General features: G+C 47.7%; 392 protein-coding genes, 9 tRNA genes, 3 rRNA genes, 1 other RNA gene and 4 pseudogenes (2 of these 409 running past the window's edge). 227 read left to right on the forward strand and 182 right to left on the reverse strand.

Going from position 1 to position 461,373, the window contains the following annotated elements:
• Positions 1-735, forward strand: partial view of a M48 family metallopeptidase gene (locus tag L6466_RS04290; protein ID WP_237801971.1) — the 3' portion only. It extends 84 nt beyond the left edge of the window; the window shows 735 of its 819 coding nt (coding positions 85-819); the start codon falls outside the window, past its left edge; it ends in the stop codon at positions 733-735.
• Between the two features lie 103 nt (positions 736-838).
• On the forward strand, positions 839-1,516 hold the full coding sequence (locus L6466_RS04295; protein ID WP_237801970.1) for a vWA domain-containing protein: 678 nt from the start codon (positions 839-841) through the stop codon (positions 1,514-1,516).
• A 44-nt stretch (positions 1,517-1,560) separates the two neighbouring features.
• On the opposite strand, the gene L6466_RS04300 is transcribed toward L6466_RS04295, so the two are convergent.
• Positions 1,561-2,994: an IS4 family transposase gene (locus L6466_RS04300; protein WP_431356493.1), complete on the reverse strand. Its 1,434-nt coding sequence runs from the start codon at positions 2,992-2,994 to the stop codon at positions 1,561-1,563.
• 146 nt (positions 2,995-3,140) lie between these two features.
• Here L6466_RS04300 and L6466_RS04305 point away from each other — a divergent pair, with 146 nt between their 5' ends.
• The 25 genes and pseudogenes from L6466_RS04305 (at position 3,141) to L6466_RS04415 (ending at position 27,826) form a co-directional block, all read left to right on the forward strand.
• Positions 3,141-3,902 (forward strand): vWA domain-containing protein, encoded by a 762-nt coding sequence (locus L6466_RS04305; protein WP_237801968.1) that lies wholly within the window; start codon positions 3,141-3,143, stop codon positions 3,900-3,902.
• 9 nt (positions 3,903-3,911) lie between these two features.
• Positions 3,912-5,750 carry a PP2C family serine/threonine-protein phosphatase gene (locus L6466_RS04310; RefSeq protein ID WP_237813085.1) on the forward strand — a complete coding sequence of 613 codons (1,839 nt, stop codon included), beginning with the start codon at positions 3,912-3,914 and terminating at the stop codon, positions 5,748-5,750.
• Positions 5,751-5,756: 6 nt separating this feature from the next.
• The gene (locus L6466_RS14270) at positions 5,757-7,169 is read left to right on the forward strand and encodes a protein kinase domain-containing protein (protein ID WP_284438423.1); all 1,413 of its coding nucleotides are present in this window, start codon (positions 5,757-5,759) and stop codon (positions 7,167-7,169) included.
• 49 nt (positions 7,170-7,218) lie between these two features.
• Positions 7,219-8,406 (forward strand): SUMF1/EgtB/PvdO family nonheme iron enzyme, encoded by a 1,188-nt coding sequence (locus tag L6466_RS04320; RefSeq protein WP_237801966.1) that lies wholly within the window; start codon positions 7,219-7,221, stop codon positions 8,404-8,406.
• A gap of 47 nt (positions 8,407-8,453) precedes the next feature.
• Positions 8,454-8,690, forward strand: a complete 237-nt coding sequence (locus tag L6466_RS04325; RefSeq protein ID WP_237801965.1) for a hypothetical protein — start codon at positions 8,454-8,456, stop codon at positions 8,688-8,690.
• Between the two features lie 59 nt (positions 8,691-8,749).
• The gene (locus tag L6466_RS14305) at positions 8,750-9,109 is read left to right on the forward strand and encodes a DUF2752 domain-containing protein (RefSeq protein ID WP_431356508.1); all 360 of its coding nucleotides are present in this window, start codon (positions 8,750-8,752) and stop codon (positions 9,107-9,109) included.
• A gap of 131 nt (positions 9,110-9,240) precedes the next feature.
• Positions 9,241-10,503 carry a hypothetical protein gene (locus L6466_RS04330; RefSeq protein ID WP_237801964.1) on the forward strand — a complete coding sequence of 421 codons (1,263 nt, stop codon included), beginning with the start codon at positions 9,241-9,243 and terminating at the stop codon, positions 10,501-10,503.
• A 203-nt stretch (positions 10,504-10,706) separates the two neighbouring features.
• A complete protein-coding gene (locus L6466_RS04335) occupies positions 10,707-12,389 on the forward strand; it encodes a toll/interleukin-1 receptor domain-containing protein (protein ID WP_237801963.1) in 1,683 nt (560 codons plus the stop codon).
• A gap of 198 nt (positions 12,390-12,587) precedes the next feature.
• Entirely contained in the window at positions 12,588-14,033 is a 1,446-nt protein-coding gene (locus tag L6466_RS04340) for an SUMF1/EgtB/PvdO family nonheme iron enzyme (RefSeq protein ID WP_237801962.1), read from the forward strand.
• Between the two features lie 173 nt (positions 14,034-14,206).
• Positions 14,207-14,683 (forward strand): hypothetical protein, encoded by a 477-nt coding sequence (locus L6466_RS04345; protein ID WP_237801961.1) that lies wholly within the window; start codon positions 14,207-14,209, stop codon positions 14,681-14,683.
• Complete coding sequence (locus tag L6466_RS04350) at positions 14,667-16,823, forward strand: hypothetical protein (protein WP_237801960.1); 2,157 nt, start codon at positions 14,667-14,669, stop codon at positions 16,821-16,823. Before L6466_RS04345 ends, L6466_RS04350 begins: the two co-directional genes overlap by 17 nt.
• Positions 16,824-16,875: 52 nt before the next feature.
• Entirely contained in the window at positions 16,876-17,382 is a 507-nt protein-coding gene (locus L6466_RS04355; RefSeq protein ID WP_237801959.1) for a sigma-70 RNA polymerase sigma factor region 4 domain-containing protein, read from the forward strand.
• On the forward strand, positions 17,372-18,316 hold the full coding sequence (locus L6466_RS14310) for a RyR domain-containing protein (RefSeq protein WP_431356509.1): 945 nt from the start codon (positions 17,372-17,374) through the stop codon (positions 18,314-18,316). The genes L6466_RS04355 and L6466_RS14310 overlap by 11 nt, the downstream gene beginning before the upstream one ends.
• On the forward strand, positions 18,313-19,032 hold the full coding sequence (locus L6466_RS04365) for a PrsW family intramembrane metalloprotease (protein WP_237801958.1): 720 nt from the start codon (positions 18,313-18,315) through the stop codon (positions 19,030-19,032). Before L6466_RS14310 ends, L6466_RS04365 begins: the two co-directional genes overlap by 4 nt.
• Before the next feature lie 13 nt (positions 19,033-19,045).
• On the forward strand, positions 19,046-19,507 hold the full coding sequence (locus L6466_RS04370; protein ID WP_237801957.1) for a hypothetical protein: 462 nt from the start codon (positions 19,046-19,048) through the stop codon (positions 19,505-19,507).
• Between the two features lie 18 nt (positions 19,508-19,525).
• Positions 19,526-20,182, forward strand: a complete 657-nt coding sequence (locus tag L6466_RS04375) for a RyR domain-containing protein (protein ID WP_237801956.1) — start codon at positions 19,526-19,528, stop codon at positions 20,180-20,182.
• Positions 20,183-20,251: 69 nt separating this feature from the next.
• Positions 20,252-20,554, forward strand: a complete 303-nt coding sequence (locus L6466_RS04380) for a RyR domain-containing protein (protein WP_237813087.1) — start codon at positions 20,252-20,254, stop codon at positions 20,552-20,554.
• A gap of 72 nt (positions 20,555-20,626) precedes the next feature.
• The gene (locus L6466_RS04385) at positions 20,627-21,067 is read left to right on the forward strand and encodes a hypothetical protein (protein ID WP_237801954.1); all 441 of its coding nucleotides are present in this window, start codon (positions 20,627-20,629) and stop codon (positions 21,065-21,067) included.
• Positions 21,068-21,091: 24 nt separating this feature from the next.
• The gene (locus tag L6466_RS04390) at positions 21,092-22,189 is read left to right on the forward strand and encodes a WG repeat-containing protein (RefSeq protein WP_237801953.1); all 1,098 of its coding nucleotides are present in this window, start codon (positions 21,092-21,094) and stop codon (positions 22,187-22,189) included.
• A 19-nt stretch (positions 22,190-22,208) separates the two neighbouring features.
• Positions 22,209-22,475 carry a hypothetical protein gene (locus L6466_RS04395; protein ID WP_237801952.1) on the forward strand — a complete coding sequence of 89 codons (267 nt, stop codon included), beginning with the start codon at positions 22,209-22,211 and terminating at the stop codon, positions 22,473-22,475.
• A 564-nt stretch (positions 22,476-23,039) separates the two neighbouring features.
• Positions 23,040-24,212, forward strand: a complete 1,173-nt coding sequence (locus L6466_RS04400; protein ID WP_237801951.1) for a Fic family protein — start codon at positions 23,040-23,042, stop codon at positions 24,210-24,212.
• Between the two features lie 954 nt (positions 24,213-25,166).
• On the forward strand, positions 25,167-26,048 hold the full coding sequence (locus L6466_RS04405; RefSeq protein ID WP_237801950.1) for a hypothetical protein: 882 nt from the start codon (positions 25,167-25,169) through the stop codon (positions 26,046-26,048).
• 46 nt (positions 26,049-26,094) lie between these two features.
• Positions 26,095-26,160, forward strand: a pseudogene (locus tag L6466_RS14315) (zinc-ribbon domain-containing protein); the annotation flags it as partial.
• 657 nt (positions 26,161-26,817) lie between these two features.
• Entirely contained in the window at positions 26,818-27,237 is a 420-nt protein-coding gene (locus L6466_RS04410) for a hypothetical protein (RefSeq protein WP_237801949.1), read from the forward strand.
• 157 nt (positions 27,238-27,394) lie between these two features.
• Positions 27,395-27,826, forward strand: a complete 432-nt coding sequence (locus tag L6466_RS04415) for a hypothetical protein (RefSeq protein WP_237801948.1) — start codon at positions 27,395-27,397, stop codon at positions 27,824-27,826.
• Between the two features lie 4 nt (positions 27,827-27,830).
• On the opposite strand, the gene L6466_RS04420 is transcribed toward L6466_RS04415, so the two are convergent.
• From L6466_RS04420 to L6466_RS04445, 6 genes are all read right to left on the reverse strand, one after another.
• Positions 27,831-28,301, reverse strand: a complete 471-nt coding sequence (locus L6466_RS04420) for a hypothetical protein (RefSeq protein ID WP_237813089.1) — start codon at positions 28,299-28,301, stop codon at positions 27,831-27,833.
• A gap of 166 nt (positions 28,302-28,467) precedes the next feature.
• Positions 28,468-31,782: a glycoside hydrolase family 31 protein gene (locus tag L6466_RS04425; protein ID WP_237801946.1), complete on the reverse strand. Its 3,315-nt coding sequence runs from the start codon at positions 31,780-31,782 to the stop codon at positions 28,468-28,470.
• Positions 31,783-31,885: 103 nt separating this feature from the next.
• Complete coding sequence (locus L6466_RS04430) at positions 31,886-34,159, reverse strand: helix-turn-helix domain-containing protein (protein WP_237801945.1); 2,274 nt, start codon at positions 34,157-34,159, stop codon at positions 31,886-31,888.
• Between the two features lie 191 nt (positions 34,160-34,350).
• Entirely contained in the window at positions 34,351-34,662 is a 312-nt protein-coding gene (locus tag L6466_RS04435) for a LytTR family DNA-binding domain-containing protein (RefSeq protein WP_237801944.1), read from the reverse strand.
• Between the two features lie 75 nt (positions 34,663-34,737).
• The gene (locus L6466_RS04440; protein ID WP_237801943.1) at positions 34,738-35,100 is read right to left on the reverse strand and encodes a LytR/AlgR family response regulator transcription factor; all 363 of its coding nucleotides are present in this window, start codon (positions 35,098-35,100) and stop codon (positions 34,738-34,740) included.
• A gap of 23 nt (positions 35,101-35,123) precedes the next feature.
• Entirely contained in the window at positions 35,124-37,025 is a 1,902-nt protein-coding gene (locus L6466_RS04445) for a tetratricopeptide repeat-containing sensor histidine kinase (RefSeq protein ID WP_237801942.1), read from the reverse strand.
• A 298-nt stretch (positions 37,026-37,323) separates the two neighbouring features.
• On the opposite strand from L6466_RS04445, the gene L6466_RS04450 reads away from it, so the two are divergent.
• The 14 genes from L6466_RS04450 to L6466_RS04515 all read left to right on the forward strand — a co-directional run bounded on the left by L6466_RS04450 (position 37,324) and on the right by L6466_RS04515 (position 52,711).
• Positions 37,324-38,061, forward strand: a complete 738-nt coding sequence (locus tag L6466_RS04450; protein ID WP_091817865.1) for an FHA domain-containing protein — start codon at positions 37,324-37,326, stop codon at positions 38,059-38,061.
• 9 nt (positions 38,062-38,070) lie between these two features.
• Complete coding sequence (locus tag L6466_RS04455; RefSeq protein WP_237801941.1) at positions 38,071-39,786, forward strand: serine/threonine protein kinase; 1,716 nt, start codon at positions 38,071-38,073, stop codon at positions 39,784-39,786.
• 17 nt (positions 39,787-39,803) lie between these two features.
• Entirely contained in the window at positions 39,804-40,820 is a 1,017-nt protein-coding gene (locus tag L6466_RS04460) for a serine/threonine protein kinase (RefSeq protein ID WP_237801940.1), read from the forward strand.
• Positions 40,811-41,866 carry a PP2C family protein-serine/threonine phosphatase gene (locus tag L6466_RS04465; RefSeq protein ID WP_237801939.1) on the forward strand — a complete coding sequence of 352 codons (1,056 nt, stop codon included), beginning with the start codon at positions 40,811-40,813 and terminating at the stop codon, positions 41,864-41,866. Before L6466_RS04460 ends, L6466_RS04465 begins: the two co-directional genes overlap by 10 nt.
• Before the next feature lie 7 nt (positions 41,867-41,873).
• Entirely contained in the window at positions 41,874-42,482 is a 609-nt protein-coding gene (locus L6466_RS04470) for an FHA domain-containing protein (RefSeq protein ID WP_237801938.1), read from the forward strand.
• 42 nt (positions 42,483-42,524) lie between these two features.
• Positions 42,525-44,126, forward strand: a complete 1,602-nt coding sequence (locus L6466_RS04475; protein WP_237801937.1) for an FHA domain-containing protein — start codon at positions 42,525-42,527, stop codon at positions 44,124-44,126.
• Positions 44,127-44,135: 9 nt separating this feature from the next.
• On the forward strand, positions 44,136-45,383 hold the full coding sequence (locus L6466_RS04480) for a hypothetical protein (RefSeq protein WP_237801936.1): 1,248 nt from the start codon (positions 44,136-44,138) through the stop codon (positions 45,381-45,383).
• A gap of 21 nt (positions 45,384-45,404) precedes the next feature.
• On the forward strand, positions 45,405-46,076 hold the full coding sequence (locus tag L6466_RS04485) for an FHA domain-containing protein (RefSeq protein ID WP_237801935.1): 672 nt from the start codon (positions 45,405-45,407) through the stop codon (positions 46,074-46,076).
• A gap of 9 nt (positions 46,077-46,085) precedes the next feature.
• Entirely contained in the window at positions 46,086-47,510 is a 1,425-nt protein-coding gene (locus L6466_RS04490) for a PP2C family protein-serine/threonine phosphatase (protein ID WP_237801934.1), read from the forward strand.
• Between the two features lie 21 nt (positions 47,511-47,531).
• Positions 47,532-48,899, forward strand: coding sequence for a WG repeat-containing protein (locus L6466_RS04495; protein WP_237801933.1), 1,368 nt, complete (start codon positions 47,532-47,534; stop codon positions 48,897-48,899).
• Between the two features lie 46 nt (positions 48,900-48,945).
• On the forward strand, positions 48,946-49,677 hold the full coding sequence (locus L6466_RS04500; protein WP_237801932.1) for a porin family protein: 732 nt from the start codon (positions 48,946-48,948) through the stop codon (positions 49,675-49,677).
• A gap of 34 nt (positions 49,678-49,711) precedes the next feature.
• Positions 49,712-50,794, forward strand: coding sequence for a hypothetical protein (locus L6466_RS04505; protein ID WP_237801931.1), 1,083 nt, complete (start codon positions 49,712-49,714; stop codon positions 50,792-50,794).
• 79 nt (positions 50,795-50,873) lie between these two features.
• Positions 50,874-52,058 carry a C10 family peptidase gene (locus L6466_RS04510; RefSeq protein WP_237801930.1) on the forward strand — a complete coding sequence of 395 codons (1,185 nt, stop codon included), beginning with the start codon at positions 50,874-50,876 and terminating at the stop codon, positions 52,056-52,058.
• A 14-nt stretch (positions 52,059-52,072) separates the two neighbouring features.
• A complete protein-coding gene (locus L6466_RS04515; RefSeq protein ID WP_237801929.1) occupies positions 52,073-52,711 on the forward strand; it encodes a hypothetical protein in 639 nt (212 codons plus the stop codon).
• Here L6466_RS04515 and L6466_RS04520 read toward each other — a convergent pair.
• On the reverse strand, positions 52,708-53,340 hold the full coding sequence (locus L6466_RS04520) for a YqiA/YcfP family alpha/beta fold hydrolase (RefSeq protein ID WP_237801928.1): 633 nt from the start codon (positions 53,338-53,340) through the stop codon (positions 52,708-52,710). The genes L6466_RS04515 and L6466_RS04520 overlap by 4 nt on opposite strands.
• Positions 53,341-53,540: 200 nt before the next feature.
• On the opposite strand from L6466_RS04520, the gene L6466_RS04525 reads away from it, so the two are divergent.
• From L6466_RS04525 to bcp, 8 genes are all read left to right on the forward strand, one after another.
• Positions 53,541-53,999, forward strand: coding sequence for a LexA family protein (locus tag L6466_RS04525; protein ID WP_237801927.1), 459 nt, complete (start codon positions 53,541-53,543; stop codon positions 53,997-53,999).
• 2 nt (positions 54,000-54,001) lie between these two features.
• Positions 54,002-55,297: a Y-family DNA polymerase gene (locus L6466_RS04530; RefSeq protein WP_237801926.1), complete on the forward strand. Its 1,296-nt coding sequence runs from the start codon at positions 54,002-54,004 to the stop codon at positions 55,295-55,297.
• A 979-nt stretch (positions 55,298-56,276) separates the two neighbouring features.
• On the forward strand, positions 56,277-57,410 hold the full coding sequence (locus tag L6466_RS04535; protein WP_237801925.1) for a DNA cytosine methyltransferase: 1,134 nt from the start codon (positions 56,277-56,279) through the stop codon (positions 57,408-57,410).
• Positions 57,407-58,474 (forward strand): DNA cytosine methyltransferase, encoded by a 1,068-nt coding sequence (locus tag L6466_RS04540; protein ID WP_237801924.1) that lies wholly within the window; start codon positions 57,407-57,409, stop codon positions 58,472-58,474. Before L6466_RS04535 ends, L6466_RS04540 begins: the two co-directional genes overlap by 4 nt.
• A 1-nt stretch (position 58,475) precedes the next feature.
• Complete coding sequence (locus tag L6466_RS04545; RefSeq protein ID WP_237801923.1) at positions 58,476-60,809, forward strand: hypothetical protein; 2,334 nt, start codon at positions 58,476-58,478, stop codon at positions 60,807-60,809.
• Positions 60,810-63,170 (forward strand): restriction endonuclease, encoded by a 2,361-nt coding sequence (locus tag L6466_RS04550; RefSeq protein ID WP_237801922.1) that lies wholly within the window; start codon positions 60,810-60,812, stop codon positions 63,168-63,170.
• Positions 63,171-63,244: 74 nt separating this feature from the next.
• Positions 63,245-63,769, forward strand: coding sequence for a very short patch repair endonuclease (locus L6466_RS04555; RefSeq protein WP_237801921.1), 525 nt, complete (start codon positions 63,245-63,247; stop codon positions 63,767-63,769).
• 132 nt (positions 63,770-63,901) lie between these two features.
• A complete protein-coding gene (gene bcp / locus L6466_RS04560) occupies positions 63,902-64,369 on the forward strand; it encodes a thioredoxin-dependent thiol peroxidase (RefSeq protein WP_091818054.1) in 468 nt (155 codons plus the stop codon).
• A 13-nt stretch (positions 64,370-64,382) separates the two neighbouring features.
• Here bcp and L6466_RS04565 read toward each other — a convergent pair whose 3' ends face one another.
• From L6466_RS04565 to L6466_RS04575, 3 genes are all read right to left on the reverse strand, one after another.
• Positions 64,383-65,282 carry a leucine-rich repeat domain-containing protein gene (locus L6466_RS04565; protein WP_237801920.1) on the reverse strand — a complete coding sequence of 300 codons (900 nt, stop codon included), beginning with the start codon at positions 65,280-65,282 and terminating at the stop codon, positions 64,383-64,385.
• A gap of 77 nt (positions 65,283-65,359) precedes the next feature.
• Positions 65,360-66,214: a carbon-nitrogen hydrolase gene (locus L6466_RS04570; RefSeq protein ID WP_237801919.1), complete on the reverse strand. Its 855-nt coding sequence runs from the start codon at positions 66,212-66,214 to the stop codon at positions 65,360-65,362.
• 82 nt (positions 66,215-66,296) lie between these two features.
• Positions 66,297-67,367, reverse strand: coding sequence for an agmatine deiminase family protein (locus tag L6466_RS04575; RefSeq protein ID WP_237801918.1), 1,071 nt, complete (start codon positions 67,365-67,367; stop codon positions 66,297-66,299).
• A 77-nt stretch (positions 67,368-67,444) separates the two neighbouring features.
• Here L6466_RS04575 and L6466_RS04580 point away from each other — a divergent pair, with 77 nt between their 5' ends.
• Entirely contained in the window at positions 67,445-68,005 is a 561-nt protein-coding gene (locus L6466_RS04580) for an ATP-binding cassette domain-containing protein (protein WP_237801917.1), read from the forward strand.
• A 16-nt stretch (positions 68,006-68,021) separates the two neighbouring features.
• Positions 68,022-68,741, forward strand: a complete 720-nt coding sequence (locus L6466_RS04585; RefSeq protein ID WP_091817934.1) for an ABC transporter permease — start codon at positions 68,022-68,024, stop codon at positions 68,739-68,741.
• On the opposite strand, the gene thrC is transcribed toward L6466_RS04585, so the two are convergent.
• The 4 genes from thrC to L6466_RS04605 form a co-directional block, all read right to left on the reverse strand.
• Positions 68,723-70,093 (reverse strand): threonine synthase, encoded by a 1,371-nt coding sequence (thrC, locus tag L6466_RS04590; RefSeq protein WP_237801916.1) that lies wholly within the window; start codon positions 70,091-70,093, stop codon positions 68,723-68,725. The two genes, L6466_RS04585 and thrC, sit on opposite strands and share 19 nt — an antisense overlap.
• A gap of 35 nt (positions 70,094-70,128) precedes the next feature.
• Complete coding sequence (locus L6466_RS04595) at positions 70,129-71,421, reverse strand: cofactor-independent phosphoglycerate mutase (RefSeq protein WP_237801915.1); 1,293 nt, start codon at positions 71,419-71,421, stop codon at positions 70,129-70,131.
• A 41-nt stretch (positions 71,422-71,462) separates the two neighbouring features.
• On the reverse strand, positions 71,463-73,940 hold the full coding sequence (gene thrA, locus L6466_RS04600) for a bifunctional aspartate kinase/homoserine dehydrogenase I (protein WP_237801914.1): 2,478 nt from the start codon (positions 73,938-73,940) through the stop codon (positions 71,463-71,465).
• Between the two features lie 127 nt (positions 73,941-74,067).
• Complete coding sequence (locus L6466_RS04605) at positions 74,068-74,442, reverse strand: zinc ribbon domain-containing protein (RefSeq protein ID WP_091817945.1); 375 nt, start codon at positions 74,440-74,442, stop codon at positions 74,068-74,070.
• A gap of 126 nt (positions 74,443-74,568) precedes the next feature.
• Here L6466_RS04605 and L6466_RS04610 point away from each other — a divergent pair, with 126 nt between their 5' ends.
• The 12 genes from L6466_RS04610 to L6466_RS04670 all read left to right on the forward strand — a co-directional run bounded on the left by L6466_RS04610 (position 74,569) and on the right by L6466_RS04670 (position 84,741).
• Entirely contained in the window at positions 74,569-76,152 is a 1,584-nt protein-coding gene (locus tag L6466_RS04610; protein ID WP_237801913.1) for an NAD(P)/FAD-dependent oxidoreductase, read from the forward strand.
• An 82-nt stretch (positions 76,153-76,234) separates the two neighbouring features.
• The gene (locus L6466_RS04615; protein WP_091817950.1) at positions 76,235-76,855 is read left to right on the forward strand and encodes a cytidylate kinase-like family protein; all 621 of its coding nucleotides are present in this window, start codon (positions 76,235-76,237) and stop codon (positions 76,853-76,855) included.
• A 9-nt stretch (positions 76,856-76,864) separates the two neighbouring features.
• A complete protein-coding gene (locus L6466_RS04620) occupies positions 76,865-77,629 on the forward strand; it encodes a DnaJ domain-containing protein (RefSeq protein ID WP_237801912.1) in 765 nt (254 codons plus the stop codon).
• 66 nt (positions 77,630-77,695) lie between these two features.
• Positions 77,696-78,802, forward strand: a complete 1,107-nt coding sequence (locus L6466_RS14320; protein ID WP_431356510.1) for a 5-formyltetrahydrofolate cyclo-ligase — start codon at positions 77,696-77,698, stop codon at positions 78,800-78,802.
• A gap of 74 nt (positions 78,803-78,876) precedes the next feature.
• The gene (gene ffh / locus L6466_RS04635; protein WP_237801911.1) at positions 78,877-80,220 is read left to right on the forward strand and encodes a signal recognition particle protein; all 1,344 of its coding nucleotides are present in this window, start codon (positions 78,877-78,879) and stop codon (positions 80,218-80,220) included.
• A gap of 50 nt (positions 80,221-80,270) precedes the next feature.
• Complete coding sequence (gene folD, locus L6466_RS04640; protein ID WP_237801910.1) at positions 80,271-81,149, forward strand: bifunctional methylenetetrahydrofolate dehydrogenase/methenyltetrahydrofolate cyclohydrolase FolD; 879 nt, start codon at positions 80,271-80,273, stop codon at positions 81,147-81,149.
• Between the two features lie 10 nt (positions 81,150-81,159).
• On the forward strand, positions 81,160-81,357 hold the full coding sequence (locus L6466_RS04645) for a tetratricopeptide repeat protein (protein WP_091817959.1): 198 nt from the start codon (positions 81,160-81,162) through the stop codon (positions 81,355-81,357).
• Between the two features lie 170 nt (positions 81,358-81,527).
• Positions 81,528-81,893: a hypothetical protein gene (locus L6466_RS04650; RefSeq protein WP_143005713.1), complete on the forward strand. Its 366-nt coding sequence runs from the start codon at positions 81,528-81,530 to the stop codon at positions 81,891-81,893.
• A 179-nt stretch (positions 81,894-82,072) separates the two neighbouring features.
• Positions 82,073-82,303 (forward strand): 4Fe-4S dicluster domain-containing protein, encoded by a 231-nt coding sequence (locus L6466_RS04655; RefSeq protein ID WP_091817964.1) that lies wholly within the window; start codon positions 82,073-82,075, stop codon positions 82,301-82,303.
• Between the two features lie 3 nt (positions 82,304-82,306).
• Entirely contained in the window at positions 82,307-83,389 is a 1,083-nt protein-coding gene (locus L6466_RS04660; RefSeq protein ID WP_091817966.1) for a 3-methyl-2-oxobutanoate dehydrogenase subunit VorB, read from the forward strand.
• Positions 83,390-83,393: 4 nt separating this feature from the next.
• Entirely contained in the window at positions 83,394-84,164 is a 771-nt protein-coding gene (locus L6466_RS04665) for a thiamine pyrophosphate-dependent enzyme (RefSeq protein WP_091817968.1), read from the forward strand.
• Positions 84,165-84,195: 31 nt separating this feature from the next.
• Positions 84,196-84,741: a 2-oxoacid:ferredoxin oxidoreductase subunit gamma family protein gene (locus L6466_RS04670; RefSeq protein WP_091817969.1), complete on the forward strand. Its 546-nt coding sequence runs from the start codon at positions 84,196-84,198 to the stop codon at positions 84,739-84,741.
• A gap of 63 nt (positions 84,742-84,804) precedes the next feature.
• Here the strand turns inward: L6466_RS04670 and L6466_RS04675 are convergent, their stop codons facing one another.
• The 3 genes from L6466_RS04675 to L6466_RS04685 are packed head-to-tail and all read right to left on the reverse strand — an operon-like array spanning position 84,805 to position 88,117.
• The gene (locus tag L6466_RS04675; RefSeq protein ID WP_091817971.1) at positions 84,805-85,272 is read right to left on the reverse strand and encodes a tetratricopeptide repeat protein; all 468 of its coding nucleotides are present in this window, start codon (positions 85,270-85,272) and stop codon (positions 84,805-84,807) included.
• A gap of 19 nt (positions 85,273-85,291) precedes the next feature.
• Positions 85,292-86,803 carry an alkaline phosphatase family protein gene (locus tag L6466_RS04680; protein WP_091817973.1) on the reverse strand — a complete coding sequence of 504 codons (1,512 nt, stop codon included), beginning with the start codon at positions 86,801-86,803 and terminating at the stop codon, positions 85,292-85,294.
• A 24-nt stretch (positions 86,804-86,827) separates the two neighbouring features.
• Positions 86,828-88,117 (reverse strand): histidine phosphatase family protein, encoded by a 1,290-nt coding sequence (locus L6466_RS04685; protein WP_237801909.1) that lies wholly within the window; start codon positions 88,115-88,117, stop codon positions 86,828-86,830.
• A 124-nt stretch (positions 88,118-88,241) separates the two neighbouring features.
• Here L6466_RS04685 and L6466_RS04690 point away from each other — a divergent pair, with 124 nt between their 5' ends.
• The gene (locus tag L6466_RS04690; RefSeq protein ID WP_143005714.1) at positions 88,242-88,640 is read left to right on the forward strand and encodes a hypothetical protein; all 399 of its coding nucleotides are present in this window, start codon (positions 88,242-88,244) and stop codon (positions 88,638-88,640) included.
• Between the two features lie 4 nt (positions 88,641-88,644).
• Here L6466_RS04690 and L6466_RS04695 read toward each other — a convergent pair whose 3' ends face one another.
• From L6466_RS04695 to cobU, 4 genes are all read right to left on the reverse strand, one after another.
• On the reverse strand, positions 88,645-89,997 hold the full coding sequence (locus L6466_RS04695; RefSeq protein ID WP_091852916.1) for an aldo/keto reductase: 1,353 nt from the start codon (positions 89,995-89,997) through the stop codon (positions 88,645-88,647).
• A gap of 93 nt (positions 89,998-90,090) precedes the next feature.
• Positions 90,091-90,939 carry an adenosylcobinamide-GDP ribazoletransferase gene (locus tag L6466_RS04700; RefSeq protein ID WP_091817981.1) on the reverse strand — a complete coding sequence of 283 codons (849 nt, stop codon included), beginning with the start codon at positions 90,937-90,939 and terminating at the stop codon, positions 90,091-90,093.
• A complete protein-coding gene (gene cobT, locus L6466_RS04705) occupies positions 90,914-91,972 on the reverse strand; it encodes a nicotinate-nucleotide--dimethylbenzimidazole phosphoribosyltransferase (protein WP_091852919.1) in 1,059 nt (352 codons plus the stop codon). Before cobT ends, L6466_RS04700 begins: the two co-directional genes overlap by 26 nt.
• A 3-nt stretch (positions 91,973-91,975) precedes the next feature.
• Complete coding sequence (cobU, locus tag L6466_RS04710; protein WP_091817984.1) at positions 91,976-92,497, reverse strand: bifunctional adenosylcobinamide kinase/adenosylcobinamide-phosphate guanylyltransferase; 522 nt, start codon at positions 92,495-92,497, stop codon at positions 91,976-91,978.
• 138 nt (positions 92,498-92,635) lie between these two features.
• On the opposite strand from cobU, the gene L6466_RS04715 reads away from it, so the two are divergent.
• Positions 92,636-93,412: a Nif3-like dinuclear metal center hexameric protein gene (locus L6466_RS04715; RefSeq protein ID WP_091852922.1), complete on the forward strand. Its 777-nt coding sequence runs from the start codon at positions 92,636-92,638 to the stop codon at positions 93,410-93,412.
• A gap of 71 nt (positions 93,413-93,483) precedes the next feature.
• A complete protein-coding gene (locus tag L6466_RS04720) occupies positions 93,484-94,347 on the forward strand; it encodes a zinc ribbon domain-containing protein (RefSeq protein WP_091817988.1) in 864 nt (287 codons plus the stop codon).
• Positions 94,348-94,358: 11 nt separating this feature from the next.
• Here L6466_RS04720 and L6466_RS04725 read toward each other — a convergent pair whose 3' ends face one another.
• Positions 94,359-94,805, reverse strand: a complete 447-nt coding sequence (locus L6466_RS04725) for a type I restriction enzyme HsdR N-terminal domain-containing protein (RefSeq protein WP_091817990.1) — start codon at positions 94,803-94,805, stop codon at positions 94,359-94,361.
• Positions 94,806-94,855: 50 nt separating this feature from the next.
• On the opposite strand from L6466_RS04725, the gene holA reads away from it, so the two are divergent.
• The 5 genes from holA (at position 94,856) to L6466_RS04750 (ending at position 102,421) form a co-directional block, all read left to right on the forward strand.
• Positions 94,856-95,884, forward strand: coding sequence for a DNA polymerase III subunit delta (gene holA, locus L6466_RS04730; protein WP_091852928.1), 1,029 nt, complete (start codon positions 94,856-94,858; stop codon positions 95,882-95,884).
• 834 nt (positions 95,885-96,718) lie between these two features.
• Positions 96,719-97,228, forward strand: coding sequence for a helix-turn-helix domain-containing protein (locus L6466_RS04735; protein ID WP_237801908.1), 510 nt, complete (start codon positions 96,719-96,721; stop codon positions 97,226-97,228).
• 97 nt (positions 97,229-97,325) lie between these two features.
• Positions 97,326-98,135, forward strand: coding sequence for a dihydroorotate dehydrogenase electron transfer subunit (locus L6466_RS04740; RefSeq protein ID WP_237793167.1), 810 nt, complete (start codon positions 97,326-97,328; stop codon positions 98,133-98,135).
• Positions 98,123-99,031: a dihydroorotate dehydrogenase gene (locus tag L6466_RS04745; RefSeq protein ID WP_091852932.1), complete on the forward strand. Its 909-nt coding sequence runs from the start codon at positions 98,123-98,125 to the stop codon at positions 99,029-99,031. Before L6466_RS04740 ends, L6466_RS04745 begins: the two co-directional genes overlap by 13 nt.
• Positions 99,032-99,151: 120 nt before the next feature.
• A complete protein-coding gene (locus tag L6466_RS04750) occupies positions 99,152-102,421 on the forward strand; it encodes an autotransporter-associated beta strand repeat-containing protein (protein WP_237801907.1) in 3,270 nt (1,089 codons plus the stop codon).
• A gap of 169 nt (positions 102,422-102,590) precedes the next feature.
• On the opposite strand, the gene aroC is transcribed toward L6466_RS04750, so the two are convergent.
• From aroC to pfkA, 10 genes are all read right to left on the reverse strand, one after another.
• Positions 102,591-103,670, reverse strand: a complete 1,080-nt coding sequence (gene aroC, locus L6466_RS04755) for a chorismate synthase (protein WP_091818001.1) — start codon at positions 103,668-103,670, stop codon at positions 102,591-102,593.
• A gap of 39 nt (positions 103,671-103,709) precedes the next feature.
• The gene (locus L6466_RS04760) at positions 103,710-104,306 is read right to left on the reverse strand and encodes an FKBP-type peptidyl-prolyl cis-trans isomerase (protein ID WP_091852935.1); all 597 of its coding nucleotides are present in this window, start codon (positions 104,304-104,306) and stop codon (positions 103,710-103,712) included.
• Between the two features lie 128 nt (positions 104,307-104,434).
• Positions 104,435-104,794 (reverse strand): hypothetical protein, encoded by a 360-nt coding sequence (locus tag L6466_RS04765; protein WP_237801906.1) that lies wholly within the window; start codon positions 104,792-104,794, stop codon positions 104,435-104,437.
• Between the two features lie 251 nt (positions 104,795-105,045).
• Positions 105,046-105,675, reverse strand: a complete 630-nt coding sequence (locus L6466_RS04770; protein ID WP_237793164.1) for a DedA family protein — start codon at positions 105,673-105,675, stop codon at positions 105,046-105,048.
• 55 nt (positions 105,676-105,730) lie between these two features.
• Entirely contained in the window at positions 105,731-107,185 is a 1,455-nt protein-coding gene (locus L6466_RS04775; protein WP_237801905.1) for a tetratricopeptide repeat protein, read from the reverse strand.
• Positions 107,185-108,981 carry a glutamine--tRNA ligase/YqeY domain fusion protein gene (locus L6466_RS04780; protein WP_091818013.1) on the reverse strand — a complete coding sequence of 599 codons (1,797 nt, stop codon included), beginning with the start codon at positions 108,979-108,981 and terminating at the stop codon, positions 107,185-107,187. Before L6466_RS04780 ends, L6466_RS04775 begins: the two co-directional genes overlap by 1 nt.
• Positions 108,982-109,061: 80 nt before the next feature.
• On the reverse strand, positions 109,062-110,087 hold the full coding sequence (gene mltG / locus L6466_RS04785; RefSeq protein WP_237801904.1) for an endolytic transglycosylase MltG: 1,026 nt from the start codon (positions 110,085-110,087) through the stop codon (positions 109,062-109,064).
• A 21-nt stretch (positions 110,088-110,108) separates the two neighbouring features.
• A complete protein-coding gene (locus L6466_RS04790; protein WP_237801903.1) occupies positions 110,109-111,608 on the reverse strand; it encodes a DUF4301 family protein in 1,500 nt (499 codons plus the stop codon).
• 109 nt (positions 111,609-111,717) lie between these two features.
• Positions 111,718-114,051 carry a DUF3943 domain-containing protein gene (locus L6466_RS04795; protein ID WP_237801902.1) on the reverse strand — a complete coding sequence of 778 codons (2,334 nt, stop codon included), beginning with the start codon at positions 114,049-114,051 and terminating at the stop codon, positions 111,718-111,720.
• Positions 114,052-114,187: 136 nt separating this feature from the next.
• The gene (gene pfkA, locus L6466_RS04800; RefSeq protein WP_091852951.1) at positions 114,188-115,165 is read right to left on the reverse strand and encodes a 6-phosphofructokinase; all 978 of its coding nucleotides are present in this window, start codon (positions 115,163-115,165) and stop codon (positions 114,188-114,190) included.
• A 179-nt stretch (positions 115,166-115,344) separates the two neighbouring features.
• Between pfkA and L6466_RS04805 the strand changes: the two genes are divergently transcribed.
• Positions 115,345-116,427 carry an HAD family hydrolase gene (locus L6466_RS04805; RefSeq protein WP_237801901.1) on the forward strand — a complete coding sequence of 361 codons (1,083 nt, stop codon included), beginning with the start codon at positions 115,345-115,347 and terminating at the stop codon, positions 116,425-116,427.
• Positions 116,428-117,107: 680 nt separating this feature from the next.
• Here the strand turns inward: L6466_RS04805 and L6466_RS04810 are convergent.
• A complete protein-coding gene (locus L6466_RS04810; RefSeq protein WP_237801900.1) occupies positions 117,108-117,293 on the reverse strand; it encodes a hypothetical protein in 186 nt (61 codons plus the stop codon).
• Between the two features lie 854 nt (positions 117,294-118,147).
• Here L6466_RS04810 and L6466_RS04815 point away from each other — a divergent pair.
• Genes L6466_RS04815 through L6466_RS04835 form a run of 5 tightly spaced genes read left to right on the forward strand, consistent with a single transcriptional unit; the run spans position 118,148 to position 123,692 of the window.
• A complete protein-coding gene (locus L6466_RS04815) occupies positions 118,148-118,744 on the forward strand; it encodes a hypothetical protein (protein ID WP_237801899.1) in 597 nt (198 codons plus the stop codon).
• A gap of 21 nt (positions 118,745-118,765) precedes the next feature.
• Positions 118,766-120,001: a tetratricopeptide repeat protein gene (locus tag L6466_RS04820; RefSeq protein ID WP_237801898.1), complete on the forward strand. Its 1,236-nt coding sequence runs from the start codon at positions 118,766-118,768 to the stop codon at positions 119,999-120,001.
• Between the two features lie 13 nt (positions 120,002-120,014).
• Positions 120,015-121,235, forward strand: coding sequence for an SEL1-like repeat protein (locus L6466_RS04825; protein ID WP_237801897.1), 1,221 nt, complete (start codon positions 120,015-120,017; stop codon positions 121,233-121,235).
• Positions 121,236-121,256: 21 nt separating this feature from the next.
• The gene (locus L6466_RS04830) at positions 121,257-122,885 is read left to right on the forward strand and encodes a WG repeat-containing protein (protein ID WP_237801896.1); all 1,629 of its coding nucleotides are present in this window, start codon (positions 121,257-121,259) and stop codon (positions 122,883-122,885) included.
• A gap of 9 nt (positions 122,886-122,894) precedes the next feature.
• Entirely contained in the window at positions 122,895-123,692 is a 798-nt protein-coding gene (locus L6466_RS04835) for a hypothetical protein (RefSeq protein ID WP_237801895.1), read from the forward strand.
• Between the two features lie 129 nt (positions 123,693-123,821).
• Here L6466_RS04835 and L6466_RS04840 read toward each other — a convergent pair whose 3' ends face one another.
• The 3 genes from L6466_RS04840 to L6466_RS04850 form a co-directional block, all read right to left on the reverse strand.
• Positions 123,822-124,211, reverse strand: a complete 390-nt coding sequence (locus L6466_RS04840) for a HepT-like ribonuclease domain-containing protein (RefSeq protein ID WP_237801894.1) — start codon at positions 124,209-124,211, stop codon at positions 123,822-123,824.
• Positions 124,192-124,485 (reverse strand): nucleotidyltransferase family protein, encoded by a 294-nt coding sequence (locus L6466_RS04845; RefSeq protein ID WP_237801893.1) that lies wholly within the window; start codon positions 124,483-124,485, stop codon positions 124,192-124,194. The genes L6466_RS04840 and L6466_RS04845 overlap by 20 nt, the downstream gene beginning before the upstream one ends.
• A gap of 454 nt (positions 124,486-124,939) precedes the next feature.
• Positions 124,940-126,052, reverse strand: coding sequence for an IS110 family RNA-guided transposase (locus L6466_RS04850; protein ID WP_237801892.1), 1,113 nt, complete (start codon positions 126,050-126,052; stop codon positions 124,940-124,942).
• A 643-nt stretch (positions 126,053-126,695) separates the two neighbouring features.
• On the opposite strand from L6466_RS04850, the gene L6466_RS04855 reads away from it, so the two are divergent.
• Positions 126,696-127,589, forward strand: a complete 894-nt coding sequence (locus L6466_RS04855; RefSeq protein ID WP_237801891.1) for a helix-turn-helix transcriptional regulator — start codon at positions 126,696-126,698, stop codon at positions 127,587-127,589.
• Complete coding sequence (hemW, locus tag L6466_RS04860) at positions 127,590-128,711, forward strand: radical SAM family heme chaperone HemW (RefSeq protein WP_237801890.1); 1,122 nt, start codon at positions 127,590-127,592, stop codon at positions 128,709-128,711.
• A gap of 4 nt (positions 128,712-128,715) precedes the next feature.
• Here hemW and L6466_RS04865 read toward each other — a convergent pair whose 3' ends face one another.
• Complete coding sequence (locus tag L6466_RS04865; RefSeq protein WP_237801889.1) at positions 128,716-129,951, reverse strand: DUF4861 domain-containing protein; 1,236 nt, start codon at positions 129,949-129,951, stop codon at positions 128,716-128,718.
• 142 nt (positions 129,952-130,093) lie between these two features.
• Here L6466_RS04865 and L6466_RS04870 point away from each other — a divergent pair, with 142 nt between their 5' ends.
• From L6466_RS04870 to L6466_RS04885, 4 genes are all read left to right on the forward strand, one after another.
• The gene (locus L6466_RS04870) at positions 130,094-130,888 is read left to right on the forward strand and encodes a gliding motility protein GldB-related protein (RefSeq protein ID WP_237801888.1); all 795 of its coding nucleotides are present in this window, start codon (positions 130,094-130,096) and stop codon (positions 130,886-130,888) included.
• A gap of 74 nt (positions 130,889-130,962) precedes the next feature.
• Positions 130,963-133,155, forward strand: coding sequence for a S9 family peptidase (locus L6466_RS04875; protein ID WP_237801887.1), 2,193 nt, complete (start codon positions 130,963-130,965; stop codon positions 133,153-133,155).
• An 11-nt stretch (positions 133,156-133,166) separates the two neighbouring features.
• Positions 133,167-135,458, forward strand: coding sequence for a BT3233 family polysaccharide utilization protein (locus tag L6466_RS04880; RefSeq protein WP_237801886.1), 2,292 nt, complete (start codon positions 133,167-133,169; stop codon positions 135,456-135,458).
• A gap of 196 nt (positions 135,459-135,654) precedes the next feature.
• Positions 135,655-136,470: a leucine-rich repeat domain-containing protein gene (locus tag L6466_RS04885; RefSeq protein ID WP_237801885.1), complete on the forward strand. Its 816-nt coding sequence runs from the start codon at positions 135,655-135,657 to the stop codon at positions 136,468-136,470.
• 68 nt (positions 136,471-136,538) lie between these two features.
• Here the strand turns inward: L6466_RS04885 and L6466_RS04890 are convergent, their stop codons facing one another.
• The 5 genes from L6466_RS04890 to pyrB all read right to left on the reverse strand — a co-directional run bounded on the left by L6466_RS04890 (position 136,539) and on the right by pyrB (position 145,131).
• The gene (locus L6466_RS04890) at positions 136,539-140,903 is read right to left on the reverse strand and encodes a CotH kinase family protein (RefSeq protein ID WP_237801884.1); all 4,365 of its coding nucleotides are present in this window, start codon (positions 140,901-140,903) and stop codon (positions 136,539-136,541) included.
• Between the two features lie 87 nt (positions 140,904-140,990).
• Positions 140,991-142,271 (reverse strand): serine hydroxymethyltransferase, encoded by a 1,281-nt coding sequence (gene glyA, locus L6466_RS04895; protein WP_237793147.1) that lies wholly within the window; start codon positions 142,269-142,271, stop codon positions 140,991-140,993.
• Between the two features lie 216 nt (positions 142,272-142,487).
• The gene (locus tag L6466_RS04900; RefSeq protein WP_237801883.1) at positions 142,488-143,696 is read right to left on the reverse strand and encodes a GTP-binding protein; all 1,209 of its coding nucleotides are present in this window, start codon (positions 143,694-143,696) and stop codon (positions 142,488-142,490) included.
• A 24-nt stretch (positions 143,697-143,720) separates the two neighbouring features.
• Positions 143,721-144,167, reverse strand: a complete 447-nt coding sequence (locus L6466_RS04905; RefSeq protein ID WP_091819281.1) for an aspartate carbamoyltransferase regulatory subunit — start codon at positions 144,165-144,167, stop codon at positions 143,721-143,723.
• Positions 144,168-144,183: 16 nt separating this feature from the next.
• Positions 144,184-145,131 carry an aspartate carbamoyltransferase gene (gene pyrB, locus L6466_RS04910; RefSeq protein ID WP_091819280.1) on the reverse strand — a complete coding sequence of 316 codons (948 nt, stop codon included), beginning with the start codon at positions 145,129-145,131 and terminating at the stop codon, positions 144,184-144,186.
• Between the two features lie 243 nt (positions 145,132-145,374).
• Between pyrB and fabD the strand changes: the two genes are divergently transcribed.
• Together fabD and L6466_RS04920 are read left to right on the forward strand one after the other, a co-directional pair.
• Entirely contained in the window at positions 145,375-146,262 is an 888-nt protein-coding gene (fabD, locus tag L6466_RS04915; RefSeq protein ID WP_237801882.1) for an ACP S-malonyltransferase, read from the forward strand.
• A complete protein-coding gene (locus L6466_RS04920; protein WP_237801881.1) occupies positions 146,249-147,868 on the forward strand; it encodes an alpha-amylase family glycosyl hydrolase in 1,620 nt (539 codons plus the stop codon). Before fabD ends, L6466_RS04920 begins: the two co-directional genes overlap by 14 nt.
• Positions 147,869-147,933: 65 nt before the next feature.
• Here L6466_RS04920 and L6466_RS04925 read toward each other — a convergent pair whose 3' ends face one another.
• Together L6466_RS04925 and L6466_RS04930 are read right to left on the reverse strand one after the other, a co-directional pair.
• Positions 147,934-148,032, reverse strand: a complete 99-nt coding sequence (locus L6466_RS04925; RefSeq protein WP_176756895.1) for a smalltalk protein — start codon at positions 148,030-148,032, stop codon at positions 147,934-147,936.
• Between the two features lie 223 nt (positions 148,033-148,255).
• Entirely contained in the window at positions 148,256-148,798 is a 543-nt protein-coding gene (locus L6466_RS04930; RefSeq protein ID WP_237801880.1) for an HU family DNA-binding protein, read from the reverse strand.
• A 657-nt stretch (positions 148,799-149,455) separates the two neighbouring features.
• Between L6466_RS04930 and L6466_RS04935 the strand changes: the two genes are divergently transcribed.
• From L6466_RS04935 to L6466_RS04995, 13 genes and pseudogenes are all read left to right on the forward strand, one after another.
• On the forward strand, positions 149,456-150,790 hold the full coding sequence (locus tag L6466_RS04935) for a DNA cytosine methyltransferase (RefSeq protein WP_237801879.1): 1,335 nt from the start codon (positions 149,456-149,458) through the stop codon (positions 150,788-150,790).
• A gap of 1 nt (position 150,791) precedes the next feature.
• On the forward strand, positions 150,792-152,030 hold the full coding sequence (locus L6466_RS04940) for an HpaII family restriction endonuclease (protein WP_237801878.1): 1,239 nt from the start codon (positions 150,792-150,794) through the stop codon (positions 152,028-152,030).
• Positions 152,031-152,042: 12 nt separating this feature from the next.
• Positions 152,043-152,714: a hypothetical protein gene (locus tag L6466_RS04945; RefSeq protein ID WP_237801877.1), complete on the forward strand. Its 672-nt coding sequence runs from the start codon at positions 152,043-152,045 to the stop codon at positions 152,712-152,714.
• Between the two features lie 4 nt (positions 152,715-152,718).
• The gene (locus tag L6466_RS04950) at positions 152,719-153,246 is read left to right on the forward strand and encodes a very short patch repair endonuclease (RefSeq protein WP_237801876.1); all 528 of its coding nucleotides are present in this window, start codon (positions 152,719-152,721) and stop codon (positions 153,244-153,246) included.
• Positions 153,247-153,432: 186 nt separating this feature from the next.
• On the forward strand, positions 153,433-154,734 hold the full coding sequence (locus tag L6466_RS04955; protein ID WP_237801875.1) for an HIRAN domain-containing protein: 1,302 nt from the start codon (positions 153,433-153,435) through the stop codon (positions 154,732-154,734).
• The gene (locus tag L6466_RS04960) at positions 154,727-155,731 is read left to right on the forward strand and encodes a Fic family protein (protein ID WP_237801874.1); all 1,005 of its coding nucleotides are present in this window, start codon (positions 154,727-154,729) and stop codon (positions 155,729-155,731) included. The genes L6466_RS04955 and L6466_RS04960 overlap by 8 nt, the downstream gene beginning before the upstream one ends.
• Positions 155,732-155,736: 5 nt before the next feature.
• Positions 155,737-156,402, forward strand: coding sequence for a hypothetical protein (locus L6466_RS04965; protein WP_237801873.1), 666 nt, complete (start codon positions 155,737-155,739; stop codon positions 156,400-156,402).
• 193 nt (positions 156,403-156,595) lie between these two features.
• On the forward strand, positions 156,596-157,036 hold the full coding sequence (locus L6466_RS04970) for a hypothetical protein (protein ID WP_237801872.1): 441 nt from the start codon (positions 156,596-156,598) through the stop codon (positions 157,034-157,036).
• 139 nt (positions 157,037-157,175) lie between these two features.
• A complete protein-coding gene (locus L6466_RS04975) occupies positions 157,176-157,508 on the forward strand; it encodes a hypothetical protein (protein ID WP_237801871.1) in 333 nt (110 codons plus the stop codon).
• A gap of 35 nt (positions 157,509-157,543) precedes the next feature.
• On the forward strand, positions 157,544-160,228 hold the full coding sequence (locus L6466_RS04980) for a BT4734/BF3469 family protein (protein WP_237801870.1): 2,685 nt from the start codon (positions 157,544-157,546) through the stop codon (positions 160,226-160,228).
• A 75-nt stretch (positions 160,229-160,303) separates the two neighbouring features.
• Positions 160,304-160,720 carry a hypothetical protein gene (locus tag L6466_RS04985; protein WP_237801869.1) on the forward strand — a complete coding sequence of 139 codons (417 nt, stop codon included), beginning with the start codon at positions 160,304-160,306 and terminating at the stop codon, positions 160,718-160,720.
• A 151-nt stretch (positions 160,721-160,871) separates the two neighbouring features.
• Positions 160,872-161,708: an inositol monophosphatase family protein gene (locus L6466_RS04990; RefSeq protein ID WP_237801868.1), complete on the forward strand. Its 837-nt coding sequence runs from the start codon at positions 160,872-160,874 to the stop codon at positions 161,706-161,708.
• Between the two features lie 11 nt (positions 161,709-161,719).
• Positions 161,720-162,178 (forward strand): annotated as a pseudogene (locus L6466_RS04995) (alanyl-tRNA editing protein); the annotation flags it as partial.
• A gap of 75 nt (positions 162,179-162,253) precedes the next feature.
• On the opposite strand, the gene L6466_RS05000 reads toward L6466_RS04995, so the two are convergent.
• From L6466_RS05000 to L6466_RS05045, 10 genes and pseudogenes are all read right to left on the reverse strand, one after another.
• Positions 162,254-163,312 (reverse strand): endonuclease/exonuclease/phosphatase family protein, encoded by a 1,059-nt coding sequence (locus tag L6466_RS05000; RefSeq protein ID WP_237801867.1) that lies wholly within the window; start codon positions 163,310-163,312, stop codon positions 162,254-162,256.
• A gap of 23 nt (positions 163,313-163,335) precedes the next feature.
• Positions 163,336-164,511, reverse strand: a complete 1,176-nt coding sequence (locus L6466_RS05005) for an ATP-binding response regulator (protein ID WP_176756985.1) — start codon at positions 164,509-164,511, stop codon at positions 163,336-163,338.
• Between the two features lie 164 nt (positions 164,512-164,675).
• Entirely contained in the window at positions 164,676-165,866 is a 1,191-nt protein-coding gene (locus tag L6466_RS05010; protein WP_237801866.1) for a glycosyltransferase family 2 protein, read from the reverse strand.
• Between the two features lie 53 nt (positions 165,867-165,919).
• Positions 165,920-168,247: a hypothetical protein gene (locus tag L6466_RS05015; RefSeq protein WP_237801865.1), complete on the reverse strand. Its 2,328-nt coding sequence runs from the start codon at positions 168,245-168,247 to the stop codon at positions 165,920-165,922.
• A 121-nt stretch (positions 168,248-168,368) separates the two neighbouring features.
• Positions 168,369-169,946, reverse strand: coding sequence for an Rne/Rng family ribonuclease (locus L6466_RS05020; protein ID WP_091817251.1), 1,578 nt, complete (start codon positions 169,944-169,946; stop codon positions 168,369-168,371).
• A gap of 252 nt (positions 169,947-170,198) precedes the next feature.
• Positions 170,199-170,495 (reverse strand): annotated as a pseudogene (locus L6466_RS05025) (HU family DNA-binding protein); the annotation flags it as partial.
• A gap of 102 nt (positions 170,496-170,597) precedes the next feature.
• Complete coding sequence (locus L6466_RS05030; RefSeq protein ID WP_237793128.1) at positions 170,598-171,302, reverse strand: ABC transporter ATP-binding protein; 705 nt, start codon at positions 171,300-171,302, stop codon at positions 170,598-170,600.
• On the reverse strand, positions 171,299-174,673 hold the full coding sequence (gene secA / locus L6466_RS05035) for a preprotein translocase subunit SecA (RefSeq protein ID WP_237801864.1): 3,375 nt from the start codon (positions 174,671-174,673) through the stop codon (positions 171,299-171,301). Before secA ends, L6466_RS05030 begins: the two co-directional genes overlap by 4 nt.
• A 104-nt stretch (positions 174,674-174,777) precedes the next feature.
• The gene (locus tag L6466_RS05040; RefSeq protein ID WP_237801863.1) at positions 174,778-176,364 is read right to left on the reverse strand and encodes an alkaline phosphatase family protein; all 1,587 of its coding nucleotides are present in this window, start codon (positions 176,362-176,364) and stop codon (positions 174,778-174,780) included.
• Positions 176,354-177,427, reverse strand: coding sequence for an Lnb N-terminal periplasmic domain-containing protein (locus tag L6466_RS05045; protein ID WP_237801862.1), 1,074 nt, complete (start codon positions 177,425-177,427; stop codon positions 176,354-176,356). Before L6466_RS05045 ends, L6466_RS05040 begins: the two co-directional genes overlap by 11 nt.
• 186 nt (positions 177,428-177,613) lie before the next feature.
• Here L6466_RS05045 and bamG point away from each other — a divergent pair, with 186 nt between their 5' ends.
• The 6 genes from bamG to L6466_RS05075 all read left to right on the forward strand — a co-directional run bounded on the left by bamG (position 177,614) and on the right by L6466_RS05075 (position 184,673).
• Positions 177,614-178,876 (forward strand): BamG family beta-barrel-assembly machinery protein, encoded by a 1,263-nt coding sequence (gene bamG, locus L6466_RS05050; RefSeq protein WP_091817267.1) that lies wholly within the window; start codon positions 177,614-177,616, stop codon positions 178,874-178,876.
• Positions 178,877-178,954: 78 nt separating this feature from the next.
• Positions 178,955-179,491: an LPS export ABC transporter periplasmic protein LptC gene (locus L6466_RS05055; RefSeq protein WP_091817271.1), complete on the forward strand. Its 537-nt coding sequence runs from the start codon at positions 178,955-178,957 to the stop codon at positions 179,489-179,491.
• Complete coding sequence (locus L6466_RS05060) at positions 179,491-180,765, forward strand: hemolysin family protein (protein ID WP_371836497.1); 1,275 nt, start codon at positions 179,491-179,493, stop codon at positions 180,763-180,765. Before L6466_RS05055 ends, L6466_RS05060 begins: the two co-directional genes overlap by 1 nt.
• A gap of 95 nt (positions 180,766-180,860) precedes the next feature.
• On the forward strand, positions 180,861-183,008 hold the full coding sequence (locus L6466_RS05065) for a peptidylprolyl isomerase (RefSeq protein WP_237801861.1): 2,148 nt from the start codon (positions 180,861-180,863) through the stop codon (positions 183,006-183,008).
• 200 nt (positions 183,009-183,208) lie between these two features.
• The gene (locus L6466_RS05070) at positions 183,209-184,063 is read left to right on the forward strand and encodes an energy transducer TonB (protein WP_237801860.1); all 855 of its coding nucleotides are present in this window, start codon (positions 183,209-183,211) and stop codon (positions 184,061-184,063) included.
• Positions 184,056-184,673, forward strand: a complete 618-nt coding sequence (locus L6466_RS05075; protein WP_237793121.1) for a radical SAM protein — start codon at positions 184,056-184,058, stop codon at positions 184,671-184,673. The genes L6466_RS05070 and L6466_RS05075 overlap by 8 nt, the downstream gene beginning before the upstream one ends.
• On the opposite strand, the gene L6466_RS05080 is transcribed toward L6466_RS05075, so the two are convergent.
• Complete coding sequence (locus tag L6466_RS05080) at positions 184,652-185,890, reverse strand: type IX secretion system plug protein (RefSeq protein WP_237793120.1); 1,239 nt, start codon at positions 185,888-185,890, stop codon at positions 184,652-184,654. The two genes, L6466_RS05075 and L6466_RS05080, sit on opposite strands and share 22 nt — an antisense overlap.
• A gap of 160 nt (positions 185,891-186,050) precedes the next feature.
• Between L6466_RS05080 and L6466_RS05085 the strand changes: the two genes are divergently transcribed.
• The 10 genes from L6466_RS05085 to L6466_RS05130 all read left to right on the forward strand — a co-directional run bounded on the left by L6466_RS05085 (position 186,051) and on the right by L6466_RS05130 (position 198,651).
• A complete protein-coding gene (locus L6466_RS05085) occupies positions 186,051-186,239 on the forward strand; it encodes a hypothetical protein (RefSeq protein WP_237793119.1) in 189 nt (62 codons plus the stop codon).
• 76 nt (positions 186,240-186,315) lie between these two features.
• Entirely contained in the window at positions 186,316-187,194 is an 879-nt protein-coding gene (locus L6466_RS05090; RefSeq protein WP_237801859.1) for a tetratricopeptide repeat protein, read from the forward strand.
• A gap of 230 nt (positions 187,195-187,424) precedes the next feature.
• The gene (locus L6466_RS05095) at positions 187,425-188,255 is read left to right on the forward strand and encodes a prephenate dehydratase (RefSeq protein ID WP_091817292.1); all 831 of its coding nucleotides are present in this window, start codon (positions 187,425-187,427) and stop codon (positions 188,253-188,255) included.
• 32 nt (positions 188,256-188,287) lie between these two features.
• A complete protein-coding gene (locus tag L6466_RS05100; protein ID WP_237801858.1) occupies positions 188,288-189,448 on the forward strand; it encodes a pyridoxal phosphate-dependent aminotransferase in 1,161 nt (386 codons plus the stop codon).
• A gap of 3 nt (positions 189,449-189,451) precedes the next feature.
• Positions 189,452-190,516 carry a bifunctional 3-deoxy-7-phosphoheptulonate synthase/chorismate mutase type II gene (locus L6466_RS05105; protein ID WP_091853736.1) on the forward strand — a complete coding sequence of 355 codons (1,065 nt, stop codon included), beginning with the start codon at positions 189,452-189,454 and terminating at the stop codon, positions 190,514-190,516.
• Between the two features lie 3 nt (positions 190,517-190,519).
• Positions 190,520-191,314: a prephenate dehydrogenase gene (locus L6466_RS05110; RefSeq protein ID WP_091853734.1), complete on the forward strand. Its 795-nt coding sequence runs from the start codon at positions 190,520-190,522 to the stop codon at positions 191,312-191,314.
• 113 nt (positions 191,315-191,427) lie between these two features.
• Positions 191,428-193,875: a phenylalanine--tRNA ligase subunit beta gene (gene pheT / locus L6466_RS05115; protein ID WP_237793116.1), complete on the forward strand. Its 2,448-nt coding sequence runs from the start codon at positions 191,428-191,430 to the stop codon at positions 193,873-193,875.
• 37 nt (positions 193,876-193,912) lie between these two features.
• Positions 193,913-194,644 carry a YebC/PmpR family DNA-binding transcriptional regulator gene (locus tag L6466_RS05120; protein ID WP_091817307.1) on the forward strand — a complete coding sequence of 244 codons (732 nt, stop codon included), beginning with the start codon at positions 193,913-193,915 and terminating at the stop codon, positions 194,642-194,644.
• A 126-nt stretch (positions 194,645-194,770) separates the two neighbouring features.
• The gene (locus tag L6466_RS05125; RefSeq protein WP_431356511.1) at positions 194,771-196,240 is read left to right on the forward strand and encodes a glycoside hydrolase family 28 protein; all 1,470 of its coding nucleotides are present in this window, start codon (positions 194,771-194,773) and stop codon (positions 196,238-196,240) included.
• A 5-nt stretch (positions 196,241-196,245) separates the two neighbouring features.
• Positions 196,246-198,651, forward strand: a complete 2,406-nt coding sequence (locus tag L6466_RS05130; RefSeq protein ID WP_237801857.1) for a glycoside hydrolase family 2 TIM barrel-domain containing protein — start codon at positions 196,246-196,248, stop codon at positions 198,649-198,651.
• A 52-nt stretch (positions 198,652-198,703) separates the two neighbouring features.
• Here the strand turns inward: L6466_RS05130 and rlmH are convergent, their stop codons facing one another.
• From rlmH to L6466_RS05165, 7 genes are all read right to left on the reverse strand, one after another.
• Complete coding sequence (gene rlmH, locus L6466_RS05135) at positions 198,704-199,174, reverse strand: 23S rRNA (pseudouridine(1915)-N(3))-methyltransferase RlmH (RefSeq protein WP_091817317.1); 471 nt, start codon at positions 199,172-199,174, stop codon at positions 198,704-198,706.
• Between the two features lie 330 nt (positions 199,175-199,504).
• On the reverse strand, positions 199,505-201,886 hold the full coding sequence (locus L6466_RS05140; protein ID WP_237801856.1) for a transglycosylase domain-containing protein: 2,382 nt from the start codon (positions 201,884-201,886) through the stop codon (positions 199,505-199,507).
• A complete protein-coding gene (gene miaA / locus L6466_RS05145) occupies positions 201,883-202,779 on the reverse strand; it encodes a tRNA (adenosine(37)-N6)-dimethylallyltransferase MiaA (protein WP_237801855.1) in 897 nt (298 codons plus the stop codon). The genes L6466_RS05140 and miaA overlap by 4 nt, the downstream gene beginning before the upstream one ends.
• Complete coding sequence (gene lpxA / locus L6466_RS05150) at positions 202,776-203,546, reverse strand: acyl-ACP--UDP-N-acetylglucosamine O-acyltransferase (RefSeq protein WP_091853723.1); 771 nt, start codon at positions 203,544-203,546, stop codon at positions 202,776-202,778. Before lpxA ends, miaA begins: the two co-directional genes overlap by 4 nt.
• A 9-nt stretch (positions 203,547-203,555) precedes the next feature.
• Entirely contained in the window at positions 203,556-204,938 is a 1,383-nt protein-coding gene (locus L6466_RS05155) for a bifunctional UDP-3-O-[3-hydroxymyristoyl] N-acetylglucosamine deacetylase/3-hydroxyacyl-ACP dehydratase (RefSeq protein ID WP_237801854.1), read from the reverse strand.
• Between the two features lie 4 nt (positions 204,939-204,942).
• Entirely contained in the window at positions 204,943-205,980 is a 1,038-nt protein-coding gene (gene lpxD, locus L6466_RS05160) for a UDP-3-O-(3-hydroxymyristoyl)glucosamine N-acyltransferase (protein ID WP_237801853.1), read from the reverse strand.
• A gap of 44 nt (positions 205,981-206,024) precedes the next feature.
• Positions 206,025-207,248: an HD domain-containing protein gene (locus L6466_RS05165; protein WP_091853721.1), complete on the reverse strand. Its 1,224-nt coding sequence runs from the start codon at positions 207,246-207,248 to the stop codon at positions 206,025-206,027.
• A 239-nt stretch (positions 207,249-207,487) separates the two neighbouring features.
• On the opposite strand from L6466_RS05165, the gene L6466_RS05170 reads away from it, so the two are divergent.
• The 6 genes from L6466_RS05170 (at position 207,488) to L6466_RS05195 (ending at position 212,032) form a co-directional block, all read left to right on the forward strand.
• Positions 207,488-208,981 carry a Do family serine endopeptidase gene (locus L6466_RS05170; protein ID WP_091853719.1) on the forward strand — a complete coding sequence of 498 codons (1,494 nt, stop codon included), beginning with the start codon at positions 207,488-207,490 and terminating at the stop codon, positions 208,979-208,981.
• 114 nt (positions 208,982-209,095) lie between these two features.
• Positions 209,096-209,956, forward strand: a complete 861-nt coding sequence (locus tag L6466_RS05175; protein WP_091817336.1) for a sigma-70 family RNA polymerase sigma factor — start codon at positions 209,096-209,098, stop codon at positions 209,954-209,956.
• A 34-nt stretch (positions 209,957-209,990) separates the two neighbouring features.
• A complete protein-coding gene (locus tag L6466_RS05180) occupies positions 209,991-210,443 on the forward strand; it encodes a hypothetical protein (protein WP_143005762.1) in 453 nt (150 codons plus the stop codon).
• Complete coding sequence (locus L6466_RS05185; protein WP_091817341.1) at positions 210,430-211,314, forward strand: hypothetical protein; 885 nt, start codon at positions 210,430-210,432, stop codon at positions 211,312-211,314. The genes L6466_RS05180 and L6466_RS05185 overlap by 14 nt, the downstream gene beginning before the upstream one ends.
• Complete coding sequence (locus L6466_RS05190) at positions 211,290-211,769, forward strand: S24/S26 family peptidase (RefSeq protein ID WP_091817344.1); 480 nt, start codon at positions 211,290-211,292, stop codon at positions 211,767-211,769. The genes L6466_RS05185 and L6466_RS05190 overlap by 25 nt, the downstream gene beginning before the upstream one ends.
• Positions 211,766-212,032: a PqqD family protein gene (locus L6466_RS05195; protein ID WP_091817348.1), complete on the forward strand. Its 267-nt coding sequence runs from the start codon at positions 211,766-211,768 to the stop codon at positions 212,030-212,032. The genes L6466_RS05190 and L6466_RS05195 overlap by 4 nt, the downstream gene beginning before the upstream one ends.
• On the opposite strand, the gene ispE is transcribed toward L6466_RS05195, so the two are convergent.
• Genes ispE through L6466_RS05215 form a run of 4 tightly spaced genes read right to left on the reverse strand, consistent with a single transcriptional unit; the run spans position 212,022 to position 216,871 of the window.
• Complete coding sequence (gene ispE / locus L6466_RS05200) at positions 212,022-212,852, reverse strand: 4-(cytidine 5'-diphospho)-2-C-methyl-D-erythritol kinase (RefSeq protein ID WP_237801852.1); 831 nt, start codon at positions 212,850-212,852, stop codon at positions 212,022-212,024. The genes L6466_RS05195 and ispE overlap by 11 nt on opposite strands.
• Before the next feature lie 14 nt (positions 212,853-212,866).
• Positions 212,867-213,520 carry an endonuclease III gene (gene nth, locus L6466_RS05205; RefSeq protein WP_091817354.1) on the reverse strand — a complete coding sequence of 218 codons (654 nt, stop codon included), beginning with the start codon at positions 213,518-213,520 and terminating at the stop codon, positions 212,867-212,869.
• Positions 213,520-215,448, reverse strand: a complete 1,929-nt coding sequence (locus tag L6466_RS05210) for an ATP-binding protein (RefSeq protein ID WP_237801851.1) — start codon at positions 215,446-215,448, stop codon at positions 213,520-213,522. The genes nth and L6466_RS05210 overlap by 1 nt, the downstream gene beginning before the upstream one ends.
• Positions 215,432-216,871, reverse strand: a complete 1,440-nt coding sequence (locus L6466_RS05215; RefSeq protein WP_176756982.1) for a PDC sensor domain-containing protein — start codon at positions 216,869-216,871, stop codon at positions 215,432-215,434. Before L6466_RS05215 ends, L6466_RS05210 begins: the two co-directional genes overlap by 17 nt.
• 266 nt (positions 216,872-217,137) lie before the next feature.
• On the opposite strand from L6466_RS05215, the gene rnpB reads away from it, so the two are divergent.
• Positions 217,138-217,519, forward strand: an RNA gene (gene rnpB, locus L6466_RS05220) — RNase P RNA component class A.
• 92 nt (positions 217,520-217,611) lie between these two features.
• Positions 217,612-218,937 (forward strand): YihY/virulence factor BrkB family protein, encoded by a 1,326-nt coding sequence (locus L6466_RS05225; RefSeq protein WP_091853712.1) that lies wholly within the window; start codon positions 217,612-217,614, stop codon positions 218,935-218,937.
• A gap of 86 nt (positions 218,938-219,023) precedes the next feature.
• On the opposite strand, the gene L6466_RS05230 is transcribed toward L6466_RS05225, so the two are convergent.
• The 3 genes from L6466_RS05230 to L6466_RS05240 form a co-directional block, all read right to left on the reverse strand.
• Positions 219,024-219,095 (reverse strand) — tRNA-Glu (locus L6466_RS05230).
• Between the two features lie 40 nt (positions 219,096-219,135).
• A tRNA-Glu gene (locus tag L6466_RS05235) sits at positions 219,136-219,207 on the reverse strand.
• A 27-nt stretch (positions 219,208-219,234) separates the two neighbouring features.
• Positions 219,235-219,321, reverse strand: a tRNA-Ser gene (locus tag L6466_RS05240).
• Positions 219,322-219,516: 195 nt separating this feature from the next.
• Here L6466_RS05240 and L6466_RS05245 point away from each other — a divergent pair.
• Positions 219,517-220,152: a lactate utilization protein gene (locus L6466_RS05245; RefSeq protein WP_091817366.1), complete on the forward strand. Its 636-nt coding sequence runs from the start codon at positions 219,517-219,519 to the stop codon at positions 220,150-220,152.
• Between the two features lie 498 nt (positions 220,153-220,650).
• Here the strand turns inward: L6466_RS05245 and L6466_RS05250 are convergent, their stop codons facing one another.
• The gene (locus tag L6466_RS05250) at positions 220,651-221,526 is read right to left on the reverse strand and encodes an alpha/beta hydrolase (RefSeq protein ID WP_237801850.1); all 876 of its coding nucleotides are present in this window, start codon (positions 221,524-221,526) and stop codon (positions 220,651-220,653) included.
• A gap of 165 nt (positions 221,527-221,691) precedes the next feature.
• On the opposite strand from L6466_RS05250, the gene L6466_RS05255 reads away from it, so the two are divergent.
• Positions 221,692-221,774, forward strand: a tRNA-Tyr gene (locus tag L6466_RS05255).
• An 84-nt stretch (positions 221,775-221,858) separates the two neighbouring features.
• Here L6466_RS05255 and L6466_RS05260 read toward each other — a convergent pair.
• The 16 genes from L6466_RS05260 to L6466_RS05335 all read right to left on the reverse strand — a co-directional run bounded on the left by L6466_RS05260 (position 221,859) and on the right by L6466_RS05335 (position 243,969).
• Positions 221,859-224,018, reverse strand: a complete 2,160-nt coding sequence (locus L6466_RS05260; protein ID WP_091817371.1) for an elongation factor G — start codon at positions 224,016-224,018, stop codon at positions 221,859-221,861.
• An 89-nt stretch (positions 224,019-224,107) separates the two neighbouring features.
• Positions 224,108-224,866 (reverse strand): acyl-[acyl-carrier-protein] thioesterase, encoded by a 759-nt coding sequence (locus L6466_RS05265; RefSeq protein WP_091817375.1) that lies wholly within the window; start codon positions 224,864-224,866, stop codon positions 224,108-224,110.
• A gap of 24 nt (positions 224,867-224,890) precedes the next feature.
• Complete coding sequence (gene ilvN / locus L6466_RS05270; protein ID WP_091817378.1) at positions 224,891-225,439, reverse strand: acetolactate synthase small subunit; 549 nt, start codon at positions 225,437-225,439, stop codon at positions 224,891-224,893.
• Positions 225,440-225,442: 3 nt separating this feature from the next.
• Positions 225,443-227,152 (reverse strand): biosynthetic-type acetolactate synthase large subunit, encoded by a 1,710-nt coding sequence (gene ilvB, locus L6466_RS05275; RefSeq protein WP_237803539.1) that lies wholly within the window; start codon positions 227,150-227,152, stop codon positions 225,443-225,445.
• A 57-nt stretch (positions 227,153-227,209) separates the two neighbouring features.
• On the reverse strand, positions 227,210-229,003 hold the full coding sequence (ilvD, locus tag L6466_RS05280) for a dihydroxy-acid dehydratase (RefSeq protein ID WP_091817383.1): 1,794 nt from the start codon (positions 229,001-229,003) through the stop codon (positions 227,210-227,212).
• Between the two features lie 114 nt (positions 229,004-229,117).
• Positions 229,118-231,457 (reverse strand): transglycosylase domain-containing protein, encoded by a 2,340-nt coding sequence (locus L6466_RS05285; protein WP_237803538.1) that lies wholly within the window; start codon positions 231,455-231,457, stop codon positions 229,118-229,120.
• 15 nt (positions 231,458-231,472) lie between these two features.
• The gene (rprY, locus tag L6466_RS05290; protein ID WP_091817388.1) at positions 231,473-232,171 is read right to left on the reverse strand and encodes a response regulator transcription factor RprY; all 699 of its coding nucleotides are present in this window, start codon (positions 232,169-232,171) and stop codon (positions 231,473-231,475) included.
• 36 nt (positions 232,172-232,207) lie between these two features.
• Entirely contained in the window at positions 232,208-233,764 is a 1,557-nt protein-coding gene (locus tag L6466_RS05295; protein ID WP_237803537.1) for a sensor histidine kinase, read from the reverse strand.
• Positions 233,765-233,913: 149 nt separating this feature from the next.
• A complete protein-coding gene (locus tag L6466_RS05300; RefSeq protein ID WP_091817392.1) occupies positions 233,914-235,131 on the reverse strand; it encodes a GH25 family lysozyme in 1,218 nt (405 codons plus the stop codon).
• Positions 235,132-235,133: 2 nt separating this feature from the next.
• Positions 235,134-235,565 carry a hypothetical protein gene (locus L6466_RS05305; protein WP_091817395.1) on the reverse strand — a complete coding sequence of 144 codons (432 nt, stop codon included), beginning with the start codon at positions 235,563-235,565 and terminating at the stop codon, positions 235,134-235,136.
• Between the two features lie 46 nt (positions 235,566-235,611).
• Complete coding sequence (gene galK / locus L6466_RS05310) at positions 235,612-236,775, reverse strand: galactokinase (RefSeq protein WP_091817397.1); 1,164 nt, start codon at positions 236,773-236,775, stop codon at positions 235,612-235,614.
• A gap of 20 nt (positions 236,776-236,795) precedes the next feature.
• A complete protein-coding gene (locus tag L6466_RS05315; RefSeq protein WP_237803536.1) occupies positions 236,796-237,887 on the reverse strand; it encodes an aldose epimerase family protein in 1,092 nt (363 codons plus the stop codon).
• Positions 237,888-237,988: 101 nt separating this feature from the next.
• On the reverse strand, positions 237,989-239,308 hold the full coding sequence (locus L6466_RS05320) for a bifunctional folylpolyglutamate synthase/dihydrofolate synthase (protein ID WP_091817402.1): 1,320 nt from the start codon (positions 239,306-239,308) through the stop codon (positions 237,989-237,991).
• A 12-nt stretch (positions 239,309-239,320) separates the two neighbouring features.
• A complete protein-coding gene (dnaJ, locus tag L6466_RS05325; RefSeq protein WP_091817405.1) occupies positions 239,321-240,481 on the reverse strand; it encodes a molecular chaperone DnaJ in 1,161 nt (386 codons plus the stop codon).
• A gap of 13 nt (positions 240,482-240,494) precedes the next feature.
• The gene (locus L6466_RS05330; protein WP_091817408.1) at positions 240,495-241,073 is read right to left on the reverse strand and encodes a nucleotide exchange factor GrpE; all 579 of its coding nucleotides are present in this window, start codon (positions 241,071-241,073) and stop codon (positions 240,495-240,497) included.
• Positions 241,074-241,077: 4 nt separating this feature from the next.
• Positions 241,078-243,969: a family 43 glycosylhydrolase gene (locus L6466_RS05335; RefSeq protein WP_237803535.1), complete on the reverse strand. Its 2,892-nt coding sequence runs from the start codon at positions 243,967-243,969 to the stop codon at positions 241,078-241,080.
• Positions 243,970-244,076: 107 nt separating this feature from the next.
• On the opposite strand from L6466_RS05335, the gene L6466_RS05340 reads away from it, so the two are divergent.
• Positions 244,077-244,784 carry a hypothetical protein gene (locus L6466_RS05340; RefSeq protein WP_237803534.1) on the forward strand — a complete coding sequence of 236 codons (708 nt, stop codon included), beginning with the start codon at positions 244,077-244,079 and terminating at the stop codon, positions 244,782-244,784.
• 20 nt (positions 244,785-244,804) lie between these two features.
• On the opposite strand, the gene L6466_RS05345 is transcribed toward L6466_RS05340, so the two are convergent.
• Complete coding sequence (locus L6466_RS05345; RefSeq protein WP_091817418.1) at positions 244,805-245,515, reverse strand: SDR family NAD(P)-dependent oxidoreductase; 711 nt, start codon at positions 245,513-245,515, stop codon at positions 244,805-244,807.
• Positions 245,516-245,696: 181 nt separating this feature from the next.
• Here L6466_RS05345 and L6466_RS05350 point away from each other — a divergent pair, with 181 nt between their 5' ends.
• Both L6466_RS05350 and L6466_RS05355 read left to right on the forward strand, forming a co-directional pair.
• Positions 245,697-246,491, forward strand: a complete 795-nt coding sequence (locus tag L6466_RS05350; RefSeq protein ID WP_091817421.1) for a thymidylate synthase — start codon at positions 245,697-245,699, stop codon at positions 246,489-246,491.
• Positions 246,488-246,970, forward strand: a complete 483-nt coding sequence (locus tag L6466_RS05355; protein WP_091817424.1) for a dihydrofolate reductase — start codon at positions 246,488-246,490, stop codon at positions 246,968-246,970. Before L6466_RS05350 ends, L6466_RS05355 begins: the two co-directional genes overlap by 4 nt.
• Positions 246,971-246,997: 27 nt before the next feature.
• On the opposite strand, the gene L6466_RS05360 is transcribed toward L6466_RS05355, so the two are convergent.
• From L6466_RS05360 to xyl3A, 6 genes are all read right to left on the reverse strand, one after another.
• Entirely contained in the window at positions 246,998-247,477 is a 480-nt protein-coding gene (locus tag L6466_RS05360; protein WP_091817427.1) for an Lrp/AsnC family transcriptional regulator, read from the reverse strand.
• 17 nt (positions 247,478-247,494) lie between these two features.
• Complete coding sequence (locus L6466_RS05365; protein ID WP_091817430.1) at positions 247,495-247,959, reverse strand: ExbD/TolR family protein; 465 nt, start codon at positions 247,957-247,959, stop codon at positions 247,495-247,497.
• Entirely contained in the window at positions 247,956-248,525 is a 570-nt protein-coding gene (locus L6466_RS05370; protein ID WP_237803533.1) for an ExbD/TolR family protein, read from the reverse strand. The genes L6466_RS05365 and L6466_RS05370 overlap by 4 nt, the downstream gene beginning before the upstream one ends.
• A 167-nt stretch (positions 248,526-248,692) precedes the next feature.
• Complete coding sequence (locus L6466_RS05375; RefSeq protein WP_237803532.1) at positions 248,693-249,523, reverse strand: MotA/TolQ/ExbB proton channel family protein; 831 nt, start codon at positions 249,521-249,523, stop codon at positions 248,693-248,695.
• A gap of 144 nt (positions 249,524-249,667) precedes the next feature.
• On the reverse strand, positions 249,668-252,148 hold the full coding sequence (locus tag L6466_RS05380) for a glycosyl hydrolase 115 family protein (RefSeq protein WP_237803531.1): 2,481 nt from the start codon (positions 252,146-252,148) through the stop codon (positions 249,668-249,670).
• A gap of 8 nt (positions 252,149-252,156) precedes the next feature.
• The gene (gene xyl3A / locus L6466_RS05385; RefSeq protein ID WP_237793079.1) at positions 252,157-254,745 is read right to left on the reverse strand and encodes a xylan 1,4-beta-xylosidase; all 2,589 of its coding nucleotides are present in this window, start codon (positions 254,743-254,745) and stop codon (positions 252,157-252,159) included.
• A gap of 189 nt (positions 254,746-254,934) precedes the next feature.
• Between xyl3A and L6466_RS14325 the strand changes: the two genes are divergently transcribed.
• Together L6466_RS14325 and L6466_RS05395 are read left to right on the forward strand one after the other, a co-directional pair.
• Positions 254,935-257,043 carry a family 43 glycosylhydrolase gene (locus tag L6466_RS14325; protein WP_237803530.1) on the forward strand — a complete coding sequence of 703 codons (2,109 nt, stop codon included), beginning with the start codon at positions 254,935-254,937 and terminating at the stop codon, positions 257,041-257,043.
• Between the two features lie 2 nt (positions 257,044-257,045).
• A complete protein-coding gene (locus L6466_RS05395; RefSeq protein ID WP_091853702.1) occupies positions 257,046-258,503 on the forward strand; it encodes a family 43 glycosylhydrolase in 1,458 nt (485 codons plus the stop codon).
• A gap of 59 nt (positions 258,504-258,562) precedes the next feature.
• Here the strand turns inward: L6466_RS05395 and L6466_RS05400 are convergent, their stop codons facing one another.
• The 3 genes from L6466_RS05400 to trmB are packed head-to-tail and all read right to left on the reverse strand — an operon-like array spanning position 258,563 to position 262,190.
• The gene (locus tag L6466_RS05400) at positions 258,563-259,657 is read right to left on the reverse strand and encodes an Mrp/NBP35 family ATP-binding protein (protein ID WP_091817448.1); all 1,095 of its coding nucleotides are present in this window, start codon (positions 259,655-259,657) and stop codon (positions 258,563-258,565) included.
• Between the two features lie 15 nt (positions 259,658-259,672).
• Positions 259,673-261,415, reverse strand: coding sequence for a leucine-rich repeat domain-containing protein (locus L6466_RS05405; RefSeq protein WP_176756979.1), 1,743 nt, complete (start codon positions 261,413-261,415; stop codon positions 259,673-259,675).
• 10 nt (positions 261,416-261,425) lie between these two features.
• Complete coding sequence (trmB, locus tag L6466_RS05410; RefSeq protein ID WP_091853700.1) at positions 261,426-262,190, reverse strand: tRNA (guanosine(46)-N7)-methyltransferase TrmB; 765 nt, start codon at positions 262,188-262,190, stop codon at positions 261,426-261,428.
• 163 nt (positions 262,191-262,353) lie between these two features.
• Here trmB and rd point away from each other — a divergent pair, with 163 nt between their 5' ends.
• The gene (gene rd / locus L6466_RS05415) at positions 262,354-262,515 is read left to right on the forward strand and encodes a rubredoxin (RefSeq protein ID WP_091817455.1); all 162 of its coding nucleotides are present in this window, start codon (positions 262,354-262,356) and stop codon (positions 262,513-262,515) included.
• A gap of 6 nt (positions 262,516-262,521) precedes the next feature.
• On the forward strand, positions 262,522-263,478 hold the full coding sequence (locus L6466_RS05420; protein WP_237803529.1) for a D-2-hydroxyacid dehydrogenase: 957 nt from the start codon (positions 262,522-262,524) through the stop codon (positions 263,476-263,478).
• Between the two features lie 281 nt (positions 263,479-263,759).
• Here L6466_RS05420 and L6466_RS05425 read toward each other — a convergent pair whose 3' ends face one another.
• The 8 genes from L6466_RS05425 to L6466_RS05460 all read right to left on the reverse strand — a co-directional run bounded on the left by L6466_RS05425 (position 263,760) and on the right by L6466_RS05460 (position 269,603).
• Positions 263,760-264,140: a TM2 domain-containing protein gene (locus L6466_RS05425; protein WP_237803528.1), complete on the reverse strand. Its 381-nt coding sequence runs from the start codon at positions 264,138-264,140 to the stop codon at positions 263,760-263,762.
• 129 nt (positions 264,141-264,269) lie between these two features.
• The gene (locus tag L6466_RS05430) at positions 264,270-264,605 is read right to left on the reverse strand and encodes a TM2 domain-containing protein (protein ID WP_237803527.1); all 336 of its coding nucleotides are present in this window, start codon (positions 264,603-264,605) and stop codon (positions 264,270-264,272) included.
• A 35-nt stretch (positions 264,606-264,640) separates the two neighbouring features.
• Positions 264,641-265,030, reverse strand: a complete 390-nt coding sequence (locus L6466_RS05435; RefSeq protein ID WP_237803526.1) for a DUF2752 domain-containing protein — start codon at positions 265,028-265,030, stop codon at positions 264,641-264,643.
• Between the two features lie 373 nt (positions 265,031-265,403).
• Positions 265,404-265,739, reverse strand: a complete 336-nt coding sequence (locus tag L6466_RS05440; protein ID WP_237803525.1) for a CD225/dispanin family protein — start codon at positions 265,737-265,739, stop codon at positions 265,404-265,406.
• Between the two features lie 20 nt (positions 265,740-265,759).
• Complete coding sequence (locus L6466_RS05445; RefSeq protein ID WP_237803524.1) at positions 265,760-266,776, reverse strand: branched-chain amino acid aminotransferase; 1,017 nt, start codon at positions 266,774-266,776, stop codon at positions 265,760-265,762.
• A 66-nt stretch (positions 266,777-266,842) separates the two neighbouring features.
• On the reverse strand, positions 266,843-267,022 hold the full coding sequence (xseB, locus tag L6466_RS05450; RefSeq protein ID WP_237803523.1) for an exodeoxyribonuclease VII small subunit: 180 nt from the start codon (positions 267,020-267,022) through the stop codon (positions 266,843-266,845).
• The gene (gene xseA / locus L6466_RS05455) at positions 267,019-268,188 is read right to left on the reverse strand and encodes an exodeoxyribonuclease VII large subunit (protein ID WP_237803522.1); all 1,170 of its coding nucleotides are present in this window, start codon (positions 268,186-268,188) and stop codon (positions 267,019-267,021) included. The genes xseB and xseA overlap by 4 nt, the downstream gene beginning before the upstream one ends.
• A 14-nt stretch (positions 268,189-268,202) precedes the next feature.
• Positions 268,203-269,603 (reverse strand): S8 family peptidase, encoded by a 1,401-nt coding sequence (locus L6466_RS05460; protein ID WP_091817473.1) that lies wholly within the window; start codon positions 269,601-269,603, stop codon positions 268,203-268,205.
• 110 nt (positions 269,604-269,713) lie between these two features.
• On the opposite strand from L6466_RS05460, the gene L6466_RS05465 reads away from it, so the two are divergent.
• From L6466_RS05465 to hemG, 21 genes are all read left to right on the forward strand, one after another.
• Positions 269,714-271,078, forward strand: coding sequence for an MATE family efflux transporter (locus L6466_RS05465; RefSeq protein WP_237803521.1), 1,365 nt, complete (start codon positions 269,714-269,716; stop codon positions 271,076-271,078).
• The gene (locus L6466_RS05470; RefSeq protein ID WP_237803520.1) at positions 271,056-271,682 is read left to right on the forward strand and encodes a cytidylate kinase-like family protein; all 627 of its coding nucleotides are present in this window, start codon (positions 271,056-271,058) and stop codon (positions 271,680-271,682) included. Before L6466_RS05465 ends, L6466_RS05470 begins: the two co-directional genes overlap by 23 nt.
• A 26-nt stretch (positions 271,683-271,708) precedes the next feature.
• Entirely contained in the window at positions 271,709-272,212 is a 504-nt protein-coding gene (locus L6466_RS05475; protein ID WP_237803519.1) for a metallophosphoesterase family protein, read from the forward strand.
• Positions 272,209-272,388, forward strand: a complete 180-nt coding sequence (locus L6466_RS05480) for a hypothetical protein (RefSeq protein ID WP_091817483.1) — start codon at positions 272,209-272,211, stop codon at positions 272,386-272,388. The genes L6466_RS05475 and L6466_RS05480 overlap by 4 nt, the downstream gene beginning before the upstream one ends.
• Before the next feature lie 4 nt (positions 272,389-272,392).
• Complete coding sequence (rfbB, locus tag L6466_RS05485) at positions 272,393-273,532, forward strand: dTDP-glucose 4,6-dehydratase (protein ID WP_431356512.1); 1,140 nt, start codon at positions 272,393-272,395, stop codon at positions 273,530-273,532.
• Between the two features lie 54 nt (positions 273,533-273,586).
• Positions 273,587-274,474, forward strand: coding sequence for a hypothetical protein (locus L6466_RS05490; RefSeq protein WP_237813092.1), 888 nt, complete (start codon positions 273,587-273,589; stop codon positions 274,472-274,474).
• A complete protein-coding gene (purT, locus tag L6466_RS05495; protein WP_237803517.1) occupies positions 274,471-275,676 on the forward strand; it encodes a formate-dependent phosphoribosylglycinamide formyltransferase in 1,206 nt (401 codons plus the stop codon). The genes L6466_RS05490 and purT overlap by 4 nt, the downstream gene beginning before the upstream one ends.
• Positions 275,657-276,079 (forward strand): sugar 3,4-ketoisomerase, encoded by a 423-nt coding sequence (locus L6466_RS05500; protein ID WP_091817491.1) that lies wholly within the window; start codon positions 275,657-275,659, stop codon positions 276,077-276,079. The genes purT and L6466_RS05500 overlap by 20 nt, the downstream gene beginning before the upstream one ends.
• A 7-nt stretch (positions 276,080-276,086) precedes the next feature.
• On the forward strand, positions 276,087-277,028 hold the full coding sequence (locus L6466_RS05505) for a GNAT family N-acetyltransferase (RefSeq protein ID WP_237803516.1): 942 nt from the start codon (positions 276,087-276,089) through the stop codon (positions 277,026-277,028).
• Positions 277,029-277,038: 10 nt separating this feature from the next.
• Complete coding sequence (locus tag L6466_RS05510; protein WP_237803515.1) at positions 277,039-278,457, forward strand: MBOAT family O-acyltransferase; 1,419 nt, start codon at positions 277,039-277,041, stop codon at positions 278,455-278,457.
• A gap of 7 nt (positions 278,458-278,464) precedes the next feature.
• Positions 278,465-279,358 (forward strand): hypothetical protein, encoded by an 894-nt coding sequence (locus tag L6466_RS05515; RefSeq protein WP_143005761.1) that lies wholly within the window; start codon positions 278,465-278,467, stop codon positions 279,356-279,358.
• 90 nt (positions 279,359-279,448) lie between these two features.
• Positions 279,449-280,168 carry a Bax inhibitor-1/YccA family protein gene (locus L6466_RS05520; protein WP_091817503.1) on the forward strand — a complete coding sequence of 240 codons (720 nt, stop codon included), beginning with the start codon at positions 279,449-279,451 and terminating at the stop codon, positions 280,166-280,168.
• 343 nt (positions 280,169-280,511) lie between these two features.
• Positions 280,512-282,041, forward strand: a 16S ribosomal RNA gene (locus L6466_RS05525).
• Positions 282,042-282,211: 170 nt separating this feature from the next.
• A tRNA-Ile gene (locus tag L6466_RS05530) sits at positions 282,212-282,285 on the forward strand.
• Between the two features lie 24 nt (positions 282,286-282,309).
• Positions 282,310-282,386: transfer RNA gene (locus L6466_RS05535), tRNA-Ala, on the forward strand.
• Positions 282,387-282,601: 215 nt separating this feature from the next.
• Positions 282,602-285,497, forward strand: a 23S ribosomal RNA gene (locus L6466_RS05540).
• A gap of 135 nt (positions 285,498-285,632) precedes the next feature.
• A 5S ribosomal RNA gene (rrf, locus tag L6466_RS05545) occupies positions 285,633-285,745 on the forward strand.
• Together the 16S, 23S and 5S rRNA genes with 2 tRNA genes alongside form the textbook arrangement of a ribosomal RNA operon.
• A gap of 348 nt (positions 285,746-286,093) precedes the next feature.
• Entirely contained in the window at positions 286,094-288,172 is a 2,079-nt protein-coding gene (locus L6466_RS05550; protein ID WP_237803514.1) for a TonB-dependent receptor, read from the forward strand.
• A gap of 8 nt (positions 288,173-288,180) precedes the next feature.
• Positions 288,181-289,428, forward strand: coding sequence for an MFS transporter (locus L6466_RS05555; protein WP_237803513.1), 1,248 nt, complete (start codon positions 288,181-288,183; stop codon positions 289,426-289,428).
• Positions 289,413-290,777, forward strand: a complete 1,365-nt coding sequence (gene hemN / locus L6466_RS05560) for an oxygen-independent coproporphyrinogen III oxidase (RefSeq protein ID WP_237793067.1) — start codon at positions 289,413-289,415, stop codon at positions 290,775-290,777. Before L6466_RS05555 ends, hemN begins: the two co-directional genes overlap by 16 nt.
• A gap of 16 nt (positions 290,778-290,793) precedes the next feature.
• Positions 290,794-292,146, forward strand: coding sequence for a protoporphyrinogen oxidase (gene hemG / locus L6466_RS05565; RefSeq protein ID WP_237793066.1), 1,353 nt, complete (start codon positions 290,794-290,796; stop codon positions 292,144-292,146).
• A 58-nt stretch (positions 292,147-292,204) separates the two neighbouring features.
• Here hemG and L6466_RS05570 read toward each other — a convergent pair whose 3' ends face one another.
• Positions 292,205-292,411 (reverse strand): hypothetical protein, encoded by a 207-nt coding sequence (locus tag L6466_RS05570; protein WP_237796690.1) that lies wholly within the window; start codon positions 292,409-292,411, stop codon positions 292,205-292,207.
• Positions 292,412-292,434: 23 nt separating this feature from the next.
• Positions 292,435-293,961, reverse strand: coding sequence for a Y-family DNA polymerase (locus tag L6466_RS05575; protein WP_237813094.1), 1,527 nt, complete (start codon positions 293,959-293,961; stop codon positions 292,435-292,437).
• Positions 293,962-294,082: 121 nt separating this feature from the next.
• Here L6466_RS05575 and L6466_RS05580 point away from each other — a divergent pair, with 121 nt between their 5' ends.
• The gene (locus L6466_RS05580; protein WP_237813095.1) at positions 294,083-295,018 is read left to right on the forward strand and encodes a putative 2-dehydropantoate 2-reductase; all 936 of its coding nucleotides are present in this window, start codon (positions 294,083-294,085) and stop codon (positions 295,016-295,018) included.
• Here the strand turns inward: L6466_RS05580 and L6466_RS05585 are convergent.
• The gene (locus L6466_RS05585; RefSeq protein WP_237793063.1) at positions 294,987-295,682 is read right to left on the reverse strand and encodes a DUF554 domain-containing protein; all 696 of its coding nucleotides are present in this window, start codon (positions 295,680-295,682) and stop codon (positions 294,987-294,989) included. The genes L6466_RS05580 and L6466_RS05585 overlap by 32 nt on opposite strands.
• 7 nt (positions 295,683-295,689) lie before the next feature.
• A complete protein-coding gene (locus L6466_RS05590; RefSeq protein WP_091855100.1) occupies positions 295,690-296,832 on the reverse strand; it encodes a cation diffusion facilitator family transporter in 1,143 nt (380 codons plus the stop codon).
• 101 nt (positions 296,833-296,933) lie between these two features.
• Between L6466_RS05590 and L6466_RS05595 the strand changes: the two genes are divergently transcribed.
• On the forward strand, positions 296,934-297,662 hold the full coding sequence (locus L6466_RS05595; RefSeq protein ID WP_091819305.1) for a sulfite exporter TauE/SafE family protein: 729 nt from the start codon (positions 296,934-296,936) through the stop codon (positions 297,660-297,662).
• Positions 297,663-297,677: 15 nt separating this feature from the next.
• Positions 297,678-298,076, forward strand: coding sequence for a BamJ family beta-barrel-assembly machinery protein (bamJ, locus tag L6466_RS05600; RefSeq protein ID WP_091819306.1), 399 nt, complete (start codon positions 297,678-297,680; stop codon positions 298,074-298,076).
• Between the two features lie 86 nt (positions 298,077-298,162).
• Here the strand turns inward: bamJ and L6466_RS05605 are convergent, their stop codons facing one another.
• The 8 genes from L6466_RS05605 to L6466_RS05640 all read right to left on the reverse strand — a co-directional run bounded on the left by L6466_RS05605 (position 298,163) and on the right by L6466_RS05640 (position 307,358).
• Complete coding sequence (locus tag L6466_RS05605) at positions 298,163-298,261, reverse strand: smalltalk protein (RefSeq protein ID WP_176756895.1); 99 nt, start codon at positions 298,259-298,261, stop codon at positions 298,163-298,165.
• 223 nt (positions 298,262-298,484) lie between these two features.
• A complete protein-coding gene (locus L6466_RS05610) occupies positions 298,485-299,021 on the reverse strand; it encodes an HU family DNA-binding protein (protein ID WP_237793062.1) in 537 nt (178 codons plus the stop codon).
• A 557-nt stretch (positions 299,022-299,578) separates the two neighbouring features.
• Entirely contained in the window at positions 299,579-300,862 is a 1,284-nt protein-coding gene (locus L6466_RS05615) for a hypothetical protein (RefSeq protein WP_237793061.1), read from the reverse strand.
• Positions 300,859-301,011 (reverse strand): hypothetical protein, encoded by a 153-nt coding sequence (locus tag L6466_RS05620; RefSeq protein ID WP_237793060.1) that lies wholly within the window; start codon positions 301,009-301,011, stop codon positions 300,859-300,861. The genes L6466_RS05615 and L6466_RS05620 overlap by 4 nt, the downstream gene beginning before the upstream one ends.
• A 4-nt stretch (positions 301,012-301,015) precedes the next feature.
• Complete coding sequence (locus L6466_RS05625; RefSeq protein ID WP_237793059.1) at positions 301,016-301,987, reverse strand: hypothetical protein; 972 nt, start codon at positions 301,985-301,987, stop codon at positions 301,016-301,018.
• A gap of 25 nt (positions 301,988-302,012) precedes the next feature.
• Entirely contained in the window at positions 302,013-304,412 is a 2,400-nt protein-coding gene (locus tag L6466_RS05630; protein WP_237793058.1) for a hypothetical protein, read from the reverse strand.
• Between the two features lie 35 nt (positions 304,413-304,447).
• Positions 304,448-306,583, reverse strand: a complete 2,136-nt coding sequence (locus tag L6466_RS05635; protein ID WP_237803511.1) for a C13 family peptidase — start codon at positions 306,581-306,583, stop codon at positions 304,448-304,450.
• Positions 306,573-307,358 carry a hypothetical protein gene (locus L6466_RS05640; protein ID WP_237793056.1) on the reverse strand — a complete coding sequence of 262 codons (786 nt, stop codon included), beginning with the start codon at positions 307,356-307,358 and terminating at the stop codon, positions 306,573-306,575. Before L6466_RS05640 ends, L6466_RS05635 begins: the two co-directional genes overlap by 11 nt.
• A gap of 628 nt (positions 307,359-307,986) precedes the next feature.
• Between L6466_RS05640 and L6466_RS05645 the strand changes: the two genes are divergently transcribed.
• From L6466_RS05645 to L6466_RS05690, 10 genes are all read left to right on the forward strand, one after another.
• Positions 307,987-308,796 (forward strand): hypothetical protein, encoded by an 810-nt coding sequence (locus L6466_RS05645; protein ID WP_091818515.1) that lies wholly within the window; start codon positions 307,987-307,989, stop codon positions 308,794-308,796.
• Positions 308,797-308,804: 8 nt separating this feature from the next.
• Positions 308,805-309,215 carry a hypothetical protein gene (locus tag L6466_RS05650; protein ID WP_091818514.1) on the forward strand — a complete coding sequence of 137 codons (411 nt, stop codon included), beginning with the start codon at positions 308,805-308,807 and terminating at the stop codon, positions 309,213-309,215.
• On the forward strand, positions 309,212-310,189 hold the full coding sequence (locus L6466_RS05655) for a hypothetical protein (protein WP_091818513.1): 978 nt from the start codon (positions 309,212-309,214) through the stop codon (positions 310,187-310,189). Before L6466_RS05650 ends, L6466_RS05655 begins: the two co-directional genes overlap by 4 nt.
• A 215-nt stretch (positions 310,190-310,404) precedes the next feature.
• Positions 310,405-310,683 carry a hypothetical protein gene (locus L6466_RS05660; RefSeq protein WP_237793055.1) on the forward strand — a complete coding sequence of 93 codons (279 nt, stop codon included), beginning with the start codon at positions 310,405-310,407 and terminating at the stop codon, positions 310,681-310,683.
• A gap of 232 nt (positions 310,684-310,915) precedes the next feature.
• The gene (locus tag L6466_RS05665; protein WP_237793054.1) at positions 310,916-311,593 is read left to right on the forward strand and encodes a Rha family transcriptional regulator; all 678 of its coding nucleotides are present in this window, start codon (positions 310,916-310,918) and stop codon (positions 311,591-311,593) included.
• Positions 311,594-311,877: 284 nt separating this feature from the next.
• The gene (locus L6466_RS05670; RefSeq protein ID WP_431356519.1) at positions 311,878-313,989 is read left to right on the forward strand and encodes a YfjI family protein; all 2,112 of its coding nucleotides are present in this window, start codon (positions 311,878-311,880) and stop codon (positions 313,987-313,989) included.
• A 47-nt stretch (positions 313,990-314,036) separates the two neighbouring features.
• Complete coding sequence (locus tag L6466_RS05675) at positions 314,037-314,459, forward strand: DUF5675 family protein (RefSeq protein ID WP_237793052.1); 423 nt, start codon at positions 314,037-314,039, stop codon at positions 314,457-314,459.
• A 134-nt stretch (positions 314,460-314,593) separates the two neighbouring features.
• Positions 314,594-315,412, forward strand: a complete 819-nt coding sequence (locus L6466_RS05680) for an MBL fold metallo-hydrolase (RefSeq protein ID WP_237813097.1) — start codon at positions 314,594-314,596, stop codon at positions 315,410-315,412.
• Positions 315,413-315,443: 31 nt separating this feature from the next.
• On the forward strand, positions 315,444-315,584 hold the full coding sequence (locus L6466_RS05685; RefSeq protein WP_176757001.1) for a hypothetical protein: 141 nt from the start codon (positions 315,444-315,446) through the stop codon (positions 315,582-315,584).
• Between the two features lie 17 nt (positions 315,585-315,601).
• Positions 315,602-315,979, forward strand: a complete 378-nt coding sequence (locus L6466_RS05690) for a RidA family protein (RefSeq protein ID WP_237803507.1) — start codon at positions 315,602-315,604, stop codon at positions 315,977-315,979.
• Positions 315,980-315,982: 3 nt separating this feature from the next.
• On the opposite strand, the gene L6466_RS05695 is transcribed toward L6466_RS05690, so the two are convergent.
• The 3 genes from L6466_RS05695 to rsmG are packed head-to-tail and all read right to left on the reverse strand — an operon-like array spanning position 315,983 to position 318,418.
• Complete coding sequence (locus L6466_RS05695) at positions 315,983-317,089, reverse strand: hypothetical protein (RefSeq protein ID WP_237813098.1); 1,107 nt, start codon at positions 317,087-317,089, stop codon at positions 315,983-315,985.
• Positions 317,090-317,147: 58 nt separating this feature from the next.
• Positions 317,148-317,795 carry an MBL fold metallo-hydrolase gene (locus L6466_RS05700; RefSeq protein WP_237803505.1) on the reverse strand — a complete coding sequence of 216 codons (648 nt, stop codon included), beginning with the start codon at positions 317,793-317,795 and terminating at the stop codon, positions 317,148-317,150.
• Between the two features lie 2 nt (positions 317,796-317,797).
• Entirely contained in the window at positions 317,798-318,418 is a 621-nt protein-coding gene (rsmG, locus tag L6466_RS05705; RefSeq protein ID WP_237803504.1) for a 16S rRNA (guanine(527)-N(7))-methyltransferase RsmG, read from the reverse strand.
• Positions 318,419-318,538: 120 nt separating this feature from the next.
• On the opposite strand from rsmG, the gene L6466_RS05710 reads away from it, so the two are divergent.
• From L6466_RS05710 to mnmE, 12 genes are all read left to right on the forward strand, one after another.
• Positions 318,539-319,192: an HAD family hydrolase gene (locus L6466_RS05710; RefSeq protein WP_237803503.1), complete on the forward strand. Its 654-nt coding sequence runs from the start codon at positions 318,539-318,541 to the stop codon at positions 319,190-319,192.
• Positions 319,177-319,998, forward strand: a complete 822-nt coding sequence (gene panB / locus L6466_RS05715) for a 3-methyl-2-oxobutanoate hydroxymethyltransferase (RefSeq protein ID WP_091819002.1) — start codon at positions 319,177-319,179, stop codon at positions 319,996-319,998. Before L6466_RS05710 ends, panB begins: the two co-directional genes overlap by 16 nt.
• Before the next feature lie 15 nt (positions 319,999-320,013).
• Complete coding sequence (locus L6466_RS05720) at positions 320,014-321,213, forward strand: MFS transporter (protein WP_237793048.1); 1,200 nt, start codon at positions 320,014-320,016, stop codon at positions 321,211-321,213.
• A 75-nt stretch (positions 321,214-321,288) separates the two neighbouring features.
• Complete coding sequence (locus L6466_RS05725; protein WP_237803502.1) at positions 321,289-324,309, forward strand: ligand-binding sensor domain-containing protein; 3,021 nt, start codon at positions 321,289-321,291, stop codon at positions 324,307-324,309.
• A 234-nt stretch (positions 324,310-324,543) separates the two neighbouring features.
• Positions 324,544-325,146 (forward strand): riboflavin synthase, encoded by a 603-nt coding sequence (locus tag L6466_RS05730; protein WP_091854079.1) that lies wholly within the window; start codon positions 324,544-324,546, stop codon positions 325,144-325,146.
• Between the two features lie 24 nt (positions 325,147-325,170).
• Positions 325,171-326,490, forward strand: coding sequence for a serine--tRNA ligase (gene serS, locus L6466_RS05735; RefSeq protein WP_237803501.1), 1,320 nt, complete (start codon positions 325,171-325,173; stop codon positions 326,488-326,490).
• 137 nt (positions 326,491-326,627) lie between these two features.
• The gene (locus L6466_RS05740) at positions 326,628-328,976 is read left to right on the forward strand and encodes a bifunctional dihydroorotate dehydrogenase B NAD binding subunit/NADPH-dependent glutamate synthase (protein WP_237803500.1); all 2,349 of its coding nucleotides are present in this window, start codon (positions 326,628-326,630) and stop codon (positions 328,974-328,976) included.
• Positions 328,973-329,341, forward strand: a complete 369-nt coding sequence (locus tag L6466_RS05745; protein ID WP_237793044.1) for a DMT family protein — start codon at positions 328,973-328,975, stop codon at positions 329,339-329,341. The genes L6466_RS05740 and L6466_RS05745 overlap by 4 nt, the downstream gene beginning before the upstream one ends.
• A 7-nt stretch (positions 329,342-329,348) precedes the next feature.
• A complete protein-coding gene (locus L6466_RS05750) occupies positions 329,349-330,119 on the forward strand; it encodes a tRNA 2-thiocytidine biosynthesis TtcA family protein (protein ID WP_237793043.1) in 771 nt (256 codons plus the stop codon).
• 73 nt (positions 330,120-330,192) lie between these two features.
• A complete protein-coding gene (locus L6466_RS05755) occupies positions 330,193-331,242 on the forward strand; it encodes a hypothetical protein (RefSeq protein ID WP_237793042.1) in 1,050 nt (349 codons plus the stop codon).
• Positions 331,243-331,259: 17 nt separating this feature from the next.
• A complete protein-coding gene (locus tag L6466_RS05760; protein ID WP_237793041.1) occupies positions 331,260-332,141 on the forward strand; it encodes a nucleoside phosphorylase in 882 nt (293 codons plus the stop codon).
• Between the two features lie 20 nt (positions 332,142-332,161).
• Positions 332,162-333,532 carry a tRNA uridine-5-carboxymethylaminomethyl(34) synthesis GTPase MnmE gene (mnmE, locus tag L6466_RS05765; protein WP_237793040.1) on the forward strand — a complete coding sequence of 457 codons (1,371 nt, stop codon included), beginning with the start codon at positions 332,162-332,164 and terminating at the stop codon, positions 333,530-333,532.
• A 193-nt stretch (positions 333,533-333,725) separates the two neighbouring features.
• On the opposite strand, the gene L6466_RS05770 is transcribed toward mnmE, so the two are convergent.
• The 6 genes and pseudogenes from L6466_RS05770 to L6466_RS05795 form a co-directional block, all read right to left on the reverse strand.
• Positions 333,726-336,179 (reverse strand): alpha-L-arabinofuranosidase C-terminal domain-containing protein, encoded by a 2,454-nt coding sequence (locus L6466_RS05770; RefSeq protein WP_237793039.1) that lies wholly within the window; start codon positions 336,177-336,179, stop codon positions 333,726-333,728.
• A 259-nt stretch (positions 336,180-336,438) separates the two neighbouring features.
• Positions 336,439-337,827, reverse strand: coding sequence for a DUF1593 domain-containing protein (locus L6466_RS05775; RefSeq protein WP_237793038.1), 1,389 nt, complete (start codon positions 337,825-337,827; stop codon positions 336,439-336,441).
• Complete coding sequence (locus L6466_RS05780; protein WP_237803499.1) at positions 337,827-339,506, reverse strand: GH35 family beta-galactosidase; 1,680 nt, start codon at positions 339,504-339,506, stop codon at positions 337,827-337,829. The genes L6466_RS05775 and L6466_RS05780 overlap by 1 nt, the downstream gene beginning before the upstream one ends.
• 45 nt (positions 339,507-339,551) lie before the next feature.
• Positions 339,552-340,430: a hypothetical protein gene (locus L6466_RS05785; RefSeq protein ID WP_237793036.1), complete on the reverse strand. Its 879-nt coding sequence runs from the start codon at positions 340,428-340,430 to the stop codon at positions 339,552-339,554.
• A gap of 14 nt (positions 340,431-340,444) precedes the next feature.
• Positions 340,445-341,461 carry a virulence RhuM family protein gene (locus L6466_RS05790; RefSeq protein ID WP_091819017.1) on the reverse strand — a complete coding sequence of 339 codons (1,017 nt, stop codon included), beginning with the start codon at positions 341,459-341,461 and terminating at the stop codon, positions 340,445-340,447.
• A 182-nt stretch (positions 341,462-341,643) separates the two neighbouring features.
• A pseudogene (locus L6466_RS05795) lies at positions 341,644-341,884 on the reverse strand (helix-turn-helix transcriptional regulator).
• Positions 341,885-342,225: 341 nt separating this feature from the next.
• Between L6466_RS05795 and L6466_RS14235 the strand changes: the two are divergent.
• Together L6466_RS14235 and L6466_RS05800 are read left to right on the forward strand one after the other, a co-directional pair.
• Positions 342,226-342,357 carry a nitroreductase family protein gene (locus L6466_RS14235; RefSeq protein ID WP_255380671.1) on the forward strand — a complete coding sequence of 44 codons (132 nt, stop codon included), beginning with the start codon at positions 342,226-342,228 and terminating at the stop codon, positions 342,355-342,357.
• Positions 342,354-342,728 carry an MmcQ/YjbR family DNA-binding protein gene (locus L6466_RS05800; RefSeq protein WP_091819019.1) on the forward strand — a complete coding sequence of 125 codons (375 nt, stop codon included), beginning with the start codon at positions 342,354-342,356 and terminating at the stop codon, positions 342,726-342,728. The genes L6466_RS14235 and L6466_RS05800 overlap by 4 nt, the downstream gene beginning before the upstream one ends.
• A 43-nt stretch (positions 342,729-342,771) precedes the next feature.
• On the opposite strand, the gene L6466_RS05805 is transcribed toward L6466_RS05800, so the two are convergent.
• A complete protein-coding gene (locus L6466_RS05805) occupies positions 342,772-345,051 on the reverse strand; it encodes an inorganic phosphate transporter (protein WP_237803498.1) in 2,280 nt (759 codons plus the stop codon).
• 294 nt (positions 345,052-345,345) lie between these two features.
• On the opposite strand from L6466_RS05805, the gene L6466_RS05810 reads away from it, so the two are divergent.
• Positions 345,346-347,055, forward strand: a complete 1,710-nt coding sequence (locus L6466_RS05810; protein WP_237803497.1) for a Na/Pi cotransporter family protein — start codon at positions 345,346-345,348, stop codon at positions 347,053-347,055.
• Between the two features lie 11 nt (positions 347,056-347,066).
• On the opposite strand, the gene L6466_RS05815 is transcribed toward L6466_RS05810, so the two are convergent.
• Both L6466_RS05815 and phoB read right to left on the reverse strand, forming a co-directional pair.
• A complete protein-coding gene (locus L6466_RS05815) occupies positions 347,067-348,530 on the reverse strand; it encodes a sensor histidine kinase (RefSeq protein ID WP_237803496.1) in 1,464 nt (487 codons plus the stop codon).
• The gene (phoB, locus tag L6466_RS05820; RefSeq protein WP_237803495.1) at positions 348,508-349,191 is read right to left on the reverse strand and encodes a two-component system response regulator PhoB; all 684 of its coding nucleotides are present in this window, start codon (positions 349,189-349,191) and stop codon (positions 348,508-348,510) included. Before phoB ends, L6466_RS05815 begins: the two co-directional genes overlap by 23 nt.
• Positions 349,192-349,372: 181 nt before the next feature.
• Here phoB and L6466_RS05825 point away from each other — a divergent pair, with 181 nt between their 5' ends.
• From L6466_RS05825 to L6466_RS05845, 5 genes are all read left to right on the forward strand, one after another.
• Positions 349,373-349,867 (forward strand): S-ribosylhomocysteine lyase, encoded by a 495-nt coding sequence (locus L6466_RS05825; RefSeq protein WP_237803494.1) that lies wholly within the window; start codon positions 349,373-349,375, stop codon positions 349,865-349,867.
• A 25-nt stretch (positions 349,868-349,892) separates the two neighbouring features.
• Positions 349,893-350,825: a DMT family transporter gene (locus L6466_RS05830; protein ID WP_237803493.1), complete on the forward strand. Its 933-nt coding sequence runs from the start codon at positions 349,893-349,895 to the stop codon at positions 350,823-350,825.
• Positions 350,826-350,898: 73 nt separating this feature from the next.
• Positions 350,899-352,146 (forward strand): DUF1015 domain-containing protein, encoded by a 1,248-nt coding sequence (locus L6466_RS05835; protein WP_091819026.1) that lies wholly within the window; start codon positions 350,899-350,901, stop codon positions 352,144-352,146.
• 28 nt (positions 352,147-352,174) lie between these two features.
• Positions 352,175-352,759 carry an IMPACT family protein gene (locus tag L6466_RS05840; protein WP_091819027.1) on the forward strand — a complete coding sequence of 195 codons (585 nt, stop codon included), beginning with the start codon at positions 352,175-352,177 and terminating at the stop codon, positions 352,757-352,759.
• Between the two features lie 82 nt (positions 352,760-352,841).
• Positions 352,842-352,928: transfer RNA gene (locus L6466_RS05845), tRNA-Ser, on the forward strand.
• 42 nt (positions 352,929-352,970) lie between these two features.
• Here L6466_RS05845 and L6466_RS05850 read toward each other — a convergent pair.
• Positions 352,971-353,372 (reverse strand): DUF8479 domain-containing protein, encoded by a 402-nt coding sequence (locus tag L6466_RS05850; protein WP_091819028.1) that lies wholly within the window; start codon positions 353,370-353,372, stop codon positions 352,971-352,973.
• Between the two features lie 111 nt (positions 353,373-353,483).
• Between L6466_RS05850 and lepA the strand changes: the two genes are divergently transcribed.
• The gene (lepA, locus tag L6466_RS05855; protein ID WP_091819029.1) at positions 353,484-355,265 is read left to right on the forward strand and encodes a translation elongation factor 4; all 1,782 of its coding nucleotides are present in this window, start codon (positions 353,484-353,486) and stop codon (positions 355,263-355,265) included.
• 40 nt (positions 355,266-355,305) lie between these two features.
• Positions 355,306-355,905, forward strand: a complete 600-nt coding sequence (locus tag L6466_RS05860; protein WP_091819030.1) for a Crp/Fnr family transcriptional regulator — start codon at positions 355,306-355,308, stop codon at positions 355,903-355,905.
• A gap of 96 nt (positions 355,906-356,001) precedes the next feature.
• Here L6466_RS05860 and L6466_RS05865 read toward each other — a convergent pair whose 3' ends face one another.
• Together L6466_RS05865 and L6466_RS05870 are read right to left on the reverse strand one after the other, a co-directional pair.
• Entirely contained in the window at positions 356,002-357,201 is a 1,200-nt protein-coding gene (locus L6466_RS05865) for a C1 family peptidase (RefSeq protein ID WP_237803492.1), read from the reverse strand.
• 17 nt (positions 357,202-357,218) lie between these two features.
• Entirely contained in the window at positions 357,219-358,610 is a 1,392-nt protein-coding gene (locus L6466_RS05870) for an aminopeptidase P family protein (protein WP_237803491.1), read from the reverse strand.
• Positions 358,611-358,709: 99 nt separating this feature from the next.
• On the opposite strand from L6466_RS05870, the gene L6466_RS05875 reads away from it, so the two are divergent.
• Positions 358,710-359,561 carry a patatin-like phospholipase family protein gene (locus tag L6466_RS05875; protein WP_237803490.1) on the forward strand — a complete coding sequence of 284 codons (852 nt, stop codon included), beginning with the start codon at positions 358,710-358,712 and terminating at the stop codon, positions 359,559-359,561.
• A gap of 343 nt (positions 359,562-359,904) precedes the next feature.
• On the opposite strand, the gene L6466_RS05880 is transcribed toward L6466_RS05875, so the two are convergent.
• Genes L6466_RS05880 through L6466_RS05935 form a run of 12 tightly spaced genes read right to left on the reverse strand, consistent with a single transcriptional unit; the run spans position 359,905 to position 374,056 of the window.
• The gene (locus tag L6466_RS05880; RefSeq protein WP_237803489.1) at positions 359,905-360,648 is read right to left on the reverse strand and encodes an SGNH/GDSL hydrolase family protein; all 744 of its coding nucleotides are present in this window, start codon (positions 360,646-360,648) and stop codon (positions 359,905-359,907) included.
• Positions 360,645-361,697 carry an acyltransferase family protein gene (locus tag L6466_RS05885; RefSeq protein ID WP_237803488.1) on the reverse strand — a complete coding sequence of 351 codons (1,053 nt, stop codon included), beginning with the start codon at positions 361,695-361,697 and terminating at the stop codon, positions 360,645-360,647. The genes L6466_RS05880 and L6466_RS05885 overlap by 4 nt, the downstream gene beginning before the upstream one ends.
• 3 nt (positions 361,698-361,700) lie before the next feature.
• Positions 361,701-363,236: a lipopolysaccharide biosynthesis protein gene (locus L6466_RS05890; protein ID WP_237803487.1), complete on the reverse strand. Its 1,536-nt coding sequence runs from the start codon at positions 363,234-363,236 to the stop codon at positions 361,701-361,703.
• Positions 363,226-364,395, reverse strand: coding sequence for a glycosyltransferase family 4 protein (locus tag L6466_RS05895; protein ID WP_237803486.1), 1,170 nt, complete (start codon positions 364,393-364,395; stop codon positions 363,226-363,228). Before L6466_RS05895 ends, L6466_RS05890 begins: the two co-directional genes overlap by 11 nt.
• Entirely contained in the window at positions 364,392-365,645 is a 1,254-nt protein-coding gene (locus L6466_RS05900) for a glycosyltransferase family 2 protein (RefSeq protein WP_237803485.1), read from the reverse strand. Before L6466_RS05900 ends, L6466_RS05895 begins: the two co-directional genes overlap by 4 nt.
• Complete coding sequence (locus L6466_RS05905; protein ID WP_237803484.1) at positions 365,642-366,847, reverse strand: glycosyltransferase family 2 protein; 1,206 nt, start codon at positions 366,845-366,847, stop codon at positions 365,642-365,644. Before L6466_RS05905 ends, L6466_RS05900 begins: the two co-directional genes overlap by 4 nt.
• Positions 366,844-367,752: a glycosyltransferase family 2 protein gene (locus L6466_RS05910; protein ID WP_431356513.1), complete on the reverse strand. Its 909-nt coding sequence runs from the start codon at positions 367,750-367,752 to the stop codon at positions 366,844-366,846. Before L6466_RS05910 ends, L6466_RS05905 begins: the two co-directional genes overlap by 4 nt.
• Entirely contained in the window at positions 367,734-369,266 is a 1,533-nt protein-coding gene (locus tag L6466_RS05915) for an O-antigen ligase family protein (RefSeq protein WP_237803480.1), read from the reverse strand. Before L6466_RS05915 ends, L6466_RS05910 begins: the two co-directional genes overlap by 19 nt.
• Positions 369,267-369,271: 5 nt before the next feature.
• The gene (locus L6466_RS05920; RefSeq protein WP_237803478.1) at positions 369,272-371,449 is read right to left on the reverse strand and encodes a GumC family protein; all 2,178 of its coding nucleotides are present in this window, start codon (positions 371,447-371,449) and stop codon (positions 369,272-369,274) included.
• A gap of 30 nt (positions 371,450-371,479) precedes the next feature.
• On the reverse strand, positions 371,480-372,445 hold the full coding sequence (locus L6466_RS05925; protein ID WP_237803476.1) for a TolC family protein: 966 nt from the start codon (positions 372,443-372,445) through the stop codon (positions 371,480-371,482).
• 25 nt (positions 372,446-372,470) lie between these two features.
• Positions 372,471-373,679: a sugar transferase gene (locus L6466_RS05930; protein ID WP_284438426.1), complete on the reverse strand. Its 1,209-nt coding sequence runs from the start codon at positions 373,677-373,679 to the stop codon at positions 372,471-372,473.
• 8 nt (positions 373,680-373,687) lie between these two features.
• Entirely contained in the window at positions 373,688-374,056 is a 369-nt protein-coding gene (locus L6466_RS05935) for a response regulator transcription factor (protein ID WP_091819110.1), read from the reverse strand.
• A 197-nt stretch (positions 374,057-374,253) separates the two neighbouring features.
• On the opposite strand from L6466_RS05935, the gene L6466_RS05940 reads away from it, so the two are divergent.
• The gene (locus L6466_RS05940) at positions 374,254-375,744 is read left to right on the forward strand and encodes a xylulokinase (protein WP_237803474.1); all 1,491 of its coding nucleotides are present in this window, start codon (positions 374,254-374,256) and stop codon (positions 375,742-375,744) included.
• Between the two features lie 74 nt (positions 375,745-375,818).
• On the opposite strand, the gene L6466_RS05945 is transcribed toward L6466_RS05940, so the two are convergent.
• Complete coding sequence (locus tag L6466_RS05945) at positions 375,819-376,364, reverse strand: FHA domain-containing protein (RefSeq protein WP_237803472.1); 546 nt, start codon at positions 376,362-376,364, stop codon at positions 375,819-375,821.
• Positions 376,365-376,390: 26 nt separating this feature from the next.
• Positions 376,391-377,383 (reverse strand): HU domain-containing protein, encoded by a 993-nt coding sequence (locus L6466_RS05950; protein WP_237803471.1) that lies wholly within the window; start codon positions 377,381-377,383, stop codon positions 376,391-376,393.
• 115 nt (positions 377,384-377,498) lie between these two features.
• Between L6466_RS05950 and rfbC the strand changes: the two genes are divergently transcribed.
• Genes rfbC through L6466_RS05965 form a run of 3 tightly spaced genes read left to right on the forward strand, consistent with a single transcriptional unit; the run spans position 377,499 to position 380,170 of the window.
• The gene (rfbC, locus tag L6466_RS05955) at positions 377,499-378,047 is read left to right on the forward strand and encodes a dTDP-4-dehydrorhamnose 3,5-epimerase (RefSeq protein ID WP_237803470.1); all 549 of its coding nucleotides are present in this window, start codon (positions 377,499-377,501) and stop codon (positions 378,045-378,047) included.
• Positions 378,048-378,062: 15 nt separating this feature from the next.
• Entirely contained in the window at positions 378,063-379,379 is a 1,317-nt protein-coding gene (locus L6466_RS05960) for a UDP-glucose dehydrogenase family protein (RefSeq protein ID WP_091819114.1), read from the forward strand.
• Complete coding sequence (locus tag L6466_RS05965; RefSeq protein ID WP_091819115.1) at positions 379,376-380,170, forward strand: DUF4738 domain-containing protein; 795 nt, start codon at positions 379,376-379,378, stop codon at positions 380,168-380,170. The genes L6466_RS05960 and L6466_RS05965 overlap by 4 nt, the downstream gene beginning before the upstream one ends.
• On the opposite strand, the gene nudC is transcribed toward L6466_RS05965, so the two are convergent.
• On the reverse strand, positions 380,167-380,967 hold the full coding sequence (gene nudC, locus L6466_RS05970; RefSeq protein WP_091819116.1) for an NAD(+) diphosphatase: 801 nt from the start codon (positions 380,965-380,967) through the stop codon (positions 380,167-380,169). The genes L6466_RS05965 and nudC overlap by 4 nt on opposite strands.
• Positions 380,964-382,706 (reverse strand): bifunctional metallophosphatase/5'-nucleotidase, encoded by a 1,743-nt coding sequence (locus L6466_RS05975; protein ID WP_237803469.1) that lies wholly within the window; start codon positions 382,704-382,706, stop codon positions 380,964-380,966. Before L6466_RS05975 ends, nudC begins: the two co-directional genes overlap by 4 nt.
• A gap of 105 nt (positions 382,707-382,811) precedes the next feature.
• Between L6466_RS05975 and L6466_RS05980 the strand changes: the two genes are divergently transcribed.
• Positions 382,812-383,489 carry a DnaJ domain-containing protein gene (locus L6466_RS05980; protein ID WP_237803468.1) on the forward strand — a complete coding sequence of 226 codons (678 nt, stop codon included), beginning with the start codon at positions 382,812-382,814 and terminating at the stop codon, positions 383,487-383,489.
• On the opposite strand, the gene kdsB is transcribed toward L6466_RS05980, so the two are convergent.
• Positions 383,486-384,232 carry a 3-deoxy-manno-octulosonate cytidylyltransferase gene (kdsB, locus tag L6466_RS05985; RefSeq protein ID WP_091819119.1) on the reverse strand — a complete coding sequence of 249 codons (747 nt, stop codon included), beginning with the start codon at positions 384,230-384,232 and terminating at the stop codon, positions 383,486-383,488. The two genes, L6466_RS05980 and kdsB, sit on opposite strands and share 4 nt — an antisense overlap.
• 119 nt (positions 384,233-384,351) lie before the next feature.
• Between kdsB and L6466_RS05990 the strand changes: the two genes are divergently transcribed.
• The 4 genes from L6466_RS05990 to L6466_RS06005 are packed head-to-tail and all read left to right on the forward strand — an operon-like array spanning position 384,352 to position 389,157.
• A complete protein-coding gene (locus L6466_RS05990; RefSeq protein ID WP_371836500.1) occupies positions 384,352-385,473 on the forward strand; it encodes an MORN repeat-containing protein in 1,122 nt (373 codons plus the stop codon).
• A gap of 32 nt (positions 385,474-385,505) precedes the next feature.
• Positions 385,506-385,952, forward strand: a complete 447-nt coding sequence (locus L6466_RS05995) for a NanQ anomerase/TabA/YiaL family protein (RefSeq protein WP_091819121.1) — start codon at positions 385,506-385,508, stop codon at positions 385,950-385,952.
• 5 nt (positions 385,953-385,957) lie between these two features.
• Positions 385,958-387,997 carry an alpha amylase C-terminal domain-containing protein gene (locus tag L6466_RS06000; RefSeq protein ID WP_237803467.1) on the forward strand — a complete coding sequence of 680 codons (2,040 nt, stop codon included), beginning with the start codon at positions 385,958-385,960 and terminating at the stop codon, positions 387,995-387,997.
• Positions 387,997-389,157, forward strand: coding sequence for a DUF6057 family protein (locus L6466_RS06005; RefSeq protein WP_237803466.1), 1,161 nt, complete (start codon positions 387,997-387,999; stop codon positions 389,155-389,157). The genes L6466_RS06000 and L6466_RS06005 overlap by 1 nt, the downstream gene beginning before the upstream one ends.
• A gap of 75 nt (positions 389,158-389,232) precedes the next feature.
• Here the strand turns inward: L6466_RS06005 and L6466_RS06010 are convergent, their stop codons facing one another.
• The 7 genes from L6466_RS06010 to L6466_RS06040 all read right to left on the reverse strand — a co-directional run bounded on the left by L6466_RS06010 (position 389,233) and on the right by L6466_RS06040 (position 397,624).
• Entirely contained in the window at positions 389,233-389,667 is a 435-nt protein-coding gene (locus tag L6466_RS06010) for a biotin/lipoyl-containing protein (RefSeq protein WP_091819124.1), read from the reverse strand.
• A 12-nt stretch (positions 389,668-389,679) separates the two neighbouring features.
• Entirely contained in the window at positions 389,680-389,832 is a 153-nt protein-coding gene (locus tag L6466_RS06015; RefSeq protein ID WP_237803465.1) for a hypothetical protein, read from the reverse strand.
• A gap of 33 nt (positions 389,833-389,865) precedes the next feature.
• The gene (locus tag L6466_RS06020; protein ID WP_091819125.1) at positions 389,866-391,431 is read right to left on the reverse strand and encodes an acyl-CoA carboxylase subunit beta; all 1,566 of its coding nucleotides are present in this window, start codon (positions 391,429-391,431) and stop codon (positions 389,866-389,868) included.
• A 40-nt stretch (positions 391,432-391,471) separates the two neighbouring features.
• A complete protein-coding gene (gene mce / locus L6466_RS06025) occupies positions 391,472-391,882 on the reverse strand; it encodes a methylmalonyl-CoA epimerase (RefSeq protein ID WP_091819126.1) in 411 nt (136 codons plus the stop codon).
• A 147-nt stretch (positions 391,883-392,029) separates the two neighbouring features.
• Positions 392,030-394,108, reverse strand: coding sequence for a DUF4842 domain-containing protein (locus tag L6466_RS06030; RefSeq protein ID WP_237803464.1), 2,079 nt, complete (start codon positions 394,106-394,108; stop codon positions 392,030-392,032).
• A 119-nt stretch (positions 394,109-394,227) separates the two neighbouring features.
• Positions 394,228-396,603 carry a TonB-dependent receptor gene (locus L6466_RS06035; protein WP_237803463.1) on the reverse strand — a complete coding sequence of 792 codons (2,376 nt, stop codon included), beginning with the start codon at positions 396,601-396,603 and terminating at the stop codon, positions 394,228-394,230.
• Between the two features lie 37 nt (positions 396,604-396,640).
• On the reverse strand, positions 396,641-397,624 hold the full coding sequence (locus L6466_RS06040) for a GNAT family N-acetyltransferase (RefSeq protein ID WP_091819129.1): 984 nt from the start codon (positions 397,622-397,624) through the stop codon (positions 396,641-396,643).
• Positions 397,625-397,713: 89 nt separating this feature from the next.
• Between L6466_RS06040 and L6466_RS06045 the strand changes: the two genes are divergently transcribed.
• From L6466_RS06045 to L6466_RS06060, 4 genes are read left to right on the forward strand one after another with little or no spacing between them, the layout of a single operon-like run.
• A complete protein-coding gene (locus L6466_RS06045; protein ID WP_091819130.1) occupies positions 397,714-398,241 on the forward strand; it encodes a nitroreductase family protein in 528 nt (175 codons plus the stop codon).
• The gene (locus tag L6466_RS06050) at positions 398,241-399,017 is read left to right on the forward strand and encodes a Rossmann-like and DUF2520 domain-containing protein (RefSeq protein ID WP_091819131.1); all 777 of its coding nucleotides are present in this window, start codon (positions 398,241-398,243) and stop codon (positions 399,015-399,017) included. The genes L6466_RS06045 and L6466_RS06050 overlap by 1 nt, the downstream gene beginning before the upstream one ends.
• A complete protein-coding gene (locus L6466_RS06055) occupies positions 399,010-399,528 on the forward strand; it encodes a KdsC family phosphatase (protein ID WP_237803462.1) in 519 nt (172 codons plus the stop codon). The genes L6466_RS06050 and L6466_RS06055 overlap by 8 nt, the downstream gene beginning before the upstream one ends.
• Positions 399,528-400,112 carry a Maf-like protein gene (locus L6466_RS06060; protein ID WP_091819133.1) on the forward strand — a complete coding sequence of 195 codons (585 nt, stop codon included), beginning with the start codon at positions 399,528-399,530 and terminating at the stop codon, positions 400,110-400,112. Before L6466_RS06055 ends, L6466_RS06060 begins: the two co-directional genes overlap by 1 nt.
• 38 nt (positions 400,113-400,150) lie before the next feature.
• Here L6466_RS06060 and L6466_RS06065 read toward each other — a convergent pair whose 3' ends face one another.
• Positions 400,151-400,960: a hypothetical protein gene (locus L6466_RS06065; RefSeq protein ID WP_091819134.1), complete on the reverse strand. Its 810-nt coding sequence runs from the start codon at positions 400,958-400,960 to the stop codon at positions 400,151-400,153.
• Between the two features lie 150 nt (positions 400,961-401,110).
• Between L6466_RS06065 and L6466_RS06070 the strand changes: the two genes are divergently transcribed.
• A complete protein-coding gene (locus L6466_RS06070; protein ID WP_237803461.1) occupies positions 401,111-402,382 on the forward strand; it encodes a replication-associated recombination protein A in 1,272 nt (423 codons plus the stop codon).
• Positions 402,383-402,396: 14 nt separating this feature from the next.
• Here the strand turns inward: L6466_RS06070 and L6466_RS06075 are convergent, their stop codons facing one another.
• Positions 402,397-404,058 (reverse strand): ATP-binding protein, encoded by a 1,662-nt coding sequence (locus L6466_RS06075; RefSeq protein ID WP_237803460.1) that lies wholly within the window; start codon positions 404,056-404,058, stop codon positions 402,397-402,399.
• 111 nt (positions 404,059-404,169) lie between these two features.
• Between L6466_RS06075 and L6466_RS06080 the strand changes: the two genes are divergently transcribed.
• Entirely contained in the window at positions 404,170-404,802 is a 633-nt protein-coding gene (locus L6466_RS06080) for a trimeric intracellular cation channel family protein (protein WP_091854102.1), read from the forward strand.
• A 50-nt stretch (positions 404,803-404,852) separates the two neighbouring features.
• On the opposite strand, the gene L6466_RS14295 is transcribed toward L6466_RS06080, so the two are convergent.
• The 6 genes from L6466_RS14295 to L6466_RS06110 form a co-directional block, all read right to left on the reverse strand.
• Entirely contained in the window at positions 404,853-409,682 is a 4,830-nt protein-coding gene (locus L6466_RS14295) for a glycoside hydrolase family 88 protein (RefSeq protein ID WP_348535163.1), read from the reverse strand.
• A 141-nt stretch (positions 409,683-409,823) separates the two neighbouring features.
• Positions 409,824-412,493 (reverse strand): BACON domain-containing protein, encoded by a 2,670-nt coding sequence (locus L6466_RS06090; protein WP_237803459.1) that lies wholly within the window; start codon positions 412,491-412,493, stop codon positions 409,824-409,826.
• Between the two features lie 65 nt (positions 412,494-412,558).
• Positions 412,559-413,992: an IS4 family transposase gene (locus L6466_RS06095; RefSeq protein WP_431356514.1), complete on the reverse strand. Its 1,434-nt coding sequence runs from the start codon at positions 413,990-413,992 to the stop codon at positions 412,559-412,561.
• A gap of 311 nt (positions 413,993-414,303) precedes the next feature.
• Positions 414,304-414,402, reverse strand: coding sequence for a smalltalk protein (locus tag L6466_RS06100; RefSeq protein ID WP_176756895.1), 99 nt, complete (start codon positions 414,400-414,402; stop codon positions 414,304-414,306).
• A 32-nt stretch (positions 414,403-414,434) separates the two neighbouring features.
• Positions 414,435-414,938 carry an HU family DNA-binding protein gene (locus L6466_RS06105; RefSeq protein ID WP_237803457.1) on the reverse strand — a complete coding sequence of 168 codons (504 nt, stop codon included), beginning with the start codon at positions 414,936-414,938 and terminating at the stop codon, positions 414,435-414,437.
• Between the two features lie 589 nt (positions 414,939-415,527).
• Entirely contained in the window at positions 415,528-416,679 is a 1,152-nt protein-coding gene (locus tag L6466_RS06110) for a transposase (RefSeq protein WP_237803456.1), read from the reverse strand.
• Between the two features lie 109 nt (positions 416,680-416,788).
• Here L6466_RS06110 and L6466_RS06115 point away from each other — a divergent pair, with 109 nt between their 5' ends.
• Entirely contained in the window at positions 416,789-417,301 is a 513-nt protein-coding gene (locus L6466_RS06115; protein ID WP_091819213.1) for a cupin domain-containing protein, read from the forward strand.
• 83 nt (positions 417,302-417,384) lie between these two features.
• On the opposite strand, the gene galE is transcribed toward L6466_RS06115, so the two are convergent.
• The 8 genes from galE to L6466_RS06155 form a co-directional block, all read right to left on the reverse strand.
• Complete coding sequence (gene galE / locus L6466_RS06120; protein WP_237792899.1) at positions 417,385-418,425, reverse strand: UDP-glucose 4-epimerase GalE; 1,041 nt, start codon at positions 418,423-418,425, stop codon at positions 417,385-417,387.
• A gap of 122 nt (positions 418,426-418,547) precedes the next feature.
• The gene (rsxA, locus tag L6466_RS06125) at positions 418,548-419,150 is read right to left on the reverse strand and encodes an electron transport complex subunit RsxA (protein WP_237803455.1); all 603 of its coding nucleotides are present in this window, start codon (positions 419,148-419,150) and stop codon (positions 418,548-418,550) included.
• 19 nt (positions 419,151-419,169) lie between these two features.
• The gene (locus tag L6466_RS06130; RefSeq protein WP_091819210.1) at positions 419,170-419,751 is read right to left on the reverse strand and encodes an RnfABCDGE type electron transport complex subunit E; all 582 of its coding nucleotides are present in this window, start codon (positions 419,749-419,751) and stop codon (positions 419,170-419,172) included.
• A 26-nt stretch (positions 419,752-419,777) separates the two neighbouring features.
• Complete coding sequence (locus L6466_RS06135; RefSeq protein WP_237803453.1) at positions 419,778-420,401, reverse strand: RnfABCDGE type electron transport complex subunit G; 624 nt, start codon at positions 420,399-420,401, stop codon at positions 419,778-419,780.
• A 13-nt stretch (positions 420,402-420,414) separates the two neighbouring features.
• Positions 420,415-421,419 carry an RnfABCDGE type electron transport complex subunit D gene (locus L6466_RS06140; protein ID WP_237792897.1) on the reverse strand — a complete coding sequence of 335 codons (1,005 nt, stop codon included), beginning with the start codon at positions 421,417-421,419 and terminating at the stop codon, positions 420,415-420,417.
• A 30-nt stretch (positions 421,420-421,449) separates the two neighbouring features.
• A complete protein-coding gene (gene rsxC, locus L6466_RS06145) occupies positions 421,450-422,817 on the reverse strand; it encodes an electron transport complex subunit RsxC (RefSeq protein WP_237803452.1) in 1,368 nt (455 codons plus the stop codon).
• On the reverse strand, positions 422,814-423,686 hold the full coding sequence (locus L6466_RS06150) for a Fe-S cluster domain-containing protein (protein ID WP_237803451.1): 873 nt from the start codon (positions 423,684-423,686) through the stop codon (positions 422,814-422,816). Before L6466_RS06150 ends, rsxC begins: the two co-directional genes overlap by 4 nt.
• Before the next feature lie 61 nt (positions 423,687-423,747).
• Positions 423,748-424,164, reverse strand: a complete 417-nt coding sequence (locus L6466_RS06155; protein ID WP_091819206.1) for a SoxR reducing system RseC family protein — start codon at positions 424,162-424,164, stop codon at positions 423,748-423,750.
• Between the two features lie 132 nt (positions 424,165-424,296).
• Between L6466_RS06155 and L6466_RS06160 the strand changes: the two genes are divergently transcribed.
• The 5 genes from L6466_RS06160 to L6466_RS06180 all read left to right on the forward strand — a co-directional run bounded on the left by L6466_RS06160 (position 424,297) and on the right by L6466_RS06180 (position 429,494).
• Positions 424,297-424,737, forward strand: a complete 441-nt coding sequence (locus L6466_RS06160; RefSeq protein ID WP_237792894.1) for a hypothetical protein — start codon at positions 424,297-424,299, stop codon at positions 424,735-424,737.
• 7 nt (positions 424,738-424,744) lie between these two features.
• Positions 424,745-426,553, forward strand: coding sequence for a chloride channel protein (locus L6466_RS06165; protein ID WP_237792893.1), 1,809 nt, complete (start codon positions 424,745-424,747; stop codon positions 426,551-426,553).
• Positions 426,554-426,586: 33 nt separating this feature from the next.
• Positions 426,587-427,534 (forward strand): aldo/keto reductase, encoded by a 948-nt coding sequence (locus L6466_RS06170; RefSeq protein ID WP_237803450.1) that lies wholly within the window; start codon positions 426,587-426,589, stop codon positions 427,532-427,534.
• Positions 427,519-428,409: an amidohydrolase family protein gene (locus tag L6466_RS06175; protein ID WP_091819202.1), complete on the forward strand. Its 891-nt coding sequence runs from the start codon at positions 427,519-427,521 to the stop codon at positions 428,407-428,409. Before L6466_RS06170 ends, L6466_RS06175 begins: the two co-directional genes overlap by 16 nt.
• Positions 428,410-428,474: 65 nt before the next feature.
• Complete coding sequence (locus tag L6466_RS06180) at positions 428,475-429,494, forward strand: zinc-binding alcohol dehydrogenase family protein (protein ID WP_237803449.1); 1,020 nt, start codon at positions 428,475-428,477, stop codon at positions 429,492-429,494.
• 13 nt (positions 429,495-429,507) lie between these two features.
• On the opposite strand, the gene L6466_RS06185 is transcribed toward L6466_RS06180, so the two are convergent.
• The 7 genes from L6466_RS06185 to L6466_RS06215 all read right to left on the reverse strand — a co-directional run bounded on the left by L6466_RS06185 (position 429,508) and on the right by L6466_RS06215 (position 434,596).
• A complete protein-coding gene (locus tag L6466_RS06185; RefSeq protein WP_237803448.1) occupies positions 429,508-430,179 on the reverse strand; it encodes a YraN family protein in 672 nt (223 codons plus the stop codon).
• A 63-nt stretch (positions 430,180-430,242) separates the two neighbouring features.
• The gene (locus tag L6466_RS06190; protein ID WP_237792888.1) at positions 430,243-431,865 is read right to left on the reverse strand and encodes an MFS transporter; all 1,623 of its coding nucleotides are present in this window, start codon (positions 431,863-431,865) and stop codon (positions 430,243-430,245) included.
• Positions 431,866-431,874: 9 nt separating this feature from the next.
• Positions 431,875-433,251, reverse strand: coding sequence for a hypothetical protein (locus L6466_RS06195; RefSeq protein ID WP_237803447.1), 1,377 nt, complete (start codon positions 433,249-433,251; stop codon positions 431,875-431,877).
• Positions 433,252-433,262: 11 nt separating this feature from the next.
• On the reverse strand, positions 433,263-433,664 hold the full coding sequence (locus L6466_RS06200; RefSeq protein ID WP_143005817.1) for a hypothetical protein: 402 nt from the start codon (positions 433,662-433,664) through the stop codon (positions 433,263-433,265).
• Positions 433,665-433,675: 11 nt separating this feature from the next.
• Positions 433,676-434,332, reverse strand: a complete 657-nt coding sequence (locus L6466_RS06205) for a hypothetical protein (protein ID WP_237792886.1) — start codon at positions 434,330-434,332, stop codon at positions 433,676-433,678.
• A gap of 77 nt (positions 434,333-434,409) precedes the next feature.
• A tRNA-Asp gene (locus tag L6466_RS06210) sits at positions 434,410-434,483 on the reverse strand.
• 39 nt (positions 434,484-434,522) lie between these two features.
• Positions 434,523-434,596 (reverse strand) — tRNA-Asp (locus L6466_RS06215).
• Between the two features lie 210 nt (positions 434,597-434,806).
• Between L6466_RS06215 and L6466_RS06220 the strand changes: the two genes are divergently transcribed.
• From L6466_RS06220 to feoB, 8 genes are all read left to right on the forward strand, one after another.
• Positions 434,807-435,553 (forward strand): polyphosphate polymerase domain-containing protein, encoded by a 747-nt coding sequence (locus L6466_RS06220; RefSeq protein WP_237803446.1) that lies wholly within the window; start codon positions 434,807-434,809, stop codon positions 435,551-435,553.
• Between the two features lie 32 nt (positions 435,554-435,585).
• The gene (locus tag L6466_RS06225; protein WP_237792884.1) at positions 435,586-436,257 is read left to right on the forward strand and encodes a DUF4956 domain-containing protein; all 672 of its coding nucleotides are present in this window, start codon (positions 435,586-435,588) and stop codon (positions 436,255-436,257) included.
• A complete protein-coding gene (locus L6466_RS06230; RefSeq protein WP_091819194.1) occupies positions 436,242-437,000 on the forward strand; it encodes a DUF2490 domain-containing protein in 759 nt (252 codons plus the stop codon). Before L6466_RS06225 ends, L6466_RS06230 begins: the two co-directional genes overlap by 16 nt.
• A gap of 14 nt (positions 437,001-437,014) precedes the next feature.
• On the forward strand, positions 437,015-438,190 hold the full coding sequence (locus L6466_RS06235; protein WP_176944350.1) for a carbohydrate-binding domain-containing protein: 1,176 nt from the start codon (positions 437,015-437,017) through the stop codon (positions 438,188-438,190).
• Between the two features lie 65 nt (positions 438,191-438,255).
• Positions 438,256-439,326 (forward strand): LacI family DNA-binding transcriptional regulator, encoded by a 1,071-nt coding sequence (locus L6466_RS06240; protein WP_091819192.1) that lies wholly within the window; start codon positions 438,256-438,258, stop codon positions 439,324-439,326.
• A 17-nt stretch (positions 439,327-439,343) separates the two neighbouring features.
• Positions 439,344-440,840 carry a UxaA family hydrolase gene (locus tag L6466_RS06245; protein WP_091854975.1) on the forward strand — a complete coding sequence of 499 codons (1,497 nt, stop codon included), beginning with the start codon at positions 439,344-439,346 and terminating at the stop codon, positions 440,838-440,840.
• Between the two features lie 55 nt (positions 440,841-440,895).
• The gene (locus tag L6466_RS06250; protein WP_091854977.1) at positions 440,896-441,684 is read left to right on the forward strand and encodes a hypothetical protein; all 789 of its coding nucleotides are present in this window, start codon (positions 440,896-440,898) and stop codon (positions 441,682-441,684) included.
• A 122-nt stretch (positions 441,685-441,806) separates the two neighbouring features.
• Complete coding sequence (gene feoB / locus L6466_RS06255) at positions 441,807-444,119, forward strand: ferrous iron transport protein B (protein WP_237803445.1); 2,313 nt, start codon at positions 441,807-441,809, stop codon at positions 444,117-444,119.
• A gap of 80 nt (positions 444,120-444,199) precedes the next feature.
• Here feoB and proS read toward each other — a convergent pair whose 3' ends face one another.
• Entirely contained in the window at positions 444,200-445,681 is a 1,482-nt protein-coding gene (gene proS / locus L6466_RS06260; protein ID WP_091854979.1) for a proline--tRNA ligase, read from the reverse strand.
• Between the two features lie 140 nt (positions 445,682-445,821).
• Between proS and L6466_RS06265 the strand changes: the two genes are divergently transcribed.
• The 4 genes from L6466_RS06265 to L6466_RS06280 all read left to right on the forward strand — a co-directional run bounded on the left by L6466_RS06265 (position 445,822) and on the right by L6466_RS06280 (position 450,005).
• On the forward strand, positions 445,822-446,490 hold the full coding sequence (locus L6466_RS06265) for a YiaD family glycine zipper/OmpA-like lipoprotein (RefSeq protein ID WP_091819187.1): 669 nt from the start codon (positions 445,822-445,824) through the stop codon (positions 446,488-446,490).
• Between the two features lie 44 nt (positions 446,491-446,534).
• Positions 446,535-447,209, forward strand: coding sequence for a monofunctional biosynthetic peptidoglycan transglycosylase (mtgA, locus tag L6466_RS06270; protein WP_091819215.1), 675 nt, complete (start codon positions 446,535-446,537; stop codon positions 447,207-447,209).
• An 80-nt stretch (positions 447,210-447,289) separates the two neighbouring features.
• Positions 447,290-449,035 (forward strand): phospho-sugar mutase, encoded by a 1,746-nt coding sequence (locus L6466_RS06275; RefSeq protein WP_237803444.1) that lies wholly within the window; start codon positions 447,290-447,292, stop codon positions 449,033-449,035.
• Between the two features lie 52 nt (positions 449,036-449,087).
• Entirely contained in the window at positions 449,088-450,005 is a 918-nt protein-coding gene (locus L6466_RS06280; protein WP_237803443.1) for a glucosaminidase domain-containing protein, read from the forward strand.
• Here L6466_RS06280 and L6466_RS06285 read toward each other — a convergent pair.
• Both L6466_RS06285 and L6466_RS06290 read right to left on the reverse strand, forming a co-directional pair.
• Positions 449,991-450,356: a 2-amino-4-hydroxy-6-hydroxymethyldihydropteridine diphosphokinase gene (locus tag L6466_RS06285; protein ID WP_237803442.1), complete on the reverse strand. Its 366-nt coding sequence runs from the start codon at positions 450,354-450,356 to the stop codon at positions 449,991-449,993. The genes L6466_RS06280 and L6466_RS06285 overlap by 15 nt on opposite strands.
• 12 nt (positions 450,357-450,368) lie before the next feature.
• Positions 450,369-452,666 (reverse strand): NADP-dependent malic enzyme, encoded by a 2,298-nt coding sequence (locus L6466_RS06290; protein WP_237803441.1) that lies wholly within the window; start codon positions 452,664-452,666, stop codon positions 450,369-450,371.
• Between the two features lie 117 nt (positions 452,667-452,783).
• On the opposite strand from L6466_RS06290, the gene L6466_RS06295 reads away from it, so the two are divergent.
• From L6466_RS06295 to L6466_RS06320, 6 genes are all read left to right on the forward strand, one after another.
• The gene (locus L6466_RS06295; protein ID WP_091819182.1) at positions 452,784-453,413 is read left to right on the forward strand and encodes a TetR/AcrR family transcriptional regulator; all 630 of its coding nucleotides are present in this window, start codon (positions 452,784-452,786) and stop codon (positions 453,411-453,413) included.
• Entirely contained in the window at positions 453,413-454,834 is a 1,422-nt protein-coding gene (locus L6466_RS06300) for an SGNH/GDSL hydrolase family protein (RefSeq protein ID WP_237803440.1), read from the forward strand. Before L6466_RS06295 ends, L6466_RS06300 begins: the two co-directional genes overlap by 1 nt.
• A complete protein-coding gene (locus tag L6466_RS06305) occupies positions 454,831-456,291 on the forward strand; it encodes an MBOAT family O-acyltransferase (protein ID WP_237803439.1) in 1,461 nt (486 codons plus the stop codon). Before L6466_RS06300 ends, L6466_RS06305 begins: the two co-directional genes overlap by 4 nt.
• A gap of 104 nt (positions 456,292-456,395) precedes the next feature.
• Complete coding sequence (locus L6466_RS06310) at positions 456,396-458,354, forward strand: ABC-F family ATP-binding cassette domain-containing protein (RefSeq protein WP_237803438.1); 1,959 nt, start codon at positions 456,396-456,398, stop codon at positions 458,352-458,354.
• A 30-nt stretch (positions 458,355-458,384) separates the two neighbouring features.
• A complete protein-coding gene (locus L6466_RS06315) occupies positions 458,385-460,424 on the forward strand; it encodes a M13 family metallopeptidase (RefSeq protein ID WP_091819178.1) in 2,040 nt (679 codons plus the stop codon).
• 723 nt (positions 460,425-461,147) lie between these two features.
• Positions 461,148-461,373 carry the 5' portion of a helix-turn-helix domain-containing protein gene (locus L6466_RS06320; protein WP_237803437.1) on the forward strand. It continues 1,433 nt past the right edge of the window, so 226 of the gene's 1,659 nt are visible here — the first part of the coding sequence; it begins with the start codon at positions 461,148-461,150; its stop codon lies off the right edge, out of view.

The raw sequence follows: 461,373 nt of genomic DNA on the forward strand, positions 1-461,373 counted from the left end.
GAGTCTACTCCAGGATTGGAAACCGTGGGAAAGTTTATAACCAAGAATACTGTCGAGAAAATTTTCACGATTCAATATACGGGTAGTAATTTGAAAGTTACGGCAAGCAATTATCCTCGCCTTTATGACTATCTAAATTATGCTTGTGACGTATTAGATGTAGATCGAAGGCCGGAATTATATGTACAATGGGGGTATGACATCAATGCATTTACTACAGGCTCTGAGAATCCTGTTATGGTGTTGAATTCTGGCTTGCTTGATTTGTGTAGCGAAGATGAAATTTTGTTTGTCATAGGCCATGAATGCGGGCATATCAAGTCAAATCATATGCTTTACCACATGATGGCTCAAATAATTAATAGTATTATTGATGAGGTTCCTGGTGGAAATTTTGTTGCTTTTCCACTGAAATTTGCGTTGTACTATTGGAGCAGAATGTCAGAATTTACAGCGGATAGAGCCGGTTTGTTATGTTGTCAGAATATGAAAGCCGCAGTCAGCGCATTTATTAAGATGTCTGGATTACCGATTCAAGAATACAGCAATATTGACCCCAAATCATTTGTGGAACAAGCAAAGAATTTTCAACAACTTGACTATGAGAACCTGAACAAAATCATAAAATTGATCCTTATAGCACAAGCTGATCACCCTTGGACTGTTATGAGGGCAGGTCAGTTAATTGACTGGGTTGACTCGGGTGATGTAAAGAATATAATGATGTCTCACTAGTAATCATACTATTAATTCTTGCTTTAACACAAGATCGGAAGACAACAATTAAGGTTGAGGAATTATTATTGAATTATTAGAAATATTAAAAAAATATACAATTATGGCAAAAAACGATTTTACAGCGGAAGCTGCGGAGAATTACGAACAGAAATGTTTGTGTGTTTTAGTGTTAGATGTGTCTGGCTCCATGTATGGAAAGCCTATAGAAGAGTTGAACAAAGGTCTTCAAGAATTTTACAACGAGATTTCTACGGATGACACAACTAGTCAACGTTTAGAAGTTTCACTGATTACATTTAACCAAATAGTAAGAACGGTACAAGAACCTGCCTTGGTTGAGAACTTCACAATGCCTCAATTAGAGGCAAACGGATCGACTGCCATGGTCAATGCTGTAAATGAAGCAATTGATAAAGTTGCTGCTCGCAAACAGTGGTACAAATCCACTGGTCAGGCATATTACCGCCCATGGATAATTCTGATGACAGATGGAGAACCTGATTCAGACCAAGATGTCGACATGCTAGCTCAACGAATCAAGCAGGATACAGCGAATAAACGTTATGCATTCCTTCCTATTGGTGTTGAAGGTGCAAAAATGGAAATATTAGATAAAATCAAGGGTAATATACCTCCCATGAAACTGCAAGGAACAAAATTTAGCTCATTTTTTAAATGGTTAAGTGCAAGTATGGGTACAGTCGTTACAGCAGAAGAAGGCCAACAAGTTGATTTGTCAGCGGGAGCAGACGATTGGATGGCGGCATTTACAATTTAACTCTAAAATGAATTACTGAACTTTCGCAAGTGAATATTCATTCATCAAGCGACTAATTTATACATTTGATATAGCTTATGGAACTTAGGATTGGCATCAATAACCGCAGAAAGCAGTTCACTGGCATCGGCAGAGATCATCTCTGCGATTTCCAGGATGGTGTCCAATATAAGTTCCCATATCCTGTCCGAAGCGGACAGCTCGAGAGTGTTGCCAGTGGTATCACGGAAGAGCGCCCCGACGGTTTCGTAGGCTTCAAACCGCTTCACCGTGCAAAGTATGTTGTACTGCATCATGATCAGCGTAAAGCTGGCAATCTGTGCAGAGAAGTGTACGCTCTGACATCTGCCGAAGTCGAGCAGTTGCTTCTGGTCGTGATAAGCCACCTCGGTAGTCCAGCGGATAGCGTACGTCCTGTATGCTTTGAGAAAACTAAGCGAGAGGTCCGTAGTGAGCAATCCATTCCAAAGCCCATTCCTGCCTCGTTTCGAGAAGAACAAACGCACGGTGGTACCTGCAAACTTCACATCGATGGTGCAGTAGGTACATCTGAGTGTCCTGTTATGTTTGGTGAGGCCCTGCTTCTGGAGCTTCTTGATAATCTGCTTAGCAGTCAAATCACCCCACTGGGTGTGGTATTTGGTTTTTCCAATCTTTATCATACCAATCAAATGACACTTGATGTGGCGGCTGGTAATCAGGCGAACGAAGTCTGCACTGGTAAACCAACTGTCAACCAGCAGATAGTCGAAACGTATTCCACGCTTGATAGCGTACTTCACCATCTCGATTGCCTTGTCAGTCTTCTTCATGGTGTATTCTTTTATGCGCTCCTCAACACATTGCCCCGTATAGTCGGCAGAGAAACGCTCACTGCGTTGCTTGTCCGTCAACCCTTGCTTCTTGTCAGGATTACAGCCTTCTTCACCATGAAGCGAGAAATCGAGAAACAATTGGCTCATGCCATCGCACAGAAGCAGCGTCAGACATTTGTAGCCGAGGATGCTCTTATGTTGGATATGAGAGAAAACCTTGCCGATAAGTTCACTCTTGCGACCACTCTTTGGAGCGTCTGTGTCATCGATAATCAGGCAGACAGGCTTGTCATGCTCAGCCTCGGTGCTACGGCTGATCTTACGCAGCAGCTGGAGGTTCATCGCATACAGCAGTTTGCGCCACTTGATATCACCATCATTCATAAAACGATAGAACATGTCCTTCTCACAACAGAACAAGCGGCTTAATGAAGAGCCAGAGTACCGGTATGCATTCCTGACGACGAAGAAAGGGAACAGCATCAAAAGATTAAGGACCTGCACGTTCGTGAACTTGCAGTTCTCTTTCTTCTCTGTCCCTATCTGCTCCGGACGTATGTTTATGCACTCCATCACTCTCATAATCGCATTAATTGCACGGTTATTCTCATTTTCTGAGAAAAAGCTTCTCAAATCTGAAATAATTGTTGTACCTTTGCTCACGGCTTCTAAGTTTGAACTTTATTTTTTGGCGATTATAAAGGTACTCATTTCCTGTGAGTTACACAAACTTCGAAGCCTTTTTTATTCCTATTTTATGTTAAATTATGCAGGTGCGCCATCACTTGCGAAACTTTAGTGAATTAGTCATGGCGAAAAACGATTTCTCAGCAGAGGTTGCTGAAAACTATGAGCAAAAATGCTTATGTGTTCTTGTGTTAGACATTTCTGGCTCTATGAACGAAATAGTTGATAATACTGGAACTGTAGATACAGGAAAAACTATTTTTGTTGATGGTAAAACATATAATGTTGTAGAAGGTGGAATCTCCAAATTGGATAATCTCAATGAAGGTTTAAGAGCCTTTTATGATGAGATAGAAAAAGATGACACAACTAGTCAGCGATTGGAATTGTCAGTTGTTACATTTAACGACTTTGTGACAACAATTCAAGAGCCCGCTCTTGTATCTAATTGTCATGTGCCAGAACTGATGGCTGATGGAGATACAGCCCTTGTTGATGCTGTTTATGAAGCGATTGATATGGTAGCTGCAAGAAAAAAATGGTATAAAACAACAAATCAGCCTTACTACCGCCCATGGATAATTCTGATGACAGATGGTGAACCTAATGAGGGGCAGGACATCCAGAATTTAGCGCAGCGGATTAAACAAGATACAGCAGATAAACGTTATGAATTTCTACCTATTGGTGTAGATAATGCTAATATGTCTATACTTCAAAGCATCCAAGGCAATATTCCTGCGATGAAATTAAAGGGAGCAAAGTTTAGTTCGTTTTTTAAGTGGCTAAGTGCAAGCATGGGAACTGTTGTAACTGCTGATGAAGGTCAGAAAGTGGATTTAAGTAATGGAGCATCGGATTGGATGGATTCATTTACAATATAATAAGGTCATATGAGGAAGCATTTTCTAGTTATTTTTAGTTTGTTGTTATGCGCAAATAATATATGGGCACAGCTAAACGATTCTGTACTCATAGATTGCTATGGAGCAATTAGAACAGACATGGTTAGAACTGTTTGCCAATTTGTTGGCTTAAAAAATGATTCTGTCCTAAACAGTATTTCAAATTCTAGCCTAAAAGCTTTTAAAGATGCTATTGCCGAACAAGACACGTTAATTACCCTGATGGCGGTTGCAAAACCGCTGGACGGTAAAGACGTATTAACATATTGGAAAAAAATGCGTGAAATGCGTCGAGATTTTCAGTATCGGTTATCAATATTCTTTCCCCAAAAAGAAATTCAGATAGAAGATACTTTTCGTAAGTACATTCTGCAAATAGATGATCTCACAAAAGAGTGCAATACGTTCAATGAAGATACGACTTCAACACTAGAGCTATATGCAAAAGCATATCCTTCTGGCCGTTTTTCAGAAATTGTTTCATCCACAAGAAAGAAAGTCTCATCTAATAACGTAAAAAAGCAGGATGGCAAAACAAAGGAAAACAAATCAATAGAAGATAATAAGAATCAAAATATGGGTCAAGGATTATTATATACAATCAAAGCTTTCCTAATAACACTATTTAAATGGTGTATCGGCTTGATTCTCACAATTTTATTAATTGTAATCGTCATTAGGAAATGGAAGATAATAGTTTCATATATAAATAAATTGTATTCAATGTTAATGCATAATAATGTTATTATTGATGCAGAGGATTTGCAGGATGAAGAAAAGATAGATGCTGATTCTCCATTGGAAGCTGGCAAACCCTCAATTGAAGTTGTTGCGGAAGAGAATAGGAAAGAAAGTATTCAAAGCGAGGAAAACGGCTTACAAGGAGCAGACCAAGAAACACCTCCTCCCCCCAAGCCCCAACCGAAAAAAAAATCACAACCAATTGATCCGAAAGGAAAGAGCACTGCTGTAGATGCAGATGAATGGATTATTATTGGAGCCTCTGTTCAAGGTAATGGGCACGTAAGTATGGATTTGCCTTGTCAAGATAGCCATGCATATGAATACATTAGAGATGGATGGGGTATTGCGATTACCTCTGATGGGGCTGGTTCTGCCCAATTGTCTCATATAGGCTCTGCTGCTTCAGTCGCACGCGCAATGGTTCATTTTAAAGATCTTATTGAAAAAGAAAGATGGATTGAAAATGAAACTCTTCCATCGGATATTGAATGGATGAAAATGTCATATCAAGTATTGAAGACGGTAAGAAATGAACTTGAACTATTGGCAAAAAATAACAAATGTGACATAAAAGACTTAAGTGCAACAATAATAGTCATAATTCATTCTCCGATTGGTTTGTTGTCTGTGCATATTGGAGATGGAAGAGCCGGATACAAAGACATGAATGGAGAGTGGCATTCTTTGATTACACCCCATAAAGGTGAAGAAGCTAATCAAACGATTTTTATACCATCTGATTTTTGGAATATTCAGTTCTACGAGATGTCTGGTGTAACAGTTCCTGAGTCAAGAATAGTAAGAGAACAGGTTTCGGCATTCACATTGATGAGTGACGGATGTGAAGGTACATCTTGGCTATGTAATCAATATAATGAGTCGATAGGAAAGTACTATGATCCCAATATGCCCCATAGAACATTCTTCGATTCTCTGCTAGAGACATTACAACTTTTTAGGAAAGAAAATACACCTTTTGAAGAGCGAAAAGAAAAATGGTACAATTTTATCAAAGAAGGCAATAAGTCTTTTAAGAAAGAGACAGATGATAAAACTATGATTTTGGGAGCCCTATATATGTAGTAGCATATGGAAGTATACACGTCAAAACATGAAAAGATAGTCCTCAAAAATGATGCTTTTTCTTCTGGTGGAGAGGGAGAAGTTCGTAATATTGTTTCCGGACCATCAAGATTTAAGAATATTTGTGTAAAAATATACTACCAAAAGAAACGTACGCCAGAACAAGAAAAAAAAATAAAGTATATGATTTCCAACCCACCTGCAAAAGTAGATGGAATAGGTTTTTTGATAGGTTGGCCTTTGGACTATGTAACTGATGCAGGCGGAAAGTTTTTGGGGTTTGTAATGCCTCTTGCATTTCCAAATAGTAAGCAATTAATTACATTAACAGCTACGAAGCTAAGCAAGAAATTGGATTCCGGGTGGCATGACAGATACGACCGTGCAAATGGTAAAAGTGCGTTGGTAGCAAGAATGAAGCTTATATGCAATATAGCTATTCCTATTCATATTCTTCATTCTACTGGCAAATATGTTTTAAAAGACTTCAAACCTGAGAATGTATTGATAACACATGATGGACGTGTTACAATTGTAGACATGGATAGCGTCCAAATTTCTGAGGGTAACAGGTTGTTGCATGCGGGTATGGCCGCGACTCCCAATTATATGCCTCCAGAATACTATAATCAAGGTGTTGGAAAAGCAAAGAATGCTTTGCTACATAAATCTTGGGATTATTTTGCAATAGGTGTCGTATTTTATCAAATTTTATTTGGGTTACATCCGTTTGTTGTGACCCCATGGGTTCAGCAAGATGCTGATAGTAATGAAATATATCAAAGTATATCTCAGAATCTGTTCCCCTTTGGCGTCAATAGCCATAAGATAAAGTCCTATCCGGAGTTACATGACAAATTCAAAGTGCTTCCAAAGCAACTTCAAGATTTATTCCTTCGTGCTTTTTCGGACAGCCCTTCTAATCGTCCCGGTGCAGAAGAATGGGGAAAGTGTATTCATGCATTAGTAAAAAATGCAGGACCAATACCAGTACCCAAGCCTAGACCCATCCCCCAACCTCGGCCTGTTCCAAAACCGCAACCGGCCCCCAAGCCCCAGCCTACTCCAAAGCCGAAGCCGGCACCAAGGCCAACCCCAACACCGTTACATCCTACGGAAAGCGAATTGGGGAAATGGAATTGGGGCGCATTCTTCCTCAATTGGATATGGGGACTCGGCAATGGCGTATATTGGCCTTTAGTGCTTATCATCTGCAATTTTATTCCTTATATAGGGTGGATAGTATCTCTGATTATATGTATAGTTCTAGGTGCCAATGGAACAAAATGGGCATGGGAAGCCAAGGATTGGGATAGTTGGGATTCATTTAAAGATACGCAGCATAAGTGGGCTGTTGCTATATGGTGGATTCTGGGCATTGCATTTGTAATTGGTTTTATTGCAGGATTATCAAGTTAATCAAATCGTAGTGAGTAGTTTAGCTACTCACTACTATCTTCTTATCAATATGGAACAGTACGACATTTTCATAAGTTATTCGCGGACTGATATAAGGCTCGCAGAAGAAATTCAACGGACTCTGGAAAAATTTGGACTGCGCTGCTTCAGAGATACAAGTGATATTCATATTAGCGAAGATTGGATTGATGTGTTGTCAGATAGAATTATGGACAGCAAGGTTTTCTTGTTGTTAGGAAGTTCTAATGCATATCGTTCTAAGTGGACAAAGCGTGAGGTGCTTTTTGCGGATAACAATCAAAGACAGATAGTTCCATATATGATAGACAACACTCAATTACCTCCTAGATTAAGTTTCTTGTTGGGTAATATAAATCAGCGCTCTATGAGTGATTATCCAGTAGAGCAACTTGTAGATGAGTTGAAAGGATTAATAGGTTATCCAGCTGTACCATCTAATCTAGATCCTAAGCCCCTCTTTCCAAAACCTCCAAAGGTACAAGGTGTGACAGTTCTAGAACCGTCTCATTTTCCATTTATTAAAGGGAAACCTTTAGAATTTGTTGTTAATGGAATCAAGTTTAACATGATGCCAGTAAAGGCAGGGAAATTTGTAATGGGTACCACAAATCGAGGCAATGGTTTTCCTGCTCATGAGGTCCAATTATTGAAAGATTATTATATTGGTGAAACTGAGGTTACTCAATCTCTTTGGGAAATAGTAATGGGTAATAATCCTTCACATTACAAAGGTGCATTACTCCCGATTGAAACTGTTAGTTGGGACGAATGTCATAATTTCCTAAAAAAACTAGGAGAGATAACGCATCATCATTTCCGCTTTCCAACAGAAGCAGAATGGGAGTTCGCCGCCAGGGGAAGAGCTTCAAACCCAGAAGAAATGTACGCTGGTAGTTCTGAAGTTTGGAATGTCGCTTGGTATAGTGAAAATAACAATAATGGAACAAGCCCTGTGAAGCAGAAAATGAAAAACGAACTAGGGATTTACGATATGAGTGGAAATGTCAATGAATGGTGTCAAGACTTCTATGCCAGCTATCCCAATCGAAAATTGATAGATCCCAAAGGACCTACAACAGGAATTATGCGTGTCGCGCGAGGAGGGAGTTGGTACGAAAATGAGGCGAAATGCAGAGTATATGTCCGGAATAAAGCATTGCCTTCAACAAGGAGTTCAAACCTTGGATTAAGGTTAGCATTAAGTTATGGTAGTTAATGGTAATTCTATAAAAGTTGCGCCCGACACAAAACAGGGTTATTATTATGTCTAAAAATTTCAAGTATCAAATGTGGGCAGGCTTAGGTGGCTCAATGATTTTATTCTGCATGCCGCTTGGTATTTACACCTGCTTACAAGGGATGAAGTTACAACGTCGTTTGAAAATTGGTGATTATGAAGAGGTCGAGAAATGCGTATCTCGCATAAAAATCAGTTGGGGAGTGGTTATTGCTTTTTATGTTCTGTTGATAATATTGGCGGCTACCGGAGCATTTGATTAATCACATTGTAATATAGTGGGCGTATAGGGCATTGTCTTATACGTCCATACAATAATATTATGAAGAAAGTTGGATTGGGCATTTGTACATTGTTTGTATTGACCATTAGTACTTACGCATATTATCATTATAATGCTTGGTCAGAATGGTCTCCTGTTTGTGCATTCAAATTGTTGATGGGACTAGAATGCCCTACATGTGGTACTCAACGTGCTTTGTTCTATCTTTTGCATGGGCAATGGAATGAGTGCCTAATGCAAAATCAGTTTCTTATATATGTGATGTTTTGTGTAGTTTTGTTCTGTGTGTTAAGATTATTTAAATACCAACATTCATATAATGTTACCTGTTTCTTCTTTTTGCTAGGATACCTTATATGTTTTATAATTCGTAATATTCCTAAAATTCTTGCGTCATGATTTTACTCTTTTATAGCATTTGTGTTTTTTTTCCATACGGTTTGCTTATATACTATTACAAAGTGCTTGCTCTTCCTCAGATGGACAAGTATGTTAGTAGAACTTTCATCGGGATATTGTTGCTAGACTATATGACAAAATTTATAGCTGCAGTTATGCTTAGCGAAGACATTATTGATGATGATGGGTTTGGCCTGTTCGTGATGTATGTTCCAATAGTAACGTGCTTGATAATATTTGTTCTAAACAAATTAATTGGACCCAAGGTAGATGCTAGAAAAATAAAGAAGTTATCAGTTGGTCGAAAAATGACATTAAGCCGTTTTCTATGCTTATTACTACTGATTCTCAATCCTTTTATTACAACAGAATTATACCTGATGGCTTGTGGTTTTAACGGAATATGTGATTTTTATGAGAGAATACCATATTTACAGGAACAATTAGATTGTAAGACTGCAATAGAAATAGAACAGTTTGGTATGGGTTTGTTTTTTTTGTTAATTATCTATATTGTTATTGTTCTTTTGGCTGTAATTTCCATATTTAGACAACAAAATAAAAGGAATAATGGTATTACTCTTTCAAAGATAACGACTTCTACATCTCCCATCCTCTTTCTTCGTTCTTTTGAATTAAACAAAAGTACTTTGTCAAATCGTTCATTTGACGAACACCTTTGTAATGGCTTCCCAATTAAAGACCAACCAGTAATTTCTCTTGCAGACCCCGATGTTGCTTTTGCTGAGGGTACAATCAAAATTCAAGCAGAAGATTCTTCCTGGAAAGATGCTATCATCAAACTTTTTGAAAGGAGTAAAGCTGTCATTATGTTTGAAGGAAAATCAGATGGATTGAACTGGGAAATTGATAATATTAAAAAGTATATTCCATATGATAGGTTCTTTATAGCGACTCCTCCTGATGATTACCGCACGGTAGCTTGGGTGACAGGAAACTCGTACGCGTCAGCATCTTTGAAGTTTCAAGTATGGTGGGCTCAACATTTTACTAAAAGGAGTATAAAATACGCATATAATTATATATGGAAACGATTTTCGGAAAGGCTTTCTAAAGTTGGAATTGTATTACCGACAGAGCAACCTGGTAGTGGTTGTTTGATAAGTTTTGATGAAAGATGGGATGTAAAAGATATTTACCGAGGGCTTGTGGGGCAGGATTTCTTTAATAAGGTCATCTCGTTGATTCCAAATGACAGAAATGATAATTTTGATTATGAAGTTCTTCAAAAAAGTATAGACGAATTTGAAGTAAAGGGGCAAATAACGCCAGATATAGAGAAGCGTTGCAAGAGATTTTCTAACTGGATTCTGCTATCTCAAGTTTTATTGTTTGTAACTATTATTATAATATGTGTCAATATGTTTTTGTGAAATTTGAATATAAATGATCACAAAAGAGTTGCATATTAATAATTCGATAGCCAGGATGGTCTTTGGTAATATACTTGATAGTCATGTTGAACTTATTGTTAATAGATGGCATGGAGATAGTTACTGACATCATATCATAGAAAAACAACAGGGCTATTCCTCAGAATAAAGACTATATTTGAGATCAAGAAGCTTTTACGATTATGACAGAATTGACTTCTATACAAAAGGAACAGCTACTTTGGCAAGTACAACGACAAGGTCATTCAATAAAAGTTGACGAAGTCGCATATTTAATAAAGAAGTATGAAAACTTGGAGGTTAAGGATTTTGCGCCCCCTATTTTGCCACTTGAGATATACGAACAATTAAAAGAACTGTTTACAGACTATCAAGAGGAAGATGCATGGAAACAACTATTGCAGAGACCAAAAGGAAGTGAGGACGAATTGTATGAACTTATAAGAGAAACAGAGTCCTATATATCTTGTTATAGGAGTTCAGGACTATCACATGTCAATGAAGCCTCCTCTATGCTCCTCGATCTCAGATCCAGGTTAGAGTTGTTGCAGCATGCAAGAGAGCAGCGTGCATGGGAGAACATTTCTAATAAGCCACACGTTAATGAACACGAGCTGTACAAGTTTATACAAGAGCATGTAAATTCTCCAGTCATTAAAGAAGCACGGGGACTTCTTGCTATGCAACATACCAAGATAAAAAAAATGCAGCACTCTAAACCTGTGACTTATATTCAGAAAGTAACTTGTCATGATTCAGAAAAAAGAAAAAAAACAGATATATCCCATATAAACGATAGTAATATCAGGTTGTGTGTTGAATGTCATCATATTATTAATATAAATGATGAAGATAACATATTTTGCCCAAGGTGCGGAGGGGTACTTAATAAAGTTGAACAGGAACAGCCAATGGGGGAACGAGGACTTCCAAATTGTCTATTGGGTTTGCTGAAAATGCCTTTTAGCTTAACGCGTCTCCTAACTTCAAATATTTCTTCTCTGGTAAAGGACTGTATTCGTTCTATTGATAGTAATGATAATGAAAAGGATGCAGTGTACGATAATGTGTTCTCTTCGATTTTCGCTCCAGCAGAGGTGAAACCCAAATCGCATATACAGGTGCAGGCATATCTCCATCTCTATGAAGAAACAGAAATGGTAAAGGCGTTGGCACTGGAATCAGACAAAGATGCAGAACGTCGAGACTATTTACCACTGCAATGCAAGCTAAAAAATGCGGATAAGGTAGATGTGCTATTGAATATATATGGTGAGATGCTGTTGATGTCAGAAAAGAAGAGTGTTGTTTGGCAAGGTTCTTTCACCAAGTGTAGTTTTGACTATTTTGTTCCAAAGGACATAGATGTGGATGAGTTGAGTTGTATGGCATTACTTTCAGTCAATGGCATACCTGTGGGCGAAATGAGGTTCATTACGAAGATTGTTGAAGCGCCAAAGAAACTGAATCCAGAGATTGTAGCACACAAATATAATAAGGTGTTTATCTCATACGCTCACAAGGATGAAGCGAAAGTCAAGTCTTTCCATGAAGGCCTGAAATTGGCTGGTATTGAGCATTTCTTTGATCGTGCCTATCTGCAGGCTGGCGATATATTCCCGCAGGTCATAAAGAACTACATCAACACAGCAGATTTGTTCGTGCTTTTCTGGTCGGAGAATGCCTCAAAGAGCGAGTATGTTGAAAAGGAACGCAAACAGGCGCTAGAACGAGCCTTTCCTCAAGTGAAACCTCAAGAAGCCCAACTCTCAATTTACCCCATGAGTATTGAACCGCGTGCTGAATTGCCAAGCGATATGAAAGAGAATTATCATTTTGGAGAAATAGATACCATAAATCGTTGATCAGAACTATAAGAAATGAGGACAGACTATGTATGGATTGTCTACGGAATCTCGGACTATAACTAGGTGGATATGCTCTGGAAACAGTAAATATAGTTCTTTAAGTGATTTTTTTTTATTAAAATGGTCGAGTTTTCCATTTTTTTTTGTACTTTTGGGACGTAATAACCTAAAACAAGAACAACTAATTTTAGTATAATGGCAAACGAGGTATTTATATCTTATAGTCGTAGGGACTTTGATAACGTGCACAGAATAAAGACCGAGATAGATCAGGAAGTTGGTATCAACTGTTGGATGGATCTTGACGGAATTGAGAGTGACAAACAGTTCGTGGATGTTATTATCAAAGCGATTAACCGCCACGAGGTTTTGTTATTCATGCTGAGTAAATCTTCGATGGAGAGTGGATGGGCGTTGAAAGAATTACGTTTTGCTGAGAGAAAAAAGAAAAGAATCGTTTTGGTTCGTATTGACGATTCTGAGATGAATGATGATTTTTCCTTTCTTTATGGCGATAAGGATATCATAACCTGGAATATCCCAATACAGCGTAAGAAATTGTTGCATAATTTGATTGTATGGACCGAGAGTCTCAGGGAGAAAGAGGGTAAGCTTAAGGCTGAAGTAGATGTAAAGAAAATAAAAGAAGAGATATTGGCCATTGAGAAGAAGGGGCTTGATTTGTATGTGCAAGAGAGAAGACTCTACGATGATATAGTTCTCAAGAAAAGACTGATTGGTGAAGGTCATTTGCCTTGTCCTGTATGTGGCACTATTAATGATGTTAGCGTCTTGTATTGTCCTACTTGTGCTTGGACGTTTGTTCCTTTTCAGTCTGCAAAGGTAGACGAAAAGAGACTGAAGATTGCAAAAAAGTTATGGGAGAGTCGTAATATGGCTGAAATAGCTACCAATGCCGTCTCTTTTGATTCTTTCCCACAGCCCATTATGGAACTGATTCACGATATGGTCTGTGTTGAAGGTGGTACATTTACAATGGGAGGAACTCGTGAACAAGGTGAAGATGCTTTTGATGATGAGAATCCTGCTCATAAAGTGACTGTTTCCCATTATTATATCGGTAAATATCCTATTAAGCAAGATCAGTGGGAGGCTGTGATGGGTAATAATCCTTCTCATTTCAAGGGAGATAAACTACCAGTTGAATGTGTTAGCTGGTTTGATTGTCAGGAATTCGTTAAGAAACTTAGTGAAATGACAGGTAAACGCTTCCGTCTGCCTACTGAAGCCGAATGGGAATACGCAGCACGTGGTGGTAAGAAAGGAAAAAGATACAAATACAGTGGTGGTAATATCTTAAATCAAGTGGGCTGGTTTAATGAAAATAGTGGGGGAACTTCACATGAAGTTGGAAAAAAATCACCAAACGAGTTGGGACTTTATGACATGAGCGGTAATATATGGGAGTGGGTACAAGATTGGAAAGGTGAGTATTTACCAGAAGATCAAGTGAACCCAACCGGTCCAGATACTGGCATAGAACGAGTATGTCGTGGTGGCGGATGGAACCGCGAAATAGATCGGGCCAGAGTTTCCTATCGTGGTGATGACCAGCCAGACCTCCGCTATTGCAGTCTTGGTCTGCGAGTTGCGATGGAAGATATTAAGGATATGGAATAAAAATCTATGAAGTAGAAAACTATGACATCGCAAATAATAAACAGATAATTCGCGGACATTATCATTGTTATGGCAGAATAAGATGAGTTATAAGTGATTTGGGAGGCCCTGGTGGCATTATTTGGTCCTTATCAAAAAGAAAAAAGTAACAACTAAGAACAAATATAGGAATTATGAGTACATTTATTATTAATCTAAACGATACTATAGCAATGAATGATTCGGCTGTAGTGGAACTAGCCAAGATAGTTAATGCCAGTAACTCTTGTGAGGTAGAGACAAATTGCCTAGATGTTGCTATCGTTGGTATTATATGCTTGGCAATTATTATAGTTGCTTTAATTGCCAAATGGGCAATATGGTCGTGGAAGAATGCAGAACTAAAGGCTGCTGATGCTGAACAAAAAGCTATAGAAAAAAAAGAAAAGGAAGAATGTGATAGAAAGCAAAAAGCAGATTTGTTGAATAAAAGAATAGAGATGCTGAATGAATTCTGTTATGAAGTACCTCAAGACGTGAAACCAGATAAAAAGGTTTTGAAATCTATATCAAGTAAAGAAGTAAAAGAGTATCTTAAAGCTTTAGGGTACGAAATTAGTGAAGTCCACGAACAGAATAAAAAACAGGTATTCAATGAAAACAAAGAATAGTAGACGGCTGTGGCTTAAGTTCGATAGGCTACTGTCAAAAAGCTTGCTCAGGCAGTTTGGCATTCTTGGTGTTGTTCTTATTTTTGCGCTGGGCCTTTCATACCTGATGCTTTCATGGTCAGGCACTCAGTGGAAAGAATTTTGTGAGGCTGAGCATCTTAATCAGTATCTACTGCCTCTCTATCTTCTGACGGACTCAAATGCGCTGAACAATCTATATATGGGTAGTGATAACACTCATGTGCATGGGTGGATGTTGATAGCCAGTAGTCTTATTTTCTTGTTTGGTGCGTTTGTCTTCAATGGTATCATTATCGGTATCATCACTAATTCCATAGAACGACGGGTGAACAATCATAAAGAGGGCCGTATTCATTATTTGAAGTCGGGCCATTACATTATTATGGGCTATGATGAGATGGTCCCCTCATTCATTTCGTATATCCTTGATAAGGACAAAGAGGCATATATACTGATTCTTACCGCCAAAGAGACTACGAGTATCAAGGAGCAGCTTTTGAAGTCATTCGGAGAACAGCAGATGGGGCATGTCATTATTAACTATGGGCATAGGATTTCAACAGAGGCATTCAAAGATATCTATTTGGAGGCAGCAGAAGAAGTTTTTGTCGTGGGTAATCATTCTAATGCAGCTCACGATGCCATCAATGTAGAGTGCGTTGATAGTATTTGTAGCTATCTGAAGGGACAAAATCAGAGACCAGCTCGGATAACCTGTGTGTTTAAGGACTTGGATACATATGCAGCCTTTAAGACTACCGAAATATTTGGTGACGTCAAGAATCTTGGTGTGGAATTTGTTCCTTACAACTTCTATTCTGGATGGGCTAAACAAGTATTTGTCAAACGGCTGTACAGAGACTTTGATAATCCTGGTAAAGAATACAGGTATCCCCTTGTCTATGGCAAAGGCATTAAGGCTGACGATGAAAAGTATGTTCATTTGGTGTTCGTTGGCACTACCAACTTTGCCGTTGCCTTTGCCATGGAGGCGGCTAGTGTGCTTCATTTTCCCAATGGTCCAAAGGTAAAGACACGCATTACCTTCATTGACATGAATGCCGACAAGGAAAAAGATGAGTTTATCACTCGCAATCGCCATTTTTTTGAGGTACAGGAATATATGTATAGAGACCTTTCAACTGAACCTAAGGTTGTGCCAAGATATATAGGAAGAGAATATTTGAAATTTTCAGGCAAAGACGCAAACTTTCTTGATGTGGAGTTTGAGTTCATCAAGGGCGATGTCTTCTCAAGGAAAGTACAGGATGAGATTAGTTGTTGGGCTGAAGAACATAAAAAGGACAAACAATGTCTCTCAATCTTTCTTGCTTTGGCTGACCAGCGTCAGAACTTCGTCCTGGGTATGAATATGCCTGATGAGGTTTATTCTTTTGAGGTGCCGGTGTTTATCCGGCAGAATCGTTCCGATAACTTTGTGACGAATCTCCGTAATGCAGACACAAAGAAAAAAGACAAGAAGCTAACGTATTCGTTTGTAAATGAGAATGGAGAAGTTGTGTCTAATGATTGTGATGCCCGCTATGCACACATCTATCCCTTTGGAATGAATGAGACGGCCTTTAGTGCTGATGATCACTCGTTAAAACGTGCAAAACTCATTAACTATCTCTATGAGACTGCTGACTATGAAACGTATAAGTTCCAAGGAATTCTAGTTCTTGACGCAATTCCTGAGAGTAAGATATGGGATGATGCAAATACGTATTGGCAGAAGTTGTCAGTAGCTCTGAAATGGTCAAATCTCTATAATTCATACACAATGCGTACAAAGCAGAGAACACTTCGAGTAATGCGTGGACTAGAAATTGATGACGAAAGTCGTGATTATGATACCCTATCAGATTATGAGGTGGAATTGCTGGCTATAGTTGAGCATAATCGCTGGAACGTAGAAAAACTGCTAATGGGCTATAGGAAGCCAAGGAAAGAGGAGGATAAATATGAGTATCCTGATTTTGTTGGTAAGCTGAAAAAAAATAAGGAACTCTTTATTCACCACGATATTAGGCCATTTGGTCAGTTGAATACCATCAAGGAATTGGACTACGAGTTTTCGCGTTACATTCCATGGATTATGAAAATGACAGAAAAATGAGAGAATGACTGATCAAGAGATTATACAAGGGCTGATTGCACGGGACAATCGGGTGACGGAAGAGTTTTTCTTCGGCAGTTGTCGTCCGTTGTTCCTTAGTGTGATGAAGTTGGTATTCAACTATGAGGTAGATTATGACGAAATGGTGAATGAGTTGTATATCTACCTCATGGAGGATGATGCTGTGAAGTTACGAAACTTCCAGTATCGAAGTACTGTATACCAATGGCTGAAGATTCTCTCTATTCGTTTCTTTATAAAGAAAAAGGGACGAATGATAGATGATAAAAGTAAGGAAACTCCTTACGATATGAGAAGTATGCATTGTTTGACAACAGAGAAAGCTTCAGAGAAAGGAGATGTGGAACGGCTGTTCACCTGGATGAATAATAAGCGATATGTGCTTGTGATTCAACGGCTGATTCTTGAGGATTGGGAACCAGAACAATTAGCAGAGGACATGGGTATTACTACAGCAAACCTATACAATATTAAGCGACGTGCAATGACTCAACTGACGCGTGTTGCTCTTAACGATATTAAAGAATATGGCAAATAAAGAATATATATCAGACGAATTGTTGGCTGCATATCTTGACGGAAATACCAACGAGAAGGAAACTCAGAGTGTACTGGATGCGATGAAAGCGGATCCAGAACTAAGAGAAGTACTTGACATCGCTCTGCAGGTAGAAGATGATAATGCTCAAATTAAGAAAGATATTCTTCCAATGTTGCAGATGGCGGCAAAGGGTGGGGAGAATATCTGTGCTGTTTTCTGTGAGATTTTTATCTTGCATCGCCGGGGTATACCATATAATCAAGAAGAACTGCTCTCGTCGGCCAGACTTAGAGGATGGCTTAAAGCTAAAGGAACCCCTCTCTTCTGTATAGGTAATCTGTTGGCATATTCTGGGCTAATGGTTTGTAGGAGGTACGACTCTACACTCTCTGATATTCGTCAGGCTCTAAAAAGAGACAATGATGTGGTGGTGGGTGTCGATAGGGAGAAATTGTATGCAGAAGAGATTGATATGGAGGACTTGACAAACCATGCGGTAGTGGTGACTCACATAGAAGATGACGCAGTCACCATATTCGATCCTTATCAGGAACCTTATATCTCGAGGATACCTGTTACGGATTTCATGAATGCATGGAAGGAGTCTCATCATTACATGATCCAGGTGCTTCAATCAGCAGATGAATATGAACCTCATCCTGTAAAACTGGAAAACATCATCATAGATGAAGATTTAGAAGAATTGCAGGAAGCTATTGCAGAAAATGCACATGAGGTATGGGCAGAAGCAAGAATCAAAGAGGGGTGGACATATGGTAGGGAAAGGGATGATATAAAGAAGACACATCCCGACCTTATCCCTTACTCTGCGCTACCTGACAGCGAAAAAGAGTATGATAGGCTTATGGCGCTTGAAACAATTAGATTGGTAAAGAAACTAGGATTTGATATTGTAAGGAATAAAAGATGACGATAATCATTATGCTTGTAGCAGCACTTCTTCCGGCCGTATTGTTATGGTTGTATGTCTGGAAGAAAGACCCTCAAAAAGAGCCCACCTCATGGTTGGTGAAAGCAACTTTGTTGGGTGTGGCATTATGTATTCCTGTTGCAATATTGGAAATGGGAATCGAAACAGTCTTGTTTGGCGTTGATGGGGGACCAACTAATCTTGCTGATACAACGATAATGGCTTTTTTCGTGGCTGCCATTCCTGAAGAGTCCTTTAAATTACTTGCGTTATGGCTGATATTACGGAAGAATCCATTTTTTGATGAACATTTCGATGGCATCGTATATGCAGTATGCATAGGTCTGGGGTTTGCTGCTATGGAAAATGTTCTCTATGTATTTAACGATGAAGAATGGGTGACAGTTGCTATCGGTAGGGCTCTGTTGGCGGTCCCCGGACATTACGCCTTTGCTATTTTGATGGGATTCTATTTTTCGATTTATCGTTTCGTAGATAAATCCCCCAAAATCGCCGCCTGTATTTTACTGGTTCCTGTCTTAGCACATGGAATATATGATTCTCTGGCTATGAGTAGCATTGTAGACCCGAGTATTGGTGGAATCAGTGTTTTAGTTCTTATTTATTTCTGTGTTAAGATGCATAAAGTAGCCAGAAAGAAGCTGCTTGCTTTGAAAGAGGTTGATAAATGTGATGATGAATTAAGTTTTACTTAAATATTGTATGCTTATGACAAATGAACAGATTATACTGCTTTGCAAAAAGAAGGAACAGGAGTTGATTGAGACGTATTTTGGAAACCTTGTTCAAGAGGCGGCCTTAATTCGTCCTGAGACTATAGAAGAGTATTCTAAAGATTTGCCGTTGAAAATAGAAGCGGAGTATAAGGCGTTTCTTGAAAAGTTATGGGAGGAAAATGCTCCTGAAGAACTAAAAGGTACCCCGCTCGTATTGGAAGAGCAAACATTGCGTAAGTTGATGACAGATGATGACCGAGAGCTAATAGATGAGGCTTATAAGGATGCAATTGAACAGACTCTGTGGGAACGTATAACCAAATCGAACCATAAGGATGTGACATATTATAAAGGATTGCTTCAAGAATATACCCGTGATCTTTTGATGGTGATGCGGGAGGATTTCTTGGAAGAGATAACTGGTCGGCATATTGGTAACAAAACATTTGAATAATACAAAACAATTAAAGATATGAATAAAACTACTGCCATTCCAAATTATGAAGAATGCGTAAAATACGCATTAGAGATGAAAGGATATAAGGGAGATACGTTTAAGGATACGGACTTACGTGTGTTTGAACGTCGAACTGCAAATCCTGGAACCGTGTTTACGGCTTTACGAAAAGGTGGTATCGTGATTCCTGTGGTCAACGCATCCTTACTGGGAGAATACAAAGTAGGGGAAACTGCCACCGTTGTTATCCGCGCCAATCAGATAACAGATATGGTGGACTTGTATGTTCCTAAGTCTAATGATATTCAAACATTCCCTATTTCTGCTTTTGTTGAAGCATGGGAAGCTATGGGAGGACTCTGCACAACAGCATTCCCTGTAGATGTTAAGACTTATAATCCAAAACTCATAGATCTGGGGCATGTACAATTGCCTGAAGGCTTCGATGAACTACGTGAGGCTATTGCGGAAAATGCACATGATATGTGGGCCATAGAGCGTCAGAGTGAAGGATGGACATTTGGACTTAAACGAGATGATTCTAAATTGGAGACGCCAGATATGGTACCATATGCTCAACTACCAGAGTCTGAGAAACAATATGATCGGCTTATGGCGGAAGATACGTTGAAGCTACTGATAGCATTGGGGTATAAAATAGAAAAGGGATGAACAATAAATCTCAATCGCAAGTGATAGGTTTGCTGCTAAGGTTGCCTCTCTATCAGTAGTTACTAATTAATGGAAAAAGAGATGAAAATAGAAAAGTACACACCGCAGCCATTGGACGTCTCAGATGTTAAGCTGCCTGAGGATTTGGAACAGCTGGTAGAGAAAATGTCGAAGAATGTACATGAGGTATGGGCTGAGAGTCGAATGAAACAGGGATGGAAGTATGGTCGTCAGCGTAATGATGAATTAAAAACACATCCGTGCCTTGTGCCATATGAGGAATTGCCCGAAGAAGAAAAGGAGTATGACCGCAATACCTCGATTGGGACTTTGAAACTAATAATGAAACTGGGATTCAAAATTATTAAGTAAAAAAGATGTAGATTGATAGAAAGAGTCACTTCGGTGGCTCTTTCTTTTTGTACACTTTAAGAGAAAATGCTTATGAAGATTTGGAACTTATTTAAAAGAGAGAAGCGTCAGGTGGAGCACAGGATTTTTTCGTGCTCCATCCATGATGATGTAGAGATCCTGGGGCAGGTGTTTCATGGACTCCAGGATATTGATGCGCATGTGGAGATGGTGAAATATGAAGGCTCTAGTCGTGAACCGTGGGATTATAAACCAGAGAAGCATGGTAAGGTTCATGTGGGAGAGATGCTGATGAGGTATCCGTGTTTCGACTCCTCGGATTATTTGTATGAGAACAGGTCGTATCATAACTTTATTCTGCGTGACAGACCTATTGCTTCTTCGGATATGAGACGGCTGGAGCAGTTGCCTTCACATATAGATGCCCTGCGTATAGATGCTTCTGTGCCTGAGGATATGCTGCCCATGGTGTATTATGTGGGGGATGGTGATACGATGATTGTGGCTGTTTGAAATGACAATATAAATTGAAAGAGTATGGAACAGGTAACAAAGAAAGTGTGGAAATTTGTCGCAATAGGAGCGGCGATTGTCGTAGCCACGATTGTGGCTCTGTTGGTATGGTGTATAGGAAAGGCTGCCTATGACGAATATCATCGGGAGGTGCTGTGTTTTGATCCGGACTGTGTGAATGCGAAGTTCCTCAGCGAGAATGTGTATTTTCACAGTCTGGATGATGGAAAGGGGTATGTGTTTAATAGCCTGACTCGTGAGAAAACCATCAAGGACATTAAATGGATTGCGAGACCGAATGAGGGGGATTCGCTGGTGTGCTTTAAGCAGGGCGAGAAATGGGGATACTTCAATATGAATACGGGACGTGTGGCTATAGAACCGCGATATGCTCATGCGTGGATCTTCTCTGAAGGATTGGCCTGCGTGGATGACGGAGGTCGGTTGAAATTCATTGATGGCATGGGCAAGGTGACAATCGACACTAAGATGGCATACGTGCCTGAACATGATTCTTATGTGTTTCATCAGGGGTATTTCATCACTTCGACAAATGATGGTGAGAAGATGGGACTGATGAACAAAAACGGTAGTATGGTGTTGCCAATGGAGTTTGATAGGATAGAATGGGCGCATGACTTCGAGTATCTTTGTCTGAGGAAAGGTGATGAGATGGGGGTACTGGATAAAGAGTTGAAGACGGTGCTTCCAATGATGGCGTGTGACCTGGAGGTAACATGGGAAACTATTGATGTGACGATGGCTGATCATACGATTTGTAAATACGACCTGCAGGGGAACCTTATAAATGATTTCTATATCGCAGAACTGCATACCCTGGAGTATGAGAAGGATGAGGTGTATTATCATCATAAGAAAAACGAGGAGTATGGCGAGGAGTATGATGAGGTGGTGGAAGGACCTTTTCATCCTACGGGGACGGCCAGACTGCGTGCGTATATTGCGGGAAATGGGCATGAGGGACTGATAACTGCCGATGGACATGTGGTGACGAAGCCGCTCTATAAGGAGATAGAGGCTATAGGGTATGATTTATATCTTTGTTCAGTGACATATTACGACAAGGTGATTGTTAACGGCAAAGGTGAATTGATAAGATAGAGAATGTGCTGTGGAGAGGATGAGGATAGGGGCGATAGCCATGATGGCCTTGATATTTGTATGCATCGTTGCAGGGAATATCAAGAGCTGTGAATGGGGTGGGGAATCGGAGGAGGAACTGGTATGTGATGTGCCTGACTATGGTGAGGAGATGCAGGGGGAGGAATCTGTGGACAGCATCATAGAGTATGAAGACACGCATCATTATGTGCCTCCTGTGATTCCTTCGTTTGTAGAGAGTCTGTTGCTTTGCGGCTGGTACTTTCCACTTCACGATTCCCTATAAGAAGGTGCAGCCATTCTTGACGCAGAAGGGCAGATGGTGTATCTCCAATAGAAGCCCCTTGTTACACCATCTGTGTTGTAGCCAATAAGAAATCAGTGTATATCACGCCTGCAGCATTTGCAGATGTAGTGAATCCACTGATGAAATGGTTGTTGGGAAAAACTTCTTAATCGCGGAAACGCTTGGTGAGGTCGCCATAGGCCTCGATGCGGCGATCGCTGAGGAAAGGCCACCAGCGGCGTACCTGCTCAGAGCTGCGACATCGGCAGCTATCTGGAGAAGCTGCTGGGGTAGGGACCTACAATTTCGACATGAACCTCTCCTTGTCGCCCACTTTCGTGGGTCTGAGATGGGATGACTCGATATGGCCACCAACGGTGGTGCATCCCTCTGGCAACTATCATATTGTAAATCCTTATGTGTTGTCATTCTCGCTGCAAAGGTACGAAATAATGTGGGCATAGAGAATGTCTGAAGGCGATAATACTCGCTCTGTCCGTTAAAGATTATTATATTACAATTATTATAGTATGATAATTGAAGTATAATAATTATCTTTGCAACATGTCTGAAAAGAAGAAAGAATTATATCTGGATTTTGACGAGTATATACGCCAGGGTGAACCTTCGCAAAAGGAGAAAGCTTCTATCTGGCAGACGGCTATTGGTCTTCAGGCTGTTGATGGCCTGAAGGTTTCTGACTATCTGAAGGAGACGGCCCAGAAACATATTGAGGGCGAGATAGGTATTGACGAGGTACGTGAACTCATCAAGACTTATTATCAATCGAAGACACGTCGTGAGCCTGATGATGATGAGAAACAGGAGGCGGATAAAGTATCCTCCAACATCACAAAGATTCTTTCTTCTGACACTTTGGACTTTAGCGCAAATGGTTATATAGCCCTTCATCGCAGAATTTTTGAAGGCGTCTTCAAACATGCAGGTGAGCTACGCCAATACGACATCACCAAGAAGGAATGGGTGTTAGAGGGCGATACCGTGCATTATCTGAACTGGGAGGACTTGCGCCGGGCATTAGACTATGATATTGCTGAGGAGCGCAGTTTCAGTTACAAAGGTCTGTCTCAGGACCAGTTAATCAGTCATCTTACCCGTTTTGTGTCGGGTCTATGGCAGATTCACGCTTTTGGCGAAGGTAACACGCGCACCACGGCAGTGTTTACCATCCTCTATCTCCGTCATATCGGTTTTAAGGTGACTAATGACATGTTTGCACAGCATTCATGGTATTTCCGTAATGCTTTAGTGCGTGCCAACTATAAGAGCGCTGTTTTAGGCATCGACTATTCACCTATCTATTTGGAGCGTTTCTTCCGCAACTTGCTGCTGGGTGATGGGTGGGACCTTCGTAATCGATACCTTCACATCCATCCTACAGAAGAGTGGAAGGTGCAACTGAATCGCGCGGTGACAAATGGAGACACTTGTCAAAGCGACAAGTACCCGACAAGTACCCGACAAGTACCCGACAAGCTTGATGCTGTCAACCCCAATATTATCAAATTGGTACAGATAATTGGTGAGCAAGAGATGACGGTGAAAGATTTAATGACATCAATTAGTCTTAAGGATAGAGAAAACTTCTTGAATCTTTATCTCAATCCAGCCATCAGCGAGGGCTATGTCCGTCTGCTTTATCCTCAATCCCCTCGCCATCCTCGTCAGAAGTACCTGCTGACTGCAAAGGGATTGGAAGTGCTGAAAGGTGTGTAACATACATGGTTCGCGAAAGTTGAATAAATAATAAAAAGGGCTGACAACTCAAAGTTTGTCAGCCCCATTTTATAGTTTGCATTTGCAGTGATCGGAGCAGAGAGTGACAAGGTTTTCAGTACGATGTAAACGATGTTGACAAGCAATTCAGTTTAACCCGGTGAAAACTGTCAAGTGAGTTTAGGAAAAGGCAATTAGCATCGCCTTACCTTCGCTTTAGCCTGCTTCTAGCCTGCTCCATGGAGCAGCTTAGGAGCAGCTTAGGAGCAACCTAGGAGCAGGCTAGGAGCAGAGTGATAGCAGCCTAAAAGCAGGCTAAAGCATTTCTTAACAGTAAAGTATGTAGTTCGCTGATTTAGATTGGTAGTTTAAATCTTACGACTAGAATCTGTTGACGGATAATTAAGAACTATTTTCAGTTGACAGCCGTCCGCGGTACGACTGATTTACGTTTACTATGATGCTTTCATCGTCGTTTCCTACTTAATGTTTGCCATGCTCCGAGGCTGGATGATGGCGAGAGAGTAAAAACCATCAATTAATAGAAATTAAGCGATTTCTGGCGATAGGGATCGCTTTTTTTTGATTTTTTTGTGATTTTCTTCTTTGTTTTAATTTTTTTTCTTAATTTTACCACCGATTCTCGTTGTTATGCACACTCTGACAACTGACGGATGCATCCGTTATCGTACACAGTGGAAATGACAACCCACGTTTAGCTGGGAAAAGGAGTTTCATGAAAAGAAAAAACTTGTTGAGGTAGTCTGATTGTGGGTAATAGAGGGTCAAGACATAGAAAGGTGCTTGTGTCGCTTTTCTGCGATACATGAAATGGATAAAAGAACAATCCTACGCTTTTTGTGTATTGTGTCTAACCTAAAAATACTCTAATAATAGAAAAGTACATACTACATTTATATATGAGTATGATTCAAACAATAACTGAATAGAAATATGAATATTACGAAATACTACACCACTGTGAGAATAAAACTATTATCCATATTTATAGGTACCATGTTTTGTATGGTCGGAGTCTGCTCATCCATCTATGCACAACCGAAAGAAGTGGTTATTGAAGGTGTGCTTAAAATGCATTACCTAAATAGTGAGGGTGACTGCAATGTCATATCTCAATATCGTAATACGGATGGGGTGAATGCATATTTGGCTTTTGTGATGCATTTCGACAAAAAGATGAATGTCTTGCCTTACCTTGATGAGGGAGACAGGGAGCTTCTAGGTAATTTGCCTCAATCCTCTATTATGATAGTTCCCCATATTAATTATTCATCAAAGGAATTTGCTGCAAAATATGCCAACCGACGTGTCTGTGCTAAAGGTACTTTGTATGTTCCTGGAGCTGGTTGGCGAAATGCGACAGCAGTTGTAATGAATTTAAAAGGAATAACGTTGATGCCCCAAAATAGTTATGTGGACTTAGGCTTGCCCAGTGGCACTTTATTGAATAGCAAAAACGAGAGCGGATTCTACGATTATGAACAGGCCATGAACAAGTTTGGTAGCAAAATGCCTACCAAGGGACAATGGGAAGAACTTAAGAGATGTTGTACTTGGACTTGGATAGGTAAAGGTTATAGAATCACTGGAATGAATGGCAATTCAATAGTCTTGCCTGCAGAAGGCTTTTTAGATTGTGCAGGAGGTAGAGGGAACGTGGGGTATGACGGCGGTTATTGGTCATGCTCGTCTAATGGGGCTTCGTCCTATGGAGATGAAGCCTGGAACCTCATCTTTAATGGCAAGAAAAGGCTAGAACTTATTCCCGATTACGAATGTACAAGACAATCCGTCCGTCTCGTCAAAAGAAAATGATTTGTTTGTAATGATTAAACTCCTTGTAACTAAAAAACATATTCTTATGAAATGTCCGAAATGTGGCAAGGAAATTGCCAATGATAGTAACTTCTGCGAGTACTGCGGAACAAAAGTCGGAAATAACAAAAAAAGGAAAACAATTAAAATAGCATTGATTGTTTTGAGTGTTGTTATCGCTATGGTAGGACTAGGTTGGGGGGGAGTAATTCTGTCCGAATACATCGAAGAACAGAATCCTCTTGCTCGCGCTAAGACTCTCTCTGCACAGGGAGTTGATGAATGGGTTGATTTAGCTCTCCCAAGTGGTACTCTATGGTATGGTAAAAACGCGGATGGCCTCTTCTACAATTTTGATAAGGCCATGGGACATTTTGGAAACAACATGCCCACAAAAGAACAGTTCGATGAATTGATAAATAATTGTACTTGCACGTGGACTGGAGAAGGATATCATATAGAAGGCCGCAATGGCAATTCAATATTTCTCCCTGCAGCAGGTTACCGTTCCAATGCATTGTTAGATGTTGGCGATTTTGGCATTTATTGGTCATCCACTCATCTTGAGCTCAAGGTAGAAAATAGTTCATATATTTCGAAACAGGCATGGGGACTTGCATTGGGGCACGACTCTTTAAACAAGTTAGAATGCAACACATATAATTGCGACATCTATTCTAACTTTTCTGTTCGCTTAGTACACGAACCATTTGAGAGACTTGAACCATCCTCCTCTCAAAATCAAACCGACACTTTAAAACCGAAAAAAATGAGAACGGATTCTATAATCATAAAAGCGAGAATAACAGCAGAACAGAAAAGAGTCATGGAAGTGCAGGCCGAGCAGCTAGACAAGGCGGGACAGACCGTGAAGGAGATGCTGGAGCAGGTGGTAGCGCAGCTGAATGGGCTGAAGACTATCAATGAGAAGGACAAGAAAGATGCCTTCAGGAAGAGTGAGGTATTCACCAAGACGGTGAAACAGTTGCTGACGACGCTGAAAGAAAAGGTACCTGCGCCCAACAAGCAGAAGGTAGCGGATATCGAGTCGCTCGTTAGTGGCGAGGCTTTCGACTTTACGAAGAATATCTGGCCAAGCAAGAAGATGTTTGTCACCTCACCCAAGACAAGGAAGGTTATCGACGAGAAGATACTGCCCAAGGTGGAGGAACTGAAAAAGAATTTATAAACCCGAAACATATCACAGAAGATGAAAGCAAAAGCACTTCTAATAACTCTGTTGATGATGTTGAACGCATAAGAAGCAACTGCAGGCATAGAAGACTGGAGATAGAAGTGACCCTATAATTTTTGAACCTTCGAATCAATGAATGCTTATGAAGATCTTGGATATATTTAAAAGAGAGAAACGACAGGTGGAGCACAAAATATTTTCGTGTTCCATCCACGATGATGTGGAGATCCTGGGGCAGGTGTTTCATGGGCTCCAGGATATCAGTGCGCATGTGGAGATGTCGCAGGCCGTAGGCAGCAGTTGCAAGCCGAGTGTAAGGGAACCAAAGAAGACGGGTAGGGTGCATGTAGGTGAGCTCTGGATGAGCTATCCCTGTTTTGATTCGTCGGATTACCTGTATGAGAATAGAACGTATCAGAATTACATTCTGAGGGAACGTCCTATTACATTTGAGGATATGGAACGATTGAGAAAACTGCCATCAGGAATAAATGCACAGCGCCTGTCACCATCGGTTCCTGAGGATATGCTGCCAATGGTATATTATGTGGGTGATGGTGATACGATGATAGTGGGAGTATAAGCCTTCAAAAACTGCCGGCATAATAACTGCGGGCAATGTAGGGCGATGGCTCGTAATAGGCGCTGCAGTTGTAATTATCGATAGTTTCACAAATGGGGTTGTTGTAAACACGAAGAATACCGTCAGCATAGTCCTCGTCGCTCTGTAAGGTGTCAAGAATAAGGCGCTTGTATACTTTTCCCATCTGCGTCTCTGTAGGAATCTTTTCACAGAGATTCTTGTCTACTTGCGATACGTCGTAATGTCCGGACTCTAGTTGAAATTCGTCTATCCAGTCTGCGGCCACAGCCAAGGGGTTCTCAGAGTGGAGAACATCGGCTAGCGATAGCTTTTTGGCTAATGCGTCATGTCCCATTTTGTTGGCAACATATTTGTTGGGTTGCTTAAGTTGTCTGGCAACTCGTTCTATCATGTAGCAGACAAAATACAAATCATCTGCCGTGACTTGCTCATCTGGAAAAAAAACGTTTTTCATGCAATCATATATTACTACCGTGATATATAGTTTTCAACTCGTTCATGCTGCAAAGATAAAGATTATTCTTAGAACAACCAAGAAAATGTGAAAAAAATGGCACCATTTCTGACCGTGAGGGGGAAATGGTGCCTTTGTATTTTGGAAGTATCTCGTAAAAATAGGACTATCTCTTGAGCAGCTTCACTGTTTTGCTGCCGTTGGCTATGATGTTGATATCGGTAGATAAATGGGTGCGTGGAGTACCGTTGATGGCGTAGATAGAGTGCATCGTGTGCAGGTTGTTGGTAATGGGTGCAATCCCCACGGCAACGTTCAACTCCTGCTGGAGCTTCTTCAGGTCGGATGTAAAGCCTATGAAACTGATGACGGAACGTCCCTGCGCATTGGTGGATGTCATACCAAAGATGGTCTCTCCTGTCAGTTGGTATCCTGTGCATTCATCAATGGCCCATGCAATCATGATACGTCCGTCTTTCAGGGTGCGCACATCAGTAGGATTGACGATATTCACCCAGTTACCGTTGATGTACCATAGTTGCGAGTCATCTTTGTTTTTTGAAACGTCTGTTGCCACTGCCACGAGGTATTTTGTGCCCGGCTCCAGGTATTTCTTATCCGAATATTTTAGCGCGATATTCTGCGCTCCAGTCTTGGTGATTGTGATGGTGTTGTCCTTGCTGCTGTAGGCAATGTCGGAAGCTCCGAGGCGGTCGGCCACACGGTTTTTATACCAGTCGTAGGCTTTCCAGTTGTAGAGGTTCGTAGGAACGGAGGCATCTACACCGATAGTGGTCTGATGAGTAGTACCCAGTCCGTCGGTATAGGTGACGTTGATGTCGGCGTGGCCTTCTTTCCGGCCAGCATGGATAATGCCGTCTCGCACAGTAGTCACCAGCGTGTCGCTACTCTCGTATACAGCATCGAGAGTGATAAATTTTGACGAGCCGTCGGCCAGCTTTGCCTTGACGGCAAAGGTCTGGCTCTGGCCCAAATAGAGATTGACATTTGAGGGTGTGGCCTGGATACTCCGAATGGCGGTAACATCCTCGCTTGTTGTATGATCATTATCAATTTTTACGTTGACTTCGCTGCCCGTGTATTTCACCTCCTTACTGAAACGTTGTGACTGTTGTATGCCAAGACCCATGTGCTTCTCGGCATCGACCAGTACAATGCGGAAGGTGCGATTCTTTAGCATACCGTCAAAAGCACCGCTGCGAGCACCGATGGTGAGTGTTTTGGTCTTGTCGTTCCATGAAAAAGGAATCTCAGTGAAGTGTCCTTGCTCGTAGTTATAGTTGTCGCGCTCGTCCTCATAGAGGGTGAACGTGCCGTCAGCACCGGGGTAGATACGTATCTCAAGGTTGTCCCAGTTGCTCTGTTCGCTGTACTGCACCTTGGGGCCCCATGGCATGATGGTACCCTGTCGTACATAAAGGGGCATCAGTGCCAGATTGACATCACGTTTCACGGTCTGTCCACCATCGTATTGCTGTCCGTTCCATACGTCCGTCCAGCCATCGCCCTTTGGCAGATAAACACTTCGCTGCGTAGCCTGCGACTTCACCACGGGAGCTACAAGCAGATTGCTTCCAAACATGAACTGGTCTTTCAGATTGTGGGTGACTGCATCAGTTGGATAAGCAATACCCATCGCCCTCATGAAGGAATAACCTTCGTTGTAAACCCGTCGGTCCATGCTATAGATATAAGGCAGTAGGGCATAGCGCAGGTTGATATATCTGTTGATGATGTCATAATAACTCTCGCCTTCCTTGCCAAACTGGTAGATGGCACGATCGGTGCTTGAACCATGACTGCGCATGATGGTGCAGAATGTGCCGAACTGAATCCATCGGCAGTAGAGCTCGTTGTAGATATCCTGTCCGGCGCCCTTGAATGACCCGTTGAAGAAACCGCCGATGTCACTGTTCCAACTTGGAATACCGCAGGCAGAATAGTTTAGGGCTGCTGGAATCTGATTTCCTAATGTCTCCCACGAAGCAGTGATGTCGCCGCTCCATGTTCCAGCGCCATATCGTTGCATGCCGATAAAGCCAGAACGGGTCATAATCATCACACGGCGGGCCTCGGTCTCAGGAGCTTTCTGTCCACGATGTCCTTCATATACGCCGCTGGCATGCATCAGCGGGAACACATTACGCATCGCACGCCACGTATGGGACGTTTCGAGCGAATGAGGATTTAATGTGGCATTGTCTTCATCATCTTTGTTCAACACGATGAAGTCATTGGTCTTCTCCCAATCCTCACCACCTTGGTAGTGATCGGGTTCGGAAGAATCCACCCAATATGCATCCACACCTTTGTTGACCAGTCCTTCATATAGACATTGCCAGTAGTATTTGCGAGCCGATTGCTGATAAGGGCAGTAGATGCCAACCCCCTCATTGTTGGGCCATGTTGACGACATGATGTCGTTGCCCATCTTCATCAGTTGGTTTTTCTCCTTAAAGTGTGCAAACTGCTTAGTATCGCGTCCGAAATTCGCCCAAATGGAAATCAGCAGATGAGCACCATCAGCGTGCATTCCGTTGATCATCTGAGGATATGTGGTCTTGAATTCTGGATTAAGGAATTCCATTGCGTTCCATTGGTTGTTACCTCCCCAATACTGCCAGTCCTGCACCACGCAGTCGATGGGTACCTTCTGTGAGCGATACTTTTGCAGCACGCCCAGTGTCTCTGTAGCGCTCTTATAGCGCTCCTTGCTTTGGAAGTAGCCGAAGGTCCAGAGCGGCACCATTGTGGCCTGTCCCGACAACTGGCGTACCAGTTGCTGTACCTCGTCGCCACGCTCCGCAGCACCCACCAGTACATAATAATCTACGGCATGTGCTGCTTCGGTTTTGAAGGTGGCACCATTGGTCGCGTCGTCGCTGAAATCGCAGGGACCGTAGAGATCCCAATACAGACCGTAGCCGCGGGTGGAGTGGATGAATGGAATCCATACCGACATGTTGTTCTGCACCATGTGGTTGTAGTTCTTGTTACGATGGTTCAGTGTGCCGTCCTGAACCTGTCCCAGTCCGTAGATGGCCTCGCCTGTTGAGAGGCGGAACGATTGCGATACGTTGTAGGGGTCTATGGTATGCGTCGTGCGCTTGGTGAAAGTGGGCTTTGTGCGCTCCTTGATAAGTACGGTGCCGTCTGGACGGAAGAAACCAAGTACGCCCGTCTGCTTGTTGCAGGTCACCATCACCTTGCCTGTCAGCAGCGTGTCTTCCTTGGCGCCCTCTCTCTTAGTTGGGTTCACCTTCTGTGGTTTCATCGTCACCACCACCTTCGGGTCGGTCTTGCTTAGAGCATCTGCCTTTTGATACTTTGTTACTCGCACGATGTTGGGCGAGTAGAACTTAACTTCTGTCACGATACCACCTGTGGTTACCGTGTAGTCCTGAGCTTTTGTTTGCGTCAGGGTGGTGGCTAACAAAGCCACAAGGAACATTCGTTTCATAACACTTTACTAAAAGATTGTTTTCGGCTGCAAAAGTACTGTTATTCTGCAAAATAGCCGTAACAACCATGTTGAAACAAATGGTAACCATGTTGAAAATAGGCTATTGGCGCGCATATTCAGAGGGCTTGCACCCATATTCCTCTTGGAAACAACGGCTTAAGTAACTGGCCGATGAGAATCCTGTCTTTGTGGCAATCTCGGCCAGCGAATGGTTGCCTTCACGTATCAGACGAGCAGCATGGCTCAGGCGTATGCTTCGCATGAAAAGACTTGGCGACTTATCCACAATGGCTGAGAGTTTCTTATACAGACCGGTTCTCTCCATGCACAAATCGCTACTCAACTGTTCTACCGTATATTGTTTGCCAAGATTCTTCTCAACAAGAGCGATAGCTTTTTTCAGAAATTCAGAGTCCTGGGCATCCATATCGTTCTCTGCTATTTCCTGTGTTGGCTTCACGCTTTGATGCTCATCTTCATAGCGGGCACATTGCTCCATCAAGCCCTCTATACGGGCCATCAGTCTTTCCTCCTTCATCTGTCGCATCATCCGCTTGCGCTGGTTGTACGAATAGAGGGCCATACCACCCACCACAATGCAGATAGTCAGGAGTGTATATATCACATATGCCCATGTGGATTGCCACCATGGAGGCAGAATCTCAAAAGATACTACTTTCGCCTTCCCCGTCCACCGGTCAGCATCGAGTGATGCCTCCACCTTCAGTTGATATTTGCCAGGTTTCAGCTTCAGTAGCGTCAGATGTAGCGCACCATTGTCATCAATATAGCTTCTGTCAACGCCAGGTCTCAGTATCGTAACGGTAGAGTCCCTGTCTAGCGTGAGCGTATATTTATAATATGTATGCTGAGGAAAAGCATAGTTAAGTGCCGAGAAGTCAAGAGATATCTCATGATCATTCTTCGTCATTCTTCTGAGTATCGGATTTAATTGGATGTTTCGCATCCTCATCAACTCGTTGGGATGGAATACTGTGCAGCCGTTCTTTCCTTCCATAGCGATGCTTCCATCGTCGAGCAACTTCGCCCTGCCTATGATGTAGTCGCCTCGTTGCACCCCATCTGCATGGCGATAACTGTTGATCTTCAGACCTCCGTCCTTCTTCACTTCGATACACGAAATCCCGTTTGCCGTTGAAACCCACATACAGTGCTCTTTGTCCTCTACGATAGCGCAGACGCAGTCGTTCGACAGACCATCCTCAGAATACACCATACTAACCTTCCCATTCCTTGTCAGTCTGAGACCATCAGTGGTACACTCCCACAGATATCCACGGCTGTCCACCACACTAGTGGCTTGTGTATCAAAACTGAGGGATGTGGAATCTATGTTGCGGAAGGGGTACCTGTCGGGATGTGCATATAGCAGTCCGTCGCGATATGTGCCTACCCAGACACCTCCCTGGCGGTCGAAACAGATAGTATTGGCTGAGGCACTCATCTTGTTGCCATCAGAAAGCGTGTAGTTATCTATTTCTTCTCTTGTTTTATTCTTTACATGATATCGCCACAGCCCTCTGGAACTGGTAAAGTAGATATCTGCATCATCCTTTACTGCCAGCGTGTGGAGCGTGAAGTGTGCCGTGAACAACTTGCTCCATGTCCTGCTCTTTGTGTCGAAGCAGAGAAACAGCCCCTCGATACCATTGCGTATCTGATAGAAATGACCATCTGCAGTTCTCACTACCATGGATGTCATATCGTATTTCTTGGCCTCCTGCGATGAGTAGGCTGCCTTGGCATAGACTACAGATGAGGTTTTCAGGTCAAGGCAGACAATATGGCCAGTACTGAAGAACACATAACCGTATTGTCCATACACATCCACGTCCTGTACCTCTCCCCATGCTGGACTCAGATTGACAGACTTGCATGAATAGTCGTTCCATAATGCCCTGCCCGACAATAGCCAAAGGTGGTAGTCCGTGTCAACAAAAACATCTGTAATGGTATTCTTTTCAGGCCATATCTCCTTTATGAATTCCGGAATATTAGTAATGTATCGGTTCTGCTGTAGGTCGAAACACATGAGTGACTGAGTGTTCTTGATCCACACCATCTGCCTCTTATCCACATACACATGGTAAAACCCGTGATAATCTTTCAGGTGGAATGGCTCGATGTCGGCATGATGTATATGACTGAAATTCACTCCATCATAGATATTGATATTCCCTAACGTCGTAAACAGCATCCGTTCATCGGGCAGCTGCATAACGTGCATCACCTGATTGTCACACAGTCCGTCCTCTGCCGTCAGGCGCGAAAACAGCAGTTTGGATACGTCTGCCTTTATGTTAGTTGGGACAGACAGAATAATCAATAAGGAAAGTATAACAATACGTATCATTTGTCGTGTCGTAAATCTTTGTCTTTATAAGGTTTTTTGGTAAAAGACCACAAAGATACGACGAAGCAATTAAAAAACCAAATTTTTTTGAATTTTTTGAGCAATGACGTATGAAGGCTTAAATCAGGTTGATGGGGGGCTCATTAGCGAGGAAGGCGACTCTTTACTCCTGTGACAAGAGTCCTCCGCGTCTATAGCGAATAGAATGCTGACATCAGCTGGGTGCGGTAGTTCTTGCTGATGCGTAGTTCGGTGACCGACTCCATGGGTTCCATCAGTATGCAGGCAGACTCCTGTATCTTCTTAATCTGATTGATGTTGACGATGTAACGCTTGTGGATCTGAACAAAATCGGTGGAGTAGTTCAGAATCACGTCGGCCGTGGTGCGATGACGCAACAGGTAGATGGCTCCATCCATGCAGATAGTCTCCCATATTTTGCGTTCCTGGTTATAACGAAAATAAGCTATGTCGCTGATACGCAGGGTGGTATGCTCATTCATGGCGTTGACAACCAGAATGATAGGAAGCTGTTCGGCGTTTGACCCTACAGATGGAATGCCAGCCAGTTTGTTTTCTTAGTAGCGTGTCATAATCTGACTGAGGTCCTGCTCAGTGGGTGGTTTCATCAGGTAGTCGAAAGCCTGGTGACGGATGGCATCCAGCATGTATTTCTCGTGACCGGTATAGAATACGACCTTCGTCTCTGGCTTGATGTCCTGACGGATGAGCGAGCAGAATTCCAGACCAGACATGGTGGGCAGTTCGATATCAATGAAGATGATGTCGGGTTCGGTCTGGATGATAGTCTCAGCCGCCGACTTGGCATCACAGGCCGTGCCTACGATGTCTACGGAATAATTCTTCTCCAAGAGGCGTTGTAACACCTCTATTGCTTCCTGATTGTCGTCTACTATAAATACCTTGGTCAGTTTCTGCATATTTCCTAAAATTGTTTTTTCAGTTAAGATTGTGAGATGATGGAATAGTTATATTCGCTGGGTACCAGCAACCAGGCCCTGCAGCCTGAGGGTTGCCTGTTGGCAATGCCAAATGTGATTTGCTGGTGGTTGTGCTCGTTGAGCATCTGGATAGTTTGACGTACCACCCTCATGCCGGTATGTTCCATTGGACTCTTGTTGCCCAGTCCCTTGCCGTTGTCAATGACTTCAATCAGGGTGTTGTCTTCTTGTCGTTTCACGTGGATAGAGAGTTCGCCACCCTGGCGCTGCAGTCCATGCTTGATGGCATTCTCAACAAAGATCTGTATGGTCATGGCAGGCAGGTGTACCTCTTCGGGCGCAACGTCTGGCGCGATGATTTTCTCGTAATGCAGCTTGTTGCCCATCTGCCGGCCCTCTATCTCCACATAGTAGTCCACGAAGCGCAGTTCCTCGCTGAGCGTGGTCTCCAGCATATCGGCCTGGTCGACGCCACGGCGCAGCAATTGCGTGAGGGCACTCAGGTCGACCGCTTTGCCATCCATCTGTGCGAGCATCTCGTGAGACAGGGCGTTATAGATGAAATGCGGCGTGATGCGGTTGCGGATATTCTCCATGCGCAGCACGATGATCTGCTGCTGGGAGGTTATCTCCTGCAGGCGATGGCGGCGACGGTGCAGCTGGTAGAGCACAACGGTGACGACGATGATCAGCAGGGCAATGGCCAGTAATGCCAGGGCCAGGTGGAAACTCATCTGCTGCTGGTTTATCTCCTGCTGTTGCGCCATCAGCTGCTTGTCGTGCTTGTATTGCAGCAGTTGGGTACTCATCCTCATGGCCGACTGTTTCTTCTGGATGGAGTCGGTCAGCTGGTGCAGTTCGTCGTGAATCTCCGTGGCCTCCTGCCAGCGTCCGGTCTTCTTCATCAGCTGTTCCAGGGCCTGCAGTCTTAACACCTTGGCGGCAGGGATGCTGATGTCGTCCTTGGGACTTGCAGCGGCGATGGCCTGTGCAGCGGGAATATCGCCCTCCAGCATCTTCAGTTTCATGCTGGATGTGGCCATATAGTAAATAAGAGGTGGGAAATTGACGCGGCGGAAGAAGGAGTCGGCCTCGCTGATAATCTGACGGGCAGAGTCGGCCTGTTCCAGGCAGATGTAGATCTCGCCCAGGTTTCCAAGAGAGGTGTAGTAGTCCCACAGCTTGGCCTCGTCGTCCTTAACCAGTGCAGCAGCCTTCAGGAAACAGTCGCGTGCCTCTTGGTAATGTGCCTGAAAATAATGGTCATTACCCAGGTTGTTGTAATATATAAACTGATCGCCCCGTTGCATGGTGGGCAGCATAGTGCCCAGGCGCTGCCACCAGCGCTGACTGTTGGCATAGTCGCCCATGAAGGTATAGGCCGTGCTGATACCCAGCATCAGGGGAATCTTCATCTCGTCGCCCATGCCGGTAGAGTCGGCCGTCTGCATGGCCTGCAGGTAGCCGTCGGCACTGCGGTCGAGCTGACCCAGCTGGCGGTAGAAGTCGGCCCTGTTGGCCATTGCCAACACGCGGATTTCGTCCATGCCCTTCAGTCCCTGCATCTCGGCCAAGGCCTGTTCGGTGTACACCAGCCCGCTGTCTGGCTGACCCTTGATGGCAGTATAATAGACACCTTTTGCCTTCAGCCATTCAGCTCTTAGTCTGCGCACAGGTTCACTCATGTCGTCTTGGTGCTGCTCAAGGAATTGCGCAATGCGTGTGCTGGCAGCATACATGGAGTCGCCCTCCATCTGTGTGTACCACATCTTCAGCGAATCCATGGTCTGCTGCATGGGTATGGCGGTGGTGGGCGTGTCGTCGCAGGACAGCAAGGAGGCAATACTTGTCAGGGCGACAAGCATGATACCAGTTCTTATCTTTGTTTTTGTAGGGTTAACCATGTTTTCAAAATCGTGGTGCAAAGATAGTTTTTTTTTAAGAAATTGACAATAATACAATCTTTTTATTCTGAGTGAGTGGTTACTTTTTGGTTAAAATGACATATCAGTCGATAAGAGGTAAATTTTGCAATGTAAAAGGTATTTTATGCTCTTTTAGGCGCTTTTTGGGGCTTGAAAAAGCATGACGGAAATTTGGATGATGGCTCGGAAATGTTTAAATTTGCAAATATTAAATAAACACTGTGAAGTGTATTGCGACTTGAAATAACCAGAACTATTAATTTAAAATATAAATATTATGTCACAGAACAAAACCGTTATCCCAGGCTTAGAGCCGGCAGATGCAAACTATGGTCAAGGTAATGCATCTTCTAATTTCTATTCTCGTAATTCACAGGCTGCCTCTCGTGGTACTGTTATCCCGGGCATGGGTGCAAACACCCCCGATGTCTCTGCCGACAACCGTCCACAGCAGCGCCAGGCAAATCCTACGGGCAAACCCGTGATAGGTTTCCTCTATTCTGTATCGCGTACGCCTGCAGGCGAGTACTGGCCCCTGCATATCGGTCAGAACACCATCGGCAAGGCTCCTTCGTGTGATATCTGTCTGCAGGAAGGCACCGTATCGTCAGATCATGCCGTGCTGGTGGTCAGGAAGATGAAGAACCCTGAGAAGGTGATTGCCTCTATCAGTGATGCCCGCTCTACGAATGGCACCATGCTGAACGGACAGAGCCTTGGCTTCTCGGCCGAGGAATGCAAGAATGGTGACATCATTACCATTGGCGACAACTACGAGCTTTACCTGATTCTGATTGATGCCGCTTCACTGGGTCTGAAACCGGTGGAGGGCTTTATCGCTACCGAGGCAGCAGAGGAAGAGATGAACGACGGTCCGGAGCCATTCTTCCCCGGCAGTCAGCGCCCCACCAGAACAGGCGACGATTTCAACCCGTATGATTATAATCCTGGCGGCGGCACCGTGGGATTGGATGGTTCAAACCCCTTTGACAAGGGTGGTACTGTAGGTCTTTAACGATAGAGCATGGCAATATACAGATTACAGGGCAAAGCCGAGAAGCGCAGTGGCATCTATTATGAGTTTGACCCCTCAGAGGAACCACTAGGCGAGGGCGGCATGGGCAAGGTGTATAAGGGGCGCTGTGTCAACGAGGTGACAGGCACTGCCTTTGACGTGGCTATCAAGTTCATGTTTAGCGACCTGCCTGCTCATGCCATCGAGCGAGCTCGAAGAGAAGCCTCCATCCAGATACGCCATGACAACCTGGTGGAGATGCTGGGCTTCATTGATATAGAGGAGAAAGGTCCGCTGGGAGATATCCAGCATCACTACCACGTGGTGAGTGAACTGCTGGACGGCATTATGCTGGACGACCTGCTGGCAGGAAAGCTGACCAATAAGCGCGGCGAGCCGATGCCGTTTGCCCAGAAGTTGTACAACGACTATCAGCGCGATCCCTATCACTTCGCTACGTATATTATCAGGAATGTGTTGTCGGGTCTGATGGCGCTGCATGATGCCGGCTATATCCACCGTGATATTGACCCTACTAACATCATGATCACATCCAACGGCCATATCAAGTTGATTGACTTTGGTATAGCCAAGCAGATGCAGTCGCTCACCACGAACGACAAGTCGCTGACGGTGGCAGGCGTGTTTATGGGTAAGCCGGAATACGCGGCACCGGAGCTGATTCTGGGTGATATCAAGAGTCAGGACAAGACCACGGATATCTATGCCGTTGGTATCCTGCTGTTCCAGTGTATCATTGGCCATCCGCCCTTTGAAGGCGACAGGCATGAGGTGATGAACAAGCAGTTGCACCAGAAGATGCCGCTGGGACTTATCAAGAACAAGCAGATACGCAAGATTATCGAGACGGCAACCGACAAGACGCGTGCCAAGCGTTTCAGGAGTGCAGCGGAATTCCGCGTGGCCCTGGACCAGATAGCACTGAACGGAACAGGCGGTGGCTTCGAGTGGAAACCCCTCTATACATATATAATAGGTGGCGTAGCTGCTTGTGGCATCATCGTCGGTGGTGCAGTTCTTGCTATCACATCCCTGTCGGGCGAAAAGGAACAGAATATCGAAGAAAAGCCGTATGTCTTTGTTCCAGACGAGGTAAAGGCTATGGAGGATGAAAACCTTACGGCGCAGGCCGACACCGTTGCGCCTGAAGTAGCCCCAGCACCCGTTCCCGAACCGGCACCTGTGACCTTTGGCTCTGCCATTGCAGCCCTGCACCGGGCGGCGACAGCCTCAGAGGGTTTTGTACAGTTGGAAAGCCTGTCGAAAGACGGCAATGCCGATGCCACCTACCTGGTGAGTCGCCTCTATTTCAAGAGCAAGCTGAAGGATGACTACTGTCCTGACTCCATTACAAGGATGCAGAAGATGCTGAAGATAGGTGTTGACAACCGTAAGGCTCACCGTCTGCTGGAGATTAGCATTGAACAGAATCCCAGGAACTACCAGGCTCTGTATGAACTGGCCTGCGACTACTGGAAAGGTGCCCAGCGTACGGAGGCTGTGCAGAAGCGCGATGCCGACAAGGCGATAGACTGTTTCTGCAAGGCTATGGACCATGCAAGGCGGGCAAACGACAGGCTGTACATCCGTATGATAGCTGGCTATCGTGCAGATATCGTGAAGTGGCTTGATAACGTGAAGGATATATCTGAATACCGTTCCCAGTTGCCTAAGTGGAAACGTCAGGTAGAGAAAATGAAATAAAAGAAACTGTTTTAACGATGCCTAATACAGTCAGACAAACAGTAGTCACAAGAAAGGGTGACCCGTATATCTACTTATGGGTCATGAACGAGTGGTATTGCTACAATCCGCAGGAACCACCTGTGGGCAGTGGTGCCATGGGCGACGTGTACCGTGGGTTCAGATGCAAGAATGGCGCACCTGTGGCCATCAAGCGCGTGAAGGATGCCTATGCCAACAGCAAGATGATACGAGAACGCGCCAGACAGGAGGCATCGCTGGCATTCCGTCATCCTAACCTGGTGGAGATGGTGGGTTATTGCGAGTATGCCCCCGACAGCGGTCCTATCTTCATGATCAGTAATTTCGTGCAAGGCGAGAATATCGATGTGTTTGTGAAGAAGCTGGCCAACAGTCCTAACAGGGTGGAGAAGATCTGTAACGCCATGTATTCCGTGCTCGACGCCCTGGACTATGTACACTCCCGCGGGGTGATTCATCGTGATATCAAACCCTCGAATATCATGGTAGAGAACGACTCCAATATCCGACTCATGGACCTGGGTATCGCCCGTATGAACGGCGGTAACAAGTTCTCGGCCTTTGGCTTCATCGGCACACCGGAGTATTCCGCTCCAGAGCAGATTACACGCGAACAGAACGGTACCAGCGTACAGATCAACGCGACGACGGACATTTATGCACTGGGTATCACCTTCTATGAACTGCTGACGGGCAGTAACCCGATGGCCAGTAATGTGGAGGCTGAGACCCTGACACGTCAGATGAAGAACCCACTTCCCAGTAGCGACCTGATTCCGCATAAGCTGATGGACGTGCTGTGGAAGGCCACGGAGAAGGAGCAGGCCAAGCGCTACCAGACGGCGAGGGCGTTCAGGGAGGCCATAGAGGCATCCCTTCTGCCAGACCCGCCCATGTCGGAGAGAATAGGCCTGTGGCTCGGGCAATACTGGGTCCTGGCGGCAGGAATCGCCGTGGGGCTGTTTGTCATCATTAGTATAATCATCATAATTTTAATCATGTTATGGAACTGAAAAAGTTGCATTATAGCGAAGAGGATATCTTTATCGGCTTTGCGGAATCCCGCATTGGTGGTAGGGCAGAGAATCAGGACTCCTATCTCTCGAAACAGACGGAGCGCGGATTTGTCGTTACCGTGTGCGACGGTATGGGAGGCGGTCCTGGTGGCAAGACGGCATCTACCATTGCTGTCAACGAGATTATAGCGGGTATCGACGAGGCCAATAAGGACGAGGCAACTGCCAATGTGATTATCAAGGCTATCAGACGTGCCAATATGGCCATCATAGAGGCTGGCAACGAGACGCCTGCCCTGAAGGGCATGGGCTCTACGGCTACCGTCCTGCTGCTCACCGACCAGTCGGCCTTCGTGGCCCATGTGGGCGATAGTCGCATCTATCAATTCCGAGGCCGGAAGAAGGTATTCCGTACCTTTGACCACTCCATGGTGTTTGACCTGGTGAAACAGAAGGTGATCACGGAAGAACAGGCACGCCTGTCGGCACAGTCGAACGTGATTACACGTGCCCTGGGTGCCAAACCTGATGTGGAGGTGGAGGTGCAGGAGGTGCCTTACCTGAAGGGCGACCGTTTTCTGCTCTGCTCAGACGGCATCCACGGTTCGATGCCTGAGGAGGAGCTTATCAAACTGGCCACGGAGAAGGGTAGAGCATTAGGTCCCATCACAGATAATATTGCTACCGTCGTAGATGAACTGGGACGCAGGGAAGGCGGCGGGCATGACAACCTGACGATAGCCCTAGTAGAAACACGTATTAACTCAAAACTTAAAACAACCATGTCGAAGCAAACCAAGATTTTGATGTTGTGTCTGGCAGCAGTTTGCGCCATCAGCATCGTATGCAATATAGCCCAATATGCCACAAGGCCCGATACGGCAGAACTGGATAAACAGGTGGCAGAATTGCAACAGAAGGATAGTATCAGTGCTGATAGTATCAATCGGCTGAATGACAGTATAGCCGAGGTGAATGCCAGTCTGAATCAGATAAAGGCTATCGTGAACAAACCAAATGAACCTAATAACAAAAACAAATAATAAAACTATGAAAGTCTATTCTATTGGAAGAGATGCCGCCTGTAATATCGTCATTGACGATAATTCCGACGTCATCAGCAGACGGCACGCTATCCTGAACGTAGCGCCGTCGGGGAAAATGACGATTGTGGACCAGAGCCACAATGGTACCTATGTTAACGGTATCCGTATCTCATCGAATGTGCCGGTGCCCGTAACTCGCAAGGACAATATCTCGTTTGCCCATGTGGCTCGTCTGGACTGGAACCAGATTCCTAATACCAGTGGGGCTATCGTGCGTTGGAGTATCATCGGCGTCATAGCAGTATTGCTGGTGGCTGGTGGTGCCTGGGGATTCTTTACCTGGTTTGGCAGTGAAGCACCTGAAGAGCCTGCGCCTGTTGCTGTTGACTCAACAGAAACTATCAACGAACAGAAGCGGATTGCTGAGCAGGAGCGTATCAATGATTCCATTGCGAAACACGTGCAGGACTCTATAGAGAAGGCACAGAAGGAGGCAGCAGAAAAGGCTGCAACCAAAAAGAACGTGAAGAAGGCAGAGCCTAAGAAAGACAATGCCAAGGAAAAGGCAGAACCCAAGAAGGAAGAGCCGAAGCCCACACGTGTACGTGGATAAGAAAAAACAGATTACTAATAACAACTTAAAACAGTAGGAAATATGAGACTACTAAAGATTGGCCGCGACGCAGCCTGTGATATTGTACTATATAGTGAGAATGTCAGTTCACTGCATGCAGAACTCACCCTGCTCAATAGCGGTGACATACAGTTGGAAGACAAGGGTAGCCGTAATGGTACCTTCGTGATGAACCAGCCTATCAAGCCTGGCAAGCCCGTTAACATCCGTCGTGGTGATGCCGTGCGCTTTGCCGATGTGGAACTGCAGTGGAGCCAGGTGCCCCAGCCCGAGGATAACTCGGCCTACAAGGCTATCTACGGCATCGGTTCGCATTTCAATAACGATATTCAGATTTCGGGCAATACCGTCAGCCGCTATCATGCCACTATCAAGGTGGGGCGTGACAACAAGGTGTATATCGTAGACCATAGTAAGAACGGTACCACGGTCGATGGCAGGAAGATTGCCGCCAATGTACCCACGCGTATCAAGAAGAGCAGTGCGGTGGTCTGTGGTGGTGTGCCTGTCAACCTGAAGGCAGCGCCTATCCAGTGGCCCAGTGAGGCATGGAAGGCTGTTGTGGGCATTGCAGCCGTCTGCATCATCCTGGCAGGTGTCGGCGTAGGCATCTGGGCATTTATCAACGGACGTTCGAAGACTTATACCGATACCGAACTGTTTGCACGCTTTAGTCACTCTACGGTAATCGTGAAGGGTATCTACCATTACGAGGTATCTATTGGTGACCTGGATATGAAATATGTGGCAGGTCTGATTCCTGAGAAAGTGCTTCCGCCAGAGATTATTCGTGATAGAAATGATAAACCTCTTGATATCAGTGCTATTAGTCAGAAAGAACTCATAGAGCTGTTTAACAAGTATGAGGAAACAGAAAAAGGATTATATCTGGGAACAGCATTCTTTGTTTCCGAGGATGGCAAGCTGCTGACCAATCTCCATATTGTGAAGCCATGGTTGTATAATAATGTCGCAGAGATACTGAAGAGTTATTATTCCAGACTACTGGCACAGACTGTGGCCAATACCGATGCCTCACGTGTCCTGGTTCGCTCGATAACCGGTGAGGGCACCGGTGCCACCGACCTCTCTGCCTATATCTCGCAGGTGCAGGTGAAGGGTGTGCTAGACTATATCGCCCTGGTGCCTGAGGGTGAGATTTTTGATGCCGACAATGTCATCAAGTGTCATGTGCTCTCTGCTGGCGAGGACAAGGATAGGGATGTGGCCCTGATTCAGACCATCAATAAGCAGTTGCCCAACAAGAACTGTACCTATGTCAACGTGGCCGACTCCATCGATGTTACTGACGAGGCGCTGAAGGTGGGTGAGCATATCTTCACCATCGGCTTCCCTCACGGCATGGACCCATTCGTACAGAGCAAGGATAGTGAAGGCATCAAGGCTTACTCTACAGGTGGTAGCATCACCTCTCAGCCTTCGGAATATACCTTCTCATTTGATGCCGCCTCTTATCATGGCGCCAGTGGCTCTGCCATTTTCAATAGCAAGGGTATGCTGGTAGGTATCCTGAACTCAGGTCTTGACAAGTCGCAGGGCTTTAACAAGGGTATCAAGGCGAAGTATATCAAGGAATTGTTGGACGCACCTTATAAAAAATAACGCAGGCTTATGAAAAAGATACTTTCAATCATGGTTGCTGCCCTGGCTATTGCCGGCAGCGCTGAGGCAGTCATCGTACAGAAAATCTATCTGAAGGATGGTTCTGTGTTGAGTGGCTATATCCAGAAGCAGGATGATAACGGTAACCTGACCATCCATTCTGATGTGGCTGAGATATGCCTGAAGAGCAGTCAGGCCACCATCAGCAACGAGAAAAACTACACCGTTGGCGAGCTGGACAAGAACTGGGTGGAATGGGCCGAGAAAAACGAGGCCTTCGAAGGTACTGGCAACCAGCGCACCCTGTATCTGGCTGATGTCACCTCGAAGTCAAAGACGGTGGCAAAGGTGAAAATCATTGAGCGAGGTGAACTGGTGAGGTATCTGGAGATGAGTCCTGATATCTATACCATCCCCTGGAAGGATGTGCTGGCCATCAAGGGCGAGAAGCGTTGCAAGACGGCCCTGTCGGGCATTAACCGTATCTTCCAGTTGAAGTCGGGCATGGAGTTCGAGGGACAGTATGCCGAGGAGACCGACTCGCTGTTGACGCTCTATCTGAACAATGGTATCCGCCAGTCGTTCAAGATTAACGACGTCATCAAATATACGTTCCGTCCCATCAATCCCAATCAGGACATCTTCGCCCAAAGTGAATTGCTGAATATTGTAAAGACCAAGAACGGCAACGAGACAAAGGGTATCATCATTGAGCAGAACTATACCAGCGCGAAGGATTCTGAGAACTATTTCCTGGTGCAGCAGCCTTCAGGCGCAATCCAGAGCATCAAGGTGTCTGATATCCTGGAGACCCGTAAGGAAGAGAACCCCAAGTTCGATCCTAAGTTCGACGTCCTGCTGAAGGAGGGCGAGGTGCTGATTAACCGTCAGGAGGTAGTGATGACGGGCATCACCGAGAAAGGTGAGAACAGCGTACTCGACAGCCTGAGCGAGAAGGTGGTCATCAAGAAAGACCCCCAGAACAACACCCGTGTCACGGTGGAATACCGCAATGCCAACGGTGCCAATATCGAGGCCTATCAGGTGGTTAAGGTCAATAAGATAGAGAATAAGAAGGAGAAGAAGACTATGTACGGCGTGAGCTATCGCGACCTGGTCAACTCTACCATCCGTCCTGTCTCTATTGAGACGAGTGTGAACCACACCACAAAGGCTGAGTATATCGTAGGCGGTCAGGGCACCTTTGCCTTGTATGACGCCAAGAACAAGAAGGCTATACCTTTTATTATTAAGTAAGCAAATAAAAAAGAATACGTTATGATGCTGAGGGAAGTAACCATAGGACGCTCTAAGGATTGTGACATCTATCTGGACGAAAGATGTATCTATGCCAGTAGTCATCATGCCACCATCTACTATGATGGCAACCAGTTGATGTACAGAGACTGTAGTAGTAACGGAACGATGATCAACAATGTCAGTGTGAAGCATCGTGCTGTGCCCATCCGTCGCGGAGATACCATCATGGTGGCTGGCAAGTATCAGATAAGCTGGAATCAGATTGATGTCTATTTCCCCGGCCGCCCACAGCAACAGATGGCACCACAGCAGTCGTACCAGCAGCCCTTCCAACAGTCTTATCAACAGCCCGCTATGCAGGCACCTGTTGACGAGGGCGACTCGCTGAATCTCTCGAAGTGGAACTGGGGCGCCTTCAGCCTCTATCCGCTCTGGGGTTTCTTCAACGGTTGCTGGTGGGCTTTCCTCATTGGCTTCTTCGTAGGGTGGCTGTTCCCCATCCCCAATATCATCTTTGGTGTTTATGGCACCCGGTGGGCATGGCAGAACAGGTCATGGCGCAGTGCTGCCGACTTCGTGGCGACACAGCACGGATGGGACATTGCGGGTATCATCATCTTTGTTATCAACATGCTGTTCTTCCTAGGTCTGATAGTCTTCTATGCAGCCCTTTTCTCTGCCTTATTATAAATGCATGCTATGATACAGATTGCGTCACCCACATATCAGCTGTTCGGCTTTGCAAACTCCATGCAAGGTGGTCGTCCGGAAAACCAGGATGATTTCGGTTTTGCGGAGACTCCCCTCGGCTTTGCCCTGGTGGTATGCGATGGCATGGGTGGCGGTCCTGGCGGAAAGACGGCATCCTATATTGCCAAAAACGAGTTTCTTTCCACGTTGATGCAATGCAATGCCCAGACACCGCCGGCCACCGCATTGAGGATGGCTGTGAGCCGTGCCAATGATGCCATGGAAGAGAAGATGAACCAGGTGCCCGAACTGCGAGGCATGGGTTCTACGCTGGTGGCAGTACTGATCAGCAGACAGTCGGCCTTCATCGCTCATCTGGGCGACAGCCGCTGCTATCAGTTGCGTGGCAGGCGGGTGAGGTATCGCACGGACGATCACTCGCTGGTGGGCGATCTGGTGCGAGGCAAGGTGCTGACGGAGGAACAGGCACGCGTGTCGCCTCAGTCGAATGTGATTACCCGTGGACTGGGGAATACCTCCAACCATGTGGCAGATGTGGTGGAGGTGCCCTATCGGAAGGGCGACTGTTTCGTACTTTGTACGGATGGTGTCTGGGGCTCTATGCGCCATGAGGACCTGTTGCAGCGCCTCACGTCTGTGCAGGATATCGCCTCGAAGGTAGGCAATCTCTCGGCAGAGGTGGACCGTATAGGCTTTGCTGCCGGTGGCCATCACGACAACCACACGCTGGCTATCATAGAAACGAAAACAGACTCAATTTTAAAGGAAAAAATGAGTAAACAAGTAAAAATACTCCTGGCAGCACTGTCGTGCATGCTGCTGGTCAGCATCATCCTGAATATCCTGTTGTTGGTCAAGATGAGCAATCATGCGGTGGCTGTCAATGATTCAGGTGCCGGTGGCGTGCCGGTGGCAGAAAGTGGCAGTTTGGCTTCGCCTGAAGAACCGATAGCTACGATTGAGACCGCATCGGTGACAGAGAAGGCTGAAGGCAAGGTGACGACTATCACGGAGGAGAATGACTCCCTGGGACGACAGATAAAAAAGTTGAAAGAAACGCAGGCCGAGCAGCAAGACAAGGCGGGACAGACCGTGAAGGAGATGCTGGAGCAGGTGGTAGCGCAGCTGAATGGGCTGAAGGCTATCAATGAGAAGGACAAGAAAGATGCCTCCAAGAAGAGTGAGGTATTCACCAAGACGGTGAAACAACTGCTGACGACGCTGAAAGAAAAGGTACCTGCGCCCAACAAGCAGAAGGTAGCGGATATCGAGTCGCATGTCAGTGGCGAGGCCTTCGACTGCACGAAGAATATCTGGCCAAGCAAGAAGATGTTTGTCACCTCACCCAAGACAAGGAAGGTTATCGACGAGAAGATACTGCCCAAGGTGGAGGAACTGAAAAAGAATTTATAAACCCGAAACATATCACAGAAGATGAAAGCAAAAGCACTTCTAACAACTCTGATGACAACTCTCTGTCTGTCGGCTAACGCACAGACCGTGGTATGGGAGTTGAAGCCCACAACCTATAACGATATCTCCCGGTTGGGCAGAAACCTGTATGTCGTGAAGCATAACGGTAAGGTAGGCCTGATAAACTCAGACGGTACCATCGTGGCTCCGATAGACAATGACCAGATAGGCGACCTCTATGAACATAAGGCCCTGGTGACACGTACCGACGGACATGGCGAGCGTGTGGCTGGCATCCTGACCGACGATGGCGTGTATCATGGTTTTGCCACCAGCTACTATACGCTGAACGGACAGAAGTTCTATTCCGACGGTCTGCTGTCGGTAGCCGACGAACGAGGCAACCTGGGCTATATCGACGACTACGGCAAGGCCGTGGTGGGCTTCGAGGGTAAATACAGTAGGATAAAACCCTTCACAGAAGGTTTTGCTGCTGTGATGAAGAATAAGAAATATGTGCTGATCGACAAGGATGGCAACGAGGCGAAGTTCATGTATGGCGGCAATGGCATCGGTCCGGCTATCGGTGGATGTACCAACGTCTATCAGGGCAAGGCCTATGTCTATGACGAGTTTGGCGGTGCCGACCGTTCTTACTACCTCTATGATGCCAAGGCAAAGAGCAGGCTGGAGAAGACGGGACGTATCAAGAATACCGCTACCGACTATCTGTACTGCTATCAGTCGGTCACAGGACGTACCAAGGAAGTGCCGTTCAAGAAGATGGTGGTGAAGGCCGGTCAGGTGGGACTGTCGCCTGTCACCAACAGCGGACTGTATGGCTATGAGGAGAGTGGCAAGACCGTTTTGCCTGCACAGCTCTCTGCAGCCACTCCCTTTGAGGATAATCTGGCTATCGTCACCCTGAATGGTCAGATAGGTATCTTGAAGTATATCCCAGGCAACGGCTTTGTAGCTACCCCTCAGAACGGACAGCTTACCTTCATGGAGGGCAATAAGGTGGACTGCGCTTTCACCCTGCTGTCGCCCAGTGTATGGCGCGACAAGGTTGTCGACGTGAAGATGCGCGACGAAAAAGGCAATATCGTGGCACTGGTGAAGAAGTCGGATAATAATTATTCGTTTACCCTGAATCTTCAGGGCAGCTGTAAGAAACAGTTTGAAGTGGCTGTCTTTGCCGAGGGACTGAAGCTCTTCGAGGGGCCGGTTGCCTACTCGTTTACGATGAAGGAACGTCCGAAGGTAGAGACTACTAAGAAAGGTGAAAATGGTAAGAACGACGAGGGCGAAAAAAATAAAAAGGTAGAGAAAATCTGTCCTACCTGTGGCAAGAAAATCAGCGAATGTCCGTACCAGGGCGTACACTAATCATAAAAAAATAACCTATTTTATTAACTATAAAAAAAGTATTAACATGAAAAAGTTTCTTTTCCTTTTTGTGGCGCTTGTAACTGCAATGCCCACATTCGCACAAAGTGATGATGAAGAAGATGTTTATTCTTCTGGTGCAAAAGTCAAGAAGAATGCCTTCTTCATTGGTCCGAAGGTAGGTGGTGTGCTGACCACCATGACTCAGCCCAAACAGGGTAAGCTCTATGATGCTGCCGGTTTCGGATTCTCAGGCGGTCTGGCCATGAAGATCCGTTTCGGTCAGGCTTCCGAGGCTTCTGTTGGTGGTACTGGCTATTTTGCCATAGGTGCCGAACTGAAGTATAAGCAGAACAAGGTGAAGACATTGGGTACGGATCAGGCTGGCAAGAAGAATGCCGACCTCACCATCAGCTATTTCGAGGTGCCTGTCTTTGCTCAGGTTTATCCTTTTGCCACTTCGATGTCTATGAACACCCTCTATTTCGAGGCTGGTGCGTCGATTGCCGGTACCATGGACCGCAAGCCTAACACCCTTGAGATTACAGACAAGAACACGCTTGCTGTCACCACCTTCAATATCGATAATAATGGCAGTAAGGTGAAGGGCATGGATGTTCGTCCGCTCGTTGGTCTGGGCTACACCATTCCTAACACGGGACTCGACATCAACGCTCGCTATTATATCGGCACCAGCGACCTGTCTAGTTCCTTTAAGAGCAAGATGAACTCCTTCGAGGTGTCACTGGCTTGGCTGTTTAATGCCTCAAGATTCTGATTTTCCTAGTACTAACCTTTAAAAAACTACTTATATGATGAAGAAATATTATTTCGGAGCTATTGCCTTGGCAATGATGCTCTTTGCAGCATGTGGCGATGATGGTGATGAAGATAGCGGCACGCTCTACGATACGGATATCACGGTGTCGCTGAATGATTTCTATTCGAGTTATAACTATAACGACACGCGTCACGATATCAATGTGACCGACGATTATCGTACGTTCCATTCAGAGCACGATTTATATATTCAGACACGTGTGCTGTTCTATAATTCAAATGGCGTACTGGTTGACTCGCTGATAAAGTATTCCACCAATCTCAATGAACTGAACATCTCTAAGGGACTGCCAGAGGGTAGATATACCGTTGTAACTACGCTGACGTTTGCCGATAAGACATCGGGCGACGATGCGTCATGGTGGTGGCTGGCTGATAAGCAGAAACTGTCAACGGCGAAGATGAATGTCAGAAACCGTTTCTCAAAATGGTGTATCATGTCTTATGATGCCTCTGTGGTCAATATCGTCTCTGGTCAGAAGACAACTATCCGTCTGAACCCTCGTCCCGTTGGCGCATTGGGTTATATCTTCCTCCAGAACTTCCAGTATAAAAGCGAGTCAACCTATGGTACTGTAGCCGACAATGGTATTCGTGCGCTCTGCCTATATGCTAGAAATGTAGCTGTTTCTTACCGTCTGGATCCCAGTACATCCAACCACTATATCTATCTGGATGATGCTGGTAGCAGCTCTTGGTATTTCCTGTCAGATAGGATGGAACCATCTGATTTCGATAGCAGCTGGACTTATTTCAAGTCTAACCTGTATGACTACTTCTATATCTTGTCGCCCAATCCGGAGATCTTCTTTGGCTACGTACCTAAGGGATCAAGCTCCTTTACAGGTTATGGCCAGAAGAACGTAACCATCAGTAGCGGTAACACCTATCTGGCTTACTGGGATTATTTCGAGGTGGGCAATCCTTATTTCGGAGTGGCCAACAACAACCAGTGGCACACGTATTCTCAGGCAAGAGCAGCAGAACCCGGACAGCACTATAGCGTGATTGATGAATCGACGCCAAGGGCTTACCGCTTCTCTATGTTTAAGTAAATAGATAGTTTTAATGGGAGACTGTGTCTGCAGGTTAGCGGGGCACAGCCTCCTGTCTTTTTCAAAAATCCCCAGTCTGATGAGAACAATAGTTATATCTGTTTTATCTTTGTTGTTGGCTGTGACAGCATTTGCCAATGATCGTTTCCAACGTGCCATGACTATCGCTGAGCGGCAGTTGGGCACCAGTCATGTGATTCTTGCCAAGCGTACTGCGACATATTGTATCTTCAGTGGCAAGGAGCAGGGTGGATATGCTATTGTGTCGGTTCAGGGAGAGGGGAATCCGCGTCTGCTGGCTTTCTCGCGTGAGAGTCGTTGGGATGAGGCTGTCATGCCACCGGCTGTGCTGGAATGGCTTGAGGGGCTGGAGACGCTTCAGCCGGGGTGTGTCGTGAGGCGTGCTGCTGACAGTCTCTCCAGGGTCGATGTGGCCCCGTTGCTCACTTGCCACTGGCATCAGCGCTCGCCATACAACGACCTGGCACCGGTCATCCAGGATGGTCAGGTTAAGACCGTGGCCGGTTGTGTGGCCCTGGCCGCGGCTCAGGTGGCTTATTACTGGCGCAACGACAACCTGGAATATACCCTGAGAGACACGCCTACGTATGAATATGGCGGTGCTCCTGTTACGGAGATTGTGCCCAAGGGGAGTCCTAATAACTGGGAACTGATGCTTGATGAGTATGATAGCAACAGTCCTGCAGAATCGCGGGCCGCAGTGGCACAGTTGTGCTATGTCCTTGGTACCACGGCCTATCTGAACTATGCCTCATCTACGGGTGGCTCTATCCGTGATGTGGGTAATGCCTTGTATTCGCAATACAGGATACTGTCGGAATATATCAGTCGTGGCGACAGTCTGCCGGATTGGGAGGGAATGCTCTATGCACAGGTGGCCAAGGGCTATCCCGTTATCTGTTCTGGTTCGGGCTCCGGTCCTTCGGGACATGCCTTCGTGCTTGACGGGTATGACAGTGAGAACAATCTCTTTCACTTCAACTTTGGATGGGGTGGCGATGGTGATGGCTATTATCCTGCTGACGAGTCGCCTGAGGCTATGGGTGGCTATTATCGGGGACAGGCGGTGTTGATAGATATTCACCCCCAGTCAACCACCATCCCCTCGTCTGTCGACGTTCAGCATGTTGCGGGTGGGCAGGCTTACGGTCTCTATGACATGCTTGGCCGTCGCCTCTCAAAAGCGCCATCTCATGGCTTCTATATTATTGTTGATGCCAATGGGGCGAGGAAGGTACGTTAGTATTTGAGAAAGGTATGAAGAGAACGGTAGTCATCATATATTGTCTGTTGGGCCTGAGCATTACTTGTATGGCCCAGCACCATATGCGCATCCATTATAAGGGTGGGGCGGTGAGTGATATTCCTATTGAGCAGATGGATAGTATCACGTTTGTGCAGAAGGATACGCCTGCGGAGGAGGTGACACTCATCGGCAGTTGGTTCTGGGGAAATCTGGTGATGGGGTATTATGAGCTGTTGACCATCAATGAGGACCACACCTATACGGGATATGACTATTTCTTTGAGTATGGCTTCAATACGATGACGTATGGCTGGTGGTCACAGATAGGTGCCATGCTTACCCTGCAGTCGAATGGATATGGCTATCAGCGGCGATACAACTGGTATATCACGGAACTGACTGGAAATGCACTCGGGGTGATGACGAATACGGGACCATTCACCTATTACAAGGTACAGCCGGAAACGCTAACGCTCCAGGTGAATGGCATACTCACCTGTGAGGATGGCGACTCTTTCGTCTTTGCTGATGGCGTGAGAGCCGCCATACAAGACAACACACTTGTAGGGCTGTCTGCAGGTGAAACTTATATCCAGAAATATATTGCTGCCAGCAAGTGCATTGTGGTATATAAGGTTGTGGTCATTTAGTGTTCTCTTAATAACATCTTCTCAATCAGTGGAACATACCATGTGCGTACTTCCTCGGCTGTTGGGGTGTGAGCACCGGGAAAATGGAATGAAAGGTTGTAATGCTCCAGAAACAGCGGCTCGAAGTGAGCCAGAGTGTCCTGTTCCCCGAATAATCCCCATACTTTGTCCTTAAAAAGGGGATTACAATAGTGGAACTGAGTGGCTTCCAGTTCTGCAAATTCCTGTATCAGAGGCTCATCAATGACAAAGTGCTGGTTGCCGTCTTTGCGTGGTGACTTGTATTCATGTGTTCCTATGCGCTCTCCCAGGAATGCGGTCATCTGAAAATGTGGGTTGCCAAGCAGGGCCGGAATGCCAACTATGGGCGCCAGCATCTGGGCATAGAAAGAGCCGCAACTGTTGCCCACCAGCAGGTCGGGATGCTCCCTGTCACAGATGTTCCTGATTAGCTCCAGCGCCATGTTCGGATGTATAGGCAGGTCGGGCGTAAGCACCTCGGCACGTCCTTCGAATGCCTCCCTTAGAGCCACAGCTGGCACACACTGACCGCTAGCAAAGAATCCGTGCAGGAATAATATGCATTTGCGCACGCTATGGCGTGCCTCAATTGCTTCTAATAAATTCATTGTCCTTTAGTTTTTATCTGTTACTGAATCATCCGAATTGTTATTCTGTCTTTTGCACGCATGATTCTCAGCGACAAAGATACGATTTTTCCTCTGGATTATAATCATACTTGCTAAACATTAAACAAAATTAAAGAATCGTACACTGTTTGGCTATGTCTGACATTTTTCTTATATTTGCAGGCAAATTAATGAAGGCTATGGAAGAAAAGAAACCTATAGACGGTGCGGAATATATCTCGCTGGAGGAAGCCAAACGACTGAAGTTGCCCTATTTTGAGGGGGCAGCAGCAGGTTTCCCTTCGCCCGCGGCCGACTATCAGCATGAGAGTCTGGACTTGAATGAGAAGTTTGTGCATCACCCTGAGGCGTCGTACTTCGTGCGCGTCAAGGGCGAGTCAATGATAGGCCTGGGCATCCTCGACGGCGACATCTGCCTGGCCGACAGGCAGGAGGAAGTGGCCGACGGACATATCGTCGTGGCCTTTGTGAATGGAGGCCTGACGGTGAAGACCCTCGACACATCCACAAGGGATAAAGGTTATCTGCGTTTGCTGCCCGCCAATCCCGACTTCAAGCCCATCATCATTGATGCTAATGACCAGTTTATCATTCAGGGGAGGGTAACCTCCATTCACCGAGATATCAGGAGACACTGATTATGTACGCCATTGTTGACTGCGACAACTGCTACGTATCGTGCGAGCGTGTTTTCCGTCCAGACTTGAACGGGAAACCTGTTGTTGTGCTGTCCAACAATGACGGATGTGTAGTGGCCCGGAGTAATGAGGCAAAAGCACTGGGCATCAAGGCGGGACTGCCTTACTACCAGTTGAAAGAGCGTTTCCCGCATGGTGAAGTGACCGTATTCTCTTCCAACTACGAACTCTACGGTGATATCACAGACCGCGTGATGTCACTCGTCCGCAAGGCATCACCCACGTTCTACCGCTATTCTATTGACGAGGGCTTCTGCGACCTGAAGGGCATGGAGCATCTCGACTTGAAACGCTGGGGCGAAGACCTGTCGGCCTATATCTGGAAAGCCACGAGAATGCCCGTCAGCATTGGCATTGCGCCCACGAAGACACTGGCAAAGATGGCCAGCCACTTCGCCAAGAAATACAAGGGGTATAAGCACTGCTGCTTCATCGATACTGACGAGCGGCGCAAGAAAGCGCTGGAGATGTACGAGATTGGCGAGGTGTGGGGCATTGGACATCGCTATGCGGCCCGCTTGCAGGCACTGGGCGTCAGAACAGCGCTAGACTTTTCCAAGCATCCTGAGACGTGGGTCCGGGCCATGCTCAATAATGTGGTGGTCATCCGCACCTGGAAGGAGTTGAACGGTATCGACTGCGTCCCCATGGAAGATATGAGCAAGAAAAAGAGCATCTGCACGTCGCGCTCGTTTCCTGGCATGGTGACGGATATGGACACCTTGCGAACCAGCGTGTCCAACTTTGCTGCCCGCTGTGCCGAGAAACTCAGGAAACAGCAGTCGGTGGCGCAGTCTGTTTCTGTATTTATTGATACCAACCACTTCCGTGAGGACTTACCTCAGTATTGGAACATGGCTGAAGAGCGACTGCTCACGCCGTCGAACTCCACCCAGCAGATTGTGCAGACAGCCACCCGCTGCATGGAGCGCGTCTTCCGACAGGGTTACCACTATAAGCGTGCGGGTGTCATCGTGATGGGTATCAGTCCAGACAATGGCGTGCAGACCAACTTCATCGACTATGATTCTGAGCGACATGAGAAGATGAAGCGGCTCGACGAGGCGCTTGACAAGATCAATCGCGAATACGGGTCGGAAACGCTGGTGCTGGGGTCGCAGCAATACACGAAGCCCCAGGGTAAAGGAAAAGCAGGCGTGTTCAAGGACAGCATCAAGCATGACTTCCGCAGTCCCTGCTATACCACCCGGTGGAGCGATATCCCGGAGGCGACGTAAATTATGTAGATACTGAAAGGTACGTGTGGTCAGAGTGGTAGCACAAAAAGCAGGTAGTCTTACTATATATAGCTGAAATCGTGAATTGACTCGAGTGATTTCATGAGTTGAGCTAGGTCAATCGATGATTTCACTCGAGTGACGATTTTGGGGGTATTATAGGGTGACTTTTCTGCTTTTTCCTTGGCAAAATGGAGATGGTTACGCTGAAGATTGATCCTATGTATATAGGTCGGGAGTTAGGACGGTAGGAGTTGTCGCTGCACCGGATTTATGTTTTCCTTATGTGAGCGAATATTATGTTCATTCCATTTTTTTTCTTCGAAAAGAAACCAGATTGCAATTTTTTTACTACCTTTGCAGGTGCTATCTGCCTATGGTGGCTGGGATGCGTATTGAGATGCGCGAAGCTGTAAGGTGGAGCACTACATATTGAAAGGCGTTACTGACGCTTTGTTTTTGGACTTTCGAAACTACCACAATCGAATGCTGGACAAGAGCAATGCAAGGGTGACTGCCACGGGGTGTAGTATATACTCTCCGTAGTGTGCTGAGAGGGTCGGGTATCCTCAACGCACACTTTACGGGTGTCTTTATACTCCAGCGTGGATGTTTCTCTGTTTGTTTTCCAGCTTGGCTGTGGTAGGCCACGAAGTCGAACAGGCAGATGCAAGCACCCACGTTTTTTCTTTTTGTAGTCAGCCAATAAATATTACAAGTTCGTATTGGGTGTTTACGGACAACGAACAAAAAGAATAAAAACAATAGTAAAGGAATAATATAGAGTCTTTGACATCCTTGGTTGACTGATTAAGCAGAATTACCACACTACAGACACATCAGTCGGACAAGCAATTGGATGTTTACGCTCATAAGGGCGTGGACAGTTGGATTGTTGTCTGATGTGGGCTGTGGTAGGCCTTGCTTAAACGCATCTTTCTTCCACGCCCCCTTTTCGAAACGAAGAGAGGGCTTTTTCATGTCAAAGAAGAAACAATATAAAATGGTTGACTTGTTCGCAGGTTGTGGCGGACTTAGCCTCGGCTTAGAACAAGCGGGTTTTACACCTTGGTTTGTCAATGAAATTGTTGAGCAGTTTGCTAATACATACAAGTTCAACCACAATCTTTCTGATGATCATTACTACATAGGCGACATCGCAAAACTCAATGAGCATATCGAGGAATACAAAGAAATGTTTGAGGGTATAACGCTTGTATGTGGTGGACCTCCTTGTCAAGGATTCTCAATGGCAAATAGGCAAAGAATACTTGATGACCCAAGAAATGGACTATATAAACAGTATCTTATATTTTTACGGAATGTTCGCCCCCAATTCTTCATTATGGAGAATGTTAAAGGTATGATGAATAAGATTGGGGAAATCATTCAGAATTTCAAGGAGTATCTTGGCGATGATTATCAGTATGACTACGCAGTTTTAAAAGCTCAAGACTTTGGCGTTCCTCAGAACAGGGAGCGTTTCATTATGATTGGTAATCGTATGGGGGTTTCGCCTAAAGCCATCTTTGCTGAGATCGACAAGAATAAGCGTGATGCGTTTGTCTTACGTGATGCGCTGTATGGTCTACCTCATCTTGAATCGAAGACAGAAAAGGGTCAAAGTGGTATCGAAGATATCCGTTCTGGTTTAACAGAACGTGATTTCGATTATCCGCAGACTGATTTCTATCGATTCATCAACGGCGACAAGATAATCACCAAGCTCTACAATCACAAGAATCGTTACAATAACGAGAGGGATATTGAGATATACAGAAGGCTCCCACAAGGTGCGAACTCATTGCATGAGTCTATTGCTGATATTATGCCCTACAAAAGGCGAAACGACATATTTAAGGACAAATATTTTAAACTGGATGAAAGTCAGATTTGCAAGACGATTACTTCACATATGAAATTTGACTGCAATATGTACATTCACCCTTGGGAAGCGAGAGGGTTGAGTCCAAGAGAAGCAGCGCGAATACAGACTTTTCCAGATGATTATGTAATAACTGGAGCTCAGAATATGTGGTATGCACAGGTGGGCAACGCTGTACCGGTAAAACTTGCTAAAGCTATAGGAGACGGCATTATGAAGTTTGTATGAACCACGTAGAGCTATTTGCTGGTATTGGCGGTTTTCGTAGGGCGATGGATTTAATTTCCCATGACCTTGGTTTTCTTATCCAGACTGTTGCCTACTCTGAAATAGACAAGAATGCTATTACCTCATACAATGCTAATTACAATACGAATGGTGAAGTGGCAATGGGGAATATCGTTGAATTTGTCAAAGATGCAAGAGCCATGAGAGCTCTTCCTCCTTATGACTTGCTTTCTGGTGGATTCCCTTGTCAGACTTTCAGTATGATGGGAAGTCAAGAAGGATTTGAAGAAGAACGTGGTCAGATGTTTTTCCGTATTATGGATATGATTAATGCCAGGCATCCACGTTATGTGCTTTTGGAAAACGTCAAGAACTTAATGCGTCATGATGGAGGTAATACAATTGCTGTTATAAGAAAAGAGTTGGAAGATGCTGGATATATCGTCAAAATGGACGTTTTCAACTCCAATAACTTTGGTTTGCCTCAGAAGCGCAACAGAGCAATTATCTTTGCCAGAAGAAGAAATTTGGGGAACTTTGAGTTTAATGCAGACCTTGTTAGAGATGCATTTGCTCAGATAAACAAGGATCATTGTTCATTAAACTTTTACGATTCAACAATAGATGTACTTGACAGAGAAGTTGAAGGAAAATATTATTTATCAGAGAAGATTAAGCCAACCATTCTTAGTAATGGAAGTGCAGGCTTTAAATCAAAATCAGAAATAGATCAAGCTGTGGCAAGACCCTTGACAGCTTCAATGCACAAAATGCATCGTGCTTGCCAAGATAACTACTATAGCGATTTGTTCATACTGTCCCATGGTGTAGAAAGACCATCAGAAAGGATGACCAAAGAGGAACTTGCAAGAATACCAATACGCAAGTTGACGCCCAAAGAAGCTTTCATGCTTCAGGGTTTCCCAAATAATTTCGCTAATAATGCAGGTCGTGCAAAAGTTGCTAATGGGGCAATGTATAAGCAGGCAGGTAACGCCGTTAGTGTAAACACTATTTATGCAGTTCTTTATTACTTGATTACTAACCGAATTATACGAGAATAATATGGAAGAGATCGTAAAACATATCAACGACACCAATGCCAGTTATAGAACTGTGGGTGCAGGCGATGCTAAGAATACAGATTTGTTCTTGGACAATGAGCATTACGAATTATTTAAAGACGCAGGTGAGCAGATTACAGTAAGATTCAATAGAGAGAATCTTACTAAAGCAATTCTTTTTATTGCATCTATTTTGCCTCGTAAATACGACAATTCTTCGATTCATAAGAATATCAATTTTTCCACAGCGTTTGTATTTGATCAACTTGCTTTTCTTGACGGATTTTTCACAGTGGATGGCGTTAAAGTGGAATCCAGAACACAAATATGGAATGCCCGTAAAGACGTTCTAAAAGCTAATGGTGAAATTGATAAACGATTTTACTTTAATGGCTTGTTAGAAGATATAGAATATACTAATTATAAAGGTGAAAGAAAATCAGCCAAGTTTACTATAAGGAATTATATTGCTGGAGGATATTCTGATTTGCATATCAAAAAAGCGAGCAACGGAATATTTGACATATGGGTAACAAATACATTTGAGCCATATAATGATGGCAGAGAAAAAGGGCTTGAGATTATGGATACAGCAATAACAAACCCTTTACAGCAGATATTCTATGGTGCTCCAGGTACTGGTAAGTCTCATGAAATTAGCAAGCAGACAGATGGCGAAGCTGTGGTGAGAACTACTTTTCATCCGGATAGCGACTACTCCACATTCGTGGGAGCATATAAACCTGTTATGAAAGATGTGGATGTGCCAGTCGTTCCTGTTGTTGTGAATAGTGGAATAGGTCTTGAGCCTGGTGGAACATATAAAGAGAAACGTATTACTTATCAATTTGTGAAGCAGGCTTTCCTTAAAGCTTATCTTGGTGCTTGGAAAAAATATGCAGATAGATGCTCTATTTGCTGTGTACCTGCTGTCCAAGAATTTGAAACGGGAAATGGACGCTATGTTATCAACTCCGTAGGTATTTATGACTTGACATTATCACGAGAGTTCCAATTCCCTAAAAGCTTAGTTTTGAAAGAATGGCCAAATCTCTGGAATAATGGAGTCTTTGAGTTACCTAAAGGACCGCAAACGGGTAAGTCTGTTCAACATGCAATAGCTAACTGGATCTTCGATAATATAGATAACTGCACTGAAGAAAAATTTGACGAAGGGTGGCAGAAACTTATTAATACGTTTAGAGATAAGGGGCATGTTGATGTTCAGAAGACGCAGACATATATTATAAGTGACGTTGCAGAAGATAATGAAACACTAACAATTAATGTTGAGGCTCGAGGCAAGAAGAAAGCAACGCTGAAGCGCAAGTTTTATGAGTTAGATGAGATAAAACCCTCAAAATTAGAAAAGACACTCGTAGATATACTAAAGGGATATAGTAGCGATTTTGAAGATGCGTGGGAACTTTTGAAACAGAATGTAAATGAAGGCGTAACTCCTGAAGTAAAAGATGAATCTAATGGACAGATTGATTCACAATTCTTGGTTATTGAAGAAATAAACCGTGGTAACTGTGCTCAGATTTTTGGCGATATTTTCCAACTCTTGGATCGTAGCGACAATGGCTTTTCGGTTTATCCTATTGAGGCTGATTCTGATTTGCGTGATGCTATTAAAGAAGCATTTACTGAGGATGGAGATTATAAATTATCAACTGATATTGATATCGAGGGCGTAATAGAGTATACGAGTAACTACGGTGCCACGCTTTCAGAAGATATTCAGAGCGGAAGAGTTTTGTTGCTTCCTCCTAACTTCTACATCTGGGCAACGATGAATACTAGTGACCAAAGCCTGTTCCCCATTGACTCCGCTTTCAAACGTCGTTGGGATTGGAAGTATATCAAGATTAAGGATGAACACAAGGATTGGAAGGTTGATGTAGAGTTGAAGTCAAAAGACGATAATGGAAACGAAGCAACCAAGAAAGTGGATTGGTGGGAATTCGTTGAAAAGATCAATAAGATCATCGCATCAATGACTTCGAGTGCAGACAAACAGTTAGGCTACTTCTTCTGCAAGGCAACAGAAATAGAGGATGGAAAAACCGAGCCTACTATCATCACAAAAGATACTTTCGTTAGCAAGGTGATATTCTACCTCTGGAACGATGTGTTCAAGGATTACGGCTTTGAAGATGCTTCATTATTCCGTTATAAGGAAGTGAATCCTGCGACCAACAAGGAAGAAGAGAAAGACCTGACCTTCCCTGATTTCTACGATGAAGCGGGCGAAGAGGTGAACACAGTACGTTTGACTGATTTCGTTGAGAAAGTATTGAACTGGCGACAGACTAAAGAAGAGCTGAAGTAAATGTACATCCTGTTTGAAGAACACCAGTATGATAGCCGTCTCGTAGAAAATGTGCTGAAGGACATTTATGTGCTTCAGGATGTTGATAAACGGGTGAGCGTGCAGTATGTGGGGTATTTTTATAATCCGCATTTGCACGATTGTGTGTTCATTCTGCCCAAAGTGCTGTTGAAGGATGACAAGGTTATGAAGACAGAGGTGTTAGCAGGTGTGCAGACTGAGACGGGTGAGAAAGTAAAGCCCGAAGATGTGCTGACACCAAAGGACCAGGAGAAATATTTGAGCAACGAATACAGGAAGTTTATCTACGAGTTCTCCGTCTGGGTTTATCGCGCTTTAAATGTGTTTTACAATGCTAATCCGACGAGCAAGGCCATTCTTTACAAGCATTTACCACAAACTGGCAGAGGAAGACGACATCGTGCCAATACCTATCTTGATATAGTGCTATCACTGATTGCTTTTAATCAGGAGAACCGCGACTTTGTACTTTTTGCTATCAAGAACCTGCACAGGGGAAACAATAAGATTAACTGGACGCGCACTATCAGTCATTCGCAGGGCTTTGTGCAAGGCAAGGATGTGGTCTATCTGAATCCTGTCAACAAGAAACGGGTGGTTAACTATGAGGAGGAGTTATTTGTAATCTTCTTTAGCATATTGAACTACCTGAACCAAGAATACGGATTCAATACGCCTATCAATATTCAGTATGAACTGATTCAAGGTAAACAGTTCAAACAGTATTTGCATGGCATGGGCAAGACGAGGCTGATGCAGATTAAGTACAAGTATTTCTCTGACAAAGCATTGCAGTTGTGGGACTTGTGCTATGCTTTCTTTGATAATGCCTATCGAATTGCCACCAATACCCATGCGCAGGAATATATCCTGGCAAAGAGCTTCAATGTCATCTTCGAGGCAATGATTGATGAACTGATCGGCACACCTCATAATATGATACCTAAAGGATTGGCTGATCAGCGCGATGGCAAACAGGTGGACCATTTGTACACAGACTTGGCCTTGACTTCTACCGATAGCCAGAGTACAAGGGAGGTTTATTATATTGGTGACAGCAAGTACTATAAGAGCGGTCATTCATTGACCTCAGAATCTATCTATAAGCAATACACGTATGCAAGAAATGTTGTCCAATGGAACATCAATTTGTTTTTGGATAACGCTTATGATGAGGAGGATAGAAAGAAACGTGATGAGGATAGGGAGCGATTCAAAGATATACATCTACAGGATGCATCTGAGACGGAAGGCTATGATGTGATACCAAACTTCTTTATTAGTGCCTTCGTCTATGATGACCATCGATATAATGATTCACATAACAACATAAAGAAACATACTGACGGGAAAGGGGAACATTGTACTAAGGTATCTTATCAGTTTCCTGACCGATTGTTCGACCGCGATACTTTGTTTCTTTCTCAATATGACGTAAACTTCTTGTATGTTTTATATCTCTATGCCCGTGATAAGGCCAATGAGAAAGCACAGTGGAGACGGCATGTAAGGGATGTCTTTCGTGAAGAAATACGTGAAGTCATCCAAAGGGATTATAAAATATATGCCATGCGAGCAAGGCTTGGTGTGGATGGCTCTCTTTATCTGAGGCAACATTTCTACGAATTGAACGGACGTGTTTTTCAACCATATGGTGAAGGACGGGAGATGTATTTCGCGTATGCAAGGTCTATCAACAAATGGGAACAGACTCAAAACCAGTATGATGAGTTGGAAAAGGCGTTTATTATTAAGGAGTGTGGTATGGGTAAAGATCCACAAGTGGTGCTTATGCCGACTTTCGAAAAAGAGATGCTGAAGCCTGTTGAAACACCCAAATGGTTGACAATGCACTATTTGGAGCGTGATCCTAGTAGAGGAGTTATGGTTGGCTACTATAAAAATAACGAACACTTGAAGTGGATTATGGGCTATAATGATAAGGGTTCATTGGTGTATAATGTCCGTTTAAAACTAAAAGGCGAAGAGGAACGTGAAGGTGCACATACTGCAGGATTCTACGGTAAACAGAAAGTGCAGTTTGTTATATTATATACTGATGGCGTTGAAAAAACGGGCGAGTATCGCGTATTCCATGTTAAGGATACGGCAAGTAAGGTAACAGAAAAACGTATGCGCGATACGTGGTACCCTTCAGAAGTGAAAGGTCCGTATTTCTTCTACCGGTTTGATGAAGAGGTAAACATCGGCAAACTTAGGATAAGTGAACTGATAGAACACCTGAAACAAGAACATCTCAAAAAATTTAATAGCTATGTAAATGATGAGCCCTTGTTCGCTACTGCCGAAGAAGTTCTTGAATACAGAGATGGATTCTGAAAGAGAATACAATGTTTTTTCTGGATATCTTTTGCAGAATCGAAAGTTATTCTTATTTTTGCGGCAAAATGTCTATGGATAAACTCTCACCACAACAACGGCACACGAACATGGCGGCAATCCGATCGAAGGACACGAAGCCAGAGCTGATTGTGCGGCGTGGGTTGTGGAGTAGGGGATTCCGCTATAGATTGAACCATAAGCGACTGCCAGGGCATCCGGACTTGGTACTGAGGAAATATAGGACGTGTATCTTTGTGAATGGGTGCTTCTGGCATGGACACAATGTGATGTCTGATGTAAGATGTAAGAAGGATGATGTCATTGAGAGTTCGGAGTGCTGTAAGATACCGAAGACGAACCGTGAGTTTTGGGTGGCGAAGATCCGCAGGAACAAAGAACGAGACAAGGAGGAACAGCAGAAGTTGGCAGAGATGGGATGGCACTGTATCACGGTGTGGGAGTGTGAGCTGAAGCCGTCGAAGCGTGAAGAAACGCTGGAGGCATTAGCGTTTACGCTGAACCACATATTTCTGCAAGACAGAAAATGTAAGATGGCTGATGTTGGAAGGAAGATGAAGTGCCACAGGGACAGGTGACTGACATGTTGCAGAATCACGGGGCGGTTCTTTGATTCACAGCAATGATGCTCAGTCAGAAATGATGTGAGAAGTTTGGTGTTCTAAATTTTTTGTGGTATTTTTGCATCATTGAACAAAACGGAAATGATTATGACTATTGGAGACAAAGCGCCCGAGATTCTGGGCAAGGACGAACAGGGACGGGACATCCGTCTGAGTGATTACAAGGGTAGGAAGCTGGTGCTATACTTCTACCCGAAGGACAATACGAGTGGATGTACCGCAGAGGCTTGCAGCTTGCGCGACCACTACAGCGAACTGCAGGGTAGGGGCTATGAGGTGGTTGGTGTGAGCAAAGACTCGGCTGCTTCGCATGTGAAGTTTAAGGAGAAGTTCCAGTTGCCGTTCCCCTTGATTGCTGACATCAATCATGAATTGCTGGAGGCGATGGGTGCTTGGGGTGAGAAGAATATGTATGGCAAGAAGACGATGGGTACCATACGCACTACTTTTATCATCAACGAGGAAGGCATCATCGAGAAGATATTTGCAGGGAAGCAGGTGAAGACCAAGGAACACGCTGAGCAAATTTTGGATAATCACGAGACGGTTCTTTGACTACTCCCTGTCGCTACTTCACTTGCGCTCCGGCAGCGTCAAACTCCTTGCCGTTAGCCTCGATGACAATTTTTCCGTCCTTGAAGTATTTCTTCTTGTTAGCGGAAGTGTCGTTAGCAGCAGCCTTAACATTCTGCACGGCGGTAGGATCTGCATACACCTTCCAGTCGTTACCGTCGTAGGTGTATATCGTCCAGCCATTGGCATTAGCGGCCGTCACCTGCGTGGTGGTTATCTCGTTCTGCTCCTGATTGTTATAGATAGCATACAGTTTGCCTTTAGATACGGCAGGCAGGCTCGCTACCAATGCGTCCATCGTCTCGCCCTTTATCTGGTTCAGAGAAATGTTCAGCTCCTCAAGCGCCGCGTTCTGCGACAGGTCGAGAGCCGTCAGCAGATTGTTGGAGCAATTCACCCATGACAGCACCGTGTTCTTCGACAGGTCGAGCGTCCTCAGCTGGTTTTCGCTGCACGACAGGGTTTCCAGTTCCGTATTCTGCGACAGGTCGATCGATAGGATGTTGTTTTCGTAGCAGAAGAGTCTTGTCAGCGCCGTGTTCTTCGTCAGGTCGAGAGCCGTCAGCAGGTTGTTGTCGCAGAGGAGTTCTTCCAGCGCCGTGTTCTGCGTCAGGTCGAGCGTCTTCAGCAGGTTGAAGCTGCATTTCAGGCTTGTCAGCGCCGTGAAGTGCTCTATGCCCTTCAGGCTCTGGATTTCCATAAACTGCACTTTCATACTCGTCACACCGTCAATTTCCTCTGGCGTCAGTTTGCCGTCAGCGCCATACGTCTGGGCTAACAGGAATTTGCGGAACTTCCTGTCGGGAAAGTTTGTTTCGTTGATGTCAATATCGGCATGTGCACCCAGCGTTGTCATGAACATCAGGGCGAAAAGTGAGACTAACTTTTTCTTCATGATATATTATTGTCTTAAACATGGAATTACTGTATCTGTTTAATTCCTTAGATAAAAAGGTTACCAAGATAATTTATTCAGTCGCGGAATCGCTTGGTGAGGTCGCCATAGGCCTCGATGCGACGGTCGCGGAGGAAGGGCCACCAGCGGCGTACCTGTTCGGATCGCTTCATGTCAATATCTACGATGATGCTTTCCTCGTCGGTGGTTGAGGCCTCGTAATAGAGTTCGCCCTGAGGACCGCAGACGAAGCTGGTGCCCCAGAAGGGAACGCCGTCTTCATCGCCTACACGATTGACGGCAACGACCGGGAGTCCGTTGGCCACGGCATGGCCACGCATCACGGTCTGCCACGCCATACGCTGGCGCTCCTGCTCGTCGGGCGTGTCGTTGGGATCGAAGCCAATGGCGGTGGGGTAGATGAGCATCTCGGCACCGGCAAGGGCCATGAGACGGGCTGCCTCGGGATACCACTGGTCCCAGCAGACGAGGACGCCAAGACGGCCTACAGAGGTCTGGATAGGCTGGAAACCAAGGTCGCCGGGGGTGAAATAGAACTTCTCATAATAGCCGGGGTCGTCGGGGATATGCATCTTGCGGTATTTGCCGGCAATGGTGCCGTCTTTCTCGAAGACAACGGCGGTGTTATGGTAGAGACCGGGGGCACGGCGCTCGAAAAGGGAGGTGACGAGCACGATGCCACATTCCTTGGCTACACGGCCATAGATATCGGTGGAGGGACCTGGGATGGGCTCGGCCAGGTCGAAGAGGTTGACATCCTCTACCTGACAGAAATAGAGGGAGTTGTGGAGCTCCTGCAGAACAACGAGTTCTGCACCGCGCTTGGCGAGGTCACGAATGCCATCGCAGAGGCGCTCGATATTATTAACAACATTGGATGTGTTGTGTTGCTGAAGAAATCCTATTTTCATACTTTTTTTATTTGAGGCTGCTGTGACACAGCAGCATACTGAACTGCTTTTGAGGGCTGCCGTGGCACAGCAGCATACTGAACTACTGATAGTACTGCATGGTGCAGCAATGGAGGGAGCCGTGCTGCTTGATGACGGCACGACAGTCGATGCCGATAATCTCGCGGTCGGGATAGGCCTCGCCAATGATACGGAGGGCCTCGGCGTCGAGGTCGGGCTGGGCATAGGTGGGCACCAGGACGGCGCCATTGATGACCAGGTAGTTGGCGTAGGTGGCGGGGAGACGGTCACTGTCAGCGACGGAATCGCTGACCACACAACCTTCGTCCACGGGAGGATCATAGATAGGACGGGGGAGGGGGAGCTTCAGAAGGCGGTAGGGACGGCCTTCGAGGGTGCGGAGTGCACGGAGCTCTTCTTCCATCAGGGCCAGGTCGGGATGGTCGGCATCGCCACCGGTATAGACGATGGTGTCGTCAGGGCAGATGCGTACCAGGGTATCGATATGGCCATCGGTATCATCGCCAATGAGGCTGCCGTGGTTGAGCCATACAACGCGCTCGGCACCGAGATATTCCTTGAGGCGGGCTTCAATCTGGGCCTGCGTGAGGGGCTGGTTGCGATGAGGTGCCATGAGGCAACAGGTAGTGGTGAAGATGGTACCTTTGCCATCGCTCTCGATAGAGCCGCCCTCGAGGACGAAGTCGAGGTGGGACTCGTACTTGCCCTTAACGATGCCTTGGTCGTAGAGGTGCTTGTTGATCTGATTATCCAGATTGGCCTCGAACTTCTCACCCCAGCCGTTGAACTTGAAGTCGAGAAGGACGATGTCAGAGGGCTGAGGGCTGATGTCTGATGTCTGAGGGCCGAGGGCGGTGGTTTCCTCTACGGTGATGAAGCCGTGGTCGCGAGCCCAGGTGTCGTTGGAATTGACAATGGATAATTGACAATTGGTGATCTTGGGCAACGGGGTGCCTTCGGGGGCTGCGATGAGCAACTTTTCACGCTTACAGATCTCGCGCGCCATCTCCTCGTAGACAGCGGTAATCTCGGGCAGGATAGGAGCCCAGTCGGTGTCCTTGTGAGGCCAGGTGAGCTGTACCATGCTCTGGGGTTCCCACTCGGCCTGCATGCGTCTTTTTTTCGTATTCATGGTGCAAAGTTACGAAATAATTGATAATTCACAATTGATAATTGATAATTATTTAGTACTTTTGTGGCCATAAACTAATGAATGGTATGCTGGAACTGAATGATGTGGTGGTAGAAGGAGCCTCAAAGACGGTGTCGATGATGGCTAAGGAAGGCGAGGTGACATGCCTGACGGGAGATAGTCGGGAGGTGCGCTCGCATCTGCTCCTGGCCATGCTGGGACTGTCGCCCGTGAGAAACGGTTTCATCAGTATTGACGGGGAACCGCTGAACAGGCAGACCGTGAAGACGCTGAGGAGGATGATGGCCTATGTGCCTGAGGAACTGGTGGCCGACGGTGAGGTGACGGTGTATGAACCACCTACGGTGCAGGAGGTGTTTGAATGGAAGGAGAACAGGGATGCGGCTATCTCCAACGGACTGCTGGAGGAGGAAATAAGACGCACGATGGCTCCAAGGACGAAAGCGCAGCTACTGGCCGTGGCGGTGCTGAGAAAGCGACCCATCCTGCTGGTGGACCAGCCGCATGTGCTCTCGGCCGATTATCTGCGTCAGCAGGCGCGCGACGGACATATCGTCATTGTGAGCAGTGATGATGAGGATATACTGCGTGTGAGTGATAACGTGATAGAACTATAAAAAAGACAGAAAAGAAATGATGAGCTCAGATATATCGTTTTGGGGCGTGAGCCTGTTGGTGGTGTTGCTATTGGCATCGGTAGCCGTCTATTGGTTGATAGACCGTAAGGAGATGGCGCGCGTGCTGCGGGTGTTTGGCCTGATGGCAGGTCAGATGGCAGTGATAGGCATCATTGCCTGGACGGCCTGTAAAGCGAACGCCTGGTGGGCAGATATGCTGTGGCTGGTGGTGCTGATAGCCCTGGCCACAGGCTGGTGTCTGTACAAGATGCGGAAGACATGGAAGCAGATGCTGACGTCTGTGGTGGCTGCCTTGACGGCAGGCACGCTGATTGGTAGCGGCGTGATGATGCTCTGCATGCCAGGCCGGTTCTTTATCCCCATAACGGCAGTGATGGTGACTCATCTGGTGGTGGCTGTGAAGGAGACGCTACAGACCTATCAGCGCAGTCTGACGCATACGGAAGCACACCGCCTGTATATGCAGGCCAACGGTGCCACGTTGCTGGAGTCGCTGATGCCCAGCGTGCGCAGAGCCCTGAGAGCCACCGTACAGCCCCAGTTACGAACAATGGCACAGCCCCTGTTGGTGACCATGCCATTGCTCTTTGTAGGTATGTTGCTGGGCGGCGTATCGCCTGCCACGGCAGTTGTCGTGATGATTTTACTGATGATGGCTGCCTTCGTGTCGACGGTGGTAGCAGCTATCGTAGCCCTTTACTGCTTTAAGAGATAAGCCTTAAAGTCGGCGAAATCCTTTGTCATGGGGACGCTCTGCTTCTGGCCCTTCATAAAGGCAGCAAGGCGTTCGGGGATTTCTACGTCGATGCCCAGGATATCGTCCACCTTCTCCTTGAACTTCGCGGGATGGGCTGTCTCGCAGAAGACGCCAATCTCGCCGGGCTTGAGCTGTTCCTCGAGGGCGCGATAGCCGCATGCTCCGTGAGGATCGAGGATATAGCCCGTCTCCTTGTAGCACTGGCGCATGGTCTCACGAATCTGTTCGTCGCTATAGGTAGCACCGCTGATGAGGCTGGTGATGCGCTTGTGGGTCTCCTCGGGCGACAGTTTGCCGTTCTCAGAATAGAGGTTGATGATACGGGCAAAGTTTGAGGGATCGCCCACATCCATAGCGTTAGCCAATGTCTGCTTAGAGGGCTTGGGATTGTACTGGCCCGTCTGCAGATAGTTGAAGAAGATATCGTTGGCATTATTGGCAGCAATGAAACGCTTCACGGGCATGCCCATCTGATGGCCGAACAGGGCGGCACAGATGTTGCCGAAGTTGCCTGAGGGCACGCAGATAACGATGTCTTCGGGGTTGTGGCCAAGGGCCATGAGTTGTGCCACGGCATTGAAGTAATAGAATGCCTGGGGCAGGAAACGCGCCACGTTGATGGAGTTGGCCGAGGTGAGCATCATGTGCTCGTTGAGTTCCTTGTCCATGAAGGCGCTCTTGACCAGAGCCTGACAGTCGTCGAAGACACCATCGACCTCAATGGCTGTGATGTTCTTGCCCAGCGTGGTGAACTGGCACTCCTGGATAGGTGATACCTTGCCCTTGGGATAGAGCACATAAACATGGATACCATCAACGCCCAGGAAACCATTGGCCACGGCAGAACCGGTGTCGCCAGAGGTGGCAACGAGGACGTTGACGGATTTGGTGGCTGTACCACAGCCACATACGGAACCGTCGCCACATACGGAACCGCCACGACGCAGGAAATACTGCAGGAGGCGAGCCATGAAGCGGGCACCTACATCCTTGAAGGCCAGGGTGGGACCGTGGAAGAGTTCGAGGGAGTAGATGCTTTCCTTGACTTTGACCACGGGACAGGGGAACTGCAGGGTGTCGTATACCAGGTCCTGCAGACTGTCGAGGTCTACATCGTCGCCAAAGAAGGCACTGGCCACATTGAAGGCGATGTCCTGGAACTTCATCTTCGGCATGTCGGTGAAGAACTGCTGAGGCAGTTTGTTGATAACCTCAGGCATATAGAGTCCGCGGTCTTCTGCCAAGCCTTTTACCACGGCTTTGCGAAGATCTGCCACAGGGGCTTTTCCATTGGTGCTATAGTATTTCATATGAATTGATAATGGACAATGGATAATTGATAATTCTAATTGATTCTCATAAACTCTTGCATGAACTGCTGGAGACGCAATAGTCCGTAACTGCCAGTGACGCACGACTCCTCGTCGTAGTATTCCACAGCGTCGGGCTCTATACCTTTATAATATATAAGGAAAGGCACTGGCTCGTTGACATGGATGCGCTGCTCCACGGGTGTGGGGTGATCGGGCAGGATGGCGATGCATACAGGTTCGCTCATCTGTTCGGTGGCCTCGAAGATAGGTTTGATGAGACGCTGGTCCAGGTAGTCGATAGCCTTGAGCTTCAGGTCGAGGTCGCCATCATGGCCAGCCTCGTCAGTAGCCTCTACATGCACAAATACGAAGTCATCAGTCTGCAGGGCGTCGATGGCAGCCTGCGCCTTCCCCTCGTAGTTAGTATCTGCCAGTCCGGTGGCACCGGGCACCTTGATGATGCGCAGGCCGGCATATTTGCCAATGCCCTGGATCAGGTCGACAGCCGAGATGACTGCACCCGTCTTTACCTGGGGGTACTGCTGCATCAGGGTCTGCATGGAGGGACGATAGCCACCGCTCCAAGGCCAGATGCTGTTGGCCTGACGCTCACCACGGGCAGCACGTGCCTGGTTGAAAGGGTGCTGGGCAAGGAGCTCCTGCGAACGCAGGATGAGATTATTGATGAGAGAGGCCGTTTCTGCGGGGGAGAGATGAGAGGTGTCAGCGACCGAATCGCTGACCACGGTATCGCTGTCTGCTAAACCGGACTCTGGGGTTACCAGGAGGGGACGCCAGGGCTCGTTGGGATGATCGTGGGGCGGAGCACAGACGATGTGCTTGTTGCCACCCTTGATGATGAGCAGATGGCGATACTGGATGCCGCAGATGAACTTGACGCGCTCGCAGCCTTCTTTCTCGTTGATGGGCTTGGCGAGGCGCTCGTTAAGATAATCGATGAGGATGCGGGCATCGTCTGTCTGGAGGTTACCTCCATTATGGGTGATAATCTTGCCATCCTCGAGTGTGATGATATTACAGCGGATGGCGAAATCATCGGGCTGCATCTCGTAACCAATAGAAGCTGCTTCCAGAGGACCGCGTCCTTCATAGACCTTGTTGAGGTCATAGCCCAGGATGGCGGTGTTGGCTACCTCGGAGCCCGGGGGGAAACCCTCGGGAACGGTAACCAAACGGCCTGTACGGCCTGCCTTTGCCAGGCGGTTCATGTATTCAGGACGTGCATATTGCAGAAGGGTCTTCCCGCCAAGGCGGTCAACCTTATGGTCGGCCATGCCGTCGCCTAAAATAATGATATGCTTCATAAGGAAAAAGGCTGGACGGCAGAACCGTCCAGCACACTATTTTAGATGTTAGCGATAGACATGATATTGGCGAAGACACCGGCTGCGGTAACGGCTGCACCGGCACCATAGCCCTGGATGAGCATCGGATACTCCTTATAACGCTCAGTGGTGAGGAGCACGATATTGTTGGAACCCTCCAGACCATAGAAAGGATGTCCGTAAGGTACCTCCTTCAGGGCAACGCTGGTCTTGAAGTTAGAAGGATCTTTCTCGTCGGCTTCCATCGTAGCCACGAAGCGCCAGCGCTTGTTCTCGCTCTCCAGTACCTTGCGACGGGCTTCGAAGTCGGCATCGAGTTCAGGCAGCTTAGCCCAGAAATCATCGATAGAACCCTCGAAATAGCTGTCGGGCACGAAGAGATGCTTCTCTACATCATCCTGCTCTACCTTATAGCCAGCCTCACGCGTCAGGATAACCAGTTTGCGAATCACGTCCGTACCACTGAGGTCGATACGTGGGTCGGGCTCAGAGTAGCGCTGCTCCTTGGCGCGACGAACAGTCTCAGAGAAGGGCACATCGGCAGCAATCTCGTTGAAGATGAAGTTCAGCGTACCAGAGAGGATAGCCTCGATCTTCAGAATCTTATCACCAGAGTTGCACAGGTCGTTGATGGTACCGATGATAGGCAGACCAGCACCTACGTTGGTCTCATAGCGGAACCATACACCGCGGTCGCGGGCCGTCTGCTTCAGCTTCAGGTAGCTGTCGTAATCGCTTGATGCGGCAATCTTATTAGCAGCAACAACAGAGATGTTGTGCTCCAGGAAAGTCTGGTAGAGCGTGGCAATCTGCTTGCTGGCGGTACAGTCGACAAAGACGCTGTTGAAGATATTCATCTTGACAATCTCGTCGCGCATATGCTCCGTATTAGCGGGGAAGCCTGCACGCAGAATCTGCTCGTAGTTATCGAGGTCGATACCGTCACGGTCGAGAACGAAGTTGGCTACATCAGAAATACCAACCACATTCAGCTTCAGGCGGCGTGACTGCATCAGGAACTGCTGTTGGGTGCGAATCTGCTCGAGTAACATGCCACCCACAGTACCGATACCGCAGATGAAGATGTTGAGCACCTTGTATTCTGACAGGAAGAACGAGTCGTGGAGCACGTTCAGCGACTTACGCAGGAACTTGCCATCGACCACGAATGAGATATTCGTCTCAGAAGCACCCTGGGCACAAGCAATCACAGAGATACCTGAGCGTCCGAGAGTGCCAAACAGTTTTCCGGCGATACCAGGTGTCTGCTTCATGTTCTCACCCACGATGGCGATAGTAGCGAGTCCGCTCTCTACCTGCATGGGGAACATGGCGCCCGTCTCAATTTCCTTGGCGAACTCGGCATTTAGTACTTCTACAGCAGCCTCGGCATCTTCGTCGCGCACACCAATAGAGGTGGAGTTCTCAGATGATGCCTGTGACACCATGAAGACAGAAATGCCCTTGTTGGCCAGGGTGGTGAAGATACGGCGGTTGACACCGATGACACCCACCATTGACAGACCAGTGACGGTAATCAGGGAAGTACCCTTGATAGAAGAGATACCCTTGATAGGCTTCTGGTCGTTCTCAATGTTAGCCTTGATAAGCGTGCCCGGATGTTCAGGATTGAAGGTGTTCTTAACCTTGATGGGGATATTTTTTACGCAGACGGGATAGATGGTTGGCGGGTAGATAACCTTTGCACCGAAGTTGCACAGCTCCATCGCCTCTACGTAAGAAAGTTCGTTAATGGTATAAGCGCTCTTGATGACTTTGGGGTCGGCTGTCATGAAACCATCGACATCGGTCCAGATCTCCAGCACCTCAGCATTCAGTACGGCAGCAAGGATAGAAGCGGTATAGTCGGAACCGCCACGTCCCAGGTTGGTTGTCTCGTGAGTGTCACTGTCGCGGGCAATGAAGCCGGGAACGACGTAGATTTTATTTGTTGCGACAGAATCGCAACACACACTGCTGAAGGCCTCCTTGACGAGCTTGGTGGTCTCTTCGGTGTCGACAACATGCTTGCCCTGCTTCTTCTGTGTGCGGATGAAGTCGCGGCTGTTCATACGAACACCATTCTTCACCATCGCAGCAACGATATGGGAACTGAGGCGCTCTCCATAGGATACGATGGTGTCCTCGGTCTTCTTCGACAGATCGTGAATCAGGTAAACACCATAGTAGATACTCTTCAACTGATCGAAGAGCTGGTCTACATTATTAATTAAGTCTACGCGCTTGTTGATGTCCTGGATGATAGTGTCTATCATCGAGTGGTGGCGTCTGACCATCGCGTCGAATTCCTCGCGATAGCGCTCGTCTCCCTGTTTTGCCATCTGCGACATCATAATCAATTTGTCGGTGATGCCGCTGAGTGCGCTTACTACTACAATGACAGGTTGCGTCCGAGCCTCTGCCTCCACAATTTCTTTTAAGCTCAAAATGCTTTTTACGGAACCTACGGACGTTCCGCCGAATTTCATTACTTTCATATTCCTATGCAATTTATCTTTCCGAATGGTACCCCTCAACAAGCGGGGACTACTCCATTGGCGCTGCAAAGGTAATGCAAAATTTTTATTCGACCACCTTTTTGGTCAATATTTTTTCGGTATTGTCTTAAAATCCTGTGTTATATGTCTCTATAATTGCATAAATATTCCTTGATATGTTGATGATGGCTGCTATGGCAATCAGGATGAATGATACGATCTTCATCCAAGTGTTGCGGATGCCGAAAGGCAGGACGAATGTGAGTAGGGCAGCGACGATGTTCAGGAATAGATAGACAAAATGCTTGGTCTGCCACGTGCATCCTATCCAGTCAAAAAGATAGCCAATACTGGCGTTAGTGATAGACATGAAGATGATGGAGAAGCAGTAGGCCATAATCAGGATGCTGTTCCAATCTTGTCTTTTGTCAAACTTAATACCGCATTTATTGCAGTAAAGGGCATTCTCGTCGTTTTCGTGTGAGCATTTAGGACATTTCATATTTTTATAGGTTTTATGATACGGGGTGCAAAGGTAATCATTTTGAAGTGAAAAGTGATGCGCGGAAAGTGAAAAATTTGCTGGCGCATGTTGATTTTCCATATTTTATTTGTAATTTTGCATCCAATGACAAACGAATATCAACTACGCGTTTTGCCGCAGGTGGCGGCCAGCGCAGATAAACTAAGGAAATATATAGCTGAGGAACAGGGTCTTGCCCTGGGCGCACTGAAGGCTGTGCGTATTCTGAAGCGCTCGATAGATGCCCGCCAGCGCACCATCTTCGTGAACCTGAAGGTACGTGTCTACGTGAACGAGCTGCCTACGGAGGATGAGTTTGAGCATGTGGACTATCAGGATGTGAGCAACAAGCCACAGGTGATTGTGGTGGGTGCTGGTCCTGGCGGACTCTTTGCTGCCCTGAGACTCATCGAATTGGGCCTCCGTCCTATTGTGCTGGAGCGAGGCAAGGATGTGCACGAACGCAAGAAGGACCTGGCGAATATCTCCCGTACCCAACAGGTGGATGGCGAGAGCAACTACTGTTTTGGTGAGGGTGGTGCTGGTGCCTATTCTGACGGTAAGCTATATACCCGTTCGAAGAAGCGTGGTAACACGGAGAAAATACTGCGTGTGTTCTGTCAGCACGGCGCTTCTACGAATATTCTGGCCGATGCTCATCCCCATATTGGTACGGACAGATTGCCGCAGGTCATCGAGGCTATGCGCAATACCATCATCCGCTGTGGCGGTGAGGTGCATTTCCAGACTAAGATGACGGAGCTGGTAATGAAAGGAGGCAAGGTTGTTGGCTGTGTGGCTAATGATCGGGAATTCCTTGGGCCGGTGATCCTGGCGACAGGTCATTCGGCCCGTGATGTGTATCGCTATCTGAATGATGCCAAGATTCATCTGGAGGCAAAGGGAATTGCTGTGGGCGTGCGTCTGGAGCATCCCTCGCAATTGATAGACCAGATACAGTATCATCGTAAGGAGGGCAGGGGACAATGGCTGCCTGCTGCAGAATATGCCTTTGTGACACAGGCTGACGGACGAGGCGTGTACTCGTTCTGTATGTGTCCGGGCGGTTTCGTGATTCCAGCCGCTACGGGTCCTGAACAGATTGTGGTCAACGGCATGAGTCCTGCCAACCGAGGTACACAATGGAGTAACTCGGGCATGGTGGTCGAGGTGAGACCGGAAGACCTGGAAAGTGGAAAGTATGGAGTGAAGAGTGAAAAATTTGCTCCCGCACTTTCGATGATGTATTTTCAGGAGGAACTGGAGCGGATGTGCTGGCAGCAAGGTAATATGAAGCAGACGGCTCCTGCCCAGCGTATGGCAGACTTTGTGAATGGCAGACTGAGCTATGATTTGCCGAGAAGTTCATATGCCCCGGGACTGGTGTCGTCTCCGTTGCACTTCTGGATGCCAAAGCCTATCGCCTCGCGCTTGCAACAGGGCTTCAAGACCTTTGGTAAGCAGGCACATGGATTCCTGACAAACGAGGCTGTGATGATTGCCATGGAGACCAGAACATCGAGTCCGGTGCGTATTGTCCGTGACAACGAGACCCTGATGCATGTGCAAGTAGAGGGCCTGTTCCCTTGTGGTGAAGGCGCCGGTTATGCAGGTGGTATCGTATCGGCTGGCGTGGATGGTGAGCGTTGTGCAGAAATGTGTGCATCGTATATGGAAAAAGTTGGATGAAAATTTGGCGGATTCCATTTTTATTCGTAATTTTGCCGATGTACATAATGCTTTACGTGAAACCTAATAAATCTATACGCTTATGAATAAGGAGGAGAAATTTGTAATCACCATCAGCCGACAGTTTGGCACTGGTGGACACGAGATTGGAGCCGAATTAGCCCGTAGGCTTAATGTGAAGTTGCTGGATAAGCAGATACTGAACGAAATGGCTCGTAAATATAATATTGTGGAAGAGGCCGTAGAGAAAATAGAATCCCGCAATCCGTTGTGGCGTGATGATTTCACACAGTTCTACCGTTCGTATATGGCCGGAACCGAGTATAATGGACAGGAGCACGACCAGACCTCACGCCAGTTGTTCGAGGCGCAGGCTGAAGTGATCAGGAAAATTGCAGCACAGGAGTCGTGCGTCATCGTGGGCCGTTGCGGCTTCCATATTTTCCGCAATCATCCGAATGCCCTGAAGATATTCATCCATGCAGATGTAGACTGCAGGAAGAAACGCATAGGGCGGAAGTATGATATTTCAGAGAGCGACGCGGCTGCCATGATCGTTGACAATGACTACAGTCGTGAGCTCTATACAAAGACGTTTACAGGCAGTGAATGGCAAGATGCCCGCAACTATGACGTCTCGTTGAACGTTAAGCAGTTTGGCGTGAACGGTGCCGTTGACTTCCTGATGAATGTCATAGGATAATAAAAAAATATGGCTTTTGGAAAATGGATTGGCGGCTATCTGGGATGGAGCGCCTTTGGACCCTTGGGGGGTATTTTAGGATTTGTAATAGGCGCACTGTTTGATACGGCTGTCAATAGTAGTGAGGGCGAGACTTTGCGCCTCACCGATGAGCAGTCGCAACAAGGTGACCGTAATAGTTTCTTTATCTCGATGCTGGTGCTGGCGGCCTATATCGTAAAGGCCGATGGCAAGGTGATGCATTCGGAGATGGAACTGGTACGAGGTATGCTCCGTCAGAATTTTGGCGAGGCTGCAGCTCAGCAGGGCGATCAGTTGATGCACCAGTTGTTTGCTGAGCAGGACCGTCAGGGAAATGCCGCCTATAGGCAGAATATCCAGCAGGCCTGTAATCAGATTGCCTATCATGTAGATTATTCTGGACGATTGCAGTTGCTCAACTTCCTTGTGATGATAGCACAGGCCGATGGGCGTGTGGATCAGGTGGAGGTTGCTGCACTGAAGGAGGTTGCCCAGTGGATGCAGATGTCGCCCCAGGAAGTGGATGCGATGCTGCACCTGGAGGGTGACTCACTGGAGGATGCCTACAAGGTGCTTGGCGTGAGTGCGGATGCTACCGATGATGAGTTGAAGAAAGCCTATCGTCGTCTGGCTCTGGAACATCATCCCGACCGTGTGGCAAAACTGGGTGATGACGTACGTAAGGCCGCAGAAAAGAAGTTCCAGGAGATTAATGCTGCCAAGGATCGCATCTGGAAAGCCAGGGGGCTTTGAGATGTAAGATGTCTGATGTAAGAAGTAAGATGTAAGAAGTAAGATGTAAGAAGTAAGATATAAGAGTTGAAACAGCCGGCTATTTTGATTCCTGAGGGTTGCGACAAGGTACTGTTGCACGCTTGTTGCGCACCATGTTCATCAGCTATTGTAGAATGGCTGATGGCGAATGGCGTGCGTCCCACCATCTTCTATTTCAACCCCAATATCTGGCCTCGTGAGGAATATGAGATCCGCAAGAACGAGAGTAAGCGCCATGCCGGGCGTCTGGGATTGGAATGGATAGACGGTGACTATGACCACGAAGGATGGCGTACGGGCGTTTGCGGGTTGGAAAACCAGCCTGAGCGGGGACTGCGCTGTGAGCAGTGCTTTACGTTGCGATTGACGGAAACGGCCCGTAAGGCTCAGGAACTTGGCTTCCGCTATTTTGCTACCACACTGGCCTCCAGTCGTTGGAAGAGTTTGGAACAGATAGAACGGGCAGGACAGAAAGCCATGGCTGAGGTGCCTGGAACCGTGTTCTGGGCACAGAACTGGCGCAAGGGCGGACTGCAGGAACGTAGGAACCAGTTGCTCAAGGAGAATCAGTTCTATAACCAACAATACTGTGGGTGTGAGTTTTCTGCCAGAAACGGTGCGAACACGAAACCCCTGCTGAGAGCCCAGATGCGTGAGGCGAAGAAACAGCATCAGGCGCAGTTGGCCAGGATGTCGGAAGATATCGTCAGGAAGTTGCAGGGAATGACGGAATCACGGAATGTACGGACCGTGATGGCTTACTGGCCATTGTCCGACGAGGTGGATATCCGTCCTTTGGTAGACCAGTTGGCTGCCCAGGGCGTGTCGGTAGTGCTACCCAAGGTGACAGGTGATGAGACGATGGAACTGCGCCACTATGCTTCGCGTGAGGATCTTGAGGAGGGTGCCTTTCATATCATGGAGCCAGTAGGGGAGCCTTTCGTCGCTTTTGACCAGATAGACTTCGCATTGGTGCCAGGTATGGCATTTGATGCTGCCGGTCACCGTCTGGGACGAGGCAAGGGCTATTACGACCGCTTCCTCAGCACTCATCCTGATATATATAAAATAGGTGTGTGCTTCCCCTTCCAGCGTGTGGCGGAAGTGCCTTCCGAGGCGCATGATGTCGTGATGGATGAAGTGATATCATAAAAAACGAGACTCATAATTTGTGATTCTCGTTTTTTTGTTGTAATTTTGCACCCCAATAATTGCAATTATAAAATATGTTTGAGAATTTGAGTGAGCGACTGGAACGGTCGTTCAAGATACTGAAAGGTGAAGGAAAGATCACCGAAATTAATGTTGCCGAGACTTTGAAGGACGTGCGTCGCGCCCTGTTGGATGCCGACGTAAACTATAAGGTAGCCAAGCAGTTCACTGATACGGTGAAGCAGAAAGCTATGGGTATGAATGTGCTCACAGCTATCAAACCAAGTCAGTTGATGGTGAAGATTGTGCATGATGAGTTGACAGAACTCATGGGTGGCAAGGCTGTAGAGCTCAACCTTGAGAATCGTCCCGCTATCATCCTGATGTCTGGTCTGCAGGGTTCTGGTAAGACCACCTTTACAGGTAAACTGGCTAAGATGTTGAAGGACCGTCAGCACAAGAAGCCCCTGTTGGTAGCTTGTGACGTGTATCGTCCTGCAGCTATTGAGCAGTTGAAGGTTGTGGCTGAGACCGTAGGCGTGGATGTCTATACCGAGGAAGGTAATAAGGATGTGGTAGAGATTGCCCAGAATGCTATCCGTAAGGCTAAGCAGGAGAGCTACACCGTGGTCATCGTCGATACCGCCGGTCGTCTGGCTGTTGACGAGGAGATGATGAACGAGATCTCTAACCTGAAGCAGGCCATTAATCCTGACGAGACCCTGTTTGTGGTTGACTCGATGACTGGTCAGGATGCTGTGAACACCGCCAAGGAGTTCAACGACCGTCTGGATTTTGATGGCGTGGTGCTGACCAAGCTCGATGGTGATACCCGTGGTGGTGCTGCCCTGAGTATCCGCACCGTGGTAACGAAACCTATCAAGTTCGTTGGTACGGGTGAGAAGATGGAGGCTATTGACGTGTTCCACCCCGAGCGTATGGCCGACCGTATCCTGGGTATGGGTGACGTGGTCTCACTGGTAGAGCGCGCCCAACAGCAGTTTGACGAGAAGCAGGCACGTGAGTTGGAGAAGAAAATCCGTAAGAACAAGTTCGACTTCAACGACTTCATGGCCCAAATTCAGCAGATTAAGAAGATGGGTAATATCAAGGAACTGGCCGGCATGATTCCTGGTGTGGGCAAGGCTCTGAAGGATGTGGACATCGATGATAATGCTTTCAAGGGCATTGAGGCTATCATCAACTCGATGACTCCCAAGGAGCGCTCAAATCCGGATATCATCAATCAGAGCAGAAAGATCCGCATTGCCAAGGGTTCTGGCACCAAGCTTGAAGAGGTGAACCGCCTGCTGAAGCAGTTTGACCAGACCAAGAAGATGATGAAGATGGTAAGCGGTATGGATAAAGGAAAAATGGCGCAGATGGCTGCGGCTATGAAAAACATGAAGCGACCCTAAACGGGGCCGCTTCATGGCTTTTTATGACATTAAAGAACTAAACGAGTAATATGCAATTAATTGACGGAAAAGCAACGGCAACTGCTATTAAGGCCGAGATTGCCGAGGAAGTGAAGGCCATTATGGCCAAGGGTGGCAAACAGCCTCATCTGGCTGCAGTGTTGGTGGGCCATGACGGTGGTTCTGAGACCTACGTGAAGAACAAGGTGCTGGCTTGTGAGGCCTGCGGTTTCAAATCGACCCTCATCCGCTATGAGGACGACATCACGGAGGAGGAACTCCTGGCCTGTGTGGACAAGTTGAATAAGGATGACGATGTAGATGGCTTCATCGTACAGCTTCCTTTGCCCAAGCACATCGACGAGCAGAAAGTTATCGAGGCTATCGACTATCGTAAGGATGTAGATGGCTTTCATCCTATCAATGTGGGGCGTATGGCTATCGGACTGCCCTGCTTTATCTCGGCTACACCTCTGGGCATCATTACCCTGCTGAAGCGCTATGGCATAGAGACCTCTGGAAAGAAGTGCGTTATTCTTGGCCGTAGTAATATCGTTGGTAAACCCATGGCTCAGCTGATGATGCAGAAACAGTATGGTGACTCTACCGTGACCGTATGTCACTCACGCTCAAAGACCCTGAAAGAGGAGTGTCGCGCTGCTGATATCATCATCGCTGCTATTGGTAGTCCTGAGTTTGTGACAGCTGATATGGTGAAGGATGGTGCTGTGATTGTTGACGTAGGTACAACCCGTGTGCCCGATGCAACCCGTAAGAGTGGCTTCCGCCTGACAGGCGATGTGAAGTTTGATGAGGTGGCACCTAAGTGCTCATTCATCACGCCTGTTCCTGGTGGCGTTGGTCCGATGACTATCTGTTCGCTGATGAAGAATACACTTGCTGCTGGCAAGAAAGAGTATTATAAGTGAAAAAGGAAAAGTGAAAAGTGAAAAATTTGCTTCCGCTCAAGAGTGGTACGAAAAGGGCAATGCCTTTCGTAAAGAATCCAAATGGCATGAGGCCATCAACTGCTATATACGAGCCATAGAGCTTGACCCCGACAGCCCGGCTGTCGAGGCCAAGCGTATGCTTGACGATATTATGGCATTCTATTGTAAAGATATGTATAATCCTTAGGGAAAGCCCCTGAGGATTTTTTTTACCTGTATTTACGGGTGTTTCCAGTGAGTTGAAAACTTTTTTTTAGTTCTGGGTTTAAACCTTTTCCAGACTTCTGCGTCATATATACAGAAAACAGGATAACATTTCGATATTAATAACTTATAAAAAGGGAAAGGAAACAAATTATGAAGAAGGTTGTTTTAACAGTGGTAACAGTGATGACGTTTGCAATGGGTTTCGCCGAGACGACACCAAGTCACAGAATGATGTTTGACAGACAGCCTGTGAGCTACGACATGAGTTTCGACATGCACCGTTTGGCAGTGAAACTGGGTTTGACATTTGAACAGATGGAGACCGTAGAAGTGATTCAGAACTGCTTTAATAACGAGGTACAGGAAGCCGCAACGTCAAGAGGCCTTCAGCGCCGCCACCTGATCCATCAGGCCGTGCGCAAGGATGCACAGCAGATGCGCAGGGTGCTCAATGATGAGCAGTTTGAAACCTACATGACACTACTGGGCACCACACTAAGAAACAAAGGTCTTTAGAAACCTAATGAAAGGAGATGTCGGGGGAGCAGCAATGTTCCCCCGATGTCTTTTTTTGCTTATTGTCATATAAAATGGAAAAATGGAAAGAAAAAGGCTATTTTCTTTTGCATTTTGCTTACAAATTAGTACCTTTGCAGCCAATTTCGTAAGAGGTTAATGCGTTAAACAAATACAATATGGCAAAAATGAAAGGCGCTATTGAGGTGAATACCGAGAGGTGTAAGGGATGCAGTCTCTGCGTCATCGCCTGCCCTCAGAAGGTTATCGCCCTGGCCAACAAAGTTAATCTGCACGGTTATCCCTATGTGGAGGCTGTCAACGAGGAAGCCTGTGTGGGCTGTGCTTCGTGTGGCATTGTCTGCCCAGATGGCTGTATCACCGTGTATCGTAAAAAAGTGGAGGAATAAACTATGGCAGAAGAAAGAGAAGTTGTGTTGATGAAAGGCAACGAGGCTATTGCCCACGCTGCTATTCGATGCGGATGCGACGGCTATTTCGGCTATCCTATTACTCCGCAGAGTGAGGTGATTGAGACGCTGGCTGAGTTGAAGCCTTGGGAGACCACTGGTATGCAGGTGGTTCAGGCAGAGAGCGAGCTGGCCTCTATTTATATGGTTTATGGTGCTGCCGGTGCCGGTAAGCGTGCTATGACCTCATCATCATCTCCTGGTATCGCCTTGATGCAGGAAGGTATCACCTATATGGCTGGTGCCGAAGTGCCTGGTGTGTTTGTCAATGTGCAGCGTGGTGGTCCTGGTCTGGGTACTATCCAGCCTTCACAGGGTGACTATAATCAGGCTACCCGTGGTGGTGGTAATGGTGACTACAAGGTGATTGTCCTGGCTCCCTCTTCTGTACAGGAGATGGCTGATTTCGTGGACCTCGCCTTTGAGTTGGCATTCAAGTATCGCAACCCTGCCATGATTCTGAGTGATGGTGTCATTGGTCAGATGATGGAGAAGGTGGTGCTGCCTCCTTTCAAGCCCCGTCGTACTGACGAGGAGGTCATCAAGGAGTGCCCCTGGGCTTCTACTGGTAAGCCCAAGAACCGTGAGCGCGTGGTGATTACCTCGTTGGAGCTGAAGCCTGAGGCCATGGAGAAGCGTAACCTGGCTCTGCAGGAGAAATATCGCAAGATTCAGGAGAACGAGGTGCGTTTTGAGCAGCAGCAGATGGACGATGCCGAGTATGCTATCGTAGCTTTCGGTAGTGCCGCCCGTATTGCAGAGAAGAGCGTAGAGATTGCCCGTGAGCAAGGTATTAAGGTCGGTTTGTTCCGTCCTATCACGCTGTTCCCCTTCCCTGAGAAGCAGATTGCTGAGCTCTCTAAGAAGGTGAAGGGTATTCTTGTAGCTGAGATTAACGCTGGTCAGATGGTACAGGACGTACGTCTCGCTGTGAACGGTGCTGTGCCCGTGGAGCAGTTCGGACGTCTGGGAGGTATCGTTCCCGATCCAGAGGAAATTGTTAATGCACTTAAGAAGGTAATGTAAGGTTATGGATAGAAATCAAATAGTTCAACCAGAGAATATCGTCTGCAAGAAGCCGACGCTGATGAACGACAATAATATGCACTACTGCCCTGGCTGTAGCCATGGTGTAGTACATAAACTTGTGGCCGAAGTCATCGAAGAGATGGGAATGGCAGACAAGGCCGTAGGTGTATCGCCCGTAGGCTGTGCCGTATTCGCCTACAATTATATTGATATCGACTGGCAGGAGGCTGCCCATGGACGTGCTCCCGCACTGGCCACGGGTATCAAGCGTACCTGGCCTGATCGTCTGGTCTTCACCTATCAGGGTGATGGTGACCTGGCATGTATCGGTACCTGTGAGACCATCCATGCCTTGAACCGTGGTGAGAATATCGTGATTATCTTCGTCAACAATGCTATCTATGGTATGACGGGTGGTCAGATGGCTCCTACAACGCTGATTGGCCAGAAGACCTCTACCTGTCCTTATGGACGTGATCCTGAGATTCACGGTTATCCACTGAAAATGGCTGATATCGCTGCTCAGTTGGAGGGAACCTGCTATGTGACTCGTCAGAGCGTAGAGAGCGTGGCTTCTATCAACAAGGCGAAGAAGGCGCTGCGTAAGGCTTTCGAGGCTTCTATGGCTGGTAAGGGTTCTTCTCTCGTGGAGTTTGTCTCTACCTGTAACAGTGGTTGGAAGCTGACCCCCGCTAAGGCTAACGAATGGATGAAGGAGAATATGTTCCCCTTCTATCCCAAAGGTGACCTGAAAGATACTACGAATCTTTAATTAAGAGTTAAGAATTAAGAATTAAGAAAAGATGAAGAAAGAGATAATTATTTCAGGTTTCGGAGGTCAGGGTGTACTTTCAATGGGTAAGATTCTGGCCTATAGTGGACTGATGGAGGATAAGGAGGTAACATGGATGCCTGCTTACGGTCCTGAGCAGCGTGGTGGTACAGCCAACGTGACGGTGATTGTGAGTGATGAGCGCATCTCTTCACCCATCCTCAGTAAGTACGACATTGCCGTGGTGCTCAACCAGCCCTCACTGGAGAAGTTCGAGCCAAAGATCAAACCTGGTGGTATTCTCATCTACGACGGCTTTGGTATTATCAACAAGCCCACGCGTAAGGACATCACTGTCTATGAGATTAACGCTATGGATAAGGCTGCGGAGATGAAGAATAGCAAGGTGTTTAATATGATTATCCTTGGCGGACTTCTGAAAGTGGCTCCGGTGGTTAGTGACAAGGGCGTGGAGAAAGCTCTCTACAAGACCCTGCCTGAGCGTCATCACGGACTGATTCCTCTGAATATGGAGGCCCTGAAAGAAGGAGCTAAGATTATTGAGGAAGTGAAGTAAGAAAGGTAATCAGTGAATAATAATTAAGATAAAAGGGAACCGCGATGGTTCCCTTTTATTGTTTTATTTGTTCTTGCCTATGAGTGTCAGGATGCGGGTGGCTTCCTCACCATCGGCTTTAGCTTTACGCAGGTCTTTAAGAATCTCGTCGCCGTGCTTCTCGTCGCTGATAGCGCGCTTTATCCATTTGCGTGCCTCCTCCTGGTTAGCAGCCACGCCTTTGCCCTTCATATAGCATTTGCCCAGTTGAAACATGGCCTTGGCGTAGTCTTGTTTGGCTGATTTCTGATAGAGCTCAAAGGCTTTCTGGTCGTTCTCCTTCACGCCATGGCCTTTGTCGTAGCAGCGACCTAAACGGTACTGTGCCTTCTTGTGACCTTTATCGGCTGCAGCCTGCAATTTGGGTACAGCCTCTTTATACTGTTCCTGATCGTAGAGTTTCTTGCCCTCGTCGTAGAGTTTGTCGGCACTCTGTGCGCTTATGCTGATGCTACACATCAACAGTATACAAAGATAAATCAGTCTCTTCATAATTATCAATTATCAATTGTCAATTCTCAATCACTTCCAGGATGGCTTCGCCAGAGCAGGCGTTGGGCTGCTGGATGCTCAGCATCTGGCACACTGTGGGGGCAATGTCATTGATGTGCACCTCACGACGAGTGGCACCATGCTTGATATGCCAGCCATAGAAGAGTAGGGGGATGTGGGCATCGTAAGGATTCCATGAACCGTGGGTGGTGCCTACGGGTGATGACCAGTCGCCATATTCATAGTATCCGGGTTCAACAATGATGAGCATATCACCAGAACGGCGGGGATGGTATCCCATGAGCGCCATGTTCATCAGTCGCTCAGGCAGACTGCTGGTGCGTACTTTCTCGTAGTCAACCACTTGGACTACATTGGGGGCTGTGCGGAAGAACTCGGTGAGGCATTGTTTCACGTCGTCGAGTTTCAAATTCTGGTCGGCAATGGACTGGTGGTCCAGATAAATGCGAAGAACGGTGATATCCTTAATGACATTCTTCGTGGCACCTAACTTCTTGGCAATGTAGGCCTCGGCCTGCTTTTGGTAGTCCTGATAGAGCCACTTGCCACCATTGAGCTTGTGATCCTGCATGAATTTCCAGTTGTGAGCACCACCATGGTCGGCAGTGAGGAAAAGCAGGTAGTTCTCGTGACCCACCTGTGCATCGAGTGCCATGAGCAAGCGCTTGATGTCCTTATCCAGTTCCCTGTAGGCCTCGTCTGTGTGTTCGCCACGTGTAGCCCATTTATGTCCGATAGCATCCGTCTGAGAATAACTGACACAGAGCATGTCCGTAGTGCCGTTGCGCCCCAGGTTCTCGCCCTTTAGGGCTGCGATAGCCATATCGGTGATGAGATGACCGCAGAGAGGTGAGAGCGACACATCCTGTCCCACCTTCTTCAGTTCTTCGTTCTTGGCTAACTGGGCGTTTATCTTCTTAGCATAATCAGGCAATTCCTGCATGTAGTAAGTGCTGCTGACAAAGCAGCCAGAGGTATTGTCGAACCAGAAAGCGGCGTTGGCACTACGACCGGCTGGCAGGATGGCTGCACGATCCTTGTAGCTGACACCAATGACCTTGGACTGGAAGTCTGTGTGTAAACGTAGTTGGTCGCCAATGGTCGATGCAAGAAGCAGATGGGGCGACGACTGTCCTTTCTTCGTGTCGGAACCAACGCTTTGCACACGCTTGTCGCTGACGCATCCTACACTTTCGCCGTCAACATAGAACGAGTTGCCGCAGATGCCATGAAAGGCCGGTGTCGTGCCAGTATAGATGGACGTGTGTCCGATAGCCGTAACTGTAGGAATGTAATTTATCAAACAGTTGTTGCACGAGTAACCCTCATTGATAAGGCGTTTCAGTCCACCTGGCGGCATCTGGTTGAAATAACGACTCAGGTAGTCCCAACGCATCTGGTCAACAACGACACCTACCACAAGTTTGGGGCGTTCTCCAAACTGCTTCTGTGCGTGCACCGAGAAGGTAATGGTCAACAGAAAACAAATTAGAAAGAATAATCTCTTCATATCAATTATGTGTTCTTAAAATCTTTATTTCTCCTCTTTAAATTTATCAAGTTTGTTTGTCCAGTATTGTCGCAGGTCGTTCCACTTGTAGTAGAACGGCGTTTCAGTGGCAGCAACAGGCAGTGTTACTTCACGCTCATTGAGCAGTGCCTTCACCAGGATATCGCCATTGCCCTTCTTGGGCTTGTAGAAAATGAGCTGGATATTGCAAGCCATGGGGAAAATCTTATAGTTCTGCCATTTCTTGTCCAGTTCGTTGAGGTCATCGATGCTGGCGTTGCTATTGCCTAGTTCCATCAGACAAGCCAAAGGTAATACGCATACCTCATGACCAAAGCGCATGGTGGCTTGCGGCTTTCCAAGTGCCACGCAGGTGTCGGCTGTCTCGATGATGTTTCTTAGCAGGTTGTACTGACTGAAGGGCATCTTATTGTCCGTCATGGGCGAGTTGGCATAGCGCACATACCAACTGGCATTTGCGATGCACCACTGATCATAACGCTCCTCTTCGGTGAAGAGATAGAGCATGTCTGGGCCATCCTCATGGCTCTGCATGTTGATGACCATCTCGTAGAGGTTGCGCATCAGTGAGCCTTGGCGTATGCTGTCGGCTGCCCATTTCTCGTCGTTAAACAGCACCTTCATCAGTCGCTCTGGGTGCGTCTTGCTGTCGCTGAATTCATTGAGCTTACTCCAGTCTATATGTCTGTTGGCCTCTTTCACCTTACCTTCATGTCCCTGATTAAGATAGTACTGCAGGCTCTCGCTCACGTCGTTGTGGATGCGGGCCGTGGGGTTGGCAGCCATCAGTTCCTCGCACTCGGCCACCATTGACAGGATACAGCGCGTCACCACCGTGCTGCGGGCATCAATAGCCAGATTCTTCGTCAGGAAAATCTCAGGGAAATGCTGTGCTATGCGTTTGCCGATGCCGTGATGCTGACGCTCACCAACGGTAGTCAGGTCGCCCAAACGCTTGTTAGTGGTCTTATTAAATGTCTCCAGCAGTTGCAGCGCTTTCTTGCCTTCGACAGTCAGTTTCCCTTGCTCGTTGGCCTTGCGCAGCGGGCGCAGTACGCGTTCGTAATCGTCCTTACCGATAAGCCAACGGGAGCCGTGACGTCCGTAGTGGGTGAAATAGAAAGGCACATAGCCCTTAGGTGCCTTCGTATAGTTAAAGTCGGGCAACTGGCGGTCGTAGTCCAAATAATTAGAACCTGCCAACCAGGGGTTGACTTTGATTTCTTCACGGGCTGTCTGGGCTGTAATGGTCAAGGTAGAGCCCAACAAAAGGATGGTTAATATTTTTTTCATACGTTTTGATGTTTTAAGTTTTATGGTCGCAAAATTACTAAAAAAATGTCAAAGGTCAAAGTAATTAGTGTATAAAGTTGTATATTTGCACACAAAATGGAAAAATTGAAAAGGTGAAAAGATTATGAAAAAAATATCACTGACTATCATAGCTCTGATGATGCTGACCACAGTTAGCGCTCAGACTACCCAGAAGAATGATACCCTGCAATTTATGACAGCATATCGCCAGTTTGCGGCTTTTGTGGAGAAACAGCCCACGTTTACCAAAACGATGGCCGACTCGCTCATTGCGCGCCAGGACACGCTGATGAAACAGTATCGCCAGATTAAGCCACAGCTCACAGGTAAGCAGGTTGAGGAGTATAACAAGCTAAAAGGTCGCTTTACAAAGAAACTTCTGTCTTATCGTGGTGACCGTTTGGGCGAGGGCCTCGAGGCAACTGGCGACAGTATAGCAAAAGCCACCGGCAGGGTAGGTAGTGCTGTCGGCGGCTTCTTTAAAGGGTTGTTCTCAAAATAATCGATTAGCGTTTTCGCAGCGTCTCAACGATGCGAGCCATCTGATTGGGAATGCGAATCTGTTGTGGACATTTTGACAGGCAGACTTCGCAGTCTTGACAGCGTGATGCCCATTTCTTGTCATCAGGCAGTGCTTTCTTGTATTCGTCAATAAAGGCTTGCTGACGCTTGGCATAGTCGGCTGCTTCCTTGTGTGGTAAAGGCAGCAGGTGAGTGTTTACTGCCTCATTATAAGCTGCAAAGTTGCCTGGGATATCTACGCCATACGGGCAAGGCATGCAATATTCGCAGGCTGTACAAGGGATGGTGGGGATGCCTGACATCTGGTCGGCAATCTCGGCTAGGAGTATGTTTTCCTGTTCGGTGCAGGGATCCAATGGTGAAAAAGTCTTAATATTATCCTCCAAATGGTCCATGCGATTCATGCCACTTAGTGTGGTCAGTATGTTGTTGTGGCTGCCCACCCAGCGGAATGCCCAGCGTGCTGTGCTGTCGTCTGGATGAACGGCTTTCAACTGATCTGTCAACTCCTGTGCCATGCGTCCGAAGGCACCACCACGAAGGGGCTCCATCACCACATTTTGTACCCCTAATTTCTCGCATTTTCCATAGAGATACTCTGCATCTGCATCAGCACGACGCCCACCACGCATAGAGGCGTGACGCCAGTCGAGGAAGTTCATCTGAATCTGCACGAAGTCCCAATGATACTCATCCTGATGATCCAGCAGCCAGTCAAAGTCGCGTACATCGCCATGATAAGAGAAACCAAGATGCTTGATACGGCCTGCCTCACGTTCCTTCAGTAGGAAGTCGAGTATGCCATTGTCAAGAAAGCGTCCTTTTAGTGATTCCATACCGCCACCAATAGCATGCAGCAGGTAGTAGTCGATATGGTCAACCTTCAGGCGTTCCATTGACTGCTCGTACATGGCTTTAGACTCCTCAAATGACCATGTGCGTCGGTTCTGGTTTGACATCTTTGTGGCCACGTAGAACTTCTCCCTGGGATGACGGGCCAGAGCGTTACCGGTGAGTACCTCCGACTGTCCGCCCATATACATTGGTGCTGTGTCGAAATAGTTCACGCCATGCTCTATGGCATAGTCAACCAAGCGGTTTACCTCGTCCTGATTATTAGGCAGGCGCATCATACCAAAGCCCAGTAATGAGATTTGTTCGCCTGAGCCGTGTTGCACGCGATAGGTCATACGGTTCTCCACCGTTGTCTTATCTTTCTCTTTAGCTAGAACATTCAGGGGCTCCATGGCCATCAAGGCCATAGCAGAACCAGCTCCAAAGCCCAGTCGCTTCAGAAATTGCCTGCGATTCATGTCCATTTGTTCTTTCTTAGTCATAAATAATATGGGTGTTTAGTTTTTAGTTGCACGTAAAAGTGTTTGCAAAGATACAAAAAGTCGGTTGGATTGCAAAAGATTTCTTTCTTTTTTTTATTGGTTGACTGCAACAACAAGGTAGAAACTCAATTCGATGAGCAGGAAAAAAGCACCGCAGCAGTCTCCTGTATAGCCACGTAGGCGATGCCATACAAAGCGATAGAGGAAATACATGGTGATGCATGGTATGAAGAGCAGCCACTCCCAAGAGAGTTGAGAGTTGAGAGTTGAGAGTTGAGAGTTGAGCCAGACATAGATGCCTAGGGGAAGCAGTCCCTGCAGGGCAAGAAGCAGACCGGAAACGATACTCATGCGACGATAGATGGTGTGAGCTTTTGAGGTTTCTTCTGTACGCGCATATGGCATCATCTGCGTGAGTTGGGCGCCCAACATTTTTGCGTAGGGGTCAGCAGCCAGTACGGTAAGGGCAGCTATGAGTGGCGTCATACTATAGAGGCAGAGATAGAGTAGGGCGAGATAGAGGATGAGACTCAATACACCATAGGTACCTATGTGGGAGTCCTTCATGATGGTGAGGATACGCTCACGATTGCTGCCACCGCCACCAAAGCCATCAAAGAAATCGGCCAGTCCGTCCTCATGGAGAGCACCAGTTATGAGGATGCGGGCGATGATGGCGAATAGAATTGATAATGGGTAACTGAAAATTGATAGTTGGGGGCCGAAATAGAGGATGGCTGCCATTACACCACTTGTGAGCCAACCTGTGAGTGGCCACCATTCCACCACAGAGTTGTAGCACTGACGAGGAGGCTCGTGGAGACGCCAGAAGGGCAGACGTGTGAAGAAAATGAAGGCTGCCCAGGGACGGTCATACCATCTTGCCCCCAGGGAGGACCTTGGAGAACCGTGGCTGTTAAAAGTATTTTGTGATGTTTGCATTTTGAAAATTGTTCATTTCGTTAATCATACGTACTGCGGAATCCACGATGGGGTAGGCGCAGAGTGCGCCTGTGCCCTCGCCCAGCCGAAGACCGAGGCTTAATAGGGAATTGGCTCCCATGGCGTCAAGCATGCGCTTATGGCCGCTCTCGTCGCCACAGTGGGCGAAAATCATGAAATCCTTTACTTCGGGGCGTAGTTGGATGGCAGCTAGTGCACAGGCCGTCATGATAAAGCCATCAACAAGGATGATCATGCGAAGCTCTGCTGCACGCAACATAGCACCGATAGCAGCCACCATCTCAAAGCCACCGAAGTAGGCTAGAATCGTGGGGATGGGGCTAATGGGCTGAATGGGTTTTATGGGCTGCCCATTAGACCTATTAGACCCATTAGACCCATAAAACCCAGCTATCGCCTTTGAGAGAACCTCGTATTTATGGCGGATACCGTCGTTGTTGAGACCAGAACCAGCCCCAATGCATTCCTCCAACGGGATGTTGCAGAAGAGGTGCATCCAGATACTGGAAGGTGATGTATTGCCGATGCCCATCTCGCCGATACTCAGGATGTTACAGCCTTTTCCTTTGCAGGCGTCAACTAAATCGGCACCCACTTTGATGGCTTGCTGATATTCGGCTTCGCTCATAGCGGGCTCATAGAGGAAATTCTTAGTGCCTCGAGCTATCTTACGATTGAGGATGCCAGGCACCTGCGAAAGATCATAGTCCACGCCTACGTCGACGATGCTAAGGTCGAAACCGTGTTGCCGAGAGAACATGTTGACGCCACCACCTCCATGTGTGAAGTTGATCATCTGTTGCCAAGTGACCTCGCGAGGTGATACACTGACCCCCTCGCGTTCAATGCCGTGGTCCCCGCCTAAAAGAAGGTGACAAGGATGGTTAAGGCGTGGCTCTAGTGTTTGTTGAATCAGGCAAATCTGCAAAGCCAGTTCTTCAAGACGCCCCAAAGAACCTTTCGGCTTGTTCAGATTGTCTATCTTGTGTTGTATCTCGTCTTTAGTTATCATTACTTATTTGATTTTTACCGCTATTCCTGATACCATGAGTATCACCTCGTCGGCTTTTTGGGCAATATATTGGTTCATCCAACCTTGCAGGTCAGTAAACTTGCGCTGCAAGGCATTCTCGCTCACACCGCCAAGTCCTATTTCGTTGGTGACGAAGATGAAGGTGGCTTCTTGACTGGTGAAACGGTCAAACTCGATTTTTGCAGATTCGAGGATTTCATCAACAGAATTGCTGGGCTCATTTTCTTTTGCGAAGAATAGATTGGTGAGCCACAGAGTGACGCAATCAATCAAGACTACGTGACCTGATACATCATGACGACAGAGGAATATTTCTTCTTCAATATTAGTCCATTCGGGGCCGCGTCGTTCCTGATGACGGCGCACGCGTTCGCGAAACTCGTCGTCCCATATATGAGCCGTAGCCATATAGATGGGATTGGGACTCATTTCGAGCGCCATTTTCTCGGCCTGCATGCTCTTCCCGGAGCGCTGCCCACCGGTGATAAGAATCAGTTTTTTCATCGTTGCAAAGATACGATTTATTTGGAAAATGGACAAATGAAAAGCGCTTAAATTGTTAAAGAAGGGTAAAAATGAAGTTGCGAAGCGTTTTTCTTACGAAAAAAGTTGTAACTTTGCAACCGAAAAGCGACTAAAAGCGTGAAAATAGAACAAGTGCTGAGCGCCCTTGAACAGTTCGCGCCCCTGCCGCTGCAGGAAAGTTGGGACAATGCTGGCCTGCAGATTGGATTAACAGAGGCGGAGGTTTCAGGGGCATTATTGTGTCTGGACGTGACTGAAAAAATCGTCGATGAGGCCATCGCCAAAGGATGTAATTTGGTGGTGAGCCATCACCCGTTGCTCTTCCGTGGATTGAAGCAGGTGAGCGATGCGAACGATGTCCAGCGCACAGTACGAAAGGCTATCAGGCACGATGTCTGTGTTATCTCCATGCATACCAATATGGATAATGCAATGGGAGGCGTGAACTTTAAAATCGCTGAGAAACTGGATGCGCGGGTTCATACAGAAACCACGGAGAGCGCAGAAAGCAAGCAACCGATGGTGATAGCAGAACTGCCGGAAGCGATGGAGGCAAGGGCTTTTATCGCGCTGGTGAAGGAGAGATTTGACGTGAAGTGTGCACATTGCAATGAGTTACTGACACGTCCTGTGAAGAAAGTGGCTATCTGTGGTGGCGCAGGCGATTTTATGTTGGATGAGGCTATTGCCAAGGGTGCTGATGCCTTTATCACAGGCGAGATGCATTACCATGTATTCTTTGGTCATGAGCAGGAGATTCAAATCTGCGTCATCGGTCACTATGAGAGTGAGCAGTTTACCTCGGAAATTTTTAAAGAGATTATTCAAAGGGAATGTCCTGGTGTGCGCTGCGAGATAGCAGAGACAATCACGAATCCGATTTTTTATTTTTGACGTGATAACGTAATAACGAGATTACGGAACAACGAAATAACGAGATAACAATATAAATTAATAAGAAAATTATGGCAAAGAAAGATCCTACAGATTTGTCAGTAGAAGAGCGTCTGAAAACCCTCTTCCAGTTGCAGCAGGCCCTGTCGGCTATCGACGAGAAAAAGGCTTTGCGTGGTGAACTTCCCCTCGAGGTTGAGGACTTGGAGGCAGAAATCGAAGGTTTGAATACGCGTATTGAGCGTATTGAGAGTGAGATTGGAGAGTTCGACCGTGCTATTTCTCAGAAAAAAGGTGAGATTGTTGACGCTCAGAACAGTGTTGAGCGTTACAAGCAGCAGCTTAACGAGGTACGTAACAACCGTGAGTACGATACCTTGTCAAAGGAAATTGAGTATCAGAGTTTGGAAATCGAACTTTGTAACAAGAAAATCAATGAGGCTCAGCACCGTATCGCTGAGAAGCAGGAAGAGTTGCAGAGCAACCAGAACATGCTGCAGGAAAAGCAGGGCGACCTGGATCTGAAGAAGAGCGAGCTTGACGAGATTATGGACGAGACGCGCGCAGAGGAGGAGAAACTGAAGGAGAAAGCTCACGAACTGGAGGCAAAGATTGAGCCACGTCTGCTTACCTCTTTCAAGCGTATCCGCAAGAATGCCCGCAATGGTCTGGGTATCGTATACGTGCAGCGTGATGCTTGTGGTGGTTGCTTCAACAAGATTCCGCCCCAGCGTCAGTTGGATATCAAGATGCATAAGAAGGTTATCGTTTGCGAATATTGTGGACGTATTCTGATTGATCCGGAGCTGGCTGGCGTTAAGACTGAAAAGCCTGCTACCGAGGAGAAGAAGACTACACGTCGTCGCGCTACAGGCGCAAGTGTTCGTAAGACTTCTAATTCAAAGAAGGCTACCGATGCCAACGATATGATTTAAGCGGAATTTGTTTATAGTTCTGTATAATGGGGAATATCCTGTAAAAAGGTATATTCCCCTTTTTCGTAGTCCATGCGGCAACAGTAATGCTGTCGGCCGTTGGAAACGATGAGGTAATCTACATGGAGCAGGAAATTATAGACCGTAATCTGATTAAAAACACGTTGCGTGATGGCAATCTCAGGGGCTTTGTACTCAATAATCATCCTTGGACGCAGCTCTTTATTATATAATAAGGTGTCGCAACGCAGTTTCTTGTCACCAATCTTTTGTTCTACTTCGTTAGCCAGCAGCCCCTTGGGATATCCTTTCTGTTCTATCAGAAAATGCACGAAATGCTGGCGTACCCATTCCTCGGGCGTCAGAGACACGTAGCGGCGACGCAGGAAGTCGAAAATCTGACGACGTCCGTTCTGCTCACGCAATTTTATTTCGTATGGAGGTAGGTTTATTTCCATTTATTTTGTACCTTTGCACTGCAAAGATACAAAATATCTGGCAATGAACAATGGCAGAAACTAAAAATGTGAGCTATAGTAGCATTATGAAGGAGTTACGGAGCGGACAATATCGCCCTGTTTACTACCTTATGGGCGAGGAATCGTATTATATTGATAAAATATGCGATTATATTGCTGAGCATGTCCTACAGCCTGAAGAGCGTGATTTTAATCAGACCATCATGTTTGGTTCGGATGTGAATGCGTCGCAGATTGTTGATGCAGCACGTCGCTATCCGATGATGGCCGAGCGACAGGTTGTTATCGTAAAAGAGGCGCAGAATCTGAAGAATACTGATGCGCTTGAGAAATACCTGAAACAGCCTTCAGTAACCACAGTCTTGGTTATCTGTCATAAAAATGGTAAGATAGATGGTCGCAAACGTGAATATGTGAAGGCTATCCAGCAGGCTGGTATCTTGTTTGAGAGTCAGAAAGTGAAGGATCGTGACCTGCCTGCTTTTATCGAAGAATTCGTCAAACAGAAAAATGCCAGCATAGATCCCAAATCTACGCAACTTATCGCTGATGCTATTGGGTCAGATTTAAGCCGCTTGGTGAGTGAACTGGAAAAGGTGCTTCTCGGTTTGCCAGAGGAGAGCAGAAGGATTACTCCCCAGGTTGTGGAAGATAGGATAGGGGTGAGCAAGGATTTTAATGGTTTTGAATTGCGCGATGCTATCGTGAACCGAAATGTGTACAAAGCAAATCAGATAATCAATTATTTTGACAAGAATCCAAAGGCTGGTAGTATCTACTCATTTCTCCCAATGCTTTTTAATTACTTCCAGAATCTAATGATTGCATTTTATTCGCCAAATAAGGGCAGTCAGGAGGAGGTTGCAGCCTGGTTAGAATTGCGATCTTCGTGGGCGGCGAAGGACTATATGACTGGCATGAGAAATTTCACTGCAATGAAAACGATGCAGATAATTTCTAAACTACGCGAGATTGATGCCAAAAGTAAGGGCCTGGATAACCCAAATACCCCTCCAGAAGAACTGATGAAAGAACTTATTTTTTACATTCTGCACTAAAAACGCTATTTTTTAGCCGCTAGAATATCTAGAACAAGCATCCGGGTAGGGTGCTTTTTTGGGCTCTAAATGCCTTAAAATAGGGGATTTACACTGAAATAACTACCCTCATATTTTTAAAATTTTCAGCTTCTTGAACGCTCGTCCAGAATTTTTTAAGCATTTGATTCTTGCGAATTTTTGCCTCTCTCAGATTTACCGTTAACGTTTATTTTGGTTTAAAAACGCGTACTTTACAAGATTAAAATTTTCAAAGTGTAAATATGTAAAGATGATATTTATATTTTAAAATGTAAACTTATGGATTTTAAAATACTAAAACTTTAGGTTTTAAAATTTTAATCTCGGTATTCGATATTATAAATGTATATTTATAATGCTTTATACGTTTAGATATAACATATTATAAATCAAATAGATATGATTTAATTATTAAAGTGTAGTATGCAAATTTAAAGCAATGGGTACAATTCGTGAATTTTTAGTAATCCCTTTGTTCTTAGGCCATATTTATAGGATTTAGACCTTTAAATCTATGAATACAGGACTTGTTGTTATGGCTATATACATGCATAATATTGTAAATACCAATAAATTATAAAGAAATTGTAATATTTTTGTTTATGCTCTTTACATCCTTATACTTTAAGTTTATGAATCTTAATCAAGAAAACTTTCAGTTATTGCTTTGAATTTACAAATATGAAAGTAAATATTTAAACTTTAATATTATAAATTCTTCTTTAAAAAGTTGCATAATCCAATTTTTTGCTTTACCTTTGTAAACTGAAAAGAAAACCGCCTTTTTAGGCTCCAAAATGACTTGATTAGTATATGAAGGATAGAATCAGACAGATCATGGAGGCGCAGCACATGACTCAACAAGTGTTTGCTAGTGCCATCGGAACAACTCCAGCAACCCTAAGTGGTATCTTCAATGATCGTACTCGCCCTACTATTAACATCATTGAGAGTATCAAAAAGAAATTTCCTGACATTAGCCTTGAATGGTTAATGTTTGGTATTGGAGATATGTATCAACAGTCTCCTACCCCCTCAGGAGATCAAGTTGCTTCCACAGATGATGGGGTTTCATCCCCTCAAATTGGTCAAGAGCAAGTCTTGGATTTTGACACAAACAGTTCCGTTATCCCTCAATCTGCCAATTTTAGGCCTCAAATGGGTCATTCTACACCCTCTTATAATAATGGTGTACGAAATACACGGTCAGAAATTGTACATGAAGAGATAAAAATAGTTGACAAGCCTTTACGCCATGTCACAGAGATACGCGTTTATTATGATGATCAAACGTGGGAGAGTTTTGTACCGGCGAAGAAGTAGAAATATGAAGGAAGCGAATGAGATTATCGTATCATTCGTTTCCTTTTTTCTTTTTTTTGTATTACCTTTGCACCCAGAATTATATAATAAGGTGTAAATGAAAAAGTATATCCTAGACTTGACAGTACGGTCTGTGGAGCGTGTCCACGAGCGCTATGTGTTGATAAAGTTAACTCAGCAGGACGCTTTTCCTCCCATGAACCCTGGTCAGTTTGTTGAGGTGCGTGTAGACGGTTCCGCTTCTACTTTCCTGCGCCGTCCTATTTCCATTAATTTTGTAGATAAAGAGAAAAACGAGTTGTGGCTGCTTGTCGCTACTGTTGGTGAAGGCACAAAAACGCTGGCAAAGATGAAGCCTGGTGACAAGCTGAATTGCGTGCTGCCACTGGGTAATGGGTTTACGATTCCCTGCGACCGAATCGTGGGACACAGGATGTTATTGGCTGGTGGCGGCGTTGGCGTGGCTCCTCTTCTTTATCTTGGTAAGTTGCTCAAGGAACAGGGTGTTGATATTACGTTCCTGCTTGGAGCCCGCTCTGTAAAGGATTTGCTGATGCTCTCTGAGTTTGAGAAATATGGTCGCGTATTAGTAACGACAGAAGACGGTTCTATGGGTGAGAAGGGTTTTGTTACCAATCATAGCGTGCTACAGAAGGAATCATTTGATATGATTCAGGTATGTGGTCCTACACCTATGATGAAGGCCGTGGCTCGTTATGCACGTGAAAAGGACATTGAGTGCGAGGTATCCCTGGAGAACCTGATGGCCTGCGGATTAGGCGCCTGCCTGTGCTGTGTGGAGAAAGTTAGAGTCGACGGAGATGCGTCTACCACGGAGGCAACGAATGTGTGTGTATGTAAGGATGGTCCCGTATTTAATATAAAGAGATTGTTATGGCAAGATTAGAAGTAAATATTGGGGCTCTGAAAATGAAGAACCCTGTGATGACTGCCTCTGGTACGTTTGGCTATGGTTTGGAGTTCCAGGATTTTGTAGATCTTAAAGGTATTGGTGGTATCATTGTGAAGGGTACTACACTGAAATCTCGTGAGGGCAATGACTATCCGCGAATGGCAGAGACGCCACAGGGTATGTTGAACTGCGTAGGCCTGCAGAATAAGGGCGTGGATTATTTCTGTGAGCATATTTATCCCCAACTGTTGCCTACGGAGGGCAATTATATTGTGAATGTCAGTGGTTCCTCGCCAGAGGATTATGCAGAGTGTGCTGCTCGTGTGGATGCGCTGGAGCATATTCCTGCTATCGAGTTGAATATCTCGTGTCCTAACGTGAAGGATGGTGGTATGGCCTTTGGTGTGACTTGTGCTGGAGCTGCCAGCGTGGTAAAGGCTGTTCGTAAGGCTTACCATAAGACGCTGATTGTCAAACTATCACCCAATGTGACGGATATTACAGAGATTGCCCGTGCAGTAGAGGCAGAGGGAGCCGACAGCGTGAGCCTTATCAATACGCTGATGGGAATGGCTGTTAACATTGAGAAACGTTGTAAGACACTTTCTATCGGTACAGGTGGACTGAGTGGTCCTTGCGTAAAGCCTGTGGCTCTGCGCATGGTTTATCAGGTGGCTAAGGCAGTGAAAATACCTGTTATTGGTCTTGGTGGTATCAGTACGGCAGAGGATGCCATAGAATTCCTGATGTGTGGTGCTCGTGCTATAGAGATTGGAACTGCTAATTTTCTTGATCCTGCAGTGACAATAAAGGTACGTGATGGTATCAACGATTGGCTTGATAAACACGGTGTTGCCGATGTGAACGATATTGTAGGAGCTATTCAGTAGCTCCTATTTTTTTAGCCAAAGATTATAGACGTTTTCTCTAATATAAAAGAGGTATATGGAGAAAATATCGTAATTTTGCCGCAAATATTCAACTAAAACTAAAAAATATCAATTAAAAAAATGAAACCTAACAAGTTATTTGTGAGCCTTGCATTGTCGACCATGTGCCTGACTGTAAGTGCCCAGCAACTCGCTTTCCCTGGTGCTCAAGGATTTGGCCGTTTTGCTACTGGTGGACGAATGGGAAGTGTGTATCATGTGACAAACCTTAACGATTCTGGTACTGGTTCTCTGCGTGATGCAGTGAGTAAACCAAATAGAATTGTCGTATTTGATGTATCCGGTGTGATACGTATTAATTCACGTCTGGTATTCTCCAAAAACCTTTATGTTGCAGGTCAGACGGCTCCGGGTGAAGGCATTACCGTTTATGGTGATGGTACAAGTTTCTCGGCAGCCGATAATATCATCGTACGTTATATGCGCTTCCGTATGGGTGCTGTAGGCACAAAGGATAAGGATGCAGGTGGTATTGCCAATGGTCAGAACATGATTTTTGATCATTGCTCGTTCTCGTGGGGACAAGATGAGAATTTCTCTATAAACTGGGACAACAAGGGAACGGCTCCGCAGAACATCACGCTGATGAACTCTATTGTTGGTCAGGGCTTGATGACTCACTCTGCTGGTGGTCTGATGCAGGCTGATAATATCACGCTTTATCGTGACTTGCTTGTAGACAACTCTACACGTAACTTCAAGGTGAAGGGTACGAATCAGTATGTCAATAACTTAGTCTATAACTGGAAAAACTATGCCTATAATATGGGCGGTGACTCTCAGGGAACCAGCTATGTAAACATTGAAAACAATCTTTTTATTAATGGACCTGCTGTGGGCGGAGATGCTCTGACCGGAGGAAATAGCGATTTCCATTTCTATGGAAACGATAACTGGCAGGATAAAAATCGAGATGGTGTGTTGAATCCCACGTTGTTTACAGGTACAGGTGGCGGTGACAAGGTGAGTACTCCATATGCTTATCCGGAATTGGAGAAATGGGCTGGCAATGAACTTATAGAAAAGCTGCTGCCGGAGGTAGGCGCTTCATTACCTTACCGCGACTTGGCTGACTGCTATATGGTTGACGAGGTTCTGAGTTTTGGTAAGAAAGGTAAGCTTATCACGAATGAAAATGAGCTGCCTATTGGCGTGCCTACAACATGGTCTTGGTTTAAGGGATCGAAGCCTACTGATACTGATGGTGATGGCATGCCTGATGCATGGGAAGAGGCTAACGGAACAGATAAGGCCAAAAACGATGCTATGACGATTGCAGATAATGGTTATGCCAATATCGAGAACTACATCAACAGCATTACTAAAGACAATCGTCAGTTCTTCCTGCGTGCACCGCTATTGTTGGAACTTTCCTCTGCTACAACAAACAGCCTGACGCTCTCGTGGGCCGATTATAGCGATAATGAAGATGGCTTTATCGTGGAGCTTCAGAAATATGGCGCTTTCGTAGAAGTGGGCCGTACGACTAATTCACAGTTTATCATTCAGAATGTTGGTTTGGAAGCCGGAAAGCCTTATATCGTACGTGTTTGTGCCTACAAGGGTCAAGATAAGTCGAATTATACTGCAGAATTAATCGTAAAGACCAAACCTGAGCAGGTGGACATAGTCGACGTGGAGACCTTTACAGGCACGGGCGATGGTGAATGGTTGATTAATCCGGCAAATGATGAAACCTATACCCTTGATGAGGCTACACCAAAGACCGCTGTCGTAGTGAAGAGTGATGCTAACGTGACGCTGAACGGTACAGGCTATCTCAGTGGTATCGCTTCGCTTAACAAAACAGGTAAGGGAACGCTGACTGTTGCTACAGACCAGCAGTATGAGGGAGCTACAGTACTGCACGACGGTGTTTATGAATTTTCTTCATTGAAGAATGGTGGCGTTGCTAGTGGTTTAGGTATGAGTCAGGAGTTCGCTCAGAACTGGGTGATGGATGGTGGCGTCTATAACTACACGGGGGCAACTACATCAACCAATCGCTCAGCTAAGCTCTACAGTGATACCGAACTGAATATTGCCAATAAATCTGCTGTAGTAACGATGAATGGTAGTATAGAGGGACAAGGTGACCTGATAGTTAACGGTGAGGGAACCATTGCCGTGAATACCAAAGATTTCTTCAAATTCGATGGTAATGTGATGATGAAGGGCGGTATGCTTAAACTTAATAGCAAGGACGTTTCAGATGCAGGTATCGGCTCTGCATCCAAGCTCATCATGGCAGGCGGTGCGTTCAGCAATGTCGGTAAAAACGAGGCTGCCGTGACTTTCAATTTCCCCATTGTGGCAGAGGCTGGAACTACATCGACAATCAATTTTGACAGATGGAATGTTATAAAATGTAATGTGAGTGGAACTGGAACCCTGCAGTGGGGGGTATGCTATTTGCGTGAATATATTGAAGGCAACTGGGATAACTATGCAGGAAAACTGATTATTACGAGTCAAGGCAACTATGGTAATAACCGACAGTTTGCTATTCGCAATGGGGTCGGTATTAAGAATGCTACTGTTTATCTGAAATCTGGGACAGCCATCAATGGTGCCAAGAATCAGTCTACCTATTACCTTGGTGGATTGTCGGGGGATGCAGGGTCATCACTATCAGGCTTTAATGTGAAAGCCAAGGGTGAGGGTACCTGGATTGTCGGTGGCGCTAATACCGACGAAACATTCCGTGGTGTTATTGACGATAAAGATCAGGCAGGATCTCACCCTGGTAAGACAAGTATAGTTAAGGATGGTTCTGGAGACTGGCGACTGACAGGGGCCAACACCTATAGCGGTACGACGAAGGTGGAGGCAGGTACACTGATTGTCAATGGAACGCATAGCGGTAGTGGTGCCATTACCGTGAATAGTGGTGCTACACTGGCTGGTAAGGGAACACTGACAGGTGCTGTCACTATGAATGGTACGCTGATGGTGGGTGATACCCTGGTTACCGATAAGGGCCTGACCTTCAAGGGTGCTCTGAAATTGGGTAGCAATGCCATCCTGCAGCTGAATGATGCCAAGGCAGAGGCGACCTATACCGAGGGTGATCAGGTAAGAGTCTTCACCGGTACGGCAACAGGCACGTTCAAGGAGATTATCCCTGCTACGCCTGGTGAAGGACTGGAATGGGATACCACCAGCCTTTCTACAGGTATCCTGAAGGTCGTTAAATCCAGTGGTACGACAGGTATTAGCGAGGTGAAGAGCAACAACGATTCTCCGAGGTATAACCTGAATGGACAGCCCGTCAAGGGACAGACAAATGGCTTGTTTATTCAGGATGGAAAGATAAGGATTAAGAAATAAGAAATAAGGGCTGGCAATCGCCAGCCCTTAACCAACACAAAAACTAAACTAGACTTAACTAAAGCATATTCGGATTTTCACAAACCCTTATAGCGATTGCAAAGATAAACAAAAAAATCCATTCGACAATGGATTTTTCTGTTTATTTTGCATTTTGAGAGAATATTTCCTAATTTTTATATGCCGATAAGCATAAATAATTGTCTAAAATAACCATTGCTGCCATTGCCTCTACAACAGGGACTGCTCTTGGCAAAACGCATGGATCATGACGTCCTTGAGCTGTAAATGTGGTGGGATTTCCTTCTAAGTCAACAGTGTCTTGAGGGCGGAGTAGGGTAGCCACGGGTTTAAATGCCACGCGGAAATAAATATCCTGTCCGTTGCTGATGCCCCCCTGAATGCCCCCACTGTGGTTGGTGAGCGTGGTCACGGGCGAACCGTGCCCCACAGTGAAGCGGTCGTTTTGTTCTGACCCACGCTGAGTGACGCCGGCAAAGCCTTCACCGTATTCAAAGCCCTTAACGGCATTGATACCCAGCATGGCACTGCCCAACTGAGCGTGAAGCTTATCGAATTCGGGCTCGCCAAGACCTACCGGACAGCCTTTGATAACACAGGTTATGACTCCGCCGATGGTATCGCCCTCAGCCTTCACCTGTTCTATTAATGCTGCCATCTCTTCTGCTTTCTTGGCGTCAGGACAGCGCACGGCATTGGTCTCAGTCTGTGAGAGGTCGTATTGGCGGTAGTCACGCTCCAAGGTGATTGAACCTACTTGAGAGGTATAGGCCTGAATACTGATGCCCAACTGACGAAGGGCCAGTTTGGCCAGTGCTCCACCAACGACACGACTAATGGTGATGCGGGCAGAAGAACGGCCTCCACCACGATGGTCGCGCACACCATATTTGTTATAATAGGTGAAATCGGCATGCGAAGGACGGAACAGCGTACGCAGGTTCTCGTAATCCTGCGAGTGCTGATTCTCATTGCGTACGATGAAGCCTATTGGACATCCTGTGCTCTTGCCTTCAAACACACCACTGAGCAGCTCAACTTTATCTGCCTCCTTTCGTGATGTTGTCAGCTTGCTTTGTCCAGGGCGACGTCTGTTCAACTCACTCTGAATAAAATCCATATCAATGTCGATGCCTGCCGGCATGCCATCAATCACTCCTCCTACGGCGGCACCATGGCTCTCGCCGAAGGTGGTCAGTGTAAATAGTTTCCCAAACGTATTGCCCATAGTTATTGTTATTATCTCGTTATCACGACATTTCGTCTCTTAGTGGTGGCAATGTCCGCAGCCACCGCCGCCGCATTCGTGGTCGTCACCACAGTCACCGCCACAGTCACCACCGCAACTGCCGCAACCACCACATTCATGACTCATCTGTGCAATCAGTTTCTGGATCTCTTCGGCAGTAGCCTCGCGATTCTCAAGAATAGCACCGGTAAACTGCAGGGTTTCGCCTGCCAAAGGGTGGTTGGCATCCAGTGTCACACCGTCTTCCTCTACCTTGGTGACGCGCACCATGAAGTGCTGGCCTTCCTCGTTCTTCATCGTGATGACTGCACCGGGGAAGATGTTGGCGCTGTCAAACTTACCGTCGATAACAAATTCCTCACGGGGAAGTTTGTGAACACCCTCAGCAAAATACTCGCCAAAAGCTTCAGCGGGAGCCAGGGTAAAGTCGAATTTCTCGCCTTTTTGCATGTTGACAATGCGCTGTTCAAAACTGTCGAGAGAGAAACCAAACCCACTGATGAAAGTGAATGGGCGTCCCTGCTCTGTCTGTTCTACCAGGTTCTTTGAACCGTCTTTGTCTATAGAGTAGAGCTGATAACTTACGGAGATGTAATTGTTTTGTTTGTTGTCCATTTTAGTCTATTTATTATTTTCTGCGCAAAGGTACAAATAATTTGTGGAAAAGCGTCCAAAAAACATGAAAAAAGGATGCCAAATTGCATGACATCCTCATCATAAAGTGAATTTCGATTTAGTTCTTCTTATTTCAGACCGCGATTGGTCAGTGTGGTGTTCAGCAGTGTCAGATATTTCTTGTACTGCTTCTCGTCCAGGATGAATCCCATGTAGCGAACATCCTTCTTAACTGCCTGATCAACCAGAGCCTTACGTTCTGTGCTGTGTGCATTAGCAGCCAGCATCATCTCGTTGCAGAATGCAGTGTGAATATCCTGCACAGCTTCCATCTGGTCTGTAGTCAAATCCAAAGTAACAGCCAGCTTACGCATATTGACTGTCATATCGTAGGCCTCTGCACTGTTCAGTGTGCTGTTGTTCTCGTTCTCAGCGAATGACATTGTCATTGTGAACATGGCTACTACCATCAAAACAATCTTCTTCATACTCTTTTTCCTTTCTTTTCTTTACTCGGGACCTTGAGTTTTTTTTGTTATCCTTTTAAATTTTTAATGTTAATGTTTAATTTCTTTCGGTCCCTACCTTACTAATTAATGTGTTGTTATCCTAACGTCATCAGGATTTTGTTCCTTTTGACGATGCAAAGGTACGACGATTTTTTAAACTGACAATGGATTTTTGCCTGTTGTGTGCGATAACAGCCCTTATTTTTGATACAAATCAAAAAGATGAGGGATTATTTGCTGCTTTTTGCCTTGATGATATTTTTTACCACTATATATATAATAGCAAGGGCAACGATGCCTAAAATGACTGCAATGATATAGTGATTATACTGTTTGATGGTGTCTTCAAGCTCATTTTCAGGTACGATGGCATGCAGATACCAACCCAATCCGGCGAGGATGGCGTGCCAGGCACCGGCACCTATTGTGGTATAGAGCAGGAATTTCCAGTAAGTCATGCGTGCCAATCCTGCAGGAATGCTAATCAGATGACGGATGCCTGGCACCAGTCGGCCTGTCAGTGTTGCTGCAACACCGTGGTTGTCAAAGTAGCGTTCGCTCTTCTCCACCTTCTCCTGGTTCAGGAGACATAGTTTGCCCCATTTGCTGTTGGCAAACTTATAGATGACGGGGCGTCCTACGTAGAGTGCCACGAAATAATTGATGGAAGCACCCAGGTCAGCTCCGATAGTTGCGAAGAGCACAACAAGGAAGATATTCAGTTCTCCACTGGCCGAATGATAGGCAGCAGGAGCAACGACGAGTTCTGATGGTACAGGAATAACCGTACTTTCCAGTAGCATGAGTAGCAGTATGGTACCGTAGTTCAGATTTCCGAGTAGGGTGCTTATCCAATTCATATCTTTTATTCTTAATTCTTAATATTCAATATTCAATATTTTGTGGCAACGTTCATTATTCCCTGTCTAACTTGTCTTTGATATAATGATAATAGTTCTCTGGCTTGATATCTTCAGGGAATAAGTTTCCTACAGCTATTCTGCATTCCATAGGATTCACTTCACATGCTTTCTTCAGGTAGCTGAGAAATTCTTCGTTTTTTTTCAGTTCGTAGCAACACAAGGCCATGTAGGCATAGCCCTCGGTGTTTTTGCCTTCTTCTTCCTCGTCGTAATGGGTCAGGAATCTTTGTAGGAATGCATATGCGCCTTCCACATAGCGATTATCATGGAATGACACGATAACGCGTAACATTGTCTGTTTACGTGAGTCACTCATTCTTATTGCTTTGCCGAAAGCTTCTTTTGCCTCATCCAGTTTTTCTGCAGTCAGAAAAATATGTCCTCTGATGAGTAGAATCTGTACAAGGTCGTACTCCATAGCCTCTGCTTGATCTAAAACCTCCAACGCTTTGTCGGGCTCTTTGTTCTCCGCATAGGCAAAAGCCAGTTCCTGGTAGATATCCCAGAAATAAGACGAGTCTTTTGTTGTGATAGCCTGTGCTTTCTTCAAGACTTCTATAGCCTCTTGCAGTTTCAGCATGTTGATGAGGCATGTTCCTTCGTGGAGTAGGGCAAACTCATCATCGGGCTCCAGTTCCAAATAACGTTGATAGTATTTCAGCGCTTCCTCGAAGTTGTTCAGACGCAGCAGTCCGTTGGCTTTGGTGATGAATCCTTCCGGATCTTCAGGTTCCAGGGCGATGGCATATTCACTGCTTTGAATAGCTCCGCTATAGTCTTCGTTCATGAATTGTGCCGATGCCAGTGCGTTCCAGTATTTCTTGGAGAACGGATCTTTGTCGATGAGCTCATTGAAGATACGTTTGCCGTCCTCGTATTTGCCCATTTCTACAAAGGCCTTGGCCAGGATTTCCTTGAATTCAGTAGAGTTCTTTACATTGGGGTCGTTGGGATTGCCTCTTGTTACCCACTGTATCACCTTTTCTGGCAACCTCCAGTCCATGAAGATATTTGCCGCATCGACTATGAAATCCTGTTGCTCGTCAGACGGCAGGTCACGGAAATTCTCCTCAAGATATTCTTCCGCCTCTTCTATATTTCCTTCACTGATAAGGATCTCTGCGCGGTCGAAAATATAGTCAGGCGATTCCTTGTCAATCATCTGTTCCAGCAGCTCCCACGCCTTCTGTGGGTCGTTCTGTTGAAACAGCGCCTCATGAATGCGATAGGTGAGGGGAGACGAGGAACCTGGTGAAAGACTCAGGGCAAGACTGATGGCCTCTTCCGCCTTGTCCTTCTCGCCTGTGTATTGGTAGTAGTCAGCGATATCCACCAAATCGTCAGCATCCATAAACACAGGTTCTCCTGCGTTTATGGATGTCTCGTAAGAATCGAGGAGTTTATGAAACGCCTCGCTGTCGAAATATTTATCGCCAGTATTCGTCATTATTTTTTCCAGGTGTCCTTGAGGCCTACAGTCTTGTTGAATACAGGCTTTTCAGGTGTAGAGTCAGGATCTACGTTGAAATAACCTATACGCTGGAACTGCAGATAGCTCAGAGCAGGCAGTTTTGCTGCGAATGGTTCGATATAGCAGTCGGTGAGGATATGCAGGTTGTCGGGGTTCATCATCTGACGCAATGCATCAGCACCCTTGATACCTTCCTCTTCCTCCAGTCGCTTCAACTCGTCGCGTGGGTTCTCCATTTTCCACAGACGCTCGTAGAGGCGTACTTCTGCCTTCACGGCGTTGTGACAACTAACCCAGTGCAGTGTCTTACCCTTAATCTTGCGGTTTGCGCCGGGCAGACCGCTACGTGTCTCGGGATCGTAGGTGCAGTAGATGGTGGTCACCTTTCCATCAGCATCCTTGTCGCAGGGGTGCTCCTCGTCGCATTTAATGATATAAGCGTTCTTTAGACGTACCTCCTTGCCGGGAGCCAGGCGCATAAACTTCTTCTCGGCTACCTCCATGAAGTCGTCACGCTCAATCCAAATCTCGCGACTGAACTCTACCTCGTGTGTGCCATCTGCCTCATTCTCAGGGTTGTTGATGGCGGTGAGCATCTCCTGCTGACCTTCAGGATAGTTGGTGATAACCACCTTCACGGGGTCGAGCACGGCACTGACACGCAGGGCACGTGTGTTCAGGTCATCACGCAGGGCACTCTCGAAGAGCGCCATGTCATTGAGTGCGTCAATCTTTGTATAGCCAATCTTCTCCATGAAGTTCTTGATGCCTTCAGGAGAGTAGCCGCGACGACGGAAACCGCAGATTGTCGGCATTCGGGGATCATCCCATCCGTTGACCAGTCCTTCGCTGACCAGTGTGCGCAGGTTGCGCTTTGACAGCAGGATATAGTTCAGGTTCAACTTGTTGAACTCTGTCTGACGGGGACCTTCGAAGTCAGCAAACTTGTCACCCATATTCTCCAGATAACCCAGTTTCTGGGGATTCTCCAGCGTGCCCAGCCATTCCTTCATCCAACCTACGAAGAGGTCGTACAAGGGACGATGCTCCACAAATTCCAGTGTACACCATGAGTGTGTGACACCCTCAAGGAAGTCACACTGTCCGTGGGTGAAGTCATACATGGGGTAGGCGTTCCACTTGTCACCAGTCTTCACGTGGGGAATATTCAGTACGCGATAAATCAATGGGTCGCGGAACAGCATATTGGGGTGAGCCATGTCAATCTTGGCGCGCAGCACCATCTTTCCTGGCTCGCACTTGCCGCTGTTCATGAATTCAAACAGCTTCAGACTCTCCTCTACAGGACGGTCGCGATAGGGTGAGTTTGTACCAGGGCTGGTCGTGGTACCCTTCTGCTGGGCAATCACCTCAGCACTCTGCTCATCCACATAGGCACGATCCTGCTTGATGAGCCATACGGCAAAGTCCCACAGCTCCTGGAAATAGTCGCTGGCGTAATAGACGTGAGCCCAGTCATAGCCCAGCCACTTGATATCCTGCTCGATATTCTCGATAAATTCTGTATCCTCTTTTACGGGGTTGGTATCGTCGAAGCGCAGGTTGCACTCGCCACCGTATTTTTTAGCCAGTCCGAAGTCGATGGCAATGGCCTTAGCATGACCAATGTGCAGATAGCCGTTAGGCTCTGGTGGAAAACGCGTCTGCATGCGTCCACCGTTCTTTCCTTCTGCCAAGTCATCTTTTACCATCTGTTCTACGAAACTGAGGCTTTTCTTCTCCTCGCCTTCGTTCTGTATCATTTCTGCCATATAATCTTTTTCTTGTGTTTTTTATTTTTGAGACTGCAAAGGTACAAAATAATTCTTAAATCTTAAATCTTAATTCATAATTATTTTATCCCTCGCTCGTTAAGTGCTTTCGCATAGCGTGCCGCATTATTGAGATGCTCCTGATAGCTGGTGGCGAAATTATGCGTGCCCGAGAAGTCCTCCTTGGCACACATATATATATAGGTGTGAGCCACGCGGTTGAGTACAGCGTCGATTCCTTGAATGGAAGCCACCTTGATAGGGCCGGGAGGCAGTCCTGTGTTCTTGTAGGTGTTATAGGGACTGTTCACCTCCAGGTGGTTATGATAGATGCGTTTCAGGGCGAAGTCCTTCAGGGCGAATTTCACCGTTGGGTCGGCCTGAAGCGGCATGCCAATTTTCAGTCGGTTCAGATACATCCCTGCAATCATGGGCTTCTCGGCATTGTTGGCCGTCTCCTCGTCGATGATGCTGGCCAGTGTGCACACCTCGTCTGTTGATAATCCCAGTTCCCTGGCTTTCTGCTTGCGCTCTTCCGTCCAGAACTTATCGTGCTCGCTCATCATGCGCTGCATCAGCTTATCCATGCTGGTGTTCCAATAGACCTCATACGTGTTGGGTACGAAGATACTGGCGATGGTGCAGGTGTCGTAGCCCAACTGTTCACAGAAATCCTCATCGGTCAGTGCCTGCGCTATGCTGGTGCTGTCGAGCATCAATTTCTTTGATAGGCGTGCAGCCATCTGTTCCATGGTGCGACATTCCGGGATGGTCAGCATCACGGGCTCCTGTCGGCCGTTTCTCATCATACGAAACACGCTGACGGTATTCATGCCAGGTTCTATGGCATAGCGTCCCGAACGGATATGCCCGTCGTAGTCGTAATGACGTGCCAGCGTGCGAAATCCTGTGAGGGCGCTGTGTGATGCCAGTGGCTCCAGTTTTGCATATACCGAGTCTGCCGTATCGTCCTCATCGATGTAGATATACTGCTTATTGTCCTGTGAGGCAAAAGCAGAGAAGAAATAGTTGTAGCCTATAGCCACGATTCCTGCCAAGCAGATAGTGGCAGGAATCAGGTAGTATTTGGCTGTGTATTTTTTCATTCTTTTCTTTTTTCCAAACATTTATTGGTGCTGATCGCGCAGCAGGTCGTTAACCGTCTTAACGGGGTTGAACGTGCCCAGAGGCACCTCTACGAAGATGGTTGACCAGTCGCTCATGGCACCGTTCCACAATCCGGGCAGCTCCAGAGCTTTCAGTTCCTTTCCACCTTTCGACTTAGAAGAGATGAATCCTGTGGTCTTATCCACGAAATCAGGTAGGTTGAAAGGCTGTCCCTTGTAGTCCTTCACGGCGCAAACCAGGTCAACGGGGTTGAAGTGTGTGCCCTGTGTGAACATCTTCATGTATTCAGCATTGTTGGTATCTATCTGACTGCTTTCCAAAATCTGTAGTGAAACAGTGCCGTCCTGATTATAGGTGAGGAACGGACCACCACCGGGCTCGCCCACATTCTTCACCACGCCACACACACGCATGGGGCGGTTCAGCTTGCGGCGCAGGTAGTCGGCATCCACCTTATTATTCTTGGGGTTGGTGCAGAGGTTCTTTTCTACAAACTGGGCAATCTGGTCGATTTGGGCATCTGATGGGTTGTTGTCCAACTGACGCAGGTATTCGAAGGCCTGCTTCTGCAGACTCACCAGTACACCGGCGATGACCTGCTTCCATTCCACGGTCTCAGGCTTCAGACGGTCGGGCACCACGTTGTCGATATTCTTAATGAAGATAACGTCAGCCTCAATCTCGTTCAGGTTCTCGATGAGCGCACCGTGACCGCCCGGACGGAACAGCAATGAACCGTCGACCTCGCGGAATGGCGTGTTGTCGGGATTAGCGGCAACTGTATCTGTTGAGGGCTTCTGTTCAGAGAATGTGATATCATACTTGATGCCGTATTTCTGTGCGAAGCCATCGGCCTTCTCTGCCACCTTTGCCTTGAAGAACTCCAGGTGGTCGTGACTCACGGTGAAGTGTACGTGAGCCTCACCCTTTGAAGCGGCATAGAGTGCGCCCTCCACGAGGTGCTCCTCCATGGGCGTACGGGCACCCTCTGCGTATTTGTGGAACAGCAACATACCCTTTGGCAGCTGACCGTAGTTCAGTCCCTCAGCCTTCAGCATGTTGGCAGCCACAGCCTTATAGTTGCCTTCTGCCATCAGAGCCTTGATACCTTTGCCCTCGTTTTTCACGCAGACAGCATCCAGCGCCTCGTAGAAGGCAAACTTCTCAATGTCGTTGAAATATTTCTTCTCGAAATCGGTGGTAGGCACGTCATAGTCGGCATCCACGAATGCAAACATATTCTTGAACATACGACTGGCGGCGCCACTGGCAGGTACGAACTTCACGATACGCTTACCTGCAGCCTTATAGTCCTCCCAGGCTTTCACGTACTGTTGACGCTCGCTCTCGTTGGGGGCTACGATGCCGTTACCTACTGCAGCTGCTGCTTCCAATTTCAGGAAGGGGAAGCCTGTTTCAAACTCCTTCAACTGTGTCTCGATCTGCTCTTTCGTGATACCACGCTGAGCAATCTGTTTGAGGTCTTTTTCTGATAGCATAACTTTGCTTGTTTTTGATTTTTTATTTTCGGCCTACAAAATTAAGAAATCTGAGCGAAATGCCCAAGGAAAAATGGAAATACTTTTCTGAAAAATCTGTAAATAGTGTCTATAAACGACAGGTCAGTCCTAACTTTGTTTCAAACGTGTTGGCTTTCACCATGTCGTGATATTTGTAGAAGGTGCGGCGTGAATAATAGGCGCCCGAGAGCGTGATAGACCACTGCTTGTTCAACTGTACCTCCATAGCAGGATTGATTACCAGCAGCAGCGCATTACTATGATCTCCCTGTACATTGAGATAATGAAGGTCCTTGGTGCCGTCGGCAAAGGCCTGCAGATCCTTGTCCTCATAGCCCTTCCATGTGTAGATACGGAAATATTTGGCATTGAGCATGAAACGTCCGAAGTTGCCAAATTCTATTTGCGTCTTTGACTTCACGCTGAATCCGCTGCCCATGTTGTAATCGCGCTCAATCACATTATAATAGTCACTCTTTGTACCGCCCAGCAGGATGCCGCTCATAAAAATTCGCTGTTCCAATTTCGTCATGGCACCAGTCTGTGGCAATGACAGGATGAAGCCAGGACCGAAGCCCGCTGCCTCACTGATGCGGTAGGGGGTCAGCTCAGAACCATCCTTAATGGGCTTGGCGTCGTAGTAGTTGAAGTGCTGGTAGATACCAAATTCGCCCGCCATGTCCTTCTTGTCCAGAATAGGCGTACTCCACAGGCGTCCTACGATGTTCAGCGTGTTGACGAAGGGCTGTCCGCCACCGAAGGCGGCATTCATCTCCAGGTCGAAGAAGTCGTATGGTGTTGTATGGCGCTCACCGTCTACCGGTGTGCCGTACATCAGCGTGATGTTCACGTAAGGCGCATGGATGCCGCGGAACAGGGCACCGTTGTCGGCCAGATAACGCCAACCTACAGAGAACGACATGTCCACGGGAATCTTGCTGAATTCATGATAGCGATAGTGGTCGCTGCGCACGCGCCAGGCATCACCGCTGAAGATACGATGCAGTCCTTGTATGGGGTTGATGATGGTGGCTGCAGCCTCGCGCAGGAAGCGACTGCAGCCGCGGTCACGGTCATCCAGCACCGTGCGGCTCAGCCTGTGGGTCATCTCACCGATGGCAATACCGCCACAGGTTGTGGCGATGACGTCGTTGATGGCAGGCGGTTCCGTCTCTCCCAGAAACTCCCACATCAGTGAACCGCCCAGCGCATAGGGGGCCGATTCCCAGAAATTGAGTCCGTTGCTGCGTGCAGCGTTGAAATAGAGGTTGCCGTGATAGGGGTGTGCAAACAGGTTGGTGATAAAGAAGTCGTTATCCCATACCATGCCGTCGGTGAAGTTGCGCTTCAGTGAGTTCAGCGTGGTCTGGGCAAAGTCCGAGTTGAGGGCATAGCGGTCAAACAACTGTACGCCTACGTTGATACCCGTTGCCTCGGCAGCAGCCTGCCAATAGCGCTTTGGTTCGGGCAGTGCCATCGTGGAGTCGGTGAACACAATCTTTGAACGCTTCTCGTCCCATGCACGTTTCCAGGAGTCGTGCTGGTTACGTTGCTGACGGTATGTCAGGCCAAATTCCAATAGCGGACGGTTCCTGTATGTCTTGTTGCAATCATAGTAGCGTGTTACGCCCCAACCTACAGAAGCAAACGCACCGAGTTTCTTGCTTATGCGATAGTCGGCATTGATGCGGGCTTGTAGAGAGTACAGACGCTCTGGTTTGTCGTTGTTGTTCCTTGAGAATGTTTCTACATGGTAATAGCCCATGTCGCCACTCAGACTCCATCTTGGGGATAACTGTGTATACTGTCCTATACGATAGAATATGGCTCCCGAGAATTTAGAGTCGAGTCCCATGAAGTGTGTACCCACACCAATCACGTTGTATGTGCTGCGATTGCGAAATCGCGCAGCCAGGTTCATCTTGGTCGAAGAACCTGCATATGTCATCACGTCGATATGAGTCGCCGGGTTGATGTTCACTAATCCTATCTTATGGCCTATCGAGTCGTACGATAGGTTGACGAGTCCCACCTGCCAGCCTTGAGGATGTTTGCGTGTCACATTCAAAATACCAATCTGTGCACCATTGAGCGAATCGGCATAGTTGACAGTACCCATCTGCCATCCGTTCATTCGCTTGGATGAGATATTCAGAATGCTCGACATCTGCAGCCCCTTATCCATGCCTTGGGTAATGCTGCTGACACCACCCATCTGCAGACCGTTGAATGTGTGTCCAGATGTGTTCGATACGCCGCCAAATTGGAAACCGTGACCACCTTCAGTCGTTACCGATGAGATAAGTCCAAACTGAAAGCCCTTCACCGTGTCCTGTGCACTGACAATACCAACGGGGAATATCTGAGCCTCTACGCCTATCGTCGTCATGATGGCGATTGCTACCAAAAGCCCTTTTTTCATAAGTGTACTATTTTGTCTATAGGCTAACTGTATAGTATTAGCGCTTACAAATATAAGAAGAATTAATAAAACACCCAAGAAAAAGAAAATCTTTCTACTTTTTCTTGGGCGTTTTTTTATTTTGAAAGACTTGTGCTTAGATACTCAACTCGTTCAGCACGGTAATCAGACGCTTGTCAAAGCGCTTGTCGGTGCGGATACATTCTGAGAAGGGCACATAGACCACGTCGTTGTTTCTTACGCCTACCATCACGTTGCGCTGTCCCTGCATGATAGCCTCAATAGCACCTACACCGGTGGTTGATGCCAGCACACGGTCGCGGGCCGATGGGGTGCCGCCACGTTGCAGATGACCAAGGATTGACACACGTACATCGAACTCAGGGAACTCCTTCTTCACACGGTCGGCGTAGTAGAGGGCGCCGCACTTGGGACTCTCGCTCACAATGACGATGCACGACTTCTTTGACTTGCGGATGCCTCGCTTCATGAATTCGGCCAACTGGTCTTCGTCGGTAACCTCCTCTGGCACGATGGCAGCCTCGGCACCACTGGCAATAGCGCAGTACTGGGCCAGGAAGCCGGCGTCGCGTCCCATCACCTCCACGAAGAAGATACGCTCGTGCGAGTTGGCGGTGTCGCGGATACGGTCCACGCACTCCATGATGGTGTTCATCGTGGTGTCATAGCCAATTGTCGCATCTGTACCATAAAGGTCGTTGTCGATGGTGCCAGGCAGTCCAATCACGGGGAAGTCAAACTCCATGCCGAAGTTCCTTGCGCCCGTCAGCGAACCGTTGCCGCCGATGACCACCAATGCGTCGATCACTTCCTTCTGACAGGTCTCGTAGGCTTTCTGCATACCCTCGAGTGTCATAAATTCCTTTGAACGTGCTGTTTTCAGAATCGTACCGCCACGGTTGATGATGCCTGATACGTCCTCGGTGGTCAGTGTCTTCACCTCACCTTTTATCAGTCCGTCATAGCCGCGGTAGATACCCTTGATTGTGAAACCATTGTAAATGCCGGCACGTGTCACGGCGCGGATGGCTGCGTTCATGCCTGGCGAGTCGCCTCCTGAAGTTAAAATACCTATTGTTTTAATCTTATTCATAGCGTACTATTACATTATACTTCTTTTAGTTTTGCATGGTGCAAAGATACAAATTAGAGATCAAATCGCAAAAAGAAAACCATGAAAAAAATCGTTTTCCGCATACATTATTGATGTAAAAGTATTAATTTTGCAGCCAGAATTCAGAAAATCGGATAAACATAAAACTATTAACGAATATGAAGAAAAATCTTTTATTGATGCTTGCCCTGCTGTGCATGGTTGCGCAGGGGCCGCTATTCACGTCGTGCAGCAAGGATGATAACCAGACGGAGAAACCGCTTCCAAAGACGTATTTTGCCTCGTGGAACCGGTGCGACGCGCTGGATACGCTAAAAGCATACGTGGAGGATGTGACCAATCCGAAGTCGGCCCATTTTATCAGTAAGGAGGACCGCATTGCCACGTTCGACATGGATGGCACGTTTGTTGGCGAACTCTATCCCACCTATTTCGAGTATAATCTGCTGGAGTATCGCGCCCTCGACGATCCCGACTATAAGGATAAGGCGCCAGAGGATGTGCGCGAGGCTGCATTGAATATCCGCCATTTCGTGCGTGAGGGCATGGCGCTGCCCGACCATTTCGATATGATTCATGCCCGTGCTGCTGCCAAGGCCTATGCCGGCATGACCATTGCCGAGTTTGATGCCTATGTGAAGAAGTATGCCGCCACGCCAGCCAATGGGTTCACGGGGATGACCTACGCCCAGAGCTTCTACAAGCCCATGCTGGAGGTGTTCGACTACCTGAAGGATCATGACTTTACCTATTACGTTGTCTCCGGTTCCGACCGCTTTATCTGTCGTTCCCTGGTGGAGTCGCTGGGCATCGAGCCCAACAGGGTCATTGGCATGGACGTTTGTCTCGCTACCAATGCGCAGGGCGGGAATATCGGTGTTGACTACACCATGAAGAAGGATGAGTATCTGGTACGCACGGACAGTCTGATTATCAAGAACCTGAAGACCAACAAGGTGCGCCAGATCAGTCAGGAGATAGGCAAGATACCCGTACTGTCGTTTGGCAACAGCAGTGGCGACGAGGCGATGCACAACTATTGTCTGAGCAATCCAAAGTACCGCACTGCCACCTTCATGCTTGTGGCCGACGATGCCGAGCGCGACCATGCCAACCTCGCCGAGGCTGCCAAGCGTGAGGAGAAATGGCGCAAGAACGGCTATACCGTCATCTCTATGAAGAACGACTTCAAAACTATCTACGGCGATGGGGTAGTGAAGACGGAATTCAGTTTCCAATAGGCTTTTTTGACGTTTTCCCCCCACCTCTCACTCCAAACGCGGGAAATGCCCTGTGGCAAAGGCTTTGAGGGCAGTGAGAGGTCTTTTTACCCTCTCACCCACCTCTCACTGGCCTCTCACTCAAAGGGAATTTTGGTAATATGTCGTTTCTACATATGACAGGGAATAATACGTAGTTAGCGAACTCCGAGTCCGACGCCTGCGGACTCGGAGTCCGTGCCCTGCGTACGGGCTATTTGCTTTAATCATCCTGGCAACAGGAAAATAATGAGTTGCGATGTCAAATTTACTAAAATACGATATCAAACTCGCTAAGATACGATGCCATAGTTACAGAGATACGATTTCAAAGTTACTGAAATCAGAAGATTCCGAGTGAGAGGGGTAGTGAGAGGGCAGTGAGAGGGTAAAAAGACCTCTCACTGGCCTCTAAGCCTTTGCTACAGGGAGTTTCCGACGTTTGGAGTGAGAGGTGGGGGTAATAGCAAAAAAAGTACGCAAAAAACTAAATATCCACTGATTTATGATTAATAATCAAACTTTTTTATTGAAAAAATATTGTAAGGATGGTGAATGACAGGCAATTATCGACATCCTTAAAAAACAAAGCGAACAAGCTGTTCATCAGCTGTTCGCTTTGTTCTTTTATATATCGACCATTTTCTCTTCTGAAGAGCGTCTTATCGTATAACACGTACCAGTCCCCTTCTGTCTGCGCCGTCGAAACAAAAAGTGTAGGCTGCCCTTTCTTCGTCGGTAGCCGTTCGTAACTTAGGATACCAGAGAAGCGACTGGCTGTACTCATGTCCTTCCTCGTCACGGCCGTAAATGTGTTCGGCATCGAACCAAATCTCCTTAATCTTCATAGGCTTGTCCTCTTTATTCTTTCTTTCGCAAAGATAGGAATTATTTTTGATACCACGAACGTTTTTGGCTAATTTTTTGCTATGAATCTAACAATTCAACGATTATGAGAAGGGAACCAATCGTGCCACGGGACAGGTAACTGACATATTGATGTGTGATAATAGATTGGTAAAAAAAACGGGCGTGAATCAATTCACGCCCGCATTTTGTTGATATATCGATGATGATTACTCACCCTTGAGGCTTCGCCTCTAGAAAACTCACGCTCGTCAATAAGAGCAAGCTCTTACTGTACTCGCTTAATCGTTTCCTTTGATAGCTGCTACACCGGGGAGCACCTTACCCTCGATGGCCTCGAGCAGAGCACCACCACCAGTAGGAGGTACCAGTCCCTAATCATTACAACGGGCTGAGTAATGCACAAATTATAAGATTGTAATTATTGTATCTCATTTTTTTTCCAAAACATTTGGTGATTTCGTAAAATAATCTTATTTTTGTACCCGAACTCCAATTATATGGAGAGACATATTGATGAAAAAGCGTTTATCTGACGCTTTGTCTTTGGCTCAACGAATCTAGCAAATTCAAATCACTGTCAAAGAACAAAGCAACGATGGATGCCTATTTGGGTGTTTATAAGCAACCCGCCCCGTTTTGGGTAAGGGTAAGCTATATACATCGGCGTGGGCTTCTGGAGTTGCTCGTTCTACAGTGAAGGGCATGCTAGAGCCACGTTGAGCGGGACGAGTAACAGGTAGTTGCCCCGCTTTTTTCGTCTCTATGGGTTACCAATAGCTATTAAAAAACGTCTTGTGATAGGGCAATAGCAGGATACAAAAACTATAATGAGATGAAAAGAGTAATTAGTCGTTCGATGATTTTAATTTGTTTTGTAGGATTAGTTTGTGTAACTTTAATGTCCTCTTGTTCAAAAGAGGAAAAAGACGAAGGCCCAAAATACAGTGAAGAGCAATTGTATGTACGTCCTTGGCAGGAGTATCCTCAGTCATACATCAAGTTCTTTGATTATCGTATGACATTCCGTCTGCTTAACATCCAGCGTAATGGTTCTGCCCTACAGGTAGATTATGTTTTGACCAACACTGGATTTAATCAGGAAGTTGAATTGCTGTTTGAGATGCCAGATATTGCTGCTCACGATGATTTAGGAAATTCGTATAGTGGTAAATTCGGCAATAATGCTGATGTCGTTTCGACCATCAACGGAGAATCTTTCTCAAGTTATGGATACGCCAAGCGAGTTAAGTTCATGCCTAATCAGGCAATTAAAGGCAGCTTCACCATTAAGAACTTTGATATAAATGCTGCTCAGTTCTCGTATACTTGCAAAGTCTCTTTGGGCACAACAAAGGGAATCACTCTGGTATACGATCGTATAGATTTTGTGAACATCCCTGTTGAAACAGGCGAATATCAGAATATGTAAGAATTAAAAACCAAGATTCTTATGAAAGCATTAATTAAGTCCTTCACAGTATTCATGTTGACAGCACTGCCCCTTATGGGCAGCGCCCAGTCTGTAAATTATGCGAAATCCCTCATAAAAGAGGGTAAATACCTTGAGGCTGCTAAACAGTTAAGGCCACTTGCTGATGGAGGCAATGCTGAGGCACAATACCTGGCTGCAAAGCTATTTTTTGAGGGGAAGGGTGTTACCAAGAATGTGAACCAAGGTATAAAATATGCTACGTTATCTGCAAATCAGGGATATGAGATGGGAGTATGTGCTTTATATGATTATTACAGTTCTGCCAATAATAATATTAAAGCTTTTTCTGTATTAAAGAGCTATACTGACCGATTTCCTGATTTGAAAGTGGCTAATTTTACTGGCTTCCGTTTGTTTAATTGTTACCTAGAGGGAAAGGGGACTACGAAGAACGAAGAGCTAGGATGGGAATTGTTTGAGAAGAATAATGATTATGAGTGGAATATGAAGTATATGGCCGGATTTGGCGAAAGGTATTGGAACTACAAAGCAGAACAAGATGGAGTCTCCGATATGTTTGATTATGCAGATTATCTTTATTGTAATTACTATAAAACAAAATACTACGAACTAGAAAAGTTTATTAGTGAAAAGAAATGCAAAACTAAAACAGATTGGGCTGAAGAAGCTGATAATGGTCATGTTTGGGCAAAAGCTAAGTTGGCCGAAATTTATCTGAATGAAAACAATCCTCAAAGAGCTTATGCATTGGCACAATTAGCTATGGGGCAAGGTTCTTGTTTAGCCAAAGAAATATTTGAGCGTGCTGAAAAAAGTATAAATAGAATGACTCAGAGTAGCTCAACAAATAATAATTCTAGCAGGGCTTATAGCTCTGGCATTAATTCGTCGGCCAAGACAGGCTTTTACAAAGTTAATAAATATCGAACTAGTGCTACAGATGTTATATTGACTAAAATTGATGTTGGTAAGTCATATACTACTATTACGTTGAAATATCGTAATAATACAAATGGCGCACGTCGTCTGACAATAAATCCCAATACTCATGTTGAATATAATGGTAGAACTTATAGGATGACGGGAAATAGTGTGCCCCCCTCTGGAATAATGGTAAATGGAAATGGTTCATACGAGTTCACAATATCATTTCCACAAATACCATCTAATGGTTCCGATGGCTTTAACCTAATAGAGAATGGCTCTTGGAAATTTTATAATATAACCTATTAACAACTGGTTTGCAATGAAGAAAATAATTACTTTGCTATTATTGGCGTACTGTACTACAATTTACGCTCAGTCTTTGAGTAGTATAGAGTCTTTACTTAAGCAGGGAAGGTATACAGAAGCAGCTAAACAGCTACGTCCTTTAGCAGATAGAGGAAACTCTACAGCACAATTTTGGGCAGCTTTCTTGTTTTTTGAAGGAAAAGGTGTGAACAAGAGTGAAGTGCAAGGTATTAAGTATGCTAAACTGGCAGCGTCACAAGGCAATGATGATGTTGCAGGGTATATGATGCAAGTTTGGCGAGAAACTCAGTCGAATACTTTAAGAACTGCTATTTCACAGTTAATAAAGGATTATGTGAAGCGTTATCCTTCAACTAGGGATAATAGTAAAACGTGGGTATTATATGCATATTACTCAATCGTAGGTTCCCGAGCTCCAGAGTGGAATTTTACTACGGACGAAGATCTTGGTTGGAGTATATTAGAAAAAACAAAGATTAAAAATGTTTTAGAAGAACTCGGGCTCAAACCTAAAGCCTATTTAAATTATGTTCTAGAAAAGAGCGGTTATTCTTCTATGACTCAATATATTAGTCAGAATAATAATGTGTCAGATTTTCTTCTTGATGTAATTGTTAGTGATTTAAAAGAATCACCTGGTTCACCATTAAGCGACAAGTATAACCCTTGGTATCCATTAGCAAGAGATGGTAATAAATACGCATTATATATTTGTGCTGAAAAGTTTTATGATTATTATAATAAGCAGATAGACAAATTTGGAAAAGGTAATGCATGTATAACATTTGCTACTAGCTATTCAAGTAAAGCCTTTAGAGCAGGTGTCCAGAAAGCAAAATATTTAGCTGATATAACAGAAAAATACCACATAGGCCTGTCAATAACTCATAAAGGAAATGTTTATACGGTATTTTATGTTGGTGATGGTGGTGCAAGAGATTATCTTGCAGCTAGTAGAGATTGTAAAATGCTAACTTATTCAGAAGCGCAACAGTGGACAAGAGATGCTGGTGTTTACTTGGCAAATAATGAATTGCATATGAAATATCTAGTAGCAGAATTAGCAAAGAGTGGCGAGGATGTTTCAGGAGGTTATTGGATTATCAATGGGTTATGCGAATTTGATAGCAAGGGAAATTTCATAAAATTCTACTTGCCACAAGATGTTCCAGCCAGACTTGGAAATAGACATAAAACATACTTGATTCTATAAATAAACAAAAACCATACAACAATGAGAAAGATTAAAACCAATATGTTGTTAACAGCCAGCGTTATTGTAGCAACATTGCTATTTAGTAGCTGTGGAAAGGAAAAGAGTGGTTACAATCTTGAATATTTGGCTGTTCAGATGTCGAAGGGTGATTCATGGAGCATTATCGACAGAGATGGAAATGAAGTTGTTAAGGAGGAATATCCTTCAGATTCAAAAATATCAGAGATTCACAATGGTGTATATTGGGTGCAATCTGATAGTAAATATCAACTCTTCAATATTGAAAATCCCAAAAAGCCTGTGGTTGATGAAGAGTTTGCTGATGTAACACCTTTCTATTCTGGAGTTGCTGTTGTCTCGAACCCAAATCAGCCAATACAAATAATTGGGAAAGATGGAAAAATGGTAGCTACACTAGGAAAAGATATTAAACGTTGTTTCAGTATATCGAAAGAAGGTTATGGTATATTCTATAACCAAGATAAAAAATATGGCATAATTAACAGCAAGGGTCAAGTAATAATACCTCCAGCATACTCATCAATTTATTGTTGTTATGAGGGAATCATATTGGCCCAAAAGAGTGAGGATGATAACACACTACTTATTTTGGATATGAAAGGAGAAAAACAAGGAGAAATCGATACTAGGAAATATGAAAAATTATTTGGGGATTATAGTGAAGGGAAGCTTGCTGTTAGAAATGCAGGAGATGAAAACGGGCAGGTAGTAATCCTTGATAAAACTGGTAAGAAACTGTTCGAAATAAAAAAGTCAAGGGCGTTATATGGTTACTTTAGTTATAATAGTGGCTACATGGATTTTGAAAACGGTGATTTTAAATGTGGTGTTGCAAATGATAAAGGCGAAATAGTAATTAGACCCAAATACGATAAAATAAGAAATGTTTTGGGTGGTGGATTGTTTTTCGCCAAAAAAGGAGATAAATGTGGTGTAATTGATGCAGAAGACAATACGATAATCGACTTTGATTATGATGATGGAATCTTGGGAATGGGAGACAACTTTTTAATGCAAGATGGCGAATCATATTCATTAATTAATAAAGAGGGTAAAGAAATTATTGCTTTCGACAATATCAGTAATGAGGTAATTGGATATGTTGATTATGTGGATTTGGAATCTATAAGTGCTTCTATTCTTAAAAGTATTGAGGAGTTTGAACAAGCTACACCTATTTCCCAATCAGTAAAGACTATTTTTAAAGAATTGGATATTAATCAGGCAGGTTCTTCATGTGGTATAACGCATCGTACAACACTTGACGATAAAGTTAATGTTATTTTAGAGATAACATATGATAATAATCTTGCAGAAGAGAAATTCCATACAGAAAAGGTAAATGATGGATGGTTTACTTATGATAGAAACGTAAGTGATGGTGTTCATTGGACCAATGCTGTTCCAGAAAGAATATCAGGAACGATCTCTTTAACAGATGCCGCGGGGATCAATATTTCCGATTTATACAAGGCACTACTTGCAAAGCTTTCAGATGGACGCAAGAAACTTTCGGACACAAAATTCTCCAAGATTGTAAAGACTTCAAGACAGACATTAGAGTGTCAGACTTCTCTAGAATTGGAAGGGTACAACATTGAACTGGTAATTGTTCTCCGTAGATAGACTTAGAATATGAAAAAAATATTATTATTTCTATTTTCGATAATAATATTGGCGGCTTGCGTTAATGGCAAGCCGTCAGTGTCAGCAGATGATAACGATGAATCGTCAGATTCTGCAACGGTTGAAGTGCTACAAGATCAGGCTACCAAATACGATGCTACTGATGCTCAGAGCTTCGGCCTGAATGGTATGGTGAAGAATGTAGAATATCAAATATACTCTACTTATGAGGAGGATGGAAAAATTAATCAGGGTAGTTTGTATGAACGTGGTGACATTACCTTTGATAAGTATGGGCACATCCTTGTTGATGAGTGGTTGAATGAGTATGGTTATGATGCTGAAGGTAATTTTTATCGTGGAACTCATTTATATACCAAAATTCAGCGTGACAAAGATGGACGGTTGTCAAAATATGCCGATGTTGACCCCACTGGAAAAAGTGAAGTCTATAATACATATGTATTTAAATACGATAAAAACGGAAGGCTATCATCAGTCAATCTGAAAGGTTGGACTGTAGAATGGACAGAAAAGAGATTTTATAAAGGCGGTAATATTTATCCAGAATCTGTAAGTAGAACTGGAACAAATATGGGCAGTGGCTCGTTTTCTTCGAGCCAGAATTATGTATACCAACATTTTGACACCATCGGAAACTGGACTGAAAGAACTATAGTTCAGTCCGATGCTGGTGGAGAGGTAGTTGCAGACAGCGTAGCTCTTAATGAAAGTCAGCAGGTTAGAGAGCAAAAAGTCCAGGAACAAATAAAAATAGAGAAACGTATAATAACATATTATGAATAGAATGCTTATAATGCTGGAATTCAGATATGTAAATATTAGGTGTCGAGTTACAATCGCTCGGCACCTTTTTTATTATCCCAAATCCCGGTATCCCAGTTTTCTACGGGCGGGGTATGATGTTTGAGACTGTTATTTATTCAATTCTCTGATAAAATATTGAATTGCAGTTTTTAATGGAGCAACCTCATTCTTGATTATCCACAGAATCTGGGATGCATCAACATCAAAATAATGATGAGCAATAATATCTCTCATACCTTTTACGTTTTTCCAAGGTATGGATGGATATGTAGGCAAAAGCTTTCCATCTGTGGTTTTATCGAGATTCTTAAGACTCTCGCCAATTGCTATGAGCAACATACACGTAGCATCAAGCAATACCATACCAGAAGACGAACATAGGAAATCGTCAACTGTCTGAATATCCTTTGTTCTATCTTCAAGCCTACCGATGGCCGAAAGAATGTCTTCAAGAATATCTAATGCGATGTTCTTGCTTTCAGAAGATAAAGATTCCATCTTTTAAGATACGTTTTCTTAAGCGTGGATTAAGGTTTTGATGATTGCGGATGATGTCGACAGATGCTCCAGTCTCCTTTTCTAAGAACTCTTTAGCATCCTGCAGCAAGAAAGGATTAGGCGTTTGTGTATCAACAAACAGATCAATGTCGCTCTTCTCTGTCTGCTCTCCTCTTGCAGTAGAGCCAAACAGAGACAAAGAAGTTATACCATACTTATCTTTGAGTATAACCATATACTTCTTCAGCAGTTTGATACATTCATCCTTTCCCATATAAATATAGTATTTTGCTGCAAAAGTAAACAAAAAAGCCGAAAACTCAAAAACTTTCTACAGAAATCTTTATTTATTTAGCGCTTTGGCCTCTTAGGTTAAATAGAGTCGTGCCACGGGACAGATACTGTTTTAAAAACCAAACTTTTTGGATTAAAAGTGAGACATTTTAACAATCCTTGTCTATTGATTGCATTTACACGCAGCATTCATGCCCTGTTTTCAATGTAAATTGCGACAGGGCTCTGCTGTGATGTAAGATTCAATGCTTAGCGAGTTCCATAACAACAATCAGTGTATGGCGTTTATCGTCTGCGGCGATGTTTTTCTGATGTTTACGGGTGCAGCCGCACTGGCTCTCCTCAGCAGTGTGCTATGTTTTATGATTATTTCTTTGTTATTTAAAAGGATTTGATTAACTTTGCAGCCATCAAGGGAAGAGTGCGTTCTGCGGCTATTCTTCAGCCAATGTTCCAACATCTATCCCGTGAGGCTGGCCTTCAGTGGTTTCAGCCTCTTTCTTTTGCCTATTACATGTAGTCTTGTCACGTGTCGGGTCATACTTCTCTCCGCTTTTCCAAAGGCTGTATATGAGCAGTAGTAGCTTGCGCATGGTGGCTGTCACTCCAATCATTTTCGACTGTGTATTTCTGGCACACAGACGCCCATAGAAATCTTTCATCTGAGGATTATACTGAGTGCTGACAATGGCAGGAAAATAGAGTGCCGTCCTGATGTGTACGTTTCCCTGCTTTGAGATGTGACGCTTAGGGTCTACAGGTCCCGACTGATGTGCAGGAACATCAAGCCCTGCATATCTTGTCAGCTGCTTGCGGTTAGTTATCAGCGCAAAGCCATTGGTCTCTGCAACCACTGTGACTACAGTCATAAAACCTACGCCGTTGATGGTGGTGATGCGGTCAATACGCTCAGACAGTCCTGGCTCCTGCTTGATCTTCTCGCGGATGGCCTTCTGGTTGCTGACCAGTTGCTTGTCTATCTCGTCGATGAGTTTGTTATAGTGCTTGACGATGCTCTTCTCCGCTGTCTCGCTGTGTGCGAGTGCCTCCAGATGATTCTTTAGCTCTGTCTTGACCTTATTGATGTCGGCCGCGAAGCGCGTCATCTGTCGCAGTTCTCTGTAGATAGGCGATGGCGGCGTCCAAGGTTTGAGGCGCTTGTCCAAACAGCCCAACATCCCAAGAGTATAGGCATCCATGTCATCGGTCTTTGTGAGGATACCCTCGTACTTAGCAAACTCACGGGCCTTGTTAGGCAACACAACGCAGACGTTCAGACTGAGTTTGTTCAGATGGGATGCCAGCTGCTCGTAATAGACACCGGTGGGTTCCATCACATAGCGCAAGGGATAGCCCTTCAGAGCCTCTTTACGGCTCCATTTGACGAACTGGTTGAAACCAGTCTTGTCGTTGTTAAACACTACAGGGGCGGTAGAGCATCCCTGATCGAACTCATACATACACAGGCAGGCAGTGAACGTACCCTTTGCAATGTCGATTCCCACGCACTGCATAAACCACTTGCCAGGTTCGAAATTCGGTTTCATACGGTTTGAATTTTGAGTTAATAATGTTGATGATTATAGCCTCAAATCCTCACCGCCTTTCCTCTTGTATATACTCTGAATCATCCCCTGCCATACCTGATCGATGTCCTCTGATACTTCGTCCTGGCTCCAAAGATCTGAAAAACGAGGGTGGAAGTTTGATCTGTCCCACGACATAGTCTCTACTTATCTAGGTGAGTGTCTTCTCACCCTCAACGGCATAAATCTCTAGCAAAGCTACAAAACTTAAACCGTATTGCATCCATCTGCAAGAAATATTTCATGAAAATGGACAATCTCTATAATCGGATGCAAAGGTAAGAGAGGTGAGTGTCTTCTTCCCCCTGTCGATTATGTCCTAGAGTTAATCCTTATATTCTCTTGACGAATCAATCAGTTCTGCCCAATGATTCGATATGATGATTTTTTTATAAATATTTTTCCCGTTCTACTTCAATAGAGCGGGATCTTTTTGTATCAGCACAAAAATGTCATCGTTGATGAGAAAATGTCACCATTTACAAGCAAATATGTCACCATTCACGAGCAAAAATGTCCAAGGAGCGAGCCAAAGGTCAGTAGGGGAGGATGAAAAAAACGCGGTTATTTGGAGATTTCGGAAAATCTTATTATTTTTGCAGTCATGAAACATTCTCAGATATTTCGCCAGTACATCTGGATTATCAATACACTTAGGGGCTGCGGTGGACTTACGTTCGATGAATTGAATCAGAAATGGAAGGCCGAAGACGTGAGCCGCGGTAAACCCCTGCAACGCTCGTCGTTCAATCGTCATCGCGATGCCATTCTTGAGATGTTTGGCATTATCATTGACTGCGACCTCCGTACCTATAAGTATTATATAGGCAATCAGGAGGCACTGGAGGACGACAGCCTGGAACGTTGGATTTATTCAACGCTTACCGTGCATGGCGCATTGTCTGAGGGTGCTTCCGTGAAAGAGCGCCTGGTGCTAGAGAATGCACCCGCTGGCGAGCGCTATCTTGATCTGATGATTCATGCCATCCGCTGTAATCACCGCCTGCGCATAGGCTATCAGAAATTTCAGGCCGAGGGTTACGAGAAAACCGTATGTCCCTATGCCCTGAAACTGTTTCGTCAGCGATGGTACCTGCTGGCCCGAAACGACGAAGACCAGATGCGTATCTATGCGCTGGACCGCATCACATCGCTCTGTCTTACTGAGGAGACGTTTGAAATGCCTGCAGATTTCTCTGCGCAGAAGTATTTCTCGGAATATTTTGGTGTGCTGACCAATGACACGCCTCTGGCCCATGTGGTGCTGCGTGCCCATAAGTGGATGCCCGACTATTTGCGCACGTTGCCCCTGCATCACTCGCAGCGCGAACTGCAGTCGACGCCCGACTATACCGATTTCTCGTATGATATCCGTCCCACTTCCGATTTCCTGGGCGAACTCATGCGTCATAGTGTTGGCATTGAGGTGCTTGAACCCGTGGAACTGCGTGAGAAAATGAAGAAAATGTTGGTTGATACACTCGAGAGATATTCATAAATGGCAGGTATCTATATTCATATCCCGTTTTGTAAGAGTCGCTGCGTGTATTGCGACTTCTATTCCACCACGTCGCTGGCATTGGGTCAACGATATGTGGATGCATTATGTCGGGAAATGGAGGATAGATGTAAGATGGAAGATGGAAGAGGTGAGATGGTTGAGACGGTATATCTGGGTGGCGGCACGCCCTCACAGCTGACCGGCACGCTGCTGCATCGGTTGTTCGACCATCTGTATCAGACGTTTGACATTTCGCCAGATGCCGAGGTGACGATAGAGTGTAACCCAGATGACGTGACGGAGGCGTTTGCCGAAATGCTAAAGACGCTGCCTGTAAACCGTGTGTCAATGGGGGCTCAGACCTTCCAGCCAGAGCGCCTGCGTTTCCTGCATCGTCGCCATACGGCCGAACAGGTGAAGGAGGCTGTAGGACGTTTGCGTCAGGCTGGTATCCGGAATATCAGCGTGGACCTGATGTACGGGTTTCCCAACGAGACGATGGCGGAGTGGGAGCGTGATATCCAGCAGGCCATAGCGCTGGACGTAGAACATCTCTCGGCCTATGCGCTGCAATATGAGGAGGGTACACCCCTATATAAAATGTTGGAACGGGGTGAGGTAAGCGAGATTGACGAGGAACTGGAACGACAGATGTATTTCCTGCTGATGGACGCATTGGCTGAGGCTGGTTTTGAACATTACGAAATCAGCAACTGGGGGAAGCCTGGGCATCACTCACGCCATAATAGCAGTTACTGGAATCAGACACCCTATATCGGTTTGGGGGCTGCCGCTCATTCCTTCGACGGACGGAACCGCCAATGGAACGTGGCCGATATCCGTCAGTATATGGAGGGCATGGAAAAGGGTGAGCCTTGTGTGGAACACGAAGAACTCACCCCTGATAATCATTATAATGAGATAGTGATGACGGCCTTGCGCACATCAGAAGGACTCAACCTTGCGAAACTGTCGTCTGCCGATGCCGACTACTGTCTGCGACTGGCGCAGCGATTTATCCTTGACGGTCTGTTAGTCCATGAGCAACAGCATCTGCGTCTCACCCGTAACGGACTCTTTGTCAGCGACATGATTATGGCAGAACTGATGAAAGCCTGATTTTTCACTTTTCACTATTCACTTTTACCTTAATCGCTGCCTCTACTTCTTTTCGCCATGTCTTCAGCCACTGGAACCACTCCTTGGCAGAATGAAAACCGAAGGTCTCATTAGCAGAGCAATATACTACTTTATATGCCAGGTGACGATTGTCTGTTTTCACCACGTAGGCATAGTTGTCTTTATTGGCTGGCTCCTCGCTGACAATATGTTGACGGGGTATCAGGATGCCCAGTCCTACGGTCTCACGGCTCCACTTTACGGTGTCAGTAGAGGGGTAGTCGGTACCCCAGCAGGCACGCAGTCCCTTCTTGTCGGAGAACTCCTCAGACCCCTTCACATTGATGATGCCGGTAGAAAACTCTGCACCTTTCATGTCGCGGTTGAAGAACACATCCACATCGGTATCACGATGACCTGCATACTGCGTATAGCGGATGGTCATGTTGATGGTTGATGGCTGATGGCTGATGGCTGATGGATATTGCCAGCCTTGGTCGATGATTTCCACGATGGTGCGCAGCGGACCATAGGAGACGACGCGCTGGGTACGGTTCTTCACGGGGTCAATCATCGTGGGTTCCTTACCGTTCCATCCGCGGAAAGCACCCAGTCCGAAGGTGTTGCCTACCCATAGCACATCATCGCCATAACCGGCTTTCTTCTGATCGGCCGATGTATAGAACTGTGTAGCCTCTAGCTCCAGGCGTTTCTGGAACTTGCCGTAGAGGTCGAGCGTCTGACGCTTGTCGAAATAGATGCGGATACCGTTGAGCTCGCTCTCGAAGTCCACACCGTGATGATGCAGCAGGTTGTAGGAATTGGCACAGTCGCCACGCACGGTGAGACTCGACACGAAATTGTTGTGCTTGTTTTTCTCCTTCACCTTGTCATTACGCATCAGCATCTCGGCATATACGCGGGCAGGGTAGGTGCGTGGCTCGCCCTCCTTGAAAAGGGTCACGGTATAGGTCTTCTGTTCCTTGCCCTTGAGGTCGGAGAGAAAACAGAGTTCGTCAAACTGCTCGTCCAGATTGATATCATCCAACTGACAGGGAATCTCCTGACCGCCACAGGTCACCAGGGCGGAGCGCACCTCGCCATAATCCTGAAGCGAGAGGACTACGGGCTGGTCGGTCCTGTCTGTGGACAAGGGGTTTTTTACACTGATGTTCAACGTCTGTTGGGCGCTCATGGCCATGGGCATACAGAGCGCAAATGCGAGAAAAAGATACTTCATGATGTCTTAGTTTTTGTACAAAAGTAACAGAAAAGCATGGAATGTGAATTCTAATTAAAAAAAATTAGGTTAAAATTTGGATTATTCAAGAAATTTTAGTAATTTTGCACTCGAATTTAACAAAATCTAAAATCTCCATACGTTGAAGAAGCTCTTTTTTCTGCTCCTGTTGACCATGATGGCATGCATAGGTTGCCAATGGAAATTCCAGTCTCCTGAAGATACAGAGAAGACTGGCGATATTGTCGTGGAGCGCTTCGACCGTATGGAATACCTCTACCTCACATCAGGCGATTTCGCCGCCCTGCAGCAGATGAAGACGCTCTATCCCACGGAGACGGGCACGCTGATTGAGGATGTGCTGAAGTTGGGTAGGGTAGATGACCCCGATATCAACACGCGTTTCCTGATTTTCTTCCAGGACAGCACCTTGCAGGCCCTGATGCAGGGTGTCAATGAGCAGTATGCCGACATTGACGACCTGAATAAGGATCTGACGAAGAGTTTCACCCGGCTGACGAAGAATATTCCGGGATTGGAGGTGCCACGCATCTATACCCAGATAGGTTCGCTGGACCAGAGTGTCATCGTAGGCGACTCGATGGTGGGCATCTCGCTCGACAAGTACCTGGGTGCCAATTATCCTATCTATCAGAAATACGGCTATACGGAGCAGCAGCGTGCCATGATGACGCGAAAATACATTGTGCCCGACTGTCTTGCGTTCTATCTCCTGCGCCATTATCCGACGCCTGAAGAGGCAGCCGATTCCGCAGAGCTGCGCCATGAGCATATGGCAAGGATTCAGTATGTGGTGAACCAGGTGATGCAGCAGCGCATCTTCAGCAACGAGCGTATCCGGGAGGTGGAGAAATACATGCTGCAGCATAAAGAGGTGGGCTATGATGAGTTGTTGAGTGCTAAAAATCATCAATAGTCGCTATTATTTAATCGTAATTCTTATGTTTTTCGCAGATTTTTCGTATTTTTGCTTCAAAATTTAGCAAAGATATGAAAAAACTAATTATAGGTGCAATGATGTTAGCTGCTGTTGCGCAGATGTCGGCTGCAGGAAAACTGGATTTAAAGGAGATTACAAAAGGAACTTTTCGTGAAGCAACGATAGCTGCTGTCACCCCGATGTCTGATGGTGAGACGTATGCCCAGATATCGGCTGATGGCAAGCAGATTGTGCAGTATTCCTTCAAGACTGGCAAGCAGGTGGCTGTACTCTTTGATGTGGAAAAGGCCCGTGGAGCCAAGCTCAAGAAGATTGACGACTATGTGATGAGTCCTACGGGTAAGCGACTGCTGATCCAGACAGAGACGAAAAGCATCTATCGCCGTTCGTTCACGGCCGTTTACTATATCTATCATGTGGCCAATAATAAACTGGAACCGCTGAGCGATGGCGGTCCGCAGCAGACGCCTGTGTGGAGTCCTGACGGCGAACAGGTGGCTTTCGTGCGTGACAACAATATCCATCTGGTGAAGTTGCTCTACAATAATGCCGAGAGTCAGGTGACCAAGGATGGTAAGTTCAATGAGGTGATCAACGGTATTCCCGACTGGGTCAACGAGGAGGAGTTCTCGTTCAACTCGTCGATGGTGTTCACGGCCGACTCCAGGCAAATCGTATGGATTCGCTATGATGAGAGTCAGGTGAAGGAGTTCTCTATGCCGATGTTCCATCTGGATGCCGAGGACAAGGGTGCCTACGCCTATACCTACAAGTATCCGAAGGCTGGCGATGACAACTCGAAGGTCAGTTTGATGAGCTATGATATCAAGAGCCATCAGACGCGCCAGATGCAGTTGCCCCTCGATGCCGACGGCTATATCCCCCGTATCGTCACCACCAGCGATCCCGCAAAGGTGCTGGCTTTCACGCTGAACCGTCATCAGGACTGTCTGCGTGTGTATGCCGTGAATCCGCTGAGCACCACGTGCAAGTTGATTGTAGAGGACAAGGTGGACAAATATATCAACGAGAATGTGTTTGCCAATCTTGTGGTGACCGACAAGCACCTGGTGCTGACCAGCGAGCGCGACGGCTATAATCATATCTATCTGTACAACCTGAACGGTCAGCTGATGCGCAGCGTCGCACAACCCTCAAACCTCGTTGTTACGGAGGTATATGGATATAATGACATGACGGGCGACCTGTATTTCGCAGGCTATAACGGTGGTCCTACCGACCAGAAGGTCTTCGTGTCGCATAAGGACGGCAAGGTGGACTGCCTGACCAATAGGGAGGGTTGCAGTTCGGCCATCTTCTCGTCTGACTTCAGGAATTTCCTCAGCGTATGGAGCGACATGAATCATCCCACGGTCTATACGCTCTGTAATAACCAGGGAAAGACGCAGACCACGCTGGTGGACAACAAGGAACTGGCTGAAAAATACGCCTCTTACGATATGGGAACGAAGGAACTCTTTAGTTTCCAGACCGGCGAGGGCGTCCAGCTCATGGGCTACATGGTGAAACCAAAAGATTTTGATCCGAATAAGAAGTACCCCGTGGTGATGTATCAGTATGGCGGTCCTGGTTCACAGCAGGTGCTGAATGCCTGGAACATCGGTATGGGCCGACAGGGTGCCATCCTGGAGCAGTACCTCTGTCAGCAGGGCTATATCTGCGTGTGCGTGGATAACCGGGGCACAGGCGGACGTGGGGCTGAGTTTGAGAAATGTACCTACCTGCGTCTGGGTGAACTGGAGGCTCGCGACCAGGTGGAAGCTGCCTTGTGGCTGGGAAAACAGTCGTATGTGGATAAGGACCGCATCGGTATCTGGGGCTGGTCGTACGGCGGATGGAACACGCTGATGTCTATGTCGGAGGGCCGTCCTGTCTTCCGTTGTGGCGTGGCTATTGCACCGCCTACCTGCTGGCGTTTCTACGACACGGTCTATACGGAGCGTTTCATGCGCACGCCCAAGGAGAATGCATCTGGCTATGACGAGGTTTGTCCGATTGCCCGTGCAGAGAAACTGCATGGTGCCCTGCTGCTGGTTCACGGACTGGCCGACGACAACGTGCATTATCAGAACTCGGCAGTCTATATGGATGCCCTTGTCCAGGCCGACAAGGATTTCCGTCAGTTGGTCTATACGAACAAGAACCACAGCATCTATGGCGGCAACACGCGTAACCACTTGTTCCGCCAGTGCATCAACTTCATGAACGAGAACCTGAAATAAAAAAAGAAGATATGAAAAGACTAACCTTACTATTGATCGGTCTGGCCGTATGCTTCACGGCCGATGCAAAGGTCAGGCGCAAGCCCGTCAGGCCATTGCCAACGATTGAGATTATCACGAAGGTGAACGATTACTGGCAATCGCACCATAACCCGAAAACGCGCTCCTTCTGGGATGAGGCGGCTTATCACACGGGTAATATGGAGGCATACAAGCTGTTGGGCAATGCCCGTTGGCTGGCCTATAGTGATGCGTGGGCCCGTTATAATTTCTGGCAGGGTGCACGCGAGACGGACCCGAAGAAATGGAAGTATGCCAACTATGGTGAGGGACAGGACTATGTGCTCTTCGGTGACTGGCAGATTTGTTTCCAGACATACCTGGATATCTACGAGATGCAGCCCGATGACTACAAGATTGCACGTGCGCTGGAGGTGATGGACTATGAGGTTCGTCAGCCGCAGGCCGACTTCTGGTGGTGGGCTGATGCACTCTATATGGCCATGCCTGTGTTCACGAAGTTGTATAAGGCGACGGGCGACGTGAAGTACCTGGATAAGCTCTATGATAACTTCAAGTGGGCTGATGAACTGATGTACGACAAGCAGGAGCAGCTCTATTATCGTGATGCGAAATATATCTACCCCAAGGTGAAGACGTCAACAGGCGGCAAGAGTTTCTGGGCGCGTGGCGACGGATGGGTGCTGGCCGGACTGGCAAAGGTGCTCAGCGATATGCCTGCCGACTACAAGAACCGTGCTTTCTTCCTGAAGCGTTTCCGCGAACTGGCTCAGGGTGTGGCACGCGTGCAGCGTCCTGAAGGCTACTGGAGCCGTTCGATGCTCTGCGAAGAGGATGCACCGGGTCCTGAGACATCGGGCACCGCCTTCTTTACCTATGGCTTGTTGTGGGGTGTGAACAATGGTTTGCTGGATGAGGATACGTATGAGCCGGTTATCGGCAAGGCCTGGAATTACCTGGCGCTCACGGCTCTGCAGCCTGATGGCAGCGTGGGCTATGTGCAGCCTATTGGTGAGAAGCCCGATCCCACGAAGACGGTCAATGCCCGTTCGCAGGCCAACTTCGGTGTGGGTGCCTTCCTTCTGGCTGCCTGTGAACGTCTGCGTTACGAGGATGCAAAGAAGAGTCGTGTGTCGCTGACGGTGACCATCGAGAATCCGTCTGACGAGTATCGTGAGCAGGTCATTGAGGTGAGTGCCGACTCGGTATACAGGAAAATGCGTATCCATGGCGGACGCCAGTTTATTGTCTGCGACGTGGCCGGACTGGAAGTGCCTTATCAGTTGACAGCCGACGGCAAGGTGCTCATCGAGGCAGGTGTACGTCCTAAGGGCAAGCAGACATTCACCATTCGCCGTGGCACGCCAAAGGTCTATAGAACGGTTTGCTTCGGACGTATCTTCCCTGAGCGCAAGGATGACTTCGCATGGGAGAACGACCGTGGTGCCTACCGTGTCTATGGACCTGCCCTCCAGAAAACTGGCGAGAAGAGCTATGGCACGGATGTGTGGACAAAGAACACGCCCGAACTGGTGCTCGACAAGCGTTACTGGATAGAGGATGTGGTGATGATGCCCGAGGTGGAACGTCTGCGTCAGGCTAATCGTCAGCGTGGCGACTCGCTCTATCGCCTGAACTCCTATCATCATGACCACGGACGTGGTTCGGATGTCTATCAGGTGGGAGCTACGCTGGGTTGCGGTGCGCCGGCCCTGATGGTAGATGATGAGCTGGTCTATCCTTACTGCTTCAACGACTATCAGATGCTGGACATGGGTCCCCTGCGCATGCGCGTACAATTAAATTATAAGCCTACGGTACTGAATGGCGACACGGTGACAGAGCATCGCATCATCACCCTCGACAAGGGTTCTAACTTCTGTAAGATGACCGTCTGGTATGATGGCATCACGATGCCTGTGGAGTTTGCCACGGGTGTGGTCATCCATTCTGATGCCAAACGGGGCATCGTGCTGGGCAAGGACTATCTGCATTATGCCGATCCTACGGATAATGTGCCTGTCAACAACTGTCAGCTCTTCGTGGCTACGCTCTTCCCTAACGGGGTAGGCGAGACGAGGTTCTTGCCCATGAAGGATAAGCGTGGAGGCAACGAGGGACATGCCATCGGCATCGTGGACAACTACTCTGGCGAGCCCTATACTTACTACTTCGGTTCGGCATGGTCGAAATTTGATGTCCGCACGCAGGATGAATGGCAGCAGCGCATCGACTGGACCATGCGTGGCATCAGGCAGCCGCTCGTGGTGAAGATGAAATAGAATACAGATAAGCGGTAGGGGTTTATCGCCCGCTTCCCGTCTTTTTCAATGGCTTTATTGCACAGTATTATTCGAATGTGCAATAAAGCTGTTTTTTTTGTTCGATTTATTTGCAAAACAGTTCGGTTTTTCATATATTTGCAAATGAGAATCTAATGATTGACCTAACCTGACCTGTAATCTAAATATACCGCTTATGAAAACAAAGAGACTACTATACCCAACACTAATGATGCTGACGGCATTATTCACGGCCTGCGCTTATGATGATGGCTATGAGGAAATGACGCTCACCAATGATGAGGCGCGTGAAATAGTGGACCGTTGCTATTACCAGTGTGATTCCCTGGATGCCGTGGATTTGCCCTTCGACCTTGTTGCGATAGGCGATTATGCCTTCTTTGGTTCCAGCGTCACGTCTGTGGTTATCCCTTCTGAGGTAACGTTTATTGGCGTCAGTGCCTTCAATTTCTGTCCTAACCTCACATCGTTGCAGGTGGATGGACGTAACCCCGTATTTGACTCACGCAACAACTGTAACGCGATTATCCGCACCGGCGAGGACCTGCTGGTCTATGGGTGCCGGACAACCGTGATACCGCAGACTGTCCGTGCTCTCGCTGACTATGCCTTCTGTGGCTGTGAAGGACTCGGTCAGCTGGTGCTTCCCGACAATGTGGAAGCGCTGGGCGATGGTGCTTTCTATGAGTGCAGCGGACTGACGTCGGTAGTGCTTTCTGCCGGACTGCAGCAGATCAGTAACCTGGCATTCTCGGAGTGTCACGACCTAGTGTCTGTCGTTATTCCGCAAAGTGTACGTTCCATTGGCGATGGCGCGTTCCTGCATTGCGGGAACCTGGCGGAGGTCCGGGTGGAAAGTATCACCCCACCGCAATGCGGCTATGTGGCATTCTTTAATACCAATGCCACACTCTATGTACCACGGGGCACGCTCGACGCCTATGCGTCGGCTCCCGGCTGGCGGGATTTCTCTAATATTATGGAAATATAACACACAAAAAAAGAGGAAGAGCAACCCGCGCAGGTTGCTCTTCTTTATGAGGTCATGAGGGTGATGCCTTATTTCCTGAACTTGCAACTGACGCTGGTGCCACCTGCATCGATAGCACGGGCAATGTAGAGGCCTGGTGTCAGATGACTCATGTCCAGACGGGCACGTCCGCCCTTGATGCTGACTGTTGCCTGTTCCATCAGCATGCCGTTGGCATTGAAGATGTTAACTGTGGCGATGCCGTCTTCGTCGCTCTTCACCAGTACCTGCTGGTTGGCGTAGATCACGCGCAGCCCATTGGCCGAGGCGATGAGAGGTGTCTCGATACTGTTGGTTACAGTCTGTTCAACAGGAATCATGTAGGATGACTGTCTGTTGGCCTTTGCTATCGTAGCAACGTTCATGGCATACACATTGGATGAGCCGTCGGGATAGCGCCCGATGGTGGTGTTGGCATCGTGCGCGCCATAGATGAAAGTATCCGTCCAGCTCTTGTCAGCAGCAGTCAACACGAGTTGCCCGCCGTCACCGTCAATCTTGAAGGAGGCATGCAGTCCATTATCAGTAGTCTCGCGCTTGTCGCACCATATCAGCAGATGGCCCTTGGCGGGGATAATGGTCTGAGCCTTTGTGCTGCCTTTGGTAATCTGATATTTTGTGGGTTTTGAAGCGTTATCAGAGAGGTACATACCTTCTACATCGATAGGCTGTTCGGTTGTGTTGTAGAGTTCCACCCAGTCGCCTTTCTTGTAGTATTCATCCACGAAACTGTCATTAGAACCACTCACCTCGTTAATACGTACAGGATTGATGCCAGCCTGTTTCTTCTTAGCATCCGTGAGAGCTGTGAAGTGAGCCGTCAGGTTGATATTGCTTTCAGGCAGGTCTATCTCCTCCTTATTACTATAGAGTGCGCCATCCTTTCTCCATGAGTGGAATTCATAGCCGGCTGGTGCCACCGCTTTCAGTTTGGCAGGGGCGAAGAGTTTACCGTTGAATGTGCTCATAGGCACTTCGATGCCGTTGATATAGAGTTTTGCACCTTCCACGTCGCTGTTCAGTGTCACCTGTCTGGCCGTTGTTGATGAGAGGTTGAAGGCGTAATAGTTTTTCAACGCATTGATAGCGTAGCTGAGACGATTGCGGAAATTATTCTTTATCTCGCTGGCCTTACTACTTGCCGACCCTCCATTCAGACGCATGGCAGGCTGCACGCGGTCCAGCAGTTCATCGATGATGCTGTCGCAGCGTGACGACTCAAACACGCTACCCCCCATAATACAATAGGTGTCGATGAAGCGGCGACGGAAATTCTCGTTCTGCAACAGGTTCCTGAAGAGCGTTACCAGTCGGATGCGGTCGTGGATACGTCCTAATGATGCCGGGCGCAACTGGTCAAACCAATAGTCCTCCTTGTTGAAGAACACGTTAAACTGATCAGACGTATTGAAAGCGAAATCGAGGTCGAAGATGACGAAGCGGAAACGGCCGCCGTCGCGATAGCGATAAGCTTTCACGTTGTTCTGAGGATAGTCGGTGCCGCCCAGATACATCTGTGCTGCCATATAGTTGATGAACTCATCAATATCCAGTACCTTGCAGATTTCCTCGTAGGTGTCATTATTTGCTGCGTCTGGCGAAAGCACGTCAACCAGTTCGTTATAGGCATCAGGAGTGCCGCATTTCTGCACGTAGCCAGAGTCAGGCGACATTTCAAACTGGTCTATCTCGTCCTCATCCCATCCGTAGTTGGCATAGACATAGTGCTTGTTGTTGGGCTCGCGCATGTTGAGCACACCTATATAGTTACCATTGATAAACTCGTGCACGGGCTGATACCCCTGACAGTCAATGTCGATGCCAGAGCTTTCCAGTATCACTTGGATGGCAGGATCCTTGAAACGCGCATAGGTGTCGTTACCACCATTACGAATCTGTAAGGTGCGGTTGCGGATATAAGGCTTCTGTTTGAAGAAGGGGTAGGGCAGGTTCTTCTCGCCCCCCATCTCCTTATTGCCTTTCAGCTTGAAGGAATGAGGCGTGTAGGCACGGCTCCATCCGCCACACATCTCAAGATTAACATCCTGATTGAGTACCATGTTGCCATTACCATCGAGGAAAGAGAAGTTCACAGGGCGCTCCCAGTCCATGTTCCAGTTGCATTTATCATCCTGTCCGTTGCCAGGACGTCCGTTAGGTCCTTTCTCGAAGACACCAATCTCTGAGCTGTAAAGGAAATCGGGATCAGTCACAACAGCCACCACGGGCAAGTAATAGTTCCTGTCGCGCAGGATATAGGAACGTGTGGTGACGCGCGAAGGCAACAGGTCGCTGCTAAACAAGCGGAAGCGGAAATTGCAGGTGTTATCGATAGTAAACTGTCCCGATGTGCTAATCTGTCCGTTCTGCAGTGTAGGCAGCGTGCCGTCTGTAGTGTAGCGCAGCGTGCAACCGCCAGGAATGGTGACGTTGATTGTCAGGCTGCCATCAAACAGCTGGGAGGGTTGGTCAACCACAGGAGCCGCCAGTTGTTGTGTCAGCAGCGTGATGCCGTTGTTCGATGCGCCAGGCGTAGAGACTCCAGTGTAGCCCCATGCGCCCGTTTGGTCTGTGGCACGTGCATAACTGATACGTTCCAATGCAGCAGGATAGTCTTGCGAAACAATGACATTGTCGTTTTCGTCGGTAATGCAGATGGTACCACCATCAGTATTCAGCTTGAAAGGAACCTGGTCCGGACGAAGGGTGGCTGAGTCAAACCAGATGAGGCGATAGCCATTAGCAGGGACAACGCCCATCATCTGTGGCATTGTCCAGGGTCCCTCTCCGTTCATGGGGTCACTGATTTTCAGTCCATTTAGTTCCACAGGCCTGTCAGTAGGATTGAATACCTCTATCCAACCGTCAAAGTTGAATGCAGGACTGATGTATTCGTCTATATTTGCCGCCATTATCTCGTTGATAAACAGAGAACTGGCCGTGGCAGGATTTCTTGTGACGGTGATTGTCATCCTCCCTTTTGTGCCCGATCCGTCGAGGGCAGTAGCGGTGATATGAGCCGTACCAACAGCATGTGCTGTGATGAGTCCCTCCTGATTGATTGTTGCCACTTGTTCATTGTCAGATGACCATTCTACCCACGTGAAAGTAGCGTTAGTAGGTGAGACTACAGTCGTGGCTGTAGCTGTCTCACCAATAATCAGTTCCTTTTTATTGGCATCAACGATAATGCTTTCCACCTTCACCATATCGCCGTAATACTCCAGTCGGAAGTTATCGAACGTGCACCAGTTGCTGTTCAGATTACTCTCGCATTTCAAGCCTATGCGGAAATCGCCTCCGGCCTCAAACTCCAGCGTGTTCCAGTACATCTCATCATCAAAGGCAGCACGTGCCGTTGCCATGTTGTTGGGATAGAATTCATAGCCGTTGACTCCCTCCACATACCAGCAACCGTCCACGTAGTTCCTCATCTGCTGGTCGTAGATGCTCATCATCTGCTTGGCATCATCGGCACCATACAGATAAGCCGTGATGTTCTGCGTGCCATTCCTGTGGTCGGAATAGTCGCCTCCCCAGTTGGTCTGGTTGTCCTGGCAGCGGTAGAAAGCCTGTACGCTGAGGCGATATTTTCCTTGAGGACCATTCTTGACAAGTTGTGAGATATTGAAAGTGCCGTTCCAAAACTCCATGCAGTCATAAGAGGCATTCTGCGAGTTAGCATTGCTCTGCCATTCCCATCCGCTCTTGTCGTTGTTGGTAAAGTCCGGATTTTTTAGCAACAGGTAGGTCATATCAATCCAGGCCTTCCCGTCAGGACTGATAGGAGTGGCATATTCCAGCTTGAAATTGTCGAAAGCGCAGTAATTGTTCGTGCCAGCCTCCTGACATCTCACGCCAATTGTGATGCTGCCCTCGGCATCAAACTCTACGCTGTTGCCTGTATATAGCCCCTCGTCAAAGGCAGCAGCCGCACTGGTGCTGTTGTCGGGATAGTATTTTCCGTCATGTTGCTGGCGAGTGCCTGCCGTACTTGTCATTGCCTGTGAATAGACACTCATCAGCGGCGTGCTGACTTCACCTGCATAGAGGAAGGCCTTCAGCTGTTCCGTACCGTTCTTGTAGAGCGAGTAGGAGTCACCCTGTGAACGATAGAATCCCTGTACCGTCAGACGATAATGACCTTTCGGCAGACGGGGCAGCTCCTGATAGAAATCGAAGGTGCCATTCCAGAAACGCATCAAGTTTGCGCTGACAGCTTTCTGACCAGCATTACTCTCTATAGTCCATCCGTCACTATTACCCTGATTGAAATCAGTGTTTGTCAGGAATCGTTTAGAGACGTCGGTCCAGTTGTCATTGTTGGCAGAAACAATGTTTGTACTGAAAAGCAGCAGACTAATAGCTAAGATTGAAATTCGCTTTAGGTTCATTTTATTGTTCGTTGGCTTTTAGTTAGGAAACTGCGCCCACTCTCCCTATTTTCATGGGTAAGTGAGCGCAGTGATAGGGTAGAAAAATTAATATGCGAAGAGAGGATATTCCTTCATCTTCTCATTGACGCGAGCGCGAACGCTTGCGATAACTTCTTCGTTGGTAGGATCATTGAGCACTTCCTCAATCCAAGCAGCAATCTGAATCATCAGGTCTTCCTTAGCACCACGTGTGGTGATAGCGGGAGTACCCAGACGAATACCAGAAGTCTGGAAAGCGCTACGGCTATCGAAAGGCACCATATTCTTGTTCACGGTGATATCGGCAGCAACCAGGGCGTTCTCGGCCACCTTACCCGTCAGCTCAGGATACTTAGAGCGCAGGTCAACCAGCATAGAGTGGTTGTCTGTACCACCAGAAACGATAGTGAAGCCGCGCTTGATGAGCTCTTCAGCCAAAACCTTGGCATTTTTCTGTACTTGCTTAGCCCACTCCTTGAACTCGGGCTGCAGAGCCTCGCCGAAGGCTACTGCCTTGGCAGCAATCACGTGCTCCAGAGGACCACCCTGCTGTCCGGGGAATACGGCGCTGTTCAGCAGAGCAGACATCTTCTTAATCTCGCCCTTAGGTGTCTTCAGACCCCAAGGATTGTCGAAATCCTTACCCATCAGGATGATACCACCACGAGGACCGCGCAGGGTCTTGTGGGTTGTAGAGGTAACGATGTGAGCGTACTTCACGGGGTTCTCCAGCAAACCGGCAGCAATCAGACCAGCGGGATGAGCCATGTCAATCATCAGCAGAGCGCCTACTTTGTCGGCAATCTCACGCATGCGCTTGTAGTCCCACTCACGGCTGTAAGCAGAACCGCCACCAATAATCAACTTAGGTTTGTGCTCCAGTGCCAGTGCCTCCATCTCGTCGTAGTCCACTCGACCCGTCTTCTCGTTGAGGTTGTAGCCTACGGGCTTATAGAGGATACCACTTGTGTTGACCAATGAGCCATGGCTCAGGTGACCACCATGTGCCAGGTTCAGACCCATAAAGGTGTCGCCGGGCTTGAGTACTGCCAGCAGAACGGCAGCATTTGCCTGTGCGCCAGAGTGGGGCTGTACGTTAGCGTATTCTGCACCAAAGAGCTTGCAAACGCGGTCGATAGCCAGCTGCTCTACCTCGTCTACTACCTGACATCCGCCGTAGTAGCGCTTACCAGGATAACCCTCAGCATACTTGTTGGTCAGGTACGAGCCCATAGCCTCCATTACCTGGTCGCTTACAAAGTTCTCACTGGCAATCAGCTCAATGCCTTTCAACTGGCGCTGATGCTCTTTCTCGATCAACTCAAAAATGGTGTTGTCTCTTTTCATTTTTGTTTTATTTGTTGGGTTGGTTTAAAATTGCCGTATTTTGTACACTTTAGCGGCTGCAAAGTTACGAAATTAAAGTGAAAAGTGAATAGTGAAAAGTGAAAAATTTGCTGCCGCTGTTGTTTTTTTGCTTTTTTATGATGTGCGGTAGCAAATTTTTCACTATTTCTTGCGGTAGCAAATTTTTCACTTTTCACTCTTCGCTTTTACCTTACCTTATGCCAAGCAATCATCGAGTGCCTTGGTGATAGCTTCTTTATCCAGATGTTGTCCTATGAAGACAATCTTCTGCATGCGGTCGCCATACTGCTCGTCCCAGTCGGCACGCAGGGCCGCGTCGCGTTCCATCATCTGTGCCAGTTCGTCTTTAGGCATTGTGGCAAACCACTGTCCTGCCTGACGGATGCTTACCTGTTTACCTGCCTGTTCAAAGAGGTAGCACATATCCAACTCGTCGTTGAAATAGCAGATACCCTTGGCACGTATCACGCCCTTTGGCCATTTGCGAGCCACGAAATCATCAAAGAGTCCCAGTTTGAAGGGACCGCGACGATAATATACGAAGGTTCCTATACCATATTCCTCTGCCTCGCCCTCATCGTGATGATGGTGATGATGGTGGTGCTCGTGCTCATCGTGGTCATCGTGGTGATGCTCATCGTCGTCATGGTCGTCATCGTCGTCCTCGTCCTCCTCATGATGACGCTCAACCTCTTGAATCCAGGCTGCAGACGTAGCCACCTTATCAAAGTCGAACATATTGGTATTCAGAATCTTATCAAAGTCCACGTCACCATAGTTACACTCAATAATTTCGGCCTTGGGTTGCAGTGTACGCACAATACTGCGAATGCGTCCCAGTTCCTCGGGTGTCACCTCAGCGGCCTTGTTGAGCAGCACGATGTTACAGAACTCAATCTGCTGAATCACCAGGTTTTCGATATCCTCTTCGTCGATGTCAGGACGGGTGAGCAGCGCACCACCCTCAAACTCGTCGCGCATACGCAGGGCATCTACCACGGTGACGATACAATCCAGGCGGGGACAGCCGTCCTTTGTCAGTTCCGGATCCATCGAGGGGATAGAACAGATGGTCTGGGCAATGGGGCCAGGTTCGCAGATACCGCTGGCCTCGATGACGATATAGTCGAAGCGCTGCATCTGGATAATGTCCTGCAACTGCTTCACGAGGTCCATTTTCAGTGTGCAGCAGATGCATCCGTTTTGCAGTGCCACCAGCGAGTCGTCCTGCTGGTTCACCACGCCACCTTGTTGAATCAGTGTGGCGTCGATATTTACCTCACCGATATCATTCACGATAACGGCAAACTTAATACCTTTCTCGTTGGAAAGGATACGATTCAGTAATGTTGTCTTGCCGCTACCCAGATAACCTGTCAGCAGCAATACGGGAGTTTCTTTCATCTTATCTTAATTCTTAACTCTAAATTAAACCAGTTCCACCTTGTTGATATCCTGTTCCTTCTCGCAGTAGTGGCAAGTCAGGATACCGTCCTGCACGTGGAAATGCGTTTGCATGGGTTCGTTGTTGGTGATGCACTTGGGGTTGTTGCACTTCACGATACCCTTGATCTCAGCTGGTGTCACCACAGCTTTCTTCTCCACCACCTCATAGTCGCGGATGATGCTCAGTATCACGTTTGGGGCCACCACCGACAGGCGTGATATCTCGTCGTCGGTAAAGAATTTGTCCGACACCTTGATGATACCCTTGCATCCCACTTTCTTTGAAGGGTAGTTGAAACCGATGGTAACAGGGGTCTGCAGACTGAACAGGCCCAGAATGGAGGCTACCTGATAAGTCTTGTCTGTGGGTATGTGGTCGATAACGGTACCATGTTGGATGGCAGCCACTAATCTTTCCTTCTTATTCATAATAGTCAATTTTCAATTACTTGATAATCGTCTTATCGTTTTTCACATCATCGAGTGTGATGCCCAGCACATCGCAGAAGATAGCCTCACGTGCAAAGAGTCCGTTACCAGCCTGCTGGATATAGTAAGCATGTGGGTTGTCGTCCACCTCGTAGGCAATCTCGTTCACGCGTGGCAGCGGATGCAGGATCTTCATGTTGGGCTTAGCATTCTTCAGCAACTCGTTGTTCAGCACATACACATTCTTCACGCGCTCATACTCCATGAGGTCCGAGAAACGCTCCTTCTGTACACGCGTCATATAAAGGATGTCGGCATCGGCAATCACCTTCTCGTTGAATGCCGTGTGCTCCTGGTACTTAATGCCGTGCTCGTCGCAGTAGAGCTTGTACTCCTTGGGCATAGCCAATTCCTTGGGAGCCACGAAATGGAATGTGGGGTTGAAGTGGCGCATAGCCATGAGCAGTGAGTGAACGGTACGTCCGTATTTCAAGTCGCCCACCATATATATATTAAGGTTCTCCAGTGTGCCCTGCGTCTTGTAGATAGAGTAGAGGTCGAGCATGCACTGTGAGGGATGCTGATGGGCACCGTCACCAGCGTTGACAATGGGTACCGGAGCAACCTCAGAGGCATATTGTGCAGCCCCCTCGATATAGTGGCGCATCACGATGACATCGGCATAGTTGGAGACCATCAGAATAGTGTCTTTCAGTGTCTCGCCCTTGGTGCCACTGGTCACCTTTGGGTCGGCAAAGCCTATGACACGTGCGCCAAGTCGGTTGGCTGCTGTTTCGAAAGAAAGGCGGGTTCTGGTACTGGGCTCAAAAAACAAGGTGGCAACGACTTTGCCTTTGAGCAATTCTCTGTTGGGATGCTTTTCAAACTCCTGTGCCATCTCAATCATGTAGAGGATTTTCTCACGAGTGAGATCGGCAATGGTGACGAAATTATGTTTATCCATAGATGGCTGAATTGTTTTATTCAGGCTGCAAAGTTACGAAATTTAAGTGAAAAGTGAATAGTGAAAAGTGAAAAATTTGCTGCCGCTTAATGATTTTCAATATTTTATTATTAATTCTGTCGGAAAATACCGACGAAGGCAGGCTGCATCTCGGAAAAATTCAAATAAATTTGGTTTTTCGCTCGATTTGCACTACCTTTGCAGCCGCAAACATTTATTCATCAATAAATTAAGTAGAAAAAAATGAAAGCATTTGTTTTCCCTGGACAGGGAGCACAGTTCGTAGGAATGGGTAAGGACCTCTACGACAACAACGCAACAGCAAAGGAACTTTTTGAAAAGGCTAACGAGATTCTGGGCTACAGAATCACAGATATTATGTTCGAGGGTACGGACGACGACCTGAAGCAGACTAAGGTCACTCAGCCTGCCGTATTCCTTCATTCAGTTATCTCTGCTATCTGCATGGGCGACGCCTTCCAGCCCGCTATGACTGCTGGTCACTCTCTGGGTGAGTTCTCAGCACTCGTTGCTGCTGGTGCCCTGAGTTTCGAAGACGGCTTGCGTCTGGTTTACGCTCGTGCTATGGCTATGCAGAAGGCTTGTGAGGCAGCTCCCTCTACGATGGCTGCTATCATCGGCTTGCCCGACGAGAAAGTTGAGGAGGTTTGTGCTGGTATCAATCGCGAAGGCAATATCGTGGTTTGTGCTAACTACAACAACCCTGGCCAGCTGGTTATCTCTGGTAATGTGGACGCCATCAACGAGGCTTGCGAGCAGTTGAAGGCTGCCGGTGCTAAGCGTGCCCTGCCCCTGAAGGTGGGTGGTGCTTTCCACAGCCCCCTGATGCAACCCGCTAAGGACGAGCTCCAGGCTGCTATCGAGAAAACAGAGTTCAAGACTCCTAAGTGTCCTGTTTATCAGAATGTGGACGGTAAGCCCCATACAGAGCCTGCTGAGATCAAGCAGAACCTCATCGCTCAGCTCACCTCTTCTGTACGCTGGACACAGTGTGTGCAGAATATGATTGCCGACGGTGCCGACGACTTCACCGAGTGCGGTCCTGGTAAGGCTCTGCAGGGCATGATTGCCAAGATTAACAAGGAAGTAAGTGCTCATGGCATTGCATAAGATTATCATCTATCAGGTTTTCACCCGTCTTTTCGGTCATCGTAGCAATACCCCAGTGGTTAATGGTACGATAGAAGAGAACGGATGTGGAAAACTGAACGATTTCACGCCCAGCGCCCTGAAGAAAATCAGGGAGTTGGGCGTGACTCATATTTGGTACACTGGTGTCATCCGTCATGCCACGATGACCGACTACTCTCGCTATGGTATCCCTCGCCAGCATCCTGCTGTGGTGAAGGGTAGGGCAGGTTCGCCTTATGCCATCACCGACTACTACGACATCGACCCCGACCTGGCTGTGGATGTGGAGCGTCGTATGGAGGAGTTCGAACGGCTTGTCACCCGCACCCATCGTGCCGGACTGAAGATGATTATCGATTTCGTGCCCAACCACGTGGCACGTCAGTATAAGAGTATCTGTAAGCCTGCTGGCGTGCGCGACCTGGGCGAGGATGATAATCCCAACGAGGGGTTCAACCCTGCCCGCAATAATTTCTATTATTGTCCAGGCCAGGCATTCATGCCTTATTTCGACCTCTATCATGGTGAGAAAGAGCCTTATCAGGAGATGCCTGCCCGTGCTACGGGTAACGATTGTTTCCACAATGCGCCGGGCAGAAACGACTGGTACGAGACGGTGAAGCTCAACTATGGCGTAGATTATTATGCTGGTGGCGTGGGACATTTCGAGCCCATACCCAATACGTGGCAGAAGATGCTCGATATCCTGCTCTTCTGGGCTGGCAAGGGTGTTGACGCCTTCCGTTGCGATATGGCAGAGATGGTGCCTGCCGATTTCTGGGCATGGGCTACGGCGCAGGTGCGCGAGCAGTATCCCGATATCCGTTTCATTGGCGAGGTGTATAATCCCAATGAGTATCGCCATTACATTGCATCTGGTTTTGATTATCTCTACGACAAGGTGGGCATGTATGATGCCATGCGTGATGTGATCTGTCATCGTCGTGATACGGATGCCATCACCTGGGCTTGGCAGCAGACCGACGATATCCGTGACCACATGCTCTATTTCCTTGAGAATCATGATGAGCAGCGCGTGGCCAGCGATTTCTTTGCAGGCTCTGGCGAGAAAGCCATACCAGCTCTGGTGGTCAATGCCTTGATGCAGCAGAATCCCTTCATGCTCTATTTCGGACAGGAGTGGGGCGAGCGTGGCATGGATGCCGAGGGCTTCAGCGGATGCGACGGGCGCACCACCATCTTCGACTACTGGTCTTTGCAGCCCCGCTATAACGCGCTGACGCAGATATATAATAAGGTGTTGAATATCGCCCGTTCTGAGAAAGCTGTTTCCGAGGGTCTGATGTTTGATGTGATGTATGCCAATCAGCAGTATCGCCAGCAGTATGCCTTCCTGCGCAAGGCTGACAAGGAGACGCTCTTTGTGGTGGCCAACTTTGCCGACGTGCCTGTCACGACAGACATCACCATCCCCAGCCACGCCTTCGATTATCTGGACCTCTTGGAGAAGGCATACAAGGCTGTGGATCTCCTCACAGGCACTCAGGTCTCACTGGTCCTGATACGCGACCAGCAGGTATCCATTGCACTGTCTCCACGAGGTGCCGTGGTGTATAAGTTTTAGGAAAAACGTCATAAAAGAAGTGAGCCCGGCAAATTGCCGAGCTCACTTTTTTTACTTTTTTACTTTTACGCCATGCACGAGGTCACTCCCAGTGCCGTTGCTATGGCCGACAGCACACTAATGGCTGTTTGAATTGCGAATTTCCAAAATGTCTTGTTCTTCATGGTAATAATGTTTTAATTTCACACCGATAGATTATTTAAGTTCACACAGAAACCACAGATATCACAGAAATTGGCTGCGCCTCCAGTATTTGCAAAGCAAATAGAAATCACGGAAATCTTTCGACCACGGATTAATCGGATTCAGCGGATAAAGAATCGCTGGCGATTCTCATTTCTGTGATTTCCGTGATTTCTGTGTGAGATTATCACCTCTGTGCGAGGTTTAAGGATTGACGGGACCGCCGCCGTTGCCAGATTCGGAGCTAGAACTGCCGCCGCCGTTCTCCGTGTTTCCGTTGTTCCCTGACTCCGTAGCTCCGTCTTCGCCCGTCAGCTCGCTGTAGAGCTGAGTGCTCAGCGTAGCGCCCTGTCGCATGGCGGAAGCCTTGTAGGCAGACTTCTTGCTCTGGTCGGCCAAGAAGGCGATGCCCAGGCGGGTGACGTTCTCAGAGGCGCTGAAGTCCTTCGCGTCAGCAACGCCCTTGGAGGTGAGCACAGGGTAGAGCGTTCCGATGCCGTCGAGCTTCACCTTGTAGCCGTCGGCCAGCATCTCCTGCATGCAGCTCTTCAGCTTGGTGATCACACCGATGACCACGTCCTCGGTATAGATACTGCCGTGCTTCATGATGTGCTCGGCCATGTCGGTGAGTCGCATTGTGCCGCGATAGATAATCTTACCGTAGGTCTTCTTCACCTGCTGGCGCTGCTCGCCCTTCTTGCCCACAGTCACCTTGCGTTCTACTTTCTTAATTTCAATTGTTCCCATAGTTTTTTGTGTAGTTTAGTTTTTAAATGTTTGTTGTTTAATGTTGTTTTTGTGTCGTTTTGAGCGAAACGGCTTTTCTCTTGCAGCGAGCCGGCGTTTTGCTGTCAGCGATACGGCGTGTTGCTCATTTTTGACAATGCAAAGGTACAAAGAATATCAACGCGAAACAATAGTTTCCCCCGATTATTTTCAATTATTTTTCAAGAAAATTTCTAGGCGTGTCGCCGTTTCGCCGTTTCGGCGTGCCATTTGCAAAATCGATAGGCGTGTCGTGCCATAAATCTATTATATATAATTATTATATATTATAATATATAATAATTTAAAATAGACTATATACCCTATGATGCTACTATGTGCAAATCCAAATGTAACGGCGAAACGCCTAAACGGCGAAACGGCTATTCAAGACAAAAATCCAGAAATACTTTGGTGGAAGTTTTCTTCGAGAGAAGGGCACTCTATTTTTATTTTCGATGTATTCCTTAAGATACTTTTGTATCTTTCATCATTTCAAAAATGACAAGTGCATGCCTCCCTGGTATCTTGGAGGATGCTTTACGGCATTTTTATCGATTAATGTATAAAAATGTGACTTGTAGCGAATAATATCAAAGATTATTTGTATCTTTGCACCTTAAATTATAGATACGAACAATGGCAATAGCAGAAGTTAATATATCTAAGTTACCTGAAGAGGTGACTGCAGACGGTCTGAAGATATATGGCCCTACGTCTTATGAGACGCAGGTTGCTATATTGAGTCAGTATCTGCACACCCTTGACGGTAAACACGACAAATTATCAGGTGAAAAACGCGATGAGATTCTTGGAGCAATACGAGATTTCGTTGAGTACAAGCGCCAGCAGGACAAGAAGAATCCTATGTGGAAGGATGTTAGCGATGAGGATGTATGCATAGCAGCAGATAGCCCGTTAGAGAATGATCTCTTTGCAGACTTCTTCAAGGTTCCCTTTCCTGCTCCTGAGAATCCGAAGTTTACCTTTATTGATCTTTTTGCTGGCATAGGCGGTTTCCGTATTGCCATGCAAGAACTCGGAGGCAAATGCGTCTATTCGTCCGAATTCGACGCACAGGCACAGCGTACATATCTTGCAAACTATGGTGAGATGCCTTTTGGTGACATTACCAAGGAAGTTACCAAGAGTTATATTCCAGATGGCTTTGATGTACTTTGTGGTGGCTTCCCCTGTCAGGCTTTCTCTTTAGCAGGCAAACGTCTGGGCTTTCAAGATGAAACTCGTGGTACATTGTTCTTTGAAATTGAAGAAATCCTACGTCGCAAGCAGCCTAAGGCATTCTTCTTAGAGAATGTAAAGGGTCTGATGATTCATGACAAGGGAAGGACTATTAGGACTATTCTTGAGCATTTGGATCAGGTTGGATATGATGTGGTACCGCCTCAGATTGTAAACGCAATGGACTTTGGTGTACCTCAGCATAGAGAGCGTTTATATATTATCGGTTTCAGAAAGGACTTACATGTTGATGTCGCTCAGTTCCATTATCCTGAGCCAACTACCCCCGAAGGACATAGAGTGCCGTTTAAGGCTGTCATGGAGAAGAAAGAAGTATCGGTTAAGTATTATCTTTCTGATGTGTATCTGGAAACCCTTCGCCGCCACCGTGCTCGTCACGAAGCTGCAGGACATGGTTTTGGCTATGAGATTATTGACAAGAATGGTGTTGCAAATGCTATTGTCGTTGGCGGAATGGGAAGAGAAAGAAATCTTGTAACAGACGATCGTTTGACAGATTTCCGTCCAGTGACCAACATTCATGGTGAAGTGAATCGTGAAGGAGTTCGTAAGATGACCCCAAGAGAATGGGCTAGATTGCAAGGATTCCCTGACAATTTTAAAATCGTCGTTGCAGATGCCTCTGCCTATAAGCAGTTTGGCAACTCCGTAGCAATACCAGCGATTAAAGCAACAGCAGAAAAAGAACTTGAATTATTAGGAGTGATTTGATATGGCAGTATGGGAATTTAATAGAGGTGAGTGGACTGAGGCTTATGTTTTCCTCCGCTTGCTTGGTGATGGTAGAATATATGGTGCATCAGCTGATTTGGTCAAAGATGAACTGACGTATATCGACATCATAAATATTATACGTGATGAACCTGATAAATGCCTTATCTTTGAAAGATTTGTCAACGATGAAGTTGCATACGTCCAGTCTTTCAAGGGTGATGAGAAGTTGAAGATTATAACTGCACCAGAGCTGACAGAAAAAGCCACTCTCTTGTATGAAAAGATTAGGAATGTTACTGCTGGCGATAGAAAGATACAAGTTCCTGAAATACAAAAATACATGGAGGGGCTTAGTATTGACTCACCCAAGGCAAATTTGTCTGAAGATGCTAAAGAGAAATACGGTGCTAAAACTGATATCATTGTAACAACAGAAGATTCATTCGATCATGTCAGGACTATAGGAGGATTCTCCATCAAGTCACATATTGGCAGTTCACCTACGCTTTTCAATAGTTCACAATCCTCTGGTTTTGTGTATAAGGTTGTTGGGTGCGATGTTGATGGCATGCATCTTCTAAATTATAATGAATCTTTTCTTGATATTGTCTCTGCAATTAAAGAAAGCTATTCTTTAGAATATGTTGGATGTAGAAATGAGATTTTTGAACAGAATTTACGTGTGGTAGATTCTCGTATGGATGAAATTCTACAAAATGCGATGCTGATGCAGATTGGTTATATTGACGGTCTGGATTCGTCGGGTATCCCAGAAATCAGCAAAGCGCTAGCTAAACAGAATCCTATTGGCGTTAGAAATCCTGATGTTTTTTATGAGGCAAAACTGAAGGCATTTCTCTTTGCCTCTTTTGCAGGCATGACAGCATCTACAGAGTGGAACGGAAGAAAGAAACTTACTGGTGGATATATAGATGTAGACCGTGAAGGTGAGTTGCTTTATTACCGTGCAATCTCTGATGATATATTTGAAAACTATCTTTTCAAGCATACTTTTGTAGACCGCCCTGATAGAGGTGCCAGCAAAGATCTTGCAGTCGCTGAAGCTAAGGCTGCTCTTGACGAAAGCAGAGAATTGACGGATGATGAAAAGAACAAATTGATTTTCAAGAATGGAGTAAGTGGCACTAAGAATCACAAGAAAGGTGATTTCGGTTACGTCTATCAGAAAGGCGAAGATTTCTATATTGCGATAAATTTTCAAGTAAGGTTCAGATAATATTTATATCTTATGGATAATGTTCCTTCATCAACTAGAAATAACACTATTTCTGTCAGAAGCTTTTTGAAAGCAGCTGCGTCTGCAACAACTTTGGGTGCTGCGATTGTGAGTTATATGAATGAGGAGCAAACAAGGAATATAGAAGACACCCTGCAAAAGCATCAAGAACAACTTGACATGTTGAAAGAAATAGTAATTGGTGAACTATATGTCAACAGAGAAAGGTATTTGGAAGATTTGAAAATGGTTTTGCAAAAGGCTAAAGATGAAGCTAATGAAGAAAAACGACGATTATATGCATCATACTTAACGGCATGTTGTCATCCTGATAACGTTGAGCAAGGAAATAAACGCATACTTCTTGATTTAGTCGAGAAAATTGATTTTACTGGTGTGCGAATTTTGAAGGACTTGACAACTCATTTCAATGGGAGAGAAGCAGTCGAACACTTCTCTCATATATTTGAAGAGAAGTTGAGCAAGAACGATATCAAGGTTCAGTTAGACTATCTTACATCGTATCGAATTATTGAACAATGTAGCCAAGAGGAAATTGACGGATTTTTTAGAAGTCGTGGAAATATAAAAATGAGAACGAGAGCTCCTCGTATAATGCTTTTCTATAAGCGCACTGTACTAGGGGACAATCTGTATAATTTCATTTCAAAAGGTATTGTGTAGCGATATGGATTATCTCTCACCACAGCAGCGCAGCAAAAATATGGCGGCAATCCGAAGTAAGAATACGAAGCCAGAAATGATTGTGCGACGTGGCTTGTGGAAACGTGGGTTTAGGTATCGCTTAAATCACAAACGATTGCCTGGGCATCCTGATTTGGTGCTGAGAAAATACAGGACTTGCATCTTCATTAACGGTTGTTTCTGGCATGGTCATCTTGTGGATTCAAAGACTATGGAGAGCTCAGTTTGTTGCAAGATACCAACAACAAATCATGATTTCTGGGTGGCAAAGATTCGCAGGAATAAGGAGCGCGATAAGGATGAACAGCGGAAACTGGCAGAAATGGGCTGGCATTGCATCAGTGTTTGGGAATGTGAGTTGAAACCTAAACAGAGAGAACTGACATTGGATTCAATAGCATATACGTTAAATCATATTTGGTTACAGGATCATGGTGCCAAGAGTATATCTTACCCTCAATTGAAGGAAGAGGACGTGAAGATGCCAATGGCAGCGGAAAATGAGTTATAGGTTATGGCATACGTTATATGATGTTTATCGCGCCCTTGTTAAATTTGTAATGGGCATGTTGCCTGACTTTTTCCTCCATTTGCGAACTATATTATTCTATATTCAGAAAAGTGCGATGTGAATCGTAGATTTATATATGATAAATTTTGGCGCGTAAGGAAATTTTTGTAATTTCGCAGCTCGGATATGCAGATAGTCAGAATACACATTGTTGCATTGCCATATTATGACGTAGGTGAGTGTTTGGTCGAGTTTTTGGCAGAGGCACAGGGGCGAGTTATGACGTTGCGCCCTGACCCGGCTAACGACTATGATGTGAATGCCGTTTGTGCCTACGACTGGCAGGGGAGGCATGTAGGCTATGTGGCCTCGCACGACCTGAAGGAAACTTGGCAGACACTGCGCGGTAGCGGCAGGAAGTCGTTGCGTGGACATGTTGTAGAGGTGAACAGCGAGCATAAGTGTGTGGTGTTTGAGTGCCATGTAGAGACGTTGGGCGAGGTGGGTGAGTTGTACCCTACGGCCTCGTATCAGGCATGGAAGTACACTGGCCCCATGCTGAAACTTACAGCGGAGATGGCGTCGCTGGACTATATGATGGACGAGATCAACGAGCGACTAGATGAGTATGAGGATTGGAGCGATGAGGACAGGGAGGACTTTGAGACGCTGACGGAAAGGTTCTGTCTGATGTCGCGCTACGACCTGAGTGGCGAAATGAGTGATTTCCGTCGCCGTTTGTGCTTGAAACTAATAGGTATCGCTGGCAGCCGATTCGACGGCCTCGTGGAAAATTTGAAGATGGCTTTCGGGCGAACAGGGCGAGAGGTGCATGGCGGCGAGGTGCTGTACTACTGGATGCACATCATCTCAGAGCCGAAGACCATCAAACCATTGTTGGCTTGCCGCCATGAATATGATGTGGAAAAGGTACGAAGGGAGTTGGAGGCTTTTCCTGAGTCGATGTTCGAGCGGTGGCTGGAGAACAAGGAACATTTTATGGCAAGGCTGCTCTATATGCACATACCTCGCAGGGTGTTGTGGCAACTGGTGTCTGGTATTGCCTTCTACGAGGCAGTAAAGACGCGTGAACTTGTACAAAACGACGAATATGAAATCCTAGTCGAACGCATTCTTCAGTTGCCCACGGTGGAGCTGCAATATGAAGCATACCAACAGATAACGGCCCTGCTAACAGGCACGGCTTGGGACGAGAAAGCCGCCGAGTTACTCGAAAAAATGTTTGCCAAAGTGAAAGAGCAGAAGGACAGGCAACATAAGATGGATGAGGCTGTGAAGAAAAGTTTGGAAGAGCCTAGAACCCAGAATTTCTATGGCGATAAGAACGAGTTTCAAGATGGAGGGCAGATGCTGAAGATGGTCATACCTCAGGGCACAGACCCAGCTAAGATAGCTGCATGTATAGCTGAACAGCAGCAGGCTCTGCTGGAGCAAAAGGAGAATAAAAAAACGAAGAAATATGTATAAACCACCATTTTCTATAACGACGGAGATGCTGCATTTGGTATCACAGATATCAGAGCAGATAGGTATGATTATCACTCGCTTGGGAGATCAAACACCATCACCTCAATTGCGTAAGAAAAACCAGATAAAGACCATTCATTCGTCGCTGGCCATTGAGCATAACAGCCTTTCACTGAAACAGGTGACTGATATAGTAGATGGTAAGCACGTGCTCGGTGCACCTGATGAGATACAGGAGGTAAAGAACGCTATTGAGACCTATCACCTGATGCATAAGTTGGATGCTTTCAATGAGAAGGATATGCTGAAGGCTCATGGGCTGATGATGAAAGACTTGGTGAAACAAGCAGGACACTACCGTCAGGAAGGTGTGGGTGTGTTTGATGGGAATGGAAACTGCTTTCACATGGCTCCACCAGCCGACAGAGTGCCACAGTTGATGAGTGACCTGTTCGACTGGGTTAAAACAACGGATGCTCATCCTCTTATTTACTCGTGTGTGTTTCACTATGAATTTGAGTTTATTCATCCGTTTATTGACGGTAACGGACGTATGGGGCGTTTCTGGCAAACGATGTTGCTCTCTCGTTGGAAAGGCATCTTTGCATGGCTTCCTGTAGAGACCATCGTAAAGGAACATCAGCAAGAATACTACAATGTGATAGCCCGATGCGACGCAGCAGGAGAGAGCAGCCAGTTCGTGGAGTTTATGCTTCGCTGTTTGCTGGATGCAATGGAAAAGTATGAGGATGTAGATGAGGAAGTGCAGGATAAAGTGCAGGATAAAGTGCAGGATAAATTCCCCGAGGTATCTAAGCCGACATGGGATGTCTATGATATTATCCACAAGAATCCCAAGGCTACGGTGACCACTATTTGTGAACAACTTGGTCTGAAGGAGAGACAGGTGTACAAGCATATATCTATATTGAAGTCATTAGGTATTATAGTGCGTGTTGGTAGCAACAAGACTGGATACTGGAAGACTAATCTTTAATAACAATGAGTGATACGAAGGAATATATCAAGGGCGATAAGCATGTGCACCAGGCTGGGAGCATCATGTTTAAGTTCGTACAATATAATGTACCTGAGCAGAAGGGCGACTGGAAACAGCAGGAGGAAAAGGAAGCAGAGGAACTGGAGAAGGAGTTTGCCGACTTTGAGGAGGTGGTGGACGAAACGGCTGAGGTCGATGCTCCTAAGGTAAAGGTAAGGCTAGAGTTGCCTCCTGCCGATGTGTTTGTGAACAGGGTGAAGGACATTGTGATGGAGGCTGCTAAGAAGAATGGCGAGACCATCAAAACCAATACCAGAGCATGGCAGGGTGAGTATGTTTTCTTTGTGGACGGCCAGCGCATTGCGAAGATGATGGATGATTTGAGGAAGAACTATGAGACAAAAATCAATGAATTTCTCAGCACTGCCTCAAAATATGATGGTGTGATGATTGTGGCTCCCTTTGTCGGAAAACTGCTACAGATAGAAGAGCTGAGGGCGCGCGCCCTGCAGTTTACTGACATGGAGTTTGCTTTCGCACCTTATTATAATAAACCTGCCAGCGCTGTGAAGCGTATGAGCAATAAGTTGGATTCGGCTGAGGCAAATATGCTTTTTGGACTGCTTCAGGGGATGCTAAAGAAGTATTCTAAGACTGAATCCACTTGAATCCACCTGAATCCACTTTTAGAAATATTGGCGGATTTAGCTAAATAATTATAAACCAATGGATTAGCTGAATATTAATTATTTTAGGGAAGACTTGTAAATCTGGAACTGGATTTAGAATCTTTGCCAACGGAAATCAGAAATGACGACCGTTGGCAATTTTTTTTGTATTACTTAATAAAGTTTTGGATTTATGACAAAGACAGTCATGTTGGAAGCTACAACAACAGAAATCAGTAGCACAGAAGAGCAGCATTATGAGTTTATCAAAATGATGGAGTGTCTTGCTCCATGGAAAGAGAAAACCAATGATGAGGAATCTATCGGTTCGTGGGAAACTACAATGGCCACGAGGATGATGCTGAAGCTGTTGGAACTCTGGTTGACAGAGGATAGCCGCGAGCGCATAGAACAGATGCTCGAATACTATCACCCTCTGGATCGTGCGGCAATGGCGTATGCCTTGGTGGTCTATGTGATGACTGGCACGAAGATGATGCTGAAGAACGGAGCGGCTAACCAGCACTATAGGACCATCTGCAAGATGCTGAGGGAGGATATGCCGCAGCTGATGTTTGCAAACCATATGAAGTACATGATGCGCACGTATGGACCTAAGAAGATTAAACATTAAAGATTAAACATTCTTGGCGGAGCCAAGCGGCAAAGCCGAGCGAAACATTAACCGAGTCGGAGGATGAGCGTGGAAATGTGTACGTACGAATTGAGCTCAAACTAAAACCCGCTTTCCAAAACTCATAATTCGACAACAAATGAAGAAGTATATTTTTGTATTGAACGCCATTGAGCTGTTGGCTCAGCTGATGAATGGCAAGAGAGTGGAAGGTGTTCTGTATATGGATCAGAACACAGGTAAACTGACCTTTAAGGCGTACAACCGTCAGGCGCGGGTGCGTGAGAAGGACCGTCTGGTGAAGAAGTTGCCCTGGGGATGGGTGAAGGAGTCAATGCAACGCGTCAAGGTTTTTGGCAGTTTCCCCAAGGAGTACAGTACGGCTCAGGTAATGGGACTCTTAGAGGAGCATACCAAGGAGGCAAAGAACGCCTTGATTGACAGGGAGTTGGATATGATAGAATTTTGTTGAACCTGATTCACTGACCTTCAAACACTTTAGAACGAATGTTTACATATCAGAAAGATACTAAGAGCCTTTTTGTCGCCGAGTGCGGCAAAAAGGACTTCTGGAGGGAGATTCGCAAGTCGTCTACAGCCTTTAATATCGATACGCGCAGGGCGATTCTGCATGCTGTCGAGACCAACGATGAAGAGGCTATGCAGAAATGGGCCGAGCATACTGACTTCCAGAAATTTATGCTCAAGACGATTCGTGATTTGAAGACCAAGACAGGCAAGGAGAAGTGGCAGAAGAAGCCGCTCGACAAGAAACTGCTGGCATGGGCTGAAGACCTTAAGAAATCGCTGACGGCATTCCAGTTCTGCTGCTATCAGTTTGATGAGGCTACGGTGAAGACCAGGGACGGTAAGACCAAGAAAGGCCCTAGGCGCGTGCTGAAAGGCTGCCATCTGAACGGACTGGTGATGCTGGATATCGACCATGTAGACGACCCCATGGAGGTGTGGGAAAAACTGCAGAAATGCGAGGCGCTGATGGCGCGCGTGGTATTGGTACATATCACCAGCAGCGGGCATGGCATACGTATTATCTTCATAGCCGACAGGCAGATTGGTAACCTGGCAGATAATCAGATATCGTTTGCTGCCGTGCTGGGCTATTCGCCAGATCAGAGCTGCATAGATGCCACTCGCAACTCGTTTGCTCCCAAGGAAGACGAGATACTGTTTATTGACGAAGAACGACTTTTTACCTATTATGATGAAGAATTTGACAAGGAGTACACGCCCATGTATCGTGACAAGAAAACGCAGCCGCTGCATCATGAATTTACAACTTCTGCCGACCAACCATTGAGCGAGGAAAGTGGTCAGGCTCAAGAGCAAGGACTATCTACGCCCCTCTCTCGCAGAGAAAGGCTACGGGTAGGCGCGACAGCGGGAATGAGGATGGGGGAGAGTCTTTGGCGCGGCTATGAAATACAGCCTATCATTGATGCCCGCTTTGCAGAGAAACTACCATGCGCAACAGACAGCAATCGCCATAAAGAATCACTAAAGCTGGCAACCGACCTGCTGCTTATGCTTGATGGCGATAAGGCTCTGGTGCAACGTATCGTGGAGGCGCAGACGTGGGTGCAGGAAATCATCGATGAGCGAAACGAGAACGTGGCGCAGACGGTGGAGAGTGCAGCCAGTTGTATTGCTGAAAAGGAAAAGAAATACACAAATTGTCTGCCCTCAAAGGCCATGCTCGCCGCGATTCAGGAGGTCACAGGCAAGACGTATCAGGAAATCACGAAAGCACAGACACAGAAGGCAGTGACGCTGAAGGATGATGACATGAGCCGTTGGCTTTGGGACTGGGGAGAGCAGATTGAAGCCCTGATGCCTGAATACCCATTGCTGCGTGACATCTGCAAAGGCTTGAAGCGCAACCAGTATCCTGCGGCGATGTTCGTGGCTGGCGGTCTGTTGATGACCTTGATGACAAGGTGTACTTACAGATTTTATCATCGCCCTGAGGAACTTCGTCGTCTGAATAACTCGACGCTGATTATTGGCGACCCTGCAAGTGGTAAGAGCTTTGCTACACGTTTGTTTAAGCTATTGGCTTCGCCCATCGTGGCGGCCGATAAGGTGGGCAAGGAAGCTATCAACGCCTATCGTGAGCAGATGCGTACCAAGGGTGCCAACAAGGAGAAGCCGAAGAAGCCGAAAGTGGTGGTCAGGGTGCATCCGGCGCGAACCAGTAACGCCCAGTTTATTCAGGATATGGTGAACTCGGTGGAGAATGTGGACGGCGAGGATATGCAGCTTCACATGCTGACCTTCGACACGGAGTTGGACAACACGGTGAGCGTACAGAAGGGCGGCTCCTGGATTGACAAGTTCTCAATGGAACTCAAGGCCTTCCATAATGAGGAAGACGGTCAGGCGTATTCGAACAACGACTCCATCCTGCAGGACTTCATCGTGACGTGGAACTTCATCTACACGGGCACACCTATCGCGCTGAAGAAGAAGGTGAACGAGCAGAACTTCGGCTCTGGTCTCGCAACCCGCCTCACCTGCATCCCTCTGCCTGCCACCAACTTCGAGATGATGAGTCGTGAATCTACTGTTGATTACGATAGCGACAACCGTCTGAAGGAGTGGGCTGCGAAACTGGACAAGATGAAGGGCGAGTTGACCGTTCAGAAGATCGTCGATGAACTCTACGACTGGACAGCTCGTCGCATGGCTGATGCGGCAGAGAACGACTCTAAAGCCGACGAGATGCTCTTGAAGCGCTGCGCCTATCATGGCCTGAACTTCTCTGCACCATTCATCGTGATGCGCCACTGGGACAAGATGCATCAGGACGGCAACTATTGGTGCGGTGAGTTCGAGACGGATGAGGTAGACTGGAAACTCGCAGAACTCATCGTCAACATCCAGTACGCCTGTCAGCGCCACTACTTTGGAGCCATGGCCGAGGCCTACTTTGACAACAAGTTGAAGGATGCTTCAGTCAATGTGCAGCGCAAGCAGAAGACGTATGAGGGTTTCGCCCGACTGCCAGAGGAGTTTACCAATGAGGACGTGATGCGTTGTTTCAACCTCGCAAACACATCGTCTGCCAGAGGGAAGGTTCGTCGTCTGATTCGCGACCATCTAGTAGAGAAAATTCGCGAGGAGCGAGGCACAGAACCTGCCCTATATCATAAGACGGGAACCATCCTCCTTTAATAATTCTAGGCGCGTCGGCGTTTCGGCGTTTCGGCGTGCCATTTGGAAAATTCATAAACAATAAAATACATAATTATGATTGCAAGAGGAATTCGTAATAACAACCCATTGAACATTCGTCGTTCAAAGGATAAGTGGCAGGGCATGAAGGCCTTGCAGACAGATGCAAGTTTCGTACAGTTTGAAACCATGGCGTATGGATGGCGTGCAGCGTTCGTGATGCTGACGCGCACGTACTACCACACGTACCGCCTTTACACCATCAGGGCAATTATCAATCGCTGGGCGCCGCCAAATGAGAACAACACGAAGCGATACATCGAGAATGTATGCAGGTTCACGGGCATCGGTCCCGATGAGCCCCTGGGCATCCCCTCGGATAAGCCATCCCGCTGGATGAAGCTAGGTGCTGCGATGTGCGTCCAAGAATGTGGGTCGGAAGGACTGGATTGGATAGCCTTGCTCGATGGCTGGGCCTTGGCGAGAGAGTAGATAATTTGATAGGACATCAGGAACAGACGAGCGTCTTGTTCCTGATGTTCTTTTAAACTTGCATTTTTTTTGAAAGAAGCGAGGGAAGATGTGGGATTTTTTGTACCTTTGCATGAAAATCGGAAGATTAATGGATGAAGATAAAGATTTTATGTTAGAAGAATTGACGCGCGGCGTCTGCGAGATAGCGAAGCAGGCGGGTGCTTATATCAGGGAGGAGAGAAGAAAATTCTCCTTGGAAAGCGTGGAGCGTAAGCATGCGCACGACTATGTGTCGTATGTGGATAAAGGGTCGGAAAAGCAGATTGTGAGTGCTTTGCGCCAGCTGCTGCCCGAGGCAGGATTTATTACTGAGGAGGGAACGACGGAGACGGAAGAAGGAAGAGGTAAGATGGGAGAGGAGTCTGCTCTCAGTCCTCAGCCTTCATCCCTCACCTGGGTGGTAGATCCGCTGGACGGCACCACGAACTTTATCCATCAGTATGCGCCATACGCCGTGAGCATCGCCTTATTGCAAGGCAAGGAGATACTGATTGGCGTGGTCTATGAGGTGTGTCACGATGAGTGCTATTGCGCGTGGAAAGGGGGAGGAGCGTATGTAGAGTTGAAAGGTGAAAGTTTAAAGTTGAAAGTCAGCAACCAGAAGATTCAGGATGCGCTGATGTGCTTGCAGTTGCCTTACAACAGTGATGCCTATAAGCCTGTGATAAAGCATCTGATAGATAAGCTCTATGGCAACGTGGGCAGTATCCGTATGTGTGGCTCTGCCGCAATGGCGCTCTGCTATGTGGCTTCCGGGCGATATGATGGCTATGCGGAGAAATATATTGGCCAGTGGGACTTCATGGCGGGTGCGCTGATAGTGAAGGAGGCTGGCGGCATGGTGACCAACTATGAAGGCTCTGAGGATTTTACGCAGGGCAATAATGTGGTGGCTACTAACGGGGTGATACAGCAGGACTTGCTTAACGTGATTAAAACGGCTTGATAACGATGGAAGATTATATTCTGAACGAGCATAACAAGGAGGAGTTTCCGCCTGCGCATACGGCGGAGCATCTGTTGAACCAGACGATGATAAGGCTCTTTGGATGCGGGCGCAGCTATAATGCGCACGTGGAGAGAAAGAAAAGTAAGATGAGTTTTCACCTGGATCATAAGCCTTCGCGACAAGAGGAGAAGGAGATAGAGCGCAGGATGAACGAGCTGATAGCAGAGGATTTGCCTGTGAGGTTTGAGTTTGTCACGCGTGATAATATTCCTGAGGGGGTGGTGCTGGACCGATTGCCAGAGGATGCCAGCGAGACTATCCGACTGGTGCGTATAGGCGATTATGATGTGTGTCCGTGCATTGGTAAACACGTACGCTCAACGAGTCAGATAGGACGGTTTGAGATGCTGGGCACTAACTGGGACGAACAGGAACGCTCGTTCAGGGTGAGGTTCAAAATAGTATAAGGAGTTAAGTAGTTAAGTAGTTAAGGAGTTAAGGAGTTAAGACGATAGTCTAGAGGTCTTAACTCCTTGATTCCTTTAAAAGGCTATCTTCATGAATACGGGGAAGTGGTCGGAATAATTGATTTCCTTTGTGTAGTACGATTCACCCTCTAAGCTGGGGTCGTGGAAAATATAGTCGATGCGCACTTTTTTCCTGCCGCCATTATAGGTGTACATAATGCCTTCGCCACACTCCTTGAAACCATCCACCAGGTCGCCAAGCATCGTCTTATAAACATAGGAGTAGGGCACGTCGTTGAAGTCGCCACAGACAATACAGGGATAGTCGGACGTTTGGACGAGGTCGGCTACCAAATCAGCCTGACGAGCGCGTACGGCCATGCCGCGTGTATAGTTGCCATAGACAAGGCGGATGAAGGCATTGTCCTCGATAGAGCGGCCCTGGAGCTCGTTCTTGGCCATGTTATGGAGGGCGCTGTTGAAACCGGTGGTCTCCAGGTGGGCGTTGAACACACGCACAATACGACTGTTGATATTGATGTCGGCCCACATGGCACTATTGTTGGTAGGACCGAAATCGATGGTCTCGTGACGCTCTACGGGATAGCGGCTATAGATGATCATATCGCCGCGACCTGTGGCGGAATAGGGGAAGTAGCCTTTGTAGCTGTCGGAGTTGAGCTTGTCGCCACTCACATTCTCATATTCCTGGATACAGAGGATATCTACATTCTGACGCTTCATCTCGGCCAGGATATCCAGCGCCTTGAAGCCTGATGTCTCTCGGCCAAACATGGCCACGTTGTATGTGGCTATCTTGACTCCGGAACGACTTGTCTCGCCATCATTGAACAGGCCTGGCTGATAGACGGTGCCAATATAGGGGATGCCGCACAGCAGGGGAACGGCGGGAATGGCCAGCCACTGCCAGTGACGGCGTATGAGCCAGTATATCAGCATGATGACATTACCCCCCAACAGATATGGAAGGGCATAGACCAGCATGGCGATTGCAGTACCTGAGGCAGGGTCGGAAGAGCCTCCGAAAAGTCCAAAGAGTGTGAAAACGGCCATCAGCGTGCTGATGAGCAGCAACATGAAAGAGATGTATTTGTAAACGCCCAGTTTACCCATAATATGTATTGGTGGGGGTGAATTTATGATCCAATGAAGTGATTAATCTTCTCAATGAGGTCTTCTACATTGAACGGCTTTGCCATAAACTCATCGCAACCGGCTGCTTTTGCCTCACGGATATTCTCTGGGAAAGCATAGGCACTGAGGATGATAATGGGCACCTTGTTGTTGACCTCCTTGATGATACGGGTGGCATCGAGACCGTCCATCTCGGGCATTCTGACGTCCATCAGAATGATGTCGGGATGCTCTTCCTCGTTCATCGTCACGGCTTCAATACCATTGCGGGCATGTATCAGGTTATAGCGCTTCTGCAGCACAATACGTATCAGCTCGTAGTTGCTCTCCTCGTCCTCAACAACCAACACGGTCTTCAGGGCTTCCTGGTTGACGGGGTTGTTTACGCGCAGAGTGCGCATGTTGTTTGAACGGGTGGTAACGGCGACGCCACTGATAGAACCTGAGAAAGGCAGGGTGAATGTGAAGATGGAGCCTTTGCCCAAGGTTGAGTCTACTTCAATGGTGCCTCCCATCTTCTCTACAATGATACGGCAGAGGGCCAAACCAAGGCCGAAACCGCGCTGCTGCTCGGCATCCTGAGAAGCGTAGGCATCAAAGATATGTTCGATAAACTTGGGGTCGATACCGGTACCTGTGTCCTTGACGAAGAAACGGATCTCCTGCGTGTCGCTCAGCAACTCATAGCCAAAGGAGATAACACCTTTAGGTGTGTGCTTGAGGGCGTTGGAGATAAGGTTTGAGAATACCTGCGTGATACGGTTGGCATCGGTCTCCATGCTTACTGGACTTGCGGGCTTGTTCCACGTCAGGCTGACTGTCTCGGGACAACGGAATTTGAATAACTGCTTGATACTCTTCATCAGATAGTTCAAATCCGTAGGTTCTTTCTTGATGGTTATCTCACCATTCTCAACGCGTGAGAGATCAAGGATCTCGTTGACAAGACTAAGAAGACGGTTGTTATTGCTCTCAATAATCTCCATATAGTTCATGCGGTCTTCTTGAGAGTCTGTCTCTACCATGACACGGGAGAAACCTTCGATAGCGTTGAGGGGTGTGCGAATTTCATGCGACATGTTGGCAAGGAACAAGGATTTCATCTTGCTCGCTTTTTCGGCCTTTTCGGCCTTTTCTTCATATTCCTTGAGCTTGCGGTTGGCTTTGTCCAACTGCATTTTTACTAACTCTAGTTGTTCGGCTAGTTCGGAATTTTTTTGCTGAAGTGCTGTTATTTCTTCTGAATTCATCGCATGAACATTCACATTCAATGTGCAAAAGTAATCATTTTTTTCTAAATACGAAAGAAAAACACGAAATTGTTACTTATTTTTGCGTTTTTTTACCCTCTTCGTGCTTTTTCCCATGTTCCACTGTCCTTATGTGACATCAGATAGCCTATTCCAAGGAAGACGTTCAGATTCATGAAAAGGAAGTAGCAGGGTATGTAGAGCAACTTGTTTCTGCGACCTGAGACTTTCAGGATATGCCCCGTGAGAGCTGACAGGTAGAAGAAGAGCTGGAGGAGGAACAATAACTGGTAGATGAGTGAACCGCTTGCGAAAAGCAACAGGAGGTTCAGGGGGAACAGGGCAAACAGGGCCAGGGGGGTGATGCTCCAGCGCAGCACGCGATGGGATACGTACTGGAAGGCTACCTTGGGGTAGGCAAAGGGATTCATCATGCTGCGCAGCCACCAGATGCTCTGCAGGCCTCCTGCTGCAATGCGGCGCTTGCGCTTGGACTCCTCGGCAGTGCTGGCAGAACCGTATTCAGTAGCATAGGCCTCGTTGGTATAGGCTATGCGATGGCCGTCCTTCAAGATGAGCATGGATATCATGAAGTCGTCGAGCAGGGCATTGCTGGGAGCAGGGAGATAATGACTCATGCGCACGGCAAAGAGTTCGCCGGCAGCGCCCATGGCAGAATAGAGTTCGCTGTCCCAACGCTTCAGCATGCTCTCATATTTCCAGTAGACACCTTCGCCCTCGGCAGTAGCCTGACCGGCATGACGGGCTGCCACGCGCTTCTCGCCAGATACGCAACTGACGTTCTTTTTCATGAACTGGCGTACTATCTCGCGGATGGCATCGGCATTCAGCATGGTGTTGGCATCGGTGAAGATCACGTATTCGGCTTTGTTCTCCTGCAGACCGTGTTGCATGGCAGCTGCCTTTCCCTTGCGTTCGGGTGAATAAACGAGCTTGACCTCGGGATAGGCCTGCAGCAGCTCGTTGGAGTTGTCGTTGCTGCCATCGGTAACCCACATCACGCATAGCTTATCCTGGGGATAGTTGAGTGCCCGGATATTCTGCATCTTCTCCTCGATGACGTCGGCCTCGTTGTAGGCGCAGATCATCAGCGTGACATCGGGCAGCAGCTGAGGGTCAAGGGGTAGGATGGGGGTTGTTTCCCTCCGGAAAAAGATGTTTTTGATTTTCAGGATGATATATAGCACGGCTCCGTAGCCTACATAGGTGTAGACTACGAGGGCCAGGCAGAGCCAGAATATGATTTTCAACGTTATCACCATATTATATATTAGATATATACTAGAGCGCGGTTAGTGGTCTGACAGGTTAGTTGTTATTTGATGATGACTTTCCGTCCGCCAATGATGTAAAGGCCGCTACGGGTGGGCAACTGCTGTATCCGTCGTCCCTGCATGTCGAACCAGGTGTCGGCAGTCTGCTGTTTTACCTGGTGTTCCACAATGCCTGTGGGGTTGTCGGGATCAACATCTCCGAAGTAGTACAGCTGGAAGTTATCGAAGATAGCCCAGTAGCTATTATCCATCTTGGTGGTGCGGAGACCCATCTTCAACTGGCCTCCCTTGGTTGCCACGCTGGTGGTGACACGGTTCTGGTAGAGACCTTTCTTGAAGTAGATGCTGGCAGCCTCCATATTGTTGGGCACGTATTTGTTGCCGCCAACAGTGGATTCGTTGCCGCCCAGTTTCCTGGTCTGCATCTCTGCACATATCTGCTTGATCTTCTTAGCCTTGGTAGCGCCGTACAAGAAGACGGTCACGTTGTCGTTGTCACTGTTGTAGGCGGTATAGGCATCGGCTGCAGAACCAGGACGCTGGAAGGCCTGTACGCCGACCTGATAGTTGCCGGCAGGCAGGTTCTTGACAATCTGGTTGAAGTCGAAGGTCTTCTGGTAGAACTCTGCGCAAGCGTAACTGATGGTAGCTGCAACAGACCATCCGTCGCTGTTGGAGTCGAGGGTGGCATTGGTCAGCAGGTATGACAGGTCGAAGGGTTTCGACAGGTCTGTGGGTGACACGCCGCTGAGGAAGTTCAGCGCTGCAGCAGTTGCCTCGTCTGTGAGTGTGCCTAACTCTGTGATATTATTGCTGCTCGCAATACGGCTCTCGATGCTGCTGATGGCATCGGCAAAGGCCTGGTTGGCACCCTCAACGCGTTCGGTATGAGGCACTTCTGCCAATGGCTTGATATGTGAGAGAACATCAGTAGTCTTCTGTTTGATGCCTTCCACCAGATTAGCCTCAATCTGCTCGGCCTCGCTGGCAGTAAGGATGAGCCAGCGCTGGGCAGTAGCCGTGTTGGCAATATTGAAGGTAGCGCTGCCAATAGCACCGTTGGCATTAGCCTGCAGACAGTTGGGCGTGAGGTTGCCCGTGGGGTGAATCAGCCAGTAGCCGCGCTTTGCCTGGCTACCGGAACCTACGTCAACGCGTCCTTTCATCAGATGGAAATTATCCGCATTGGTGATGGTCTCACGGTTCATGAGCATGAAGGCGCTGCTATAGGTGAGGTACTTGCCAGTGGCTACGTTGCGGAACTGATAGTACTGGTTATCAGGCGTAAAGGTGATATACCAGGCTGCACTGTCGTTTTGCTGTACCTCGGCACTCGACATCTTCTTCCATTTCAGTGCACCCGTATTAGTCAGGGTGAGGTAAGAGGTATAGAGACCACGTTCGTCTGACTCGTTCTTCAGGTAGTATTTCACGTTGTCTTCCTGATCGAAGAGGTAGCAGGGCTCGGCAAAGGTGTTGGAACGGTGCTCCAGACCATCCTCGCCAAGGGCCTGACCAATCATGGCGTTGGCGTAATAGGTCTTCAGCGTACCGTCGTCCTCGTGGGCACCATTGATGCCATAGGGCCACATATGCTGATAGTCGCCGTTCAGACGGGAACCGGTGGTGTTGTCCCAGAAATCGAGGAAGGCCGAAACACGGTCGCCCAGCCAGTAGCCTGTGCCGTTGCCGTCTCCGTTAAGACCTGAACGCAGGATGTTCTTGTTCCATTGGGTGGTGTAGGGGATAACGCCCAGTCCGTGCTGCATCTCGTGCATGATGGTACCTGTGCGCTGATAGGATGAGTTGGCACCCATGTTCATCCAGGGCTCATCGTCGTAATAGCAGTCGGCTGTGGGAGTGCCTGCGCTATAGCCAATATTGAACTTCTTCTGGATACTGGTGAGGTTACTGAAAATGTTGCAGGCATCGGTAAGTGCATTGTTGATGCGGGTGTTGGCAGCATCGTCACCTCCGTTGTTATACCAGTAGGTCACATTTCCCTTGGGCAGGGTATAGAACTTGATAACCTCGCCATAGCCTGTAACGCCACTCTGGTTGGTGACATAGGCACGCATATAGTATTTTGTGGATGGCTTCAGATTCACGAAATAATAGATGGTGCCATTACTTGATATTGTCTTTGTGCTGACACTATCGTCAATAGTAGGATTAGGGTTCTCGGCTATACAGAATCCACGCTTCGTGATGGTTGGACCGCCATTGGTGGCAACGGACTTGATACGGCCAAAAGCCATGGTGGCACCACGGGCAAATCGTGTGTCGCCTGTCACAGACGGCTGTGCAAATAACGTACAAGGTATAGCTGTGAGTAGTAGTATTGTGGAGAATAACTTCTTTAGTTCCATGATATTTGTAGTTTCAGTGAGTAATACTCTGCAAAAGTATGAATTTTTTTTGAAATGGCAAAATTATCAATCCATAAAAAAAAGATGCAACTCTCTTTTTTATGAAAGTTGCACCTTTTTCTTACTTGCTCACTTCGTTTTCCTCCTGCATATCGATGAACTGCCGGTTTGCATCGTAGAACTCGTACTGCAGGAAAGCCATCTTCTGGTTAGGAATGATGCGAACGCCCAATCCGTATTTCAGTTGCCAGCGACGTTTCAATGAGAATACGCCCTGATTGATGAATGCGGCAACATAAGGATGGACATGGAGTGTGAAACGCTTGATGCCTATCTTGTTGACAAGACGGTCAATTTTGCTCTCTAACTGGTCTGTGAACAGAATGCTGGATTTAATCTTTCCAGTGCCATGACAGGTGGGACAACTCTCCTCTACGGCAACATCCATGGCCGGACGCACGCGCTGACGCGTAATCTGCATCAGTCCGAACTTTGACAATGGCAGGATGTTATGGCGAGCACGGTCTTTCTTCATGTTCTCGCACATACGTTCGTAGAGCAGCTGACGGTCCTCTGCCAGGTTCATGTCGATAAAGTCTACGACAATGATACCACCCATATCGCGGAGTCGCAACTGGCGTGCCAGCTCGTCGGCTGCACCGAGGTTGGTCTCCAGGGCGTTGGCTTCCTGTCCGTTTTCTTTCTTGATACGTGTACCACTGTTGACGTCGACCACGTGCATAGCCTCTGTGTGTTCAATAATGAGGTATGCGCCGCGCTTGTAGTTAACGGTACGTCCAAAACCAGACTTAATCTGCTTGGTTACGTCGAAATTGTCGAAAATGGGCACATTGCCTTTGTACAACTTGACAATGCTTGCTTTTTCTGGGGCAATCAAAGAGACGTAATCATGGATCTGGTTGTAGATCTCAGGATCGTTAACATGGATGCCGTCATAGGTGGGGTTGAACAAATCGCGCAGCAATGCAACGGCTCTTGTCTGCTCTTCAAAGACCAGCTGTGGACGTTCTGTCGTCTTCTGTACCTTGGTAATGGCGTCTTCCCATCGTTTCAAGAGTACTTTCAGTTCCTGGTCGAGTTCTGCAGCTTTCTTTCCTTCTGCAACGGTTCTTACGATGACGCCAAAATTCTTGGGCTTCATGCTTTGTACCAGCTGCTTCAGTCGGCTACGCTCTTCTCCACGTTTAATTTTACTAGATACAGAAACCTTATCTCCAAAAGGTATCAATACCATGTAGCGCCCGGCAAAACTTAGTTCGCAGGTGAGTCGGGGACCCTTGGTATTGATGGGCTCCTTGACTACTTGAACCATGATTTCCTGTCCAACCTTCAGAATATTCTGAATGCTTCCTTCCTTGGGAAGGGTAGGCTGGATAGTGGCTTTTTGGATGGGATAGAGTTTCTTCCTGTCACTTGCTACCTGTTTCAGGTATTTCTCGTAAGAGCTGAATTGAAGTCCTAAATCAAGATAATGCAGGAAAGCATCTTTCTCAGAACCAACATCAACGAAGCAAGCGTTGAGTCCTGGCATCAGTTTCCGAACCTTGCCAACATAAATGTTGCCCACAGCATACGAGGCCTCGCGGGGCTCGTTCTGATACTCCACCAGGCATTTGTCTTCCAACAATGCGATGGAGATTTCTTTTGGGCGCGCATCAATGATAACTTCGCTTGTCATGTGTTTGTCTTAACTTGATTTGTTACTCATAAAAACTGAAAAGGGCGCACCAAACATTTAATAATGGTTGGTACACTCCTTTCATCTTTCTTTTACGTCTAAGCTGATTTATTTGCTCTTATGACGATTCTTGCGCAGTCTCTTCTTACGCTTGTGAGTTGCCATCTTGTGGCCCTTCTTTTTCTTTCCGTTTGGCATAGTTGTAAAAATATTATTTGTTATTTAAATTAAAATCGCTTGTCAATCCAATTCTTATTTGTTATCCATGCGCTCGATAAAGCTCTTGCAGGGCTTGAAAGCGGGCAGGTCGTGAGCTTCAATGACGAGTGTTGTGTTCTTGGAAATATTGCGGGCAGTCTTCTGAGCACGATGCTTTACGATAAAGCTGCCAAATCCGCGCAAGTATACATTCTCTTTATTATTGGCCAAACTGGTGCGAATTTCTTCCATAAAAGCTTCTACCACAGTAGATACCTCCTTGGCATTGACACCTGTTTGCATAGCAATTGTTTTGACAATTTCTGCTTTGGTCATCTTTGTATTTTCTTTAAGATTTTTATGATGTTTCTAATTTCGGACTGCAAAGATACTCATTTTCAGTCAGATATGAAAACTTTTTTGCTTTTTTTTGAAAAAAACTCGCAAAAAGACTTATTCTGAGTCCTTGAAATAGTCCTCTAATTCCTGCTTAGCCTCTGAATCATTGTTAGATAGGTCGCGAATGATGGTTCCTTTTTCCAATAGGGCTATGCGTGTGGAGATCTCTACGGTATGCTGCAGGTTATGACTGCTGACAAGGATGGTGGCATGTGTCTCTGCGGCATACTCCTTCAATGCACGCTTCAGGATATTCTGACTGGTGGGGTCCAGGAAATTGAAGGGCTCGTCCAGGATGACGATAGGTGTCTCCCTGATAAGGGCAGAGATGATGCCAACCTTCTGCTTGTTACCTGCAGAGAGGTTGCGGATCAGTTTCTTCTGACCGAAGATCTCGCCACCGGCGAAATGCTCGAACTTCTTCAGGCGCTCATTGATAATCTCCTGTGGCGTTCCGCATATTTTCCCAAGGAAAGAGAAATACTCCTCAGGCGTCAGGTAGTCAATCAGGAAACCTTCGTCGATATAGGCGCTGACCTGTTGTTTCCACTCTTCCGATAAGGCCGGATTGATGCCATTGATACCCACCTCTCCCTCATCGGGCTTCAGCAGGTCGAGTATCATGCGGAAAAGGGTTGTCTTTCCCGCTCCGTTGTTACCAACTAAGCCAAGGATATCCCCGTCGTTAATAGTAAACGCGGGGATATCACATGCTCTTGTTTCTCCAAATTGTTTCTTAAGATTCGAGATCGTTATCATACGAGACCTTTTCCGTGACAATTCTTGAATTTCTTACCGCTTCCACAGGGACAGGGATCGTTACGTCCTGGCATCTTGTCCCTGACAATAGGTGTGCGGGGCTGCTGGGCACGGGTATCGTTCTGTGCTGCAGCCTGCTGACCTCTGTCAACGAGCTCTTCTTCCTGAACGCTCTGCTTGTTCTCTGTGTATTGCTGACGATTGGTGTGTTCCTCGGGGGCAGCCTCGCGAACCTCCTGCTGTTGCATCTCAGGAATCTGTCCGCGGTTCAGCACAGCCATCGTGCGGTTGTTCATCTCGTTAATCATGTTGTCCCATACCTTTGCACTCTCCAGCTTGAAGATAAGCAATGGGTCTTTCTGCTCGTAGCTGGCGTTCTGTACAGAGTGACGCAGTTCGTCGAGCTCACGCAGATTCTCCTTCCATGATTCGTCAATGATATGCAGCAGCATCTGCTTCTCGAACTCCTTGACCACAACCTTACACTCAGTCTCGTAGGCTTCCTTCAGGTTGCAGGCGATGTTGTAGACACGACGGCCATCGGTGATGGGCACCATGATACGCTCGTACATATGACCCTGCTCCTCGTAAACACGCTGGATAACGGGCCATGCTACCTCACGGATATGCTCGGTCTTGCGGTTGAAGTTGGCCAATGCAGCCTGGAAGGCATCCTCGGCCAGTTTCTCGGGCTTCTCGTTGATGAACTGCTGTTCGGTGAAGGGCACCTCCATAGCGAAGAGATGCAGGAATTCCTCCTTGCAGCCTTCGTAGTCGTTGCGCTCAATAATCGTAGACACACGGTCCCAGATGGTGTTGGCGATATCCATGCCGATACGCTCACCCATCAGGGCGTGACGACGCTTCTCGTAGATAACCGTACGCTGCTTGTTCATCACGTCATCATATTCCAGCAGGCGCTTACGGATACCGAAGTTGTTCTCCTCAACCTTCTTCTGTGCACGTTCGATACTGCGTGAAATCATAGGACTCTCAATCATCTCGCCCTCCTTGAAGCCCAGACGGTCCATCACAGAGGCGATACGCTCAGAGGCAAACAGACGCATCAGCTTGTCTTCCAATGATACGTAGAATACAGAAGAACCCGGGTCACCCTGACGTCCGGCACGACCACGCAACTGACGGTCTACACGACGGCTCTCGTGACGCTCGGTACCGATGATGGCCAGACCACCGGCAGCCTTTACTTCTGGTGAAAGCTTGATATCGGTACCACGACCGGCCATGTTGGTGGCAATGGTAACGGCACCCATACCGTTGCTGTCCTGCTGACCTGCCAGAGCCACGATATCGGCCTCCTTCTGGTGCAACTTGGCGTTGAGCACCTGGTGGGGGATACCCTCGCGCTTGCCTGTCACAGGATCAACATACATATCGAGCATACGGCTCAGCAACTCTGAAATCTCGACGCTCGTAGTACCAATCAGTGTAGGACGACCAGCCTTACGCATCTTGACAACTTCTTCAATCACAGCCTTGTACTTCTCGCGTGCTGTCTTATACACGCGATCATCCATATCATTACGGGCAATGGGCTTGTTGGTAGGAATCTCCACAACATCCAGTTTGTAGATATCCCAGAACTCACCAGCCTCAGTAGATGCCGTACCTGTCATACCAGCCAGCTTGTGGTACATACGGAAGTAGTTCTGCAGGGTGATGGTGGCAAAGGTCTGTGTGGCAGCCTCTACCTTCACGTGCTCCTTAGCCTCTACGGCCTGGTGCAGACCATCGCTCCAGCGGCGGCCTTCCATGATACGGCCTGTCTGCTCGTCCACAATCTTCACCTCACCATCGATGACCACGTATTCATCATCCTTGTTGAACATGGTGTAAGCCTTGAGCAACTGCTGCAGGGTGTGCACGCGCTCACTCTGGATGGCGTAGTGGTTCATCAGCTCGTCCTTCTTGTTCAGGCGCTCCTCGTCAGAGAGACCCTTTTCTGCTTCCAGGGCAGACAGCTGTCCGGCGATATCGGGCAATACGAAGAGTTCTGCATCGTTGACCTGCTTAGCCAGCCAGGCAGTACCCTTGTCTGTGAGGTCGCAAGAGTTCAACTTCTCGTCAACCACGAAATACAGGGGCTCTACGGCCTCGGGCATCTTGCGGTTGTTGTTCTCCATATACTTCTCCTCAGTCTTCAGCATGCCGGCCTTGATACCCTCTTCTGAGAGGTATTTGATAAGGGGCTTGTTCTTGGGGAGTGACTTATGAGAACGGTAGAGTGAGAGGAAGCCCTCTTCAATCATTTCCTTATTATTGGTCTTCTGACCCTCGGTAATCTTCTGCTTGGCATCAGCAAGGAACTGTGTGGCCAACTGCTTCTGTACACCAAAGAGCTTTTCTACCAGAGGCTGGTATTCCTCGAACATCTGTACCTCGCCCTTGGGCACGGGACCGCTGATGATCAGAGGCGTACGGGCATCGTCAATCAGCACGGAGTCAACCTCGTCGACGATGGCGTAGTTGTGGGCGCGCTGTACGAGGTCGGCAGGTGAGATGGCCATATTGTCACGCAGATAGTCGAAACCAAACTCGTTGTTGGTACCAAAGGTGATATCTGCCTGATAGGCCTTGCGACGCTCGGGAGAGTTGGGCTGATGCTTATCGATACAGTCAACGCTCAATCCATGGAACATGTAGAGCGGGCCCATCCATTCTGAGTCACGTTTGGCCAGGTAGTCGTTCACGGTTACAACGTGTACGCCGTTACCTGTCAGGGCGTTCAGGAATACAGGGAGGGTAGCAACGAGGGTCTTACCTTCACCAGTGGCCATCTCTGCAATTTTTCCTTGGTGCAGGACAACACCGCCGAAGAGCTGTACGTCATAGTGTATCATCTCCCATTTCAGGTCATTGCCACCAGCTGTCCAGTGGTTATGATAGATAGCCTTGTCGCCATCGATGGTGACGAAGTCCTTGCGTGGGTCGCCAGCCAGTTCACGGTCAAAGTCGTTGGCTGTCACGATGGTCTCCTCGTTCTGTGCGAAGCGGCGGGCCGTCTCTTTCACGATGGCATAGACCTCGGGCATCACCTCGTTGAGGGCTTTCTCGTATTCCTCGAGGGCCTCTTTCTCCTTCTTATCAATCTTGGCGAAGATATCGGCACGCTCATCCAGGGGAGTCTCCTCGATAGTGGCCTTCAACTTCTCAATTTCTTCTTTCTGTGCTTTTGCTGCAGCCTGCACCTGTTGACGAATCTCCTGCGTACGGGCACGAAGTGCGTCGTTATCCAATGCTTCAATCTTTGGAGATGCTGCTTTTACTAATTCTACGAAAGGCTGAATCTTCTTCATGTCGCGCGATGATTTGTCGCCGAACAGAGCCTTCAGAATACTATTTAAATTCATATGTTGTATTGTAATATTGTTTCGTTTATTAAAAAATTGCGTGCAAAGTTAGCGATTTTTTACTAATTATTAGCATAAATCGCTTATTATTTGTTTCTTACACCTCAGAATAAGGGCTTTGAGAAACACGCATTCGGGGCCCTGATACGGATACTGCGGGCTACTGTAGGCGCAATCTGGTCTACGGTAACGGGTGTCTGAATGCGCTCAGCATGAATGCCAGAGCCAAAGAATATAATAGGGAATTGTGTAAACGAAGCTCTTGAAATCTCGTTTTCTTTTGTCTCCTCGTTGGTAATCGTCCAACCAGGAGCCGTCTCGATAACGATATCGCCACAGTTGTCTGGTGTATAGCCATTGCGTACCTTTAAGGTCTGCTCGTTCTGGCTGGTCAGCAGTTGCAGGGATGTATAGACATTACGCACACCTGACATCATGGCCAGGAATTCCTGCGAACGACTGAGGGCGTCACCCATGCTTATCTTCTTGGTTTCCAGCAATTGGCGGTTCAGGAAGATATGGTTGCGATAGGTGGTCTCGATATAGTTGCCCTGTCCCCAGACTGCACCCAGGTACATGTTCATCAGGTTCGCCGTGCGAGCCATGTAGAACGTTCCTGAAGGAATCTTATAGGCGCTGTAGTCAGGTATCTCTTCATCGAAATGTCCTGTGCTGGTGATGATATAGAGTACATTGTCACGTCCCATCTTCTCCTCAAGGAATGCCATGAGGCGACCCAACTCGTTGTCCAGGCGGATATAGGTGTCCTGCAACTCCAACTGACAATCTGTCACGGTCTTCTGGTCGTAAGTGCCAGCGTAGTAGGTCAGGCAAAGCAAGTCTGTAACTTTGTCATTTCCCATGCCACTGCTGGTGACGCATTGCATGGCCATGTCCGTGATGTCGGAATTGACCAGCGCGCTGGTCTTGTAGAGCTGGAACTGATGCGTGCCGTTGAACTTATGCTTGAAGGGCTTCACCTCGCCACCCTGAGTCAGGTATGAGTAGTTGCTGCCCAACAAGGAATAAGGCTCCCATTCCGTTGACTCTATCTTGTTGCGGGGAGCGCTGAGCCTGTTGTAGGCCTGCACCCAGAGCGGAAGTGCTTGTGAATAGTAGGAGGTAGAGCACCAGGTGCCTTGTTGGTCGTCAATCCAGATAGCGCTATTGGCAGCATGGCCTGCAGACAGTACTGCTGCATCACGGAAGGGTGCTATGGCATAGACCAGTGCCTTGCCACCAGAGGCAATCTTCAGTTCGTCACCCAGCGTCGACGTGAGCAGCTGGTTGGGCGATGTTTTCTCCGTGGTACTAACACCCGTGTATTTGGCGTCGTCCACACATCCCACAGGTCTCAGTGTCTTTCTGTTCAGCCAGCGCTGCCCTATAATATTATTATAATAAGGTGTGGTACCTGAATAGATTGCTGCCGTTGCCGATGCCCTGTCGATAGGCGTGAAGGGATAGGTAGCATTGGTATAGATTCTGCCATCATTAAGCAACTTCTGGAAACCCTTGTCGGAATAAAGTGGCATGAAAGCTTCCAGATAGTCACTACGCAACTGGTCAATAGTGATGCTCACCACGATACGTGGTGCATCCTTGACTTGCCCTTGTACCTGGGCTGTCATGGTCTCTGCGTTGAAGCCGAGTACGGCCAGCAGCGTGATGTACAGATATCTATTTGTCATGAAAATGTCTCCAATATCTTAGCAGCAAACATAATGCCACAATTTCCATGCCTTCTGCGTAGTCTTGCCAGAAACTGCCAAGGAGGAAGGCCATTGTGCATAGCATGCTTAGGGTGAACCACGCTGTCCGTCTGCCTTTCAGTACAGGCCAGATAAAGAACAGTGAGAGTGGGTTGAGTATAAGTATTTGTAAGTTGATACTGGTAGTGGGATGCTCTGAGAATATCATGATGAAGAGCGCCAGACCAGCCAGTCCTGACAACGTCATGAGGAGGATGTCAAACCAGCGTAACGTCTTTTTCTTGATATACTCATAGGCAAAGATGACTATGGATAGTACAAGAAGCAGGATGCAGCACAGGGTGGGAGAGAGCGGGAAGTCTTCCTCGATAACCTGTACACCAGGCCGAACCAGTTCCCTGCGTTCCTTTACTAACGGTACGATCTCGCCATTCCGCTCAATGGTGGCGTGGTCGAAGTCGTATCTCAGGTTCTCAGGCAGGAACTCCTGCTCGCGGATATCCGTCTTGTGATCGGCCTTCACACCCAGCAAGAGGTCGTTGCCGAAGGTGGCCCATGGATGGCGCGCGGTATGGTCACGGATCATCTCCCTGAACGACGGTGCATAGTCTTTTCTGGGGTTGTAGGCGATTTTCCCTTCGATGTTGTGCTCGATGATATCCCTGGGACGTGTAGAACAGTTGTCGTAAAGGAAGTTGTAGCGATAGATGCGGTTCTCGGGCTTGTAGTTGATGGCGAGCGCATCCATAATGCGCTGCTTGTCCTCAGGCGTGAGGTTGAGCACCTGCTCCGTTACCTGACTGCCCCATTCTTCATAATAATCTAGGAAAGGTCTGGTGGGCGCGATGCCCAGTTCGTAGTCTGTCAGTCCAAAAACAAACCTTAACGCAAAATTTGGGGTCTTGAAATTGAAGACACCGTAATTGAATACCCAGTCGGCATTATTCCTTAAGTCATGAACGCGAAGGGCTGTATGGCCATAGAGGCTGTAGATCTCTTCATGAGGCGAACAGGTGAGAAGTCCTATCTCCACACTGTCCATGGGATGTCTTACCTCGTCTTGTGCCGAGGCTGTCGTGGGTACTATAAAACCAAAAATGGCTATTAAAAGAGTCCTAAAAATGTTTTCGAATTGTTTCACGATGCAAAATTAATCTATATTTTTTACTTTCAGTGCTTTTAGTTCGATTTTTTTTAATAATTTTGCACCCTGATATTGAAAACGTATATGAAAAGAAATATAATCTTAGCTATTGCCTTTGGCGTTGGCGCTTTGTCTGCCAATGCCCAAAGTGGTACGAATTCCCCCTATAGCCAGTATGGTTTGGGTGTTCTTACAGATCAGTCACAGGGTACCAGCAGAGGCATGAACGGAGTCGGACTGGCCCTTAGAAAGGGTAATGTGGTCAACTCCCTGAACCCTGCTTCTTATTCTGCAGTTGATTCGCTGACCATGATCTTTGATATTGGCTTGTCGGGTCAGGTTACCAATTTCAAGGAAGGTAATGGTAAGAAAAACGCCAATAATGCTGATTTTGAATATGTGGTAGGGTCGTTCAGGCTGCTGCCGAAGGTTGGTGCCAGTTTCGGTATCCTGCCTTATTCAAATATTGGTTACGAGTATTCCTCTACTGCCACGCTCAACGAGACCTTTGGTTCTGTTCCTGTGACCACAAAGGGTTCTGGTGGCCTGCATCAGGCTTTTGTCGGTATCGGATGGAATGTGGTGAAACCTTTGTCAATAGGTGCTAATGTGGCATATTTCTGGGGCACTTTCGAACGTTCTATCTCTTCCAGCAGTACCACGTATGTGAATGACTTCTCAAGGAAGTATTCTGGTAATGTGAACAGCTATCTGGTGACGTTGGGTGCCCAGTGGGAACAGCCCTTGTCAAGAAAGGATAACCTGACGCTGGGTGTGACAGTAGGCCTGGGACATAAGTTGCGTTCCAGCTATACCATTGAGAATGGTGACTCTACCGTTTACGACGCAACGAATGTGTTGAGCGTGCCTATGACCTATGGCGTTGGCCTGGGATGGACACATGGTACGAAATGGTTTGTTGGTGCCGATGTGATGATGCAGAAGTGGGGCAGTGTTGATTTTCCTGGTTCTGTACAGAGCGGTGCCAATACGGTTTATGCCTTGCGTAGCGGTTTGCTGAAGGATTCATACAAGGTGAATGTAGGTGCTGACTATGTGCCTAACAGCACAAGTCGTAACCTGCTGTCCCGCGTTCATTATCGTATTGGAGCAGGCTATGCTACACCTTATTATTATATAAATGGCAAAGAGGGGCCCAAGGAGATGAGTGTCAGCGCCGGTTTTGGCATACCCTTGCAGAATAGCTACAACAACAGGTCTATCCTGAATATCAGCGCACAGTGGGCACATACTTCAGCCAAAGACCTGATTACTGAGAATACTTTCCGCATCAACCTCGGTCTGACGTTTAATGAGCGTTGGTTTGCTAAGTGGAAGGTGGACTAAACTGATTGACAATTGGTAATTGAAAATTATATAAAACGACTGTGTGGGGTGGGGAGTGTCCTTGCCCTTACGCTGTTGATGGCCTGTAGTGAGGCGCACGAGCATACGGCTCCTGCTGTGAATCCGGAGGACTCTGTGTCTATGATGACGACATATGGCGTCAATACGCTGATTAGTGACTCTGGTGTTATCAAATATCGTATTGTGACGGAACAGTGGGACGTGAATACGGTGCGACAGCCCTCGCGATGGGAGTTTATGAAGGGTATCTTCTTCGAACAATTTGACGAGAAATTCCGTGTCCAGGGCTATATCCAGGCTGATACGGCCTGGTATTTCGACCAGCAGCGTCTATGGAAATTGCGTGGGCGCGTGAATGTGCGCAATACCAACGGACTCATCTATACGAGCGAGGAGTTGTATTGGGACGGTTTGAGACATGAGTTCTATAGCACCGTCTTCTCGCGCCTGGTTACGCCGGAACGTACGATAGAGGGCACCTATTTCCGTAGTGATGAGCAGATGACGCATTACATGGTGACTAATTCGAAAGGCTCATTCCTGCCCAATGACCTGGAGGAGGAAAAGGCTGATTCCACAGAAAACAAGAAATAATGACACCACTGATTATAGGACTACTAATTGCAATGATATTCTCCGCCTTCTTCTCAGGGATGGAGATAGCGTTCGTATCGAGCAATAGGATGCTGGTGGAGATGGGACGCGAGAAAAACGGGCTGACACAGAAGGCCATCGCGCTGTTCTATAAGCATCCCAATACTTTTGTGTCCACGATGCTCGTTGGAAATAATATTGCCCTGGTGGTCTATGGTATCCTCTTTGCTGATATCTTTGACAAGACCCTTTTTGCACCACTGCCGGAGGGTGCTCCCCGTGTGACGGCAGATACGCTCCTCTCTACGCTGATAGTGCTTTTTACGGGAGAGTTCCTGCCTAAGACTATCTTCAAGAGCAATGCCAACATGATGCTGACCTTTTTCGCGCTTCCTGCGTGGCTGTGCTATGTGGTGCTCTATCCCATTTCCCGTTTTGCCACGATGCTCTCGAAGGAGTTGCTGGGCATGTTTGGCATCAAATGGCACTCTACGACGGAAGACAAGGAGTTTACTAAGGTGGATCTGGACTATCTGGTGCAGAGCAGTATCGATAATGCCAAGAACGAGGAGGATATCGAGGAGGAGGTGCGTATCTTCCAGAATGCCCTGGATTTCTCGGAGACAAAGGTGCGCGACTGTATGGTGCCGCGTACGGAGATAGATGCGATTGAGGATACGTGTGATATCGAACAACTGAAACAGAAATTCATAGAGAGCGGACATTCCAAGATTGTGGTCTATCATGAGGATATCGACCATATCATCGGCTATATCCACTCGTCGGAGATGTTCCGTAACCCGCAGGACTGGACCAAGAGCCTGCGCACAATGATATTCGTGCCCGAGACAATGGCAGCCAGTAAGATGATGCAGACGCTCCTGGCTCAGAAGAAATCGCTGGGCGTGGTGGTTGATGAGTTTGGTGGTACGAGTGGTCTCGTAGCACTGGAGGATATCGTGGAGGAAATCTTTGGCGACATTGAGGATGAGCACGACTCTACCCACTACGTGGCAAAGCAGTTGGAGCATGGCGAATATCTGCTTTCCGCCCGTCTGGAGATTGAGAAGGTCAATGAGATGTTTGACCTGGATTTGCCGGAAAATGATGATTACATGACTGTTGGCGGACTGATTCTCCATGAGTATCAGAGCTTCCCCAAACTGAATGAAGTCGTGAAAATTGGTCGTTTTGAATTCAAAATCATTAAAAATACAGCTACAAAAATAGAACTTGTCAGGCTAAAAGTGGTTGAAGACACCAATTTTTTGTAAAAAAATGCCGATAATTCAAGAAAACTTAGTAACTTTGCGGGCTGTAAATCAAGAAAATTATAAATAAAAAATAAATAAAAACTAAAAACGAAAAAATGGCAGCAATTGGAAAAATCAGAAGCTGGGGACCTGCCTTGGTCGGTATTTTGGCCTTGGGTCTCGTAGGCTTCATTGCACAAGATGGTTTTAGCACTTGTAGAGGTCGCGCTCAGATGGACAGCAGCATCGCTGGTTCTATCGATGGCGATAAGATCGACATTCAGGAGTATCAGACCCTCGTCGGAGAGTATCAGGAACTGTTGAAGTTCTTGGGTCAGGGTAATTTTGACGAAGAGCAGCTTAACAGCTTGCGTGACGAGGTTTGGAATACCTGCGTGCTGAACAAGATGGTTGAGAAAGAAGCAAAGGAACTGGGCCTCACCGTTACCGATGACGAGGTTGTGAAGGTGCTCCAGGAAGGTACACACCCTGCTATTATGCAGAATCCTCTGCTTTCAAGACTTGTTGATCCTCAGACTCGTACGCTGGACATTAACAAGGTGAATATGTATCGTGAGAATATGAAGGCTCAGGCTCAGACCAACGCTCAGGCAGCTGAGGAGTATGAGGCTTTCACTCATAGCTGGGCTCTTGCAGAGAAGATGCTGGCTCAGAACCTGCTGACCAACAAGTATCAGATGCTGCTCGCTGGTTGCGTTCTGTCAAACCCTGTTTCTGCTAAGGCAGCTTTCGACAATCAGAACATTGAGAGTCAGGCTCTCGTTGCTTCAATGTCTTACAGCCAGATCAACGATAACGACGTTGAGGTGTCTGAGGCTGATCTGAAGGCTAAGTACGAGGAACTGAAGGAAGGTTTCAAGAACTATCAGGATTCTCGTGACATCAAGTTTGTAAGCGTTCAGGTTGCTGCTTCTCAGAAAGACCGTGATGAACTGATGAAGGTGATGAACAAGGCTTATGCTGAACTCAAGGGTGACAGCCTTGCTGTGACAGAGGTTATCCGTACTTCTCAGAGTAATGTTTCTTATCTGGGTCTCCCCGTTTCACGTGCTGCCCTGCCCACAGATTTGGCTGATAGCATCACGAAGATGAGCGTAGGTCAGGTAACAGCTCCTTTCGAGAGCCGTGATAACACCTTCAATGTAGTGAAGTTCCTGGGTAAGACCAGCGTAGCCGACTCTATCGAGTACCGTTTCATCTCCTTGGTGGGTATGAATGGTGCTGCAGTTTCTGCTGATAGCATTGTGAAAGCTGTCAACGCTGGTGCTCCTTTCGATTCAATTGCAAAGAACTATGGTCAGCGTGCTGAGAAGACATGGATGCGTTCTACGGATTATGAGCAGGCTTCTACACTGAGCGCTGATGATAAGCAGTATTTCACAACACTTCTGAATGCACCTGTTAACGAGGTGAAGAATCTCACCTTTGCTCAGGGTAACGTTGTGTTGCAGGTTACTCAGCGTCGTGGTTCTGTAGAAAAGTATGACGTAGCTATCGTTAAGCGTACTATCGATTTCTCTAACGAGACTTATAACGAGGCTTACAACAAGTTCAGTCAGTTTGTGAGCGAGAGTCAGGATTTGGCAGGTCTTCAGGAGAAGGCTGCTGAGTATGGCTATACCGTTCTGGATCGTACCATCAGAAATACTGACCACACCATTGCCAACATCCGTTCTACTCACGATGCTTTGAAGTGGGTGTTCAGTGAGGCAGAGGAGAACCAGATTTCACAGGTATATGACCGTTGTGGCGATAACGACCGCCTGTTGGTTGTAGGTTTGAGCAAGGTTAATCCTAAGGGCTACGAGTCAATGGCTTCTGTTGAGGAGACTCTGAAGCAGGAGGTTCTCATCGACAAGAAATATGCTAAGTTGGCCGAGAAGCTGGCTAATGTGAAGACTATCGCTGAGGCTAAGGCTCAGGGTGCTCGTGTTGACACCGTTTCTCACATCACTTTCGCTTCTCCCGCTTATGTTCCTGGTGCAATGTCACCTGAGGTTGCCCTGAGTGGTGCTGTGGCAGGTGTAGAGAAGGGTGCAGTATCTAAGGCTCCTGTTAAGGGTCGTTCTGGCGCATACTTCTTCCAGGTTCTTGATCGTGCTACTCGTCCTGGTGTGCAGTTCAACGCTGCTCAACAGCAGCAGATGCTGAGCCAGCAGGGCATGCAGCAGACTGTTCGCATGGCTATGCAGGAGCTCTACAACAACCTTGACATCAAGGATAATCGTTACATCTTCTTCTAAAGAGAAAGGACGTATAAAATACAAAGGGGAATGTGTTTATGACGACACATTCCTCTTTTTTTTGTCCCAATTTTACGGCTATTTACAACCTTGTTTACTGGTTGTTTACTACTTGTTTATTCTTTTTCTGCCATTTCTTTTGCAGAAATAAGTTTAATTACTACTTTTGCAGCATCAACAATAAAAACCTGAAAGTATCTATGTCAAAAGGAAAATCAATTTGCAGCGTACTGAAGACCATCCGCAAGCAGGTGGCTGATGCTAATGGCATCAAGTATGAACCACGCGTGTGTCATTATCAGGGTGAGTGTCTTGGTACATGTCCTGCTTGCGAGGCTGAGGTCAGATATCTGGAGCAACAGCTGGACATACGACGGCAGTTGGGTAAGGCTGTTGCTATCATTGGCATATCGGCAGGACTTGCGGCATTGACGGGCTGTAATAATAAGGTAAAGCCGGAGAATAAAATAGATGAGGGACAGGATTCGCTCAGCCATTGCAAATCTGTTATTGATACGATGGAGCATGTTGATGGCGACGTGGCATATCGCTCGCCTGTTGATTCTGTCATTATAAAGAAAGACCCTGCAACAATCAAGAAGCGTACTGCGCCGTTTGAAGCCCCAGCATCCCAAACCACGACGGAAATGAAGGATTCAGCCATAGTGGAAGAGGAACATGTGCTGAGAGTAGGGGAAGTAGTCGTTGACGAATGTCCCCCACAGCCAGATCTAAACAAAGTGTTTGGCATTGTAGAGCAGATGCCAATGTTCCGTGGAGGTGATGCCGCATTAATGGCTTTTCTTGATGAGAATATACGTTATCCGTCAGAATGTATGTTGAAAGGCATCGAGGGACGGGTAGTAGTTACTTTTATTGTGGAGAGAGACGGCACCATCACTAATGCGAAGGTTATTAAAAGCGTTCATCCGTTGCTGGATAAAGAAGCATTGAGGGTGGTGGAGTCAATGCCTAAATGGTTTCCAGGCAAGGAGAATGGGATTTCGAGAAGAGTAGGTTTTACCCTTCCAGTAAGATTTCGCCTGAATGAATAGCATCCCTCTTATCGGTCTTTGTCGTCACCGACTGGTTACCGATGGACAGGGCGTGACAACGCTCGTGGCTTTTCACGACTGTCCGCTCCGCTGCAAATATTGTCTGAATATGCAATGCTTGCAGGCTGACGGCATTTGGAAAAAGATGAGTGTGCAGGAGATCCTAGATGAGGTGATGGTTGATAATCTGTATTTCCAGGCTACTGGCGGCGGCATCACTTTTGGCGGTGGTGAACCGTTGCTCAGAAGTCGTGAGATAGTTGCGTTCTGTCAACTGTGTCCTGCGGAATGGCATATCTATATAGAGACATCCCTGAATGTACCCCTGCAGGCTGTTGAAGCCGTGGCTCCCTTTATTGACCATTATTATATTGATGTGAAGGACATGAATCCCGATATCTATCGGCGATATACCTCAAGGGATAACCGGCTTGTACAGGAGAATCTGTCGTGGTTGGCTAGTCACGACTATTGTCAGAAAGTAACCATCCGATTGCCCCATATTCCTGATTACAACACCGAGGAGGATAGACAAAAGAGTATGGAAGTGCTGCAGACAATGGGCTTCTGCGATTTTGACTGTTTTGATTATTTGTACGTCACCTCCTGATATCCCACCAGTCGCCAGGCTCGTGCCCCTGTGGCTTTATAATACACGAATGCCTGGTAGGTGTTCTCTGTCTGGAAGAAACTGCCTTCCTCTGGTAGCGTATGTGTGGTGCCGTCATAATCCGTCAGGAGCAGTTGGTAGTTGTAGTAGCCTAGTTTCTGCATCACGGTGAGGTCATATGTCTTGCTTTCCTCGTTGTAAGTCATAACGTAGTTGTCCGAGGCGTCTGTGGTCCATCTGCCGTTTACAATGATGTTTGCATCTGTGTATGGACGATAGGGCTGAAGAACGTAGTGTACATAGACATAGTCTGATGTTCGTTCTGCGTCATAGTTGTCGCTGTTGCGCAGCAGGAAAGCACCATTGGTGTCCTCATCATAGAGGTAGCTCCTTCTGGGTTCGCAGGGCATGGGCATTGCATGCCAGGTCTTCGTCGTTTCGTCCCATCTGACGCCTGCCAGTCCCATGGTGGTGTGACGCGGATCCAGTATCTCGAACTTATGGTATTCATTACCCGCATCGAATATCAGATGCTTGTTGTGTTCCCATTGCAGACTCTGGTTGGTGATATAATTTGGCGTGACGTTCACCTTCATGTTGTCCTCCCGTCCGTTTTGCATCACAAACGTCTGTATCTCCTCGTTGGGTCTTGTCACCCTGAGTCCGTTGAGTTTCACCGTCATCCCTACCTGCTGGTATCGGCCGTTCAGGTCCAGGTCTGTGTTTGTGGTGATGCCCAATCCTACCAGCATGATGGGTTCTGCAACGCGCAATTCCACCACAAGGACTTCCTCTTCGCTGTCATCATCAATGATGTGCAGCCTGTAGTTACCACTCATGCGCAGGTTGGTGTGCTCGTTGGGAAACTGCAGCTCGTAGTGGGTGTAGAGGACTGTGGTGTTGATAGAGTTATCATACTGCTCTATAGGCTGGTCGTTAAGCCCTTCCAGCCAGTCGCTCTCAAAGAGTCCCTCTGCAGGTGTCCAGTCGGGATTGCAGGGTTCCACGCGGTAAATAAAGCGGTGGTAGTTGTGCGACAGTTCATCAAAGCTGATGCTCAGCACGTCTCGCCCATGTAGTTGCAATACAGGGAGCGCCTCAAAGTCATCGTTCTTGATGACCTGCAGACTCTTGATATTTGGTGCCTTTATGCTATGCCATGCGCTCAGCGACAACGGTGCCAGCATGAGCAAGGCCAGTATTATTTTCTTCTTCATGCGGCAAAGATACCTAAAAAACTGTGAAATTGGACGCCAGAATCGAATTATTTTCTTAAATGAAGTTAATTCAGGGTAGGGTGTCCTGCGTTTTGGGACGACCTCCGCTTTAATTTGCAACCAGAAATTAATATGTATAACTCAAAAAACAATTAAGATTATGGATGCATTATTTTGGATTTACATCATTTCAGTAGTAGCAGTAGCCCTGATGGGTGATTTTAAAGAGATGGCAGAGGATAAGCCTGCACCCTCGCAAGAGAAGTGCGACGTGCCCTCTCTTGACCAGAGACGTGAGCGTGCCCGTATAGAAAGCAGAATGGTGGAAGGAGATCTGTTTAAATCATAAAGAAAAACAAGTTTTCCTTTTGCATTTCTCTCGACTTTTTCGTAACTTTGCGCCAAAATTTAAATAATTTGTAATTATGGGATTTTGGAAATCGTTTTTCGGAGGGGAGGAGAGTAACCCTGAAGAAGAGAAAAAGAATGCCGAGGCTAAAAACTTTGACGTGTTTAAATATGATGGCGTGAAAGCCATGCGCATGGGACAGTTTGATTATGCGGAGAAATGTTTTCGTGAGGCGCTGAAAATCCAGGAAGACTTGGAAGTGCATGATTATCTCTCTCAGACACTGATTCGCCTGAATCGTCTGGATGAGGCCCTGGAGGAGTTGAACATCATCATCAAGGCCGAACCGGATAATATTGCTATCATGTTGCATGCAGCCCATGTGGCTTATATGCAGGAGGATTATGAACAGATGAAAAATTTCTGTGAACAGGCACTGGGTGTGGATGCTGAAAACGGCATGGCTAACTATATGGTGGCGCAGGCCGCTTTGGGTCAGGGTGATCTGATTAACGGTATTGCCCGTTTGACCAAAGCTATCGTATTGAATGAACAACTGGGCGATGCCCGTCTGCTTCGTGCCAAGACACTTCTGAAACTGGGCGACGTGAATGGTGCGGAAGAGGATGTCAACTGGTTGATGGCGCATACCGAAGATGAAGAGGAGGTGCTGCTGATGGCTGCACGCGTGGCTCATGTCAAGGGACAGAATGATGATGCCCTTAATATTTATAATAAGGTGATAGACCTGAATCCCTTCCAGATGGATGCCTACAGGGAGCGCGGCCAGATACGCTACGAGCAGGGCGACAAGAAAGGTGCGGAGGAAGATATGCAGAAACTGCTGGAGATGAACCCCAACGAACTGGCCGATGTGAGTGGTGATTACTCGGCCGAAGGCGTGGAACAGGCTATGAAACGCGTCTATTCTGCCATTAATCCATTTGGATTGTAAAAAAAACAAGAAAAAGTTTGGTGATTTGAAAGAATTGTTATACTTTTGCACTCGAAAATAACAAATAGTAACAAAAATGATAAAATTTAATGCATACTTCTATTTTTATTATTACTTTACAAGCAATTGTGAAGCGGGTAGTCGTATGTAAAAATGATGAGTTGTAACATTGAAAAAATTAAATAAGGCCCCGCTTCACGAAGAGTGACAGTGGGGTTTCTTTTTAGCGTATGAAGAGAATAGCAATACAAGGAGAGATCGGGTCGTTCCACGACATCGCCGCCCATCAGTATTTCGAGGGAGAACAGTTGCAGTTGATTTGCTGCAACACCTTTGAACAGGTGTATGAGAGTATGCGTCAGGACCCCACGGTGATAGGTATGGCCGCCATCGAGAATACGATAGCAGGAAGTCTGTTGCACAACTACGAACTGCTGCGCGACAGTGGTACAACGGTGGTAGGTGAGCATAAGTTGCACATCACCCACTGCATCTGTTGTCTGCCAGAGGACGACTGGGACACCATCTCTGAGGTACACTCCCATCCTGTGGCCCTGATGCAGACGCGTCACTACCTGGAGCATCATCCCAATCTGCGTATTGTGGAAGGTGACGATACGGCAGGTTCGGCCAAGATGATAGCCGAGGGTCACCATAAGGGATGGGCTGCTATCTGTCATGCCGAGGCTGCAAAGCTCTATGGACTGAAGGTACTGGAGAACGGTATCGAGGACAACAAGCACAACTATACACGTTTCCTGGTGTGTTCGGCACCTCAGAAGGCCGACATGCTGCGTCCGCTCGTGGAGTCAAACAAGGCTAGCATCGTCTTCTCCCTGCCTCACGAAGAGGGTTCGCTCTCAGCAGTACTTGCTATCCTGTCGTTCTATAAGATTAACCTGACAAAGATTCAGTCATTGCCCATCATCGGCAAGGAGTGGGAGTACCTGTTCTATGTGGATGTGACCTATAACGACCTGACCCGTTACCGTCAGGCGGTGGATGCCATTATCCCCCTGACACGTGATTTGAAAATCCTGGGAGAGTATAGGGCGATTTGAGATTTGAGGTTTAAGATTTTGATTTGATAATTATGATACAACCAGCAGACAGATTAAGTTTAGTACAGGAGTACTACTTCAGCAGGAAACTGAAGGAGGTGGCACAACTCAATGCCGAAGGTAAGGATATTATCTCACTGGCCATCGGCAGTCCGGATATGCCTCCTTCAAAGCAGACCATCGACAAACTGTGTGAGGTGGCCAACCAGCCCAATGCACACGGCTATCAGCCTACACAGGGTACACCTGAGTTGCGCGAGGCTATGGCACAGTTCTATAAGCGCTGGTATAACGTAGATATCGACGCCAAGACCGAGGTGCTGCCCCTGATAGGTTCCAAAGAGGGTATCCTGCACGTGACGCTGGCCTTCGTGAATCCTGGCGATGAGGTACTGGTGCCTAATCCTGGCTATCCCACATACACCTCGCTCTCAAAGATTCTGGGCGCAAGGATTGTGAACTACAACCTGCGTGAGGATAATGGCTGGCAGCCTGACTTCGATGAGCTGGAGAAGATGGATCTCTCGAAGGTTAAGCTGATGTGGACCAACTATCCCAATATGCCAACGGGTGGTCGTGCCCAGATGAAGACCTATGAGCGCCTGGTGAAATTTGCCAGGGACCACGACATTGTAGTGGTCAACGACAATCCCTACAGCTTCATCCTGAGCGAGGAGCACCTGAGCATCCTGCAGGTACCAGGCGCTAAGGACTGCTGTATTGAGTTCAACTCGATGTCGAAGAGCCATAATATGCCAGGCTGGCGTGTGGGCCTCTGTGCCTCAAATCCACAGTTCATCCAGTGGATACTGAAGGTACAGTCCAATATTGAGAGTGGTACATTCCGTGGCATCCAACTGGCAGCTGCCGAGGCCTATAAGAATGATGAGGCTTGGCATCGCGAATATAACATCGAGACCTATGCCCGTCGTCGCCAGTGGGCCGAGAAGATTATGGATGTGCTGGGCTGTACGTACGACAAGAATCAGGTGGGCATGTTCCTCTGGGGCAAGATACCTGCTGAAATTCAGAACGTGGAAGACCTGACGGAGCGTGTGCTCCATGAGGCTCGCGTCTTCATCACCCCAGGCTTTATCTTTGGTTCAAATGGTGAGCGTTATATCCGTATCTCGCTGTGTGCCAAGGAGGAAAAGATACAAGAAGCATTAGAAAGAATCAAAAAAGCATTATAAGATATGGAACTGGAACTAGAAAAACTGAACCTTCCGAGTGACAATGAACGTCCCTTTGTGATTGCAGGCCCTTGTTCTGCAGAGACCGAGGAACAAGTGATGACCACTGCCAAGCAGTTGGCAATGAAAGGATGCCACAACTTCCGTGCTGGTGTGTGGAAGCCTCGTACGAAGCCAGGCGGCTTTGAGGGTCACGGCGAACCAGCCCTGCAATGGCTGAAGCAGGTGAAAGAGGAAACGAAGATGTTGGTTTCTACCGAGGTGGCAACCCCCGAGCACGTAGAACTGGCCCTGAAGTATGGCATTGATATCCTGTGGATAGGTGCCCGCACATCGGCCAACCCCTTTGCTATGCAGGCCCTAGCCGACTCGCTGAAGGGTGTTGACATCCCTGTGTTTGTGAAGAACCCAGTGAACCCCGACCTGGAACTGTGGATTGGTGCGTTGGAGCGCCTCAATCAGGCTGGCGTGAAGCGTCTGGGTGCCATTCACCGTGGTTTCTCTTCCTACGACAAGAAAATCTATCGTAACATGCCTATGTGGCAGATTCCTATCGAGTTGCATCGTCGTATTCCTGAGTTGCCAATCATCAGCGACCCCAGTCATATCGGTGGACGTCGTGAACTGATTGCTCCGCTGTGCCAGCAGGCTATGGACCTGGGCTTCGACGGCCTGATTGTGGAGAGCCACTGTGACCCGGACAAGGCATGGAGCGATGCCGCCCAGCAGGTGACGCCCGATGTGCTCGACTATATCCTCTCGCTGCTCGTTATCCGCGACGAGCACGCCACCACAGAAGGCATCCAGCAGTTGCGCAAGCAGATTGACGAACTGGACAACCAGTTGATGGACCTCCTGGCTAAGCGTATGCGTGTGTGCCGTGAGATTGGTCAGTATAAGAAAGAGCATAATATGACCGTGCTGCAGACCTCGCGCTACAACGAGATTCTGGCCAAGCGAGGCGCGCAGGGTTCGCTTCTGGGCATGGGTTCCGAGTTTGTGGCAAAAGTCTTCGAGGGCATCCACGAAGAGAGTGTAAGACAACAGATTGAAATTATCAACAAATAAGAAATGCGAATATTAGTGATGGGAGCAGGCAAGATGGGAAGTTTCTTCATCGACCTGCTGAGTTTTGACCACGAGGTGGCTGTGTTCGAGCGCGATGCCAAGCGCATGCGTTTCACCTACAACTGCCAGCGGTTTACTACTTACGAAGAGATTCAGGCCTTCAAGCCCGAGCTGCTGATTAATGCCGTGACGCTGAAATACACCATCCCCGTGTTCCAGGAGGTGATACCCTATCTGCCCAAGGAGTGCATCATCAGCGACATAGCCTCCGTGAAGACCGACCTGAAGGACTTCTACGAGCAGACGGGCATGCGCTACGTGTCCACGCACCCCATGTTTGGACCCACGTTTGCCAACCTGCAGCAACTGTCAGAGGAGAACGCCATCATCATCCAGGAGGGCGACTGCATGGGGCGCTGCTTCTTCAAGGACCTCTACCAGAAGCTGGGGCTCAACATCTACGAGTACACCTTCGAGGAGCACGATAAGACGGTGGCCTACTCGCTGAGTATCCCCTTCGTCTCCACCTTTGTCTTTGCGGCCGTGATGAAACATCAGGATGCGCCCGGCACCACCTTCAAGCGCCACATGCGCATTGCCAAGGGCGTGCTCAATGAGGACGACTACCTGTTGCAGGAAATCCTGTTCAACCCCTACACCCACGATCAGGTGTCGCAAATCCGTACAGAATTAAAGGAGCTGCTCGAGATTATCGACACAAAAGATGCTGCCGCCATGAAGCGCTATCTCACCAAGATTCGCGACAATGTGCGCCGCGACATTGAAATAAAGCGATAGAAAAACGAGAAAATCTGGTTATTCGCAATGGATAATCAGATTTTTTTTGGCGTTAATTGCAATTTATTTTGTACCTTTGCAGCCGAATTCGAATTTAAACAATTGTTTTAGGAATGAATATTTCTTATAAATGGCTGAAAGAATACGTTGATTTCGACCTTTCGCCGCAGCAGGTATGTGATGCGCTGACCTCTACGGGACTTGAAGTTGACGCTCTGGAAGAAGTGCAGTCCATTCGTGGTGGGCTGAAAGGACTCTACGTGGGCAAGGTGCTCACTTGCGAAGTGCATCCCAACTCTGATCACCTGCACGTGACCACAGTTGACCTGGGCAAGGGCGAACCCTCACAGATTGTGTGTGGTGCACCCAATGTGGCTGCTGGTCAGAAAGTTATCGTGGCCGACCTGGGTTGCGTGCTCTACGACGGCGACCAGGAATTTGTTATCAAGAAATCCAAACTGCGTGGCGTCGAGTCTAACGGTATGATCTGTGCCGAGGACGAGATAGGCGTGGGCACCAGTCATGATGGTATCATCGTGCTGCCCGACGACGCCGTGGTAGGTACGCCCGCTGCCGAGTATTACAATCTGGAGAGCGACTGGCTCATCGAGGTGGACATCACTGCCAACCGTGCCGATGCCCTGTCTCATTGGGGCGTGGCGCGCGACCTCTACGCCTGGCTCAAGCAAAACGGCTACGAGACAAGTCTGCACCGCCCCTCCGACGACGCTTTCGCTGTCGACAATCACGACCTCCCCATCGAGGTGGAGATTCAGAACACAGAGGCCTGCAAGCGCTATGCCTGCGTGAGCGTCAGTGGTTGCCAGGTGAAGGAGTCGCCCGACTGGCTGAAGAACAAGCTGACCACCATCGGTTTGCGTCCTATCAATAATATCGTGGACATCACCAACTATGTGATGATGGCCTACGGCCAACCCCTGCACACCTTTGATGCCGATATGGTGAAGGGTCGCAAGATTGTGGTGAAGACGATGCCCGAGGGCACACCCTTCGTGACCCTCGACGGCGAGGAGCACAAGCTCTCTGAGCGCGACCTGGCTATCTGCAATGCAGAGGAGCCCATGTGTATAGCCGGCGTATTCGGTGGCAAGGGTAGCGGCACCTACGAGACCACGACAAACGTGGTGCTCGAGAGCGCCTACTTCCATCCCACGTGGATTCGCAAGTCGGCCCGCCGTCACGGCTTGAGCACCGACGCCTCGTTCCGCTTTGAGCGTGGCATCGACCCCAATGGCGTGATCTACGCCCTGAAGCAGGCCGCCCTGCTCTGCAAGGAGTTGGCTGGCGGAAAGGTGTCTATGGAGATTTGCGACGTCTATCCAGAGAAGATGGAGAATGCCGTCGTCGATTTGCAGTACAGCTACGTGCACAACCTCGTGGGCAAGGATATCCCCGTAGAAACCATCAAGAATATCTGTCAGACGCTGGAGATGAAGGTGCTCCAGGAGACGGCCGAGGGCTTGAAACTGGAGATTCCCGCCTATCGCGTGGACGTCACTCGCCCCTGCGACGTGGTAGAGGATATCCTGCGTATCTATGGCTATAATAATGTGGAGATACCCACACAGCTGAAGTCGAGCCTCGTCATCAAGGGCGAGGAAGACCGCAAGCACAAGTTGCAGAACCTGGTGTCTGAGCAGCTGGTGGGTGCTGGCTTCAACGAGATACTGAACAACTCGCTCACCAAGACTGCCTACTATGGTGAGAGCGACACCGTGGTGAAGATTATGAACCCCCTGTCGAGCGACCTTGGCGTGATGCGTCAGACGCTGCTCTACGGCGGTCTTGAGAGCGTGGAGCACAATGTGAAGCGCAAGCAGGCCAACCTGCGTTTCTTCGAGTTTGGCAACTGCTATTTCTTCGACCCCGAGAAGCTGAACGAGGAGAATCCTATTCAGGCCTACAAGGAAGAGAACTTCATGGGCATCTGGGTCACCGGTAAGCGTGTAGAGGGCTCTTGGGCTCATCCCAACGAGGACTCTACCTACTACGAACTGGCCGCTTATGTGCAGAATATCCTGAGTCGCATAGGCATGAAGCAGGGCCTGATGGTGCAGAAGAAGAGCGAGAATCCTGATTTCTCTGCCGGCATCGTCATCGAGAACCGCGGCGGCAAGAAACTCATCGAGATGGGTATCCTGTCAAAGAAGCTGCTGAAGCAGTTCGACCTGCAGCAACCCGTCTATTTCGCCGAACTCAACTGGACGCAACTGATGAAGGCCACGAAGAAGAACGAGGTGACCTTCACCGAGATTTCCAAGCATCCTGCCGTGAGTCGCGACCTGGCTCTGCTTGTTGACAATGCCGTGGAGTTTGCCCAGATAGAGCAGATTGCCCGTCAGACGGAGAAGAAACTGCTGAAGAAGGTAGAGCTCTTCGACGTCTATGAGGGTAAGAACCTGCCTGAGGGCAAGAAGTCGTATGCAGTGAACTTCATCCTGCAGGACACAGAGAAGACCATGAACGACAAGCAGATTGATGCCATCATGCAGAAGCTGATTGCCAACCTGAAGAAGCAGCTAAATGCTGAACTTCGTTAATTTAGAATTAAGAATTTAGAATTAAGAATTAAATACAATGGGAAGAGCATTTGAATATCGTAAAGCTACAAAGCTGAAGAGATGGGGCCACATGGCCAAGACATTTACAAAAATCGGCAAGCAGATTGCCATCGCCGTGAAGGCTGGTGGTCCTGAGCCCGAGAACAACCCTGCGCTGCGTGCTATCATTGCCAACGCCAAGCGCGAGAACATGCCAAAGGACAACATTGAGCGTGCTATCAAGAACGCTATGGGTAAGGACCAGAGCGACTATAAGGAGGTGAACTACGAGGGATACGGTCCTCACGGCATCGCTATCTTCGTGGAGACGCTGACCGACAACACCACCCGCACCGTGGGCGACGTGCGCTCCGTGTTCAACAAGTTTAATGGCAACCTGGGCACACAGGGCTCACTGTCGTTCCTCTTCGACCACAAGGCAGTGTTCACCTTCAAGAAGAAGGACGGACTGGATATGGACGAGATGATTCTCGACCTGATTGACTACGGCGTGGAGGACGAGTACGACGAGGACGAGGAGGAGAACAGCATCACTATCTATGCCGACCCTTCAAGCTTCAGCGCAGTGCAGAAGCATCTGGAGGAGAACGGTTTCGAGGTGACCGGTGCCGAGTTCACTCGTATTCCTAACGACCTGAAGGACGTGACGGCCGAGCAGCGCGAGACCATCGACAAGATGGTGGAGAAGCTCGAGGACTTCGACGACGTGCAGACCGTCTATACCAACATGAAGCCCGAGGAGGCGTAAGGCCTTGCCGCGTTTCGTATAAAAAAAAGCGAGAATCTTTAGGTTTCTCGCTTTTTCTTTTGCTTGTATCGCTTTTTTTTCGTACCTTTGGCGCCAAACTAAAATACTCAAAACAAAATACTAACTATGCTTAGAAAACTAATTTCTGCTATGCTCGTTGCTGTGGCTGTGTGTGCCGCGGCCAAGAATCCTTACAAACAGTACACAGCCAACCTGCCCTTTGCCCTGCCGGAATTCAAGGCTCCCAAGATACCCGGGCGACGGGTGGTGCTGACCGATTTCGGTGCCGACCCCACAGGCACCAAGCTCTGCACCGACGCCTTTGCAAAGGCCATCAAGACACTGAGCCTGCAGGGTGGCGGACACCTCATCGTGCCCCGCGGCGTGTGGCTCACCGGACCTATCGTGCTCCGGTCAAACATTGATTTCCACCTGGAGAAAGGGGCCGTGGTGCTCTTCGCCCCCGACGAGTCGCTCTATCCCCTCGTCAGCACCTCGTTCGAGGGGCTCGACACCCGCCGCTGCCAGTCGCCCCTCAGTGCCAGCGGTGCCGAGAATATCAGCATCACGGGAGATGGCGTCATCGACGGCAACGGACAGTACTGGCGCCCCGTGAAGCGGGCCAAGGTCACCGACAGCCACTGGAAGCGCCTGCTGGCCGTCCCCGGCAGCGTGGCCATAAGAAAAGACTACTGGGTGCCTTCAGAGGGCTATGCCAAGGGCGAAAAGGGCGCCAACATGAATGTGCCCGACGTTCAGACAGAGGCCGACTGGCAGGCCGTGAAGCGCTTTCTGCGCCCCGTGATGGTAAGTTTGGTGGATTGCAGAAACGTGCTGCTGCAGGGCGTCATCTTCCAAAACTCGCCCGCATGGAACATCCACCCCCTGATGTGCGAGAATATCATCATCGACCGTATATTGGCTCGAAATCCTGCCTATGCGCAGAATGGCGACGCGCTCGACTTAGAGTCGTGCAAGAACGCCCTCATCGTCAACTCGCGCTTCGATGCCGGCGACGATGGTATCTGCATCAAGAGCGGCAAGGATGCCGACGGCCGCCGACGCGGTATGCCCTGCCAGAATGTGGTGGTCGACGGCTGCACCGTCTTTGCCGGTCACGGCGGCTTTGTGGTGGGCTCAGAGATGAGTGGTGGCGTCAGGAATATCTCCGTGCGCAACTGCCAGTTTGTGGGCACCGATGTGGGCCTGCGCTTCAAGTCCACCCGCGGTCGCGGCGGCATCGTGGAGAATATCTTCATCGACGGCATCTCTATGACCAATATCGCCACCTATGCCGTGACATTTAATATGTATTATGGTGGAAAGTCGGTTGCCGAGGTGTTGGCTGAAGGCGGAACCAGTTCGGAGGTTACGACGATGCCTGTAACAGAGGAGACACCCATTTTCCGTCACATCGATATCCGTAATGTGAATTGCTATCATGCAGGTTATGCCATGGAGTTCAACGGGTTGCCTGAGATGCCTATCGATGGTATCAACCTCGAGAATATTTCTATCTCGGCCCGTCATGATGCAACTTTCCAGTACAGCAAGAATATCACGAAAAAGAATGTAAATATTAGTCTTTACAAATAATCATAATGACAAGAACTGGATTGGGGACTTTATTGGCAGTAGTTGCCTTCGGAATGACTACTGCTATGGCACAACGTCATGTGCAGACTCTGAATGATGGCTGGCGTTTTCTGGCTGGCGATGTAGATAATGGTGAAAAGACTGGACTGAATGATAGCGGTTGGCGTGAGGTTATCGTTCCTCATGATTTCCAGATAGAACAGCCGTGGGTGGCTCCTGCAGCTGGCGAGAAGGCTGATAATGACGACCCTGCGGCCAATATCAAGAGTCGACTGAGCAGTCGTGGCTTCAAGGAGATGGGGCAGGGATGGTACAGGTTGCACCTGGTGCCGGCCGACTCGCTCAGGGGGCGCCGACTGCTGCTGGATTTCGGTGGCATCATGTATGTGGGCGATGTCTATGTGAACGGCAAAAAGGTGGGAGGTACGGACTATGGCTACGTGGGGTTCCAGATAGATGTGACTCAGGAACTGAAGGTGGGACAGGACAACGTGGTGGCTGTGTGTGCCGACACGCGCGAGCCTGGCAACTCTCGCTGGTACACGGGTGGCGGACTGTTTCGCGACGTGAAACTGGTGAGCACCAACCGCGACTTGTATTTTGAGCGTCACCCGCTGCGCATCACCACGCGCGACAACCGCTTTGTGACCATCGCTGCCGAGGTGGCTTCGCGCGGGCGCGACAAGAAAATGCCGGTAGCGCTGCGCATCCTCGACCCGCAGGGACAGACGGTCTATGAGGGGAGGACAGAGATGCGTCGCTCTACGCCTACACGCATCGTGGAACAGCAGTTGGCCGAGGTGGAGATACCCAATGCGCAACTGTGGGACACGGACCATCCTAACCTCTACACCGTCGTGGCTACGCTCTACAACGAGAAGGGGGTGGCGGTGGATTGTGTGAAGGAGCGCTTCGGCATTCGCACCGTCGAGGTAACGCCCAACGAGGGCTTGCTGCTCAACGGCAAAAAGGTGCTGCTGAAGGGGTATGCCAACCACCACTCGCTGGGCGCACTGGGCGCGGCTGCCTATCCCAGGGCCATCGAGAAACGCATACAACTGATGAAGCAGTTTGGCATCAATCATATCCGCACGAGTCATAATCCCTACAGCAGGGAGTTCATCGAACTGTGCGACGAGAATGGTATCCTGGTGGTCGACGAGCTCTACGACAAGTGGACGCGTCAGCATACGGGCGGACGGGTGCCGTTTGAGGCGCTGTGGCAAACGGATGTGCCGGAGTGGATCAAACGCGACAGAAACTCGCCCAGCGTGGTGATGTGGAGCCTGGGCAACGAACTGCAACAGGATGCTAACCAGCCGTTTAACGATTTTGGCGTGACGATGTTTAAACTGATGCGCACACTGATTCAGCGCTACGACTCCACACGACTGGTCACGGTGGCCATGCATCCGCGCTACCGCAACTGGCAGACGGACTCGCTGCCGTGCGACCTGGCTATGGTGACGGATGTGCAGGCTTACAACTACAGATATATGTACTTCCCGGGCGACGGGCGTCGATTCCCCTGGATGAGGTTCTACCAGAGTGAGGCGTCGGTGGCTGCTATGGGACAGAACTTTTTCGAGATGGACTTGCAGCGGGTCATGGGATTGGCTTACTGGGGGGCTATAGACTACCTGGGCGAGAGTCAGGGATGGCCTGCAAAGGGCTGGAGTCAGGGAGTGTTCGACCTGGAACTGAACGCGAAGCCGAAGGCGTACTACATGAAGAGTTTCTTCAAGGCTGATGAGCCGGTGGTGCACATTGGGGTGATCGAGAAGAAGGGCGACATGATGTGGAATGGTGTGCAGACGGGCAACGACGGCATGACTGACCACTGGAACCGCAGGCAGGGACAGGTGCTGTCGCTGGTCACGTATACGAATGCTGAGGAGGTGGAACTGGTGCTCAACGGCCGGTCGCTGGGCAAGAAACTGAACGACGTGAAGGATGCGAAGATGCGCAACCAGATTCGCTGGAACAACGTGAAATACGAGCAGGGCAAACTGGTGGCTATCGCGCGCAACAACGGGCGCGAGGTGGCGCGTCATCAGATAGAGACAACGTCGGAGGCGGTGCGTCTGAAAGCAGAGACTGACAACGCTGCGTGGAGGGCCGACGGCACGGACTTGCAGCATGTGCAGGTGGTGGCTGTGGACAGGAAAGGCAGAAGGGTGCAGACGGCTGCTGGCGAGGTGACTTTCGCTGTTGAGGGACCTGCTGATATCGTGGGTGTGGTGAATGGCGACATCAACTCTAACGAGATGCTCGTGGGCTGCAGGCGCAGTCTTTATAACGGCACGTGCACGGTGATTCTGCGCTCAAAGGCTGGCGCAAAGGGGCAGGTGGTACTCACCGCTAGTGCCCCTGGAATGAAACCTGTAAAGACAAAACTGCACACGCTATAACGTCCGCGCCCCTTTCCTGAACGACGAGGAGAGGGGGCGTGGCGTGTTTTTTTTATTCGTGATGATAAGGCTCACCCTTGATGATGGTGCAAGCGCGATAGAGCTGCTCTGTAAACACCAGGCGCACCATCTGATGTGAGAACGTGAGGCGTGAGAGTGATAACTGCTCATTAGCACGCTGATAGACAGCAGGAGAGAATCCATACGGTCCGCCAATGACGAATACGAGTCGGCGGGCCGTATTGCGTTTCTGCTCAAGCCATGAAGCCAGTTCAACGCTGCGTGGTTCGCGTCCGCGTTCATCCAGAAGCACCACAGTGTCTTGTGGCTGGATCTGTTTAAGGATAAGCTCACCTTCGGCCGTCTTTTGTTGCTCTTCCGTGAGATTCTTGGTGTTTTTCAGTTCAGGAATCGTTATGATGTTGAAGGGCATATAATGGCTGATACGTTCGGCATAGTCGTTGATGCCTGCAATGAAATGTTTGTTGACGGTTTTGCCAACTAAGATTAGTTCTGTTTTCATATCTGCTTGTATTCAGCTGCAAAGATAGTGATTTTTCTGTAAATATCAGATACGGACGTATATAAAAAAACAAAAGCGACGGGCTTCACAGCCAATCGCCTTATCTTCAATAGGTATTAGTTCTTTTAAGGTAAAAAGATTGTTTTCAGGATAACGTTGGCAAAGGTATGGAAAATTATTGAACTGCGCAAGTTTTTCTTAAACTTTTTTTATGAAAAAATGTTGTGTGGGTGCACAATTCGCTTATTTAACATTTGTTAGTCCTTAAAATGCCTATATTCGTCTATTTTATCCGAATTTTTATCGACAACTTGTTTTTGGCTTTTTATACTAAGCGCCAATACTATCCTGTATTTCTTCGATATTTTGCTCCTGCTCGGCGTCAAGACTGTCTTCTTCAAGACTGTCGAGTGGTTCGTAGGTGCTGATACCCTGATACATGCTGTCCAAGATGCTGGCATCTCGAGGGGCACCAAATTTTCCATGATAGTGCTTAAATCGCTTGTCGCTAAGAACCGACTCGAAGAATTGCCCACAGATGGGGAGTGCTGTGCGGCTGCCTTGTCCCAGTTCACCAGTACGGAAGTGGATGGCGCGATATTCGCCGCCTACCCATGCGCCACACACCAGATTGGGACTGATGCCTACGAACCAGGCATCAGAGTGGTTGTTGGATGTTCCTGTCTTACCACCAAAGTCGGTATCACTGAAATTCCTGACATATCGCCACATGTTCATGCTGGTGCCGCCTGGTTCACGCATGCCAGCCATCAGCATCTGTTGCATAAAGAATGCAGACCTATAGCTTACAGCCTCGGTTTGCTCGGTGGATGCCTCGTATACGACATTGCCGTCGCGGTCGAGGATACGTGTCACGAGTACAGGCTCGTGTGCCATTCCGTCATTGACGATTGTAGAGTAGGCGTTGACCAGTTCCAAGAGGTTCACATCGCTGGCACCCAAGGCGAGTGAGGGCGTCTCGTGAAGCGGACTCTTGATACCCATCTTGTGTGCCGTCTTTGCAATGCGGTCTATACCCATCTCTTGTCCTATCTTAACAGCGATTGAGTTGACGCTTTGGGCAAAGGCTGACTTCAAGGTCATGTTATAGCCTGTGAAGAATCCGTTTGCATTGGTAGGTGCCCATAGCACTTCCTTCTTCTGTTCGTTGTCCCATACGTTCATACTGAAATATGAGTCCTCACGGCGGTCGTTGGGTGTCAGTCCCTGATTCATGGCTTCTGTATAGACAAAGAGCTTGAAAGTAGAACCGGGCTGGCGCATCGCTGTCACCTTGTCGTATTTCCATGTACCAAAGTCAAGGTCGCCTACCCAGGCTTTCACATATCCTGTCTTTGGTTCGATGGCCGTAAAGCCACAGTGCATGAAATGCTCCATATAGCGGATGGAATCGAGCGTGCTCATCTCTGTTTCGTAGGGACCGTCATAGCTGAACAGTTTCACGGGGTGTGGCTGGTTCAGATAGAAGTCGATAGAATCCTGATTATGGTCGAAACGCTTGTCGAGATATTTATAGCAGGGCAGACGCTTGGCGATGTTCTCAATGAAATTAGGTATCTCGCGATGATACTCGTCTTGCCAGGGATTGACTCTGCCCCAGTGGTTGTTAAAGCGCTGTTGCAACTGTTTCATGTTTTCCCATGCTGCCTGTTCGGCATAGCGCTGCATGGCGGTATCGATGGTGGTGTAGATCTTCAGTCCATCTGTGTAGAGGTCGTAGCCATTCTCTCTGCACCAGTCGTTCAGGTATTCCTTCACGGCTTCGCGGAAGTAGAGTGCTTTTCCATCATAGGCATTCTCAACGCTGTAGTCCAGTTCAATGGGTTTTATGGTCAGTGAGTCATATTGCGCTTGTGTAAGATGGTCTCTCTGCAGCATATTTCCCAGCACCACATTACGTCGGTTCATACTGTTCTCTGGATGCAGACGGGGGTTATAGTAGGTGGTAGCCTTGAGCATCCCCACCAGCACTGCAGCCTGCTCGGGAGTGAGCTTCTGGGGGGTTGTGTTGAAATAAGTCTTGCAGGCCGTCTTGATGCCGAAGGCATTAGAGCCGAAGTCAACGGTGTTGGCATACATTGTCAGAATCTCCTCCTTACTGAAGTTGGCTTCCAGCTTTACGGCAGTGATCCACTCTTTGGTCTTCATGATGAGCATTTTGACACCAGGGATGCTGCCCAGGAGACCGGTAGAATATTCTGTACGCACGCGGAAAAGGTTCTTTGCCAACTGTTGGGTAATGGTTGATGCACCACGTGCATCATGATGGATGACGTAGTCCTTTAGTGCGGCACCAAAAGCTTGGAAATCGATGCCGAAATGGTGATAGAAACGCTCGTCTTCGGTGTCAATCAGGGCGGTCCAGAAAATGGGGTTCACATCGTCATACGTCACAGGTGTGCGGTTTTCACTGAAGTATTTGCCAATCATCACACTGTCGGCACTATAGATCTCTGAAGCCTGAGCCGGACGTGTGTTGATAATGGTGCCCATGCTGGGCGATTTACCAAACAATCCCAAGAAGTTGATGTCAACAGCTCCCAGATATAGTATGAAGGCGACAATGACAGAGGCCGTTGCCGATAAGAGTTTGATATACCAAGGACGTCCCTTGAATATACCCATATACCATTTGAATGCTTTCTTACAGTAGAGCCATGTGGCTGCAGTGATTTTCCTGATATAATTCATTGTTTAATGATATGATTGAGAATCAGTTGTTTATCATCGGGTGAAAACCAGGTGACAAGAGGGTCTTTCTTGTACCAAGTCAATTGTTTGCGGGCATAGCGGCGGGTGTTGCCCTTGATGCGTTCTATGGCTTCGTCGAGTGACCATGTGCCATCCAGATAGGTGAACAGTTCTTTGTAGCCAACCGTATTCAGTGCATTGAGATGGCGCAGGGCATAGACACTTCGTGCCTCGTCAAGAAATCCCTGTTCCATCATGATGTCCACGCGTCTGTTGATACGTTCGTAGATTATCTCGCGCTTGCGTGTGAGACCAATCTTGATAATGTTGAAGGGACGCTCCTTGTGCGCGTTGGTGCGGAAGGAGGTATAGGTGCGCCCGGTCATCAGACATATCTCCAGGGCATGAACCACGCGGCGGGGGTTCTTCTTGTCCACTATCTCATAGTGCTCTGGATCCAGGATGCGGAGTTGCTCGCACAGACTATCAAGTCCCTCCTCAGCCAAGCGCCTCTTCAGCGTGTTACGCGTCTCGTCATCTACCGTCGGGATATCATCGATGCCGTTGCACACAGCGTCGATATACATCATGCTGCCACCAGAGAGTAGGGCGTAGTCGGAGGTCTGGAACAATGTGTCGAGCAGATGCATCACCTCTTGCTCGTAGATAGAGGCGCTGTAATAGTCTGTGAGCGCCTGTGTTCCCACAAAATAATGCCGCACCTGCCGAAGTTGTTCTTCAGTAGGTGCGGCTGTACCGATTTTTATTTCACGATAAATCTGCCTAGAGTCGGCATTGATGATAGGAATGCCAAAATATTTGGCAATGTCCAGACATAAATCCGTTTTTCCAACGGCAGTAGGTCCGGTAATGACTATCAGCGTCTTTTTCAACGAATGACTCCGCGCTTTGAGTTCTCAAAGAACGAGCAGATATATTCAACCTCTTTACTATCGGGATATTTTAAACGTGCCTCTGCAACACCATCCTTGATAATGCCCTTGGCATAGATGGTGCGATAGGTATCGTGAATCATCTCGATGGTCTCATTAGAGAAACCGCGACGACGCAAGCCAATCAGATTGACGCCAGCGAAACGGATGGGTTCCTTTCCAGCGATGATATAGGGAGGAATATCCTGACTGGTGCGACTGCCACCCTGAATCATCACATAGCTGCCTACGCGGATAAACTGGTGGAATAGCACCTCGGCAGAGATGATGGCGAAGTCGTCAACTTCCACTTCTCCGGCAAACTTGGTTGAGTTGCCGATGATACAACCATTGCCGATGATACAGTCGTGGGCAATATGCATATTCTCCATCAGCAGGTTTCCTGAGCCGACAACGGTCTTGCCACGACTGGCAGTACCACGGCTGATGGTAACGTTCTCACGAATAGAGTTGTTGTCGCCAAGCTCACAGGTTGTCTCCTCACCTTTGAACTTCAGGTCCTGAGGCTTTGTTGAGATAGAGGCACCAGGGAAAAACTCGTTGCCGCTACCTATACGGGCACCTGTATGGATGGTCACATTATTTAGCAGGTGGTTGTTATCACCCATCACCACATTCTTGTCGATAACGCAGAATGGACCGATGATATTATTGTCACCCAGTTTAGCTTCAGGGTCAACTACTGCTAGGGGATGTATTTGATTCATATTGTCTTTTTACTTGTTCTTTACAATTTGGGCGGTGAAGGTGGCCTCAGAAACAACGTGGTCGCCTACGAAAGCATAGCCGTGCATAGTGGAGATTCCGTGACGGAGTGGTGCCAACAGCTCTACCTTGAATAACAGTGTGTCGCCAGGAACTACCTTCTGACGGAATTTGACACCGTCAATCTTCATGAAATAGGTTGACCAGCGCTCAGGTTCTTCAACGGCGTTGAGTACCAACAGACCGCCACATTGTGCCATAGCCTCAATCTGAAGTACGCCAGGCATGACGGGCTCTTGAGGGAAGTGACCGGTGAAGAATGGCTCGTTGCTGGTGATATTCTTCACACCAACGATGCTTGTAGGACCAATCTCGATGACCTTATCTACCAACTGCATAGGATAGCGGTGGGGGAGCAACTCGCGAATGCGGTTCACGTCCATCACAGGCTCATCGTTTGGATCGTAGGCAGGGGCCTGAATCTCGTGCTTACGGATCTCCTTGCGTATCTCGCGCGCGAACTTATTATTAATAGTATGGCCGGGACGTGTTGCAATGATACGTCCCTTGATGGGCTTACCAATCAGTGCCATATCGCCAATCACGTCGAGCAACTTGTGGCGGGTGCACTCGTTCTCCCACTGCAGGGGCTTGTGCTGGATATAGCCCAGCTCGGTAGCATCACGATGTTCTACATGCAGCAGGTCAGCCAGCATGTCGAGACGCTCCTGAGTGGTCTGACGCTCGTAGATGACGATAGCGTTGTCCATGTCACCACCCTTGATCAGGTTAGCCTGAACCAGTGGCTCGATATCGCGTACGAATACGAATGTACGTGCAGCTGCAATCTCAGAGGTATACTTGGTGATATCGTCGAGCGTTGCAAACTGGCTGTTGATGAATTTTGACTCGAATGAGCACATGGTGGTGAGTGAGAACTGCTCATCAGGCAGGATGGTGATGCAAGAGCCGGTCTCATCGTCTCTTACCTCAATCTTCTTGCGGATGACATACCAGTCTTTTGGCGCATTCTGTTCCTCAGTACCAATCTCCTCAATCTTGTTGACATACTGGATGGCAGAGCCGTCAAGGATAGGGAACTCAGGACCGTTTACCTGAATCAGACAATTGTCAATACCAAGTGCATAGAGTGCTGACAGACCGTGTTCTACTGTTGAAACGCGGATGTCGCCCTTACCAAGCACTGTGCCGCGTTGTGTGTCTACTACGTTTTCGGCTATAGCGTCGATGACAGGCATGCCGTCAAGATCGATGCGCTGAATCTTATAACCGTGGTTCTCTGGAGCGGGATTGAACGTCACCGTGAGGCTCAGTCCAGTGTGCAGGCCTTTTCCGCAGAGCGAGAAACTGCCTTTCAGAGTCTTCTGTTTCATATGCTTATTTGTTTGCTTTTAATTCTTCCAATTCTTTTCTCAGAGCGCTCATCTCCTTGTACATATCAGGCAGACGGCGCAGGATGGCCATGCCCTTGAAGTACACCTTTGGATCCATGGCAGGTGAACCAATCAGCTGTTCGCCATTGCCCTTGGTGTCGCCGATGACGCCACACTGAGCACCCACGAATGTTTTGTCGGCTACGTGGATATGACCAGCGAAACCAGCCTGTCCGCCCACCATACACCACGAACCGATCTTTGTGCTGCCAGCCATGCCTACCTGGGCAGACATCACCGTGTTCTCGCCAATCTCACAGTTGTGAGCCACCTGAATCAGGTTGTCCAGCTTGACACCCTTGTGGATGACGGTAGCACCCATCGTAGAACGGTCTACGCAGGTATTGGCACCAATCTCCACATTATCCTCAATGATGACGATACCAATCTGTGGAATCTTATCGTAACCCTCTACGTTGGGAGCGAAACCGAAGCCGTCGGCACCAATGACGCTGCCGGCGTGAATCGTTACGTTCTGACCAATCTTACATCCCTGATAGATGGTGACGTTGGGGTAGATAAGGCATTTCTCACCCATCTTCACACCCTCGCCAATCACGACGTGGGGATAGATCTGCGTGCCGTCGCCAATCACAGCACCGTCGCCGATGCATGCAAAGGGACCGACATATACGTCTTTTCCCAGTGTGGCCTTAGGTGATACGAAAGCTAGTGGATCGATGCCCGTCTTTTTAGGCTTCATTGATTCGTAGAGCTGCAGCAGTTTGGCCACAGCCTCGTAGGCATTCTTTACGCGAATCAGCGTAGCCTTCACTTCCTGCTCTAATTCCAGGTCGTCGTTCACCAGGACAATGCTGGAAGCTGTTTCATAAAGATAGTGGGTATATTTGGGGTTCGAGAGGAACGAGATAGCTCCAGGCTGACCCTCTTCAATTTTTGCAAATGTATGGACGGCTGCATTTTCGTTGCCTTCCACTCGGCCACCGATAAACTCGGCAATTTGTTTGGCTGTAAACTCCATAATAATGATTCAGTGTTCTTTTTAGGATGCAAAGATAAGCATTTTTATTGAAAACGTTGATAACAAAGGTAATATTTTCGTATTTTTTTAGAAAGAAGCGCCACATTCAGTATCTCCGAGGCTTCCGAGATGTCCCTGATGGTGCCGTCTTTGTAGAGAATGTCGATAGAATCGTCGTCAACGGCGTACATATCTTTCTGAATTCTGTTGATGCTCATCATGTAGTGGGCGTCGCTCTTGTCGATGCCCATGTTCCGCGCTATCATGGTCTGCAGCTCGTCAATACGTTCGTCGGTGATGGGACTGTCGTGTACCTCCACCTTGAAGATGCGGCGGTCCAGCATATCCGTAGCCAGGGTCGACAGTATCTTGTCATCGGAATGCTTCCATGCTTTCATGGCACTCCAGATGTCGCTGTCGTCCAGTTCCTCGTACATGTGAAGCGCCTCTTCGTGGTCGGCAAACCATTGTGCGTTGACATCGTTTTCGATGAAGTAGGAGAGGGCAGGCGACGCAAATACCTGATGTCCCCGTTTGGCCAGATCCTTTGCCCTGGTCAGCATGTTGACCAGCACCTTTTCGTAGGCAACAGCCGTCTTGTGGAGATATACCTGCCAGTACATTAACCGCCTGGTAGTCAGATAGTTCTCGAGTGAATAGATACCTTTTTGTTCAACCACTAAACGGTCGTCTACCACGTTCAGCATCTTGATGATTCTGGCAGAGCCGATATTGCCCTCCGTGACACCGGTGAAGAACGAATCACGACGCAGATAGTCCAGTCGGTCCATGTCCAGCTGACTGGATATCAACTGGTGCAGAAAACGTTTCGGATAGTGGTCCTTGAAGATAGAGATGGCCAGGTTCAACTGTCCTCCCAAATCCTTGTTGATCTGCTCCATCATCATCAGCGAGATGTCCTCATGGGAGATGCCCCTGATGAGGGTATTCTCCAGTACGTGCGAGAACGGGCCGTGCCCGATGTCGTGCATCAGGATGGCCGCCTCTACTGCCTCGGCTTCAGAGTCAAAAATAAACTGTCCTTTCTGCTGAAGTGACTGGATGGCTTCACTCATCAGGTAGAAAGCGCCTAGCGAGTGCTGAAAACGCGTATGGCGGGCACCTGGATAGACCACAGATGCCAGACCCAGTTGATTGATGCGATTGAGTCGTTGAAACAGCGGGTGCTTCACGATGTCATAAAGCAGGCCGCGTGGTATTTTGATAAACCCGAATACCGGGTCGTTGATGATTTTTGCGTCGTCCATAATTCTTCTGACTGCAAAGGTACGAAAAAATGGCGTGAAAAGCAAAAATTTACTTAAATTAAATTATTAAACGAATGCAAATTTCTTTCGTCAGCGAGCAAACGGATTTTAAAGGTTTTGCGTGAAATGTTAAAATGCAAGAAAAAATCGAGACAGATTGTCAGTTTCATGATTTTTGCCTATATATTTGCATCAACGCTTTCTAGCAAGAAATAATCATTAACATAATACGAGAAGATATGAAAAAGATTTTAAATTATGTGGTTCCCTCCTTGAGTTTGGCGGCCATTGTTTTCTCAGTAGCAGCATTCAATGAAACACAAGCTGCTACCCAAGAACCTGATGTCATGGAAGTATCTACGGCAACAGCCGTACAACCTGTTGACCTGACCTATGCAGCAGAAAAAGCACTCCCTTGTGTTGTACATATTAAATACGTGCAGAATTCAAAAATCCAGACTGTAGAAGTGCAGAGCGACCCCTTTGACGATTTCTTCAGTGATCCGTTTGGAGGTTTTTTTGGACGCGGACAGCGTGGTCAGGGCGGCACACGCAAACAGCAGGTGCAGACGCCTAAGAAGACTGCCACCGGTTCTGGTGTCATCATCTCTGCAGACGGCTATATCGTCACCAATAACCACGTGGTTGACGGTGCTGACGAACTGACAGTCACGCTGAATGACAACAAGGAATACTCTGCCCGTATCATCGGTGCTGACAAAACGACAGATTTGGCACTCATCAAGATTGATGCCAAGAACCTGCCTGCTATCCGTATTGCTAACAGTGACAATGTGAAGGTAGGTGAGTGGGTGCTGGCTATTGGTAACCCCCTCGGTCTGACCAATACCGTTACTGCTGGTATCATCTCAGCCAAGGCCCGTACACTGGGTGCCAATGGCGTGGAGAGCTTCATCCAGACCGACGCTGCCATTAATGCAGGTAACTCAGGTGGTGCCCTTGTCAATACCAATGGCGAACTGGTTGGTATCAATGCCATGCTTTATTCCCAGACAGGTTCATATAGCGGCTATGGCTTCGCTATTCCTACGGCGATGATGAACAAGGTGGTGGCCGACCTGAAGCAGTATGGCACCGTGCAGCGTGCTATGATTGGTATCAGCGGACGCGACGTGAAGACACAGGTTGACATTGAGAAGGAGGATGGCAAGGATGCTGACTATGGCACTATGGAGGGTATCTATGTGGCTGAGGTTGTGGAGAATAGCGCTGCTGCCGAGGCTGGCATTGAGAAGGGCGACATCATCACTGAGGTGGATGGCCACAAGGTGACGAAGTTTGGCGACCTCTCTGGTTTGATTGCCCAGAAGCGTCCTGGCGATAAGATTAGCTTGACCTACCTGCACAACAAGAAGAAGCAGACGAAGACGGTGACGCTGCGCAACGAGCAGGGCAACACCAAGGTGGTGAAGAATGCCGACCTCGACGTGCTGGGAGCCGACTTCCGTGAGGTGACGAAGGCACAGAAGGAGCAGTTGGAGATTTCTTACGGTTTGGAGGTTATCAAGGTCAATGCCGGCAAGATGAAGGAGGCTGGTGTGCCTAAGGGCTTCATCATCCAGCGCGTCAACGACGAGGCGATGAATACTGTTGAGGATCTGCAGGATATTGTCAAGGATGCTTCTACCTCTAAGGAGCCCGTCCTCGTTATCAAGGGTATCTTCCCCACTGGTAAGCGCGGCTACTTCATCGTACAGCTGCAGAACGATTGATTTATTTTCATAAAAGGTTGCAGTTTTGAGGATTATCCAAGAATCTGCACTTTTTTTTTGGCCATATCATTTTTTTGGTTTACCTTTGCACATTGACTAGAAACTGATAGAGCTATGAGACAATTGAAGATAACTAAATCAATCACTAACCGTGATGGCGAGTCGCTTGACAAATACCTTCAGGAAATCAGCAAGGAGGAGCTCCTTACTGTGGAGGAAGAAGTAGAACTTGCAGCACGTGTTAAGAAAGGTGACCAGAAAGCATTGGAAACTCTCACAAGAGCCAATCTTAGATTTGTTGTCAGTGTCGCGAAGCAATATCAGAATCAGGGCCTGTCGTTGCCAGACCTCATCAACGAGGGCAATCTGGGGCTTATCAAGGCTGCAGAGCGCTTTGACGAGACACGTGGCTTCAAGTTCATCTCCTATGCCGTGTGGTGGATTCGTCAGAGCATCCTCCAGGCCATAGCCGAGCAGAGTCGTATCGTGCGTCTGCCCCTTAATCAGGTCAGTTCCGTCAATAAGATCAGTCAGGTGCTGAGTCGCTTTGAACAGGAAAACGAGCGCCGTCCGTCGGTTGATGAAATCTCTGAGCAGGTGGACCTGCCCCTGGAGAAGATTGACGAGGCCCTGAGCATCAATGGCAAACATGTATCCGTGGATGCACCCTTTGCCGATGGCGAGGACAACTCCTTGCTGGATGTGCTGGTCAACGATAACTCGCCTTCTGCCGACAAGCAGCTCGTGCTGGAGTCGCTTCGTCAGGAGATACAGAAGGCCCTCTCGTGTCTCAATGAGCGTGAGCGCATGATTATCGAGGCCTACTATGGAATAGAGCAGCCTGAGATGACGCTTGAGGAGATTGGCACCAGATATGGTCTCACCCGTGAGCGTGTGCGCCAAATCAAGGAGAAGGCTATCCGCCGCCTCCGCAACAACACCCAGAACAAGATGCTGAAAAGCTATCTGGGTTAATTTTAGTAGAGAATATAATAAAACTAGTGATATTTTGAAACGAGTCGTAATGATGCTCATTGCTGTGATGGCACTCGGCATGAGCGTGCAGACAAGTGCCAAGAAGGTGCAGGTGCCCAAGATGTACATCTTTGGTTTTGCAGCTTCGTTTAATGATACTATTGTGCACTTCACCAATGTGCAGGAGATTGACAGCGCATGGATTGAGAAGAAGAATAATTTCCTGCAGACGCGCGAACTGTATTCCTATCAGTTGCGCGACTTCCTGGCCAATCAGAAGCAGATGCCCCGTCGCACCTGTGTGGTATATGCCAATAAGAACAAGAAGAAGGTGGAGAAGCAATTCCTGAAGTTCAAGAAACTCTATACCCAGCAGTCCAAGAACCAGCACCAGCAGTACGACCTGCGCTATCTGGAGGATAAGGAGTTTCATTTCAAGACCATCAATCTTCGTGACTATTTCGACGACGTGAATGCCGAACAGTAATGTCTTTCTCATTGCAGGGCATCAAGTCTGCATCCGGTTCGCTGACACCACTGTCAACTCAATGACGCTGCTCCCTTCCTTTGGAGCGTTTCAGTGCTGTCAGGAGTCGGATGATTTTCTTTTCACGCTGACTGTCGATGACACCATCCGTCCTGCGGGCAACAAGAAACTCGTCAGGAAGTTTGATACTGGCAATGGCGACACCCTGGTCTATCAGTTGCCTGACGGAGGCTATCAGTTTATCATCCGTGATATCCACGATCGCGACTGCTGTCTGTTGATTGCCAATAGCGATTTCTCCGATTGTCGTTGTGCGCTGAATGGCGACTGGCTGATGCGCTCCTTCGGACTTAATGATGCCCTGATGCTGGCCTATGCCTTTGCTGGGGCCTATCGGCACACCATGCTGATTCATGCCTCTACCATCATGCATCATGGCTATGGCTATCCGTTTATTGCCCAGAGTGGTACCGGCAAGAGCACACATTCCTCGCTCTGGCTGAAACATATCGAGGACTGCCAGCTGATGAACGATGATAATCCTATCGTTCGAATCATGGACGACGGACTGCCCTATATCTTTGGCTCTCCCTGGAGTGGTAAGACGCCCTGCTATCGTCCTGTGCGTGCCCGCCTGGGTGCTGTCACCCGTATAGAGCGTGCCCCCCAGAACCGTATTGAGCAACTGGGCCCCGTTCAGGCTTTCGCCTCCGTGCTTCCAGCCTGTAGCAGCATGAAGTGGGACGCGGTAATCTACAACCACCTGTGCGATGCCGTGTCACGTATCATCGAGACCACCCCTGTCTATACCCTGTATTGTTTACCTGATCAAGAAGCAGCCGTGCTATGCCACAAGACCATCACCAGATAAAGACCGTCCAGATGCCCAATGATGTGTTCCTGCCCTTTGTCATAGAGCAGTTGAACGAAGGGCATACAGCCACTCTTCCCTTGCGTGGACGCAGTATGCGCCCCTTCCTGGAAGACGGGCGCGACAAGGCCCTGCTGCAGCTTTGCGACCATCCGCAGGTGGGCGATGCCGTGCTGGCCGAGATTTCAAAGGGTCTCTTCGTGCTCCATCGCATCATCCGTATCGAGGGCAGACAGGTGACCCTTCGTGGCGATGGCAACCTCAGCGACGAACACTGTATGCTGAGTGACATCAGGGCAAAGGCCGTGGGCTTTTATCGGAAGGGCAGACAGACGCTCGACCGTACTGACGGACGTAAGTGGCGCCTCTATTCCTGGTGGTGGACGCGCCTCTATCCCCTCCGTCGTTACCTGCTATTTATTATTTATCCCCATATACCCCAACGATTCAAATGAAGACAAAGAAAGGTTTTAAATTGCGTACCATCTGCGGTGAGAATATCATCGTGGCAGAAGGTATTGAGAATATTGATTTCAGTCGTATCATCAGCATGAACGAGTCGGCTGCCTACCTGTGGCAACACATTCAAGGAGCAGATTTTGACGCTGACACGCTGACGAAACTGCTCCTTGAGGAATATGATATTGATGAGGCTACTGCCCGTCAGGATGCCACCCAACTCATTGCCAAGTGGCAGGAGGCAGGCATCATAGCCTAAGCACCTTGTTATACATCGTGCCAAAGTCGGCACTGAGGCAGGGCTCTTCGCGGAAGATGCCAAACAGCGCACTGCCACTACCACTCATAGCGGCATAGACGGCTCCCATCTGGTAGAGCCGTTCTTTTATTTGTCCTATCTCGGGGTGCAGGGCAAAGACGCTCGTCTCGAAATCATTCACCAGTTCGTCGCGCCATGTCTCAATAGGCTGACTGACGATGGTACGACAGTTCTTCGCGGGCTTCTGGGGTACAATACGTGAAAACGCCTCTTTCGTAGGCACTGGGATGTCAGGTCTGACGATAGCCAGGTAGTAGCCCTTCAGGTTCACATCTATCGTCTGCAGACGCTCTCCGATACCCTCGGCATAAGCCGGTTTGTTCAGGATGAATATCGGACAGTCGGCACCCAGGCGTGCGGCATAGTCAATCAACTGCTGTTCTGTCAGTCCTAAGTGGCACATCTCATTCAGCGCCAGCAACATTGCGGCACAGTCGCTCGACCCGCCTCCCATGCCGGCCTGCGTGGGAATAGCCTTATAGAGGTGTGCATGTACGCGTGGTATCTGTGGAAAGTCCTGTTTCAGCAGGTTATAGGCCCTCACCACCAGGTTGCGCTGCTCGTCGCCCTCAATATGGATATTCGTTACCTTCAGGTCACAGTCGAAGGGCGAGGGGAACGCCTCGTTCATCTCTTGCACCTCCAGTGCATCCTTCAGTTCTACAGGGAAAAATACGGTCTCCAGATTGTGATAGCCGTCTGGCCGGCGTTCTACGACATTCAGTCCTAAATTAATCTTTGCAATAGGAAATACAATCATTTTTTCTTTTTATCTCAGTGTTCTAATCTTGAATCCTCTAAATACTTTGGACATAATGGCTCCAGCGCGCATTTCTCGCAATGCGGCTTGCGCGATGTGCATACATAGCGTCCGTGGAGCAGCAGCCAGTGGTGGGCCTGCGCCATCTCCTGCTCAGGAATGTGTTTTCTTAACATCATCTCCACCTTGTAGGGCGTGTTTTCCTTTTTCGTGACCAGTCCTAACCTGTGGCTCACCCTATACACATGCGTATCTACAGGCATAGCCGACTGCCCAAAGGCTACAGCTTGCATCACGTTGGCCGTCTTCCGTCCCACGCCAGGCAAATCCAGTAGCGCGTTCATATCCTGAGGCACCTGACCTTGATGCCGCTCCATCAGCAGTCGAGCCATCTCCGACAAATGTTTCGCCTTCGCGTTAGGGTAGCTCACGCTACTGATGTAATCCAGTATCTCGTCGGGTTCGGCCTGTGCCATGTGCTGCGCGTCAGGATAGCGCTGAAACAGTTCGGGCGTCACCTGATTCACGCGTTTGTCCGTGCACTGTGCACTCAGCACCACAGCCACCAGTAGTTGAAACACACTGCCATACGTCAGTTCTGTGTCCACCTCGGGCATCTCCTTCCTAAAATAGTCTAATACCAGTTTGTATCTCTCTTCTCTTCTCATTAATCGTTTTCAATCTGCTTTAACGGAATCTCAAGCACAAAGCGGCACCCCTCTTGGTAGCTGTCGTCGAGCCATAGGTCGCCACCCAGGTTGAGCGCGTGGCGCTTAGCCAGCGGCAGTCCTAATCCCAAACCCTCAGACAGGTCATCTATCTTTGTGAAGAATTTGAACATCAGGTCGCGATAAGGCTCAGAGATACCTTTACCCGTATCCTCTACGATGAAGCGTATGGCGCTGCCCGTGGGTACGATTCTCAGGACGATATGCTGTCTGTCAGAGTATTTGGCAGAGTTGTACAGCAGCTCACTCAGACAGCGTATCAGGTAAACCCGGTTGGACTCTACACAGACATCATCGTCGACCTCCGTTTGGAGTTCTATGTGAATATTGGGGTAGTGGCTCTTCAGGTATTCCAGACACTCGCGAGCCATACTGTTGCATTTCACCATGTCGAACTGCGCCGTTCTCAGTTCCTCAGAGAAGCCCGAGTCGGAACTGTCAAACAGCATGCTGATCAGACGGTGGAGCAGTTTTGCCTGATGATCCATTGTGCTGACGATGCTCTTCATCTCCTCTTCGGGCAGCGCCTCCTTCTTTCCTGTCGTATCGTGGAGCACCTGCGAGAATCCCATGACGATATTCAGTGGGGTGCGTATCTGGTGCGACACATTCTGAATGAAGGCCGTTTTCTGCCTGTTGGCCTCCTGAGCCAGTTTCGTGGCCTCTTCCAATTCCTTGTTGCGCAGTTGCAGCTTGTCTGTGATAAAGCGCACGAGGCCCATGTGGAACTGCAATGCCTGTAGCATGGCGACAAAGCTGTTTTGCAGTCGTCCTATGTCGTCAATCCGCTTACTGCGCCGTATATACACCTCCAGGTTGCCCTCAGCAATCATACGTGTTTTCGCCAGCAGTTCTCTGATGCTGCTGAAACTATGCGACACGGCCCTGTAGCACAGCAGCACGATAATCAGCAATCCGACAACCAGCAAGGGTACCAGGATGTTGGTCAGCATGTAGTAATTCTTCAGGATATCATTGTCAGGACACACGATGGCCAGGCTCCAGTCAGTGCCCGGCACAGGCTTGTAGCACACTAAGTAACCCTTGCCGTCAACATATATCGGCATGCCTCCCTCCTTGCCGGCCGTCATCTGGTAACCCAGTGCGATGAGGTCCTGCTGCGTGCGAGGGTCGGCATCGTCGAAGATGGTCTTTTTGAACAGACGCGTAGTGTCGGGATGCACCACGTAGCGTCCGTCGTGGTCGAGCATCATGAAATAGCTGTTGGGGTAGGGGCGCTCCTGATTGATGATCTTTGTGATTTTCAGCAGCGACAGGTCTGTAGAGATGATGCCCACCACCTCGTTGTCCTGGTTGTGCAGCGGTCGGCCGTACGATGCCAGCATGCCGTCGATGGTCAGCGTCAGCGAGTCAGTCTCGTCGAAAAATATCTCCCAGCAGGCAGCATCCTGGTCGTGTGGCAGTTTGTACCATGACTTCTGGAAATATTCATATATATCTTCCACCACGGTCTTCACGCTGTCGTCCTCTCTCACGGTATAGGCCGAGTAGTAGCGCCCCTTGTCGGGAAACAGGAAAGGTTCGCCGCTCACCGAACAGCCGTCTATATGCGGGTTCAGTGCCACTAGCTTGTGCGAGATGGTCAGAAACGAGTCGGGGTCCATCTTCTCTTCGAGCATCCAGCTATAGGCCTCTGTGGCTGTCTTCACGGCTATCATACTCCTGTTCAGTCGCTGCATGCTGGCGTTCAGGGCACTCTTGGTGCGCCCCACGGCCTTGTGCCTGATTACCTGTCGTGCCTCAAAGAAGAGCACACCTATCGTCGTGATGAAGACGGGCGCTGCCAGCAGCAGTATCACGAAGGCGAGCCTGGTGGAAAGGTGGTGCAGTTTAATCTTCATTTTCATAGCTGTCCTCCTTTCTCATTTCCTCTTCCGACATGTTTATCAGGTCGTTGAGCAGTTTGGTGATGGCCTCACCGTTCTTCTGTACATCCTCCGTCAGGGTGAGAATGCCGTCTGTTGACGTGGTGCCGGCAAACATCGTGCTTACATCCTTGTCTATCTGCGCTGCCGGCGTAATCATCTGGTTGGTCATGTTGTGCAGGAATGCCGTCTTCATGCGGTCGGCCTTCTTGATATCGTTGTAAGCCTTTTTCAGTTCGTCGGCACGTTTCTGCAGCGTGACTTTCTGCTGTTCCATCTCGCCGATGTTCACAGCCAGCGACTGCTGCATTGCCTTGAAGTTGTCCTGCAGATGCCCTATCTCGTTTGTGTGGTGACTGTCGGGTATCTGCTCGTCAAATTTGCCTTCCGCTATGCGCTGAGCCGACGTGGTGAGCAGTTTCAGCGGTTGCAGCATGTAGCGTATGATGATGTGGCAGAGCACAAACATCAGGAGCAGACTTACGAGGGCAATGATGAAGATATAGCACACCATGTGGTTGTACTCGCCATAGACATCCTCTTTGGGATAGACGATGCCCACGTGCCAGTTGAGTGTCTCCATAGAGCGTCCCTTCACGGCCATGCGTGTAAACGGCATGTAGAAGATGATATATTCGGTGCCGTTCATCGTAAACGGATTGTACCCCGTCTCGCCCCTGAGCATAGCTTCGGCAGCTTCCTTCAAACCCGGCTCAGTCTTGAATTCCTTTTGCGTGAAGATGGTTTGGCGAAACAGTTTGTTGCTGTCGGGATGCACAATGTAGGTGCCCTCTTCGTCAAACAGCACGCAATAGGAGTTGCGCGACGTCTTCGACTCCAGCATGATGTCTGACAGCAGTTTGAGCGACACGTCGATGCCCATCACGCCAACAGGCTTTTGAGCTTCGTCGCCGGGCCTGATGGGTATGGCAAAGGTGACGATTGGTTCCGTCACGCCCTCCACGTCGGTCATGGGATTTATCCAGCACGTCTTGGCTGTCTGCAGGGGCTTTGTGTACCATCCCTGCTGGGTGTAGCGCGAGTTGCCGAACGCGTCTGCCCGCACCACCGTGGAGTCGTATTTGTTTACCCTGTGATAATAGGCCATAAATTCCTGCCCTTCTTCGTAGAAGCCGGGTTCCAGGGCTATAGCGCATCCAATGATATAGGGATTCGACTCTACCAGTTCCTTGCTGAACCTGTACATCTTCTCAGGATCACGCAGGTAGGGCTTCATCATGAAATAGTGATTGCCAGCGGCCTGTTCGGCACTCAGCAACACGTTGTCTATGCGGGCAATGGTGCCGTCGAGCGTCTGCTTGGTGCTCAGCAGGGTTTCTTCCTTGACGGCTTTTCTGGAAAAATGCAACATGCAAATCATGGAGGCCAGGAGCAGAATAGACATGGCCAACACGATCATTAGGCTGATCCTTACGGACAAGGCTTTTTTGATTATTCTAGGTGCATGTAGCATAGTTAAAGCATATATCGTGAGCAAAATTAAGTATTTGTTATGAAAAAACCATACGTATGATTTAAAAAAATGTTAATTCGTACGCTTTACACTATTCTTTTAGTAACTTTGACCACAGTCGAAGGTAGGCTGCATCTCGGAAAAACTCAAATAAATTTGGTTTTTCGCTCGATTTGCACTACCTTTGCACACAGAAAGCACTGCTCCGGCTTGTCGCTGGCCTTTCTGAAAGGAGAGACGAGAGGAAAGTCCGGGCGGCACAGGGCGCTCCACTTCTGAAAGTAGAAGCAGCTGGTGACAGTTGGTCAGGGGAGAAGAGAATGACCGCCTCGCTTGCGAGGTAAGGGTGAGAAGGTGGTGTAAGAGACCACCAGGCAGCGGGCGATCGCTGTGCTGTTCCCACTGGAGGCCGCAAGTTCATGTATACCATCGCCATGTAAGGGTTGCCCGCCCGAGTTCCCTTTGCGGATGCGATGGAGGGTAGAACGCTAGAGACGCATGGTGACGTGCGTAGTAGATAAATGACAGGCACCGGCAGCAATGCTGGCACAGAACCCGGCTTATAGGGGCAATGCTTTCTTTTTTTTAGTGAAAAGTGAATAGTGAAAAGTGAAAAATTTCTTGCCGTGCAAGCGACCAAAGGTCGAGCGGCTTCCGCTTTATAGAGGCTTATGGGACTAAAAAAACTGATACGATTCTTGCAGGTGGATATCTGGCGTATTCCTGATGAGGAACTGTCGCCTGTGCGCCGTGTGTGCTACGAGATTATCAAGGTGGCCTCACTGGCTATCCGTTTCTTTACCACCAAGCGTGTGGTCAATCAGGCCTCGGCGCTTACCTATTCCACGCTGCTGGCTATCGTGCCCATCCTGGCTGTGGTCTTTGCCATAGCGCGCGGCTTCGGCTATAATAAGTATATAGAGGTATGGTTCCTCGACTCGTTTTCGTCGCAGCCTCAGGTGGCCGAGGTCATCGTTGGCTTCGTCAACAGTTATCTGGTGCATACCAAGAGTGGCATCTTCCTGGGTGTGGGTCTTATCTTTATGCTCTACACGGTGATGATGCTGGTCAACAATATCGAGCTGACTTTCAATGAGATATGGCAGGTGAAGAAGAAACGTAGCATCTTCCGTACCATCACGGACTATCTGTCTATGTTCTTTCTTTTCCCCATCCTCATCGTGGTGTCGTCGGGTCTCAGCCTGTTTCTGGCCACGATGGCCAACTCCATGGACGATTTCCTGCTGTTGGGCTCTACGCTGAAGTTTTTTATTGATGCCACGCCATATTTCCTGATGTGTCTGCTCTTCATCGCCCTCTACGTCTTGATGCCCAATACGCATGTCAAGGTGAAGAACGCCATTGTGCCAGGCATCCTCTCGGGTATCGCCATGCAGATGGTGCAGTTTGTGTATATCCATTCTCAGATGTGGGTCACTGGCTATAACGCCATCTACGGTTCTTTTGCTGCCCTGCCTCTGTTTATGCTCTGGGTGCAGATATCGTGGACTATCTGCCTGTTTGGTGCCGAACTGACCTATACGTCGCAGAACCTGGATTTCTACGACTACGACGCGCATACCGATGATATCTCGCATCGCTACCAGCTGATGATTTCCGCTCTGCTCATGTCGCGCATCTGTCGTCGTTTTGCTGATGGCAAGGCTGCTCCCTCGGCCGATGATCTGCGTAAGGAGACGGGCATCCCCATCCGTATTGTCAACGACCTGCTGTTTAAGTTGGCCGAGGCTAAAATGGTCATCGAGGTATCGTCTGATGAGAAGGGTGCTACCTCTGTCTTTGTGCCTGCCGAGAGTCTTGATAATCTCAGTGTGGGTGTGATGATTGATCGTCTGGAGGCGCAGGGCAGTTGGAAGCTCGACCTTCCGCTGAGCAACCTGATGAATGCGGAGTGGGGGCGTGCTGTGGTGATGCGCATGGGCTACCTCAAGCAGGCAAAGGATGTGAAGCTGGAGGACTTGGTGGAAAGGAGTTAGGATTTAAGTAAGAAGTGCCGCCTAAGGCGAGTGGGAATTAAGAATTGAAAAACAAAAAAGCTTCTCAAAATGAGAAGCCTTTTTTGTAGTCGATAGGGGAATCGAACCCCTATGCCAAGATTGAGAATCTTGTATCCTAACCATTAGATGAATCGACCATTCATTTATAAATCTTTTTACCTTGAAAGAACCCTTTCGTAGTCGATAGGGGAATCGAACCCCTATGCCAAGATTGAGAATCTTGTATCCTAACCATTAGATGAATCGACCATTGGTTCTTCAGTAAGTTTATAAGCGCGGAAGCTGGGGGATTCGAACCCCCGGTACGGGAACCCGTACGGCAGTTTAGCAAACTGCTGGTTTCAGCCACTCACCCAAACTTCCTCGGTTCCCTTAAAGGTGTCCGAAAAGCATTCTCGCTCAAATGCGGGTGCAAAGGTACGAAATATTTCTGACTCTCACAAATTTTTTTTCAATAATTTTCGATTTTCTTTAAATTATGGCCGAATATGGCTCTTTTTTCTTATATTTGCAGGCAAAATATATATACTATAGAAGAGAATAAACTAGTTTTTTGCTATGACACCACTGGAACAAAGAAATGAGCAGTTGGCTCAGACCGTTATCAAGAACCTGAAGCGCCGGCATATGGAGGGCTTCTATTGTGCGACGGCAGAAGAGGCCGTGAAGAAAGTTTCTGAACTCATTGAGGACGGAAGCAGTGTGACGTGGGGCGGTACAATGACTGTCCGCGACATGGGTATCCCCCAGTATCTTAAAGACCGTGGTACACTCGAGGTGCTCGACCGTGACCTCGCTGCAACGCCAGAGGAAGCACAAGCGATATATCTCAGGGCGTTCTCTTCAGACGTCTATCTGTCCAGCGCCAATGCTATCTCTGAGGATGGCGTCATTGTGAACATTGATGGCAACGGAAACCGGGTGGCTGCCATCACCTGGGGACCGAAGAAGGTGATCTTTATCGTCGGTATAAATAAGGTGGCTCAAAGTGTGGAGGCTGCTCTGGCTAGGGCGCGCAGCACGGCGGCGCCTACCAACGCGGCGCGCTTCGATGTCAAGACGCCTTGCAAGACCGACGGTGTGTGTCATAACTGCAACTCGTCGCAGTCTATCTGTAACTATGTCCATTTCCTCAGGAACTCCCCTCAGGGCCGACATGTCGTTGTGTTGGTAGGTGAAAACCTAGGATACTGATGGTCTGGTTAATGAGTTCAAAGAATGGCATAATCTAAATGTGTTTTAAATGGTATTGTTAATTATTTTTATTGGTGTCAATTTCGGGCTTCTATAGTGTCTTCGTGCTTCCAATTTTCCTCGTGCACTAGGAAAATTATTCTCGCTAGTTAGGGCGCAATATTTATCCCTTATTGACGATGCAAAGGTACTCATAAAAAATGATATCTACAATTATTATTTGTCAAGAAATATGAAAACATGAATATCTTACAATCTTACAATCTTACATTCTTACATTTCATATGTTTTTTTTTGAGGTTGGAGTTAAGTAATATAATAATATTATAATATTATTATATTACTTATACTTCTCTCCGCATTTTTTTTATACCAAATGTAAGATTGTAAGAATGTAAGATTGTAAGGTTTGGTTAATCCGAAATAGGTATGAGAAATAAAAAAAAGAGGATGGGGCACATGGCTCATCCTCTTTTTTTTGCTCTGTAGAAGCGTGTTTTATTTGAAAATCAGCTGGGCGAAGTTGTAGAGTCCGTACTTCCACACTACAAAGTTGTGGCCCTGCTCTGGATAGTTGATAAGGGTGCAGGGGATGCCCTTCTCGTCGCAGAAGGCCTTGAGCTGAGCACTGTTGTTCATCAGTCCGTCGGCACCGCCACATACCATCCACAGGAGCTTGTTTTCCTTCTTCACCTTGTTCACATCAGGGATGAGCTGTGCGGCACGCATGGTGTTGGGTGCAGAAGAGAAACCGCCTACGTAGGCAAAGACGTCCATATGGGCCAGTCCGAAGTTGAGCGACTGTCCGCCACCCATTGACAGACCGGCGATGGCACGGTGGTTCTTGTCGGTATAAACGCTGAAATTCTTCTCGATATAGGGAATCAGACTGCCGATGAGGTCTTTGTCGAAATCACCGAAAGCTCTGAAAGAACCCATGCCTCCTGCACGTGAGTCGTCCTTCTGGGCACGTCCGTTGGGCATGACCACAATCATGTCGGCTATTTTTCCGTCGGCATAGAGGTTGTCCATGATAATGTGGGGCACACCACCGTCTCTGTACCACTCGTTCTCGTCGCCACCGATGCCATGGAGCAGGTAGAGCACACTGTACTTTTTTTTGGCGTCGTACTTGGGAGGCAGGTAGACGTTGGCCTTGCGGGTGGTACCAACAGATTCGGACTGATACTCAATGAGTTGCACGGTGCCTTTGGCGATGCCTTCGCGCTCCTGGTCGAAACCCTGAGGGGCTGCCTTGTACTCATTAAACTTTACATCAATTTGTGGGCCACCGAACATGGGAATCTGGGGCTCCTGGGCATTGGCTGTGATCACAGAGAGGCAAAGCAATGCTGCGAAATAAATTTTTTTCATTGTTTTAAGCAATTAATGATTGATTAAATTTACTACGTAATTAGACGGGGGCACTATCCTGAGGTTTAAACAAGACGTACTTTTTCTTTGAAAAGATTTTTTTCTGCGAAAAATATTTGGCAGTCTTGAAAAAAATCAGTACCTTTGCACTCGCTTTTGAAAAACGGGTGTTTTCCAGAGTGGCCAAATGGGGCAGACTGTAAATCTGCTGTCTTTCGACTTCGGTGGTTCGAATCCATCAGCACCCACTTCACTAAAAGCTTTTTGAAAACAAAAAAGTGATGCGCCTCTTTTGAGACGCATCTTTTTTTCGTTTATCGATAGGCGAGGGGTTAGTCCTCGTCCTTGAGTTCGGCCTCGTGCTCCTTGATAAGGGTCTGCTGGATATCGTTTGGCACCAGTTCGTAAGAGGCAAACTTGGTGGTGAACGATGCACGACCGCCAGTGATAGAGCTCAGTGCGATAGAATAGTTGGAGAGCTCCTTCAAAGGAATCTTGGCAGAGAGCTTCTGATAGCCAGCCTCAGAGTCCATACCCATGATGATGGCACGGCGTCCCTGCAGGTCGCTCATCACGTCGCCCATATAGTCGGCAGGTACATAGACCTCGAGGTCGTAGATAGGCTCCAGCACCTTAGGTCCAGCCTCGCGGAAGGCAGCGCTGAATGCATTACGTGCAGCCAGCATGAATGAGAGCTCGTTTGAGTCAACGGGGTGCATCTTACCGTCGTAGACGATAACGCGCACGTCGCGAGCGTAAGAACCTGTCAGAGGACCCTGTTCCATGCGTTCCATGATACCCTTGAGGATAGCGGGCATGAAGCGCATATCGATGGCACCACCCACCACGGAGTTGATGAAGACGAGTTTGCCGCCCCATTCCAGGTCGATCTCTTCCTTGCCCTTGATGTTCATCTTGAACTCCTGACCGTTGATCTTGAATGATGTAGGATCGGGCATACCGTCAGCATAGGGCTCTACAATCAGGTGGACCTCACCAAACTGACCAGCACCGCCTGACTGCTTCTTGTGACGATAGTCGGCACGCGCCATCTTCGTGATGGTCTCACGATAAGGAATCTTGGGCTCGATATACTCAATCTTGATCTTCTCGTTGTTCTCCATACGCCATTTCAGGGTGCGCAGGTGGAACTCTCCCTGACCATGAACGATGATCTGGCGAAGCTCTTTAGACTGCTCTACAACCCATGTGGGGTCTTCCTGACGCATCTTGGTCAGGGCCACCATCATCTTCTCGGTCTCGGCCTCGTTGACGGCCTTGATGGCGCGAGAATACTTAGAATTAGGATACTTGATGAAGTCGTAGCGCCACTCGCAGTCCTTGCCGTTGAGGGCATTGCCGGTCTTCACGTCCTTCAGTTTCACGGTACAGCCGATGTCGCCGGCCTTCAGTTCGTCAACTGGGATGCGGTTGGCTCCTGCACATGCATAGATGGTGCCGATGCGCTCCTTAGAACCACGGTCGGAGTTGGTCAGGTCGTCGCCACTCTTCACAGCGCCACTCATCACCTTGAAATACTGCACCTCGCCGATGTGGGGCTCTACGCCCGTCTTGAAGAAATAGAGCGATGTGGGGCCTGCGGCATCGGGGGTGACCTCCTCGCCACGGGTGTTGCGCACCTTGGGCATCTCGCTCACAAAGGGCACCACATTGCCCAGGAACTCCATCAGACGGCGCACACCCATATCCTTGCCTGCGCAGACGCAGAACACGGGGAAGATAGAACGGGTTACCAGACCCTTGCGGATACCTTCGCGCATCTCGTCCTCAGTGAGGCTCTCGCTCTCGAAGAATTTCTCCATCAGTGTATCATCGTTGGCTGCAGCAGCCTCTACGAGGGTAGCGTGCAACTCCTTTGCTTTCTCCATCTGGTCGGCAGGAATCTCCTCAATGATAGGAGCACCGCCTTCGGGCTTCCATGAGTATTTCTTCATCAGAAGCACGTCGATCACGGCGTTGAAATCAGGACCTGTGGCAATAGGATACTGCACGGGTACGCACTTCTCACCGTAGATCTCCTTCATATTAGTAAGGATAGTGTCAAAGTCGCAGTGCTCCTTATCCAACTGGTTTACCAGGAAGATGACGGGCTTCTGCAGCTTTTCTGTGTAGCGGAAGGCATTCTGGGTGCCTACCTCTGGGCCATACTGGCCATTCAGCAGAATAACAGCCTGGTCGGTGACGTTGAGGGCGGTGATGGCACCACCTACGAAGTCGTCTGAACCTGGACAGTCAATGATATTGAGTTTTTTGTTATTCCACTCCACATGAAAAACAGTAGAGAACACCGAGTAGCCATATTCCTGTTCAACGGGGAAATAATCGCTCATGGTGTTCTTACCTTCTACGGTGCCGCGACGCTTGATGATGCCGGCCTCGTAAACCATTGCTTCGGCAAGAGTAGTCTTGCCGCTACCCGCACTGCCAAGCAATGCAATGTTCTTAATCTCGTTTGTCTGATAAACTTTCATACTTTATAGTCTTTAGGTTATAGGTATAATAAATTGTGGGTTCGAAATTAGGCATTTTCATTGAAAACGCCAAAGGTTTATCAGAAAAATTAAGATATTTTTGTAAATGTCACTTTGCTGCGACAGCATTCGGTGCCATCCGTGCGAACAATGCGGACGCAGTACTCGTCGTCGGCCGTATGTTCCTGATAGAAAGAGAGTTTGTCGCCAGCGTGAGCCTCGGCCACATAGGCTATTTCGAAGCGCTTGATGGCATGTGTGCGATACCAGTCGAGGTCCCAGAGGTCGAGCACGTGCTCAATGTATTTCACGGAGTTGATATGCCCGTTGATATCTACATCATTGTAAAAAGTGTCGATGGTGCGGATGAGTTCGGCGCCGTCGCTCATCTTCACGCGTCCGCCCTTGTCGATAGGACAGTCCTTATCGCTGACAATCCAGTCGTTGATGGCGCCGTTGTCTATCGAGAAGATATCCGTTGGCTGGCGCGTCTCGGTGTCGATCATGGCCCAGATAGAGCGTCCGTAGCCATAGACCTTGCCATCAACACCTGTGACGGCGAAGTTACGGCTGGTAAAATAGCGCATGGCACTCTCTACCCATGTCTCCACATTGAACTTGGTGTATTGCTGGGGCATCTCCTCCATCTCGATAGCCAGGCGCGAGAGCACCCACGAGCGGTTGATGGTCATGAGGTATTTCATACCAAAGCCACGGGCTGATGAATGGAAGTCGGCTGCATTGAGCATGTGATTGCCTAGATGACCCATAAACAGACGGCCGGAGAAGTCGCAGTGGAACGGCTCGGCCAAGAATTCGTATTTTCCTATTTTATCCATGTTTTTCATATTTTTATTTCATATTGATAAGATTCACGCTTCCCTTGTCTCCTCGCGTTCTTCGAGGAAGGCGCTGACCTGCTCCTGCATGCCGCGCGTCACGGCAATACGACCTGAGCGGGTGTACTGCAGCACGCACTCGTAGGCGTCGAGCGCGCGGAAGAGTTCGATGATATCGTCGGTCTTGCCGCTCTTCATCACAATGGTATAGGTGGGGTTCACCTCCGTGATGGTGGCGTCATAGCGACGCACGGTGCGCGAAATCTCAGGGTTGGCCAGCACCTTCTCCGTAGACAGTTTATAGAGGCCAGCCTCGCGGATAAAGAGTTGGTCGTCAGTGAAATAGTTGGCTTTCACCACGTCGATTTTCTTCTCAATCTGACGGGTGATGATTTTAATCTGGTCTTCATCGCTCCAGGCGGTGATGGTGTATTTGTGTACGCCAGGGATGCTGGAGGCCGATACGTTCAGACTCTCGATATTAACCTGACGACGGGTGAACACGGCGGTGATCTGGTTCAGGATACCTGCCACGTTCTCAGAATAGACGAGCAGGGTGTATAATTTTTTCTTGTCTTCCATATTTTAAATCTCCAATTTCATCTTATCAACATCCATACCTGGAGGCGTCATAGGCAGCACGTCATCGTCTTCCTTGATAGCACACTCCAGGATAAATGGACCATCGGTGGCAAACATCTTCTCGATGGCTGACGCCAGGTCCTTACGGTCTGTCACGGCCTGATAGGGGATGCCGTAGCCCTGAGCGATGAGCTCGTAGCAGGGATTCATCATCTTGGTGAACGACTTGCGGCGCATCCAGAACATGTCCTGCCACTGGCGTACGTTGCCCAGGTAGTGGTTGTTCATGAGAATCATCTTCACTGGCGCCTTCTGTTCCATGATGGTGCCCAGTTCCTCGATACACATCTGGAAACCACCATCGCCCATGAAGCAGCATACCTGACGATCAGGGGCACCGAAGGTGGCACCGATGGCTGCAGGCATACCATAACCCATGGTGCCAAGACCACCACTGGTGCAGATGCTGCGCTTATTGTGATACTTGAAGTAACGGGTTGCAAATAACTGGTTTTGACCAACATCCGTTACGAGTATGGCGTCTTCTTTTGCCTGCTCGGCAACAGCATTGACCACCTCGCCCATGAGCAGTGGACCCTCCTTGGGATGGATGGCCGGCTCGATGACTTTGGTACGCTCTTTCTTGTCGAGCTCATGGAAAGAGTCGCGCCACTCCTGATGACTGTTCTTGTTGACCAGCACCGTGAGGGCAGGGAGCGACTCCTTACAGTCGGCCACCACAGCCACATGGGCCTTCACGTTCTTGTCAATCTCAGAACGGTCAATATCCAGATGAATCACCTTGGCCTGTTTGGCGTAGGTCTTCAGGTTTCCTGTCACACGATCGCTGAAGCGCATGCCGATAGCGATGAGTACGTCGCACTGTTGTTCCTTCAGGTTCACGGCATAATTGCCATGCATACCCAGCATACCTACGTTGAGCGGATGATTAGAGGGCAGGGCAGAGAGTCCCAGCATGGTGCGTCCGGCAGGGATGTCGGCCTTCTCGAGGAATGCCTTCAGTTCCTCCTGCGCGTTACCCAGTTCTACGCCCTGACCCACGAGTGCCAAAGGACGCTTCGCGTTGTTGATGAGTTCGGCAGCCTGGCGAACAGCCTCGTTGTCGAGCTTAGGATAGGGCACGTAAGAACGGATAAAGTCGCATTTCTTGGGCTCCCAGTCAATCTCCTCAGTCTGTGCGTTCTTGGTGAAGTCGAGCACCACAGGACCAGGACGTCCTGTGCGCGCGATATAGAAGGCACGGCTCACAGCCCATGCCACATCGGATGCATGACGTATCTGATAGCTCCACTTGGAGATAGGCTGTGCCACGCCTACGAGGTCGACCTCCTGGAAGAAATCAGTACCCAGCGCACCTGTAGGCACCTGACCGGCAATGACTACGATAGGCGTAGAGTCCATCATGGCATCAGCGATACCTGTCAGCGTGTTGGTCACACCAGGACCACTGGTCACCAGTACCACACCAACCTCGCCACTGACGCGGGCATAGCCCTCTGCTGCGTGGGTGGCTCCCTGTTCGTGGCGCACCAGGATATGGTCGAAACATTTTTTCTCGCCTCGTGTATAGTCGTAGAGCGCGTCGTAGGTGGGCATGATACTGCCACCAGGATAGCCGAAGATGGTCTTCACGCCCTCGGCCTGTAGTGCGCGCATCAGCGCTTTTGCGCCTGTAATTCTATCTTTCAACATTTCTCTGATAAATATGTAATTTCTCCCCTCCCTCCAGGGAGGGGGCGGGGGAGAGTCTTAATCAATGATTCTAACGCCGCCCTTGTCTGCTGACGATACGCTCTGTGCATAGGCACGCAGCGCCTTGCTGACCACGCGATTGCGCTTCAGGGGCTGCTGAGGACGGGCTGCAAGTTCCTCGTCTGAGAGTCTTACGTTGATAGAACGGCTGGGGATGTCAATCTCGATGATGTCGCCATCCTTAATCTTGCCGATGTTGCCGCCAGAGGCTGCCTCGGGTGAGATATGGCCGATAGAGAGGCCGCTGGTGCCACCAGAGAAGCGTCCGTCGGTAATCAGGGCACACTCCTTACCCATATGCATAGACTTGATGTATGAGGTGGGGTAGAGCATCTCCTGCATGCCAGGACCACCCTTGGGACCTTCGTGGGTGATGACGACGCAGTCGCCTTTCTTCACCTTACCGCCAAGGATGCCCTCGCAGGCATCTTCCTGAGAGTCGAAGACCACGGCAGGACCTTCGAAATGCCACAGACTCTCGTCAACACCGGCTGTTTTTACCACACAACCGTCCTGTGCGATATTTCCGAAAAGCACAGCCAGTCCGCCATCCTTGGTGTAGGCATGTGCGATATCACGGATACAGCCATTGGCACGGTCTGTGTCGAGTGATGGATATACCTCGCTCTGTGAGCCCATCTTGGTAGAGAATCGGTTGCCTGGGGCAGAGAAGTAGATGCTAGTCTTACTAGTCTCACTAGTAATATCATAAGCCTTCATGGCCTCGCCCAGCGTCATGCCATCCACGCGAGGCGCATTGGTGCGGATAAGTCCGCCCTTGTTGAGCTCGTTCATGATGCCCAGGATGCCACCGGCACGGTTGCACTCCTGAACAGAGTATTTCTGCGTGTTGGGAGCCAGTTTGCAGAGGCAGGGCGTCTTACGACTCAGTTCATCGATATCCTTGATGGTGAAGTCGGCACCAGCCTCCTGAGCCACAGCCAGCAGATGGAGCACCGTATTGGTAGAGCCACCCATGGCGATGTCGAGGGTCATGGCATTGAGGAAAGCATCGCGCGTAGCGATATTGCGAGGCAGTACGCTCTCGTCGCCATCCTCATAGTAAGCCAGGGCATTCTTTACCACCTGACGGGCAGCAGCCTTGAAGAGTTCGATACGATTGGCGTGGGTAGCCAGGATAGTACCATTGCCTGGCAGAGAGAGGCCGATAGCCTCTGTGAGTGAGTTCATGCTGTTGGCAGTAAACATACCTGAGCATGAGCCGCATCCAGGACAGGCACAGCCTTCAATCTGAGCCATCTCCTCGTCGGATACAGAGGGGTCGGCACCCTTGATCATCGCTGTGATCAGGTCGGCATTTTCGCCACGCCATTTGCCTGCCTCCATAGGTCCGCCAGAACAGAACACGGTGGGGATGTTCAGGCGCATAGAGGCCATCAGCATGCCTGGTGTCACCTTGTCGCAGTTGGAGATGCAAATCATGGCATCTGCCTTATGGGCGTTGACCATATACTCCACAGAGTCGGCAATGATATCGCGTGAGGGCAGTGAATAGAGCATGCCATCATGTCCCATGGCGATACCATCATCAATGGCTATTGTATTGAATTCTGCTGCATAGCATCCCATGGCCTCGATTTCCTGTTTGACAATCTGACCAATCTCGTGCAGATGGGTATGACCAGGGACGAACTGGGTGAAGGAGTTGACAATGGCAATGATAGGTTTGCCGAATTGCTCACGTTTCATACCTGTTGCCACCCAAAGGGCGCGCGCTCCTGCCATACGTCTGCCTTCTGTGCAGATGCTACTTCTCAGTTGATGTTTCATAATCGTATCTTGATTTTCTTAAAGAACTGCAAAAATAAAGCATTTTCCGCAAATCACCAACACTTTCGTTAGTAAATTTGCGGAAAACTACCAAATTATAATTAAAATCAAAGATTATTCGAAAATCTGTTCAATGATTTCGTCAGCTTCACCAGGTGCGCCGTCAACGATGCGCATATCGTCCTCAGTGCTACACGGGTCAAATCCAGGGGGTAGGTCGAACTGGTCATCCTGTGAATAGGGCAGGGTGGAGTCGGCATAGATACTTTTCATGTAGAGACCGAAGATAGGCAGCGCCATGGAGGCACCCTGACCATAGGTCATGGAGTCGAAGTGGATATCGCGGTCATCACCTCCTACCCAGCAGGCAGAGACAAGTCTTGGGGCTACGCCCATAAACCATCCGTCGCTGTTGTTGGTGGTCGTACCTGTCTTACCGCCCAGCGGTGCCGTGATGTTATAGCGGAAGCGCAGGCGTCCGGCTGTACCGCCATCAACAACGGCACGAAGCATGTACAACATCTTGTCGGCTGCATCGCCACTGATAACCTCGTTTATGCGTGGCTTGAACTCGGCCAGCGTGTTGCCTTCGTTGTCCACAATCTTGGTGACATACAATGGTGCCGAACGGATACCGTGGTTGATGAAGGCGGTGTAGGCACTGGCCATCTCGGCAACGGAAATCTCGCAGGGACCAAGGCACAGTGATGGTGCCGGGTGAATCTCAGGATTGCGGATGCCGTAGTTGTGGAGCAGGGTTACAAAACCTTCCGGTGTCAGACGGTGCATCATCAAATAAGCTGATATCCAGTTGTTTGACTGCTGAAGACCCCATTTCAGGCTTACCATCTCACCATAGCGTGCACGACTGCCGTTACGTGGGGTCCATGGCTTGCCGTTGACCATATAGGTCTCCTGCACATTGGGCACCTCGTCGCAGGGCGTCATACCGTTCTCCATAGCCAGTGAATAGAGGAAGGGCTTGATGGTAGAACCTACCTGACGGCGTCCCTGTGTAGCCATGTCGTAGGCGAAATGACGGAAATTGAGTCCACCCACATAGGCCTTCACGGCACCTGTCTGGGGCTCCATGCTGAAGAAGCCTGTACGCAGGAACGACTTGTAATAGCGGATAGAGTCCATCGGTGTCATCGTGGTGTCCACCTCGCCATGGTAGGTGAAGATGGTCATGGGCACGGGCGTTGCGAAGGCACGCCTGATTTCCTCGTCACTACTGCCACTGTTCTTCATCACGCGATAGCGCTCAGACTGACGGACGTTGCGCTGCAGGATTCTCTGTATCTCGGCCTGCGTCAGATTACGAGAATAGGGCGCGTTGGGCTTGTTGCGCATGGCCTTGTTGAACTCTGGCTGCAGGTACTTCACAATATGGTCGTAGCAAGCCTGTTCGGCATACTGCTGCATGCGTGAGTCGATGGTGGTATACACCTTCAGACCATCTGTGTAGATGTTGTAGTGCTCGCCATTGCGATTCACGTTCTTGTTGCACCAGCCATACAGCGGATCCTGTTCCCAATAGAGGGAGTCCATGTAGTACTTCACGTAGTAACCGTCTGGATAGTCGGACCTTACGGGTTTCTTTGCCATCATGTAATGGGCCAGGAAATCGCGGAAATAGGTGGCTTCTCCGTCATTATGGTCAGCAACATGGAAGTTCAGGTTCAAAGGCACCTGGCAGCAACTGTCATACTCTTCCTGTGTGAGATAGTCGGCTTTCAGCATCTGGCCTAAGACGACGTTACGGCGCTCCAGTGAACGCTCGGGGTATCGCACAGGATTGAAATACGAGGGGTTCTTACAGAGGCCTACCAGTGTGGCACTCTCAGTAATCGTCAGTTCTGATGGCTCTTTTGAAAAATAGGTGTTGGCTGCAGTCTTGATACCCACCGCATTATGGAGGAAGTCGAAGTAGTTGAGATACATGGTGATAATCTCGTCCTTCGTGTAGTTTTTCTCCAGCTTCACGGCGATAACCCACTCAATGGGCTTCTGCAGGGCACGCTCCATCGTAGAATGGGCTGTCTCTGAGAAGAGCTGTTTGGCCAACTGCTGTGTAATGGTAGAACCACCACCGGCTGCTTTCTGACCCATGACGCCACGTTTGATGATGGCACGCCCCAGGGCGTAGAAGTCGATGCCGGAATGCTCATAGAAACGGGCGTCCTCAGTGGCCACAAGGGCTTGGATGAGCGACGGCGCTATCTCTGAGTAGTTTACCATGACACGGTTTTCACGGCTAATGCTCCATGTACCAAGCAGTTTTCCATCTGAGGAATATACCTGTGTGGCATAACGGTTGATGGGGTTCTGCAGGTCCTCGATAGGAGGCATGTAGCCTATCTTTCCTTCGGATATAGCCCAGAAACACACTGCTGCGCCGATGACAACAACGGCGAGCAGTGTCCATAGGAATCCGATAAACCATTTTCTCATATGCAATGGTGCTGTTTATTCCTCTTCTGGTGTGATGAGTTTATAACCTTTACCGTGGATATTGATGATTTCAATCTGTGGGTCATCTTTCAGATGCTTGCGCAACTTGGTGATATACACATCCATAGAACGGGCATTGAAGTAGTTGTCGTCAATCCAGATGGTCTTCAGGGCGAAGTCGCGCTGCAGGATCTCGTTGGCGTGTGAGCAGAGCAGAGCCAGGAGCTCATTCTCCTTGGTGGTCAACTTGGTCTGCTGGTCGCCGATGGTGAGCAACTGCTTCTGGGTGTCGAACACGAAGTTGCCGATGCGGTAAATGGTAGACTCCTTGTTCTTCTTACCACGAACGCGGCGCAGGATGGCCTCAATACGGAATACGAGCTCCTCCATAGAGAAGGGCTTGGTGATATAGTCGTCGGCACCCAGTTTGAAACCTTCCAGGATATCTTCCTTCAGGGTCTTGGCGGTGAGGAAGATGATGGGGATTTCGGCGTTGGCGGTGCGGATCTCCTGAGCCAGTGTGAAACCGTCTTTCTTGGGCATCATCACGTCGAGCACACAGATATCGAACTTGGTCTTTGTGAAAGCCTTGAAACCGGCTTCTCCATCAGGGCAGAGCTCGGCCTCATAGCCTTTGGCTGCCAGATATTCACGCAACAACATGCCGAGGTTCTCGTCGTCCTCGCAAAGCAAGATTTTTAGTCTGTCTTCCATAATTCTAAATGTTTAAATGATTAATATTCTAATTGTTTAATTCTCTTGCAAAATAGGGAGCTTGACAGTGAACTTGGTGCCTTTGCCCAACTCACTCTCGCACTTGATCTCTCCGTCGTGCAGGTTGATAATCTCCTTCACGTAGGCTAGACCTAGTCCAAAGCCTTTCACATCGTGTACATTACCTGTATGGACGCGGTAGAATTTGTCGAAGACTTTCTTTACGTTCTCTTTCTTGATGCCTTGGCCGTCGTCGCTGATGGAGAAGCAGAGGTGATCGCCCTCGTTCCATGTGCGGATATGGATATTGACGGGCTGGTCTGCCTTACGATATTTCACGGCATTGTCCAACAGGTTGGTGATGGCATTCTGGAAGTGCACCTCGTCCACGAAGATGGCAGAGTCAACGGCTTCTATCTCGGTGTTGATCTTGCCGCCTGTATGTTCTACGCGGAGATTAAAGGTTGCAGCAGTCTGCTCCAGGAGTTCGTTGAGGTCGAGCTCTTTCTTCTTGAAGGAGGTCGACTTTCTGTCGAACATGGACATCTGCAGCACTTTTTCTACGAGGAAACGCAGACGGCGCGACTCGTCGCCAATCACGGTGCTGAGGTGCTTCATCATTGTAGGACTCTTCGTAACTGACTCATCACCAAGCATCTGAGCGGCCAGTGAGATACTGCTGATAGGGGTCTTCAACTCATGGGTCATGTTGTTGATGAAGTCGTTCTTGATCTCTGTGTAACGCTTCTGACGGAAGATGACCACGATGGTGAAGATGAATGTGAGCAGCAGGACGATGGTGAAAATCACGGCAGGAATCATGAACCGTACACTGGAATAGATGTATGAGTCCATGTCTGGGAAGTGAATCCTGACAACGCCTCGCTTGTTGATGGCATCGTTGTGGAACAGGGTTTGTGAATAGCTCCACTGTTCACCTTTCTCGTTATATTCGGGACAACGGTAAATCTCACGTCCGTCGGCAGTAGATACTGTCAGGTGGTAGGGGATGTCGATACCGTTGTTCTGCAGTTCGTTGCGGATATCCTGGTCCAGGAGCTTGAAATTGATGCGCTCCTTCAGGGGCTTCTCACTGGCTGTATACAATATATTATATACGACCTCGTCGAGCAGGGCTTTCTGATAGACATAGCGATTGCGCACAATCTCCTGAAGCGATTTCGTAGCTTCCGACAACTGGTCCTTGTCTGTACGCATCATCATGGCCTTGGGCACATTGGCTGGCTTGGTGGCGAAGGTCTTCAGCTCAAACTCTGAATAGAAGGTGCCGTCCTCTGCTGATACGGAGAACTGATGGGCGTGCTGGATGCTGCCATCAAGTCCGTTGACAATGACGGAATCCTGTGAATAGGCTCTGCGCTCAACGTCGTTGACGTCTTTCTCAAGGTAGCGCAGCGTCTCGTTAAGCTCCAGATTCCTGGAGGCTTGATAAAGACTTCTGTTGACGCTCTCATCAAATTGTTCTTTCTTCATCTTGGCAATCTCTTCGATGTAAGAGATCTGCATGTAGAGTAATCCCAGGAAGGAAAGACCCATGATGATTGCTATGACCCATATCGTTGATTTCTTCATCTTCTTATTTTCTTGATTCGATGTCGCAAAGATAGGAAGTTTTTAAATACAACGGTATTTTTGGTTAATTGATTTTGTTAATATTTTGAGTATTTAACAATAAATTATTTGTGTAATTAAAAATATTGAATTATAAAGTGTCGTTTTGCTCAGCGTATGCAATGCTCGCTAACGAATTCTTCCCACTGTCCCTGATAGCCGTTGAATACGTTCAGGTCCACATGTCCCTGGATGCCTTTCACATAGCCGTCGGCGCTGAGTTGCCACAATGACAGATGGATGTCGGGTTTGTACTCGCCATAGCGCGCAATCCAGAAATGATAGTCTTTCTTCAGGTCTGGGGCATAGTCCAGCCAAGTGTTGACAAAGCGCTGGTTGATATACAGCAGTGGACGGACGCCCAGTCGTCTCTCTACAACCTTCAGGAAGGTACGGATATTCTTGAATAGTATCTCAGGACCGCCCATCTGCTTGATCATGGCATCACTGGGTTCTATGTCGAGCATTGGGGGCAGGTCGCCACGCTTAAAACTGGTATGTCTCAGGAAATGATTGGCCTGAGCTGTGGGATCCTGGCGGGTGGAGAAGAAATGATAGGCTCCAACGGGAATCTTGTTGAGATGACAACTCCTATAGTCGTTCGCGTAATAGCGATTCAGGATTGAGATGCCTTCCGTTGATTTGATATAGACAAACGAAACGGGATAGTCCACCTCGCCATTGACGCGATTGGTGCTGATACGGCGTCCCAGTCCCTTGATGCGTAGCTGCTTCCAGTTGATATTGAAGCGCTTACGCCCTTGTTCATGCTGGTAGCGCGAGATGTCGATACCATAGATGCGCTCTGTGGTATATACCATTCTTTCGCCCATATAGCGGTCTTTCTTCCAGATGCCGGCTTTCAGGAAATCGGGTGATACGCAGAAACCGAAGCCATGACGTCTGTCCATCTCCCAGTGACCTTCGTAGTATTGATAGTCGGCCGACTGGTAGGAACCGTGTCCACTGGCCATCATGTGTCTGTCGAACTGGCCTGCATAGGTGCCGTGGGCGTCAATGCGGATGCCGTACATCAGTGTGTCGGCATGAAACTGACCTATGATAATGCGACCATACATATCTTTTGTCAGGCATTTCCCTTCGCGGGGATAGTCTTTCAGATGCAGGAAACTGGTCATCGTCAGTTTGCCTTTTGGCATATAGGCAGCTAAGGTGGAGTCACCCTTTTCAGCATAACGGGCAACCATATCAAAACCTTCGTCCTGGACGGAGTGGCGTTGTAGGTAATAAGTGAGCTCGTTTTGTATCTGTTGGTGTTTTGTACTAAACGAACTGATAGCTAATATGATGGATAATAAGTAGTGCATAATCAGGCGCGTTGATTCGCCTCCCAGGATAATAATGCTTTAATAAATGTTTCGTATGGGTTGTTGCGGAATTTCTTGGCTTTTGTCGCTTCTATTAATGTGTAGATTAAATAGATGAGCGTGCAGAGCAGGAAACCTGACGAATAGGCGTAGAGTGCTGTGTTTGAACCTCTTACTAAAAGACTGAACAATGCCACAGGGATGATAAATGCCAATCCCAGGATGATGTAGCGACGGGTACGCCAGGAGTCCTTGAAGTCCTCGAATTTCTGTTTCTTCTCCAGATAATCCTCGAAGGCTTTCTCCGTGATGTGGTAGTTTTCTATTCTGGGCAGGGTGGGGTCGTCCTTGTGGTCTGTACGGATATCCCAGATGTGTCCCTGGATAGATTCTAAGGATATGTGGTCTATATATGAACGGTCTATCTGAAACATAATATTAAAATTTAAGCCCCCTGATGGCTCAGGGGGCTTTTATTGTTTAGCAAAGTCTGCGAGAGCCATCGCCAATGACTACGTCATAAACCTTGGGCTCATGGCCATACTTGGTGTTGAACTTCTGTTTGGCAGTCTCGACGAACTGCTTATACAGGTCATTGCGTACCAGGTTGATGGTGCAGCCACCGAAGCCGCCGCCCATGATACGGGAACCGGTAACGCCGCATTCCTTGGCGATATCGTTCAGGAAGTCGAGTTCCTCACAAGAAACCTCGTAGTCTTTTGACAGACCTTCATGTGTCTTGTACATCAACTCGCCCACCTTCTCGTAGTCGCCTTCGTTCAGGGCATCGCAGACTGCCAGTACGCGGTCCTTCTCGCCAAGCACGAACTTAGCGCGCTTGTAGTCCTCTTCACCAACCTCGGCCTTCACCTCTTCGAGCTGCTCCCATGTGCAGTCGCGCAGGGTCTCAAACTTGCCCTCGGGGTGCTTAGCCTGGATGTGCTTCACCACGTTCTCGCATGAGTTGCGACGATCGTTGTAGGGTGAGCCAGCCAACTGGTGCTTCACTACAGAGTCGAGCAATACCAGACGATAGCCATCGGGCTTGAATGGGAAATACTCGAACTCACGACTGCGACAGTCAAGGCGCATCAGACAGCCTGCCTTGCCGAATACAGAGGCAAACTGGTCCATGATACCGCAGTTCACGCCGCAGTAGTTGTGCTCTGTTGCCTGACCAGCCAGCACCATGTCCCATTGAGAGACCTTGTTGTCGCCGAAGATGTCGTTGAGGCCACAGGCAAAGCAGCTTTCCATGGCAGCACTTGAAGACATACCGGCACCGAGGGGTACATCACCAGCAAAGGCAATGTTGAAACCCTTCACGGGAACACCCAACTTCTTCATTTCCAATGCGATGCCGTAGATGTAGCGGGCCCAGGAAGCCTTGGGACCTGCAGGGTCGCTCAACTTGAAGTCCACACGGTCCTTCAGGTCGATAGCATAGGCCATCACGGTGTCTTCTGTGTCGTTGGCGCGCATTTCAGCGATTACTCCTTTGTCTACCGCGCCAGGGAAGACAAATCCGCCGTTATAGTCAGTATGTTCACCAATCAGGTTGATACGGCCAGGAGATGCATAGACATTTCCTGTCTTTCCGTCAAAGTGCTTGATGAAGCGACTTCTTACAAATTCAATATCCATAGATGTATTTTAGTTCTGTTTTATTTGACAACGCCAAACTTGTAAATTGTCTTCTGCTTGTAACGCTCACCTGGATTCAGGATAACGCTGGGGAAGTAGGGACGGTTGGGAGAGTCGGGGAAGTGCTGTGCCTCCAGACATACTGCTGAACGGCGGGGGAAGGTCGCACCGTTAGCTCCCTTGTAACCATTCAGGTAGTTACCTGTGTAGAGCTGCATACCAGGCTCTGTGGTGTAGCACTCCAGCGTACGTCCGCTCTTGGGTTCTATCAGACGTACGGCGAAACTCAACTCACCCTCTTCCTGCTTGTTCAGTACGTAGTTGTGGTCATAGCCCTTACCAAACTTAATTTGCTCATTGTCTGCATCAATCTCCTTGCCGATAGCCTTGGGCTGACGGAAATCGAATGGTGTGCCTTCTACCTTCAGGATCTCACCTGTAGGAATGGCTGTTGCGTCGGTGGGCAGATAGAAGTCTGCGTTAATCTCGCAAACCAGATCGTCTACTGTAGGAGTAGGATCGGCTGTACCTGCCAATGAGAAGAAAGCGTGGTGTGTCAGGTTGACAACGGTCTTCTTGTTGGTGGTAGCCAGATACTCCAATACGAGTTCATTGTTATCTGTGAAGGTGAATTCTACTGTGACGTCGAGCTCGCCTGTGTAGCCCTCTTCACCGTATGAAGAAACACGGTGCAAAGCCAGTGAACGTGGACCCATCTGACGGGCATCCCATACCTTTGCGTTGAATCCCTTCAGACCGCCGTGCAGGTGGTTAGGACCATCGTTGAGTGCTACCTGATACTCTTTGCCGTTCAGGATGAACGTACCTTTGCAGATACGGTTACCCCAACGACCAATCAGTGTTGAAAGGTATGGTTCGTTTCCACTCATAAGCTGCTGGATATTGGCGTGTCCCTGAATGACGTTGCCAACGTTGCCGTCTTTGTCGGGAACCATGATGGCACAGATAGCACCGCCATAGTTTGAGATAGCTACTTCGTAACCCTTGCGGTTGCGTAAAATGTAAAGGTCGGTTTTCTTACCATTAATTGTGGTCTGGAAGTCTTCGCGCTTCAGACCACACAGATTCGCATTTTCTGTTGTGTTCGCCATAATGTTTGTTTTTAGTTACGAATTAATTATTCCTTTTGCAAAGTAACAAAAAAATACCGACTTGTGCAAACAAATCGGTAAAAATTTGGTGTTAAAAACAACTAAATGCGCGATTTCATAAAGTCTGATACCACATACGTACTGCCGCCTACAAAGATAAAGTCCTCATTGGTAGCACCTTGCATGGCTGCCTGGTATGCTTCCTCTACTGTGGGGTAACATTCGCCTTTCAGACCGAATTGGTCGCCGAATATCTTCAGAGAGGTCTCAGGGAAAGCACGCTTCGTACTTCCTTTAGTATAATAATAGGTGGCGTTTTTGGGGAGCAGTGACATCACGGTATAGATGTCCTTGTCCTCCACCAGTCCGAAAACGATGCGCAGTTCGCGGCATTTCGTGTTCTCAAGTTGCTTGCCCAGGTATTCCCAAGCGCCGGGATTATGACCTGTGTCACATACCACGGTGGGATTCTGTCGGATAATCTGCCAGCGTGCCATCAGTCCCGTGATGTTTGTCACATTCTTGAAGGCATTTTCTATCTCAGAGATGGTATTCTCGTTGTGCCCGCTTTCCGGGTAGGCCGACATGTATCCCAGTTTCTCCAACTGATGCATGGTTTCCAGAACCGTTTTCATGTTCTTTGGCTGGAACGATCCTGACAGTTCGCAAAGGAAGTCGCCGTAGTGCTTTGTATGATATTTGATGCCTGAACCGTTGGGCTCTTCTTCCCACGAGATTACTTCATCCTGTTCTTCAGCGTAGGTAATCGGTGAGTGGGCCTCTGCTGCCAGTGTGTCGAACACGGCTTTTGTCTCAGCTGTCGACTCGCCTATGACCACGGGAATGCCGCGTTTGATGATACCGCCTTTCTCTATCGCAATCTGTTCCAGACTGTTACCGAGTAATTGGGTGTGGTCCAGTGAGATGTTGGTGATTACGGATAGGATAGGGGTGATGATGTTCGTGCAGTCCAAGCGTCCGCCCAGGCCTACCTCTACAACGGCGATATCTACGTCCATCTCCTTGAAATACTTGAAAGCCATTGCTGTGGCTATCTCAAAGAAGGTGGGGTTGAATGATTCGAAGAATGATTTCTCTGTTTCCACAAACTTCGTGACATAGTCCTCGCTGATAGGTGTACCGTTCACGCGGATACGCTCCTTGAAGTCAATGATGTGGGGCGAAGTGTAGAGTCCTACTTTGTAGCCGCATGTCTGCAACTGGGCAGCCAACATGTTTGACACGGAGCCCTTGCCGTTTGTTCCTGCAATATGGATACTACGGAAGTGCTCGTGCGGATGACCGAAGTGCTCGTTCAGTTTCAGGGTGTTTTCCAGCCCCTCTTTGTAGCCGCCAACACCTTGATGTTCAAAATTCGATGTCTTGCAGAACAAATATTCTGTTGCTTCTTGGTAGGTCATGAGAGTTGAAATTTAATTGAAGTAGTTCTTGAAACGTTGGAAGATGCTCTCTTTCGTTTGGTTGTCGCCTTTGAAGTTGTCACTGCCAACAAAGCTCTCGATGGCTTTCTTCTCTTCGCGCGAGAGTGTCTTTGGTACGTACACACTGATATTGACCACCAAGTCGCCGCGTCCGCTTCCGTATCCCTGAACAGCAGGCAGTCCCTTGCTTCTCAGGCGCATGGTCTTACCAGGCTGTGTGCCGTTCTCAATTTTAATCTTCAGATTATTGCCCTCGATGGTGGGGATATCTACCTCACCTCCAAGTGCTGCTGTTGGGAAGTCGAGCAAGAGGTTGTATATCAAATCGTTACCGTCTCTGACAAAAAGCTTGTGGTCTTCCTCTTCAATATATACCTGGATGTCACCGGCAACGCCTCCGCGATGGCCGGCATTACCCTTTCCTGGTACGTTGACTACCATGCCTTCGGCTACACCAGCGGGGATATTGATTTCTACTACTTCCTCACCCTTGGTCACACCAGTGCCACTACAATGCGGACACTTGTTCTTGATAATCTGCCCCTCACCCTGACAGGTAGGACATACACCTTGTGTCTGCATCATACCAAAGATGCTCTGTGTGGTGTGGGTGATAACGCCTGAACCATGACAGGTAGGACAGGTCTCTCTGCCACTACCGTCGGCAGCACCTGTGCCGTGACAGTGTGAGCAGGTGGTATCTTTTCTAACCTTGAATTTCTTGGTAACACCCTGATTGATCTCTTCCAGCGTGAGGCGTACCTTTAGTCGCAGGTCGCTGCCTCTGTGCTGCTGAGGGCGTCCACCGCGTCCGCCGAAGCCTCCGAATCCGTGTCCGCCAAAGATATCACCAAACATAGAGAAGATGTCGTCCATATTCATAGACGCACCGCCGAAGCCTCCAAAGCCTCCTGATCCGCCACCCATAGGTCCGTTGAAACCAAACTGGTCGTACTGCTGACGCTTCTGTGGGTCGTGCAGGATGTTGTAGGCTTCTGCGGCCTCCTTGAACTTCTCCTCTGCCTGTTTGTCGCCAGGGTTACGGTCGGGGTGATACTTGATGGCAATTTTTCTGTATGCCTTCTTAATCTCTTCTTCCGAGGCCGTCTTCTCTACACCAAGTACCTCGTAGTAGTCTCTTTTTTGTGCCATTAATTGTCAGATCTTATTGTCCTACGGCTACTTTAGCGTAGCGAATCACTTTGTCGTTCAGTTTATAGCCAGGAGCCATGCAGTCGATGACTTTTCCTTTCTTGTCGTCGCCCATGCCAGGAACCAGGGCTACTGCCTCGTGCAGGCTGGTGTCGAAGTCGGCATCCTCTGTTTCAATCTTGCTCACGCCCTGAGCCTCCAGCGCCTTCATCAACTTCTGGTAAATCAGTTGCATACCTTCACGCAGAACCTGTGGGTCGTCTGTCTTCTCGCCATTGGCAATGGCGCGCTCCATATCGTCGATAACGGGGAGTAGGGCTGTGATGGTCTTCTCTCCACCATTCAGAATCAGTTCTGAACGCTCTTTCAGCGTACGCTTGCGATAGTTGTCAAATTCTGCCATCTGACGGAGTAATTTGTCCTTCAGGTCGGCAATCTGAGCTTCTGCAGCTTTCAGAGGATCTGTCTCTTCCTCAGCTTCCTCAACTTTTGCGTCAGTCTGTTCTTCTGTCACTTCGTCAGTAGGGGTTTCTACTGCCATATCGTCAGTATTTACCTCCTGCTCTTCTTTCTTTATATCTTTTTCTTCCATAATTCTAATGTTTTTCTTTATCCATGCAAAAAGCATGCCAAGCAAAACTGGTGTTCTGCTGGGCAAAACTGTCGAAGGCTGCTTTTCCACTGTTTCCATAGCAGAAGAGGCCTACGCGGATGCCTTTCCAATAGCCGGCACGCATGGGGAATGCGTCGCCCGCTTGGATGAAACGGGTGCCATCGGTGCTGTAGGAGAACTGGTGACGATTAGCCTGACAGTCGTTGTTAATGCGCACCCAGAGCTTCTGGAACTTACCCTTCTGAATGACTTCACGCTTGCCTTGAGACTCAATGAAAATGCCGTCTTTACAGAGGCCGATGCCATGAAATGTCTTGCCACTGCAGAAGAGACCGGCATAGCAGTTGCCCGACGCGGTGAATAGGGTGGTGCTCTCGCTCTGATATCCAATGACCTTCTGCGTGAGCATATTCCTACAGAGTTTCAGACTATCAGCGGGCTGGGCTTTTAGCGTAAGCCAGCCTTTTTTCTCCTTCAAGCTCCAGTGGGTGTCAACGGGATTGTGGTTCCACTGCCATTGCAGACCTAGTGTGGATGATGAAAATTCATCGTCTGTTTGTGGGAGAAATTGCAAGGATGAAGTTATCGGCTTCTGCCATTCAGAAACGGGTTCACCAATACCATTGCCATCATAATCGACTCCCATGAGGGGCCAATCGTCCTGCCAGCGAACGGGTTGCAGGTGAACCACGCGCCCTAAGACGGGCGTTTCCTGGAAATGGTAAAACCACCAGGTGTCATCGGGGGTATCGACCAAGGCACCCTGATGAGGGCCGTTGATGGAGGTAGAACCCTGTTCGAGCACGATTTTTCGCTCGTAGGGTCCATAGATATTCTTGGCTCTCAGTACTGTCTGCCAACCAGTTCCTACACCGCCCTCGGGGATGATGAGGTAGTAATAGCCATTACGCTTCATGAACTTAGTGCCTTCGGCGATAGGACCTTCATAGACGGTGGTACCCTCGTCGAGCAGTTGTTTGCCATCGGCCGACATCCGATGTACGATGATAGGACCTGCACCATGTTTGCTGCGACCTAAATAGGCTTGTCCGTCCTCATCCCAGAATGGGCAGGGATCTTCCCATTTGACCACGCGTCTGACCAGGTGAAGGGGTGCCCAAGGGCCGTGCGGGTCTTTTGCGGTAGTCATATAAAGTCCCTCTTCTGGGGTACAGAAATAGACGTAGAAGAGACCATCGTGATAGCGGATGGCAGGTGCCCACGAACCACCGGCGTAATGCTTGTTCTCGTCCCATCCAGGCTCGTTGAAGCGACTGTATATCTGACTGGTATACTGCCAATTAATCATATCGTCTGATTCCAATACCTGCATGCCGAGGAAATGAAAATCGGATGCTACCATATAGTATTTCTTGCCAACACGAATGACGTCAGGATCGGAGAAGTCGGCATTGAGCACGGGATTCTTGTAGGTGCCGTTACCTTGGTCGCCCCAGCCCTCTGTATCGCTGCGCACAAAGTCGGGACGTACATCGGGGGCATCAGTCCTAATGTCGATGTTATTGAAATGTACATTACGGGTGTGTCGCAGATAAAAACCCTTAGCAGGCAGGTTGCCCCACATAGTGGCCTCGGGGTAGGCTTTTTCCTTTTCGTTAGCTATGGAGTCGTTGATGGCCTTGAGGTCGATTTCGTTCACGCCTCCCTGATGTTGGATGGTGATATTCGATAGCCATATGTTGCGCACTGGATAGCCTGGCAGACCTGTGATAGAACAGCCCACAGGACCAGCATTCCGAATATGGAAGTTTTCCAAACGGATACCGTCAATACGACCTACGTGGTTTATGGGAATCAGTTCGGTGATGGTGTCATCATTGCCCGTGCCACTGAGCGCTTTCCCTGCTTCTTTCAATTTATAACCTCGTCCGCGATTGCCTAAACGGATAAAGATGGGCGACTCGGTGCCTTCAACAGTGAAGTCTGATGCGCTGACATTCTCGAGCATTCCACCATCCACAATCTCCAATGAGAGGGCCGACGTTCCAATTTTAGAAGGAGCACCAAAGAACTGACTTGACTGGTCGCTGCTGGGTTTAACCACGATACCTGAAATATTGATATTGCGGAAGCCTCCATTGGTCTCTGTTCCCAGTTTTACGGCGTTGCAATGGCTGGATATCACGCAGTCACAGATTCGGATATTTTCGCAGAGACGAGGTGAAGTGCTCTTCAGTGTGATACCATCGTCGTCGCTATCGGCTATAATGTCTCTGACAATGACTTCATGACAGCCATCGATATCAAGCGCGTCATTGTTGTAGTTGTTGCGATTGAACACCTTGATGCCTTCTATTCTTACGCGGTCGCAGGCCAGATAGTGTTGCATCCAGCAACCGGAGTTCTTAAGGGTGATGTCCTTGATGGTGATATCCTGACTTTGGATGAAACGGATGAGGTGGGGACGAGTGATGCCCTCGTCGTTCCAGGTGAGTTTCTTGAAGGCGCGACCTTGTCCGTCGATGGTGCCAAAGCCATCAATCACTACGTTTTTCACGTTGTCGGCATAAATCAACTGGATGGTTGAGGTCTGCGTGCGCAATGATACGTAATCAGACTTCATAGGCAGATACTCCTTCAGGTCCGTGCTACCAAAGAGCGTAGCCCCTTGTTCCAGATAGAGGTTTACACCTGATTTCAGTACGATAGAGCCAATTTTATATTGGCCGGTGGGTACTACCACTCTGCCGCCTCCCGCCTTCGCACAGTCGTCAATTGCCTGCTGCACGGCTTTTGTACTGAGCATTGTGGTATCCGTTTTTGCGCCATATGCCACAATATTATAATCACGTGCCTCTGCCTTTCCTGCCCATAGTGACAGGATGAGCGTAGTCATCAAAATAGTTTTCCTCATTATTATTTTGTTTATGTGTGCAAAGGTAATATTTTTTATTTTGTTTCCTTTGCCTAATAATGATATTTTTTTACCTTTGCATACAGATTTAAACTTTAACTTAAAACATGAAGGAATTTTTTGTAATCTTAGCAACCTTTGCCTTTGTGGCTTGTGGCGGAAGTAAAACACAGAAAGATAACGTTTCTGTGCAAGATGTAGATAGTATTCGGACATCATTAGTTGACTCTGCAGATAGTACAGAGAACAATACCTTCCACGTACAAGAAGATACATTAAAACAATTAAATGCTTTCGCCTCATTCACAGAAACACAGCCGGAATCAGTCAAAGAACTTATTGCAGGTTTCAGGTTTGGAAGAAGTGTGAAACAAAATGTTGACCATGCCTATCATTTGCCAAGACTAGAGTGTGACCAGTTCCGACTGGACTTGGATAGCATTTCTTACTGTGCAACTACAGGTAAGAGCCTGTTTTATGAAGATAAGTTGTATGCATTTAACGTCTACATAACATGGCGTTATCATGGTTTGGAGGATTTGGCAGACCTGACTAAAGCGGATTTTGATTCGCTTGCAACTTATTTCAAGAGCGTATATGGTTCAGATTCAAATAAATATATGTATACGGAGGCGGATACAGCTGATATATTATCTTTTTCTACTCATCATTGGAGAAAGAAAAATCTATACTTCCGTCTCTATTGGATTCCTGAAAACATAGAAGGAGCAAATGTAATAGGTATGGAATTTATCAATGGCCCTGTTTATCGTAAGGCATTGATAGAGCAGGAGAAAAGATTGAGCCCACGTTAAGAGGTGGGCTCAATAAGATTTTACTCTTCTACGATAGGATAGAGTTCGATGAACTCACCCTGATGATTTTGTCCGTCATTAATCAGTTCGGCTGTTTTCTGACCTACAGTCTCGATATCGTGGAAACCAGGCAGAGACATGTTGCCATTCAGGTCGGTGGTAGTGGGACCTGGGTGTACTGAGAAAATCTCTACGGGCGTATTGCTCTGTTGGAATTCTATTGCCATCACGCCCATCATGGCATTCAGGGCGGCCTTGCTGGCAACATAAGCCAAAGGATGCCAGTAGGGACTGATTTCTGAAGGCACGGTGATATTCACAATGCGACCATTATTGTTCGCTAATACTGGGAGCAAGGCTTTTGTTAGCGCCCATGTGCCGATGAAGTTCACATCCAGTGTTTCGCGGATATCGTTCAATTCCGTGTGAGCGCTATCTACACTCATGTCGCCAGGAATGCCAGCATTGTTGACAAGGAGTGAAAGGTTGGGGTAATTCTCGCTGATTTCTTTTGTAGCCTGATTGATACCATTCAGGTCCTTCAGTTCGATATTCACATAGCCCAGTACGTTGACGCCAGCAGCTTTCAGTTCGCAGATGGCTTTCTCAGCACGCTGCTCGTCGCGTGCACTGATTATCACGTTCCATCCGCTTAGGCCCAGATGCTTTGCAATGCCAAAGCCGATGCCTTTGTTGGCACCTGTCACCAAAACAATCTTTTCGTTTGCCATTTTTTTTCTGTTTTAATAAAGTTTTTGCAAAGGAACTCATTTATCTCTGTACCACCAAACATTGTTCCTATCATGCAAAAAAGAACTACAATTTGGGTAAGTAAAATGAAATAAATGCTTTTTTGTTTTGCGTTTCAATTGGTTTGCACTACCTTTGTGCCATAAAAACATCAAAACTTAAATGAAACAATACCTTGACATACTGGATCGCATCCTAAAAGAGGGGACGCAGAAAGGTGACCGTACGGGTACGGGCACACTGAGCATCTTTGGTACGCAGAGTCGTTATGACCTAAGTAAGGGATTTCCTCTTCTCACTACAAAGAAGTTGCACCTCAAGTCGATTATCTACGAATTGCTGTGGTTTCTTAATGGCGACACAAATGTGAAATACTTGCAGGATAACGGTGTAAGGATATGGAATGAATGGGCTGATGAGAACGGCGAACTTGGACCCGTCTATGGGCACCAATGGCGCTCTTGGCCAGACTACGACGGAGGTACGATAGACCAAATAAAGTATGTGGTGGATCAGATTAAGAATAATCCTAATTCGCGACGTATGATTGTATCGGCGTGGAACGTGGCTGAGGTGAACAAGATGGCGTTGCCTCCTTGTCACACGATTTTCCAGTTCTACGTGGCCGACGGCAAGTTGTCATTGCAGCTATATCAGCGTAGTGCAGATACCTTCCTGGGTGTACCGTTTAACATCGCATCGTATGCCCTGTTGTGTATGATGATGGCACAGGTGTGTGGACTGAAACCTGGTGAGTTCATTCATACTACAGGCGATACTCATCTGTATCTGAACCATTTGGAACAGGCCCGCTTGCAGCTCACGCGTGAGCCTCGACCTCTGCCCACAATGAAGATTAATCCCGACGTGAAGAGTATTTTCGACTTCAAGTATGAGGACTTCCAATTAGAGAATTATGATCCCTGGCCACATATTAAAGCAGAGGTAAGCGTATGATATCAATGATTGCCGCCGTAGCGAAGAATCGCGCTATTGGCTTTGAGAATAAACTGATTTACTGGTTGCCCAATGACCTAAAGCGTTTTAAGGCTTTGACAACGGGACACACCATTGTGATGGGACGTAAGACGTTTGAGAGTCTGCCAAAAGGGGCTCTTCCTAATCGCAGGAACTGCGTGCTGACAAAGAGTTCTAAAGAACTTCCAGGTTGTGACTGCTTTGATAGTTGGGACGACTTTTTCAAGAGTTGCAAGCCTGATGAGGATATCTATATCATTGGGGGCGCCAGCCTTTATACAAACCTGTTGGACAAGGCCGACCGTCTCTGTCTGACGGAGATTGACGATACACCTGCGCAAGCCGATACGTTTTTCCCTGAATATGAGGAAGACTGGCAAGAAAAATGGCGCGAAGATCACCCCGCGGATGATCGTCACGCCTATCCTTATGCGTTTGTTGACTATGTAAGACGTTAAGACTATCTCACATCAGCCCATCTTACATTAGTCATCAAGGTCTACCATGTCCATTACGGGCAACTGTCTCTCGAAGGCTGAGTGAAATGAAATCAGCGTCTGCGAACTGCTAAGTCCTAAAGGCTGCAGTTTGTCATGGATGATGGTGAGCAGATGGTGATTGTTCTGAGCATAAATCTTAATAAACATATCGAAATTTCCCGTGGTGTAATGGCATTCCGTTACCTCGGGAATTTTCTTTAGTTCCTCTAATACTTGGTCAAAATCCTCAGGATTTTTCAGGTTCAAACCAATGAAGGCACAGGTCTCATAACCCACCTTCTCAGGGTCGATAAGGAACTGTGAGCCTTTCAGGATACCGATATTGGTCAATTTCTGGATGCGCTGGTGAATGGCTGCTCCACTCACGTCACATACACGTGCTACTTCTAGAAAAGGAATACGTGCGTCGGCGGCGACAAGCTTCAGAATCTGCTTGTCCAGTCTGTCAAGTTTTTCTTTTGCCATATTCTTAATTTTAAATCTTAATTCTTGTTTGTTTTCTCTACTGCTGAATAATTGATTTTTAGTGCAAACGATTGTTGCAAGGCTTCTTTAATTTGAGCTATCATGCCGAATGGTACGTCGCGGTCGGCCTTGATGGAGACTGTCATTCTGGGTTGGTCTTCTGAATTCATCTGGGCTTTCTCGGTTTCCACGAAGGCTTTGATGTCCGACATGGTGGCCAGTTTGTTGTTTAGTTGGATATAGAAACTATCGGCCGGTTGACCTGGTACACGACCTACGTAGATGGTGCTGACTGATGACTTGTGAGTCAGCTTTCGTACTTCTGTTCCCTTGGGCACATCGTAACGCACCTGTAAGTCGACATCCCTCATGTGGGTGACAATCATGAAGAAGAAGAGCACGGTGAATATCAGGTCGGGTAGGGCTGCTGTATTCAGACCTGGCATCTCATGTTTCTTTCTGCGAAAAACTCCACGTTTCATGATGACTCACCTCCTTTCTCTTCAAGAGCCTGCTCGCTGATGCGCTGGGGATAGACCAGGGCAATGGCATCTCGCTGCTCTGCATTACACTGAGCGTAGGGGTGCTGGAATTGTTTGAGGGCCAATTCGTTGCGTAGGTGGTTGTAGCCTGCTACCACAGCATTCTGCATCTGGAAATAGGAGTCGTAGGTAGCCTTTGGGCTGACCTCAACGATAATCACATGACGATCGCTGACCTTACAGCGTCCCAAAAGGTGCACTTCGCGTACACTCAGTTCGGGCAGGGTGGGGTCATCGGCAGTATTAGCTACGAAATCTTCTACACGCTTAGACAAATCATCGATTGCCATAGGCTCATCGTTGCAGGTGAGCTGATTGTTGGCGTTGAGTTTGAGGCAGAGGGCATTACGTTGTTTAACTACCAGTTCCTCTTCTTTCGTCAGATCATCTGGCGGAGGCAGTTGGCGAGGCAGTCCCCAGTCAGTGTCCATGGATGAGGTCACGAGGAAGAAGATCAACAGCATGAATGATATATCCGCTGTCGATGTGGTGTTCAAACCTGGCATCTCCTTTTTTTTCCTCGTAAACATGAATCTAAACTATTAGTCGTTGTGGGTGGTATATTGATGAACAATAGACCATATAACAAGACCTGCTAGGAGGCCCATCAAAATATAAATCGTATAGAGTAGAACGTCAACCATTTTTTTTTCTTAATGCGCTAGCAAATTATTCACTTTTCACTCTTCGCTTTTACTTTTGCAAAGATATCCATCAGGTTGATGGCTCCCTCTTCCATCTGAGTAGTCAGACGGTCAATGCGAGAGTTGACAAAGTTGTAGAACACCTGCAGAATAAGTGCCACGATGATACCAAAGATAGTGGTAATCAGGGCTACTTTCATACCTTCTGCCACGATGGTAGGACTAATGTCGCCCTCGGCCTGAATCTGGTCAAAAGCCATCACCATACCAATCACTGTACCTAGGAATCCCAGTGAGGGAGCAATAGCAATACAGAGCTTGATCCATGAACAACCACGCTCCAGACGTGAGGTGAGCACTGTGCCATAACTGATGATGCTACGCTCGATGTCCTCAGCAGATTCGTTGATATGCATTAGTCCCTGATAGCAGACGCTGGCCACTGGACCACGGGTGTTGCGACAGATGGTCTTAGCACCTTCCACATCGCCGCTCTCTACTTTCTTCTCGATATCAGAGAGCAACTTCTTGGTGTTTACCTCGGAACGTGTCAGATAGATGATTCGCTCAATGCAAAGAGCCAAACCGATAATCAGGACAATAGCAACAAGCGACATATAACGTGGATCACCCTCAATGAATTTATTCTTCAATTCCTGATGCATCCCAATGTCTTCTGCTGCCATCTCGGCCAGTTCTGCCATATCCTCGTTGCCAATCATCTCTTCTATGGACATGTCGGCATCACTACTGTCAACCACAACGGCCTCTGTCGTCTGTTTGGTTGAATCCTGTGCATAAACAGTTTGCCCCATGAGCAGCAATCCGGCTGCAAAAAGGGCAATTGTAAGTTTTTTCATTCTTTCTTGTTACAATTTGGCCGCAAAGGTACTAAAAAAAGGTAAAAACTAAAAGTGAATGGGAAAAAAAATGCTACTGCCTAATATTTTTTAAATATGTATTCATATTAGACGGTAGCAAATTATTCTTTTTTTACGTTTCTGCTATTCTTTCTTGTAGTCTGACTCTGTCATGAACAGATAGGATGGACGATAACCTCCGAAGTCGACAACAATTTTTTCAAAGACGATGCCAGGATGCTTGGGCTGTAGTTTCAGCTCATGAACATCGCTATCACCCACAGGCAGTTCTATCACTTTCTCCACAACACGGCGGGCAATGGTGGGATAGAACTCGGAATACATATAGGGCTGGCGATCTACAAGGGTCTTGTTGAAATTGATGGTCTCTGGCTTTGTGTTGTCTATGCTGATAGTGCACTCATGACCACCGATGTTGAGGAAATCGAGGGTTGACTTTACTATAACGCGTACCTTTACTGTCTTCGGTGCATCCTTGGGTAAGGTGAAACGATAGGTCAGCGAGGCGTCACCTACGGGGCTTGTATAGGGTGTTAAAGCTACGGCACTACGTGTGCGACCGTAATAGGGATAGACGCTCCACTGAGTATCGCCATCGGCTTTGCTGGCAAAAAAGTGCTCGGCCTCCATAGATATATAGCCATTGCTAGGAGTGAAGACATAGCCACCCAGTCCCTTGTCTTCAACCTTCTTGGTAGTGGGCAACATGTCACGACGGAAATTGTCGTTCCAGAAGCGATAACCAATATGTTTCTGGGTCATCATACCATCCCATTTACCTTGACTCATCTCCTTATTATAATAGGCACAGAGCAATGAGTCGCGCTTGAAGCAGTCGGCAACATGCTTCGCCCATTTGTTGGCATCTGGACTATTACGTTCTGCCAGGTATAGGTTCATGGCTTGAGCATAGTACATGTCATAGAGGTTGGCCATTGCTTGAACGGGGAAGAGTATCAACTGGCGATAGGCATCATGCTTCTCCTGTGGTATTTCTGCAAAGAGGCGGAGGGCACGTGTCTCCAGACGCAGATACTCGTCGGCCACCTTTTTCCATTCGCCAGTCTCCACATTATAGGTACGAGCATCCAACATCTCGGGGGTGACGCGTGCCATATACTGACAGTTCTGGTTGTAGATATCTGCAGCTTCCTTGGCAACCTCGCATCCGAGTGTTCTACGGAAGAACTTTGTTGTATGGTCGGTCACGTTTTGTAAGTTGTACTCTTTGGGATTCCAAGCCATATCCATAAACAACTGGATGGGATATTCCATAGGCTTTAAGTCGCCCACATTCAGAATCCACATACGTTGTATACCGTGGTCGTAGGCCAGTGAGAGTTGTTCAAACATCTGTTGGGTCTGGGTCACGTTAATCCATTTCGAATTACGAGGTGCTCCTACATAGTCTACGTGGTAGTAGATACCCCATCCGCCTTTGCGGCTGCGCTCTTTGTCGTTTACTGGTACACGACGGATATCGCCCCAGTTGTCATCACTGATGAGAATCATAACGTCATCGGGTACGCGCAGCCCTGCATCATAATAGTCTTGCACCTCTTTATATAATGCCCATACTTGTGTGGTCTTCTCTGCAGGTTTACCTGTCACATCCTTGATAATCTGACGCTGGTTATTGATGATACGCTCCATCAGTTTTGTATCTGCCTTGTCGCTCATGGCTTCATCACCGTCGCCACGCATACCGATGGTCACGATATCCTCAGTACCTTTCATGCGCTCAATACCCTCACGGAAGAACTGATCAAGTTTCTCTTGATTGGTCTGATAGTTCCATGCTCCCCATTTTCCACGATTACGTGCATATTCCTGATGGTTGCGTGCCATAGGCTCATGGTGAGAGGTGCCCATCATCACACCCATACGGTCGGCCAGTTTGCCATTCTCAGGATCGTCGGCATAGAATGCCCATCCCCACATAGCAGGCCACATCATGTTGCCCTTCAGGCGCAGGATGAGTTCAAAGACCTTCTCGTAGAAATGGTGGTCGCCATAGTCTGTGCCGAAGGTGTTTTTCACCCATGAGGTCAGACAGGGAGCCTCGTCATTGAGGAAGATGCCTCGAAACTCTACTGCAGGTTCACCATCGGTATACGTACCTTTTATTATATAGGCCTCGTCACGTTTGGTGATGGGTACATCTGCCCAATAGTACCAAGGTGATACACCTAACTGCTGGCTCAACTCATAGATACCATAGATGGTACCGCGACGATCACTACCGGCAATGACCAGTTGGTTGCCCACGGTGGTGATAATATATTTTTCGCGTTTGCCTTTCAGATTGGCAAGTTTCAACTTGTCGATATCCTTGTTCTTTCCAAGTGTACCAATCAGAATGTTGCCCTTTCCTGCCCCCTCTAAAAGGTTGGGAGTCTTACCCAGCACCTTTTCGATATCTATCTTCAGGTTGTTGATGGCAATCTTTACGCCTTCGTATTCGTCAGCGCTATAGCTGATAGAGGCGTTACTGAGAGGTAGGGCACCCTCTACGGGGGTGAACTTCACGAATCGCTCAGTGGCCTGTGTTACCGTAAAAGTGGCCATTGCCACGCACAGTACTAATAATTTCTTAATCATCATCTCCTTTGTTATTGTATTGTTATCATTAATTCTCTCGCGTTCTTCTCATCAGAACTGGTGCCAACAAGAATCTCGTACTTACCAGGTTTTACACGCATGGTGTTTGACTCTGCATCCCAGAACTCAAACGACTGTTTGTTGAGTTGGATTGTAGCAGTAGCAGTTCCTCCCGCCTTCACATTGATACGCTCAAAGCCACGGAGTGTTTTCAATGGTCCATCGGCATCCTGTAGATTGCGGATATAAACCTGTACGACCTCAGCACCGTCGCGTTTGCCGGTATTGGCTACTTCTGCAGTTAATGTCCAGTCTGTTGGGTTCGTACCATTCTTCTCAACTCCAGCCTTTGTAATTTCAAAGTTTGTGTAGCTCAGTCCATAACCGAAGGGGAAGAGGGCGTCTGTGAAGTAGCGATAAGTGCGTCCTTTCATCGAGTAGTCCTCGTAGTCGGGCAATTGGTTGCTATTCTTATAAAAGGTGACGGGCAGTTTTCCACTTGGGTTATAGTCGCCAAAAAGAACATCAGCCACAGCCGTACCACCTTCCTGGCCTGGATACCATGCCTGTACGATCGCGTCGCAGGTCTTTATCTCGGGTTCCAAGGCAATACATGAGCCAGAGCAGTTGACAAAGATAATGGTCTTGCCTGCATCCTTCAGTGCCTTCAGGAAATCGCGCTGTACCTTTGGTAACTCAATATGGGTACGGTCGCCTCCCTTGAATCCATCAATATCCACAGGCATCTCTTCGCCTTCCAAAGCTGGTGAGATACCTCCCACGAAGATAACTTTATTAATTCCCTTCAGTTGATTGATGATGGTTTGATAGTCAATGGGATATTCCTTAGCGATATTAATGGCTAGGTTGGCGTTGTAAGTAGGAACGTGTGAGAAACGTACCTCGATATTGTAACTCTTACCTTTCTCGGCATTAATAACAATATGATTGGGCGTGGTGCGCCAGATACGATGGTGGAACTGGCGTTCGCCGTTGAGATAGAGCTCAAATTGACCACATCCATCCACGTTTACCACATATTCGCCAGCTTCATTAGGGGTGAAGACCGTCTCGTACTTCGCGGAGAAATCCTCGAGTTGTACACCTGGGGCGAAGTTGTGCATACCAAAGGTGGTTACAGCCAAGGGCTGGGTGTAGTATTGCGTGGTAACTGGTTTTCCTTCCATCTTACGATTGTTCCAGAATGTTCCCTTTATACCTTTCTTTCCCTCGAAAGAACACTGTGATCCCAACAGACTCTCTAATACTTTGTCGTAGGTCAGGTCGCAACCAGGTGCATAGAACAGTTTCTTTTGTTTTGCCTTGATGCCATCCAGAATCGTAATAGTGTGGTTGGGCTGGCCATTATAGTTGCCCCACATCATTGGCGTGTTGTCGGCATTGGGACCAATAACTGCAATCTTCTCAGAATTCTTTTTCAAGGGCAGGACGGAATCGCTATTTTTTAGCAATACAATGCTTTGTCTTGCCATATCCAGTGATAAATTAGCAGATTCCTTAGTAGACATGGCAGAATAGGGAATCTTTGACCACTCTACCAGTGAAGGATCGTCCATTTCGCCTAAGTCGAAACGTCCCTCTAGCAGACGAATAACGTGCTTGTCAACCTCGGCCTCTGTCATGAACCCACGTTTCACAGCCTCGGGGATACTTCTGTAAGCGTAGCCGTAGCCACACTCTACATCGGTACCGGCGATTGTGGCCTTTGCGGAAGCATGTGTGGCATCGCTTGATGACTTATGTGACTCGTAGAAATCGCTAACAGCTCCACAGTCGCTCACTACCAGATACTCAAAACCCCATTCGTCGCGAAGAATCTGTTGCAGCAGGCGCTGGCTTCCACAACAGGGGTCATCATCTAAACGCTGATAAGCACACATCACCTCACGGACTTTAGCATCCTGTACCAATGTCTTGAAAGCAGGCATGTAGGTCTCCCACATATCGCGTGGTGATACATCTGTCAGATTGGCTGTGTGACGGGTATATTCCGGACCACTATGTACGGCATAATGCTTTGCGCAAGCCCAGAGCTTACGATATTTGGCATCCTCAGGTCCTTGTAGGCCCTTAACCACCTGTACACCCATGACTGATGTCAGGTAAGGATCTTCACCATAGGTTTCCTGTCCGCGTCCCCAACGTGGGTCACGGAAGATGTTGACATTGGGTGTCCAGACAGAGAGACTATGGAATTTCTCGTCCTCGCCTTTCAGGTCGTGCATACGATGGTTGTACTGTGCACGGAACTCGGTACTGGCTGCATCAAATACTTTATACACCAGGCCTGGGTTCCAGGATGCAGCCATAGCGATTGGTTCTGGGAATACTGTTACGTTGCCCATGTTTGCAGCACCATGCAAGGCTTCACTCCACCAGAAAAACTTCTTAATACCCAATCGGGGAATTGCGGGACTTTCGTCTAGCATCAGTTTTGCCTTCTCTTCAAGTGTCAGTCGTGAACAGAGATCCTTGGCTCGTTCCTTGGCGCTGAGGGACGGATTTTGATATGGTAGCACCTGAGCCTGCATACCTAGGCTGACTGTGAGCAGCGTCACAATGAGAGTCTTTCGTTTCATCTTTTTCTTATAGTTTTAGAAATTTGCTACAAAATTACTATACAATCCCGATTTTTCCTTATGTTTTTGTTGCATAGACTTTTTAGTATGTTACAATTGAGAAATCTCTGTATACGCGCGTTGGACATATTATTTTTTTTTGTTACATTTGCATTCGATATTATAAACATCTACCTTTAATTAAACAATATGAAGAAAACCTTAACTATTTTGACGCTAGCTGTGCCATTAATTACAGCAGCTCAAAATCCCGTGATCCGTGACCAGTTTACGGCTGACCCAACTGCGCGAGTTTTTAACGGTAAAGTTTATCTCTATCCGTCTCACGACATTCTGCCACCAGCGGGACAACGTCAGGATTGGTTCTGTATGGAGGACTATCACGTTTTCTCGTCAGAGAATCTGACTGACTGGACCGACCACGGTGTGATTGTGACTCAGAATAAGGTTCCCTGGGTAAGAAAAGACTCTTATTCTATGTGGGCTCCTGATTGCGTAGAGAAAAACGGAAAGTATTATTTTTATTTCCCATCTGCTCCTGCTGCCGGACGTGGCGGATTTGCTGTTGGTGTAGCTGTTGCCGATAGTCCAGAGGGTCCGTTTATTCCTGAACCAGAGCCCATCAAGGGTATCAATGGCATTGACCCGTGTGTGCTTCAGGCTTCAGACGGTAATGCATATATCTTCTGGGGTAATGGGCGTTGTGCCAAACTGAAGCCCAATATGAAAGAACTGGCTGACGATAATCCCAAGGAGACAGTGAAGTGGGGTAACCGTGAGATGGAAATGATTGGTGTTAGTTGCTTGAAAGATCTGCCTAATCGGCAGGCTGAGGGACCCTTCGCCTTTGAGTATAATGGCAATTATTATCTGACCTATCCTTATGTAAGAGAGAATACCGAGGTTCTAGGCTATGCCATGAGTAAGAATCCCATGGGACCTTACGAGTATAAGGGACTGATTATGGCAGAGCATGCCAATGGTTGTTGGACTAACCATCATAGTATCGTGAACTACAAAGGGCAGTGGTATCTGTTCTATCATCATAATTTCTTCTCGCCCAGCGATGATAAGCGTCGCTCAGTACAGATTGAGAAACTGTATTTCAATGCTGATGGTACCATACAGGAAGTGAAACCTACAATGCGAGGTGTTGGTATTAATAAGGCTACAGAGAAGATTGAGATTGATCGTTACAGTAACGCTTCTCAGGGCGTGACCACTGCTCATGTGGATACAACAATTGCTTTCAGTGGTGATTATGCAACTATTCCTTCTAAGGGTTGGATGAGATATGCTGATGTGGACTTCGATTGTCTGACAGACGGTTATCTTCAGATTAGTGTGAAAGCAAGTGATGATACTGAGTTCTGTATCCGTGAAAAGAGTGCTACAGGTAAGGTCATCGCTCGCATCAAGTTGGCCGTTCGCCCACCAGAACCTACTCCTGGAGCTGCTGCCAATCCAATGATGGCTCGTTTCCGTCGTGATCAGAGAAATCAGTGGCTCACTCAGACTACAACGTTGGAGTACACACCAAAGGGAGTTACCGACCTCGTAATCACTAATGAGGGTGGGGGCGAACTCTCTGTTGACTGGATTTTGTTCAAGAACCGTCCGAAGTATTTCTCACCTGCTACTGCAACGCCTGCTAAGCCTGATAGCGAGGGATTCATACGTCGATGGACACTCTTAGAGCCTATTGATAAGCCGAATAGTGGTAACACTGTATTTACTGATACCTATCTGCGTGAGCATTTCAATCGTGAGTATTTTAAGGGGCAGCAGACGATCCTGCCTAAGGATGGTCAGAAGGTGAAGGCTGTGTTCCAGCAGGAACAGGCTCCTGCAGGATTCGGTCGTGGTGCACAGCAGATGCCGGAGGGACCGAAAGTGAAGACCGTGAAGCAGACGCTGACTTGGCATGCGCTTGATAGCGAGAACTTCAATGTGAAATTGTTCCGCTTCGCAGAGAAATGGGGCGAGAAGGTCTATGGTGTGCTTTTCTGGGGTGTGACTATTATCGACTGTCCTGAGGATATTGAGAATGTACGCTTGGCTGTTGGTTCTAACTCTGCTTCAATGTGGTGGCTCAATGGTGACGAGGTGCTTCTGCTCTCTGGCGACCGTCGTATGGTGAAGGACGATGCCGTGTCTCACCGCTTGACCTTAAAGAAAGGACGCAACGTCCTGCGTGGTGCCATTATTAATGGCCCTGGTATGAGCGACTTCTGCGTGCGCTTCATTAACGAGAAAGGTACCCCTGTAACAAACTATTCAATCATTAATAGCAAATAATTATGCAACGTTTACATACAATCCTGGCTGCACTGGCTATTGCATCAGCAGCCAATGCTCAAATTGGACAACCATATATTCACGACCCTTCAACACTTGCAGAGTGTGATGGAAAATACTATACCTTTGGTACAGGTGGTGGCGGTATCATCTCTGATGATGGTTGGTCTTGGCACAGTGGTGCTGACCGTCCTGGTGGCGGTGCTGCTCCCGATATGATAAAGATAGGTGATCGCTACCTGTGTATCTATGGTGCTACAGGTGGTGGACTTGGCGGTGGACATAGTGGTCGTATCCTCACGATGTGGAATAAGACGCTTGACCCTAAGTCACCAGATTTCAAGTGGAGTACCGCTGTGGAGGTTTGTGCTTCCGACGGAATGGAAGATCAGGATGCTATCGACCCAGGCGTATTGCTTGATCCTACGACTGGTCGTCTGTGGGTAAGCTATGGTACTTATTTCGGAACTATCCGTCTTATCGAACTTGATCCTAAGACGGGCTTCCGCATGAAGGGTAACAAGGAAAAAGATATTGCTATCGACTGTGAGGCTACCGATCTTATCTATCGTAATGGCTGGTACTATTTGTTGGGTACACACGGTACTTGCTGTGATGGTGTGAACTCTACCTATAATATAGTGGTGGGACGCTCACGTAGTGTGGAAGGTCCTTACCTTGATAATGTAGGTCGCGACATGTATCATGGTGGTGGTAAGATGGTGGTCGCTGCCGGTGATCGTAAGACAGGTGCCGGACACTTCGGACGTACCATCATTGACGAGGGTATCGAGGTGACATCATTCCACTGGGAGGCCGACTTTGATCAAGGTGGTAGTAGTGTGCTGGCTATCCGTCCTTTGTTGTGGAAGAACGATTGGCCCTATGCTGGTGACCATTTCAAGGGAGGCACCTTCGAGATTGAGTCAGAGCGTCGTGGCTATTCTTTGGAACTTGCTGTTGACTTCGTTCGCATGAACGTTGCACGTCGTGGCGGATTCGGTCGCCCACAGGCTGACGCAGCTCCTCCAAAGCCTATTGAGAACCAGACTCTGGATCAGGTAAAGGGAACTTGGCCCGAGGGCGATATCGCCGTACGTTGCGGTGACTATATGTTCCGTCCTCATCAGCTTTGGACGATAACTCCAGTTAACGAGGCTGGTGGCTATCTGAGTAATTCTTATTTCAAGATTACTATTTCAGGTACAGACCGTGCACTCTGTGCTACAGCTAATAAAGAAGTAAGCACCGTGCCAACCTTTACAGGTGCTGATGAGCAGCTCTGGCGTATCGAACAGGCTGTTGATGGTACTTTCCGTATTATGCCTAAGCGTATTCCTGGTGAGACTGACGTGAACAAGAAACTCTGCCTTTATAGCATCGCGGACTCAACACCTACATTGGCCGAGTGGGACTTCAACTCAGATAACTCGAAATGGAATCTGAAAGAACTGAGATAATCAGAACGACATAAAATGAAAAAGGTCATTTCTCAATAGGGAAATGACCTTTTTCTTTTTTATACTTTTACAATCTTTGTCTTGGGCAAGTCTTTGTTTCGACGGTTCACTACCGTGACAACAGCCTGAGCTAAATTGAGGAAAGCCTGACCTGTTATGGTGTCTACCTTTGTGGCAGCAGGAGCTCCCTCGTCACCACTCTCACAGATGCTTTGCACGAGTGGTATCTGTGCCAATAGGGGTACATCCATCTCTTGTGCCAGTTGCTTACAACCTTCCTTGCCGAAGATATAGTATTTGTTCTCTGGCAGTTCGGCTGGTGTAAACCAAGCCATATTCTCAATGAGACCCAGAATGGGCACGTTGACTTTCTCGTTACGATACATATCAATACCTTTGCGTGCGTCAGCCAATGCAACCTGCTGTGGCGTAGAGACGATGACGGCACCTGTGATACTGAGTGTCTGTAGCAACGTCAGATGAATATCGCTAGTGCCTGGAGGTGTATCCAGGATAAAGTAGTCCAGTTCGCCCCAGTCGGCATCTGCAATGAGTTGTTTCAGTGCGCTTGTAGCCATACCACCGCGCCAAAGCGTTGCCGTGTCGGGATTTACAAAAAATCCGATACTAAGCAGCTTGACACCATATTGCTCGATAGGTTCGATGAGGTCACGACCGTCTTTGTTGACAGCGTATGGACGTGCATCTTCTACATGAAACATCTTTGGCATAGATGGGCCGAAGATATCAGTATCCAGCAATCCTACCTTATAGCCCAGACGAGCCAAAGCTATTGCAAGATTGGCAGATACAGTGCTTTTGCCTACACCACCCTTACCACTGCTGACGGCAATGATATTCTTAACTTGAGGGAGTAGTTTTTCCACTTCAGGACGAGGTTTCGACTTGAATTCTGTTTTGATAGTTACCTCTACATCCTGACCACAATGGTATTTGATGGCGGCTTCTGCTGCTTTTACGGTGGATTTTAGGAATGGGTCTGTATCACGTGGGAATACAAGGATGACCTTTACTGCCTGGCCGTTGATAGATGGGGTGTCGGCCACCATCTCACTTTCTACTAAGTTCTTTTTTGTGCCCGCATACGTCACCGTAGCAAGGGCATCCATAATCAGTTTGGGATATAAAGTCATTATTTTGTTTACTGTTTACTGTTCAACGATTTTTGCCATCTTTTTCCATGTTTTATCCTCTGCATAATTCCTTTTTGCCCCTCTGGGTACAGAGACGATACAGGTAGCCGTTACAACATTTTTGAATGAACTGCTACTGATGGAAGGAGGTATGGGTGAACTGAATGCAATCTCGCGTAATGAGGCGCATTTTGCAAAAGCATTACCGCCAATTTTCTTTAATGCTGCAGGGAATTCTATACGTGCCAATCCGCTACACTCGCGGAAGGCCGCGCTACCTATCTCTGTGCAAGCGGCAGGGATAATCATTGTAGTTAGTGAAGAACACTTCTCAAAAGCATTGTCTCCGACCTCTGAACAGGATATAGGCAGGTCGATAGCATAGAGCGAACTGCACTGCTCGAAGGCATTGTCACCTACGCCTTTGATAGAGACTGGGAGCAGTATTACACGTAATGAGTGGCAGTTGCGGAATACTCTGTCATCCAATTTATCTACAAAGCCCTCAATATTGACGCTGTCAAGTGAGATACAATTCTCAAAGACACCGCGTCCCATTTTTTTTGTGAGTTTGGGAAGATAGATGTTCTTCAGACTGGAGCATTGGTTGAAAGCTTCATCGTCAATCCTTGCCAAAGAAGCAGGTAACTTGATGATTTCTATAGATTTGCAATCAGCAAAAGCTCGCTTGCCAATGGTTCGGATACCATCTGGGAGAGTCACGGATGACAGACTGGTACAGCCGGAGAATGATTCCGCGCTGATGGTAGGCAGGTTGCCGTCTATGCTAATTTCTTTTAGATTAAGACAGTTCTGAAAAGCGCCTGGTCCCATACGTTTAAGATTGTCAACTTTGAAATTCTCAAGACTGCTGCAGCCCTTGAATGCCTCACTGCTGATGGCTGTAACCACGTTGAGTTGAATTTCGCGCAAGCTTTGGCAATCTTCGAATGCGTTGACATTAATTTCTGTGAGCACCTCTGGGAGTTCAGCAGTCTCCATGGCTGTACAACCTTTGAAAGCTTCACTTCCTATATAGGTTACAGATTGTGGCAGCGTGATACTTTTCAGATGTTCGCAACCTGAGAACAGGTTATTGTTGACACGTTTTATCTGTCCTTCTATATTGACAGTCTCCAGTGACTTACAATTATTAAAGGCAAATGCGTCGATATTCGTTACAAGTTCAGGTATATCTACGCAGGTGAGTGAGGCACAACCATCGAATGCGTGTCCTTGAAGAGACTCCAAACTCGCTGGAATCGTGATATCAGTCAAGTTCTGACAACCACTGAAAGCATACTCTCCGATTAATTTTAGCGTTTCTGGCAACTCTACGACTTTCAGATTGATACATCCACTGAAACAGCTTCGGCCTATCTCTGTCAACGAGGCAGGCAGGACAACACGCTCCAGATCTTTGCAGTTCAAAAACATTGCCGCGGGGAGTGCTCCTGCGCGCATACGGATAGCACCTTTAGACTCAGGGATACTGGCCTCTGAGAGGTCGAGCGCCAAGAGATGATGATTACTAGCACGCTTTGGTTTTACACCTCGTCCGGCAATAGTCTGCAATAGCCTGAGGTCACTGGTATTTAGTGGACCGCAAACCTTCAGTTCTGACATAGAAAAACGAATATCGTCCGTCAGTTTACCTGCCAGTTGTCCTACGGAATCAACTTTTACGGTAAGCTGTTGTGCTGCGCAATATGACAATTGGCAGGTCACCAATAGTATGCTTAACAGAAATCGTTTCATGTGATACTTTTTATTTTGCCGTTTCCAATGAACTGCGTTTCGAACGGTGATAACTACGATAGTCATCCAATTCTATCTCTACATTTGGCTCTTCTAGGGCGCCTTCATGCGGAAGATGGAATTTCAGATATTTGATGTTCAGTCCGCGTGCTAACCACATGGACTCATAATAGGTCTGGATAGAGGCAGCTTCAGCAAAAGCCTGATTCTCTTGCTTGTAGAGATCGTCAGTCCTTAAATCAACTGGCAGATGATTATGGTCCACCATATAGTTGGTGTAGGTAGCCAGGAAATTGGAGTCTGTCTTAAGATGAATGATTCCGTTGTCTGTGAGGAAACGACGGTAACGCTCCATGAAGTATGTGCTGCTCAGACGTTTACGTGGGTTCTTCATCTGCGGGTCGCTGAAAGTGAGCCAAATCTCCTGCACCTCATCTGGAGCAAAGAAACGGTCGATAATCTCAATGTTAGTGCGTAGAAATGCCACGTTTTTCAGGCCTTCTTGAGTAGCCTGTGTCGCACCTGTCCACATGCGTGCTCCTTTGATGTCAACGCCAATGAAGTTTATTTGCGGATAGCGCTTTGCCAATCCTACGGTGTATTCTCCCTTTCCGCATCCCAGTTCGAGTACGATAGGGTTGTTGTTCTTAAAATATTGCTCGCGCCAGTGTCCGCGCATGGCAAACGGTACATCGCTCACTACCGAATAAGGGTATTGAAAGACGTTCTCGTATGTTTCCATGTCGGCAAACTTAGCCAATTTTCCTTTACTCATATGTTTATTTTTGCGCAAAGTTACCTATTTTCTACTAATTATGACCTCGTTTTTTGATTTTTTTATTAAAATAATTTGTTGATATGCTATATATTGCTGTTTTTTTACTATATTTGTAGCCGAGATAAAGTAAATTAGATGTCTAACTAAAAACAAAACAACTATGAAAAAGTATGTGTGTAATGTGTGCGGTTACGTGTATGACCCAGCTGTAGGTGATCCTGATAGCGGAATTCCCGCTGGTACTGCATTTGAAGATCTTCCTGATGATTGGGCTTGTCCTGTTTGCGGTGTAAGTAAAGAAGACTTTAGTCCAGAGGAATAAATGGCAATGAAGATAGTCATTTTAGATGGTTACTCGGCCCAGCCAGGAGATTTATCTTGGCTGGGTCTTGAGAATTTAGGCACATTGATGGTCTATGACCGTACTGCGCCTGAACAGACTGTAGAGCGGGCTAAAGACGCAGAGATAGTGCTTACTAATAAAGTTGTTATCAGTAAGGAGGTGATAGCCCAGTTACCGCTTTTGAAATATGTCGGAGTATTGGCTACAGGTTATAATGTGGTAGATATTGAAGCGGCCCGTGAACGTGGCATCGTGGTGACGAATGTACCCGCTTATAGTACGGAGAGCGTTGCCCAGATGGTATTTGCTCATTTGCTTACTGTGATGAATCGCACAGAACATTATGCTCTTCAGAATCGTCATGGTCGCTGGAGTGCTAATCCTGATTTCTGTTATTGGGATACGGAGTTGACAGAGTTGGCTGGTAAGACCTTTGGTATTGTGGGACTGGGTAATATTGGCCGTCGTGTAGCTCAGATTGCTATTGCCTTTGGAATGAAGGTACAGGCGCTGACGAGTAAGTCGGAAACAGAGCTGCCTGATGGTGTCTCGAAAGTAGATCTCGATACGTTGTTGGCTACTTCTGATGTATTGTCCTTACACTGCCCTCTGACTGACAGTACTCGTCATCTCGTAAATAAAGAGACACTTAGCAAAATGAAACCTTCTGCTGTTATTATCAACACCGGTCGTGGACCGTTGGTTGATGATGGGGCTGTGGCTAATGCTCTTGAAAGTGGACGTCTTTATGCTTTTTGCGCTGATGTGCTTACGAATGAACCGCCGAGTATGTCAAATCCACTTTTGATGCAGCCAAATGCGTATATCACCCCTCATATAGCATGGGCAACGAAAGAGGCGCGGATACGTTTGATACAGGTAGCTACTGATAATGTGCGTTGTTTCTTGAATGGCAACCCTCAGAATGTTGTGTCATCATAATAATGTGGATAATTGTGAATCGAGAAAGGCCGTATTGCTCGAAGCAATACGGCCTTTCTCTTATAGCAATACGGCATTTCTATTCTAATGTGTTGAAATGGCGTAGGGAATGTTTGGAAGTTTTTCTTTATTTGTCTTTGGCATTTTGTATCGCAAGATTGTATTAGTCGGTATGCCATAAAAAATACCTGGCAGTATGAATAAACAGTGACTGCCGGGTATTGATTATATATTATTATCGTTTTTGGAGAAGTAATTGTCGTCTAATAAGTATGCATATGCTATTGAGCCATCATTTCTAATGATTCTGTAACAACTCTGGTGTTTCTCTTTTTTGTTGCACCCATAATAAGGAACAGGTCTACAATCCACCATACCCAACTTAGTATTCCACATGTTATAACTGCGGTAATGATGAAATATAAAAATTTGCATATTCCTAACACGATGTTGCCAATGAAGAAGCGGTCAATTCCTAAAGCACCAATAAATAGAGAAATAAGAAAGACAGTAAATGGATCTTTTACCTTATTGAATATTACATTAGCCATCGTTGGGTCAATATTGTCATGAGATAGTTTTTCGGCAGCGTAAATGATACCATCTCCTGTTAATTTTGAGTTGTACTTTGAAATTAACTCATCAATTTTTTCTTTTTCCATAATTTTAAGTTGTTAGTTATACGAATAGTTTATTACTTTGCAAAGATAAGTTTTTTTTTTATTTCTTCCAAATTTTTGAATAAAAAAATAGTGTTTGTCAATAAGGTGAATCTTTTTTGCATTATAAAATCACATAAAAGAGTTGAGGATTTTTTTTGCGTTTATTTTTTTAGTCCTGTCCTTAACTGTAAACCAGTCAGTAACTCCCCATATTAAGCAACCTCCGCAAGTGCAGAATTTGAGAATTGCTAAACCGATATCTCCGAGATAAAGTCTATCCCATCCAAAGGATATTGATATAATTGATAAGAGAAATGCTGTCGTTGGACTTTTTAAATTGGAAAACGCAGATTCTCCAGCACCTTCGTCAACGTTTGCTAGGCGTTCGCGAATTTTATCAAAAGAATCAGTTGCTATTTTTTCTTTATTTGCGGTTAATATTTTTTCAATTTGTTCTTGTGTCATAATCTAATGTTTTAGGAGTTAATAATAATTGTGTTCTAAATATGTAGAATGTTTCTGACTATCATCCAGCAGGGAGCGAGGATTGCTAATGTATAAATTACGAATTTGCTTTCGATAACTTTTCGGATCTTTTTTTGCATATTTCCTCTTAAAACCAGTCTTTCTAGATAGAAAAGTGCTAAATATGGAATTAGTATTATAAGCATGTAGTTGTAACTGAATGCTTCCAAGAATCTACCATGCATAAATGCGTGAAGAAATCTTTGCATGCCACATCCCGCGCAGTTCCAGCCTGTAAATCTATGGATAATGCATTTTGGAGCAAATGATGTTTCAACTGGGTTGAAAAAATATAGCATTGCAAGCACAACTACTGTTGCGCTTGCAATGGCATATGCAATTATTTTTTTCTTTTTTGCATTCATTTATGAGAGCATGGCAAGTCCATATAATGAATAGTAAATCAAGGTCACAATAATACCTATGGCTAATAATATTGAACTGACAATGTTTAGGGTCTTGATTGTATTGGAAGTCTCTTGTGCGGGAATAATGCCTAATTCTCCCATAGTAAGACTTCTGTTTAAATCACTAGCTTTTGAAAGTGCAATAATAGACAGAAATAAACTGATAATACTTGTGCACGTACAACAGCAAAAAATGATTGAGAATACAAGATTAATAATAGACCAAACCTTATAATCATCAGGTCGTATAATATTTTTTGTTCCTTGATGCTCGTATTCCATAAATAATGAACTTATTATGATAATGTATGTGCTATTTTCGCTAATAGCCTTAATGCTGCATGGCCTCGGCAATGCCTGCTATGCCCCAAATAAGCATATAAACAATGTCTATGGCGAAGTTTACTGCCAAAAGGATAGAACTGATGATGTTGAGGGTCTTAGCTGTCTTTGAGGCATCCTGTGCTAATATGGCAGATGATTCACCCATCATATTATATTTGTTGACATCATTTGATTTCATGAGGGCGATAATTGACAGCACGAGGCTGGCAATAGACAAGCATTGACAGCAAAAGAGGATAGATATCACCAAGTTTACTATAGACCAAACCTTGTAGTCTTTTGGCTGTGGTACAAACGTATTTTCTTGATTATTGTATTCCATAAATTCTATTTTAATGGTTATTACTCAATGACTACATTCGTCCAACCGTGCTTGTCTTCGATCTCGCCATACTGGATGCCACGCAGAGTGTCATACAGCTTCTTGGAGATTGGACCAGGCTGATCGCCGAATGAATAGCGCTTGCCCGAGTCAAGGTCATCTATATATGAAATAGGTGAGATAACAGCTGCTGTTCCGCATGCACCAGCCTCCTCGAAAGTTTCCAGTTCCTCTTCAGGAATCTGGCGACGCTCAACCTTCAGGCCTAAGTCTTCAGCCACCTGCATCAGTGAACGGTTGGTGATAGAGGGTAGGATAGAGGTTGACTTTGGTGTCACGTATGTGTTATTCTTAATACCAAAGAAGTTGGCAGCGCCGCACTCGTCGATGTATTTCTTTTCCTTGGCATCCAGATAGAACTCGCAAGCATAACCCTTCTCATGAGCCAGATTGTTGGCAAAGAGACTGGCTGCATAGTTTCCACCTACCTTATATTTACCAGTACCCAAAGGAGCACTGCGGTCATAATCACGAACGATGACGTATGGATTGCTTGAGAAACCACCCTTGAAGTATGGGCCTACGGGTGTTACGAAAATCAGGAAGCAATACTCCTTGGCGGGATGTACGCCTACCTGTGCGCTAGTACCAATCAGCAGAGGACGGATATACAGTGTCGCACCACTCTCATAGGTGGGAATCCACTCCTGATTCAGACGAACTACTTTGTTAACCATCTCGGTGAACAGTTCTGTGGGAACCTCGGGCATCATGATACCACGACAGGTTGACTGCAGGCGCTCAGCGTTGTCCTTTACGCGGAATGTGCGTACCTTACCATCTTTACAGCGGTATGCCTTCAAACCTTCGAAAGCCTCCTGTCCGTAGTGCAGACAGGTTGCTGCCATATGCAGCTTCAGATACTCGTCAGAACATACTTCAATTTCTCCCCACTTGCCGTCGCGATAATAGCAACGGACATTGTAATCGGTCGGCCTGTAGCCGAAGGAAAGGTTTTTCCAGTCTAGGTCTTTCATTTTCTCCTATTTAGTTTATGATTTTAGTGCAAAGATAGGCATATTTCTTATAACATGCAAGTTTTTCTATCTTTTTTCTAAAATTTTCTTGATTTCTGAATCTGTTTTGTATAATTTCTCTTTACATTGTGTAATGAGTTGTTGTGCCAACGTCAGTTTATCGGCCAGTTGGTCGATGCTATAGCTGCCGGCTTCCATCTGTCGGACGATATCCTCCAGTTGTTTCAGTGCTTCTTCGTAGGTCATTTTACTATAGATATGATTGTGCCTTGTTCCAGGCGGGTTTCTAATTCTGTTCCAGGTTTCACTTCTGCGGCATTCCGTAGTAGATGCCCGTTGTGTAGGGTGATGCTGTAGCCGCGTTTCAACAGTAGGGCTGGGTCAAGTGCTTTTGCTCTCTGCTCCAGCATTTCCAACTTATGTTGCTCGCGCTCTAAAAGGTGGAAAATGAGTGGTGAGAGATAAGAGGACAGTTTGTCGATACGTGCTTCTTCGCGTGTCTTTAACAGTGAGAAGAATGTGTTGATACGCTCACCACAAGTGTCAATGCGCAGAGCGGTGCTGTCTAGATGAGAAATGAGCAGTTGCGCAGCTGCAGTAGGTGTCTTCACTCGCGTGTTGCTCACCATATCAAGGATGGATTCATCGCGGTCGTGTCCAATGCCTGTGATGATGGGTAGGGGGTATTGGGCTACGTTTTCTGCTAATTGCAGGGCATCGAAGCCCGACAGGTCTGCTGTAGCACCACCTCCTCGTATAATCACGACGCAATCAAAGGCAGATGCCTGTTGGTTCGCGCATGAATTGTAAATGGCATTGAGTGCCTGGATAATGCTCTCTTCTACCTGTTCACCTTGCATGATAGCGGGAAAGAGCTGGGTATGGAAATCATAAGGCGAGTCGGCCAGTTGGTTGACAAAGTCACCATAGCCAGCAGCAGACTGACTGGAGATGACAGCGATATTGAGGCAAAAAAGCGGTAGTGTCAGATCTTTCTGCAGGTCAAAGATGCCCTCTTCTTTGAGTTGACGGATGATTTCCTGTCTGCGTCGTGCCATATCGCCCAATGTGAAGGTGGGGTCGATATCGGTGATAATCCAAGAAAAACCGTATGCTTCATGAAACTGGGGATAAACTTGTAGCCTCACTTTCAGTCCGGCATGAAGTGGCTGACCTGTGGTTCGTTCGAAATAAGGACCTATCATACCCCATGTGCTTTGCCAGCATTTGGCTGAGGCTCGCGCTATGGGCGTGTTGCTATGTTCTTCTTTCTGAATGAGTTCCATAAAACAATGGCCTCTGTTCTCTCTGCATTCAGATAGTTCTGCTTCGACCCAGTATTCTTGGTTCATGGTGTGCTCAATGGACTGGCGCACCATGCTGTTGAGCTCTAAGAGTGAATAAGCGTCCATGATATATCGTGGAATTAATGGGTTCGGTTGTTGTTATAAGCCTGACGGAAATTAGGAATACCATAGCCCAGAATGTTGGTTGGCTCATGATATTGATTGGCACTGCGTCGTACAATCTCCATGATTTCTGATGCGGTTTTCTCTGGTAGTGCTTGCCATAAACATGCCACCAATCCGCAGATCAGCGGAGTCGAAAACGATGTTCCCATGTCGTGTACCAATGTGCCTCTTCCTGATAGTAATACGGTGGGGGCGCCTTGTGCTACTACATCGGGCTTGATACGTCCGTCTTGAGACGGGCCAATGCTTGAGAATGCAGCCAAAAGGCGGTTCCTGTCAATAGCTCCAACAGTCAGGATGTTGTGAGCATCTGCAGGTACACTGATCTTCTTCCACTGTCCCATACCAGAGTTGCCAGCGGAATTGCAGAGAATCATGCCTTTCTGAGCCAACAGGGAGGCGGAGCGTGAGATGAATGCCGTTTGTCCGTCTAAATCCTGAAGACGATAATTGCCTTGCCCGTTCTCAAAGGCATAGTAGCCCAAGGATGAATTGATGATATCGGCTCCTAATGAGTCTGCCATTTCTACAGCCATCGTCCAATAGTCCTCTTCTACAGGCTGTTCGGTGAGTGGGTCCTCACACCGCAATAGCCAGTAGGAGGCTTCTGGTGCTGTGCCAATAGTGACCTCTGGCGCATAGGCTGCCATTGCGGAAAGAACCTTTGTTCCGTGGTCAATACTCTCAAATGCGCCATATTTTTTGTCTTCTCGTGGCTTAATGAAATCGTGCGTGCCAAGGATATTGGTTCTTTTAAAGGCAGGGATGCGTTTATAGTTCTGAAAACCACCGTCTAGTACGGCAATGGTAATGCCTTTACCTCTGTATCCCATCTCATGCAGAAAGATACCTTCCAACGTTTCAATTTGCTGACGGGCCATGCCGTATGGGTCGTTTTTCACGGAGTCCCAGCGATTGAAGTCCTCGTGCACATTCCAACGGATGTCTCCTGGGTGTTCGATTGAGTCGGGTGAGACAAATACGCATGTGCTCTTCCTGACGATAGACAGTGTGTCGAGGCTAGCCAACAACAGTGAGTCGGAAGAACTTGCGAGTATTGTGTTCTGCCATCTGCTAGTACCAATAATGTGAATTCCTTTTCTGTGGAATTGCCTGATATACTGTTTGCATACGGGCAGGTCAGTGGAATCAACGCTCAGGCCTTGGCGTTGACGTCTCTCCAGACTTTTCTGGGACAGGAATTGTAAGGGTTGGTCCAACGTAAATTCCGTTGACGCTTTGTCAATGAGCGCATAGCGGTAGATGAAGGTCTTTTTTCCTGGATATTTTATTTTTGCTGCAAACATCGTAAAGCTCCATAGGAGTACGATTAGAAAGCATGTCGTTTGTTTCATGATGTGTCATCTTATCGGTTGCAAACTTACATAAAATTTTTGAAACAGCCAAATCTTTGTTGTAAGTTTTGGTTGTGTCAGAAAAAAACATTACCTTTGCAACTTGAATTATGGATAATAAACAGAAAGCATTAGAACTAGGTCAGAAGCCTGTTGGGCAATTGTTGTGGCAGTATGCCTTGCCTGCAATGGTGGCAATGGTGGCCAGTTCGCTGTATAATATCATCGACCGTTCGGTTATCGGACAAGTGGTAGGCCCTGAGGCTATCGCTGGTCTGGGTATCACTTTCCCCTTTATGAACCTGAGTGCTGCTTTTGGCGCAGCCGTAGGTGTGGGCGCATCAACGTGTATCAGTGTGAAATTAGGACAGCGTGATTATGCTACAGCTCAGCATCTGCTTGGTAATACGGTAACGCTGAATACCATTGTGGGCTTCCTGTTCATGGCAGTCAGCCTGATATTCCTTGATCCGATTCTTCGTTTCTTTGGTGCGTCTGATGTTACATTGCCTTATGCCCGTGAGTTCATGCAGGTCATCCTCTTGGGAAATATGGTGACCCACATGTATTTTGGTATGAATGCCGTGTTGCGTGCAGCGGGAAAACCGCGCCATGCCATGTATGCAACGTTGTTCACCGTAGGATGTAACATAGTGCTGGTTATGGCTTTCGTGTGGTGGTTCCGTTGGGGCATCCGAGGGGCTGCATTTGCCACGGTATTGTCGCAGTCTCTTGCTCTTTGTTGGCAGATGTGGATACTTAGCGATAAGCGTGAACTGCTTCATCTAAAACGGGGTATTTATCGCTTGAAGGCTGACCTGGTACGAAATATTATAGCTATTGGCGTATCTCCATTCCTGATGCAAAGCACCTCGTGTGTCATCGTGATTTTCATGAACAACCAGTTCGTGCGTTATGGCGGCGATATGGCTGTGGGTGCATATTCTATAGCTAACTCAATGGTCATGGTGTTCTTTATGTTCGTGATGGGCGTTACGCAGGGAATGCAGCCCATTGTGGGGTATAACTATGGAGCACAGAAGTATGACCGCATGATGCGCTGCTTGTGGCTGTCTATCGCTGTGGCTACCTCTATACTGCTGTGTGGATGGGCACTGTCAATGTTATTCCCCAGAGAGATGGCTCGCATCTTTACCACCGATCCTGTGTTGCTTGAAATGGCTGCTCATGGTATCGTGCTTGACATGTTGGTGTTCTTCGTGGTGGGCTCGCAGGCTGTCATCACTAATTTCTTCCAGTGTATTGGTAAGGTGAAAATCAGTATATTCCTATCGCTGGCGCGCCAACTCATCTTCCTATTACCCATGGCCTATATCTTTCCGCTGTTCTGGGATCTTGATGGCGTGTGGTATGCAATGCCTGCCAGTGACTTTATCGCATTTTCCTTTACTATCCCCATATTGATATGGCATATTCGTAAATTCAAGTCTTATGGACAAAAAGATAATCATTAACATTGGTCGTCAGGTGTGTGCTGGCGGATTGGAAATCGGAAAGCTACTGGCTGATGAGTTCCAAGCCAAATACTATGACCGCGAACTGCTGAATCTGGCTGCTAAGGAAAGCGGATTTTCAGAGGAGTTCTTTAAACAGAGCGATGAGCGAAAGGGCTTCTTGCGTTCGTTCTTCCACTTGTCCTATGGAAATAGCTGGGGTGGCGGCAGTAACTTTTATCAGAGCAATTTCTCGCAGGAGAGTTTGTTTAAGTTCCAAAGTGATGCCATTATCAAGGCGGCTCAGGAAAGTTCGTGTATTTTCGTGGGACGTTGTGCCGATTATGTGTTGCGTGATTTTGATAATGTGGTCAACGTATTTATTACGGCTTCTATCGAATCAAGGGCGAATCTTTTTATGAAGGAAAAGAACGTGACGTATGATGAGGCTGTCAAACGCATTCAGCATGTAGAGAGCCGTCGTGCATCTTATTATAATTACTATACGGGAAAGCAGTGGGGACATGCATCCAGTTATGATCTCTGCATAGATTCCAGTGCCATAGGCTCAGCAGAGACCGCTCGCCTAATAGCAGAATTTGTCAGAAAGAAACTTAAACTATAATCAATCACTTATCACCTAACATCCAAATGAAAAGAATCGGCATCATCAGCGATACACACAGCTACTGGGACGATAAGTACCTGTACTATTTCGAACCTTGCGACGAGATTTGGCATGCGGGGGATATCGGCAGTGTGGAGGTGGCCGACCGTTTGGCGGAGTTCCGTCCGTTTAGGGCTGTCTGCGGTAATTGTGATGGTGGTGACTTGCGTCTGATGTATCGTGAGTTGAATCGCTTTAAGTGTGAGGATGTAGATGTGCTCATCAAACATATCGGTGGTTATCCTGGCAAATACGATCCTTCGGTGATGCGTACGCTCTATACAAATCCTCCACAGTTGTTTATTGCTGGTCACTCGCATATTCTGAAGGTAAAATACGACCCTACATTAAAAATGCTTCATATCAATCCGGGTGCTGCTGGTTTGCAAGGCTGGCATAAGGAACGAACGTTGGTCCGACTTACTATCGACGGCTCCACGTTTAAGGATATGGAGGTGATAACCCTTGAAGATCCACGTAGAAGATGAAAGAATATGTAATTGATTTTATCACTGGCACAATAGTTGCCGCAGTTCTCACGTTAATATCATATATCGTTGGGTTTGATAAGACATGGGATGATGCAGCCCAGACCTATGGTATCTGTTTCGTGGTCTATATCGCCCTGACTTTATTTAGCAAACTAAAGAATAAAAACAAATAATATAATGAGTATGAAGAACATTGTCATTACCGGTGGTGCAGGCTTCATTGGAAGTCATGTGGTGCGCCTTTTCGTGAACAAGTATCCAGAATATCATATCATCAATCTGGATAAACTGACCTATGCAGGTAATCTGGCTAATCTCAAGGATATTGAGAATGCACCAAACTATGAGTTCGTGAAGATGGATATCTGCGACTTTGATGCATTCTATAAATTGATGCAGGATAAAAAGGTTGATGGTATCATCCATCTGGCTGCCGAGAGTCATGTGGACCGTTCTATCAAGGATCCTTTCACTTTTGCGCGTACTAACGTGATGGGTACTCTCTCACTTCTTCAGACTGCAAAACTCTATTGGGAGAGCCTGCCAGAGAAGTATGAAGGCAAGCGTTTCTATCATATCTCTACCGATGAGGTGTATGGCGCTCTTGAGCTGACACATCCAGAGGGTATTGAGCCTCCATTTACTACGACGGCTTCTTCTGCTGAGCATCATTTGGCTTATGGCGATAAGTTCTTCCTGGAGACTACGAAGTATAATCCTCACTCACCATATTCAGCATCAAAGGCTTCCAGTGACCATTTCGTACGTGCTTTCCACGATACTTACGGAATGCCGGTGGTGGTGACCAACTGCTCGAATAACTATGGTCCTTATCAGTTTCCAGAGAAACTGATACCTCTTTTTATTAATAACATCCGTCATCGTAAGCCTCTGCCTGTTTATGGTAAGGGCGAGAACGTGCGCGACTGGCTCTATGTGGTAGACCATGCCCGTGCTATCGATTTGATTTTCCATAAAGGAAAGATTGCCGACACCTATAATATCGGTGGATTTAATGAGTGGAAGAACATAGATATCATCAAGGTGCTTATCAATACCGTAGACCGTCTCCTCGGACGTAAGGAGGGTGAGGATATGGATCTAATCACATACGTTACCGACCGTGCCGGTCACGACCTGCGTTATGCTATCGATTCGTCCAAGTTGCAGCGTGAGCTTGGTTGGGAACCCTCTCTCCAGTTTGAGGAAGGTATCGAGAAAACCGTTCGTTGGTATCTTGACAACCAGGAGTGGCTGGATAATGTAACTAGCGGTGACTATCAGAAGTATTACGATAATATGTATAAGGATAGATAAAAGGAAATGGTATATTCCCAATTTAATACAAAGTATATTTACACGACGTTCGTATTGATAGCATTTGGTGTGCTGTCATCGATAGGCGTTTCCTTGTTTAAGGAGGAGATGTTTGTGCCAATGTTACTTGTTTTGGGGATATTTACATTCCTTTTGTTCGCGTTCTTTCTGGTATCCTTAAAGCGCATTACAGTATTATGTGACGGTTTAGAAGCCCAAAGTGTTTTGCTGCCATTTAGGAAACGATTCTATCGCTTTGCAGAGTTCGACTATTCAGAAAAGTCTCATACCAGTACAGGAGAAGTGCTGAGGCTTGTAAAGGACGGTAGGCGGGTGATAAGTATTTCATCTGCTATTTACAAGAACTACATGCAACTATGTCAAGCTATTGACGTGCAGACTAAGGAACGTTTCTGTGGCCGTGACAATGCAGAGGTCGTTTCAGAGTATAACAAGGTTCACCTGTATGGGGGACTAGGCTTTGGCTCGTTTTCCGTAGCTGTTATGGCACTCATGTCTGTGGGGCCATACTGCGATGGCAAAGTTGTTTCTTTAGGTATGTTCCTCTTTTCCACCTTCGGGACATTGTTCTTTGGTGGTCTGATGCTGACTTATCTTTTCTCTTATCAGAATATCACGGTATGGCGAGGACAAGTGGAAGTGCGTCGTTTGTTATGGCCATTTCGGGTGAAGTACTATCTGTTGGATGATTTTGATGGTTGTTATGATGTAATCATCAAGAGCGACGGGCAAATGGGATCTAAAGATGAAGAACTACGTTGGCTCGTCAAAAATGAGAAGGTAGTCCTCGAGATAGGAGAACGGGAATATAGGAATTTTGAGGCGCTGAGAAATGCAACGCGGATACAGTTATTGGGACGTTTGGAACTTTCGTATATCCAAGCAATGAAGTATAGTTTAGGAAAAACCATTCAATTATGAAGAAGATATTATTGTTAGGCTCAGGAGAACTGGGCAAGGAGTTCGTAATTGCCGCTATGCGTGCTGGTCAGTATGTCATTGCTTGTGATCGCTATGACAATGCACCTGCTATGCAGGTAGCCGACGAGCGTGAAGTGTTTAATATGCTTGATGGCGATGCGCTGGAGGCTGTGGTGAAAAAACATCAGCCTGACATCATCGTACCTGAGATTGAGGCTATCCGTACCGAACGTCTTTTCCAGTTCGAGGAACAGGGCATTCAGGTTGTTCCTTCTGCCCGTGCTGTGAATTTCACGATGAACCGTCGTGCAATTCGCGATTTGGCATCAAAGGAATTGGGCTTGCGTACGGCAAAATATTTTTATGCTAAGACATTTGATGAGTTCAAGGCTGCTGCCGATGAGATTGGCTTCCCCTGTGTAGTGAAACCATTGATGTCGTCAAGTGGTCATGGACAGAGTTATGTTCATAACGATGATGAACTGGAACAGGCTTTCCGCGAGGCAATGGAAGGCAGTCGTGGTGATGTAAAGGAAGTGATTATCGAAGAGTTTATCGACTTCGATTCAGAGTTCACCTTGCTCACCGTTACTCAGAAGAATGGATGGCCTACATTGTTCTGTCCTCCTATCGGACATGTTCAGAAATCGGGCGACTACCGTGAATCATGGCAGCCATATAAGATTTCTGATGAGGCTTTGAAACAGGCTCAGATGATGGCTGATAAGGTAACGAAAGCCCTGACGGGAGCCGGAATCTGGGGCGTAGAGTTCTTCCTTACCAAACAGAGAGAGGTTATCTTCAGCGAACTGTCACCCCGTCCACATGATACCGGTATGGTGACATTGGGTCATACTACCAATCTCTCTGAGTTTGAACTGCATTTCCGTGCCGTGATGGGGCTGCCTATTGCCGGCATCCATTTAGAGCATGCCGGTGCTTCGGCTGTTATCCTTTCTCCAAAGGAGGCTTCTACACCTGTTGACCGTTCTTTGCTCGACTATAATCTTGAGGATGCTTTGAAGGAAGATCGTACGCGTATCCGTATCTTCGGTAAACCCGAGGCTCACAAAGGCCGTCGCATGGGTGTTGTCCTGTGCTATGGTGAGGTGGGTGACGATATTGATGCTTTGCGTGAAAAAGCCAAGCGCCTGGCAAAGACTGTATTAGGTACTGATCCTTATGCAAAACTTAGAGATTAGACTGATTGACTTACCCAAGATTGTTGATCCCCGGGGCAACCTCACCGTTGCCGAGGGGAACGACAAGGTGCCGTTTGATATCAAACGGGCCTATTGGGTCTATGATGTCCCCGCTGGCGAAAGTCGTGGTGGTCATGCTCATAAGCGACTCAAACAGTTGATCGTGGCATTAAGCGGTTCTTTTCATGTCACCCTCGATAATGGTTTTGAACGAAAGACAGTCCTTTTGAACCATCCTTGGCAAGGTTTGCTGATTGATACGAATGTGTGGCGTACGCTCGATGATTTTTCGTCGGGAGCAGTTTGTATGGTTCTTGCTTCCGAGCATTATGAGGAAGAGGACTATATCTATGATTATGATGAATTCCTGGCGTATGTCCATCATCATGTTATGACGAAATAGCAAGTAAATGTTTGATATTATCCGATACACTCCTGATAAGGCCGATATATGGAACCGTTTCGTAGCAGAAGCTAAGAACGGAACGTTCCTTTTCGACCGTAACTATATGGATTACCATAGTGACCGCTTCAATGACCATTCTCTGATGTTCTATGAGAAAAACAGATTGCTGGCAGTTCTTCCTGGACATATCAGCGGTGATGGTTATTTCACTCATAAAGGGTTGACTTATGGTGGACTTCTGATGAGTCTCCAACTGTCAGTAGTCCAAACTATGGAACTCTTTAAGCAGTTGAACGACTATCTTCGCAGTATCGGTATCAAACGTGTCTATTATAAATGTATCCCATGGATTTATCACCGTTTTCCTGCAGAGGAAGATCTTTATGCCTTGTATCATGTTTGTAAGGCTAGAATGGTGGCAAGGGATTATTCTACGAATATCTTCCTGAGAGCCGGACTGCGCTGGGAACGTGTACGTCGCCGTGGGGTGGTGAGGGCTCAGAAGGCTGGTCTTACCGTAAGACGTTCTGACCATTACGCAGATTTCTGGAAAGTTCTTTCTGATAATCTGGGTAATAAATATGGTATCAAGCCAGTGCATTCACTTCAGGAGATTGAGCTGCTGAGAAGTCGTTTTCCTGAGAATATCATTCTTTATGAAGCCGTGAAGGATGGGCAGGTCATAGCTGGCGTCGTGCTTTATCTCTCGTCTCAGGTTGTTCATGCACAGTATAGCTCGGCAACGCCCGAGGGAAAGAGTCTGGGAGCTATCGACCTAATCTATGAACAAATCATGCTTCACGACTATGTCAATTATCCCTATTTTGACTTCGGACGCTCTACGGAGAATCCGGATGGTAGCGGTCTTAATGTATCTCTGGCATTCCAAAAAGAGGGATTTGGCGGACGTGGTTTGTGCTATGATATCTATGAATACGACCTTTAGTTAACTGTTTATGTCATTTGTTTCTGTATCTTTCTTGCTTTTCTTGCCCATAGTTTTCTTGTTTTATTGGACTATGCAGAGACAGCTGAAGTTGCAGAATATCTGTCTGCTCATTGCCAGTTATGTGTTTTATGGTTGGTGGGATTGGCGCTTCCTCATCTTGATATTGATTACATCGCTGTCGAGTTTCTTCAGTGGACTCTATATTGAGAAAGCACGTAATAGACGGTTTTACCTTATTTCAAATATATGCTTGAATCTGGGTATTCTTGCAGTATTCAAGTATTATGGTTTCTTTGCCGACAATCTGAATCTGCTCCTGTCGCAGTTTGGTTTCTCGCTTGATATGCCTACATGGCGTATTATACTGCCAGTGGGTATTAGCTTCTATACTTTCCAGTCGCTGAGCTATTCCATTGATGTTTATCGTGGTAAACTCCCTGCCACCAGGGATGTCGTGGCTTTCTGTACTTATATTGCCTTCTTCCCGCAGTTGGTGGCAGGTCCTATTGAGCGTGCTACGAATCTATTGCCGCAGATGTTAAGCACTCGTCGCTTTGACTATGCTGAAGCTGTTGATGGCTTGCGCCGAATACTTTGGGGATTCTTTAAGAAATTAGTTGTTGCCGACAACTGTGCTCTGGCTGTGAATCAGATATGGGATGACTATACAGATGCGAATGCTATGACGCTTCTGTGTGGCATGGTGCTGTTCACTTTCCAGATATATGGTGATTTTTCCGGTTATTCTGATATTGCTATTGGTACGGCGAAACTATTCGGTATTCGTTTGATGGAGAATTTCCGTTTGCCTTATTTCTCGCGCTCTATTGGAGAGTTTTGGCGTCGCTGGCATATCTCGCTGATGACGTGGTTCCGTGATTATCTCTATATACCGCTTGGTGGCAGTAGGCTAGGGACGTATCATACCTTCCGGAATATCTTCATCGTCTTTTTGTTGAGTGGCCTGTGGCATGGCGCTAACTGGACCTTTGTCGTGTGGGGCGGCTATAATGCCGTGCTACTGGCGATGGCACGCTGGTTGTGGAAGTCAGGGGCTAATACCGATGAACGGGTAGGGGTAAGAGATCTGGTTCCTGTCTGTTTTACTTTCGCCTTAGTCGTATTGGGCTGGGTGGTGTTCCGGGCAGAGAGCTTGTCCGAAGCATCTGGATATCTGCAGCGTTTGACTATCACCATGACATCCATGAATCTCGGAATGCCGGTCTATGGTAAGGTGGCAATCATTTATTGTCTTTTGTTGGTTGTCATAGAGTGGATACAGCGTGATCGTTTATGTCCTCTCCATTTGGACGGATGTTGGTTGGGCCGCTACCGCTGGACGCGCTGGCTGGTATATTATATTGTGTTCATGTTGATGTTCTTTGGCCGTGGAGAGGAACAGACGTTTATCTATTTCCAGTTCTGAGATGCCTATGAGAAAGTTTCTTTTCCGTGTTGTCTTTTTCCTGATTCCTGTCTTCTGTATGTTGGCGGTGATAGAATGGTATATGCGTACTATTCCTAATACTTATCGGATGAAGAACGAGTGGATGCTGCGAAATGCGCATGGTGTAAAGACACTCATACTTGGCAATTCTCATGGCTATTTTGCTTTGAAACCTTCTGCTATGGGCGATAGCATCTTTAATCTGTGTAATGTATCGCAACGTTTGGAACAGGATTATTTCTTGCTTTGTCATTATGCTGATAGGTATGATGCGCTAAAACAGGTAATCCTGGTTGCTGATAATTCTAATCTCTTTGATGTCCCAATGGAATGTGACGAGCCTGCACGCGTGACTTATTATCAGTTGTATATGGGGTATCGGGCTCATTCAATGCTTTCTCAGTATGGTTTTGAATTATCAAATGCAGGATATTTTCATCAGAAACTACGATATCATTATCAGGGACAGAGTGTTATGTGCGACAGTCTGGGGTGGGGCAATAATTATGTGGTAGCCGATCGCAACCCTGACGATTTCTTATATAAGAATGTAAGGGAACATCTTTTTGTGAATTGGGAGTACACGTATCGCAATCGGGATTACGTTGATTCCATTGCCTCTTGGTGTCAGCAGCATCAGGTGAAATTGATTCTGCTTCAGACTCCAGTATGTAAAGATTATACTCGAAAAGCTCCGGCATGGCAATTGCAATGGATTAATGCAATGACCGATAGCTGCTGTGCAAAGTATGGTTCTGTGAAATGTGATTACTCTCGTGATGCTCGTTTGAGTGATAATGATTTTTTCGATTCAGACCATCTGTCTGATCAGGGAGCGTGCAAATTCTCTGCTATTCTGGCTCACGACTTGGGACTTTAGTGTTTTTTATCTTAAAAATTGTCTCTATTTTTCTTTAAACACGTAAAAACTACGTATCTTTGCGACGTTTAACATTAGATATTATAAAATATGGATTACGAAGAAATCAACTATCGTTCTTTTTCACGTGAACGTGAATTAGAGTCATCGGCAGCTTTTTCTGTATTGATGCAGAAGACATATTTGTGGATGACAATGGCCTTGGCTATCACAGGCCTCACTGCCTATATCGTGGCAGGTAATGAGATGATTCTCAATATCTTGCTTAATTTTCGCGCCGCTATATGGATTCTGTTTATTGCAGAGATTGGCTTGGTTATATCTCTTAGCGCAGCCATTGAAAAGCTGTCGCTTACAACAGCCACACTGATGTTTATTGTCTATGCCCTCCTTAATGGCGTAACATTCTCAACATTGTTCCTGGTTTATTCACTTCCAAGCCTGGCGACGACTTTTTTTGTTACGGCAGGTACTTTTGGGGCTATGTCGGCAGTAGGCTTATTTATCAAGAAAGACCTCTCTGCTATAGGACGTATTCTTATCATGGCCCTTATTGGTATCATCATTGCTACTGTCGTAAATATCTTCTTGGCTAGCACCGGACTGGATGTTATCATCACTTATCTTGGTGTTCTTATCTTTGTAGGTCTTACGGCTTACGACACACAGAAGATTAAAAAGATGTTCCAGATGGCACCTGATGCAAGTGCCCATACTCAAAAATATGCAGTTCTTGCTGCATTGACCTTATATTTGGACTTCATCAACCTCTTCCTTTATCTGCTGAGATTTTTTGGAAACAGGAAATGATCCCCTTATATATAATAAGGTGTATAATTGCAGGTTTGTCAAATAACTCGAAAACCTGCAATTTTTTTATGAAAAAAAGTAGTAAAATGTTTGGTGGTTCAGAAAAAAGTCGTACCTTTGCATCCGCTTTCGCCTAACAACGGGCAAGGCACTAAAGAAAGAGTTCTTTGAAAGATTTACATAGACAGAAGTAGTACAAGAAGCGAGAGTAGAAATGCTCTTGGGTAGAAGAAACAAACCGTTTAATTCTTAACTTGATACTGGATAGTCGTTCTGAGACAGATATAAAAGATTGTGAAAGCAGCATTTCCTGCTTTAGCAAAACTTTAAAGATACAAATTTTACAATGAAGAGTTTGATCCTGGCTCAGGATGAACGCTAGCTACAGGCTTAACACATGCAAGTCGAGGGGCAGCGAGAAGAAAGCTTGCTTTCTTTGTCGGCGACCGGCGCACGGGTGAGTAACGCGTATCCAACCTTCCCCTTAGTAGAGGATAGCCCGGCGAAAGTCGAATTAATACTCTATGTTGTTCGTTGCGAGCATTCAAGATGAACCAAAGGTTTACCGCTAAGGGATGGGGATGCGTCTGATTAGGTTGTTGGCGGGGTAACGGCCCACCAAGCCCGCGATCAGTAGGGGTTCTGAGAGGAAGGTCCCCCACATTGGAACTGAGACACGGTCCAAACTCCTACGGGAGGCAGCAGTGAGGAATATTGGTCAATGGACGGAAGTCTGAACCAGCCAAGTAGCGTGCAGGATGACGGCCCTATGGGTTGTAAACTGCTTTTGTACGGGAATAAAGTTCGGGACGTGTCCCGTTTTGTATGTACCGTAAGAATAAGGACCGGCTAATTCCGTGCCAGCAGCCGCGGTAATACGGAAGGTCCGGGCGTTATCCGGATTTATTGGGTTTAAAGGGAGCGCAGGCTGGAGATTAAGCGTGACGTGAAATGCCGCGGCTCAACCGTGGAAGTGCGTCGCGAACTGGTTTCCTTGAGTGTATTCGACGTCAGCGGAATTCGTGGTGTAGCGGTGAAATGCTTAGATATCACGAAGAACTCCGATTGCGAAGGCAGCTGGCGAGGCTATAACTGACGCTAAAGCTCGAAGGTGCGGGTATCGAACAGGATTAGATACCCTGGTAGTCCGCACGGTAAACGATGGATGCCCGCTGTATGCGATATAGTGTATGCGGCCAAGCGAAAGCGTTAAGCATCCCACCTGGGGAGTACGCCGGCAACGGTGAAACTCAAAGGAATTGACGGGGGCCCGCACAAGCGGAGGAACATGTGGTTTAATTCGATGATACGCGAGGAACCTTACCCGGGCTTGAACTGCAGGAGAACGATTCAGAGATGATGAGGCCCTTCGGGGCTCCTGTGGAGGTGCTGCATGGTTGTCGTCAGCTCGTGCCGTGAGGTGTCGGCTTAAGTGCCATAACGAGCGCAACCCCTGCGACTAGTTGCCATCAGGTTATGCTGGGCACTCTGGTTGGACTGCCACCGTAAGGTGTGAGGAAGGTGGGGATGACGTCAAATCAGCACGGCCCTTACGTCCGGGGCTACACACGTGTTACAATGGGTGGTACAGAGAGATGGTGTTCCGTAAGGCGCATCTAATCCTAAAAGCCATCCTCAGTTCGGATTGGGGTCTGCAACCCGACCCCATGAAGCTGGATTCGCTAGTAATCGCGCATCAGCCATGGCGCGGTGAATACGTTCCCGGGCCTTGTACACACCGCCCGTCAAGCCATGAAAGCCGGGGGCGCTTGAAGTCCGTGACCGCAAGGATCGGCCTAGAGCGAAACTGGTAATTGGGGCTAAGTCGTAACAAGGTAGCCGTACCGGAAGGTGCGGCTGGAACACCTCCTTTCTGGAGAGAATGACTATAAAAGGTAAAAGTGAATAGTGAAAAGTGAAGAATTTGCTACCGCTTTTAGTTAAGAAGGTTAGTTTTTAACCCAGTGCTTCTTTACTGCTGATGTTTATATATAAGAATAGAGAAAGATGAAGCTGAGCGTAGTAACGGCGAAGCTTGAAGCCAGTCCTATAGCTCAGTTGGTTAGAGCGCCACACTGATAATGTGGAGGTCGGCAGTTCAAGTCTGCCTGGGACTACATCCGACTCGAAAACGAAAAGTTGGGGGATTAGCTCAGTTGGCTAGAGCACCTGCTTTGCAAGCAGGGGGTCAACGGTTCGAATCCGTTATTCTCCACCAAGTACGGACGACCTCTGAAATTTAATGTTTCATGTTTAATGTTTCAAGTACAGAGATCTTTGACATATTGACACACAAGACTGTAAGTAAAGACTTTAAGAAGTCAAACTGAGTAGATTAAGAAATCTCAAAATTACAGCTGAAAGTATGAGCTATGCATTGAATGTCTAATGTTTAATCTTTAATGTTTAATCATAAATGTTTAATGTATATAGGCGAAAGCAAGTTAGGGCGTCTGGTGGATGCCTTGGCTCTCGGAGGCGATGAAGGACGTGATAAGCTGCGATAAGCTCTGGGTAGATGCAAATAATCTTTGATCCAGGGATTTCCGAATGGGACAACCCAGCAGTCTGAAGGACTGTTATTCCTACAAAGGTAGGAAGGCAAACGGGGGGAACTGAAACATCTTAGTACCCCCAGGAAGAGAAAATAAACAATGATTCCCCTAGTAGTGGCGAGCGAACGGGGAAGAGCCCAAACCTGTTATGTAGCAATGCATAATGGGGGTTGTAGGACCACGCCGTGGTACTCTGATCATGAGCAGAATGTTCTGGAAAGTTCAACCATAGAAGATGAAAGTTCTGTACGCGAAGTGAAATGAGGCCTAGTGGTATCCTGAGTAACGCGGAGCACGAGGAATTCTGCGCGAATCTGCCGGGACCATCCGGTAAGGCTAAATACTCCCGAGAGACCGATAGCGAACCAGTACCGTGAGGGAAAGGTGAAAAGCACCCCTATTAGGGGAGTGAAATAGTACCTGAAACCAGTCGCCTACAAGCGGTCGGAGCTAATTTATTTAGTGACGGCGTGCCTTTTGCATAATGAACCTACGAGTTACCATGTCCGGCGAGGTTAAGCCCTTCTGGGGCGCAACCGCAGTGAAAGCGAGGCTGAAGAGGCCGCCCAAGTCGGATGGGGTAGACGCGAAACCGAGTGATCTACACATGTCCAGGATGAAGTCCCGGTAACACGGGATGGAGGTCCGCACCGATAAGCGTTGAAAAGCTTCCGGATGAGGTGTGTGTAGGAGTGAAAGGCCAATCAAACTCGGAGATAGCTCGTACTCCCCGAAAGGCATTTAGGTGCCGCGTCGGATGGTCACCGTGAGAGGTAGAGCGACCGATAGGTCAAGAGGGCTTCACCGCCTATCGAGACCTGACGAACTCCGAATGCTCACGGTCTGCAGTCCGGCAGTAAGGGGGCGGGTGCTAAGGTCCGTCCCCGAGAGGAGAAGAATCCAGACCGCCGTCTAAGGTCCCGGAATCCTGTCTGAGTTAGTCTAACGAAGTGTGGCCTCGATGACAGCTAGGATGTTGGCTTGGAAGCAGCCATTCATTCAAAGAGTGCGTAACAGCTCACTAGTCGAGAGGCCGTGCATGGATAATAATCGGGTATAAGACAGGTACCGAAGGCGCGGGATAGCATTAAAAAGTATCGGTAGGGGAGCATTCCAGCGACGTCGAAGGCAGGAGATGACTTCTGCTGGAGTTTCTGGAAAAGCAAATGTAGGTATAAGTAACGATAAGACGGGTGAGATTCCCGTCCGCCATAAGACTAAGGTTTCCCGGGCGATGTCAATCACCCCGGGGTGAGTCGGGTCCTAAGTTTAAGCCGAACGGCGAGAGCGATGGCTGACACGGTTAATATTCCGTGACTACCATACGGGGCGACGTGGTGACGGAGCAGTGACACTGCCGCGTGCTGACGGAATAGCACGTTGAAGCGTGTAGGTGCTGAGGAGTGCAGGCAAATCCACACTCCGAGCCGAACGTGACAGTACAGGGTCTTCTTCGGAAGAACTTGATAGCGCAGGTAAACATACTCCCGAGAAAAACCGCTAAGCTTAACCCGTGTGGTACCCGTACCGCAAACGGACACACGTAGTCGGGTAGAACATACTAAGGCGTTGAGAGATTCGTGGCTAAGGAACTAGGCAAACTGACCCTGTAACTTCGGGATAAAGGGTCCTCACTTTAAGTGAGGCGCAGAGAATAGGTCCAGGCAACTGTTTAACAAAAACACAGGGCTGTGCAAACTCGAAAGATGAGGTATACAGCCTGACACCTGCCCGGTGCTGGAAGGTTAAGAGGAGATGTCAGTCTTCGGATGAAGCATTGAATTGAAGCCCCAGTAAACGGCGGCCGTAACTATAACGGTCCTAAGGTAGCGAAATTCCTTGTCGGGTAAGTTCCGACCTGCACGAATGGTGTAATGATCCGGACGCTGTCTCGGCCACGATCTCAGTGAAATTGTAGTATCGGTGAAGATGCCGATTACCCGCGATGGGACGAAAAGACCCCGTGAACCTTTACTACAGCTTAGCACTGACCTTGGTCATCGGATGTGTAGGATAGGCCGGAGGCTATGAAGTGGGCGCGCCAGCGTTCATGGAGCCGCCGTTGAAATACGGCCCTTCTGCTGCCTGAGGTCTAACACGCAGTTGCGTGGACACTGTTTGGTGGGTAGTTTGACTGGGGTGGTCGCCTCCAAAAGCGTAACGGAGGCTTCCAAAGGTGCCCTCGGGCCGATTGGTAACCGGCCTTATAGAGTGTAAAGGCAAAAGGGCGCTTGACTGGGAGGCAGACATGCCGAGCAGGCAGGAAACTGGGGCTTAGTGATCCGGTGCAAGTGTATGGAAACTGCATCGCTCAAAGGATAAAAGGTACTCCGGGGATAACAGGCTGATCCCCCCCAAGAGCTCATATCGACGGGGTGGTTTGGCACCTCGATGTCGGCTCGTCACATCCTGGGGCTGGAGAAGGTCCCAAGGGTTGGGCTGTTCGCCCATTAAAGTGGCACGCGAGCTGGGTTCAGAACGTCGTGAGACAGTTCGGTCTCTATCTATCGTGGGCGTGGGAGTCTTGAGTGGATCGGACACTAGTACGAGAGGACCGTGTTTGACTGACCTCCGGTTTACCGGTTGTACCGCCAGGTGCACCGCCGGGTATCCGCGTCGGGATCGGATAAGCGCTGAAAGCATCTAAGTGCGAAGCCGGCCACAAGATGAGGGCTCCATTGAGGGTCGTCGTAGACTACGACGTTGATAGGGTGCAGGTGTAAAGACAGTGATGTCAAAGCCGAGCACTACTAATTGCCCGAAGGCTTTCGCTAATAAAGCGCATGCTTTCAACTGTGACAGTATTGACGCTGAAGTTTTGTCTTCAGTCTTAGTGTGATATGTCAACCTTATACGCGGTTGTATAATTGTCAATTATCAATTGTCAATTATCAATTTAGCGAAGATATTCAGGTGGCTATTGCGGCGGGGTCCCACCTCTTCCCATTCCGAACAGAGAAGTTAAGCCCGCTTGCGCCGATGGTACTGCAATGCAATGCGGGAGAGTAGGAGGCTGCCATTTTTACTAGTAAAGACCCTGATTCAGCAATGAGTCAGGGTCTTTTTCGTGTTTGTATGCACTATTTTTTTAGGTTTCACCTTTACTGTAAACTGCTCATTTCCAGAGTGTTCCGGTGAAGCCTGTTTTTGGTAGTTTCAAACTCACTGATTTTGAGATCGGAAAATAGGGACTTTGAGGTCGGAAACCATAGGTTTACGATGCCTAAGTCTATGGTTTGGACCTCAAAGTCTATGATTTAGGATGCCTTGACCTATGGTTTTCAAAAATCAATATAAATGGGGATTGTGTTGATAGTTTTATGTTTGTACCTTTGCAATCGCTTAACAACACAAAAACTTCAATATAATAATGAAAAAACATTTATTATTTCTAGGATTACTGTGTCCCATTTTTATGTATGCGGATGGAGTAGGAGAAACAGCTGACACAACAATTTCACGACAGTACAATGTAGAAGAGGTTACTGTAGTAGGTTTTAAACAGGATGCGCCTATCAAGGAAGCTCTTTCTATTACTTCCATTTCTGCTGCCAATATCCGTCAGGCAGAGATGACCAGTATTAAGGATCTGGGTTATGTAGTGCCCAACTTCTTTATTCCAGAGTATGGCACGCGTCAGAACTCCCCCGTTTTCGTACGTGGTGTGGGTGCCAAGACAAATGGTCCTACAGTAGGATTCTATATTGATGGCGTGCCCCACATGGAGCGCTCAGCATTTGATGATGATCTGTTTGATGTAAGTTCACTGGAAGTGCTTCGCGGTCCGCAGGGTACACTCTATGGTCGTAATTGCATCGGTGGTATTATCAATGCCTATACCCGTTCACCATTCGACTATCAGGGCACACGCGTGAAAGTAGGGTATGGACGTTATAATGACGTATCAGTTAATGCCAGTCATTACAGCAAGTTGAGCGATAAGCTGGCTTTTGCCGTGAATGGTAGTTATCATCACAACGACGGATATTTCCGTAACGCATTCGATGACAGTAAGATAGATAAGTTTAACGAAGGCTTTATGCGCGGTCGCGTGTTCTGGAAGCCCACCGAACGTTGGACCATCTCAGCCGACCTGAGCTATCGTAACAGTGACCAGGGAGGATACCCCTATGGCCTGTATAACGAGGCAGATGGTACTGTAGGCGAGATTAACTACAACCGCTACAGCTCTTACCTGCGCCAGTTGACCACTGCTGGTCTGAATGCCCGTTACGAAGGCAGCGGCTTTAGTTTCAACAGTCAGACAGCCTATCAGTATATTGATGATAATCAGGGTATTGACCAGGATTTCACCCGTGCCGACCTTTATTGGGTAAATCAGCGTGTGCGTCAGAATATTTTCAGTGAGGAGCTCACGATTAAGTCAACAACAGCCAGTCGTTATCAGTGGATGTTTGGTGCTTTCTTCTTCAACGACAGTTATAAGAAGGCCCTCTATACCACCTATATTTCGCAGAACTATTGCACCCCAAAATTCTATGACAGTCCAACAACCGGTCTTTCCGTCTATCACCAGTCATCACTGCGTATTGTTGGCGGTCTGAATGCAAAGTTGGGTCTGCGTTTCGACTATGAGCATGCTAAGGAAGATTATGAGTCATATAAGACCGCAACAGCATGGGACAGAACGCTGGGCGCACCGACCGATACCTATAACAGCACACTGAATTTCACCCAGTTCACACCGAAGTTTGCCCTTGAGTATCTCTTCAGTAACGACAATATGGTCTATGCATCGGTGACAAGAGGTTACAAGACAGGCGGTTTTAACTCTACCTTTACCCAGGACGATGAGCGTACGTTTGAGCCCGAGTACAACTGGAACTACGAGATTGGAGCAAAGACCTCACTGTTTGACCACGCCTTGCAGGCCGACCTGACCCTGTTCTATGTGGACTGGCGTCATCAGCAGATTACGCAGACTGTGCCAGGCGTAGGTAATATCACCCGCAATGCCGGTCATTCCGACAGCAAGGGTGTAGAACTTGGTCTTACCGTTCGTCCTGTGCAGCCCCTCACACTGCGTATGAGCTACGGTTACACCTATGCCCGCTTCCTGAATTATAAGAAGAGTGCCACAGTGGACTATACCGGCAAGATGCTGCCCCTTGTTCCCCGTCAGACCCTCTCGTTCAGAGGCGCTTACACCATTCTGCCCAGTTGTAAGACCGTTGACCGTATTGTGCTGAGTGCCGGTGTCAATGGTATGGGTAAGATTTATTGGAACGAGGACAACGCCGTCAGTCAGTCATTCTATGCCCTGCTCGATGCCAAGGTGAGTGCCACCTTCGGTCTGCTGACGTGGGAGGTATGGGGAAAGAACCTGACCAATACCGATTATCTGACCTACTATTTCAAGACCAATGTAGGTTATGGTCAGCAGGGACGCCCCGTCTCTTTTGGAACATCGCTGATTTTTGATCTCTAATGAAAAAGATGCAACAAGAAAAGCAAGGACAACTCAATAAAATATCTTTAATAGGCAGAGGAGGCATCGGGCTACCGATGTTCTTCTGCCTTTACATAGCTCAGAGTATTCCCTCCAGCTTCTTTGCTACCGCCCTTCAGGTGATGATGCGAGAAGCTCATTATTCTTTAGCGACTATCGGACTTCTTCAGTTGGTGAAGTTGCCCTGGGTACTCAAATTCCTCTGGTCGCCAGTTGTCGACCGTCACTGTCTGACAGGTCGTGATTTCCGTCGTTGCATCATTGGCAGCGAGTGTGTCTATGCCCTGTTTATCATTCTGGCAGGCCTGTTTGATGTGAGTGACAACCTGTATCTCATCATCGCCCTTGTCTGTCTGTCGCTGGTGGCGTCAGCCACACAAGATATCGCTACTGATGCATTAGCCATCCTGATGCATGGGGGTAGGGATAAGAGTATGGTGAACAGTATGCAGTCTATGGGCAGTTTCGGAGGCGCCCTCGTTGGTAGCGGTCTGTTGCTGGTAGTGCTACATACCTTTGGCTGGCAGACGGTCACCCTCTGCTTAGGACTCTTCGTGCTGCTGATGCTCATACCGTTGATTATGCGTCGTGAACCAGTGATAGCGGCAAAGAGCACACAAGAGCGTGCCCGCCTCACCGATTTTGCCTCGTTCTTCACCCAGCGTGGCATCTGGCGTCAGATAGGTTTTCTGATGCTCTATTATGCCAGCATGATAGGCATTCTCTCCATGATGCGCCCCTGGTTAGTGGACCTTGGATACGACATGAAAGAGATAGGCGTGATGAGTGGCATCGTGGGAACCTCAGCCGCCTTCTGCGCCTCCTTTGGAGCAGGTCTGCTGTTGCGTCGAGTCGGCATCCGCTTCACCCGTATTCTCTTTGCCTGCTTCATCCTGTTCACCACAATCTATTTCCTGGGTCTGTCGTACCTCTCGCAGCCTTCCACCCTTTTGCTCTATCTGGGTATCATCCTGATGTGGAGCAGTTACGGCATAGCCACTATTGTGGTCTATACCTCAGCGATGGAGTGTGTGCGCCCCGGACGTGAAGGCACCGATTTCACTATTCAGACCGTGCTCACCCATCTCAGTGGTATAATCATTGCCACCCTGAGCGGTTCTGTGGCCCAGCACTTTGGCTATCATGGCCTGTTTCTTACAGAAAGTTTCATTGCAGCCCTGTCGCTGTGCTATATACTCGTTTTTTTCAGGAATAAAGCATGCAGCCAGAATTAATACAGAAATACAACCGTCCTGTGCCGCGATACACCAGTTATCCGCCAGCCAACTATTTCACAGCATTCAGTGAGAGCGACTATCAGCGTGTCGTTGCAGCATCAAACACAGCCCGTCAGAACCAGATATCCTTCTATCTGCATATCCCCTTCTGTCGTCATCTGTGCCACTATTGCGGTTGTAATTCCTATCCCGCAGCATCGGCCGACACCGTGAAAGACTATGTCGATGCCTTGCATCAGGAGATAGACCTTGTAGCCAGTCAGATAGACCGCAGCCGACAAATCTCGCAGATACACTATGGCGGAGGCAGTCCGACGTCGCTTCCCGTATCAATGATAAAGGAGCTGAACGAGCACCTGCTGAGCATTGCACCTGCGATAGACCGTCCGGAGATAGCCATCGAGTGCCATCCCGGCTATCTGACCGAGCAAGACTGGCAGCAGCTTACCGAGTGCGGGTTCACCCGATATAGCATCGGTATGCAGGATTTGAAGACCGACGTGCTGCAGGCAGTGAACCGCCGTCCCTCGTTGCTCCCTATGAGTGATGTGCTGCAGATACTGAGAGCATCGGGCGCCACGGTCAACTTTGATTTCATCTATGGTCTGCCCCTGCAGACTGTCGACTCCTTCCGGCATACCATAGAACAGGCAGCAGAACTGCGTCCAGACCGTCTGGTGACCTTTGCCTATGCCCACTTACCCAAGCTCTTCCCACGCCAGCGGATACTGGACCGTATAGGACTACCCTCGATGGAGGAGAAGAGCGCGATGTATGAAGCCGCCTCAGAGGTGATGACACAAGCAGGCTATCAGCGTGTAGGACTGGATCACTTTGTGCTGCCCGAGGACGAACTGTATACCGCCCTGCAGTCGGGCATGCTCCATCGCAATTTCCAAGGCTACTGCACACGTCGCACCACAGCCCAGGTCTATGCCTTCGGCGTGACGGCTATCAGTCAGCTTGACGATGCCTATGTGCAGAACGGTCGTGATATCAAAACCTATATCGAGACCATCAACCAGAAACGGTTCTACATACAGCGAGGCTATACATTGTCGCACGAGCAGAAACTGGTGCGCGAGGTGGTGGAGACACTGATGTGCAACTATCAGCTCAACTGGCATCAGGTGGCAGAGCGCATGGGCGTTACGGTTGACACCCTCCGGGCAGCCTGCCACTATGATGAGCATCAGTTGCAGGACATGGCAGCCGACGGTATTCTGGATTTCGACGACGACCACATTGTCGTGCATGCCGATGCCTGTTCGTTGGTGCGCTGTGTGGCAGCTGTCCTCGACCCCTTGATGCGACATACAGATAAACAATTCTCAACTCCCATATAATTCCCTTTTTTTCCCGATGATTCAAAAATGTGATATCGTTGTGATTGGAGCTGGACTCACCGGTCTTTCAACAGCTTTTAATCTGAAGAAGAAAGGACGTGATGTCCTGGTGCTGGAAAAGCAGAACCGTATAGGCGGACAGATACGTACCTATACAGAAGACGGATTTACCTTCGAGAGCGGTCCTAATACCGGTGTCGTCTCTTTCCCTGAAGTGGCCGAACTGTTTCAGAACCTCGACGGTAGCTGCCAATTAGAGATAGCCCGCGAGTCGTCCAAACGTCGTCTGATATGGAAAGGCAACAAGTTTCATGCCCTGCCAGCCGGTCCTGTGGCTGCCATCACCACCCCCTTGTTCACCCTAAAGGATAAGTTCCGTATCCTCGGCGAACCCTGGCGTAAAAAAGGAAACGATCCCAATGAGTCGGTGGGCTCGTTGGCCCAGCGCCGCCTGGGACGCTCGTTCTTTGAATATGCCGTCGATCCCTTCGTATCCGGTGTCTATGCCGGCGACCCTATGAAGCTCACCACCCGTTATGCCCTGCCAAAGCTCTATAACCTAGAGACCAACTATGGCAGTTTTGTGCGTGGTGCTGTTGCCAAGCGTAAGGAACCAAAGACCGATCGCGACCGACTGGCCACGCGAAAAGTTTTCTCAGCCCGTGGCGGTCTGCAACAGATTGTAGAGGCGTTGGCACAGAACGTCAACATTGTGACCAATGCCCAGGATATCAGGGTACGTCCCGATGGAGCGCATGTCTGGCGCGTGTCTTACAATGACGGGGCAGAGGAGATACGCTGCAACCATGTTATCACCACCGTAGGAGCCTATGCATTGCCCGATATGCTGCCCTTTGTGCCAAGCAGTATGATGGAGCATATCAGTAATCTGTACTACGCTCCCGTTATCCAGGTGAGCGTCGGTATCCGTGATGCCCGTGGGCTCAATAAGCCCGCCTTTGGCGGTTTGGTGCCCAGTAAGGAAAAGCAGCAGCTGCTGGGTATCCTCTTCCCCTCGGAGTGCTTCGTGCAGCGTGCCCCCGATGGTGGAGCGTTGTATTCCTATTTCATAGGTGGTGCCCGTCATCCGGAGTATCTTCAGAAGAGTGATGACGAGATACGGCAGATTGTTATCGAGGCATTCCATTCCATGTTGAAATATCCTGCAGATATAAAGCCCGATATGATCCGTATCTTCCGTCATGAGCATGCTATTCCTCAGTATGGAGCGGATAGTGGTGCCCGTTTTGAAGCAATCCGCTGTATTGAGCAGGATTATCCTGGCCTGATTCTTGCAGGTAACATGCGTGATGGCATAGGTATGGGCAACCGAATTTATCAGGCAGCAAAGATTGCCGAGAAATTTTAGAAGTCATGTTGCCTTCTAAATGCAATTAGCAGGCTACATCAGAAAAATGCGAGGAGTTTCAGAAATGAGACTCCTCGTACATGTTATAGTCATCGGCCATATTTGTCTGGTTTTCTACTAAACGGCCAGATTCCTTAATGGCATCATCATAGCCGGTCAGTGCGGCAAAAGGTGCAAACTGGGCTGCACGGTTCCACATCGACATCCTCGGGTGATGCTTCGGCTCGTAATGCGGCAGATTGATGATATCGTCGTAATTATCCATAACTCTTAACTCTTAATTCTTAACTAAGCCTTATGTCCTCCTATTTGCTTGTTGCGATCCTTGGCCGTGGCGCCCTCCTCAAAGTTCAAGCCCCTGAGAATAGCGTTTTTACCGAAACGCTTCTTGATTTTCAACTGTGCCTCTTGCATCCTCCGTTCCTTTTCCAGTTTAGCCTGCTCTTCCTGGTGCTGTTTCTCTAACGCTTCGTAATCGGTGAAGAGATCAAGTTGCTGGGGCGTTTTATCCTGTGCCGATGCAGCTTCCTCTGATACCACATGGTTTGTTGTCAGGTTCAGTCTGCGGATTAGTAAATCAGGATTCACGAAGCGGTCAAACAATTCAGTTGCCCCATCCATGATGAGCCGTGATGATGACGTAGGGCTCTCGAAGTTGAACGTGCCGTGAGCATGCTTGGGAACAGCCTTTCCATAATAGTTGGTGGTAATCTCACCATGATATTTTTCGCGGATCTCAGGACGTGTCAGACATTCGGCATCATACCCTACGGTCAGCACCAACTGGTCAGTCACCAGACGTTTCGATACAAGGTCGAGTGCCATTCCCTCAGCCATTTCACGTATCACCACACGGGCTTTCTTGAAAGTATAAGGCTCCTGCAAAACCTGTCCGCTGCTGAATGAGTTTGTCTCTGGCCTGTAGGCTTTCACAGCATCTATGGTACATGGTTCCCAGCCCCATGCATGATCTATCAGTAGCTCTGCATTCACGCCAAAGAGACGGTATAGCAGTCCTTCGTTCTGAATTGACATTCGCGCCAACTTCCCCATCGTGTCAATACCGTAGACAGCCAGTTTCTCGACAGTCCCACGTCCCACACGCCAGAACTTGGTCAGAGGGCGATAATCCCATAGTTCATGCCGATACGCCATTTCGTCCAATTCAGCAATACGCACACCGTCTTTGTCGGCTGGCATCTTCTTGGCAACAATGTCCATAGCCACCTTAGCCAGATACATGTTTGTGCCGATGCCAGCTGTTGCCGTGATACCTGTTGTAGCCAGTACGTCGCGGATAATCTTCATCGCCAACTCGTGAGCAGTCATCTTATAAGTACCCAGATAGGCCGTCACATCCATGAACACCTCATCGATACTATAGACATGTATATCTTCAGGAGCAATATATTTCAGGTAAGTCTGATAGACCTTGGTACTCACCTCTATGTAGTGTGCCATGCGGGGTGGGGCAGCGATATAGTCGAGTTCGAGGTCAGGATGAGCCTGAAGCTCCAGGTCGTTGAATGACTTGCCGGTCATTCTCCATCCGGCAGCCCTCCTGCGCTCGTTGTTGACCTCGCGCACTTTCTGAACCACCTCAAACAGGCGCGCACGTCCACCTATGCCGTATGCTTTCAGTGAAGGGGAAACAGCCAGACAGATGGTTTTCTCCGTCCTCGACACATCAGCCACGACGAGGTTGGTGGTCAGTGGGTCAAGTCCCCTGTCCACACACTCCACTGAAGCGTAGAACGACTTCAGGTCGATGGCAATATATGTCCGATTTTGGTTCACGTCGATGTCATCAATCATTGCAAAGGTACGAAAAAGAATGGAAAAATGCAGCTTGATACAATGAAAATCGCATAAAATGGGATGGAATTCCTAAAAATAGCGTAACTTTGCGGTCGCATTGTAAAATATAGTTATTGACATGAAATACGGAATCATCGGCACAGGTGCCATTGGTGGATATTATGGAGCCAAACTGGCTCATGCAGGACAGGAAGTTCATTTCTTGCTGCACCGCGACTATGAGTATGTCAGACAGCACGGCCTGCAGGTTGACTCCTGCGACGGTTCGTTTCATTTGGATAATGTCAATGTTTATCAACGTGCGGAAGATATGCCGCAATGCGACGTGGTGCTCGTGGGCCTGAAGTCAGTCAACAACGACAAACTGCAGTCGTTGCTCCCACCACTGCTCCATGCCCATACGCTGGTGGTGCTCATCCAGAATGGCATTGGCGTAGAGGAAGATGTGCAGCAGATGTTTCCCGATGTGCAACTGGCTGCCGGACTAGCCTTTATCTGTTCTGCCAAGACAGAGCCAGGACTTGTCAGTCACCAGTGTTATGGCAGCATCAACCTGGCCAACTATTCATGCAAGGACGAAGCGTTGATGCAGACCGTGGTCGATGAGTTCCGTCAGGCCGGCATAGAGACAGGACTGGTGGAGTATCATGAGGCACGATGGAAAAAGGCCGTGTGGAACATGCCGTTCAATGGTATGACCGTAGCGCTGCACACGCAGACCGACCAACTGCTGAAGAACCAATCTACCCGTCAGCTGATTCGCGAGCAGATGATGGAAGTAGTCAGTGCAGCCCAGCATCTGGGTGTAAAGAATCTGGACGAATCGTTTGTGGATAAGATGATTGAGACCACCGATGCGATGACACCCTATTCGCCGTCCATGCGACTGGATTACGACTTCCACCGTCCCATGGAGATATACTATCTATACACCCGTCCCCTGGAAATTGCCCGTGAGGCCGGCTGTCCGATGCCAAAGCTGGAGATGCTGGAGGCAGAGCTTCGTTTCCTGGAGGCTGCTCTCATACCATGGCACGTATCAGAAACCAGATGACGGGCACCAGGAGGGCGGGCAGGAGATTCAGCGTCTTGCAGTCCTTCAGGTTCAACAGCGAGAGACCACTGCCCGTGATAAGCAGTCCGCCCACAATCAGTAACTCTGCCATGAGCGCATCGCTGATGGCGGTACTGCTGATATGGGCCACGAGCCAGAACATGCCCTGCCAGCAGAACAGTACGGGTGCTGCCAGGACCATGCCGATGCCGTAGGTAGAGGCAAACACCATCGACGATACGAAGTCGAGCGTGGCGTTGGTGAAAAGGAAGGTGTGGTCGCCCTTCAGGGCCGAGATGACAGGGCCGAGCATCGACAGTGGTCCGATGCAGTAGAGTAGGATAGCTGTCGAGAGTCCCTCGGCGAGCCGGTTGCCGTCTTGTTTCTTTCCGCGCTGCAACTTGTCAACGAGCCGTTTGAACCTCCCGTCTATGTCGAGTGCCGTGCCGATGACGCCGCCTATGGCCAGCGAGATGATGAACAGCACCGGATACTGCGACTGAGAGAAGTGGCTGATGGTGGCATTCAGACCGATGGCCAGCGATGCCAGTCCCAAGCCGGTGTATAAGACCTCTTTGTATTTCTCCTTCACACCACGATGCAGCAGACTGCCGATGATGGTGCCTGCGATGATGGTGGTTGCGTTGACTATTGTTCCGATCATTGCCAGTTTATGATTTTGTTTTTGTTTCCTGATCAGCGGTACATAGTATTTCTGCGTAATTGTGATCCACCACCACAACCACCTTTGTATCGGGCACTAGCGGCTGTAGCTCTGTGGTCAGCTGACTGACAAAAGCGGCCTCGTCGTGGACGGAGATATCAGGCACGATGTCGACGGAGAGGTATTTGTTCTTCTCTGAATAGTAGAAGCCGTGCACCTGAACAATCTCCTTGTGGGCAGCGAGGGCCTGCATCACCTGCGACTGCAGTTCCGCACGGCGGTTCTCGCCTGTAGCCACGGCATAGACGCCGACGGTCATGATGATGCCGTGACGCTCGTACATCTGCGTAGAGATGCGGCGCGTCAGTCCGTGAATGTCGTGGGCCGACATTGTATCATACACGTTGATATGCAGCGAACCAATCTTCACGTCCGGACCGTAGTTGTGCAGTATCAGGTCGAAGACACCATGCACGCCCTCGAAGTCGGATACCTCCTTCTGGATCTGTTGGGCGTACTCGGCCGAGATACTCGTACCCAGCAGTTCGTTGACAGGCGAGGCCAGCATCTCGAAACCGGCCTTGATAATCACAACCGATATCAGGGCGCCAAGGATACCGTCGAGCGACACCCCCCACAGCAGCATGACTCCCGCCGATACGAGCGTGGCCAGCGTGATGACGGCATCAAACAGCGCATCCGAGCCAGAGGCTATCAGCGCGTCGCTCTTCAGTTGTTCGCCCTTCTTCTTCACATACTGGCCCAGGATAAGCTTCACCACAATAGCCACCACGATAACCACCAGTGTCGTCGTGGTGTATTCCGGTTCCGTGGGGTCGAAGATTTTCTTCACCGACTCGATGAGCGAGGTGATACCGGCTGACAGCACGATGACGGCGATGATGATGGCACTGAAATACTCGATGCGACCGAAACCGAAGGGATGCTTCCTGTCGGCAGGACGCTGGGAGAGTTTGGTACCCACGATGGTGATGACGCTCGACAGCGCATCACTCAGGTTGTTGACGGCATCCATCACGATGGCCACACTGCTGGCCAGGATACCTACTGCGGCCTTGAAGCCTGCCAACAATACGTTGGCTATAATGCCTATCCAACTGGTACGGATAATTTGAGAACTTCTGTCCATAATCACAAAACATATTAAATCTGGCCGCTAAGATACGAAAAATCAATGAAAAATAGTTACCTTTGCCATGAAAAATTGCAAGTTTTGATAAATATTAGGAAATGAGTAGCATTGCCCTCTCCATATTCCTGCTGAGCATCGGTGCCAGTTTCATCCAGCGCACCACGGGCTTCGGCTTCGGCATCTTCATCATGACGATGCTGCCGTTTCTTATGCCCAGCTATGGCGAGGCTACGACGCTCTCAGGACTGCTGGCTATCACCACATCTGCGGCTATCGTGTGGCGTTTGCGCAGCTATGTCACGTGGCAGCGGCTTTGGCCTATCCTGCTGACGTTTGTCGTCGTCTCTACCATCGCCATCTTTGCCCTGACGCGTATCGAAGACCATATCCTGCAGCGCATCCTTGGTGTGGTGCTCATCCTCATCAGCATCTACTTCATGCTTTTTAGCCAGCGCATCAAACTGCCGACTACAAAGAGGGTGCAGGTCGGCGCGGGAACGCTCAGCGGACTGATGGGTGGCTTCTTTGGTATGCAAGGCCCGCCCGCCGTGCTTTACTTCATCCAGAGTGAGCCTACCAAGGAGCACTATATGGCGATGGCACAGACCTATTTCCTGATTGGCAATCTGATGATGACGGGCGTGAGAGCCTGCAATGGCTTCTTCACCGCGACAGTCGCCACCAGCTATCTCTATGGCCTTAGTGGTGTCGTCATCGGCACGATGCTCGGCGCATACGTCTTCAAGCGTATTCCCAACCGCATCTTCCGCTATATTGTCTATGCCTATATCTGCGTCAGCGGCATCATCATACTCATGACAAATTAAAGAACTTTATAACATATGGCAAAACGGGAATACATACAGGCCAACAAGGATTGGCTGGAGGCGAAAGCCAGGGAGGAGGGCGTAAAAGCCCTGCCTAAGGGCATCTATTACAAGGTGCTGGGTGAGGGAAATCAGGATAGTCAGAAACCGACGGTCCGCAGCATCATCACTGCCCACTATACCGGCTGGACAATCGACGGTAAGCAGTTTGACAGCAGTCGTGGCGGTGTACCTCTGGCTTGTCGCCTGTGCGACCTCATTGAGGGGTGGATCATCGCCATGCAGCAGATGCACATCGGCGACAAGTGGGAACTCTATATCCCTGCAGAGATGGGCTACGGCAAGTTCTCACAGCCTGGCATCCCCGGTGGTTCAACGCTTATCTTTGAAATTGAACTGATAGGAATAGCATGAAGGAATTACTCTTATAAAAAAATACAGGGGCTGGCAGATTTGCCAACTCCTGTTTTTTACCTTTTTACCTTTTTACCTTTCTACTTTCATGCCATGCACGAGGTCACTCCCAGTGCCGTTGCGATGGCCGACAGCACACTAATGGCTGTCTGGATTGCGAATTTCCAAAATGTCTTGTTCTTCATGGTAATAATGTTTTAATTTCACACCGATAGATTATTTAAGTTCACACAGAAACCACAGATATCACAGAAATTGGCTGCGCCTCCAGTATTTGCAAAGCAAATAGATATCACAGAAATCTTTCGACCACGGATTAATCGGATTCAGCGGATAAAGAATCGCTGGCGATTCTCATTTCTGTGATTTCCGTGATTTCTGTGTGAGATTATCACCTCTGTGCGAGGTTTAAGGATTTACGGGTCCGCTTTCTCCGTTATTCCCTGATTCCGTGTTTCCACTCTCCGAGTTCCCTGACTCCGTGTTTCCGTTCTCCGTCTCTTCGCCCGTCAGCTCGCTGTACAGCTGGGTGCTCAGCGTAGCGCCCTGTCGCATGGCGGAAGCCTTGTAGGCAGACTTCTTGCTCTGGTCGGCCAGGAAGGCGATGCCCAGGCGGGTGACGTTCTCGGATGCGCTGAAGTCCTTCGCGTCAGCAACGCCCTTGGAGGTGAGGACAGGGTAGAGGGTTCCGATGCCGTCGAGCTTCACCTTGTAGCCGTCGGCCAGCATCTCCTGCATGCAGCTCTTCAACTTGGTGATAACACCGATGACCACGTCCTCGGTATAGATACTGCCGTGCTTCATGATGTGCTCGGCCATGTCGGTGAGTCGCATTGTGCCGCGATAGATAATCTTACCGTAGGTCTTCTTCACCTGCTGGCGCTGCTCGCCCTTCTTGCCCACAGTCACCTTGCGTTCTACCTTCTTAATTTCAATTGTTCCCATAGTGATTTTTAATGTTTAATTTTTAATGGTTAATGTTTAGAATTGAGGTTCTAGCGGTAGCAAATTTTTCACTTTTCACTATTCACTATTCCCTTAATGAGCGAAACGGCTTTTCTCTTTCAGCGAGCCGGCGTTTTGCTGTCAGCGATACGGCGTGTTGCTCATTTTTGACAATGCAAAGGTACAAAGAAAATCTTGAACTGCCGAATTTCGGCATAGCGTAACCTGTAAAAATCTGTTAACGCTCGCGCTTGCTTTCATGCACCCAGCTCCAAATCGTGACAATGACATCGTGACAAAGTGACATTAAGCACCTCTCGATATGCGCATGCTATAAGTTATAATAATATTATAATATATTATAATATTATTATAAAATTAATTTCTTACAATTTATTACTCTTTCCCCTCTCAGCATGTAGAATATCCTTAATGTCACGATGTCACGATGTCACGATGTCATCTTTTGGGGATTTGCCATTCCGAACGGCTCGGACCGAGAGTCCGTCCGGAATGGTCAGTGGAACTGCATTCCCCGTGATCACCAAAGCCCGTTTCTACGGAACTTTAACATAGAAGGAGAAGACGGCAGCAGGGTAAACGGTCGATGCGGGGAAGGTCTCGCCACACCATAAGCCATTATTATAGCTCAGATAGCGGGCATCGTAACTATCGCTGGTGACCAAGTGCCCTGCAGCATCCCATATGAAGAAGCGACGTTTAAAATAACTTTCGTTGTCAACAGCCATACAAGTCTGACTAGCCGACCCACTGGTGGCCTGACAATTGAGCCAGCGTGTGTTAACGCCTGCGGGATAGAGCGTGAACTTGCCGTCGGTTGTCGAGAGATTCCACTTGTAGCCATCGAAGCTATCATCCACATCCGTAACCGTTGAACCCGAAACCGTTGCCGTAGTGGCAGCGCTGGGAGACGACGAGGCACCTGTATCTGCGTTAGAAATCAGGCGATAGCTGCCACCCACCTTACCTACAATGATGACTGGCACGCCAGATCCAATTGTGGCAGGGGTCTTCTCGAACCATGTGCCGCTGACAGGAGTGCGCAGCACCAGGTTTCTGGCGATAACCACATTGTCCTTGCGACTGACAGTGAGCGTGTTACTGTTGGTGTATGTCGACACGTAACCGTCGCTATGCGTCAGCTTCAGCGTAAGGCCCGTATAGGTACCGGGGAATACGGCGGCATAGTAAGTCGCGCCCTTGATGAATGGCCCCGTGAGTTTGACACCCGTGTAGGCAAAGGTCCCAAAAGCGCTGACCGTTGGGTCGCCGCTGTTCCAGTTGATGTCAGCCGTACCCGTCATCTTCTCGTTGGCATAGATGTGTACACTCTGCACATCATCAGCATTGATGGTGAAAGCCAGGAAACCGCAGACGTTCTTAAAACCAAGTGTAGAACTGCCGCCCTGGGCAATTGCCACCGCACTGCCCTCGGCAAAACTGCCTGCTACGGCAGTCTGCTCGGTGGGCACGGTGACGGTGATGACGTCGCCCGCCAGGCCTGCAGCTGCGGCAGCGGGATAAACGGCATATTGCACGACAGCATCAGCCGCAAGGTCGGAAAAGGTGAAGCGGGCACTCTTGGCAGATAGTATTTCTGTTGCCGTAGAGGTGTGTGCCACGTTGCTCACAAAGGCAGCTACGTTGTCGCCAGCCGACCAGTGAACCTCCGTACCGCTGAGTGAGGTTCTTGTTGCCTCACCACCCTCTTGCTGGGCCGTCAGCACCAGCGGACTGAACGATACTTCCTGACTCTCCTCATTACTGCAGGCGGCTGTCAGGAGTGCCAAGGCACCCCACAAAACAAACATCTTCTTCATGACCAGCCTCCTTCCTGATGCTCCCAGTCCCGCTGTTCGTTGATATCCTCCGTCTCTGCATTGGGATCGGGACTGGCAATGAGCAAAACGCGTTGCAAATTCAACTGAATTGCTCTTGTCAGCGGTTTCTCGTATGTTTTCTTTTTCATATTGTTACCAAATCTTAACAGAGTTGCCTTTGGGAATGAACCAATAGATATACACCTTCGTATAACTGGATTTCGCCCCCGCATGATTAGGGAAGGTAGCTGCCTCGCCAGTATCAAGTCTTACAAACCAATATTTTTTTGTTTGCCAAATTTTTGTACCCGTTATTGTCTTTGTTATGAATCTTTTATTCAGGTCAGGCCAATTGTGCTCTGGTCCGTAATAATTGACAAAGTAATCATAGTTACTCCCTTGATGTAGAACCCGGCTAACCGTCTGGGTGGTTCCGACACTGGAACAATTATCTCTTTTATAACCATCCCAAAAAGTATTCCATGTATCCCCTGAGAAGCGGATCATGATGCCGGCTTCCTGCGGGCTCCATTCGCGAATCACTACATAGGTTCCTGTGCTGGCCCCCTTGTTCTCCGTAACCTTAACCTCAGCCCCCAGATAATAATGTTCTTCCAGGTATTCTTCTATTGCCGTTGAGTTTTCCGGCCAGGCAGAAAAAGGAATGAACTTCACGCTTGTAATGATGGGGGCATTCTCCGTTTGGGAGGCTTTCCTAATGCTTACGTTGGCAATCTCGCCAGGGGTGGTGCTTTCCTTGAGTATGGTCTCACCCTCTTCCTGGTTTTCCTCGTCTGTCATTTTCCATGTAATCTTTTTGTTCTCTTCGATGAGTTGGGCACCTTCCGGCAACCACTTCTTGAACAGCTCTACAGCCTCTTCGTAGGTGTTAACAGGCACGGAAATCTCCGTGGGATCTGCCTCGTTCAGGTTTGCACCCACCAAATACCCCAGGATGTTGCCCACGGAGTCGGTTTCCACCAAACGCTCCTCCAGAAGCTCGAGGTCACTCAACTTGCCAGTATATTCTTCTGATTCTGTCTGAGAATTATCTTCAGAGTCATCATTACTGCACGAACTCAATGCAAATATTGCACATAATAGCAAATAAAAATACTTTTTCATAATTTGACTATTCATTATTAATTTATTATTTTACAGCTTCCTTTATCGCGTCGTAGTACCGCTGGATGCGGTCAATCATCTCATCACAGTTGAGATATGTCATGTTACTGGGAATCCGCCCCTTGCGCGCCTTCATCTGGTTAATGAGGGCAGGCATATCCTTGTAAGAGATGACTTTCACCTCAGGCATGAACTGACGGTTCATGATATAGATGCGCTCGCCCTGCACTATTCTCAGGTTCACAGTCGTTACCCAGTCCACATAGTCAGGGTCGTAGAGGAAGTAGTCTTTTGCCCTGTCTTCTGGCTTCTTCTCCATATTTGTCTTATCGGGTTGATCCTTTATAGCATAGGGCAATTTAACTTGGGGGTCGGCTACATAATGTACCTGATCCACTTCTTTCACGCCGGCGTTCACCTTGTAGAAGTACGTGGACGGGCCAAAGAACTGGCGGGCAAGGTTCGCGTTCGTGGGGTCTAACTGCTGACTCAAGCGCGGAGCCATGATACTGGAGTATTCCTCAGGAATGTCATACTTAAACAAATCGTCGTCAACGGGGCGCTGTACCGCTACAAATTTATTATTTTTAGCCGCATTGAATGCGCCGTCGGATATGGCATCTGTCTGTTGATTAACGCCCAGACCCTCACGAAATCCTTTGGTGTAGCCGGCCTTTGATCCCGGATAAACGCCAAATGACTGGTTAACCTCCATCGGAGCATTGGCATCATAGACATTGTTGTTCAGCAGGATATTTCCGATAGAAGTCGGGTCCATGAACGAAACCATTCGCATATTGACGAGTCCTGGGTCCTTTAAAGTCTTGTAGTAAGTACGGATTACCTTGCCGGAGGCATCCAACTCCTCTCCCTTGTCGTAGGCGAGGAAGTGCGTGGCATCACTCCAGAAGGCATCTCCCAACACATAGATGACGGGGGTATTCTGAATGTTCCAAACGCCTTCACCAAAGTGGGTGCCGGCTTTGAAATACTTAGAAGAAATCTTAGGGGAGGCAATGTTGGTGGAGCGCTCTCCACCAATGGTTCCCTGGGTTTCCATCTCGGCATTCAAGTTCAGTTGGGCCTGCAATTGAATATTACCCAGGTTTTTCTTGTCATCTTTGCTGATTGAGCCCGGGTTAATCTGGGAAGCCATCATTCCAAACATGCTCAAGGCAGCCATAATACCACCCTGAGCATATGAGCCTGGCTCGTTCTTAGAATTACCCGCAAATAAAGCACTCATACCACCTGCGCCAACGAAAGAACTTGCAATTCCAAAGATATCGGTAAAGGCGAGGCCCGCTTTGTTGACTTTAGCAGGCAGCAGTCCATATAGGTCGATTTTACCCGAGATGCTCCCTGCGATGTCTCCGTGCATGATGGAGTTCAAGAACACATTGTCCTGGGCAAACAGCAACATGCCGGGAGTGATATAGCCACCTCGCGAAGCCAAGGCCTTGGGACGCAACTGGGACATGTCTACGTCGTATGCCCACCAGCCAATGCGTGGAATCACTTTTCCCTGACGGCTCATTTGACTTGTGGTGGCACTGGTCATGTACTGGATGTTGGGATAGCCCACAGCCTGCTTGTAAGACATGGAAATACTTTCGTTGTAAGGCACACCATATTGGAAAACGGGATATTCGGCCAGGTCGTCGGAGAAGTTAAGAGACCACATGTGGTCGTTGGCAGCGCTGGCAGGCATATGGGCCTCGTCCATGTAGTAGAAGATGCGCAACAGGCCGCTGTACTTATTGTACATGCCAAAGTAGTTGTAGTTGGGACGCGACTCAATGCCGGTGAGGTTGAAAACCAACTCCCATTGGTCTTTGTTGATGACCATGCACTGAGCTTCGTCCTCCGGCAGCCATTCTTGAGGAAGGGCGTCCTGAGCCCACGGCAGGGCAACTTCTGTGGTGGTTACCTGCGTGCGGCCATTGACATCCACATAGCTGGTTACCAGCGAAATGCTCTTACAGCTGGCCCAGTCGGCTTCGAACTCCGTATTACTGGAAGTGAGGACTCCTCCGTCATTAAAGCCGGTAGGGAGATCGCTCCCCTGCTTCACGGCGAGGCTGATGATGTCGCCAGTAGAGAGGGTTACGGTACCTTCAATCTGGCGTTCTTCCTGCATGCCGTCCTCTTTTTTCACATTTAGCTTGAGCACCGGATGGCCATTCTTATTCACTCCCTCCTGAGCCTCCACGGAAAGCCAATAGGGAAGGTTGTTAGTTGACGCAACGGTAACAGGTTCCGAAAGCTCGTTCAAAACCAGCAACTCGTAATAATCCTCGTTGATGACAGACAGCGCATGGGCATAGGTCTTCGCCTCTCTGATGGCTTCTGTTTCATCTTCCGAACAACTCAGCACCAGCAGACTTGCGGTGAAAAGCATTAGAATGTTGAAAATCTTTTTCATTGTACTATAGATTTTGAATTAATAATTATTATTCTTTATTTGAAATATTCTCCTAAGGTATTGTTGTAGACGCTGCCATAGCAGTCGTAGTTGTACATCATGGCGTGGGAGGCCGTAGTGTGGCGGGCCAGTTGGGTGTAAAGGTCGTAAATGGTGATGTCCGGATTCTTCTCCACCTCTTCGCGGAACACTCGGGTAAAGGCATTCGAGAGATAGATGTTGCCCTCTATGACGTCGGCATGGGATTTCTCGTCTGGAGCCGCAGCTGTGAGCACCATCAGTCCGGGAATACCGGTCAGATTCTCGCCAACCGAGCCGCTGTAGCAGGTCTCCATGACCAGCAACATTTTGCGGAAGTTGTCTTGTGCCCCATGGATGGCAGTACGGATCTCTTCTGCAGTGATCTCGCCACCCGCCCAGTTGAGCATGCCATCGTATTTCCCGTGGCCACTCCAGAAGAAGAGCACATTGGTGTTCTTGCTGCCATGTACGACCTGCGGTGTGCGTTCTGTGACATTGCCTTTGAGGATGTTTTCCAGGTCGGCAGGGGTGAGCTGACTGATTTTGTAATCGTTCTTGATGTTCAAGTGGAGGTTTTCCCCGTCAGGGGTTACGTGCACCACACCAGGGTGGGGATTTTCAGGATCGTTGGCCAGGTCGTCCTCGGTGATGAGCACGATGTGGTCATCATCGTAACCGGCGTTTCTAAGCATACGGTAGATGTCGAGGGCATCTGCCTGGTGGCGGTAGTTGTTCCAACCCGTAGAGGTGGCCATCACCACGGCATAGCGGTCTTGGAGGGGCTCGTACTCAAAATCATAGTCTCTGCTGGAAGGAAATAATCTATAACCCATCTCCATATTCCAGAGTTGATCCATGGAGGCCTTGTTGGCATTGTCACTGCGGGTAAGGTACTCCACAAAATGATAGGCCCCATCGTAGAACCGCCAGTGACCGTACCAAGTACCCAGCTGACTGATGTGGGTCTCGCGGTCAAATACCCAGCTACCAGACGCTCCCGCCATGTTGGGCAACTGGCCGCCACGGATGGCGCGGAACCCTGCGGAAAGACTCTCGGTTGTCCATCCCAGTTTGTCTCCATGCCCGTCACAGGCATCCATTACGGCAACAATGGCCTCGCGCACGGTTTCCAGTCCTGCGGTCTCCTTGTGTGCCAACGCCATTCCCAAAAGGGTGAAACAATCATAGAACTGGGCATAGCCGTTTTGGATTTCCTTGCCGGTAAAGGCTTTTCGCATGGCGGGGAAACCGCTTTCTGGACTGCCGCAGAGAGCTATGCCTTCGTATTCGTGTTTCAGTTGTTTTTCCAGGACTTCGTTGCTGGCAATATCTGTGCAATAAATGCGGGGGAAATTGACGTAGTCTTGCTTGATGCCTTCCTCCGTCAGTATTTCGTCGAGCCAGAGCATTTCTTGGGTGGTCGCTGGAACGAAGAAGATGCTGCTTAAGAATTTGGCGAGGACATTATCACCGGCAATGGATTTTATTTGCGCGCGCATACTTTCCTTGTCTTTGAAGGGGTAGGTCAATACATTGCGGAAGCCGAGTTCTCTGGCCAGGAAGGGCAGATAGGATTTGAAGGAAGTGACGTAGTCGTCGGCGTCGTCCTGACGGCACAACAGCATGACGAAGGACGAATACATCTGGTGGGAGATGATGCTCAAGATGGCCTGACATTGGGCAAGGTCGCTTTCCGACATGCAGAAGATGTTGGGGGCCGTACGGTTGCTGCCCGCATAGATGCGCTGAATCTCTGCAGAAGTGACGCTGGGCATCAGTACGGGGATGCGGTACGAAAGGCTCTCCTTGGCCACCATACGGGCGTGACGACTGTATTTGGGTCCGATGATGGCAGCATAGGTGTTGTCGTGGGTGATGCGATACACTTCATCCTTCAGGTTCTCGGCAGACTCGTCAACCCATTCCAGGTTCATTGTCACGCTTTTCGCTAATCCCTCTTGGGCTTTCACCACGTTTTGGAGAGCCTGCTCTGCTACGGGTTTTATACTGCCCCAGATTTCCTGAGGCATAATCACGGCCACTTTGTAGGAGGTCGTTTCCACGTTTTGACTGGAACTGGGCGTCGGACTTTCGTCCTTGCAACTCCAGAGAAACAGAATCGTGAATAGGAATATCAGTTTAGTACGCATGGGTCATCTCCTTTTCTTTTGCGGTTTCTATGTATTGCGCTTCCAGCGCCTCGTATTCGTCCCTTTGAGGGAAGTTTTCTCTGTAGTAATGGATGCGATTGAGTAATCCAAAGAAGCGGTCGTTGTATAGAATACGCACATGGCCGGTGGACAGACCAAAGTCCTTATGTACAGGCCACGATTGGCCAGCAAGCCACTGGTTGATATAGGTCTTGATGATTTCTCCCATATCGTAAATGAGAGAATATGGCAGCCAGTCAGAGAATATACTACAGTCTTCCCCGATGCCCATGGAATACACACAAAAATTGTTGGAGTAGGCGTAGGCTCCCATCCGGGAAGCGCCACACACCGGCGCCAGACAAACATTGACAGCCTCCCAGTATTCATCCGGATTCGTATACAGCAGGTGGAACAACTCGTCGGGCATGTTGGTGCCGCGGTAGCTGTCTGCCAGCACAATGCGGTGACATTCCTGTCCGCCTGCATCCCGATAACCATCCTCAATGCCGTCGGCCACCGCGTCCATCATGCTGTCGCCGTCAAAAGCCTTGAAGATATGCAACTCATGACGCTTGCTGAGGGCTCCGGCCAGCCATGCCCCGCCGTAGCGTTTCAGTTGCAAGGTGGAGAGACCGTTGGGCATTTCCTCTTGGCTATCTACCAAAAGGATGCGCCCGGCTCCAGGGTGAAGCTCTTGTGCCAGAGACTCGTACTGAGGACCACAGAGGATAAGGGCTTTCTCTGCAGTTCCATTGGTTGTGAAATTATTCATAAGGGCAAGGGCCTCGGCTTGGCTCTTGGGTCTTATGAGATGAACCTTCATATCCAGATGTGCTGCCTGACTTTCCGACACGGACTTGAGAATAGCATCGTCGTAGCCTGCACCAGAGAAACCGGATTCCCACGCAAAGAGAACCGTCAGGTCTTTTCCGGACGGGGATTCGGCCTGCAGTTCGTCCTTTGAACAGGCTGTAAAAAATGTGGCGAAGGATAGCAGCAGGATATAGGAATAAAGAATCTTTTGTTTCATCTTGATGAATTGTTAGGTTAGTCAGCAGGTATAGACGCCGCAAAGATACGAATTTCCCACGAAAAAAAAAAGAAAATCATATTTTTTTCTTTTTAAACGTTGTTTTTTATTCAACGTTTTTCAGGGCAAGACAAAATCAGCTACGAGGAATTTCGGAAGTCATTAAAAGAACAAGATTTGTAAGAAGTAAAAAATGGTTACAGCCCTTGTTCCCATGACGAGTCACTCTGCTTTGCTCAATGATTCGGCATAATATAATTTTTATAAATATTTTTCCCGTTCTACCACAAATAGAGCGGGATTTTTTGTACCTTTGCAATTCGAAAACACGATATATTATTCATATAGATAATAAAGGTAAGAAGATTGTATGATACTCCCTACAATGACACCTGAAGAGAAGGTGAGACAGATGGAAAAGATGAAGCCGTTGCTGTATGAGGCTGCCATGGGCTGGTTGAAACACAATTATAAAATTGTGTTCAAGACGAAGGTGTTCCCAACTTTCTATACTTTCGAACGGACGTTTGATGGTATGGGGAAGTGGACGGTCATCGTAATGGCAGAAAGCAAGGCTATATTGAAAAAGGGCATTGTCAACGTGCGGGGCTATCAGACTTACGTTGTCTGCCACGCAAAACTTGAAAGCAACAATGGTATGGGCATCTATTTGTTAAACGCAAATAGCGAAGATACAATCATGTGCAATGAGTTCCCGCCACATTATTTCAATCAGTTTCGCAAGCGTTTTGTTGAGGCCAGGGGGTTGTCGCAACCAGACTTCCCTAATCTTGTGAAGATGGTGATGAGAGAACATTATGATGCGATTGATGAGACGTTAATTGAATTAAAAATAAAACTTGACGATGAAGACCGTATGTTTTTCGAGGAAAACGAAGAATATAATCGTCAGGCGGGTTTCAAGAATCTGATAACCTATTCGCGTAATGGCATCTCGTTGGGCCTTTCGGGTGCAGACCGCCGATACTTCAACTTTACCACGTTTGTTTCGAACGAGATGTTGAAGGATAATCAGGTGGAGGCTCAAAGGGAAAGCCTGAAACATCAGCTCAGCTATAGGTACAAAGCCAATCTTGACCCGTTTGCTCCGCAAGAGGGAAACTTTAAGTTAGTGGAGCCTTCAACGAGAGGCTATGGATTGAATAAGAAATCAAAATAGACAGATAAATGATAATAGAGAATCCTGAATACAGAGAAGAGACCACTCATCATGAATGGGGTGATGAAACTCGTGAGTATGTTGTGCTGCCTAAGGGCCTACCAGGTAAAAGTGGTGCCACGATACTGATGCTAAGTAACCTGAAGTATTTTCTGGAAATGTTTACGCTCGGCAATGACGAATGGTATCTACGTCCTTACGAGATATTAGCAGAGTTGGAAAAACAAGTGATGGATGACGCCGAAAATGGAGAGATTGCAACCACTTATTTGATGGATTATAAGCGTCCTGGTCCGAATGTTGAGACTGCTTTTGTGATTTTTGAATTCTCACATTTCGAAGTGAACACAGAAACTGAGCCTGATGAGAACTATCGTTCGCTTTACATTTACTTTGAATATACTGGCAGTGCATCATGAGCGATTTGTTAGAAGAAATATTCAGTCGTGTGGCTGCCTTTGAGACGGGTGGTCGCCATATTGACTACATCAAACTCGACATGATTACACGTCAGGTGGAAGTGAAGTTGACGGCTGTGCCAGGTGGCGAGTACTACGACACCATTCTCGCCCAGCAGCAAGATACCATCCAACAAGCGCGACAGGATCATGCCGTCTGGACTAAGCGTCACGGCGGCGGTGTGACAGAAGAGGATTTGACTGAACGTGTCGGACTGATGCTAAAGAGTCTGCTTGACACCAAGTTTCTGCGTGATGACTACTACGAGATTCCAAGATCGAAACGCACAAAAGCCAAAGAGGAGTTGGAGCAGCTGGGATTGGAAGTAGACTGTATGAGCGAAGTGCAAATTCTGCGTTATGCATTGCTGCGTGATATGGTTGATTTACGAATGGGGCGTTTTGAGTTTGACAATAAGGAGGCTATCGGTAACTACATGTACGAAAATCGCGACACCTACAGCCCAGCTCGTTATGGTCACTACTTCCGTTTTGAGACTACTCTTGGCCTTATTTATCAAGACCTTGACCAGTTGAAGAAAGCTAATCGCGACCGTAAGTTGGAGGAGTGTATGACTGGTATGCTGACAGACATGCAGCCGCTACGTGAACATGTGGTATCTGATTTCTCTGGAAACTATGATGAGTTGTTGGATGCAATTCTGATGGTAGGCGATTTGCAGAAGAAACTAAAGCAGGTATCGCCAAACACCTTCAAAGGTGGCTATAATCAGAAGTTGACGTGTAATCTAGTGGGACTGTTGTGTGGAGAAGGTGTGTACGATGTAAATCCCAAACAGGCCGATGCCCTTATCTACACAGGTAAGACGCATTATACGTATATTAATAACTATGCGAACTACGACTCTTCCGACTCAGAAATGACCCGCGAAGAAGTAAAAGCCATCAAGGAGGTAATAAAAAAGCATACCTGATTTTATTTTTTGTTATTTCCGGAAATGTAACTTATTGAAAGTCAGTTGATAAATTATTATTATTTATCGGCTGGCTTTTATTTTTTTTTACTCTTTTTACTTGCCGTACCTTTGCACTGTCGAATTGATCGACGGTGCTCTTTGACATGCTGATACACATTTTGAGCCCCTTGGGAAGGGGCGGCTACAAGCAAGGTTTTTATATACAACAACAAATGGAAACAAAGATTTTGAAAGTGGTACGCCAGGGCGAGGCCTTCAGCGTACAGTCAAGTAAACAGGAGTCGGGCGTTATCCAGAAGTGCAACATTGTGCTGAAGGAGCTGGGCTCAAAGTTTGAAAATGAATATGTGTGCACGATGCTGGGTAATCTGGCGGCGTGCAGGTTCTACGAGGGTGACATCGTCATCGCCACCCTCCGTTTCTCTACACACGAATATCAGGGACAGACGTTCCAGGAAATACTTGCCACTGATATCGTGAAAATCAATTGATCAGGAAACAAATTGCCGTACAATTGAAATGGAAACAAATTGCCGTAATACGCATAATTTATCCATAATAAAAATTACGAGAAAATTACGATAATTACGAAAATTTGTTTCCAAGAAAAAAGGAATTTATTCCTCAAGAAAACGAGAATTTGAGTTGAAGCAGAGGAAGTCTTCACGTGAAGATGGCCATCGGATTTCCAAGCACTTCTTCTCGCTTAATAACAACTCAACAATGAAAACAAACATTATTAATCATACAGTTCAAACAATCACGTCGCTCGAAATTGCAGAGCTGACAGGTAAACAACACAATCATCTCATGCGTGACATTAGAAAGATGGAGATTGCATGGGAAAAAGTACAAGGGTCCAAATTTGGACTCTCGTCCAGAACCTACCAATTGCCGAATGGTGGAACGAAGGAAGTTCCCTGTTATGTGCTCACTAAGACCGAGTGCCTCTACATCGCCACGAAGTTCAACGACGAGGCACGCGCCAAGCTGGTGCTGCGCTGGGAGGAACTGGAGAAGGCTGACGCAAGACGTCAGATGGCTGATGCGAGATGTCTGCCCAGTCCACAGAAAATCCTTGCCCTGGCCGACGGCATCATCGGGGAGGGGCTCCGTATGCTGAACGAGCCCGCTGAGGACACGCTGACGGCGACGCAGGTGGCAAAGACATTCAACATGACCACGCTCGATTTCAACGCCGTGCTGCGCGACATGGGCATCCAGTACCGACGCGGCGGGCGTTGGAACATCTCTGACGACCTTGCCGACCGCGACTTCGTGCGCCTGCGCACCCACGTCTCCTATTCATTGAAGGGCGAGAAGAAAATACGCACCTATATGACGTGGACGATGCAGGGACTGCACTACCTTAATTCTATACTGGGATACCCGAACTTCTAAGACTCACCCCCAGCCCCTCTCTGCTCAGAGAGGGGAGTGAATAGATTTTCCAATTAATAACTAATATTACCCCAACTAACTACTCCTCCCCATTCAGGGGGAGGCAGGGAGGGGGTCTTTTTTATATGAGTGTACATTATATTTATTATAAGGATGGGGCGAAGAGGATGCGCCCTGTCCTCACGAGAGAGGAGTATCTGAGTCTGAGGAATGGCGGCGAGCAGCGGCGGTTGGTGGAGCGTATCCGGGCTGGCGAGGAGGGTCTGAAATCGAAGCTGGTGCAGATGAACTACTCGTGCCTGCCCAATGAGGACGGTTCGCTGAAGGGCTCGAAGACGATGAGCACTACGGTAGGCATGGATATCGACCACCTGTCGAAGGAGGAGATGCCCACGGTGCGTGAGCGCATCTTGCAGAAGAAGGAAGAACTGGGGCTGCTGATGCTGGAGGAGAGTGCCCGTGGCGGTGGCTATCACCTGGTGTTCAGGCGCAGGCCGGAGCTCTCGCAGGAGGAGAACCTGAAGTGGGCGAGTGAGCTGCTGGAGGTCAAATATGACGATGGTGCCAAGGACATCACGAGAGTGTTTTTCACGACAACGGGGAGCGCCGAGGATCTCCTATTTCTGGATGATGAGATATTCAGACTCACCAGACTCACCCCCAGCCCCTCTCTGCTCAGAGAGGGGAGTGGTCAGACTCAAGGACAGAAGCTATCTACGCCCCTCTCTCACAGAGAGGGGATGGGGGAGAGTCTGGAGGGGAAGGGGGAGGGTCTTCTTTCTTTCCCTAGCGACTTCAAAGGCATCTCCTATACCTCTATTATAGGTGAGTTCTGGCGCAGAACTGGCGGCGAACCCAGTGAGGGTGAGCGTAATAAGCGTCTGCATCAGTTGGCTGCCAATCTGCGAGCTATCTGCGATGATAACGAGGAGTGGTTGCTGGAGGTGATGCCTCGATACGGACTGTCGGCACAGGAGATGCGCGGCATTATCCACTCGGCCTGCAAGGAGCCTACGAAAGGGTCGCGGCTGATAGATAAGATTGTCAAGGCTCTGGAAACGGGCATCAGTCCTGACGAGGTGGACGATGCTGAGGCTGTTCAGGAAGAGACTGGTGTCAAGGTCAATGTGAAAGCGTTGCCCATCGGCCTGAAGGAATCGTTGACAGGTGTGCCCGTTTCGATGCATATGCCAGTGCTCTGTTCGCTGATGCCGTTGGCGGCTGCCTATGCCGACCAGGTGGAGGTGCGCTATTGCGACGGCGAGATGCAGAAGTTGGGCATGATGTCGATTATCTACGGTGAGCAGGCCTCAGGTAAGTCGGTCTGCAAACATGCTGTGAACATCTGGAAACGCCAGTTGGACGACGAGGATGCCTTGGCTCGTAAGCGTGAAGATGAGTGGAAGGAGCGCAAGAAGAACCGCAAGGCCAACGAGAAGGCTCCGGACGACCCGAAGGTGCTGATTCGCGTGGTGCCCGTCACGGTGAGCTGTTCTACGCTGCTGAAGCGACTGAAGAATGCAGACGGTCATACGCTCTTCTCGTTTGGCGAGGAACTGGACACGTTGCGCAAGACCAACGGTGCCGGCTCGTGGTCGTCGAAGTACGACATCTATCGTCTGGCGTTCGACCCGATAGACTCGGAATGGGGTCAGGACTACAACAGCGACCAGGCTGAGTCGGGCGTGGTGAAAGTGGCGTACAACTGGTCAATGCTGGGCACCAGTGGGGCCGTCAGGAAGTGCTTCAAGGCAGACAACGTAGAGAACGGTCTGTCGAGCCGTATCCTGCTGGCCGAGATGCCAGACACCTCGTTTGCCAAGATGCCTCATTATGGGCGTCGCACCCAGGAGGACGAGTCGAAGATTCAGGAGGCCGTCACCCGGTTGCGCTCGTATAGCGGCTATGTGGACACGCCACGCCTGCGGAAGGCCATAGACCAATGGGTGGAAGAGCAGCGCGTAGTGGCCTTGAAGGATATAGACCACGTGAAGGACACCTATCGTCGTCGTGCTGCCGTCATCGGTTTCCGCTGTGGGGTCATCTTCCATCTGCTGACGGGACGCGTGAAGGAGAGCAACGCTTGCGTGGAGTTTGCCACGATGATGGCTTCCTACTGTCTGAACCAGCAAATCAAGGTGTTTGGCGCGGCCCTGCAGAATCAGTATGTGGATGCCCAGCAGGAATGTCAGCGCTATGGTGCCAACAACAGCATCTTCGACCAACTGCCGCCCACGTTTACGGCAGATGACTTGGCTGCGCTGAAGCCCGCCAACGTGCCGCGAAACTCCATCATCAAGATTATCTCGCGCTGGAACCGCGACGGCTGGGTGGTGAAGGCAGACTCGAAAAGATGGTCTAAGGCGAAAAGTGACAATGACAAAGTGACATCGTGACATTAAGGACATTAAAGATTAAGCATTAAACATTAAATTTCAGAATTATGGAATTAGTATTGACAAGAATAGCAAAGCGCAAGACCTACACGATAGGCAGGCTTGAAATTGAAGGGGCAGGGGAGAACCTGTACTTTTGCGACACACTGGAACCCACATGGCGCGACTACGCCCACGGCGGCCGCAAGGTAAAAGGTCGCTCGGCCATTCCCGAAGGGCGCTACGCCGTAGTTATCTCATGGAGTCCGAAGTTCAAGGCATGGTTGCCCATCCTGCTGGGGGTGCCCAACTTCAGTGGCATCCGCATCCACGCGGGTAACACTGCCGCCGACACTGAGGGCTGCATCCTCGTGGGCAAGAACAAGCTTGTAGGTCAGGTGGTCGATTCGCGCATCTGGCTCTATCGCCTGAAGAAGAAAATAGTAGAGGCGAAAGACCGTGGTGAGGCGGTGTGGATTACCATTAAGTAATGATCTCTCAACAATCTTATATCACAAAACATATTAAAAGTGAGGGCAAAGATAGTCCTTTTTAGGATATTATTCGTATATTTGCCATCACAATTAACAAAAGTTGAATTTTTGAAGCTACGACACACGGAAATATGAAAAAGGTCCTGACATTCTTGTTGGCTGTACTGGGGCTGAACACAGCTTGCAGCCAGAATTTTGACAATTATGATGTGAAGGCGTTTGCCGAACTGACAGCAGACCCTGACGTGGTAATCCTTGACGTAAGAAAGGCCGACACCTACGAGGTGGATATGCTTAAGACCAGAAGCGGTAAGACGGTGACGTTTCATGCCTTGACACATGCCAGCATCCGTATCCAGTATGATGGCAAGGAGATAGAGATTGATCCTGTGACGAAGTTGGGTAACAAGACGATAGACTATGCTGCTATGCCCAAGGCTGACTATCTCTTTGTAACCCATGAGCATGGCGACCACTTCAGTCAGGATGCCATAAAGATTCTGACAGACGGAAAGACACGTTTCATTACCAACCAGCGATGTGCCGAAATGTATGGCTCTGGTGAGGTGATGAAGAATGGTGATAAGTTGCAGTTGGCTGATGACTTCACTGTTGAGGCTGTCCCTGCATATAACTACAGTGAGGGGCGCACGCAGTTCCATCCCAAGGGACGTGATAACGGCTATATCCTGACTGTCGACGGCCTGAGAATCTATATCGCCGGTGATACGGAGGATATCCCGGAATTGTCGGCTGTGAAGGACATTGACATTGCCTTCCTGCCGTGTAACCAGCCCTACACCATGACACCAGGGCAACTGGTCAGGGCTGCAGGAATCATCAAGCCCAAGGTGCTGTTTCCCTATCACTACGGACAGACAGACCTGAACAGCATTCCGTCACTGCTCCGGAATGACGGCATTGACGTTAGAATCAGACATTACGAATAGGATATTTGAAAGAAAAAGCAATATGGCTTACATGAACAGATTCAATCAGACAGATGAACGTCGGCGTGACGAGCTGATCCGCATCATCGAACACAGTGTCGAGAAACTGACACTGGCGGAACTGGAGGCTCTGTATTACGACATGACGACGAAATCCTTTATTAACGACTAATTCAAACAACGACGAATATGAAAGATGTAATCAGTACAAAGGCTGCTCCGGCAGCCATCGGCCCATACAGTCAGGCCATCAGAGTGGGAAACCTCGTTTATACCTCCGGTCAGATTCCCATTGACCCCGCCACAGGCAGTTTTGCTGAGGGTGGCATCAAGGAACAGACCCGTCAGTCGCTGGCCAACGTGAAGGCCATCCTGGAAGAGGCTGGCCTGACTATGGCCAATGTAATCAAGACAACGGTATTCATGGCAGACATGAACGACTTTGCGGATATGAACGCCGTCTATGCCGAGTTCTTTGCAGAGCCTTATCCCGCCCGTTCGGCAGTGGCAGTGAAGACCTTGCCAAAGGGCGCGCTGGTGGAGATTGAGGTCGTGGCCGCAGAATAGGTCCTAGAAAACCCAGGCAACGGATAGGTCGAGTGATTTTGATGGCATCTTCTTGAACTCGAAGATATTGCTGTCGAGGATATTGGCCAGATTGATGAAACGGCAGTTGCCTTTAGCCCCTACACGCAGCAGTCTGCGCCCCATGCAGAACTCGTAGCCAAGTCCGCCGTAAAGTCCCTGAGTCATGGATAAAGTAGTACCGCCGCATATATAGGGGCGGTGCTTCTTTTTTGTGTCAAAGCGATAGATAAGTCCGCAATCGATTTCAATCCATAACTTGTCGTTCTCCATGACGCGAAGATGAGAATACTCGTCCAGATCCTTCACCTTGTTCTTGTATAGTCCAGCCAGTACCATGAACTGGTATGCAAGGTTGGGATGGTTGCGTGAAGCACCGAACTCAAAGCCCAGCGCCACATGTGGCATCATGGCATGATAGGACAGGTTCTTGTCATTGATCTGGCCCCATCTCATACCGCCCTCCATAAAGAAACGGGTGGCATACTTGGATTTGCTGTTGTCGTATTCAAACTCCACACAGTCGCCAGCTTCCTTACAATACATCTGGTTGTACCGGCGTGTCGTCTTCTTCAGATTGGCTGCAGTGATATCATTTTTCCACAGGGCCTGTGTAGCCTCAGAACTGATAAACATGATTTCTGCAGCACCGCGCAGGTTCTCTCGCTTTCGCTTCATGGCATCCTCCGTTCGGTAGTCGTCGTATGACTCCTCTTTGATGGTTGCAGTCTTGCCGTTGGCATCAACCATGTAATAGTAGGTCTGGTCACCGTCCTGATAACTGTAGAGACTCACTCCGCCAAGTAGCAGACATTCAGCAAAAAGGTTACTGTCCTTGCCGTTGATAGGCAGCGTACTGCTTACGTAAAAAGAGCCGTCATCCATGAAACGGTAGCCTCGGATGTCGTAGGGCTGATACATTCGGTAGGTTGTTTCGCCTTCTGGCAGGAACCGGCAGACGGCATTATTCTCTTTTTTCGAGATATAGTCTATCGTGCCGTGTATCGTGTCATTATCGTTGGTTATCACGTAGCCGCTCACCAGTTTCTTTGGCGTATCCACATGTTGAGCCACAATATCAATTGCTACCATTAAAAACAGGTAGCATAAAAACAATCTTTTCATTCTTATATTCTATGGTTATCTATGGTTAATGGAAATATGGATTCATCCTTACCTCATCGCGGATATTGGTCTTGGGACCATGGCCTGGATAGACGGTGGTCTCGGCGGGAAGATGGGCAATGACAGTAGAAAGGCTGTTGATTAACTGTTCCCAAGAGCCGCCTGGGAGGTCGGAACGGCCTACACTCATACGGAAGAGCGTGTCGCCCGAGAAGGCTACATGCTCTTCTTCGCAATAGAAGATGATGCTGCCGGAAGAATGGCCTGGGGTGTGGAGCACCTTCAGACTGTGATGGCCAAAGGTGATGACGTCGTGATGACTGAGAATCCTGCCCAAGGGGATGTTGGTAAAACTGGTGCCAAGGTCGAAACCCATCATGCGGCACTGCTGGTCAAGGTCCTCTATCATCGTCTGGTCATTGGCATGAGCCTCAGGCTTCAGTCCAAAGGCCTTGTAAACAAAGGCAGCGCCAAACACATGGTCAAAGTGGCCATGCGTGCAGAGATGGTGCACGGGTTTCAACTGCTGCTCCCGGATATAGTTCTGGATAGCATGCTGTTCGTTGTCATAAAGGGCACCACAGTCAATGATGACACACTCTTTGGTGTCGTCGCTCACTACGTAGCAGTTCTCCTGCAGAGGGTTTACCTCAAAAGCCTTGATAGTCAGCATGGTTACAATGGTAAGTAGATACAGTATTTCTCCTTGAACCACTCCTCACTGAAATAGCTGGAGAGTTCCGTGGACTGGACAATCTTCTTGAAAGGCTGCGTCTCGCCCTGCAGGTTGCCTCCCTTCAGGCAGATGACACCGTTGGGGATGGCATTGCGCTGCTCCTTGCTGATATTCTTGCGCACAATCTTCACAAGGTCGGGCAGGGGCATCACGGCACGACTCACCACGAAGTCGTACTTGCCTTTCTCGTCCTCGCCACGCAGATGCTCAGGGTGACAGTTCTTCAGTCCGATAGCATCGCATACCTCCTGCGCCACGCGAATCTTCTTGCCCGTGCCGTCGATGAGCTTGAACTCGCACTCAGGGAACAGGATGGCTAAGGGTACACCGGGGAAACCGCCACCAGTGCCAAAGTCAAGAATATGCGTGCCAGGCTTGAATCCTATGAAGCGGCCGATAGCCATGGAGTGAAGCACATGGTGCTCATACAGATTGTCGATATCTTTGCGCGAGATAACGTTAATCTTCTGATTCCATTCATGATACAGCGCATTCAGGGATTCAAACTGCGCATATTGCTCGTTGGTGAGCTTTGGGAAATACTTTTCAATCAATTTCATGGTGCAAAGATACAAATAATTCTTAATTCTTCGCTCGGCTTGACCGCTTTTTCTTAAAAAAGAATTCTTAATTCTCAATTATTTTGTACCTTTGCACCCGATTTTTAAATAGAAGAAGTAATGAAACAACTTAAAGCGGCGCTTTTTGACCTGGATGGTGTGGTGTTTGACACAGAGCCACAGTACACCGTTTTCTGGGGAAGTCAGTGCCGGTTATATCATCCGGAACGCCCAGGGCTGGAACATGAGATAAAGGGTTCTACGCTGCAGCAGATTTATGACAAGTGGTGGAGCGGCGAACTGGAGAAAGAGCGCGATATAGTGACCCGGCGCCTGAACGAATTTGAGGCACAGATGGACTATAGCTATATCGCTGGCTTCGAGGCTTTTGTGCGCGACTTGCGTCAGCATGGCGTGAAGACGGCCGTGGTGACAAGCAGCAATATGCCTAAGATGGAAAGCGTGTTCCGTGTACGTCCTGAGTTCAAATCCCTCTTTGACGCGATTCTGACCAGTGAGGACTTTGCTGAGAGCAAGCCCTCGCCCGACTGCTATCTGAAGGGTGCTGAGCGTTTTGGCGTGAGTCCGGCGGAGTGCGTGGTGCTGGAAGACAGTATCAACGGCCTGAAGAGCGGACGTGCTGCAGGCATGTACGTCGTGGGACTGACCACCACGAATACCAAGGAGAATATCGAGGCATTATCGAATATACAGATTAAAGATTATCAGGATATAAATTACCAAAAGTTAAACACATTATGGCAGGATATTTAGTAAGCGACAATCGTAAAGTGACGACACATCGCTTTATTGAAATGAAACAGAAAGGTGAGAAGATCTCAATGCTCACCTCTTACGATTACACCACGGCAGGCATCGTAGACCGTGCCGGTATTGACGGCATCCTGGTGGGTGACTCAGCATCAAATGTGATGGCTGGTAACTCTACCACGTTGCCTATGACTGTAGATCAGATGATCTATCACGCACGTTCGGTGGTTCGTGCCGTGAAACGTGCACTGGTAGTGTGTGACATGCCCTTCGGCTCTTATCAGACTGGTGTGCATGATGGTGTGGTGAATGCTATCCGCATCATGAAGGAGAGCGGATGTGACGCCCTGAAGATGGAGGGCGGCGTAGAGATACTGGACACCGTCAAGGCTATCCTGGATGCCGGTATCCCCGTGATGGCCCACCTGGGACTGACACCTCAGAGTATCAATAAGTTTGGTACATACGCTGTACGTGCCAAGGAGGAGAAGGAGGCCGCCAAACTGCTGTCGGATGCCAAGGCTCTGAGTGAGGCCGGCTGTTTTGCCGTGACACTGGAGAAAGTGCCCGCAGCACTGGCCGAACAGGTGACCAGGGAAATCAGTGTGCCTACTATCGGTATCGGTGCTGGCGGTAAGTGCGACGGCCAGATCCTGGTAGTAGCGGATATGTTGGGTATGAACCAGGGCTTCTCTCCCCGTTTCCTGCGTCGCTATGCCGACCTGAATACGGTGATGACGGATGCTATCGGACAGTATGTTACTGACGTGAAGAGCGGTGACTTCCCCAACGAGAGTGAATCGTATTAATTAAAGACTATAAGCGTGAACACACAAGGCACAAGGTTACATATCGGACTGTGGCATAAGGAGTTCTGGCTGATGGTGCTAGCAAACCTTTTGCTGTCGATGGCCGTTACAATGCTGATTCCTACCTTGCCTATATGGCTGAAGGAAGCTGCTGGTCTGGACAACCGGCAGGTGGGTCTGGTAATGGGGTCTTTTGCCTTGGGCTTGTTCTTGCCGGGTGCCTTCTGCTCCTACCTGGTGCAGCAATACAGGCGCAACGTGGTGTTCATGATATGTGTGCTGGTATTGGCCGCATCAATGACGTTGCCGTTTTTCAAGCTCCCCGCCTTGCACCTGTATCCGATAATACTTGTATGGCGTGGACTTCAGGGTGCGGCCTTTGGCTTGGCGCAGATGGTACTCTCGTCGACATTGATTATCGATACCTGTGAATCGCATCAGCGCACGGAGGCCAACCACTCAGCAACGTGGTTCGGACGGTTTGCCCTGTCGCTGGGCCCGATGGCCGGACTGCTGATGATGCAGTTGTCTAGTCTGATAGTCCCTTCATCTATACCGGCCTCGCCTATGTCGACGCTGAACGTCTTCTTCCTGGCGCTGGTATGTTGCGTGGCGGCTATCTTACTGGTATCGTTTATCCGCTTTCCGTTCCGTATTCCGGAGGACAACCTGCATGTGCTGAGTCTTGACAGGTTTTTCCTGACGTCAGGATGGACACTCTTCCTGAACCTCTTGTTGGTGACGACGGCTATCGGTATGCTGATGTCGCTCCCAGTGCCTGTACATGCTTACGGCATGGTGATGCTGGGTTTCCTGTTGGCCCTGCTGGCCCAGCGCTTCGTGTTTTGTGATGCAGAACTGAAGAGTGAGGTGATTACCGGCCTGTTGCTGATAGGCGCCTCGTTGATTATACTTCTGACGTCCCGCTATTCACCCCTGACAACGCCCCTTCTGGGCTTGGGAGTAGGACTGGTGGGCGGTAGGTTCCTGCTGTTCTTCATCAAGTTGAGCCGTCACTGCCAGCGAGGTACCTCGCAGAGCACCTTCATGCTGGGGTGGGAGAGTGGCTTGGCTATCGGTGTCGGCGTGGGCTATTACTTCTTCAGCGGACGTACGATGGAGATGCTCATGGTGGCATTCCTCCTTGTTGTTGCGGCTCTTCTGATGTACGTGTTCTGGACCCATAGGTGGTTTTTAGAGCATAAGAATCGTTAAAAAAGATAAAAACGTATCAACTCAGAAAAAATATTTGTAATTTCGTAGCCGTAAATCTATACAAAAGGAAATACAATGAGAAAGGTCACACAAATAGTTCTTACGATTGTTTGTATCTTCCAACTGGGCGGAACGGATGCCAATGCTCAGCAGATTCAGGCTACGCGTCGTCATTTCTCAACGGATGACGGATTAGCGAGCAATGCCATTGCGCATATGGTGCAGGATGACTATGGCTATATATGGCTTGCCACCTGGAATGGCCTTTCCAGATTTGACGGATACAACTTCTTTAATTATAAGACGGGCGCTGCCAGTCATATCAGGAATCTGCATAACCGTATAGCACAGTTGGCTGTGGACAATCAGCAGAACGTGTGGATGCGCATGTATGACTCCAGGGTCTTTGTGCTGAAACGCTCAACCGACTGCATCGTCAATCCCTTTGAGAATGTCAGTGGCAGTGAGGAATACCGTACGACACATCCTATCGTCGTGACAAGTAGCGGTGACGTGCTGGTTACTGTAGACGGCGTGGGCCTGTATAAGTTGCGTATGATGTCTTCCGGCGTCAAGGCACAGCTCATCACCGTGGGAGACATGGTTATCACCTCGATAACCGAGGGTTATCAGGACGATATATGGCTTGGTACGAATCAGGGCGTACATCGCATGGATGCCAGTAACCTGACTGTAGAGCGCAAGGGACTGTTCCTGGACGAAAGTATCACTTGTCTGTATTCAAATGGCTATAATATCTATGTGGGTACAAAGAGTGGCAAGATCATGTCGTTCTCATATGGCCAGGAATCACAGGTGATTCGTGCCGGTGGCGACCAGGTTGCCAAGCTCTTTGTGGACAGTCACGGCCTGATATGGTTTACGGATGCGCGTATGGGTGTCAGCAAGATAGATCCTGAGACCCATGTGGAGCGGTTCTACTCGCAGAACGTGAAAACGCCCGACTATGACGGCTATGGCGGTATTATTGCCGAGAGTAACGGTGTGGTTTGGATAGCCATGAACCGTGGCGGCTTCGGCTATTACAACCGTGAGACCGATGAGGTGGAGTATTTCCATAACGACCCCTCTAACCCCTGGAACCTGTCGAATGCGGTGAATGCCATGCTGGTAACCAACGAGGGCGTGGTGTTTGAGTCAACAACACGTCGCGGACTGGAGAAACTGGAGATTATCAAACAGACGATAGCTCGCAGGATGGTTGCGCCTGGCAGCACCAATCCATTGGATAACGAAATTCGCGGACTGTTGTATGACAAGTCCAGGAAACAGTTGCTGATGGGTACCAAGGCTGGTGTGCTGCATATCATCAAGGGCGACAGCATACACACTACCTGGTCAAGGACCGATGACGGCAGTCCTATTGGACGTATATACGGCATCTCAAAGGATGCCAGTGGCCGCTACTGGATTGCTTCGAAGGATAATGGATTGTTTAGGATGACGCCAACGGGCAACGGTTACTCTATCGTGAACCTGCGTCATAAGGCTGGTGATCCCAACTCGCTGAATGATGATCGTGCCTATTGCTGTCTGGAGGATAAGGATGGCAACCTGTGGGTGGCAACCTATGGCGGTGGCGTGAATCTGTTGCCTAAGGGTAAGAACGGATTCCTCTATCCCAAGAGGGGCATGAACAATTATCCCATCAATGCCTACCAGAAGGTGCGCACGCTGGAACTCGACAAGGACGGAAAGGTGTGGGCAGGAACAACTGACGGTGTGCTTATCATGTCGTATAAGAAAGGTAAGGTAGAGGTGCAGCGACTGTTGGAATCCAAAGAGTATCCTGACAATATCCTGATGTCAAACGATGTGGTTTGTCTGGCGCGTGATGCGCATGGCATGATGTGGGTAGGCACCAATGGCGGTGGTCTGGCACATACCATCGGACAGGACTCGGAGGGACACTGGTATTTTGAGCATTTCGGCGCAAAAGACGGTCTGCCGTCTGAGGAGATAAAATGTCTGACGTTTGACAGTCGTGGCAACGTGTGGTTTGCTACAGACCACCACATCTGTTCCTTTGATCAGGGAAAGCGCATCTTTGCCACCTATTCTAACCTGGAAGGCGTGGATGAGACGATCTGCTCAGAGGCTTCTGCTGTCACGCTGCAAAACGGACATGTGCTTTTCGGTACGGTGAATGGCTATTACGATGTAGATCAAACAAAGTTGATGACATCGACAGGTTCTATGCTGAAGTTGCGCATCACGGATTTCTGGTTGAACAACGTGTTGCAGACACCGCGTCAGACCACCCTGTATGGCTATTACGTGCCCGATGCCAAGACGGTGCGACTGCAGAATCATGATGATGAGATCGGTTTCCGTTTTGCCTCACTGAACTATCAGTTGCAGCACCGCGTACATTATCAGTATATGCTTGAGGGCTATGACGAGGATTGGCATAATGCCCCGGTGTCAAGGACGGCATGGTATAATAACCTGCCTTCAGGTACCTATAAGTTTAAGGTGAAGGCCTTCCTGATTGACTCGCCGGAGAAATACGACCTGAAAGAGATTGAGGTAATTGTGCCTCCATCGTTCCTGATGTCGCGCAATGCCATGTGGATTTATTTGGCAATAGGTGTCGTGCTCTGCGTGATGCTGATGTTCTGGTTGCAGAAAATGCACCGCAGAAGACAGGGACGCTCGATGAAGGATAGTAAGACGCGCGAGAAGGCTGTCATCAGGGCCAAGGAGGACTATGAGTTCATGAAGCGTGTAGAGCTGTGGATGGAAAAGAACTATAAGAATCCTACGGTTGACGTAGAGCAGTTGATCGTGTTCATGTCCATGAGCCTGGCAGATTTCGAAAGTAAGCTGAAGCGTATCACGAATAAGACACCAAAGGAATATATCAGCGAATATAGGATAGATAAAGCTAAGCAGATGCTGGCGCATACAGATGCAAGCATTGCGGACATCTCGTTTGAACTGGGATTTGCTAATGCGGCGCAGTTTAACCGTCTGTTCCAGGAGGCTACGGAGATGACTCCATCACAGTATCGTGATGCCCAAAGGCAGACTGACACCACTGGCGCTTCTACGGATTATGAAATAATAGAATAAAGAAAAAACTGGGACCGTCTCGGTTAGATTGGGATACTCATCAAATAACAATGAAAACCGGGCAGTCTTCTCTTGTCGATGGCGGGCCATTACCCAAGCGTTTTCCAAATGCCGATGGATTACAAAGACGGAGAGCACCCATAACCTGTGATAAAGGAGTTTTCATCACATCACCCTGGCGGTCCCTTTTTCTTTTAGTTAAGAGTTAAGAATTAAGAGTTAGGAGTTTTTTAAATGTTTTCTGGAATTATTGAAGAGTTTGCTACGGTAGTAGCGATTAAGCACGATAGAGAGAATATTGACTTCACACTGACTTGTTCGTTCACCAGTGAACTGAGCATCGATCAGAGTGTGGCTCATAATGGCGTCTGCCTGACGGTGGTGAAGATTGAGGGTAACGAGTATGTGGTGACTGCCATGAAAGAGACGCTCGACCGCACGAATCTGGGTCTGCTGAAAGTGGGCGACAAGGTGAATGTGGAGCGTTCGATGGTGATGAATGGCCGATTGGACGGACATATCGTTCAGGGTCATGTGGACCAGACGGCTAAGTGCGTCAAGATGGAGGATGCCAACGGTTCTACTTACTTCACTTTCGAGTATCCGGAGAACCGCGAGATGGCACGTCGTGGCTACTTCACGGTGGATAAAGGGTCGGTGACCGTTAATGGCGTGTCGCTCACGGTATGTAATCCCACGGCAAACTCATTCCAGGTGGCTATCATCCCTTACACCATGGAGCACACGAATTTCCAGGATATCCGTGTAGGTACGGTGGTCAACCTGGAGTTTGATATCCTGGGCAAGTATATCGCCCGACTGAATGAACTGAAATAAAAAGATAAAAAACAAATATAGATTATGCTTACACTTAAACTCATTACTGAGGAAACCGAGCGCGTGATTCGCGGCTTGGAGAAGAAACATTTCAAGGGTGCTAAAGAGGCTATCGACGAGGTGCTGGCTGTTGACAAGCGTCGTCGTGAGGCTCAGCAGGAACTCGACAAGAACTTGAGCGAGGCCAAGAAGATGGCTGCCCAGATTGGTGGTTTGATGAAGGAAGGCAAGAAGGCTGAGGCTGATGCTATCAAGGCCAAGGTGTCCGAGATGAAGGAGACCAACAAGCAGTTGGAGGACACCATGAACCAGGCACAGGAGGAGATGACCCGTCTGCTCTGTCAGATTCCTAATATCCCCTACGATGAGGTGCCCGAGGGTGCTGCCGCAGAGGATAACCACGTGGTGAAGTCAAACCTGAAGGAGTGCACGGAGAAGGATACCGTAGGCAACTGGGACGTGAACCCCTCACTGGGTATCGCTAATCCTCTGCCTCACTGGGAACTGGCCAAGAAATACAACCTTATCGACTTTGACCTGGGTGTGAAGATTACTGGTGCCGGATTCCCTGTATATATCGGCAAGGGTGCCCGTTTGCAGCGTGCTTTGATCAACTTCTTCCTGGATGAGGCTCGCAAGAGTGGCTATACGGAGATTATGCCTCCTACAGTGGTGAACGCTGCCTCTGGCTACGGCACAGGTCAGTTGCCCGATAAGGAGGGTCAGATGTACCACTGCGAGGTAGATGATTTCTATCTCATTCCTACGGCCGAGGTGCCTGTGACGAATATCTATCGTGACGTGATCCTTGACGAGAAGGACCTGCCTATCAAGAACTGTGCTTATACTGAGTGTTTCCGTCGTGAGGCTGGTTCATATGGTAAGGATGTTCGTGGTCTGAACCGTCTGCATGAGTTCTCTAAGATCGAGATTGTGCGTATCGACAAGCCTGAGCATTCTAAGGAGAGCCACAAGGAGATGCTGGCACACGTTGAGGGACTGCTGAAGAAACTGGAGTTGCCTTATCGTATCCTGCTGCTCTGCGGTGGTGACCAGTCGTTCACCTCTTCTATCTGCTACGACTTCGAGGTTTACTCTGAGGCTCAGGGCCGCTGGCTCGAGGTTTCGTCTGTATCAAACTTCGACACCTATCAGGCCAACCGTCTGAAGTGCCGCTATCGTAACAGCGAGACCAAGAAGACGGAACTCTGTCACACGCTGAATGGCTCGGCTCTGGCTCTGCCCCGTATCGTGGCTGCCCTGCTGGAGAACAACCAGACAGAGAGTGGCATCAAGATTCCTGCAGCACTCGTGCCCTACACAGGTTTCGAAATGATTGACTAATACATATAGGTTATGAATAAAGATGCAAGCATAAGTATATGTTTGCATCTTTTTTCGTAAAAAGTATGGTTAATTCAAAACAATTTGTTACCTTTGCAGCCAATTATTAAACAATTTGGTTACAATAAACCTGAATTATGAATAAAATCGTCAGAAAAGAGCAGTTCTCTGAAAAGGTGTTCCTTTTCGAGATTGAAGCTCCGCTTATTGCTAACAGCCGCAAGGCAGGCAACTTTGTGATTGTACGTGTCGGACAGAAAGGTGAGCGTATGCCCCTCACCATTGCTGGTGCCGACAAAGACAAAGGCACTATCACGCTGGTAGTACAGCAGGTGGGTCTCTCTTCAAAGAAACTGTGTATGTTGAACGAGGGCGATTACGTCACGGATATCGTAGGTCCTCTGGGAAATCCCACGCATATAGAGAAATTCGGTACGGTAGTTTGCGCTGGTGGTGGTCTGGGCGTTGCTCCGATGCTGCCAATCATTCAGGCACTGAAAGCTGCTGGCAACCGTGTGCTGTCTGTGATGGCTGGTCGTTCCAAGGACTTGATTATCCTGGAAGACAAGGTTCGCGAGAGTTCTGACGAGGTAATCATCATGACCGATGACGGTTCTTATGGTGAGAAAGGTGTCGTTACCGTAGGTATTGAGAAATTCATTGAACAGGAGCATGTGGACAAGGTGTTTGCTATCGGTCCTCCAATCATGATGAAATTCTCTAATCTTACCGCCCAGAAGCATAATATCCCCTGTGAGGTTTCGCTGAATACCATTATGGTTGATGGTACGGGTATGTGTGGTGCCTGTCGTCTGACGATTGGTGGTAAGACAAAGTTCGTATGTATCGATGGTCCTGAGTTTGACGGCGCCCTGGTTGACTGGGACGAGATGTTCAAGCGCATGGGTACCTTCAAGAAGGCTGAACAGGAGGAGATGGAGCATTTCCAGGAGCACTTGGATGGAAAGGAAGAGGTAAAAGTGAAGAGTGAAGAATTTGCTACCGCTCAGGCCAAAGCCTCTGTTGACCCCATCGAGGTCCTCACTGACCGTGATGCCGAGTGGCGTAAGGAACTGCGTGCTTCAATGAAGCCCAAGGAGCGTACGCAGATAGAGCGTGTGAAGATGCCTGAGCTCGATCCTGTTTATCGTGCTACCACACGTACTGAGGAGGTTAACATTGGTCTGACCAAGGAGATGGCGATGACGGAGGCTAAGCGTTGTCTTGACTGCGCTAAACCCTCATGTGTTGAAGGCTGTCCTGTGAATATCAATATCCCTTCGTTTGTGAAGAATATCGAGCGTGGTGAATTCCTGGCTGCAGCCAAGGTGCTGAAGAATACATCTGCCCTGCCTGCTGTCTGTGGACGTGTTTGTCCGCAGGAGAAGCAGTGTGAGAGCAAGTGTATTCACCTGAAGATGAACGAGCCCGCTGTGGCTATCGGTTATCTGGAGCGCTTTGCTGCCGACTATGAGCGTGAGAGCGGCAATATCTCCCTGCCTGAGATAGCTCCTTCTAACGGCATCAAGATTGCTGTTGTGGGTTCTGGTCCTGCCGGACTGAGCTTTGCTGGCGATATGGTGAAGAAGGGCTATGATGTGTATGTCTTCGAGGCGCTGCATGAGATTGGCGGTGTGCTGAAATATGGTATCCCAGAGTTCCGTCTGCCCAATAAGATTGTGGATGTGGAGATTGAGAACCTGTCTAAAATGGGCGTTCACTTCCAGACCGACGTGATTGTTGGTAAGACAATCAGCGTAGAGACACTTGAGCAGCAGGGCTTTAAGGGCATCTTCGTAGGTTCTGGTGCCGGTCTGCCCAACTTCATGAATATCCCTGGTGAGAATGCTATCAATATCATGTCGTCAAACGAATACCTGACGCGTGTGAACCTGATGGATGCTGCTAATCCTGCTACCGATACGCCTATCAACCTGGGTAAGAAAGTACTCGTTGTAGGTGGTGGTAACACGGCTATGGACTCTTGTCGTACGGCTAAGCGTCTGGGCGCTGAGGTAACATTGGTTTATCGTCGCAGCGAACAGGAGATGCCTGCCCGTCTGGAGGAGGTGAAGCATGCCAAGGAAGAGGGTATCAACTTCCTCTGTCTGCATAATCCTATAGAGTATCTGACTGATGAGGCTGGTGCTGTGAAGGCTGCCGTGCTGCAGGTTATGGAGTTGGGTGAGCCCGATGCCAGTGGACGTCGCAGTCCTGTTCCTGTGGAGGGCAAGACGGTGACGCTCGATGTCGATCAGGTGGTCGTTGCTGTAGGCGTTAGTCCTAACCCATTGGTTCCAAAGAGTATCGAGGGACTGGAACTGGGTCGCAAGAATACCATCGTGGTTAACGAGGGTATGCAGTCTAATCGTGCAGAGATCTTCGCAGGTGGTGACATCGTGCGTGGTGGTGCTACTGTTATCCTGGCTATGGGTGACGGACGTCGTGCTGCTCAGAATATGGATGATTATTTACAGAAGAAATGAACGGTTTTTATACTATTCTTTTGCTCATACTAAGCAATGTCTTTATGACGCTTGCTTGGTATGGGCATTTGAAACTTCAGGAGTCAGGAACTTCAAGCAACTGGCCGCTTATTGGTGTGATACTCTTCTCATGGGGTATCGCTTTCCTGGAATACTGCTGTCAGGTGCCAGCCAATCGTATTGGCTTCTTGGGAAATGGCGGTCCTTTCTCATTGGTGCAGTTGAAGGTTGTACAGGAGTGTATCTCGCTGGCTGTCTTCGCAGTCATTGCTAATATCATGTTTCAGGGGCAAAGTCTCCATTGGAACCATATCCTGGCTTTCCTGCTGATTATCTGTGCCGTCTATCTGGTGTTCATGAAATAGAACGAAGATGCGCACAGAGGTTGACCTGCTAGAAAAACGCATTCGCGAACGCTTCGTTAAGGCTTTTGTCACTTACCATCTTCTTGAGGATGGTGATCATGTCCTTGTGGGGTTGTCGGGCGGAAAAGATTCGCTATGTCTGCTTGAGATGTTGGGCAAACGGGCTAAGATAGACCAGCCCAGATTCCGTGTTGAGGCTATCCATGTACGTATGGAGAATATCTCGTACGAAACCTCGACGGATTATCTGGAGCAGTTCTGCAAGGAGTTGGATGTGCCATTGCATATCGTCACAACCAGCTTCTCTGCCACGCCTGCTAATCATACCTCTCCGTTCTCAACTCCCAATTCTCAACTCAAGCAAAAGCCGCCATGTTTCCTCTGTTCGTGGAACCGCCGTAAGCAGCTTTTTAATCTGGCGCAGGAGCTGGGGGGCAACAAGATTGCCTTGGGACATCATCAGGATGACTTGTTGCATACCTGCTTGATGAACCAGTTCTATCAGGGACGTTTTGATACGATGCCTGCTTTGCTCAAGATGCGAAAGATGCCCCTGAGCATCATCCGTCCGCTCTGTATGGTTGAGGAGAATGATATCCGTCGCTATGCGGAGTTGAGGGGCTATGAGAAGCAGGTAAAACTCTGTCCCTACGAGACGGTGTCGCATCGTGATGATATGCGACAGCTCTTCGAACAGATTCAGCAGATGAATCCTGAGGCCCGTCATAGTCTGTGGAATGCAATCGTGCGCGCAGGTAAACTGGTGGACATATCTTAAATTCAGTTAATAATTTTGGTGTTTGTCAATTATTATTTGTATCTTTGCTTTTTAAAGTGAAACAAAGACGCAAATGAAAAGATACGTAATGCTTCTTATGGGACTCTTCCTGCTGACTACAGCTACTCAGGCAGGTCGTCCACGTAAGGTCGTCAAGAAGAAAACTGCCAAGAAGGAAGTGAAGGTTGAAGACCCTCGCATCCAGCAGATGCTTGCAGCTACACAGAAGGTGATGTTTATCGACAGTATGGTGGTTGACAAGCGTCATTTCATCAGTCGTATCCCCCTTTCGGCGGATGCAGGACTGTTGGAACAGACGGACTCCCTGGGACAGTTTACCAATGAACTGAAGGATCATCGTCTGACGGCTTATTTCGACAAGAAGGATTCGTGCATACATATTGCACAGAGCGACTATATAGCTAATCAATGGACAGCACCTGTAAGGGTCGGGGGTATTTCTGACTCGTCAGCCAATTACCCGTTCCTGATGCCGGATGGCGTGACGTTCTATTTTGCCCAGAAGGGTGAGCAGAGTATTGGCGGGTATGATATCTTTGTCACACGCTATGACCCGGAGACTGGCTCTTTTCTCAAGGCCGAGAATATTGGCATGCCGTTCTCTTCTACGGCAAATGACTACCTCTATGCCATCGACGAGGTGAATAATCTGGGTTATTTTGTGACGGATCGCCGTCAGCCTGCGGGGAAGGTGTGTATTTACGTCTTCATCCCTAACGAGACGCGAAAGAGTTATCAGTCGGAGGCTTATTCTGATGCCCAGATGCGTGCCTTGGCAGATATCAGTCGTATTGCTGATACATGGACGGATAAGGCTACCCGTCAGCAGGCTTTGGCTCGTCTGAATGAGGTGAAGGCAAAGACAACGCAGTTGCAGGCAAAGAAGGGTGGTTCTTCTGAACTGGACAACTTGCGTCATCAGGCAGCTGTACTGGAAAAGGCGCTCCTGCTGGCACGCAACTATTATGCGCGTGCTTCAAAGAACGACCGCCAGACGCTGACTCAGGAGATACTGACCAGCGAGAAGGAACTGGAGGCGCTGCAACTGGAGATACGTCGCGTAGAAAAGGAAGTACATAATAAACAGTATAAAAGTAACTAACAAATCCTTATAAGACTATGACAAACGAAAAGAAAATTTTTGCCCCCTCAGAACTGATTATCAATGAGGACGGCTCTTGTTTCCATCTGCATCTGAAGCCAGAGTTCCTGGCCGATCGTGTAGTGCTTGTGGGCGATCCAGCCCGAGTAAATACTGTTGCTGCTCATTTCGATACGATAGAGCACGAGGTAAGCAGTCGTGAGTTCCATACTATTACCGGTACCTATAAGGGCAAGCGCATCACCGTTCAGAGTCACGGCATAGGTTGTGATAATATTGATATCGTGGTCAACGAGCTTGATACGCTGGCTAATATCGACTATACCACGCGTATGGAGAAGGATGAGCATCGCACGCTCACGATGGTTCGCATCGGTACCTGTGGCGGTTTGCAGCCTTTCACGCCAACGGGCTGTTTCGTGGCCTCTGTGAAGAGCATCGGCTTTGATGGCCTGCTGAACTACTATGCAGGACGTAACGTGGTGTGTGATGTACCGATGGAGAAGGCTTTCTGTGAGCATATGAAGTGGGATCCCATCAAGGGCGCACCTTATGTGGCTGTAGCTGATGCCGACCTGATAGAACAGGTAGCTGGCGACGATATGGTTAAGGGCTACACGGTGGCTTGTGGTGGTTTCTATGGTCCTCAGGGACGTCAGTTGCGTGCTGATATTGCTGACCCACAGCAGAATGAGAAGATTGAGGCGTTCGAATATGAAGGTATGAAGATTTGCAACTTTGAGATGGAATCTTCTGCCCTTGCTGGTTTGGCTGCTTTGCTTGGCCATCGTGCCATGACTTGCTGTATGGTGATTGCCAACCGTTACGCCAAGGAGATGAATACCGAGTATAAGAACTCTATTGATACGCTGATTCAGAAAGTACTCGACCGCATTTAATCTTTAATGTTTGATATTTAATGTCTGTCGATACAATATGTGCGTTGGCCACCGCCCCGGGTGGCGCATTAGGAATCATAAGAATCTCAGGTGCTCAGTCGCTTGAGATTCTTTCTCGTATATTCACTAAAGACTTGACAACGGCCCAGCCAAATACCGTCCACTACGGACACATCGTCGACAAAACCTCCAACCTCCAATCTCCAACCTCCAACCTTGTTGATGAGGTCTTGGTGAGCGTGTTTAGGGCTCCTCACTCATATACTGGCGAGGAGAGTGCGGAGATCTCCTGTCATGGCTCGCGCTACATATTAAATAGGGTGTTGGATTTGCTGATTCAGCATGGATGTCGTATGGCTCTTCCCGGCGAATTTACGCAGCGTGCCTATCTTAACGGTAAGATGGATCTGACGCAGGCTGAGGCTGTGGCTGATTTGATTGCGTCTACCAATCAGGCTACCCACCAGGTGGCACTGAGTCAGCTTAGGGGGCATTTTTCTTCTAAGCTTTCGCAATTGCGCGAACAGCTGCTCAAACTCACGTCGTTGCTGGAGTTGGAGCTTGACTTCTCTGACCACGAGGACCTGGAATTTGCTGACCGTAGCGAGCTTTTGGCGCTTAGCAAAGAAATTGACACGCATATCACCAAGTTGGCGCGTTCTTTCGAAATGGGCCAGGCACTAAAGCAGGGTATCCCTGTGGCTATTGTAGGCAAGACGAACGTTGGAAAATCTACTCTGCTGAATGCACTCTTGAAAGATGATCGAGCCATCGTTTCGGATATCCACGGTACCACTCGCGATACGATTGAAGATACCATCGATATTCAGGGCGTAACCTTCCGTTTTATCGATACGGCAGGTATCCGTCAAACACAAGATACGGTAGAACAGATAGGTATCAGTCGTACGTATGCTGCCATCGATAAGGCGCGTATCGTTCTTTGGATTATCGACGAAGAACCTTCAGATGAAGAGGTTAATGAATTATTGAAACGTACTGAAAATAAAAAACTTATCGTAGTTCGTAATAAGTCAGATAAGATAAATGACAATAGTTACAATTTGTTAAATTCACCATTAGTGGCTATTAGCGCCAAGTATGGCACGGGCATTGAGGATTTGGAGAAGGCCATCTATGAAGCAGCTGATATTCCAGCCCTTACCGACAACGATATCATCGTCACCAATGCCCGTCATTATGATGCGCTGACCCGTTCTCGTGACTGCATCCAGCGTGTCATCGATGGTCTTCAGATGCAACTCAGCGGTGACCTCCTTAGCGAGGATCTTCGTCAGGCGCTCGATACCCTCTCAGAGATAACCGGTGGTCAGATAACTCCCAATGAAGTCTTAGGAAATATCTTTAAAAACTTTTGCGTGGGCAAGTGACCCCTTATAAACAACTCTGAGCAACTTGGAGTAATTTGAACTAAGTCCCTCTAAATGAGGGACTTTTTGTATTTTAACACTTCAAGTTGTATATTTGTTTGTACCAGTTTTTCAAGCTATTTTGGCACAGTATTTCTACCGCGAGTGTAAATTGATCTATTTCAACTGACGTTATTTATTTCTCTAACGCTTGTTAGGGCTTGGCTGGAGCTGTAAGCCGAATGATGTTCAGCGAGTATGGAGGTACATCAAACTGAACGCTATTGTTCTCTGGGGAGAGTAACTGCTCCACAGGGTGAATGGTGGTAGGGGCATCGAGCGTGTTCTCTTCCATACCATCGTTGGCTGCCAAGCGTACTACTCGGGCTGATGCCGGTGTGAAATTCTTGAGGTTGACGTTGGCGGTTGTTGCGACATCGCTGGTATTTGCGACCTTTACGATAAGTTCACCTGTGGCATCGTCGATAGTGGCAGACGAGAAGATTCCTTTCGTTTCATCATGCTTCAAGACCGTGTCGAAGACAAGTTCGTTGTCGAGCCATGCCTTGACGCTATCTCCTGCCACCTGAAGGGTTACATCATACCAGCGTCCAGACTCGATATGTCCTCGCTTACTTGCGGTCAGCAGCTTTCCGCCATTGCTGATTTGCTCTATGGCATGCTGTGAGTTTGTCCATCCTCCGAAGTTCACCCAACAGTAGTTCTTGTCGTCCACATAGTTGAAGATGATGATGAATCCTTCTACTCCCTCGTCTTTGCGTGCGCGGAACTTACATGTGTAGTGGTCGCTGTCGATAACATTCTTCTCTATACATAGGGTGGCATCCTTCAGCCCTGTCTGTCGAACGATATTACCTTCTTTGTTCCAGTCGCCCTTGACATAATCGTATTCCTTGACGGTTTCGAAAGAAGCATGTGTGCTCCATGTGCCGAATCCTACACGGCTCTGCTTGGGAGTAAGAGGTTTTCGTGCCACATCCTTGTAGGGATTGTTCTGTACCACCTTCACTACCTGGGTGCCCAGATGCTGAGGCATGAGCTGCTGAACGTAGTAGCTTGGGGTGCCCATTACACGACTGCTATTGAAACGTATCATGTCAGGACGCCAGCGGGCATCGTTCTCATTGACGAAGATTGGCGCATAGGAAGCTAATTCGACTACGTCAGAGTTATTCTCCATTCCCATCATATATACAGCCTCGCCAAGGGCTGCATTCATATTGCCCAGATTGCCGTAGCCGTTTGTTACAGCATATTCGCCCACATATACCTTTGGCCCTTGACGGTCATAGCTGTCGTATTTGTGGAAAGCGGCAGCAAACCAGTCAGGTGAGCGATAGTAATGCTCGTCAAGCAGATCCACAGGCAGCTTGCTGTTCCACTTCGGGTTGTCATCGCCCCATGCGACCACGTTTCCTATGATTTTCATCTCAGGGTACTTTTCACGTATGGCTTTATAGAACTGCTCATAACGCTCATAGTAGTGGTCACTCTGTTGATTGGGATCAGGCTGGTTGTTCTCGTTTCCCACCTCTATATATTCTATTCCGAATGGTTCAGGGTGCCCGTTCTTGGCGCGTAAGGCACCATATTTCGAAGTGACGGGACCATTGGCATACTCCAAGGCATTCATACATTCGTCAATCCACGGCTGTATGTTGTCGTATGGAGTCATACCACCGTGCCATAGTCCTACGTTTACTACATAGAGCGGCTTGGCGTTCAGGTCCTCTGCCAGTTGTAGATATTCGTGATAACCGAGTCCGTCGGTTGTGCGGTATCCCCAGTTCACGTTCCAATGCCCTTCACGTTCTTCTATCGGTCCTATGGTGCGCTCCCATCGGAAGGCGTTATCAGGACTCTCCTGTCCCTCTACAAAGCATCCGCCGGGGAAGCGCATGAATTTAGGATGCATCTGCCACAGCATATTGGCAAGATCGGGACGCATGCCGTTTTCGCGATTCTTGAAGGTTGGAGGGAAAAGGCTTACCATGTCAAGCTGTACCTGTCCCACGCCATCGAAGACCAGCGCAAACCGTGCCTTAGGATCATTGCCATCAGCTGTGAGCGTAGCCTCATACTTCTTCCAGCCCTTTGAATTAGAGGAAGAAAGACTGCTTACCATAGTCTCGGCATATATCTGTGAGCCGTCATGCGAGTAGAGCATAGCCTTCACGTTACCTTGATATTTCAAGGCTTTTGCCCAGAATGTGAGATGATAGCTGCGCCCTTGCACGGCATTAATTCCCCAGAAACCCTCATTCACCAAGCGTATGGGAGATTCCTTTGAGGCCCTGACTGTCAGTTCCAAGGCATTATGCTGCACGCTGTTGAGCAACGGTGTCTTTTTAGAGGGTTGTATGAGTTTTGCCGACAACAGAGAAGGAACGGTAGCATCGGTCGTCCATCCCTGCATATCGGCAGGGGCGCCATAGCGTGGTCCGTCTTCAAACGAGCGGTTGCGTATCAACTCGGCATAGATACCGCCGTCGGCTGCGTGGTTGATATCTTCATAGAAGATTCCATAGAGCATCGGACTAACCTTCGGTCCGCGCTGCTGGGTATCGATGTCGATAGTTACCTGTGCCTGAATTGCCAATGCAAAGAGAGCACAACCGGTTAATAGAATAGATTTCTTGTAAGTCATTTTTTTGTTGTTTTGGGATTATATCGATGTATTTGGTTTAATCTTTTGCTCCATGTCGCCTAGATAACCATTTGCAGGATTTTTCCTTTCTCTTCGAGAACTGCTTTTAAATACAAATGCAAAGATAATATTTTTCTTTGAAAAAATGGACAAAAAATAACATATCCTTTCAGTTGTGTCCAACTTTCTGGGTTCACTTCAAAGTGATATGAGACTACGTTATATCAATTTGTCATTACCTGCACCTATTTCAAATTCGTCATTCTGTCGGTTTGATGATGACTCTGCGATAAGCGGGCAAGGCGTACTTGCTTTGGTCGTGTACCTCGCAGATGATGTGAATCTCATCGTTTGCAAAAGTTGTTGGCATGTCCACTTTAACTGTCGAAGAAGTGGCATTGCTGACAGTTGCCTTTGCCTGACTGATACCATCCTGTTGCCACCATTTGAAGGTGAGTTCATCACCATCGGGGTCGAATGACGCAGAAGCGTCGAGACTGATGGTCTGCCCAGCCTTTGCCATGATGACGATAGCATCAGTTCCGTTCTCACCATTGACGACAGCTACCGGATTGCGGTTACCCTGTCCCTTCTCAGCCCATTCGATGCGGGCGATGAAGTCGTTAAGTTGTGAAGGATAGAACTGTCTGTAATACGTTTCCGAGATGCTCTTCACAGGCTCCTGCCAACTGGTCCACGCACAGGTTGTCGGGTCCTTGGTCATTGTCCAAATATGATAACCGCCCCAACCCACCTGCATCGGTTCTTCAGGATTGTGCAGACCATTGGGAATTACGTTCAGAAACGAAGGTGTATCACCCTCCACACCATATTTATAATCAGGATACTGTCTGCCCAAAGTGGCATGTCCCTGAATCTGCGTTCTGATCAGCTGCCAGTAATCCTGTCCGAGACTGCATTGCAACTGCCATGTGCCTTCATCCCACACAAACAGAAGATCTCTGGCAAACTCCCTGCGCATCCACTGATGAGAGCTGTATGCCAGATTCATGCGCATTGCATACACCATATCCTGATCAGTGATGGTGTATAGACGGAACTTATGCAGAAACGCCTTCAGCTGTTCGGGCGTGCGCGTCTGCTTCACCTTCCAGATCGCCTGAGCCAATGTGTTGGCACCACCCCACGCACAAACCCAGATGGGGCGCTCATCCTTCTCGTCAGCCAGACGGATAATCAGTTCGCTACCCTCGCTGTCGTTGTCGCTGCCAATCACCTTGATGCCAGCCCGTTGACTACCCATCACACTCCGGCTACGAATGTACTCCACACTTGGCCAGTAGCCCATCTCCTGACAACCGTTCTCTTTCTCTAAGCTGAGAAAAGCCATTTGGTCAGATCGTTTCATCAGGTTATGCACATCCGCCCCGTAAGCCTCTACCACCGAATCACGATAGGCAGCGCTCTTCGTGGGATAAGGGTCGCAGTTCCAGCCCGTCGAGGTGATGATACCCTCAATCTCCAGTTGGTCGGCATAGCAAAGCAGATGCACCAGCGACTCCGTATCATCAGGTTCAAGATCCGGTTGTCCGATGTCAGTCAAGATCACCACACGAGGTTTCAGTTGTGCCTGCGCTCCCATTGTCAGAAGGCAGAGTAGCAGGAAAATAAGCAAGTTCTTTCTCATCAGTATCTGTATAATTTGAAGTGTTGAATCTGGAATGCTCCTACGGGTATGCGCACATGACGACCTTGATGCGTCTGGTCGCCATTCAGATGACGGATGATGCGCTGTTTGCCATCAACGATCTCCACCTCCTCGCATTTCGCCAACCCGATGCGCTGCTGAAAGGTAACCACCACCCCACTGCCTATCACCAAATAATCCTCTTTACCCAGTCTTAAGATGATGCAAGCCGTCTCTGGCCATTCCGCATCCTTCGCACCTGGTTCCCAACCCAGCGAATAACTATGTCTGATGGTGAAGCGGAAACCATCAGCAGTGACGATCTCAGCCTCTCGCTGTTCGTTGTCGAGCAGCACAGCATCCATATCTTTCGTGCCCTGTCGCTCAAGAATCAACGGTTCTGCCTGTCGCAACAGCTGGTAGGCAGCCACAAGCGGCGACCGCGATGTGCCTACGGCAGAGAAGGTATTGAGCTGGTCATCTTGCGAGATATCCATCTGCTTCCAGTCGTTGGCATTAGAAACCGTTGTGAGCGGATAGTTCTCGATGCTGAACGGACAGAACCCCATCGCCCCATGATGCCCGAAGGCGTAGAGAGCATACATCGCGTCTTTATCCTCCAGTCGTATCTCTGGCACGAAGAGCGGATTGTTGGGCTGGTGGTATTTTGCCAGCCACGACTTGATGCCCTTGTCGTAGATATCCACCCCCAGCACATCGATAGATGGAGCCCCACAATGCCACAGGTCGATGAGATGAGCCAACGGACCGCCCGACGGATATTGCCCAGGCTTCCGGTCGCGGCTGTTGAGAGCCACATTAACGTACATTGGCAGATTGTAGATTTCACGTCCCGCCTTGGCTATCTGCTCCACATAGGTGGCGTAGGTCCACGTCTGGAAGATCTCCTCCGTATAGATGTCATCCCCAAACAACTGCGCCCAGTTGGCACCCGCTTTAGCCTGCGGCTGCAGTTTCTCTTTCAGATAAGGGTGCAGCGACTCCTGATGCCTCTTCAGATAGTCGGTCAGCTGCTTGGGCACAGCGCTCTGGTACAACCGCGTCGCATTCGCCGAATAGTCGCGCGGCACCTCAATCATACCGATCTCATTCTCCACCTGCACCATGATCACCGTCTGCTCCAGAGCATCATGATCACGTAGATACGCCATCACATGACAGAAGGCGCGCTTGTCGGCCTCCAGCACATTCTTACTCAGCGAAGAAGCCTCCTCAACGGGCACCCCTTCAGACGTATGTGCACGAGGGAAGCGCTTCACGTCTCGCTTAAACCACTCTGGCGCATAGCAACTCATCGAGTTTTTCCAAGCCCCAAACCACAACAGCACCACTTTCAGTTCGTTATGCCTTGCTTCGCTCAGAATCACGTCGAGCGTCCCCATGTCGAACTCACCTTCTTGGGGCTCAATCAACTCCCACGACACGGGAACGAGCACAGTGTTGAGTCCCATCTTGTGGAGATGCGAAAACGTACGCTTCACGTCCTCTGGCGTCGAGGCTGACGAGTTACCCAACTCACCACCAATCATCAGCATAGGCCTATCGTTGACAACAATCCTAGCCGTACTATTATCACGATGCTCCAGGCGAGGCTGCCGTTGTGCCTGTGCTCCCATTGCCAGGATACAGAGCAGCAGGGAAATAAGCAAATTCTTCATATCATCTAAAAGTCTGCTGATTATTTTATGCCACAAAAATAACAATTATTTTTTTTCAAAGGCAAACATCATGTCAAGTAATTCCGTCTTACGGACTTCTTTACCCCAGTTCTTCCCCTTGAATTCATCGCTTTCGTTTATCTCACAGAGGCCAATAAAACGGAACAGGCGGTTGAATACTCTATATTCATACCCATGACCAGCATTTAGCATTGGGAAAGCTCTGCTATACTCATCAGCATAGAATCTTGTGTCGCGCCAATCCACGCCATAGTGATGCAGAAGCCATAAAGAATACAGTCGTCCTAAATTACCCACTTCGTTGTCTTCATACAAATCAAGCCAGCCAGTGTTGTAATTCCTAAAAAGGAACTGGATCATCGTCCGCATCAACTCATTATGGTCAGCAAGTAATTGCTTACCCTTGGCCGTTAGTGACAACTTCCCAATACGAGTCTTGATGAGTCCGCACTCCTTCAACACGACCCTGAGTACCTGCACTTCTTCTGTCTTAGGTTCACTCTTCTGTTTATACCAGTCAGTGCTCCAACTATGACTTCCTAATTCGTAGAGCTCGGCAACCGTCTTTGGAGGTATATACCCATGTGCCGTGAGTTTCAATTCCTTTTCGCTCAACTCATTCATCAGGTGCAGCGCCTGTCTCATGACGGGAATCCGCTCCATCTGTTCATCGGTTAATCGACGCAGTTGTACTGGACACCCCACTTCTAACGGTCTGTTAAGCATCTGGTGCATCTGCTCTGATGAGAATCCATTGAAATCCGGCTTTGGAGCAGCATTCTGTGCATGCATGATTTCACCCAGATGGCGGTTTATGTCATCCAGGTTCACGTGCTTACCGTTTCCCTCCATCTGATCGATCCATTCCTGCAACCGACAGGTAATTTCGTTCTTATCTATCATATGCCAAATTTATTTTAACACTTAACAGGATCATCTCCATCCGAATCTTCATTAAGATTTTTCAACCGCTTCACGGCCTTATCGAAATCACTCTCCAACATACGCATCTCGCGCTCACGATATATCTCAAACTCACGTTCTGCCTTCTCAATGGCTTCTTGATGCGACACGGTGCCATTCCCCTCTAAGATATTTTTTCTTAATCGCAATATCTGGTCATCAAGGGCAGCAATCCAGTCGGCCATCGTCATAGGATTCTGTTCCAATGCCTGAAACTCGGCATAGTCGAGGAACTGAGAGGTAAGTAGGTTCAATCGCTGCAACTCCAATTCCGACAGGTAGTTTTTGGCTATTTTTACATCATCTCGCGTCACATAGTTGCCCTTGAAGTTGGTCATGCCAACAAAAGGTTTCTCATTATCCACACGCTCATAAATCAGCTCTGCTGCCGTATGCTCATGTACGGCATAGTGCATCTTATTCTGAACCGTAGCAAAAAACTGCTTCGTCATTTTTGCACGAGGGTCGTAGTCAGTCGATGTGGCATAGATGTCCGTCACCTGCTGATAGAAGTTGCGTTCGCTGCTGCGAATGTCGCGGATGCGCTGCAAAAGCTCTTTGAAGTATCGGTTGCCCCCTTGCTTCAGTCGCTCATCGTCCATCGTGAACCCCTTCTGGATATATTCATGCAACCGCTGTGTAGCCCAGCGGCGGAAGCGTACGGCAATGGGCGACTGAACACGATAGCCCAAAGCTATGATTACATCAAGATTGTAATGGTCGATGTTTCGACGCACATGCCTTTTACCCTCTTGGCGAACTAATAAGAATTTCTTATAAGTTCCCTCTTTGTCGAGTTCTTTATCTGTATAGATGTTGGTGATATGCATGGAAACATTCTCCTGAGTAGTCTGGTAAATCGTAGCAAGCTGCTCCTGTGTCAGCCACACATCCTCATCAGCAAAACGAGTATTCACACTCACCCTGCCTTCATCATCCTTGTACAGTATCAGTTTGTTCTCTTTGTCCATATTTCGTATAACGCATTTATTCCGTTCTGTATCACATCATCCGTCTCTCCTTCTTTGCCCTTGCCATACTGTAAGCACACTCAAGGGTAAGGCTACGCAGCCTAGAGTATGGTTTCATCTACGAACCTACTCCGAGCCATCTTCGAAGGCATCAGCTTGCATCGACCTGTGTTCGTTCTATGTTACATGCGCGGAAGTTCATTGACGTTAACTTCGAAACATTTGGCTACCTCCATCAGATTTTCCAAGTTGGGCTGTGCGCTGTTGGTACACCATTTGGAAACCGTGGCTTGGGCAACACCTATCTGCTCTGCTAACCACTTATTGGTGCGCTGGTACCCTCCACGAGACACTCGGTAGTCTAGCGGTTCCTCCCTTCTCTGCAAGCACTACTTTTAGTCGGTTTAAGTCTTTACCTTCCATGTGACACATTATTATATTATAGGATACAAAGATAACGTTTTTTTAGCAGAAAAAAACAAGTTTTGCTAAAAATATGAGCAGACAGGCAAGAATAATTGTGTTTTAACAAATTTTGAAAGTAAAAAACAGGAAAAAACTCACCAAATTGACTTATGAAAAGTCATTTTCACCCCCAAAGAGACAAAACATGTGTTATGGTAGATATGTAAGATTAAGATTTAAAAAGATTGTACATTCAGCACATTTTTTTGCGAAAAATGTGTAACTTTGCAGATTTTTCTTTAACTTTGTGGCTCAATCAAGAAATGAAAGGAAGAATCTGATTTTTAAAGAATATAACAATGACACTACAAGAAGCTATTGAAGCCCGGCATAGTGTAAGGGCATACAAAAACGAACCTTTGGCTGATGATGCAGTCAAGATACTGGAAGAGCAGATTGGTGCCGGAGAAGTCAACTTTGATTGGGTATGAATATTGAATTGGTCAGAGAGTACACGTTGTCACTTCCAGGAGTGACCGAAGACCAGGCGTTTGGTGAAGACATCCTTAACTTTCGCTTGGAAGGAAAGATATTTGTCTGCCTATGGTTAGGCGGTGGCAGATATGATATGAAGGACGGAGAATCAAGAATCGCCTTGAAGTTATCTCCAGACAGGAATATCGAACTTAGAGAACAATTCTCTGCCGTTAGACCAGCCTATCATTGGAACAAGACGCACTGGAGCGACGTTTATTACGAAGAGATGGACGAAGCAATAGTAGAGGGGTTGATTAAAGAATCCTATCAACTCATAGCATCGAAACTTCCGAAGGCTATTCGAGTAAAGTATTTATCAGATTAACAACAAACATGAGACTAGAGCATAAAGCCGCTACAAAGACAAACTATTCCTCAAACTTGTTTAATCCTCTCATGGTATGGCGCAGGGCACTGAGAATCTGTTGCGACTCCTGGACTAGATTCAGAAATACCGTCATGCTTTCAATATTGAGTTGCTTGGCTTGAATGTCGTGAATGATAGTTCGTCGATAATCGGAAAGCTGTGATTGTAGTTTATCTGCATCACCACGTATCAACGCCATTGTTTCGGCTTGGCAGGCCCGATTGATGAGTTGTATTATCTCATTGCGCATCTGTATGAACTCTTGGAAATATTTGCTTGGCACAGGACTAAAGTTATTGCCTACATGCTCTAAACATGGCTCGCCCATACGCTTCAAACCATATACCATTTGCGCTAAAGAGTTGATGGTTAGAAAGTACCATGTGCCCTTCTCTATACTCAACACAGGGTCTATTCGCCGTTGGGCTATAATCTGTTTGCGACGCTGGCGTTTTATATCCTTGCGTTGTTTTTCGATTATCACTGTGTTACGCTTTAGCGTGCGGTAATCCTCATAAAAGAATGCATCGGTCAACGATTTGTAAGTCTCTGCGATCAACTGTAGTTGGTTCATAATGGTTAGTGTCACATGTTGTCGAAGCAGTATCCAACATTCAGCTTTATCACTACTATGAACAATCCGATCAAACAGTTCGTCGGCCTCACTGGTCTTGTTACTTTTCCCGTAGCGCAGGTGGCTTCGAATAAGCAAGAAAATGGCCATAGCTATGGCAACGGCCATTGCCACAAACGATCCAAAGAATAGGGTGATGCAGACAAGGAAGCACAACATGAACGCCACACCAGCCGTGATGAACCATCCACCGATGACCGATAGCACGCCGGTAATACGGAATACAGCACTTTCGCGCCCCCATGCACGGTCGGCAAGTGAAGTTCCCATAGCCACCATAAAGGTGACGTATGTAGTAGATAGCGGCAGTTTAAGCGATGTACCCAATGCCACCAATGCTCCTGCAAGCACCAGATTGACAGCTGCTCGAATCTCATCGAAAGCAGCTCCTTGCTTCAATATCGCGACATCAGCATTAAAACGAGAGTCAATCCAGCGTGACACACCACTCGGCACTAATGCAGTCAGGCCGCTAGCTATACTTCTCGACGTGCGAACCAACGTACGTGCCACGCCACTCGAACCGAACATCTCATCGCCCTCGTCCTGACGCGAGAGGTCGACCGACGTCTTCACCACATTCTGTGCTTTTTTCGAGAAGACCAGTGCGAGCACCATCACCACACCAGCCGCGATGAGATAGATAGCCGGTGTGCGGGCTCCTTCCATCAGGCTCTTCATCATGAATCCCTGAGCATCAGCGCTTCCGTGAGCTATATAGTCCTGATAAGCCTCAAGCCCCGTCAACGGCACACCCACGAAGTTCACGAGATCGTTGCCCGCAAACGCCATTGCCAAAGCAAACGTGCCAAATAGCACGACGCACTTCAGCACAGGCAGTTTCATGGCACTAAGCAATGTCATCAGCACCGAGAATACAGCAATGCCACCACCGATAATCAGCCATGTGTTCTCGCTGATGAGTGCCTTCATCTCTGGCGTCATCAGACTGCTATTCTTCAGTCCGTTGATGAGCAGAAACCAGACGATGACAGTCACCGACAGTCCGCCGAAGATACCAATCTTTAACGACGAAGTAAGCAGACTCCCCATCTTGCCCTTCTGGTCCGTTGTTCGGCCGTTCACGCGATAGGTAAAACTGAAAACGATGCGTGCCACCCACTGTACCAGCATGCCGAGGACAAACGCAATGGCAACACTAAGGAAAATGCTAAGTATGACAGAAATGGCTTTCTCCGTATTCAGCAGGTCTCCTAATGAGAGTAACGTGCCGTCTGTTGCCGTTGCTCCGTGGAATATCTGTAACAAGGCGATAGCAAAGGCTCCGCCCAGCAGTTCGAACACCATTGAGACGGTGGTGGATGTCGGCATACCGAGCGTATTGAACACGTCGAGCAGTACCACGTCGGTAACCATTACAGCCAGGAATACACACATCACGTCGTAGAACGAGAAATACTGTGGCGTCATGATGCCGTGTCGCGCCACGTCCATCATGCCGTTGCTTAGTGCCGCCCCTGCAAACACACCGATGGATGCTATTGTCACGATGGTCCTGTAGCGTGCCACCTTCGCTCCAATAGCCGAATTAAGGAAGTTTACTGCATCATTGCTGACTCCGACTACTAGGTCAAAAACTGCCAGCACAATAAGGAATATAACTATTCCAAGAAATAATGTATTCATCTTTAATTAAAAGGTCGTTATGATAATCCGATGAAAATAAATGTGAGAAACAACACTAGGATGACAAATCTCACCCAATTAAAGATTCTCTGAATTCTTTTTGCTTTTTCTTTATTCATAAATGATTTAGCCAACCGTTAGTGATTGACATTGCAAAAGTAAACTGGGCATGTTACAAAAACATTTCATTCGTGTGATAGATAGGTTACATCGACGTTTGTAACAGGATTGTAACATGAGCGTAACAACAGCGTAATAAGATTGTAATATCTTTGCAGCAAAATTATAAAAAAAATGGAATTGATTATCAACATTTTCTCGCTTGTGGGCTCGCTAGCATTGTTCCTCTTCGGAATGAAGACAATGTCGGAGGGCCTTGAAAAGTTTGCTGGCGATCGTCTGCGCAGCATATTGGCTGCTATGACGAAGAATCGTGTGATGGGCGTGCTGACAGGTATCCTGATTACGGCACTCATCCAGTCGTCGAGTGCCACAACCGTGATGGTTGTAAGTTTTGTGAATGCAGGGTTGATGACGCTTGCGCAGTCTATTGGCGTCATCATGGGTGCAAACATCGGAACAACAGTTACAGCATGGATTATATCAGCTGTTGGCTTTAAGGTGAACATCGCTGCCTTTGCTATCCCCTTGTTGGCTATCGGTATGCCATTGATATTCAGCGGCAAGGGTAACCGCAAGAGCATTGGTGAGTTCATCTTTGGTTTCTCGTTCCTCTTTATGGGACTTTCATTTCTGCAAGATGCAGCCACAGAGATGAACATTGGCGATATGGTGGCAGGTATGCTGGCCCACGTGCCGCAAGACTCGTTCTTTACCATTATCCTCTTCGTTATCGTAGGAGCTCTGGTGACGATGATTGTACAGGCTTCTGCCGCCACGATGGCTATCACCCTGATGCTTTTTGGTATGAACATCCCTGGTTTCGGATTCGAACAAGCAGCCGCACTGGCTATGGGACAAAACATCGGTACCACCATCACGGCGTTTATGGCTTCGCTGACAGCCAACACACAAGCCCGTCGTGCTGCCCTGGCACACATGTTCTTCAACGTGTTTGGTGTGGTGGTGTTCCTCATTGTGTTCTATCCCGCCTGCGATGCCGTTAGTTGGGTAGTAGAGAACTGTTTGGGAGGCGGCAACGACCTCTTTAAACTCTCCGCCTTCCACACCGCTTTCAATATCATCAACACCCTGTTGCTCATCGGTTTTGTGAAGCAGATAGAGATGCTCGTGTGTCGTGTGCTGCCTATGAAGGCCCAGGACGAAGACTATCGCCTGCGCTTCATCAGTGGTGGCCTGCTCTCTACAGCTGAGCTCAGCATCATGGAGGCCCAGAAGGAGATTCACAGTTTCGCTGAGCGCTGCCAGCGCATGGCCGGTTTTGTGCCCACGCTTCTTGAAACGAAAGACGAAATGGAGTTTAATAAGCTCTTTGCTCGTATCGAGAAATACGAGAACATCACCGACTCGATGGAGATGGAGATTGCCAGCTATCTGAACAAGGTGAGCGAAGGACGCCTGTCGGATGCGTCGAAAACGCAGATACAGAAGATGCTTCGCCAGATCTCGGAACTGGAGTCTATCGGTGACTCGGTTTATAACCTCGGTCGTACGCTGAATCGCCATCGTATGCATTGTCAGGAGAGCTTTACTGCCGATCAGATGCAGCACATGATGACGATGCTGCAACTGGTAGATGCTGCCCTGACCGAGATGCTTAAACGCATAGACCTACCCACCACCAAAAATGGTGTCAAAGTGTCGCTCAACATCGAGCACGAAATCAACAACTACCGCACACAGCTGAAAAACCAGAATCTGCATGATGTGAATGCTGGACTTTACGATTATCAGCTCGGCGTGTTCTACGTTGATTTCATCTCAGAGTGCGAGAAGCTTGGTGACTACGTGATGAACGTTGTTCAGGCTGGAAAGGGACTGAGTAATGACTTTGGCGACGGTCCTGTCAATGGGATGGCTTGATGGGGCGTTGGCTATTTGGCGTCTACGACAAGAAAACGTGCCAGGGTGAACCTGATGGTGAGTCCACCACCAGGAGTCGCAAGTGCCTCAACTTGTCCGCCGTGAGCCAATACTGCATTCTTGACGATGGCAAGCCCCAGGCCTGTGCCCCCCAACTTGCGTGAACGTCCCTTGTCCACACGGTAGAAACGTTCAAACAGATGTTCACGGTGCTTTGCCTCAACACCAAGACCGTTGTCGCTTACCTGAAACTCAAAGAAGTGCCGTCCTTCCGTTTCAATTTCCCGGCAGGCGATGATCAGTCGGGTAGCCCCGCTGGCATAGGAAATAGTATTGTCTATCAGATTTCTGAAAATGCTATAGAGTAAGCTTGAATCACCCAGCACCTCTATATGTTCTAGTAGGTGGAGTTCAAGTTTGATGCCTTTATTCTGTAATTGCAAGTCAGTGTCGTCTGTCACATTGTTGATAATCTGCAACACGTCAACCTGACGGTATTCGTGCCGAATATTAGATGAGCCATCGTCAATCTCGTCGAGTTTGGTGAGGACACTCATATCCAACAGAAGCTTGTTCATGCGTTCGCTTTGAGCATAGCAACGTTCCAGGAAATGTTTTTTCTTATCATCAGGCATGTCGGGATTATCGATGATGCTCTCTAAATAACCATGAATGCTGGCAGCAGGTGTCTTTAGTTCATGAGCAGCATTCTGTGTAAGTTGTCGCTTGATACGGACCTTGTCTTCTTCAGAATGCCGTAGTTTCCAGTATAACATAATGATAGTGTGACTAATATCTCCCAATTCGTCATCAGGCAGTCTGCGTTCTAATTCATGATCGAGTTCCTGGCCTTCCTCGGCCTTTACGGCAAATTCGCGTAAGTAACCTATATGGCGACTGATGCGGTGAGTGATATAGTAGAGCACAATGCCAAGTAGCAAGGTGAGAACACCAGAGTAGTAAATGTAAGTGTTGTCTGCCTGCAGTGAGCGCGTAAGTTCTGCAGAATACGGCACGGCAGCACGTACAATCACGTCGCCAAAGCGTGTGGCAGAATAGAAGTAGGTCTCATGGGTAGATTGCGACATGCGTTTGATATCATAGCCACTACCTTCTCGCAAAGCCTGCTGAATCTCCGTACGCTGCAGATGGTTCCCCAATGCTTCCACATCCGTATCATAACTGTCAAAGATGACCCGTCCTTCCTTGTCGATCACCGACACTCGCAGTCCCTCCATCTGATGATGCACGACATAGTCGCGAAACCGTCGGCTACAGCTCATACTATCCTTGCCAACCGTCTGCACCATTTCGTAGTTGTACATCTGCAATCGAGAATGAAGAATATCAATCTTATACTCCTTCTCGCGCTTATACTGATATACGCTAAAACAAATAGCAAAGAGCAAGAACACACCGCCGATGCTCAACAGCAAATTACGCTGAAAGGATTTACTTTTCAAAGCAGTAGCCATAGCCCACACGTGTTTTTATCTGTTTACCGTAATGACCTATCTTCTTACGTAATCTGGTGATGTTCACATCTACCGTACGGTCGAGCACCAGCACATCCTGCGGCCAGCAATACTTCAGTAAGTCTTCTCGAGAGAACACCGTGTTGGGATGTTGTAGAAAGAAAGACAACAGTTCAAATTCCAGTTTTGTGAATTCCAGTTCCTTCCCGTCGCATATCACCGTCTTGGCATTCAAATCAACCATGATTCCTTCGTAAGCAACAGTATTTTCTGCAGCAGCCGGAACCGTTTGCTGCAACTGAGTACGTCTGAGCACAGCCTTAACCCTGGCCTTCACCTCCTTCATTCCCAGCGGCTTAACAATATAGTCGTCGGCACCGATATTCAGTCCCTTTTCCAACTGATCCTCACTATCCAGAGCCGTAATGAAGATAATGGGAATCTGTGCCGTAGCAGGATTGGCTTTGAGCAGGCGCGTCATCTGAAACCCGGACATTTCTCCCATCATAACATCCAGCAGAATAAGCGAAAAATCCTGTAGAGGTAGTGTTAGTGCCTCCTCTGCAGAACAGGCAGTAGCTACCTCAAACCCTTCGTTCTCGAGGTTATATTGCAGTATCTCGCAGATATCCTGCTCATCGTCCACAACAAGTATCTTCATGATTCTTCTGAATTTCCATGGGCAAAGATACTGATTATTTCCGAAAAAAGAATAGGATTTATATTACAAAGTTATTAAATCTTGGAAATACAGCTGATTTGGCTGATTCCATTGAACACTTTTCCAATTTTTCTTTGTAACTTTGCCGCCGATACTTATTTATAGATAAAACTAAACAACAATGGAAGTAATTCAGAGTTTTACAATTGATCATACCCATCTGAAGCCGGGTATCTATGTGTCGCGTGTGGATAAGGGGTTTACAACCTACGACCTACGTATCACAGAACCCAATAAGGAGCCGGCAGTAGCTCCTGCTGCCATACATAGTATTGAGCATCTGATGGCAACATGGTTTCGTAATTCTCATGTTAAGGAAGATGTGGTATATGTTGGTCCTATGGGCTGCTTAACTGGTATGTACATCATTATGACAGGTCATTATGGTGTGCAGGATATGCGTCAGTTGACCATGGAGTGTCTGGAGTGGATTCTGACTCAGGATGAAGTACCGGCAACCCGCCCTGAGGCTTGTGGCAACTACCTGTTGCACGACCTGCCTATGTGCAAATGGGAGTGTGCCCGCTATCTGGATCGTCTGAAGAATGATTTTCATTCAGAGTATACCAAACTTCAGATTACGCTGAGCGACGGAAAGACTTTTGCTGACGCCTAAACACGACGCTTCAGATAGATAAAACATGTCGAAACAGACAATTTTTCAGCGTCCTCTGTGGGCTGCACTCTTTGCCTTCACTGCAGCGTTTCTGTGGGGATGGGCCTATCCGTTTATCAAACTGGGTTTCGATGAGTTTGAGATTACGGCTGATATGACGGGCAGCAAGATGCTGTTTGCTGGCATCCGCTTCTTTATCTCAGGTGTTATCATCCTCTCTATTGCCAAACTGACTCATCGCTCCTTTAGTTATAAGGAGGAGGCAAGGGACAGCGTGCTGACCAGCAGTTTGTTTCTGTTGGCCTTCACGCTTCTGAACACCACATTGCATTATGCAGCTTTCTACATCGGTCTGTCCCATAGTCAGGGCAGTCGTGCGGCTATTCTGAACTCCTTGAGTGTGTTTGTGCTGGTGCTCCTGGCCTGCGCCTTTTTTAAAAGTGATAAACTGACGTTTCGCAAGATGGTGGGTTGTGCCATCGGTTTTGGCGGTATCCTTTCGCTGAACTTGGGAGGCGAGGGGAGTGGATCGTTTACTTTCCTTGGCGACGGTATGATTATCCTGAATGCGCTCTGCGGCGCCTTCGCAGGACTGATGACAAGGGGTGTCAACAAGCGCGTGGATGTGTTTGTAGGTACGGGCTATAGTCTGGGTGTCGGAGGCGCCTTGCTGGTGGTACCTGGTCTGATACTTGGTGGTACCCTTCCGCATGTCACCCTGCTGGGACTCTTCTATCTGCTGATGCTGATAGCTATCTCTACGATAGGTTTTACGCTCTACAACAAGTTGCTGACGTGTAATCCTGTGGGAAAGATTGCCATCTGGAACTCGCTCATCCCTGTGGTGGGGGCTGTGACCTCCTGTCTGTGTCTGGCCGAGGAATTCCAGTGGAAGTATGCCGTTGCGGCCACATTGACCACAGCTGGAATATACATTATCAATAAAGGAAAGAAATAGGCATTTTCTTTTCGTGTTCTCGAAATTTTTGATTACCTTTGCGCTCTGTTAATAAAACATCAGTAATAAACCTATGGCAACAGTAAAACCATTTCGTGGCATTCGTCCACCAAAAGAACTTGTAGAACAAGTAGAGAGCCGTCCTTATGACGTACTGGATTCTGAGGAAGCCCGTGCTGAGGCTGGCGACAACGAGAAAAGTCTGTATCATATCATTAAGCCTGAGATTGATTTCCCTGTGGGTACATCGGAATATGATCCTCGCGTCTATGAGAAGGCTGCTGAGAACTTCCAGATGTTCCAGGACAAAGGCTGGCTGGTACAGGATGAGGACGACCACTATTATATCTACGCACAGACCATGAACGGTAAGACGCAGTATGGTCTGGTGGTAGGTGCTTTGGTTGACGACTATATGCAGGGACGTATCAAGAAGCACGAGCTGACACGTCGCGACAAGGAGGAAGACCGCATGAAGCATGTCCGTGTGAACAATGCCAATATTGAGCCCGTATTCTTTGCATATCCTGATAACAGCACGCTCGATGCGCTGATTATGCGCTATGCGAAGACAGAGCCCATCTATGACTTCATTGCTCCTATCGACGGTTTCCGTCATCAGTTCTGGGTGATTAGCGATAAGGCTGATATGCAGACCATCACCGACGAGTTTGCCAAGATGCCTTCTCTCTATATCGCAGATGGTCACCACCGTTCAGCAGCTGCTGCCTTGGTTGGTGCCGAGAAACAGAAGCAGAACCCCAATCACACGGGTAAGGAGGAGTACAACTACTTCATGGCTGTATGTTTCCAGGCTTCACAGCTCACCATCCTGGATTATAACCGCGTGGTGAAAGACCTGAACGGTCTCAGTTCGGAGGAGTTCCTGAAGGCGTTGGACAAGAATTTCATCGTTGAGGATAAGGGTACGGAAATCTATAAGCCCGCCCAGCTCCATGAGTTCTCACTCTATCTGGATGAGCACTGGTACAGTTTGAAGGCTAAGGAGGGTACCTATGATAATAATGACCCTATCGGTGTGCTCGACGTGGACATCTCTAGTCGTCTGATTCTTGATGAGATCCTGAACATCGGCGACCTGCGCTCTTCAAAGCGTATCGACTTCGTCGGGGGGCTGCGCGGACTGGGTGAACTGAAGCGTCGTGTGGATAATGGTGAGATGCGTGCTGCCCTGGCGCTCTATCCTGTCTCTATGCAGCAAATCATGGATATTGCCGACAGCGGTAAGATTATGCCTCCAAAGGCAACCTGGTTTGAGCCAAAACTGCGCTCTGGACTGGTGATTCATAAATTGTCCTAATAACGTTATTACGTTATAACAGGAAAGAATGACAGACGAATTCAAGACGATAGCAACAACAAGCGAGGGATTTTACTCTGAGAAACGGAGTAAATTCCTCGCTTTTGCACATCATGTTGAGACGGTCGAGGAGGTAAAGGAGATTATTGCGCAGTATCGTAAGAAATACTATGATGCGCGCCATGTGTGCTATGCCTATATGTTGGGGCCTGAGCGTGAGGAGTTCCGTGCGAATGATGATGGGGAACCGTCGTCAACTGCCGGAAAACCCATTCTGGGTCAGATAAACTCCAACGAACTGACAGACATCCTGGTTGTTGTGGTACGCTACTATGGTGGCGTGAACCTGGGTACCAGCGGACTGATTATTGCCTACCGTGAGGCGACTGCCGATGCGATAGCCCATGCAGAGGTAGTGACGCGTCAGGTGGAGGAACTGGTTACTTATTCCTTTGCCTATCCGCTGATGAACGACGTGATGCGAATCGTCAAGGATATGAATCCTCGTATCGTCAGTCAGACATACGATAATACCTGTCAGATTTGCCTGAGCATCCGTAAAAGTGAAGCCGAACAGCTAAAAAGCAGATTGGCGAAACTTTCCTTTGAATAAATTTGGAGGTTTCGTTGAAACTTCGTACCTTTGCATCCGCAAAAAGCGAGAGGAAAACAGAACTCGTATGAAGTGAAAATTCGGAGAGTTGGCAGAGTGATCGATCGCGCTGGACTCGAAATCCGGTATACCCTTATGGGTATCGGGGGTTTGAATCCCTCACTCTCCGCAAAATGAAAGGGAACCAAGTCGGTTCCCTTTTTTCGTGTCGTTATTGATAGTCCTCTTTTTTGACTGTGATGTCTATGTAGGTCTTCTCCGGTTCGGCTGTAGAGCCGTAAATATAGCGGAAGCTGATGCCTTTGTTCATCAGGGCTTTGTAGGACGGCGTGTTCTTAAGTTCCTTAACCAGAGTGCCTTTTAAGTCGTTGTTGCTGACGATATTCTCTACCGTACTGTCGTTGTCGCTATTGCCTGTGAAACGGAAATACTGTGTCTGGGTGAGGGTGGGGATGTCAAACACGATACTGTCAAGATACATGTTATCACCTATCGGCATGGGGCATTTTGATTCCGTTACTTCACGTGCCTCACGAGCAGCCTTTTCCTCCAATGATTCCTGACAAGCGGTCAGCAGGAGAAATACTGTTGTAAAGAGTAAAATTTTCTTCATAAATGGTGTCAAATTGTTATTTTTGTGGCAAAGATACGAAAAAAAACTATAATAGGTGTTTTATTTCCGTTCTTTTTATTAACTTTGCATCGAAAAGACACGTATACGTTAATGAAGAATATCAGAAATTTCTGTATAATAGCACATATTGATCACGGCAAGTCAACGCTTGCTGATAGATTGTTGGAACGTACCAAAACCATTCAAGTGACTGAGGGTCAGATGCTTGATGATATGGATTTGGAACGCGAGAGAGGTATTACAATTAAAAGTCACGCTATCCAGATGGAGTATGAGAAGGATGGCGAGAAATATATCCTGAATTTGATTGACACTCCGGGCCATGTGGACTTCTCGTACGAGGTATCAAGAAGTATCGCTGCCTGTGAGGGTGCTCTGCTGGTGGTCGATGCTACACAGGGTGTACAGGCTCAGACCATCTCAAATCTATATATGGCTATTGATAACAATCTGGAGATTATTCCTGTTATCAACAAGATTGACATGCCCAGCGCTATGCCCGACGAGGTGGAGGATGAAATCGTAGATCTGATTGGGTGCGACCCTGAGGATATCATCCGTGCATCAGGAAAGACGGGCGAGGGTGTTGACGACATACTGAATGCCGTGGTGGATCGTATCCCTCATCCCGTGGGCGATGAGGAGGCTCCGCTTCAGGCATTGATTTTCGACTCTGTATTCAATTCCTTCCGTGGTATTATTGCTTACTTCAAGGTAAATAATGGTGTCATCCGTAAGGGCGACAAGGTGAAGTTCTTTAATACCGGTATGGAATATGAGGCCGACGAGGTGGGTGTCCTGAAGATGGACATGATTCCCCGTAAGGAACTGCGTACTGGCGACGTAGGTTATATTATCAGCGGTATCAAGAACTCAAAGGAGGTAAAGGTGGGTGATACCATTACCCATATAGACCGTCCGTGCGAAAAGGCGATTGAGGGATTCCAGGAAGTGAAGCCTATGGTCTTCGCTGGTGTCTATCCTATTGATCCGGCCGACTATGAGAACCTGCGTGCGTCATTAGAGAAACTGCAGCTCAACGATGCCTCACTCACCTTCCAGCCCGAGTCTTCTGTGGCTCTGGGCTTCGGTTTCCGTTGCGGTTTCCTCGGATTGCTCCACATGGAAATTGTGCAGGAGCGTCTGGATCGTGAGTTCGATATGGATGTGATTACCACCGTGCCCAACGTATCGTATATGTGTTATACGAAGCAGGGGGAGGTGAAAGAGGTGCACAACCCCTCTGGTCTGCCTGATCAGACGATGATAGACCATATCGAGGAACCTTATATCCGTGCATCAATCATTACGGCAGCCGACTTTATCGGACCTATCATGACGCTCTGCCTGGATAAGCGTGGCGAACTCCTAGACCAGCAGTATGTCAGCGGAAACCGTGTGGAACTGCATTTCATGTTGCCGCTGGGTGAAATCGTGATTGACTTCTATGATAAGCTGAAGAGTATCTCTAAGGGCTATGCTTCGTTCGACTATCATATCGATTCGTTCCGTCCCTCAAAGCTTGTCAAACTGGATATTCTGCTCAATGGCGAACCTGTGGATGCTTTGTCTACGCTGACCCATCAGGACAATGCCGTGACCTTTGGCCGCAGGATGTGTGAGAAGTTGAAGGAACTGATTCCGCGTCAGCAGTTTGATATTGCTATCCAGGCTGCTATCGGCGCAAAGATTATTGCTCGCGAAACGGTGAAGCAGGTGCGTAAGGACGTGCTGGCCAAGTGTTATGGTGGTGACGTGAGTCGTAAGCGTAAACTGCTGGAGAAACAGAAGCGAGGCAAGAAGCGCATGAAGCAGATTGGTAATGTGGAGGTGCCACAGAAAGCCTTCCTTGCTGTGTTGAAACTTGATTAAGAATTTATTTTTCTACTAACGTTATAAATACGTATAAATTATGCCAAACCTAAGTTTAACCCCGCGCGATGTGGCCCGCGAACTGGCCCGCAGATATAGTACAATGACACACGAGGAGCTCGATATCCTTGAGAGCGTGCTCGTGCCCATGAAGTTTGCCAAGAACGAAAAGATTCTGGGCGAAGGTGAAACATGTGAATATATTTACTGGGTAGTCAAGGGTTTGGTGCGACAGTATTACTTCAAGAACGGTAAGGAACTGACGGAGTATATGGCTACCGAGAACACCATCGTGATGAGTATCGAGAGTCTGTTTAAGGAAAAGCCCTCTTCGCAGATCATCCATGCGCTCGAGCCAACCATCGTATATGCGATGCCAAAGAAAGAACTTGAGGCTGTGGCTATGCGTAGCGTGAACATTCAGATTCTGTATCGTAAGATTCTGGAGGAGTCGCTGATTATCAGTCAGCAGCATGCAGATATGTTGCGCTTCGAGAGTGCTCAGGACCGTTATCAGAAACTGGTGAAGAGCAGTCCGCAGCTGGTGTTGCGTGCTCCCTTGGTATATATTGCCAGCTATCTGCAGATGACGCCAGAGACATTGAGTCGCGTGCGTACAGCGGTATTATTGAATTCATAAGAAATCTGTTTATAGTAATTTTAATTAAGGTTAATATAAGAAAAGGCTCTGCTGTGAAGCAGGGCCTTTTCATTTGTAGTTATATGATGGGGTTCCTTAGATTCCCAGTTTCTTGCGGATATCCTTGGGGATAGCGTTCTTGTTGACGAGGAAGTCCATTGTGTTGGCTGCGATGAAGGTCTTGGTCATATACCAGATACCCTTGTATTCGCCAGTCTCACCCCATGAGTTCTTCACCATGTAGTACTCCTTGCCGTTCTGGTCCTTAGCCACACCGTAGATCAGCATGCCGTGGTCGTCGGTCAGCTCCCAGTTGTCGAAACGCTCCTGGCGCAGCTCCTGTGTAGGTGTAATCTCAGGCACGTTGCAGCCCAGAGAGTCGATGAGGTTCTTTTTCTTGGCAGCTGTCATCTTCAGCCATTTTGCCATATCGCTACCCTGCAGACTCTCGGTCTTCTTGGTGTCGATGGCGTAGGCCAGACCCTGACGTGTGAAACCATCCTCGCTCACGTCGCCGCCCCATGCTACGGTGTAACCCTTCTCAATGGCATTGTCGATAACCTTCATCATCTCGTCCATAGGCAGGTTGTATGACAGGGGGAAGCGCCAGTTGTCCTGCACCTCTACTGCGAATGCGCTATAGAAGGGGTGGTGGGTATAACTGGTGATGCTGACGTAGTCGTCCAGATTGATGCCCAGGCTCTTCACGAAAGTCTGTGGGGTGTATTTCTTGCCCTCGTAGGTGAACTCCTCGGGACACTTACCCAGGTAGGCGTCGAGGATACCCTGCAGACCAACCTTCCACTGACCACTGATCTTCTTGGCTGAGCTCTTGGCGATAGCAGCCACATAAGGCTCCATCAGAGAGAAGAACTCATTGAAGTTGTTCAGTGAGTCGCCATACAGCGAACCGGGGAAAGGCATGGTGCCCTCGGGTACGATACCGTGTTTCTTCATCGTAGCCAGCACGTCTTCGGCGCTACCGCCCTGAGAGAACTGACAGTCGCCATGGAAGCGAACCACCTGTGTAGCACGTTCCATATAGGTCTTGTTGGCAACGAATGACTCGCAGAGGTCGTATGTCTTGCCTGTAGCCTTCAGAATCTCAGCCTCGAAGAATGAGATGGTGCTGTAGTCCCAGCAGGTACCGCTGCGGTTCTGGTCCTTGATGCTTGTAATTGGATTCTCCTTAATGGTTGTGAATACAGGCTTGTTGCTGGCCTTCTTCTCGGCCTCCTGAGCCTGTGCACCAGCAGCCATGAGGCTGATCAGTGCGAGTGATAAAACTTTCTTCATTTTTTGGTGTTTAATAATTAATTGTTTTTCATAAAGTCTTCCAGTTCTTGTGGGTGATAGGGGATGCGCTTGCTGCCCATGAAGCGGCAACCGTCCTCTGTAATCAGCAGGTCATCCTCAATGCGGATACCGCCAAAGTCCTTGTAGGTCTCCAGCAGGTCGAAGTTGAGGAACTCCTTGCAGTGTCCTTCTTTCTTCCAAAGATCGATGAGGTGGGGGATGAAGTAGATTCCAGGTTCATCAGTTACAACGAAGCCTGGTTCCAGTTTGCGTCCCATGCGCAGGCAGTTGGTACCAAACTGCTCCAGATTGGGGCGTGTCTCCTCGTCGAAACCTACGTATATCTGGCCCAGTCCTTCCATATCGTGTACGTCCATACCCATCATATGTCCCAGTCCGTGAGGCAGGAACATGGCGTGGGCACCAGCACGTACGGCTTCTTCCGTGTCACCCTTCATCAGTCCCAGTTCCTTCAACCGGTCGGTCATCAGACGGCATACGGCGAAGTGTACGTCTGCGTATTTCACGCCAGGCTTAGCCACCTCCAGTACGTAGTCGTGACAAGCCTCTACGATAGAATAGATTTCCAGCTGGCGCTGTGTGAACTTGCCATTGACAGGCATCGTACGTGTATTGTCAGAGCAGTAGTCATTCAGTTCACAACCGGCATCGCACAGCACTAATCGTCCGTCCTCCAGGGGAGCGTCAGATGGGTTGCCGTGCATAATCTCACCATGCTGACTGAAGATGGTGGCGAAGCTGACGCCTTGTGCCAGACTGCGGGCAATGCCATCTACTTGTCCGCCGATGAAGCGCTCGGTCACACCTGGCTTGATCAGCAGTTGTGCAGTGGTATGCATGGCATAGCCTACGTCACAAGCTTTCTCAATAGCCTCTATCTCCTGTGGCTCCTTCGTAGCACGCATCTTCACCACAGCCTTTATCAGAGCAAGTGAGGCCTTTTCTTTCTGCAGTGATGGGTGAATGCCCAACAAGTCCATAATCTGTATCTTGGTATCGAAACGGTATGGCGGCAGAAAATGGATAGCACGTCCGTTTGCCTTGTCGCAAAGAACCTTTAACTGTGCCATGGGGGCTGTCTTGCTGACACCAACCTCTGCGGCCAAATCTGCCACACTGGGCGTGTAACCCATCCATACGATATCTTCTACATCGATATCGTCGCCAAGGAGCCATTCCTCGTCGTTGTCTATGTCGATAACACCTACCAGTCCGTCTCTGTGCTGACCGAAATAGTACAGGAACGAAGAGTCCTGACGGAAAGGTGCATAGCCGTTGGCAGGATAATTGGCGGGCGACTCGTTATTACCGAAGAGTACCACCACACCGTTTCCTACCAGCTTCTTTAGCTGTGCACGGCGTCTGATATAAGTCTCTTTTTCAAACATTTTGATAAGAAAATTAAGTCCAAAGTTTAAAAACGTTGCAAAATTACGCATTTTTTATGGAAAAATATTAATTTTGCAGCATAAAAAACTTTAATAGTGATGATTCAGCGTCTTGACAGACATACAGGACTGGTTCTTGAGGGTGGTGGCATGCGTGGCGTGTTTACCAGTGGGGTGCTTGATGCCTTCATGAAATATGAGCTCTATTTCCCTTATGTGGTGGCGGTCTCGGCAGGTGCTTGCAACGGCCTCTCGTATATGAGTCGCCAACCTCGCCGTGCGCGTTATTCCAATATTGACATGTTGCGCAAATATGGCTATATCTCGCTAAAGAATCTGCTAGTCCAGGGCTGCATCTTCGATCCCAATATCCTCTATGAGCGTTTTCCTGCTGAAATCGTTCCTTTCGACTATAAGGCTTACGCTGCCAATCCTGCCCCTTTTGAGATGGTCACCACCAACTGTCTTACAGGACAGGCTGAGTATCTTAGTGAGAAACATGACGCTCGTCGTATCACGGCTATAGCCAAAGCCAGCAGTTCACTGCCTTACGTCGCCCAGATTACGATGGTCGATGGCATTCCCATGCTTGACGGTGGTATCATCGACTCTATTCCTGTGCTTCGTGCCACCAGCCAGGGCCATCCGTTTAATGTCGTTATCATGACGCGCAACAAGGGTTATCGTTCCACTGAGCGCGATGTCAACATACCTTCTTTTATATATAAGGAGTATCCGCATCTGCGTGAAGCCCTGAGTCATCGTGTTGAGGCTTACAATGAGCAGTTGGAGATGGTGGAGCGTATGGAGCGTTGGGGGGAAATACTCGTCATCCGTCCGCAGCGTAGGATGGAAGTTGGTAGAACTTGTGGCGATGTCGCAAAGTTGGAACGTCTCTACGAGGAAGGCTTCCGTGAGGGAGAGAAGTTCTGTCATATGTATCGATTATAAGTTTTTGTCCTGATTTTTGCGACATGTAGTCACATTTGTGAGTTTCTCAAAAAATAACTTGATTTTGACTCAAAAACAGGTTGAAAAATTAATTTTCTAAGTTGATTACTCATCAAAAGTAAGTTGAATGTCAAAATGGGCTAATTTTTATCTTTCTTTGCATGAAACTTCAAATATAATATATACTAAAGTATATATTATATTTGTGATTCGAGTGTATCGAGAAATACTACCTTTCTATAAGGAAACTATTCACCTCGAGCCAAATGTATTTCTATAGGAAAAGGTTAAAATCTCGTGACACTCGAGACATACTAGTTTCGAATTTGTTGCGAAATTTGAATTACGGATGAATATCGTTAACTATGCATGAATCGAGTATGTGATAACCTTTTTCATTCAGATGCATTCTATCTGATTTATAGTATTCTTGTGTATCATGAAAAAGGATAATTTGTATTTGCTCTCCTATACCTGTTTTTACTAATTCCTGGGTAAGTACTTGACGATACTCTTGTCGACAATCTAGTTCAGAACGAGTGAGAAGCATGGATAGTTGACGCACAAGTTTTCTGTTTGCTGTTTGGTGCTCATAGGCATAGTTAATGTCGTAGTTAGGTATCTCGAGTAGAATGGGCTTGATGTTATTTTTTAAAAGAAATCGGAGGATGTTGATTGAACTCTGTGCGTAGTACTTAGCCCCCATTTTTTTATAAGTGTCATTGATGCCGACAGACACGAAACAATAGTCAGCTCCTTGTTCCAGTATGTTTTTCATTGTTTGGTCTTCAAAGATACTTTGATACACCTCATTACTCGTCTTTCCGCAAAGCCCATAAGCAGATACTATAGCAGGCTTCTTGGTCTTTTGTTTGATCATGGAAGCTAGCGTATCATTGTATGGATAGTGGTAGAATATCCAGCTATCACCAATCATTGCCAGACGTAATGTGTCATCCTGATGTTGTTGACAGGTATAAGCTGAACGTTCTGAGGTAGGAGCATAATAGTTGTATGCAGGAATCGCCAACCCTATGCAGATAAGCACAAGAGTCATAATTAACAATATGACTTTATTCTTTCTCATGCGCGGTTACCTGATAATATATTTTTAATTTTTGTTGGTAATACCTGATAGAAGAGAAGGCTTATAAGTGTGGTTATAATAATGCATACAAAGTATAGTATTATCTGGATGAAATCACTTGAGCTTGAAAATAGTTGAATACAACCTTTACGTAACACAACAACGATAGGATAGTGGATACTAAAAACGATAAATGCTGAGTTTGATAGGTATGATGCAACAGAAGATAGGGTACTCTTTGCTGTGAAATGATATGCCAAAAGAAATAATGCAGGGATGTTGGCAATGAGTGCAAAACGATGAATTTGAAGGTTGATGGCCGTTGGAAAAGCCGTATGTGTGATGATGTCAGCACCAGCTAGTAGAAGGCATAGGCTGATGAATAAAGTCTTGTGCTGAATGAACAAAGAAAGTGGATTCTTATCTTGAATAGAGAAAAAGGCTCCTAAAGAGAAGAAAAGAATGCTCTGTGGGATAAATGCATTATGGGGAGTCAGTATCCACCAGATAATTACCGCTAAAAGGTAACATTCCCGAAGGTAGCGATTCATGATATATATCATTGGAGAGATAAGTGAGAGAATAAGTAGATTTCGGATATACCAAAATGGACATAGTAAGGGAACAAAGTTTCCATTATCGTATGAGCCTCGATCCCAGAATAACCGAAGATAGTCCGTCCACATGAAATCTGACATGTTCTTTCCGTTGATATCCTGTGGATTTCCTACTACGAAGGCTACGATATAGGCAAACAATAGCAACGCATTCCACAATATGTATGGAATAAGTAGTGAATGACAGCGAGCCTTTATTTTCTCTAAATACGTCTTATGACTTAGAAAAAACAAAAAACCGGAGATAAAGAAAAAAACTGGCACGCCAGTCTCACCAAACCACAATGCAAAGGGATAAACAGAATGGAAGAAAGTGCTATGATTGCCTGGCAGCTGTACTACAGAATAACCATGAAGCGTGATTACCATGAAGATAAGTGGGAAACGCAGCCATGTGATTGCGGCAGAGAGTTGGTTTGGGTATTCATTCATGTGTTATCGTTTCTTGAGAAAAGGTATCCTTTGGATAAGGTCTTTAGTCCCTGGTACAAAGAGGTAAAGTAATAACGAGTAAACCATAATTGCGGGCAAAATGATACAGAGAGCAGACTGGAAGATACTGAGAATTGTAGGTGATGTTTCCCAGTGAACCATGTGGCTTATAGCATAACATAGGGCAAGGCAGATTATCAGGATTACATAATGCTTGAAAACATGTAGCCAATAATTGCCTATAGATTCTTTAAATCCACACTTATAGAGATAATATGGCTTCCAAATGACAACAAGGAATAGCATACTGACTATTTTTCCTAATAGAATACCAATAAGTCCGTAGAAATAGCCAAAGATAAGGGTAATAACGAGATTTGTAATTCCCTCAGCAAAGGCTGCCCAGACATCATCATATAGGCCATATGCATTGATAAATAAATCGACAGAAGGACGCGTAAGCATGATGTACATATTCAGCAGGATGAGGAATACTATATGATCCTGCATAATATATTGCGAACCTACCCACCAACCAATGATAGGATTGATGAGAAAGGCTAGGGCTATGATAAATAGACCTGTTGTCCAGTAGCGGAAAGCAAGATATTCCCAAAAGACTTTATGTATGTTCTTTTTGTTTCCTTCTGCCACAAGGTTGCCAATACTGGCATTCATGCCTGTCAGTACGCTATTAAATAAGGATGTTAGTTTTCCAACAATCATGACATAGTTACCATAATGGGCTACCATTTGCAACGACTCAAAAGCGAAAACCAGTATCTCATCCGTTTTTGAAAGAAATGCATTCTTCATTCGATGGATGAAAATCTGTTTTGCCTTTACAAGAATTTCAGGATATCTCTTTAAAATTTCGCGACCGCGACTTTTGTCTGTTTTCAACCAAGGATATTCACGGCTAATAGCCCAATTTAGTACCCAACATGTAAAGAGACTTAGAAAAATTTGAATGGAGGCCCATAGATAAGGGTTGCGTGTGTGATAAGCAATGATTATTTGGAGAATGGTTGCGATGGTAACGCCTGATTGCGTCCACATTGTGATTTTATAGGTTTTTTGGTCACTATCAAGCAGTATTTGTCGGTAGTTAATAAAATAGCCAAAGAGGTAGGTTCCTAGGAACGCATAGAAAGTAAAGTAAACAATCCCCAAAGGAACACCCTCATTACTGAAGATAATGGGGAAGAATGCACTGATAATAATAGCACCAGTCAGAATAATAGAGCCTATTATGCGATATAGGTAACCAAAAAGAGATACTATCTCGCAAATCTTGTTGTAATCATGGTCTGCAATGGGTTTATATAGAAAATATGCAATACAGGTTCCGATTCCAATTTCGCTGATATTAAGAAAGTTGAGAATGCTATTGAGTGTACCTGCCAATCCCATGAAATCATCTCCAAGAGATTCCAAGAAAATTCTTCTGGAGAAGAAAGCAAGGAAAATTGATACAAAGTAGAAAATGAATCCTACTTTTGCATTCATGAGGGTTTTATGTACTCTATCAGATGCCATATCCTTCTATTGCTTTGAAAAAAGATTTTGCATATTCCTCTTTTGTGAATTGTAAATTAATATGGTTGCCTGTATAGTCGTCGTAATGCTCTCTTATTTGTAATATTGCTTCGGCTATTTGTAGAGGGATATTTCCTGTTTTGTTAATGATAATATGCTTTTGGCCTGTTAAAGTTTCTGGTAACCCGCCGTCGTTAGTGGCAATGACAGGTAAGCCCATAGCGGTTGCTTCTATGGATGACATTCCTAGGGCTTCATTTATTTGTGATGGCATAACAGCAACATTTGCTAATTTTAAATAGGCTGGTAGGTTTTCGTATGGTACAAAGCCTGTAAAGAAGACTTTTCCTTGCAACTGTTGTGCCATTTTATGCAGTTCATCTAAATAGGGATTGCTGCTCACGCTATCTGCATAGTTATCACCACCGACAATTAAAAGTTTTATATCAGATTTATCTTGCAATAATCCTGTCGCTTGGATAAGTTCCTTCACCCCTTTTGCAGGAACAATGCGGCCAGTATAGATTATTACGAAATCATCGTCATTGAAACCTATGTGCTTGCGGCTGATGGGCGAACATTCTATGCTAAATTTTTTTTCGTCTAAACCATTATAGACAACAACCGCTTTTGTCGGAAAACCTATTTCCAAAATGCGGCTCTTGATATATTGCGATACGCAAATAAAACCATCGTTGTTTTTTATGACTTCTGGGGAACGAGGTAATTCGGCGTTTACAATGTCTGTATGAATATGTGAAATAATGGGGATATTTAATCGTTCTTTTAGTTTTATCGAAAAGCCTGGGCGGTTTTCCAGGATAACGAGGTCATAATACTGTTTCTTCAGTTTTTTATAGGCCTGTTCAAAGAAGTATTCTAATTGATAGTGATAATATTCATTGGGATGCAATTTTCCATAGAACTTGGCTTTCAGTCGTGCCAGAACGCTATGTGTTTTTATATAGACGTAGTGGTTTGACGTAGACTTCATAGCATACGATTTTCTGACATTTGGGTGATAAACACTAAATACAGTGATATCGTGCAACTGATGCTGCTCATTATATGCCAGATAGAAGTCGATGAGATTCTCAGCGGCTCCTCCCTGAACGGCAGGTACAGGTAATATTCCGGATGTCAGTATAGCTATCTTCATTGTTGATGAGTGGTATGAATGAATTCGTTATTGTCGGTACGAATATGTAGTATATTCATAAGCATACGCCATACGAGTTGGGGAAGTGCCCATATTCTACTAAAGAAGGCGCTTGTTTGGAGTGAAGCAGGAATAGACAAGAAAATAGCTATAATAAGCAAGATGAGAAGAAGTAACCAGAGATAAAATATAAATGATAAATGAGGAATGAAAAATGCAATGATAAATGAAATAAATGCGAACAATGGAGTTAGGATAAGAAGGATGGAGCGGGGAATCAAGGCCTGCTGAATCGTCTTGTCAATATAGTTTATATTTCCAGTGAAAATAGCTTTTGGAGCATAGGGGAGCATTTGACTTAGGGCTTGTACCTGACCAGTCATCCAGCGGAGACGCTGACGTTGGAAATTGTCGCCATTGCTTACTTTCTCATCTAAGACTTGAATGTCTTCGGAGTAGTGGATGAAGATGCCTTGCTTCATCAAGAGGGCTTCTAATTCACGGTCCTCAACAGTAGAGTCAAGTTTATTGACATTGTTTTTGAACCATTCATAATTGAAACACATTCCAGAGCCAATCAGGGCTGATGACAATCCAATACGATTGTGCCCACGACGGAAGATACTGTTATTGATCTCTTCGCTTAGGCCATCCAAAGCTGCAATATCATTATCCGCATTTTTTGCGGTACGATGACACTGTATAGCGATATCTGGACGTACAATTTGACTGAGACGTGACAGAAAATCTGTGGCTACAACGTTATCGGCATCAAGGATTACGACGTAGTCGTATGGGTGATGGCTGACATTAGATGTCTGCGAGATGGCGTATTGGAGGGCTTTAGCTTTGCTGCTGTTCTCGAAGGTGGGTTGGAGGAGGGTGATGGGAAGGGCTGCCAATTGTTCATTGGTAGTGGCATCCATGTGGTCGGAAATGACGCAGAGTTGATAGAGGTCCTTGGGGTAGTCCTGTTGGAGGAATGACTTTACCGTATTGATGATAACCGCATCTTCGTGATAGGCTGGGATGAGGACGAGGAAAGATGTTTGATGTCTGATGTCTGATGTCTGATGTCTGCGCTCGGGCTCTGCTCGCTTGCTACCAAAGGGACGCAAGATGGCTGATGGGAGATGTGTTTTCTTGGGAAGATGAGATGCAAGGGCGAAGAATAGGACATACATCACGTTGGCTGCTATGATAAGCCATAGCAGGAAGTCTATGATGGTGATGATGACCTGTATGTTCATTGTTTTCTTGCTCTTAATTTATGAATGATGTGACTGAAGGCATCCAAACGGGCGCCAGTTTCGTCTCGGCCTGCTCTGAAGATATTGAAGAGGGAACCTATGGTGATAAGTGGCGCACGAAGGAAGTCACGATCCCAATTCTTGTCAACGAGATAGTCGGGGGTGGCTAATGCATAAGCAAAAATGGCAATGGCTGTGATAGCCCACCATTTCAATGCTAATGTGAAATAGATAAAAGGAAGTGCAAAGCACATAATAGAGACTATGCCCATCATAATAGTACGAGGAATGAGTGCCCATTGGATGATTTTGTCCACGAGGTCATATTGGCTATTCATGAAGGCAAGGGGCATGAAGCGGAAATTGCTCAGGAAGTTGTGGAGTTGGATATAGGTCCATCGACCACGCTGGATATTGAAATCATGTACCTTACGTGTTTTCTCGTCGTACACAAGAATATCCTCAAAATAGTCAATATAGATGCTGTCGCGCACTAACAATGCTTCCAATTCCTTGTCTTCACCTACTGTAGAACGAATCTTCATGATGTTGCGCTTGAACCAAGCAAAGTCGAAGACAGATCCGGAACTGTTAAGCGAGGCAGATAAGCCCACAGCTTGATGACCACGGCGGAATATGGTGTTGTTAATCTCTTCAAAAATGGTGTCCAAACGGGCTATAGATGTGTCGCGATTACGTGCCATACGATGAGTCTGGAATGCCTTGGTACCTGCTGCTTCAAATGCATCATTAATCTGTTCTACAAATTCAGGTTCAACGATATTGCCTGCGTCAAGAAGGATGACTGCATCATATATCTTGAACTGCGGCAAATTCAGAATCGCATATTGAAGTGCTTTTACCTTGGTACTTCTTGCAAAGTTAGGTGTCAACAGAGTGATGGGCAATTGTGCAAGCCTCATATTAATCATCTCACTCTGATGGCAAGAAATAACTACAATGTCAAAATTCCTTTGGGTATAGGTTTGCCCCAAAATGGAGTTAACGGTCTCAAGAATCCTAACATCGCTTTTGTAAGCGGGTATCAGGATGATATAACGGTTCTGTCCTTTCGCCTTAGGAGGTGTCGTAGGCGTTCTGAATGTTGCTGCAATAGCAAAGAATAGAATATATGCTACTGTTATTGCTACAGGCAAAAACAGTACCCAATCAACAATATATAGTATCCACCAGAAGTTCATCTCTCTAATATAAAGTTTTTAATTCCTTTTATTGTAGCTGATACCAAATTAAACTGCTGACACATTATGTATTTGCAGATGTCTCGCGTAGCGACAACAAGTAATAGATATGTATATGTAATATATCTTTGTAGTCCTTTTATGTTACGTTTAACGAACAATAAGCGATTACGTGTGAGATAATAGGTCTTCAGCGGACTGTTTTGACCTGTGGCCTGACTCTCTTTGTGATAGATTGTACAGGCTGGTTCATACCAGATGGAATAGCCTGCTCGTGTGAACATCATGGACCAGTCAAGTTCTTCATAATATAGGAAATAGCACTCGGGCATAAGACCTACCTTTTCCAGAGCTTCACGTTTTACCATCATGGCTGCACCATGGGCATAAGGTGTTGGATGGGCTGTGTCATACTGTCCTCTGTCTGTTTCTCCGAAGCCTATTGAGTGGTTACGCATCGTATAGCGAGATAATGGGGTATAGCCTGCGAACTGAATAGGATGATTCTCCCATGCAAAACGTATCTTTGGACAAACCATTCCAATTTCAGGTGAGCTTTCCAATCGGTCTGTCAATGGTTGGAAAAACATCTTACATCTAACATCTTCCTTCTTACATCGAAGTATCGTATCGTTGTTGATGAAGAAGAGGTAGCAGCCGCGAGCTGCTTTAATGCCTAGGTTGTTACCACCTGCAAAGCCTAGGTTTTGCTCACTGCGAATCACTTTGACTTGTGGATAACGGCTGGCTATGATAGATGCCTCATCTTCTTTTGAGGCATTATCTACCACGATTACCTCTATGGACTTATCCTCTAAAGGTAAAGACTCAATTAACTCACAGGTGTCTTTTAGCCCGTTATAATTGATGGTGATGACAGATGTCGTTATTTCCAAGTTAGCCAAGTTTTTATTCTCGATTTCTCTCGTTTTTCTTGTTTGAGACGTTTCTTTTCTTCTATTTCTGCTACTTTCCGTTCTTCGTATGCAATATAATCGTTCTCAATAGCGGGCAGTAGATAGACGATAGCCATTCCTCCATAAAATAGAATGAGGTTTGGATATTGCATGAGAATGTGATTGGCATATCCTCCAGCTTGAATACCAAGGAATCCACAACAAAGTCCTGCTGCAATACCTTTAGAAGCTTTATTCTTGAGCCTGAAAAATGCAATCAAGCAGCCTCCTAATAAAATGATAATATTCATGGTTGCAAAGACATAGACACCAACAATGCCTGTGCGTTGCCAGAAAAATACATAGGTTGAGTCGTTAGATGTTTCATAAACAATCTTGAATTTGTTGAATTTTGGTATCCTTCCTTCATCAATATTTATTCCCATACCAAAAGGCGCATCTTGTAGATATTTTTTTAGCGCCTGCTTGTTGAGGTCTCGAACATTCAACGAAGCATCATCAGTGTTGAATGCAGAACGCATACGTCGTATTTGCATATTGCCTTGACCTATTTCTGTAAAGGCCATGATAAAGACAAACGCACCTCCTAATATGAGAACTATCGCAGTGAGTTTTGCTGATTTAGCCAGGAATAAATAAAGAAAGATGCCAACCATAAAACATACAAGTCCAGAACGAGTTCCAGATGCAAAGAAACTGTATGTACAACAAACTCCTGTTATTATAAATAGAATTCTGTCTTTCTTTAACTTACTGGTTAATCCTAAAATATAAAACAATGCGGCAGATGCTCCCATGTTACATCCAAAATTGGCTGCATCTGAAAAAAAAGAGAAGTAACGAATAGAGCCACCAATCATGTGTGTACGCATTCCACCACTCATCAACCATCGCCATTCAGTTTGATCCCATCCAAATGTTTTTTGGCGCCAAGCCCAATATGTCGCAATAAGCGAGAAAATGGCCCAAAGGCGTAGAAAACGCATGATGTTTTCCGGGGTATTAATAACCTTGCTAATTAATATGTACGCTAAGATGAAATAGAATGCAAAGAAATTAAGATTGGTTAGCCAATCACCGATACTTATGGGCAAACCACATGTTTCATTGAATACTTGAATAATCAAATATAGAGTCCATATCAGAATGGCTAATAGCATAGGGGTGCCTAATGAATTCTTTCCTTTTCTAGGATGAATGATGAGAGCTATAATAAGTAATACTTGTGGTAAGACGGTTACAATGGTCACTTGTACTGGGATATAGCCATATCTGACAAGTCCCATTACAAAATAGTTGATGGAAAAAATGTACCAAAAAAGGGCATTCTGATGTTTTAAGGCTAAAAAAATAAAGATGGCAATGGCTGGAATGATGCAGATTGCAGAATATGCTACAATACCTGATGTGGTTAGTGTATACAAAGCAAATAGAAATAGAAGAAAGAGTACTATGACTCTTCCTTCTAAATGATTACTTGATGTTGTATACGACTTTGTCATTTCATTTATTTTGCATGATCGTTTTCTGTAGCTGTAAGACCAAGTTGTGACAATCGATAGATGAAATTGTTGAACTTTGTGTATGGTGGCAGTTGACCAACAAATTCCTCTACAGCATAGCGACTGGCTTCAGTGAGATACATAAACAATGAGTTTTTATTCTCAAGTCGTGCCTGCAACTCGTTAAGCGCCTTTTGGTCAACATCTTTCCATGTACGGTTTGCACGGGTTACCATAAGATTGATGGTTCCCATATTTAATAGACCAGATGGAATAGTGTTGTCATCCAAATTGGGGTACTCGATAATGGCAATCTCGTTAGGCATTATATCGGGACAAATTGATTTGATATCCGTTGCCATCAGATAGCGACTATCTTCGGCCAAGAAATCTTCGTCGTAGGTAAGACGTCGTACTTGCAAACCAAGGCTTAACCAATAGTTCTCTAACTCTTGGGAAATATAGCTCTTGCCATTGCCTGCATCTGTAGAAAGCAAGTTCAGTACATTCTGCTGCCCTTCCTTAAAGTTTGGTAGGAGTGCCTTGCTCAACTGACGGAGAGCCATGTCGTTGATGGTCTTGTTGAAACGGCGATAGCGAAGGGTACTCTCCTTGGGATAGCATCCCAGAACTGGTACTTGCGTGATGCGCTCTGAACGCATGCGGTCACGTAGTGTGCGGTCAAGCATTTCAATGATGAAGAAATAGGTGGCTGTGAAAACAAAGGTGAGCATAAATGCACCCAACAATGTCATCATACGGTTAGTGGGCTGTGCATTCAAAGGGAACATGGGGGGATTCAGAACTCTCAATACAGCTGTAGACATCTGGAGGTTACGTTGACGCAAACGGGCTGCATTAAGTGCTTTCAACATCTCCATATAGTTACCTTCAATAAAGCCGATATGGCGATCCTTACGATCAAGGGTTGCACCAATAGGAGAGAAGAAAATAAATTGTTGGTCAATATTTTGCTGCATAATATCCATTGCGCCTAACTCAGCCTTTGTTTTTTCAAGCAAAATGACCTGATCTAACCATTTTTCAATGAGATTAGATGCCTTTACACCTGTGTCTGTGTTATAATTGGATGCTTCTAAAGTTTGTGTTAACTCTTTTACTTTCTTTGTCGTTGCTTCTAATTGTCTTTCTGCTTTGGATAATTCCAGTTGGGCTTCATTGTTGTTGCCCCCATTTTCACTGCTCATCAGTTTGAGGTTGGCAATACGTGACTGCAATCGGGTGATGTCGCGTACCAAAGATGAGAATTCTTGATTGGACTCAATAATTTTAGAACGATCGCCTAATTGCTGCTTCAGATAAGCAATTAGTGCCTCTGTAGTAGCAATATTCATGCGCAATTCATTATTTTTTACTTGTTGTTGCGCTTCAAGTCCGGAAATTTGCTTAGTTTGTTCTTCATAATTTATAATGCGGTTTTTAACATTATACTTGATAAGATCGTTTTCTGCTGTTGTCAAATTGCGATATAGGCGTTTAACCTCTTTTTCAAAGAATTTTATCACGTTCATGGTTTCGCCATAACGTAGCTGTTGGTACTGATTAGCGAAAACCTCATTAAGTATGTCAAGGGTATTGTAGCAAATACCGGGGTCATTAGCGGAATATGCGATATCTATGATGTCGCTTTTTTCTAATTGAAGTACTTTCAAACGACTTGTAATGCTATTGACACTAAAATATGGATGATAGTTCAGTAAACCAAACAAGTAATTGTCCTGTGAAGGACGCTCGTAAGCTTTCAGGTTACGATATGTCTCTAACTCATTCTGAGGGTTGATAAGTGCTTTTACTTCGGGAGGAACACTCGCATTTAGTTGACGGAAATGTTCTGCTGTAATATAGTTATTGTCTTTGTTGAGGTTACCATACATCATGCAGCGCGCAAAAAGTTTTAGGGCAACTTCATGGATGGTATTATCAGTCTGGATAATCAACATTAAGTTGGCAATGTTGGTTTCTGAATGACCTCCAGCCGTACCTGTACCGCCTTCTAGGTTATAACCTGTAATCATACCCGTATAGATGGTTGTTCTTGCATCATAGACTCGTTCCGTGTTACGAGTCATAAACCATGCCACCACCAATGCAAGTGTTGGTAAAATTACAAGATACCAACGAATTTTATATAGAAATCTGACAATATATCTGAATATATCCATTTGCTTAAAAAGTAAAAATGATGATATTATTTATTTCTTTTCTTTTGCTGCTTTTGCCGCCTCTTTTTCCGCTTGTTTAGCTTCTTTTTCTTCCTGCTTCAGGATTTCTTTTTCGCGCTTAAGTTCTTCCTCTGCAGCTTTTCTAATACGCTTTTCTACAGCACGATTCTCTTTTGCAATCTGTCTCCGAGATTTCTCGATGGTTGAGTCAAGTGTAATATCGGTCGTCGTATTGGTAATAATGGGGGTGTGAGTTAGAATTTCTAGTGTTACAATGTCGGTTGTTATTTGTGTCAATAATGATTGATATGCATTAACGGAACCCATACTATTTTGACCAGTATTAGCATAAGTTTCAATTTCCATATTACCATGATGAAATTCTACTTCGTTGAGTGAACTTGCACCTTGGTAAGCTGCTGCACTTTCGCCAGCAGTTTTCAGGGCCACTAAATTGTTGGTGATTTTTATGTAGAGTGAAACAATTTGTAATTTAAGGTTGTCGTAAGCAAGATCTTTCTGAATTTGAATATTTTCAACTTCAAGACGTTTACGTTTGACAGATGGTCCTAAATCCAGGATGTCTTCAAGAGGTAAACTAACACTTACACCTACATTCCAATAACTTTGTTCGCTAGAATGAGGCTGCCAAACCATGCCTGTGCCATAGCCCGTCCCCTGAGAACCGCTCCAAATATCAGAAAGACCATAACTGGCACTTGCTGACCCGCTGACGTATGAGAATATGTGTCTTTTCTGCTTTGCCACTTCTGCCTGAGCAATTTCCTGTTGTTTTGCTATCTGTAAAATGTTGGGATTAGACTTGGCATTCTCAAACAATACAGACAGAGGTGGTAGCTTGAACTCAGAGAAGCTGATATCCTTCTCCTGACTTGAGTCAAAGAAACCCGCACTGATTCCGCTATCATCGGCAGATTGGGCGGAAGCTGTGAGACACAGAGACGATATGGCTATAGTAAATAGGTACTTTATCATAGATGTAGGCTTTTCGCAATAGATATTATACGTCCTCTTTCTGCACAAATGCAAAGAGGGTACGGAATATAATCTTCAGGTCGAGTGCCAAAGAATAGGTCTCGCCATAGATAATGTCAAGTTGCTTGCGCTCCTCAGCAGACATTTTGCCGCCCTTACCGCGCTCCTCTACCTGCCACAGGCCTGTAAGTCCTGCAGGGGCCATGAAACGGTCGATGCTTGAATCGGCAGTGAGCTTCTCTGCTTCATAGAGTGGGAGAGGACGATTGCCAACAATAGACATGTCGCCTTTCAGAATGTTGAAGAGTTGAGGCAGTTCGTCAATGCTGTATTTACGGATGAAACGTCCCACTTTTGTAACGCGTGGATCGTTCTCGATTTTTACAAAGGCATTGTTGATGTCTTCTTCTTTCTGTTTGCTGAAATCTGTTTCTGCTACGACAAAATCATCACCAATCAGCATGACCTCGTCATCGCTGATCATCATGTTTGATTCAAGCCCTAACTTGGCCATCATCTCGTCTTCTGCAGCGGAATTGCTGAACGATGATGCTTCTGTGGTGGTATTGTCGTTGTCTGTCTTCTTGGCATACTGATTTCCTGTCTTGCTCAGTTCTTGCAGACGCTTTTCTGCGTCCATATACATAGAACGGAACTTGAGGAAGTCAAATATCTGGTAACTGGTACCAACACGCTTTGATTTGAATAGGGCAGGACCAGGACTCTCCAACTTGATGGCAATCGCTGTAATAATCATGATTGGCGACGTAACAAGGATTGCCAAAGATGAAACGAAAATGTCAAAGAGACGTTTCCATACAGGAATCTTAAACTGGAGCAGGTTCCTCTTGGTGACTACTGTGTCAAACAGCATGTCTTCCCTGTCGCATACAAACTGTAGCTTCTTGCTGATAACCGTTACAGAAGCGTTGATGTCAAGCGTGTCGTTAATGCCGCATTGCTGGTATTGCTTTCGCTCTTCACTTGACAAACCAGATGTGAGCAGGATGATGTAAATGCCTGGGCAGTTCTGCTTCAGATAGGTGATGGCTGCCGTATCATATCCAGGAGATGTCTTCTCTAGGAAGATAATATAGTGGTCGTAAAGTTTGCGTGTGTTACACTCGCTAGCGGCCTCTGAATAGTCTTTCTTGAAAATGACATGCTTTCCAGGCAGATACTTCAAACGCTCTTCTGACTGGGGATTATTACCTATATATACGACACCAACCATAATCTATCTTAGTTCGGCAAAATCTTCTTGACGCGGATCTTTAATTCCATGGGGTTGAAGGGCTTCACAATGTAGTCCTCAGCACCAATTTCCAACAGACGGATACGCTCGCTGGTTGAGTCCTCACTTGAGAGCATGATGACGGGAATGTGGCTGAATAACTCATTCTGCTTAATCCACTCCAAGAAATCATCACCTCGCATACCCGGCATGCGGATATCAGAGATAATGAGGTCTGGTGTGTTGCCAGCCTGAAGCCATTTAACACCTTGCAATCCATCAGGTAACCACTGTACATCGTAGTCGCTCATCAGGTAAATCGAGAGGACCTTTGCAATGGTCTCTTTGTCGTCAAGTATTAGAATTTTCTTTTTCATATATGAATATGATTTTAATCGTTTTAACCTTATTTTGTTGATATATCACGTGCAAAGGTATATAAAAAAAATGAAATGAGCACAAAATGTAGAAAAAAAATAACAATAAAAGTGTTTTTTGTCTTTATTGGAAAATATTTTAGGGAAAAAGACGTTTTTGACGTATAAATTAAGGTATAGAAATAATTTTTAAATAAATGGCAATGAGGTATTTATTAGGATTTGATGTTGGCAGTTCTTCTGTCAAGGCATCATTAGTCAACGCCGATAGCGGCAAGTGTGTGGCTTCTGCTTTCTTCCCAGAAAAGGAAGCACCTATTATGGCTGTTAAAACAGGTTGGGCCGAGCAGGATCCTAACTCTTGGTGGGAGTATGCAAAACTCTCATTGAAGAAGATTATGGCTGAAAGTGGCGCTAAGGCCGAAGAAATTAAGGCCATTGGTATTTCATATCAGATGCATGGATTGGTTTGCGTAGACAAGAACTACCAGCCTTTGCGTCCTGCTATTATCTGGTGTGATTCACGTGCTGTGCCTTATGGCGAGGCTGCTTTCCGTGATCTGGGTAGTGAGCAGTGCCTGTCGCACTTGCTGAATTCTCCAGGTAACTTTACTGCAGCTAAGTTGGCATGGGTTAAGGAGAATGAACCTGACCTGTATAATAAAATATATAAGGTGATGTTGCCTGGTGATTATCTGGCATTGCGTCTGTCAGGAGTTGCTAACACAACGGTGAGTGGCTTGTCTGAAGGCATGTTCTGGGATTTCAAGGAAAATAAGGTCGCCAAATTCTTGCTTGACTATTATGGATTTGATCAGTCATTGATAGCTGATATCGTACCAACTTTCTCTGAGCAGTGTGTCGTATCTGAGGCTGCTGCAGCAGAAATGGGGTTGAAGGCTGGAACTCCAATTACTTATCGTGGTGGTGACCAGCCCAATAATGCACTCTCTTTGAATGTGTTGAATCCTGGCGAGATTGCTGCAACAGCAGGAACTTCAGGTGTAGTATATGGTGTGTTGGGTGACGTTAACTACGATCCTAAATCACGCGTTAATACATTCGCTCACGTCAATCATCAGGCAGACCAGACACGTCTTGGCGTGCTCTTGTGTATCAATGGTACTGGTATTCTGAATGCATGGGTTCACCGTAATATTACCCCAGGTATTGGTTATGCAGAGATGAACGATTTGGCTGCTCAGGCTCCTATTGGTAGTGATGGCGTGACAATCGTTCCTTTTGGAAATGGTGCAGAGCGTGTGCTTGAGAATCGTGAAATTGGTTGCTCTGTCAATGGATTGAACTTCAATAAGCACTCACAGGCTCATCTGGTACGTGCTGCCCAGGAGGGTATTGTCTTCTCATTCTGCTATGGCATGGAAATCATGCAGCAGATGGGTATGGATATCAAGAAGATTCATGCAGGCAAGGCCAATATGTTCTTAAGCCCGCTGTTCCGTGATACATTGGCTGGTGTAAGTGGTGCAACGATTGAACTCTACGATACTGATGGCTCTGTTGGTGCTGCCAAGGGCGCTGGTATGGGTGCTGGTATCTATAAGGATGCTAATGAGGCTTTCGCTTCCTTGGAGAAGTTGCAGGTTATTGAACCAGACGAGAAGCATCGTGCAGAATATGCAGCTGCTTATGCCGCCTGGAAAGAGACATTGAATAAGAACCTGTAAAGGATACGGATATTAAAAATGGAGACGTTCAATTGAATGTCTCCATTTTTTTTATTTTTTATGTTTGGTTGTCTTTAATCTTCTTCGTCGGGGCCCTTAAGGATAATACTGGTAGCACCAATCGTGAAGAGGGTACCGCTTTCGATGACACGCCGCTCGCGAGGTGGAATCTCAACATTTTCAACGAAAGTACCAGTATTGCTGTTGTTGTCGCGCAGGGTATACTTTAATCTGCCTTGCTTGTCTCGGCTTACATTGATGGTACAGTGGTTTAAGTCTACGCTGGGGTCTACTGTCTCGAAAGCTGTGTTAATAGGGTTTCCTTTCTGGTGGCGTCCGATAACATTGTCGCCCATCTGCAGGGGAATGATTTGCTTGTAGTGGAACACGTTCTCGATAACAACAATACTGCCGCAGGGTGTTTCTTCTGTTGAAGCGTTGCTGTCTGCCATCTGTCTGTTTTCCTCCTTTTGTGTGTTCTTAAGTTTGGAAACGCCAATGCGGATGCCAAACTGCTTATTGCACTCTGGACATTGGAATACCAACGACTGACCTTCTGTGTATTTGGTCTCGTCAAATGTGATATAATTCTCGCATTTTGGACAGCGTACGCGCTTCATCTACAAAAGTTTAAAAGGGGTTTTGCTTAGTCTTTAATCTCCAATACCCATGACTGCTCGAAGTAATCGCTCTTATTGCGAAGACTGCGCAACGAGTTGGCTGCTTCTGTTTCGCTGGCATAATTGCCATATACAATTCGAAGCATGTTGCTCTTGCTGGTCACTAGTCTGACTTCAGAGTAACCTTCTTTGCTGAGTTTCTCAATAAAGATCTCTGCATTCTTCTGGGTTACCTGACTTGCCAATACAATACAGTATGTGGATTTTGAAGAGGTTTCTTCCGTGGTTACATCAGCATCAGCAGAGATGCTGTCTTTGGCATCTTCTTTGGAAACGGCTTGTGTCTTCTGTATGTCGTCTGCAGCCTGCTGCTGTGAGATAATGGTGTGCTGAGGGATGGCGATGAAAGCACTTTGCTGCATCTCCATGGCGCTGTCACCGTTTGAAATAGGTGTGCCAATCATGAAGAATGCTATAATAGCTGCTGCTGCTGCAACAGCATTGCGCAACCATGACATCTTGATGGTAATAGCACTTTCTTCAGGTACCTTTGCGGTGTCTTCATTCTGAGGTGTTTCTACAGGAACCTTTGTCTCTACGACGAGTGGGGACATCTCAAAAGAACTGAGACCATAAAGATATGGTGTCAGAATGCCTGCCTCGCATGGCTCAAATTCCAAATTTCCCTCTTGGTTGAGGCGAAGGATACCAATGTCGTTAAGCTCGTATTCACGCTTTGATTCCAAATGCTGACGTATCTCAGCAACCTCAGCCTCGATGCGTCTGAGTGCTTCGGGGTAGCTGATGTCGTAAGCTTCAATATATGATTGAACGAGCAGAGAGTCGTTCATCGTAAGACGGGGATTGAAACCCAGCGTACGAAGGGGAGGCAAGAAGGTGCCGTCCGTCTCGTCATATCGGGCATCAACATGGTGTGCCATAAAGCCACCAAGACCGGGAACAATGACACAATCATTGCTCAATAATAATATCTCTATATGTCTTTCAAGTACATTCACGTTGCAAAGGTACGGCTTTTTTCTGAATCGGGCAAATAAAAAATGCAAAAATCTTATCTTATCTGAATATAAAGTCGTACCTTTGCACCATTGAAACAAGAATACGGAAAAAGTGATGAATTTTATCGAAACAGAAATAAAGGGTGTCTTTATTATTGAACCAAAAGTGTTTAATGATGCGCGTGGCTATTTCTTCGAAGCATGGAAACAGGCAGAGTTTGAAGCCAATATCGGTCATGTGGATTTTATCCAAGATAATGAGTCTAAGTCATCCTATGGTGTGCTCCGTGGACTGCATTATCAAAAAGGTGAATTCGCACAAGCAAAATTGGTACGTGTCATCAAAGGTCGTGTGCTTGATGTGGCTGTTGATGTCCGTAAGAGTTCCCCTACATTTGGAAAGCACGTCATGGTTGAATTGAGTGAGGATAATAAGCGCCAGTTCTTCATTCCTCGTGGGTTCGCCCATGGTTTCCTGGTGTTAAGTGAAGAGGCTATCTTTACCTATAAGGTTGACAATGTCTATGCACCTCAGGCTGAGGCTGGTGTCTGTTGGAACGATCCAGTGCTTGATATCAAATGGCCTATTGATCCCCAAGAGGTGCTGACAAGTGAGAAAGACTTACAACAGCCATTGCTGAAAGATGCAGTCGTGTTTGATTAATATATAATAAGGTATATGAATATCGCAATTGTAGGAACAGGTTATGTGGGACTGGTTTCTGGTACTTGTTTTGCAGAAACAGGCGTGAATGTTACGTGTGTGGATGTTGATGCCCAGAAGATTGAACGTTTGAAAAATGGAGAAATCCCCATCTATGAACCAGGTCTGGATCAGTTGGTGCTGAAGAATGTTAAGGCTGGTCGATTGAAGTTCACAACAGACTTGGCTTCCATCCTTAATGAACAGGAAATCGTATTCTCTGCAGTTGGTACACCTCCCGATGAGGATGGCTCTGCAGATTTGAAATATGTGCTGCAGGTGGCTAAGACTATTGGCGAGAACCTGAACCGCTATCTTGTGGTGGTGACCAAGTCAACTGTTCCTGTTGGCACGGCTAAAAAGGTACGTCAGACGATTGAGGCAGAACTGAAGAAGCGTGGAGTTGATATTCCCTTTGATGTGGCTTCGAACCCGGAGTTCCTTAAAGAGGGTAATGCTATCAAGGACTTCATGAGTCCTGACCGCGTGGTGGTTGGTGTTGAAAGTGAAAAGGCAAAGAAGGCTTTAACCAAACTCTATAAGCCATTCCTTATCAATAACTTCCGTGTTATCTTCATGGATATCCCTTCTGCCGAAATGACAAAATATGCTGCAAATTCCATGTTGGCTACACGTATCTCTTTCATGAATGATATTGCCAATCTTTGTGAACGGGTAGGAGCTGATGTGAATATGGTCCGTGCTGGTATTGGCAGTGATACGCGTATCGGAAGAAAGTTCCTTTATGCAGGATGCGGCTATGGTGGCTCTTGCTTCCCCAAAGATGTGAAAGCCCTTATTAAGACTGCAGATCAGAATGGCTATTCAATGGAAGTCCTGAAGGCTGTGGAACGCGTAAACGAAAAGCAGAAGTCTGTACTCTTTGATAAATTGCAGAAAGCTTACCAGGGGGAAGACCTTAAAGGTAAAACCATTGCGATGTGGGGCTTGTCGTTTAAGCCTGAGACTGATGATATGCGTGAGTCAACTGCATTGGTGATGATTGATAAACTGCTGGCAGCAGGTTGTCGTATCCGTGTCTATGATCCAATTGCCATGGATGAATGCCGTCGTAGAATTGGTGATAAAGTAACATATTGCAGGGATATGTATGATGCGGTTCTTGATGCGGATGCTCTTTTGTTGCTGACAGAGTGGAAGGAATTCCGTTTGCCTACATGGGGCGTTATCAAGAAGGCAATGCACAGACCTTTAGTTATTGATGGACGTAACATCTTTGATGTAGAGGAACTTGACGAGAATGGATTTGAATATCATTGCATAGGTAAATGATAAGGTATTGTATCATAGCATCTCTTTTAATCCTGTCGTTTGTAGCTTGCAAGCAACAGCGTAATGACGTCTCTGAAAATGAAACGCCAGAAGACTTGGAGGCGAAAGCCATGCTGCAAGGTATCTGGATTGAAAGTGAGACGGAAGAGGTCTCGTTCCTGGCGAAGGGCGATACGATATTCTTTCCGGATTCTACGAGTCAGCCTTCTTATTTCCGTATTGTCAGTGACTCGTTCTGCCTGGGTGAAAACCGTTATGCAATAACCAAACAGACGGAGCATTTGTTCTGCTTCCAGAATCAGGCTGGTGAAGAGGTTCGTTTGGAGAAGAGTGAGAACAAAGAGGATTCTTTGGCATTCTTGGATAATCAACCAGAGATATTGTCACTGAACGAAGTCCTGAAAATTGACTCCGTGGTGTTGTTTGGGGGTGAGCGATATCACTGGTATATTGCTGTAAACCCAACAAGGTATAAGGTGACCAAGGAAACCTATAATAGTGATGGCGTCAGTGTAGACAATGTCTATTACGACAACATCATTCACATTAGCCTATATCGTGGGTCTGTATGTCTTTTTTCGCGTGATATCAAGAAACAGATGTTTGCTGACGATGTTCCACAACAGTTCCTTGATCAGGCTGTTCTGGGTAATATTAAGTACGATCACGTCGATTCACGTGGCGTCCACTTCAATGCCAACCTCTGTATTCCGGATGTTGCCAGTTGTTATCTGGTAGAGACACTTATCGGTTTTGATGGTCAGATGACCAAGAAACTATTGGAATATTAATCCTCTCCGAGCCAGTTGTCAATCAGCCGGCGGGCAATAGAGAGTTTTTCTGGAAGTTTAGGCAGGTTGGTGCGATTGAACCAACCTGCTTTTGTTAGTTCCTCGCGCTGCACATGAATCTCTCCGCTCTCATAATCGGCAGTGAAACCTACCATTAATCCACTGGGGTAGGGCCAGGGCTGGGAATCAAAATACTGGATGTTCTTAATGGTGAGGCCGGTCTCTTCCATCACCTCTCGCTTGACGGCTTCCTCCAAAGTCTCACCTGTCTCAACAAAACCTGCAATAAGTCCATAGAATTCACTACGGAAGTTGCGACCGCGAGCTAATAATACTTCGTCGCCTCGGCGGATCAGTACGATAACTGCCGTGGCTAATTGGGGCCAAACTTCTTTTCCGCACATCTCACAACGCTTGCTGATATCTGTGTGAAAATGCATCTGACCACCACAGACACCACAGAACTTGGTGTTGCGGTCCCAATAGAGCAACTCTGCGCATTTGCCTGCCTTCAGATAGAGTGGGTAGGGGAGTTTGTAGTAACTCTGACGCAGGGGGCACATCTCATAGAGTTGATAGTTTAAAGTTGAAAGTTGAAAGTTGGGGCTGTTTGTTGGGGGCGTGTCAATGCTGTAGGCTTTCACTTCAATACCATCCAGGGGCGTGATGTTTAGAATCGTGGTCCAGGGCTTTATCTCTGTAGGTGGTTCTTCCTGGCAGGGAATCGTGTACGTACCGTCAGCCTGACGTTCTAGCATCAGGTCGTCTTTGCAGAATACAAAATAGTATTGTTTCATTGCTTTTCTTCTCCAAATAATTGCTTGTAATCACGTTTTGCTGCAGGGATGGTCCATTCCTCTGGTGTGAATTTCCAGTTGTGGGCTGCCTGAGGATTTACGTTACCTAAGCGTTCAATTTCTTGTGTCAGGTAGTGGCGTAAGTCCAGTGGTGACTGGTAGATGATTCTGCTGTTTATTTCTTCTTTGGGAATGCCCGCACCTTTTGTAAGCAAGTCGCCACCACCATTGCCGCGATAGCTGTTCATGACAACCTTATAGGTTTTGTTCATTTGAAATGGTTCGCCGTTTGACATTCTGAGAATCCTGACTTTCTGTCCGTTAGGTTTTGTGACGTCAACTTCATAGTCGATACCGGATGCAGAGTCGAAATTGAATGTATAGTTCAGGAAACCTGTACGTTGCTGGTCTTCTTTTGAGGCATCGTTGAGTAACAACAGGTGGTCTTCTGGACGTTTCATGGTGTTTACCCATCGGTCATAGCTTTCTTCCAGATGTCCAAGTACCTCCTTTCCTGTCATATTGAGTACGTACATCTTGTTCTCAAAACGATAGAGTTTGAACATGTCTGCCATCGTGACATCTCCGGCTTCAATCTTGCTGTCAAATGCCAAGGGGGCATTAAATGAGATATCTGCTCCAGAGATGCTTAACTGCAGACTGTGAATGAAATCCGAAAAGGCTGAATTGCCAAAGAAACAGTCGCGTGTGCTTACCGTTGTCTCAAAATGCCCAATCTTGCGGTCAACATACAATTTAATGCGATTGAAGTCTGGTTGGAAATACTGACTCATTTGCTCATCAATCTGCTCTTTGCGTACACTGACGATATCGCCCTTAATGTCCTTTTTCTTGAGTTTTCCTTTTTCATAAGTCAGGCTGACTTGTGCATCGGCAACGTTCACTGCAAAACAGGAGGGGTCGAGTGTCAGAACCTGTTTCCCATCTGTGTTCTCAATCCATTCATTGTGTACCTGGTGGTCATGACCAAAAAAGATGATGTCAAAACCTGGTACTTCACGTGCTACACGAGCTGTGGCATCCTCCTCGGCACCATTTAATACCAGTCCGCCTTCTTTTCCACTATGGAAAAGACCTATTACCAAATCGGCATGTTCTACCTCCCGTACCTGCTTCACCCATTTCTTGGCACAACTGACCATCTCGTGGAATTCCAATCCTTCATATACAGATTCGTTAAGCCAACAGGGGATGGTAGGAGTGAGAAGTCCGATGACGGCAATCTTTACGCCATCACGTACGAAAAGGGCGTAAGGCTTGAGGTATGGCTGCCCATTTTCTTTCTCTACCACATTGGCACCCAGGATAGGACAGCGTACTTCACGAATCCATTTGTCATAGACTGCATGACCAGGTTCTACATCGTGGTTGCCTATTGTCTCGGCATCATACCTCATATAGTTTACCATTCTTGCTGCAATGTTCTGATCTGTGGTCATCACATAGTTGGACCAGTAACAAGTGGGCTGTCCCTGCAGGATGTCACCATTGTCAATCAGCAGCAGGTTCTCGCCATATTGATTGCGTAGGTTGTTTACGTAAGAGTTGATACGCATTAATGTTCCTTCCAAGGGCTTGCGGTTTACGAAATCGTATGGAAAGAAATAGCCATGGACATCACTTGTCTCAACGATTCGTAAGTTCACCGTCTTTGTTTGTGCCATAGTATGAGGCAAAGTGCCAAATAAGAGTGCTCCTAATATGAGTGCTTTTTTCATATTTATCTGTTTTGATGGCGCAAAATTACGAAATGTCATATGAAACGCCAAATTTTCGGCATGGAATTTGCTGTAAATAATTAAAAAAGAAAGGAGATTGAGATTATGGCATTCATAGATTATTATAAGATTCTAGGGGTTGATAAGACCATTCCACAGAAGGATGTGAAGAAAGCCTATTTGAAACGTGCCAAGCAGTTTCATCCGGATTTGCATCCTGACGACCCGAAGGCCAAGGCAAAGTTTCAGGCTTTGAATGAAGCATACGATGTGATTGGTGATCCTGAAAAGCGAAAGAAATACAATCAGTATGGTGAACAGTGGAAGCAAGCTGATGCCTTTGGTGGTACTGGTGGCTTCGGTGGTTTTTCTTCAGGTGCTGGTGGTGGCTCTCCATTCGAAGGCTTTGATTTCTCAAACTTTACTAATGGAAGGGGTGGCGGTGGCTTTAGCTCATTCTTTGAGGATTTGTTTGGTGGTGCCATGCGAGGACGTGGCGCTGGTGGTTTTGCCCATCAGCAACCACAACAACCACGTGAGACGCAGGCTAGTGTCAATATAGATATGTACACGGCTTTGCTGGGTGGTGATGTCATCGTCACCGTGCCAGATGGGAAAAAGATACGTCTGAAACTAAAACCTGGCACGCAGCCTGGCACTAAGGCCAGACTGCGTGGCAAAGGTCAGAACGGTGCGGATTTGATAATTACCTATCAGGTTACATTGCCTACGAGTCTGAGTGCTCGTCAACAGGAGTTACTAAGGCAGATGCAACAAGGTTAATCCTTGAATTCCTTCAGAAACTGTTCTGCTCGCTCAAGGTCTTCAGGTGTATCAATTCCGACGGTTTCTACATCGGTAAGGCCCACCTTGATGCGATAGCCGTTTTGAAGCCAGCGTAATTGCTCCAGACTCTCTGCCAGTTCCAGAGGGCTTTGGGGCAATTTCGTGATTTGTGACAATACTTCACGACGATAGGCATAAAGGCCAATGTGCTTCAAGAAAGGAAAGTGTAACAGCCAGTCGCTACTTTCTTTTCCTCTGATATATGGAATGACGCTGCGACTGAAATACATGGCATAGCCGTTAACATCACATACAATCTTTGGAGAATTGGGGTTTTGAACAGCCTCCATGCTTTCGAAAGGTTTTCCGAGGGTAGCTATCTGTGTGTTTGGATCATCGAATAGGTGTTTTACTGTTTCCAACTGAGATTTCTGGATGAAGGGCTCGTCGCCTTGTACGTTGATAATGACATCGGCGTTGGTCTGCAATTTTATGGCAGCTTCCTCAATACGGTCAGTACCGCTTTTATGGTCGGTGCGTGTCATGACGGCATGGCCTCCAAATGACTCTACAGCCTTGAAAATCCTATCGTCGTCGGTGGCAACATAAGCTTCGCCCAATACACTTGTTACTTGTTCGTAAACTCTTTGAATGACGGGCTTACCGCCTAGCATCGCCAGCGGCTTGCCTGGAAAACGCGTAGATGCATAACGCGCAGGAATAATACCAATGAATTTCATCTGCTTTACTAATTTTTGACGCAAAGTTACAAATAATTCTTAATTCTTAGTTTCAAAAAAGGGAAATTCTTGCCTGTTTACACTTTTTTTTGTACTTTTGGAGTGAAAAATTGAAAACAATGAAATTGACATCATATATTTTATCGCTTACATTACTTACTATGCCTCTCTCTCTGTCTGCCCAGAAAATCTCTTTGGGTACGTGTACAACAAAAGACGGAGGTGAATATAACGGAGAGATGGCTGCAGGAAAACCACACGGCAAAGGAAAAACGGTGTGGAAGAACGGAAATCTTTATGAAGGTGAATATGTAAAAGGAAAACGCGAAGGTCATGGCATTTATACTTTCACAGACGGGGAACGCTATGAAGGGCAATGGATGCAGGACCATCAGCATGGTCAGGGTACATATTATTTCCAGAATAATAATAAATATGTAGGTCTCTGGTTTAAGGACTACCAGCAGGGCTATGGTGAAATGTACTATTTCAATGGCGACACCTATAAGGGTAACTGGCATGAAGATAAGCGTAATGGCAAAGGAAAATATGTCTATGCCAGTGGAGCATATTATAACGGAGACTGGAAAGATGACAAAAAAGAAGGCCGTGGCTTCCATGATTGGGCTGATGGCTCAACCTATGATGGTGAATGGAAGAATAATATGCGTTCCGGTAAGGGTGTGTTTAAATATGCCAGCGGTGACGTCTATGTAGGCCAATGGCAGAACGATTTGCAGCATGGCAAGGGTGTCTATCGTTTCCAGAATGGTGACATCTTTGAGGGTGACTATGTGAATGGTCAGCGTACAGGTAATGGTATCGTGAAATTTGCTAATGGCGACCGTTATAACGGACAGTTCCTGAAAGGTGATAAAAATGGACAAGGCACCTTCCTGTGGGCAAATGGTAATTCGTATTCTGGACAGTGGAAAAATGACCAGCCGAATGGTCGTGGTAAACTGACGACAAAGGCTGGTGACGTTGTGGAAGGACAATTTAAAAACGGACAGCCTGAAGGAGAGTGTATCGGTCATCTGGCCGATGGCTCTAAATTTAAGGCCCAGTATAAGAATGGACAGCGTCATGGTGCTGCCATCGAAGAAGATAAGGACGGTAAGCGTATTGAGTGCCACTATGAGAATGGTAAACGTGAAGGAGCGTTTGTCGAGAAAGACCGTAACGGCGCAATTGTTGCCCAGGGCACTTATAGCAACGGTTATCGTAAAATAGAAAAATAGACTATCAATAAACCACTTTAAAACTATATGTTATGATTATTGACACGCTTGACAATTTGGGCAAATACGTAGGATTAAATCCTTTGTTTGCTGATGTGGTAGAGTTCCTGAAGAAGAACGACCTAAACACGATGGAGGCTGGTAAATATCCTATTAAGGATAAGGACCTCTTTGTCAATATCACTACGGCTAAGGGCAAAGCACCCGATGAGGCCGTGTTGGAGACTCATGTCAAGATGATAGACATTCAGATTCCTATTGATGGACCTGAGACCTATGGCTATACACCATTGTGCAGACTGCCAGAACAGGAATATAATGCAGAAAAGGATATCACAAAATACCCTGACCTCATGGCAGAAAGTTTTATTGACTGTCAACCAGGTATGTTTGCGGTTTTTTTCCCTCAAGACGGTCATGCACCGTGTATCTCAATGGCACCAGAGATTAAAAAAGCGATATTCAAGGTTAAAGCTTAATTCCTATGGCAGCAAAGAAAAAAGAGGAGGTGCAGCCTAAGCATATTGGCCTCGTACAGAACGATTCATGGTTAGAGCCTTTTGAAGATGCAATCCGTGGACGCCATGAGCATGCTGTGTGGAAACTGAATCAGTTGACACGCAATGGTAAAACGTCGTTGAAAGACTTCGCATCTGGTCATCTTTATTTTGGATTACATAAGCAGTTGCGTGGGTGGGTGTTCCGTGAGTGGGCCCCTAATGCCACGGAAATCTATCTGATAGGTGATTTTAATGACTGGAAGGAAGATGAAAAATATAAGTGCAAGCGTATAGCCGGAACTGGAAACTGGGAACTGAAATTGCGTGAACGTGACCTGAAACACGGACAACTTTACAAAATGAAGGTGAAGTGGGACGGAGGTGAAGGTGAGCGTATTCCTGCTTGGTGCACCCGCGTGGTTCAGGATGAGACAACGAATATTTTCTCTGCCCAAGTATGGAACCCAGCCAAAAAGTATGATTTCAAGAAGAAAAACTTCAAGCCTAAGAAGAGTCCGTTACTTATCTACGAATGTCATGTAGGTATGGGACAGGATGCTGAGAAGGTTGGATCGTATAATGAGTTCCGCGAGAACGTGCTACCGCGTGTTATCAAGGATGGCTATAACTGCATCCAGGTGATGGCTATTCAAGAGCATCCATATTATGGGTCATTCGGTTATCATGTTTCTTCATTCTTCGCACCCAGTAGTCGTTTTGGTACGCCAGAAGAGTTGAAACAACTCATTGATGAGGCACATAAGAATGGTGTTGCTGTCATCATGGATATCGTTCATTCTCATGCGGTGAAGAACGAGGTGGAAGGTCTGGGAAATCTGGCTGGAGATCCTAATCAGTTCTTCTATCCCGGTGATCGTCATGAGCATCCAGCATGGGATTCACTTTGTTTCGATTATGGTAAGGATGAGGTGATGCATTTCCTGCTCTCCAACTGTCGTTACTGGTTAGAGGAATACCAGTTTGATGGCTTCCGTTTTGATGGAGTTACCTCTATGCTGTACTATAGCCATGGACTGGGAGAAACCTTCTGTGGCTATCCTGATTATTTCAATGGTCATGAGGATGATAATGCCATCTGTTACCTGACATTGGCAAATAAATTGATTCATGAGGTAAATCCGAATGCTATCACGATAGCAGAAGAGGTGAGTGGTATGCCTGGCCTGGCTGCAAGGTTTGAAGATGGAGGCTATGGTTTTGATTATCGTATGGCTATGAATATTCCTGATTATTGGATTAAGACCATTAAGGAACAGCCGGATGAGAACTGGAAACCAAGCAGCATTTTCTGGGAAGTAAAGAACCGTCGTCCTGATGAGAAAACGATATCTTATTGTGAGAGTCATGATCAGGCATTGGTTGGTGATAAGACGATCATCTTCCGTCTCATAGATGCTGACATGTATTGGCACTTCGCCAAGAAGGATGTTAATGGTGTGGCTGAGAGAGGTATTGCTCTGCATAAAATGATCCGTTTGGTGACGTTGGGTACAATCAATGGTGGTTACCTGAACTTTATGGGTAATGAGTTTGGTCACCCGGAATGGATTGACTTCCCACGTGAGGGAAATGGCTGGTCGTACAAATACGCGCGTCGCCAGTGGAGTCTTGTGGATAATAAGGACTTGTGTTATCACTGGTTGGGTGATTTTGACCGTGAGATGATAAAAGTGGTGAAGAGTGTACGCAACTTCCAGGATAAACCCGTGGTAGAGATATGGCACAATGACGGTGATCAGATTCTTGCCTTTATGCGTGGTGACTTGCTGTTCGTGTTTAACTTCTCACCCACACAGTCTTTTACAGACTACGGATTCCTTGTGCCAACCGGCAGCTACGACGTTGTGCTGAATACTGATTCGAAAGATTTCGGTGGCTTTGGTTTTGCTGACGATACTGTGACGCATTTCACGAACTATGATCCTCTGTATGTCAACGACCGCAAGGAGTGGCTTAAACTTTATATACCTGCCCGTTCGGCAGTAGTTCTTAAGAAGAACTAATGAGAAACAGATATAATTACAAAGAACAAGGCACCATCACCCACAAGGTGATGTGTGCTGTTTGTTTTCTTATATTCTCATTCTTGTGGCTATATGAGTTTCAGACTGATATATTAACTATAGCCCAGCATGTGTTGAGTCAAGGTGTGACGCATTATAATAGGACTGTCGGTGCTATTCTGATAACGATAGTGCTATATATCTTGCAGAGATGTATTGCTAACTTTACGAAACTGTCACGCAGATCGTATGCCTTGACATATTTTCCTTCAATGCTGATATTGGCCGTGGTCTCGGATGTAAATCAGGACATTGACCAGCATTTTTCTTTTGGTGCCTGGGTTTGGGTATTCCCATTCCTGTTGTTGATTTGGGGTGTTTGCGTATGGTTCGCACGTCAGGCAATGTCGTATAGTCTTGATGAGGGACAGTATGGTACAGTATTCTCTGCCAGGAAGTTTTGGCTGAATTTACTTCAGATGACAGTTATGATGCTGGGTGTTGTACTGGTAGGTAATACTAACGCCGTCTTTCATTATAGCACTCATATGGAAGTAGCTCTGATGAATGATGATGTGGATGAAGCCTTGAGGGTAGGGAATCGTTCGTTGGAAACAAATGAACGTCTCACCATGTTACGTGCCTATGCCTTGTCAAAAAAAGGAAAATTGGCAGACGGATTATTTGGTTATCCTGTGAAGGGAACTAGCGAGACGCTATTGCCCATGCAATTGAAACCACAGTTGATGCCGGAAGACTCTATATGGAAACATCTGGGGGCGCGTTGTGCAAAGACCGTGAATTCAGAGTTCTATTATGAGAGAATGGAGCGTGACACATTAGGCACTTCCGCAATGGCAGACTATAGGCTGTGTGGCTATCTCATGAATCGTGATCTGAATTCTTTTGTGCGTGTTTTGCCTAAATACTATGAGGTGTCTGATTCTGTGGTTCTGCCACGTCATTACAAAGAGGCTTTGGTGCTTTATCAGCATTTAACGGCTCATCCTCTGATAGTCTATCATGATGCAGTCTTGGCAGAAGACTGGAATAATCTACAACAGCTGAAAGTAAAATATTCCAAAGAGCCTGAGCGAAGATACCGCATCTTTGATAATTATCAAAAGTCGTATTGGTATTATTACTATTATCGAAATTGAAATAATGGACTATAAAAGAAGAGGAATGGAAGCGAATCCATTCCTCTTACTTTTTAGATATTTCAATGATGGGTCTTACTCGATAACAACCAAGGCGTCATCTTCCATCACACTTTCACCAATCTTCACGCATACGGCAGTGACCTTACCAGCCTTCTCGGCCTGCAGGTTATTTGCCATCTTCATGGCTTCAAGTACGACAATAGTATCGCCAACCTGAACTTCGTCGCCTACGGCAACCTTGATGTCTGTGATAACACCAGGCAGGGGAGCCTTGACGGCATTGTTCTTGTTTACAGCTGCTTTATTGGTTGCAGGTTCGTCAGAAGTGCTTGCAGCAGCTGCTGCAGGCTTACCAAGCACGGGCTTTTTCTTCTCGGGCTCAGCTTCTTTCTCCATTTCAACCTTATACTCTTCGCCATTGACGGTGACGGTAACGATGTTTTCCTCAATATCGCCTACGGCAACCTCGTATTTCGTTCCGTTGATAGTATACTTGTATTCTTTCATTTCATTAATGATTTAGGGACGTGCTGTCATTGTCTGGGCATAGCCGTTCCATTGTGTAGAGCGCTCCGCAATCGTGATGATGCCGGTCTCCACATCATGGACGTTATTTCCCAGATGCTCATGAAGAGCCATTGCTATGGCAGCATAGACTTCATTTTTCTTCATAACTAAAATTTCTTTTACTTCTTAACTCCTCGTTTACATAGGAATATTTCCGTGCTTCTTGGCAGGCAGGGCATCACGCTTGGTAGCGAGCTGGGCTAAGCCACGGCAGATGCGGAAACGGGTGTTGCGAGGCTCGATAACATCATCGATGTATCCGAACTTAGCAGCCTGATAGGGATTTGCAAAGAGTTCGTTGTACTCTTCTTCCTTCTCAGCGATGAATGCCTTAACATCCTCACCAGCTTCCTTCTTGGCTTTAGCTTCCTTAGCATAGAGAACTGCTGCAGCACCACTGGCACCCATAACGGCAATCTCTGCAGAAGGCCATGCATAGTTCAGGTCGGTGTGGAGTTGCTTAGAGCCCATCACGATGTGTGAACCACCGTATGACTTACGCAGGGTGACAGTAATCTTGGGTACTGTGGCTTCGCCATAGGCATAGAGCAACTGTGCTCCGTGGAGGATAACTGCGTTATACTCCTGACCAGTACCGGGCAAGAATCCGGGAACGTCAACGAAACTAACAATAGGAATATTGAAAGCGTCGCAGAAACGTACGAAACGGGCACCCTTACGGCTGGCGTTTACATCGAGAACACCTGCGTAGCATGAAGGCTGGTTGGCTACGATACCAACGCTCTGACCGTTGAAACGAGCGAAACCAACGATGATGTTCTTGGCAAATTTAGGCTGAACCTCGAAGAACTCGCCATTGTCGACAACGGCACCGATCACCTTATACATGTCGTAAGCCTCGTTGGGATTCTCAGGGATAATCTCGTTCAGAGAGTCCTCCATACGATTGATGGGGTCGTCGCACTTCTTGCGAGGAGCCACCTCCATGTTGTTAGAAGGAATGTATGAAAGCAGGGTCTTGATCATCTGCATACCCTCTTCCTCAGTCTTGGCTGTGAAGTGGGTTACACCAGACTTGGTAGCGTGAACGCTGGCACCACCCAGATGCTCCTGGTCAATATCTTCACCGGTAACGGTCTTTACAACCTTAGGACCAGTGAGGAACATGTATGAGGTGCCTTCCATCATCAGGGTGAAGTCTGTCAGGGCAGGGCTGTAAACAGAACCACCTGCGCAAGGACCAAAGATACCGCTAATCTGGGGAATAACACCAGAGGCCAGAATGTTACGCTCGAAAATCTCTGCGAAACCAGCCAAAGAGTTTATACCTTCCTGAATACGTGCACCACCTGAGTCGTTGATGCCGATAACAGGGGCACCCATCTTCATGGCCATATCCATTACCTTACAGATCTTCTGGCTCATGGTCTCACTAAGAGAACCTGCATGAACGGTGAAATCCTGGGCAAATACGAAGACCAGACGGCCATCAATTGTACCACTACCTGCTACTACACCATCGCCAAGGAACTGTTTCTTCTCCATGCCGAAATTGTGGCAACGGTGCTCCTTGAACATGTCGTATTCCTCGAAAGAACCTTCATCGAGGAGCATCTCTATGCGCTCGCGGGCTGTGTATTTACCACGCTCGTGCTGTTTCTGAATCGCTTTTTCACCACCACCGAGACGGGCCTGTTCGCGCTTCTCGATGAGTTGCTTGATTTTTTCTAATTGTTTTGACATTTCGTTGTTACGTTATTTCGTTATTACGATGTTACAATATTTATTCCGGATGTTCACAGAGTTCTGTCAATATACCGCAGGTGCTCTTTGGGTGAAGGAATGCGATATTCAAACCTTCAGCACCTTTACGGGGCTTCTCGTCAATAAGACGAACGCCCTTTTCGCTGACTTCAGCCAATGAGTTTGCTACGCCATCCTCAATGCAGAAAGCCACATGATGGACACCTTTGTTGCCTTTGTCAAGCCACTTTTGAATAGTGCTTTCGGGGCTTGTGGGCTCCAATAGTTCAAGTTTCACCTCGCCACACTTTAAGAAGGCAGTTTTCACTTTCTGGTCTTCTACAACTTCTGTAGCGTAACACTCCAAGCCCAGCACATCCGTAAAGAATGGCAGGCTTTCTTCGATGCTCTGGACAGCAATGCCCAGATGCTCAATGTGTGAAATCTTCATACTTTATAAAGTTTAAACTTAAATGTGGTGCAAAGGTACAAAAGATATGTGAGATTGCCTTACCTTTTTTGGCTTTTTTATAAGAAAAAAGAGATTATTGCCAGAAACCCGGCAATAATCTCTTAAAGAGGTATATTTCTATAATAATTATTCTGCTGTGCTGAACATATCAGGATAGAGACGGTTCTCAACACCATTCAGATACCAGTCTGTAGCCTCGTTGCGGTTCTGCGCCCATTTTACAAAATCTGGATATGCGCTGATGATGCTACATCTCTCTACGGGATAGCGGAAGTTCAGAGGAACAATGATTGCATATGGAGGCTCACCGTCCTTAGGCATAGAGATGGTCTTTCCTGTTTTTCTGTTATAGATAGAAACTGTCTTCAGGAAATCCTCGACGCTGATGTTCTTGTCGATATTAAATACCTCAGAAACTGGGGTGAAATATTTTTCGCCCTTCACGGTATTAATGAATGCTTCACCTGGGGTTACACCGAAGAACTTGTGCACTTCTTTCTTGCCTAAACGCTGTGTGTTCTGCAGACCTTTGATATCCAATTCGTCATTTGCACCGCAAGCAATCAGGGTGATTTCTATCTGCTCATCGTTGAGACGGATACCGCGGAGAACAACGTCATTCATGTCGTAGTCAGCTGTCTCAGGCTCATCCTCGAAGCACATGACATATGAGGCAGCTTGTGGTTCGATAGGATCATAATTGAGTTCAACACCACTATTAATCTCAAGAATCATGTCGCTGAAATTACAGTCAGAACCATCTTCGAAGCACAGGAAGGTTTTCTTGTTGGCACTGAAAATACCAATGCGGGGGCTTTCCCAGGTCATACCATCGGTTGCAAGACCATAATAAGCCGAGGTTGATGTCTGCTCTTGGCCATTGTTAGTCCATACCTTAGTTGCCTGCTGACTTACAGTTTTATCGATAGCTGAGAAATAGTGACCAATGAGGTGGTTGTTTTCCTTGTTCAGAGGACCGAAACCGTAGGTGCAACCATTGATTGCCAGGTTGATGGACTCGTCTTTTGCCTTTTGATTCATGAAACCAATCAGATGGCCCTTAGGGATACTAAGACTCTCGATAGCTTTATTGCCACCTTCAATGGCACCGTCTCCATAATAGGGAAGGAGGTACTCCTTGTCATTATGATAGGCTCCGTTGTCACCTTTGTAACCATTAATAGCTTTGAACTTTGGCAATTTTTTGATAAACTCAGCCAACTGCTCGTCAGTCTTTCCAACCAGTTCTTCTGGCTTGAAATAGTAATAATAGATGGCATTGTAGTGACCTTCTGTGGTGTTCATCTGGAGGGGAACAATTGTCAGAGGATTACCATCGCTGACGAAGTGGTTTTTATACTCTTTGAAATAGTTGGTTCCTTCAATAATACTCTTCCAGTTGTTGAGCTTATTATTGTTTGTGTCTTTTTTGGGGAGGTAATATCTAACCAGCCACTGGATGGTGGTCAGATCTTCTGGGTTGGTATTATTTCTGTAGATATTACCATCCTTAATGGTCCAACCGTTGCTTGTGGCTGCATCAACAGGTGCCCAAAGATAATCGTTCAACCATGAGTCGTTGTTCCACTCTGTGTATTTCCAATTGTTGCCGCTATAATTATCCTTCTCATATGCTGTGAAGTAGCCGTTGTTTTCTTTTGATGCTTCTGCGCGAAGGGCATTGAATGATTTTTTGGGCTGTCCCAATATAATAGCACTGGCAGCGGGGAATCCGTTTGTAGCTTCACTTGCTCTGTTCATGCGTGCGTTAGCAGGTTCAGTAAAACTAACCTCACTATCGTTAACAGAGAATACCTTGACATAATAGGTTTTGTCTTTGCTAATGCATGCGGCAAACAATGTGTCATAAACGTTTGGTGCGTCGTAAACAAGTTTAACTTTCTGTCCCTTGCTGACGTTTGCCTCGTTTAATACAAAAGCATTGCTGTTGCTGAAAGGTGACTCAGTCAGGATCTGCACCTTCTCAATGTCTTTCAGATCAGCATCGGCTGTAACGATGATAGAACCCTGGGTAATTGAACTCCAGTCCTGGCTGGGGTCAATTTCACCAAATAACTCTTTCGCATTCTCAGAGACGGCATTCTTGTCAAGAGGAATGTTGACGTTCATGTCGTCATCATGATTCATACAATTGACAAACAGCAAAGATGCGGCTGTCATTAGGACTAAATGTAGCTTTTTCATATTGGTGTAAAATTATTTGCCGAATAAATCTATATTTTTAATGATTATATGCTGCAAAGGTAGTAAATTGTTCGACAAACGGTGTGTTTTTGTGCTTAATTTATAAAAAATTAACAGTATTAGAAGTTGACGATGATTTTTCCGTTTATTTGTCTACCTGTTAAATAGTTAGGCACAGCCCATTGCCTATTGGTGACATCAGTTACCCAATAGTAGCTGTTAACGTTGGAAATGCCGAAGAGATTAAGGCAATCAATGCCTAACCAAATATTTTTTAAGAAGGATTTGTTTGTCGTGTTTTTGGAATCATAAGCCAGATAGCTCATACCAATATCTGCACGCTTGTAGGCTGGCGCACGGAAGTTCTGACCCTCCAGTCCTCTGTGGGGTGCACCAAAGGGTAGGCCATCAGCATAGGCTAGCTTGAGCGTCATTTTCCATCGCTCCGTGCCAGGGAAATAATCTGTGAAATGCAGGTTTAGTGCATAGCGTTGATCAGTAGGCATCGATATCCAATGCCCATTCATCTTCTGTTGGGTGCGCATCAATGAGAGTGATATCCAAGAGTCTGTACCTGGTACAAATTCACCGTAGAGCTTGAAGTCGAGACCTGCAGCATAGCCAGAACAGAGATTCTCACCGTAATAGGTGATTTTTACGTTTTGTACGTTGTAGGGAATCAGGTTTGACAATGCCTTGTAATAGGCCTCTGCTGTGAACTTGAATGGACGCTCGTTCATGTGGAAACGGTAGTCCATGGCTGCAAAAAACTGTAGGGAGCGTTGGCTCTTGATATTTTTGTTGAGCTTGACAACTGTAATGCCTGCTGTGGTTGTCGTGTCGCGCATCTCTTTATAGAATGGAGCCTGATAGTAGAGGCCTGCAGCAAAACGATAAGTCAGGTCCTGATTGAAAGCCGGCACGATAGCCAGTGAGACTCGGGGGGATAACAGCGTCTCTTTATTGTAGGACCAATGGGTGAATCTGACACCATAGTTCAGCGTGTAATGCGTGTCATTACGATGCCAACGAAGGATGTCCTGAATATATCCCTCTGTACGGGTGGACTTGATATCGTTTTTTGATGAGAGCGTGTAAATCATATCCAGACGATTGGCGGTGTGAGGAATGGAATACCCGCTGGAGTCGCGCATTTCGTATTCACGACTCTGCTCCTTGATATGTTCCCATTTGTATGTCAGACCAGCTTCCACGTCATGCTGACGGAAACGGCGGTTATATATCAACTTTAAGCTCTGCACGTTGGCTGTGAGGTAGTTACGTGCATGTTCAGCATAAGTGCCAACGCCAAGCTGATCGCTGCTCTGTGCATCGTTCAGCCAGTATTGTCCTTGGATATCATAGCATTCCTGTTCTTTGGTGTGAAATGCAGACCAAAGTAACTTGATATGTGTAGAATCACCCAGGTGGCGAGTGATACCTGCCGTACCGAAAATCGTGCGGAAGATATCTTTCTCCTGACCATCGAAATATACTTTGAATGATTTTACATCTTCCATTGTTCCGAAAGACGTCTCGCGGTCTTTAGGCTTGAAGTCGTAATGGTTTTCGGAGATATTTCCTAATAACTCCAATGTCCAACTGCGATTGGGGGTATAGGTGATATACGTCTGATAATCAAGTTGGTTCGGACGATATTCTCCAGTGGTTTCCAAAGAGCCCAACAGGTATCGGTTGGTTTTGTAGCGCAGACCGTGGCTCATGGAAAATTTCTTGTTGCTCATACCCACATAGCCGCTTCCACCAAGTAGTGATGCCGTTGTCGAGGCCTCGAAAGCTTTAGGGCGTTTATAAGTGATATCGAGTGCGCTGGACATCTTGTCGCCGTATTTTGCAGAAAAGCCACCACTTGAGAATCCAATCTTCTCAACCATATCGGGATTGATGACAGAAAGACCTTCCTGCTGCCCGCTCCGGATGAGTAGTGGACGGTATACTTCTACATTATTGATATAAACAGAGTTCTCATCAAATGAGCCACCGCGCACGTTGTATTGGCTAGATAATTCGTTATGAGTAGATACGCCTGCCTGTTGTTGTATTAGTTCCTCTACAGCATTGCCTGTGGTTGATGGCATTGCCTGGATATCCTTGATGTCCAGTTGTTCCATCTGCTCTGTCTGTCGGCGTTTTTGTGTAATCACCACCTCGTTGAGTTCATCCAGTCCGTGCAGTTGTATGAGGAGTGTCTGCGTGGTTTTGGGGTTACGCAGGACGCGGATGCGAGGTTTATAGCCAATCATTGAGAATTTCACCACAACAGAATCGGCCGATTGTAATTTTACCTGGAATTCACCTTTCAGGTTCGTCATCGTCATCGTAGCTTGTTCTACACATGACACAGTTGCCAGCTCCAGGGCGTTTCCATCCTCGTCGGTTACTTTTCCCTTTAAGGTGAACGACTGGGCCATAGCACATAAGCCTGTCATGATGATGACAGACAAAAGCATGAATCGTTTGGTGAATTGTTTCATCAAAAATAATAACGCAGGAATTATGCTTTTATTATTTTTAGTCGCGATAAAACCATGAAAGCAGACTGTTAATCCACCCAATAGTGCAATGGAACCATCGGTAGCTGCTGGCGGGCTTTCCTCCGAAACGGAGCAGGAATTCGCGAAAGGCATTCTTGCGGAAAGGCAGTCCTACATCCATGAAATAGATATGCTCATAGCCTTTGGAGTAGGAATCCTTGATGGCATGCCAGATGGTGATGTCGGCAGGGTGAAGGAATGCAAAAGTCTTACGTCTGTAAGCCGCATACCATAGATAAGCCTGGTTCTCACTATAGACTAAAGCAGAACAACCGATAATGTGTCCGTGATAACGGGTGACATACAAACATCCGTTTTCGCTTTCGTGTAATCCCCGGAAAAACTCATCGGCAGGGATATATCGCTTGGGCTTCAGTCTGTTATGTCGTCTCATGAGTTTCATGAATGAGATGAAATCCTCCTCAGATTTTACCTCGTCGGTGATGACACCTCGTTCATAGGAAGACTTGATATGACGCAGTAAGCGGTCGTTGATACGTTCCTCTGGCGTTCGTGAATGCAGGGAGTTGTGTATGCTGTTCCAGCGTACCGGGAAGAAATGGCGTTCGCGTAACTGTTTATAGGCAAACATCTTACTGCTCAGGTGGCTCACCTCAATATACAGCGTCCATCTGCCAATCTTAGCCGTGAGTTGTTCCAGCATCATACCAAAGAGTTCTGCTCGCTGTTCGGCATAGTCAGAATCGTATACCCCTTCACCAAGTATCATGCAGTGGCGATATAAATAAGGAGGAATCCATGAGGCACGATAGCGAATCAATGCTAACATCTGGGCAATAATCACATGATCCCCAGTCTCGACAGTTACCATGTAAGGCTTCAGCCGGGGTGTGTTCTTTGCCAACAGGAAATACTGTCTGCTATGAAAGATGTTTTCTTCATGCAGTCCCTTTGGCAGATGACTTGGGTTTGTGTAGATGTTAATGGTTAGCTCGCTCATCGGGCGCAAAAATACAAAATCTTTCTTAAAAAGCGTGCGTTTTTGTGGGAAATTATTACCTTTGCATGAAAAATATATAGAAATAGACTATGACTGACTTTAAGACTCTGGCGCAGATGCGCCGTTCGCATCGCAAGTTTACCGAACAGGAAATTGATGGCGATGACGTGAAATTGATTCTCCGTGCCGCCTTGATGTCGCCCACTTCAAAAGGACAGCGTGCCTGGCAATTTGTGGTAGTTGACAATAAGACTGACCTTGAAAAGCTGTCTGACGCTAAGGATATGGGTGGACAACTTATAAAAGGAGCCTCGCTGGCTATCGTTGTGCTGGGTGACCCTATGCAGAACGATTGTTGGGTAGAGGATGGTTCTATTGCAGCCATCTCTATGCAGTATCAGGCAGAGGAACTGGGACTTGGTTCTTGTTGGGTGCAGATGCGTGGTCGTGGACTGAGTGACGGCACAAGTGCAGATACCGTGATTCGTGGTATCCTTGATATTCCCGAGAATTATAACGTATTGTGCGTCATAGCCTTTGGTCATAAGGCCGATGAGCGTCAGCCCCAGAATGAGGATAAACTGAAGTGGGAAAACGTACATATTGACAAGTTCTGATGGAAATCGTATTTGTAGGGGCTGGTCGTGTGGCAACACATCTTGCCAAGGCGTTGTATGCCGGTGGACACCGTATTACGGCTGTTTACAGTCGCACAATTACCTCTGCAGAAGCATTGGCAGGCGAGGTTCATGCGACACCGTCGAATCGTATTGATGCCTTGCCTGAAAAGGCCGATGTCTTTATCCTGTCTGTGAAGGATTCCGTCTTAAAGGATGTCATCTCTGAACTCAGGAAGGGTAGGGAACAGCAGGTTTTTCTTCATACAGCCGGTTCTATTCCCATGAGTGTCTTTGGTGAACACCAGCATTGTGGCGTGTTTTATCCTATGCAGACATTCTCAAAGGAAAAGGCTGTCGATTTTTCGCGCGTACATATATTTATTGAAGGTCGTGATGCCGGTACATTGGATTTGGCCCGGAAAGTTGCCGAGACGCTGAGTGCCAATGTGCACGAACTTTCAAGTTCTGAGCGCCGCTATCTGCATCTGGCTGCAGTTTTCGCCTGCAATTTTGCCAATCATTGCTATGCCCTTTCCGCTCAGATCCTGGAGGCCCACGGACTTCCTTTCGAGTCTATGCTTCCGTTGATAAGAGAGACTGCAGAGAAGGTGGAGACTGTTCACCCGCGTGAGGCTCAGACTGGACCAGCTGCGCGTCGTGATGAAAATGTGATGGACGCCCAGAAAGCCCTTCTTGCCGACAATCCTCAGATGCAGCAGATATATGATATCATGAGTAAAAGCATTATTGAAACATTGAATTCTAATGATTAATTACGATTTAAAAAAGATACGTGCCGTGATATTTGATATTGACGGTGTGTTATCGGCAGAGACAATCACGTTGGGCGCCGATGGATGGCCGCTCCGTACGGTGAACATCAAGGATGGCTATGCCATTCAGTTGGCTGCGAAGATGGGACTTCATATCGCCATTATGACTGGTGCCAATGTGGAGTCTGTGCGAGTGCGCTATGAGGCACTTGGCGTGCAGGATATCTATGTGGGATGCTCTGTAAAGATCAAGACCTACGAGGCTTTCCTTGAGAAATACCATCTGAAGGAGGAAGAGGTGATGTATATGGGTGATGATATCCCCGATCTGGAAGTCATGCGCCGTGTAGGCTGCCCGGTTTGTCCTAAGGATGCCTGTACGGAGGTCAAGGATGTGAGCCTCTATGTGAGTCAGCGTGATGGAGGCTACGGTTGTGGCCGTGATGTGGTAGAGCAGGTGCTGCGTGCCCAGGGAAAATGGTTGAAGGACGAAAAAGCGTTTGGATGGTAATGTTTGAGAATCTGAAGAATTATCATATCATTCTGGCCAGTAATTCGCCACGTAGACGGGAGTTACTGGGAGGGTTGGGGATTCCTTTCGAAGTAAAGGTGCTGCCTGATATCGAAGAGTCTTATCCTGACGACCTGCCTGTTAGTCAGATAGCAGAGTATATCTCCACGGAGAAGGCCGCCGCTTATCGTGAGCTGATGGCTGATCACGATTTGATTATTACTGCCGATACCGTGGTCATCGCATGTGATGAAGTGATGGGAAAACCTGTGGATGCCGATGATGCCCGCAGGATGCTGAAGAAACTCAGTGGCGTCACGCATCAGGTGACAACGGGCGTCTGTCTGACCACCAAGACTCGTCAGCATCATTTCTCTGTGACTACCGATGTGACCTTTAAAACGCTTACTGACGAGGAAATCAACCATTATATTGAGGTGTATAAGCCCTATGATAAAGCCGGTGCCTATGGTATTCAGGAGTGGATAGGCTATGTGGGTGTTACCAGTATCCACGGCAGTTATTTCAATGTGATGGGACTTCCCGTACAACGTATCTATAATGAATTAGCCACCTTCATTTGAAGATGGCTAATTTATTTTTCTGCTTATTCTGTCAGGGATTACTCGTCTCCGTAGTCAGACAAGTTCTCGGCTTCCTCATCAGGATCACCGCTTCCTAAGTCCATCATCGTTGAGTAGTTGTCCTCTGTGATATCATCATCGTTGGGACCCTCAATCTCCACATCGTCCTCATCGGGCTTGTTGTAGTTGTCCTCAATGATTACATCTGCATCGTCGTCCTCATCCTCATCGCTGCTGAATGAGTTGAACTTCATGCGTGGCTTCTCGCTCTCGGGCTTCACCTTCGCAAAGATGGCCTCTATCCAGGAACCCTTTGCTACTTCCAGCACCTCAAAACCATCGGCTACCTTTTTCTCGTACAATCCGCCCTTCTTGTGCAGACGGTCTTTGGGCAGCGTGGTTGTAGAGATGTCAAAGCCACTCTCAATGATGTCCTTGATGCTCTGTGACAGAGAATCCCATCCGCCACCGAAGTTACGGTCCAGCACCTCAATAAGCTTAGCAGCCGTGATATGACGGATATTCTCGTAGGTCAGGTCTGTGACGCGCATGATGGGGCGCTTCTTGATGGCCCATGTGATTTTCTGGTCACCATCCAGTTTTACCTGTGCTACCTTGTATCCCAGCTTCTCATATTTTGCCTGTATGAGTTTTGAGTCGCCAGGCACTTCCTCAATCATGAAGGCCGAGCGGATAATATCTACGAAATGACGATAGTTTTCCTTAACCTCTACATCCTTGTCGGCACCTTCCCACATACGGAAGATATCATTCTCCTGGATGTCCCACACTGTGCTTTTCGTTAGCGTCTTCAGTGTCAGCGCTTTCTTCTCTGCTTGCTGTTCCATACTTCTTTATTTTCTTGTTTTTCTAGTTTCACACCGCAAAGATACAATAAAAAATCGATATACAAGGAATTTGTCGAAAAAAAAGTAAAAAATAAAAGCGTGATAATCCTTTGCGGTTCGCTCCTTTTTTCGTAATTTTGCAAACAGATTATGTCAGAACCTTTAGCAGAAAGACTCAGGCCGCGCTCGCTGGATGACTATATTGGTCAGCAACACCTGGTAGGCGAGGGGGCTGTGCTCCGACGAATGATAGACTCGGGGCGCATCTCGTCATTTATCCTTTGGGGACCTCCGGGGGTAGGAAAGACGACGCTGGCCCAGATTATTGCAAATAAGTTAGAGACGCCCTTTTATACGCTCTCGGCCGTGACCAGTGGTGTGAAGGATGTGCGCGACGTGATAGAGAAGGCGCAAAAGGGACGTTTCTTCAACGAGGCGTCACCTATTTTATTTATAGACGAGATTCATCGTTTCTCAAAGTCGCAGCAGGATTCCCTGTTGGGCGCTGTGGAGCGGGGCATCGTGACGCTGATAGGCGCTACAACGGAGAACCCCTCGTTTGAGGTGATACGTCCGTTGCTGTCACGTTGCCAGCTGTATGTACTGAAGTCGCTGGAAAAGGATGACCTGCTTAAATTGCTGGAACGTGCCATCACGAAGGACCTCATCCTGAAGGAGCGCCATATAGAACTGAAGGAGACCGATGCATTGCTGCGCTATAGTGGTGGTGATGCGCGTAAACTGCTGAACATCCTGGAGCTGGTGGTAGAGTCGGAGAGTGGTGATGTCGTTGTTACTGACGAACTCGTAGTGTCCCGCCTTCAACAGAATCCGCTGGCATACGACAAGGATGGTGAGATGCACTACGATATCATCTCTGCTTTTATCAAGAGTATCCGGGGTAGCGACCCCGATGCAGCCCTCTATTGGATGGCCCGTATGATAGAAGGTGGTGAGGATCCGCAGTTTATTGCACGGCGAATGGTGATTTCGGCTTCCGAGGATATTGGTCTGGCTAACCCTAATGCCCTGCTGTTGGCTAATGCCGCTTTCGATACGGTGATGAAGATTGGATGGCCCGAGGCCCGGATTGCCCTGGCTGAGTGTGCTGTCTATCTGGCTACGTCGCCCAAGAGCAACTCGGCCTATCTGGGTATTGATGCTGCCCTGGCATTGGTGCGTGAGACGGGCAACCAACCTGTTCCCCTGCCTATCCGCAATGCGCCTACGCAGTTGATGAAAGAACTGGGCTATCACGATGGGTATAAGTATCCGCATGATTATCCCGGACATTTTACCCCCCAGCAGTATATGCCTGACGAACTGGTTGATAAGCGTCTGTGGCACGGACAGCATAATCCTGCCGAGGAAAAGCTCTACCAGCGCATGGTGAACTATTGGGGTAAACGCTTTGAGGAATAACCCATAGCTTTTTCTTATTTCAAAGGCAGCGTGATGATGAAACGTGCACCCGTGGTGTATGTTTCGTCTAACCGTATGTTGCCACCCATCTGTTCTACAGCCGTCTGGCAGAGCGTCAGACCAAGGCCCAGACCTTCTGAGAATTCATTGGGCTTGAAGAATTTCGTGAATACTTTTGGCCTGTACTCTTCAGGGATACCTTGTCCCGTGTCCGTGACGCTGAAACAAACCGTTGCCTCATCCGGCTGATAGCAACCCAATGTGATGCTGCCGCTTGGAGTGAACTGATCGGCGTTAGAGAGCAACTCATGCAGCACCTTCAGTATAACTATCTTATCGGTGAGGATGAGCAGCGAGTCGGGCACAGTTGTCTCCACGTCTACCTTTACCGTATCCTGGTGTGTGAAGCTGATCCTGCGAATCGCTTCACGGCAGAGGTTGTTGCACGATACAAAGTCTTGCTTCTCAATACTGTGTCGGCTCTCCTGGATAGAGAGGTCAATGAGTTTGGTGATGATAGCCGTGATGACGTCAGTATTCTTCATCATCTGTCCTACCATCATCTTTATCTCGTCCTTTGGCAGCGTCTCATAGTCATTGTTGATAACCTGTGCAAATCCCGTCACGATATTGAGTGGTGTACGTATCTGGTGTGTCATATTCTGGATGAATGCCGACTTCATACGGTCTGACTCTAGAGCTTTCTCACGTGCGATGACCAGTTCCTCGTTGCGTTGCTTCAATTCCTGGTTACCCTTCTCGAGCACGATGTTGGCCTTTTCCAACTGTTTGCGCGACATGCTGTAGATGACGTTGATGATGATCAGAGCCAGAATGGCAATGCCGCCCAACAGATACCATACCCACGAAGGGATACGGATACCGCCAAAGGTAGACTTGATGGTATATACCTCATCCGTCACACCTTCCATCTCCATCTTCAGCAGTTCGCGGTCTATGAAGTGGATCAGTTGCTTGCTATGGCTCACGTAGCAATATTCGCGTGGAGGCAATGAGATGTCGTCAGTAAGCAGGTTGTCAAAATGATGAAGGTCTATGAGATAACGTGCCTGATAGCGGTAGCAGATAACCGCGTCATACTTACCCTTTACCAGGTCGCACATAGCCTGGTCCAGATTGGTCACGCTAAACTTCACCGCACCCTCGCTGGTCAGCAGTTCACCTACGGGACGTGAGTTCATGTAGGCAATACGCTTTCCCTCCAGGTTGCGGAAGTCAAAACGCTCATCGTCACTTTTCTTCGGGTACACCACCTGATAATAGAGACGGAACACGGCACGTGAGTAGTTGGTGCTGTCCTTGCGATAGGGCGAGTAGATCATCATGCCGAGGTCTACATTACCATGAATGATATCTGGTGCTACGTTCTTCCACGAATTGGGATGGTATGTAAAGGGAATGCCCAGACGCTTCATCAGCAAGCCCGTGAACTCTACGTCAAAACCTTGTGGCGTGCCGTTCTCGTCCACAAATTCCAGTGGGGCATAGTCGGCATCGATACTGAAGATAAGCGGATTCTGCCTGTCATAGCCCAAATGGGTAGCCAATGGTGACGGTTGCATCATCTCGTCATCATCGCTACTGCACGCCATGAGGAGTGTACATGTAATAAGGGCTAGCAGCCAGTAGTTTTTTAGTTTTAAACCTTGCTTCATAGAATAAAGGTCAGGTTTTTGTTCTGATTTTCGGTGCAAATATAATAAAAAAATAAAAATGAAGAAAAAAAATAGAGAAAAATTGTACCTTTGTAGTCAAATTTCAATATGATGAACCAGGATATCATTATAAAAGTCATTGAGTTACTGGGTACATTTGCCTTTGCTATCTCAGGAATTCGTCATGCCGCAGCCAAGCACTTCGACTGGTTCGGTGGTTATGTGTGTGGTATTGCCGTTGCTATTGGTGGCGGTACGATACGTGATGTGATACTCGACGTACCCATCTTCTGGATGACCACACCTATTTATATGATATGTACGGCGGTGGCATTGCTCACCGTGGCTTTTTTGAGCAAGTGGATGGAACCGTTGAAGAATGCGTGGTTCGTGTTTGATACCTTTGGACTGGCCCTCTTCACGATAGCCGGTATCCAGCGTAGTCTTGATGCCGGACAGGCCTTCTGGGTGGCTATCATCATGGGTTGTATCACGGGTGCTGCCGGAGGTGTGATTCGTGATGTGCTACTGAACAATGAACCCGTCATCTTCCACAAGGAAATCTATGCGATGGCCTGCGTCGTCGGTGGCCTGGCCTATTGGGGCGGTATCGAACTAGGCGTGCCTGTGGGAATCACGGCTGTGGTGAGTTTCGTGGTGACGTGCCTGATACGTTTTCTTGCCGTGCGCTACCATATATCGCTACCCATACTGCAGGGCGAAGAAAAAAGCGACGGGGATTAAGTTTCCCCGTCGCTTTTTCTTGTCTGTTTTTTTATCCCATTCCTGGTATCTTACTGCATGCGCTGCAGGTTCTCCCAGCGTACATTCCATGTGCCGTCTTGCGGGAAACCTGGATTGAACGGGTTCTCGCATCCGTCCCATCCGGCACACATCATGGCGACAGCCGAGAGCAGGGCACCGTTGCCAGGCAGGTAGAGACGTAGACGGTCTGCCGTCTGGAAGTTGTGCCCGTTCTTCAGGTATGTATTCTTCTGTGTATCGATGAGCAGCGCCTTCAGGGCCGTCTCGGGCTGACCTAGGCGGGCAGCAGTCATGGCCACCATACCGTAGTCCCATCCCCAGGTCGTAGCCCAGTTCCAGTTCTGCATCACGTCATCGAGTGTGGCTTTCATCACCTTCTCTGAATAGAGAGGATTAACGTCGGATACGGGCAACATGCCGCAGGCACCCAGCACGGCCGGATGGTCGTTGCGGCATTTCTCTGTGAAGGTCTCTGTGGCAACGGTTGGCTTGGCACCACTGGCCACCGCATCGAAGGGGTCGAAACTTGTCAGGTTATCCGTCTTGCCCTTGGGCAGGCCAGCCGTGTAGATACCTTTCTGAACGGGCAGGGCTGTCAGGCGCCTGATGATATCATCCCATTGCTTGTTGCGCTCTATGCCCTGACGCTCACGCCACAGGTTGGCCACGCTGAGGCCGTACTGCCAATAAGCCAGTTCGAAGGGATGGTTATAGGAGAAATCCTTCGACATGCTCTCCTGCATGGCCGTAGCCCCTTGCAGAAAGTACTTCCTGGTCTTGGCATCACGACTGACGAAATCGGCCATGAATGCAGCTGTTTCCTCCACCTGCTTGCTATATTTTATCAGCGTCTCCTGACTGGGATTGGCGCGATACATCTCCTCAGCCATATATATATAATGTGGCTGTTGCCAGATCAGGAACGACCCCGTGTTAGACGGTGCCTCACCAGCCCAGGGGTCGGTCATCTTCATCCATCGGATACCCTTGAATCCCTGACGCTCGGCAATCTTCTTGGCTACGGGATAGGCCGTAGTGTTGTACCATTTCAGTACGTTTTCCACCACCTCAGGCCGACTCCATAGCGAGAAGTCCACCATGTGCCACCACGTCATCTCCAGATGCGGACGTCCGAACCACGAGTTGTAGGTCAGCCCCGTCTCCTGAGGTGGCATATTGTTGGCACAGTTCACCTGCGTGAGATATTGCGAGAGCACCACACGACGCTCCAGCTCCTTAGCACGAGGGTCGCTGCATTCCGAGAAATCCACGATAGCCCCCTCGTTCCACCAGCGGTTCCATGCCTTGATCACACTCTTGAGTTCTTGGTCATAGACGATGACGGGCTCTGGGATGTAATTCTCCGATTTGTCTTTCTTGGCTGTGATGTTGGCCAGATATTCCGCTTTGATTGTAAGCACATCATCAGTTGTGGTCAGCGCATAGTCGTGTTCGGCCATACGTACGAGTTCACCCTTGCCAGCCCAGTTGAGCTTCAGGTAATAGCGCACAGAGTCGAGCGTGTGCTCAATGATGGCTGCATGAGCGTCGCTGAGGATGATGCGCGACTGGTGACGCTCTGGTTTTGTGAGGTCGGCAGCAGCATCGGCATGCTTGCCGGTGGGATAGGGCAGACGGATACGGATCCTGGCACGCCCGTCTTTCAGCATGGCCGACTTGATGCGGTAAATCACGGCATCCTTGTCCTGCAGGGCAGCTGTGGTCACCTCCACGGGCTCATTGCCGGCGCGGAAAGCCGACTCTATGACACCATCGTAGAGCTTCAGCTCCTGGCGGATGTCCGACAGATCGTTTAGCGAAATCTCCTTGCCGTTGCCGTCCTTCATGTCGAGGCCGATGATGCCCAGGTTCAGACGATGAGGGTTCACGCGGAAATACTCGGTGGCCTGCTTGTGGCGACCATCCTCTGCCTTCTTGTATTCTACGGCATAGACCTCCTTGTGACTATGCCCCAAATCGAATTCTTTCTCGCTATCTGAGGGCTTCAGGAGGCTGGTGTTAGGAAAAGAGTGCCATCCCCAGTCGGACATGGCCGTCAGGGGCACACCAGCCTCATAATCAAAAGGGAAACTCTGCAGACCCGTCACGTCCACCGTTGTGGCAAAATGTCCGTTGCCCACGGTGAGCGATGCCAGGGGGTCGGCCTTGGTAATCACGGGGTTGTTACGTCCCGTCACGGCCTGACGATTGATAGGTTTCATCACGTTATCGGTCGTGAATCCCATCTGCTCCATTTCCAGACTGGCCCAGATAAACGGCCCCAGTCCTTTGGCGTCGTTGTCGCGAATCTGCTCAGAGAGATAGTAGTTGTACGACCCGTCGCGACGTTTGTTTTCCTTAGCACTTGCCTTGGGGTTGATGCGCTTCAAGGCAGCCTCCACCTCTGCGCTGATGCCAGGACCCAGTCCTGCCACCGAACAGCAGTTGGTCAGCGAGATTGTCTCGTCGTCGTTGACCTTGATAAAGTTATTGATGATGCCGCGATAGGCCTTGATGCCCGCATCGCGATATTTGGTGCCTACGTAGCCCTTGCGATAAGCCTTCAGGAGGGCGTAGGTAAACATAGCCGAGCAGGTGCTCTCCAGATAGTTACCCTCACGGGCAGGCGCATCCATTACCTGATACCACACGCCCGATTTCTTGTCCTGCCATTTCAGGATGGCATCAAAATCCTTCTGCAGCAGTTCAATGATCTCGCCGCGGCGCTGATAGTTGGCCGGCACGGCATCCAGCACCTCGATGAGTGCCATCGTGTACCATCCCTGCGCGCGTCCCCAGCAATGCTGACTCAGCCCCGTTTCCTTGTCGGCCCAGAACATGTTTCTGTTCTCATCATAGGCATGACGGTTCAGACCGGTCTTGGGGTCGAGTGTGCGGTTATATGTGATGATAAGCTGGTCCACAGCATCGTCATAGATGCTCGTCACAGTCTTGGCATTTTTTTCCGTGATGGGAGCCGTGAGACAGCGGTAGGGCAGTCCCATGAAGATACCGTCGAGCCACACCTGATAGGCGTAGATAGCCTTGTGCCAGTACACCTTGTCGACCACCGTACGGGGCTGCTCCTGCAACTGCTTCATCAGCGTCTGCATGGCCAGAAGGTTTTTCTTCTCGGGCTGTTGCTGGTACATGCGCGTCACGAAGTGACCTGTGCGGATGTTGTCCAGGTTATAGTCCTTGATGTTGTATCCGCGAATCTCGCCCTTTTCGTTGATCATCGTGTCGGTGTAGAGCTTGCAGTAGTCAAAGATGTCCTGACCGCCGTAGCGCAGGTAGGTGTCGAGCATACTCTCCAGCTCGATGCCCATCACGTAGCTCCATTTCGGGCGGGTGGAGAAATCTAGCAGGTACGACTTCGGATAGCGCTTCATCTCCGAGCGCGTCATCCATTCCGAGTAGTGCTCGTAGGGCATCTTGTTGAGCGCCAGACTGCCGTTCACGTAGAGCTTGTCGAAGGTGATGTTGCGCGTCTTGCCGGTGATAGTATTTCCCTGTTGCACGCCGTTGAACTGACAGTTTCTGACGGTGATATCGTTGACAAACGTGTCCTCATTCAGTCCGATAATCTGTACACCGTAGCGCGACTTCTCGCAGGTGACATTCTCCATCAACACATTGCGCACCGTGGGATAGTTGCCGCGGCAGCAAATCTCGTTGTGCTCGTAGTCCAGATTGATTTTCAGCACACTCTCGCCACATTGGCCCACCTTCACGTCTTTCACGAAGATATCCTCGATGATGCCGCCTCTGCACGAGTTGGTCTTGATTCGCAGCACGCGGTCCAGGTTGGGCGAGTCCATCACGCAGTCGTGGGCAAAGATATTCTTCGCGCCGCCGCTGATCTCCGAACCGACAACCACGCCGCCGTGTCCGTTCTTCATCTCACAGTTGCGGATGATGATATTCTGTGAAGGCATGGCGCGCTCACGTCCGTCGCGGTTGCGTCCGCTCTTGATGGCTATACAGTCATCGCCCGTGTTGAAGAAGCAGTTCTCTATCATCACGCGGTCGCATGACTCAGGGTCGCATCCGTCGCCGTTAGGACCGTCGTTGTTGATATGTACGCCACGCACGGTGATATCCTGCGATTTCAAAGGGTGAATCACCCAGAAAGGCGAGTCGAGCAGGGTGACGTCCTCGATGAGGATGCGCTGACACTGGGTGAAGTTGACCAGCTGTGGGCGCAGACCGTCCTTCGGTCCGAAGGTGCGCTCCTTCGTGCGCTTACCCTTCTCGTCGGTCATCGGCACGCCATCCTCACCATTCTTCAGCAGTCGTGGACGGGCCTCGTTCTTCTGCGCAATCATGCCGGGCTTCCATCCGAAGCGCTCAGCACCGCACCAGGGCCACCAGGTCTGCTTCGAACCGCCACCGTCAATGGTACCCTTGCCCGTGATGGCAATGTCGGTCTGCTGGAAGGCATAGATACAGGGCGACAGGTTGTAGCAGTCCAGTCCCTCCCACGAGGTCTCCACGATGGGGTAGAGTTCGGGCTGGAAGACGAACTTCAGCACGGCACCTTCCTCGATAACCAGGTTCACGTGACTCTTCAGGTGTATGGCACCCGTCTGGAACGTCATGCCTGCGGGAACGACGACGCGTCCGCCACCTTTCTTCGAGCATTTGTCAATGGCCTTCTGGATAGCCTTCTGGTTGTCGGCAGCGCTGTTGCCAGGCTTGGCGCCATTCTTGGTAATCAGCACCGTGGCCTTGCCAATCTGTGGCTGCTGGATGCTCTTCTCAATCTCCCGGTACTTCTGCTCGTCCCATCCGATGGCCATACACATAGCGGGCATCAGCAGGCAGAGCAGCGTGATGATTAATTGTTTTCTGTTCATTTTAATAGATAGTTTCATACTGTGTGCAAAGGTACGAAATAAAACTGATATCTCCAAATTCACGGTATAAAGTTTGATAATCGAAAAGAATCCGAACCACCATGAGTGGTCCGGATTGAAAGATATTGTTTGTGTTTTGCGTTATTTGTGGAATTTGACTACTATCGAGTAATCGTCGCTGGATATCGCTGTGTATTTGTAGTCCGTCCATCCTCTCTTTTCGTCTCGTGTCAGACTGTTAATCACGGTACCTGTCCATTGATCGCCCATTGCCTTGCCATCTTTGTCGGGCAGTGGAATATTGGAAGCCGTCAAACTCTCAAAATTGTGAGATTTCTCTACATTACCACCGAGACTTTCAGCTGCGCGACTATAATAATCCCAATCACACTTGACTGTGATGTTAGTAATCTTGCCAGACACCACATCGTCGATGTCGATAGTAACCAGATAGTCTCTTGAAAGGGTCCATGTGTTCATCCAGCTTTCACCATTTTCATCAGTCTTGCATACGCACATAATTTTTACACCGTTCCCTACAGCTGAGACATCAGGCTTGTTTGAGAACTCTTCAAGATAACCTTCTGTGATGTTGAAATTGTCAGGGAATTTAGTGACAACAAACACGTCGTTCTGGCTACCATCCCATACACCCGTATAGTGCACCTTGCTATTCACCTCGATGGTTACGTACTTTAAATCTGTGAAGTCGTAGGCGCCTTTTCCTCGCTCTTCCTGCGTCACCTTCATCTCGTATGTGCCCACTTCCTTGTTCTCGTCGTCCAAAACCGTCACGCTCACAGATCCGGTACGGGCATCGCCACTATTCGCGCTGGCAGTAACCTTGAACGTGAGGTTGCCCTCCTTCTTCACTTCCAGCCAGTCGTTGTTGGCCTTAACCTTGAAGTTTGGCTGATTAGTCACTACCGTCACCTCCTTAGTACCACCCTTCGCTTCGAAACTCAAGGTTTTTGGATCTGTGGAAATATCTGGCTCCTCCAGCGATGCGTTAATGTCAAAGGCCTCTTGCTGGCGGGCGTTAGAGATTTGCTCTACGACAACGGTCAAATTTGTTCGCACATCTTTTCTGCGCAATGCCTTCAGTATGGTCTCATCTGCAATCTGCATGGGTTTGCCGGCAAACACTGTGCCCATGAATGTTGATTGGCCGGAACTGCTTTCCGTCAGCCATACCTTTGCCTGAATATTACTCTCATTATGAGATATTTTCAGAATCAGATTATTTAAGTCGTAGTTTTGCTGTTCTCTGTCAAGGTGAATCAGGAGTGTTTTAGTACCATAACGATACACAATACTCCTTCGATACTCCTGGCTGTTTTTCGTGAGACTAAACTCCAGGGCGCCGTCTTTCTCGAAATCATTGACGGTAAACTTTGCTCTTTTTGCTCTCATAGATCCTGCATGAGAAGTCCAGTCAATACCGGCATTCAGATTACCTTCGGCCAACGTGGTGATATAGTCGCTGAACTTACTGAAGAATTCTACGTTGCAGGCTTTCTCACACTCCTTAAGCCAAGCTTCGAAGGGATTGGTCTTCTTGTCGCGCCAGGTTTCGTACATCTTGACAATTTGTTTTTCCCCTTTTTTCAGTTCAAACCAGTCGAGCACAAATGCGGAAGCATATCCCCAATCAGAAAATGCTCCTTCTGCACTAGGATATCCAAGACCTTCGTCAAGATAGCCTCTTAGGCCTAAGACGAAATAGTCTCCCCACACACCGTCGTACATGCCATCTTCATCAACCAGCTTCTCTATCCATACGCCACCGGCTTCCATGATGCGTTTGCGCTGATCGTCGTCTTTGGCACTGCACTTATCCCATGCTGTTCCTGAAGGGTCGTAAGCCGACTGGAAATAATGGAACAGCTCGTGTATGATGGTGCGTCTTAATTTGATTAGTTGATAATCACTTCCCGCCAACATGTCTCGGTTCAGAAGTATGACACTTCTTTCGTCACTTATACAGCTCTGCTTGTGTTGGCCGAACTCTCCCACTGCTAGTCCAGAGATCTTGCCTGGGGTGGTTACGTTTATGGGGATTTTGCGATCACCCTTTACTTTGAATCCCAGGTCCTTAATAGCTTTTACTGCCTCTTCCATTGCGGCATTGATATCAGTCTCCAACCTGACGACGGTTGCCCAGTTATAGGGATTCAGGCCCCACAGTCCCCAGCTGATGTCCCAGCTGATGGTGCCGTCGTCTGCCGAACGAGTGCTTCCTGCTCTGTTGTCTGCCTGGGCCTTGCTGATATACGATTTTGCCAAGCCAAACGAGAGGCTAAGATTCTCCCTGACACCGGCATTGTCGGCTGCGTCAATTGTCGCAGTATATGCTCCATTGTTGTAGGTGGCAGGTATATAGACATCAGCATAGGTCACCGTATTATTCGTGGCATGTGTGGCCACTACGGGCTCGTGGAATACCAGGTAAGTGTCCTCGTCCTTCTTGTCGCTCTTGATGCTGACGGTGAACCCTTCTTTAAAGTCGGCAGGCACCGTCAGTGTGTAGAATGCGGATTCTTCTGCCTCACCTAGAATATCTCCACTCTTTTCCTCTTTGATACCCACTTCTGGTGCTCCGCTGAAAGTACCGCTGGGAAAGGTGACAGACGCGTCTTCACACGAGATGCTGCCGCCTGCGGTGGGTATGACTTCTGTGACAGCAGGATTACTGGGATTGTCAGGGGGCGGTGGATTATCCTTGTCGTCTCCACTACTTGAACAGCTGGCAAAAATCATCGGTATAGCCATTATGACTAACAGCTGAAGGATTAATAGGTTCTTCTTCATAGTCGTAATAAATTTTATAGGTTTTTTAGTTAAGTACTGAACTTTCGCAAGTGAATATTCATTCATCAAGCGACTAATTTATACATTTGATATAGCTTATGGAACTTAGGATTGGCATCAATAACCGCAGAAAGCAGTTCACTGACATCGGCAGAGATCATCTCTGCGATTTCCAGGATGGTGTCCAATATAAGTTCCCATATCCTGTCCGAAGCGGACAGCTCGAGAGTGTTGCCAGTGGTATCACGGAAGAGCGCCCCGACGGTTTCGTAGGCCTCAAACCGCTTTACCGTGCAAAGTATGTTGTACTGCATCATGATCAGCGTAAAGCTGGCAATCTGTGCAGAGAAGTGTACGCTCTGACATCTGCCGAAGTCGAGCAGTTGCTTCTGGTCGTGATAAGCCACCTCGGTAGTCCAGCGGATAGCGTACGTCCTGTATGCTTTGAGAAAACTAAGCGAGAGGTCCGTAGTGAGCAATCCATTCCAAAGCCCATTCCTGCCTCGTTTCGAGAAGAACAAACGCACGGTGGTACCTGCAAACTTCACATCGATGGTGCAGTAGGTACATCTGAGTGTCCTGTTATGTTTGGTGAGGCCCTGCTTCTGGAGCTTCTTGATAATCTGCTTAGCAGTCAAATCACCCCACTGGGTGTGGTATTTGGTTTTTCCAATCTTTATCATACCAATCAAATGACACTTGATGTGGCGGCTGGTAATCAGGCGAACGAAGTCTGCACTGGTAAACCAACTGTCAACCAGCAGATAGTCGAAACGTATTCCACGCTTGATAGCGTACTTCACCATCTCGATTGCCTTGTCAGTCTTCTTCATGGTGTATTCTTTTATGCGCTCCTCAACACATTGCCCCGTATAGTCGGCAGAGAAACGCTCACTGCGTTGCTTGTCCGTCAACCCTTGCTTCTTGTCAGGATTACTGCCTTCTTCACCATGAAGCGAGAAATCGAGAAACAATTGGCTCATGCCATCGCACAGAAGCAGCGTCAGACATTTGTAGCCGAGGATGCTCTTATGTTGGATATGAGAGAAAACCTTGCCGATAAGTTCACTCTTGCGACCACTCTTTGGAGCGTCTGTGTCATCGATAATCAGGCAGACAGGCTTGTCATGCTCAGCCTCGGTGCTACGGCTGATCTTACACAGCAGCTGGAGGTTCATCGCATACAGCAGTTTGCGCCACTTGATATCACCATCATTCATAAAACGATAGAACATGTCCTTCTCACAACAGAACAAGCGGCTTAATGAAGAGCCAGAGTACCGGTATGCATTCCTGACGACGAAGAAAGGGAACAGCATCAAAAGATTAAGGACCTGCACGTTCGTGAACTTGCAGTTCTCTTTCTTCTCTGTCCCTATCTGCTCCGGACGTATGTTTATGCACTCCATCACTCTCATAATCGCATTAATTGCACGGTTATTCTCATTTTCTGAGAAAAAGCTTCTCAAATCTGAAATAATTGTTGTACCTTTGCTCACGGCTTCTAAGTTTGAACTTTATTGTTTGGCGACTATAAAGTTACTCATTTTCAGTGAGTTGAGCAAACTTCGAAGCCATTTTTATTCCTATTTTATGTTAAATTATACAGGTGCGCCATCACTTGCGAAACTTTAGTTAAGTATATTCTCGGCAAATATATAACAAAAAAACGGAACTTTCAAACAATCCCGAGTTTTTTTCTGTGTCAAGAGGGGGATATAAAAGATAATGGCCCCCGAAGCATTCCGCCTCAGGAGCCGTTTTTGTTGTTTCATGCATCACATTTTCCCTGTCATGCGAATACTTCTATTCACGCCATGCAGCTGGTCACGCCCAGTGCAGTTGCGATGGCCGACAGCACACTAATGGCTGTTTGAATCGCGAATTTCCAAAATGTCTTGTTCTTCATGGTTCAGAATTTTAATGTTTAATGTTTAATCTTTAAGGATTTACGGGTCCGCTTTCTCCGTTGTTCCCTGACTCCGTGTTTCCGCTCTCCGGGTCTTCCACCTCACCCGATGTTGAGGTAACTCGCTTCACCTCCTTACCGTCTCGGTCGAAGCAGGTGATCTGGATGGCGGTCTTTGCCAGCTCCTCCTTCAGGTCAGTGTCGGGCGTGAAGATGATGCGGCGACTGGTGATCAGCTCTGCCTTTACCTCGTTCACCGTCTCTACGCTCTTGGCACGCAGACCGAAGCGCATGGTACCCAGTCCAGGCAGTGCCACCGAGTGACCTTCCGTTGCCCATGCCTTGATCACCTCGCCGGCTGCATCCCAGCATGCCTGCATCACGCCTCGGCTCACACCACTGCGAAGGGCAGCCTCCTTAATTACCTTGTCCTGTGTGAGGGCGGTGTACAACTCAGGCATCATCACGTAGCGATACTTACCAGCGTAGGTGCCTACCTTCTGCAACTGTTCTTTTGCTTTTACTCTCATTGACATAATCTAAATGTGTTTTAAATGGTTATCAAATGTTTAATGTTTTTACTTTCGTCAATTTCCGGTTCAAAATCGCCTTCGTGCTTCCAAACTTCCTCGTGCACTAGGAAAAATTTACTCGCTAGTTAGAGCGTTATTTTTCTCCTTCGTATTGACAATGCAAAGGTACGAAAAATATCTGAGACTGTCAAGAAAATATCCCAAAAACAGCCATTTTTGAGGGGTATTTTTCGGGCTAAAAATGCAGAAAAATAATAGGGAATCTAAATAGCATTTTGAAAACACTACGAAATGGACGAATGGACGTGGACGAATGGACGTTTTGGCGTTTTCAAAAATGAAAGGACAATAAACATATTATACAATTATCGATTTTATCTATTCTTCCCTTCTTACAAATAAAATATTGGGAAAACGTCCATTCGTCCACGTCCATATGTCCATTCTTAATAAAATGCGAAGCAAATATTTGGTTATGTTAGATTTTATGGTTATCTGTGCATCACATAAACACTAAAGACCAACAGTATCATGGGGACAGGTGTTCGATTCCTCTCATTTGACTAGAAATCAAACACCTGTTCCCATAATCTTAGGCATGCGGATTCTGAATTGAGATAGGGGTCTCATGACTGATGTTGCAGATGGCTTCGGCCAGGTGGTTCAGGTAGTGAAAGCGCTCGTAGTCGCTCTTGAAAACGGGCATATCCTCGGCCCATGGTGCCAGGATGAGCAGGGTGCCGGCAGCACAGGCCTCGAAACGGCTGCGCTCCGGCTTCCAGTAGTCGGTGATGGGGTCTGTCTGAACGTGTATCAGGCGCAGATGTTCGTCTAAGGCGATATGCTTCATGCGCTTCTCGCATTCAGAGATGCCGGGTGTCACCAGCACGCAGCCGCCCTTGGCATCAGCCGTCAGTTGCCGGCGGCCCTCTTCCCAGACGGGGGTATTTTCTGTTGGTATGCCGTTAGTGCGGCGATGGAAGTGCACTTGCTTCTTGTCGGGCTGGCGTAGCAGGAGCATATTGCCGAAGGCGCTGTAGCGCACGCCGTCGATCTTGATGCAGAGGGCACGCTGAAACAGCCCCGGATATTCGCGGCGCATCAGCAGGCGGCGGGGATTATCGCTGAGATAATGACGCCAGTTGTCCAGCTGTCCTCGGCGCAGCAGCAGTTTATCATTGAAGCCGCGGGCAAAGAGCAGGCCATGGGTGCGGTCCTCTTTCGGGCGCTGCCCCTGTTGGGTTTGTCGCGACTGAGTCGCAACATACGGGACGGCAGGGACGGCAGGGACGGCAGGGACAGCGGGAACAGCGGGGACGGCAGGAACAGCGGCATCTGGAAATAGCTCGCGGTAACTGCGGCCGCAGCCGGTCTTAAAGCCACGGATAATCCTGCTGAGGTCTTTCTCCATCTTCTCCTTGATGAAGATGATGCCATGCATATGGTCGGGCATCATCTGCAGGGCAATGATTTCTACCTGGGGGTAGTACCTGGGGATGCCCCACCATTCATCGCTCACCCTCTGGCCCAGGGGGCTGAGCTCTATCCTTGGTGCATCCTTGCTACCGGCAGGCGCGTCGCAGCGCCCTACAATCCTTCCAAAGAGCGGGCGTCGCCCCTCGGTGGTCATCGTGATCATATACATCATGCGGTCTGTATAGTCGTGATCTACACAGCGCCTTAACATCGATGGCTTCTTCTCGCCGGCAAATGCTTTCTGTCTTTCAAAGACTTCTCGTTTCACGACTGCAAAATTACTGCTTTTTCCCCGGAAATCCTTGCAGATGTCGGAATTTATTCGTAATTTAGCCGCCGAATAATATTTACCATATAAAACTATAAATAAGGGAACTATGAAAAAAATGATGAACTGGGTGATGATTGTCACCTTGATTTGTGGTTCGGCAGCGCTGATGAACGCCTGCAAGAAAAGTAGTACGCCGGACTGCTGTCAGCAGGCTACGGAACAGACGGAACAGGCTGAGGCTGAGGACAGCGTGAAGCAGGTGGTGAGTACGGAACTGATACGTACCAGTCAGAGCTGGGACGGCGTGGAGCTGCCCGATTATTTTGAGGGACGTCCGGAACTGGTGGCGGTGAAGTATGTATTCCCTGCCGGCAAGAAGCTGGGATGGCACCACCACGTGGCTATGAACTATGGTGTGCTGGTGCAGGGCGAACTGACGATTATCGGTCAGGACGGCAAGACGAAGGTGGTGCACGAGGGTGAGCCGGTAGTAGAGATGGTGGGCACGATTCACCACGGCGAGAACCGCGGCACGAAGGACTGTATCCTCTATATGTTCTACTTGTCGCAGAAAGACCTGCCGCTGGCTGTGCAGCATCCGGAGATACCGCTGGAGTAGGGGTATGGAGAATGGAGAAAGAAAAATGGACGAAACAACGGTTGCTTCGTCCATTTATTTTTATGCCAGTTGCTTGACAGGCATTACTGGATACCGTCCTCGCGCAACTTCTGTTGCCAGCGCCATGCGGTCTTGAGCACTTCCTCTGTAGGAGTCTCGGCCTTCCAGCCCAGCACCTTGTTGGCCTTGTCTACATTGCCCCAAACCTGCTCAATATCGCCTTCGCGACGGGGAGCGTAGGTCCAGTTGACCTTGACGCCAGTGGCTTTCTCGAAGCCCTCTACAACCTCGAGGGTTGACAGACCCTTACCAGTACCGATGTTGAAGATCTCAACAGCCTCGCACTCGGGAATGTCGAGCACGCGCTCCATAGCCTTGACGTGGGCCTTAGCCAGGTCTACGACATAGATATAGTCGCGGATACAGGTCTTGTCGGGTGTGTTGTAGTCGTTACCGAAGATCTTCAGCTGCTGGCGGATGCCCATGGCTGTCTGAGTGACGAAGGGGATGAGGTTCATGGGCACACCGTTAGGCAGTTCGCCGATGAGGGCAGAGGGGTGTGCGCCAATGGGGTTGAAATAGCGCAGGATGATGCTCTTGATCTTGGCACCACTGTGGATATAGTCCTGGATAATCTCCTCGTTGATCTGCTTGGTGTTGCCATAAGGCGACATAGCCTTCTGGATAGGTGCATTCTCCGTGACGGGCAGATTCTCCTGTGAGGGCTGACCATAGACGGTGCAGCTTGAAGAGAAGATGATACCCTTCACGTCGTACTTGGGCATGAGTTCCAGGAGGTTGATGAGCGAGGTGAGGTTGTTACGATAATAGAGCAGGGGTTTCTCTACGCTCTCGCCAACGGCCTTAGAGGCGGCGAAATGGATGATACCCTCAATCTTAGGATATTTCTTGAATACGTTCTCGAGGGCTTCGAAATCACAGCAGTCCACCTTCTCGAAAGCGGGGCGGATGCCGGTGATCTTCTCGATACCGTCGATAACATTGGCGTTAGAGTTGGACAAATTGTCGATAATTACTACTTCGTAGCCTGCCTGCTGCAGTTCTACGGTTGTGTGGCTTCCAATAAAACCTGTACCACCAGTCACTAGGATCGTCTGTTTCATAACAATAGTTTTGCGATTTTGAGTTGCAAAGGTAAGAATAAAATATGAAAAGTGAAGAGTGAAAAGGGGAAAAATTTGCTACTGCAGCGAAATTTTTTCCGACTTTTCACGCTTCAGTACAATCAATTCAGTCCAAAGAGGGCACGCAGACCGTTGTCAACGCCCGAGAATCCCATGAAGGCGAGGCTCAGCAGACCGGCAGAAACCAGCACGATAGCCATGCCGCGCATGCCCTTGGGCACATTGGTGAGCTCCAGCTGTTCGCGCATGCCAGCAAAGACGGTGAGGGCAAGTCCGAAGCCGATAGCCGTAGAGAGGGCATAGACGACCGATTGCCCCAGGTTCATCTCTTTCTGGATGACGAGGATAGCCACACCCAGCACGGCACAGTTGGTGGTGATGAGCGGGAGGAAGATGCCCAGCGCCTGATAGAGGGCGGGTGATACCTTTTTGAGGATAATCTCGACCATCTGGACGAGTGAGGCGATAACCAGGATGAAGGCTATGGTCTGCAGATACTCCAGTCCGGCAGGTACGAGGACGTAGGTCTGGACGAGCCAGGTGACGAGCGTGGCCAGCACCATGACGAAGGCTACGGCAGCCGACATGCCCAGCGAGGTGTCAATCTTTTTTGATACGCCGAGGAAGGGACAGATACCCAGGAACTGCGCCAACACGATATTGTTGACGAAGATGGCGCTGATGAAAATCAATATATATTCCATAATCTAATGTCTTAACTTCTTAACTCCTGAATTTGTTCACAATCGCAATGAGATAACCCAGCGTGATAAAGGCTCCGGGAGCCAGTACGAAGAGCAGGATGTTGTAGTTCTCGGGGATGAAGGCGAAGCCGAAGATGGCGCCAGAACCCAGAATCTCGCGGACGATACCCAGCAGGGTGAGACCGAGGGTGAAGCCAAGTCCGATGCCGATGCCGTCGAAGAGAGAGGCAAGGGGCGAGTTCTTGGCAGCAAAAGCCTCTGCACGTCCCAGGATGATACAGTTGACCACAATCAGCGGGATGAAGAGTCCCAGCGACTTGTCGATATCAGGCAGATAGGCCTTGATGAGCATCTGGAGCAGGGTGACGAAGGCTGCGATAACCACGATGAACACGGGGATGCGCACCTTGTCTGGCGTGATACTCTTGATGCATGAAATCACTACATTGGTGCAGATGAGCACTGCCATCGTGGCCAGTCCCATTGCCAGTCCGTTGGAGGCCGATGTGGTGGTGGCCAGCGTAGGACACATACCAAGCATCAGGACAAACGTGGGGTTGTCCTTGATGATGCCGTTTTTGATGATATTTATATAGTTCATAATTCTCAATTGTCAATTGTCAATTATCAATTCTCAATTTGCTCCGTAGCTCCTGTTTCGCCGTCGGCCTGTGGCTTCATATAGGCATTATAGGCATTGTTGACAGCCTTCAGAAAGGCACGACTGGTAATGGTAGAGGCGGTAATGGCATCTACCTGTCCGCCATCCTTGGATACCACGAGGGGCTCGGCAGGTGTCAGACCTATGATGCTGCCCTTGCCGTCGGCCTGAAACCATTTGTCGGCCTTGGCACCCAGTCCTGGCGTCTCAGCATGCTCCAAGAGGGTATAACCCAGAATCATGCCGTCGGGATTGAATCCTACGAGGACGCGCAACTTGCCGCCGAAGCCGTCGGTAGTGCTCTCAACGGCAGCACCGAGGTTCTGCTTGTCGGCATTCTGGGTGTGATAGACGACGAAAGTCAGTTCCTTGCCTTTATTATCTGGTTGCTTCACGGTGTCGGTGCTGGTGACGGTTAACTCATCACATTGCATCACGGCCTTGATACCGTCGGCCAGCGCTTTCTCCTTCTGGTCGGCAATAGGACCGCTGGTCGCGCTATTGACCCATGCGAGGATGGCACCCATGATGACGGCCACGCCGGTGAGTACCAGCACCATATTCAGTAATGATGATTCAAGCTTCTTCATAATCTTTACCTTTTTACTTTTTGGCCGGCTCTTCACCGAAGCGCTTGGGTTTCACATAATTATTGATGAGCGGTGTGAACGCGTTCATAATCAGGATAGCGAACGACATACCCTCAGGATAAGCACCCCAGTTGCGGATGATGATGGTGAGCAGACCAATGCATACACCGTAGATAATCTGACCTTTGGGTGTCATGGGCGAGGTGACATAGTCGGTAGCCATGAAGATGGCACCCAACAGCAGACCGCCGCTCAGAATCACCGTGGTAGGATCGGCATAGATGGGGTTGATGAGGTGCATGATGGCGCTGAACACAAACACGGTGCCGATGATGCTCACGGGGATATGCCAGGTGATAATCTTACGCCAGAGCATGAAGAGGAGTCCGGCAATCAGGGCCAGACCGCAGATCTCACCAATAGTACCTGCACCACCACCAATGGAATAGTCGCCCAGCAGCAGGCTGAACGCATCAGGCAGCTGGTTGAGCACGTTGGCATCACCATTCTGGATAGCCTGCTTCATCACAGCCAGCGGCGTGGCACCTGTAGCGGCGTCGGTATATTCCAGCAGATGGCCGGGCTTGGGCCAACTGGTCATCTGGGCAGGGAAGGCCACCAGCAGCACGCAGCGCCCCACCAATGCGGGATTGAAGATATTGTTGCCCAGTCCGCCAAAGGTCATCTTGCCCACGCCGATAGCGAAGAGGGCACCGATGACGATGATCCAGATGGGGAGGTTTGAGGGCAGATTCATGCCCAGAAGAAGACCCGTGAGGGCAGCCGAGCCGTCGAGGATGGTATTCTCCTGGCGGCCGAGGATAAACTTATTGATAGCCCACTCGAAGAGCACACAGGCCAATACGCTTGTGAGGCACACGATGGCTGAGCCGATGCCGAAATAGAAGAACGAGACGAGCAGCGCAGGAATCAGGGCAATGATAACCCCGTACATGTTGCGCTCTACAGAGTCCGTTCCGTGGGCATGTGGCGAAAGTGATACAATTAACTTTGACATTAAACGTTAAACATTAAAGATTAAACATTTTTATTTCTTTGCAGCACGACTGCGGATGATGCCCATCACGGTCTGCTTGCCCTGACGGATATTGTCGAGCAGCGGACGGTGGGCAGGACAGGTGAACTGACACGAGCCACACTCGATACAACTGGTGATGTCCTCGCTCTCGGCGCGCTCCCAGTTCTTGAAGGCTGAGAGCTTGGCCAGCAGATAAGGCTCCAGGCCCATAGGACAGGCGCCCACGCACTTGGCACAGCGGATACAGGGCTGAGGCTCCTTGCGACGGGCATCATCGCCAGAGAGAATTGTCACGGAGTTGGTACCCTTGCAGATGGGTACTTCGGTAGAGGTGAGGGCCTTGCCCATCATAGGACCGCCGGCGAGGAGCTTGTTGTCGCCCTCGGGCATGCCGCCACAGAGGTCTATCAGCGTCTGCATGGGGGTACCCATACGAACGAGGTAGTTGCCTGGATTCTGGAGGCGCTTACCGGTAACGGTGGTATAGCGTTCGAAGAGAGGCTTATGTTTCATAACTGCCTGATAAACAGCGAAGGCAGTACCTACATTCTGAACTATTGCTCCAACGTTGACAGGGATGGCTGGAGGAGCCGGAACCTGACGGTTGATAACGGCATCGACCAGTTGCTTCTCACCGCCCTGAGGGTAGCGCTGGGCCAGGGGAACCACCTCAACCTGGTATTCCGAGGTGGCGAACGCTTCGGCACACTTTTTGGTGAGGAGGTCGATGGCGGCAGGCTTATTGGTCTCGATGCCGATATAGCCCTTTGTCACCTTCGCACCCTTCATCAGCAGTTCCAGACCCACGAGAATCTCGTCGGCATGTTCCATCATCAGACGGTAGTCGGCTGTGATATAGGGCTCGCACTCTACGGCGTTGATAATCACGCACTCAGCCTTGGCCGTAGGGGGAGGGGTCAGTTTGATGAACGTGGGGAAACAGGCACCGCCCATACCGACGACACCAGCCGTCTTGATGCGTGTCACAATCTCCTCGGGCGTCAGTTCGGGATGATCCTTCACCAGTTCCAGCGTCTCGCTGCGGTCGATGCTCTCTTCCCATTCGTCGCCTTCCACATCAATGATAATCACGGGTTTGCGATAGCCGGTAGCGTCGATAGCGGTATCAATCTTGGCCACTGTACCACTCACGGACGAGTGGATGGGTGCTGATACAAAGCCGCCGGCCTCGGCCAGCAGGGTGCCCACCTTGACCTTGTCGCCCTTCTGGACCACAGGCGTAGCAGGTGCACCGATATGCTGTGAGAGTGGGAAAATGGCCTGTTTGGGCAGCGGAGCCACCTGTGTGGCCACCTCGTGGGTCAACTTGTTTTCCTCGGGGTGAATACCACCTATGCTAAATGTCTTAATCTTCATGCTTGAGCCTCCTTTTCTTCTTTAACATTTTCTACGGGTTTAGGAGCGGGGAAGTTGACAGCGTGGATGGCCTGCTTCGGACAAACGGCGACGCACTTCCTGCAAAGACGACATTTGCTGAAGTCGATATAGGCCAGGTTGTTGGCCACGGTGATAGCGCCAAACGGACACTCCTTCTCACACTTGCCGCAACCGATACAAGCGGCCTTACAAGCCTTCATGGCCACGGCACCCTTGTCCTTGTTGACACACGACACAAACACGCGACGGCCCTTGATGCCCTTCTTGCGGAGCTCGATGATGCCGCGCGGACAAGCCTTCGTACAGGCACCGCAGGCGGTACACTTATCCTCGTCAACCTCGGGCAGACCCGTCTCGGGATTCAGGTGGATGGCGTCAAACTGACAAGCAGCGACACAGTCGCCACATCCCAGACAACCAAAGCCGCAGGCCGTCTCGCCGGCACCGCAGGCATTCATGGCCGCACAGGTGCGCAGACCGGCATATTCGGCTATTTTGGGACGATTCTCGCAGGTGCCGTTACATCTGACAACGGCTACCTTTGGCTCGCCATTCGCAATGGCCATACCAAGAAGGTCGGCCACCTGACCCATCACGTCGGCACCACCAACAGGACAGTTCAGTCCGTCGATGCTCCCGCTGTCGGCACCTTTTACCAAGGCGTCGGCCATTCCGCCACAACCGGCGAAACCACATCCGCCGCAGTTGGCACCAGGCAACACCTCGTTGACCTGCGCAATGCGGGGATCATCGAAGACAGCAAACTTCTTGGAACAGACGAACAGCACGATGGCTGCGATGAGTCCGATGCTTCCAAGTACAATGACTGCAATCAAGATAAAATCCATAATAGTTATTTGTTTTATTTTGTTTTGTTAGTTTGTCTATTGTAGTAGGGGAATATCTGTCTCAGACATCCTCGATGAAGAACGCAATGTTGTCGGCGATACGTTGTCGGAAGATCCATAGTCCTATATAATAAGGTATGAGTGCCCCAAGGGCTGCCAATGCCGTGATGCCTTCGTTGACACCGGCTGCAAACAGGACTCCTGTCACCAGCAGAAGCAGTAATAGCGGTAAGCCGAATCCGAGTAAAAGTGCTTTTCCTACCGAATGGCTTGAAGTGCCTACTATCACAGCGTCACCGACCTTGAGATGATGTTGCCTGTAATGAAATACATCAACAATCTTCTCCTTCGATTCCGAGGCGCTACAGTGAGATGCTACCTTGCAAGCGCTGCATGCAGAATGCTGTAGGATTCTGACGCGAATATGCTCGCCATCGACTGATTCTACTGTGCCTTCATGACGTATTGAGTTCTCCATTTGCGTGCAAAGATACGAATATTTTGCGAAATCCAAATTAAGAATATCTATTTATTTTTCAAAAAAAATCACATTCGCTTGCAAATACCAATCTTTTTTGATACTTTTGCAGTATAATTTGAGAAAGTGCATATGAATTTTAAAGAGCAGACACAGCAGCAACTTGAGCGCGCATTGCGCAAATTGGCAGAAAAGTTTCCTGCAGAACAGGAAGCTACAATGCTTTCGGATATTCATTTCCGAGTGAGTCAGGATACTGGCGAGGTAACGATCCTTGATGATGACGACCGTGAACTGACGCGCTGCGTGGTAGAGGAGTGGATAGACAATAAGGATGACGAGTTCTACGAGTCGATAACACCCGTGATCCGTCACTGCCTGTCAACTCATTCTCAGTTGGCCGACAACCTGTCTATCCTGAAACCCTATGCTTTCGTGCTGGAGGACGACGACCGTGAAGCCGTTGCGGAACTCTATGTCGTGGATGGCGATACGGTAATCGTGGATCCTGACCTCATGGAGGGCCTGGACAAAGACTTGGACGACTTTTTGGAGAATCTTCTGAAATCCTAGGAGAAGGATGGCGGATACAACCATAGATTCTTCCTCGGCAAGTTGGTTGACGCGTCTGCATGAGTGGCGCGAGGAGCATATCAGCGACCGTATGTTCGTGCTGGTATTGGCTTTCTTCGTGGGCTTTTTCTCTGCTGTGGCAGCCGCGGTGCTGCACTGGCTCATTAATCAGATTGTACAATTGCTGACCAGTTCGTTTGATGCTTCTTCATCAAACTGGCTGTACCTGGTCTATCCTGTTGTGGGTATCTATATCACGTCGCTGTTTGTGCGCTACGTGGTGAAGGATAATATCTCGCACGGTATCACGCGTATCCTCTATGCCATCAGTCAGAACCGTTCACGACTGAAGCCGCACAACACGTGGTCGAGCGTCATCTCGTCGGCCATCACCATCGGTTTTGGTGGTAGTGTGGGTGCCGAGGCGCCTATCGTGCTGACGGGTTCGGCTATCGGCAGTAACCTGGGAAAACTGTTCAAGATGGACAGTAAAACGCTGATGCTGCTGATAGGCTGTGGTGCCGCAGGCGCTATTGCCGGTATCTTCAAGGCGCCGATAGCAGGACTGGTGTTTACGATTGAGGTATTGATGATTGACCTGACGATGGCGTCGCTGATGCCTATCCTGGTGAGCTGTGTCACGGCGACCTGTTTTACCTATATCTTCAGTGGCGACGCGGCGCTGTTCTCATTCCATCTGGACAACCCCTGGTCCGTGGAGCGTGTTCCTGCCTGTATCGGCCTGGGCGTGTTCTGTGGCCTGGTGAGCCTGTATTTCATCAGGACGATGGGCTTCTGTGAGGATATCTTCGCACGTTTCAAGGACAAGCCCTACGTCAAACTGGCCATCGGCGGCGTGATGCTGAGCCTGTTGATCTACCTGTTCCCTTCGCTCTATGGAGAGGGATATGGGCCTATCAACCTCCTTCTGAATGGCACATCGGATGACGACTGGCGCCGTATCATGGATAACTCGCTGTTCTCCGGACAGATAGAGATGCTGATACCATATATCGCCCTGGTACTGCTGACGAAGGTGTTTGCCACCTCGGCCACGAATGGTGGCGGCGGATGCGGCGGTACGTTTGCCCCCTCCCTGTTTATCGGCTGTTTTAGCGGCTTCCTGTTCTCACGCCTTTGGAACATCAACCAGATTGGCGTCTATGTGCCTGAGAAGAACTTTGCCCTGATGGGTATGGCGGGCGTGATGTCGGGTGTGATGCATGCACCGCTGACGGGTATCTTCCTGATTGCCGAACTGACGGGTGGCTATAACCTGTTCCTGCCGCTGATGATCGTGTCTATCAGTTCGTACCTGACGATAATCCTGTTTGAGCCGCACAGCATCTACAGTTCGCGACTGGCCAAGCAGGGCAAACTGATTACGCACCATACAGACCATGCTGTGCTGACGCTGATGCAGATGGACAGCTATATAGAGCGCGACGTGCTGGCCGTGGGTCCTGATACCGAACTGTCTGATATCGTCAGGAAAATCAGTCGTTCGCGCAACAGCGTGATTCCTGTACTCGATGCCGCAGGGTCTTTGTTGGGCGAGATAGATATTGCCAAGAACAGGAATGTGGTGTTCCGTACGGAGCTATACCATCATTTCACGGCCAGCCAACTGATGCAGAAGCCGTCGGCCACGCTGAGCGACCAGGCATCCATGAGTGTGGTGATGAAGACCTTCGACCAGACGCATGCCAACTGGTTGCCCGTGCTTGACAAGGACGGACACCTGAAGGGTTACCTATCGCGCGAACGTATTTATACGCAGTACCGCAAGATGGTGGCCGATATGTCGGAAGATTAATTAACAAAAAAATAACCAGTAATTAAAAGCAAAATGAGGTACACAGAGTTAGGACGTACAGGGATGAAGATTTCCCACCTGAGTTTCGGCGCTTCTTCTTTAGGTAGCGTGTTTCGTGAGACGAACGAAAGCGAGAGTTTTAAAGCCGTAGAAACTGCCATTGAAGGGGGAATCAATTTCATCGACGTGAGTCCTTATTACGGACATTATAAGGCTGAAACGGTATTGGGTAAGGCCCTGCGAAATATACCCCGTGATAAATATTTCCTGAGTACGAAGGTAGGCCGCTATGGTAAGGACGGCGTGAATACCTGGGACTATTCTGCCAAGCGCGTGACGGATAGTGTCTATGAGAGCATGGAACGTCTGGGTATCGACTTCATCGACCTGATCAACGTGCATGATATCGAGTTCCAGGCTGCATTGCCCGGCGGCTTGCAGAAGGTTGTTGACGAGACATTGCCCGCCCTGGTAGAACTCAAGAAGAAGGGCGTGGTAGGTCATGTGGGTATTACCGACCTGCAGCTGGAGAACCTGAAGTGGGTTATCGAACATAGTGAGGCTGGTACGGTAGAGAGTATCCTGAACTTCTGTCACCACACCCTTAACGACGATGCCATCGTGGATTATCTGGATTTCTTTGAGCAGCATGGCATCGGTATCGTGAATGCGTCGCCCCTCTCCATGGGACTGCTGTCACAGCGTGGCGTTCCTGTCTGGCATCCGGCTCCCAAGGCTTTGGTAGAGGTTTGTCAGAAGGCTGCCCAGTATTGTAACGAGAAGAATTATCCTATCGAGAAACTGGCTGTACAGTTCTCTGTAAGTAATCCTCGCATCGCTTCGACGCTGTTCTCTTCGGCTAATCCTGAGAATGTGCGCCGTAATATCGAGTGGGCCAACGAAGAGCCCGACTGGGACTTGGTTCGTGAGGTGAAGGAGATTATCGGTAACCAGCAGCGCGTCACATGGGCAAACTCATAATCGATGCCCACAGTCATCTGTGGCTGAAACAGGATACCACCGTCGACGGGAAGCGTATCTTGTCGTTGAAGAACGGCCGGAGTATTTTCATGGACGAGGAGGTGCAGATGTTGCCGCCGTTTATGATTGACGGACAGAACACGGCTGAGGTGTTCCTGTCGAACATGAACTATGCGCAGGTGGGAGCCGCTGTCGTGGTACAGGAGGTGATAGATGGTTGTCAGAACGCCTACCTGACGAAGGTGCAACAGCAATATCCCGACCGCTTTTTCTGTATGGGCATGGCCTGGAATACGGACGAGGCACAGGCTGTCATCGACGCCGGACTGAAGGGTATCGCCTTCCCTGGTCATCGTATCCACGAGTCGTTGCTCACGTTGATGCCTGTCTTCAAACTCATGGAGAGCAAGGAGATGGTGCTGTCCATGTGTCTGGCTGATGATGAAGAGCAGATAGGGCAGATGGCGGAGGTAATCCAGGAATGTCCTGACCTCAAGGTAGCCATCGGTCATTTCGGAATGCCCAGCACGGCATCGTTCCGCAGTCAGGTGCTGCTGGCTCGTCAGGGACAGAACGTGATGGTGGAGTCGGGTGGTATCACGTGGCTCTATAACTCTGAGTTCTATCCGTTCCCCACGGCCATCCGCCGTATTCGCGAGGCGGCCGACCTGGTAGGCATGGAGCGTTTGATGTGGGGCTCCGACTATCCTCGCACCATTACGGCTATCACGTATCGTATGTCGTATGATTTCGTGGAGAAATCGTCGGAACTGACGGATAGCGAGAAGGCGATGTTCCTGGGTGGTAACGCGAAGTCGTTCTATGGCTTTGAGAACCTGCCGGAACTGCCTTATATCAAGAATATGTCTGAGTGAGGTGAAAGGTGAAAGAGAATCATTAATAGTTAAATGAGTTAAGCTAATAAGTAATCAGTAGTATAATGAAAGCAATTCAAATTACGCATTCGCAAGAATTAAACATCGTAGAGCTGCCACAACCAGCGCAGCCTGGCGAGGGTGAAGTGCTGCTTCGCCTCAGTTATGTAGGCTTCTGTGGCTCAGATATCAATACCTTCATGGGGCGCAACACGATGGCGCTCAATCCCGTGATTCCCGGTCACGAGGTAGGTGCCGTTATTGAGGCCGTTGGTGCTGGCGTACCCGAGACGCTGAAACCGGGCATGGTGGTTACGTGTAATCCTTATACCAACTGTGGCAAGTGTGCCTCATGTCGCAACCAGCGCGTCAACGCATGTCAGCACAACGAGACGCTGGGCGTGCAGCGCAATGGTGCTATGAAGGAGTTTATCGTCCTGCCCTGGGAGAAGATTATCCCTGCTGGTTCGCTCACGCCGAAGGTGACAGCCCTGGTAGAGCCGATGAGTGTTGGCTTCCATGCCGTGAGTCGTGCGCAGGTTACTGATATCGACGTGGTGATGGTGATTGGCTGTGGTATGGTAGGTATGGGTGCCATCGTTCGCAGTGTGATGCGTGGTGCAACCGTTATCGCTGCCGATATCGATGATGAGAAGTTGGCCCTGGCCAAGAAGATGGGTGCAACCTATACGCTGAATACCAAGACCGAGGATGCGCACCAGCGTCTGTCGGAGATGACAAACGGGTTTGGCCCTGACGTGGTGATTGAGGCCGTGGGTAGTGTGCCTACCTATCAGATGGCTATCAATGAGGTGGCTTTCACGGGTCGTGTGGCTTGTATCGGCTATGCCAAGTCTGAGGTGTCGTTCCAGACGAAATACTTCGTACAGAAGGAGTTGGATATCCGTGGCTCCCGTAATGCGCAGCCTTCCGACTTCCGTGCCGTTATCCGTTATCTGGAGCGTGGCACCTGTCCGGTCGATGCCCTTATCACCAAGGTCATCAAGCCCGAGGAGGCACTTGAGACGATGCGTTGGTGGAGTGAGAACCCTGGCAAGGTGTTCAGAATCCTCGTGGAATTCTAATCATCAACGTGGATTAGAACAGTTGGAAATCCTGGATATGTTGAATCTCGGGTGCCTGGCAACCTAAATCGCCTACGACGGTGATGACATCAAAACGCCAGGGGTTGTCTATCTGACGGTATTTGATGTAGTGGTTGATGGCAAGGCGCAGATTCTTCAGTTTCTGATAGTTGACAGCAGATTCAGGCTCGGCAAACAGACGGTTTTGCCGGGCCTTTACTTCTACAAATACCGTACAGTCGTTATCTTGTGCGATGATGTCTATGTCACGATGGCTGGAATGCCAGTCGCGCTCCAGGATCACATAGCCTTTCTCACGCAGGTAGGCTACTGCTATTTCTTCTCCGCGGATACCCAACTGGATATGTTTGGGAGCTTTCTCGTAGAGCTGCTTGCGGGAGGAAGCCTTCTCAAGGAGTTTCTTGCAGCTCACAAACTGCCTCTCCATCAGTTGCTCTGGTATCTCGACGTGTGTCAAAAGACGCTCTAGGGCCAGAAGGATTTTCCGCGCTTCGTCGGTTCGTCCTGCCTGGATGCGAAGCTTCAGGATATCGGTAGCCGTCCAGAACATGGCCGAAAGGGCGTGCCTTCCCTTGTCGACGGCATAGAGCTTACGTGCTTCTTCGTAAGCCTCCTCTATATGTCCCGTCATTCGGAGTGAAAAGATTTCCTGTACTGTCATCATCCTGTTTAAGGTCTTTATGATAAAAAGAATGGGGCTGTAAGTTACAGCCCCATTCTGAACAGACTATTCTTTGATGTTTGGTTCTTCGAGTCCAAGGCCCTTCTTCTTGTCAACCACTTTCAGCAGCAGACCAAGAATCAAGGCTGCTACACCGAGTGAGGCCAGCATGATGAGAGGCCAGGTGTAGTCGTACTGTGTGGGGTCTGTAACACCAGGATTGGTCTTGTCGAGCACCTTACCAATCAACAGAGGGAACAGCCACAGACCGATGTTCTGAATCCAGAAAATCAGCGCGTAGGCAGAACCGATAATCTTTGCGTCAACAAGCTTGGGAACGCTGGGCCACAATGATGCGGGCACCAGAGAGAATGATGAACCCAGGACGAGGATGGTGGCATAGGCCACGATGACACCGCCAACGGTGCTGCCATTGAACATAGGCAGGATGAAGGCGAAGGTGAGGTGGCAGGCAATCAGCAGCAATGAGCCCAGAACGAGCATTGAGGCTGCCTTACCCTTATGGTCAACATAGCTGCCCAGGATAGGAGTGATAAGCACAGCCAGCAGGGGGAACACGGCGAAGATTGACTCGGCCGACTGGCGCATGTAACCCATATAGCAATAGGTGATGAGCGACAGGATAGAGAGTCCCAGGAGGATGTACTTGCGGTTGGCCTGCTTCTGGAAGTTGCTGGCAAAACCGAAACCTGCTACGAGCAGCATGATGATATACTGTACGATGGTCACATCTGGCTGTGCCCAGAAGGTATCTGCTGCAGGAGCTTCAAGGGTGAGGTTGCATTGCAGCATGTTGACGGCGTACTTCTGGAATGGGAAGATAGCGCTGTAGTAGAGCACGCAGAGCAGGGCAACGAGCCAGAAACCGCTTGAGGTGAGGATCTGGCCGAGGTCTGAAACCTTGAAGGGATCATCCTTCTCCTCAGCCTCACCAGTCTGGGCATCCAGTTTCTTGTCCATCACGAAATAGACGATGGTCATGATGAGGGCGATACACAGCAGAACAACACCGAAAGCCACAGAACGGCTCACGCTGATGCTTCCACCCAGACGGGCGAAGAAGGGTGAGAAAATCATACAGGTGGCAACACCCAGACGGGCCAAGGCCATCTCAGAACCCATGGCCAGCGCCATCTCGCGACCCTTGAACCACTTCACGATACCACGGCTGACGGTGATACCTGCCATCTCACAGCCACAACCGAAAATCATGAAACCGCAGGCTGCGAACTTAGCAGAAGCGGGCATACCCTCGTAGAAAGGTGAAACACCCAGTTCGTCGAATACGGGAATATAATTCAGGTTATTGGTGAACCATGTTTCCAGACCTGTGCCAATGAATGCGTCTGTAACGGCATACCATTTGATGACAGCACCTACCAGCATGACTACGGCAGAGAGAACGGCGGTGAAACGCACGCCCATCTTGTCGAGGATGATACCTGCGAAAATCAGGAAGAAGGCAAAGACATTGAGGAATACCTCAGAGCCCTGCATGGTTCCGAATGCGCTTGAGTCCCATCCGCGCTCAGAGAGCATCAGGTCCTTGATAGGTGAGAGAATGTCCATGAAGATGTAGCTGCAGAACATGGCGAGAGCCAGGAGCAGCAAGGCGGTCCAGCGCATGGCGGCGCTGTCACGCAGAGTTTTTTGAATTGTTTGTGTCATTTCTTAATATTATTGTGTTTTAATAATTTCGTTTTTAAAGTGACTGTCGATATCCTGAAGTTCCTTCTCGTATACTTTATCCATCTGCTGTTTCATGAAGTGGTCCTCCAGATTTGTCAGATAGGCAAGGTCCTGAACGGCTCGTGCACCTGTGACGAGGAGTCCGCCGATATCCAGTTTCTGCCATTGTTCTGCGGCAATGGTAAACGTGAGGTTGCTGCCTGACGCAAAGAGGTTTGACAGCAACAGGATCTTGCGGGTGCGGGCGTCATAGAACTCGCGTGGCCCGTCTTTCTCCGGGTTATACAGCAGTCCGTGAAGCAGACTGACAGCCATATTGACCATCAGGGGGAAGGCAGCTTGTCTGCCTATCAGCGTCAGGTCTGTCATCGATGCCAGCTGTTGGGCCTGCATCTGGAACAGTTCGCTCTCCATGCCGGGCTGAAGGGCTTCCGTCACGGGTTTCAGCACATCAACAGGGTCGCCTTCTGCTGCTTTCTCCTGTGCATATTGCGAATAGACGGCAGCGGTGAGTCGTCTGGGATCTTCCTTGATATTGCGTAATGCTTCTGCCAGCATGCCAGGCGTGCTCACATCCTCGCCCGTAACGGCATCTGTAGAGGTGAAATTGCTGCCAGTACGTGTGCCCGTTATCTTATTGACAATGCCGAAGAGCCAGTTCATGGAGTCGTTGTCGAAAGCTTTGTCGGGCATCTCGTCGCGTTGCTCCAGAATCTCCTCCCAGGACTTAGGTCCTTCGTGGATCTCCCCGGCTTCCTCTATGAATTCCTGATTGGTCTCGTCTATGAGGGTCAGTTCCTTGGTATCTGGCTTTTGCTCCAGCATCGCCATGGCCGAGGGAGACAGGGCTGCAATGATCCGGCCTGATTTTCCCAGTTGTCCGGCAATCTTGGGTGTCATAGCCCAACGGGCGGACTGGATGCTGGTGGCAATGACGAGGAAAGTCAGGTCGCTGCGCGTGAGACCAGTACGACTGGCAAACTCTTCGTTGATGCGATTCACTTCACTCAGGGCATAGGTTATCTCCTTGCCTGTGAGCAGATCCTCGATGACGATATCGTGGGGGATGCCTGTCTCGTCGGCACGCTCCTCAATCGACTGCCATGAAGGGATGGCGTCAACGGCCATCTTCTCTTTCTGATGGGTTGGGGTAGTGGTGAGATGACGCTCTTCCGGCAGTTCTATGCCTTCTTCCTGTGCGATGGCTGATGCACGACGCTTCAGTTCTGATAATCTGTCGTCCATCTGCGAGAGTTGCTGTGTGTGACTGTCCGTCTGTTCCTGCAGACGTGACAAATCGCCCTCCTGCATCTTCAGCACGCGAAGGGTACGCTTCTCGTCATCTGTATATTCCCTGTCAGCCATTCGTCAGTTCCTTACTTATCCTTCTTTCCCTCTTCAATACGTTTCAATGCCTCCTCGAGGAACTCGATGGTCTCCTGAAGATTCTTGCGCTGCTCCTCATTCTGGAGGTTTTCCTCCTCCATCTTCTTGATGATAGCCTGCTGCTTGGCAATGATTGTACGTTTCATCATCTCAGCTTCCTGAGCCTGACGTTTCTTGGTCTGCGTGTATCTATAGAGTACACGCGCGCCCAATGAAACAGGATTGGCAAGACAGATGATATTCCAAGGGTCTGTCAGAAACCCCTTAATACCGTTATGGTAGCCCAACTGGTTCTTCAGAACCTCATTCACGCTGTTCTGAGGGTCCTTCAAAACCTGGTCAGCTACTTTAACGGCTGTGGTATAATACTCCTTGATATTTGTCTTACCCATAAGCATCCCCTTTATTGTTCTCCTTCCTTCACGGTAATGGCTTTCAACAGTTTCATAAGACTGTTGTCGCTATTCCAGCTGAAGTCGTCCATACCGATGATGGTACGGTATTTGCGTTTCAAGTCCTTGTCTTTTGGCAGGACACGTGAGATATCGCGCTCGTGCACCTTCACAAACTCTCCGTTATAAAAGAAGTAGTAGTGTGAGAAGATAGGGAGCTTATAGTCGTCCTCGCTGTTCAGGTCCATGGATGTAGTGGTGATAGCTCCACTCTCAAATCCCATGTTCGAGATGTTGATGTTGTTGCGGAGATTCTGATTATACGCATTCAGGTCCAGCAAATCTATACGATAGAGGATGTTTGAACCTACAGAGTCCACCATATAAGCCAACTGGTTTTTGATATTGATAAACTTCCTGTCATCAAACTCCACAGCGGCAATGGTCTCCATGTTGGCTTCCATCGTATATTCACCATTCAGGTAAACGAGTGAGCCATTCTTCAGGAAGACGTTGGTATGTGACTGGTTAATGGTGCGACCGGTTTTTAAGGTAATAACCGATGGCTTGAATTGTTTGTAAAGTGTGGCCTGAGTTGTGCGCTGTTGGGCTGTACAAACGAGTGCAGCCATTACAAACATTGTCAAAAGAATTGTTTTCTTAATCATAGTCTTGCTTGTTACTTTTTGGTTGATAATTTAAAAGCCCATCGATTCCTGAAAATCAATGAGCCTTATTCTTTTTGCGGTGCGTACGAGATTCGAACTCGTGACCTCCTGCGTGACAGGCAGGCATTCTAACCTACTGAACTAACGCACCAATCCGTAATGTTTGCTTTGCTCACCAGTTTTAGAGAAGCGGTGCGTACGAGATTCGAACTCGTGACCTCCTGCGTGACAGGCAGGCATTCTAACCTACTGAACTAACGCACCATTGTAGGTCTCTTTGCTGTTTTGCGGGTGCAAAGGTATGACTTTTTCTTGAATAAAAAAAACATTTCGAAGGAATTTTTTTAGAGATAACATCCTTTAACAATTTTAGGGCCATTTTGCTGATTGAATTGTTGTTTTTGTGGAAAAAATTTGCTCAGTTTATGGGAAATGTGTAATTTTGCCAACAAATCGATAACTAAAGCCGTTTTAATGGAAGAATTATTATTTTCCTTTGCTCCCATCACACTTGATGAGATGAGCGGTGTGAAACTGATGAATCGCACGGATACAAAATTCGTGACCAGTATGCCTATGCTCATCCGGTTGCTGGAGATGGCTCAGGGAGACTATTACGCGCAAGAAATAGATGGTGAACGCAACATGCTTTATGATACCACCTATTTTGATACGCGCGACTATGATATGTATAAGGAACATCAGCATGGTCATGCCAACAGACAGAAGATCCGTTTCCGTACCTATGTGAGCAGTCATCTGCAGTTCATGGAGGTGAAGACCAAGAATAATCACGGTAGGACGAAGAAGAAACGTATCGAGGTGGAGGATATGAACCTTGACGACCAGCAGAAGCGTGAGTTCCTGGCAAAGACGCTCAGGTTTGATGCAGATACCCTGATACCTCATATGCATAATTATTTCCGCAGGATTACGTTGGTCAATAAAGCCAAGACGGAAAGGCTTACCATAGATACTGCGTTACAGTTTAATAATGTGCAGACCCATACGAACAAGGATATGGGACCGCTGGTCATTATAGAACTGAAGCGTGACGGAATGGCTTTCTCGCCTGTGCTGGAGATGTTGCGCACGCTCCACATACACCCACATGGATTCAGCAAATACTGTATGGGAGCAGCTATGACCAATAGCCATTTACCCATCAACCGCTTTAAGCAGAAACTGAGGGATGTGGAACTTATATTAAATAAGGAATAAAAATAAATAAGGTAAAAATAAGGTAAAAAACGATGGATTACATTTTGAATTTCTTTTCAGGTGACTTCGGATTGGCACTTCTGCGTTTTGTAGTGTGCATGTTTGTAAACTGGGTGATTATTGACCGCCTGTATTACAAAAAGTCACGTCGTCGCGATTTCTATTTCACGTTCATGCTTATCTCCGTGGCCATTTTCTTCCTGGTTTACTTCATGATGGGTATGGATCGCGGTAAGGCCACAATGGGCGTAGGTCTCGGCTTGTTTGGTATCTTCAGTATCATGCGTTATCGTACCGACACGATGCCTGTGCGCGAGATGACTTACCTCTTTATTATCATATGTCTCTCTGTGGTTCATGCGATGGTGGATGTAGAGTCGACCCCTGATGTCCTGGCAGACTTCCTGAAGTTGGGTGTCATCGATGTCATCGTACTCGTTGCTATCAGCATGTGTGAGCGCCGTCTGAAGATATTGAGTAATAAGCTCATTCAGTATGACCGCCCGGAACTCTGTAAGCCGGAAAACAAGGAGAAGCTGATTGCTGACCTGGAGGAACGTACCGGTCTTAAGATTATCAAGGTAGAGGTCGGCGGTATCGATTTCCTCAAGGATTCTGTGGTGCTGCGCGTCACCTACGACAGTAAGCCTAATGAAGTAGATAATCAATTCACGGTAAGAAAATCACAATGGAGAAACGTCTGATTATTTTGTTGCTGGCCGTAGTCGCAGCGCTGCCCCGGCTGTATGCCCAGAGTGAGTCAGGTATGATTCTAGGACTGGAGGTAGAGAAGAAAATCAATAAGCAGTTGGGTGTCAGCTTGGAGGCCGACTACCGTAGTCGTAATGACTTCAAGACCTCCGACCGCTGGAGCGTGGGGCTGAATGCCGACTATAAGTTGGCCAAGTGGCTGAAGGCCGACGCTGGCTATACTTATCTGAATACTCATTTCGGAGAGAAGATCACGAAGGGGGCATCGAAGACGAAATGGCGTCCCAGCTACTGGGGACCGCGTCATCGCTTTCATGCCTCTTTGGGGGCTGACTACAAAGTGTGGAGCAATCTTCGCGTGTCACTTCGTGAGCGTTGGCAGTATACCTATCGCCCCGAGAAGAGTGTAGAACGCTGGAAGATTGATGAAACCCTGAAGACGAAATCGCTGGATAGTGATTATATCCGTGAGTCAAAAGGCAAGCATCAGCTCCGCACCCGACTGCAGGTGGAATGGGACCAGAAGCGTGCTATGTTCACTCCCTACGCTAATGTGGAGTTCTATAACAGTATGGCTATCGAGAAAATCCGCTATACCGTTGGCACGGATATCAAAATCACCAAACAGCATTCTTTCGGCCTCTACTATCGCTTCCAGGATATGCGAAACTCGGATGCCGAGGATGCCGATCCTGATATGCATTATTTCGGCGTAGGCTATAAACTAAAACTCTAAAACAAGTAAAGATGATGAAAAAGTATTTTCTTGCCGTCTTCCTGATGGCGCTAACTGGTGGCATGATGACATCGTGTGGCGATGACGATACCAGCGAATATGATGGATATAAGACCGTGACGGATGATGAAAAGGAGAATGACAGCGATACTACGGTCGTTGTACGTGACACCCTTGCCGTGAATATCGTATGGGATGGTACCACCGTCCAACTGACAGGTGATGTTGACTCTGTCTCCTATACGCAAACGGGTGGCGATGTGGTGATTACCTCCAATATCGACAGATTCCTGGAACTGACCCTTAGTGGTTCAACCTCTGATGGTTCTCTCCTGGTCTACAGTCTGAAGAAGTATGGCATCATCCTGAATGGTGTCAGTATTACCAATCCGGATGGAGCCGCAATCAATAACCAGTGTGGCAAAAGTCTGTTCCTGACCTTGGCGGATGGTACGGTGAATACCTTGACGGATGGTGAAAATTATGCCGAACGGACATTCGACCAGAAGGGTACTTTGTTCAGCGAGGGACAGATTTACTTTGGCGGAACTGGTTCACTCACAATCAATGGCAACGGAAAGAATGGCATTGCCTGCGATGACTATATCGTTATGAATGGCGGCACCATCAAGATTGATGTGGAAGATACGGGTTCTAACGGCATCAAAGTAAACGATGGCTTCACGATTAACGATGGTGTGCTGACCATTGACGTGAAAGCTGATGCGGCTCGCGGTATCCGTTGTGAGGCCCGTACCACGATAGCTGGTGGTACTACGACCATCACGACATCTGGCGACTGTGAGACTGAAACTGTCGAAGGGGTAGAGGATGCCTCTTCTGCAGCGGGTATCAAGTGTGACAGCCTGTTCCTGATGACAGCCGGAACCCTGACTATCACCAGTAAGGGTGATGGCGGCAAGGGTATCAACTGCGCCGATAGCGTGAAGTTCTGTGGCGGAACGCTGTATGCCGAGACAAAAGGTGGTAATGACGAAGGAAAGCCCAAGGCTGTGAAGGGCGATAAGGGTATTGTTGTCAGTGGCGGCTCGTTCACGGCTAAATGTGTGAAGAGCTGGGCGCTCGACAATGGTGTTGATACAGAAGACCCCAAACAGCGTGTCACCATCCTGGGTGCGCCCACGACGAACACCGTTCAGAAACGCAACGTCGTTATCAAATATGAATAAAATCTGCCATAACTTTTTGTTATTCGGCAAAGATTTCATACCTTTGCACGAAATATCAGAAAGTTATGGCAACTGAAAAGATTAGAATTAAGGATATCGCAGAGCGGGCGGGAGTGTCAGTGGGCACTGTCGACCGCGTTTTGCATGAAAGGCCTAACGTGTCTCCTGCAGCACGGGAGAAGGTAGAGAAGGCCTTGGCAGAAATGGATTATCAGCCTAATGTATATGCTTCAGCATTGGCTTATAATAAGGATTATTTGTTTTGTTGCGTCATTCCGATGCACGAAAGTGAAGCCTATTGGGACGAGATTGAAGAAGGCGTGAAGGCATGTACCGCCCTCAGGCGTGATTTCCATATCTCCCTGAAGATTTTGTATTACGAGCGCTTCAACTCGGCTTCTTTTGAGAATATTGCCAAGGAATGTCTAGATGCTAATCCTGATGGTGTCATCGTAGTGCCAGCCCGACTGGATATCACTCGCGATTTCACGGAACAGTTGTCCGACCGTAATATTCCTTTCATCTTGCTTGATTCCTATCTGCCGGATTTGAAGCCATTGGCTTTCTATGGTCAGGACTCTTTCCAGAGTGGCTATTTTGCAGCCCGTATGATGATGCTGATTGCATCTAAGGAACAGGAGATTATGATGATGAAGCAGCTCAACAACGGACATGTCGGTTCTAAGCAGCAGTCCAACCGTGAGACTGGCTTCCGTCATTATATGCGTGACCACTTCCCTGAAATTTCAATTATTGACGTTGATCTCCCTCTTGGTGGTACGAAGGCACAATACGATAAGATCCTGGAGGACTTCTTCAAGGAGCATCCTCATGTGCACCATTGTATCACCTTCAATTCCAAGGCCCACCTCGTTGGCGAGTTCCTGTTGCGTACCAATCGTCGTAACGTGCAGATTATGGGTTACGATATGGTGCCAAAGAATGCCGAATGTGTGCGCCAGGGCAGTATCTCGTTCCTGATTGCCCAGCATGCCTATATGCAGGGCTATGCCTGCGTGGAGACCCTTTTCCAGGCTATCGTACTGAAGAAGGAGGTGAATCCCGTGAACTACATGCCTATTGAACTGCTGGTCAAGGAAAACATTGAATTCTATCGCCGAACGAATGTCGGATAAAAAACAAACTATTATTTATGGAACTTAAAACTTATCTCAAAATCAATCCTGCAGACTCTGTCGTTGTCTGTTTGGTAGAAAAGAAAAAAGGCGACGTCATCGAAGCTGGTGGCGAACGTGTGGTGCTGGCCGAGGATGTACCTGCTGGTCATAAGGTGCTGTTGCGCGATGTGAAGCAGGGTGAGAACATCATCAAATACGGCTATCCTATTGGTCATGCTCTTAAGGATTTGAAAGCTGGCGAATGGGTGAATGAGAATAATCTGAAGACGAATCTGTCTGGTACGCTTGAATATACATATTCTCCTGTTAACGAGGTACTTAATATCAAGAAGGAGAACAGGACCTTTAAGGGTTATGTTCGTAAGAATGGCGATGTGGGCGTACGTAATGAGATATGGATTGTGCCTACTGTGGGCTGTGTCAACGGTATTGCCGAGCGCCTCGCAAAACAGTTGCGTGAGGAGACCGGTTGCAAGGATATCGATTCTATCTATACCTGGCATCACAACTACGGTTGTTCGCAGCTGAGCGGTGACCACGAGAATACCCGCAAGGTGCTTCGCGACATTGTGCTTCATCCTAATGCCGGAGCAGTATTGGTACTGGGCCTGGGATGTGAGAACAACCAGCCTGATGACTTCATGAAGCTCTTGGGCGATTACGACAAAGACCGCATCCGCTTGCTCGTTACTCAGAAGGTTGATGGCGACGAGGTTGAGGCTGGCATGCAGATTTTGCGTGAGCTCTACGCTATTGCCAGCAAAGACCGCCGTGAGGATGTGCCTGTCAGTAAACTGCGTGTAGGCTTGAAGTGTGGTGGCTCTGACGGATTCAGCGGTATCACCGCCAATCCCCTTGTTGGTGAGTTCAGCGACTGGCTCGTGGCACAGGGTGGTACGAGCGTATTGACCGAGGTGCCTGAGATGTTTGGTGCTGAAACGATTCTGATGAACCGTTGCGAGACGCCTCAGCTCTTTGAGAAGACTGTTTCGATGATTAATAATTTCAAGGAGTATTTCCTGAGCCACGGCGAACCCGTAGGCGAGAACCCCAGTCCTGGTAACAAGGCAGGTGGTATCTCTACCCTCGAGGATAAGGCCCTTGGTTGTACGCAGAAATGTGGTCGTGCCCCTGTGAGCGGTGTGATGGAATACGGAGACCGCCTGTCGGCTACAGGCCTGAATCTCCTCTCTGCTCCTGGTAATGATCTCGTGGCTTCTACCGCTCTGGCTTCTTGCGGTTGTCACCTGGTATTGTTTACCACTGGCCGTGGTACGCCCTTCGGCACCTTTGTTCCTACGATGAAGATTGCCACCAATCCTACATTGGCCGAGCGTAAGCCCAACTGGGTGGATTTCTCTGCCGGACAACTCATTCAGGGTCGTACGATGGAGGAACTCGTGCCCGAGTTTATCGATAAGGTGCTGGCTGTTGCCTCTGGCGAGAAAGCCCGTAATGAGGAAAACGACTACCGCGAGATTTCAATATTCAAGAACGGCGTAACGCTATAGGTTTGAGGTTTGAGATTTAAGGTTTGAAATTTGAGGATTTGAGCATTAAAATAGAATGGATGTAACAACACGAAATTTCTTTCGCCTTTTGCGTGCAGGCGTGTTCGGTCAACAGGAAAAGGTCGAACCGATGTCGGCATGCAAATGGCGGAAGACGATGTTGTTTGCCCAGGCTCATGGTGTCGAGGCCGAGACCTATGCCGGACTGGAGGTGCTCAATGAACAGTATTTCATTCAGATTATCTCCCCTGACGTGGTCAAAGAGTGGGCTTCACTATTTTCCTCCCGCCGCGCTCGTCCTGAGTATGACCTCTCCTTACTGTCTCCCCGTTTGAAGAAAGGGCTTGCGGCTATTGCTGAGAAGACCGATACTGCCTCTGCCGACTATCAGTTGCTGGATGCCTTTGTTCATTTGGCTTATGCTCTGCTGCGTGATGACCAGTGGGTGAGACAGATGTTGGTTACCGGCGAGCTGATTCGCGAGCGTGGCACTCAGGTGGACAGGGAGCAGATGAAAACGTGGTTTAAGAAGCTGCATCTTCATAAGATGATACAGTTGGAAGGTGCCCTCCTCGTAGAACTGCTGGGCCTGCAACAGGAAGAGTTGCCTTTTGAGGTCCTTCCTTCCAACTTTGATATCGACCGCTTTGCATCGGCCATCCCGCATAGTCAGGAGCAGATGCGCTTCTCTCAGGGAAAAGATATCTTTGTTCATACAAGTAATAAGTCGGCCATGGTGTGGAACGCACGTCGCTCCGCCCGCTTTTTCCGATATAATCCAGCAGAGAGCATCGCAAACCTCTTTTCGTCGTTTGCCAGGTCGCTCACAAATATTGAGGAGTAGTTCAGGTAAAATACTGTGATATACTCCTTATTTATAGGTATTATTTTATAAAAACAAACTGTATTGCTGGCTTTTCCGCAAAAAGTTTGTAACTTTGCATGTCAAAGAAGCGTTATTAAAACATGAAACTTTCTGAATTGAAAAATGGAGAGCAGGGTGTTATCGTGAAGGTGTTGGGTCACGGTGGCTTCCGCAAGCGTATCATAGAGATGGGATTTATCAAGGGACAGACCGTAGAGGTGCTGCAGAATGCGCCCCTTCAGGATCCCGTGAAATACCGTATAATGGGCTATGAGGTGTCACTTCGTCGTCAGGAGGCCGAGCAGGTGGTGGTGGTTTCTGTCTCTGAAGCACACGAGATGGAATCGCAGGTAGTGCTGCAAGGGCACGAGGAGGACTACCTACAGCACCGGGCCTTGCAGCAGCGCCGTACGATACATGTGGCACTGGTGGGCAATCCCAACTGTGGTAAGACCTCGCTATTTAATTTCGCTTCTGGTGCCCATGCTCATGTGGGCAACTATAGTGGTGTCACCGTGGATGCCGCCGAGGCCCACGCACAGATGTTCGGTTATGAGTTTCTGCTTACCGACCTGCCCGGTACTTATTCCCTCTCGTGCTATAGTCCTGAGGAACTTTATGTCAGAAAACATCTCTCGGAACAGATGCCCGACGTGGTGATTAATGTGGTGGATGCCTCTAATCTGGAGCGCAACCTGTATCTCACCACCCAGTTGGTGGATATGAATGTGCGTATGGTGTGCGCCCTGAATATGTATGACGAGTTTGAACGTCGTGGCGACAAACTGGATATCCTTACGCTCTCGTCTCTTTTTGGCATGCCCATGATTCCTACGTCGTTTAAGACGGGTAGGGGACTCAAGGAACTTTTCCGTGCCGTGATTCAGGTCTATGAGGGCAAACAGGGTACCTCGCGACATCTGCATATCAACTATGGTCACGAGATAGAACAGGGTATCAGTCATATCCAGCAGTACCTGAAGGCTGATGAACATATCCGTCAGCGTTATTCTACCCGTTATCTGGCTATCAAGCTCCTGGAGCACGATAGTGATGTGCTGCAGTATATTGGACAGCATCTTGCCGAGGAACATCGTCCTGAGGATCGTAAGCAGCTCCTTCAGGCACGAGATGTGGCTGCTGCACGTGTGCAGGAGGAAACAGGTTCTGATTCCGAGACCGCCATCATGGATGCCAAGTATGGCTTTATCAATGGTGCGCTGAAGGAAGCCGGTTATGTGACGGGAACCAAGGAGGATACCTATCGCACGACCCACCGCATAGACCATATACTGTCGCATAAGGTATGGGGCTTCCCCGTTTTTTTCGCCATTCTCTTCATCATGTTCCAGACCACCTTCATGCTGGGCCAGTATCCTATGGACTGGATAGATGCCGGTGTAGAGTGGTTGGGCGAGTGGATAGGTACTACGATGGAGGACGGTCCGCTTCGTTCGATGCTTGTCGACGGTGTCATTGGCGGTGTTGGCAGCGTTATTGTGTTCCTTCCCCAGATTCTTATCCTCTATTGCTTTATCTCCATCATGGAGGACTCTGGCTATATGGCCCGTGCTGCTTTCATCATGGACAAATTGATGCATAAGATGGGACTTCACGGCAAGTCATTCATCCCTCTTGTCATGGGCTTTGGCTGTAATGTGCCAGCCGTGATGGCTACCCGTACCATTGAGAGCCGTCGCTCACGTCTCATCACGATGATGATACTCCCCTTGATGTCGTGCTCTGCACGCCTACCTATTTATATCATGATTATCGGTACCTTCTTCGCCGTAGAGTATCAGTCGTGGATTATGATATCCCTCTATGCCATTGGTATCCTGCTTTCGGTGGTGGTAAGTAAGGTATTCTCTTCCTTTATCATCAAGGGTGACGATACTCCGTTTGTGATGGAACTGCCGCCTTATCGTTTCCCCACACTGAAGGCTGTGGTGCGCCATACATGGGAGAAAGGTAAGGAGTATCTGAAGAAGATGGGAGGTATCATCCTGGTTGCCAGTATCCTGGTGTGGGCTATGGGCTATTTCAGTTTTACGGGAGTGGCAGAGTCGATGGAGACCAGTATCATTGGCCGCATGGGACAGGCCGTTGCACCAGTCTTTGCCCCTCAGGGCTTCAACTGGCAGTTGGATGTATCGCTTATCACCGGTGTTGGCGCTAAGGAGATTGTTGCATCATCTATTGGTGTGCTGGGCGGACTGGAGTCGCTCACGCCTCTGCAGGCCTATTGCTACCTGCTCTTTGTGCTGATTTATTTCCCCTGTATAGCTACTGTCGTTGCTATTAAGAACGAGACCGGCTCCTGGCGTTGGGCTTGCGTGTCTGCCGTTTACACCACTTGTCTTGCCTGGGTGGTCTCTGCTGTGGTCTATCAGATAGGCTCTTTGCTCTGCTAGGATTATTGATACAATAAAAGACCGATACCCGCGAAGGATATCGGTCTTTTTTCTATTCTGTTGTAATTTGGTTCCGGAACTTAGTAGCTGCGGGCAATGATAACACGAGCCTTGGAAGGCTTGCCGCTTACCATATCGACACCAGGTGTCTGCTCTACGCCGAATGGCACGCAGCGGATAGTTGCCTGAGTCTCTTCCTTGATCTTTGCCTCGGTCTCGGCTGTACCGTCCCAGTGGCAGAGGAAGAAACCACCGTCCTTGATGCGCTCCTTGAACTCCTCGTAGTTGTCGCACTCGTAGATATGTGCATCACGATAAGTCTTGGCCTTCTCGAAGATGTTCTTCTGGATATCCTCGAGCAATTGCTCAACATATTCTGCGATACCCTCGATAGAGCGAGTCTCTTTCTCCAGAGTGTCACGACGCATCACCTCGATGGTGCCATTCTCAAGATCGCGGGCACCCAGTACCAGACGTACGGGAACACCCTTCAATTCGTAGTCGGCAAACTTGAATCCAGGACGCTTATTGTCTGAGTCGTCGAACTTCACTGTGATGCCAGCTTTGCGAAGCTTCTCGATGATAGGCTGAACCTCCTTGTTGACCAGTTCCATCTGCTCGGGCTTGGTGGCGATAGGAATAATCACTACCTGGATAGGAGCCAGACGTGGAGGCAATACCAGACCGTTATCGTCAGAGTGTGTCATGATGAGTGCACCAATCAGACGGGTAGAAACGCCCCATGATGTAGCCCATACATATTCAGGCTTATTCTCCTTATTGAGATATGTAACCTCGAAAGCCTTGGCGAAGTTCTGACCCAGGAAGTGAGAGGTTCCGCTCTGTAGGGCCTTACCGTCCTGCATCATAGCCTCGATGGTGTAGGTATCCAGTGCACCGGCGAAACGCTCGGTCTCACTCTTAACACCCTGGACAACGGGTACGGCCATCCACTCCTCAGCGAACTTGGCATAGACCTTCAGCATCTTCTGTGCCTCCTGCTCAGCCTCTTCGCGAGTGGCATGAGCGGTGTGACCTTCCTGCCACAGGAACTCGCTGGTGCGAAGGAAAGGACGGGTGCGCATCTCCCAGCGCATCACGTTACACCACTGGTTGCACATCAGGGGCAGATCGCGCCAAGAGTGAATCCAGTTCTTATAGGTGTTCCAGATAATTGTTTCTGAAGTAGGACGGACAATGAGTTCCTCTTCGAGTTTGGCAGAGGGGTCAACCTCAACACCACTCTTGTCTTCCTTGGCGCGCAGACGATAGTGAGTCACCACGGCGCACTCCTTGGCGAAGCCCTCTACGTGCTCGGCCTCACGGCTGAGGAATGACTTTGGTATCAGCAGGGGGAAATAAGCGTTCTGAGCGCCAGTCTCCTTGAACATACGGTCAAGCTCGTGCTGCATCTTCTCCCAGATGGCATATCCATAGGGCTTGATAACCATACAGCCACGTACAGCCGACTGTTCAGCGAGGTCGGCCTTGACAACAAGGTCGTTGAACCACTGGCTGTAATTATCGGCTCTTTTTGTTAAATCTTTTAATTCTTTTGCCATGTTTTGTTCAATATCTTTAAAAATTTTGTGCAAAGGTACAAAATAATTGAGAATTGTAGATTGCGAATTGAGTTTTTTTTCTATCTTTGCACGTTGAAAAGAGCATGTTTAACATTTTTATAAATAAAAACTAAAACGTTATGAAGAAAATGAAGACAATCATCCTGACACTCTGTGCAGGAATCGTCATGGCAGGTTGTAGCAATCTGGCCAAGGGAACAACAATCGGTGCAGCCGGCGGTGCAGTGCTTGGCGCTATCGTTGGTAAGGTAGCTGGTAATACAGCAGTAGGTGCTGCTATCGGTACTGCTGTTGGTGCTGGTACTGGTGCTCTGATTGGTAAGCACATGGATAAGGTGAAGGCTGAGGCTGAGGCTGTGAAGAACGCTCAGGTTGAGACCGTTACTGATGCCAATGGCCTGCAGGGTGTGAAGGTTACTTTTGATAGCGGTATCCTCTTTGCTACCAACTCATCTACATTGAACGCTTCTTCTCAGAACACCATCAAGCAGATTGCTGATGTGCTGAAGAACAACAGCGATGTAGACGTAGCTATCTTTGGTCACACAGACAGCACAGGTACCGATGCTATCAACAATCCTCTTTCAGAGAAGCGTGCAAAGGCTGTTGAGAGCCAGCTGAAGAAACTTGGTGTTTCTAACATCAAGCGTGTAGAGGGTCAGGGCTCAAAGAATCCTGTTGCTGATAACTCTACAGCAGAGGGCAAGAAGCAGAACCGTCGCGTAGAAGTATATATGTATGCTTCTGAGGCTATGGTCAAGGCTGCTGAGGCTGGCACATTGAAGTAAACGGCAATTGAGAATTGATAATTGACAATTAACAATTGAAAGCAATTCTTCAACGCATTAGAAAAATAGCCCAATGGGGCTTGGCATTATTCTTCGGCACTACCATTCTTTCTGTGGTAGTGCTGAAGTTTTTACCAGTCTATTACACACCGCTGATGTTTATCCGTCTCTTCCAGTTGGACGAGATGAAGCTGAGTCATACGTGGGTGACACTAGACGAGATGTCGCCATCCATGCCACTTGCTGTGATGGCCAGTGAGGATGCAAAATTCCCTGATCACTGGGGCTTCGACTTCGAAGCTATCCAGTATGCAGCCAAGCGTAATAAAGAGCATCCTGAGAAAAACAGATTGGGCGCTTCGACAATCAGTCAGCAGACAGCCAAGAATGTATTTTTGTGGCCCGGTCGTTCCTGGGTACGTAAGGGATTGGAAGCCTACTTTACTGTCTTGATAGAGGTGTTCTGGTCAAAGGAACGTATCATGGAAGTCTATCTCAATTCCATCGAGATGGGACCTGGTATCTATGGCGTGCAGGCTGTAGCCGAAGAGCATTTTGGATGTGATGCCAAGGACCTGACGCCCAATCAGTGTGCCCTTATTGCTGCCACGCTACCCAATCCACGTCGGTTTAGCAGTAAGGAACCTAGTCGCTATATGAAAAAACGTCAGAGGCAGATACGTGCCAACATGCGCTACGTAAAGCCTTTGGAAAAATAAAACCTCTCTTTTTCTTTGTTATTTGGGAAAAGTTTATTAACTTTGCCCCTCAGATGAATTATTAACTTAAAAGACATAAAATGGAAAACAACGCTCAACTCATTGCCCAGTGCGAGGCACGGGCAAAGGTGTGGCTCTCTCCTGCTTTCGACGAGGAGACCCGCAAGGAAGTTCAGGCTATGCTTGACGCAGAGGATAAAAGTGCACTTATCGACGCTTTCTATCAGAATCTGGAATTCGGTACGGGTGGTTTGCGTGGCATTATGGGTGCTGGCACCAACCGCATGAATAAGTATATCGTAGGTATGGCTACTCAGGGTTTTGCCAACTACATCAACAAGGCATTCCCCAACATGCAGCCTGCAGTGGTTGTAGGACACGACTGTCGTAACAATGGCCGTATGTTTGCCGAGACCGTAGCTGATATCTTCTCAGCCAACGGCATCAAGGTTTATCTCTTTGAGAGCCTCCGTCCTACACCGGAGATTTCTTTCGCTATCCGTCAGTTGAAGTGTCAGGCTGGTGTCAATGTCACCGCTTCTCACAACCCCCGCGAGTATAATGGTTACAAGGCTTACTGGGACGATGGTGCTCAGGTATTGGCTCCCCATGACAAGGGTATCATTGACGAGGTGAATAAGGTTAAGATTGAGGATGTGAAGTTCCAGGGCAACAAAGACCTGATCATTCCTATTGGTGGTGAGATGGACTGGGACTATATCGCAGCAGTGAAGGAGGCTATGGTCGATCAGGATGTTATCCTGCGTCAGAAAGACCTCAATATCGTATACTCACCTATGCACGGTACTGGTCGTGTGATTGTTCCTATGGCTCTGCGTTCTTGGGGCTTCCAGAATATTCACGTAGTGCCCGAGCAGATGGTTATCGATGGAAACTTCCCCACAGTCGTTTCTCCTAACCCCGAGAATGCCGAGGCTATGACACTGGGTATGAAACTGGGTACGAAGCTCAATGCTGACCTGGTGATTGCCTCTGACCCCGATGCCGACCGTTTGGCTATTGTTTGCCGCAATGCCAAGGGGGAGTGGGAAATCCTGAATGGTAACCAGACCTGTATGATGTTCTGCTGGTACATCATTGCCAACAAGAAGAAACTTGGTCAGTTGAAGGGTAATGAGTTCCTCGTGAAGACTATCGTGACTACCGAGGTTATTGCCGAGATTGCCAAGAAGAATGGCGTAGAACTGATGGACTGCTACACTGGCTTCAAATGGATTGCTAACGAGATACGTGTCAACGAAGGCAAGAAGAAGTATATCGGTGGCGGTGAGGAAAGCTTTGGCTTCCTGCCATTTGATAAGGTGCGCGATAAGGATTCTCCCGCTTCTATCTGCCTGATCTGTGAGATTGCTTCATGGGCTCGCGATAATGGTATGACGCTCTATGACCTGCTTATGAATATCTATAAGGAGTATGGCTTCTCTAAGGAGTACACCATCAACGTGGTTCGTCCAGGTAAGACTGGTGCCGATGAGATTAAGCAGATGATGACCGACTTCCGTAATAATCCTCCTCAGACATTGGGTGGCTCAAAGGTTGTCTTGGTGAAAGACTACAAGACCCTTGAGGCTAAGGATGCTCAGGGCAATGTTACCAAGTTGGATATGCCTGACACCTCTAATGTTCTGCAGTGGTTCTGCGAGGATGGCACAAAGGTTTCTGTTCGTCCTTCCGGTACCGAACCAAAGATAAAGTTCTACACTGAGGTTAAGGATGCAAGCTTCTCTGGTGCAGCAGATTATGAGCGTTGCTCAAAGGCTGCTGAAGCTAAGATTGAACTCCTGAAGAAAGATTTGAAACTCTAATATTCTTATGGGCTCCCGAAGTAATTCGAGAGCCCTTCTTCTCTTTGCAGAAATGATCAAGAAAACATATCTCGTTGCGTTTTATACATTTTGTCTTTCCTCTGTAGCGAGTGCCCAGTCTGTCTGGAATGCCCGTTACCAGAACTATATCAACCAGTATAAGGATTGTGCTATTGAGCAGATGCTGAAATGGAAGATTCCTGCCAGCATCACCTTGGCTCAGGGTTTGCTGGAGAGTGGGGCTGGTGACAGCGACTTGGCCCGTAAGGCCAACAACCACTTTGGTATTAAGTGCCACGGGTGGACGGGTCGTACTATCTATAAGGATGATGATGCGCGCAACGAGTGTTTCCGTTCCTATAATTCTGCTTACGAGTCGTATGAAGACCACTCTCGTTTCCTGGCTTCCGGTCAGCGCTATCGTGGACTCTTCGGTTTGAAGATTACCGACTATAAAGGTTGGGCCCGTGGCTTGAAAGCTGCCGGTTATGCTACCAACCCCAAGTATGCCGATCGCCTGATAGACATCATCCAGTTGTACCATCTTTATGAGTACGACAAGGCGCGCTCGTACGATAAGACTTTGGAAGCCCATACGAAGGACCACATGCAGAATGGTCAGCCCCTTCATCCCATGGGTAAGTATAACAAGAACTACTTTATCTATGCGCGCAGGGGAGACACGTTCCGTTCTATTGGCGAAGAGATAGGTATCTCATACAAGAAGATTGCCCGCTATAATGAGCGCGACCGCGACGACCGCTTGCAGGAAGGTGAAGTTATCTGGCTGAAGAAAAAACAGAAGCGTGCGCCCAAGGAATACAAGGACAGACTGCACTATATCCGTGAAGGTGAGTCCATGTATACTATTGCCCAGAAATACGGCATCCGTCTGGAGTCGCTGTATAAGATGAATCACCTGAGTCCCGATTACCAGATCAGGGTAGGGGATGCGTTAAAGCTGAGGTAAGAGGTCTTTTACGTAAGGACGTTCCCAGTCGCGTTGGTGATGATGTACGCCGTCAAACTCTAAGACGTCAATATCTATACGTACAATACCCTGTTCGCGCTCTTCCGGCGTGCGTCCGTGCCGAATCTCTATCTCCTTGATAGCCTTTATCAAAGCCTCGAAATCAAGTTCTGTCTGTGCTTTGACCAGTTGATTCAGATAAAGATCCGTTCGTTTACTGGCTATCGGTTCTGTCCAGATAGCATCCGTATAATGTGGTGAAAAGAGTATCTGCCCGAGGCTTTTTTGTGCTTCGGGCAGATTCTTTCCCGCTTGATAGTTGGCACCGAGTGAAAGAATTACTTGATGCATCACCATAAGTTCTTATCGTTTATTGATTCTTGTCTTGATCTTATCCACATAGGCATCGATCACAGCCACAGCCACGATGTTGACCACGTCGCGAACTGAAGCACCGAAGTCGATGAAGTGGATGGGCTTGTTCAGTCCCATCTGAATCGGGCCGATGATTTCCACGTCGGCATCCAGCATCTGCAGCATCTTGTAGCTTGAACGTGCTGAGGTGAGGTTGGGGAATACCAGTGTGTTCACATCCTTACCCTTCAGACGAGTGAATGGATACTGCTCGTCGCGTAACTCCTTGTTGAGTGCGAAACTGATCTGCATCTCACCATCTATTGCCAGGTCGGGGTAGTCCTTCTGCATCTGCTCTACAGCAGCACGCACCTTGCCGGCACCGTCGCTCTGGGAAGAACCGAAGTTTGAGTGGGAAATCATGGAGATGACAGGCTTCTCGTTAAAGAAGCGTACAGCCGTTGCCGATAGTTTTGCAATATCAACCAGTGTCTCTGTATCAGGGTTCTCGTTCACCAGTGTGTCGCCTACATACAGCGTACCCTTGGGAGAGTTGATGATATGCATCGTGCCGAAGTGCTTGTACTCAGGACGGATTCCAATCACCTCGTTTACTACCTTGATTGTATTAGAGTATTTGGTGTACAGACCTGTGATGAAAGCATCAGCATCGCCCGTCTCTACCATCATCATACCGAAGTAGTTGCGCTCAAACATCTTATCGTTAGCCTCCTGGAAAGTATAGCCGTCGCGCTGACGCTTCTCTGCCAGTACGCGGGCATAACGTTCGCGGCGCTCCTGCTCATTGGGATGACGCAGGTTCACAATCTCGATGCCATCCAGATTCAGATCCAGTTCCTTGGCCATCTTCTCAATCACCTCGTCGTTACCCAGCAGGATGGGCTGACAGATACCCTCGCTCTTAGCCTGAACAGCAGCTTTCAGCATGGTGGGATGTACAGCCTCAGCGAAGACTACGCGCTGGGGATGAGCAGCAGCGGTAGCATAGAGCTTCTGGGTCAGTTTGGTCTCCTGTCCGAGGAGTACTGACAATGAAGCCTTGTACTGTCCCCAGTTCTCAATCTTCTTACGGGCCACGCCACTCTTGATAGCAGCCTTTGCCACAGCGGCACTCACCTCAGAGATGAGTCGTGGGTCAACAGGTTTTGGAATGAAGTAGTCACGTCCGAACTTCAGGTTGTTCACCTTGTACACATCGTTCACCACGTCGGGCACGGGCTTCTTGGCCAGGTCGGCGATAGCGTGAACGGCAGCCATCTTCATCTCCTCGTTGATAGCCGTAGCGTGTACGTCGAGCGCACCACGGAAGATATAGGGGAAACCGATAACGTTGTTAATCTGGTTGGGATAGTCCGTACGACCTGTTGACATCAGTACGTCGGGACGAGCGGCCATTGCATCCTCGTATGAAATCTCGGGCACAGGGTTAGCCAGTGCGAAGATCACGGGGTCCTTCGCCATTGAGCGAACCATATCCTGTGAGAGAACATTTCCTTTTGACAGGCCTACGAATACGTCGGCATCCTTCACGGCCTCGGCCAGTGTGTGGATATCCGTGCGGGTAGTAGCAAAGAATTTCTTCTGCTCGTTTAGGTCTGTACGACTGGTGCTGATCACACCCTTTGAGTCGAGCATCACGATATTCTCTTTCTGTGCACCCAGTGCCATGTAGAGCTTTGTGCAAGAGATGGCAGCTGCACCAGCGCCATTCACCACGATGCGCACCTGCTTGATGTCCTTCTTGGCAACCTCCAGCGCATTCTTCAAACCGGCAGCACTGATGATAGCAGTACCATGCTGGTCGTCGTGCATCACGGGGATGTCGAGGGTCTTCTTCAGACGCTCCTCGATGTAGAAGCACTCAGGAGCCTTGATGTCTTCCAGGTTGATACCACCAAAAGTGGGGGCGATACGCTCCACAGCCTCACAGAATTTCTCAGGGTCTTTTTCGTTGACTTCGATATCAAACACGTCAATACCGCCGTAAATCTTGAAGAGCAGTCCCTTACCTTCCATCACGGGTTTTCCGCTCAGGGCACCGATATCGCCTAGTCCGAGGACGGCGGTACCATTCGAGATAACTGCTACCAGATTACCTTTGTCGGTGTACTTGTAAGCATCATCTGGGTTATCCTGAATTTCCAGACATGGATAAGCTACTCCAGGAGAATATGCCAAGCTTAGATCTGTTTGTGTTCTGTAAGCCTTCGTGGGCTTTACTTCAATTTTTCCTGGGCGACCGCTTTGGTGATATTCCAAAGCTGCCTCTTTAGAAATTTTTACCATACGTGTAATAGATAATTGAGTCAAATTAAAAATGGTATGCAAAAGTACAAAAAATCGACGAAAAATACAAGTGTTTTTTAATCTTTTTAGTAACTTTGCAGCGTAAAACTAATACTTATGCAAGAATTAAAGAGTTTATCGGCATATCGGCAGGGGTTGAAAGGAAAAATCCTGGATACTGCGATGACATTATTTGCTAAAAAAGGCATTAAGGCCGTTAAGATGGACGACATTGCCCGCACGCTGAATATATCCAAGCGTACGATGTACGAGTTGTACGACAATAAGGAGGTTTTGCTCTTTGAAGGTATCAAGAGCTACAATCAGCGACGCGAGAAAGAAATGTCCGAGTTTGTAAAGGGTAACACGAATGTGATGGATATTATCTTGAATGTCTACAAGGTAAAGGTGGAAGAGTTTCGTTTCACCAGTCCCTCGTTCTATGATGACATAGAGAAATATCCCAAGGTGATGGCATACTTGGAGAAGAGCCGTGAGGAAAACAGAAAGGAGTTGGCTGCTTTTTTGGATAAGGGTGTCAAGGAGGGCTATTTCCGTGAAGACATCCACCATGACCTGGTGACCATTCTGTTTGACTCTATTGGTCAGCTCTTCCTTCAGAAGCGTCTGTATGCACATTTCTCTATTGAGAGTGTCCTGAATAATATCATGTTTATCTCTCTTCGAGGCATCTGTACGATAAAAGGTATCGAGGTGCTCGATAAATTCCTGAAAGCCCAGGCTTAATGAACCAAGCAGCACGTACCTTCATATTAGTAGGGCTGGTTGTGGTGATTCTTTTTGCGATGCGTTTTCTCCCGACAATCTATCTGGGAGATAATGAGTTGCGCCAAGTGAATATACTCAGCGACCTGTTGCCCGAAACACTTTCAGGGACAGACAGCACAGAGGTGCTTGACATTCCCGAGCCCCCATCTGTTGTGGCGTCGGTTCCCGATACCGTCGTGGTGTACGATTCCATTGACGGTGTTGATACCGTCATCCCCCGAATGATACAGCCCCAGACCACGCCGGAAGGTGTTACGATGATTGCCGATTATGGTCAGGGGCAATCTGGCGGCATGCACCATTTCTATCAGCAGTTGGCACGTGTCAAGGAGTTGAACCGCCCTGTGCGTATCGCCTATTTCGGCGACTCTTTCGTTGAGGGCGATATCCTGTCGTGCGACCTCCGTGAACAGCTACAGACGCAGTTTGGCGGCAATGGCGTGGGGTGGGTCGATTGTGCCAGTCAGATCTATGGCTTCCGTCAGACCGTCCGTCATTCCTTCGAGGGCTTGCGAGAATACGAAGTGGTGAAGCGCCCGTTCAATGCGCAGGTGCAGAGCATCGCCCAGCGCTATTTCACCATCGACGGCAACAGAGCCACGTTTGTCTATCAAGGCTCTAAGTCGCGCAAGCACCTGAACAACTGGCAGAAAGCCACCTTCTTCTTTAGGACGGAAGATACTATCACCGTGGCAACAAAGATGAATAGCGACACACTTGTCAGTGACGTTATTGGTGGCGATGGACAGCTCCAGACCTTCACCAAGCATCATCCCTCCATGCATAAAATCATCTATTCCGTCTCTGCTGCCTCGCCCAAGACTTACCTTTATGGCGTTGCTTTGGAGAGTAATCAGGGCATCATTGTGGACAATTTTAGTATGCGTGGCTCGTCGGGTGTCACCTTGGGTTCTATTCCCTCTGCCGTACTGCGCGAGTTTGCCGCCCAACGTCCTTACGACCTCATCATCTTCCACTTCGGATTGAATGTGGCCAATGAGAATGTACGCAACTATTCTTCATATATCCATCAGATGGGAAGCGTTATCCGCCATTTCAAGGCAGCCTATCCCCATACCAGCATCCTCGTTGTCAGTATGACCGACCGCGACCAGCGTTCTATGGAGGGTATCCACACCATGGCGGGCGTTGAGTCGTTCGTTGGTTATCAGCAGATCATGGCAGCCAATGAGCAGGTAGCTTTCTTCAACCTCTTCCAGGCCATGGGCGGACGCGAGAGTATGAAGACGCTGGTGGACAAGGGCTATGCCAACAAGGACTATACCCATATCTCCCATGCCGGTGGGCGCCGACTGGCCACCCATCTGGTAAAGAGTCTTTTAGCAGGATTCGATATTTATAAACAGCAACAGCCATGAGTGAACGTCTTTTGCATCTTCTGACCTACCATTCAGACGAACCCATGATATTCTCCTCGGGCTTGTTTCTGATGGTGTTCCTGTGTTTTACCTTTATATATATGCTCCTTCAGCGTACGCTCACCCTGCGTCTGCTGTTTGTGACCGCCTTCTCCTATTATTTCTATTATAAGTCCAGCGGCCTCTATTTCGGTCTGTTGGCTGTGGTCACGCTGAGCGATTATATCATAGCACGCGTCCTGTCTGTTCATCGGTCTAAATGGCTTGTGGCTTTGTCGTTATTTATCGACCTGGGTCTTCTTGGCTATTTCAAATACACCAATTTCTTCGCCGGCATGTGGGCGCAGATGGTGGGCAGCAATTTCCAGCCTTGGGACATCTTCCTGCCAGTGGGAATTTCGTTCTTCACGTTCCAGTCTATGTCGTATGTCATCGACGTGTATCGTGGTGATCTGAAACCCTTGCCTTCGTTGCTCGACTACGCCTTCTATGTGTCGTTCTTTCCCCAGTTGGTGGCAGGACCTATAGTCCGTGCGCGCGACTTCGCCCCACAGATTCGCAAGCCTCTTGAGATTACCTCGCAGATGTTTGCCCAGGGCTGCTATTTCATCGCTATCGGTCTGTTCAAAAAGGCCGTTATCAGCGATTATATCTCCCTGAATTTCGTGGACCGCATCTTCGATAATCCCTCGCTCTATAGTGGTGTGGAGAATCTCTTGGGTGTCTATGGCTATACCCTTCAGATCTATTGCGACTTCTCCGGTTATAGTGATATGGCTATCGGTATTGCCCTGCTGCTGGGCTTCCGCTTTCCCATGAACTTCAACGCCCCTTACCGTTCTGAGAGTATCACCGATTTCTGGCGTCGCTGGCATATCTCGCTGTCGTCGTGGATTCGTGACTATATCTATATCTCACTGGGTGGCAACCGTAAGGGTAGGGTGCGCCAGTATGTCAACCTCATTATCACGATGCTGCTGGGAGGCTTGTGGCATGGTGCCAGTCTCAATTTCGTAGCGTGGGGAGGTATGCATGGTGTGGCGCTGGCCCTTCATAAGTGGCTGCGCGAACATGTGTTCCATCACGATAAGCACTATCACAGCACGGGTCTGCGCTGGTTGCTGTCTGTGCTCCTGACATTCCATTTCGTGGCTTTCTGCTGGATATTCTTCCGCAATCACACCTTCGAGGCTTCGTGGGTGATGATCACGCAGATTGCCACCAATTTCCATCCTGAGCTCTTCGAGCAGGTTGTCACCGGCTATTGGATTGTCTTCGCCATGATGCTGTTTGGCTATGTCACCCATTTCGTGCCCGATACCTTCCAGGCGCGTTGCGTGCGTGTGTTGGAGTGGGGCGGTGTAGTGCTGTGTGCCCTCCTCATCACTGCTGTCATCTATCTGGTCATCCAGGTAAAAAGCAGTGAGATACAGCCCTTTATCTATTTCCAGTTCTGACGATAGCATGCTAAAACATGTAAAAAAGTTGGACATTCCGCGAAAAGGTTGTACCTTTGCAAGCTGATTTTATTAATGATACACCTCTTTTAATATATTAGAAAGTGATTTCCGTAGAAGGATTAAAAGTTGAATTCGGGGTAAAACCCCTGTTTACAGATGCCACCTTTGTCATCAACGACAAGGATCGTATCGCCCTTGTTGGTAAGAACGGTGCAGGCAAGTCTACCATGCTCAAGATTCTTTGTGGCATGGAGAAACCCACGGCTGGTACGGTGAGCGTGGCCAGCGAGAGCACCATTGGCTATCTGCCTCAGGTCATGATTCTGCAGGACGACACCACCGTGCGTCAGGAGGCTCAGAAGGCCTTTGCCGATATCCAGAAGATGGCCGACCGTATTGCACGTATGGAGCAGCAGCTCAACGAGCGTACCGACTATGAGAGTGAGGATTATATGGCGCTGGTAGAGAAATTCTCTACTGAGCACGAACGCTATCAGATGTTAGGTGCCGAGGGCTATGAGGCCGAGATAGAGCGCACGCTGATGGGCTTGGGCTTCGAGCGTTCCGACTTTGACCGTCCTACCTCCGAGTTCTCGGGCGGTTGGCGTATGCGTATCGAGTTGGCCAAGATTCTGTTACGCCGTCCTGATGTGCTGTTGCTCGACGAGCCCACCAACCACCTTGATATCGAGTCTATCCAATGGCTCGAACAGTTGTTGGCCACGTGGAGTGGGGCAGTGGTGCTGGTCAGTCACGACCGTGCCTTTATCAATAATGTGTCCAACCGTACGCTGGAGATTTCCTGTGGGCACGTGGTCGACTACCGTGTGAAGTACGATGAGTATGTGGTGCTCAGAAAAGAGCGCCGCGAACAGCAGCTCCGTGCCTATGAGAATCAGCAGAAGGAGATGGCTGATATACGCGACTTCGTAGAGCGTTTCCGTTATAAGCCTACCAAGGCCGTGCAGGTACAGCAGCGCCTGCGCCAGTTGGAGAAAATGGAGATTATCGAGGTGGACGAGGTGGATAATTCCGCCATGCACCTGAAGTTTCCGCCCTGCCTCCGCTCTGGCGATTACCCCGTTATCTGCGATGAAGTGAAGAAAGCCTACAACCGCGTTATCTTCGACCATGTCAACCTCACCATCAAGCGCGGTGAGAAGGTGGCTTTCGTAGGTAAGAACGGTGAGGGTAAATCTACCCTGGTGAAATGTATCATGGGCGAGATTCCCTTCGAGGGTTCGCTGAATGTGGGGCATAACGTGCAGATTGGCTATTTCGCTCAGAATCAGGCACAGTTGCTCGATGAGAATCTCACCGTGTTCCAGACCATCGATAATGTGGCAAAGGGAGACATCCGCCTGCGTATCAATGATATCCTCGGAGCTTTCATGTTTGGTGGCGAGGCCTCCGACAAGAAAGTCAAGGTGCTCAGTGGCGGCGAGCGTAGTCGCTTGGCCATGATTCGCCTGCTCTTAGAGCCTGTCAACCTCCTGATTCTCGACGAGCCCACCAACCACCTCGACATGCCTTCAAAGGATGTGCTCAAGGAGGCTATCCGTGCTTTCGACGGCACCGCTATCATCGTGTCCCACGACCGTGAGTTCCTCGATGGCTTGGTCACCAAGGTCTATGAGTTTGGTGGTGGCAAGGTGCGCGAGCATATCGGTGGTATCTACGATTTCCTGCATGCGCGTAAAATCGCAGATATGAGCGAACTGGAAAAGGTAGCTTTTACTAAGGATAAATCAGCTCCTGCCAAGGAGAATCTATCTACTCCCCTCTCTACCAGAGAGGGGCAAGGGGGAGAGTCGTATGCCGAGCGCAAGGAGCAGCAGCGTCGTCAGAAGCGTGCTGAGAAGGCCGTGGAGGAGTGCGAGAAGAAAATCTCCAAGATGGAACAGCGTCTCAAGGAACTTGATGAGCTGCTATGCGATCCAAAGAATGCCTCAGATATGACGCTCGTCACGGAGTATACCGACACTAAGCGCCAGATGGATGAAGAGGTAGAACGCTGGGAAAAACTCTCAGAAGAGCTTCAGGAACTTCTGGATGCTTGAAATAATAATTTTTTTCAATACACATAAACAATGAAACTAACAAAACTTTTTATGACAATGGCTTTAACGTCAATGTCGCTCGCTGCATCGGCACAGGCTGAACTGCAGTCGGGCATCAAACTGGGCGACCTCGACACATCGGTGCGTCCTGCAGACGATTTCTATGAGTATGCCTGTGGTGGGTGGATGAAGAAGAATCCGCTGCCTGCTGCCTTCTCGCGCTTTGGTTCGTTCGACCGTCTTGGCGAGGACAACAACAAGCGTATCAATGGCATCCTCACCGAGTTGCTCAACAATACCTATGCCAAGGGTACAACCGAGCAGAAACTCTCTGACCTCTACAAACTGGCTATGGACTCTGTACGTCGTGAGAAGGAAGGGCTGCAGCCTGTGATGAGCAAGCTCAAGGCGCTCGAGTCTGCCAAGACCATGAAGCAGCTCTTCGCTATCCAGATGGAGATGGCTAAGTATGGTAACATGGAGTTCTATCGAGCCGGACTGGGTGCCGACGAGAAGAATGCTTCGCAGAATATTCTCAGTGTGAACCAGGGCGGACTGACCCTCGGTATGAAGGACTATTATCTGGAGAATGATGAGGCTACAACCAAGATTCGTAACGAGTATAAGAAGCATATTGTCAGAATGTTCCAGGCTTATGGCTTTAGTAAGTCTGCGGCTACTAAGAAGATGAAGAATATCTTCGCGCTGGAACTTGAACTGGCTAAGATTTCAAAGAGTCGCACCGAGTTGCGCGACCCTCAGGCCAACTATAATAAGATGACCCTGAAGGAGTTTAATCAGAAGTATCCCAACCTGAAGTTGGAGCAGTTGATGAACGCTCAGGGACTGAAGAGTGAGTTCATGCAGGAGATGGTTGTTGGTCAGCCAGCCTTCATGGAGGGTGCCAACAAGATCCTGGCCACGATGAAGCCCGCTACCCTTCGCGACGTGATGGAGTGGAGCGTTATCCTGAGCTCTACTGGTTGCCTGAACGATGCCGTTCGCGAGGCCAACTTCGAGTTCTTTGGTAAGGTGATGTCTGGTCGTAAGCAGGACCATCCCGCTTGGCGTCGTGCCACCAGTCAGGTAGAGAACTATATGGGTCAGGCCCTTGGTAAAATCTATGTAGAGAAGTATTTCCCTGCAGCTGCCAAGGAGCGTATGACCAAGCTCATCAAGAACCTGCAGATTGCCCTTGGCGAGCGTATCGCTGCTCAGGACTGGATGTCAGACTCTACCAAGGTGAACGCTCTCCTGAAGCTTAACACGTTCTACGTGAAGGTGGGCTATCCCGACAAGTGGATTGATATGTCTAAGCTCTCTATCGACCCCTCTTTGTCGTACTACGAGAACCTGTTGGCCTGTCGTAAGTTCTGGAACGAGTACGAGATTGACCATATGGCTGGCAAGCCCGTGGATATCGACGACTGGTACATGGATCCTCAGACCGTGAACGCCTACTACAACCCCACCACCAACGAAATCTGTTTCCCTGCTGGTATTCTGCAGGTGCCCTTCTTTGATATGACGGCCGACGATGCCTTCAACTATGGTGCTATCGGTGTGGTTATCGGCCACGAGATGACCCACGGCTTCGACGACCAGGGACGTCAGTTCGACAAGGATGGTAATATGCACGACTGGTGGGCTGCTTCTGATGGTGAGCAGTTCAAGGCCCGCACCGACAAGTATGCTGATTTCTTCTCTGCTATCAAGGTGCTGCCCGACCTCAATGCCAATGGTCGTCTGACACTGGGTGAGAACCTGGCTGACCATGGTGGTCTGCAGGTGGCCTATGCTGCTTTCAAGAACGCAACGAAGAATCATCCACTTCCCGTTATCGATGGTCTTACCCCCGACCAGCGTTTCTTCCTGGCTTATGCCGGTGTATGGGCAGGTAACATCACAGAGGCCGAGATTCGTAACCGCACCAAGAGCGACCCTCACTCACTGGGTCGCTGGCGTGTGAATGGCGCCCTGCCTCATATCGACGCCTGGTACGAGGCCTTCGGTGTGAAGCCCGGTGACAAGATGTATATCCCCAAGGAGCAGCGTCTGCCCCTGTGGTAATCTATTTAGGATAATCCTTATATTGGAGTGTAGGAAACCCTACACTCTTTTTTTTATGCTATTCTCCCAAAAAATATATCATTAATTAAAAAAAAGAAAAAAAATGTGTTTGTTTAGAATTTAATCAGTACCTTTGCGGCAAGGTTGATTAATTCAAAAGTTTTAGGAATGTTATTAATAAGATTGGTATGATTTATAAACTGTTTTAGGTTATTTCTCTTCGTGAGAAGGGGGGATCTAAAGTAATTTTAGTTATAAATTCTAATTTTTGTGAGAAGTGTCTCACAAGATTATTTTTAAATCGGGCGTTCTTCGTGAGAAGAGTGCTCTTTTTTTTTGTGCGATGGTCAGAGATTGGGTGGATGGAACAAATCTATTTTGATCTATTTTGTTAAGTTTTGATCTAATCGCAAAAATCTCCTGTATTTGTGGTAATATCGTATAAGAACTGATTAACAGCCAAATGTATGTGGGCTGATGGCTGATGTCTGAGGGGGGCATTTCTTAGACTAGAATATAAAAAACGGCTCTCTAAGCATGGCGCTTTGGGGAGCCGTTTTTTTTGTAATTCTGAAAAAACGACGAGAAAAGTAGAAAAAATGACAAAAGTATTTGATTGTTTAGTAAAAAAGTGTACCTTTGCAACCATTATTATCAATAACTTATATGAGAAGGAGTTTTTCAACCATAATTTTAACAGTTCTTGCCGCTGTAATAGCTCTGATGATGGGCTGCACAAAACCTGACCGCAGCGAGGAGGAGCAGAAACTGAAAGAAGAGTTACAGAAAATAGCATTCACGACACCCGAAAAGGCATTTGCAAAGATTGACAGTGCTGAGCGGGTGGGGTTGTTTTCAACTGCCACTGCCAACCTCCTCAGAACTAACCACTACGGACAGATAGGACAGACACGGTTGGCTATATTCTACGGTGAACAGATAAAGAATG

This window comes from Prevotella communis (assembly GCF_022024175.1).
In the GTDB taxonomy this organism is placed as follows: Bacteria; Bacteroidota; Bacteroidia; order Bacteroidales; family Bacteroidaceae; genus Prevotella; species Prevotella communis.

Bases quoted from the DNA above. Each gene is read 5' to 3' on its own strand.
- L6466_RS04340 (WP_237801962.1), top strand. From the start codon at position 12,588: ATGGCAAACGAGGTATTTATATCTTATAGTCGTAGGGACTTTGATAAC.
- L6466_RS05055 (WP_091817271.1), top strand. From the start codon at position 178,955: ATGGCCTGTAGTGAGGCGCACGAGCATACGGCTCCTGCTGTGAATCCG.
- L6466_RS05030 (WP_237793128.1), bottom strand. From the start codon at position 171,302: ATGATAACGATCTCGAATCTTAAGAAACAATTTGGAGAAACAAGAGCA.
- L6466_RS06050 (WP_091819131.1), top strand. From the start codon at position 398,241: ATGGAAATCGTATTTGTAGGGGCTGGTCGTGTGGCAACACATCTTGCC.
- L6466_RS05635 (WP_237803511.1), bottom strand. From the start codon at position 306,583: ATGCGTACTAAACTGATATTCCTATTCACGATTCTGTTTCTCTGGAGT.
- rfbB (WP_431356512.1), top strand. From the start codon at position 272,393: ATGAGTATGAAGAACATTGTCATTACCGGTGGTGCAGGCTTCATTGGA.
- L6466_RS05445 (WP_237803524.1), bottom strand. From the start codon at position 266,776: ATGAAAGACCTAGACTGGAAAAACCTTTCCTTCGGCTACAGGCCGACC.
- L6466_RS04875 (WP_237801887.1), top strand. From the start codon at position 130,963: ATGAAAAAACTAATTATAGGTGCAATGATGTTAGCTGCTGTTGCGCAG.
- L6466_RS05060 (WP_371836497.1), top strand. From the start codon at position 179,491: ATGACACCACTGATTATAGGACTACTAATTGCAATGATATTCTCCGCC.
- L6466_RS05155 (WP_237801854.1), bottom strand. From the start codon at position 204,938: ATGAAACAGAAGACTCTGAAAGGCAGTTTCTCGCTCTGCGGAAAAGGC.
- L6466_RS04390 (WP_237801953.1), top strand. From the start codon at position 21,092: ATGGAACAGGTAACAAAGAAAGTGTGGAAATTTGTCGCAATAGGAGCG.
- L6466_RS04795 (WP_237801902.1), bottom strand. From the start codon at position 114,051: ATGAAAAAAGGGCTTTTGGTAGCAATCGCCATCATGACGACGATAGGC.
- L6466_RS05430 (WP_237803527.1), bottom strand. From the start codon at position 264,605: ATGACACAAGAACAAATTGAAAAAATATTAACCGCAAATAAAGAAAAA.
- L6466_RS06105 (WP_237803457.1), bottom strand. From the start codon at position 414,938: ATGTCAATGAGAGTAAAAGCAAAAGAACAGTTGCAGAAGGTAGGCACC.
- L6466_RS06240 (WP_091819192.1), top strand. From the start codon at position 438,256: ATGGCAACTGAAAAGATTAGAATTAAGGATATCGCAGAGCGGGCGGGA.
- L6466_RS06220 (WP_237803446.1), top strand. From the start codon at position 434,807: ATGGAAGAATTATTATTTTCCTTTGCTCCCATCACACTTGATGAGATG.
- L6466_RS05695 (WP_237813098.1), bottom strand. From the start codon at position 317,089: ATGGTAGCAATTGATATTGTGGCTCAACATGTGGATACGCCAAAGAAA.
- glyA (WP_237793147.1), bottom strand. From the start codon at position 142,271: ATGAAAAGAGACAACACCATTTTTGAGTTGATCGAGAAAGAGCATCAG.
- L6466_RS04570 (WP_237801919.1), bottom strand. From the start codon at position 66,214: ATGAAAATAGGATTTCTTCAGCAACACAACACATCCAATGTTGTTAAT.
- L6466_RS04820 (WP_237801898.1), top strand. From the start codon at position 118,766: ATGAAAGCATTAATTAAGTCCTTCACAGTATTCATGTTGACAGCACTG.
- L6466_RS05885 (WP_237803488.1), bottom strand. From the start codon at position 361,697: ATGAATGAATACCCAAACCAACTCTCTGCCGCAATCACATGGCTGCGT.
- L6466_RS05380 (WP_237803531.1), bottom strand. From the start codon at position 252,148: ATGATGATTAAGAAATTATTAGTACTGTGCGTGGCAATGGCCACTTTT.
- L6466_RS06065 (WP_091819134.1), bottom strand. From the start codon at position 400,960: ATGGAACAGCAAGCAGAGAAGAAAGCGCTGACACTGAAGACGCTAACG.
- L6466_RS05815 (WP_237803496.1), bottom strand. From the start codon at position 348,530: ATGGCTACTGCTTTGAAAAGTAAATCCTTTCAGCGTAATTTGCTGTTG.
- L6466_RS04455 (WP_237801941.1), top strand. From the start codon at position 38,071: ATGGCAATATACAGATTACAGGGCAAAGCCGAGAAGCGCAGTGGCATC.
- holA (WP_091852928.1), top strand. From the start codon at position 94,856: ATGGCAGAAACTAAAAATGTGAGCTATAGTAGCATTATGAAGGAGTTA.
- ilvB (WP_237803539.1), bottom strand. From the start codon at position 227,152: ATGTTGAAAGATAGAATTACAGGCGCAAAAGCGCTGATGCGCGCACTA.
- L6466_RS04750 (WP_237801907.1), top strand. From the start codon at position 99,152: ATGAAACCTAACAAGTTATTTGTGAGCCTTGCATTGTCGACCATGTGC.
- L6466_RS05810 (WP_237803497.1), top strand. From the start codon at position 345,346: ATGGAATTGATTATCAACATTTTCTCGCTTGTGGGCTCGCTAGCATTG.
- L6466_RS04920 (WP_237801881.1), top strand. From the start codon at position 146,249: ATGGCATTGCATAAGATTATCATCTATCAGGTTTTCACCCGTCTTTTC.
- L6466_RS04350 (WP_237801960.1), top strand. From the start codon at position 14,667: ATGAAAACAAAGAATAGTAGACGGCTGTGGCTTAAGTTCGATAGGCTA.
- L6466_RS04410 (WP_237801949.1), top strand. From the start codon at position 26,818: ATGAGAACGGATTCTATAATCATAAAAGCGAGAATAACAGCAGAACAG.
- L6466_RS04450 (WP_091817865.1), top strand. From the start codon at position 37,324: ATGTCACAGAACAAAACCGTTATCCCAGGCTTAGAGCCGGCAGATGCA.
- L6466_RS05285 (WP_237803538.1), bottom strand. From the start codon at position 231,457: ATGAGAAAATGGTTTATCGGATTCCTATGGACACTGCTCGCCGTTGTT.
- L6466_RS05010 (WP_237801866.1), bottom strand. From the start codon at position 165,866: ATGGTGATAACGTTGAAAATCATATTCTGGCTCTGCCTGGCCCTCGTA.
- L6466_RS04365 (WP_237801958.1), top strand. From the start codon at position 18,313: ATGACGATAATCATTATGCTTGTAGCAGCACTTCTTCCGGCCGTATTG.
- L6466_RS06030 (WP_237803464.1), bottom strand. From the start codon at position 394,108: ATGAAAAAGCTACATTTAGTCCTAATGACAGCCGCATCTTTGCTGTTT.
- L6466_RS05580 (WP_237813095.1), top strand. From the start codon at position 294,083: ATGAAATACGGAATCATCGGCACAGGTGCCATTGGTGGATATTATGGA.
- L6466_RS04420 (WP_237813089.1), bottom strand. From the start codon at position 28,301: ATGAAAAACGTTTTTTTTCCAGATGAGCAAGTCACGGCAGATGATTTG.
- L6466_RS05725 (WP_237803502.1), top strand. From the start codon at position 321,289: ATGAGAAAGGTCACACAAATAGTTCTTACGATTGTTTGTATCTTCCAA.
- L6466_RS05245 (WP_091817366.1), top strand. From the start codon at position 219,517: ATGACACCACTGGAACAAAGAAATGAGCAGTTGGCTCAGACCGTTATC.
- L6466_RS04990 (WP_237801868.1), top strand. From the start codon at position 160,872: ATGTTAGAAGAATTGACGCGCGGCGTCTGCGAGATAGCGAAGCAGGCG.
- L6466_RS04835 (WP_237801895.1), top strand. From the start codon at position 122,895: ATGAAAAAAATATTATTATTTCTATTTTCGATAATAATATTGGCGGCT.
- L6466_RS04685 (WP_237801909.1), bottom strand. From the start codon at position 88,117: ATGAAAAAAATATTAACCATCCTTTTGTTGGGCTCTACCTTGACCATT.
- L6466_RS06190 (WP_237792888.1), bottom strand. From the start codon at position 431,865: ATGACACAAACAATTCAAAAAACTCTGCGTGACAGCGCCGCCATGCGC.
- L6466_RS05850 (WP_091819028.1), bottom strand. From the start codon at position 353,372: ATGAAGAAAATTTTACTCTTTACAACAGTATTTCTCCTGCTGACCGCT.
- L6466_RS06020 (WP_091819125.1), bottom strand. From the start codon at position 391,431: ATGTCAAAACAATTAGAAAAAATCAAGCAACTCATCGAGAAGCGCGAA.
- L6466_RS05305 (WP_091817395.1), bottom strand. From the start codon at position 235,565: ATGTTTCAGATAGACCGTTCATATATAGACCACATATCCTTAGAATCT.
- L6466_RS05710 (WP_237803503.1), top strand. From the start codon at position 318,539: ATGAAACAACTTAAAGCGGCGCTTTTTGACCTGGATGGTGTGGTGTTT.
- L6466_RS06315 (WP_091819178.1), top strand. From the start codon at position 458,385: ATGAAACTAACAAAACTTTTTATGACAATGGCTTTAACGTCAATGTCG.
- rprY (WP_091817388.1), bottom strand. From the start codon at position 232,171: ATGGAAGACAGACTAAAAATCTTGCTTTGCGAGGACGACGAGAACCTC.
- L6466_RS04650 (WP_143005713.1), top strand. From the start codon at position 81,528: ATGAAGAAGGTTGTTTTAACAGTGGTAACAGTGATGACGTTTGCAATG.
- L6466_RS04610 (WP_237801913.1), top strand. From the start codon at position 74,569: ATGACAAACGAATATCAACTACGCGTTTTGCCGCAGGTGGCGGCCAGC.
- L6466_RS04530 (WP_237801926.1), top strand. From the start codon at position 54,002: ATGTACGCCATTGTTGACTGCGACAACTGCTACGTATCGTGCGAGCGT.
- L6466_RS04550 (WP_237801922.1), top strand. From the start codon at position 60,810: ATGTACATCCTGTTTGAAGAACACCAGTATGATAGCCGTCTCGTAGAA.
- nudC (WP_091819116.1), bottom strand. From the start codon at position 380,967: ATGAAACAATACTATTTTGTATTCTGCAAAGACGACCTGATGCTAGAA.
- L6466_RS04505 (WP_237801931.1), top strand. From the start codon at position 49,712: ATGATGAAGAAATATTATTTCGGAGCTATTGCCTTGGCAATGATGCTC.
- L6466_RS05865 (WP_237803492.1), bottom strand. From the start codon at position 357,201: ATGAAGAAAGTTTTATCACTCGCACTGATCAGCCTCATGGCTGCTGGT.
- L6466_RS04620 (WP_237801912.1), top strand. From the start codon at position 76,865: ATGGCTTTTGGAAAATGGATTGGCGGCTATCTGGGATGGAGCGCCTTT.
- L6466_RS06160 (WP_237792894.1), top strand. From the start codon at position 424,297: ATGAATTTTAAAGAGCAGACACAGCAGCAACTTGAGCGCGCATTGCGC.
- L6466_RS05515 (WP_143005761.1), top strand. From the start codon at position 278,465: ATGAGAAAGTTTCTTTTCCGTGTTGTCTTTTTCCTGATTCCTGTCTTC.
- cobT (WP_091852919.1), bottom strand. From the start codon at position 91,972: ATGATAACTAAAGACGAGATACAACACAAGATAGACAATCTGAACAAG.
- L6466_RS04965 (WP_237801873.1), top strand. From the start codon at position 155,737: ATGAGTGATACGAAGGAATATATCAAGGGCGATAAGCATGTGCACCAG.
- pheT (WP_237793116.1), top strand. From the start codon at position 191,428: ATGAATATTTCTTATAAATGGCTGAAAGAATACGTTGATTTCGACCTT.
- L6466_RS05800 (WP_091819019.1), top strand. From the start codon at position 342,354: ATGAATATTGAATTGGTCAGAGAGTACACGTTGTCACTTCCAGGAGTG.
- L6466_RS06075 (WP_237803460.1), bottom strand. From the start codon at position 404,058: ATGAAGCAAGGTTTAAAACTAAAAAACTACTGGCTGCTAGCCCTTATT.
- L6466_RS05480 (WP_091817483.1), top strand. From the start codon at position 272,209: ATGAAAGAATATGTAATTGATTTTATCACTGGCACAATAGTTGCCGCA.
- L6466_RS04585 (WP_091817934.1), top strand. From the start codon at position 68,022: ATGATGAGCTCAGATATATCGTTTTGGGGCGTGAGCCTGTTGGTGGTG.
- L6466_RS05780 (WP_237803499.1), bottom strand. From the start codon at position 339,506: ATGAAGAATTTGCTTATTTCCCTGCTGCTCTGTATCCTGGCAATGGGA.
- L6466_RS05080 (WP_237793120.1), bottom strand. From the start codon at position 185,890: ATGAAGAAGAAAATAATACTGGCCTTGCTCATGCTGGCACCGTTGTCG.
- L6466_RS05975 (WP_237803469.1), bottom strand. From the start codon at position 382,706: ATGAAAAAAGCACTCATATTAGGAGCACTCTTATTTGGCACTTTGCCT.
- L6466_RS05435 (WP_237803526.1), bottom strand. From the start codon at position 265,030: ATGAATGCAAAAAAGAAAAAAATAATTGCATATGCCATTGCAAGCGCA.
- L6466_RS05425 (WP_237803528.1), bottom strand. From the start codon at position 264,140: ATGGAAAAAGAAAAAATTGATGAGTTAATTTCAAAGTACAACTCAAAA.
- L6466_RS05730 (WP_091854079.1), top strand. From the start codon at position 324,544: ATGTTTTCTGGAATTATTGAAGAGTTTGCTACGGTAGTAGCGATTAAG.
- L6466_RS05555 (WP_237803513.1), top strand. From the start codon at position 288,181: ATGCAACAAGAAAAGCAAGGACAACTCAATAAAATATCTTTAATAGGC.
- ispE (WP_237801852.1), bottom strand. From the start codon at position 212,852: ATGATTGTATTTCCTATTGCAAAGATTAATTTAGGACTGAATGTCGTA.
- L6466_RS05265 (WP_091817375.1), bottom strand. From the start codon at position 224,866: ATGAAAAACATGGATAAAATAGGAAAATACGAATTCTTGGCCGAGCCG.
- L6466_RS06140 (WP_237792897.1), bottom strand. From the start codon at position 421,419: ATGTCAAAGTTAATTGTATCACTTTCGCCACATGCCCACGGAACGGAC.
- L6466_RS04930 (WP_237801880.1), bottom strand. From the start codon at position 148,798: ATGGGAACAATTGAAATTAAGAAAGTAGAACGCAAGGTGACTGTGGGC.
- L6466_RS05960 (WP_091819114.1), top strand. From the start codon at position 378,063: ATGAATATCGCAATTGTAGGAACAGGTTATGTGGGACTGGTTTCTGGT.
- L6466_RS04660 (WP_091817966.1), top strand. From the start codon at position 82,307: ATGGCAGAAGAAAGAGAAGTTGTGTTGATGAAAGGCAACGAGGCTATT.
- L6466_RS05295 (WP_237803537.1), bottom strand. From the start codon at position 233,764: ATGAAGAAATCAACGATATGGGTCATAGCAATCATCATGGGTCTTTCC.
- hemG (WP_237793066.1), top strand. From the start codon at position 290,794: ATGATTCAAAAATGTGATATCGTTGTGATTGGAGCTGGACTCACCGGT.
- ilvN (WP_091817378.1), bottom strand. From the start codon at position 225,439: ATGGAAGACAAGAAAAAATTATACACCCTGCTCGTCTATTCTGAGAAC.
- L6466_RS05355 (WP_091817424.1), top strand. From the start codon at position 246,488: ATGATATCAATGATTGCCGCCGTAGCGAAGAATCGCGCTATTGGCTTT.
- L6466_RS05085 (WP_237793119.1), top strand. From the start codon at position 186,051: ATGGATGCATTATTTTGGATTTACATCATTTCAGTAGTAGCAGTAGCC.
- L6466_RS04395 (WP_237801952.1), top strand. From the start codon at position 22,209: ATGAGGATAGGGGCGATAGCCATGATGGCCTTGATATTTGTATGCATC.
- L6466_RS04615 (WP_091817950.1), top strand. From the start codon at position 76,235: ATGAATAAGGAGGAGAAATTTGTAATCACCATCAGCCGACAGTTTGGC.
- rsxC (WP_237803452.1), bottom strand. From the start codon at position 422,817: ATGAAGATTAAGACATTTAGCATAGGTGGTATTCACCCCGAGGAAAAC.
- secA (WP_237801864.1), bottom strand. From the start codon at position 174,673: ATGAATTTAAATAGTATTCTGAAGGCTCTGTTCGGCGACAAATCATCG.
- L6466_RS05300 (WP_091817392.1), bottom strand. From the start codon at position 235,131: ATGCACTACTTATTATCCATCATATTAGCTATCAGTTCGTTTAGTACA.
- L6466_RS14235 (WP_255380671.1), top strand. From the start codon at position 342,226: ATGACACTACAAGAAGCTATTGAAGCCCGGCATAGTGTAAGGGCATAC.
- fabD (WP_237801882.1), top strand. From the start codon at position 145,375: ATGAAAGCATTTGTTTTCCCTGGACAGGGAGCACAGTTCGTAGGAATG.
- L6466_RS05830 (WP_237803493.1), top strand. From the start codon at position 349,893: ATGTCGAAACAGACAATTTTTCAGCGTCCTCTGTGGGCTGCACTCTTT.
- L6466_RS04335 (WP_237801963.1), top strand. From the start codon at position 10,707: ATGACAGAATTGACTTCTATACAAAAGGAACAGCTACTTTGGCAAGTA.
- L6466_RS05945 (WP_237803472.1), bottom strand. From the start codon at position 376,364: ATGAAGCGCGTACGCTGTCCAAAATGCGAGAATTATATCACATTTGAC.
- L6466_RS05685 (WP_176757001.1), top strand. From the start codon at position 315,444: ATGAACAGATTCAATCAGACAGATGAACGTCGGCGTGACGAGCTGATC.
- L6466_RS04655 (WP_091817964.1), top strand. From the start codon at position 82,073: ATGGCAAAAATGAAAGGCGCTATTGAGGTGAATACCGAGAGGTGTAAG.
- L6466_RS05460 (WP_091817473.1), bottom strand. From the start codon at position 269,603: ATGAAACAAACGACATGCTTTCTAATCGTACTCCTATGGAGCTTTACG.
- trmB (WP_091853700.1), bottom strand. From the start codon at position 262,190: ATGAGTAAAGGAAAATTGGCTAAGTTTGCCGACATGGAAACATACGAG.
- L6466_RS04465 (WP_237801939.1), top strand. From the start codon at position 40,811: ATGGAACTGAAAAAGTTGCATTATAGCGAAGAGGATATCTTTATCGGC.
- proS (WP_091854979.1), bottom strand. From the start codon at position 445,681: ATGGCAAAAGAATTAAAAGATTTAACAAAAAGAGCCGATAATTACAGC.
- L6466_RS06005 (WP_237803466.1), top strand. From the start codon at position 387,997: ATGAGAAACAGATATAATTACAAAGAACAAGGCACCATCACCCACAAG.
- L6466_RS04370 (WP_237801957.1), top strand. From the start codon at position 19,046: ATGACAAATGAACAGATTATACTGCTTTGCAAAAAGAAGGAACAGGAG.
- L6466_RS06100 (WP_176756895.1), bottom strand. From the start codon at position 414,402: ATGAAGAACAAGACATTTTGGAAATTCGCGATTCAAACAGCCATTAGT.
- L6466_RS05805 (WP_237803498.1), bottom strand. From the start codon at position 345,051: ATGAATACATTATTTCTTGGAATAGTTATATTCCTTATTGTGCTGGCA.
- L6466_RS05395 (WP_091853702.1), top strand. From the start codon at position 257,046: ATGCAACGTTTACATACAATCCTGGCTGCACTGGCTATTGCATCAGCA.
- L6466_RS05465 (WP_237803521.1), top strand. From the start codon at position 269,714: ATGGATAATAAACAGAAAGCATTAGAACTAGGTCAGAAGCCTGTTGGG.
- feoB (WP_237803445.1), top strand. From the start codon at position 441,807: ATGAAACTTTCTGAATTGAAAAATGGAGAGCAGGGTGTTATCGTGAAG.
- L6466_RS05620 (WP_237793060.1), bottom strand. From the start codon at position 301,011: ATGAAAAAGAAAACATACGAGAAACCGCTGACAAGAGCAATTCAGTTG.
- L6466_RS06285 (WP_237803442.1), bottom strand. From the start codon at position 450,356: ATGCATCAAGTAATTCTTTCACTCGGTGCCAACTATCAAGCGGGAAAG.
- L6466_RS06015 (WP_237803465.1), bottom strand. From the start codon at position 389,832: ATGAAGAAAAATGAAGTCTATGCTGCCATAGCAATGGCTCTTCATGAG.
- L6466_RS04700 (WP_091817981.1), bottom strand. From the start codon at position 90,939: ATGCAAACATCACAAAATACTTTTAACAGCCACGGTTCTCCAAGGTCC.
- L6466_RS05440 (WP_237803525.1), bottom strand. From the start codon at position 265,739: ATGGAATACAATAATCAAGAAAATACGTTTGTACCACAGCCAAAAGAC.
- L6466_RS04740 (WP_237793167.1), top strand. From the start codon at position 97,326: ATGAAAAAGTATATCCTAGACTTGACAGTACGGTCTGTGGAGCGTGTC.
- L6466_RS05595 (WP_091819305.1), top strand. From the start codon at position 296,934: ATGAGTAGCATTGCCCTCTCCATATTCCTGCTGAGCATCGGTGCCAGT.
- L6466_RS04535 (WP_237801925.1), top strand. From the start codon at position 56,277: ATGTCAAAGAAGAAACAATATAAAATGGTTGACTTGTTCGCAGGTTGT.
- L6466_RS05965 (WP_091819115.1), top strand. From the start codon at position 379,376: ATGATAAGGTATTGTATCATAGCATCTCTTTTAATCCTGTCGTTTGTA.
- L6466_RS04940 (WP_237801878.1), top strand. From the start codon at position 150,792: ATGGCAGTATGGGAATTTAATAGAGGTGAGTGGACTGAGGCTTATGTT.
- aroC (WP_091818001.1), bottom strand. From the start codon at position 103,670: ATGGGCAATACGTTTGGGAAACTATTTACACTGACCACCTTCGGCGAG.
- L6466_RS06055 (WP_237803462.1), top strand. From the start codon at position 399,010: ATGATTAATTACGATTTAAAAAAGATACGTGCCGTGATATTTGATATT.
- L6466_RS04980 (WP_237801870.1), top strand. From the start codon at position 157,544: ATGTTTACATATCAGAAAGATACTAAGAGCCTTTTTGTCGCCGAGTGC.
- rlmH (WP_091817317.1), bottom strand. From the start codon at position 199,174: ATGAAAACAGAACTAATCTTAGTTGGCAAAACCGTCAACAAACATTTC.
- L6466_RS05615 (WP_237793061.1), bottom strand. From the start codon at position 300,862: ATGAAGAAGATGTTTGTTTTGTGGGGTGCCTTGGCACTCCTGACAGCC.
- L6466_RS06305 (WP_237803439.1), top strand. From the start codon at position 454,831: ATGAGTGAACGTCTTTTGCATCTTCTGACCTACCATTCAGACGAACCC.
- L6466_RS04840 (WP_237801894.1), bottom strand. From the start codon at position 124,211: ATGGAATCTTTATCTTCTGAAAGCAAGAACATCGCATTAGATATTCTT.
- L6466_RS05570 (WP_237796690.1), bottom strand. From the start codon at position 292,411: ATGGATAATTACGACGATATCATCAATCTGCCGCATTACGAGCCGAAG.
- L6466_RS04880 (WP_237801886.1), top strand. From the start codon at position 133,167: ATGAAAAGACTAACCTTACTATTGATCGGTCTGGCCGTATGCTTCACG.
- L6466_RS06045 (WP_091819130.1), top strand. From the start codon at position 397,714: ATGACTGACTTTAAGACTCTGGCGCAGATGCGCCGTTCGCATCGCAAG.
- L6466_RS05660 (WP_237793055.1), top strand. From the start codon at position 310,405: ATGGAAACAAAGATTTTGAAAGTGGTACGCCAGGGCGAGGCCTTCAGC.
- pyrB (WP_091819280.1), bottom strand. From the start codon at position 145,131: ATGGATAAACATAATTTCGTCACCATTGCCGATCTCACTCGTGAGAAA.
- phoB (WP_237803495.1), bottom strand. From the start codon at position 349,191: ATGAAGATACTTGTTGTGGACGATGAGCAGGATATCTGCGAGATACTG.
- L6466_RS04665 (WP_091817968.1), top strand. From the start codon at position 83,394: ATGGATAGAAATCAAATAGTTCAACCAGAGAATATCGTCTGCAAGAAG.
- L6466_RS05260 (WP_091817371.1), bottom strand. From the start codon at position 224,018: ATGAAAGTTTATCAGACAAACGAGATTAAGAACATTGCATTGCTTGGC.
- L6466_RS04310 (WP_237813085.1), top strand. From the start codon at position 3,912: ATGAGGAAGCATTTTCTAGTTATTTTTAGTTTGTTGTTATGCGCAAAT.
- L6466_RS04380 (WP_237813087.1), top strand. From the start codon at position 20,252: ATGGAAAAAGAGATGAAAATAGAAAAGTACACACCGCAGCCATTGGAC.
- L6466_RS05700 (WP_237803505.1), bottom strand. From the start codon at position 317,795: ATGCTGACTATCAAGGCTTTTGAGGTAAACCCTCTGCAGGAGAACTGC.
- L6466_RS04865 (WP_237801889.1), bottom strand. From the start codon at position 129,951: ATGAAGTATCTTTTTCTCGCATTTGCGCTCTGTATGCCCATGGCCATG.
- bcp (WP_091818054.1), top strand. From the start codon at position 63,902: ATGACTATTGGAGACAAAGCGCCCGAGATTCTGGGCAAGGACGAACAG.
- L6466_RS14305 (WP_431356508.1), top strand. From the start codon at position 8,750: ATGAAGAAAGTTGGATTGGGCATTTGTACATTGTTTGTATTGACCATT.
- L6466_RS14310 (WP_431356509.1), top strand. From the start codon at position 17,372: ATGGCAAATAAAGAATATATATCAGACGAATTGTTGGCTGCATATCTT.
- L6466_RS05190 (WP_091817344.1), top strand. From the start codon at position 211,290: ATGCCACAAGACCATCACCAGATAAAGACCGTCCAGATGCCCAATGAT.
- L6466_RS04595 (WP_237801915.1), bottom strand. From the start codon at position 71,421: ATGAAGCATATCATTATTTTAGGCGACGGCATGGCCGACCATAAGGTT.
- L6466_RS05000 (WP_237801867.1), bottom strand. From the start codon at position 163,312: ATGGGTAAACTGGGCGTTTACAAATACATCTCTTTCATGTTGCTGCTC.
- ffh (WP_237801911.1), top strand. From the start codon at position 78,877: ATGTTTGAGAATTTGAGTGAGCGACTGGAACGGTCGTTCAAGATACTG.
- L6466_RS05170 (WP_091853719.1), top strand. From the start codon at position 207,488: ATGAAAAAGATTTTAAATTATGTGGTTCCCTCCTTGAGTTTGGCGGCC.
- L6466_RS05100 (WP_237801858.1), top strand. From the start codon at position 188,288: ATGATACAACCAGCAGACAGATTAAGTTTAGTACAGGAGTACTACTTC.
- xyl3A (WP_237793079.1), bottom strand. From the start codon at position 254,745: ATGAAACGAAAGACTCTCATTGTGACGCTGCTCACAGTCAGCCTAGGT.
- L6466_RS05130 (WP_237801857.1), top strand. From the start codon at position 196,246: ATGACAAGAACTGGATTGGGGACTTTATTGGCAGTAGTTGCCTTCGGA.
- L6466_RS06295 (WP_091819182.1), top strand. From the start codon at position 452,784: ATGCAAGAATTAAAGAGTTTATCGGCATATCGGCAGGGGTTGAAAGGA.
- L6466_RS05470 (WP_237803520.1), top strand. From the start codon at position 271,056: ATGGACAAAAAGATAATCATTAACATTGGTCGTCAGGTGTGTGCTGGC.
- L6466_RS04490 (WP_237801934.1), top strand. From the start codon at position 46,086: ATGATACAGATTGCGTCACCCACATATCAGCTGTTCGGCTTTGCAAAC.
- L6466_RS06195 (WP_237803447.1), bottom strand. From the start codon at position 433,251: ATGGCTGACAGGGAATATACAGATGACGAGAAGCGTACCCTTCGCGTG.
- kdsB (WP_091819119.1), bottom strand. From the start codon at position 384,232: ATGAAATTCATTGGTATTATTCCTGCGCGTTATGCATCTACGCGTTTT.
- L6466_RS14270 (WP_284438423.1), top strand. From the start codon at position 5,757: ATGGAAGTATACACGTCAAAACATGAAAAGATAGTCCTCAAAAATGAT.
- L6466_RS05905 (WP_237803484.1), bottom strand. From the start codon at position 366,847: ATGAACTTCTGGTGGATACTATATATTGTTGATTGGGTACTGTTTTTG.
- L6466_RS06200 (WP_143005817.1), bottom strand. From the start codon at position 433,664: ATGGGTAAGACAAATATCAAGGAGTATTATACCACAGCCGTTAAAGTA.
- L6466_RS06130 (WP_091819210.1), bottom strand. From the start codon at position 419,751: ATGAACTATATAAATATCATCAAAAACGGCATCATCAAGGACAACCCC.
- L6466_RS05675 (WP_237793052.1), top strand. From the start codon at position 314,037: ATGGAATTAGTATTGACAAGAATAGCAAAGCGCAAGACCTACACGATA.
- L6466_RS05070 (WP_237801860.1), top strand. From the start codon at position 183,209: ATGTCAAAAGGAAAATCAATTTGCAGCGTACTGAAGACCATCCGCAAG.
- L6466_RS05365 (WP_091817430.1), bottom strand. From the start codon at position 247,959: ATGAAACGTGGAGTTTTTCGCAGAAAGAAACATGAGATGCCAGGTCTG.
- L6466_RS04695 (WP_091852916.1), bottom strand. From the start codon at position 89,997: ATGACTAAGAAAGAACAAATGGACATGAATCGCAGGCAATTTCTGAAG.
- L6466_RS05775 (WP_237793038.1), bottom strand. From the start codon at position 337,827: ATGAGAAAGAACTTGCTTATTTTCCTGCTACTCTGCCTTCTGACAATG.
- L6466_RS04900 (WP_237801883.1), bottom strand. From the start codon at position 143,696: ATGAAAGAAACTCCCGTATTGCTGCTGACAGGTTATCTGGGTAGCGGC.
- hemW (WP_237801890.1), top strand. From the start codon at position 127,590: ATGGCAGGTATCTATATTCATATCCCGTTTTGTAAGAGTCGCTGCGTG.
- L6466_RS05590 (WP_091855100.1), bottom strand. From the start codon at position 296,832: ATGGACAGAAGTTCTCAAATTATCCGTACCAGTTGGATAGGCATTATA.
- L6466_RS04955 (WP_237801875.1), top strand. From the start codon at position 153,433: ATGCAGATAGTCAGAATACACATTGTTGCATTGCCATATTATGACGTA.
- L6466_RS05040 (WP_237801863.1), bottom strand. From the start codon at position 176,364: ATGACAAATAGATATCTGTACATCACGCTGCTGGCCGTACTCGGCTTC.
- rsxA (WP_237803455.1), bottom strand. From the start codon at position 419,150: ATGGAATATATATTGATTTTCATCAGCGCCATCTTCGTCAACAATATC.
- L6466_RS04500 (WP_237801932.1), top strand. From the start codon at position 48,946: ATGAAAAAGTTTCTTTTCCTTTTTGTGGCGCTTGTAACTGCAATGCCC.
- L6466_RS05745 (WP_237793044.1), top strand. From the start codon at position 328,973: ATGAACGGTTTTTATACTATTCTTTTGCTCATACTAAGCAATGTCTTT.
- L6466_RS06185 (WP_237803448.1), bottom strand. From the start codon at position 430,179: ATGATGACAGTACAGGAAATCTTTTCACTCCGAATGACGGGACATATA.
- L6466_RS04475 (WP_237801937.1), top strand. From the start codon at position 42,525: ATGAGACTACTAAAGATTGGCCGCGACGCAGCCTGTGATATTGTACTA.
- L6466_RS05770 (WP_237793039.1), bottom strand. From the start codon at position 336,179: ATGACTTACAAGAAATCTATTCTATTAACCGGTTGTGCTCTCTTTGCA.
- L6466_RS05575 (WP_237813094.1), bottom strand. From the start codon at position 293,961: ATGATTGATGACATCGACGTGAACCAAAATCGGACATATATTGCCATC.
- L6466_RS14325 (WP_237803530.1), top strand. From the start codon at position 254,935: ATGAAGAAAACCTTAACTATTTTGACGCTAGCTGTGCCATTAATTACA.
- L6466_RS04400 (WP_237801951.1), top strand. From the start codon at position 23,040: ATGTCTGAAAAGAAGAAAGAATTATATCTGGATTTTGACGAGTATATA.
- L6466_RS06165 (WP_237792893.1), top strand. From the start codon at position 424,745: ATGGCGGATACAACCATAGATTCTTCCTCGGCAAGTTGGTTGACGCGT.
- L6466_RS04760 (WP_091852935.1), bottom strand. From the start codon at position 104,306: ATGGACAACAAACAAAACAATTACATCTCCGTAAGTTATCAGCTCTAC.
- L6466_RS06135 (WP_237803453.1), bottom strand. From the start codon at position 420,401: ATGAAGAAGCTTGAATCATCATTACTGAATATGGTGCTGGTACTCACC.
- L6466_RS04960 (WP_237801874.1), top strand. From the start codon at position 154,727: ATGTATAAACCACCATTTTCTATAACGACGGAGATGCTGCATTTGGTA.
- lpxD (WP_237801853.1), bottom strand. From the start codon at position 205,980: ATGGAGTTTACAGCCAAACAAATTGCCGAGTTTATCGGTGGCCGAGTG.
- L6466_RS05420 (WP_237803529.1), top strand. From the start codon at position 262,522: ATGAAGATAGTCATTTTAGATGGTTACTCGGCCCAGCCAGGAGATTTA.
- L6466_RS05860 (WP_091819030.1), top strand. From the start codon at position 355,306: ATGCCAAACCTAAGTTTAACCCCGCGCGATGTGGCCCGCGAACTGGCC.
- L6466_RS04830 (WP_237801896.1), top strand. From the start codon at position 121,257: ATGAGAAAGATTAAAACCAATATGTTGTTAACAGCCAGCGTTATTGTA.
- rfbC (WP_237803470.1), top strand. From the start codon at position 377,499: ATGAATTTTATCGAAACAGAAATAAAGGGTGTCTTTATTATTGAACCA.
- L6466_RS05195 (WP_091817348.1), top strand. From the start codon at position 211,766: ATGAAGACAAAGAAAGGTTTTAAATTGCGTACCATCTGCGGTGAGAAT.
- thrA (WP_237801914.1), bottom strand. From the start codon at position 73,940: ATGAAAGTAATGAAATTCGGCGGAACGTCCGTAGGTTCCGTAAAAAGC.
- L6466_RS04775 (WP_237801905.1), bottom strand. From the start codon at position 107,185: ATGACGAATACTGGCGATAAATATTTCGACAGCGAGGCGTTTCATAAA.
- dnaJ (WP_091817405.1), bottom strand. From the start codon at position 240,481: ATGGCACAAAAAAGAGACTACTACGAGGTACTTGGTGTAGAGAAGACG.
- L6466_RS04480 (WP_237801936.1), top strand. From the start codon at position 44,136: ATGAAAAAGATACTTTCAATCATGGTTGCTGCCCTGGCTATTGCCGGC.
- xseB (WP_237803523.1), bottom strand. From the start codon at position 267,022: ATGACCTACGAAGAAGCACTGAAACAACTGGAGGATATCGTCCGACAG.
- L6466_RS06230 (WP_091819194.1), top strand. From the start codon at position 436,242: ATGGAGAAACGTCTGATTATTTTGTTGCTGGCCGTAGTCGCAGCGCTG.
- L6466_RS05610 (WP_237793062.1), bottom strand. From the start codon at position 299,021: ATGGGAACAATTGAAATTAAGAAGGTAGAACGCAAGGTGACTGTGGGC.
- xseA (WP_237803522.1), bottom strand. From the start codon at position 268,188: ATGGACGCTTATTCACTCTTAGAGCTCAACAGCATGGTGCGCCAGTCC.
- L6466_RS05475 (WP_237803519.1), top strand. From the start codon at position 271,709: ATGAAAAGAATCGGCATCATCAGCGATACACACAGCTACTGGGACGAT.
- L6466_RS05175 (WP_091817336.1), top strand. From the start codon at position 209,096: ATGAGACAATTGAAGATAACTAAATCAATCACTAACCGTGATGGCGAG.
- L6466_RS04735 (WP_237801908.1), top strand. From the start codon at position 96,719: ATGAAGGATAGAATCAGACAGATCATGGAGGCGCAGCACATGACTCAA.
- L6466_RS06250 (WP_091854977.1), top strand. From the start codon at position 440,896: ATGGATGTAACAACACGAAATTTCTTTCGCCTTTTGCGTGCAGGCGTG.
- L6466_RS04320 (WP_237801966.1), top strand. From the start codon at position 7,219: ATGGAACAGTACGACATTTTCATAAGTTATTCGCGGACTGATATAAGG.
- L6466_RS04525 (WP_237801927.1), top strand. From the start codon at position 53,541: ATGGAAGAAAAGAAACCTATAGACGGTGCGGAATATATCTCGCTGGAG.
- L6466_RS06175 (WP_091819202.1), top strand. From the start codon at position 427,519: ATGGGCAAACTCATAATCGATGCCCACAGTCATCTGTGGCTGAAACAG.
- L6466_RS05670 (WP_431356519.1), top strand. From the start codon at position 311,878: ATGAACTACTCGTGCCTGCCCAATGAGGACGGTTCGCTGAAGGGCTCG.
- L6466_RS04790 (WP_237801903.1), bottom strand. From the start codon at position 111,608: ATGCTATCAGAAAAAGACCTCAAACAGATTGCTCAGCGTGGTATCACG.
- L6466_RS05330 (WP_091817408.1), bottom strand. From the start codon at position 241,073: ATGGAAGAAAAAGATATAAAGAAAGAAGAGCAGGAGGTAAATACTGAC.
- L6466_RS04780 (WP_091818013.1), bottom strand. From the start codon at position 108,981: ATGGCAGAAATGATACAGAACGAAGGCGAGGAGAAGAAAAGCCTCAGT.
- L6466_RS05510 (WP_237803515.1), top strand. From the start codon at position 277,039: ATGTCATTTGTTTCTGTATCTTTCTTGCTTTTCTTGCCCATAGTTTTC.
- L6466_RS06180 (WP_237803449.1), top strand. From the start codon at position 428,475: ATGAAAGCAATTCAAATTACGCATTCGCAAGAATTAAACATCGTAGAG.
- L6466_RS05935 (WP_091819110.1), bottom strand. From the start codon at position 374,056: ATGAAAAAGAAAATTCTAATACTTGACGACAAAGAGACCATTGCAAAG.
- L6466_RS05605 (WP_176756895.1), bottom strand. From the start codon at position 298,261: ATGAAGAACAAGACATTTTGGAAATTCGCAATCCAGACAGCCATTAGT.
- L6466_RS05120 (WP_091817307.1), top strand. From the start codon at position 193,913: ATGGGAAGAGCATTTGAATATCGTAAAGCTACAAAGCTGAAGAGATGG.
- mltG (WP_237801904.1), bottom strand. From the start codon at position 110,087: ATGAAAAAATACACAGCCAAATACTACCTGATTCCTGCCACTATCTGC.
- L6466_RS04885 (WP_237801885.1), top strand. From the start codon at position 135,655: ATGAAAACAAAGAGACTACTATACCCAACACTAATGATGCTGACGGCA.
- nth (WP_091817354.1), bottom strand. From the start codon at position 213,520: ATGAGAAGAGAAGAGAGATACAAACTGGTATTAGACTATTTTAGGAAG.
- L6466_RS04580 (WP_237801917.1), top strand. From the start codon at position 67,445: ATGAATGGTATGCTGGAACTGAATGATGTGGTGGTAGAAGGAGCCTCA.
- rsmG (WP_237803504.1), bottom strand. From the start codon at position 318,418: ATGAAATTGATTGAAAAGTATTTCCCAAAGCTCACCAACGAGCAATAT.
- L6466_RS04935 (WP_237801879.1), top strand. From the start codon at position 149,456: ATGGCAATAGCAGAAGTTAATATATCTAAGTTACCTGAAGAGGTGACT.
- L6466_RS04720 (WP_091817988.1), top strand. From the start codon at position 93,484: ATGGCAAAGAAAGATCCTACAGATTTGTCAGTAGAAGAGCGTCTGAAA.
- L6466_RS04470 (WP_237801938.1), top strand. From the start codon at position 41,874: ATGAAAGTCTATTCTATTGGAAGAGATGCCGCCTGTAATATCGTCATT.
- L6466_RS05015 (WP_237801865.1), bottom strand. From the start codon at position 168,247: ATGGAACTAAAGAAGTTATTCTCCACAATACTACTACTCACAGCTATA.
- L6466_RS05065 (WP_237801861.1), top strand. From the start codon at position 180,861: ATGGCAGCAATTGGAAAAATCAGAAGCTGGGGACCTGCCTTGGTCGGT.
- L6466_RS05880 (WP_237803489.1), bottom strand. From the start codon at position 360,648: ATGAGAAAGAATAAAGTCATATTGTTAATTATGACTCTTGTGCTTATC.
- L6466_RS04765 (WP_237801906.1), bottom strand. From the start codon at position 104,794: ATGAAGAAGATTGTTTTGATGGTAGTAGCCATGTTCACAATGACAATG.
- L6466_RS04905 (WP_091819281.1), bottom strand. From the start codon at position 144,167: ATGAATAAGAAGGAAAGATTAGTGGCTGCCATCCAACATGGTACCGTT.
- L6466_RS05630 (WP_237793058.1), bottom strand. From the start codon at position 304,412: ATGAAAAAGATTTTCAACATTCTAATGCTTTTCACCGCAAGTCTGCTG.
- L6466_RS06275 (WP_237803444.1), top strand. From the start codon at position 447,290: ATGGAAAACAACGCTCAACTCATTGCCCAGTGCGAGGCACGGGCAAAG.
- L6466_RS06225 (WP_237792884.1), top strand. From the start codon at position 435,586: ATGGATTACATTTTGAATTTCTTTTCAGGTGACTTCGGATTGGCACTT.
- L6466_RS05645 (WP_091818515.1), top strand. From the start codon at position 307,987: ATGATACTCCCTACAATGACACCTGAAGAGAAGGTGAGACAGATGGAA.
- L6466_RS06080 (WP_091854102.1), top strand. From the start codon at position 404,170: ATGAACCAGGATATCATTATAAAAGTCATTGAGTTACTGGGTACATTT.
- L6466_RS05005 (WP_176756985.1), bottom strand. From the start codon at position 164,511: ATGCAGTTGGACAAAGCCAACCGCAAGCTCAAGGAATATGAAGAAAAG.
- galK (WP_091817397.1), bottom strand. From the start codon at position 236,775: ATGGATATTGAATTTGTAAGAAGTCGCTTCATCAAGCACTTTGACGGA.
- L6466_RS06035 (WP_237803463.1), bottom strand. From the start codon at position 396,603: ATGAAACAATTCACCAAACGATTCATGCTTTTGTCTGTCATCATCATG.
- L6466_RS04385 (WP_237801954.1), top strand. From the start codon at position 20,627: ATGAAGATTTGGAACTTATTTAAAAGAGAGAAGCGTCAGGTGGAGCAC.
- L6466_RS05140 (WP_237801856.1), bottom strand. From the start codon at position 201,886: ATGAATTATATCAGGAAAATCACTGCAGCCACATGGCTCTACTGTAAG.
- L6466_RS04825 (WP_237801897.1), top strand. From the start codon at position 120,015: ATGAAGAAAATAATTACTTTGCTATTATTGGCGTACTGTACTACAATT.
- pfkA (WP_091852951.1), bottom strand. From the start codon at position 115,165: ATGAATAAGATTAAAACAATAGGTATTTTAACTTCAGGAGGCGACTCG.
- L6466_RS05335 (WP_237803535.1), bottom strand. From the start codon at position 243,969: ATGAGGAAAACTATTTTGATGACTACGCTCATCCTGTCACTATGGGCA.
- galE (WP_237792899.1), bottom strand. From the start codon at position 418,425: ATGAAACAGACGATCCTAGTGACTGGTGGTACAGGTTTTATTGGAAGC.
- L6466_RS05890 (WP_237803487.1), bottom strand. From the start codon at position 363,236: ATGGCATCTGATAGAGTACATAAAACCCTCATGAATGCAAAAGTAGGA.
- L6466_RS06205 (WP_237792886.1), bottom strand. From the start codon at position 434,332: ATGATTAAGAAAACAATTCTTTTGACAATGTTTGTAATGGCTGCACTC.
- L6466_RS05375 (WP_237803532.1), bottom strand. From the start codon at position 249,523: ATGAAAAAACTTACAATTGCCCTTTTTGCAGCCGGATTGCTGCTCATG.
- L6466_RS06280 (WP_237803443.1), top strand. From the start codon at position 449,088: ATGATCAAGAAAACATATCTCGTTGCGTTTTATACATTTTGTCTTTCC.
- L6466_RS06235 (WP_176944350.1), top strand. From the start codon at position 437,015: ATGAAAAAGTATTTTCTTGCCGTCTTCCTGATGGCGCTAACTGGTGGC.
- L6466_RS04805 (WP_237801901.1), top strand. From the start codon at position 115,345: ATGAAGAAAAATCTTTTATTGATGCTTGCCCTGCTGTGCATGGTTGCG.
- L6466_RS05870 (WP_237803491.1), bottom strand. From the start codon at position 358,610: ATGTTTGAAAAAGAGACTTATATCAGACGCCGTGCACAGCTAAAGAAG.
- L6466_RS05550 (WP_237803514.1), top strand. From the start codon at position 286,094: ATGAAAAAACATTTATTATTTCTAGGATTACTGTGTCCCATTTTTATG.
- L6466_RS05760 (WP_237793041.1), top strand. From the start codon at position 331,260: ATGACAAACGAAAAGAAAATTTTTGCCCCCTCAGAACTGATTATCAAT.
- L6466_RS04520 (WP_237801928.1), bottom strand. From the start codon at position 53,340: ATGAATTTATTAGAAGCAATTGAGGCACGCCATAGCGTGCGCAAATGC.
- L6466_RS05095 (WP_091817292.1), top strand. From the start codon at position 187,425: ATGAAGAGAATAGCAATACAAGGAGAGATCGGGTCGTTCCACGACATC.
- L6466_RS05520 (WP_091817503.1), top strand. From the start codon at position 279,449: ATGGATTACGAAGAAATCAACTATCGTTCTTTTTCACGTGAACGTGAA.
- L6466_RS05020 (WP_091817251.1), bottom strand. From the start codon at position 169,946: ATGACAAGCGAAGTTATCATTGATGCGCGCCCAAAAGAAATCTCCATC.
- L6466_RS05500 (WP_091817491.1), top strand. From the start codon at position 275,657: ATGCAAAACTTAGAGATTAGACTGATTGACTTACCCAAGATTGTTGAT.
- purT (WP_237803517.1), top strand. From the start codon at position 274,471: ATGAAGAAGATATTATTGTTAGGCTCAGGAGAACTGGGCAAGGAGTTC.
- L6466_RS06115 (WP_091819213.1), top strand. From the start codon at position 416,789: ATGAAAAAAATGATGAACTGGGTGATGATTGTCACCTTGATTTGTGGT.
- L6466_RS05980 (WP_237803468.1), top strand. From the start codon at position 382,812: ATGGCATTCATAGATTATTATAAGATTCTAGGGGTTGATAAGACCATT.
- L6466_RS05755 (WP_237793042.1), top strand. From the start codon at position 330,193: ATGAAAAGATACGTAATGCTTCTTATGGGACTCTTCCTGCTGACTACA.
- L6466_RS05680 (WP_237813097.1), top strand. From the start codon at position 314,594: ATGAAAAAGGTCCTGACATTCTTGTTGGCTGTACTGGGGCTGAACACA.
- L6466_RS04545 (WP_237801923.1), top strand. From the start codon at position 58,476: ATGGAAGAGATCGTAAAACATATCAACGACACCAATGCCAGTTATAGA.
- L6466_RS04845 (WP_237801893.1), bottom strand. From the start codon at position 124,485: ATGGGAAAGGATGAATGTATCAAACTGCTGAAGAAGTATATGGTTATA.
- L6466_RS04435 (WP_237801944.1), bottom strand. From the start codon at position 34,662: ATGAATGAGCATACCACCCTGCGTATCAGCGACATAGCTTATTTTCGT.
- L6466_RS05585 (WP_237793063.1), bottom strand. From the start codon at position 295,682: ATGATCGGAACAATAGTCAACGCAACCACCATCATCGCAGGCACCATC.
- L6466_RS05665 (WP_237793054.1), top strand. From the start codon at position 310,916: ATGAAAACAAACATTATTAATCATACAGTTCAAACAATCACGTCGCTC.
- L6466_RS05750 (WP_237793043.1), top strand. From the start codon at position 329,349: ATGCGCACAGAGGTTGACCTGCTAGAAAAACGCATTCGCGAACGCTTC.
- L6466_RS05785 (WP_237793036.1), bottom strand. From the start codon at position 340,430: ATGATAGATAAGAACGAAATTACCTGTCGGTTGCAGGAATGGATCGAT.
- L6466_RS04605 (WP_091817945.1), bottom strand. From the start codon at position 74,442: ATGAAATGTCCTAAATGCTCACACGAAAACGACGAGAATGCCCTTTAC.
- L6466_RS04430 (WP_237801945.1), bottom strand. From the start codon at position 34,159: ATGATACGTATTGTTATACTTTCCTTATTGATTATTCTGTCTGTCCCA.
- lepA (WP_091819029.1), top strand. From the start codon at position 353,484: ATGAAGAATATCAGAAATTTCTGTATAATAGCACATATTGATCACGGC.
- L6466_RS06070 (WP_237803461.1), top strand. From the start codon at position 401,111: ATGTCAGAACCTTTAGCAGAAAGACTCAGGCCGCGCTCGCTGGATGAC.
- L6466_RS04855 (WP_237801891.1), top strand. From the start codon at position 126,696: ATGAAACATTCTCAGATATTTCGCCAGTACATCTGGATTATCAATACA.
- panB (WP_091819002.1), top strand. From the start codon at position 319,177: ATGGCAGGATATTTAGTAAGCGACAATCGTAAAGTGACGACACATCGC.
- L6466_RS05825 (WP_237803494.1), top strand. From the start codon at position 349,373: ATGGAAGTAATTCAGAGTTTTACAATTGATCATACCCATCTGAAGCCG.
- L6466_RS05990 (WP_371836500.1), top strand. From the start codon at position 384,352: ATGAAATTGACATCATATATTTTATCGCTTACATTACTTACTATGCCT.
- L6466_RS04330 (WP_237801964.1), top strand. From the start codon at position 9,241: ATGACAAAATTTATAGCTGCAGTTATGCTTAGCGAAGACATTATTGAT.
- L6466_RS06040 (WP_091819129.1), bottom strand. From the start codon at position 397,624: ATGAGCGAGCTAACCATTAACATCTACACAAACCCAAGTCATCTGCCA.
- L6466_RS05920 (WP_237803478.1), bottom strand. From the start codon at position 371,449: ATGGATATATTCAGATATATTGTCAGATTTCTATATAAAATTCGTTGG.
- serS (WP_237803501.1), top strand. From the start codon at position 325,171: ATGCTTACACTTAAACTCATTACTGAGGAAACCGAGCGCGTGATTCGC.
- L6466_RS05915 (WP_237803480.1), bottom strand. From the start codon at position 369,266: ATGACAAAGTCGTATACAACATCAAGTAATCATTTAGAAGGAAGAGTC.
- folD (WP_237801910.1), top strand. From the start codon at position 80,271: ATGCAATTAATTGACGGAAAAGCAACGGCAACTGCTATTAAGGCCGAG.
- L6466_RS04375 (WP_237801956.1), top strand. From the start codon at position 19,526: ATGAATAAAACTACTGCCATTCCAAATTATGAAGAATGCGTAAAATAC.
- L6466_RS05925 (WP_237803476.1), bottom strand. From the start codon at position 372,445: ATGATAAAGTACCTATTTACTATAGCCATATCGTCTCTGTGTCTCACA.
- L6466_RS04770 (WP_237793164.1), bottom strand. From the start codon at position 105,675: ATGAATTGGATAAGCACCCTACTCGGAAATCTGAACTACGGTACCATA.
- L6466_RS05215 (WP_176756982.1), bottom strand. From the start codon at position 216,871: ATGTCTATTCTGCTCCTGGCCTCCATGATTTGCATGTTGCATTTTTCC.
- L6466_RS05225 (WP_091853712.1), top strand. From the start codon at position 217,612: ATGGGACTAAAAAAACTGATACGATTCTTGCAGGTGGATATCTGGCGT.
- L6466_RS05345 (WP_091817418.1), bottom strand. From the start codon at position 245,515: ATGGCAAACGAAAAGATTGTTTTGGTGACAGGTGCCAACAAAGGCATC.
- mce (WP_091819126.1), bottom strand. From the start codon at position 391,882: ATGAAGATTTCACACATTGAGCATCTGGGCATTGCTGTCCAGAGCATC.
- L6466_RS05350 (WP_091817421.1), top strand. From the start codon at position 245,697: ATGAAACAATACCTTGACATACTGGATCGCATCCTAAAAGAGGGGACG.
- L6466_RS05655 (WP_091818513.1), top strand. From the start codon at position 309,212: ATGAGCGATTTGTTAGAAGAAATATTCAGTCGTGTGGCTGCCTTTGAG.
- L6466_RS05125 (WP_431356511.1), top strand. From the start codon at position 194,771: ATGCTTAGAAAACTAATTTCTGCTATGCTCGTTGCTGTGGCTGTGTGT.
- L6466_RS04425 (WP_237801946.1), bottom strand. From the start codon at position 31,782: ATGAAACGAATGTTCCTTGTGGCTTTGTTAGCCACCACCCTGACGCAA.
- L6466_RS05940 (WP_237803474.1), top strand. From the start codon at position 374,254: ATGGCAATGAGGTATTTATTAGGATTTGATGTTGGCAGTTCTTCTGTC.
- L6466_RS04950 (WP_237801876.1), top strand. From the start codon at position 152,719: ATGGATTATCTCTCACCACAGCAGCGCAGCAAAAATATGGCGGCAATC.
- ilvD (WP_091817383.1), bottom strand. From the start codon at position 229,003: ATGAAACATCAACTGAGAAGTAGCATCTGCACAGAAGGCAGACGTATG.
- L6466_RS04745 (WP_091852932.1), top strand. From the start codon at position 98,123: ATGGCAAGATTAGAAGTAAATATTGGGGCTCTGAAAATGAAGAACCCT.
- L6466_RS05405 (WP_176756979.1), bottom strand. From the start codon at position 261,415: ATGAAACGATTTCTGTTAAGCATACTATTGGTGACCTGCCAATTGTCA.
- L6466_RS06150 (WP_237803451.1), bottom strand. From the start codon at position 423,686: ATGGATTTTATCTTGATTGCAGTCATTGTACTTGGAAGCATCGGACTC.
- L6466_RS05110 (WP_091853734.1), top strand. From the start codon at position 190,520: ATGCGAATATTAGTGATGGGAGCAGGCAAGATGGGAAGTTTCTTCATC.
- L6466_RS04690 (WP_143005714.1), top strand. From the start codon at position 88,242: ATGAAAAAAATATCACTGACTATCATAGCTCTGATGATGCTGACCACA.
- L6466_RS06170 (WP_237803450.1), top strand. From the start codon at position 426,587: ATGAGGTACACAGAGTTAGGACGTACAGGGATGAAGATTTCCCACCTG.
- L6466_RS04970 (WP_237801872.1), top strand. From the start codon at position 156,596: ATGACAAAGACAGTCATGTTGGAAGCTACAACAACAGAAATCAGTAGC.
- L6466_RS05895 (WP_237803486.1), bottom strand. From the start codon at position 364,395: ATGAAGATAGCTATACTGACATCCGGAATATTACCTGTACCTGCCGTT.
- L6466_RS04495 (WP_237801933.1), top strand. From the start codon at position 47,532: ATGAAAGCAAAAGCACTTCTAACAACTCTGATGACAACTCTCTGTCTG.
- L6466_RS04675 (WP_091817971.1), bottom strand. From the start codon at position 85,272: ATGAAGAGACTGATTTATCTTTGTATACTGTTGATGTGTAGCATCAGC.
- L6466_RS05075 (WP_237793121.1), top strand. From the start codon at position 184,056: ATGAATAGCATCCCTCTTATCGGTCTTTGTCGTCACCGACTGGTTACC.
- L6466_RS05045 (WP_237801862.1), bottom strand. From the start codon at position 177,427: ATGGACAGTGTGGAGATAGGACTTCTCACCTGTTCGCCTCATGAAGAG.
- L6466_RS05930 (WP_284438426.1), bottom strand. From the start codon at position 373,679: ATGGTTGGTGTCGTATATATAGGTAATAATCCCCAGTCAGAAGAGCGT.
- L6466_RS05790 (WP_091819017.1), bottom strand. From the start codon at position 341,461: ATGGACAAAGAGAACAAACTGATACTGTACAAGGATGATGAAGGCAGG.
- bamJ (WP_091819306.1), top strand. From the start codon at position 297,678: ATGGCAAAACGGGAATACATACAGGCCAACAAGGATTGGCTGGAGGCG.
- L6466_RS04815 (WP_237801899.1), top strand. From the start codon at position 118,148: ATGAAAAGAGTAATTAGTCGTTCGATGATTTTAATTTGTTTTGTAGGA.
- L6466_RS05185 (WP_091817341.1), top strand. From the start codon at position 210,430: ATGCCGAACAGTAATGTCTTTCTCATTGCAGGGCATCAAGTCTGCATC.
- L6466_RS04890 (WP_237801884.1), bottom strand. From the start codon at position 140,903: ATGAACCTAAAGCGAATTTCAATCTTAGCTATTAGTCTGCTGCTTTTC.
- L6466_RS04925 (WP_176756895.1), bottom strand. From the start codon at position 148,032: ATGAAGAACAAGACATTTTGGAAATTCGCAATTCAAACAGCCATTAGT.
- L6466_RS06155 (WP_091819206.1), bottom strand. From the start codon at position 424,164: ATGGAGAACTCAATACGTCATGAAGGCACAGTAGAATCAGTCGATGGC.
- L6466_RS05995 (WP_091819121.1), top strand. From the start codon at position 385,506: ATGATTATTGACACGCTTGACAATTTGGGCAAATACGTAGGATTAAAT.
- L6466_RS04850 (WP_237801892.1), bottom strand. From the start codon at position 126,052: ATGAAACCGAATTTCGAACCTGGCAAGTGGTTTATGCAGTGCGTGGGA.
- L6466_RS06300 (WP_237803440.1), top strand. From the start codon at position 453,413: ATGAACCAAGCAGCACGTACCTTCATATTAGTAGGGCTGGTTGTGGTG.
- L6466_RS06060 (WP_091819133.1), top strand. From the start codon at position 399,528: ATGTTTGAGAATCTGAAGAATTATCATATCATTCTGGCCAGTAATTCG.
- L6466_RS05875 (WP_237803490.1), top strand. From the start codon at position 358,710: ATGATTCAGCGTCTTGACAGACATACAGGACTGGTTCTTGAGGGTGGT.
- L6466_RS05315 (WP_237803536.1), bottom strand. From the start codon at position 237,887: ATGGCGAACACAACAGAAAATGCGAATCTGTGTGGTCTGAAGCGCGAA.
- L6466_RS05090 (WP_237801859.1), top strand. From the start codon at position 186,316: ATGGGATTTTGGAAATCGTTTTTCGGAGGGGAGGAGAGTAACCCTGAA.
- thrC (WP_237801916.1), bottom strand. From the start codon at position 70,093: ATGAAATACTATAGCACCAATGGAAAAGCCCCTGTGGCAGATCTTCGC.
- L6466_RS05625 (WP_237793059.1), bottom strand. From the start codon at position 301,987: ATGAAAAAGTATTTTTATTTGCTATTATGTGCAATATTTGCATTGAGT.
- L6466_RS06265 (WP_091819187.1), top strand. From the start codon at position 445,822: ATGAAGAAAATGAAGACAATCATCCTGACACTCTGTGCAGGAATCGTC.
- L6466_RS05340 (WP_237803534.1), top strand. From the start codon at position 244,077: ATGAAGGAATTTTTTGTAATCTTAGCAACCTTTGCCTTTGTGGCTTGT.
- L6466_RS04510 (WP_237801930.1), top strand. From the start codon at position 50,874: ATGAGAACAATAGTTATATCTGTTTTATCTTTGTTGTTGGCTGTGACA.
- L6466_RS04460 (WP_237801940.1), top strand. From the start codon at position 39,804: ATGCCTAATACAGTCAGACAAACAGTAGTCACAAGAAAGGGTGACCCG.
- L6466_RS06290 (WP_237803441.1), bottom strand. From the start codon at position 452,666: ATGGTAAAAATTTCTAAAGAGGCAGCTTTGGAATATCACCAAAGCGGT.
- L6466_RS04555 (WP_237801921.1), top strand. From the start codon at position 63,245: ATGGATAAACTCTCACCACAACAACGGCACACGAACATGGCGGCAATC.
- L6466_RS05650 (WP_091818514.1), top strand. From the start codon at position 308,805: ATGATAATAGAGAATCCTGAATACAGAGAAGAGACCACTCATCATGAA.
- L6466_RS05250 (WP_237801850.1), bottom strand. From the start codon at position 221,526: ATGAAAAAAATTTATTTCGCAGCATTGCTTTGCCTCTCTGTGATCACA.
- L6466_RS05835 (WP_091819026.1), top strand. From the start codon at position 350,899: ATGGCAACAGTAAAACCATTTCGTGGCATTCGTCCACCAAAAGAACTT.
- hemN (WP_237793067.1), top strand. From the start codon at position 289,413: ATGCAGCCAGAATTAATACAGAAATACAACCGTCCTGTGCCGCGATAC.
- L6466_RS06090 (WP_237803459.1), bottom strand. From the start codon at position 412,493: ATGAAGAAGAACCTATTAATCCTTCAGCTGTTAGTCATAATGGCTATA.
- L6466_RS04810 (WP_237801900.1), bottom strand. From the start codon at position 117,293: ATGAAGATTAAGGAGATTTGGTTCGATGCCGAACACATTTACGGCCGT.
- L6466_RS04670 (WP_091817969.1), top strand. From the start codon at position 84,196: ATGAAGAAAGAGATAATTATTTCAGGTTTCGGAGGTCAGGGTGTACTT.
- L6466_RS06010 (WP_091819124.1), bottom strand. From the start codon at position 389,667: ATGAAAGAATACAAGTATACTATCAACGGAACGAAATACGAGGTTGCC.
- L6466_RS04445 (WP_237801942.1), bottom strand. From the start codon at position 37,025: ATGGTTAACCCTACAAAAACAAAGATAAGAACTGGTATCATGCTTGTC.
- L6466_RS04345 (WP_237801961.1), top strand. From the start codon at position 14,207: ATGAGTACATTTATTATTAATCTAAACGATACTATAGCAATGAATGAT.
- L6466_RS04975 (WP_237801871.1), top strand. From the start codon at position 157,176: ATGAAGAAGTATATTTTTGTATTGAACGCCATTGAGCTGTTGGCTCAG.
- L6466_RS05400 (WP_091817448.1), bottom strand. From the start codon at position 259,657: ATGACTTTATATCCCAAACTGATTATGGATGCCCTTGCTACGGTGACG.
- cobU (WP_091817984.1), bottom strand. From the start codon at position 92,497: ATGAAAAAACTGATTCTTATCACCGGTGGGCAGCGCTCCGGGAAGAGC.
- L6466_RS05320 (WP_091817402.1), bottom strand. From the start codon at position 239,308: ATGACCTACCAAGAAGCAACAGAATATTTGTTCTGCAAGACATCGAAT.
- L6466_RS04305 (WP_237801968.1), top strand. From the start codon at position 3,141: ATGGCGAAAAACGATTTCTCAGCAGAGGTTGCTGAAAACTATGAGCAA.
- L6466_RS04985 (WP_237801869.1), top strand. From the start codon at position 160,304: ATGATTGCAAGAGGAATTCGTAATAACAACCCATTGAACATTCGTCGT.
- L6466_RS04405 (WP_237801950.1), top strand. From the start codon at position 25,167: ATGAATATTACGAAATACTACACCACTGTGAGAATAAAACTATTATCC.
- L6466_RS05210 (WP_237801851.1), bottom strand. From the start codon at position 215,448: ATGAAAATGAAGATTAAACTGCACCACCTTTCCACCAGGCTCGCCTTC.
- L6466_RS05505 (WP_237803516.1), top strand. From the start codon at position 276,087: ATGTTTGATATTATCCGATACACTCCTGATAAGGCCGATATATGGAAC.
- L6466_RS04485 (WP_237801935.1), top strand. From the start codon at position 45,405: ATGATGCTGAGGGAAGTAACCATAGGACGCTCTAAGGATTGTGACATC.
- L6466_RS05360 (WP_091817427.1), bottom strand. From the start codon at position 247,477: ATGGCAAAAGAAAAACTTGACAGACTGGACAAGCAGATTCTGAAGCTT.
- L6466_RS06000 (WP_237803467.1), top strand. From the start codon at position 385,958: ATGGCAGCAAAGAAAAAAGAGGAGGTGCAGCCTAAGCATATTGGCCTC.
- lpxA (WP_091853723.1), bottom strand. From the start codon at position 203,546: ATGAATCAAATACATCCCCTAGCAGTAGTTGACCCTGAAGCTAAACTG.
- L6466_RS14295 (WP_348535163.1), bottom strand. From the start codon at position 409,682: ATGAACAGAAAACAATTAATCATCACGCTGCTCTGCCTGCTGATGCCC.
- L6466_RS04325 (WP_237801965.1), top strand. From the start codon at position 8,454: ATGTCTAAAAATTTCAAGTATCAAATGTGGGCAGGCTTAGGTGGCTCA.
- L6466_RS05900 (WP_237803485.1), bottom strand. From the start codon at position 365,645: ATGAACATACAGGTCATCATCACCATCATAGACTTCCTGCTATGGCTT.
- L6466_RS05165 (WP_091853721.1), bottom strand. From the start codon at position 207,248: ATGGACGACGCAAAAATCATCAACGACCCGGTATTCGGGTTTATCAAA.
- L6466_RS04540 (WP_237801924.1), top strand. From the start codon at position 57,407: ATGAACCACGTAGAGCTATTTGCTGGTATTGGCGGTTTTCGTAGGGCG.
- L6466_RS04725 (WP_091817990.1), bottom strand. From the start codon at position 94,805: ATGGAAATAAACCTACCTCCATACGAAATAAAATTGCGTGAGCAGAAC.
- L6466_RS04565 (WP_237801920.1), bottom strand. From the start codon at position 65,282: ATGAAGAAAAAGTTAGTCTCACTTTTCGCCCTGATGTTCATGACAACG.
- rd (WP_091817455.1), top strand. From the start codon at position 262,354: ATGAAAAAGTATGTGTGTAATGTGTGCGGTTACGTGTATGACCCAGCT.
- L6466_RS06245 (WP_091854975.1), top strand. From the start codon at position 439,344: ATGGAACTTAAAACTTATCTCAAAATCAATCCTGCAGACTCTGTCGTT.
- L6466_RS04440 (WP_237801943.1), bottom strand. From the start codon at position 35,100: ATGCAGAAACTGACCAAGGTATTTATAGTAGACGACAATCAGGAAGCA.
- L6466_RS04515 (WP_237801929.1), top strand. From the start codon at position 52,073: ATGAAGAGAACGGTAGTCATCATATATTGTCTGTTGGGCCTGAGCATT.
- L6466_RS05105 (WP_091853736.1), top strand. From the start codon at position 189,452: ATGGAACTGGAACTAGAAAAACTGAACCTTCCGAGTGACAATGAACGT.
- L6466_RS05640 (WP_237793056.1), bottom strand. From the start codon at position 307,358: ATGAATAATTTCACAACCAATGGAACTGCAGAGAAAGCCCTTATCCTC.
- bamG (WP_091817267.1), top strand. From the start codon at position 177,614: ATGAAAAGAAATATAATCTTAGCTATTGCCTTTGGCGTTGGCGCTTTG.
- L6466_RS05690 (WP_237803507.1), top strand. From the start codon at position 315,602: ATGAAAGATGTAATCAGTACAAAGGCTGCTCCGGCAGCCATCGGCCCA.
- L6466_RS04575 (WP_237801918.1), bottom strand. From the start codon at position 67,367: ATGAATACGAAAAAAAGACGCATGCAGGCCGAGTGGGAACCCCAGAGC.
- L6466_RS04945 (WP_237801877.1), top strand. From the start codon at position 152,043: ATGGATAATGTTCCTTCATCAACTAGAAATAACACTATTTCTGTCAGA.
- L6466_RS05840 (WP_091819027.1), top strand. From the start codon at position 352,175: ATGACAGACGAATTCAAGACGATAGCAACAACAAGCGAGGGATTTTAC.
- L6466_RS05740 (WP_237803500.1), top strand. From the start codon at position 326,628: ATGAATAAAATCGTCAGAAAAGAGCAGTTCTCTGAAAAGGTGTTCCTT.
- mnmE (WP_237793040.1), top strand. From the start codon at position 332,162: ATGTCTGTCGATACAATATGTGCGTTGGCCACCGCCCCGGGTGGCGCA.
- L6466_RS04680 (WP_091817973.1), bottom strand. From the start codon at position 86,803: ATGAAGAGATTATTCTTTCTAATTTGTTTTCTGTTGACCATTACCTTC.
- L6466_RS04295 (WP_237801970.1), top strand. From the start codon at position 839: ATGGCAAAAAACGATTTTACAGCGGAAGCTGCGGAGAATTACGAACAG.
- L6466_RS05370 (WP_237803533.1), bottom strand. From the start codon at position 248,525: ATGCCAGGTTTGAACACCACATCGACAGCGGATATATCATTCATGCTG.